A 461,373-nucleotide genomic window follows, 5' to 3' on the forward strand; every position below is an offset into this window, starting at 1 on the left:
CGCCCCCTCCCCCCCGCCCCGAACCGCCCGCAGCCGCGAAAGCCCCGTATCGGCCCGCGGAGGCCCCCGCATCGGCCCGCCAGCGCCGCCGGGGCCGCCCCCTTGCCGACCGCTCCCCCGGCCCGTAGGGTGACGGCGCCGTGCCCCTCCTCCAAGTCCGCCGCAGCGCCGGCGCCGCCCCCCGCGACCTCACCGCCTTCCTGCCGACGACCCGGGAGGAGATGCGCGCGCGGGGCTGGGACGCGCTCGACATCCTCCTCGTCAACGGCGACGCCTACGTCGACCACCCCGCGTTCGGCGCGGCCATCATCGGCCGCTTCCTCGAAGGCCGCGGCTTCCGTGTCGGAATCATCTCCCAGCCCCGCTACCAGGACCCGAGCGACCTGCTGCGCATGGGCGTCCCCCGGCTCATGGTCGGGGTCACCGCCGGCAACCTCGACTCGATGCTGAACAAGCTCACCGCCCAGAAGAAGGTCCGCAGCGAGGACCAGTACTCGCCGGGCGGGCAGGTGGGCCTCCGCCCCAACCGGGCCTCCATCGTCTACGCCAACCTCTGCCGGCAAGCGTTCCCGGGCGTCCCCATCGTCCTCGGCGGCATCGAGGCGTCCCTCCGCCGCATCGCCCACTACGACTACTGGTCCGACCAGGTCCGCCGCTCGGTCCTGCTCGACGCCAAGGCCGACCTGCTCATCTACGGCATGGGCGAGAAGGCCGTCTGGGAAGTCGCCGACCGCCTCCGCCGCGGCGAGCCCGTCCGGTCGATCCGCGACGTCCGCGGCACCGCCCTCCCCCTGCGCAAGGGCGAATGGGAGCACATCGAAGGCTCACGTTACGTCTCGGACGGAAAAACCGTGATCCTCCCCAGCTACGAGGAGGTGGCGGCGGACCGGCGCGCGTTCGCGGAGATGTCGCGGGCGTTCCAATTCGAGACGAACCCCGGCAATGCTCGCCCGCTGCTCCAGCCGCACGGCGCCGAGGCGGTGTACTTCAACCCGCCCGCCTTCCCGCTGGAGACGGCGCAGATGGACGCGCTCTACGACCTGCCGTTCACGCGGGTGCCGCACTGGTCGTACGACGCGCCGATCCCGGCGTACGAGACGGTGAAGCACTCGGTCGTGACGATGCGGGGCTGCTTCGGCGGCTGCACGTTCTGCTCGATCACCGAGCACGAGGGCCGGGTGATCCAGTCGCGCTCGGCGGAGAGCATCCTGCGCGAGGTGCGGGCGCTCCGGCGCATGGACGGCTTCCGCGGCGTGCTCAGCGACCTCGGCGGGCCGACCGCGAACATGTACCAGATGCGCTGCAAGGACGAGGCGATCGAGAACGCCTGCCGGCGGCTCTCGTGCGTCCACCCCGAGATCTGCGAGAACCTGAACACCGACCACGGCCCGCTGCTCCAGCTGATGAAGGCGGTGCGCGAGGAGGAAGGGGTCAAGAAGGTCTTCATCGCCTCCGGCGTGCGCTACGACCTCGCCGAGCGGTCGCCCGAGTTCATCGAGGAGCTCGCCACGCACCACACGGGCGGCCAGCTCTCGGTCGCCCCCGAGCACAACAAGAAGGACGTGCTCGACAAGATGAAGAAGCCGGGCATCGAGAGCTACGAGCGCTTCGCCGAGCAGTTCCGGTGCGCGAGCGAGGAGGCGGGGAAGAACCAGTTCCTCGTGCCCTACTTCATCTCGGGGCACCCCGGCTCGACGCTCCGCGACATGGTCGACCTCGCCGTGTACCTGAAGAGGAACGGGATGCGGCCGCGCCAGGTGCAGGACTTCATCCCGACGCCGATGTCGATGGCCGCGTGCATGTACCACACCGGGATCGACCCGCTCACGCGCGAGCCGGTGTACACGGCGAAGGACCTGCGCGAGAAGAAGCTCCAGAAGGCGCTCCTGCTCTACTGGGACCCGGCGCACCACGACGAGGCGCGCGAGGCCTTGATCAAGGCGGGCCGCGGTGATCTCATCGGGACGAAGCCGCACTGCCTCGTGCCGCCGGCGGCCGGCAAGGGCGCGCCGCCGCGCTACCTCGCCAAGGTGCGCGGGGAGCGCCGGGGGAAGCCAGCCGATGCGACACACCGCCGAAATCGATAACGATCGCGCCTTCGCCGCAAAGCTCGGCGACCGCAGCCTGTTCCCGCACCTCGCGCCGCTCGTCTACGTGAACCACGCGGGCATCTCGCCGCCGTCGCGGCCGGTGCGCCTCGCGGTGATGGCGCTGCTCGACGACTACGCCGCGCAGGGGGCGGCCGCGTTCCCGGCGTGGTACGCGCAGCGGCTCCGCCTGCGGGAGAAGCTCGGCCGGCTGGTCGGGGCGGAGGCGGACGACATCGCGCTGGTCCAGAGCACGACGCGCGGGCTCACCGACATCGCCCTGTGCTTCCCCTGGCGGCCGGGCGACCGGGTGATCCTCTTCGAGGGGGAGTTCCCGGCGAACGTGACCCCGTGGCAGCGCGCGGCCGAGCTCTTCGGCCTGGAGACGGTGTTCCTGCCGCTCGGCGGCTTCGCGGACGGCAGCGGCTCGGGCCTCGCCCGGCTCGACGACGAGCTCCGGCGCGGCGCGCGGCTCGTCGCGGTGAGCGCGGTGCAGTTCCAGACGGGGCTGCGGATGCCGCTCGCCGCCATCGGCGCGCTCTGCCGCGCGCACGGCGCCGAGCTGTGCGTGGACGCCGTGCAGGCGGTCGGCGCGACGCCGGTGGACGTCGGGGCGGCCGGGGTCGATTACCTCGCGTGCGGCGGCCACAAGTGGATGATGGGGCTGGAGGGCACGGGCTTTCTGTACATCCGCCGCGAGCGCCTGCAGGCGCTGCGGCCGTCGGTGGCGGGCTGGCTGAGCCACGAGGACGGCGTGAGCTTCCTCTTCCAGGGCCCGGGCAAGCTCCGGTACGACCGGCCGATCCGGCAGCGCGCCGACTTCGTGGAGGGGGGCAACCTCAACGCCGCGGGCTACGCGGGGCTCGAGGCGGCGGTGGACCTGATCCTGCAGATCGGCGTCGAGCGGATCCACGAGCACGCGAACCGCTTCCTCGATCCGCTCGAGGAGGCGCTCCGGGAGCGCGGCTGGGAGAGCCTCCGGCCGGCGGATCCGGCGCTGCGCGCGTGCTCGCTCGGGGTGAGGCCGCCGGGCGGCGCCTCGGTGGTGGAGCTCTACCGCGAGCTCACCCGCCTCGGGATCGCCTGCGCGATCCCGGACGGCGTGGTGCGCTTCTCGCCGCACTGGCCGAACGCGCTGGACGAGTGGGAGCAGGTGCTGCTCTCGGCGGACGAGGCGCTCGGGCGGGTGCGGAAGGGGTGAGCTGCGGCGCGCGGGGCGCCGCGCGTCGTCACCAGCGCATGTCGGAGCCGCACGCGGTGCGCGCGTTGACCGCCGTCCCCTGCGGCACCGAGACCAGCGCGTTCCGGATCCTCGTCGGCCTGCACAGCGTGTGGTCAGGCCAGCGGATATCGTCCAGCTCGTTGGGCGAGGCGATGTCGCCGGTGAACGGGTCCAGGAAGTCTCTGACCGTGATGGTCAGCCCGTGCTCGGGCGCGAGGCGCACCTCGAGGTCCGTGTCGTTCAGCATGCGGAACGATGCCGTCTCGATCAGGGCCGGCGACCCCCCGATCCGGATGTAGTCGTAATTGGAGCCGTAGTCCGGCTCCGAGGGCTGATAGATGATGTCCGTCCCGTCCCCGGGCGCGAAGAGGTAACTGTCACCCCCGGTCCCGCCGTGGAGCTTGTCGTTGCCGACGCCGCCGACCAGCTCGTCGTTGCCCGGCCCACCGTACAGCGTGTCGTTGCCGCTCTGCCCGTACAAGCCGTCGTTCCCTTCGTACCCGAAGAGATAGTCGTTGGCGTCGAGCCCGGAGATCAGATCCTGCCCGGTGGACCCGTCCAGGAAATCCGTGAAGCTGGTGCCGACGACCGGGGCGCCGCCCCCGTAGTTCACGAGGTACGCCACCTCGTCCGCGGTCATCTGCGGCGCGCTGGACAGCGTGCCGAACCGGATCCGGTCGATCGTGTACCCGGTGGCGCCGTTGCCCCCGAAGAACGCGAGGACGCGCAGCGTATCGGGGTGTCCGGGGACGGTGATCACGAGGTCTCCGAGGTCCCGCTGGAACACGACGTCGCTTGGCGAGGCCGCGATGTACCTGATGATCAGGGTATCGACGTTGGCATCGTTCGTGTCCATGTTGTAGATGACACCCTGCCCTCCGTCGAAGTAGTAGGTGTCGCTGCCGTTTCCACCGTCCAGCAGGTCGTTGCCGCTGTTCACGATGAGGTGGTCATTGCCCTCGCCGCCGTAGAGGTCGTCGTTGCCGGGCCCGCCTGCCAGGAGGTCGTTCCCCTGATCGCCGAACAGATCGTCATCCCCGCCGTCGCCGTACAGGTCGTCATGACCGCCGAGGCCGTGGATGACGTCGTTCCCGTCCAGCCCTGACAAGATATCATCGGCCGCCGTCCCATTGAGGACGTCGTTGCCGGAGGTCCCATCGATCTCGTTGAGCTCCGAGTCCATCCCGGTCGCCTCGATCGTGACGGGATCGACGCCGCCGTTCGGCAGGATGTCTGCCAGGGGGACGCCCTCCGCCGTGCAGGCCGACGCGGCGCCCAGCGCCCCTACCGAAGCCAAGATCACAAAGAATCGTCTCTCGCTCATCGTGGATACCCTCAAGTTGACTCGGCGCCTTCAGAGCAAGGACCGCGCCAGGCGCCACACGCGCGGCCGCCCCGATCTCGGGGAGAAAACCGCCGGCGGACCGCCGCGCCGTGACATCGGACCCGGCGATGTCACGGCGCGGCGGGCCGATGTCACGTGACATGTCCCGTGACATCCCCAGGCCTCGCCGGCGCGACGCCGGCGCCGGGCCGCGCCTCACCTCGCGCGGCCCGGCGCCGCGCCGCTACCACTGCATGTCGCTGCCGCACACGGTCCGCGCGGCGAGCAGGGTCCCGCTGGGGCTCGCGACGAGCGCGTCCCGGATCCGCTGCTTGGTGCACAGCGTGTGATCCGGCCAGCGGACCTCGTCGACCTCGTTGATCAGGCGGACCGTGCCGGAAGAGTCGTTCACGAGGAAGCCCTGGATCGTGACGACGAGATCGCTCCCGACGCGCAGCTCGATGTCCGTCGGGTTCACCCGGCGGAACGAGGCTCCGTCGATGACCCCCGCCGCCCCCAGGACCTCGATGATGTCGAGATCCGCGGCCGCGCCGTCCGACGGCGGGACGATGATGTCGGCGCCGTCTCCGGGGATGAACGTGTACTTGTCGCCGCCGGAGCCGCCGCGGAGCGTGTCGTTGCCGGTCCCGCCGTTCAGCGTGTCTGCGCCCGCCTCGCCGTACAGCTGGTCGGCGCCCGCCATCCCGTTCAGGGTGTCGTCGCCGTCCTTCCCGAAGATGGAGTCGTCGCCGCCGAAGCCCGAGATCGTGTCCGCGCCGAGGAACCCTTCGAGGCGATTCGCAGACTCGTCGCCGTTGATGGGGCTCCCGTCGCCGTAGAGCGCCAGGTAGGCCACCTCGGCGGCCGTCAGCTGCGTCGCGCCGGGGGCGGTGCCGAACTGGAAGCGGTCGACCGTGAACGTGGAGGCCGCGTTGCCCGTCAGGAACTGCGAGATCCGCAGGGTGTCGGTGCTGCCGCGGACGCTGACCAGGAGGTCGCTGAACCCGTCTTTCCGGAACACCAGGTCGCCCGGCGCGAGGCTGTCGTCGAAGATCACCGTATCGATGCTGCCGGCGCCCGTGTCGATGTTCTGAATGGTGTCCTGGCCCGCGGAGTAATAGTACGTGTCGCTGTCGTCTCCGCCGCTCAGCGTGTCGTTGCCAGGCCCGCCGACGAGGACATCGTTGCCCCGGTAGCCTCGGAGGTTGTCGTCGCCGGTACCGCCTTCGAGGGTGTCGTCGCCGTCGTCGCCCGCCAGGCTGTCGTTGCCGTCGTCACCTTGCAAAGAGTCGTTGCCGCCGAGGCCGCTGATCGCGTCGTTTCCTGCGAACCCGGAGACGACATCCGCCGTCTCGAACCCCACGATGTTGTCGTTCCCGGGTGTTCCGGCGAGGGCCAGGTACTTCAGATCCTCCCTCGTCCACGTCACCGTCGCAGGCTCGCCGATCTGCATGAGGTCCATGCCGTACGTGCCGGCCGTGTTGAAGTGCGATCGGACCGTGATCTGCCGGTACGTGCCGTTGGCCGAGATCGTGACGATCAGGTCCCGGTTGACGTTGCGGACGAGCACCATCTCGGGCGTCACGTCGGCGCCGAGCACGAGCCGGTTGCTGCCCGAGGTGTCGTCGATCAGATCGGTGCCTCCCTCCATCCCGCCGACGAAGAACGTGTCGTTGCCGTCGCCGCCGTTGAAGTGGTCGCTGCCGGCGCCGCCGTCGAGCACGTCGTTGCCCTTCTGACCCGAGAGCATGTCGTTCCCGTTGCCGCCGTTCAGGTGGTCGTCGCCGTCGCCGCCGTCGAGCGAGTCGTCGCCGTCGTCGCCCGACAGGACATCGTTGCCGCCGAGCCCGGAGATCGCGTCGTTCCCCGCGCCTCCCGAGACGGTATCCGCCGTCGCGAACCCGACGAGGTTGTCGTTGCCCGAGGAGCCGGCGAGGGCCAGGTTCCGCAGGTCTGCCCTGGTCCACGTCACCGTGGCGGGCTCGCCGATCTGCACCACGTCCACGCCCAGCGCGCTGGTCTCATCGAACTGCCACCGGACCGTGATCTGCCTCGACACGTTGTTGCCGGCGACCGTGAGGACCATGTCCCGGTTGACGTTGCGGACGCGCACCATCTCGGGCGTCACGTCGGCGCCGAGCACGAGCCGGTTGCTGCCCGAGGTGTCGTCGACGAGATCCGTACCTCCGTCCAGCCCGCCCACGAAGAACGTGTCGTTGCCGTCGCCTCCGGTGAAATGATCGTTGCCCGCGCCGCCGTCGAGCACGTCGTCCCCGGCCTGACCCGTGAGGTTATCGTTCCCGCTGCCGCCGCTGATGCGGTCGTCGCCCGTGCCGCCGTCGACCGTGTCGTCGCCGTCACCGCCCGACAGGTCGTCATTGCCGCCTCGGCCGGAGATGTAATCGTTGCCCGCGGACCCCGGTACGGTGTCCGCCGTGTCGAACGCCACGATCGTGTCGTTGCCCGTCGAGCCGGAGAGGGCCAGGCCCCGCAGCTCTTCCCTGTTCCACATCGCCACGGCGGGCTCGCCGATCTGAACGGCGCTCACGCCCAGCGCGGCGGCCTCGTCGAACTGCCACCGGACCTTGACCTGCCTCGACTTGCCGTCCCCGGCGACGTTGATGATCATGTCGCGGTTCACGTTGCGGACGCTGATCATCTCGGGGGTCACGTCGGTGGCGAAGACGAGCCGGTTGTCGCCCGAGGTGTCGTCGACCAGATCATTGCCTGCCTCCAGCCCGCCCACGAGGAACAGGTCGTCGCCGTCGCCGCCGGTGAAGTGGTCGTCGCCCGCGTCGTCGTCGAGCACGTCGTTCCCGGGGCCGCCCAGCAGGTTGTCGTTCCCGCTGCCGCCGTACAGGTAGTCGCCGTGGTTGCCGCCGTTCAGCGCGTCGTTGCCGTCGCCGCCGAGCAGGAAGTCCTGCCCGTCCTGGCCGTCGACCCAGTCGTCGCCGCCTTGCGCGTCGATGAGGTCCGCCGTCTGGTAACCCACGACCGCCCCGCCCGCATCGCCGTTGTCCAGGACCTTCACGCGGAGGTCGCGCGTCTTCCAGAACGTGCCGTCGGTGAACGCGACCTGCCCCAGCGCCGAGCCGCCGGTGCCGTCGTCGTTGAAGAAGCCGCCGACGGTGACCTTCGTGCGGCTCGCCTGAGGCGCGCTCATCACCTCGATGACGAGGTTGCGATCCGAGCGCGAGAGCTTGACGTCCTCCATCTGGATGCCGTCGACGAACTGCAGCGTGTCGCTGCTGAGCTCGGCGCCCCCGATGTAGATCTGGCCGTAGTTCGCCCCGACGACGTAGGTGTCGTCACCGGGACCGCCGTCGATCCGTTCGGCCCCTTGCGGGCTCACGAAGATGAGGTCGTCGCCCACGCCGGACGACACGTTGTGGGTGTTCCACACGATGTCGTGCGCGTTGCGGTGATGATCGAAGCGGAGGTCCGTCGTCTTCGTGGGGTTCGCGATCGTGCCCTCCCAGGTGTAGGTGAACCAGCGGAAGCTGCCGCACAGATCCCCTGGGATGAGCTGCACGAGGAAGGCGTCGGGCCGGTTGTACGGGTCTTTGTTCCCGCTGTGCAGGAACAGGGAGTACATGTCCTGGAGCGGCCCCAGGTACGACTCGCTGTAATGCGTGTAGAGATCCATCACCGGCGAGCTCTGCCAGAAGCACCCGCCGTCGAGGCCCCACGTATCTGCAAACTCGACGGTGGCATCCATCGTCGACTCGAGGACCCCCGACATCAGGGGGCGCGGATCCCAGCCGAAGCGCATGAGCGACGGCCCCGCGTGGCGCACGAGGTCCACGAAGTCGGGGAGCGTGCTGTGGTACTGGACCATCTCGTGCTCGCTGCCCAGCTCGAGCTGCAAGCGCGCGTTCAGCGCCGAGAAATCGAGGCTCCCGGGCCCGGTGGGCTCAGGGACCAGATCGAGGTACGACAAAAGGCGGGTCTGCACCGCGAGGGCGCCATAGACGCGCTCATGAATCAGGCGATACGCCGCGTCGAACCCCCACGTGTTGAGGGGGTTGAACGTCACGCGCTTGCCGCTCGCGTCGGTCGACAGCTGGTTCCAGTTGCGGCTCTCGACACCGCTGAACACCTCGACCACGGTGAGGCGCGCCAGATGACGCTTGTACTCGAGCACCATGGGATGGTCGCTGAGGTCCAAGACCTCCTTCAGCCACCGCGGGTGGCCGCTCACGCCGAGGCGCTGCGCCTCGGAGCTGAACAGCGTGGTCAGGTCCGTGCGCGTCTGGTCCTCCGTCGCCCCCGGCACGACCGGCGCCACCCCCCAGTCGGGTTGCGCCGAGTACACGCCGGCTTTGCCGATCGAGGAGCCGCTGCTGGCCTGGAGCGCGCCGCCGCCCTGCGCGTCGAACTTGGGCTTCTTCACCCGCTGGAAGGTCACCCAGATGGGCGTGTTGGTCGCGATCGACTGGTGGTAGAGCGACCCGCCCGGCGCCCCCTCCGCCCAGCGCGCCAGGATCTCGTCGACCTTGGCGTGCTGGCCGTCTCGCGTCGGGTCGGCGGCGAACTCGCTGACCAGCGACAGCAGCTCCGGGTCCAGCGTCATCGCCTCGCGCAGCGGGCGCGCGAACCCGCTGCCGCCCATGTGCGGGAGGGCCGCGGCCTGGGGAGATACCGTGACGGGCGTCGTGAACTGCGCGTAGAAGTTGCTCTCGGCCGGGATCAGGTTGGCCACGATCCCGGTCGTCCCGTCGTCGCGGGTGTACTTCGCCGTGCCGGCGAACGAGTTCCCATTGGTGCCGCCGATGTTCCCGGAGACCGAGAGCGCGATCGAGGTGATCCCCATCTCCGGGAGCGACGCGAGCTCGCCGAAGTCGGCCCGGCCGTTCGAGTTCAGGTCCTGCCAGATGCGCAGCGCGCCGAAGCCCGTGTCCGCGGCGTCGATGACGCCGTCGCGCACGGTGTCCAGATCCGAGAGGGCGTCGAGGCCGTCGGACGCCAGCGTCCCGCCGAGCTTCACCGTGTTGACGCCGAACAGCTCGTTGCCGTTCGTGATCTTGCCGTCGCCGTTGCGGTCCCTCACGATCCAGCCGTCGTCGGGCGCCACCCAGCCCGAGGCCGTGGCCACGCCGTCTCCGTCGTGATCGAAGAGGACCGAGTCGAGCCCGTCGAGGCCGAGCGTCTCGACGCCGTCGTCGTCGAGATCGATCGCGAGCGGGTCGCCGCCGATGTCCATGAAGGCGAGGAAGAACGCCATGTCCGGCAGCTCGGCGTCGATGTCGCCCATGTGCGGCGCGCGGCCCTGCGACAGATCCAGGAGGTAGTCCTGCCGCCAGCGCATGAAATCGGCGAGCTGCCCCACCATGCCGTTGCCGAGCAGGTCGCGCCGGCCGAACCCGACGTACTCCTCGCTCAGGATCTCGAACCCGAGGAACGAGATGTCGACGCCGAACCCCCAGTTCGGGTCGGCCGACTGCATATTCTCCACCGTGAGCTTGATCGTCGCCTCGGTCTCGAGGTGACCATTGACATTGTGCACGCCGGTCTTGTCCGGCTTGTAGCTGGTGAAGATCGGGCGGCTTATCCCGAACTGGACCGCCGCCTTCTCGGGGACGTACTCCCACCTGTCGTTCATCTTCCCTTCGCTGGTGAGCGAGAAGCCGGCCCCGATCTTGACGTCCAGCTCGATCTCGCGGTCCGTGCCGAAGGTGACGGTCCCGTTGCCCTCGCCCGGCATGTTGAAGCTGCCGCCGTTCTCGAACGTGGACGGGCTGGCCCCGTAGTTGGCCCCGTAGATGCCCATGTCGGGCGCGGTCACCTCGAAGTTGATGCTATCGCCGGACGCGTTCCAGCTGAACTCGAAGCCTTTGGGCCCTTCCCACGAGCCCTCGTTGATGCCGGTCGCCGACACGATATCTTCCCAGCTCCCAGCGTGAGCTTCGGGGACGTGCGCGACGCTGAGCGCACCTATGGATGTGAGGATCGCGAGCAGAAGGGTTTTGCTGTGGATTCGTCTCATGGAAGTCACTCCGTACCGAGCGCCCGTGTCTTCACAAGATCCTCACAAGAACCGTGCCAGGTCCGGCACGCGCGCCCCCTCCGGCGGCCGCCGCGAGGAGCCGCGGCGATGGGGCCGCGTGGTCATGCCGAGGTCACGGTGTCACGGCGCGGCGGCGCGATGTCACGTGACATGTCACGTGACATCCGCGGGTGGCTCGCCGGCCGGGAGCGCGGGGTGGGTCGGAGCTGGTGCTGCTCTCGGCGGACGAGGCGCCGGGGCGGGTGGTCGCGGCGCGGGCTGCGCGACGTCACGCGCGCCCGGCGCCGCATCCGGCTACCACTGCATGTCGCTCCCGCACACGGTCCGCGCGGCGAGCAGGGTCCCGATGGGGCTGGCGACGAGCGCGTCCCGGATCCGCTGCTTGGTGCACAGCGTGTGATCCGGCCAGCGGACCTCGTCGACCTCGTTGTTCTGGCGGAGCGTGCCGGGCGCGTCGCCCATGAGGAAGCCCTGGATCGTGACGACCAGCTCGCTCCCGACGCGCAGCTCGATGTCGGCCGAGCCCACTCGCCGGAACGTGGCGCCGTCGATGACCGCCTCCGCCCCCAAGACCTCGACGATGTCGAGATCCGCGAGCGCGCCGTCCGACGGCTGCACGATGACGTCGGTGCCGTCTCCGGGGCTGAACGAGTACTTGTCGCCTCCGGAGCCGCCGCGGAGCGCGTCGTTGCCGGTCCCGCCGTTCAGCGTGTCTGCGCCTGCCTCGCCGTACAGCGTGTCTGCGCCCTCCATCCCGTTCAGGGTGTCGTCCCCGTCCTTCGCGAAGATGGTGTCGTTGCCGCCGAAGCCGGAGATCGTGTCCGCCCCGAGGAACCCTTCGAGGCTGTTCGCAGACTCGTCGCCGTTGATGGGGCTCCCGTCCCCGTAGAGCGCCAGGTAAGCCACCTCGGCGGCCGTCAGCTGCGTCGCGCCGGGGGCGGTGCCGAACTGGAACCGGTCGACCGTGAACGTGGAGGCCGCGTTGCCCGTCAGGAACTGCGAGATGCGCAGGGCGTCGGTGCTGCCGCGGACGGTGATCAGGAGATCGCTGAACCCGTCTTTCCGGAACACCAGGTCGCCGGGCGCGAGAGCGTCATCGAAGACCACGGTGTCGATGCTGGCGACGTTCACGTCCGTGTTCTGGATGATGTCCTGCCCTTCGGAGTAATAGTACGTATCGCTGCCCTCTCCACCGCTCAGCGTGTCGTTGCCGGGCCCGCCGGCGAGGACATCGTTGCCCCTGTAGCCGTTGAGACTGTCGTTCCCGTTCCCGCCTTCGAGGGTGTCGTCGCCGTCGTCGCCCATCAAGCTGTCGTTGCCGTCGTCACCTTGCAAAGAGTCGTTGCCGCCGAGGCCGCTGATGACGTCGTTCCCTGCGAATCCCGAGATGGCGTCCGCCGTGTCGAACCCCGTGAGGGTGTCGTTCTCCGGCGTACCGGCGAGCGCCATGTACCGCAGGTCCTCCCGGGTCCACGTCGCCGTGGCGGGCTCACCGATCTGCACGGTGTCCACGCCCAGCGTGCTGGTCTCGTTGAACTGCGACCGGACCTTGACCTGGCGGTAGCCGCCGTTGGCCGTGATCGTGAGGATCATGTCCCGGTTGACGTTGCGCACGCTCACCATCTCGGGCGCCACGTCGGCGCCGAGCACGAGCCGGTTGGTGCCCGACCAGTCGTCGACCAGATCGGAGCCCCCTTCCAGCCCGCCAACGAAGAACGTGTCGTTGCCTTCGCCGCCGGTGAAGTGATCGTTGCCCGCGCCGCCGTCGAGCACGTCGTTCCCTGCGTGGCCCGAGAGGCTGTCGTCCCCGCTGCCGCCGATCAGCTGGTCGTCATGGTTGCCGCCGCTGAGGGAGTCATTCCCGTTGCCGCCGTCCAGGTGATCGTTCTGATCGCCGCCGTCGAGCGTGTCGTTCCCGTCATCGCCCGACAGGACGTCCTCGCCGCCGAGCCCGTAAATCCAGTCGTTGCCGGCGCCTCCCGAGACGGTATCCGCCGAGGCGAACCCCGTGATGGCGTCGCCGTCCGGCGAGCCGATGAGGGCCCTGCTCCTCAGGTCTGCCCTGGTCCACGTCACCGTGGCGGGCTCGCCGAACTGCACGACGTCCACGCCTGCCGTGTTGCTCTCACCGAAGTGCCACCGGACCTTCACCTCCCGGGACTGACCGTTGCTCGCGATCGTGAGGATCATGTCCGTATTGACGTTGCGGACACGCACCATCTCGGGCGTCACGCCGGCGCCGAGGACGAGCCGGTTGCTGCCGGACGTGTCGTCGACCAGGTCGTTACCTCCCTCCAGCCCACCCACGAAGAACGTGTCGTCGCCGCTCCCGCCGGTGAAGTGATCGTTGCCCGGGCCGCCGTCGAGCACGTCGTTCCCCGATTGGCCCGAGAGGGTGTCGTCCCCGTTGCCGCCGTCCAGGCGATCGTTCTGGTCCCCGCCGTCGATCGAGTCGTTCCCGTTGCCGCCCGACAGATCGTCGTCCCCGCCGCGACCGGTGATCCAGTCGTTCCCGTCGCCGCCCGACACCGTGTCCGCGGACTCGAAGCCCGTGATGACGTCGTTGCCCGTCGAGCCCGTGGTGGCCATCGTCCGCAGCTCCGCCCGGTTCCATGCCGCCACGGCGGGCTCGCCGATCTGGACCACGTCCACGCCTTGCGTGCCGCTCTCGTCGAACTGCCATCGGACGGTGACCTGCCGGGATTTGCCGTCGCCCGTGACCTTGATGATCATGTTGCGGTTGTCGTTGCGGACGCTGATCATCTCGGGCGTCACGTCGGTCGCGAGCAGCAGCCGGTTATGGCCGGTGTTGTCGTCGACGATGTCGTTGCCGGCCTCCAGCCCGCCCACGAGGAACAGGTCGTCGCCGTCGCCGCCGGTGAAGTGATCGTTGCCCGCGTCGTCGTCGAGCACGTCATCCCCGCTCTGACCGGACAGGTTGTCGTCCCCGCTGCCGCCGTACAGGTAGTCGCCGTGATTCCCGCCGTCGATCGAGTCGTTGCCGTCCCCCCCGAGCAGGAAGTCCTGCCCGTCCTGGCCGTAGAGCACGTCGTTGCCGCCCTGCGCGTCGATGAGATCGGCCGTCTGATAGCCGAGGATCGACCCGCCCGCGTCGCCGTTGTCCAGCACCTTCACGCGGAGGTCGCGGGCGGTCCAGAACGTGCCGTCGCTGAACGCGACCTCCGCCAGCGCCGTGCCGTCGGTGGCATCGCCGTAGAAGAATCCGACGACGCTGACGCGGGTGCGGGTCTCCGCCGGCGCGCTCGTCACCTCGAGGACGAGGTTGCGATCCGCCCGCGTGACCTTGAGGTCCTCCTTCCGGATGCCGTCGATGAACTGCAGCGTGTCGGTGCTGAGCTCGGCGCCCACGATGGTGACCTCGCCGTAGTTCGCCCCGACGACGTAGGTGTCGTCACCGGGGCCGCCGTCGATGCGTTCAGCCCCCTCCGGAGATACGAAGATGAGGTCGTCGCCCACTCCGGAGGACACACTATAGGTGTTCCATACAAGGTCATGGGCGTTGCGGTGGTGATCGTAGCGGAGGGGAGTCGTCCTGGTGGGGTTCGCGAGATCGCCCTCCCAGGTGTAATCGAACCAGCGGAACGATCCGCACAGGTCCCCGGGGAACAACTGGACCAGGAACGAGTCGGGCCTGTTGTAAGGGTCCTTGTTCCAGCTGTGGAAGAACAGGGAGTGTAGGTCCTGCAGCGCGCCGATGTAGTCCTCATTGCGGATCGCGGTGTAATCCGGCGCGGACCACGGCTGCCAGAAGCATCCGCCGACGGGGGGCGGCAGCGAATCGGCGTAGTCCAGCGTCGCTTGGTGGGTCAAGCTTATCCCATGCTCGATCAGCGGGCGCGGATCCCAGCCGAAGCGCATGAGCGACGGCCCCGCGTGGCGCACGAGGTCCACGAGGTCCGCGAGGGCGTCATTCTCGCGGGCCATGGCGCCCGCGTCGCTGTCCAGGTGCGACAAGAGGCTCGCGTTCAGCGCTGAAAAGTTGAGGGACCCAGGCTGGGTGGGCGAAGGCACCAGGTCGAGGTACGGCTTCAGGCGCGTCTGGGCGGCGAGCGCGCCGTAGACGCGCTCGTAGATCAAGCGATATGCCGCGTCGAACCCCCACGTGTTCATGACGTCGAACGCGACGCGCTTGCCGTAGGCATCCGTCGACAGCTGGTCCCAGTCGCGGCTCTCGACGCCGCTGAACACCTCGACCACGGTGAGGCGCGCCAGGTGCTTCCTGTAGCTGTCCACCATCGGGTGATCGCTGAGCTCCAGCACCTCCTTCAGCCATCGCGGGTGTCCGCTGACCCCGAGCCGCTCCGCCTCCGAGGTGAACAGCGTGGCCAGATCGGTGCGCTCCTGGGTCTCGGTCCTGCCCTGCGCGGACGCCCACCCCCAGTCGGTTTGCGCCGAGTACACGCTGCTCCGACCCATCGAAGCGTTGCCGCCGCTGCCGCCGCTGTAGGCCACCGCGCCGTTGCCCTGCGCATCGAACTTCGGCTTCTCCACGCGCTGGAAGCTCGCCCAGACCGGGATGTTGTCCGCGATCGACTGGTGGTAGAGCGACCCGCCCGGAGCGCCTTTCGCCCAGCGCGCCAGGATCTCGTGGACCTTCTGCCGCTGGCCGTCTCGCGTCGGCTCGGCGGCGAACTCGCTGACCAGCGACAGCAGCTGCGGGTCCAGCGTCATCGCCTCGCGCAGCGGGCGCGCGAACCCGCTGCCGCCCATGTACGGGAGGGCCGCGGCCTCGGGGGATATGGCGACAGGGGTCGTGAACTCCGCGTAGAAGTTGCTCTCGGCCGGGATCAGGTTGGCCACGATCCCGGTCGTTCCATCGTCGCGGGTGTACTTCGCTGTTCCAGCGAACACGTTCCCGTTGGCGTTGTGGATGTTCCCGGAGACCGAGAGCGCGATCGAGGTGATCCCCATCTCCGCGAGCGACGCCAGCTCGCCGAACTCGGCATGTCCGTTCGAGTTCAGGTCCTGCCAGATCCGCAGCGCGCCGAAGCCCGCGTCCGCGGCGTCGATGACCCCGTCGCTCACCGTGTCCAGATCGGAGAGGGCGTCGAGGCCGTCGGCCGCCAGCGTCCCGTCGAGCTTCACCGTGTTGACGCCGAAGAGCTCGTTGCCGTTGTTGATCTGGCCGTCGAGGTTGCGATCCCGCACGATCCAGCCGTCGTCGGGGCCCACCCAGCCCGTGGCCGTGGCCACGCCGTCGCCGTCGTGATCGAAGAGGACCGAGTCCGACCCGTCGAGGCCGAGGGTCTCGACGCCGTCGTCGTCGAGGTCGATCGCGAGCGGGTCGCCGCCGACGCTCATGGCGGCGAGGAAGAACGCCATGTCCGGCAGCTCGGCGTCGATGTCGCCCATGTGCGGCGCCCGGCCCTGCGACAGATCCAGGAGGTAGTCCTGCCGCCAGCGCATGTAGTCGGCCAGCTGCCCCACCATGCCGTTGAAGAGCAGGTCGCGCCGCCCAAACCCGACGTACTCCTCGCTCAGGATCTCGAACCCGAGGAACGAGACGTCGACGCCGAACCCCCAGTTCGGGTCGGCCGACTGCAGGTTTTCGATCGTGAGCTTGATCGTCGCCTCGACCTCGAGGTGACCATTGACCTCGTGCACGCCGGTCTTGTCCGGCTTGTAGCTCGTGAAGAGCGGGCGGCTTATCCCGAGCTCGACCGCCGCCTTCTCGGGGACGTACTGCCACCTGTCGTTCATCTTCCCTTCGGTCGTGAGCGAGACGCCGGGCCCGACAGGGACCTCCAGCTCGATCTCGCGGTTCGTACCGAAGGTGACGGCCCCGTTGCCCTCGCCCGGCAGGGTCCAGCTGCCGCCGTTCTCGAACGCGGACGGGCTGGCCCCGTAGTCGGCCCCGTAGATGCCCATGTTGGGCGCGGTGACCTCGAAGTTGATGTTGTCGCTGGACGCGTTCCAGCTGAACTCGAAGCCGCCAGGCCCTTCCCACGAGCCCTCGTTGATGCCGGTCGCCGACACGATATCTTCCCAGCTCCCAGCGTGAGCGTCGGGAACGTGGGCTACGCTGAGCGCACCTATCGATGTGAGGATCGCGAGCAGAAGGGTTTTGCTGTGGATTCGTCTCATTGAAGTCACTCCGTACCGAGCGCCCGAGCCCTCCACAAGAACCGTGCCAGGTCCGGCGCGCGCGGCCTCTCCAAGGATCGCCGCGAGGAGCCGCGGAGATTCGGCCGCGCCGTGACGTCCCGACGTCCGATGTCACGGCGCGGCCCCGCCGATGTCCCGTGACATGTCACGTGACATCGGCGGGCCGGCGTGACGCCTCCGGCGCGGCGCCGTCGTCGCGACGGGCTCCATCGCGCGCTCGGAGCTCCCGTCTCGCGCGTCGCTCGTCAGGACGCGCGGGGCAGCTCACCTGGCCGTGTCGGCGCGGGGCGCCCGATCCGGCCCGCTCACCGCGCCCGCTCGTAGTCGAGCGCCGCCTTCTCCACGACGTCCCAGTCCCGCGCCGCCCGCTCGGCCTCGGCCACGAGGTCCGCCGTGAACAGCGTGAGCCCCCAGATGCCGTTGTCCCGCCGCCGGAACGGGTACCGCGTGCCGCGCGCCGTCTCGACCGTGGCCCGCTCGCCCGTCACCTCCACCTTCGCGATGCCGGACAGGTCGCGCCGGAGCCGCGCGACGAACCCCTGCTTCGCGGCGATGTCGACCCACACGTCCGCCCCGTCCTCGGCCATCGCGTGCGCGCGGTATTGCTCGAGCAGGCGCGCGCGCTCCGGCTCCGGATAGCTCGCCTCGATCCGCTCGAACGCCTTCCGCCGGTAGTCCCGGATGGTGTAGGCCGCGTGCTGCGCCCGGTCCTCGAGGTACGGGAAGCACGCGCGCGGGTCGCTCGCGCCGATGTTGTACGCGATGCGGAGATAGGCGCCCTCGGGCGTCGTGTCCGGCGGAAACTGGTTGAGCTTGCGGAAGAGGAGGAGGACCGCCAAGAGAGCGACGGCGGCGGCGCCCCAGGCGATGGCGCGGCGACGGGTCATGTTCGAGCCTCCATGACGGCGAGGGGCCCGGGCGTGCGCGCCGGCGGCGCCGTCCTGCCCGACACGGCACCTGTGCCTCTGCGGTTCATCCCTCGCTCGGTCGAGCCGCCCGGCGCGCTAGTCGATGTGCCCGCCGAACTGCAGGTAGAGCGACGTCACTCTCCGCCGGTCGAACGCAGGCCCGAGCGGCTCGTCCAGCGCGAGGAGCAGGCCGGCCCGCATGAAGAAGGTCTTCTGGCTGTCGTACACGAAATACGGCAGCAGCGAGACCTGCCCCTGGTCGTCGTAGACCGACGACGGGACCCACACGGTCTGGAGCGCCACGCCGCCGCCGAAGCCGGCGCGGCTCTGGAACTCCGGCTCGACCTTCGCCTGGAACACGACGTCGAGATCGTCCGAATCGTCGATGAAGCCGCGCCGACCGCGATCCTGCAGCGGGACGAAGAACGTGAGGTCGCCGCCCGCCCGGAGCACGAAGGAGCGCCCGAAGCGGTACTCGATGCCGCCGAGCCCGCCGATCGGGAGCGCGTCGGCCGCCCAGAGGTGCAGATCGTAATAGCCCATCGCCGCCGACGCATAGGCGGTGGCCCAGCGCCAGTCGTAGTCGTCGACCACGCCGAGCGGCAGGCCGGCGCGGCCGCCCGCGTACCACGTGAGCTTGCCGTCGATGTCCGCGTAGTAGAGCGTGAACGTCGGGTTGCCGAGCCCCGCGCGCGACTGACCGTCGCGCGGATCCTCCAGATCCCCCGGGCCGTTCAGGGAGAGGGCCAGCGGGAACTTCAGGTTGATGAACAGGTCGGGCGTCGGCTCGAACTGGAGGAACGGGACCACGGCGGTCGACGCGCCGAGATCACGGGCGCTCCAGAGGTAGAGGTCCACGCCCGCATCCGAGCGGTGCACCACCGGATCCCAGGCGTGCGCCGGCGAGGAGGCGGCGAGAAGCGGAGCAGCGGCGGAGACCGCCAGGGCGAATGCGCGAAGCCATCGGGGCGTGCTCATCTCGCGATCTGCCTACCGAGATCCTGACCGCGACGTCAACCGCGTCGCGCCCCCCTTCCTGAGAAGCCGGAGCGCCCCTACGATGCGCCCCATGTCCCGCACGAGACCAGAGGCCCCGTTCCTCGACGCGATCCGGCGCTCGATCCTCGTGTTCGACGGCGCGATGGGCTCGCTGCTCTACGAGCGCGGGGTGTTCGTCACGCAGAACTTCGAGCAGCTCAACGTCACGCGCCCCGACCTCGTGAAGCGGGTCCACGCCGACTACGTCGCCGCGGGCGCGAACGTCATCGAGACGAACACCTTCGGCGCGAACAGGTTCCGCCTCGAGCGGTACGGGCTCGTCAACGAGGTGCGCAACTTCAACCTCGCGGGCGCGCGCATCGCGCGCGAGATCGCGGGCGGCGACGCGTACGTGGCCGGCTCGATCGGCCCGACCGGGCTCGTGCCCGGCGTGGCCAAGCGCGACGACCTCGCCGCGGCGGCCGCCACCTTCGCCGAGCAGGCGGGCGCGCTCGCCGAGGGGGGCGCGGACCTCCTGGTCCTCGAGACGTTCCGCCACCTCGACGAGATCAAGCTCGCCATCGAGGCGGCGCGGCAGGCCGCGCCGGGGCTCCCGGTGCTCGCGTCGATGACGTTCGACACGAGCGGCGTCGTGGCCGACGGCAGCGAGCCGGAGCGCGTCGCCCGGACGCTGCGGGACTGGGGCGTCGACCTGCTCGGCGTCAACTGCGGCGACGGCCCGCAGCTGTCGCTCGCCATGGCGGAGCGGATGGCGACCGCGGGGCTCCCGCTCTGCGTGCAGCCGAACGCGGGCCTGCCCCGCACGGTCGACGGCCGCCTGCTCTACATGGCGACGCCCGAGTACTTCGACGTCTTCGCCCGCCGCATGATCCAGGCGGGCGCGGCGATGATCGGCGGCTGCTGCGGCACCACGCCGGAGCACGTCAAGTGGATGGCCAAGTCGGCCCGCATGCTCCGCGGCAGCGCCGTGCCCGAGGTCACCTCGCGCCCGCACGTCACGATGGACGCGCCCACGGGGAGCGAGCCCACGCCGCTCGGCGAGCGGAGCCCCCTCGCGGCGAAGATCGCGGCGGGCAAGTTCGTGGTCTCGGTCGAGGTGAACCCGGCGCCGGGCCTCAGCCCCGAGAGCGCGCTCAGCGCGGCGAAGATGCTCATCGACAACGGCGTCGACGTCGTGAACGTCGCCGACGGCCCGCGCGCCACCGCGCGGATGACGAACCTCGCCTTCTGCTCGCTCCTGGTCCAGCGCTACGGCATCGAGCCGATCCTGCACGTCTGCGGCCGCGACCGGAACCTCATCGGCCAGATGGCGCACCTGCTCGGCGCCCACGCGATCGGCATCAAGAACCTCGTCATCATCACGGGCGATCCGCCGAAGGTCGGCGACTACCCGGAGGCGACGGCGGTCTACGACCTCGACTCGATCGGGCTGCTCCACATGGCGAGCACGATGAACCGCGGCCTCGACCCGGCCGGCAAGCCGATCCCGGGCGGCAAGACGTCGTTCCTGCTCGCCACCGGGCTCGAGCCCGGCGCCCCGGACCTCGACAAGGAGCTCGCGCGCCTGGAGCGCAAGCGCGCCGCGGGGGCCGACATCATCATGACGCAGCCGGTCTTCCACCAGGATCTCCTCGAGAAGGTGCTGCGGCGCATCGAGCACCTGGGGATGCCGGTGCTCGTCGGCGTGCTCCCGCTCGTGAGCTACAAGAACGCCGAGTTCCTCCACAACGAGGTCCCTGGCATGCAGATCCCGGAGGAGATCCGCGAGCGCATGCGCAAGGTGCCGGCCGGCCCCGAGGCCCGCAAGGAGGGGGTGAAGATCGCCCGCGAGATGCTCTTCTCGGTGCGCGACCGGGTGCAGGGCGCCTACCTGATGCCGCCGCTCGGCAAGTACGAGCTCGCGCTCGAGGTGCTCGACGGCCTCAAGACGAGCTGAGCCGCCCGGCCGCCCGCTCCGGCGCATGCGTTCTTGCTTGCAGCGCCGGGCGCGGCGCGGGGAAACTCGGCCGAGATGCCCCTAGAGTACCGGCTTCATTCGCGCTGCGCCTGCGGTTCCGTGCTCTCGTCGTCCGAGTTCGCGGTCGCCTCCCGTCCCTTCGCGCTCGCCGGGACGAAGCGCGTCTACGAGCGCTCGCGCCCGTTCACGGTCCGGCACATCGCCCTCGATCTCGCGCTCGACGTCGCGGAGCGCTCGATCCGCGGCGCCGCGCGGCTCGACGTGGTCCGCGTCGATCCTGCGGCGCGCGAGATCGCGCTCGACGCGGTCGGCTTCGATCTGGAGTCGGTCGAGATCAGCGCCGGCGCGGGGCGCGCGGCGAAGCCCCGGCGCGGCGCGGGCAAGGCGGCGAGCGGCGCGTTCCAGCCGGCCGAGCACACGTACGACGGCGAGACGCTCCGCGTGGCCGTGCCGCTCGACGAGGCCGAGGCGTCGATCCTGGTCCGGTACCGGGCCACGCCGCGGCGGGGGATCTACTTCCTCCAGCCGGACGAGCACGTCCCCGACCGCCCGCGCCAGGTCTGGACGCAGTGCCAGGACGAGGACGCGCGCCACGTCTTCCCCTGTATCGACAAGCCCCACGTCAAGCAGACGACCGAGCTCCGGGCGGAGGTGCCGCCGGGCTGGTACTGCCTGTCGAACGGCGAGCTCGAGGGCGATGCGAAATCGCAGAAGGCGGGCGTCTTCCACTACCGGCTGGACGAGCCTCACCCGAGCTACCTGTTCACGCTGGTCGCGGGCGAGTTCGCCCGCATCGACGACGCGGCGCTCGACGTCCCGCTCGCGTACTTCGTGCCGAAGGGGCGCGAGGAGGACGGCCGCCGCACGTTCGCGCGCACGCCGGACATGATCCGCCACTTCAGCGAGAAGCTCGGCGTCAAGTATCCCTTCCGCCGCTACGCGCAGGTGGTGGTGAGCGACTTCATCTTCGGCGGGATGGAGAACACGACCGCCACCACGATGTACGAGCACATCCTGCTCGACGAGCGGGCGGCGCTCGACATCTCGTCGGACGATCTCATCGCCCACGAGCTCGCGCACCAGTGGTTCGGCGATCTCGTGACGTGCCGCGACTGGTCGCACGGCTGGCTCAACGAGGGGTTCGCGACCTTCATGGAGCACGTCTATCGGGAGCACCACCTCGGCCCCGACGAGTACGATCACAGCCTGAAGGCCGATCTCGACGCGTACCTGGGCGAGGCGCGGGGGCGCTACCGGCGGCCGATCGTCTGTCAGGACTACGACGCGCCGCTCGACATCTTCGATCGGCACCTCTACGAGAAGGGCGGGCTCGTGCTGCACCTGCTCCGCCGCGAGCTCGGGGACGCGCTGTTCTGGCGCGGGGTGAGCGCCTACCTGACGCGCCACGCGCGCGGGGTCGTCGAGACGCGGGATCTCGCCCGCGCGCTCGAGGAGGTGAGCGGCAAGTCGCTGGAGCGCTTCTTCGAGCAGTGGGTGTTCCGCGCCGGGCACCCCGAGCTCGACGTGAAGATCGAGCTCGAGGGCGACGAGTGCACCGTGACCGTGAAGCAGACGCAGGCGGCCGGGCAGCACCCCAGCCGGGAGCACGCGCTCCAGCCGGACGCCGCGACCCCGCCGGTGTTCGCGTTCGACCTGGTGCTCGATTTCGGCTTCGCGGACGGCAAGGGATCGAGCGTGCGCCGCGAGGTGCGGCGCGTGGACCAGCAGGCGCACACCTTCGTCATCCCGCTCCCGCGGCGCCCTCGCTTCGTGGTGGTGGATCCGGACCTCCGGATCCTGGGCGAGGTCAAGGTCGACGCGCCGGCCGATCTGCTGCGGGCGCAGCTCGCCCACGCGCCGACGGCGCGCGGCCGCCTGCTCGCCGCGAAGCCGCTCTCGCGGCGCGACGACCCGCCGACGACGCGGGCGCTCGGGCAGTCGCTCGCCGACGCGAACGAGTTCTGGGGGGTGCGCGCCGCCGCCGCGGGCGCGCTCGGCGCGCTCCAGTCGAGCGCGGCGTTCGCGCTGCTCGAGGCGAGCGCGGGCGTGGAGCACCCGAAGGTGCGGCGGGCGGTCGCGAGCGCGCTCGGCAACTTCCGGTCGGCCAAGGCGGCGGAGCTCCTCGGCAAGCTCGCCCTGCGCGACGCGAGCTACCTGGTCCAGGCCGAGGCGGCGCGGGCGCTCGGGGCCACGCGGCAGAGCTCGGGGTTCGAGACGCTGATCGACCTGCTCGACCGCCCCTCGTGGGGCGAGGTCATCCGCTGCGGCGTGATCGACGGGCTGGCCAACCTGCGCGACGAGCGCGCCGTGCCGCACCTGACGGCCCGGACGCGCTACGGCGTCCCGACGCGGGGGCGCCGGGCGGCGATCCTGGCGCTGCCGAAGCTCTCGAGCGATCGACGGACGCGCGAGCTCCTCGAGGAGCTCCTCGACCAGCCGGATCCGTACCTCCGGGTCGACGTCGCGCGCGCGCTCGGCGATCTCGGCGACGGCCGCTCGCGCGGCGCGCTCCAGCGGCAGCTCGACCGCGATCTCGACGGCCGGGTGCGGCGGCGGATCCGCGAGGTGCTCCGCGATCTCGGCGGGGCGGGCAAGCGCGAGCTGGACCGGCTGCGGGACGAGCTCGAGTCGTTGCGGCGCGACAACGCGGAGATCCGGGCGCGGCTGGGCAAGCTCGAGGCGGCGGGGAACAAGGCCAAGAAGGCGGCCGACGCCAAGTGAGCGAGCCCCTTTGCCGCGCCGCTTCGGTCGGCTAGGGAGGCTCCATGACGGACGCCTCTCCCGTGAAGCTCGACCGGCGCGGCGCGGTCGCGGTGCTCACCATCGATCGGGCGGATCGCCGCAACGCGCTCTCGCGCGACGCGCTGCTCGCCTTCGGTCGGCTCGGGCGCGAGCTCGTGGACGACCCGGAGGTGCGGGCGATCGTGATCACGGGCGCCGGGGACAAGGCGTTCTGCGCCGGCGCCGATCTCAAAGAGCGGCAGGGCATGAGCCCGGACGACGTCCGCCGGCAGGTGGGGCTGTACCGGACGGAGCTCGGGGTGCTCGCGCGGAGCCCGAAGCCGGTGATCGCCGCGATCAACGGGGTCGCGTTCGGCGGCGGGCTGGAGCTCGCGCTGATCTGCGATCTGCGGGTGGCGGCGCCGCACGCCGAGCTCGCGCTGCCGGAGACGTCGCTCGGCATCATCCCGGGCGCGGGCGGCACGCAGCGGCTGCCGCGGGTCGTCGGCGAGGCGCGCGCGAAGGAGATGATCCTGCTCGGCCGGAAGCTCGCCGCGGCCGAGGCGCTCGCCTGGGGGCTCGTGAACCGGGTGTCGCCCGAGGGGACGCCGGTGGTTGACGACGCGATCGCGTGGATCGAGCCGATCGCGAGCGGCGCGCCCATCGCGCAGGCGGCGGCGCTCCGGGCGATCGAGGACGGCTACGACGTGCCGCTGGATCTCGGGCTCGAGATCGAGCGGGTGCACTACGACGAGACGCTGCGCAGCGAGGATCGGCTCGAGGCGCTGCGCGCGTTCGCCGAGAAGCGGAAGCCGGTGTACCGGGGGCGGTGACGGCGCGCGCCTCGCCCGCCGCCGCGGCGCGCTGGCTGGGCGGCGAGGCGCGCGCGGCCGCCGTCGTGCTAGCCTTGCCTTCATGGATCCCAAGCCGAGCGGCGCCGCGCTCCTGCTCGCCCCGGCCGCCCGAGGCGGCGCGGCGGCCAGGCTCCCGCCTGCAGAGCCCCCGCGGGCGCGCTTCCCGGCCGTGGACGAGCACCTCGTGGCGCCGGAGGTGACGCGCGACGAGCTGATCCGCGGGCGCAAGGTCGTCGCCGCGCCGGCGCTGGAGCCGCACGCCGAGCAGCAGGTGCGGCTCGATTTCCTGATCGCGCCGCACCTCCAGCCCGGCTACATCGGCGCGGCCGACCTCATCACCCGCGTCAGCGAAGGTTCGGATTTCGCCACCGATCTGTCCATCCGCAAGGCGGGGCTCGATCCGGCGACGGGGCGCCGGTACCTGGAGGAGCTCTCGTTCGAGATCGTCAACGAGCAATCGATGCACGACGTGCGCGAGAAGGCCGAAGATCTCGTCGCCCGGGGCGTGCGCCGCGTCTTCGCCATTTTCGTGAAGCGCGACGGGGTCGCCGAGTGGTCGGCGGCCGAGGGGCGGTTCGTGCCGCTCGCGCCCGACGCGATGATCGAGGATCCGTGCCTGGTCCGTCCGGTCCCCGTCCGTGCGTTGCTCGACGGCGCGGCGGCCGAGCGCGAGGTCGTCCGCGCGCTGGAGCGCAAGGGCAACCCGGAGATCGAGGCCATCAAGGCGCGCGAGCGCCAGGCGGCGCTCGACGAGGGCCGGCGCGCGGGGCTCGACGAGGGCCGGCGCGCGGGGCTCGACGAGGGCCAGCGCGCCGTGCTGCTGCGCCAGCTCCGGGCGCGGTTCGGGGACGTGCCCGAGGCGAGGCGGGAGCAGGTCCTCGCTGCGTCCGGGGAGCGGCTCGCGGGTTGGGCCGAGCGGATCCTGACGGCCAGGACGCTGGACGAGCTCTTCGAGGGTTGACGCGTTCCCCCCTCGGCGCCCGCTGCGACAGCCGCCTCGCAGCGTCGAGCATGGCGCTCCCCGCGCGCCCTCGCCGCCTGCCGGAGGGAGCGCCGCAGCGCCCCGCCCTACAGCCCATCCGTCGGCGGGCGGAGCACCTCGACCTTCCCTTCCAGCCGCTTCGACACCCACACCTTGTTGCTGCGGTCGACGATCACCGCGCCGCAGTCCTCGATCGCCTCGACGAGCTCGAGCCCCTTCTCGGCCCCCAGGATGAACACCGCGTCGTCGACGGCGTCGGCGGTCAGCGCGTCCCTCGCCCAGATGGTCACGCTCCGGCTCTCGGTCGCCGGGAAGCCGGTGCGCGGATCGATGATGTGGTGATAGCGCCTGCCCTCCTTGATGAAGCTCCGCTCGTAGTCGCCCGCCGTCGAGAACGCGCGATCCTCGACCTCGATCATCGCGAAGTAGTCGTTCGGCCCCTTGCCGCGCGGGTCCCGCACGCCCGCCCTCCACCGCGAGCCGTCCGGCTTCTTCCCGGCGATGTACAGATCGCCGCCGGCCTGCACGAAGAACGACGTCAGCCCCTCCCCGCGCAGCACCCGCGCCGCGGCGTCGACGGCGTAGCCCTTCGCGATCCCCCCGAGGCTCATCCGCATCCCCGGCCTCGCGAGCATCACCGTGCGCTGCGCGCGATCGATCCGGATCTGCTTGTAATCGATGAGCGCCCGCGCCCGCTCGACGTCGTCCCTCTGCGGCACGTTGTCGTCGATGTCCTCGTCGAACTTCCAGAGCCCGTGCATCGCCTCGAACGTGACGTCGAAGACCCCGCCGGAGCGCTCGCTGATCCAGAGGCTCTTCTCGATCACGTCGAGCGACTCCGGGCTCACCGGGGCGGCGCTCTTCCCGGCCGCCGCGTTGACCCGCGACAGCTCGCTGTCCGGCCGCCACGTCGTCATCAGCCCCTCGAGCCTGCGGATCTCGGCGATCGCCTTCTCCAGCCTGGCCCGGATCGCCGCCTCATCCATCGCCGCGCTCGTGTAGGCGGCGAGGAGCAGGTTCGTCCCCATCGCCCTCGCCTCGACCGCGACGCGGGCGGGCTCTGCGTGCGCCGCCGCGCTCGGGTCCGGCGCGGGCGCCGCGCTCGAGGCGGCGGGCGGTGCCTCCTTGCGCGCGCGCGGGGCGTCGCACCCGGCGAGCGCGGGCGGCGCGAGCAGCGCCGCGAGACCGAGGAGGAGCGAAGGGCAGCGCAGCCTGTGCATTCGAGGATCCTGACTCCGTGGAGAGCGTGAGAGCGCGCGGGCCGCGTGGCCGCCGCCCCGTCGCGGCCGGACGCCGGCGGAGCTCTACCGCCGGCGCCACCATGGCCCAGGCGAGCCGCGCGGATCCAGGGTAGTATCGCCCGGCCATGAGCCTCGACCCGAGCCGCATCCAGCGCGACATCGACGACCTCTCCCCGGAGCTCCGCGAGATCGCCGCACGCATCCACGCGAACCCCGAGCTCCGGTTCCAGGAGCACAAGGCCGCGGCGTGGATCGCCGAGGCCGTCGAGAAGAAGGGCATCCAGGTCGAGCGCGGGCTCGCCGGCATGCCCACCTCGCTGCGCGCGCGCATCGGGCAGGGCCAGGGCCCCCACCTCGCCATCCTCGCCGAGTACGACGCCCTCCCGGAGATCGGCCACGCCTGCGGGCACAACCTGATCGCGGCGGGCGCGCTCGGCGCCTTCCTCGCCCTGGCCCGGCAGAAGGACGCCGTGGCCGGCACCATCGATCTGGTCGGGACGCCCGCCGAGGAGGGGGGCGGCGGCAAGATCCGGCTGCTCGAGGCCGGCGCCTTCGAGGGCGTCGACGCCGCCATGATGTTCCACCCGTTCGACCGCGACCTGCTCGCCCACGACACGCTGGCCAGCACCTGGCTCGAGCTCCAGTTCCACGGCAAGCCGTCGCACGCCGCGCTCGCGCCGTGGGACGGGAACAGCGCGCTCACGGCTTGCCTCGACACCTTCCGGCTGATCGACGGCCAGCGCGTCCACTTCCGCGACGGCGTCCGGGTGCACGGGTTCATCAAGAACGGCGGCCAGGCGGTCAACATCATCCCGGAGCTCGCCGTGGCCGAGTTCTCGGTCCGCGCCCTCGACACCGAGGAGCTCGCCCGCGTGCGGGCGATCGTCGAGCGCTGCGCCCGCGGCGCGGCCATGGCGAGCGGCGTGGAGCTCACGCTGGTCGACCAGGGCGGCTACAAGAACATGGTCAACAACCGGAAGATGGCGCGCCGCTTCGGCGAGCACCTGCGCGCCCTCGGCCGCTCGCCGGTCGAGATGGACCCCGCCGTCGGCACCGGCTCGACCGACATGGGCGACGTGTCCCACGCGCTCCCCGCCATCCACCCCTGGATCGCGATCTGCGGCAAGGGCGAGACGACCTGCCACCAGCACGCGTTCGCCGCCAAGGCCGCGAGCCCCGGCGGTCAGGACTCGATGCTCATCGCCGCCAAGGCGATGGCGATGACGTGCGCGGATCTCCTGCTCGATCCCGAGCTGCGCAAGGGCGTGCGCGAGGAGTTCGCCCAGCGGAGGGCCGGCGCGAGCGCCGCCTAGGCTCGGTCGCCGTCGTCTTCGTCGTCAGCCGTCGTCCTGGAGGGGGTTGCCGAGGTCGTCCATCAGCCCGGTCCCCCCCTCGATCGGGATCGCCCGCGCCAGGGCCACCCGCTCCAGCATCACGGACAGCGCGATCTTGTCTCCCACGTCCGGCAGCCAGGTGCGGGACCCGTCCCAGAGATCCAGCCGGATGTTGCTCGACGGCTTGCCTCGCTGGACCGCGCCCGCGCCGCCGGCGCCCGCCTGCGCCGAGGGCACCGACATGCGATCGATCTGCGACCAGGCGAAGCGCCGCACGCGCGGCAGCCCGAACCCGAGCAGCTCGCGCAGCTCGATCCCGTCCGGGTGCACGATCACGCCGCGCATCTGCTCCCGCAGCACCATCGCCAGCGCGCTCACGCACAGGATGATGGCGCACACGCTCGACGGGACGAGCCGGTGGCGATCCCCCTCCACGACGTACTGGAAGATCCGGGAGCTCGAAGGAGCGTTCTGGCCATAGAAGATCACCGCCGAGACGGTGAGGGCGAAGGCGAGGTAAAGCAGCGCCGGGATGCGCTCCTTCAACGGCGGCCCGAACGCGATGCGCTTCTCGGGCCTGTACGTCATGTCAAAGCCGGGAGGTCTGGAAGGACGCGCCATAGATTCGTAGTCTACACGGCGGACGACGCGGCGCTTGGGTCCCCCCTCAGCCCGCCCGCCCCGGGTTCGGCCGCCGCGCTTCCAAAAATCCATGGTCGGGCGTCCCCGGAAAACCACGGACCGGCGCTCCCAGAAACCCATTGCCGGGAGATGGCTGAACGGACATGAAGGACCGCCCCGAGGGCGCCTCCTCGGGCCCATCCTGGAGTTTTCCATCCATGCACGACCGCTTCCTGCGCGCCTGCCGGCGTGAGCCGACCGATGTGACGCCCGTATGGTTCATGCGCCAGGCGGGCCGGTACATGGCCGAGTACCGGGAGCTCAGGAAGAAATACACGCTGCTCGAGATCTGCAAGACGCCCGAGCTCGCGCTCGAGGTGACCCTCCAGCCGCTGCGGCTCGGGATGGACGCGGCGATCCTCTTCGCCGACATCCTCTTGCCGCTCGAGCCGATGGGCGCCCCCTTCGAGTTCGCGAAGGGCGAGGGCCCGGTCATCCACGAGCCGGTGCGCGACCGGGCCGGCATCGAGCGGCTCCGCGTGTTCGAGCCCGAGGAAGGCCTCGGTTACGTGCTCGAGGCCGTGCGCCTCATCCGCAAGGAGCTGGACGGCAAGACGCCGCTCATCGGCTTCGCCGGCGCGCCGTTCACCATGGCGAGCTACCTCGTCGAGGGGGGCAAATCGAGCGACTACCGGCTCACGAAGCAGCTGATGTGGAGCGATCCCGAGGCGTGGTCGGCGCTCATGGGCAAGATCTCCGAGGTCGTCCGCCGCCTGCTGCGCGCGCAGGTCGCCGCCGGCGCGCAGGCCGTGCAGCTGTTCGACTCCTGGGTCGGCTCGCTCTCCATCGACGACTACCGCGAGCACGTGCAGCCGCACGTGCGCCACATCCTCCGCGACCTCGAGGCGACGGGCGTCCCGGTCATCCACTTCGGCACGAACACCGGGGCGCTCCTCGAGGCGCAGCGCGACGCCGGCGGCACGGTGATCGGCGTCGACTGGCGCACGCCGCTCGACAAGGCGTGGCAGCGCATCGGCCACGACCGCGCCGTGCAGGGCAACCTCGATCCGCTGCTGCTCTGCGCGCCGCGCGCCGTCGCCGAGCGCCGCGCGCGAGCGGTGCTCGCCGAGGCCGGCGGGCGCCCGGGCCACATCTTCAACCTCGGCCACGGCATCATCCCGGAGACGCCGGTCGACACGGTCAAGGCGGTGATCGATCTCGTCCACTCCATCCCGCGCGCGTCGCTGCAGGGCGAGCCCGATCGTTGACGCTGCGCCTCACCCCTCCCGGGGTGATATGGTGCCGCCGCGAGCATGTGCGAGCTCCTCGGGATGGAGTGCAACGTCCCCACCGACATCGTCTTTTCGTTCAACGGCCTCCGGCACCGGGGCGGCCGCACCGGACCGCACGCCGACGGGTGGGGCCTCGCGTTCTTCGAGGGGCGCGCCGCGCGCGTCTTCCTCGACCCGAGCCCCGCCTGCGATAGCCCGCTGGCGCGGTTCCTCGGCGAGACCCCGATCAAGACGCTGCTCGCGATCGGCCACATCCGGCGCCGCACCCGCGGCGACGTCCTGCTCGCCAACACGCACCCCTTCGTGCGCGAGCTCTGGGGACGCCACTGGGTCTTCGCGCACAACGGCACGCTGCGCCGCGTCCGGCGCCGCGCGCTGGGCCGCTTCAACCCCATCGGCACGACCGACAGCGAGCACGCGTTCTGCTACCTGCTGGAGGGGCTCCGGAGCGCGTTCCCCGGCTACCCGCGCCGGCCCAGCGAGCTGTGGGCGGCGATCGCGGCGCTCGGCGGGGAGCTCGGCCGGGACGGCACGTTCAACTTCCTGCTCGGCGACGGGCGCCACCTCTTCGCCCGCTGCGGGACCCGGCTCTGCTACATCGTCCGCAAAGCCCCGTTCGGCGTCGCCACGCTCGTGGACGATGACGTCCGCGTCGACTTCTCCGCCGTCACGACCCCGAAGGATCGCGTCGCCGTGGTCGCGACGACCCCGCTCACCGCCAACGAGACCTGGACCCATGGGCGGCCGGGCGAGCTCTGGGTCTTCGACGGCGGCGAGCTGCGCGCGACGCTCCGGTCGTGAACGACGGCGGCCGGCTCCCGCGCCGGCCCCACCCGCCCAGCAGGGCTCGGGTCGTCAATGGCCTCCTTGCAGCCGAGGTCGGTTTCTCGGCACCTGCTCCGGCTGGGCCCGTTGATGCCTTTCGAGGCAAACGGTTCCAGCAGCGACGGAGCATGGATGCTTGGCGAGGAACGCGCTGCTCCGGGAATCATCCCAGGAGGAAAACCGCGACCGCGCCGGGGGTGGAGATGGCCACGGAGCAGCCTGAAATGAAAAACGCCGCGACGGACCTGGGGGGGGAAGGTCTCCGCCGCGACGCAGGTCTACTCTACGCACCCCGTGTGCCAAGTCAACCAACCGGCGCTGCCCGGAAGAGGGTCGCGCGCTGGCGGTCGCGGCGCGCGCTGCGTTCGGTTCCGTTCGGTTCTGTTCAGTTCCGCTCAGCTCCGCTCAGTTCCGCTCGTTCCGCTCAGTTCAGCGTTGTGATGCGCCCTGGTTTTGAGGCAGAACTCACAGAGCCTCATGCCCGCAGGACGCGGGCTTGCCAGCCGAACCAACACATCGTGCTCCAGCGAACCATTCTCTCCCCCGCCGGCTCGACCGCTCGCCGGACGGGTGGCGGCGCGCCCGGGAAACGCATAGAGAGAGCCGCATCGACGGCAGCGCGAGCTGCACGAGAGAACGGGGCGGCGCGTCCACTGCGATACAAGCGCACAATGCCCCACAAGGCGCTTCAGCGAGCACAGGCGATGCGGTGCAGAGCAAGCGGCGGTGAGGGGCGGACGGCGTGCGAGGAACAAGCCGACAGCGTGGAAGGGCACCACGGAGCGCAGCGGGCGACGTGTGCCGCTGTCGGGTCGGGAAGGCAGAGGAATCACCGAAGACGGCGCCGCCCGGATGGCCGTCTTGACGGGAGTCGGGGCATGTCAGTACGCTTTGACGTTGGGCGAGCTAGGGCATATCGAGCCGTTGGATCGCGACCGAAGAGCCGCGCCCGGGTAGGTTCCGTCTCGGGAAGAGCTCGAACGATGTCGAGGCTAGGTCGCACGACGGGTTGGGCTGAGCGCGCGTGAGTGACTTCGACGAAAAGACTCGTGTAACGCAGGTGGTCCAGCCCCCACCGGGCGGCGGCAGCAAGAACACGACCGACTGCCTGGTCGTGATCTACACGAAGGAGCCCACGCTGCTCGGCAAGCGGTTCGTGCTGGAGCACAACCCGACGCGGGTCGGCCGGGGGGCGGACAACCACATCGTGCTCGACGGCGACTCCGTTTCACGGCGGCACGCCCATTTCGAGCAGCGGCCGAGCGCCTGGATGGTCGTCGACGACGGCAGCACCAACGGGACGTACTGCAACGATGAGCAGATCTCCCGCGAGGTGGTGCTGAAGAACGGAGACCGGGTGAAGATCGGCCCGACGATCTTCAAGTTCCTGTCCGGCGCCGACGTGGAGGCGCAATACCACGAAGAGATCTACCGGATGACCATCATCGATGGTCTCACGCAGATCCACAACAAGCGCTACCTCTACGAGGCGCTCGAGCGCGAGATCATCCGCGGCCGCCGCCACGAGCGCGACCTCGCGATCCTCCTGTTCGACATCGACCACTTCAAGCGCATCAACGACGTCCACGGCCACCTGGCAGGCGATTTCGTGTTGAAGGAGGTCGCGCGCATCGTGCAGAGCCGCATCCGCCGCGATGAGGTCTTTGCGCGGTACGGCGGCGAGGAGTTCGCCATCATCCTGCCCGAGACGTCGATCGAGGGCGCCGCGGCGCTCGGGGAGACGCTGCGGCAGAAGGTCGCGGAGCACCTCTTCGTCTTCCAGGCCGACAGCATCCGCGTGACGATCAGCGTCGGCGTGGCGCTGCTGCAGGAGGGCGATCGCACCGCGAACGACCTCATCAAGCGCGCCGACGAGCGCCTCTACCACGCGAAGAACAGCGGGAGAAACCGCGTCTGCGCCTGAGCTCGGGGCCGCGGGCGCGCTAGATCCCTGCGGAGGAACGACGATGCCGAACAGCGAGCTGCCGCCGCCGGCGGCGCTGGGCCCGGACGGCGGCGCAGCGCTGCCCGAGATCCTGGTGCCGCCGCCTGGTCCGAGGTCGCGGAGCGCCCTCGAGCGGCTCGAGCGCGTCGAGTGCCCGGCGTTCGGCCGGCGCCGCGAGGCGCGGGCGCAGAAGAGCGGCGCCGAGATGCTGCCGATCGTGCTGTCGCACGGGCGCGGCGCCAACGTGTGCGACGTCGACGGCAACCGCTACGTCGACCTGTGCGCGGGCTTCGGCGCGCTGCTGCTCGGCCACGCGGCGGCGCCGGTGCGGCGCGCGGCGGAGGAGCAGATGTCGCGGCTGACGCTCGCCCTCGGCGACGTGTACTCGGCCGACGTGAAGATCGCCCTCCTGGAGCGCCTCGCGGCGCTGCACCCCGGGCCCTCGCCGATGGCGATGCTCGGCCAGAGCGGCAGCGACGCGATCACGGCGGCCATCAAGACGGCGGCGCTCGCGACCGGGCGGCCGGGGCTCGTCGCCTTCGAGGGCGCGTACCACGGCCTCGGGTACGCGCCGCTCGCGGCGTGCGGACTGCGCGAGAGCTACCGGTCGCCGTTCGCGGAGCAGCTCAACCCGCGCGTGACGTTCGCGCCGTACCCGCGCGACGAGGCGGGCGCCGCGCGCTCGCTCGACGCGATCGAGGCGGCGCTGCGCGGCGGCGAGATCGGCGCGATCCTGCTCGAGCCGATCCTCGGGCGGGGCGGCTGCGTCGTCCCGCCCGACGCGTTCCTCAGCGCGGTCTGCGACGCGGCGCACCGGCGCGGGGCGCTCGTGATCGCGGACGAGATCTGGACCGGCCTCGGTCGGTCGGGGGCGATGACGCGCACCGGGGCGATCGGGGCGCCCGCGGACATCCTCTGCTTCGGCAAGGGGCTCGGCGGCGGGCTCCCCATCTCCGCGTGCGTGGCGCCGGAGCCGATCATGCGCGCGTGGGCGCGCGAGGCCGAGGTCGTCCACACCTCGACGCACTCGGGCTCGCCCCTCGCGTCGAGCGCCGCGCTCGCGACGCTCGACGCCCTGGACGCAGGCCAGCTGGCCGCGCGCTCGCGCGACGTGGGCGCGCGCTTCCAGGAGGCGCTCCGGGAGGCGCTGCGGGGCCGAGCGGGCGTCGTCGACGTGCGCGGCGCCGGGCTCATGGTCGGCGTGGAGCTCGAGAGCGCCGAGCTCGGGCTGCGGGCCATGCGCGGGATGCTGGCCGAGGGCTACCTGGTCCTCACGGGCGGGGTGCGCGGCGAGACGCTGACGCTGACGCCGGCGCTCACCATCCCCGAGGCGCTGCTGTCGGCCGCGGCCGGCGCGCTGGCGCGCGTGCTTTCGCCCTAGGCGCGCGCGGCGCGTGCTATCCCGGTCGCGTGGGACGCGTGGGACAGATCGATCAGAGCGAGGCGCTGCACCGCCGCGCGCGGGCGTTCATCGAGGCGTCGCTCCTCCCGGACAGGGCGGGCTCGCCCGGCGCCGGCCGGGCGGCGGCGGCCTCGCTTCAGCAGGTCGAAGGCGCGGCGGGCGCCGCGCTCCCGGAGACGTTCGACGCGCTCGCGATCGCCCTCGCCCGGCACCAGGCCGCGCGGTGCGCGCCGGTCGCCCGCCTCTTCAAGGCGCGCGGCGCGGACGTCGACACGATGCAGCGCGCGGAGCAGATCCCCGCGGTGCCGTGCGACGTCTTCCGGTTCGCGCGCGTCGCGGCCCACCCGCCCGAGGCGGACGAGCGCGTCTTCCGCACGAGCGGGACCTCCCTCGGCGCCGCGTCCCGCGGCGAGCACCCGTTCCGCACCACCGCGACGTACGAGCTCGCCGCGGTCGCCTGGGGCGAGCGCCTCCTGTGGCCCGACGGCGCGCGGCTCCGCGCGATCGTCCTGGCGCCGCCGCTCGACGAGGTCCCGGACTCGTCGCTCGGGTTCATGATCGATCGCTTCGCCGCGCGCCTCGCGGGGCCGGCGAGCTGGCACGTGCGCGGCGGCGAGCTCGACGCCGCGGGGTTCGCCCGCGCGTGCGCCGAGGCGCGCGCGGCGGGCGAGCCGGCCATCGTGCTCGGCACCTCGTTCGCGTTCGTCCACCTGCTCGAGGCCGGGCTGCCCGAGGGCGCGACGCTGCTGCCCGGAGGGAGCCGCGCGATGCAGACCGGCGGCTACAAGGGCCGCTCGCGCGAGGTGCCCGCCGAGGAGCTGCGGGCGTCGATCGCGCGATCGCTCGGGGTGCCGCTCTCGCACGTCGTGGGCGAGTACGGCATGACGGAGCTCTCGAGTCAGCTCTACGAGGGCACGCTCGCGGCGGCGCTCGCCGGCAGGCCGGGCCCCGCGCCGGGGATCTACCTCGCGCCGCCCTGGACGCGCGTCACCGCGGTCGACCCCGGGACGCTCGCGCCGCTCCCCGCCGGCGAGATCGGGCTCGCGCGGATCGTCGATCTCGCGAACGTCGACTCGGCGGTGGCCATCCAGACGGCCGATCGCGTGCGCGTCACCGAGGAGGGCGTCGAGCTCCTGGGCCGCGCGTCCGGGGCGCCGCCGCGCGGCTGCTCGATCGCGATCGACCAGATGCTCGGCGGCGGCCCGTGATCGACGACGGCGCGGCGCGGCGCCGCCGGGTCGAGCGCGTGGTCGCCGCGGCGGCGCGGATCGCGGACGCGCGCGACCCGCTCGGCCAGGAGGCGCGGCGGCGGCTGCCCGCCACGAGCGGCCTCTCCCCCGAGGGCGTGGAGCTCGCGCTCGGCCGCCACCTCGAGATCGCGCCGAGCAGCGGCGAGCTCGACGCGCTCGTGGCGGCCGCGGGGCGCGCGCGCCGCTGCCACGTCGTGCTCGCCGCGAACGTCTGCACGGCGCCGCTGCGGGCCATCGCCGTCGCGGCGGCGACGGCGCCGGAGGTCCTCGTGCGCCCGTCGCGCCGCGATCCCGTCCTCGCGGAGCTCCTCGTGCGCGCGCTCTCGGCCGACGAGGGCTTCGCGCGCGGCGGCGGCGCCATCGCCCTGGTCGCGGACGTGGCGCTCGGGGACACCGGGGCGCAGGCGGCGGGCGAGGAGCCCCGCGACGGCGCGCCGCGCGCCGAGCTGCACGTCTACGGCTCGGACCAGACCGTGGCGACGCTGCGCGCCCAGGCCGGGCGCGGCGTCCTCGTGCGCGGGCACGGCGCCGGCCTCGGGCTCGCCGTCGTCGGCCCCGACGCGCGCCTCGCCGAGGCGGCGCGCGACATCGCGGACGACGTCGTGCCGTTCGATCAGCGCGGCTGCCTGTCGCCGCGCTTCGCGCTGGTGGAGGGCCCGGCCGAGCGCGCCGAGGCGCTCGCGCGCGCCCTGCACGAGGCGCTCGCGGCCGCGGGCGCGCGCGTCCCGCGAGGGCCGCTCGACGGCGCCGCGCGGGCCGAGGTCGCGATGTACCGGGCCACGCTCGAGGCCGTGGGCTCGTTCTGGGAGGGCGAAGGGCACGGGGTCGGCGTGGATCCGGCGCCGCGGTCGCTGCTCCTGCCGCCCGCGGCGCGCGTCGTCCACGTGGCGGCGAGCAGCGCCGGCGCGGCTCCGGCGCTGCTCGCGCCGATCGGCGGCGCGATCACCGCGATCGGCGCCGGCGGCGGCGGCGAGCTCGCGCGCGCCGTGTCCGCCGCGGCCCCGCGCGCGCGGGTCTCGGCGCTGGGGTGGATGCAGCGCCCGCCCCTGGATGGCCCGGTCGACCTGCGGGCGCGCTGATCTCCGTGACCGCCGCGCGGCGGCGGGCGGACGGCCGCCGTCGGGGCTCGCGCCGCGGACGCGGCCTCGGCCGCGGCGCGATCCGTGCGCGCTCGCGTGCGAGGTGCGCTCGAGCGACGGTGTGTGATAGCGATCGTCGTATGTCGTCGCGCACCGATGATCCGAAGGCGACCCGCCCGCCCACGGAGCTCGAGGCGATCGCGAGCCCGCCCGCGGCGCCGCTCGACGTGGAGGGCGCGCGGGAGGGGCTCGTGGACGATGGACGGCCGGACGAGCGCCACGCGGACGCGGGCTCCCCCGCGCCGAGCGATCCGGCCGGCGGCTCGGCCCGCGCCGCGGAGGCCGGCGGCGAGGCGGAGCTCGAGGGCGAGGACGCGCCGCCGTCGGTCACCTCCGCCAGGATCCACGTGCGCCGCGACGAGCGCCTGGATCTCGTCATCGAGTACCTGGCCTTCGTGGCGAAGCCGATGCCGCTGTCGCTCCTCCTCGACGAGGCGCCGCAGCGGATCGCCGCCATCCTCGGCGCCGACGTGGCGTCGCTGTACCTCCTCGAGGGCGACGGCGACGAGCTCGTGCTGCGCGGCAACGTCGGCTTCCCGCGCGAGGCGCGCGGCACGGTGCGGCTCTCGGTCGGGCAGGGCATCACGGGCATGGCGGTCGAGTGCTTGCGCCCGATCTCGGTCGTCCAGGCGACGGAGCACGAGCGCTACCGCGCGTTCCCCGAGCTCCGCGAGGAGCGGTTCCCGGTCTTCCTGGCGGCGCCGATCCTCGGCAGCGGCCGCCCGCTCGGCGCCCTGGTCGTGCAGCGGGCGGGGGAGCGCGCCTTCACGGCGCGGGACGTCGAGCTCCTCATGGCCCTGACGGCCCCGATCGCGGCCGGCGCGCGCCACGCGCAGGTGCTCGACGAGCTACGCGAGCGGCGGCGGCGCACCGGCGGGGGCACGCGCAAGGTCACGCTGCCGGGGCTGCCCGTGGTCCCGGGTCGCGCGCTCGGCGCCATCGCGGCGCTGCGGCGGCCGGCCAGCTCGTCGCTCGGCCCGCAGCGGGGCCACGGCGATCCGAAGCTCCTGCGGCTCGCCTTCGACATCGCGGAGAAGGCGCTCGTCGAGCTCCACGCCCGCGCGGCGGAGCGGGGCATCGCGCAGGACGCGGCGTTCCTCTCGACCTACCTCCTGATGATCGGCGACGGCCGCCTGCGCGCGCGCGCCTTCGAGCTCGCGGCCGGCGGGCGCACCGTCGCGCAGGCGCTCGGGACGGTCGCCCGCGAGGTGGCGCGGGCCGCCAACGGGATCGTCGGCGACCCCTTCCTGCAGGACCGCGCCCGCGACATCGAGGACCTCTGCGACGCGATCCTGATGCTGGCGACCCCGGACGCCCGGGCCGAGCTCCCGTCGAAGGCGGTCCTCGTGGGCGACCAGCTGACCGTGTTCGATCTCCTGATCTCCGCCCGGGCCAACCCCGTCGGCGTCGCGCTCAGCGAGCGGTCCGGGCCGCGCTCGCACGTGCTCCTCCAGCTGCTCGGCGTGCCGTCGATCGTGGATGTGGCGGGCGCGTTCCGCTGGGCGTCGCCGGGCGACGTCGCGCTCCTCGACGCGGACCACGGCTTTCTGGTGATCAACCCGTCGCGGGCCGAGGTCGCGACGGTCCGCGCGGCGCGGCGCAAGGGGCCGCCGCTGCCCGGGCCGGCGCTGGACGACGACGGAGAGGACGAGCCGGCGAGCTGAGCACCGGCCGGGGCCGGTGCTCGCGGCTCAGCTGCGGGGCTGCGCGGCGGCGGCCGGGTCGGCCGGCGGCGTTCCCTGGGCGCTCTGCAGCTCCTTCTTGGCGCGCCAGTTCGCCAGGCGCTTCGTGTCGCGTCGCTTCTTCTTGGCTCTCACTGCGGGCTTCTGCGGCATGGCCGGGGGTATAGCCGCTCGAGCCTCTCGAGGGAACCCCGTACCTCGGCCGCCGCCCCATCGACGGGGCGCGGGGCGTTGACGCCTCACGGCGCCCGCCCCATGACCGCTCGTCCAATGAACGTCCGTCTCGTGCATGAGTTCCGCTTCGAGGCCGCCCACCGCCTCCCCAAGGTGCCGCAGGGGCACAAGTGCGCGCGCCTCCACGGTCACAGCTTCAAGATCGAGGTCGCGATCCGCGGCCCCGTGAACGAGGAGACGGGGTGGTTCATCGATTACAGCCACCTCTACGAAGCCTGGGCGCCCCTCCACGACCTGCTCGATCACAACTACCTGAACGAGGTCCCGGGCCTGGAGAACCCGACGAGCGAGGTGCTCGCCCGGTGGATCTGGAACCGCCTCGCGCCGTCGCTGCCGTCGTTGAACCGGGTGACCGTCTTCGAGACCTGCGACGCCCGCTGCGAGTACGAGGGCGACTAGGCCGATGAAGACGCTCGTCTGCCGCTGCGAGGACGTCACCCTGCACGAGCTCGATGCCGCGATGGAGCGCGGCTACAAGGACATCGAGTCGGTCAAGCGCTACACGGGCTTCGGCACCGGCTGGTGCCAGGGCAAGTGGTGCCTCGCGCTCTGCGCGCGGCTCATCGAGGAGCGCGGGGGCGACGTCCAGAAGCCGATCACGCCGCGGCCCCCGTACCACCCGGTCTCGCTCGCGGCGCTCGCCGGGCTCGACGCGCTCGGCCTCCGCGGCGGCGGGCACGAGCGCTAGCGCCGGCCGCGCCCGCGCGCGCCCGCCGCGGCGCCCCCGGCCCGATCGTCAGCCGAGCGGCCGCCGGGCGCTGGCGCACCCGACGTTCACGGTCAGCTCGAAGACGCCCTCGGACCAGTACTTCGAGACCGCGTGGTGCAGGTACGCGAGCATCGAGTCGATGATCTGCGGCTCGAGGTCGAGCATCGCCGTCGCGTCGGGGATCACCATCAGCCGCGAGATGGGGTCCTCGAGGAACTCGCGCCCGCTGTCGAACGACACCGCGATGAGCTGGACGTCGACCTCGACCTCGTCGAACCCGGCGTCCTCGATCTCCTCGGCGATGGTCTCGAGCGTCGGGCGGCTGGCGGAGGCGGCGTCGACCGCCGCGCCGAGCTCCGACAGGTCCTGCTTGAGCGCGCACTCCCGCGCGATGTCGGCCACCTCCGGGAACGAGCCGCGCAGCGGCAGCGCGATGAGCGCCTGGCCGCCGGGGACCAGCACCCGGCGGAGCTCGGCGAGGAGCTGCGCCCGCTCGTTCGGGCGGCAGACCGGGTGCAGCGTGAACGCGTGGGTGAAGCTCTCGTCCGGCAGCGGCGTGGGCAGGGCGTCGGCGAGCACGTAGCTCGCGTTCATCCCGGAGAACAGCGCCGCCTTGGCGCGCGCGAGATCGAGCGCGGCGGCGGACCCGTCGACCCCCACGAGCGTCGCGCCGGGCAGCTTGTCGGCCACGATCGCGTCGGGGAAGCCGCTCCTACAGCCGAGGTGGACGATGCGCGCCGCCTCCGAGGGCAGCAGCATGTCCACCGCCAGCGAGGCGAAGAACGAGATGTAGCGCGGGACGACCGCGTGCTCGAACAACACGGCGTCCGCCGCGCTCAGCGGCGGGCCGATCATCAGGCGACCCCGTCCTCTTCCTCCTCGTCGTAGGGCGCGAGGAGGCCGAGCGCCTCTTCGGCGAGCTCACCGATCGTGACCTCCGACGTCGCGTCGTCGCCGCCGTCGTCGGCCAGCTCGACCGTGCGCATGTCGCCGACCAGCGGCTGGATCAGCGGCGCGTGCGCCGGGTCGCCGATCTCGACCAGGGTCTCGATCGCCGCCGCCACCGCGTCCGGATCCTTGTGGCCGAGGAACTGGCCGAGCAGCTTCGGCACGCCCGGCTCCGGCACCTCGGCGATGAGGTACGGCAGCTCCGGCAGCGCGGACGACCCGACCGGCAGCCGCTTGAGCGCCCGCTCGATCGCCTGCGCGACCTCCTTGAAGCGGTCGTAGGCGAGCGACTCGATCTCCTCGCCCGCCGCCTGGCGCGCCTCGGGGTGCTCCGAGGCGAGCACGTCGATGAGCGCGTCGAGCGCGCGCGGGCCCTCGTGCTCGCCGAGCAGCGACGCGATGCGCACCAGCCGGAGCGCCGCCTCGTCCTCGTCGTTCTCGCGCGCCGCGCCCGCGATCGCGTCGGTGAGGACGTCCAGCAACGCATCGCCGGGCATGGCCGCCAGATCGTCGTGGAGCCGGCGAGCCGTGCGCTCCGCGTCGAACAGCTTGTTCAGGGTCGTCTCGATAGCTTGGCGATTTTGCACGAAGAGGAGCTATCAACAGCGCGCCGCCTCCGCAAGCCGGCAGGCAGCAAGGGCCCGTTCCCCGCGGATTCCCGTCCACGGCGGGCGCGGCCACGCCGGCCCGGCGCTACCGCATCGCGCTCGCCTGCCGCGCGCGATGCGGTAGACCGTTCATGGCATGCGCGCGTCCGGCTCATCGCAAGCCCGCCCGACGAGGGCGGCGGTCTCCCCTTCCCCGCTCGTGCGCGGCGCCGCGGCGTCCGCCCTCGTCCTTGCGCTCGGGGGCCTCGACGACCCCGCGCCGCCGCCGCCCGCGGTCGTCCCTCCGGCGGCTGCGGCGCGCGGCGCCGCGGGCGCGGCGGCGCTCTGCGGCCCGCGCACCGTGCCGGAGGGCGCCGCGTGCGTCCCGCTGCCGGCGCCGGGCGCGCCGCTCACCGAGGGCGGCGCGGCGGCGCTCTCCGGCCCGGGCGGCGCGCGTCCCGCGGGGGCGGGCGCGCGCGGGCAGGCCTACGAGCACATCCCCCGCCGCCCGGAACGTCCGGCGAGCGCCGCCGCGTACGCGTTCCCGGTCGGCGCGCCGGATCAGACGCCCGGGTTCCTCCTCGTCGAGGGCGCTCCAGCGCAGCCGGGCGCGCCGCCTCCGGCGGGCCCCGTCGCCGCGATCGGCGCCGCGCGACCCGAGCCGCCGTCCTGGGCCGGCGGGGTCGACCTCGCGGCGGCGCGGGGCGACCGCGTGGCGTCGCTGCGGCTCGAGGGCCAGGAGGGGAAGGCCGAGGTCGTCTTCGTCGGCGAGCTGTCCGGGATCACGGTCGCCACGGCGCACGACGTGCGCGACGTGGATCGCGTGCGCAGGTACGTCCTGCTCCACGGCCACCTCGACCGCCCCGGCCCCGGTGTCGTGGCGGGCGCGCGCCTCGACGCGGGCGATGTGGTCGGCTACGCCGGCGACACCGGCAGCCCGGGCCTCGTCCGGCTGCGCCTCGAGGCGCGGCAGCTCCGCGAGGGCGCGCGGCTCTCGGATCTCGATCCGAAGCGCATCATCGACGCCGCGGTGACGGTGCCGTGCGACCTCCGCAATGTGCTGCCGCTCCGTCAGGGCGCGAGCTTGTAGCCGAAGCCGTAGACCGTGAGGATGTGCTCCGGCTTGTCGGGCGAGCGCTCGATCTTCTTGCGCAGCTTGACGATGAAGTTGTCGACCGTGCGGTTCGACGGCCCGGCCTCGATCCCCCAGATCTTCTGGAGGATCTCCTCGCGCGAGACCGGCTGGCCCAGGCGCTCGTGCAAGAGGCGCAGGAGCTCGACCTCGTAGAACGACAGCTGATCCGACCGCGAGCCCCGCGAGACGGTGTGGGCGGTCATGTTGACCTGCACGTTGCCGATGGTGAACACCTCGACCGGCGCCTCGGCGGGCCGGGCGGCGCGGCGGAAGAGGGCGCGCAGCCGGGCGATGAGCTCGCCCACGCTGAACGGCTTGGTCACGTAGTCGTCGGCGCCCGCGTCGAGGCCGCGGATCTTGTCGATCTCCTGGCCGCGGGCCGTCAGCATGATGATCGGCACGAACGCGTCCCAGCGGCGCAGGTCCTCGCAGACCTTGAAGCCGTTGGTGTCGGGGAGCATGAGGTCGAGCAGGATCGCGTCCGGCTTCTCCTGCCGCGCGAGCAGCACGCCGTCCTTCCCCTTCGAGGCCGACGCCACCGAGAAGCCCTCGAACTCGAGGGCATCCGTCAGCCCCAGCACGATGTGGGGCTCGTCCTCGATGATCAGGATCTTCTTGCGTGCCGCCACGACGGAGTGCGGTCTTAGCACAAAACCGACCGGGCCCCGCGAGGGCCCTGCCGGCCGGCGCGCCGCAGCCCCCTCCGGGGCCACAAAAAGCGGCGCGGGGCGCGATCTCGCGATCGGCCCCGCGCGCCGGGTCAGCCCGCCGTCAGCCTACTCGCCGGAGCAGGTGATGAACAGCGTGGAGCCCTGCTGGGCTTCGCCCTTGCCCGTGAACCGGATCTTGCGCCGCTCGGTCGACGGGCAGTCCGCGACGATCGCCGCATCGCCGAGCCTGATCGACGGATCGACGTAGCACCACCCGTGCACCGGCTGGCCGCCGGACTCGACGTTGTCGTTGACGTTGTTCCTGCACTCGACGGCCGGAGAGCCCGGCTCCGTGCCCTCGAGCTGCTGGATCTCGCACACGCAGTCCCAGCCGGAGACCTTCGCGATGTCGAGGGCGAGCACCTCCTCCACCGCGGCATAGCGATCCTCGTTCTCCGGCACCACCGCGCGCCCCGTCGCAGGGTCGCAGTTGCACTGGCCCTGCGAGTTGCGCGCCTCGAGGATCAGGCAGGAGACCTGCTTGTCGGCGTCGGGGGTCAAGGTGCGCGGCAGGCACTGGCCGCCGAGCACCGTCTTCAGGCGATCGATGATGGCGCCGATCGCCGGCCGGTAGCCGTAGTCGGCCCCGTTGCGGTCATCCAGCTGCGCCGGGCACACCGAGCCGACGATGCCCTGGGGTCCGAGCTCGCGGATGAGCTGCAGCTCGCGGAGGCCCGGGTAGGCCTTCGCCTTGATCTGCGTCGTCGTCCTCGACCCCGGGTCTTCCTGGCTGCTTCCGGCTTCCGGCTGGCACAGCGGGTTGTCGTTCGGCGCGTCCTGGAGCTCCCTGCAGTCGCAGCTCTGGGCGTTGCCCTCGCAGGATTTCGACTCGGGGAGATCGAAGATGCACGCGTACTGGAGGTCGCCGGTGCTCCCCGGCGGGATCGTGTACTCGCGGCCGTTGATGGTGTTCCAGCCCGTCTGGTCCGGCGGGACGATCGTGTCGCCGGTGATCGGGTTCGTGCCCGAGCGCGGCGCCGTCGACTCGACCATGAAGGGATCCTTCGGCGCCACGTACTTCGCGGGGTCGCCGAGGATGAGCTCCCAGGTGCTGCTGAACGCGTTGTCGAGCAGCGGGGAGCCGAGCTCGGTCGCGTTCTTGAACCCGCCGACCGGCTCGCCGTCCTCGTTGAGGCCGCGCAGGAGGTCCGGCTCGCCCTGCGCGTTCTGGCGCGCGATGTCCTGCCAGGGCACGCCGACGATGCCGGCGAAGAAGACGAGCCCGGGATCGCGGATGATCGAGTCGTTGTCGTCCGTGACCAGGTCGCTGAAGATCGGGTTCGGGACGAGATCGCCCTGGCGGTTCGGGATCTGCGCCTCGGTGAAGGCGCGCCGGTAGCGCTCGATCGGGTACAGGAAGTCGAAGCCGAACCGGCGCTTCTGATCCCAGCAGCGGGAGTTGACCGGATCCTCGGCGATGCTCAGCCGGGCGGGGAAGCCGTCGTTGCCGGTGCAGGCCGGGTCGGGCTCGCAGCCTTCCTGGCTCTGGCTGCACGACCTGCAGCACTTGTTGCCCGGATCGGTGGCGCACTCGGAGCGCGGCCGCCACAGGCGGAAGCCGTTCCTGGTCTCCGCGACGAGGTAGTTGCGGCCCTCCTCGCGGATCGAGCAGTCGTTCTCGTCGCTGAGCATGATGATCGCGAGGAGGGAGCTCGACCGGAGGAAGTTTTGGCGTTGCTCGATGACGGTGCCGTCCAGGCCCATCGGCACGGCGACGTCGCCCTGGATCTCGATCCGCTCGTAGGGCTCCGGGTCGACGAGGAAGCGGTACACGCTCTCGAGCTGCGCCTCGAAGCCGCAGCCGGACTGCCCGGTGCCCTTGACCATCGCCGTGAGCTGCTCGACGAGCGACGTGTCGTTGAGATCGTTGCCCGAGTCGCCTTCGATGTCCGCCTCGCCGTCGTCCGCGTCGGGCCTCCCCGGCTCTCCGTTCTCGTCACGCTTCTGATCGGGGTCCCAGGCCAGGAAGCCCTTGTTGAGGTAGGTCGCGATGTCGTTGACGTGGGAGTTCTCGTCGGTGCGCGCGAGGAGGTGCGCCATGTCCACGTTCGAGGCGCTCGTCATCTCCGGGCAGGCGCCCGAGCCGTGGCCGCCGAGGCTCGAGCTGATGATGCCGATGTGGATGTCCTTGACCGGCTCGAACTCGCGCTTGAAGTCCGGCGGGCATTCCTCGTTCGGCGACGAGACCGTCGTGGGGTTCTGCATGCCGCTCTTGTGGATGCAGCGCGGGTTGACGAGGCCCTGCACGAGGTCGGGGATGGCGGTGGCGAGGATGTCCTGCTTGTCGGCCATCGAGCCCGAGTTGTCGATGGCCAGGAGGAGGTCGATCTTGTCGACCGAGCTCTGGGTCAGCCGCTCGACGATCGTCGACGTCGTGCGGGGCTCGTTCGCGGCGATGGGGCGGTTCAGACATCCGAAGGCGCTGCCTGTGCCCGCGATCAGGAGGCCCGCCATGGCGAGCCTCATCGCGCCCCTCCACGGGCGCCTCCTCTCACGCTCAATCCGCGTCATCATTGGACTTTCCTTTCGACCACCGATCCAGTTGCGCGGCGGTCAAGCCACTGAACGGGCCCGTCGTCCACGAGCCCATGACCGACTTCCGCAGGCGATCCGCGGCTCGACGGGAGCCCGATGCTAAGGACCCGACCGGAATGCTGTCAATTCGACCCGTCGGCCCCGCCCGGACCCACCTGAGGGCGCCGTAGCAAAGGAGGTGCCGCCGCCGCGCTTCGAGAGGTTCCATCGCCGCGCTCGGCCGCGCCGTCAACTTGATTGCGAAGCGCCAACTCTGTAGGCGATCCACCTCGTTGGGAACCTTGTCCCACCTCAACCCGGGTCGGGTCGGCCTCACCTCAACCCGGGTCGGGTCGGCCTCCCATCTCAACCCGGGTCGGGTCGGCCACCTCAACCCGGGTCGGGTCGGCCACCTCAACCCGGGTCGGCCTCCCCAGGTCGGCCCCACCTCAACCCGGGTCAGCCAGCCTCGGCCTCATCGACCTGCCGGCCTCAACCGCGGCCGGCCTCAACGGGTAGCGCGGCAGCTCAACCCGGGTCGGTCGCCGCCAACCCGGGTCGGCCGTCGCGGCGGCCTCAACCGGTAGCGCGGCAGCTCAACCCGGGTCGGCCGTCGCCGCACCTCGACCTCGGTCGAAGGGGGCAGCCGGCTCGATCGCGCCACCCGCGCCGGCACGGGTTGCCGCTTCCCAGCAGGGCCGAGTTGTGGTCAGTGCCCGAGCATGTTGCGCGTCGCCCTCGCCATGGTCCCGGAGGTCCGGCAGCTCCTCGCCGAGGATCCGGCGCAGCTCTCCGACCTGCTCGACGAGATCCACGACGAGGACCTCGCCGATCTCATCGGCCTGCTGGACGACGCCGAGGCGGCGAAGGTCCTCATGGCGCTCAGGGCCGAGGAGGCCGCGCCCATCTTCGAGCGCCTCGACGGCGAGACCCAGGAGGCGCTCGTCGAGCAGATGGGCGTCGAGAGCATCGCGCCGATCGTCTCCGAGATGGCGGCCGACGACCGCACCGACCTCATCGAGGCCCTCCCCGACCAGGTCAGCGGCACGCTGCTCTCCACGCTGGAGAAGGTCGACCCCGAGGCCGCCGCCGAGGTCGAGGAGCTCGCCAAGTGGCCCGAGGACAGCGCCGGCGGCCTCATGACCACCGACTACGTGTCGGTGGGCATCCACCTCACGGTCGCCGACGTGATCGAGCGCATCCGCGCCGTCGGCGAGGACGCCGAGACCATCTACTACGTGTACATCGTCTCCGATCGCGGGCACCTCATCGGCGTCGTCTCGCTGCGCGATCTGCTGCTCGCCTCGCCGTCCGAGAAGCTCTCGAACGTGATGACCGAGAACGTCTTCGCCGTCAGCCCCGAGACCGACCAGGAAGAGGTCGCGCGGACCATGGCGAAGTACGACTTCAACGCGCTGCCCGTGCTCTCCGCGGACCGGAAGCTGCTCGGCGTCATCACCGTCGACGACGTGATGGATGTCCTCACGGAGGAGCAGTCCGAGGACATGCAGCGGCTCGGCGCGGTCGGCCCCATCGAGGACAGCTACTTCAAGACGAGCTTCTGGACGTTCATCCAGAAGCGCGCCCCCTGGCTCGCCGTGCTGTTCGTCGGCGAGTTCATGACCGGCGAGGTGCTCCGGCGCTTCGAGCACGACCTCGAGGCCGTCGCGACGCTCGCCTACTACGTGCCCCTGCTCATCTCGACGGGCGGCAACTCCGGCTCGCAGTCGTCGTCGCTCATCATCCGCGGCCTCGCCGTCGGCGACCTGCGCGTCGGCGACTGGGCGAGCGTCCTCGTCCGCGAGCTCGGGCAGGCCGTCGTGCTCGGCCTCATCCTCTCGGTCATCGGCATGCTCCGCGTCTGGCTCTGGGGCGACGGCACCGGCTTCGTCCTGACGATCGGCGTGACGCTGATGGCGATCGTCCTCATGGGCTGCACCGTGGGCGCGATGCTCCCCCTCCTGCTCCGGCGCCTCGGCCTCGATCCGGCGACCAGCTCCACGCCGTTCATCGCGAGCCTCGTGGACGTCCTCGGGATCCTGCTCTACTTCACGATCGCCCGCCTCTTCCTGTCCGATCTGCTCGCGCAGGCCGGGGCGGGCGGGTGAGCAGCCCCTTCTGCCGCGCCGCCCGGACCGACGAGGCGCCGGCTCCCCCGCTCGACGCGCCGCGCGCGGCGCGCCGCTCGCGCGCCGGCCGCCGTGAGCCCTTGACGCGTCGGCCCCCATGGGGGAGTGAAACTGTCGATTTTCGTTCGGCGCAACGTGCGCTGAACCGCTCCTAGGGAAGGAGTCAAGATGGCCGAAGGCTTGAATCGCGTGATGCTGCTCGGCAACCTGGGCGCCGACCCCGAGCTCCGGTTCACCCAGGGGGGGCAGGCAGTCTTGAACCTGCGGCTCGCGACGACCGAATCGTACCTGGATCGCGACAAGGTCCGGAAAGAACGGACGGACTGGCACAATGTCGTGATCTGGGGCAAGCGCGCCGAGGCCTTGGGCAAGATCCTCAGCAAAGGCTCCTCGATCTTCGTCGAAGGCTCGCTCCGCACGTCGAGCTACGACGATCGGGATGGCAACAAGCGTTACAAGACCGAGGTGATCGCGAACAACGTCCTGCTGACGGGCGGGGGCCGCGGCGGCCGCGGCGTCGCCAACGACGACGCCGGGTTCGGCGCCGATCCCGGCGGCGGTGGCGGCAGCTACGGCGGTGGTGGCGGCGGCTACGGCGGTGGTGGTGGCGGCTACGGCGGTGGCGGCGGTGGCGGCGGCGGCGGCGGTCGCCCGGCCGGCGGCGGTTACAACCGCGGCGGTGGCGGCGGCGGCGGTGGTCGCCCGGCGCCTGCGGCGCCGGATCCCGGTCCCCCTCCGGACGATTTCGGCGGCGGCTACGGCGGCGGCAACGACGACGACATCCCGTTCTGATCGCTCCCCTTCCGGCCCCAGCGATCGGCTAGGGCCGCGGCCGCGGCCGCCTCGCCAGCACCACGGCCACGCCCGCGGCCGCGAGCACCCCGAGCCCCGCGGCCGCCGCGAGCGGCTCCTCCGCGGCGAGGAAGATCGCCCGCACGAGCAACCCCGGCGCCGGCGGCGCCACGAACGCCCCCTCGATCTCCGTCGCGCCGAGCAGCGCCCCGCATCGGGCGCCCGCCCCCTGCGCCGGCTCCAGGCAGACCACGCTGCAGAGCGCCGCGTCGTGCTCGCGCCCCGCGAAGCCGAGCACGTGCCGCCCGCGGATCGCCACCGCGCGCTCGCCCGCCCGCCCCGCCGCCTCGAACGGCTGCTCGTACCGCTCCTCGAGCGCCCGGATCGGCCCTGCCTCCCACCGCTCAATCGCCACCCCGAGCGCCCCGCGCACGAGCCCCGACGCCCGATCGAGCACCAGCTCCTCCAGGCCGGTGACCCACCGCCGCGACGGCGCCGTCGCGCAGACCGCGCGCAGCGACACGTCGTCCGCCTCGACCCCGCGCCGCAGCGTCACCTTCGCCCCCGCGATCGCCGACACGTCGATCGCGGGCAACGCCTCCGGCGGCGCGTCGCGCGCGCCGGCGGGCAGCGAGAGGCGCAGCGAGAGGCCCGGCGCCACGCCGTGCAGCTCAGACGCGCTCGAGCTCATCCATCAGCGCGAGCACCTCGCTGCGGATCTCGACCAGCGCGGCGCGCATCCGCTGCACCTCCTCGTGGCTCGCGCCCGCGTCGGGGGCCGGCGGCTCGATCCCGCCCTCGCGCAGCTTGCGCCGCGCCCCGGCGATCGTGAAGCGATGCGAGTAGAGGAGCTCCTTCACCTTGAGGAGCGTCTCGACGTCGCGCCGGCTGTAGACCCGCTGCCCCTTCGCCGACTTCTGCGGGCGGATGGAGCGGAACTCCGTCTCCCAGTACCGGAGCACGTGCGGCTCGACCCCGACGATGCCGGCCACCTCGCCGATCCGGTAGTACAGCTTCGCCGGAAGCTGCTGGCGCACGGCCAAGCGGTCTACTCCTCGGCCGCCGAGGCCGTCTCGCGCGGGTTGAGGGCCTGCTTCAAGATCTGGCTCGCCTTGAAGTTCAGGACCCGGCGCTCCGTGATCAGGATCGGGTCGCCGGTCTGGGGATTGCGGCCCTGCCGCTGGCGCTTGTCGCGCAGCACGAAGTTGCCGAAGCCAGAGATCTTGATCTTCTCCCCGCGCCCCAGGGTTTCCTTCATGGTCTCGAACACGAGATCCACCAGATCGGCAGACTCCTTCTTCGAGAACCCCCCGAGGCGGGAGTAGACCGCCTGAACGATTTCGGCTTTCGTCATGAGACCCCCATCGCCCTTACAGAAGGGGGGGCGCGCCGCAACCCCTGAAGACCGTTCAGGAAGCCGCGTGCGGTCCCCCGACCGGCCTGTGGCAGGATGCCAGCCTGCGTCGGGTAGGTCTAGGGGGTACGCAGGCTTCGCCCGATAGGGCCGGGCCCGCTTCGTGCAGCCCTCCAGCGGACGCGAACGTCGGGGCCAGCCCGCCTGGAGCCCGGAAACCCAGCCGCGCCCGGGGATCGGAGCCACCCCGCCACCGCGGGACCGGCTCCCCGCCCTGCGCGCCTCGAGGCCGCGGCCGGAAATCCGGCAGGATTCCGGCGCGGCCTCGGCAAGGCACGGGCTCGCCAGCGGCGAACCGCTCAGGCGGCGAGATCGCCGAGGGGCCGCTCCTTGGTCGCCTGCCTCGACCAGGCGCCGACCACGGCCGCGTCGCCCGGCCGCGCGTCGCTCCAGCCGACGGCCGGCGCGCTCGAGACCGCGTCGCGGCGGCGCCCGATCTGCTCCTGGGCGACCAGGACCGCGACGTAGAGATAGCCGACGGCGAAGAGCACCGCGAACGGCGTGGCGAAGTAGTGGCCCGTCTGGACGGACGCGACCACCGCGCCGCACGAGAGCACGGCGAGCATCGCCTCGGTCAGCGGCAGGTCCGTGCGCACCTTGTACCGGCCCTTGTTGTCGCCCTGCTTCGGGGTCCGGACGAACTCGCCCGCCATGCTGCGGAGCCCCTCGATCACGGCCTTGGACAGGTGCGGCGCGAGCCCCGTCCCGAGCGCGATGAGCATCGGCAAGCGGGCGACCGCGCCCCAGCGCGAGCGGCCCTGCGCCGTCTCGGCCAGCATGTAGAACGCCGCGAGCGACCCGGTCGTGGCCGTGCAGAGCGGCAGGTCGATGGCGAACATCGTCAGCGTGTCGGCGGCGGGGAACAGCACGAGCGCCGGCAAGAGCAGGACGCTGAGGAGCACCAGGAGCGGGTACGCGAAGTGCGGCGTGAGGTGGAAGAACGCCTCGAGCCGCTGCCCGCGCGAGAGCTTCGCGTTCAGCACCGTCGCCATCAGCTTGCGCGCGGTCTGCACCGTCCCCTTGGCCCAGCGGTACTGCTGCGCGCGCAGCGCCGAGATGTCCTCCGGGAGCTCCGCCGGCGAGACCACATCCTCGCGGTAGACGAAGCGGTAGCCCGCGAGCTGCGCCCGGTACGACAGGTCGAGGTCCTCGGTCAGCGTGTCGTGCTGCCAGCCGCCGGCCTCGAGGATGGCGTCCTTGCGCCACATCCCGCCGGTGCCCGAGAAGTTGAACAGGAGGCCGGCGCCGTAGCGCGCGCGGTTCTCGACGAGGTGGTGGCCGTCGAGCATGAGCGCCTGCACCTGCGTGAGGATCGAGACGTCGCGGTTCAGGTGGCCCCACCGCGTCTGGACCATGCCGACCGTCGGATCCTCGAAGTGGCCGACGATCGACCGGACGAAGCCCGGCTGCGGGATGAAGTCGGCGTCGAAGATCGCGACGAGCTCGCCCTTCGCGACCTTGAGGCCCGCGTCGAGCGCCCCCGCCTTGTAGCCGACGCGGTTCGTGCGGTGCAGGTACACCGCGTCGATGCCCTCCGCGCGCAGCCGCTCGACGTGCGCCCGGACGAGGGCCTGCGTCTCGTCCGTCGAGTCGTCGAGCACCTGGATCTCGAGCTTGTCGCGCGGGTAATCCATCCGCGCGACCGCATCGAGCAGCCGCGCCGCGACCGTCGACTCGTTGAAGAGCGGCAGCTGGATCGTCACCGGCGGGAGGTCGCGATCGGTCAGGGCCGGGACCTCCTGCGCGCGCGTGATCTTCGCGCGGTGGAGGCGACAGAGCACCACGAGGTGCAGTCGGTGCAGGCCGTAGGCGCTGAGGCCGAGCAGCACGCCGAAGTAGAGCACGCAGAGCAGCATGGAGAGCATCGGGAGCACCTGCCGCCAGCGGGCTTTCGTCGGGTGGGATCGGGCGAGCCCCGGTCTCCACTCCTGCGGTGCTGGCGGGTAACGAACGCGTACCATCCGCGGAATCCGAAGTTGTCATGCACTTGTAATTCGTTGCAACTCTCTGTCACGAGGCGTGAAAAGTTGACTTGGGCCCGAGTCCTCCCCCCTGGAAAATGACAATCACCGACAATCCCGCTTCGCCCGGTCACGCGGCGCTTGCCGCAGGTTCGGCGCGCGAACGCGCGTGCGCGAGCGACGCACGAGGTAAGGTGATCCCCCGACACCGATGCACTAAGGAAGGTGTGTTTCGTAAGGACCCTCCGAGGAAAGGTTCGATAAGTACGGCGCTGACCTGATGGGCAGATTCACAGTGCTGTGGGGTTTTGGAGCCCTCTCCAGGAGCGGCGCCGCCGCCGGGGGTCCGGGGTCATCTGCGCCTGGCGCCCGCGGGAGCCCGGGGCTATCCGTTGCCGATGAGCCGCGCGCTACTTAATGAACTGAAGGCCCGCCAGATCGCGTTCCTCGAGGCGCGGCTCGTCTCGGAGGCCGCGGCGCGGGATTTCCGGGAGCGCCTGCCCGCCGGCTTCGCGGCGCTGCTCGCGACGCCGCTCGGCGAGCTCATCGATGCGGGGGCGGTCGCGCGGGCGCTCGACGCGCTGGCGGCGGAGGAGCCGCTCCGGCGGGCGGTCCGGCCCGCGGCCGCCGCGGCGCTCGGGGCGCTGCTCGAGGCGGCGCGCGCCGAGCGGCGGCGCGCCAAGGAGCTCCTGCCGGAGGGCGGGCGCGACAAGCTCGACCGCATCCTGGAGCAGCCGAAGATCGTCCCGGAGCGGCTCGTGCGCGAGGTGCTCGAGAGCGCGGCGCTCGACGCCGTGATGCGCGACGTCCTCTACGACACGCTGAAGGAGTTCTCCGAGAAGGTGAACCCGTTCTTCGCCGAGTGGGGCCTGCCGGCGCTGCTCAAGCGGATCGCCCCCTTCGGCCTCGGCGGGGTCGGCAAGGCGATGGGCACCCTGCAGGGCGAGTTCGAGCGGCGGCTCGAGCCCGAGATCCGCCGCTTCTTGCAGGGGTTCTCGCGCACGGCGATGCGCCAGGTGCACGACATCCTCATCGCCAAGGGCGACACGCCCGAGTTCGTCGGCCTGCGCAAGCACGTCGCGACGTGGGTGCTGGACCAGGAGATCTGCGCGCTCGTCGGCCAGCTCGACGCGAAGAGCTCGGCGCTCGCCGAGGAGCTCGGGGCCGACGTCGCCGCGCAGGTGCTGCGGGACCGGCCGGTCCGGGCGCGCACCAGCGAGGCGATCGCGGCGTTCGTCGCCGCGCACGCGCGCGAGCCGCTCGGCGAGGTGCTGAGGCGCTTCGGGATCGCGCCCGCGCTCGACTTCGACGCGCTCGCGGCCGCGCTCTGGCCGCTCGTGCGGAGCGCGTGCGCGACCGGGCCGGTGCGCGCCTGGATCGCGTCCGTGGTGGAGGAGTTCTTCGACGGGCTGCCGGACGGCATCGAGCCGTCCGCCTGAGGCGCGGCGGGGCGGAGCCCGCCCCCGGGTGGCGCGATCCGCGCCGAGGCGCTCGTTCACCGCGCCCCGCCCCCGCGCCCCGCGCCGGGCGGGCTCGCCCGGCAGCGGCCGCTCAGCCCATGGCCGAGGCGTCCGCCACCGCCGACTCGATGTACGCGAGGCCGCGCGACGGGCACACGGGCACCGTGGGCGCGAACGCCTCCATGTCCAGGATGAGCTCGGGGCCGGCCGCGAGCGTGAGCATCACGACGGGCACGCGCGGCGACATGCGGCGGAGCTCCTCCATCTCGCTGTGGAGCTCCGCCTCCTCCCGGGGCACGAGCACCATCACGTGAGGACGCCAGCGGGCAAGCACGTCACGCGCATGGTCGAGCCCGCAGCACGTCTCCACCGTGTAGTCCCGGGACGAGAGGAAGTGGACGAGCGGCTGGGTGTTGCTGGCGTCGTCGTCGATCACCAGAACGCGGGTCGTGCTCTCAATCTCCATAAGTATCCCCCGTTGGCGGCTGGGTCTGGCCGAAGCGCCGAAGACCGGATCTTCATCGCCTGGCTCACCGAAACCATACTCCATCGGCGGCAAAGCGCGATGTCAATCGCGCCTCATCGCATCACGCGACGCGTTGATACGCGCTTGAAACACCAGCGCTTTCTCCCCGTCGTCTGCGCGATGCGCGGGCGACCGCCGGGCCCGGCAGGGGCTCAGCCGCCGAGGTAGGCCGCGCGGATCTCTTCGTTCGCCGCGAGATCCTTGGAGTCGCCGCTCATGGCGATCTGCCCAGTACGGAGCACGTAGGCGCGCGTCGAATACTTGAGCGCGAGTCGGGTGTTTTGCTCAACGAGGAGTACGGTGGTTCCTGACGCCGCGATCTTGGCGATCGACTCGAAGATGTCCGCGACGAGCCGCGGCGCGATGCCGAGCGAGGGCTCGTCGAGGAGCAGCATGGCGGGGCGCCCCATCATGGCGCGGCCGATCGCGAGCATCTGCTGCTCGCCGCCGGAGAGCGTGCCGCCGTGCTGGTGCATGCGCTCGCCGAGGCGGGGGAAGAGCTTCACCACGTCGTCGACGGTCTCCCCCATGGTGGGGCCGTGCTTGTGGCACCACGCGCCGAGCTCGAGGTTCTCGCGGACGGTGAGGTTCGAGAAGATCGCGCGCCCCTCGGGGACGAGCGAGACGCCGGCCGCGACGAGCTCCTCGGTCGAGACGGACGCGAGGTCCTTGCCGTCGTAGCGGATGCGGCCGGCGGCGATCGGCAGGAGGCGGACGATCGTCTTCAGCGTGGTCGTCTTGCCGGCGCCGTTCGCGCCGATCATCGCGACGATCTCGCCGCGCCGGACCTCGAGGCTCACGCCCTTGAGCGCCCGGATGCCGCCGTAGCTGACCGCGAGATCGTCGACGACGAGCAGGGGCTCGCCGGGCGCCACCGAGGGGGGCTGCCGCGTCGGGTGCGATGTCTTCATGCGGGCTCCTCTGCCGCGGCGCCGGCCGCCGGGCGGGCCTCGGCCGCGTCCTCGTCGACCTCCTCGCCGAGGTAGGCGGCGAGGACCTTCGGGTCCTTGCGCACGACCTCCGGGGTGCCGTGCGAGATGGTCTCGCCGTGGTCGAGGACGTGGATCTCCTCGCACACCCCCATCACGACCTGCATGTTGTGCTCGACCAGCACGACCGTGACGTCGAAGGTGTCGCGCAGCCAGCGGATCTGCTGCTTGAGCCCCTCGGCCTCGCCGTAGTTCATGCCGGCCGCCGGCTCGTCGAGCAGGAGCAGCTTCGGCTTGAGCATCATCGCCCGGGCGATCTCGAGGCGGCGCTGGTTGCCGTACGAGAGCGACGTCGAGATCTCGTCGGCCATGTCCTCGAGCTTGAACACCGAGAGCAGCGAGAGCGCGCGCTCGGTCATCTCCTGCTCGTCCTTGTAGAAGAACGGCGAGCGGAGCAGGGCGGAGGCGAGCGTCGCCTTGCGCAGGTTCTCGCAGGCGACGAGCACGTTCTCGAGCACGGTGAGCTGGCCGAAGAGGCGGATGTTCTGGAACGTGCGGGCGATGCCGAGGTGCGCGATCTGGCTCGGCTTGAGCGGCGCGAGGTCGGTCCCGCCGAAGCGGATCGAGCCCTCGTCGTGCTTGTAGACGCCGGTGATCAGGTTGAAGACGGTCGTCTTGCCGGCGCCGTTCGGGCCGATGAGCCCGAAGATCGAGCGCTCCGGCACGGAGAAGGAGACGCCGCCCACGGCCTTGAGGCCGCCGAACCGCTTGGTCACACCCTTCAGATCGAGGCTCACTCGAACTCCCTCCCGGCCGGCTTGGCCTCGCGCTCGATGGCGGTGCCGGGCGGCCTCTCCTCTTTCGGCGCGCCCGCGCGCCCGGCGTCCGCCTCGGCGCCGGTCGTCGCGGGGACGGGCTCGGCCGGCCCGCCCTTCGCGCGCTGCGGCCGCGGCGGGCGCCGGCCGAAGAGCTCGCGCTCGCCGAAGAGCCCCTCGGGGCGCAGGATCATCAGCCCGATGAGGATGGCCGCGTAGAGCACCATCCTGAGGGCGTTCAGATCGAGCGCGGGGTACGCCGCCTTCAGCGCGAGGACGCTGTCGAGGCCCTGGAGCTGCTCGATGAGCTTGACCGTGAAGGTCACGAGCACGCCGCCCACGATCGACCCGCTGACGCTGCCCGACCCGCCGAGGATCACCATCGTGATCGCGTCGAACGAGTAGTTGAACGTGAACTGGTCCGGCTGGACCGTGGGGTTGCCGTCGCGCATCGAGGCGAGCAGGCCGCCGGCGATGCCGCCGCCTGCGGCGGAGATGACGAACGAGGTGACCTTGTAGCGCGTCGGATCGACGCCCACCGCGGCGGAGGCGATCTCGTCCTCGCGGAGCGCGCGCAGCGCGCGGCCCCAGCCGGAGAACTTGAGCCGCCAGGCGACGATGGTCATGAGCGCGACGGCGCCGAAGATCCAGAACGGGCCGGCGTACTGCGGGACGCCGGTGTCGTCGGGGCCGGCGTAGCCGATCGGGCCGCCGAGCGCGGCGAGCAGCTTGCCGATCGGCCCCTGGTCGGCGGCGCCGGTCGTCGCCGTGGCGATCGTCAGGCGGAAGATCTCGGCGAACCCGAGGGTCACGATGGCGAGGTAGTCGCCGCGCAGCCGGAGGCTCGGCAGGCCGACCACGAGGCCGAACAGGGCCGCGACGAGCCCGGACGCGAGCAGCGCCGGGGGCATCACGAGGAACGAGTTGCCGAAGAGCGGATCGCCGCCGCCGAGCTGCTGGTGCAGGTTGCCGGCGACGATGGCCCCGGTGTACGCGCCGATGCCGACGAAGCCGGCGTGGCCGATCGAGAACTGGCCGGCCATGCCGTTGATGACGTTGAGCGAGAGCGCCGCGATGACGTTGACCATCGCGAACAGGGCGAGCTGCCGCCAGGCGGCGTCGGGCAAGAGGGTCTCGAAGCCGAACTCGAGGGCGACGACGACGCCGAGGAGCACGAGCGCCGTGATGACGCGCTTCAACGGTCGAGGCATGGCCGGCCACAGTTGATTTGGCCGGGCCGCACCGTCAAGCGGGAGCGTTACTTGATGACGCGCAAATAGGGGGGCAGCTCGCGCTTCGGCTTGCCCGTCCCTGGTTGCGGTCTGGGCTCGGGCTCACCGGAGCTGCCAGAATCGTCGTCTTCCGCCTCGGTCGACCGCGCCGGCGCGAGGGCCGGGGCGGGCACCGGCGCGAGCGGCCTCACGGCCGCGCCGGCGTCGCGCGCCGGGGGCTCGCCGCGGCGCTCGGCGGGCTCCACGGCCTCGAGCTCGGGGCGGCGCGCCTTGTCGCGCGCGCGCGCCTCGTCCGCCGCGTCGTCGCTCTGCTCCTCGTCGCTGCTCAGGGGCGCCACGGCGGCGAGCCGGGGGCGCGGCCGCTTCTGGGGCTTCTGCGGGGCCGCGCCGGGCCGCTGCTGCTTCTGCGCGGCGAGATCGGCCGGGATGTCCTCGGGCCAGACCATGCCGCGCTGGTCCTCGCTCACGAGCGCCCAGATCGCGTGCCACGGCAGGCGGCACCAGAACGGCGCGCGGTTGAACGAGAGCGTGCAGCTGATCCCCTCGTCGTCCACCTTCAGGTCGGGGATGGGGATCGCCATGTTCATGCCGACCTGGAGGATCAGCTGCGGCTGGCCCGTGAACCACTTGGGGACGGAGACACCGGGCCGGCGCGGGTCGAGGTGGATGAACACGCTCGGCTCTCGCTCGAGGAGGGCCAGCGCGACGTCCTTTTTCGGCGGAAGCGGTCTCTGCACGTCGGACATCGTACTGCTCTGCCCAATACCCCGGACCGCGCGGCTCCGCCAGCGCTTCGGGCCCTCGGGCGAACGGCGGCGCGCCGGTGAGCGGGCCGCAGCGCGAAAGCCGTCAGGCGACTCCAGCAGCTCTGTAGAAAGCTCGCCGTAGTCCGCGCGCGCGGCCGGCGCCGAGACGCTCGAGCCCCGCGGCACACCCGCGCACCAGGGCGCACCTCACGCCGCGGGTCGCCGGCTCAGCTCGACGGGGACCTCCGAGAGGGTGACCCGGTGCTTGCCGCCGGGCGTGAGGGGGATCTGGTCGACGATCTGGACGCAGATCTCCGCGCGCTCGCCGAGGTGCTGCCGGACGGTGCGCTCGATGAGGCGCGCGGTCTCGGGCTGGAAGCCCTTGCCGGGCACGAGCCGGACGGTGATCGCGCGCCGCCGGTCCTGGTAGACCTGGTAGCGGGCGATCGTCGGCTGGTCCTTGATGAGGTGCGGGAAGAGCTCCCCGGCGAGCAGCTGGCCGTCGGGGCCGACGAGGAGGTCGAGGACGCGGCCCTCCACCGAGGCGAGCATCGGCAGCCCGCGGCCGCACGCGCACGGCGCGCCGGCGGCGATCGCGACGTCCTGGTTCTTGTAGCGGATGAGCGGCATCGATCTGCAGACGAGGTCGGTCACGACGACCTCGCCCGGCTCGCCCGGCAGGGCGTGCCGCCCGTCGCGGAGCAGCTCGACGTACACGCCCTCCATGTGGATGTGCTTGCCCTCGTGCCGCTCGCACTCCGCCGCGATCAGCATGAGCTCGCGGCAGCCGTACCGGTCGAAGACCGGGGCGCCGAACGCGCGCTCGATCGCCTCGCGCTGGTGCGCGAAGAGCCGCTCCGCGCTGGTGACGACGCCGCGCGGCGGAGGGAGCGCGCGCCCCTCCGCGAGCGCGTAGCGCGCGGCGTGGTAGAGCGCGCTCGTGTAGCCGACGATGAGCTGCGGCCGGTAGCGCGCGATCTCGTCGAGCAGCGCGGCGAAGCGGGCCTCGGACAGATCGAAGGCGCTGATCATCTTCTTGCGGAGGATGGCCTCGTGCAGGCAGCGCTTGGCCTTCTTCGCGAGCGTCTCGCCGAACTGGGTGCTCCACAGGTGGAGCTCCCTGTCGCCGAGCCGGGCGCCCGCCCACCCGTCGGACCGCATGGCGGCCGCGACGCGGCGCTCGTAGGTGCGGTGGTCGAAGCGGAACCGCACCGGCTCGCCCGTGGAGCCCCCGGTGCCGCTCGAGTAGAGCTTGCCGACGAAGCCCTCGGCGAGGAGCTCCGGCCCGTGGGCGCGGAGGTCGGCCCGCGTGAGCACGGGGAGCCGCACGAGGTCCTCCGGCGCCTTCACCGAGGCGACGCGCACCCCGTGCTCGGCGAACCGGGCGCGGTAGAACGGGACGTTCTGCTCGGCGAAATGGAGGGCGGCGAGCATCCGCCGGAAGGCGAGATCGCGAATCTCGCCTTCCGACAGCCACTGAGAGCGCTCGAGGTCCTCCAGGTGCTTCAGGGTCTCCCGGCCCCGCAAACGGGTCTCGTAGAGCGGAAACAGGATGTTTCGAAACAGCTCACCATACATGGGCAGAGCGTTCTTTCGAATCGTCGACCGTCAAGCGCGCGCCGGCGGCTCTCCCGCGAATCCGCGTCTTCGTGGCGAGGAATCCGACCGGAGCGGCGCGCGCCGGCGGCTTCCGTCCTGGCGGGGCGGGGGCGCCTGGATCGATCGCCGCACAGGCACGCTTCCATCGGACGAGCGATGTTCCGTCGGGCGCGGCGCGGGGTCGCGTCAGCCTGCGCCGCCGGCCGCGGGCGGGCTCGACCCGAAGATGGCGACGGTGGCGCCGGCGAGGATGATCGCGGCGCCGGCGATCTCCGTGGTCGTGGGGATGGCGCCGAGCCACAGGGCGCCGATCGCGATCCCGCCCAGCGTCTCGCCGGGGGAGACGAGCGCGATGATCGACGGGGACATGCGGCGCGCGGCGGCCTGCACCGCGGTGTGGCCGACGAGGGTGGGGATGAGCGCGAGCGCGACGATGGCGACGGCGGCGTGGGCCGGCGGCGGGGCGACGCCCTCGAGCGCGCCGGGCGCGGCGGGGAGCGCCGCCGCGAGGAAGACCGCGGCGCTCGCGTAGACGAGCGCCGCGTAGCTCCGCGCCGGCAGGGCGTCGCGGAGCGCCCGGGCGAAGGACACGTAGAGGCCGTAGAGGACGGTGGCGCCGACGACCATGAGGTCGCCCGAGAGCCGGTGCTCGCCGGCGCCGGCCGCGCTCGCGATGACGAGCGCGCCGACGGTGGCGAGGAGCACGCCGGCCTGCTCGGCGCGCGTGGGGCGGACGCGGAAGAACGCCCACGCGCAGAGCACGACGGCGAGCGGCTCGAGGGAGATGAGCGAGAGCGCCGCGGCGATGGAGGTGCGGTCGAGCCCCCAGAGGAAGAGCGCGAAGTGGGCGGCGAGCAGCAGGCCCGCGCAGAGGACGGCGGCGCGCTGGCGCAGCGAGAGGCCGGCCGCCGAGCGGGCGATCGCGCGCAGGTCGAGCAGGGAGAGCGCGACCGCGGCGAGGGCGACCCGGCCGAAGGCGACGAAGAGCGGGTGGACCGGGCGCGCGTACCGGGCGACGGGGCCGCTCGAGGCGAAGGCGAGGCTGGCCAGGACGACGAAGAGGGCGGCGCTCCGGGCCGTGACGCGCTGCTTGGCCGCCATGCGACGCCTGCTAGGTCAGCCGGCCGCGAAAGACAACCAGCGAGGCGCGCCCCGCCGGCGGGGTCAGTTGGGCGGGGGCGGCGGGGGCGCGATGAGGACGAGGTTGAGCCCGCCCGGGTACTGGTAGCTCGTGTAGGAGCCGTAGCCGATCACCTGGATGCCGACGGGGGCCGAGGCGGTCAGCACGTGAGCGCCGTCGTTGCCCGGGCCGAGCGGGATGCGCGCGACGCCGAAGCCGGAGCCGTTGCCGATCGGGGTCGGCTCGACGTCGACGGGGTCATCGTCGAGCGTGATCGTGGCGTCGAGCGGCTGGATCACGTCGACGTAGCTCTCGTCGTAATCGCTGGGTGCGAGGAAGACGTACTTGGTGCGGTACTGCTCCACCGCGGTGGCGTGGCTCTGCGACGGGTCGCCCTTCTGCTCGGGAGGGGCGGAGTCGCGGTCGACGATCTCGGCGCCCAGCATGAACGTGCTGACCGCGAACTCGTGATCTCCCACGACCTCGAAATCCCGCCTCACCACGCTGAGGTCGACGACCTGGCCCGCGTCGATCGAGGTCGGCGCGCCGTCCGGCCGGCCGGACGGGTAGGTCAGCGCCGTGCCGTCGACGTTGCCGTAAAGGCGCACGACGTGACCGAAGAGCTCGCCGCCGGGCGAGGTCGGGACGGTGACGAAGTAACGCTTGCCCAGGGTCTCGGCCGGGAACACCGACTCCTCGATGTGGTCGCAGGCCTTGTAGCCGATCGGCGACTGCACGCACGGCATGCCGGTCAGGACCTGGACGGGTTTCGTGGCGGTGACGAGGCTGCCGCTGAGATCGCTGCTCGGGCTCCCGAGGATCTCGACGACATCGCCCGCGTCGAGGTCGACGGTGAAGCTGCCTCCGCCGGGCGTCGCAGGGATGTCGTCGCCGGCGATCACCGAGGCGCCCTGGGCGAGGCTCACCGTGACGCTGGTGCCGTCCTGGATGCCGGTGATGACCGCGTAGGCGCCCATCTCCGCGTTCCTCCAGCCCTGCTGGCCGGTGATGCGGTAGTTGCCGGTCATCGCGGTGCTCGGCAGGAGCAGCGAGGCGTCGTTGGTGAAGGAGAAGCAGCCGTAGGGGACCCCGCTGGAAGGGCACATTCGGAGGCCAGGACAGGAGGACCAGTCCTTCCCGTCCGGGCCCCCGGCGCCCTTGTACTCGAGCGCGTTGAATTGATAGACCGTGACCGGCCGGGTCGAGACGAGGTGGTAGGCGCCGCCGTCCACGCGAACGGAGCTGCTGAGCGATTCGCCCGAGGCGCACACGCCGGCGTCGGGCCCCTTCAGCTCGGGGACCCAGGGGAGGTAGACCTTGGTCAGGCTGTTGGGCTGGACCTCGGCGCGCGCCACCGAGGCGCCGTCGCGCGTCACCTCGACCTCGGCCACCTCGTCGCCCGCGTTGGCGACGACGACCGCGAAGTCGAAGATCGACCAGACGATGTTCGCGGTGACCGTGGGCCAGAAGTCGCACCCGATATAGGATTTGTTCGCGGCGGCCTCCGCGCACGTCTTCGGGTCGCCCATGAGCTCGGGGCCCGGGTCGCTGCCGCCGGTGCCGGTGCCGATGTCGTCGCCGGCGCTGGTGGAGCCGGCGTTGCCGCTGGCGCTCGTGTTCGTGGAGGATCCGCCGTCGCCCGAGCCGCCGCCGGAGGTGTTTCCAGGCCGCGGGGGGCCCGCGGACGAGCCGCTGGCGGAGCATGCGGCCGCGGAGGCCGCCAACAGTCCTAGGCCGAGAAACAGAGTGTGCTTCGAGTACTGCATGGGCCCTCCCGTCAACGGACTTCGAGCACAGTGGCCTGTGCGACAGCCCGGCTGGAATGCGAATTCCCGTGGATTGATGAAGTAAATGGTCGAGCGCTTTCGCACCCCTGGACACGGTGGTGTCCATCGATCCCGGCTACGCGCTTTTGTGCCGCGATGCAAGCACGCCCGGCTCACATATCGCGATCATCAGCGCGGAATACCGAGGAAATCCTGGAGCAACGGCCGACAAGCAGCAAAGGTCACAGACGGGACAGATCGTACGATATCGCTTCGCCCGTCCTTGGTTGCGCCTGCCGTAGGCCCCCGGGAGGGAGCTCGTCGCGCGGGGCGCGGGCGGGCTGATGTTTGAGCCCAATTGACGTCCTGTGCCCGTCGTGCGCAGCACGACGGGCACAGGACGTCCCAGGCGAGTTCAGCCCGCCCGCGCCCCGCGCGACGAGCTCCCTCCCCGGGGGCCGGGCGCCTCGGAAGCCCCGTGACGCCCCTGGCCGACGCGCTACGACCGCGCCGTGAGCAGCGGGCGCAGGAACTGCCCCGTGTACGACGCAGGCACCTTCGCGACGTCCTCCGGCGTCCCCTCGGCGATGACCCGGCCGCCGCCGGCGCCGCCCTCGGGCCCGAGATCGACCACCCAGTCGGCGCACTTGATGACGTCGAGGCTGTGCTCGATGACCACCACCGTGTTCCCCGCCTCGACCAGCCGGTGGAGCACGCCGAGGAGCTTGCGGATGTCCTCGAAATGCAGGCCCGTCGTGGGCTCGTCGAGCACGTAGAGCGTGCGCCCCGTCTGGCTCTTGCCGAGCTCGCGGCTCAGCTTCACGCGCTGCGCCTCGCCGCCGCTCATCGTCGGCGCGCTCTGGCCGATCTTCATGTACCCGAGGCCCACCTCGACCAGCGTGTCGAGCACGCGCCGGAGCGCCACGTGGTGCTCGAAGAGCCGCACGCAGTCCTCGATGCTGGTGTCCAGGATGTCGGCGATGCTCTTGCCCTTGTACCGCACCGCCAGCGTCTGCGCGCTGTAGCGCTTGCCGGCGCACACCTCGCACGGGACGTAGACGTCGGCGAGGAAGTGCATCTCCACCTTCACCACGCCGTCGCCGCTGCACGCCTCGCAGCGCCCGCCCTTCACGTTGAAGCTGAACCGCCCGGGGCCGTAGCCGCGCGCGCGCGACTCCGGCAGCTCGGCGAAGATCTCGCGGATCTGGTCGAACGCCTTCGTGTACGTCCCGGGGTTCGAGCGCGGCGTGCGGCCGATCGGCTTCTGGTCGATCGCGATCACCTTGTCGAGCGCCTTGAGCCCCTTGATCGCGCGGTGCGCCCCGACCGGCTCGGTGCTGTTGTGGAGCGCCCGGCCGAGCGCCGGCAGGAGGATGCCGTTCACCAGCGAGCTCTTGCCCGCGCCGCTCACCCCGGTCACCGCGAGCAGCACCCCGAGCGGGAACCGGACATCGACGTTCCTCAGGTTGTGCTCGGACGCGCCCTGGACCTCGAGCCACCCGCGCGGCGCGCGCCGCGCCTCGGGCACCTCGATGCGCGCGCGCCCCGCGAGGTACGCGCCCGTCAGGCTCTCCGGGTTGCGCGCGATCTCCTCGGGCGTGCCCGCGGCCATCACCCGCCCGCCGAGGTGCCCCGCACCCGGGCCGAAATCCACGACGTAATCGGCGGCCCGGATCGTCTCCTCGTCGTGCTCCACGACCAGCACCGTGTTGCCCAGATCCCGGAGGCGCCGCAGCGTCTCGATGAGGCGCTGGTTGTCCCGCTGGTGCAGGCCGATGCTCGGCTCGTCGAGCACGTACATCACCCCCGACAGCTCGCTCCCGAGCTGGCTCGCCAGCCGGATGCGCTGCGCCTCGCCGCCGCTCAGCGTCGGCCCCGAGCGATCGAGCGTCAGGTAGTCGAGGCCCACGTTCAGGAGGAAGCTCAGCCGGCTCGTGATCTCCCGCCGCACCCCCTCGGTGATCTTCTGCCGGTTGCCCGGGAGCTCCAGCCGGGCGAAATGATCGAAGGCGTCCTTCACCGTCATGCCGGTGACGTCGGCGATGCTCTTGTCCGCGACGCGCACCGCGAGCGACTCCGGGCGCATCCGCTTGGAGCCGCAGGCGTCGCACGGCCGCTCGCTCATGAACTTGCGGTAGGCCTCCCGCGCCGACTCGGACGACGACTGCTGGAACCTGCGCATCAGGCTCGGGATCACGCCCTCGAACTTCATGCCCCAGGTGCCGTGGGTCTCGGTCCCCTCCTTCCCCCACGTCACCGCGATGCGCTTGCCCGAGAGGCCGTAGAGCACCGTCTCCTGCTTCTTCGCGCCGAGCTTGCGCCAGGGCACGTCGAGGTCGACGGAGCACGCCTTGGCCACGGCGTCGATGATGCGGAACGTCCAGCCCTCGCCGCGCGCCATGGCCGACGCCCAGGGGGCGATCGCGCCCTCCCGGATCGACAGCGAGGCGTCCGGGATCACGAGGGCCGGGTCGATCTCCAGGCGGGTGCCGAGGCCGTTGCAGGCGCCGCACATGCCGAGCGGGCTGTTGAACGAGAAGCTCTGCGGGGAGAGCTCGGGGAAGCTCTGGCCGCAGCAGGAGCGCGCGGCGCTGAACAGCAGCGGGGCGTCCGGGCGCCGCCGCCGCGCGGCGGCCCCGTCGTCGGCCTGGACCTCGACCCGGAGCTCGCCGCGCCCCTCCTGGAGCGCGAGCTCGACCCCCTCGGTGATGCGCTGGCGCTCCTCCGCCCGCACGGCCAGCCGGTCGACCACGAGCGCGATGGTGTGCTTGAGCTTCTTGTCGAGCCGCGGCACCTCGTCGAGCCGGTGCTGGGCCCCGTCGATCTCGACGCGCACGAAGCCGCGGCCGCGGAGCTCCTCGAAGAGGTCCTTGAACTCCCCCTTCCGGTGCGTCACGAGCGGCGCGAGCAGCACGAACTTCGTGCCCTCGGGCATCGCGAGGAGCTCGTCGACGATCTGCTCCGAGCTCTGCGCCTTCACCGGCTTGCCGCAGAGGTGACAATGCTGCTCGCCGGCGCGCGCGTAGAGGACGCGCAGGTAATCGTAGACCTCGGTGATCGTGCCGACCGTGGAGCGCGGGTTGCTCGACGCGCTCTTCTGCTCGATGGCAATCGTCGGCGACAGGCCGCGCAGGTGCTCGACCTGCGGGCGATCGAGCTGACCCAGGAACTGGCGGGCATACGAGCTCAGCGTCTCGACGTAACGCCGCTGCCCCTCGGCGTAGAGGGTGTCGAACGCCAGGCTCGATTTGCCCGAGCCGCTCACCCCCGTGAACACCACGAGCTTGCGCTTCGGCACCTCCAGCCGGTCGATGCGGAGGTTGTGCTCCCGCGAGCCGAGCACCTCGATGAAATCCGGCTCGCGCGCGGCCTCGAGGAGCTTGAGCGCCGGCCGCGGCTCGACCTGCGCGAGCGGCTCGGCGCGCGTCGCGGCCTTTGCGCCGCCGTTGCCGGACCTGGCCAGCGCCCCGCCCCGGGGGGTGGATGCGATGGTCTGCGGCTGTGTGGATCCGTTCGTTCGCGCGCCCATTGGATTGCCCACCGCCATTAACACGGTGACGCGCTGTCCGGCACTCGATGTTCTATGGAAAAACAGGCAAGGAACGCGCAATGCGCGCTGCGCCACATGTCAGGGAGGCGCGCAGCTCAGCGCCTGGCCGGGCCGCCTGGAGCGGCGCGCCAGCGCACGACAACGCAGGTGACGTTGTCGGGGCCGCCGTTCTCATTGGCGCGCTTGACGAGGCGCATGGTGATGTCGGCGAGGTCGGCGCGCTCCTCCAAAATACTTGCGATATCTTGCGCCGGCACCACGCCGGACAGGCCGTCCGAGCAGAGCAGCAGGACGTCGCCGCTCTCGACGGCGTCGATGCGCGTCTCCACCTCGACCGCCTCGTCGGTGCCGAGCGCGCGGGTGATCACGTGCTGGAGCGGGAACGAGCTGGCCTGCTCGGGGAGGAGGTGGCCGAGCCGGATGCACTCGTTGACCAGCGAGTGGTCGCGGGTGAGCTGCTCGAGGCGGTGATCGCGGAGGCGGTATACGCGGCTGTCGCCGACGTGCGCGACGGCGATGAAGCCGTCGCGCGCGAGCACGGCGGCGAAGGTGGTGCCCATGCCGCGCTTCTCCCGGTCGCGCCGCGCCGCGGAGAAGATGCGGCCGTTCGCGAGCTGGATGCCCGCGACGAGCAGCGGGAGCCCCTGATCGACGTAGCGGGCCTCGGAGCCCCGCGTCGTGGGCGGCCCCACGCTGACCGCGACAGGCCAGGTGGAGTCCGGGTCGTCGAAGAAATCGCGCACGGTGTCGATCGCCATCCGCGAGGCGACCTCCCCGGCGGCGCGCCCTCCCATGCCGTCGGCCACGAGGAACAGCCCCCGCGACTCGAGGATCGCGAAGCTGTCCTCGTTCGTGTCCCGGACCATGCCGGGATGGGTGATCCCGGCGGCTTCAAAAACGAGGTGACGCTGCACGGCGCTCCCCTCCGGCGTGCTCGCAGGCGCGCCTTGCCGAACTGCCGAACGACGGGCGCGCATCCTCCGTCATCCGCGCCCTTCCGGCGCCTGGGTCGAACCGCTCGCGCGACACAGAACGCATCGTCTGCTCATGTGGCTGTCCGCTTCAACTGCTTCGAGCGAGCCTACGCGGCAAGGATCGGTCGCGTCCACCAGATCGGGCCTCGGGCGGCGCCCGCCCGCGGCTGTCCGCGCGGGGCTCGGCGGCGCCTCGCGCGGCGCGCGCGTCGGCGTTCCGTTTCCAACGTCTGGCGCTGCCGCGGCGCGGCTGTCGCGGGGCGGGGCCGTGGCGGGCCGCCGGGCCGAGCGGCGCGCGCTACCTGCGGCCGCGCGGCGGGCGCGTCACGGGACCGCGAGCCGCTCGGCGCCGCCGCCGGAGCACGCGCTGAGCGCGAAGCCGAACCGGTCCTCGCTGCCCTCCTGCATGATGCGCTCGAGGTTGCGGCAGGTGTGGCGGAAGACGCCCTGGAGGGCGTAGCGATCCTTGCTGTCCACGACGACCACGACGCCGATGAGCGTGACCTCGAGGCGGTAGGTGACGGGGTCGCCTTCGATGGTGTACCGCGTGGTCGTGAACTCGGACGGCTCGCGGTTCTTGTACGCTTGCCAGATGCACTCGCGCGCCGCGCCGTTGTAGCCGTTGCCGTGCTTGACGACCTCGGTGCCGCACTGCTTGAGGGGCGGCGTCGCCGGCCCGCTCGGCGCCTTTTCGGGCGCGGAGGAGCAGGAGGCGGCGAGCAGGGAGAGCGCGAGGGCGGCGAGCAGTCGGCCTGGCGAGCGGGGCATGGCGACTCCTTACCTAACGCGATCCGCGAAAAAGGGATTCTTTTTTTCGGACGGACCGGCCGGACCCGCGGCGCGGGGCGGTGTCGCCGGCGGTCCGCGGGGCGGCCTTCTTTCGCGCGGGCTTGGCGGGCTTGGCGGGCTGCGGCTCGAGCGCGGCGGAGAGGGCGCCGAGGTCCTGGAGGCTGGCCACGAGCGCGCGCAGGTAGTGCGCGGAGAGGCGCTCGGCGGCGCAGAGCGCGCGGGCGGCGAGCACCTGGGCGTTGTAGGGGCCGGCGTCCTCGGGCACGTTGTCGGCGGCGCGGGCGACGGCGAGCGTCGCGCGGGCGCTCACCAGCGACTCGTGGAACAGCGCCGTGGAGAGGGCGTTGCTGAGCGCCTGGGCTTGCCGCTTCACCCGGCGCTCGACGACATCGCCGTCGCACGGGAGCTCGGCGAGATCGCGCGCGAGCGGCTCGGGCAGGCGCACGTCGCGCGCGGCGATCTCGCCGCGGAGGCGCGCGAGCGAGGGCACGGCGGTCGTCTGCCGCTCGGCGGCGAGCGCGCGCAGGCGGCGGCGCGCGGCCCTGGCGACGGCGGGGAGGTCGCCGAGCGAGAGCGCCGCGGCGAGCGCGCCGTCGTCGGGGATGCCGGCGTCGGCGAGGGCGCGGAGCTGGGCCTCGGCGTTGGCGCGGGCGCGGTGGAAGGCGGCCTCGAAGGCGGTGAGCCGCGCGGAGGCGCGGGCGTCGAGGCGGGCGCGGGCGCCGCCGTCGAGGGCGCGGGCGCGCTCGAGGAGCGCCTCGATGAAGCGGTAGCCGGCTGGATCGAAGCGGGGGGCGCCGGCGGCGCGGAGGGCGGCGAGGCGCGCGGCGGCGGGGGCGGGAGGCCCGGGTTGGGGGGCAGCGGGGGCCGACCCAGGTTGAGCCGCCGCGGCTGACCCGGGTTGAGGCACCGCCGCGGCCGACCCGGGTTGAGCCGCCGCGGCCGACCCGGGTTGAGCCGCCGCCGCGGCCGACCCAGGTTGAGCCGCCGCGGCCGACCGGGGTTGAGGCACCGCCGCGGCCGACCCAGGTTGAGCCGCCGCGGCCGACCCGGGTTGAGCCGCCGCGGCCGACCGGGGTTGCGGTGGACGTGGTTGCGGTTGGCGGCGCCCCGACCGAGGTTGAGGCTCACACCCGTCGACCGACCGAGGTTGCGGTTGAAGACGCCGCTGGCGGTCCTCGGACTCCACCGCCGCCGGAGAAAAATCCGACGTGGACGCCATCAGGGCGCGCTCCGCCGTGGAATGGGCGAGATCTCCACGCGGCGGTTCTTCGCCCGGTTCTCGCTGGTATCGTTGGGCGCCACCGGGTGCCGCTCGCCGAAGCCGGCCGCGAACAGCGCCGTCTCGGGAACGCCCGCCGCGGCGAGCGCGCGCGTCACCGTGAGCGCGCGCTGCGCCGAGAGCTCCCAGTTGTCGGCATAGCCGCGGGACGAGCTCGTGAGAGGCCGGTCGTCCGTGAAGCCGCTCACCATGATCAGCTCGTCATGGTGCTCGAGATACGCCTTCAGCGGATCGGCCAGAGCGCGGAGCAGCGCGATCCCCTCCGACTGAAGCTCGGCCGAGTTGAGCTCGAACAGGATGCTCCCGCGGATCCCGATGCGCCCCTCCGTCAGCGTGATCCTCCCCTCGGCGAGCGGTCCGGCCAGCGCGCGCTCGAGCGCTTCCAGGCGCGCGCGCTCCGCTGCCCGGGTGGCGCGCTCGGCGGCGAGATCGCGGGTCAGATCGACCTGAAATGAGATCGCCCACACGAAAAAGAGCACGAACAGGCCGAAGAGGCAGGCCATGAGGTCGCCGAAGACCGGCCACACCGCGGCCTGCTCGGGCGCCTCGTCCTCGGTCGGCATCAGGGACACGGCCGAGCGCTCCTCGCGGCCGGCGCCGCGGATACCGGCGCGCCCTCGCGGCGCTCCATGAAGCAGACGACCTCGGCGCGCGAGCCGCCGGGCGCCGACGGAGCCGAGGAGCGGCGCATCAGCTCGTCCTGCTCCTCAGCGCCCGCAGCTCCGAGAAGAGCTCGCGCTGAAACTGCAGCGAGTGATCGAAGACCTCGCGGGTCTGGTCGAGGTAGGCGCCGAGGAGGTCCGTCGCCTCCCCGTGCTCACGGCGCTCGATCGCATCCTCGATCGCGCCGAGGCTGTTCAGCCATCGATCGCTGGCGTCGCGGTAACGGTCGACCGCGACGGTGAACATCTCGGCCACCGCCGTCATCTCGGCGCCGCCGGCGCGCACGAGCTCCGATGCCTCGCGCACCACCGCCGCGGTCGCCTCGAGGCTCTCGCCGAGCCCGCGGGCGTGGGCGCTGAGCCGCTCGGCCAGCCCGTCGGCCGCCTCCCGCCGCGCCCCCTCGAGCCGCTCCTCGAACGACAGCAGCCGCGCCGCCTGCTCTTCCAGCAGCCCCCGCGCCGCCTCGCCCAGCGCCGCAACCCGCGCCTCCGCCCGCTCTTCCCGCTCCGCCGCGCTCCGCTCCGCCGCCTCCGCCAGCGCCGCGACCCGCCCCGCCTGCTCCCGCGCGCTGCCCGCCATCGCCGCCGTCGCCTCCGACAGCTTCTCCAGCAGCGCGTCCAGCCGCACGTCCCGCGCCGCGTCCGCCTCCGCCCGCGCCGACAGCCGCTCCGACGCCTCCGCGATCAGCCGCGCCGCCGCCTCCGGCGCCGCCTGCGCCGCACGCGCCGCCTCCGTCAGCGGGCCCGACAGCGCCTCGCCCAGCGCCGTCAGGTGCGCCGCTCGCGCCGCGTCCTGCTCCGCCTGCCGCGCCGCCGCCTCCGCCGCGCGCGCCGCCTGCTCCCGCTCCAGCCGCTCGATCGCCTCCCCCACCACCCCGGCCAGCCGCTCCGCTTGACCTTCCAGCCGCGCCGCCGACTCCGTCTCGAGCTCGCGCCGGCGCACCGCGGCCTCCCGGTCGAGCCGCTCCAGGCGCTTCGCCGCGCCCTCCTCCATCCGCTCCAGCCGCGACGCGACCCCCTCCTCCGTCCGCTCCAGCCGCGACGCGACCCCCTCCTCCAGCCGCTCCAGCCGCTCGCCGAGCCCGCGGGCGTGGGCGCTGAGCCGCTCGGCCAGCCCCTCGGCCGCCTCCCGCCGCGCCCCCTCGAGCCGCTCCTCGAACGACAGCAGCCGCGCCGCCTGCTCTTCCAGCAGCCCCCGCGCCGCCTCGCCCAGCGCCGCAACCCGCGCCTCCGCCCGCTCCTCCCGCTCCGCCGCGCTCCGCTCCGCCGCCTCCGCCAGCGCCGCGACCCGCCCCGCCTGCTCCCGCGCGCTGCCCGCCATCGCCGCCGTCGCCTCCGACAGCTTCTCCAGCAGCGCGTCCAGCCGCACGTCCCGCGCCGCGTCCGCCTCCGCCCGCGCCGACAGCCGCTCCGACGCCTCCGCGATCAGCCGCGCCGCCGCCTCCGGCGCCGCCTGCGCCGCCCGCGCCGCCTCCGTCAGCGGGCCCGACAGCGCCTCCCCAAGCGCCGTCAGGTGCGCCGCCCGCGCCGCGTCCTGCTCCGCCTGCCGCGCCGCCGCCTCCGCCGCGCGCGCCGCCTGCTCCCGCTCCAGCCGCTCGATCGCCTCCCCCACCACCCCGGCCAGCCGCTCCGCCTGACCTTCCAGCCGCGCCGCCGACTCCGTCTCGAGCTCGCGCCGGCGCACCGCGGCCTCCCGGTCGAGCCGCTCCAGGCGCTTCGCCGCGCCCTCCTCCATCCGCTCCAGCCGCGACGCGACCCCCTCCTCCGTCCGCTCCAGCCGCGACGCGACCCCCTCCTCCAGCCGCTCCAGCCGCTCGCCGAGCCCGCGGGCGTGGGCGCTGAGCCGCTCGGCCAGCCCGTCGGCCGCCTCCCGCCGCGCCCCCTCGAGCCGCTCCTCGAACGACAATAGCCGCGCCGCCTGCTCTTCCAGCAGCCCCCGCGCCGCCTCGCCCAGCGCCGCAACCCGCGCCTCCGCCCGCTCCTCCCGCTCCGCCGCGCTCCGCTCCGCCGCCTCCACCAGCGCCGCGACCCGCCCCGCCTGCTCCCGCGCGCTGCCCGCCATCGCCGCCGTCGCCTCCGACAGCTTCTCCAGCAGCGCGTCCAGCCGCACGTCCCGCGCCGCGTCCGCCTCCGCCCGCGCCGACAGCCGCTCCGACGCCTCCGCGATCAGCCGCGCCGCCGCCTCCGGCGCCGCCTGCGCCGCCCGCGCCGCCTCCGTCAGCGGGCCCGACAGCGCCTCGCCCAGCGCCGTCAGGTGCGCCGCCCGCGCCGCATCCTGCTCCGCCTGCCGCGCCGCCGCCTCCGCCGCGCGCGCCGCCTGCTCCCGCTCCAGCCGCTCGATCGCCTCCCCCACCACCCCGGCCAGCCGCTCCGCCTGACCTTCCAGCCGCGCCGCCGACGCGGCGTCCGCCTCCCGCCGCGCGCGCGACTCCTCGTCGAGGCGCCGCTCGACCCCCTGCAGCGCGCCGCCCGCGGCCGCGCCGGCGCGCTCCACCGCCTCGGCCAGGAGCGGCTTCACCACGCCGGCCGCCACGTCGGCGGTCTGCCGCAGGCCCGCCGCGATGTCGCCGCGGATCTCGGCGGCGGCCGCCGCGAACGAGGCGGCCGCCTGGCGCGCGCCCTCGACCTGCACGGTCACGAGCCGCTCCTCGAGGCGCTCGAGCCGGGAGGTGGCCTCGCGCAGCGACGCCGCCGCGGCGGGGAGCGCCTCACTTTGCCGCGCGAGCGCCTCCAGCGCCGCGAGCTGCCGCCCCGCCACCGTCAGCGCCGCGAGCGGGCCCGCCGCGTAGGCGTGGAGCGCGGCCGCGGCCCCCGCCTCGGCGCGGCGCACGAGCACCGCGGCGAGCCCCAGCATCGCCGACGCCGACACGCCCGCCGCCGAGGTGCCGAACGCGCGCGACAGGCCCTGCATCGGCGCGGCCAGGCTCTCCCGGAGCGCGTCGACGTCGGCGCTCAGCGTCAGCGCCTCGCGCGCCCCCCGCAGCGTCTCGAACAGGCCGAGGAACGTGCCGAGCAGCCCGATCATCACGAGCAGCCCGACGAGGTACGACGCGAACGTCGCGCCGGCCGGAGGCAGCGCCGCGCCGGCGATCCGCGCCTCGAGCAGCGCCCGGAGCGGCGCGCTGCTCTGATCGATCGAGGCGCGCGTCGCCGGCCGCGGCAGCGCGGCGAGCTCGCGCTCGATCCGGGCGGCCCGCCCCGCGCGCGCGAACAGCTCGAGCGTGCCGAACGCCAGCCCGAGCGCGATCAGCTGCACGAGGCGGTACGCGAGCGGGTCGGTCCCGCGGTAGACGACCGCCGCCCGCGCCACCAAAGCGAGGCCGATGCCCCCGGTGAGGAGCACCAGGAGCCGCGTCGTCCACTGCCGCGCCGTCGCGAGCCGCATCGTGAAGCCCCTCGCGGGCTACGCCGGCGCGCCCGCCGCCGCAGCCCCGTCGACCAGCGAAAGGAGCCGGCCCGCCTCGTGCGCGAGCACCGCCTGGACCACGAGCTCCATCCGCTGGAGCTCCCGCCGGAGCCACTCGTCCTGCGCGAACCAGGCCGCGACGTGCTCGACGTCGACGGCCTCCGGCAGCGTGCCGACGGCCGCGCGCAGGCCCCGCGCGAAGGCGCGCGCCAGCCCGGGGACGAGCTCCGCGAGGGCGCGCTCGCGCCGCTTCTGGGTGGCGGCGGCGATCGCGGCGTCGAGCCGCTCGAGCCGCGCCGCGTCCGGGCCGAGCGCCCGCAGCGACGGCGCGAGCTCCTCGCGCAGCGTGCGCGTCTCGAGCCGGATGCGGCCGAGGAGGCGGCTCGCGAGCTCGCCGAACGGCTCCCAGAGCTGGCCGGCCGCGGACGCGAGCGGGCGCCCGCCGCGCTCGCGGGCGGCGCGCGCGGCCAGCACCCCGGTCTGCTCCAGCGTCGCGAGCACCGCCGCCGCGTCGGGGAGCTTGTTCCGCCGGTGGAACGGGGTGGCGAACACGTGATCGAGCGCCGCCGCGAGCTCGCCGAGGCGATCCGCGGCGAGCGCGCGGACCTCGGCCCGCGCGCCGGCGGCCGCCGCGGGCGGCGGGGCGGCGGGCCGGTCGAGGAGCGAGAGCTCGCGCGCGAGCGCGACGCTCCCGTGCAGATCCATGAGCCCGGCGAGGACCGCCGCCGGATCGGAGAGCTCCGCGCGCGGCGCGCGCGTCCCGTCGGCCAGCGCCGAGGCGGCGGCCGCGAGGGGACGCGAGATCAAAGGCCCGGGCCGCGAGGACCCGGCTCCGGGGTGAAGCATTCGCACGGCCGCGCGTTGTTAGCCGTCGCGGCGCGGAGCCGCAAGCCTGTCCGTCGCGCCCCGCGCGCCTGCGCCCCGCGCCTCACGCCCCGCGCCCGCCGTCCCTCGCGCCCGCCGTGCCTGTCTCCCTCGCGCCTTGCGCCGCTCACCTGTTGGTTGGCGCTTGCCCGTTCGTGGCCCACAGCGCGAAGGAGAGCTGGTCGGCGCCCTTCGCGACGGCTGCCTTGATGAGGTCCGCGCCGCCGTGCCCGGCGTTCCGCTCGATGCGGAGCAGGACCGGGCCGCCCGCGCTCGCCGCCTGGAGGGCCGCGGCGAACTTGCGCGCGTGCATCGGATCGACCCGATCGTCGCTGTCGGCCGACAGCAGGAGGACGGGCGGATATTTCGTCCCCGGCTTGACGTGGTGGTACGGCGAGTAGGCGTAGATCGCCTTGAACTGCGCTGGATCGTCGGCGGACCCATACTCGCTGATCCACGTCTTGCCGGAGCCGAACAGGTGGTATCGCACCATGTCGAGCAGGGGGACGCCGCAGAGGACGGCCCCGAACAGCTCCGGCCGCTGGGTGAGCGCGGCGCCGACGAGCAGGCCGCCGTTCGAGCCGCCCTGGATGGCGAGCCGCTCGGGGCGCGTGTATCCCTCGCGGACCAGGTGCTCTGCCGCGGCGATGAAGTCGTCGAAGACGTTCTGCTTCTTGAGCAGCATCCCGTCCCGGTGCCACGCCTCGCCGTACTCGCCGCCGCCGCGCAGGTTGGCCACCGCGTACACCCCGCCCCGCTCGAGCCACGGGTAGATCGACGCGGTGAACGCCGGGGTCTGCGACATCTGGAACCCGCCATAGCCGTAGAGCAGCGCGCGGGAGCTCCCGTCCTTCTTCATGTCCTTGCGGCGGACGATGAACATCGAGATCTTGGTGCCGTCCTTGGACGGGAAGAAGGTCTGCTCGACGGTGAACGGCGACGGGTCAACCGGCACCTCGATGCGCGTGTAGAGCTCGGTCCGGCCCGTCTTGATCGAGGTCGCGTGGATCTCCTGGGGTGAGGTGAAGGACTCGAACGAGAAATACGCCTCGTCCTCGTCGGGCAGCCCGGACGGGCCGCCCACGGTGCCGATGCCGGGCAGCGGGACCTCGCGGACCAGCTTGCCGTCGAGCGTGCGCACCTCGACCCGGCTCGAGGCGTCCTTGAGGTAGCTCAGCGCGAGGTGCCCACCCAGGATGGAGACGCTGTCCAGGATGGCGTCGGGGCGCTCCGGGACGATCTCCTTCCACGCGGCGCGCTCGGGCCTGTCCGGGTCGACCTCGAAGAGGCGGTAATGGGGCGCGCCCTCGTCGGTGTGGACGTAGAACCGATCCTTGTAGACCTCGACGCTGAAGTGCGCGTCGCGCCCCACGGCGAGCGGCTTGTCCACGGCCTGACCGCCCGGCCTGCGGAGATCGCGAAAGTAGACGTCGGTCGAGGTCCACCCGTGGGCGACGGTGAGCACCAGGAAGCGGCCGTCCTTCGACAGGAGCGCGCCGAGGAAGGTCTTCGGATCGCCCGTCCTGCCGCGCACCACGCGATCCTGCTTCGGATCCTGGCCGAGCCGGTGGAAGCGCACCTCCGCGTAACCGGGCCGATCGGCGACCGGGATCGACGGGTCGGTCGGGAGCCAGACGTAGTAGAAGCCGTCGCCGGAGGGCGTCCACGACGCGTACGCGTATTTGCCCCCTTCGATGACATCGACCTCGGAGCGCTTGCCGGACGCGACATCCATCACATGGATGGTCGCTTCATCCGAGTTGTTCTTCTGGACCTTGTAGGCGACGTTCTTGCCGTCCCACGACACTTCCCACCCGCCCAGCGAGACGCTGCCGTCGTCAGACCAGCTGTTCGGGTCGAGCAGCGGGCGCTCCTCGCCGCTCTTTCCTTCCTTCCAGTAGACAATCGACTTCTCTTTCGTCGCGTGCCTCCGGCTCAGGAAATACCGCCCCCTGCGGTGGCGCGGCGCGGACACCGCATCGATGTAGAAGAGCTGCTTGAGCCTCGACGCGATCGCGTCCCGCTCGGGGAGCCGCGCGAGCTCGGCGCGGGTGAACGCGTCCTGAGCCTGCATCCAGTCCTTCACGTCCGGCGCGCCGCCGTCCTCGAGCCAGCGGTACGGGTCGGTGATCTCGACCCCCTGGACGGCGTCTTTCACCGGAACGGCGCGGGTGAGCGGGTACGCGGGGCGGTGAGGATCGGCGGGCTTCGGCGCGGCGCTGGCCGCAGCGGGGGACGGAGAGGAGCTTGCGGTCATGGTGGGACCCGTTCGATGTGCCTTGGCACCTCCGCAGGCGCCAGCGAGGAGCGCCGTGAGGAGCAGGCAGGGAGAGGCCTTCATGGGACGGCGAGCATACCGTGCCCCAGGCGACCGGGGCAGGCGAGTTCGCCGCGCGCGCCACCGAGGATCGAGCGCTGCTCGCGCGACGGGCCCTGGCGAGCGCCGCCTCCTGCCGGCGGCAGGTCATCCGGCGAACCGGAGCTCCGATGGACTCGCTTCAAGCATGCTTCTCGTTCTGTCCCGACATGCGGTCCGCCGCAGGGCTGGATGCTGCGGCAGCCGCGCGCCGATGCGCGGCGCCCGCCCGCGCGTCCATGACGAGAGCGCGCGGCCCTGGCGCGCCCCGCGCCGGCGTCGGGCGGCGCGCCGATCGGGAAAGGCCATCGGATTGCGATGCCGGAGGCCCCCGTCATCGTATAGGAAAGGGAGCCCATGGCGACGTCCCTCCCCCTGCGGCGTGCGGCCGCGCTGCCGGCGCTCCTCGGCCTCGGCCTGCTCCATTCCACCGCATCGGCGCAGGAGGCGGCGCCCGGGGGTGCGGAGAGCCCGCCGCCCGCGAGCGACGCCGGCACCGCCGCCGCGGCCGCGCCGCCGCCCGCGAGCGACGCCGGCACCGCCGCCGCGGCCGCGCCGCCGCCGGGGAATGCGGTCCCCGACCCCGGCGGCGCGAATGAGCAGCCCGGCACGGCCCCGCGGCTTGCCGGGGATGCGCCCGTCACGGACCCGCTGTTCGCGCCCAGGAAGGCGGTGCGGCGCAGCGGGTTCACCGCCGGGATCGCGGGAGGCCTCGCGCTCGGGAGCGCCGCCGGATTCCCCAATGATGTTCAAAAGATAGGATACGAACGCTACTACACCGAGACCGGCGTCGGCATCGGCGGCGGCGGTTACGTCTGGCTCGGCGGGGTGCTCGCGGACTGGCTCACGTTCGGCCTCGCGTTCGGTGGGCACGGCCTGAGCGCCGCGGATCATGGCGCCCTGGCGGGCGGGGTCATGTTCCACACCGAGGTATTCCCGCTCTTCTCGCTCGGGGAGCGCTGGAGAGAGGTGGGTGTCATCGTCGATGCAGGCACCGGCGTGGCCTACACGACGCCGGACGACAGCGACGTCGACGTCATCGACGGCGCCCTCCCGGCCCGCATCGGCGGCGGCGTGTTCTACGAAGGGATCCGGCTCTGGAAGGTGTCGATGGGCCCGTGGCTCTACGCCGATTACACCTGGAGCACGTCCGTCCGCCAGCCAGGGTTCTACCTGGGCTGGCGCACTGCCCTGTACACCGGGCCCTGATCCGCTCGGGCCCTGATCTCGTGGTCTACGCCTGCAGCTCCGGCGCCCGCCGCCGCGCCAGCGCCTCCCGCCCCGGCGGCGCCAGCGTGAGCCGGATCCCGCGCCGGATGAGCTGCATCGCCGCGAAGGACACCGCCCCCACCAGGATCTTCCGGCCGATCTCGCGCGGCACGCTCGGCTTCCCGCGCGGCGCCACCCAGTCCGGGTGCTGCCACGAGCGCACGAGCGCGCGGACGCGCTCGCCCCGCCGCCGCTCGTCGCGCCCCCGCACCCCCCGGACCAGCGCGATCACCGCCGCGCCGCCCAGGATCGCGAGCAGCAGCCCTCCGGCCGCCACCCCGGGGCCGTGCCGGCGCACCTGCGTCTTCACGTCGAGGAGCGCGTGGCGGCGCCGATCGATCGCCTCGATCGTGTGCATCAGCCGGTCGCGCAGCTCGTCCGCCTTCCGCTCGAACTCCTCCCGCTGACCGTTCAGCCCCTTCATACGACGCGCTCCCGCACCAGCCGCACGTCCGACCCGAGGCGGCCGCGCGTCCGCTCGAGCGGCCTCCTCGGCGCGCGCCCGTAGCCGACGACGCCCACCACGACCGCGAGCGCGATGAGCGCGAGCCCCATCAGCAGCGCCGGGAGCGGCCCCGGCGAGATCGCCAGCGCGATCGCGACGAGCACCAGCGCCACCCCGAGCAGCGCCGCGGCCGCCGCCGCCCCGAGCGCGACGCCCGACGTCTTCGCCCGCGAGATCTCGTGGTTGATCTCGTCGCGCGCCAGCGCGACCTCGACCTCTATCAGCTCCCTGGCCTCGGCGATCGCCTCCTTCACGAGATCGGCCGTCGAGCTCTCGGGCCTGGGATCCACCTGCCTCATGGGACACCTCTCCGCCTCACAGGATGAACGCGCTCGGGAGCGGAGCAGGCAGCCGCCAGCACACCGGTCGCCGCAGAGCCCCCGCCACCGACCGCGCCACGCGGTGCATACGGCACGCCAGCCCCATCCTCGCGCAGCCGCGCGCGCGCTGCGCGGCCGCCGGCCAGCGCGCGGCGGGGCGCACAGCGCGGCGGGCGATCAGGGCAGGACGCCGGAGACGACGCGCTCGTGGCCGCCGTAGTCGAGGTTCCTCGCGACGTCGACGAACCCCGCCGCCGCGAAGAGCTCGGCGACCTCGCCCGCCTTGCCGGCCTCGACCTCCACCGCCAGCACGCCGCCGCCGGCGAGCCGCGCCGGCGCGCCCGCGACGATGCGGCGCGTGAAGGCGAGCCCGTCCGCGCCCCCCGCGAGCGCGAGGTGAGGCTCGTAGCCGCGGATGTCGATCTGCAGCGCGGCCACGTCCTGGTCCGGGATGTACGGCGGGTTCGCGGTGATCAGGTCGAAGCGGAGGCCGGTCGGCACGCCGGCGAAGAGATCCGAGCGCAAAAACCCCGCGTTGACGGCGCCGAGACGGAGCGCGTTCTCGCGGGCGACGGCGAGCGCGCCGTCCGAGATGTCGATGCCGAGGACGCGGCTGGTGGGCCGCTCGCAGGCGAGGCTCACCGCGACGCAGCCGGAGCCGGTGCACAGATCGAGCACGCGCGCGGAGAGCGCGAGGCGCCTCGTCCGGGCGAGGCCGACCTCGACGAGGATCTCGGTGTCGGGGCGCGGGATGAGCACGCGCGGATCGACCCGGAACGGGCGGCCGTAGAACTCCCGCACACCGAGCAGGTAGGCGACCGGCTCGCCGGCGCGGCGGCGCTGGTGCAGCTCCCGGTAGGCGGCGAGCTCGGCCCTGTCGAGCGGCCGCTCGGCGTCGATGAGCAGCCCCACGCGGTCGATGCCCAGCACCTTGCCGAGCAGGAGCTCGGCGTCGAGGCGCGCCGAGGACGCGCCGCGCTTCCTCAAATCGCCCGAGGCCCACGTGATCACGCGGCGGATCGTCCAGGGCTCGTTCTGCGGCTCGACGTCGGGCTTTGTCACGGGAGCGGGGCGGCGACGGCGTCGCGGACGGCGGCGGAGACGACGGCCTCGACCTCGGCGCGGACCGCGTCGCGGTCCGCGACCGACCGGGCCTCGAAGCGCAGCACGAGGATGGGACCGGTGTTCGAAGCGCGGCAGAGGCCCCAGGCCCCGCCGCCGAAATCGATGCGCGCGCCGTCGATGTCCACGACCGGACGGACGCGGCGGAAGTGCTCGGTCACGCGGCGCACGACCTCGAACTTCACGGCGTCGGGGCAGTCGACCCGGATCTCGGGGGTGGCGAAGGTCTGCGGCACGTCCGCGAGCAGCTCGCCGAGCGGCCGCTGCGCCCGGGCCACGATCTCGAGCAGGCGGACCGACGCGTAGACCGCGTCGTCGAACCCGAACCACCGGTCGGCGAAGAACATGTGCCCGCTCATCTCGCCCGCGAGCAGGGCGCCTTCCTCTTTCATCTTGGTCTTGATGAGCGAATGGCCCGTCTTCCAGAGGATGGGGCGGCCGCCGCGCGCGGCAACGTCCGCGTAGAGCGTCTCGGAGCACTTCACCTCCCCGAGCACGGCCGAGCCGGGGCGCTCCGCGAGGAGCGACCGCGCGAACAGGAGCAGCAGCTTGTCCCCCCAGATCACCTCGCCGCGCTCGTCGACGACGCCGATCCGGTCGCCGTCGCCGTCCCACGCGACGCCGAGCGCGGCGCCGGTCGAGAGCACGCGGGCGCGGAGCGCCTCGAGGTTCTCGGGCACGGTCGGGTCCGGGTGGTGGTTCGGGAACCGGCCGTCGATGTCGCAGAAGAGCGCGTCCGGCGAGAAGCCGAGCGCGCTCAGCGTGCGGACGCCGAGCGGGCCGGCCGCCCCGTTGCCGGCGTCGACCACGAAGCGCACGTCGGTGCGCGACAGGCGGGACGCGGCGCGCACCGCCTCGATGTAGTCGGCCGCGAGGTCGACCTCGGTGAGCGCGCCTCTCGCCGCCGCCGCCCCGCGCGCGGCGCCCTCCTCGATGAGATCGGCGAGCGCCTGGATCTGCTGGCCGAAGAACGACGCCTTGCCGCGCATGAGCTTGAACCCGTTGTCCGGCGCCGGGTTGTGGCTCGCGGTGATCATGATCGCGCCGTCGGCGTGGAGGTGGTGCGCGGCGAAGTAGAGCAGCGGCGTCGGCCCGACGCCGGCCGAGATCACGTCGGCGCCGCCCGCGAGCAGCCCCTCGGTGAGCGCGGAGAACAACCGTCCGCTCGAGAGGCGGCCGTCCCGGCAGACCGCGACCCGCGGGCGGGCGCCGCCGGACGGCGCCCCGGCGGCGAGCTCGCGGGTGAGCAGCAGGGAGAAGGCGGCGCCGAGCTCACGGGCGAGCTCGCTCGAGAGGTCGCGCTCGGCGTCGCCGCGGATGTCGTACTCGCGGAAGATGGTTCGGGGGACCTTCATAGACCACGCGGAGGAACGCTCGGCGACGCGCTGCAGCGGGGGCCGGCGCGGAGGATGCTCTGACACGGCGCGATCGTGGGTGAAACGAAAAACGCTCGCCGCGGCGCGGGCCTACGGCCCGCCGGCTCGCCGGCCCACCAGATTGCGTTCCTGGCCGCCGGCCGGGTAAGTTGGGCCCCGTGGAGCCCAGCACCGCATGATGACGCGCGCACAGAGAACCGGTCTCGCTGCCATGCTGGCCCTCTCCGCCTGCCTCGCCTGCGGCGAGGTCGCGCGGGCGGCGGAGCCGTCGCCCGCCGCCCTGCCGATCACGGTCGTCGCCATCCGGACCGACGACGCGTACGACCAGGCCGGCGCGCTGACCCAGGCGCTCCGCTCCGCCATCAAGGACGCCCGGGGGTGGTCGGTCGGCGAGGGGGATTTCTCGCTGGAGGTCCTGACGCTCTCGCTGCAGTGCCCCGACGTGCCCGACGAGGGCTGCCAGACGCGCATCGCCGACCACATCCGGAGCGACCGCTACCTCTGGGGCGTGCTCCGCAAGAGCGACACCAACGTGGAGGGCTCGCTGAACCTCTGGACCCGCGGCAAGCCGACCTCGAGCGTCCCGGTGAAGTACAGCGCGAACCTCACCGAGGCCAACGACGAGCCGCTCCGCAAGATCGCGGCGGACGCGATCGCGTCGCTGACCGGCGGACCGCCGATGGGGTCGCTCCGCGTGAGGACGGGCGCCGCGCAGGCGAGCGTGCTCATCGACGGAAAGCCGGTCGGCAACGTGCAGAACGGCGAGGGGATCTTCCCGGTCACGGCCGGGCCGCACCGGGTGCGCGTGAAGTCGGCCGGGTTCCTCGACTCCGAGGCGTCGGTGGTGGTCGTGCCCGTGAACACGACCGACCTCGCGCTCAGCCAGATGCCCGCCGAGCCGTCGCAGTCCAACTGGAAGCGGATCGGCGGGTTCATCGGCCTCGGCGCGGGGGCGGCGTTCGGGACCGTCGCCGTCATCAGCTCCGTCCAGGTCGCCAGCATCCAGAGCGACCCGCAGTACAAGGCCTACCGGGCGCTGTTCACCACCGAGGTCGACGACGTGTGCGCGCCCGAGCAGCGCGAGGCCGTCCGGGGCGACATCACCGCCGACACGAGGACGGCCGACGCGGGCATCCGGCTCTGCGAGAAGACGGACACGTTCATGGGGCTTCAGTACGTCTTCTACCCGCTGGCCGTGGTCTCCGCGGGCCTCGGCGCCTACCTGCTCGTGACGAGCGACAGCCGGAGCGGGGAGCGCGCCGGCTGGACCGTGCAGCCCAGCGTCGGCCTCGGCGCGGGCGGCCTCGACGTGACCTACCGCTGGTGAGCCGCGCCGCCCGTTCCGCGCGCCGGGCGCCCGGGGAGGGGCGACGATCATGCGGGTGATCGCCGGCCGGCTCGGCGGGCGGAGGCTCGCCGCCCCGCGCGGCGAGGGCACGCGGCCGACCGCGGACCGCGTGCGCGAGGCGCTGTTCTCCTCGCTCGGCGACGTCACCGGCGCGCTCGTCTGCGACCTCTACGCCGGCACCGGCGCGCTCGGCATCGAGGCGCTCTCGCGCGGCGCGCGGCGCGCGGTCTTCGTCGAGAGCGGCCGGCCCGCGCTCGCCACCCTCCGCGAGAACCTCGCCGCGCTCGGCCTCGCCGACGCGGCGCGCGTCGTCCCGCTCCCGGTCGAGCGCGCGCTCGACCTGCTCGCCGACGAGGGCCCCTTCGATCTCGCGCTGCTCGATCCGCCGTACGCCGCCCTGACCAAGGCCGCCACCGCGGCCGCGCGCCTCGCCGGGCCGCTCGGGTTGCTCGCCCCGACCGGGCGCCTCGTCCTCGAGCACGCGCGCCGCGATCCTTCCCCGGAGATCGCCGGGCTCACCTGCGCCGCGGTCCGCACCTACGGTGACACCGCGGTGTCGTTCTACGCGCGCTGAACGGCCGTCCGCGGGGAGCCAACATGTTCATCCGGGGCGCATCCAGTTTCCTGGCGCGCTTCCCTGGCCACCCTTGTAGACTCGCCCCCGCCGGGCGCGCCCGCGTCTCGGCTCCGGCGCACAGGGCCCGCCGACACGGCCGGCCCCGCGCGCCTCTCCGGGAGGACTTCTCAACGTGTCCGCATCGATGCCCCCGTCGTCCCAGCAGATCCCTGGAAAATCCGGCAACTCTGGGATCTACATCGCAGGAATGGTCGTCCTCGCCGCGCTCATGGCGGGCCTGCTCTACTGGAAGCTGCGCCCGGAGCCGGAGGCGCCGCCCGCGGCGCCCACCGCCGCTGCCCGCACCGAGACGAAGCCGGCGGAGCCGCCGCCGCTCTTCGCGCCCCCGCCGCCGCCGCCCGTCGAGGAGGTCGAGGACGCCGGGGTGGACGCTGGCAAGGTCGCGTCGGCGCAGGGCCCGGCGACGACCGGCAAGTCGCCTTGCTCTGCCAAGTGCGGCGACGGCGCCAGCTCGCCCGCGCTCGACTCCGCCGTCCTCGGGCTCGCTCGCTCGGCGCAGGGTTGTTATAACCGCGCGCTGCGCACCTCGGAGGTCTCCGGCAAGCTGACGGTGAGCGTGCAGGTCGCCTCGACGGGCGCGGTGTGCAGCGCCTCGATCCTCAACGACACGGTGGGGTCGGGCGAGATCTCGTCTTGCGTCCTGGGACGTTTCCGCGGCAAATCACTGCCTCCGCCGCAGAGCGGATGCGTCGTGGTGAACGTTCCGATCAACTTCACCATCAAGCAATAGGAAGCAGCCGATGCGAATGCTCCCCCTCCGGATGGCCAGCCTGCTCCTCCTCGCGCTCGCGCTGCCGAGCGCCGCGTGCCGCGTCGAGGAGGGGACCACCCCGAGCTGCAACGACAACCTCGACCCCGAGCACGGGATCGTGACGGACGCCGACGGGTGCCATCAGCTCCCGTACTGCATCGTGAACGGCAAGCAGGCGGCCCCCGAGGAGTGCTGCAAGAACGCGGAGGGCATGGTCAACCAGGCGTGCGCCAGGGGGTATGCGTCCCTGACCGCCTCGGCCACCACGACGTCGGCGAGCGGCTCCGGCGGGAGCGGCGGCTCCGGCGGGAGCGGCGGCTCGGGCGGCGGCGGCGGCTCGGGCGGCGGCGGCGGCAACGGGGGCGCCGGGGGCTCGGGCGGCGCGGGCGCCGGGGGCTCGGGCGCCGGGGGGAGCGGCGGCTAGGCCGCGCGCGTCCATCGGCCGTGGCGAGGAGCGCCGCTTCCACGCGGGGGATCCTGCTCTCGGTCGCCTACGACGGGCGCCCGTTCGCGGGCTTCGCCCGTCAGCGCGACCAGCGCACGGTCGCGGGCGAGCTGCTCGGCGCGCTGCGCGCCATCGATCCGGCCATCCGCGAGATCCGGGGCGCGAGCCGCACCGACGCGGGCGTCCACGCGCGCGACCAGCGCGTCGCCTTCGACACGGCGGCGCCGCTGCCGCCGCGCGGCTGGGTCCTCGCGACCGCGCGCCACCTGCCCGATGAGATCGTGATCCGTCGCGCCGCCGTGGTGCGCGTCGGGTACTCGCCCCGCTTCGAGAGCCTCCGCAAGCGCTACCGCTACCTGATCCTCCGGGATCTGGTGCGCGATCCGTTCCTCAGCCGGCGCGCGTGGCGGGTCGAGGGCCTCACGGACGAGGCGATCGAGCGGGCGCGCGCCGAGGCGCTCGCCGCGAAGGGCACCCACGACTTCGCGGCGTTCCGGACGAGCGCGGACGAGCGGACGACCACGGTGCGCACGCTGTACGGCGTCGAGCTGTCGCTCGACCCTGCGGATCCGCGCCTCGTCCGGATCGACGTCGAGGGGAACGCGTTCCTGCACAACATGGTGCGCATCCTGGTCGGCACCTTGATGGACGTGGCGCGCGGCCACCTCGCCCCCGGCGCGATCGCGCGCGCGCTCGCGTCGCGCGACCGGCGCGAGGCCGGGATCACGGCGCCGCCGGACGGGCTCTACCTGGAGCACATCCACCTGCGCGACGACGGCCAGGATCCCTGGCCCAGCGGGCCATCGGACGGATCGTCGGTGGACGACGCCGCGCCGGAGGGCGCCCCTGCGGCGGACGACGCTGCACCGGCGGACGACGCCGCACCGGCGGACGACGCCGCGCCGGCGGACGAGGTGGGCACGAGGCCCGGAGCGGGCGCCGGGGCCTAGGACCGCGGGTCAGAAGTCCTCCCAGGAATCTCCCTCGCGAGAGAAGCGAGAGATTTCAACGCAAAGGAGCAAAGGCGCAAAGACGCAAGAATGCATTTGTTTTTTTGCGCCTTTGCGCTCTTTGCACCTTTGCGTTGAAATCTCTCCCGGATCCCTGGCCGGACATCTGGCGGGCGGAGCTGGGGCCTGCGCACAGCCCGAAGCGGCGCGCTGCCCGAACGGGCGCGCCCCTTCGGCCGGGTCCGCGACCGAGCGCTTTCGCGCGCCAGGAGGTTGCGTTCGCGAGCGCTTCCCGTCTTACCTCTTGCCTCGCTGCCGGGCACCCCGCTCCGCGGACCGCGGACAGGACCTCTCCCACGCGCTGGAGGAAGCATGAACTCGCGTCGGCTGACTGCATCCCTCGCCCTGCTCGTCCCTGCCCTCTCGCTCCCGTCGCTCGCGGGCGCCCAGCCGTCCGCAGCGCCGGCGCCGGCGCCCACCCTCCGGGCGCCCTCGGCGCTGCCGAAGGCGGCGCCCGCGCCGTCCCGCGCCGCCACCTCCAGCGCCGCCGCGGCCGCCGGCGCCGCCGATCTGCGCCGCCTCGGCGAGGCGTTCGCCGACGTCGCCGACAAGGTCGGCCCCACGGTCGTCCAGATCGAGGTCGCCGTCGGCGAGGACGTCGCCTCGCCGCTGCGCTGGTTCCGCGACGGCGGCCAGCGCCGCGGGCTCGGCTCGGGCGTCATCTTCTCCCCGGACGGCGGCATCCTCACGAACAACCACGTCATCGACGGCGCCCGCGCGATCACCGTCCGGCTCCGCGACGGCCGCATGTTCGCCGGCCGCGTGGCGGGCCGCGACCCCGCGACCGATCTCGCCGTGCTCCGCATCGACGCGAAGGACCTGCCCACCGCGACGTTCGCCGACAGCGACGCCGCCCGCGTCGGCGCCTGGGTGGTCGCGATCGGCTCGCCCTTCGGCCTGGGCCACACGGTCACCACCGGCGTGCTCAGCGCCAAGGGGCGCGGCGGCGTCGGCGTGAACGACGTCGAGGACTACCTCCAGACCGACGCGAGCATCAACCCCGGCAACTCGGGCGGCCCGCTCGTCGACCTCGACGGCCGCGTGCTCGGCATCAACACGATGATCGTCAGCCGCGGGCAGGGCATCGGGCTCGCGGTGCCGGCGAACATGGCCCGGCGCGCGGCCGAGCAGCTGCTCCGGCACGGCCGCGTCGATCGCGCCTGGATCGGCGTCGGGCTGCAGGATCTCACGCCCCAGCTCGCGGCGGCGATGCCGAACGCGCCCCGCGCCGGCGCGCTCGTCAACGCCGTCAACCCGAGCGGCCCCGCGGCCAGGTCGAACCTCCAGCCGGGCGACGTGATCACGTCGGTCGCGGCCAGGCCGACGCGCGACGCGCAGGACGTCATCCGCGAGCTCTTCAACCACAACGTCGGCGAGACGCTCGCGCTCGAGGTCGTGCGCGGCGGCCAGCGGTACCAGACCCGGGTGACGCTCGCCGCGCGGAACGAGCCGCCGCCGCCGGCGCTGCCGGTCCAGCGCGCGCCCGCCTCGCACCCGGGCCTCGGCCTCACCCTGCGCGACGCGCCGGCCGAGCGCGGCGAACGCGGCGAGCGCGGCGAGCGCGGCGAACGCGGCGAGCGCGGCGAGCGCGGCGAGCGCGGTGAGCGCGGTGCGCGCGGTGCGCGCGGCGAGGCCCGCTCGCTGGCGCGCGTGGCCTTCGTGGCGGACGACTCGCCCGCCGAGCGCGCGGGCCTGCGTCCGGGCGACGTGATCCTGGAGGCCGACGGCCGCCGCGCGCCCACCGCCGCCGAGGTCGAGGAGGCCGCGCGCGACGGCGAGCTCCTCGTCCGGGTGCAGCGCCGGGGCGCGGCGTTCTACGCCGCCCTCAAGCGCTGACCCGCGCCGGCGCAGCGCCCCCGGAAAATCCGACGCGGACAAATGGACTGCCCGCGCTCGCCTTGGTAGTCAGGGTACCGTGCACATCGGACTCGACCGTCTCCCGGATCTCTCCCAGCTCCAGCGCATCCGGTCGGCTCGCCTGGGGGTCCTTGCGCACCCGGCGAGCGTCGACCGCGAGCTCACCCACATCGCGTTCGTCCTCGAGCGCCTCGGCGTGCGCCCGCGCCTCTTCTTCGGCCCGGAGCACGGCTACGGCGGCGAGGCGCAGGACATGGCGGCCGTGACGAGCGCCGTCGACGCGCGCTCCGGCGCGCGCATCGTCAGCCTGTACGGCGACAGGTTCGAGGATCTCTCGCCTTCCGCCGAGGATCTCGCGGAGATCGACCTGCTCCTCATCGATCTCGCCGACGTCGGCGCGCGCTACTACACGTTCGTCTGGACGGCGCTGCTCGCGCTGCGGGCGGCCCACGCGGCGGGCGTGCACGTCGTGCTGCTCGACCGGCCGAACCCCATCGGCTGCGCGCCGGAGAGCGTGGAGGGCGCGACGCAGGCGCCGGGGTTCCTCTCGTTCGTGGGCCTCGAGCCCGTGCCGATCCGCCACGCGCTCACGGTGGGCGAGCTGGTCGCGCTCTTCGCGCGGCGCGAAGGCATCCCGCTCGGCGACGTCGCCTGCGGGCTGCAGGTCGTCGCGGTCGAGGAGCACCGCCGCGAGGCGCTCGCCGCCGAGTGGGATCGCCCGTTCGTCCTGCCCTCGCCCAACATGCCGACGGCGGACACCGCGCTCGTCTACCCGGGCGGCTGCCTGATCGAGGGGACGAACCTGTCGGAGGGCCGCGGCACGACGCGCCCCTTCGAGATCGTCGGCGCGCCCTGGCTCGACGGCCGCGATCTCGCCGCGCGCCTCGCGTCCACCGGGCTGCTCGGGTTCATCGCGCGGCCGCTCACCTTCCGGCCGACGTTCCAGAAGCACGCCGGCAAGACGTGCGGCGGCGTTCAGATCCACGTCACCGACCCGCGCACCTTCCGTCCGGTCGCGACCTACCTCGCGCTCACCGCGTTCGCCCACCGGCAGCAGCCCGAGCAGTTCCGGTTCCGCACCGAGCGTTACGAGTACGTCGACACGATCCCGGCCTTCGATCTGCTCACCGGGTCGGCCGCGGCGCGCCTCGCCATCGAGGCCGGCGAGGATCCGCTGGCGATCGCCCTGGAGGTGTCGCGCCCGGATCCGGCCTGGCCCGAGGTGATGCGCGAGGCGCAGGCGGCGCTCGCCGCCGCCGGCTGAGCGCCGCCCGCGCGGCTCAGCGATCGTAGCGATCGTAGGGCACCGGCCGGGAGAGGACGCCGGCGGCGTACCTCGTCGTGAGGACGACGAGCACGATCGCGAGCCCGGCGACGACGGAGAAGATCCGCGCCGGGCCCTCGGCGGAGAACCCGAACAGCCAGGGCGAGGCGATGAGACCGACGCCCAGGGAGGACTCCAGCGCTCCGTGCACCGGAAACGGGATCTTCCTGGCGGCGCCGAGCGGCTGATCGGACAGCAGCGTCACGACGAGGTGCGTCAGGGCGGTGACATAAGAGACCGCCGTCGGCACCGGCCCGAAGCCGAGCGCGAGCGGCGCGAGCGCGAGCAGGACGACGATCGCGTAATCGACGTACCCATGGAGTCGGGGAGACAGCAGCTTCATCGGTCCCTCCTTGGAGGAGCTCCCCGCACGGCGGTGCATCGCATGTGCCGGAGAGCGGCTGTCAGGGCGCGCGCAGCCGACGGCGTGGCGCCGCGCGCCCCGGAGAGCAGGGCGGTGATTCCTCGTCCGGGACGGGCGCGAGGGTGCTTGTCGTGCTCACGGGAGGGAGCGCGGGGTGCGCGCGCGATCGGGCACAGAGCGGGGGCCGGCACAGGGCCGGGGGTGGGGCCGGCGGCGGTTGACGCGACCCCTGAGGGGCGCAGGTTCCGTGCATGCAGGCCGGATCTCGCGTCGTCCGGCGGGCAGCGCGCCCGGCTGCCGCGCCGCGCAATTGGACCTGCGGCTGCGCGCGGGCGAAGCGCCCGTCATGAGCTCGGCGCCGCGGCTCACCGGTCGTGTCGTCCTCCCCGGGGATCCCGGCTACGACGGCGCGCGCGAGGTGCACAACGCGCGCTTCTCGCGATCTCCTCGCGCCATCGTGTTTTGCCAGGACGCGCAGGACGTCGTGAATGCCATTCGGTGGGCGACCGCGCGAGGCGCGGAGATCCGGGCGAGGAGCGGGCGGCATAGCTATGAGGGGTTCTCCGTGGTCGACGGCGGGCTCGTCATCGACGTGAGCGACCTCCGGAGCGTCCGCGTCGACCGCGAGCGCGGGATCGCCGTCATCGGCGCGGGCGCGGATCTCATCACCGTCTACGACGCGCTCTGGGAGGTCGGCGTCACCCTCCCTGCGGGCTCGTGCCCCACGGTCGGCATCGCGGGGCTCACGCTGGGCGGCGGGTTCGGCCTCCTCTCCCGCGCGCTCGGCCTCACCTGCGACAGCCTCCTCGCCGTCGAGATGGTCACCGCGGACGGCGAGGTGGTCCGGGCCGACGCGGACGAGAACCCCGAGCTCCTCTGGGCCTGCCAGGGCGGCGGGGGCGGCAACTTCGGGATCGTCACATCGTTCACGTTCAAGACACACCCGATCTCCGACGTCTCGCTCTTCAGGATCTCCTGGCCATGGGCCGATCTCGAGCGGGTGTTCGAGGCGTGGCAGACGTTCGCGCCGCACGCCGACGAGCGACTGACGTGCATCCTCAAGCTCCCGGCGGCGGCTTCGGGCGAGGTCTCGTGCGAGGGCCAGCTCCTCGGGCGGGGCGAGGAGCTGCGTCGGCTGATCCAGCCGCTGTTCTCCGCGCGCGGGGCCGAGCCTTCCAGCGCGTCGATCGAGACCATGCCCTACCTCAACGCGGTGGGCCGGCTCGGGGGGCTCGGCGGCGATCCCGAGCGATGGACGGTGTACCCGCACCAGGAGCAGGCGAGCTACAAGAACACGTCGGCCTACGCGTACGAGCGCTTCGGGGCAGAGGCGATCGCGACCCTCGCCGCCGGCCTATCGCGCGCGCCGAACGCGAGGTGCCTTGTCCAGCTCGACGGTTATGGCGGCGCCGTCGGCCGGGTCGCGCCCGACGCCACGGCGTTCCCGCACCGGCGCGCGCTGTGGAGCCTCCAATACCAGGCCTACTGGACCGCGGCCGCGGAAGAAGCGGAGTGCGTCGCCTGGGTCGAGCGCCTCCGCCGCGCGATGCTGCCCTACGTGCGAGGCGCCTACATCAACTACATCGATGCGGACATCGAGGACTGGCTCACGGCCTACTACGGCCCGAACGCCGCGCGGCTCGCGGCCATCAAGGCGCGGTGGGACCCGGGCGAGGTGTTCCGCTTCGCGCAGTCGATCCCGCCCGCTCCGCCGGAGGCGATGGAGGTGCCGGCAGGCCGCGCGGCCCAGGGCGGCGCGCCGGACGAGCGCGCCGCGCCGTGAGCGCGCCGCTCGGAGCGCAGGTGTTCGCCCGGATCGCCGCGGCGGGCCGGGCGCGGCGGCCCGCGCGCGCCCGGGCGGTCGGGGGGTTCAGCCCGTCGACAGGAGCTCGTCGAGCACGGCGCCGTACTCGTCGAGGAGCGGGTGCGGCGGCAGCGCCCGGCACATCGCGCGCAGCTCTTCGAACCTGGAGATCTGCGCCTCCCTGCCGCGCTTGAACATCGACCACGGGTCGCCGTGCTCGCGCGCGCAGACGATGATGGACTGGAAGTTGTCTATCTTGTCGGCCAGCGTGATCGCCTGCGCTTCCCAGGGCTTCTTGGGGAACGCCTCGAGATAGAGGCGCTTCCTGTCCTCCCAGGGCAGCGACCGGTCCTGCTCGGTCACGTGGCGGACGAGCGTGGCGACGCGCTCGCCGAAGTGCTGGATCAGCTCGTCGAACGTGACGCCCTGGTCCTCCATGGCGTCGTGCAGCGCGCCGGCCGCGACCACCTCGTCGTCGAAGCCGTGGCGCGCGAGCAGGACCGCGACGCCGGCGAGGTGGCTGATGTAGGGGACGTCGGCGTTCGGATACTTGCGCTTCTGTGCTCGGTGCCAGACCGCCGCCTGGTCGAGCGCGCGCTTGAGGAGGATGCCCATCGCGGTGTCCCGCCAACCATAGCCGCTCGTCGTCCAGAGCGCAGGCGCCCGAACGTGAGCCGCCCCCGCCGCCGGGACCTCCGTCCCGAAGAGACCGCGCGCCGCGCGCCGCCCGGAGCCCGGAGCCCGCCCGGACGCCGCGCCGGTCCGGGCGCCGCGAGCGACCCGCGGACCGGCGGTCGCCGGAGGGCGCCCGGCCGCGGCGAGCCGGCCGCCGCAGGCGCGCATCGCGCGAGGGTGGCTGTCGCGCGGAGATCCAATCGCCGCGGCGGCCCCGCCCCGGCGGAGCGCGACGTCACCGCCCCGACCCCGACGTCGTGCAAATTTGCACCCCGCATCGGATTCGTGCTCGGCTCCTCGGGGCTCCGGCGCGGGACATCGGCTCTCCGGCCGGCGTGAGCCGCGAGCGTCGCGCCGACGAAGCATGGGCCGCCGGGGCGCGGCAGCCTCTCGTTCGTTCAGAGGGTCCGGGGAGGTGTGCGCAAGTCCTACGAAGATGTAGACCACGTCGCTCGTTGCCCAAGACTCCGCAGTTGCCGGCCGGTATACTGGTCCGCGATAGCGGCTTGACCCGTCATGCGAAACCCGCCGACGCAGGGTGCCACCTCATGAGATCTCGGTCTTTCTGCTCGCTGGCCGCCGCGCTGGCCGCCCTCGCCGCCGTGCCTGCGCTCGCCGGCGCGCAGGACGCGCCCGTCAAGCCCGACGGCATGGCCCTCAGCCGCTTCGTCCCGGCGCCGGCCGGGGACCGCATGTTCAGCGTCCCGTCGCCGTTCGCGCCAGGCCACCTGACGCCGCACGTGATGCTGATGGCCGATTACGCGAGCAATCCGCTCGTCCTGCGGCGCGCGCGCGACGGCGCGGAGATCGGCGCGGTCGTCAGCGATCAGCTCACGTTCCGGCTCAACGCGTCGCTCCCGCTCTGGAACAAGGTGAGCTTCGACCTCGACGCGCCGCTCACCGCGCTCCAGTCGGGCGAGAACCCGAACGGCGGCGGCCGCGAGTTCGCGTCCCCGAGCGGCGCGGAGCTCGGCGACCTGCGGCTCGGCGCGCGCGTGCAGCTCTATGGCACCTACCACGACCCGCTCCAGCTCGCGGTCGGCGCGTACCTCTGGCTGCCCACCGGCGCGGCCGACTCGTTCGTGAGCGACGGGCACGTCCGCGCCATGCCGTACCTCGCCGCCGGCGGCCGCCTGGATCGCCTCGTCTGGTCGAGCTCGCTGGGCACCGAGCTCCGGCGCTCCCAGTCGTTCGGCGGCGTGGCGCAGGGGACGATGCTCACGCTGGGCGGCGGCGTCGGGTTCCTCGCCCTCGGCGACCGGCTCCAGGTGGGGCCGGAGCTCACCACCGCGATGGTGCTCGAGGACATCAGCAGCCGCTCGATCAACGCGGAGCTCCTCCTCGACGCCCGGTATCGATTCCTCCCCTTCCTGGAGGCGGGCGTCGGCGTCGGGCCGGGGCTCACCTCGGGGATCGGGACGCCCGACCTGCGCGTCGTCGCCATGGCCGCCTTCACGCCGGAGCAGCCGCCGGACGGGGACAGGGACGGTATCCCCGATCCGGAGGACGCCTGCCCGAAGGTGGCGGGCGAGCGCAGCGCCGACCCGCGCAAGCACGGCTGCCCGCCGCCGCCGGACCGCGACAACGACGGCATCCCCGACGTCGAAGACGCGTGCCCGTTCGTCGCCGGCGTCGCGAGCGCCGACCCGCGCAAGCACGGCTGCCCGCCGCCGCCGGACCGCGACAACGACGGCATCCCCGACGGCGAGGACGCGTGCCCGTTCGTCGCCGGCGTCGCGAGCGACGATCCGCGCAAGAACGGCTGCCCGCCGGATCAGGACGAGGACGGCGTGCCCGACAGCGAGGACGCCTGCCCCGAGGTCAAGGGGCTCCGCTCGAAGGACCCGGAGAAGAACGGCTGCCCGCGCGACACGGACGGCGACACGTTCCGCGACGACAAGGACGCCTGCCCGAGGGAGAAGGGCTTCGCGGATCCGGACCCCGAGAAGCACGGCTGCCCGAAGGCGGTGCGGGTGACCGACAAGAACGTCGTGATCCTCCAGCAGGTGCAGTTCGACACGGACAAGGCCACCATCAAGCCGGTGAGCGATCCGCTGCTCGACGAGGTCGCCCAGGTGCTGAAGGAGCACCCGGAGATCGTGCTCATCGAGATCCAGGGTCACACCGACGATCGGGGCACCGACGAGCACAACCGGGTTTTGTCGCAGAACCGCGCCAACTCCGTCATGGCGGCGCTGGTCCGCCGCGGCATCGACTCGACGCGGCTGACGGCGCAGGGCTACGGCCGGGACCAGCCCCTCGACAACAACGCGACGGAGGCGGGGCGGCAGCGGAATCGCCGTGTCCAGTTCATCATCATCAAGAAGGCCGCGTACAAGCCGCAGGTCGAAACCGGAGAGGATCGATGAGAAAGCAGTTGGGCATCACCGGGCTCGCGTCGCTCACGCTGATTGGCCTCACGACCGCCAGCGCGACGGCCGAGCCCAAGCTGCGTATACAGGTCGATCAGAAGGGCGATTTCGCCCTCATCGGGAGCTCGATCGGGCAGGAGTGCCGCTCATCGACGCCGAGGCCCAAGGAGGGCACGGTCGGCGCTTGCGGAGCGTCGACCGCCGAGTCGGGGCCCGATCTCTTCTGGCGGTCCGACTCGCCGGCGGACGGCAGCGCGGAGGCGAACCTCGACATCACCCCGGAGAGGGCGCGCACGACCGCGGTGCTGACGCTGCCCGAGGGGGCGACGGTGACGCACGCGTTCCTGTACTGGGCCGCGCGCAACGGCGGCGGCGCCGACACCGAGGTGGAGCTCCACCACGAGGGCGGCTTCGACGGCAAGGTCACCTCCATCGACTCGGTCGAGACGGTGATCAACCAGGGCAAGCCCAAGGAGTCGCACAACTACCAGTCGGTCGCCGACATCACCTCGATCGTGAAGGAGAGCGGCGCGGGGGCTTACCGGGTGGGCGGCGTGGACGTCGTCGACGTCCGGGACCGCGACGACGACGTGGTCTTCGCGGCGTGGTGGATGGTGGTGTTCTACGAGGCGCCGAAGCAGCCGATGCGCAACCTCGCGCTGTTCGACGGGCTCGACCGGGTCTCCGACGTGGGCTGGCAGCAGGTCGAGCTCTCGGGCTTCAAGGTGCCCGACGCCGGCTTCGTGGCGAAGCTGGGCATCGTCGCGTTCGAGGGCGACAACACGAGCTCTGGCGACAGCGTGTTCTTCAACCCTCGGAACCCTGGTAAGCCCGACGTGGCCGAGGCGCTGAGCGACGCGCTCAACCCTGCGGACAACTTCTTCAACAGCACCCGTTCGGCGCTCGGAGAGCCGGTGTCGGTGGAGGGCGATCTCCCGAGGATCGCGGGGACGCCTCAGAGCATGTCGGGGGTCGACATCGACATCGTGGATGTCAGCTCGAAGCTCAAGCCTGGGGACGATCGGGCGACGCTCGTCGCCACGAGCACGGACGAGCTGTACTTCCTCGCGGGCTGGGTGACGTCGATCTCCAACTTCGGCCCCGATTTCAGCAAGTCGAGCAAGGTGGCGACCGACATCGGCGGGCTGCCGACGTACCGCGGCGACGCCATCGAATACCGCATCACGGCGACGAACACCGGCAACGACGACGCCGTGGGCGCGGTGCTGACCGACGCGCTGCCGCCCGGCGTGACGTTCGTCCCGGGCTCGCTCTCGATCGTCGAGGGGCCGAACGCCGGTCCTCAGACGGACAGGCCGGGAGACGATCTCGGCGAGTACGATCCGCAGACGCGGACCGTCACGTTCCGGCTGGGCGAGGGGGCGGACGGCGCGAAGGGCGGCGGCATTCCTGTCGACGGGAGCGTCACGGTGCGCTTCGAGGTCACGGTCGACGCGGACGCGCCGAACGTCATCAAGAACCAGGCGCGGATCGCCGCGGCGGGCGCGCTCGGCGCGCCGGTGAGCGACGACCCGACGGACGGCAACGGCGCCGCCGCCGGCGCGCCGCCGACCGAGGTCGCGGTGGAGCCGGAGGATTTCTACGCCGCGGGGAGCGGCATGATCGGCCCGTGCGCGACCAGCCCGCGCGGCGGGGATGGCAGCGCCGGCTGGCTCGCGGGGCTCGCGCTGGCGGGGCTCGTTTGCAGGCGGCGCCGCGCGTAGCGCGCGGGGCGCGGCGTCAGCGCTCGGCCAGAGCGTCGTCCAGCGTGGGCGCGGTGAGCACGCGTTCGGTCCAGCCCTCGATCTGCCCTGCATCGGCGGCGCGGATGCGCGCCTCGATCGGCTCCGGCAGATCGCCGAAGCGCAGCCGGAGCAGCTTCAGCAGCATGCTTCGCTGCCCTTCGAGGCGGCCCTCTCGCTCGCCCTCCGGCCGGCCGTCTCGGCGCACCTCCTCGCGAAGGTAACAACCAGGAACGCGAGGGTAGTGGTCAATTCGAACATGAAGGCGGGAAGAAAACATGAATGATCTTCCCGCCTTCATGTGGACTCACCAACGCGAGACTGGCTCGAGACGAGCTCAGTTGATGGTGAACGACTTGCTGACCGAGACCGGCCCGCCGCCGAAGGCAGGCACGCGCGCGCCGCGGAACAACCGGGCCACGCAGCCGCCGACGCTCGTCCCGGCGAAGGGCGCGCCCTGCACCTCGGCCGACGTGACGTTGCCGCTCGGCGCGAAGGTGACCTTGACCTTCCCGGTGCCCGTCGGGCCCCCGGCCTTCTTGCAGCTCTTGGCGGACCCAGCCGCCGCGCCGAGCGCCGAGCTCGCGGCGCCGCGGTTGAACTCGCCGCCGCCGCCGGAAGGCGCCGGCTCCGCCGCGGGCTTCGACGCCGCCGGCTTGTCCGCCGCTGCAGCAGGCTTGTCCGCCGCTGCAACAGGCGCGGACGACGGCCTCTCCTTCTCCGCCGGCTTCTCGGCCGCCGCGCTGGGCGCCGTCTGATCCGGGGCCGCCGCCGACGCGGCGGGCTCCTCGGCGGCCGGCGCCGCCGTCTCCGCGGGCGGCGGCGTGGCGGCCGCCGCCGTCTCGGTCGGCGCGGGCGCCGGCGTCGCCGCCGGGCTCGGCACCTCTGCAGGGGCAGCGTTCGTCTGCTCCGGCGTGGTCGTGGACGTGTCCTCCTTCGGCGACTGCATGAAGAAGAAGGCGACGCCGCCGATCAGCACGACCGTGGCGACCGCGGCCGCGATCAGGCCCATGCGGCCCTTCTTGGCCGCGGGCTCCGGCGCCGCCATCGGGGAGAGCGGCAGGAGCGGCGGGGGCGGCACCGACGACTTGGCCGAGGCCGACAGCGACGGCGGCGGCCGCGAGTCCGTCACCGGCGCGAGCAGGGGCGGGGGCGCGAGCATCGGCGCGGAGGCGATCGCGCCGCCGCCGAGGTTCAGCAGGTCGTCGTAGCCGGTGCGCCCGTTGTTCTTCGCGGGGCGGCTCGAGGGACGCCGGCCCGACGGGGTCTCGTCTTGCTGCTGCTTGGCCGCGTTCTCGGTCGCGGTGAGCGCCGAGAGCGAGAAGAGGACGGAGTTCTCGTTGCGCTCGCCCACCTGGCGATCACCGCCGGGCTGCGGGGCCGGCGCGGCCGGCTCGGTGGCCCGCTCGGCGGCGGCGGCGCTGAACACGTCGACCGCGGCCGCGCGGCCCGGGCGGCGCGCCGCCGGGGCCGGCGCAGCAGCGGCAGGCGCGCCCGCGGCGCCGTCGGCAGCCGGCGCGGCCGCAGCAGCCCCCGCAGACGCGGCCGCGGCAGCCCCCGCAGACGCGGCCGCGGCAGCTCCCGCAGACGCGGCCGCGGCGGCCCCCGCAGACACGGCCGGGACCGGCGCGCGCTTCGCGTCCTTCATGACCACGGTCCCCTCGGGGCCGAACCTGAGCCCGGCCGGCGCCGGCGCCACGGGGACCGGCGCAGCAGCCGCCGCGGGCACGGCGGCAGGCGTCGGCACCGCCGCAGCCGCGGGCACGGCGGCAGGCGCCGGCGCGACCGCAGGCGCCGGCGCGGCGGCCGCGGGCGCCGCCGCAGCAGCAGCAGGCGCAGGCGTCGCGACCGCAGCGGTCGCCGCATCCGCCGCCGGCGCCGCATCTTCCCGGGAGGAAAATCGCTCCTTGAGCTCGGGGACGCTGGCGATGGGGAGCCAGTCGCTCATCCCCTCTTTCCAGACGTAAGTGTCGTTGCTCAGCGCCCCGCGGGCGTACTCGGTCACGAGCTGGGCGGTCGTCATGGTCCGCTCGTCGCCCTCGGCGACGTTGACGGTCCACTCGTCGGGCGCCGCCGTCGAGGGCACGCCGCCGACGTCGGCCACGAGCTTCGCGTCGGCGTCCTCCGCGAGGTCGCCCTGCTGCCCCACGGTGGCGTCCTGCGACGGGGCCGAAGCAGCCTCACTCGCGCCGTGGACGACCATCGCGTGGTTGCATTTCTTGCATTTGATCTTGACCGTCTTGCCGACGACCTTCTCGTCCGCAATCGTGTACTTCGCCTGGCACGACTCACACGTAATCTTCATGCGACTGTCGCCCTTCCCGTTCCGGCCTGCGGGCATGGGTTCAACGACCACACACGCGCACAATCACGCGGCCCGGTCGGTTGACGGAGGATAGCGGGACCGCGCGAGACCGATCAAGGCGCCGGCCTTTTTTGTGTCCACCACGGCGCGGCGCAGCGAGATGACGCAGCGCGTGTCCATGCCCCGCGACGCGCGAAGGGCGCCGCGCTCAGTTGAGCAAGACCAGCTGCGTGCCGTCTTTACCGCAAAACATCGCCTCGCCCGGATAGCGGTCGCCGCAGGTAGGGCAGATCTTTCCACGAGCGCGCGGGGCCGGCCCGACCGGCCCCGCGCCGTCCGCGGCCGGCGCCGCGAGCGCGGCCCCGGAGGACGCCGGCGCATCGTCCGCCCCGGCGACGCCGTGCTCCCCGAGGCCGCCGCCCGTCGAGGCGGGGCCTTCGAGCTCGCCGGCGCGCCGGCGGCCGCGGCGGAGCAGGATCAACCCCGCGAAGCCGAGGCAGGCGGCGACCCCGCCCACGATGGCGACGAACAGGTTCTTGCGCTCGCGCCCCACGTCCTCGCCCGCGGTGGTGCGCCCGCCGATGGTGCCGGCCGCGATCACCGCGACGGCGGCCTGATCGCTCTCGCCGGCCTCGTTGAGGCCGCTCGTGGCGAGGAGCGCGTCGTAGCGGTCGGGGCTCGTCACCTCGATCGCGACGGTCACGCCCTTGCCGGCGACGGACGCCACGAGGCCGAGGGTCCCCTCGCCCGCGTCGGCGCCGAGCGAGAGGGCGCCCGTCGCGTCGACCGTCGCGGCGGACGCGAGCGGCCCCGGCGCGATCGACCACGCGGGCCTGGTCGGGAGCGCGCACCCCGCCGCGTCCATGACGAGCGCGCGGAACTGGAAGCGCTCGCCCGGCCGCATGAGCTTGCGCGACGGCGTGACCTCGAGGCGCGCGGGCTCGCCGGGGGCGTCGCAGGTGCGCGGGGCGGCGGGCTTCTTCTCGGAGGCGACGGGCGCGGCTGGCGGCGCGCTCGCGGCGGGCGGCGGCGCGCTCGCCGCGGGGGGCGGCGCGCTCGCCGCGGGCGGCGCCTCGCCCTCGCGCCGGACGAGCGTGTACGTCCGCGTCCTCGTCACGGAGGCGCTGCAGGTCGTGTCCTGGATGATGAACTGGTACTGCCCCGTCTCCACCATGCGGATGCTGGCGTCGGTCGCCTGCGTCGTCGTGGTGACCACGGCACGGCGGGGGTCGTTCGGCGGGGTCGTGCAGCGCGTCTGCCAGGAGCGCGCGTCGCCGGAGGCCGAGTGCTTGCTGCGCGCGAGCCCGGGCATCTGCTCCCAGCACTCGGCGGTGCTCCACGACCGGCCGGCGCCCGAGATCGAGAGCTCCGAGCCGTGCTGCTGGATCTGCACGGCGCCGCCCGGGGCGCCCTGGGGGCGCGGCCTGGGCCCGCACGCCTCTCCCCACGCGTCGATGGACCACTGCTCGGAGAGCGCGCTCGCGGTCCAGGCCCCGCTCAGCGTCGGCTGTCCCTGCGCGGCGCTCGTGCCCGGAACGGCGAGCGACGCGAGCGACGCGAGGAGCAGGGCCGGCGAGGCGAGCAGCGGGCGTCCCACGGCCGAACCCTAGCAGCGCCCGCGCGCGGACGGCAGCCGGCAGGCTGGCGTGCCCCGCCCGCGCGGCGTGAGCCGGCCGTCCGCGCGGCGCGCCGCGCGAGAGCCCGGCGTGAGCCGGTTCGCTCGCCCCGCGGCGCCTTCGCGCGCCCTCGTCCAGGGCGGCGCGGGCGAAGCGCGGCAGCGCCCGCCCCGGGCGCCGCCGCCGCTCGCGCCCCTCTCGGCGAGGGGACGAGGGGACGAGGGGACGAGGCGACGAGGCGACGAGGCGGCGCTCGGCCGGCGCGAGCCCGGCGCGGCGGGTGTGGGCCCCTGCGGCAGGCGGTGGACGACCGGCGCCCGTCTCCCTGGCCCAAGGCGTAGGCCAAAGCACTCGAGCACGCACAAAACGCATCGCGCCCCGAAAAACGATCTAGACACGCGAAGCGGAGATTCGTTATCTTGAAAAATGGTCTCGTGCGCACTCTGCATCAAATCTCGTCGGGCACTCCCGCGTGCCTGATCCGATCGTGCTCGGCCCTGGGCCGAGCACGATCGGCGATCGGAGATCGCAGATGCGTTGCCGCGGAGCCCGCTCGCCGCTGCGCTCCTCTCCGCAGGACGCAAACGGACGCAACCGACGCAACCGACGCAACCGACGCAACCGACGCAACCGGCCCAAAAGCGTCACCGCACGACCCAAAATTGTCACTTCGCACCTCGGTGTTTTTTTGGTGTCTCCTCGAAAAAAGATCTGGACACTTCAAGGACCGAGTTGCTAGTTTGAACACTGTCCCTTTGCGCATCCGCTCTCCGATCGAAGCCAAAGCACCCGCGTACCTGATCTGATCCAGATCGGCCCGCGGGGCTCAGTCCGATAGGAGCCCGCGAAACCGACCTCGCCTGGCCCGTGCGTCATGGCGCCTGCTATTCGGATGACGCTCCCGCAATGGTTCACCCGTGAGGACCTCAAGGAGCTACCAATGAAGCAGATCGCAATCGCCTCCTCCGCCGCGCTCGCCACCCTGTTCATCACCGCGACCAGCCTCGCCAACACCTCTGCGCCGTCCCCCACGTGCACCGTGATCAAGCGGGGTGTCCTGGGCGACATCTACAACGCCGAGATCTGGAGCCTCGCCCCGACCTATCACGTCCCGTCCCCCCATGAGGTCAACACCGGGTACTCCAGCACCGTCGGCGAGAAGCGCGCCCTGTTCCGCTTCGATCTGAGCCCCATCCCCGCCGGCTCGCTCGTCACGTCGGCCAAGTTCTACGCCCTGACCTACACGAGCACGGCCAAGACCGTGTACGTCCACCAGGTGCTCGCCCCCTGGAGCGAGTCGCTGGTCACCTGGAACAACCTCGGCGCCATCGACCCCGCCGCGTTCACCTCGTTCGTGCCCAACGTCACGGGATGGAGCTCGGTCGACCTCACCGGGCTCGTGCAGGACTGGGTGAGCGGGGTCTCGCCGAGCTACGGCATCCTCCTCGAGGAGGGCTCCTCCGGGAAGACCTCGTACAAAGGCAGCGCCCACACCGACCTCTCCTACCGCCCGCTCCTCGAGGTCTGTTACACGGCGCCGAAGGGCTCGATCGGCGACAAGGTGTGGTTCGACGCGAACGCCGACGGCCTCGAGGACGCCTCCGAGCTCGGCATCTCCGGCGTCGTCGTCGACCTCTTCGCCGACACGAACTGCGACGGATCCGCCGACGGCGCCGCCCTCCGGACGACCGCGACGGGCGCGAACGGCGTCTACCGCTTCAGCGAGCTCGAGGCGGGCTGTTACGTCGTCGCCGTCGACGACGCGACGCTGCCGCTCGGGCACCTGCTGACCACCGACGACGAGCCGCTCGCCGTGTCGCTCGACGCGGGAGAGAACGTGTCCGACGCCGACTTCGGCTACGTGACGTACTCGTCGATCGGCGACACGGTCTGGCTCGACAGCGACGCCGACGGGCTCTACGAGCCGGAGACGGGCGAGCTCGGCGTCAACGGCGTCCGCGTCGAGCTGTTCCAGGGCGGCCAGATGCTCGACTTCACCGTCACCGGCAACAGCCCCTACACCGGCCAGCCGGGCTTCTACCTCTTCGACACGCTCCCGGCGGGCACCTACTCGGTGGTCGTCACCGCCGACAACTTCATGACGAGCGGTCCGCTCGCCGGGCAGGAGCCGACGGCCGACCCGGACGGCGGGCTCGACAACGTGGGCACGGTCTCGCTCGGCTGGGCCCAGGACCTGCTCGACGCGGACTTCGGCTACCAGCTCTCCTGCGGCAACGGCGTCTGCGGCGGCGACGAGAGCTGCTCCACCTGCGCCGTCGACTGCGGCATCTGCCCGCCCACCTGCGGCAACGGCACCTGCGAGGCCGGCGAGGACTGCGGCAGCTGCAGCGCCGATTGCGACGTCTGCCCGCCCGTCTGCGGCGACGGCACCTGCGACGCGAGCGAGAGCTGCGGGAGCTGCTCGGACGACTGCGGCGCCTGCCCGCCCGTGTGCGGCAACGGCACGTGCGAGGCCGGCGAGGACTGCGGCACCTGCTCGGACGACTGCGGCGCTTGCCCCGCGGTCTGCGGCAACAACGTCTGCGAGACCGGCGAGGACTGCGCCAACTGCGCCGGCGACTGCGGCGCTTGCCCCGCGGTCTGCGGCAACGACAGCTGCGAGGCCGGCGAGAACTGCCTCGAGTGCCCGAGCGACTGCGGCATCTGCCCGCCGGTCTGCGGCAGCGGCGTCTGCGAGGCCGGTGAGACCTGCGGGAGCTGCGCGGCCGACTGCGGCGAGTGCCCGCCGGTCTGCGGCGATGGCGTCTGCAAGGCGGGCTCCGAGGACTGCTCGAGCTGCGCGGCCGACTGCGGCGTCTGCCAGAGCGCGTCGCCCGGCACCGGCACCCCCGGCTACTGGAAGAACCACCCGAGCGCGTGGAAGGTCTCGCAGCTGACCATCGGCGGCAAGACGTACACGAAGGCCCAGCTCCTCGACTTCATCAGCCGCCCGACGAAGGGCGACGTCACGTACATCATCGCGAAGCACCTCATCGTCGCCAAGCTCAACGTCGGTATCGGCAACCAGTCGAGCTGCATCGAGAGCACCATCGCCGCAGCCGACGCCTGGCTCAAGCAGTACCCGCTCGGCAGCAACGTGAAGGAGGGCGGCAAGAACTCGCCCTGGACGACCGGCCAGCCCCTCGCCGAGACGCTCGACGACTACAACAACGGCCGCCTCTGCGCGCCGCACCGTGACTGACCGAGGATCGACCGGTAAGTTCGACCGGTAAGTTCGACCGGTCAACGAGAGCATCAGGCCAGCGCCCCCGCGAGCGAACCACCTCAAGCGCGACCGGTGCTGGCCCCCTCCTCCGCCTCTCCACACCTCCTCTCCGAGCATCGCCCTTCCCCGCTGCTCCGCCGGACGATCTCGTCGACGAGCAGCAGCCTCTTCGCTGTACAGGCTCCTCGAGCTCCGCGGCCGTTCCTGCTGTTCCAAGGTCGCTGATCCCTCCGGTGAGCGGCCTCCGGGCGCGGGTCGATCGCCGCGCCGCGCGCGCGATGCGCGACCGCCGCCGCCCCCGTGGAACGCCCCTGCGCGCGGCGGCGAATCGCCACCGCACAGCGATATCCCGGCCCCCCGCCGGGCAGGGCACACGGAAGTGCCCCAACGGGGTGGGCGTGTTCTGCCCCTTGCGCGGCAAATTGCCCCTACCGCCCGGAAGGTGGCTCCTGTCGACACTGCCTACGCCGCGGACAGCGGCCCGCCCGCGGCGCGACTCCATCGTCGAGCCCGCTCCACCGCAAAGCAGGACAGCGTGGCACGGGCGCTGCAAATCCTGCGGGGCTGAGCGCCGAGGACCGCGGTGGACGGCCCGAGGACGCATCCGGGGGCGGGCGAGAAGAAGGAGAAGCTGCCATGAACCTGACGGAAAGCTGGATTGGCGACAAGCCCTTGGTCCCGCCTTGCGGCCTGTTCGGCAAAGGCCAGCATATCGTCCTGGCCGAAGACGACGACGACATGCGCTCCACGCTCGCGCTGGCGCTCCGCCGCGACGGGTTCGAGGTCTCCGAGGCGCGCAACGGCCTCGAGCTGCTCGACAAGGTGGCGCCCTGGCTCGGTGGCAAAGAGCCCCCAGAGCCGATCGACGTGATCGTCAGCGACATCCAGATGCCCTGCTTCTCGGGGATGGAGATCCTGGAGGGCCTCGCCGAGCTGAGGCGCCGGCCGCCGGTCATCCTGATCACGGCCTTCGGCGATCCGCACCTCCACGCGGCCGCGCGCAGCCTGGGCGCCTCCGCGGTCTTCGAGAAGCCGTTCGAGCTGGATGATCTCCGCAGCGTCCTGTTCAACCTGAAGGACGCTCCCGGCTTCGACGGCGGCTACTGACGCCGCCGGCGAGGTGCGCCGCCGGACGCCCGCGGTCGCCCTGCGCGCGCCGCCGGACGGCCGCGCGTCGCCGGACGCCGCTCAGCCGTCCGGACGCGGGAGCGGCGTCGCCGCCGCCCAGCGCGCGACGCAGATCCGCTCCTCCTCGGTCATCTCCAGCATGCTCGCCACCACGCCGTCCAGGTGGCGCCGGGCCTCCGGAGGCAGGCCCGCGTTCGCCGGGCCGAGCTCCCGCCCGAGCGCGTCGAGCGCGCCGATCAGGTCGGCGCGCGCCGGCGGGGGCGCCGGGATCGCCCGCAGGTGCGCGATCTTCACCTGCGGCATGCCCTCGCGCGCGTCCCGGTGTCGGGTGTAATGCCACCAGCGCACAGGAGAGGAGTTGAGGTAGCAGAGCAGCGCGAACTCGCTCCACGTGGCGTCGCAGAAGCCGGCCAGGATCGAGTTGCGGAACGGCAGGCCGTCGCTCAGCGCGACGATCGGGTAGCGGGCGGTCTGGCGGATGAGCAGCCGCACCGCCTTCCAGTCCTCGTCCTTCCGGAAGCGGCCCTTCACGCCCGCGCGATCGACGTGGTGGCGCGGCGCGCGCGCGATGAGCTCGCCGACGTCGGAGCCCTCGCGGATGGGGCAGGTGTACGGCGGCACGGGGGCGTCCGCGCGCCGGATGCGCTCGGCGTCCTCGGCGGTCGTCTGGAAGCCGCGCTCCCCGAACAGGGCGGCCGGCAGCGGGCGGAGCGCGCCGAGCCGATCGAGGAGCCGCCGGGACACGCCGTCGAGATCGGAGCGCGCGAGCGGCCAGGGAGCCGTCGCCGCCGGCCGGGGCGACGCGGGCGGGAGGCGGGTCGAGAGGAGGCCCATGCACGGCTGGAACACGCCCTCGAACGCGTCGCTGCCGAAGCTCGGGAGATCGGGGTCGACGGCGCAGAGCGCGTCGTGCGCGCGCCGCGTGGGGCCGTAGCCATCGAGGTCCGACACCGAGGTGGGGATGACGAGGCCGAGCCGCCCGCCCGGCCGGAGCAGCGACGCGGCCCGGTGCACGAACAGCCCGTGCAGCGAGCGGTAGCCATGGAAGGCCGGGCTCCGCCGGAGATGGAGGTTGAAGACCTCGGGCGCGATCGGCTGCGCGGCCCGGCCGACGTACGCGACCCAGGGCGGGTTGCCGATCACGGCGTCGAAGCCGGGCTCCGGGCGATCGAAGGCGCCGGGGAACGCGAGCTCCCAGTGCAGGAACCGGCGCTCCTCGGCGATGCGGCGCGACAGCGCCGACCGCGGGTCGGCCGGATCGCGCGCCGCGGCCATGTAGCGCGCGAACGTGGCCGGCCCCGGCGCCAGGGCCGCGAGCTCGCCCTCGGACGGCCAGAACCACAGGGCCATCCAGGCGTCGAGCGCCGCCTCATCGGCGTCCCCATCGCGCTCCGGCGCGTCGCGCGGCGCCTCCTCGACGCGCTCCGACGCGTCGTGCGGCGCCTCCTCGGCGCGCTCCGGCGCGTCACGCGTCGCCCCCGCGGCGAGCGCCGGCTCCTCGGCGCGCGCCAGCTCCTCGCGCGGCGTCCGGCGCGCTGGAGCCCGCCGCGACAGGGCCCGCCGGCCGCGGCGCTCCACGGCGGCGTCCGCGGGCCCGCCGCGCGACCACGCCGCGGCCGGGAAGGCGCCGATGTCCGCGCGCTCGGCGCCGATGAGGCTGTCGCCGCAGCGGAGCTTCGCGTCGAGGAAGCTCGGCGGGAGGCGCGCGTCCTGCACGACGAGCCAGAGGGAGAGCCGGGCGAGATCGACCGCGAGCGGGTCGAGGTCGACGCCGTACAGGCAGCGCTCGGCCACGAGCGCCATCGCGCGGCGGAGCGGCGGCTCCTCCGGGGCGAGCCCCGGCGTCGCGCCGGCGCGCTGCCACGCGGCGACGAGGTGCGCGGCGAGCTGACGGCACGCCTCCACCAGGAACGCGCCAGAGCCCATCGCGGGATCGCACACGGCGAGCGCGAGGATCTCGTCCGGCGCCGGCGGCCGGCCGGCCCTCGCGAGCAGCGGCGACAGCGTGCGCTCGACGACGTGGCGCGTGATGTCCCGCGGCGTGTAGTAGGAGCCCGCGCGCCGCCGGAGCTGCCCCGGCTGGAGGTAGAGCGTGCCCCGCGCGATCCGGCCCGGCCGCCGCGGGGAAGCGCGGCGCGCGAGCGCCTGCGACAGCTCGGCCACGCTGCCCGCCGCGGCCACGCCGGCGGCGAGGCGCGCGCCGAGCCTGAGGTCCGCCGCCTCCTCGAGCCGCGCGAGCCGCTCGCCGCCCGGGAGGGCGAGGAGCGCCTCGAGGTCGACGACCACGTGGGACGGCAGGAGCGCCATCGACTCGCCCTCGGCCATCTCGAGATCGAAGGCGATCAGGCCCTCGTAGAGCGTGCCGATGTGCTCGACCTCGAGCTCGGCGTAGCGCACCGGCGCGCCGTCGTGCACGAGGAGCGCGGCGAGCACGCGGTGGAGCGCGCCGTCGCTGAGCCAGGGTCGACCGTCCAGCAAGGGGTGCGCGCCGGGGTCGCAGAGGCCGCCGCGCGCGCCCCCGGGGCCGCGGCCCTCGAGCGCGCGGGAGAGCGCCGCGACGCGGGCCCACGCGCCGTGGCGGTGCTCGAGGTCGCTGCCCCCCCGCCGCTCCGCCTCCAGCTCCTCGAAGAGCCGCGTGAGCGGCGCGCCGCCGTCGGGCGCGCCGCCGTCGGGCGCGCCGGCGAGCAGGCCGCGCGCCTCGGCGTAGAGGAGGAGGATGAGCCGCATCAACGCGGTCACGAGGCCGGCGTGGAGCCGCCGTCGCCCTGCGGCGGAGCCGCCCGAGGCCGCGTCCCCGCCTCGCAGCTCGGCCGACTGGAAGCCGCGGAGGAGCTCGCCAAGCGCGCCCTGCGCCTGCTCGCGGAGCTGCCTGGCCACGCCGTCGGCCGGCGGATCGGGCGGGCGGAGGGGCTCGCCGGGCGCGCCCGCCTCGATCGCGCTGTCGCGCCGGGGATCCTGCGGCGCGCCCGACGCGCCCGACGCGCCCGACGCGGGAGGGTCGACCCGTTCACGGTCGCAGCGCAGGGAGGCGCCGAGCTGAGGGCATTCCGAGGACACGCGGGAGCCGCACGAGCATTGCGGATAGGACGGGGTGCAGGCAAGAGCCCCGGCGCCGGGGCGCGCCCGGCCGCGGCGGCGGCCCGGTCGAACGCCCGCGCCGGCGGGGAGTCCCTCCTCGCCCGGAGGTCCTCGCCAAGCACGCTTTACCGGGATGCGCGTGAAAGCATTTCCGGCCCAGCGCCGCGCGGGGGTACGGTTCGTGCCGTGTGTCGTCGAATGGAGCCCGAGACGATCGAACGACACGCACTCGCTCATTCACGCAAAGCACACCCTGGCGGCGCGGCGCGGCGCGGCGCCTTGTTCGCCGCGATCCTGCTCGGGATCTCGGCCTGTTCCGGCGCCGGAGAGGCGCCGGAACAGGAGGCCACCGGCGCGGTCAGCGCGGGCCTCGACCTCTATTCCGGCATTCCCCAGGACGGCGTCGTCCTCGGGGATCCGGGCGCGCCGATCACGCTTGTCGAGTTCTCCGATCTTCGATGCTCGCATTGCCGGGATTACGCGCTCGAGGTCCTGCCCGTGATCCTCGATCGCCACGTGCGCACGGGCCAGGTGAAGCTCGTGTTCCGGAACCTCACGTTCCTCGGGCCGGGCTCCGTGCAGGCCGCGCGCATGGCCGCGGCGGTCGGGGCGCAGGGTCGGCTCTGGGACTTCGTCGACCGCTTCTTCCGGATCCAGGCGCGCGAGCGCGCGCCGGTCACGGACGAGCTCCTGCTGCGCATCGCCTCCGAGCTGCCGGGCGTCGACGCCGCGCGGGCGATGGCGCAGCGCGACAGCGGGGAGGTCGCGCAGCAGCTCGAGGCCGCGCGGGCCGAGGCAGCGCGCCTCGAGGTCCACGGCGTGCCGGCGCTGTTCCTGAGCCGCCAGGGCGAGGGGCTCCGCCGGCTCCGCCTCACCTCGATGTCGCCGGAGCCGATCTCCCGCGCGATCGAGCAGCTCCTGCGCGCGCCGCGCCCGCGCGGGTGAGCGCGGCGGCGCGGCGTCCAGCGGCGCGCGGCGGCCGCAACATGGACCGGCTCCGCGCGCGGTTTTTGGTACGCTCGCGCGGGGATGACCGCCTCGCCGCTCGTGTTCCCTCCCCGCCCCCCCTCGCTGCACGGCCGCCGGCGCGAGCTCGCGACGCTCCTCTCGACCGTGCGCGCCTCGCGCCCGACGCGCCTCGCGCTCGTCGGCACGGGCGGCAGCGGCAAGTCGACGCTCGCCTGCGCGCTCGGGCACAAGCTCGCGGCCGAGCTCCCCGGCGGGATCCACTGGTTCCGCGTCGGCGCCTGGGACGCGCGCACGCTGCTCGGGATGCTGTCGCTCCGCTTCGGAGCCGGGCCGTCGCCCTCGCTGCAGGCGCTGCGGCGCCGCCTGCGCGCGCTCGGGGAGATGCTCATCGTGCTCGACAACCACGAGCACGACCGCGCCGTCGCCGAGCTGCTCGACGACCTCCGCGGCGAGGCGGTGACGTGGGTCATCACGGCGCGGCGCTGCCTCGTGGCCGGCGTCTCGATCTTCCCGGTCATCGCGCCGCTCGTGACCTCGGGGCAGAGCCCCTTCCCCGCGGTCGCCTCGCTCACCCGCCTGCTCCGCTGGAACCCGGTCTCCCTGGAGCTCGCCGACGCCATCGTCGCGAGCGGCGCGGCCGACGTCGACGAGCTCCACCGCTGGCTCGTGGCGGGCGGCGTCGACCGCGTGCGGGTCATCGATCACGAGGACGACCTGCCCGAGGTCGGCCTGCTCGTCGCCTGGATCTTCCGCGAGCTCTCGCCGGTGGCGCGGCGGATGCTCGCGGTGCTGGCGCACTCGAACGGCGATCACATCGACGAGGCCTCGCTCGCGACGCTGGCGCGGGCGGGGCGGAGCGCCGGCGACGCGCTCGCCTCGCTCCGCCGCTTCCGGCTCGTGCAGGAGCCGCTCGCGGGCCGCTTCGCGCTGCACGCGACCGTGCGCCACGCCGCGCTGAAGCGCACGCAGTTCGATCAGCGCCGCTTCTTCGAGCACTACGTGGGGCTCCTCGAGCGCTCGCCGGAGCGGCTCGACCTCGAGCAGACCCACCTGTTCGCGGCCATGGACTACGCGCACGACACCGGGAGCGTCGCGGCCGCGATCCGCGTGAACGAGCTGCTCTCGCGCCTCTCGCTCTGAGCGCCGCCCTCCCGCCGGCGGCGGCCGCGGTCAGCGCGGCCCGCCCACGTGCTCGCAGCAGAGCTCGACGAGGCGCTTCAGCACCCACTGCCCCGCCGGCCCCAGCACGAGCGCCGGCCGGTGGACCACGGCGAGCGACAGGAGGTGCTCGTCTTCCCCCCACGCCTCCGGCCGGAGACGGACAAGGCGTCCGGCCCTGAGATCCTCGCGGATCATGTGCTCTGGCAGGTTGCCCCACCCGAGCCCCGCGCCCAGGAGCTCTCGCTTGGTCTGGAGATCCACGACGCGCCAGGTGCGCGGGGACAGCACGGCCTGCTCCGGCGAGCGCGCCCCGCCGCGCTCGCTCAGCACGATCTGCACGTGCTCGCGCAGCTGCTCGGTGGCGACGCGGCCTTCTCGCCGCTGGGCGACCGCGAGCGGGTGCGCCTCGCCGGCGACGGGCACCATGCGCACGGAGGTGAGGTGCCGGCGCTCGAGGCCCTGCGCCGCCGCCGCCGGGCCCACGACCCCGAGCTGGCATGTCCCGTCGAGGACCCGATCGGCGACGGCGGACATGGTCTCGGTGTGCACGACGAGCTCCACGGTGGGGTAGACGCGGGCGAACTCGACGCAGAGATCGACGAGCGCGGAGAGCGGAAAGACCGCGTCGACGCACAGCGAGACGAGCGGGTCGAGGCCGCCGGCGAGCCGCTGCGCCGCGCTGCTGAGCGCGTCCGCGTCGGCGCACACCCGCCGCGCGGCGCCGAGCAGGACGCGGCCGTGCTCCGTGAGCGCCGGGATCCGGGTCGATCGGTCCCAGAGGACGACCCCGAGCTGGCCCTCCAGGTTGGCCATCGCGTGGCTCACGGCCGACTGGACGCGGCGGAGCTTCCTGGCCGCGGCCGAGAAGCTGCCCTCGTCGGCGACCGCGATGAACGTGCGCAGCTGGTCGAGCGTGATGGAGTCGTGCACGGCGCGCCACCATGCCACGGCCCGCCGCGCGTCGCTCGACGCCGCGCCGGCCGCCTCTCGTCGGCCCTCCGGCTGCACCCGCCCTGGTGCGATCGACAAAAACAGCGCGGCGGCCGGGACAGGCGAGGAGCGTCTTCTCAAGGGGTCTACCCTCCGGCCGGCCGCGCGGCCCGCGGGCGGGTAGACCCCTTTTTTCTACGCTCCTCGCCTGCCCCGGCCGCCGGCGCGCGCTCGATCAAACCTGATCGAGCGCGCTCGTCACGGCCTTTCGCCGCCGACGACGCCGATCAGAGCGGCGGGTTGGCGTTCTTCACGCACTCCACGAAGTAGGAGTGGAACCACTGCCCCGCTTCCGGCGCGTTCTGGTCCGCGTTCTCGTAGCCGCAGAACAGGTCGTAGCGCTCGGCGTTCTTGTCCGCGGTGCCGTCGGAGTCACCCGGCGGCTTGACCCAGTAGAAGGCGTCGAGGCGCGTCGCGCCGCCCGGGTTGGCCCGGGGCCGCTCGCCCATGCCGGCGCCGATGTTGTTGCACCAGTAGCCCCAGTCCTTCCGGATGTTGCCGCGGCCGTTGCGGCTCGTGTCGATGATGAAGTGCTTGTCCCCGAGGCCCTCGGCCGCCAGCGCCGTGGCCATCGCGTCGACATAGTCGTACTCGCCGTAGCAGGGGTTGCTCTGCTGATCGTAGCTCTCCGAGGTGTAGCTCAGCTGCGTGTAGTTCGCGACGTTGGTCGCGAAGCCGCGGACGCTCTTCGGACTGCCGGCCGCCTCGATGACGTCGGCGAAGATCGCGGCGCCCTTCTTCTGGTTGTCAGGCCAGCCGAGCCAGCCCGAGTGCGCCGCGTCGATGTACTGGTACACGTGCGGCATATCGAGCTCCTTGAGCGCGTGCGCGACCTCCTCCCGGTACGCCTTCTCCGTCTCCGGGGTGCAGTCCTTCTTGCCCAGGTTCGTCGCGAGGTTGGGGAGCGAATCGGGCTCGATGATCGCGACGATGCGCTGATTCGGGTGAGCCGCGAAGATCTCCTTGATCGGCGCGATGAACTCCTCCCTGTACCGCTGGACGCCGCCGTTCTCGACCCGGAGCTCGCCGTTCGACGCCTCGGCGAAGCAGTCGCGGTTCGGCAGGTCGTACACGACGATGACCGAGGTGACCGGCGTGCAGGTCTCGTTCTGGAGCGCGAGCGCGGCGTCGAGGTGCGCCGAGAGGCCCTTGACCGCCTCGATCCGGTCGAGCCAGAACGCGGTCGAGATCTGCTGGACCTTCTTCATCTTCTCGACGAGGGCAGCGTCCGTGGTCTGGTCGATCGACGACTGGACCTTGGCGACGTAGCCCGGGTCCACGAACAGCGTCGCGCCCGAGAACGGGTTGCCGTCCGCCGGCACGATGTCGACCGGCCCGCTGCAGTTGCCGCCCGACGCCGTGGTGCTCGTGCTCGTCGGGGTGCCCGCGCCGCTGCCGCTGCCCACCGGGCTGCCCGCGCCGCTGCCCACCGGGCTGCCCGCGCCGCTGCCCACCGGGCTGCCCGCGCCGCTGCCCACCGGGCTGCCCGCGCCGCTGCCCGTGGGGCCGGGGCCAGCACCGCCGTCTCCGCCTCCGCTGGGATCCCCCCCACCGCCATTGTCACCCGAGCACGCCGCGAAGGCGGCGGTCGCGAGGAGGACCGCAACCCACTTTGCCGTCCCGAGCTGATGCGAATTCCTTCTCAGCATATTAAGCCTTTCACCTACTTCTGAAGAAACCAGGCAAATCCAACATATCGAAAATAGCGGGGCGAATCTAGACCAACAGTTTCGCTGGAGCAAGAACAAACGACGGCTTTGCCATGCCCGCGTTTTCTCATCGCAAGTCTGCCGTGCGGTTCTTTTTTTCACGGCGAAGAGAAATGTCCGTCGCCTCGCGACGCTCGTGACGCGCTCCGGCGCGCGTCACGAGCGCGTCACAGGCGCGTTCAACAGAGGCCCGCAACGCTGCTTTTCACGGAGAAGGCACGCTGCGAGGGGATCGACGCCGGCCCAACGCAGCGCGCAATCGCCGTGACAGGGCCCGTGCGGCGGGGTCGTCCAAAGGTGACATGGCAGACGGCCAGAACTGTTTCGGGTTGATTTCCAAGTGCATCATCGACTGTGGTCTCACCGCTCTCTGAGGCAACGTGCCCAGATCAGGCGGAGAGTCGGACGTGCGGTGACGCAGGGAGGCGCCGGAGCACGCGCGGCGCCGGGGGGCGCGTCCTGCCGTGATCGTGGGGAGTGTGGCGCTCGCCCGCGGCGCGACCCGAGATGGCGATCCGCCGGCGCTCACGTCATGACGGCGAAGGGGCTCGCCGGCGGCGTCGAGCGCCTCGCGTCGAGCGCCTGTCGCGGGGCGCCGCCCGCGGGCGCGCCCGACGCCGCGCCGTCACGGGGCGGCTTCTGGCCGGTCGTCGCCGATCGGTTAGGCTTCGGTCCCCCCTGCCCCGCAGAGCCCGCCATGCGCTTCCTCGTCGTCTCGCTGATCCTCCTCGCCGTCCTCGGCCCCCTGGGCGTCTACGTGCACCGGCGCGCCTCCGGCCTGCTCGGCCTGGGCCCGCGCGGCCGGCGCGCGCTGGCCGGCCTGCTCGTCGCCGCCGTGCTGGCGATGATCTCCGCGCGGCTCTGGCGGGGCGCGCTGCCCGACGGCGTGGTCCGCGGGACGGTGCTCCTGAGCAACATCCTCTCGCTCACCGTCCTGCTCTCCGCGGTGCTGCTCGGCGTCGTGGACCTCGGTCGGCTGCTCGCGCGGCTCGCGCGCGCCGCGCTCGCGCGCACCAGAGCGGCGGCGCGCCCCGCCGACGCGGCGGGCGGCCCCGCGGACGCGGCGCCCCGCCCTGGCGAGGAGGCGGCGCGCTCCCAAGCCGGCGGCGCGGCCGAGCCGCTCCCGCCCCGCGCCGCGCCGCTCCCGCCGCTGCCGGTCGCTCCGCCGGCGCTCCCGCGCCGCGCCTTCCTCGCCAACGGGGCCGCCGGCTCGGCCTTCCTCATCGGGGGCGGCAGCGCGGTGTATGGCGCGCTCGTCGGGCGGCACGACTACGTCATTGAAGAGGTCGCGATTCCGATACCGGGCTTGCCGCGCAGCCTCGACGGCTTCTCCATCGTGCAGCTGTCGGACATCCACCTCGGGCTGTTCGTGGGCGAGCCGGAGATGCGCGCCGCCGAGGATCTCGTGCGCAAGGCGCGCGCGGATCTCATCGTGATGACGGGCGATCTCATCGATTTCGATCCGAGGTATGCCGACCACCTCGGGCGGCTCACACGGCGGCTCGGCCCGCTCGCCCGCGAGGGGGTCGCGGCGATCCCGGGCAACCATGACCACTTCGCCGGCATCGACGCCGCGCTCGACGCGCTGGAGCGCGGCGGCGCCCGCGTGCTGAGCAACCGGGGGAGCGTCGTCGGAGGGGCCGGCGGCGCGTTCGCGCTGCTCGGCGTCGACGACGTGTGGGCGCGAGGGCGCGTGCCCGGCGGCGGCCCCGACCTCGGCCGGGCGCTCGCCGACGTGCCCCGCGACCTGCCGCGCGTGCTGCTCTGCCACAACCCGGTGTTCTTCCCCGACGCCGCCGGCGAGGTGGCCTTGCAGCTCAGCGGCCACACCCACGGAGGGCAGGTCAACCTGCTCGTCCGGCCCGCCGACCTGGTGCTCCCCCACGGCTATGTCGCCGGGCTCTACCAGCGCGGCGGCTCGCACCTCTACATCAACCGAGGCTTCGGCACCGCCGGGCCGCCGGCGCGCATCGGCGCGCCCCCCGAGGTGAGCCGCATCGTGCTCGTCTCCGCCTGACGCGGCGCCCGGCGCTCCCGTCGCTGAGCCCGCCTGTCGCGCGCCGCCCGCACGCGGCCGAGCGCGGCGGCGATCTCCGGCGGCCGCGCGCCCCCGAAGGTGCTCGATGTATTTCGGGATAAGGCACCTTCTCCGGTTCTTGATTCTCGTGCTGCGGGTGTTCAGGTTCTGAGGTGCGATGAGCGCCACGAGCCGACGAGCGCTGCCGAGCTGGGGCCCGCGACGGGCGGTGTACCTGCGAGGGCTCGCGCTCCTCGCGTTCGCCGGCGGGTGCGCGGCCGCGCCGCTCGCGCCGGTGGGCCGCAGCGAGGCGCCCGTCGACCCGCCGGAGGACGCGCCCGCCCCCGCGCCCGAGCCTCCGCCGCCCGCGGAGGAGCCTTCGCTCGTCGCGCTCGAGGTCCCCGGCTTCGGGCCCGCGGTGGTCGTGCCGCCGCGCGGCGACGGGCCGCGGCCGGTGCTCGTCGTCGCGCACGGCGCGGGCGATCGGCCCGAGTGGCACTGCGAGATCTGGCGCGCGATGGTGCGGGGGGCCGGGTTCGTGCTCTGCCCGCGCGGCAAGCCCATCGACGCCCGCATGCCGGACGGCGGTCGGATCTTCTATTACCCGGACCACCACGCGCTGAGCCGCGAGGTCGCCGCGGCGGTCTCGGCGCTGTCGGACCGCTTCGGGGACCGGGTGGATCTCCGCGACCCGATCTACGCGGGGTTCTCGCAGGGGGCGATCATGGGCGCGCTGCTCTTGCCCGGGCACCCCGCCCGCTTCGCGCGGGCGGCGCTGATCGAGGGCGGCTACGGCGGCTTCGGCGAGTGGACGCTGGGCACCGCGCGACGCTTTCGCACCGGCGGCGGGGCGCGGGTGCTGCTCGCGTGCGGGCGGGCGGACTGCGCGGCGCAGGCGCGCAAGACGCAGACGACGCTCGAGCGCGGCGGCGTCGCCGCGCGCGTCCTGCACGCCGAGGGCGCCGGCCACAGCTATGGCGGCCGGATGGAGCGCGCGCTCCACGAGGCGTACCCGTGGGTCGTCGAGGGCGATCCCCGCTGGCTCGGCGGCCCCGCGGCCTCGGCGCGCGGCGCGGCCGCCCCCTCGCCGCGCGCGGCCTCGTCCTCGCCTGGCGAGGCCTCGTTCCCGCCGGGCGCGCCCGGCGCCCCTTCAGGCGGACGCGGCGGCGAGGCCGCGCGCCCGCTCGGCCAGCCCCTGCACGACCGAGTGGAAGCTCCGCAGCTGCCGCACCTTGCCCTGGCCGAACCGCCGCTCGATGCCGCGCCGGAGCGCCGGCACCCTGGCGGTCCCGCCCGTGCAGCACACGACGTCGACCGCGTCGAACGACAGGCCGGCGTCCTGCACCGTCTGGTCGAGCGCCCGTAGGATCGCGTCGATCTGCCGCTCGCTCCCGGCCTCGAATTCTTCCCGGGCGATGCGCTCGCGGAGGTGCATGGACGGGTAATCGAAGCGGAACTCCGCGACCGCCTCGCTGGACAGCGCGCACTTGCTGCGCTCGATCTCCTCGAACACGCGGAACGCCAGCGCGTCTTCCACCAGGCAGAGCAGGTTGTCCATGCGCTGCCGGTCCTCGGCCCCGAGCGACCACGCCTTCACGTCGCGGAGGAAGGCGAGCACGTCGCGGTGCTGGAGCACCGTCATGTCGGCCGGGGAGCAGAGCTTCTCGACGATGGGCCGGGGCATGGTCAGCTGGTTCGAGCCGAGCGGGACGCGGTAGGTGACCTCGGCGCCGAAGTGGCGGGCGATCTTGTGGCGCATGAGGCTGCCGTCGAGCGCGTCCCCGGCGATGGAGACGCCGCCGAGCGAGAGCACGTCGGACGGCGCGAACCCTTCCGGCCGCATCCTGACGATCGTGTAGTCGGACGTCCCGCCGCCGAAGTCGGCGACGAGGACGACGGCCCCACGGTCGAGCTCCAGGTGGAAGTCGTGCGCGGCCGCGACCGGCTCGGGGCAGAAGAAGACCTCGCGAAAGCCGGCGATCCGCGCCGCCCGCTCGAGCCGCTCCTCGGCGAGGCGGTCGTCCGCCGGGTCGGTCGCGAACTTCGCCGGCCTGCCCAGCACGACGCGGCCGACGTCCGCGTCGAAGTGGCGGTTCGCCCGGTCGCGCATCTCCCGCAGGAAGCGGCCGATCAGGTCCTCGATGGTGACCAGCCGGTGACCGATCTGCGTGCCGGAGAAGCTCCGGTCGGGCAGGTATTTCTTGATCGATCGGATGAAGCGGCCCTGCATGCCGTTCGCGACGAAGTCGCCGATCGCGGCCGCCCCGCAGGAGAACTGCTGCTGCCCGAAGAAGAGCAGGCTGCGGAGGACGGTCGGGTCGGACGCCGCGTCGTCGAGCGGGATGGGCGGGCAGGTCGCCTCCGCGCTGGCCGCCGAGAGCAGCGAGTTGGAGGTACCGAAATCGACGGCATACACCTCGGGCCTGAATCGTGCGGACATGATCTCGCCTCCTCGTGGGGTGCTTCGCGGGCACGGGGATCTCGCCGATTCAACCGCTTATTTACAAGCTGTCGAATGCATGAGAGAATATCGACGGGCTCGCGGGATGAACGGATTTCGCCGCCCCCCGGCGAGCGCGGCTGTCAAGACACGCGCGTGACCCGCCGCAGCGCCACGCCGAGCGCGACGAGCGCCATCAGCGTCGGCAGCGCGACCACGCCGACGTCGACCCAACCAAGCCAGTCGCTCGGCTCGAGCCCGAGCGCGGGGATCGGCAGCGCGAACGCGTTGTAGGCCGCGGCGCCGAGCGCGAGGACGCCGCACGAGAGGAACAGCCACCCGAGCGCCGAGAGGAGCCCCTTGCCGAGGCGCTCCATGGCCGGCCCGCTCCGCCAGCGCCCGATGACGACCCGGATCGTGCCGGCGAGCGCGACGAGCGAGAGCGCCCCCGCGACGCCCCCGGCGATGAGGATCTCCGTCTCGCTGAGCGCCCGCCGCTCGGTGATGCCGTAGACCATGCGCAGGACCATCGCCGCGCTCGTGAAGACCGCCGCGCCCGCGGCGAGGCTCACCGCGAAGGACAGGAGCAGCGCGACCGGCCGGGCGCGCCGCGCCCTGCGCGTCACGTCGTCCGCCGTCTGCCCCTGGGCGTTCGGGATGACCACCGTCGCGATCTCGTCGTTCGGGGCGCCCTCGGTCACGGCCGTGGCGAGCGCGCGCGCCGGCCCGAACGGGTCCTGCATGTCGAAGTCCGCGAGCAGGCGATCGAGCTCCTGCGCGGACGGCGGCCGATCCTCGCGCGTCCGGGCCATGGCGCGCTGGACCAGCGCCTCGAGCCCCTCCGGGATGTTCTTGTCGATGTCGCGCGGGCGCCGCGGATCCTCGGTGAGCAGGCGGATCATGGTCCGGGCCGGCTCCTCCTCGGGGAAGGGGCGCTCGCCGGTGAGCATGCGGTAGAGCACGGCGCCGACCGCGTAGATGTCCGCGCGGGAGTCGACGTCGGCCGAGCCTCGCGCCTGCTCCGGCGCCATGTACTGCGGCGTGCCGACGACCGAGCCCGTGCGGGTGAGATCGGCGCCGTCGAGCACCTTGGCCACCCCGAAATCGAGGATCTTCACGTGGATGCTGCCCCCCTCGCGCCGGACGAGGAACAGGTTCGACGGCTTGAGATCGCGGTGGACGACGCCGGCCGCGTGGGCCGCGGCGAGGCCCCGGCAGACCTGGCGCGAGATGGTGATGGCGGTCGGGAGCGGCAGCTTGCCGACCTGATCGAGGAGGCTGCCGAGGTCCTCGCCCTTGAGCAGCTCGGTCACCATGCACGGGCGCCCATCCTTGAGGCGCACCACGTCGACGACGTCGATCACGTGCTCGTTGCCGACGCGCGCGATCGTCTGCGCCTCGCGCTCGAAGCGCGCCATCGCCTCGCGGTGGCTGGCGAAGTGCTCGTGCGGCACCTTGACGGCGAAGCGCTTCGGCAGGCGGATGTGCTCGGCGACGTAGACGCGGCCCATGCCGCCCGCGCCGATCACGCCGGTGATGCAGAAGCTCCCCGCGAGCAGCTCGCCGACCATCGGGTCGGTCGCGGTCACGCCCTGGAGCTCCAGCGTGGTCGCGTCGATGGGGCAGACGAGGAAGTCGAGCGGGTACCGGACGCCGCACGCGGGGCAGCGTCGGGTGGGTCTCTCCGGGGGTGCCTGCCGCGCCTGGTCCGGGTCGGCGTGCCTGGCTAGCTCGACCATCGACCGGCAGTCTAGACGAGAAGCAGGCCCCGGCGCGACGGATCGGCCGCGACGGACGCACCGCGCGGCGCCAGCGGACCGCGCCGGCGCCGCGCGGCGCCTTCCGGCTCACGCGCGCTTTTCCAGCCTCACCAGGCGATTTCCAGCCTCGCGCGGCGCCTTCCGGCCTCGCGCGGCGCCTTCCCGCCTACACCCGCCTTCCGGCCTCGCGCGGCGCCTTCCCGCCTACACGCCGCCTTCCGGCCTCGCGCGGCGCCCGTCGGGGTCAGGCGGGGATCGCCTGGAGGTCTTCCCGGCCCCAGTGGCGGTGCTGTCGGATGGCGTCGATGAACGACGCGACGAAGCTCGCGCCGCCCGAGCTCGTGACCACGCCGGGTCGCGCCCCCTCGATGCCGCACGCGCGCAGGAGCTCGACGCCCTCGTTCGTCGCGCCGATCGGCTTGCAGTGCCGGTACGCCTCCAGGATGAAGTGGCGGGCGTCTCCCTGGGCGACGAGCGCGTCGACGCTCGCCGCGCCGCCCGGCACGAAGATCGCGTCGTACTCGATCGACGACGTCGTGAGCGCGCACTTGTCGACCTCGATCGCGTTGCCCTCGGCCGACTTGAGCGCGCCGAGGCGCTTGGAGACGACCTTCACGTGCGCCCCCTCCGACAGGAGCGCCTGCTTCACGGCGGCGAGATCGGCCGCGCTCACGCCGTCGGCCGCGAGGACGGCGACGCGGCGCGACTTGATCGAGGCCTTGGGCGAGCTCTCGATGCTGAGCGCGGGCGAGGGCGTCACCGCGTGCGGCTTCTGCGGGGCCGGCGGGGGCAAGCCGAGCCCCTCGGCGACGCGGAGGGCGAGCTCGCTGTCGATCTGGGCGAAGAGCTTCACCACGCGCTCGCGGATCTCCTTCCTCTCCACCTTGCCGAGCTCGAACCTGCACGCGTCGACGAGGTGGTTCCGCTCCGGCCCGGACTGGCTCCGGAAGAACATCGCCGCCTGGGAGAAGTGGTCCTTGAAGCTCTCGCTGCGGATCCTGAGCTTCTCGCCCTCGACGCGCTCGGGGTACGACGTGAAGCCCTGCTGCATGCTGGCCAGGAAGGGGCACCCGCCGCCGAGCGAGTTCGGGTGGTAGTTGGCCCGCCCTGCGTCGATGGTGTGCCGGTGGAAGCCGTCCTGCTGGTGGTTGTGCACGGGCGCGAGCGGCCGATTGATGGGGATCTCCGCGAAGTTCGGCCCGCCGAGCCGGGTGAGCTGGGTGTCGAGGTACGAGAAGAGCCGCGCCTGCATGAGCGGGTCGTTCGTGAAATCGATCCCGGGCACGACGTTCTGAACGCAGAAGGCGACCTGCTCCGTCTCCGCGAAGAAGTTGGTCGGGTTGCGGTGGAGCACGAGCTTGCCGACGCGCTTCACCGGGACGACCTCCTCCGGGACGAGCTTCGTCGCGTCGAGGAGGTCGAAGCCCAGCGTCGCCGCCTGCTCTTCCTCGATGATCTGGACGCCGAGCTCGTACTCGGGATGGTCGCCCATCTCGATCGCCTCCCAGAGGTCGCGGCGGTGGAAGTCCGGGTCCTTGCCCGCGAGCTTCTGCGCCTCGTCCCAGACCAGCGCGTGGACGCCGAGGAGCGGCTTCCAGTGGAACTTGACGAAGCGCGATTTCCCCTCGGCGTTGATGAAGCGGAAGGTGTGCACGCCGAAGCCCTCCATCATGCGGTAGCTCCGCGGCAGGGCGCGATCGGACATGACCCACATGACCATGTGGGCCGTCTCCGGCACCAGCGACACGAAGTCCCAGAACGAGTCGTGCGCCGAGGCGGCCTGGGGCATCTCGTGGTGCGGCTCGGGCTTGACCGCGTGCACCACGTCCGGGAACTTGATGCCGTCCTGGATGAAGAAGACGGGCATGTTGTTGCCGACGAGATCGAAATTCCCCTCCTGCGTGTAGAACTTCACGGCGAACCCGCGCACGTCGCGCACCGTGTCCGCGGAGCCGCGCGAGCCGGCGACGGTGGAGAACCGCACGAACACCGGGGTCTTGATCGACGGGTCCTGGAGGAACTTGGCCTTCGTGTACTTCGTCAGCGGCTCGTACACCTGGAAGTAGCCGTGAGCGCCGGATCCGCGCGCGTGGACGACGCGCTCCGGGATCCTCTCGTGGTCGAAGCGGGTTAGTTTCTCGCGGAAGTGAAAGTCCTCGAGGAGCGTCGGGCCGCGCGGGCCGGGCCTGAGCGAGTCGTCGGTATGGGAGATGGGGATCCCTTGATCGGTGGTGAGGTGCATGCCCTCGGGGCGAGACCGCACGGCCTCAAGGGCCTTTACCTTGTCGTCCTGGTCGCTTCCTGGATCACGGACACTCATAGAGAGAAACCATACGTGGTCTGTCCGGTCCGGCAATGAGGGGAATTGCCACAAGAGCGGCGGAGTTGAGGCAGGACTCCTCAGCGCTGAGGGCGGGCCTGAGCGCGTCCAGGGGCGACGCCGGAGCGCGCTCCTGGAGCGGCTCGCGTTCAGACCGCGAAGGGGTCGATCGAGAGCGGCGCACGGGATCACGGCGTGCGGCTCTGGGAGCCGCGGCGGCTCGCGAAGCCGGTGCGCTGTGCGTTCCTGGAGGCCGAGGTCGACGCGCTGGTCTGGCACCCCGCGCAAGCGGGGGCTCCTCGGTGCGGGCGCGCGCGTCCAGCACGGTCGTGTGCCGGCACGTGGAGGCGCGGCGAGGCTGGCCGAGAGGCGAGCCCGTCCAGGCGACTGCGGCCCCAGGAGAAATTTTGATGGTCGATGCACGCCACGGGTGTAGCCTGGGTCACCTGGAACCCTCATTCATCGTGGGTGACAGCCGCCGGGGGGTCGGACTGCCTAGGCCCATGCGAGCAGCCTCTTCCTGTTCCCGAGGCGCGTTTCCCCGTCGCTCGATCAAGGAGACCAGCATGAAGGACCACGCGACCCACGACGAGCATGCGCACGATCACGGCCAGGCCTGCGGACACCAGGCGATACGTCACGGTGACCACGTCGACTACCTGCACGATGGCCACCTGCATCACCGGCATGGCGATCATGTCGACGAGCACGTCCTCTCGGTGGACGACGACAATCCTGCGCAGTGTACCCCGAGCCACGCGTGCTCAGGGCATGACGCGAAGCACGAGCACGGCGATGGATGCGGGCACCCCGCGGTCCCTCACGGAGATCACGTGGACTTCCTCGTCGACGGCCACCTGCACCACCCGCACGGCGGGCACTGCGACCATCACGGCAGCGTGCAGCTGATGGGGTAGCGCTCAAGCCAGGGCGTCGAGCGTCACGACGACCCGCGGCGACGTTCCGGGCGGCGACCGGTGCACCGCGCCGCGGTCCCGGTTGCCCGGCCAGGCCTCGCCCTTGAGCAGCCCGACGTCGAACGGAGCCATCCGGCGGAGGCGCGCGCCGGCGCGCAGCACCCCCGAGACCTCGTCGGGGACGCCGTTCGCGCGGTGTCCGAGCCGGTCCCGCCGGACGTCCGCGTGCTCTGCCCACTCGGTCCCCGGCCCGACATAGGTGGTCACCAGGCGGACGGTCACCATGTCGGCGTGGAGACGAGGGCACATGGGCTTGTCGGGCCGCGCGAGCCGCACGCCGATCCGCGGGCAGCCGGTGAGATCCGCGAAGAGCGAGATCAGGCCGCGCACGTCGTCGAGGAAGGCGTCACGCCCGGAAGCGTGAGGCGCTCCGGCGGCCAGCGCCGCGACGTCCGGCGCGCCGGGATCCACGAGCAGCGTCTCGGAGACCGGCCGCGGCAGCAGCCACCCGCGCACGAAGGCGTCCACGTCGGGGTCGATCCCCCTCCGCAGCACGCACACGCTCACCTCGGGCGCCGCGAGCTCGGCCAGGTCGGCGAGCTCCGTCACGAGGCGCGTCGAGCTGCCCAGCGCTGCGCGCGGCGATGCGAGATCCTCGGCGGTCGTTGTCGTCATCATGTCGTCTTCTCCCGCTCGCGCCGCGGCATGAGCCGCCATGCCGCGACGGAGCATTTCGGGATCATGATGTCATGGGAGGCGTCGCTGATGCAATCATGTTGCATCAGTACTCCGGGTGATGTAGTAGCTCTGCGCCCGGCACGCCCCGTGGTCCGCCGCCGCGGGCCCCGGCTTGCCGCCGAGCGACGATAGGAGATCACCTCGTGCGCGATATCATCAAGCTCGTCTCGTCTGCGGGGACTGGTTACTGCTACTACACGACCAAGAACAAACGGACGATGACGGAGAAGATGCAGATCAAGAAGTACGATCCTGTCGTGCGCAAGCACGTGGTCTTCACGGAGGGGAAGATCTCGAAGGGTGGCGGCAGGTGAGCGCGACGCCGGCGCGCTCCTGAGAGGCGGCCAGCGTGAGGCGCGCTCCTCAGCGCTCCGCGTCACGCCCAGGATGCTTCTTGGCGATTGCGTACAGCGCGTTGGTCTCGGCGGTGAGGGCGTCGCGCGCTCGGAGCGGGGCCAGGGTGTCGCGCTTGACGACCTCCTGTGTGCCAGGATCGAGCTTGTCGATCGTGCCGCGGTAGCCAGAGCCGAGGGCGATGACCCACCAGTCGTCCGGCGAGGCGAGGGGCTGGCTGGAGCGCTCGGCGTCGACGGCGCAGGCCGCGACGCCGGCTTCGGCGAGCATGGCGCGCAGCGCGTCCGGGGTGTCGATGCGCTCCCACGGCCGGAAGGTCTTGTAGACGTCGGGGCGGTGGGCCTTGATCGCGCCCCAGAACGCGGTGTTGCCGGGCTCGAGCACGTCTTTACCCCAGGTGGTGATCGCGAGCGTGCCGCCGGGCTTGAGCCATCGCCAGAGCCGGCGCACGGCGGCGGGCATGTCCGGCATGAAGAAGATGCCGAAGACGCAGACGACGGCATCGAAGCCTTCGGGCGGCAGATCGAGCCCCTCGACGTCGGCGCAGCGGAAGTCGACGTTCGACAGCCCCAGCGCGCGGGCCTTGGCGCGCCCGCGGTCGAGCAACGCATCGGCGAGATCCACGGCGAGCACGGAGCCCGTGGGTCCGACGGCTCGCGCGGCGGGGATGGCGGACGCGCCGGTGCCGGAGCAGACGTCGAGGACGCGGTAACCGGGCTCCAGGCGGGCACGCTCGACGGTGCGCTCGCCGATGCGGGCCCAGAAGGCGAGCGGCGGGTCGTCGAAGTGGTCCGCGGCGGCGGAGTACGTGACGGCGGTGCGTGCTTTGTCGGGATCGAGCTGGTTCATGGCGTCCCCTGGGTCTCGTGGGTCGGAGTCGTCGAGGGCGGCGGCCGGTGGCAGGCGTCACGAGCGCGCCGCCGACGCGTGCGGGGCCCTGATCGCCCTCGGCCCGTGGCGCCTCGGCCGCACGCGCGGATTCGAGCCCGCCACCCGCGGGCCGCTCCTCCCTGAAGACGCAGCCGTCGGGGTTCATTACACCGCGCACGAGCCGCCGCGTTCGCCGGCGGAGCCGAGCGAAGTCCCCTCAGCCCCGGACCTACCGGCCGCGCCGTCAGCGCCCCGGTGAGCGCCAGCGCTCTTCGCGTAATCCGCGGGATGCCCCTCCGTCTGCACCGGTCGACAGAGAGGTGATCATGTCGACCGCATCCGTCTCCGTTCCCGCCCCCCAGGACACCGATGGGGCCGCCGCCGGCCGCATCGACCTGCCCGTCGAGGGCATGACCTGCGCCGCCTGCGTCCGGCGCGTCGAGCGCGCCTTGCTCGCTGTACCCGGCGTCAGCGACGCGAAGGTCAACCTCGTGACCCGTACGGCCAGGGTCACCTTCGACCCGGCCGTCGCGTCCGCCAGGATGCTCGTCGCCGCCATCGAGGGCGCGGGCTACAGCGTCCCGGAGGGCAGCGCCGCGCCGGGCAGCACCACCGTTGCTCCTGTCGACCGGACGGCCGCCGCCGAGGAGAGCCTCGACGGCGAGCGGCGCGCCCTCGTCCGGGACTTCGCGATCTCGCTCGCCCTCTCGGTCCCGCTGCTCGTCCTCGGCATGTCGCACGGCCGCATCCCGGGCGCGGACGGCACCATCGGCCGGTTCATCCAGCTCGCCCTCGCGACCGCGGTGGTCGTCGGCCCCGGCCGCAGGTTCTTCCGGCTCGCCTGGGCCGCGCTCCGGCACCGGGCGGCCGACATGAACACCCTCGTGGCCCTCGGGACCGGCGCCGCGTGGGTCTACTCGGCGATCGCGGTCGTCGCGCCGCAGCTCTTCCCCCACGCCGAGCACGGCGCTCGGCCGCACGTCTACTTCGAGGCGGCCGGGGCCATCATCACCTTCGTCCTGCTCGGCAAGCTCCTCGAGACGCGCGCCCGCAAGCGGCTCACCGACGCGGTGCGCGGGCTCGTCGCGCTCCAGCCGAAGACGGCGCGGCGCCTGCGCGGCGATCGGGAAGAGGAGATCCCGGCCGCGGCGCTCTCGCCCGGCGATCTCGTCCGCGTCCGTCCGGGAGAGCGGATGCCGAGCGACGGCGAGGTCGTCGCGGGCGCCTCGGCGGTCGACGAGTCGATGCTCACGGGCGAGAGCCTCCCCGTCGACAAGAGCGCCGGCGCGGCCGTGTTCGGCGGCACGCTGAACCAGAGCGGACAGCTCACGGTGCGGATCACGAAGACCGGCGCCGACACCGCGCTCGCCCGCATCGTCGAGGCGGTCGAGCAGGCGCAAGGCTCGAAGGCGCCCATCGCGCGCCTCGCCGACACCGTGAGCGGCGTCTTCGTCCCGGTGGTCCTCGGCATCGCCGCGCTCGCGTTCGTCGCCTGGGTGGCGGTGGACCCGAGCGCGGCGGGGCTCGCCGCCGCGGTCGAGCGGTTCGTCGCCGTCCTCGTGATCGCCTGCCCCTGCGCCCTGGGCCTCGCGACGCCCGCCGCCGTGGCCGTGGGCACCGGGCGCGGCGCCGAGCTCGGCGTGCTCGTGAAGGGCGGCGCGGCGCTCGAGGCCGCGAGCCGCGTCGATACCGTCCTCGTGGACAAGACGGGCACGCTCACCGCGGGGCGGCCGCAGCTCGCGGCGGTGAAGGCGCTGGCGGACGTCCCGGAGGACGAGCTCCTGCGCCTCGTCGGGTCGGCCGAGCTCGGCAGCGAGCACCCGGTCGCGAAGGCGCTCGTCGAGGGCGCGCGCGCCCGGAACCTCCCGCTCGCCGCGCCCGAGGCCTTCCGCGCCGACGCCGGCCGCGGCGTGGTCGCCCGCGTCGAGGGGCGGGAGGTGCGCATCGGCACGGCGCGGTACCTCGCCGAGCTCGGGATCGACGCCGCGCCGCTCGAGGAGCTCGCCGAGGACCTCGCCCGGTCCGGGAACACCCCGTCGTTCGTCGCCGTCGACGGCCGCCTCGCCGGCCTTGTCGCGGTCGCCGATCTGCCGACCCCCGAGGCCAAGGAGGCCGTCGCCGCGCTGCACCGGCTCGGCGTGCGGGTCGCGATGGTGACCGGCGACCGCGGGGCGACCGCGCGCGCGGCGGCGCGAGAGCTCGGGATCGACGAGGTGCTCGCCGAGGTCCGCCCCGAGGACAAGGCCCGCGTCGTGCGCGAGGAGCGGGAGCGCGGGCGCGTCGTCGCGATGGTCGGCGACGGCATCAACGACGCGCCCGCCCTCGCCGGCGCCCACGTGGGGATCGCGGTCGCGAGCGGCACCGACATCGCGGTCGCCGCGGCCGACGTCGCGCTGCTGCGCGGCGGCATCGCCGCCCTGCCCACCGCGCTCGGGCTGGCGCGCGCGACGCTGCGGACCATCCGCCAGAACCTCTTCTGGGCGTTCGTCTACAACGTGGTCGGCATCCCGATCGCGGCCGGCGCGCTCTACCCGCTGACCGGCTGGCTCCTGTCGCCGGTCCTCGCGAGCGCGGCCATGAGCCTGTCGAGCGTCTCGGTGCTCCTCAGCTCCCTGCGGCTCCGGCGGTTCGGGCGCGCGGGCTGACACCCGCGCTCGACCGGGCGGCCTGGTCGCCCGGTCGGGCGCACGTGACCGTACCGGTCACATCGAATCCATCGTCCCTGTCGAATCCCGTCCGCCCAGGCCCGCTCCGAGCAGCGGCCCGTGAGCCGCTCACCGCACGCGCGAGCAGGATGACACGAGAGCATTCGGGACATCGGAGGCTCGTTCAGCCTCCTTCCGAGCCTCGGTTGCGGAGCGCTCCGACATGAAAAATCTGGCCAGTCCGACATGAGGGATCTGGCCAGTTCGACAAGCCTGTCGACCCGGCGGCCGGGCTCATGTCAGGCGCACACGACATGAGATCACGAATCGTCGAGAAGCATCATTGGAATCAAGGAGGGACACATGACGCACAAGGGCACCGCTTCGAGCAAGGCTTTCGTGGACACGGCCACCGAGGCCCAGAGCTGCCAGTCGATCTGCGTCCAGACGATCCAGCACTGCCTCCAGATGGGCGGCTCCCACGTGGAGCCTTCGCACCTGCGGCTCATGCAGGATTGCGCCGAGATCTGCGAGACGACCGCGACGATGCTGCTGCGCAGCTCGCCGCAGCACAACCAGGTCACGGCCGCGTGCGCGAGCATCTGCGAGCTCTGCGCTCAGAACTGTGACAGGTTCACGGGCGACGCGCAGATGAAGGCCTGCGCCGACGAGTGCCGCCGCTGCGCCGCCGCGTGCCAGCAGGTCGCGCAGATGCGGCCGGGCGGGGCGGCCGGCGGACACCACAGCGTGCCCTGAGCCAGCCGTCGCGCCGCCGGGGGCCGGTACCTCGGGAAGCGGGCGCGGCCGCTACTCTTCCGGATACCACTCCGCCCGCCACGACTTCATCTGCTCGATCTCCCGCTGCTGCGCCTCGATGATGCCGGTGGCGAGCGTCTCGATCTCGGCGTGCTCGGACTGCTTCAGGGCGATCTCGGCGGCGTCGATGGCCATCTCGTGGTGCGGGATCATGGCGTCGATGAAGGCCCTGTCGAACGGCTCCGCCGTCTTCAGCGCCTCGTTCGCCTCGACCATGTTCATCATCCCGTCGTGCTCCATACCCGGCAGCATGGGCATCTCGTCCACGGGCGGCGTCTCTGCGCTCCCGTACCACTGCTCGCGCCAGCTCTTGAGCTGGCTGATTTCCTGGTTCTGAGCCGAGATGATCTCGTCCGCCATCGCCTTCAGCTCCGGGTGCTCGGCCCGCTCCTGGGCGGTCTCGGCCATCATCACGGCGCCCTCGTGGTGAGGCGCCATCATGTCGATGAACTGCTGGTCGAACGGCGCCGAGGCCGTCTCCCCGCCGCCCGCGGCGTGGTGGTCGCCGTGATCGTCCGACGAGGATTTGCTGCATGCGTTCACGAGGACAGAGCCTCCCGCGATGAGGAGGACGGCGAGAAGGCGGCCGGGGAACGCGCTCTGCCTGCGCCGCTCCGGCGCGGCTCGGCGCAAGGGAGAAGCGGCGCGGCGCTCACCGGCAGCGGCGAGCGTCACGTCGGACTGGGTAGGTCGTTCGTAGGAGCTCTGAGCCATGGGATCCTCCGTGGGTTGGGGACCCCACCTCCGATGCGAAAGCGGTGCCGCTCGCCCTGCCCAGGAAGCAAGGGTTTTGCGAGCGATCCGCGGCTCGCGCAGCGCGTCGTCCCTGGGTCAAGGTGGCCTCAGGTGTGGCGTAGATGCCCGTCGATACAGACAGCGTTGTGGCCGTCCGGGTCACATGCATGCTACCCGGATGGCTCCGCCCGCCACCGCTCTGACGCCAGCGCAGCTGGGCTGCTCGCCTCGGGCTGTGCCAGGCCTCTCATGAACGTGGTGGTCCGAGCAGCGTGGAGGCGAAGTCCAGGAAGACCCGCACCCTGGGGATGACGTGCCTCGGGCTCCGGTAGAGCGCGTGGATCGGACGCTCGTCCACAGCGAACTCATCCAGCACGGTGACCAGCGCCCCCGACGCGAGCTCGGGCGCGATCATGAAGTCGAAGACCCAGGCGAGCCCGGCGCCGGCCACGGCCAGCGCCTTGAGCGCGTCGCCGTCGTTGACGCTGAGAAAGCCGGTGGGCTCGAACCGGAGCGCCCCGCTCTCCGCGCGGAAGCGCCACGGCACGACGCGGCTCTCGCGGACGAACCCGAGGCAGCGGTGCTGCTGGAGGTCCTCCGGCGTCTCCGGCGACCCGCTCCGGCGCAGGTACTCCGGCGAGGCGCACACGAGCATCCGCGTGACGCCGAGCCTCCGCGCCACGACCTCGGCGTCCCCGAGGTGCCCGATGCGCAGGCTGACGTCGACCCCCTCCGCGGCCGGGTCGATCACCGCGTCCCGTAGCCGGAGATCGAGCTCGATGCCCGGGTGCTGCGCCAGGAAGCCCGGCAGCGCGGGCACGAGCGCGAGCCGCCCGAGGACCGCGGGCGCCTCGACGCAGAGGCGCCCCTCGGGGACCGCGCGGGCGTGCGCGATCGACTGCTTCGCGGCCTGGAGCTCCTCCAGGATGCGCTGGCACCGCTCGAGGAAGGCGCGGCCCTCGTCGCTCAGCCGGAGCGCGCGCGTGGTCCGGTGGAACAGCCGGACGCCGAGCTCGTCCTCGAGCTGCGCGATGCGCCGGCTCGCCGCCGAGGCGGTGATGTGCAGCGACCGCGCCGCGCGGGTGATGCTCCCGAGCTCCGCGACCCGGACGAAGGCCTCGATGTTCGCCAGGGAGTCCACGGCGCCGACGCTACCACGCCCGCGAGGGGCCCTGGATTCGTGCACGCCACGCACGAGTCCTGTTCACGGGATGCGATCGACCTGCCCCCGCACGCCGGCTAATCCCTGCTTCTGCCGCGGACGCCCCTCGACCCGTGAGGTGAGGCGCCCGCGCGACCTCAGGGCCTCAACGGCGCGGAGATCCAGCCATGCAGACATCCCAGGACATCGCAGCAGCGCTCACGAGGAGGGCGGCGCTCGCCGGCGTCGCCGTGATGGTACTCACCACGGTGCACCACGCGATCGGCGCCGTGGTCTACAGGACGCCCTGGCGGCTTCACATCGCGTTGCTCAGCGTCCCGACGATCGCCGTGCTCCTCGGCGCCCTCGCCGTCCACCGCCGCCGCGCTGGCGCGCCGGCCGGACGGGCCGCGTTCGTGGTGCTCGCCGCCGCGCTGGCGCTCGTTCCGATCGCCTGGATCGGAGTGTTCGAGGGCTTTTACAACCACGTGCTGAAGGACGCGCTGTACTTCCTGGCGCCTCGGTCCCCGATGCTCCTGCGCCTCTTTCCGCCGCCCACCTACGTGATGCCGGACAACGTGATGTTCGAGATCACGGGCGTCCTTCAGGTCGTCCCGGCATGGATCGCCGCCGCGGCGCTCGCGCGGCGCTTGCTCGGCTCCCGGACAGCGCGCTCGAGCCTCGTCGTCCAGCCGAATGCTGCCGTCCCGAGGGGCGGGGAGATCCGATGAGTTGTGACCCGGCAGGTCACGCCAGCCACTCCGCTGTAACGCGCGGAGACGTGGTGCGCTGATCGTCACCCTGCTGGTCTGGGTATCCACTCCCCTCCCGTGGCGCCTGGACGTGCTCCTCGGCGCGGTTGCGCCTCACCCCTCCCGCGTCCGTCCGCTCGCCGCGGCCCGCTCGTCCGCGAGGACCCGCTGCAGCAGCGCCGTGCTCTCCTCCGCCATCCGCTCCGGTGAGCACGGCATTCCCTTGTGGACCCAGCTCGTCATCAGCCGCACCAGCGCCGCCGCCGCCGCCTCGGCGCGGAGCAGGAACAGGGCCCCCTCCTCCGGCCCCATCCGCGGAGCGTACAGGCGGCAGATGCTGCCCTGCAGGATGTCCTCCAGGGAGCGCGTCAGCACCCGCTCGCTCTTCTCCGCAACCAGGAGCTTGCGCACCAGCTCGTGCATCTCGGCGAGGTGGCGGTAAAACGGCAGGAAGTCGAACGGACGTCCCGCATCCCGCAGGGACAGCGCCCGCAGGTGCTCGTGTCCGAACAGCAGCAGCTGCTCCTTGTTCTCGTAGTGCGAGTAGAACGTGGACCGCCCGACGTTGGCTCGATCGATGATGTCCTGGATGGACACCTCGTCGTAGCCCTTCTCCAGGATCAGCGAGACCAGGGCGTCCGAGAGCAGCTTCCGGGTCTTCTGCACGCGCCGATCCGCGATCTTGCCGGCGGCCCGCGTCCTGTCGCCGCCCCTGTCCCTGGTCTCGTTTCCGGACTTTTTCGAGCTCTTGTTCATTAACGCTCAATCCGCGGTCCATGTCGCTAGGTGAAAGAGGCGCCCGACCTCAGCATCCCTCGCATGCGAGGAACGCTGATCTGGATGACGAGCCGCCTGCTGTACCCGCTGCTGCTGGCGGTGACGTTGTACATCATCTACGCCGCCGTGACGCAGGGCTGGGACCTGAGGCGCACCCTGTGGGGCTACCTCCTCGGCCTGATCGTCTTTCTCATCACCGTCGAGCGCCTGCTGCCGCTGTCGCCGGACTGGGGCATGACCCGCCAGAGCTTCTGGCGCGACCTCAAGTACCTGCTGGCCTCGGGCGTCACCATCGCGGTGGTGCGGATTGGCTTCGGCACCCTGGCCCTGTGGCTCAGCGAGCGGCATCAGGGCCCGCTCGCCAGCGCCTCCGTGCTCCCCAGCGTGGGGGTCTTCCTCGTCGTCTTCGAGCTGCTGCAGTACTGGTTCCATCGCCTCAGCCACGAAGGCAACGGAGCCCTGGGGCGCTTCTTGTGGAAGGTCCACCTGGCCCATCACCTTCCGGATCGCGTGTACGTGGTGATGCACGGCGTGTTTCACCCCCTCAACGCGCTCATCTCGGCGGTGCTGCTCCAGTCGACCCTGCTGATCCTGGGACTGTCGCCGGAGGCCGTCTTCGCGGCGATGTTGCTCATCGATCTCCAGACGATGATATCGCACTTCAACGTCGACATCCGCGCTGGATTCCTGAATTACGTGTTCATCGGCACCGAGCTGCACCGCTATCATCACAGCGCCGACCTCGACGAGGCCCGGAACTTCGGGACCGTGCTTCCGCTGTGGGATCTGGTCTTCGGGACGTTCGTGTACCGGCCGGACGCGGCCCCGCGCCGCCTCGGCGTCGACCGCTCCGCGGGCTATCCGCCGTCGCAGCAGTTCTGGCAGGTGCTGGCCCTGCCGTTCCGACGCTGACCTGTTCGCGCCACCCGGCCGTCTCGCAGGCCGGTGGCGCGCTCTGGTCCCTCGGCGTCATGCGGCAGCCGCCTCCCTGCGTGGCAGGCCGCCCACGACGACGGCGCCGCCTCCAGTGGAGCGCCGCTCTACGCGACGTTCGCAGGCGTCACTCCGGACGCCAGTCGAAGGGGAAATGCTTGCTGGAGCCGCCCTTGTAGGCGTGGGAGAAGTCGAAGCCGGTGGCGAGGTCGTCCTCGACCACGCCCCAGGTGGCCACCTGGCCGGGGCCGACCTCGGCGCCGGGGGCGTTGATCAGCTGCACCCGGCGGTTCGGGTCCGCGGTCGGCCCGGTGAGCGCTCGCGCCCCCACCTTGACCCGCCCCGGGATCTCGGCCCTCCAGTGCGCCAGGTCGGCGGGGGCTTCGAACCTGATGGGTGCGTACTCGATGCTGCGCACCTCGCTGATCAGGGAGCCGAACTTCCCGGGCCAGCCGCCTTCCTTGCCGATGAAGATGCGTTCCAGCGCACGCCGCTGATCGGAGTCGGCCTTGGCGTCGATGTAGAACATCAGCTTCATCGTGGCGTTCGGATCGCCGACCCACATGTTCCCCTTGAACTCGCCGATGCTGACGACCCCGAGCCCCGAGAGGTCGACGCCTGCGTGGTGGCCCTCGTGGATCTGCCAGACGAGCGTGAAGAGGCAATCCCCGTGCGTGGGGGTCTGCGCGAACGTGCATGGGCAGGGCAACGAGCAGCTGCAGATGTCAAACCACTCGCCTCTGAGGTGCCAGTCCGCAGGCGACTCCGCCTTGACCGGCGAGGCGTCGGGCTGCGCCCCAGCTTGCCCCTCGACCGCGTCGATGAGCGCCTGAGCTCGTCCGCCGCCGCTCTGCGCGTTCATTTCAGTCTCATGATTGCAATTGCATGCACCGCTGCACATGGTCATCACTCCTTCGTCGATTCGGTCGTGTAGGTGTCCCCATGAAGGTTGCGAGCTCAGGGCGAGCATCCCCTGGGGACAGCCGACATCGTGGTTCTTTGTTGCAGGCGTACCCTTCCACCGTGCAGTCGCCGCCCCTCTCGGGGGGCGACTCGCGGCGGGCACTTCGTACGTGGAGACGTCGCCGGTCGGCGGGCATTACAGGGCGCCGAGAGGCCCGGCGCCGCGCAGCTTCAGCAGCTCTTTGGCTTCCCGGAGGGTGAAGCCGAGTTCCTGGGCGAGCTCGATGAACGCAGCGATCCTGACGGGTGGTTGGATCGAGGGTCCCGGCGCCAGATTACAGCTCGAGCGCGAGCTCGGCGCGGTCCATGCCGCAGCGCGGGAGGCGGAGGTCGAGTCGCAGTCGGCGCGAGGTCGGCGGCTCGAATCAGAGCTCGCCCCGGCGCAGCCGGACACCCCGATCACCACCCGGGTGCCGCGTGGTGGCTCGAGCGCCGGCCCGGCGCTACCGCAGGAAGCAGTGCCGCATGAGGGCGGCCAGACTGGCGAGCTGGTCAATGGTCTCCGGCATTCGAGACGCCAGCTCACCGACGCTTCACGGTGGCTGCCCGCTCAGCTCTTCGATCCGTCCGTGCTCCGCCGCTCCTCGCGGAAGTCGTCAGCGGAGAGGCCGCAGCGGCGGAGGAGCCGGTAGAAGCTCTCCCGCTCGACGCCGGCGTGCGCGGCGGCCTTCAGCACGTCGCCCCGGAAGCGGCGCATCACCGCCTCCAGGTAGCGCCGGTTCATCTCCTCGCGCGACGCGTCGACGGCCTCGCGGTACGACAGCTGGGCGAGGTCCATGTCGCTCGAGCTCGTGAGCCGGAGCGGGCTCGCCCCCTGCACCTCGGACGGCAGCGACTCGAGGCGGATCTCGCTCGTCGTCTCGATGACCAGCGCCCGCTCGACGGCGCTCTTGAGCTCGCGCACGTTGCCAGGCCACCGGTACATCTGGAGCGCGCTCATCGCCGCCGCCGAGAACCCGGTCGCGGACGAGCGCGACTGCGGCGCTCGCTCAGCCAAGAACCGCTGCGCCAGAAGCGGGATGTCCTCCGCGCGCTCGCGGAGCGGGGGCAGCTCGACGACGCAGACGTTGAGCCGGAACCAGAGATCCTCGCGGAAGTCGCCGGTCTTCACCATGGCCCGGAGGTCGCGGTGCGTCGCGCTGATGAGCCGCACGTCGACCTTGCGCTCGCGCGACTCGCCGATACGCCGCACCGCCCGCTCCTCGAGCACGCGCGTGAGCTTCGCCTGGACCGTCGGCCGGAGCTCGCCGATCTCGTCGAGGAACAACGTGCTCCCGTGCGCCTCCTCGAAGAGGCCCGCGCGGTCCGTGGCCGCGCCCGTGAACGAGCCGCGCGCGTGGCCGAAGAGCTCGCTCTCGATGAGCGAGCGCGGGATGGCCGCGCAGTTGACGGCGATGGGGCGGTGCGACGCGCGGGACGAGTGCTCATGGATGGCGCGCGCCACGAGCTCCTTGCCGGTGCCCGTCTCGCCCAGGATGAGCACGGTCGCGTCCGTCGGCGCCACGCGCTCGATGAGCTGGTAGAGCGCCCGCATCGCGGGCGAGCGCCCCGTCATGCCCGCGAAGCCCCGCGCTTCCGGCGCGTCCTGCCCGCCCATCAGCACCGTGGCCTGCGCCATGGCCCGCTCGACCAGCACGCGCAGCTCGTCCGGGTCGAACGGCTTGGTCACGTAGTCGTAGGCGCCCTCGCGCATGGCCTGGACTGCGGTCGGAACGGACGCGTACGCGGTCATCAGGATGAAGGGGACTGCGGGCCAGCGCGCGCGTACCGCGCGGAGGACCTCGAGCCCGTCCCCGTCGTTCATGCGCAGGTCGCAGACGACGGTTGTGACCGGCTCGGTCTCAAGGACCTGGAGCGCCGTCCGCACGCCCCGGGCCGTCAGGACCCTCGCGCTCTTGCCAAGCACCTTGGAGAGCAGCGTCAGCATGTTCGCCTTGTCATCGACGACGAGCACTGTCGGCTTCATGCGCTCTCCTGGCTCTCCCTTGCTTCGTCGATGACGACGCCCGGCAAGTCGATCACGAACTGGGACCCGCCCCCCGGCCTGGGCTCCGCCCGGATGGTCCCGCCGTGCGCGGTCACCAGACCATAGCAGACCGCCAGGCCGAGGCCGGTTCCGTCGCGTCGGGTCGTGAAGAACGGCTCGAAGAGGCGCTCGCGTGCCTCCTCCGGAATGCCGGCTCCCCGGTCCAGGACCTCGACCCGGTAGCCATCGTCCTGTCGCCTTCCGCGCACGATGATCTCATCACCTCCCGAGGTTCCAGCGGTCGCGTCGCGCGCGTTGGTCACGAGGTTGACGATGACCTGCCGGATGCGGAGCGGATCCACGTTGATGAAGGCCGGCTCGGCGTCCACGAGCAGGGACTGGTCGCGCCGCCCCGGCCCGCCGTCGCAATGCGAGGCCGCGTCCCTGAGGAGCTCCTCGGCCTGCACGGCGCGCGGCGAGAGCACCGGCGAGCGCGCGTACATGAGCAGCTCCTCGGCGATCCGCTGGCAGGCCGCGGCCTCCTCGTCGAGGATCGAGAGCTCCTCGCGGAGGGAGGGCGTCTCTGCCTCCTTCATCATCGTCTTCACGTAGCCGCGGATCACGGCGATGGGGTTGTTGATCTCGTGCGCCACGCCCGCGGCGACGCGGCCGATCGCCGCCAGCCGCTCCGAGGCGACCAGGTCGGCCTCGGTGCGCGACAGCGCGTCCAGCATGCGGTTGAACGCGTCGGCCACCGCCGCGAGCTCCACGGCTGCGACCGGCTCGACACGGGCGCTGCGATCTCCCGCGGTGACGCGCCCCGCGACGCGCTCGAGCGAGGCGAGCGGCGTCGAGAAGGAGCGCCAAAGCTTGCGCCCGGCGATCAAGGCGAGCGCCGCGGCGAACGCGCAGACGGCCGTCGCGAGGATCAAGGCGAACCGGATGAACTGCTCAGCACGGCGCTCCGCGGCCAAGGCGCGCTCGTCGAAGTGACGCGCCAGGCTGTCCGCGTGCTCCGTCATCCGGTCGACGAGCGCGTTGGCGCGGTCGTGGGCGTGGTGGACCTCGTGCCCGTCCTGCCGATCGATGGCGGGGAGGATGGCCGTGGCGAAGAGCCGGCTGAGCTCGCGGCTCGCCTTGCCGATGTCGTCGAGCTTCGTGGCCGCCTCGGCGTCGAGGCTGGGCCGCAGCTCGGCGAGCTTCGCGCCGAGCTCGTTCACCCAGGCGTCGTGGTGCTCGACGTGCGAGCGGTCGCGCAGGATGATCGTGTGTGCCTCGTGGATGTACTGCTCGCGCGCGGTGACGCTGAGCAGCGCAGCCCGGCGCGAGGCCACCTCGAGGTCGTGGGCCTCCAGGATCGCGCGACGGGACGCGAGGCCGGTGAGCACGGTCGCAATGCCGCTCACGACGACCAGGGCGACGAGGAGGCTGATGACCAGGAGCAGCCGGCGGCGGAGCCGGTAGGGGCGCTGCGAAGCGGGAGGCGGAGCCATGGACGGGGGCATCCTCGCAAGCCGCGTACCGGGGCCGCAATCGGAGCACTGACGGCGCGCGGAGCCGCCGATCAGGCCCGACCGGCGTGGTTCCCGACCCGGCGGAGGGACGGTCTGTGACCGAAGCGGTCACAAGAGCGTGACCGTTGAGGTCACGGCGAGGACCCGACCCCGCCAGAAGCCCGGGATTCCGGCGTGCGGCGGCGTTGGCGCGCTCGTTGCTCAGGCCCCTGCTCTCCAGGGCAAGACCCTCGGTTCCAGGACAACACGATGCGCCAAATCCTTCTCTCTCTGCTCGTCTCGATCCCGCTTCTGGCCTGCTCCACGAAAGAGACACCTGGCCACGATCACGCCAGGGCCACCGCGACACAGGCTCCCGCCGCGGTGCCGTCCCCCACGCCGACGCCCCACGACCATGCCGCGAGCACGGCGGGCACGCGCCCTCACGCGGATCACAACCCCCGTCACGGCGGCCTGGTCACCATGGAAGGTGACAACCACGTCGAGGTCGTCGTCGGAGCCGACGGCGCCATCGACCTCTACGCCAGCGACGCGGTGAGGACGCCGATCCCGCCGAAGGACGTCACCGGCACCATCACGATCGAGCCCAAGGGCAAGGGCGAGAAGCAGACTTTGACGCTCGCGCCCAACGAGGCGAAGGGCTCGCTCTCGGCCAAGGGCCCGGCGCCGGACAAGGCGGATTACACGTGGGACCTGAAGGTCCGCGGCGCGCCGATGAAGATGACGCTCACGGTGCCGGCCGGGGGGACGGCGTCCCTCGTCGACGCGCCGGCCGAGCACCCGGCCGGAGACCACGCCCACGGCTCGCCCCACGGCGGCGTCGTCCAGTCGCTCGCGGGCGGCCACGTCGAGGTGAAGCTCGAGAAGAGCGGCGACATCACGGTGTGGATGCTGGACGCGGCCGAGAAGCCTCGCTCCGCGAAGGGGGTCAAGGCGAGCCTCCGCCCGGTCGTCGCGGGGTCGAAGGAGGTAGAGCTCGCCTACGACGAGAAGGCGGATGTCCTGCGGGGCAAGATCGACCCGGTCAAGCAGGACCACGTGGACGGGGTGCTCAGCATCACGCCGGCCGGCGGGACCGCGACGTCGATCCGGTTCGCGTTTCACCTCGAGGGCCATGCAGGGGCGGGACACGACGGCCACGGACACGACGGCCACACGGGGCACGAGGGGCACTGAGATGACGACCCGGCGGCCGCACCGCAGCCGACGCGCGATGTTCGCGGCCCTCGCCGCCGCGCTGACGCTCGTGCCCGCGTCGTGGGCCCGCGGCGAGACGCTGACGTGGGCCCAGGCGAAGGCGCGCGCCGCCGCGCGGTCGCCCGCGGCCGCAGAGGCGCAGCAGGGCGCACGCGCGGCGCGGGCGGAGGCGGCCGGCGCGGGGCGCTGGCCCCGCACGAACCCCGTGCTCACGGGGGGTGTCGATCTCGGCGCCCCGTTCGGACACCCCGAGGACCGGGCCTTCTCGGTGGGCATCGAGCAAGAGCTCGATGTCTTCGGGGTCGCGGCCACGGCGGCGCGCGCCGGCCAGCAGAAGGTCGCCGTCGCCGAGCTGGAGGGGGCGGTGCTGAGGCTCGACGGGCTCGCCGAGGCGGCCGAGGCGTTCATCGAGCTCGAGCGAGCGCAGCGCGTGCTCGCCGTCTGGACCGAGCTGGACCAGGTCTTCGAGCGCATTGCCGCTGGCACCGCGGCGGCCTCCCGCGCCGGTGAGCGGTCGGATCTGGATGCGATCCTGGCGAGCGCCGAGAGCGCCGGGGCGACGACCGAGCTGGCCGGCGCGAAGGCCGAGCTCGCGCGCGCGCAGGCGCGGCTCGGAGTGCTCATCGCCGCTGCGGATCCCTCGTCCCTCCGCGTCGCGGAGGAGCCGGTCCGGCCGCCGGACGCCCGTGGCCGCGACGTGCTCGTGGCCGCCGCGCTCCGCCGCCGACCCGAGGTCGGGCTCTTTCGGGCTCGGTTGGGAGAGGCCGAGGCGCGGCGCGCGTTCGCCGCACGCGCCGCGCTCCCGGAGCCCACCTTGGGCCTCGGGGTCGAGATGGAGCGGGAGGGGACCGATGCCGCCCCGGCCAGCCCGGACGGGGCGACCGGCGCCCGGCACGAGCGCACGCAGCTTCAGATCACGCTGTCCGTGCCGCTGCCGTTCTTCGACCGGAACCAGGCCGAGCGAGCCCGCGCGCTCGCCGACGCGAGCTCCGCGGGCGAGCAGGGCGCGATCGCTGCCCGGCAGATCCACGCGGCGGTGACCCGCGCGAAGGCCGCGGTCGACGCGAGCTGGACGGCCCTCGCGCGGTGGCAGGCCATCGCTCCCCGGCTCGACGAGGCGCAGGCGATGGTCGAGAAAGGCTACGCAGCAGGGCAGGTCGACCTGTTCGACACCCTCGCCAGCGCCGAGCGCGTCGCCCGGTCGCGCGTCCAGATCGTCGAGGCGCGCGCCGCCTACCTGAAAGCCCGCGCGGAGCTGTCGCGCGCGCTCGGAGAAGAACCATGATGCACAAGAAGCCCCTCGCCTGGGCCGTGGCGCTCGCGATCGTTGCGTCGGTCCCCCGCGCCTCCGCGCACGGCGGCGAGGACCATGCGGCGCCCGCCGCGCCGAGCGCCGCGAGCACCGGGACGGAGCACGTCGTATCCGGGGAGACGGCGGTGTTCTCGGTGGTGATCAAGTACCCGGCGAGGAAGGCCGAGGGACCGCTCCCCGCGCGCGTCTACGTCGCCCGGGCCGACTCCAGCGCGCCGGTCGAGGGCGCGCGGGTCCGGCTCGAGCTGAAGGGGGGGCTGACCTTCGCCGCGGACGCGGGGAAGACGGCGGCCGCCGGGGTGTACGAGGTCGCGCTCCCCGCGGCCCCGGAAGGAGCGACGGCCAACGGGGTGGTGTCGGTCGAGGCCGGGGACGACTTCGACCTCGTGCTCGTCGGCGACCTCCGCTTCGGCGCCATCGCGCCCGCGGAAGCGCCGGCCGGGACGACGCCGGGCCGGGAAGTGCCCCTCGGCGCGCTGGCGGCGGCCGCGGGAACGCTCGCCGTGCTCAGCGGCGGCATCGGGTATGCGCTCGGGCGGCGCTCGCGGCGGAAGCCGCCTTCCCCCACCCTTCGCCCCGAGGATCGTTCCGCGCTCCCGCAGGGGGCCTCGTGAGCCGCGCCCGTCCGACCACCGTCGGCGCCATCGCCGCCGCGCTCGCCGTCGCCTCGGCCCTCGCGGTCACGGGCCTCGGGGAGCGCGCCGGCGCGCACGGCGGCGAGGACCACAGCGCGCCCGCGAAGCCCGCAGCCAGCGCCGCGGCGGACCCGAACGTGGCCCGGGTGCCGATCGAAACCCAGTTCCTGCTCGGGCTGCGCACCGAGCGCGCGAAGCGCGGCGCGCTGGCCACGAGCCTCGGGCAGATCGGCACGGTGGTCGCCCGCCCCGCGGGCGAGCTGGCCGTCGTGGCCCCGACGTCCGGCCGCCTCTTCCCCCCGGACGGTGGCTTCCTCCGGCTCGGCGACGAGGTGAAGAAGGGCCAGCTCCTCGGGACGCTCCGGCCGAGCCTGGGCGGCGCAGAGAGCGCGCAGCTCGGGCTGTCGCGCAGCGACGCCGCCTCCCGGGTCGCCGCGGCCGAGGCCCGGCTCGGCCTGGCCGAGCGCGAGCTCGCGCGACGCCGCGAGCTCAAGGGCATCGTCGCCGAGAAGGACATCCAGGCCGCCGAGGCCGAGGTGGAGATCGCCCGGGCAGAGGCCGCCCGCGCCCGGGCGGACGTCGGGGTGCTCGCGGGCGGGGCGGGCGCGCAGAAGCTCAGCGCGACGATCGACGGGACGGTCGTCTCCGGCCGGGTGAGCCCCGGCGCCCAGGTTCCGGAGGGGACCGAGCTCTGGCGCATCGTCGATCTCGCGACGCTCTGGGTCGACGTGCGCATCCCGGAGGCGGACGCGGCGCGGCTCGCAGGCGATCGCGCCGAGGTGACGCTCGTCACGGATCCCGCGGCGCGCTTCGAGGCGAGGCGCCTCGCCGTCGCGTCGCTGGTCGACCCGGCGACCCGCACCGTCCAGGCGCTCTTCGAGTTCGACAACAAGGACCGACGCGCGCGGGTCGGCGCGCTCGCCAGCATCAGCATGGCGGGGAGCGCGCCCGTCGAGAGCGTCGTGGTGCCGGCGTCGGCGCTGCTCGATCGCAGCGGCGCGCCCACGGTCGTCGTGAAGACCGGCCCCGAGACGTTCGAGCTGCGCGCGGTCGCGATCGGGCCGAAATCCGCCGGAGCCGTGGGGATCACGGCGGGCGTGACGGCGGGAGAGCGCGTGGTCGTCGACGGCGCCATGGCCGTCCTCCTCGCGGCCGGGGGCTAGCAGGGACCATGTTCGACTACCTGATCCGCTTCTCGCTCAGGAACCGCCTCTTCGTCATCGCCGCGGCGGCGCTGGTGCTCGTCTATGGGATGTACTCGCTCCTGAAGCTCCCGATCGACGTCTTCCCTGACCTGAACCGGCCGACGGTCACCCTGATGACCGAGGCTCCTGGGCTGGCCCCCGAGGAGGTGGAGACGCTGGTCACGGTGCCCCTCGAGCGGGTGATGAACGGCGCCCCCGGCGTCGAGCGCGTGCGCTCCACCTCGGGCGTCGGCCTGAGCGTCGTGTACGTCGAGTTCGACTGGTCCACGGACATCTACCGCGACCGACAGCTCGTCGCCGAGCGCCTCGCCACGGTGACGGAGCAGCTCCCGGAAGGCATCACGCCGCAGATGGGCCCCGTCGCCTCGATCATGGGGGAGATCCTGCTGATCGGGGTGCAGGGCGAAGGGGTCTCGCCCATGACCCTCCGGACCCAGGCCGACTGGGTGATCCGGCCGCGGCTGCTCACGATCCCGGGGGTCGCGCAGGTGATCCCCATCGGCGGCGAGGTCCGGCAGATCCAGGTCACGGTCGATCCGGCCAAGCTCGCGGCGGCGGCGGTGTCGCTCGACGAGATCTCGCGCGCCCTCGCGGGCGCGAACGCCAACGCCACTGGCGGGTACGTCGACCGGCGGGGGCTGGAGTTCCTCGTGCGGACGCTCGGTCGCGCCCGGACCGAAGCGGACGTCGCCGCGACCGTCATCGCCATGCGGAACGGGACGCCCGTGACCCTGGCGCAGGTCGCCACGGTGCAAGAGGCCGCGCGCATCAAGCGCGGCGACGGGTCGATCGACGGCAAGCCCGCCGTGATCCTGTCCGTGCAAAAGCAGCCGGGCGCCGACACCGTCGCGCTCACCGGAAGCATCGACAAGGCGGTGGCCGAGCTGCAGAGGTCGATGCCCGCGGGCGTCACCATCAACCCGCACCTCTTCCGGCAGGCGACCTTCATCCAGAGCGCGGTCCACAACGTGGTCGAGGCGCTGCGCGACGGCGCGATCCTGGTCACGATCGTCCTCTTCCTGTTCCTGCTCAACTTCCGGACGACCGCGATCACGCTGACCGCCATCCCGCTCTCCTTCATCGTGAGCGCGCTCGTGTTCCGGGCGTTCGACCTGTCGGTCAACACGATGACGCTGGGCGGGCTCGCGGTGGCGATCGGCGAGCTCGTCGACGACGCCATCGTCGACGTGGAGAACGTGTTCCGGCGCCTGCGCGAGAACCGGGCCCTCGCCTCCCCGCGGCCGGCGATCGACGTCATCCGCGACGCGTCGAGCGAGGTGCGCGGATCGATCGTGTTCGCGACGATCCTCGTGGTCTTGGTCTTCGTCCCCCTGTTCGCCATGAGCGGCATCGAGGGGCGGCTCTTCGCGCCGCTCGGGATCGCCTACATCGTGTCGATCCTCGCGTCGCTGGTTGTATCCCTGACGGTCACACCCGCGCTCTGCTCGTATCTCCTGCCGTCGATGAAGCGGATGAGCCACGAGGACGGCTGGCTGGTGCGCAAGCTCAAGGCCGCGGACCGGCGTGTGCTCGGGGTGTCGCTGCGGCACCCCGGGGCCGTCATGGCGGCCGCGGGCGCGCTGGTCCTCGCCGCCGCGGCGACGGTGCCGTTCCTCGGGGGCGAGTTCCTCCCGCCGTTCAACGAAGGGACGCTCACGATCAACGTGATCGCCAGGCCGGGCACCTCGCTCGCGGAGTCGAGCCGGCTCGGCACCCTCGCCGAGCAGCTGATCCACGAGGTCCCCGAGGTCGTCTCGACCGGGCGGCGGACCGGCCGGGCCGAGCTCGACGAGCACGCGGAGGGGGTCCACTACTCGGAGATCGACGTCGATCTGCGGGCGTCCGAGCGAGAGCGGGAGGAGATCCTCGGCGACATCCGCGCCCAGCTCGACAAGATCCCCGGCGTGGCGGTCAACGTGGGGCAACCGATCTCGCACCGGCTCGATCACCTCCTCTCGGGCGTGCGCGCGCAGGTCGCGGTGAAGATCTTCGGCGAGGACCTCGGCGAGCTGCGGCGGCTCGGGAAGGCGGCGCGCGATGCCATGCAAGGGGTCGCGGGGGTGAAGGATCTTCAGATCGAGCAGCAGGTGCTCATCCCGCAGATCGCCATCAAGGTGAACCGCGAGCGCGCGGCGCAGCTCGGCGTCAACGCGGGACAGCTCTCCGAGCTGCTCGAGCTCGCGCTCGCGGGCAGCACGGTCACGCAGATCCTGGAGGGGCAGCGGACCATCGACGTGGTGCTGCGGTACCCGCCGGAGCTCCGCGAGGACATCGACGCCCTTCGGCGCACGCTGGTCGATACGCCCAGCGGCGCGAAGGTGCCGCTGTCCGACCTCGCCGACGTGACGGAGAGCATGGGGCCGAACCAGATCAGCCGCGACGACACGCAGCGGCGGATCGTGGTCTCCGCCAACGTGGCCGGGCGCGATCTGGAGCAGGTCGTGAGCAATATCCAGCGCGCCGTGGACGCTATCCCGAAGCCGCCGGGCTACTACGCGACGTACGGCGGGCAGTTCGAGAGCCAGCGGTCGGCGTCGCGCCTGATCGGGTGGCTCTCGCTCGCGAGCCTCGCCGGGATGCTCGTGGTCCTGTACTCGCAGTTCCGCTCGTGGACGGTGGCGCTCCAGATCCTCTTGAACATCCCGCTGGCGCTGGTCGGCTCCGTGCTCGCCGTCGTCCTGACCGGCGGGGTCCTCTCGGTCGCGACCCTGGTCGGGTTCATCACGCTGTGCGGCATCGCGTCGCGCAACGGCATCATGATGATCTCCCACTACATCCACCTGATGAAGGAAGAGGGCGAGTCGTTCGGCGCGGCGATGATCGTCCGCGGCTCGCTGGAGCGCCTCGTCCCGGTGCTGATGACCGCGCTCACCGCCGCCCTGGCGCTCGTGCCCATCGCGCTCTCCAAGGGCCAGCCGGGCAAGGAGATCCTGCAGCCCGTGGCGGTGGTCATCCTCGGCGGCCTGCTCTCGTCGACGCTGCTCGACATCGTGGTCACGCCGGCGGTGTTCCTGAAGTTCGGCCGCAGCTCCGCGGAGCGCCTGGCGCGCGCCCGGGACAGCGCCGGTGGCGCCCAGGCCCTGGGCCTCGCGACGCCCGCCGCCGTGGCCGTGGGCACCGGACGCGACGCCGAGATCGGTTGCTCGTGAAGGGCGGCGCGGCGCTCTCATCGCGCCGTGAATCCGCTCGCCGCCGGCAGCGGGCCGCGGGCCATCGGGAGGGCGCGGCGACCCGAAGGCTCGTCGTCGGTGCCGCTCGAGGTGCCCTTCAGCTCGGCGAAGTAGCGCTTGCGGAAGAGCAGCGTGGGGGCGTCGGTGCGGACCGACCGCTCCTCGCCGGCCGGGGGGATCTCGACCGGAAAGGAGGACTCGACGATGGCGCGATCCTCGGAGGCGATGCGCGCGTTCATGCGGTGGAAGAAGACGTCGAAGAGAGGGCTCGTCAGGAAATCGCGGGCCATGGTCATGAGCATGCGGGTGCGCTGACCATCGATGGGGACGCAGGCGACGAGCATCATCATGCGCTTGTTCGGGATCGGGATGTGCAGGTTCATCTGGTTGGGCCAGCGGAAATCGAGCGAGCCGGCCTCGGGCTTGCCGTCGACGCGAACGTGGGTGTGCGCGCCCCAGGGGCGCTCTTCCCAGGCGATGTCCATCCGCGCGTCGCTGCGGCCTGCCATGCTCTTGCCGATGGTCCTGCGGTGGACGAACGGCAGGTGGGGCCAGTCGAGCATGTTCTCCATGGCCCGGGTCCAGTGGGTGGCCCACTCGATCTGGAAGCCGGAGACGCGGACGCCCGGGCTCGAGAGCGCCTCGTGCGCCTCGGGCTCGGTGGCGGGACGGTCGATCGGCGCGGTGTAGACCCAGATCTGGCCGGCGAGCTCGCGCGCCGGGAAGGCGACGCCGCGGAGGGTCGAGAGCTTCGCGTCCGGGTTCCACGGGACGTGGCAGACCTGGCCGGAGGCCTCGATCCGCCAGCCGTGGAAGGGGCACTCGAGGCAACCGTCCTTCACGCGGCCGAGCGAGAGGGCGACGCCGCGGTGAGGGCAGCGGTCGAGCAGCGCAGACGGTTTGCCCTCCCTGTCGCGCAGGAGGACGAGCGGGGTGCCGGCCACCTGCACGGCCAGGGGCCGGTCCGCACGGAGATCGGCCGCCAGCGCGACCGGGGTCCAGACGTTCGCGAAGTCCTCGAACATGGGGCACCTCGTTTATTATCACGAGTATGATATTCTATTTTTCAGCGTCAAGCGGGCAGAATGGAGGGCGATGGGCAGGCGGGCCGGGGCGCGGAACCAGGACTACGAGGCGACGCGGGAGGAGATCGCGCGCAAGGTGCTCGGGGCGGTGGTGCGGCGCGGGGCGCAGGCGAGCCTGCACGACCTCGCGCGCGAGGCGGAGGTCTCGATCCCGACGATCAAGCATTACTTCGGCGATCGATCGGGCGCGGTGGCCGAGGCGCTGCGGACGGTGCGCACGAGCGCGGCGCAGTACATCGCGACGGTGGCGGAGCCCGGCGATCTCGGCCTGCGGGCGTCGCTGCTCGGGCTCGCGTCGAGCCTCGCGGCGGTGTGGGTGCCGATGGGGGTCGGGCAGCTCTTCTCGGCCGGGATGGCGGCGGGGCTCTTCGACGCGGTCGCCGGCCCCGGCTACCTGGACGGGGTGCTCGAGCCGACGGTGCGCGCGATGGAGGAGCGCCTGCGCGTGCACGCGCGCCGCGGCGAGGCGCGCCTCGATCCCGAGGACGAGCTCTCGGTGCGCACGGCCGCGCTCGCGTTCCTGTCGCCGCTCCTCGTGGCGCTCCTCCACCAGCACGGGCTCTCGGGCGCCACCTGCCGGCCGCTGCCGATGCAGCCGTTCCTCGAGAAGCTGGTGGACGGGTTCGTGGCGGCCTACGGGCACGGCGAGGGGCGGAAGGCGCAGGCGTGAGCGGGCGTGGCCGTGCGCCCGGCCACCGCGCCCACCACGCCCCCGCCCGTGACGATCGACGGGGACGCGAGGGCGCACCTGGCGGGCTGCGCGGCCTTCACCGCCCAGGCGAGCGCGGGTCGTCGCCCTCTCGCGCAGCGCGCCGGACGAGGAGGTCCAGCGCGTCGTCCTCGAGAAGGGTCGCACCCGGATGCCGGTCCACGACGGCACGATCGACGACGTGATCGGCGGGCAAGCAGCTCGCCGAGCGGGCTTTGGAGGCCGCGCGTGCCGCCAAGCGCGCGCTTCGACCTGCTGATCAGCGGGCGCAGCGTCGAAGTCGTCAGGCAGCGGCCGATTGCGCCAGTCCATCCCCTGACAGGTCGTGGCCTGCGGCGCGGCCGTGCCCTGCCGCGCGGCGAGCGCGGACGCGGCGCGCTGGAGGGGTGCGGCGCGCGGAGGACGGCTCGCGTGACCCGGGTCGGCCGGATCGACGAGGCGACACCGGCCCGTGGTACGAACAGGCGACGCGAACGAGGGAGAAGCGGAGATGAGCAAAGAGACGCAGCGCAACGAGATGGCCGCGAAGACGGTGGTTCACCAGGTGCCGGGCATGGAGGCGGTGGTCGTCCACAAGGACGTCGTGTACCGGGACGCGGAGGCCAATCCGCTGACGATGGATATCTACGCTCCGCCAGGATCGACGGGCGGCGAATCGAAGGGCGGAGAGCGGAGGCCCGCCGTGATCTTCGTCTCGGGGTATCCCGATCCCGGCTTCGAGTCGGTGTTCGGCTGCAAGCTCAAGGAGAGCGGGCAGTACACCTCGTGGGGGCGGCTCCTGGCCGCCTCGGGGCTCGTGGCCATCACCTACACGAACCGGGACCCGGTGGCCGATCTCGACGCGCTCCTCCGGCACGTCCGACAGAACGCGGCATCGCTCGGGATCGACGAGGGCCGCCTCGGCGTGTGGGCCGGCTCCGGCAACGTGCCGAGGGCGCTGGCCGCGCTGATGGAGGGCGCGAGCGGGCCGTTCAGGGCCGCCGTCCTCTGTTATGGCCTGATGCTCGACGCCGGAGAGCCCGCCACCGTCGCGCAGGCGGCCGCGCAATTCGGGTTCGCCAACCCGTGCGGGGGTAGGTCGATCGACGATGTCCCGCTGGACCTGCCGCTGTTCATCGCCAGGGCGGGGCAGGACCGGATGCCCCACCTGAACGAGACCATCGATCGCTTCGTGGCCGGGGCGCTGGCGCGCAACCTGCCAATCACCGTCGTGAACCACCCGACCGGGCCGCACGCGTTCGATCTGCTCGACGAGAGCGAGGCGTCGCGCGAGGTGGTGCGGCGGATGGTGGAGTTCCTGCGGTTCCACCTCCTGGCCTAGTACAGCATTCACCGACGACCAATCGGCCGTGGCGAGCCGGATACCTCTCCACCGACCCGGCGCACCTGGAGCGCGATGTCCGCACGCTCGTCGAGGCGTTCCATCCGCGGGGCTACCGGCACGCGCAGAGCCTGGACCGCGCCGCGGCCTACCTCGCGGACGAGCTCAAGGGCGCCGGCGGGCGCGTCACCGAGCAGCTGTACGACGTCGAGGGGCGGACGTACCGCAATGTGCTCGCCCGGTTCGGCCCGGCCTCGCCGGCGCGCGTCGTGGTCGGCGCCCATGATGTCGTGGTCGGCGCCCATCGGGTGCGCGCCCAGGACCTGGGGGCGAGCTCGAGGTAGCGGTCCCGCGGCCAGTAGGGCATCACGCGGATGACGTCGGCCAGGTAGGCTTCGGGGTCGAGACCGTGCAGCTTGCAGCTCGCCACGAGCGAGAAGGACCCGCCCGCCGCGCGTCAGAGGCGCTGGCCTGTGCGGCGGACGCGCGCGCCGAGCTCCTCGATCCGCGCGACGACGCGCGCTGGGTCGAGCACGCTCTCCGGATTGTAGAGCCCCGGGCCGACGGGGGGACCGCCCGCGAGCCCCAGCAAGCGCTCCGTCGCGATCGCGGCGCCGTACGCGCTGAGGCGCGCGAGGCCGTCCGTATCGACGATGTCGTAGCGCAGCCGCGCGCCCGCGCCGTCGTGGCGCCGCCCCGTCACCTCGACGACGAGCTCCGTCACGTGACCCGCACCCCCCGTCGCGGCGTCGCGCGTCGCGATGTCGACGCGGATCTCCCGCGCGTCGGTCGCCGCCGCGAGGCTCACCACGTCGGGGAGCGGCATGGCCCGGCCAACGCGCTCCACGCCCTCGGCGTCCACGAAGCGCCGTGTCGCCGCGTCGCCGAGCAACCAGGTCCATTTCCCGCCCTGGAGCGCGAGCGGAGCCTGCCCGCTCTGCGCCTCTTGCTCGAAAGCGGCCTGCAACGCGGGGCCGCCGCGATCGTCCGCGTCGACCACGCAGCCGATCGCGATCGCGTCGACGCGCCGGAGCTCCTGCGCGAGGTGCAGAGCCGCCAGCGTCGCCGTGCCGCCGAAGGCGTGGCCCAGCATGAGGATGGGAGCGCGCGTCGGTCGCGCGATGTAATGGGCGACCACGGGGCCGATCTCCCCGACGGCGTCCGAGAACGCGACGTGGGGCACGCCGTCCGCCTGCGCGCGCTTCACCGCGTTCGACGCCTCGTCCTTGACGAGCGCGACGACGGCGCTGAACGACGCGCCTCGCTCGAGGCCGAGGTCGTCGCGGCCGACGTCGGCGGCCGTCGCCGTCGTCGGGCCGCCGACCTCCGCGGCGACCTCAGACGCCCTGCGCGCGTCGCGTCCGGCGATCGCGATCGGGAGGTCCGGCTGTAGGCGCCGGAGCGCCTTTGCTGCGCGCGCGCCGACCTGGCCGGAGCCGCCGATCAAGAGAACGGGTGACATCGTTCGTGTGGCCATCTGGATGGACTCCTCCCGCCGAGCGCGCCCGGAGCGTGCCTGACGTTAACCTACCGTTAGTAAGTTGCCTTCGGTACTATGCGCCCGCTCGTGATAGCGTCAAGGCGAACGGCGAAGTCGAGCGCCACACGACCCGCGGCCCGGCCGAAGAGCGACGCCGCCCGGCCGAGGAGTCCGCTGCGTCGCGATCATCGGCGCTGCCGAGGCGCTCGCTGCCGACGTGTTCCGCGGCCGCACCGACGAGCCCGCTGTCGCGAAGGCGCTCGAGTTGCGGATCGTGCAATGGCTCTCGAACGACGGCTGAGCGGCCCCCTACAGAACCATGATGAAGGTGACGAACGCCGCACGGCCGAGGGGAGACTTGCCGAGGCGATCGGGCCGCGCCCTCTGACGTCCATGAACTCGAATAATACCGCCGCTGCGGATCGGGCTGCCGCACGAAGCAGGTGGTTCAGGCTACCGTACGGACAGATGCATGCGTCTTGAGCGGCACGGGGAACTCGAGTTAGACTGAGCCATGAGGACTCGGAGCTTTCGGAGGGTTGCGGTCGGGACTTGCGCTCGGGCCGCTATCGTGCTCGCCGCTACCGCCGTGAGCGCCGGTTGCAGGGAAGTGCCCCCGGACCTCTTCGGAGACACCGCCGGGGCGACCTCGACGAGCGCCGGCACACCCGGCACCGGCGGGGGCTCGGGAACCGCTGGGGGCGGGGGCGGCGAGGCTGTCGGCAATGGCGGGCATGGCGGCAATGGCGGCACTGGCGGCACTGGCGGGGATGGCGGCAATGGCGGGCATGGCAACCCGGCCGGAACGACGGCGGGCAGCGGTGGAGCGGGCGGCGGGTGCGACGAGGTCGCCTGGTACTGCGACGCGGACTCGGACGCGCATGGAGACCGGAATGTCGTCGTCGAGGCGTGCGATGCGCCGCGGGGCGGCGACGATGGGTGCGCGGGTCCCTACGTCGCGTCGAGCGACGATTGCGGTCCAAACGACGCGAACGCTCACCCTGGAGCGGAGGCCTACCGTGCCGAGCCGATGGCGCCGCCAGCCCGCGGCGGGTCGGAGTTCGACTTCGACTGCGATGGAACCGCCACACCCGATCCCGAGCAGCTCTTCGGTGGAACGGGCACCCTCGAGTGTGACCGCCTCGATTGCATCCGCCCCAATCCGCCTGAAGGTTACGGCGTCGACGCCGAGTGCGGCTCCACGAGCGAGTACTATCGCTGTGATCAGTCGATCGGGGAGCGGTGCGCCCCTCGAGCGGCGGAGGCCCCCGAGCGCCTGCGCTGCAGGTGAGCGGACCACGCCATGAAGGTGCGGTGTCGGCCCGATCGTCGATGGGCGCCGGCATCGTCTGACCACGACCGCTCGACGGCGCCCGGGCTGAATTTCAATCCTCCGGGGAGGCTCTCGACAGCCCCCCGGAGCGAACGGCATCGACGCCGCTCACGTCGATCTCTCCGGAGACGAGGCCGGGGAGCAGCAGATCGCGCGTCACCTTCAAATTGCGGTTCTTCAGGACGAGCCGATGCATCATGTCCACGGAGTCCGTGACGATGCGGCCAAACCGGCGGAGGAGCCCCGCGGGGGGCAGCGGCAGCGCGAACTTGCGGAGGACGTCCCAGCTCGCGCGCGGCATCTTCGTGCCCTGCGACGTCTGGGTCGCGTGGGCGACGAACTCATCGCTGGAGACGCAGCAGAGGACGAGGGCGAAGTGCTCGGGCGCCCGCGCTCGCAAGACGAGGATGTCCGACGAGCACACCGCGTCGACCGGCGTCACCCCGACCTTGTGGAAATAGGGCCGGATCTTCCCGAAGAGAATATCGCCGGCGCGCGCGCGGAGCTTCATGCTCTGCGCTTCCCCGGCGTGCCCCCAGTCGCCGAGCGCGACCGAGCGTCGCGGCAGGTGCTCGAGCCCGAAGCAGGGAGTCTCGGGCTCCACGGCGCTCGGATCGACGGGATCCCGCACGTCGCCCGCGAGATCGCCGAGCCGAGCCACCTCCCAGCCCGCCGGCGCCTCGCCGGTGGAGGACGGGAGCGGCGCCGCCTCGTCGCGCCCGGGGAACCGGAGGTCGACGAACCACGCGCGGTACAGCGAGCGGGCCATCTCCTCGAGGATCCGGACGCGCTTCGCGTTGTTCTCGATGAGGTCGTCGTACGCGGAGAGGATATCGGCGATGCGGCGCTGGACCGCGAGCGGCGGCAGCCGCAGCGTGAGCTTCCCGGCGTCGGGCACGCGCAGGTGCTCGACCGTCGCGCCCGAGGCGAGCGCCTTGATCTGGCGTTGCAGATCATCGCCTCGGAGCGCGTAGAGGAGAAACCGGTTGTCCAGCTTCTTCGGGTCGGCCCTGTAGGAGAGGAGGCGCTGTCCCAGAAACACGGGCTCGCCCGTGCGCAGCAGGCCGACGTCGCCGAGGGGAGCTTCGCGGGTCAGGATGACATCCCCGCGCCGCGGCGCCTGACGGCGCGTCCAGCGCTCGTAGACGTCTTCCGTGACGTACTTGACCTCGTCGAGCTCGATCCACCCGCCGCGCACGTTGGTCGTGCGGATCATCTTGTACGGCGTGATCTCGTCGACCGTCGGGGCCGTCTTGTTGACGCAGTCGACGATCGACGCGCAGACGTCCGAGAGGGCGGCGCGCGGCCACTCCACGCGCGCCATCAGGCCCCGAGGAGCGCCGCGACGTTCTCGGCGATCTTCGCCTCGATCTCCCGCGCCTCGCCGCTCAGCCGCGTCAGCTCCTCGTTCAGCTGCTCGAGCCGCTCCTTGAGGTCGACGCCCTCCGGGACACGGCCGGCGACGCCCACGTAGCGGCCCGGGTTGAGGCTGAAGCCCTGCGCCTCGATCTCCCCGCGCGTCGCCGCCTTGCACAGCCCCGGCACGTCGGCGTACCTCCCGCCGGGGAAGCGCTCCTTCAGGAGCTCGCCGCTCCCGTGCAGGTCCTCCGGCTCCTCGCCGCGGTAGAGCCGCACGATGTTCGCGAGGAGCTCGATCTGCGCCGGCGACAAGTCGCGATGGGCGCGGTCCACCTGCCGGTAGACGCGCCGCGCGTCGATGAAGAGCACCTTGTCCTCGCGCGCTCCCCTCGCCTTCCCCCGGTCCAGGAACCAGAGCGTGACGGGCAGGGTGACGGTGTAGAAGAAGTTCGAGCCGAGCGCGACCATCACGTCGACGGCGCCCGTCTGGATCAGCTTCCGCCGGAGCTCGAGCTCGCTGCCCCGGGCGTCGCTCGCGCCGTTGGCCATCACGAACCCGGCGCGCCCCGAGGCGCTCAGGGCGCTGTAAAAGAGCTGGATCCAGAGGTAGTTCGCGCTGTCGACCGAGGGCATCCCGAACGGGAACCGATGTCTGTCGCCCTTGAGCCGCTCCCGGTCGACCGCGTTCTGGTTGAACGGCGGATTGGCCATCACGTAATCGAATTTGCCGACCTGCTCGTGGATGTCCTCATAATAGGCGTTCGCCTCGCGGATGTCGCCCGAGAGGCCGTGCACGGCGAGGTTCATCCTCGCGAGGCGGAGGGTCTGCGCGACCTTCTCGATCCCGTAGACCGCGATCTCGTCCGACGGCCGCTTCCGGTGCTCGGCGATGAAGTTCGCGCTCTGCACGAACATGCCCCCGGAGCCGCAGCAAGGGTCGTAGATCCTGCCGTGGTACGGCTCGATGACCTCGACGATGAGGCGCACGACCGCGTAGGGGGTGAAGTACTCGCCGCCCTTCTGCAGCGTGCGCGGCGCGAAGTTGCCGAGGAAGTACTCGTAGATCCGACCGAAGACGTCGCCCTCGACGTCCTCCGGGATGGCGCCGAAGAGCTGGAGGAGCTCCTTGAGCGTCCGCGCGTCGAAGCGGCCGTACGTCTTCGGCAGGACGTCCTCGAGGTCCTCGTTCTCCGCCTCGATCGCCCTCATCGCGTCGTCGAGCGCCTCGCCGATGTCGGCCCCCTCGGGCAGCCGGAGGAGGCGGCTGAAGCGGGCCCCCTCCGGGACGAAGAGGACCCCTCCGGCGCGGCCGTCGCCCCTGCCGGCGCCGCCCCGGCGGCGGGACGACGCTCGCTGCTCCTCGGCCTCGGCGGAGCGGTGCTCGGCGTACTTCAGGAAGATGAGCGCGAGGACCGGCGTCGCGAACTCGGACGGCTGGAGGGCGGAGTTGGCCCAGAGCTGGTCGGCGGCGGCCCAGAGGCGCTTCTCGAAACCGGCGGGGAGGGGCATCAGGACATGCTTCTACCCGAGGACGGGGACGGGGTGTATCGCATCCGGCTCGGGCCGCGTCCTCCCCGCGGAAGACGACGGCGAACACGCCGAAGAAACGGAGGGCGCAGAATCAGAGCGGCCCATCCAAGATACCGGGGCGCGCCGAGCACCACGCGGTCAACGCCTCGGCACATGCAGGCGTCTGCATGGCGGCCCAGCATGCGTGTCTCCGCCGGCGGCCGACGCGCGCTGCGAGCGTACGGCAGCCCCGCCGCCAACGGTGATCGCCGGCTAACTACACGGATACGTGGGAGTTTTCAGATGAGAGACCGCTTGAGGCCAACCCCGTACGGCCCGAACGATCCGGGTTGACGCGCACCGGAGCATGATGTATGCGCGTAATGCAGACTGCGGGGGAACACTTCCCCGCGTTTCTGCCTTAATCATCGGGGGGATGCGTTCGGCTGGCCATCGGGTGCTGGGATTCGCTTTCCAATCCAGCAGGGGGTGCGGAGAAGCATGCTCGACGTCGCGCTTGGCTTCCTATGCAAAGAGCTGAACACCTATCTCTCCTCCCGGGGTGGCGGGAACCTCGGGGAGGTCGTCTTCGATCGGCTGGTCGATGATACGGGGAAGTGGGCGCTCAAGGACGATCAGATCGGCGCGACGCTGATCAACCTGGAAGAGGACCGCATCCTCAAGTCTCACGTCCCGGAGTCGGTGTACACGGGCGGCCGTCAAGTCACCCTGGAGCCGAAGCTCAAGCTCAACCTGCATGTCCTCTTCGCCGCGAAGTTCAAGAACTACGATCAGGGTCTCCGCCACCTCGCGCTCGTCCTCACGTTCTTCCAATCGCACCTGACGTTCACCCCGGACGCGTACCCCAGGCTCGATCCCCGGATCGAACGGCTGACCGCCGAGCTCCAGTCGCTCGGCTACGAGCAGCTCAACCAGGTATGGGCCTTCCTCGGCGGCAAGTATCTCCCGTCGGCCATCTACAAGATCCGCATGGTGGCCCTCCAGGACACTGCCCCGAAGGCGATCGAGATGCCGATCACCGAGATCGACGCCCCCCTCTTCGCCCGATGATGATCCAGCTCAAGACCCTGCTCTCGCTGGCGGTCTCCCACGACTACTACGGCGGAGTCTGCAAGGACGTTCGCTTCGTCATCCCCGAGGATGTGTCGCGGTCGATGCGGGGCGCCCTCCTGCTGGTCAAGATCGTCGAGGGCGTGCTCCACGTCCTCTACCGCGCCGACGAGGACGGCGCGCCCATCGTGTCCGCCGCCGGGACGACGCTGCGGATCGGCCTCTCGGTCCAGGATCCGCGCTTCGCGAACATCACGGAAGGCTTCGCGCCTGCCGACGGGGTGCTCCACTACCGGAACGCGACCGCCCCCGGGAAGCTCGACGCTCCAGCGAAGGTGGCGCTCGCCGGGAGCTCTCTCTCTCGAGCGCTCTCGGCGCCGGCGCGGCCCGTCACGGTGACCCTCAGAGACGCGAGCGGCCGCGCGCTCCGCGCCGAGACCATCACGACGCAGAACGATCGTTCGGCGGTGTCGTTCGATCTCACCGGCGTGACGCCCGGCGCTTGCGGGCTGGAGGAGATCTACCCGGGCGGGGTGAGCCGCACGTCTGCCCACTACGTGGATCCGGAGCTCCGGCGGGAAGCCGCCTTCGGCGTGATCGAGCTCCGGATCGACAGCGGCTTTTACGCCGCCGCCCCCGCCTTCGAGGTCTCGTTCAGGGCCAGGCGTGAGACGCTGAAATACTATCTCGTGGCGAGGGGCTTCACGAACGGCGACGTGGATCACCTCTCCGTGCAGGACAACGGCTTCATGGATCAAGGTCGGCCAGAGGTGAGGTTCGTCAAGGTACCTCCCTCGGAGTTCACGCCGGCCGAGATCTCCGCCGACCTCCTGGGAGGCAGAGACGCCAAGGTGCTCCTCTTCAAGTCGGAGTCCCCCGTCGCTCGGCAGGAGAACGGCCGCAAGAAGATCCAGCTCATGCGCAACAGCGAGGTCATGATCGAGCACTTGCCCCAACCGGGCGCCGACCGAGCGACGACCGACCTGATCGTCCACCTATCGAAATCGTAGAGGTCCGACCCATGGCTACCTATCGAACTCCAGATGTCTACGTAGAAGAGATATCGACCCTCCCGTCGTCGGTCGCGGAGGTCGGCACGGCGATCCCGGCGTTCGTCGGGTACACGGAGAGGGCGACGAAGATCGCCGCCGACGACCTGAGGCTGAAGCCGACCAAGATCTTCTCGCTGCGGGAGTTCGAGAGGTTCTACGGGTTTCCGAAGGCCGAGGAGATCGCCGTCACCGTCACCGCCGATGCCAATGGGAACCTCGCGGCGGCCGTGACCGAGCCAGCCGTATCGTATCTCCTCTACTACGCGGTGAAGATGTTTTTCGACAACGGAGGGGCACAGTGCTACATCACCTCCGTCGGCCCCTACGGGACGTCCGCGCCCTTCGTCGATCGGGCCGCGCTGGCGAGCGGCCTCGACAAGGTCGGCCTCGAGGACGAGCCGACGCTGCTCGTGATCCCGGAGGCGGTCAAGCTGAGCTACGCGGACTACGGGTCGTTGACCCAGGCGATGCTCCTCCAGTGCAAGAGGCTGGGAGATCGCTTCGCGGTGATCGACGTATGGTCGGGGGACAAACGGGAGGACGACGATGTCACGACCGTCCCGGCGGCAGGCGGGACCGCGGCCACCGTCAAGAAGGTCGTCGCCGCGAACCGCGACGCGTGGGCCGGGGAGCTCAAATACGGCGCCGCCTATTATCCTTTCCTGAAGACCACGATGAACCACTTCGTGAAGGCGGACGAGAGCAACGTGGCGGTGACGGACAGCACCGGAACGACGCCGGCCGAGGAAGCCGGGCTGGGCAGCTTCAAGGATACGAGCACATCGATCTACAACTTCGTCAAAGCCGCTCTCCGGGATTACTACGTCACCATGCCTCCGAGCGGCGCCGTGGTCGGCGTGTACGCCGCGACCGACGCGGCGCGCGGCGTCTGGAAGGCGCCCGCCAACGTCAGCCTGGCCGGCGTCCTCGAGCCGCTCGTCCGGATCGACAACCTGCGGCAGGAGAACCTGAACGTCGATCCGACCGCCGGTAAATCCATCAATGCCCTCCGCGCCTTCGCCGGCAAGGGCACGATGGTCTGGGGCGCGCGCACGCTGGCCGGCAACGACAACGAGTGGCGCTACGTGTCGGTGCGCAGGTTCTTCAACACGGTGGAGGAGTCGATCAAGAAATCCACGTCCTGGGCCGTGTTCGAGTCGAACGACGCGAACACCTGGGTCAAGGTGCGCGGGATGATCGAGAACTACCTGACGGACAAGTGGCGCGAAGGGGCGCTCGCCGGCGCGACGCCGAGAGACGCGTTCTTCGTCAAGTGCGGGCTCGGCACCACGATGAACGCGCAGGACATCCTCGAAGGCCGCATGAACGTGGAGGTCGGCATGGCCGTGGTCCGGCCGGCCGAGTTCATCGTTCTGAAATTCTCTCACAAGCTGCAGACGTCATGAGCACGCTCGCCGTCGTTGAAGAATCGATTTCCTCTCACTCCGAGGAGCGCTGATCGCCATGCCCGCACAGTACCCTGTCCCCGTATTTCACTTCACCGTCGAGTGGGGAGGAAGCCGCGTCGGATTCGCCGAGGTCTCCGGGCTCACGCAGGAGAACCAGGCCATCGAGTACCGCGACGGGTCCTTCCTCGAGTACTCGTCCATCAAGATGCCCGGGTTGCGCAAGTTCTCCAACGTGACCCTCAAGCGCGGGATCGTGAAGGGCGACAACCAGTTCTTCAAGTGGCTGAGCACGGTGAAGCTCAACACGGTGGAGCGGCGGGACCTCATCATCAACCTGCTGAACGAGGAGCACCAGCCGGTCATGGTGTGGAAGGTCATGCGCGCCTTCCCGGTCAAGGTCGAAGGTCCCCAGCTCAAGGCCTCCGGCAACGAGGTCGCGATCGAGACCATCGAGCTCGCGCACGAGGGGCTCGAGCTGCAGAATGAGTGATGCCGAACTATTATCCTCCCGTCGGCTTTCACTTCAAGGTCGAGGTCCTCGGCCTGCCGCCCAGCGACAATGACGTTCGCTTCACGGAGGTGAGCGGCTTGTCCCTCGAGATGGGCACCGAGGAGGTCGCCGAGGGGGGCGAAAACCGCTTCGTCCAGAGGTACCCGACCCGGACCAAGTACCCGGAGCTGGTGCTGAAGCGCGGCTTGCTGGTGAGCTCGGAGGTGACACGCTGGCTCCGCCGCTGCATGGAGGATTACCAGATCACGCCGAAGAACGTGGACGTCAAGCTCCTCAACGAGCAGCACGAGCCCCTCATGACCTGGCACGTGGTGGGCGCTTACCCGACCAAGTGGTCCGTGAGCGACCTGAGCGCCACGAACAACGCGGTGGTGATCGAATCCCTCCAGCTCTATTACCGGTACTTCACCATGGACAGGGGTTGAGCATGCCTCTCTTCGTCGACGAGGTCGTGGTCTCGGTGGAGGTGGACAACAGCGCCTCCGGCGGCGCCTCCTCCGCCTCTCCCATCGCGGACGACAAGCAAGCCCTCATCGCCGAGTGCGTCGAGCGAGTGCTGGAGATCCTCGCGCAGAGAGAGGAGCGCTGAGCCGTGCCCGACCGGGGAACCCTCGAGCGGCTCGTGATCGAGGCCTACGAGCAGGCGGACTACTCCGGCCAGCCCATGAGCACGTTCGAGGCCTACGTCAATCCGAGCGAGATCACGCTGTCGTACGAGGTGGAGTACGACAGCGCGCAGGGGGCGGGCACCACGAACAGCCGGATGAGCTTCAAGAAGATGAAGCCCGGCGACATGGCGCTGACCCTGTTCCTGGACGGGACGGGCGCGGGCCGCCTCGGCCCGGACGACCGGCCGATCGACGTCCAGCAGAAGATCGAGCAGTTCCAGGCCGTCACCGGGTACAACGGCAACATCCACAGGACGAACTACCTCAAGATCGGGTGGGGTACGCTGGCGATCAAGCGCTGCGTGCTGAAGAGCGCCAGCATCGCTTACAAGATGTTCCAGTCCGACGGCGTCCCGCTGCGGGCCGTGATCACGGCGAGCTTCGCCGACAACTCGGATGATCAGACGCGCGTGGCGATGGCCCAGGATCAGTCGCCCGATCTCACCCACGTGCGCCTCGTAAAGGCGGGCGACAGCCTGCCGCTGCTCTGCTACCAGATCTACGGCGACCCGCGCCTGTACCTCAAGGTGGCCGCGGCCAACGGGATCGACGATTTCCGCAGCCTCGTCCCGGGCACGAGGCTCCGCTTTCCGCCGCTGGAGAAGTGACGATGCCCGACGAGCGCACCCTCCCCATCTCTGCCGGGCACCGCGAGCTCACGGTCAAGGTCGGCGGCACGGCGGTGTCGCGCGCGCACCAGCTCCTCTCCGTGAACGTCACGAAGAGCGTGAACCGGATCTCGTCGGCGCGGCTCGCCTACCTGGACGGCGCGGCATCGGCGAGCGACTTCCCGCTCAGCAACGCCGAGACGTTCATCCCCGGCAAGGAGATCGAGATCCTCGCCGGGGCGAGCGACGACGCGGTCTCCCTGTTCAAGGGCGTTGTCGTCCGTCAGTCCATCAAGGTGCGCGACCGGAGCGCTCCGCAGCTCGTGGTGGAGTGCCGCCACAAGGCGCAGAAGCTCACCGTCGGGCGCAAGAGCGCCTACTACCTCGATCAGCCGGACAGCGACATCATCTCGTCGCTGCTCGGGAACGCCGGGGTCGACGCGGACGTGGAGAGCACGCCGGTCACCCACCCGCAGCAGGTCCAGTTCTCCTCGACCGACTGGGACTTCCTGCTCGCCCGCGCCGAGGCGAACGGCAAGCTGGTCTTCACGAACGACGACAAGGTCGCGGTGAAGGCGCCGAGCTTCGGCGGCGCCGCCGTGTGCACGCTGCAGTTCGGGTCCACCCTGCTGGAGCTGGACGCGCAGATCGACGCCCGGCTCCAGTTCAGCGCGGTGAAGAGCAGGACGTGGGATCCGGCGCAGCAGAGCGTGGTCGAGAAGGAGGCGGCGGATCCCGGCGTGAGCGGGCCAGGCAACCTGAGCAGCGACGATCTGTCGGCCGTCGCGGGGGTGGACAGCTACGATCTCAGGCACGCCGCCCTCACCGAAGAGGAGGCGCAGGCCTGGGCCGACGCCGAGTGGCTGAAATCCAGGATGAGCAAGGTGAGCGGCCGGGCGAAGTGCGAGGGCATCGGGACGATCAACCCCGGAGATCTGGTGACCCTCAGCGGCGTGGGCGAGCGGTACAGCGGCGACGTGTTCGTCACCGGGGTGCGGCACGACTTCGACTCGGTCCAGGGGTGGAAGACGCACGTGCAGTTCGGCGGCGTCGACCGCTGGGCGTCCGAGGAGCACGACGTCTCCGCGCCGAAGGCGGGCGCCTTGCTGCCCGGCGTGAGCGGCCTCCAGATAGGCAAGGTCGTGAGCAACGAGGACGACGCCGGCGAGCACCGGGTGCGCGTCCAGCTGCCGCTGGTGAACACGGAAGAGGACGGCATCTGGGCGCGCGTCGCGAGCGTCGACGCGGGCGCGGAGCGCGGGTTCTTCGTCCGTCCGGAGGTGGGCGACGAGGTCGTGGTGGGCTTCCTCGACGATGATCCGCGCCGGGCGGTGATCCTCGGCATGCTGCACAGCAGCGCCAGGGCGGCCCCGCTCGCCGGCTCGGACGACAACCACGAGAAGGTGTATCAGAGCCGCTCGAAGATGCGCGTGTACCTCAACGACGACAAGAAGCTGATGCAGCTCGAGACGCCGGCTGGCAACAAGATCACGCTGAGCGAAGCGGACAAGACCGTCAAGATCGAGGATCAGAACGGCAATACGATCGAGATGACCGACGCCGGCATCCGGATCGAGGCCGCGAAGGCGTTGGAGCTCAAGGCCGGCACGGAGATCAAGCTCGAGTCGGGCACCTCGCTCGACGTGAAGGGCGGCACCGAGCTGAAGATGGAGGGCTCCTCCGGCGTGGAGCTCACCAGCACGGCGATCACCAAGATCAAAGGCAGCATCATCCACCTGAACTGAGGAGAGCCTCGATGCCCGCGGCAGCCCGAGTCGCCGACACGACCACCCACGGCGGGACCATCACGGGCCCCGGCGTCGCCACCGTCCTCGTCACGGGGATGCCCGCCGCGGTGGCCGGCGACCTGCACGTATGTCCGCTCCCGCCGAACTCGCACCAGCCCACGACGAGCGCGTTCCCCGCTGGCAGCGGGACGGTCATGATCCAGGGCCGACCTGCGCTGCGCGTCTCCGACACATGCCTCTGCGGCGCCGCGGCGGCGGTCGGCGAGCCGACGGTGATCATCGCGTGACGGAAGGAGCCAGCGGCACCCATGGCGATCGACGATCCTAAGGACACGTACTCCTCCTTCCTCGGCACAGGCTGGAGCTTTCCCCCCGAGTTCGTCCAGAATGGCAAGGAGATCGTGATGACCTCGGACGAGGAGGACATCCGGTCGAGCCTCGAGATCTTGTTCGGGACCGCCGAGGGCGAGCGGTTCATGAACCCCAAGTACGGGCTCGACGTGCACGAGCTGCTGTTCGAGCCGGCCGGCACGACGGTGAGGACCTTCCTCAAGGACCGCATCAGGGCTGCCATCCTGATCTACGAGCCGAGGATCAAGCTCCTCTCGGTGGAGATCGACAGCCCTGATCCGAACGCGGGCTCGCTCCGGATCTCCATCGACTACGAGGTGCGCGCCACGAACTCTCGGTACAACCTGGTGTACCCCTTCTACAAGCACGACAGCAATGAGGTGAGAGCCGTCACGGGGTAGCCGATGCCGTCCTTGCCGCATCGAATCCGCAGGCTCACCTTCCGGGTCAAGGCGACCTCGCCGGAGGAGGCGCTCGCCCTGCGCAAGGAGCTGCGCGTCCGCATGGATCCTGCGCTGCTCGCCACGTTCGAGCGAACCTTCGACGAGGTGGCGGCGACCGACGAGGTCGTCCATCTTCCCAGGCTGGAGCTCCGGCTCTCGATCTCCGGCGTGGAGGACGTTGCGGCGAGCCTGCCGGAGCGGATGAGGGTCGAGCTGCGCCAGCAGCTGAGCGCCGCGCTCGCCGGCGCAGCGCGGGCGGGCGCCTCGAGCCCGCGAGGTCCGGGGGTGGCCGGGCATCCGGCGACGGGCCCGGGACACCTCGGCGGGGCAACGCCGTCCGGAGGCGAGCGGCGCAGCGGCCCTGCGGGCACGCAGGGCGGCTCGGCGCCGGTCGATCGATGGGCCGACGGGCCATGGGCCAACGAGCCCTCGGCGAGCGGGGCGCTGCCCGCGGCGGGAGCGGAGGCCCGCGCTGGCGTCGTCGCGGCGCTGCCGGCGGGAGGCGATGCAGGGGCGGTCGGCGCGAGCGACGCAGCCCCCTTTGCGCTCCTCCGGATGCTGATTCCGTATCTGCGCACCGGCTCCCTGCCCTGGCCTCTGGCGAACCTGGATAGAGCCGCGGTCCTCTGGCACCTGCGGGGCGCCGCGAGCGACGATCCGGCCGCTGTCCTGGAGCAAGCGCAGCGGGAGCCGGGCGATCCTCGCAGGGAAGTGGCCTTCTGGTTCCGGTGGCTCCAGCTCGTGCCCGAGGCCCGGTGGGCGGCCGTCGCGCGGGCCATCGACGCGCGACCGTCGGGCGGGCCGAGCGCCGCGCTGGCGGAGATCGTGGACGCGCTGTCGGGCCACGAGGCCGCCTCGATGCCGCGGGCCACGCGGCTCCAGCTCGCCGCGGCGGCGGTCGCCGCCGTCGGCGCGGGCAGCGACGGGCTGGACGCCGGCGAGCTAGCGTCGGAGCTCCTGCGCGCGTTCGGGGGAGGCCACAGCGCGGGGGGCAACGCGGCCGCGGGGGGCGGCGGCGATCCCCCGGCGGACGGAGGTGACGCGGCCGACCGGCGCGCCGGAGGGCCGGAAGCGCTCGGCGGGAGCCTGGAGCGGCGTGTCCGCGCCGCGGCGCAGCTGACCGAGCGGCTGCCGGAGCCCGCCCGCGCGGCGTTCCTAAGCTGGCTCGCCGCGGGGAGGCGTGCGGGCGACGTGCCTCCCCTGTCGCGCTCGCCGGTCCCGCCGGCCGGCACCCCCTCCGCGCCCGGCCACGCGGCGCCTGCGCGGGCGCCCCTCCGCGGCGAGCAGCCGGCCTGGCCAGGTGGCCCGTCGACGGACCGCTCGAAGGACATCGCTCCCGCGCGGCGCGATGAGGCGTCGCCTCCACGAAGCGGGAGCGACCGAGAGAGGGAGCGGGACCCCGAGCCTCCTGGCCAGTGGGTGAGCCACGCGGGGCTCTTGCTCCTGCACCCGTACCTGCCGCGGTTCTTCGAGAGCACCGGCGTCAAGGAGGCTGGCAGGCCGGAGCTCGCTCCCGCGAGGCTGCCGCGCGCCGCTGCCCTGCTCCACCTGCTCGCCACGGGAGAGGACGAGGCGTTCGAGCTCGAGCTCGGCTTCATCAAGATCGCCCTCGGCCTCGAGCTCGACTCGCCGCTGCCGATCTCGGAGGGGCTCTTCTCCGCGGGAGACCGCGAGGAGGTGGACGCATTGCTGTCGGCTGTCCTCGAGCACTGGTCCGCGCTGAAGAGGACCTCGGTTCGGGGCCTCCGCGGCTCGTTCCTGCAGCGCCGCGGGCTCGTGCGCGAGGACCCGCGAGGGTTCCGGCTCCAGGTGGAGCCGGCGCCGTTCGACATGCTGCTCGGGCAGCTCCCGTGGGGCATCGGCGTCGTCAAACTGCCATGGATGAAGAGAGCGATTTTCACGGACTGGCCGCTGCCTTGAAGGACAACGCGCGCGATCTCGAGCGCGATCTCGAGTGGTTCGCGAAGGTCCTCGACGCCCGGCTGAAGGCCTACTTCGCGGCCGGCGGTCCGGGCGAGGCCGCCCCGGAGGTCGCGCCGCCCGCCCTCGACGGGAGCCGATCCCCGTATGCCGCCTTCATCGGCGCTCACAAGGTGCCGCCGGCCGTCCGGCTGATCCTCCTGCTCGCGCTGATCCCTCACATCCGCCCTCAGCTCCTCGACGTGCTGTGGACCCGCAACGACGCCACGCAGCGGGGCTTCACCGAGTTCGGCGGCGCCCACGGGGCCGGCCACGGAGGGTTCCTCCCCACGGGCGAGACGGCCGCGTTCCTCCTGGCCGGGAACGACCTCGCGGCGCGCTTCGAGGCGATGCGGCTGTTCGACGGCGACCAGCTCCTGGCGCGCCACGACGTGGTTCACCTCGCCCCGGCGGGCAGCGGCGAGCCCCAGCTCAGCGGGGTCTTGACGATCTCGCGAGAGTACCTCCATCGCTTCACGACCGGCCAGGACCGCAGGCCCACGTACAGCAGCGAGTTCCCGGCGCGCCGCATCACGACCGAGCTGGAATGGAAGGACCTCGTCCTGCCCGAGTCGACGCTCGGCCAGCTCGAGGAGATCAAGCAGTGGATCTTGCACGGGGACGTGCTGCTCCGGGACTGGGGGATGCTCCACAAGCTGCGGCCCGGCTTCACCAGCCTGTTCCACGGCGCGCCGGGGACGGGCAAGACGCTGTCGGCGTGCCTGCTCGGAAAGCACTGCGGCTGCGACGTTTACCGGATCGACCTCAGCATGATCGTGTCGAAGTACATCGGCGAGACCGAGAAGAACCTCGCGCGCGTCTTCGACCTCGCGGAGCACAAGCGGTGGATCCTCTTCTTCGACGAGGCGGACGCGCTGTTCGGCAAGCGCACGCGCGTGGAGGACTCGCGCGATCGGTTCGCCAACCAGGAGATCAGCTTCCTGCTCCAGCGGATCGAGGAGTTCGACGGCGTGGTCATCCTGGCGTCCAACTTCAAGAACAACATCGATGACGCGTTCATCCGCCGGTTCCAGTCCGTGGTCCACTTTCCGATGCCGAAGCAGGCGGAGCGCCTGCGCATCTGGAAGGATGCGTTTTCGCGCAAGGCAGAGCTGGAGCGGCAGATCGATTTCCGCCGCATCGCCGAGAGCTTCGACGTGGCGGGCGGCACGATCATGAACGTGGTGCGGTACGCGTCGCTCCGGGCGCTGAGCCGCGGCGGCAACACCGTGCTCCTGGAGGACGTGGAAGAGGGGATCCGCAGAGAGCTCTTGAAGGAGGGACGAGCGCTCTAGACTAGAACCGCGCGGCACACGGTTTGCCTACCCTGGCGCCGCGCTTCGTTCTGCCCGCGCGGCTGTCGACTTGCCTTTCGCCGCGTGCCTTTGCTGGCACGACGGAAGGTGATACAGGTGGATTGTTGGACGCGGCTCCGCACAAGATGGTGAACCGCTCGGCGACGCCGCGTCCGGCGCCGGCGGCGGTGTCCGTGCAATCGGTGCCCGCCGGTCGCGTGCAGCTCCAGAGCGCGATGCGCGTCTCTTCGCCGCATGATCCGGCGGAGCGGGAAGCGGACGCGACGGCGAAGAAGATCCTGCGCATGCCTGCGCCCGAGGTCGCCGCCGCCTCGACCGGCGGGAGCGGCGCCGTGATGCGGCGGGCGCAGGGCGGCGAGGGGCTCGGGGGTGCTCCGGGGGACAAGGCGCTTCACCGCACGCTGGAGTCGCCGTACATCGCGCGCTTCGCCGAGTCGATCGGGCTCATGCAGCGCCGCGCCGCGGCCCCCGTGATTGCGCGGCGGGCGGAAGGCCCGCCCGAAGCCGGCGCCGCGGTCGCGGCGGACATCGCCGGCAGCCGGGCGTCGGGGGCGCCGCTCCCGCTCGGCGTCCGCAGCTTCATGGAGCCGCGCTTCCGCGCGGATTTCAGCAACGTCCGGATTCACACGGGCGACAAGTCGGCTCAGCTCAACCGGCAGGTCTCGGCCCAGGCCTTCACGGTGGGCAACCACATCTTCTTCGGCAAGGGTCGGTTCCAGCCTGAGACGCACGAGGGCAAGGAGCTGATCGCCCACGAGCTCACGCACACGATCCAGCAGGGCGCTGCGGTGCAGCAGGGCGCCGTGGCGCAGCGCCGCGAAGACGTCGCTGTCATGGAGCGCGCGGCGCCGCAGGTGCAGCGGCTCGGCGTGAGCGACGCGCTCGACTATTTTGCCGACAGGGCGAACGCGATCCCCGGCTTCCGGATGTTCACCATCGTGCTCGGAGTCAATCCGATCAACATGGGCCGGGTGGACCGCAGCGCCGCCAACATCCTGCGCGCCGTGGTCGAGTTCCTCCCGGGCGGCGTGCTCATCACGCAGGCCCTCGACAACTATGGCGTGTTCGAGCGCGTGGGGGGCTGGGTCGAGCAGCAGCTCCGGAGCCTCGGGCTCACGGGCGGCGCCATCCGCGACGCCATCAACCGGTTCCTCGATTCGCTGAGCTGGAGCGACATCTTCAACCTCGGCGGCGTGTGGGACCGGGCCAGGCGCATCCTCGCGGAGCCCATCGATCGGATCATCGGCTTCGCGCGGGGCCTCTTCGGCGCGATCCTGCGCTTCATCAAGGACGCCGTGCTGCGCCCCATCGCCGGGCTGGCGTCGCGGACGCGCGGCTGGGATCTGCTCTGCGCCGTGCTTGGGCAGGACCCGATCACCGGCGATCCGGTGCCCCGCAATGCGGAGACGCTGATCGGCGGCTTCATGAAGCTGATCGGTCAGGAGGAGATCTGGGAGAACATCAAGCGCAGCAACGCGGTCGCGCGGGCGTGGGCTTGGTTCCAGGGGGCGCTGACCGGGCTCATCGGCTTCGTGCGGCAAGTTCCGCGGCTGTTCCTGGATGCGCTGTCGTCGCTCGAGATCAGCGACCTCGTGCTGCTGCCGCGCGCGTTCGCCCGTGTGGCCGGCGTCTTCGGCGACTTCATCGGCAGCTTCCTGCGCTGGGCTGGCAACACGGTGTGGGACCTGCTCGAGATCATCTTCTCGGTCGTGGCGCCCAGCGTGCTTGTCTACCTGCGCCGCGCGGCCGGCGCCTTCCGCACCATCCTGCGCAACCCGATCGGCTTCGTGGGGAACCTGGTGCGCGCGGGTCTTTTGGGGCTCCGGCAGTTCGCGGGCAACTTCCTCACGCACCTGCGCGGGTCGCTCATCGGCTGGCTCACCGGCGCGATGAGCGGCGCGAACATCTACATCCCGCAGGGGTTCAGCCTGCGCGAGATCATCAAGTTCGTCCTGAGCGTGCTGGGGCTGACCTGGCAGAACCTCCGGCAGAAGCTGGTGCGGGCGATCGGCGAGACGGCCGTGCGCGTGCTGGAGACGGGGTTCGACGTCGTGGCCACGCTGGTGACGCAGGGGCCTGGGGCGGCGTGGGAGAAGATCCAGGAGAGCCTGAGCAACCTGCGCGAGCTGGTCATGGAGCAGATCATGACCTTCGTGCGGGACAACGTGGTGCAGGCGGCGATCACGCGGCTCGTGACGAGCCTGAACCCGGCGGGCGCGTTCATCCAGGCGATCCTCGCCATCTACAACACGGTGATGTTCTTCGTCGAGCGGATGCGGCAGATCGCGCAGGTGGCGGCCGCGTTCATCGACTCGATCTCGGCGATCGCGAACGGGGTGATCGCGGCGGCGGCGAACCGGGTCGAGCAGACGATGGGAGGGCTGCTCACGCTGGTGATCAGCTTCCTGGCGCGGATCGCGGGGCTGGGGCGGGTGACGGACGCGGTGACGGGCGTGGTGAACCGCGTGCGGCAGCCGATCGACCGGGCGCTGGATCGGGTGGTGGAGTGGATTGTCGCGCAGGCGAGGAGGCTGGGGCGGTTTGTCATGAACACGGCCCGTGGTGGGCGTGGCGCGGCGACGGGGGACCCGCAGATCCGCCTCAGGGGCGCGGTGGCCGCCGCCGAGACCTTGATGGAGGCGCGCGGCGCTACCACCGCGTCGGTTCGGCAGAGGCTCGCCACGATCCGTGATCAATTCGGCCTGACGGCGCTGGAGCTGCGCAATCCCGTCGGCCACGATTGGATTGTCGTTGCCCAGATCAACCCGCAGCTGCCGAGCGCCACGAAGAAGATCCCATCGCCAGAGGAGCACGCCGCCATCGTGGCGCAGAGCGCGCAGATCGCGCAGCTGTGGCGAATCAATGGTGTCGGACCACAATTCCGAGGCGCCAATCGGTCCCGGCAGCGTGCAATCCTCGTCGACGAAGATTCGTATCGACGGCCAGGCGGCGTGGTCAATGCCCCGGAGATCCGGGTGGGTGATCTCGTCGAGGCAGCTGCAGAGCCGGGCCTGCGCCAGATTGCCGCAGCGACGGGCAGTACGCTGCTCGTCAAACCATCCCTCTACCTCGCGGATGCAGGAGGGCAGCCGCTCGGCGGGCGCGTCGACGAGATGGACTTCCTTCTGCTCGGTCCCGCGGAGGTTCGCGTAGTGAGCGCGAAGCTGCAGCGCCATCAGTTCAGCCGCGCCACAGATCAGAGCAAGTTGACGCTTTTCCAGAGCGTCCCTGACAACCCCGGGGCTGCATCGTACATCGCCAATTTCATGGGCTGGGGCGATCGTGCGCGGGCGGGCGATCGTGCGCGGACCGCCGGTGCGGTGATCCAATGCGCAGGGATGGAACCTTTGAGAGCAAGCGTATTCCGTTCGCGCTATCTCAACCGCGAGCGGACCCGGAACATCATTATCGAACCGGTGGCGCCCCACGGACAGGGCGAGACGCCAACCTCCAGCGGATACTCGCTGCGCATCACACTCGCCGACCTGATCGACAGCTACGTCAACGAGATCGCGGGAATACTGTGACGACGACATATGACTACTGGCATATTCATCGTTATCTGCAGCTGCAGGGGAGCAACGACGACGATGTGCTCCCCTTCGAAGCTGGTCCGATGGTTATGGGGAATGTCGTTAGCATGCGGGAGCCGGTGTGGCGGGCTGCCGTCGCGACGGCGCGGCAGCTCGGTGTTCCCGACGTGTTCGCATCCTGGAGACGGGGCGAACCGTTGCCTCCGTCTGTCGCGGCGAGCGCACTCCCCTCGCTTACCGCTGCCGTCGAAAAGCTTGGTGAGAGGGGGGATGTGTTCTTTCCTCCGGACCTCGCAGAGGACATGCTGCCCTCGGCGGCAGCGGTCCACACCGCGCTACGCGCGCTATGCGAGCTGTTCAAGCTCGCCATCGAGCAAAAGAGAGCAGTTGAGACCTGGGCGGACTGATCTGCGCGCGGCATGCTCAATCAGGGATGAGCTCAGTCGACCGCGACGCTAGCCCCCCGGCGCCACCTCCACGCGGATCTGCACGAGCCGCTCCACCGGGATCCCCGGCTCCCCGGGGCGCGTCACCCGCACCTGGAAGCGCGTCTCCGCCGCGAGCGGTGCGGTGGTGAAGCGCAGCTCCCCGCCGTCGCCGTCGCGCGCTTCCCCGACCGGCCGCCCGTCCAGCGTCAGCTCGTAGCGCTCGCCCGCGACGCTGGCGGGCACCACGATGGTCGCCGGGCTGCCTGGAGCGACCGCCGCCGGCTCCGCCCGGATCTCGGGCACCGGCGCGATCCGCGCCGTCTGCGACAGGCGCGCCGCCGCGCGCGTCTGGGCCTTGACCGCGCGGAAGTGCAGCGTCGTGCCGGCGTCCAGGGGGCCCGTCTCCAGGAGCGGCGCGAGCGGCGGCGTCGCGGCGAGCTCCGCGGAGGTCGACGCGGGCCGCGACGGGCCGCGCGAGATCGCCAGATCCCCCTCGACCCTGAGCTGCTCGATCCCCTTGTTCAAGCGGGCATCGCGATCGTCGGTCTTGTGGAAATAGGCCGGCAGCCCGAGGTCCGCGCCGTCGGGCTCGCGGCGGACATGGTAGAAGACGCCCGGCTGCCCCCCCGCGACCTCCAGTGTCCCGGTCGTCCGCGCGCCATCCATGACCACGCCGAGCCTGAGCGCCACGCCGGGATCCGGCCGCACCAGGAGCAGCGCGGCGTTCTGGAGCTGGACCGAAGACGAAACGTTCACGGCGGCCTGATGCTCCTTCTCTGCCCGGACGAGGATCACGCTGTCCCGGGTGAGCGCGCTCATCGGCAGGCGCAGCGTGCCCCCGTTGCCGCGCACCGGCGCGCCCACCGGCGTGAAGCCGTCGAGGTCCTCCCAGATCGGGCGCTGGGGCGGCCTGCGCACGTGAACGCGCGGCTCGCCCTCGACGTCGGCCGCGAGCAGCTCCGGACCCCCGGCGCCAAACACGAAGTCGCGATCGGGGACCGCGCCGACATAGAGCATGTAGCTGGCGCTCGTCTGGGTGCTCTCGATCCGCAGGGCCGCGCCCTCGCCGAAGTTGACCACGGAGGACGGCTCCAGCGCCACCGGCAGATCCGTCCTGGCCCGGACCTTGAGAGGAAGCACGATGTCGAGCAGGGCGGTATGCGTCTCCCTCGTGGCGCGAATGCGCAGGTCGAGGTCCTCGCGGACAGGCCGCGCGAGGAGGACGATATCGCTCAGATCGCCGCGCACGTCCTCGGAGAGCGCCTGTTCCTCCCCGCCCTCGCCGTCGAGACGGACGAGGCGGTAATCGACCCCCTCCTGGCTGTGGTCGATCTGCACACGCACCTGCGCCCCGTACGCGACGATGCGAGGGTCCCCATCGGCGGGCGCCCCGGCGTCCGGGTCCACCAGGGGCGCGGCGTCGAGGATCCGCGCGCGGAGCGCCACGTCGAGCCCGACCTTGACGGTCGCCTGCTGCCGCAGATAGGCATGCCTGCCCGTCGCGATCTTGCGCGCCAGGATGTTGTAGGTGGTGTCCTCCCGCATCGGCGGGGTCACCAGGAAGATCTTCCCGCCGGTCCCCTCGATCTGGACGGGCACGCTCTGGCCACCCTCCTCGCGCAGGATCAGCGTGTCGTCTCGAACGCTCCGCAGCTCGTACACGACCCCGAGCTGACTGGCCTCGATGGGGATCCGGGCAGCCTGGTTGAAAGGCACGGTCAGCGTCTCGGCACGTCCTGGCAGGTCGCGTAGCGGGTAGGTCTCGCCGAGCTCGAGGAGGTCGATGAGCCGGTCCCGAGCGTCGCGCGCACGGAAGTGCATGGTCTCGGACATGGGTTCCAGGCCGAGCTTCGCGGCCCGATAGCTGCGGAGAGCGTCGAGCCAGTCGTCATAGACAGAAACAGCGTCGGATGCGGGATCAGGGTCGAAATGTCTCCACTCCTCCGCGCTCAGCCAGTGGAGGTACACGGCAAGATGGGCGGGGGTTTCCTCGCGGAGGGTTTGCTCCACGAAGATCCTGAACTCGTTCGCCGCATCTCCTGACAGCCCCGGACGGCCGAACTGGACCGGAAACACGAAGCTGAGCGCCAGGGAGTACGGATCCTTGCGGGCGGACTCCGAGAGCACAGGGATCTGCTGGTACTCTCGCTCGCCCGGCGGGACGTCGTCTTCCCGGAGGGGCATGAGGAGCAGGTGCTCGATCAGGAAGAATTTCTCCTCCGGGCCGAGACCCAGCTTGCGCCGGATACGTTCCTCTAGGCCTGAGATGTTGTCTGCGCTGCGCGGCAGAAGAATGTTGCTCCCGGTGCCCCTGGCGCTGCTGATCCGCGGGTAGCGCTGCAGGAACGCCAGCTTGTCGGCAGCGAGCTTGTCGCCGGCCGAGCGCTCCCGGCGGCTCGCGGCGTCGAGCACGACCAGCGAGTAATCGGTGAACTGCTCGGCGAACCGGGCCATCAGGTGATTCAGGAACCGGTTCGCGCGGTTCGCCACCGCCCCGGCGTCCGCCGTGCGCTCCGTGGTGTCGTCCAGGAAGGCCTGGTGGCCGCCCGCGTCGCGCAGGAGCTCTCCGAGGCCCAGGCTCGGATCGTCGAGCCTCTGCGCGAAGTACGTACGCGGGCTGTCCTGGTGAAACGAGAACAACGATGCAGCGTGGGCGAGCTGTGCGAAGTAGTTCGCCAGCAGCTGATCGAAGAACATGAGGTAGGCCTTGAGCTGCTTGGCCTGGGCCTTGCGCTTCGGGGTGGCGGTGTCGGGCAGGCCCGCTGCGCCGATGCCGTAGATCGCCGGAAACTGGTGCTGGATGGAGGTGTACCGCCCGATCTGCCGGTCGCGGCCCAGGGGCGGGGCGAGATCCCGCTCGCGCGCCGGCAGCGCGCCGTGGGACGCCGCCTGCGCGCGGCGCGCCGTCAACTTCTTGATGATGTCGGCGGCATCCAGCCGCGCCGTCAGGCGCCCTTTGATCAGGGTGATCGACGAACCGTGGAGATCGAGCCTGGGCGCCCGATGCGCATCCAGCAGGAGCCTCCACGGCTCCGGCGCGCCGCCATCCGCCGACGCCGTGATGCTGCGCACCGCCCTGACCCCGGCGACATCCATGATCACGCGGATCAGATCGGAGGTGTAGATCGCGTCCTTGCGGCGCATCCGCTCCAGCGCCTCGTCGTCGAGGAAGCCGTGCTCCAGCGGCGGCCCGTCGAAGATCTCGTCGCTCCGCTTGCCGGCGGCCAGCATCTCCGTGAGCGTGGCGAAAGGAACCGAGGGGGAGACGTGCTCCGAGAGCGCGTCGTAGATCTCGAGCAGCACGCCCTCGGCGTCGTCGACCGGGCCGATCTCGACCTCGGCCTGAATCTGGATCTGCTGGCTGTCGAGCACCCGGATCTCGTCGAAGTCGGTGCACAGGGGACGGCAGGCATGCAGGCGGCGGGTGACGTCCTGCCTGACCTGCTCGGCGTTGAGGTCCAGCAGATCGGATTTCTCGACGAGGACCCGCACCAGCCCCTTCAGGAGCACCGGCGCCGTGTACGGCGGCTCGGGCCGGAAGCCTAGCTCGCGCCGAGCTTCGTGGTAGTGGAGCGGGAGATCAGGCTCCTCGACCACCTCGATCCAAGCGTTCTTGACCCCCTCGACGTCGAGGATCAGCTTGCGCAGGTCGACCAGCGTGACCGGGTGCGACGTCAGGATCGTGGCCGGGCTGTAGAGGCTCCGGTAGGGATCTCCGCCGCCGCTGGCGAGCAGATCCGGCACGCCGTAGGACGCGCGGTAGGCCAGATCGGTGATGGCGTAGCAGAGCTGCTCGAGGATGGTGATCCCGGGATCGTGGTCGTTGAAGTCGGTCCACAGGTGCCCCGCGATGCGCTCGAGGTGGCGGATGCCCTCCTGGCGCAGGAAGGCGTAGTCCAGCGCGGGGTGTTCGAGCGGGCCGATGGGAAGCTTGGGGGATTCGAGCATCGCCCGTCAGCTCCAGCCCCACTTCCCCGATACTTGATTCAGGGCCCAGAGTACCGTCCCGTTGCTTCTGAATTTAACTAGGTTCCCATCGGCCTGGAACACCCAGTACCCCTGGTCGAATCTAATCGTGAACGAGCCGTCGTTTCCGAACACGAATCTCTCTTTGGTCGCGAACCAGATGCGGAGGTTGTGGTTATGGACCATCTGGATCGTTTCATAAGGGTAGCTCGTCGCGCCATGAGCCTGCGTACCGATGCCGATGTGCTGGAGCATCGCGCCACGAGGCGCCTGGACGGTACCGTCTATCTCGACGTTGCCGTCCATGCTGAGCTGCAGTACCGCGCGGTAAGCGGTGGTGTTATTGCTCCAGAAGATCAGCTTGTCTTCCGCGTTCGAACGAATGGTGATATGCCAAAACTTTCTGTTCGTCTCGTTGTGAATGTTCAGAATACCACCGTTCGTGCCGTCGCTGGCGGCAGCGATGTTGAGGGACCGCCCCACATAGGCGTCGCCTTGCACGTCGAGCGCGACGCGGGGGGAGCTGGTGCCGACCCCCAGCCTGCCGTTTGGGATCGACACCGGACCGTTGACAGACAGCGATCGAGTCACGCTCACCTGACCATCCTTCGATATGGTCAGCGAGTCGCCTCCAGCTGCGGTCCAGAGGGCCAGCTGGCCACCGGGGCGGTTCGCGATCTCCACACGGTTGTCCATGCCCTCCTTGGTCGTGAGCCTGAGAGATGCCTGCGTCCCCGTGGACTCGAACAAACCGACGGCATCCGCGGCGCGAACGTGCAATTTGTGCGTCGGATCGTTCGTTCCGACTCCCACGTTTCCCGAGGCCATGAGCGCGATATGGTCCTGTGGATCATTCAAGGTTCCAATCTCCAGAACCATGTGCTCGCCGGATCGCGGATAGTAGCGGATCCACGCCGCGTCACCGCCGCCGCCGCCCGGGTTCTCGGGGAAGAGGATCCCGGCGTTGCTGCCACTGCCGCCCTGCGGCATGATCGCGCCGCCGGCCACCTGCAGCTTCGCCGCAGGCGCGACCGTCCCGATCCCGACGTTGCCATTGCGGCGATCGATGAACAGCCGGCTGTTCCCCGCGCCGTCGCTGATGCTGAACCCGGGCTTCGCTGTGGCCGCCTCGGTAGGGTTCTGGCGCGGGTTCAGGCTGAGCACCCAGGTGGGGCTGGCGTCGGCGAAGCTCGTGTAAAACTGGATCGCCTTCTTCTGGCTGGTGTCGTCGCCCGAGGCCTCGATGCTCAGCGCGTCGCCCGGCAGCTTGGCGATGCCGTCGTCTTTCTGGTTCAGCATGCCGTCGATCAGCTCGGCGAAGTTCTTCTCCGTCGGGATGGCGTTCTTGACGAAGTACTGCTTCAGCTCGGCCCGGCTTCGCTTGTTGATTTCCATCGCTATTCCCCGTATGCGCTAGAGCAGGAAGACTCAACCCGAGCCGGCGACGACGAAGTCGAGCTCGATCTTCATGTAGTTGATCCCGGTGAAGTTCTTCTCCACGTACCCGGCTTCGGTGATGACATCGATCACGTGCTGCTGGGCTGCGACCAGCACCCCGTCCGGCCGGTCGGTCGCGACGAAATACCCCTGCCCGGCGACGGGCTGCGCCAGCCCGTCCTCGCCGCTGAACAGCTTGATCGTGGCGACGAAGTCGACGTACTCGCGCTCGTCGATGAAGTTCACGATGCTGTTCGCGAAGATCTTCCGGCCGATCGTGATGTCCGCGCCCTCGTCGTACGCCCACGGCGAGAGGAAGCGGTTGATCTCCTCGTTGAGCAGCTTCTTGTAGAACCCCTCGTCCCGCCCGTCCCGGAACCGGACGCCGACCCTCACCTTCACCGGCACGTAATGGGCGTTGCGCACGCGGACCGCGGCCTGGGCCGGGCACTTGTCGGCCAGGTACGCCTCGATGTCGGCGATCAGGTTGGCAGGGGCCTTCGGCTCGAACGGGTTGGCGCCCGACTGGCCGCGGACGTCCGGGATGACGATGATCTGGACCGCGCCCGGGCTGTCGGACGGCTGGCCGGCGCCCCCCGGGATGCACTTGACCTTGTAGATCTCCGGAAAGCGCTCGAGCACCAGCCGCTCGTAGTCCCAGATCGTGAGCGCCCGCTGCTTGTGCCGCAGCCGCTCGCTCACGCGCGTTGCGAAGCCGCGCTCGCCCTCCGCCGCCCTGCCGCCGCGCGACGTGTACGGCTGCTCGACCCCCGCGATCTGCGGCGCCCGCTCGAGGAGCCTCGTGATGCTGCGCTCGGGGAGCTGCTGTCCATAATGATCCGGGGCATTGCCGCGGTCGACGAACGTGGCCGACACCGCCTGCGCGTGGATCGCCACCGCGTCGCAGACGCTGTCGGCGTGGTGCGGAATGGCCGCCCGGATCCAGGTGAGATCGCCGGGGAGGCGCGTGCTGGGCTCGGCCGGCTGGAGCGCGATCTCGACGATCCCCGAGTTGATCAGGCCGCGCGTCGTGTCGAGCAGGAGGTTGCCTTCGTGCAGGGTGAGCCAGCGGTCGCCGCTGAGATAGCTCCACGCGATCGGCACCGGCCGGAGATCGGGGCTCGCGCTGCCCTCGGCCATCTGGAACAGGAGCGAGAGGGTCTGCGGCGGCTGCGCGCCCTCGATGCCGATGTAGAGCTCTCCTTCGTGATCGTACCGCGGCAGGAACCGGATCTCGCCCCCTTCGGCGTCGGCCTCGATCGCGCTGATGCCGAACGGGTGGACGTGGAAGAGCCGATCGGCCCGCCCTCCCCTGCCAACCTCGCCCACATCCACCTCGGCCGAGGCGGTGTAATCCACGCGGAGGCTCTTCATCCTGGGCGTGTACGGCGGGTTGACCCGGAAGCTCGCGGGGTCGGCGCCGGCCGGTGCCGTGAGGAGTGCCTTGGCCATCGCGAGGGCCTGCTGGGTCGCCACGGCCGGATACACGCCGTGCTGGAAGTCGATCGGGGTGAGCTCCCACTGGATGTACCGGGGCCACGCCGAGACCTCCGCCTTCGCCGGCAGCTCCGGCAAAGCCTCGTAGCGATGGGTCGTGCCGCTCGCCGAGAGGAGCGCCGGGACGTCTGCGAGCTTGATCTCGTGCGGCAGCGTCGCGTCGCTGGCGAAGAGCGCGGCGGCCTTCGCCAGCGGGAGCTCCAGGTGGTTGTCCACCAGGGAGATCCGGGTCGTGAAGTCCTTTGTTATACCGTAGTTCGTATAGTAACTATTCAGGCTGCTCTGGGGGACGCCCCGCCATTCGACGTGAAACGTCAGGCTGTCGAGCCGCTTGATCACGAGCTCCGGGTCGCCCACATAGAACCGCGAGCCGACGGCGGGGCTGGTCCCGAACGGCTCGAACGGCCGCTTCGGGTTCAGCGACGCCTCGTCGCTCTGCAGGGCCGATGGGGTGAGCCCTCCGACCTCGACGTGGACGTGGACGGCCGCCAGCGTCAGATCCCTGAATGACGCGTAATGGGCGATGTACTGCTTGCGCTCCGCGCTCCAGACCGGGCGCAGCATCAGCCGGAGCATCGGCCAGGGGGTCGCGATCCCCGCGGCGTCGCGGCTCGGCGGCGCGATCGCGGCGGCGTCCTCGCCGAGCGACACCGTGAGCTGGATGGCCTTGAGCGGCTCCTCGAGCGTGGCGGACACCTTGCTCAGCTCCCGGTAGTCGCCCACGGTCGCGGCGGCGGGGAGCGCGAGCCAGCCCTTCTCGGTGCTGAGCTCGACCCCGAACGGGTCCTGCTTGAGCAGCTCGATGAGCTGGTTCGCATCGAACCGATCGGCCCGGAAGCCGAGGGTCAGGACGATGGTGCGCGTCCCCTGGCGCAAGCAGAGCATCGGGGAGCAGAGCGCCCAGCCGATCACCGCGGGCGGCGGGCGCGCCTCGGTGGCCTCGGGCAGCCGCTTGCCGAACGTCTTCCAGCGGCGCTGCTTCAGCCCGGCCTCGCCGGCGGGCGCCGCCGCGACCGACGTCGCGTCCGCGGCCGCGTGGAGGTTGAGCCACGTCTCCCGCTGGGCGACGGGCTCGGGGAGCCGCTCGCGGATGCGCTGGGCCAGCTCGAGCACCCGGTAGACCCGCGCCCACTCCTCGCTCGTGATCGAGCCGCCGCCGAGGCGCGCCTGGATGCCCTCCAGGAAGCCGTAATCCGAGGTCGAGCGGACATACTCCCGCAGCTCCAGGAGAGGCGGCTCCTCGGCCTCGGAGGCGTCCTTTCCCAGCGCGATGCGGAGCATGGCGCTGAAGCCGGCGGCCTCGCTCGCCGCGCCCTCGAGCGCGCTCTGCAACGCGGCTCGGCGGCGGCCGTAGGCCTTCTCTTCATGCGCCTCGGCCAGGAGGCGATAAACGTTGTTCCACTCTCCGGCGGTGGCGCCCGCCTGGACGGGCTTCTCGGCCACGGCCATGACGTACGCCACCTGATCGGCGTTCATGTGGAAATACGCCTCGATCGCGAGGATCGCGCGGTGATACTCCTCGATGTCGGAGACCCCCGGCAGGACCGAGAGGCCGAGCGTCGAGAAATCGAGCCGGCCGATGGCGTCCTCGAGGTTGGCCTCGAAGGCGGCGAGGGGATTCGCAGGATCGAGCTTGTACGAGACGTTCTCCCTCTTCCGCCGACCGGCCCGCTCGAGGATGCGGTTGATCTCCCGCCACTCGTCGTCGATCCGGATCTTGATCTGCATCATGCGGACGAAGAGGCCGGCGTCCTCGAGGTGGAGCTTATCCTTGATGAACTCACGGATGCGGTCGCGGAGATCGCCGTCGTCCGGCCCCTCGTCGTCGACCAGCCGCTCGTACAGATCCTCGAGGCTGCGCACGTTGGGGATGCCGTCGTGCTCGAAGTCGAGCTCCCCCCCGATCGCCTTGGCCAGGTTGGCCGGGAAGTCCCGCGGGTCGTCCGGGGCGAGCCGCCATTCCGGATTGCCGAGCCGGGCCCTCCCGGCCGCCTCGAGGATGCGGTTGATCTCGCTCCACTCGGCGTCGGCCCCGTCGCGCCGGCGCTTGAGCTGCATCATGGAGTGCAGGTCCGACCGGGGCATGAACAGGGGCTTTTCGGAGAAGTCCAGGAGCTTCTTCACGTCGGCCAGGAGGCCGACCGTGACCTCGCGCTCCTGGTAGCTCGGCAGGGGGTCGCCCGGGCGCGGATCGCCGAGCGCGATCTCGAGCATGCGGAGCAGCGCCTCGGGGGTGTCCCTGTGGAGCTCCCTGGCCTCCCGGATACCGACGATCTCCTTCTCGGCGTACACCGAGCTCAGCCGCGCGATCCTGGCGCGGCTGACCACGAGGTCGCGATCGGTCCGGTAAACCCGCTCCCGACCCAGGCTGTCCTTCCCGGCGCGGAGCAGGCTCCCGGCGGGCAACCGCGCCTGGGCCACGCCGGCCGCGGGGCGAAACAGGACATGCACCCGATCGGGGACGGCCGCCTTGCGCGACATGCGAAGGACCTGCTCGTAGTAGAACTCCAGGTGCCGGCGCGTGAGCGTGTTGATGAGATCGCGCGGGTGGCCGAGCAGCCGCAGGAACGCGAGGAAGAGCGCGGTGTGCGGCTTGCCGAGCCGGCGCGCCTCGCCCTCGGTGAGCCGCCCCGGCTCCTCGACGAGCGCCGCCAGCGCGCCCAGGTCCGCGTCCAGGAACGCGCTCCAGTCGCCGGCGGGCCGGCCGCGCTCGTCGTAGTACCTGAGCTCCCCGGCATACGCCCGCGCGAACGACAGCAGGTCGAGCGGCGAGCGCTCGTCGACCGCCACGTAGCCGGGGTCGAGCGCAGCCTGGACGCGTCCGGCCTGGCTGGTCCCATCGCGCTCAATCACCAGGGGATCCGCGAGTCTTCGGGCCACGGCGATAACCTGCTTTCGTGCGACCGCGTCAGCCCCTGGGAGCCGACACGGTCTCGTCCTCTCGTCGGTGTCTCGCGGGGATCAAACCCTCGGGGCGGGCGCCGGGCGAGGCGCTTCGGTCGTCGATGTCTCGCCGTTCAGCTGGCCCCTCGCCTGCTCCTGGAGCTTACCGACCAGCTGGTAGACCCTGGCAAAGGGCAAGAGCCCAATGCCTTCGAGGATCATGTTGGCTTCATCGATGGTCACGGTGAAGTTGATTTCCTTCATGGCTGCCTTCCCTCCTGCGCGGTCGCGCTCGTAAGCCCCGGCAGATTCACTGCAAACACCCACTCACGTTCTCGATTTCGATGCATGCGGCAGCCGAGGCGGACTTGTGTGCCCGCCCTGCTCGACGCTCGAACCCTACCCGTGGGCGAACGGTATCAGGCTCGGGGCCTCGGCGACCAGCCCGAAGAGGAGCCCTGGGGCTATCTTTCGCTCATCGACGGGGCCAGGGACCGCAGCGTGGCGCGGCCGTATGGGATCCTCCGACGAACGGCGGGGCGACGGGAGCGCGACGATAACCGCTCGACGAGCGCACCTCTCACGAGGCCACGGCGCAGCATTGAGGACCACGCGAGGAAAGAAGAAGTTCCGAGGCCACCGGAGAGCACCCACGGATCGACCGAATGCTCGGCGCGCGCTCCCCGGCGCTGAATGGCGCGCCCGATCGCCGCCAGGGACAGGGCTCGCGATGCGTAACGGTGCTTCTCGCTCGCCGCAGCATTCGAGACCGCCCGATGGACCTCGAGGGACCTCGCTCGCCCTCGCCGCCCGCACGTCACGCCTCCTCGAGGTAGTGGAACTGCACGATCCGCCCGAGCCAGGGGACCCAGCCGGGGTTCACGTCCAGCGCCGCGGCACGCACGCGCACGTCCGCGGCGGCCAGCGGAAACAGGACGTCCACGTGGGTACGCGTGGCCACGACCCGGCCGGGGCGCCGGACGACACGGCCGAGGGGGAGCCCGGCGAAGCGGCGGAGCCAGAGCGAGAGGGCCAGGCGCCAGGTCGCCGGCGCGCCCGCTGGACGGCAGCTCAGCGCCCGCCACGCGGCCTCGCCGAGCACGTCTCGCCACGCCTCCGGCGGCGCATCGACGACGTCGGGGAGCGGCTCGGCCGGAGGATCGAAGACGGCGAGCGCCGGATCCTCGGGCGAGATACCGCACCACGCCCCGAGGTGCTCCATCACGCGCACGGGGAACCCGCCCCGGACCGCGGCCGGGTGGTCGTGGAGCCAGTCGGCCATGCCCAGCCGCATGAGCGGCCGGATCGCGAGGAGCAGCCCGCCGGCGGCGGTGGGCATGGGCACGCCGTTCCAGACCGGCTCGCGGCCCGAGGAGCGGCCGCGGGGCGCGCGGCGGCGCGGCGCCGCCGGCTCCCCGCCGGCGGCCGACCGCGCCGCGGCGCCGGCGGCCGCCGCCCCCGACGGCGTGTCGGGGGGCCGCGCGGGCGCGGCCGGCGCCGGCGACGCGGGCGCGACCGGAGGCCCGGGCGGCACGGGCAGCGTCGCGGGACGCCCGGGCTCCGCGCGCGGCGCGGCGGCGCGCGCGGAATCGGCGCAGAGGGCCGAGGCCGCCGCGGGCGCAGCGTCCGGCCCCACCGCCGCCGCGCGCGGGGCCGCGACCTCCGCCACGGCCTCCGGCTCCTCGGCCGGCGGCGCATCGACCGGCCATGACGACGCGGCCGCGTCGCCCTCCGCTGCTGCGGCCGCATCGACCTCGGGGAGGCTCGCCGCCGCCATCGCGAGCTGCGCCCCGCGCGCCGCGAGCCGCCGGTCCACGGCCAGCGCCGGGCTCCCCGCGCACGCGGCGACCGCGGCGAGCCAGACGGCGCGCGCGTCGGCCGCGCCCCACCGGGCGACCCACCTCCGCAGCACCCCCGGCCACGGCGACGCAAGGCGCGGTCGCTCGCCCGGCGCGGCAACCACGCCCCGGTCCAGCGCGCGCACCACGGCCGGCGGCGCGCCCCAGCCGCAGCGGAGGAGCAGGGCCTCGCCGATGCCGGGGCGGAGCGCGCCGCAGAGGGCGTCGAGGGCGGCCTCGTCCAGCTCGGCCGTCATCCGCACGACCGCGGCTGCCCCGGCCGGCGTCTCGAGCGCGCGGGCGAGCGCGATCTCCAGGGCCTTCGACGCGGGGAGCGCCGGCGCGTAACCGCGCACGGCCAGGGGCCAGAACCACGCCGAGACGGCCTGTTGCGCCGCCACCCGCCGGGCCAGCAAGACCGAGGGCTCCACGTCGTCGTGAAAGTAGACGGCCTCGGCCGACGCCGCGCCGCTGGCATCGGCGTGGACCGCGGTCGCGCGCAACGCCTCGAAGCGGCGCTCGATCTCCATCGCGATCGCGGCCGGAGGGCGCGTGAGGTCGATCGCGCCCAGCGAGAGGCGGCGCACGACGTAGAGGCGGCCGCGATCCGCGCCGGGGAGCGAGGCGGTGCGGAGCGCGTCCTCGACGAGGAGCGCGCCGCGCCGCACGGCGGCGTCGTCGTGAGCGCGGAGCCGAAGCGTGCGCACGCGCCGCTCCGCTGCCATCACGCCCCCCGGGAGAGGTGGAGCTCCCCGGCCCGCTCGCCGGCGCTCAGGTCACGCGCCGTCCTCGTCAGGCATCGTCGGCGCTCACGTCGGCCGCCGGCGTGGGCCCGCGCCAGCGCGCGCTTCCGTTGCACCGCAAAGCTCATCGCGTGCCCCCCGCGCTCACGGCGGGAGACGGTCTCACGACCGCGCCGGGACGGCCACGAGGATCTGCGCTCATGGTCGGAGCAGGTCTCGCCCCTCGTCCTGGCTCGGCGCCGCGATGCGCGGCTGGACGATTTCGCTTGAGTTCGTTCCGAAGACACCGGGTAATCGCCCCAGAACGCGAAGGGCGCACACTGGAATTTTCGCTGGCGAATACCTGCGCAATGCCTGTCCCGCGGGGGGATGACGAGGACATGAATGCGAGTTCCGCCTTATGCCGTCGGCCCGGATGCGATGCCGGCGGCGCGCGACGCCAGCATCGCAGCGCGGACGCCTCAGCCCGAGGCGCAGCGCCCTCCGCTGGTCGCGCTGGCCACCGCGGCGCTGCTCGACGTGGCCCGGCGCTCCGGCCTGAGCGGCCCCGAGGTCGCCGCCGTCGCGGAGCGCGAGCCGGCGCTCGCCGGTGAGTGGTGGCGGTCCTTCGACGTCGCCGCGCCGGTGCCCGAGGAGGACCTCGGGGTCGCGGCGCTCACCGCGATGCTCGGGCTCGGGCGCGTCGAGCAGCTCACGGTCGCGCTCCTGGCCGCGATGGAGGAAGATCAGCTCCTGATCCGGCTGATCACGGCGCTGCAGGCGCCGGTCACGGGATCGCGGCTCCTGGTGGGGCTGGCCGCCGCGGCGTTCGCGGCGGTGGCGACGACCCCCGACGATGCGTACGCCGAGCTGCTCGACGGGCCGGCCAGCAGGGCCGGCGTCTTCGCGCTGCGCGGCGACGATCAGATGCAATGCGAGCGGCGCCTCGCGCTGCCGCCGCCGGTGCTCGCCGCGCTGCGCGGGCGCGACACGCCCGTCGCCGGCGTCACCGTCGGCGCCCGGCCGGCGGTGGCGCTGCCGGCGTCGACGCTCGCCGAGGCGGCCCGCCACGCCGCCGCGTTCACCGCCGACGAGCCCGCGCTGGTGGTGCGCACGCCGTCGGTCGCCGAGGGGCGTGCGGCGTGCGCCGCCGTGGCCGCGGCGCTCGGGTACGACGCGGCGTTCATCGAGGGCGAGCCGCCGGCCGGCCTCGGCGTGGCGCTGTCGCTGCGCGGCCTGGTGCCGGTGTTCGCGCGCGACAGCGGGCCGAGCGAGCGCCACCGGTTGCCGGCGCTGCCGGGCTATTTCGGGCCGCTCCTCGTGCTGGCCGGGCTCGAGGGCAGCTTCGATCGCGACAGCGTCGCCATCCCGAGCTGGCGCCTCACCGTGCCGTCCGCCGACGAGCGCGCCGCGCTGTGGCGGGCGGCGCTCGACGACGCGGCGCTCGCGGACGCGCTCGGCGCCGAGCACCGGCACGGCGCCGGCCGCATCGCCCAGCTCGGCCGCGCGGCCCGTCGCGCCGCGCGCCTGGAGGGGGCGCGCGCGGTCGAGCGCCGCCACGTGCGCGCCGCCGCCTGGACGAGCGAGGGGCCGGGGCTGCGCGGCCTGGCCGAGCCGATCGCCGACGACGTCCCCGACCAGGCGCTGGTCACCAGCGCGCCGCTGCGCCGCGACCTCGAGCTCCTGCTCCTGCGCTGCAGGAGCCGCGACGGGCTGGTCGACGGGCTGGGCGCGGCGATGCGCGCCCGCCACCGCCCCGGCGTGCGCGCGCTCTTCGTCGGCCCGTCGGGCACCGGCAAGACCTTCGCCGCGAGCTGGCTGGCCAGCCGGCTGGCCGCGCCGCTCTACCGCGTGGACCTGGCCGCGGTGACCAGCAAGTACATCGGCGAGACCGAGAAGAACCTCGCCGCGCTCCTCGGCCAGGCCGAGCACGAGGAGGTCGTCCTGCTCTTCGACGAGGCCGACTCGATGTTCGGCAAGCGCACCGACGTCAAGGACGCCAACGATCGCTTCGCCAACTCCCAGACCAACTTCCTGCTCCAGCGCATCGAGTCGTTCGACGGCATCGTCCTCCTGACCAGCAACAGCCGCACGCGCATCGACGCCGCGTTCACGCGCCGCCTCGACGCCGTGATCGACTTCCCGCCGCCGGGGCCGGAGGAGCGGCGCGCGCTGTGGCGCGCGCACCTCGGCGAGCACCACGAGCTCGAGCCGGCGACGTTCAACCGCCTCGCGGCGACGTGCGATCTGGCCGGCGGCCACGTGCGCAACGCGGTGCTGTGCGCGAGCCTGCTCGCGCGCCGGGCCGGCCGCCGCGTCCGCCTGCCCGACCTGGTGACCGGCCTCGCCGTCGAGTACCGCAAGCTCGGCCGCACGCTGCCCGGCGAGCTGGGCGAGGCCACGCCGATCGTGAACGAGGAGGCGCCATGACCCCGGCTCCGCTCGCGCAGAAGCAGACGACGGCCGCAGCTCGGGCCAGCAAGGCGGAGGCCGCGGCGCCGGAGGCGAGCGCTGCCGGGTCGCCGCGCTACGTGCAGGCGCTGGTGCAGAGCAAGTGCGACGCGTGCGCCGCCGAGGACGAGGCCCCACTCCAGATGTGGAGCTGCGGCGAGCACAGCGCCCCGACCTGCACCGACGAGGTGCAGACGTGGAGCTGCGGCGAGCACAGCGCCCCGACCTGCACCGACGAGGTGCAGTCGAAATGCGACGCCTGCGACGCCGAGGAGGACGAAGGCCAGGGCGAGGTGCAGTCGAAATGCGACGCCTGCGACGCCGAGGAGGACGCGGAGGCGCCGGGGCGCGCCGCGGCCCCGAGCGCGGTGCAGCAGCGGGCCGCGTCGGCGTCGCGCGGCCCGCAGCCGGCGTCGCGCAGCCCGCAGCTGGTCCACAGCACCGCGCGCGAGGGCCTCGCGGGCGCCAGCCAGCCGCTGCCGCACGGCGAGCGCATCCAGGCGGCGTTCGGGCGCCACGACGTCTCGCACGTCCGCACGTCCATCGGCGGGCGGGCCGCTGGCGCCAGCCAGCGCATGAACGCCCTGGCCTTCACCTCGGGCAATCGCATCGCGTTCCGCGCGCCGCCGGATCTGCGGCTCGCCGCCCACGAGGCCGCGCACGTGGTGCAGCAGCGCGCCGGGCTGAAGCTGCAGGGCGGCGTCGGCCGCGCCGGCGATCGGTGGGAGCGGCACGCCGACAGCGTCGCCGATGCGGTCGTCGGCGGCCGCTCGGCCGAGCCGCTGCTCGACGAGGTCGCGCAGCCGGGCTCGTCCACGGTGACGCCGCCGGTCCAGCGGCAGATCACGTCGGTGGCCGAGCGCCTGCGCGAGCCGGAGCCGGCGCCGGTCGAGGTCCCGTCGTCGGGCGCGGCTAGAGCGGCCCCCGCGGACGGAAGCGCGAGCGGCGGGGAGAGCGAGGGCGCCGAGACCGGGGCGTCGGTGGCCGAGGAAGCCGAGCAGGGCGAGCCGGCGGAGGCGCCGCCCGAGGGCGTCGAGACCGGCGGCGGGGCGGCGCCCGCCACGGCAGCGGGCGGCGGCGAGGGCGGCGCCGGCGAGGGCGGCGCCGGCGGCGGGATCAACGCGCCCTGCTTCCACCAGCCGGCGCCTCCGCGCACCTCGGACGCCGAGCCCACGTCCGATCAGCGCAGCACCCAGTCCGAGGAGGAGGCGTCGGTCACCTTCGAGGCGTGGCAGGACGAGGCCGACGACTGCGGGCCCGAGGCCGCCGCCGTCGCCCAGGGCGGCCAGCAGATGGCGGCCCAGACCGAGACCCTGGCAGCGCGCGCCGGCAGCGGCGGCGAGGGCGGCGGAGCGGCGCCGGGCGCCGACGCCGCGTCCGGAGGACCGGCGGCCGAGGGCGCCGAGGGCGGCGCCTCCGCGAGCCCCGAGGTCCGCCAGATGTCTCAGGCCGCATCCACGGCCGCGGACCAGAGCGCCTCCCAGGACGGCGCCATGGACGGCCCCATCGCCGATGCCGAGGCCCAGCGCGCTGCGGCCTGGGCCGACTACGACGGCTCGCTCGACGTGCTCGACGGCGTCTCCGCGCGCGCCCCGCGCCTGACCCAGGGCATCTCGTTCGGCGAGCGCGGCGAGCCCACCGCCAGGCTCGTGCGCGAGTTCATGGCCAGGATCGGCGTGAACATCGGCCGCGCCGTCGCCTTCGTCCGCTCCGACGTGCCCGCCCGCCTCGGCGGCCTCGCCAGCGCCACCAGCGCGAACATCGGCGCGGCCATCGAGATCGAGAAGCAGTCGATCAGCGCCCGCATCGGCCAGGCCATCGAGCTCGCCCACGCCGGGGCGGCGCAGGCCCGCGAGCACGTCGAGGCCGAGTACGCCTCGAGCGCCGCCACCGTCGACGCCGAGACGGAGAGCGCCATCCAGGCGCTCGAGGGCGAGCACGCCACCACGGTCGAGCAGATCGACGAGAAGGAGACCACCGGCCTCGAGGACGTCAACGCCCGCTTCGCCGCAGGCCGCACGCAGCACGAGGACAAGGGGCCGGAGTACACCCGGCGCGCCGTCGCGCGCGCCCAGGAGCACGTGCGGCAGTACGAGCGCTGCAAGGCCGGGCCCGGCAACGAGCACCGCATGTACGCCGAAGACGGCTTCTGGGACGGCTGCCTCACCGTGCGCCGCGCCAAGGCGCAGCAGGACGCCGCCTGCAAGACCGCCGCCGGCTACAAGAAGGGCTTCCTGCGCACGGCCAACAAGAAGGGCTACGACCTCAAGGACCTGCGCAAGAAGTACCGCTGCGCGGTCATCTCGGGCGCACGCCAGGTCAACACCACGCTCGACACGTCGCTCGAGCAGCTCGTCTCGAACCTCGAGAGCGCGCGCATGCAGGCGCACGCGGGGCTCTCGGCCGCGCGCACGCAGAACCTGGCCGCCATCGACGCCGCGCTCGCGGCCGCCGTGCGCTCGCTCACCGCGCAGGGCTTCTCGCAGCGCCAGGCCGTCAACGACAGCGGCTACCTCAAGCAGCTCGCGGTCGAGCAGCTCGCGCACGCCAGCGCCGCGGCGCTCGCCCGGAGCATCGGCGCCGCCATGGATTCGCTCGACGAGACGCTCGGCGGCCTGCGCGAGCGGCTCGGTCGAGGCGGCGCGCCCGATCCGGTCGCGGTCGCGACCGCGCTCGGGACCATCGAGGCCTCGCTCGGCGGCGGCATGGAGCTGCTGCTCGCGAAGATGGAGGAGGGCGCGGCCGGCGCCGAGTCGCGCACGGCCGAGCTCGGCGGTCAGGCGATCGAGGCGCTGACCGGCATCACGGCGAGCAATGACGAGCTGACCGCCCAGGCCGAGTCGGGCTTCGCCGGCCAGATGAGCGGCCTGATGGCCGGGGCGTCGAGCGCGTTCGGGCAGCTCACCACTCAGCACGTCACCCAGTGCCAGCAGATGTCGAGCCAAGGGGTCTCGACCATGCAGCAGGCGGTCACCCGGTTCGATGAGGCGCTGACCACCATCGGCACCAAGGTCGACGAGGCCATCGCCAGCTCCCTCGGCGAGCTCGACCGGCAGCTCGGCGGCGATCTGGCCAAGCTCGACGGCAAGATCGCCACCGAGGCGCGCAAGGCCGCCGAGAAGGAGCAGCCGGCGTGGAAGAGCGTCGTGGCCATCGTGCTGGTGGTGCTGGTCATCATCGCCGCGGCCGCGATCAGCATCGCCACGCTCGGCGCCGGCGCGAGCCTGTTCGCCGTCGTCCTTGTTGGCGCGATCGTGGGCGCGATCAGCGCCGGGCTGATCCAGATCATCAACAACTGGGCTTCGGGCCAGGCGTGGCACGAGGGCGTGGGCCAGGCGATGATCATGGGCGCCATCGGCGGCGCGATCGGCGGCGCCATCGGGTTCGGCGCCGGCGGGCTCGCGGCGGCGGCGGGCGCGGCGGGGGCGCGCGTCGCCACGCAGGTGGCGATCACCGTCGGCGGCGACCTGGTGGCCGAGGCGATCACCCAGGCGATCGGCTACGTCGCCTTCGGCCAGGAGTTCAACTGGCAGGGCTTCGTCATGGCCGGCGCCATGTCGGGCGTCAGCTTCCGAGCCACGCCGGCACGCCCCCGCGCGCCGACGCCGCACGCCGCCGCGCCGCACGTCGCGGCGCCGCACGCGGGGGCGCCCGCGCCGCACGCGGGGGCGCCTGCGCCGCACGCCGGGGCGCCTGCGCCGCACGCGGGGGCGCCCGCGCCGCACCCGACCGCCGACGTCCCGCACGCGCGTGCCGGCGCGCCCGACACGCCGACGCCGCACGCCGGCGCGCCCGAGGGCGGCGCTCCGCGCGGCACCGGCCCCGACGGCGCGGCGCCGCACGGCGCCGGCCCCGATGGCACAGCTCCGCGACCGGGCGCCGCCGCCGCCCGGCGCGCGGCGGTCGCGCAGATCGCCGGCGGCGCCGGCCTCGGGATCGGCCTCGAGCTCCTGATGTCGGGCATCACCGGTCAGAAGTTCGATCTCAACCGCGCCGTGTCGTCGGCGGCCGGCGCCGCCCTCGCCGCGCGGATGTCGCGGCGCGGAGCACCCCACGGCGCCGCGGCGCCGGCTGAGCCGAGGTCGGGTTTCGGCGGCGCGCTCGATCGCTTCCGCAGCTTCGATCCGGGCGGCGTCGGTGAGTGGGTCAACAGCCGTATGGAGCGCCTCGGCACGCGCATCGGCGGCGGCGAGCCTGCGCCGCCGGTGGGACCGCGGCCGCCTGGCGACACCCCCGAGACCCGCGCGCGACCGGCCGACGAGACCCCCGAGACCCGCGCGCGACCGGCCGACGAGGCCCCCGAGACCCGCGCGCGACCGGCCGACGAGACCCCCGAGGCCCGCGCGCGACCGGCCGACGAGACCCCCGAGGCCCGCGCGCGACCGGCCGACGAGACCCCCGAGGCCCGCGCGCGAGCGCCAGAATCGGCTGGGACGACCCACGACGTCCCGGATACCGAGCTCGCGCAGTCGACGCGGCGTCAGACGCGGGTTGGTGACGAGGATCACGAGGTCTACTTCCGGGAACGCAATGGTCACATCGAGTGCGAGATCTGCAGCTCCGCATGCGGCGACATCCAGGCGCGCCTCCAACGCATTCGCAACTCGATCCCCGACACGCCGGAGAACGCACGCGTCCGCCAGGAGCTGAAAGACCTACACGAGCGTGTCGGGCAAATCGAGGCGGGGATCGAGGGCGCGACGACATCCCATCGCGACGCGATCACGGCGAGCGGTGAAATCGCGGATGCGCTGCATCGCATCGGCAGTCGGCGCGATTCGCTCGGCAGGGAGCTCAACCCCACAGACGTCTTCGAGCCCCCGCGCCCCGGATCCACGGAGAGGTCGAGGGTCCGCACGAACGATCTCGGAGTGGACACCGAGTCCATCCCGCGGATGCGCGTCGGCAACCACGATCTCCCCGGCGTCCCCGACAATTCACCGCTGATTTACGTGCTGCGCGACGCGAATACAGGAGCGGTCGTCAAGGTCGGGCAGACGTTCTCGGGTGATGCCGCGAATGCACGGTTCGGTCGCTACGCTCGAGCGGCATCGGAGCTCGGCCTGACGCTGGATCTGGAGGTCACGAGGATCACGAGCGCTGAAGTGCGCACCAGACAAGATCTGGACGTTTACGAGTCGAGGTTGAGATCTCGGATGCAGGACGCCGGTCACATCATGCCCTGGGACTATACGACGATGCCCGGCAGCCAGGGACGGGGACGCCTCGGCCGGGAAGGTCCAGGAACGCCGTTCGAGGTGTTGCCGTCGAGCGCCACCAGCCGGCTGCGTCGCGAGGGCTGGGAGTGGGAGTGGGGCGAAGGTCCGTCGAAAGGGTACTTGTTACCGCCGGGGCGCGGCACCGGAACGCCGAGGCCCCCGCGTGGCAAGATCGAAATGGACGAGCTCGCAGCCATGCTACAGGAGACCCCGAGACCGTCGCAGCGCGAGATCGCTCGACGCTTCGGCGTCAACCAAGCCGCTGTGTCGCGCGCGATCTCGCGGTGGCGCGAGCAACTTCGGACACGGGGCGTAGAAAAATTCTACTGACGCGAACTGTGAAGGAGGACGAGACATGGAACCGGTCGACAGATGGGATGCTTTCTGGCCCTTCGTTCGCCTGTTCAAGGAAGACCGAGCAGCGTTCGACGCGAAGCTGAACGCGATGGATCAGCAGGAGGTCGTAGACCTGTACCAGACGTATGAGGAGATGATCGCCGATCTGAAGGGTGATGACTTCCTCCCCTATCTCGAGGGACTTTCAGAGGACGCCATCGACGATATCGCGTACCGCATCGTCGAGAAGGGTGAGGAGCACTACCTGAGAGTAATGGATGAGCCAGAGCTCGTCCGAGAGCCCGTTGAGGTCAGCAACCCGGGCTCGGACGCGCGCGGCGCGATCCTCAAGTTGTATGAGAAGCGCTTCGGTGAACCACTCTGGAAGCGCCTTCCGCGCGCTTGATGTCCCACGATGGCGATGGCGCGGGATGAACACGGCTGTCGTGGGCGCTCGCCCGCTGCCGCCGGCGGCGTCGCCCGCCGCGCGCTTCGTCGGGGGTGCAGACCGAACCTCGGCGGGGACCCGCCGCAGCCGCGCCCCGACGGCGCCCTGAGCGGCGGCAGCACCATGGTATACGTCGATCCGGCGTCGGGCCGCGTGACCCAACCCATCGGACCACGACTCGCAGCGCCGGCAGGAAGCGACGACAGGAGCCCGCTGATGCACCTCTCCACGATTGCCCGCTTCACGGGGGTCCCCGCGGCCGGCGCGCCCGGGATCGTCGCGGTCCTCCGCCGTCACGGCGCTCCCACGCTCGGCGTCGAAGGAAACGCCTGCGTCCCGGTCGAGAGCGCCCAGGGCGCGCGCTTCGACCCTATCGATGCGGAGCGCTGGCCTCCCGGACCGAAGCGCTCCCTGGCCGGAGCCAGCTTTCGCGGCGCCAGAGGAGCGATCTTCGAGCCGCCGGCCAAGGCCTGACCCGCGTGACCACCGACGCCATCACCATGCTCCGTGACCTCGTCGACCGGCGCCGCGCCGCGCGCGACGTCGTCCTGAAGCGCGCCGACCTGCGCGGCGCGCAGCTCGGGCGGCTGCGCGCCGACGGCCTCGATCTCGAGGAGGGCGACCTGCGCGGCGCGTCGTTCGTGTCGGCGCACTGGAAGGGCTGCACGCTCCGCGACGCGCGGCTCGACGAGGCCGACTTCACCGAGGCCGTCCTGCGCATGTGCGACCTGGATCAGGCCCGGGCGGCGCGCGCGGTGTTCGCGCGCGCGCGCCTCGAGAACAGCACCGCCCGCGGCGCCCGCTTCGACGACGCCGACCTGCGCGGCGCGGTGCTCACCGACACCGACCTCTCGCGGGCCAGCTTGCGCGGCGCCGACCTCGAGGGCGCCTCTGCCTCGGGCGCGGACCTGCGCGGCGCCGACCTGCGCGGCGCGCGGCTGCGGGGCGCGGTGCTGACGGACGCCGACCTGCGCGGCGCCGACCTCACCGGCGCCGATCTCGAGGGCGCCGACCTCACCGGCGCCGACCTGCGCGGCGCCGTCGGCGCGCCGGCCGAGCCGCCCGACGAGGACGCAGCGCCGCCCATGCCGCCGGAGTGGAAGCCGCTCGCCGACACGATGACGCCCATCGTGCTCGAGGTGCTGCGCACCGCGGGGCGCCGCGGCGGGATCGATCCCGAGACCGCCGCCCGCGCGGCCCAGGCGCTCGAGGCCGGCGCCGCGGGCGCCACGGCGCCGCCGGTCGAGGGCGTCCGCGCCGTCTCCCGGGTGCTCGGCGAGCTCGGCGACAACATCCTGCCGGCGCTGCTCGAGGCCATGCGCCAGCCCGGCGGCGAGCCGCCGCCGGAGGTGCAGGCGATGATCCGCCGCCTCGGTGAGGAGCTCGCCGTCCCCGACACCGGCACGGCCGAGGACGTCCTCGCGCGCCTGACCGGAAAGCCGCCGCCGACCGCGGACTGAGCTCGCCGGCTCGCCCCGACGCCCGCGCCGGGGCGCGACGACGGCCGCGGCGCCGCTCCCCGACGAGAGCGACGACGGCGACGGCGCCGCTCCCGGCGCTCCGAAGGAGCGCTACCCCCGCCGGAAGAACGACGGCGCCGTCCGCGCCATCGGATCCACGAACCGCGCCGTCGCCCCCTTGGTGAGCACCAGGTGCGCGCTCGCCTCGGCGATCCGGGCGCGGGCCTGGTTGCCCACCAGGTCGTCGACCACCCCGTGGGCGACCATCTCCTGCCCCTTGAAGAACATCACCTTCATCCCGAGGCGCACCCGGATCGGATCGATCGTGACCGGGACCGTCTTGCCCGGATGCACCGGCGTGTCGTCGACGACCGCGCCGGCGATGATCTCGTCGACCGGCGCGTGGCTGGCGAGCAGCAGACACACCCGCACGAGATCGTTCATCCAGGCGAGCCCCTCCGCGCGGGCGGGGTCGATCCGGCCGTACAGCCAGTCGACGAGCCCCTCGATCTCCTTGCGCTCCACATAGGGGAGCTCGCCCCACCGGGGGAGCACGGTGAGGTCGCGCAGGCTCACGTCCTCGCCCTCGTACTGGCTGAGCCGCTCGGCCCACTCGAGGCGGATCGCGGGCAGCACGTCCGACGCCTGGGCGTGCAGGCAGCCGGCGATCCGGCCGATCTGCGCGAGCTCGCGCGCCGCCGCGTCGGCGACGAGCGAGCGCCCGTGGTTGGCCTCGATCAAGTCGCCGAGCGACAGCACGTGCTTGGCGTGCTCGCGCGTCTCCTTCCAGCCGAGGCCCGCGAAGCGGGCGAGGTCGAGCTGCGCCACCTGGAGGCGGACGTTCCCCACGGCCCGCTGCTGCGCCTGGGTCGCGTTGACGATCGCCTGCCCGAAGCGCCCAGGCAGCGCGCGCTGCCGGAACGTCGCTGGCTGCACCTCGGTCACGCGCACGACCTGGGCGCGCATCTTGGCGATGGCCAGCGTCCCGTGGAGCAGCTCCACCCGATCGAGCTTGTCGAGGATCCGGGGAACGTGGGTGAACCACGACAGCGGCGCCTCGCGCAGGAGCTGCACCATCTCGTCGATTTCCTCGGGCGCGTCCGCGTGGGCGTTCAGGCAGGCCGGGACCGGGGCCGCGAACACCCCCGGGTTCAGGCTCAACATCGGCGCGTCCACCATCGCCTCGGCGAAGCGGGGGCGAACGTAGGCGAGGAAGCCCAGGTGCTCGCTCAGCACCTTGGCCCGGCGCTGGTTGATCTGGCCGACCCGATCCTGCTCGTCGCGCAGCAGCGCGCGGGCGGTGGCCAGCTTGTGCCGGACCTCGCCGAGCTCCCCGCCGATCACGGCGAGGCGCCTCGCGGCAGCGTCCTTGTTCTGGTCGATCACGCGGAGCGCCTGCCTGCACCTCTCCAGATCGGCCCGATACGCGACGATGCGCGCCTCCACCGCGCGCAAGGTGGCGATCGCGTGCTCGACGATCAGCGCGGCGTCCGAGTAGAGGTTGCCCTCGTCAGCGTCCCTGCCTGCCGGGTCGCGCAGGATCCGCTCGATGCCGCCGAAATATTTGCCCTTGAAGATGCGACCCAGGCTGACCGGAGCGGGCAGCCGCTTGACCAGCCCGGCGCGGGGGTTGTCCACCGTCTTGCCTTCCTCCTGCCTGTCGGTCTCCGTGCCGTCCGGGTAGAGGAACGGCAGATGGAACAGCGGCTGGCGGTTCTTGTCCCACTCTGGCACGCCGAAGACCGGGATATCCTCGACGTTCATCTTCTCCTCGCTGAGCAGTCGAATCGCCTCGAGCGCCTCGGTCCGCGCCGCGACCGCATAGTTCTTGGAGTCGCGCCCCGGCGAGGCCTCGATGCGCTCCGCGATGCTGACCGTCCGGAAGTCGTAGGCGCCTTCGCCGACGATCGGCTGATCCTTCTGCACGATGTCCCGCGCCGGCGGCGGCGGGAGGTAGATCTGGGATGGCAGCACGGCGGGCGGCTGGAACTGGAACCCTCCACCGCCAAGGAGGGACCCCGCGGTGATCAGGTCAGCGATCACGCCGGGATCGAGCGTCGCGGTCGGCGCAGGCTGGAACGCCTCCGGGGTCAAGTACAGCTCCGGCGAGACCAGCGAGGCGCCCGCCACGCCGCTGGAACGCCAGGACGTCGTCGAGATCGAGGCCACGCTCGACGGCACCCGCGCGGCGCCGGTCATCACCGTGTCGGGAGCCCTGAACGCCGCCGAGCTGGAGGCCCGGCCCGACGCCAGCAGCGAAGCGGCCGTCGCCGCGCCGGAAGGCTGGAGCTGCGCCAAGCTCGCGGTCCGCCCCGACACCAGCGAGGCGCCCGTCACCGCGCCGTAGGACGTCGAGCTCGGCGCCGCACCGGTGGGCGCTGCTTCGCGCCGCTCCAGGTCCCTGGGCTGGGGTCGAGGCGCGCCGCTCGTCTTCGGCGGCGCGGCCGTTCCAGGCGGCACGACCGTGCCGGGCGGCGGCTTCCCCTTCACCGACAGATAAAACTTGTTCACCTCGTCGGTCACGGCGGCGGCGCTCGCGCCCTTGGCGATCGACGTGAGGATCGGCGACGACGCGAGGCGCGTGGCGGCGATGTTGCCGAGCATGAACTGCCGCAGCCGGTAGATGTTCGCCTGCCCCTTGAGGAACGAGAAATCGATGGTGTCGTCCGCCTTCGCGAGCTTGGCCTCGATCTTCTTGATGAAGGCGTCGAGCCCCATGCCGCTCTCGAGATCGTCGATCTCCTCCTTCGAGAACACCCGGCCGCGCCGGATCTTCTTCGTCGGTACCGCACCGGAATCGCCGGGGTCGGCCTCGGGGTCTTCGTCCTCGTATTCGCCGATGCCGAGCGCGACGCGCAGGTCCTCCAGCGCCCTGACGGCGCCCTGATCGGCGCCCTCCACGCCGTAGCGCTCCTCGCCCTCCCAGGCCTGGGTCGGCGGGTCGTTCGGCTCCGGCGGCGGCGGCAGGCCGCCCTGGTAGTCCCCGAGCTTCGCGGGGTCCGGCAGCTTCTCGGGCAGCGCGCCAGGGAGCGCCGGCAGCTCCGGCTGCTCGAGGGCCTCGGGATCCGGGTCGGGATGGACGGGCACCGCCTCGCCGCCGTCCGCGGCGCGGACGAGCGCGGCGTGATCGCGCCGGAGCAGCGCGCGACGGAAGCGCCAGCCGTGCCGCTCGAACTGGAACCAGTCGATGGTGCGCTGGAAGATGGGATCGACCTGCTCCTCGATCAGCAACCTGGGCTCGTACACGGCCTGGGGCACCGGCGCGATCACCAGGACGTCCTCGGCGCTGCCGGTGGCGAGGGGCGCGAGCGAGGCGCAGCGCTGGATCACCTGGTCGAGCTGCTCGAGCGGCAGCGGCGCCGCCTTGATCCGGAAACCCGCCGGGAAGAACCGGTTGGCCGCGCTCCCGAGCGGGTCGAAGGAAATGGCGTCCCGGGGGAGCATCCCGGCCGGCGGCAGGGCGGCAAAGTGGGCGATGTGCTGGCCCGTGAAGACGGGATCGAGGGGCGGCATGCCGGCGAGCTGCTCGGCGAACTGCTGGATGCGCGCCTGCCACAGGAAAGGCGTCCCCGTGCGGAGCGCGTCGTGGGTCACGAAGGGCCGCCGGCGCTTGGCCTTGCCGCCCTGCCGCACGACCGAGTAACGGTCCACCCACAGGGGCACACCGTCCTCGAACGCCAGCAGGCCGACGGGGACGCCGAAGACCTCCCAGGGGTGTTGATCTTCCGATCCCTGGAGCCGCTCGAGCTCGAAGATCGTGAACGCAATCCGGTTGCGGAAGGCAGGTCCGCTCTCCGGCAGCTCGGCCCAGCTCGGGTTCCAGGGGAGCAGCAAGAGCCGCGCGGCGTCGATCGTCTGCTCGTCGGCGAACGCGCCCTCGCTCTCGTCGTAGTCGCAGGGGTTCGTCGGATCCAGGTTGCCGGCGCCGCGCACCACGGAGGGCTGCAGCACGAGCACACCGAGCCTCGTGCCCGGCGGGATCCGCGGCGACGCCTCGTCGGGCGAGGTCCCGAACGATCCCGGCGGCGCGCGCAGGTCGGCGACGTCGACGCGCAGGGCGCGCGGCAGCGCCACGTCCTCGCCCGAGCACGCGAGGCCCATCCCGGGCGCCACATGCAGGAACGCGCGCCCCTCCGGCGCCGAGTCCGACGGCGCGCGGAGCTCGAGATCGATCTCGAGCCCGGTCACCACGCCGGGCGAGAGCACCTGCCCGAGCGTGGCGAGGCGGCCCGCGCGCCCCTGCTGCTCGGCCTGGAGCGCGGTGTCGCTGAGCGTGCGGCCCGTGTACAGGTGGAGCCGCCGGCGCCACCCGCCGTCCACCTGCGGCGCGAGGGCAGGATGCACGGCCACCACCCGCTCGCCGGCCAGGGGATTCTCGATGGGGATGACCTTCATGTCCCTCTCCTCGCTCCAGCGAACAGCTCGGTGGCCCGCAGCTCGAGGGTGCGGCGCCGGACGAACCAGAGCAGCTGGTCGCTCACGGCGGCCAGCGCCTCGCGCCAGGCAGCCTCGATCGCCGCCCTGGGGTTCGCCGTGACCATGGCGCTCGGCGCGGGCGCCCTGCGGGTGAGGGCGTTGAGCACGTCGATGGGCTTGCGGCGGACCAGGAGCGGCGGCACGAGGCGCAGCGGGCGGGGCGTCGTCTCGAGGCGCAGGCGCCGGAGCGAGGCGCGCGACATCGGGATCAGCACCTGGAGGGTCGTGAAGTCGAGGTCCTCGGCGTCGCCGCGGACGTCGATGGGCGGCAGCGCGAGGCTCTCCTCGACGAGCACCGTGACCTCGTCCTCGGTGACGATGGTCAGGTCCACGGTCATCTGCGCCGGGAAGAAGTGCTGCGTGAAGTCCTTGGGATCGATGGCGGCCGCCGGCATCCGGCCGGCGGGGGGCAGCACCTCGAAGTGGTCCGCGGCGGCGAAGCGCAGCCCGCCGCGCGACTGCCGCTCGGCCACGAGCTCCCGGAGCTGGCCGTCGTACTGGGCGAGGTGGGCTTCGCGCAGCGCCCGGGGCGCCACGCCGAAGCCGACCACGCCGCCGTGCTCGGCGCCGATCTCGCGGCGGACGAGGTAGGGATCGACCCAGCGGACGTAGCCGCGCTCGAGCGAGAGCATCGCCAGCGGCAGCGTCTCCGGGGGGATCCCGCGGGCAGCCTGCTCCAGGAACATCGTCCGCGCGACGTGGGAGCGCTGCTTCCACGGGTCGCGCTCCGCCGTGTCGTCGCGGTAGGCGATGAGCGTCAGCGCCACGCCCTCCACGATGTCCGCGAGCTCGCTCGAGCGCCTGCCGTCCACCGTCGTCGGGTACTTGACGATCGATCGCGTCACGTACTCGACGGGCCGGAGCGCGAGCACGTAGAGGCCCGTGCGCGCCGAGGGCGGCGCCGCGGGCGCGGTCGAGAGGCCGAACGAGGCGTCGAGCTGCGCGAGCTCGCTCACGTCGTCCACCTCCACGACGATGGGCGCGTCGAGCGCCGTGAGCTCGCCGGCGGACGTGGTGCCGTGGCCCGCGGAGATCGTGAGCCGGCGGCCGGACGCGGCGCGCACCTCGAGCCCGCGGATCACCCCGGAGGCGCCCGCGCTCGAGAGGTCGGCCTGGCGCGACAGGGAGTAGGTTTGCTCGCGGAGGAGATCCCGCGCGGCCAGGAAGCGGCCGTCGAAGTAGTGGGAGCGGGCGCGCCGCGCGTCGACGACGAGCGTCCCCTGCTGCTGCATGTCGTGGATCTCGTCGGGGGAGAGATCCTCCAGCGACGCGCGATCGGGACCGAGGGTGGGGTCAACAAGCGAGGTCATGGCGGCCTACTCCTCCGGCGGAGGGGACGTTGTGGCGGAGACGGGGTGCGACTCGTCGGCGCGGAAGTCGGCCGGCGCCGTGTCCTCGCGGGCGGGATCCGCGAACCGCGGCGGATCCGACCCGGGCACGACGCCGAGGTGCCGCCCCTGGAGCGTCCGGCGGCGCACGTACCAGAGGCGCTCGCCCAGGGTGGCCACGCGGTCGAGCGCCTGCTGCCAGCGCAGGTCGAGCGCGTGATCGCGCTCCGCGTCCTCCCCCTCGAGCGCGCGGTCCGGGTCCGCGGCGATCGGCGGGCGCACCGCCGGCGTGCCGAGCGCGCGCGCCGCCGTCGTCGGCAGGCGCGGCAGGAGCCTGCGGAACACGTCCACCGGCTGCCGCCGGATCAGCACGCCGGGCGCCGCCGGAGAGAGCTCGACGGCGAGGCGGCGGCGGTCGCTCCCGAGCAGCTCGCGCGGCGCCGGGAGGAGCACGAGGATGCTGGTGAAATCCAGATCCCCGGGCGGCGCCATGAGATCGATGGGCGGGAGCCACAGCGCCTCGTCGACAAGCGCCGGCACCTCGTCGTCCGGCACCAGCGCCATCGCGCAGGGCATCTGCGGCGGGAAGAAGCTCTGCGTGTAGCGCAGGTCCCCCGCCCGCTCCACGGCGCCGAGGGGCAGCTGCCCGGCCGGCGGCAGGGCGCGGAACACCTCGGCGGCGGAGAAGCGGAGCCCGCCGGGGCGGCTCCTGCGCTCGTTCATCGCCTCGACGAGGTGGGCCTCCTGCTGCAGCACGTAGGCTTCGCGCAGGCCGCGCGGGGCGAGGCCGAACCCCGCCGCGCCGGCGTGCTCTCCGCCGACCTCGCGCCGCACCATGTCGACGTCGATCCACATCACGAAGCCCCGATCGAGGTGGACCATCGCGAGGGGCAGCGCCTCCGCGGGCACGCCCCCCGCGGCGCGCTCGACGAAGATGCGGCGGGCCGCGTGGGCGCGCTGCTGCAGCGGGTCGAGCTCGGCGTGATCGTCGCGGTAAGGCACCAGCGTCACGGCCACCGCCTCGATGATCTCGCCGTCGTCGACGGCCCGCCGCTCGTTCACCGAGGTCGGGTATGCGGCGATCGGGTTGGCGGTGAACTCCACGGGGCGCAGCGCCAGCACGAACAGGCCGGACCGCCGCCGCGCCGGCTCGTTCGGCACCCCGTCGAGGCGGAAGGCCCGGTCGAGCTGCATCATCCGCGTGACGTCGGCGAGGTTGACGGCGAGCCCGCCCGCGGTGTCGTCGTCGCGGCGGAGCACCACCAGCTGGCCAGCGGGGGTGACCCCGGTCCCGGGCGAGATGGAGACGGTCGTGTCGTCCACCCGCGTGACCATCAGCCCGTGGAGCACGCCCGGCCCCGTGGCGCGGGCCAGATCGGCCTGACGGTCGAGGAAATAGTCCTGCTCTCGCGTGAGGTCGTGGGCCGCCAGGAACCGGCCGTCGAAGTAGCGCGGGCGCCGCCGCGCCGGGTTCACCACCAGGGTCCCCGCCCGGCGGTATCGCTCGATCTCGTGGGCGCCGATGTGATCGAGGCTCAACCGAGCGAGACTGCGGAACGGGGTGAAGAGAGCTTTTACATCGATCATCCACGCCTCCTGTCGGGCCCTCCGGGCCCGCTCCCGCCTCAGAGGAGCAGCTGGGCCAGCGCCGCCGCGGTGTAGACGAAGGCGCGATCCTCGTTCCGGACCTCCACCGGACGGGTCGCGTCCCGCACCGCCGGACGGTCGATCCCCCCGTCGGTGCACGGGATGCGGAGCCGCGCCAGGAAGAGCCAGTGTTTGTCGTTCTGGGGATCGAGCCAGTCCGGCACGACAGGGTCGTTCGCGAACGGGTCGCTGCGCTTTCGCGGGCGGAAGCGGTCCCAGGCGCCGAAGATCAGCTGGCGCAGCCGCGCGGCCCGCTCGGGCTGGGGCAGCGACGCGACCTCCGCCCAGTAGCTCTGCGGCAGCGGCGGCTCCGCCTCCTCGCGCGGCACCAGCGTGAGCTCGAATCCATCGCGGATGCGGGACGGCTGCACCGCGTCCAGCGCGTCGAACGGCCCCGCCGCGAACGCCGGCGTCTTGCCGCGGCCGCAGGCGGCGAAGCGGAGGAACACGTCCACGACCAGGTGCCCCGGCGCGGTGCCAGGGTCGCCTTCGGGGTGGAAGGCCTTCCGCAGCCGCTCCGATCGCTCGAAGCCCGCCTGATCCTTGGCGCGGCCCGCCTCCTGGAACTCCAGCCACTTGCTCAGGCGGATGCAGCGCCCCGGCAGGGCGTTCGGCATGCTCGGCACCTCGACGAGCCGGCCGATCCGATCGAGCGCCAGCCCGGGCCCCACGTGCACCTCCTCCGCGTCGGGGCTCACGCCCTCCTCCGGCGGCGGGACCACGGTGACCTCGAGCCCCGCCACGGTGCCGCTGCCGTCGAGGAACGCCAGGGCGCGGGCCAGGCGGCCGCGGTGGTAGTCCTGCTCGGCGCGGAAGTCCTCCTTGTCGAGCATGACCCCTTGCTCGTAGAAGACGCGGTCGGGATCGGTCGGCTGGTCGAGGCTGTCAGGACGCGTGCTCATCGTGTCTCCTCGTCACTGCGGAAAGGTCGACCGAACGGGGTTTCGGACCACGACGTCCAGCTCCACCGGCTTGCTCTGATTCCCCGCCTGGTCCTCCACGACGAGCTGGAAGCGGTAAACGCCTTCTTGCAGCGTGAGCTGGACGTTCGGGTCGTCCGTCGCCTTGGTCTCGTTGGGCCGGATCTCGAGCTTGACCATGGCCTAGCGATCCTCGCGCCGCCGGGGCGGGACGCCGGGCCGGTCGATCGGCTCGTCATGCGACACGCCGATGAACTCATCCCGGCCGGGTGAGATGGGCACACCGATGGGCGGCCTGAGACTGGGCGGATTGCGCACCGACGGGTTGAGCGGCTCGACGGGCGGCCTGACATTGGGATTGGCCACCACAGGGTTGGTCGGACCGACAGGCGGCCTGACATTGGGATTGGCCACCACAGGGTTGGTCGGACCGACAGGCGGCGTTGCAACGGGCGGATTGACCACCACAGGGTTGGTCGGACCGACAGGCGGCGTTACAACGGGCGGATTGGCCACCACAGGGTTGACCGGTTCGACGGGCGGCCTGACCACCGGCGGATTGACCACCACCGGGTCGCGCGGCTCGACGGGCGGCCTGACCACGGACGGATCGAGGACGATGGACGGATCGAGGACGATGGGCGGCACCCTGGGCCTGACCGGCGCCGACACCAGCGTCCAGATATACTTGACGATCGGGCCGCCGCCGAAGTCGCTCGACCCCTCGGCCGACAGCGCGAACGGCTTCCCCGCCTCCGGCCACGCGTCGGGGTTCTCCTTGTCGGGCACCACGAGCCGGAGGACGGCGGTCGGCGCGGTGGTGTCGCGGATGATCACCTCGATGCTCGCGGGCGCGGAGCGGTTGCCGGCCTGGTCCTCCACCACGAGCTGGAACACGTGCAGCCCCGGCTGGAGCGGCAGGCCGCGCGTGGGCGTGACCTCCACGTGATTCTCGACGGTCTCTATCGATTTGTTCTGCTCGAAATTCGCCATGAAGCCCGCCTTCCTCGCCGTGAGCGCCGCTCACCGCCGGAGCATCCAGTGGTATCGGACCAGCCGCCGCCCCGGCGCGGCCCGCGACGCCGAGCCGTCGAGGGTGAACGGCGCGCCGAACGCCCGCGGCGGGACCGGCGCGACGCGCGCGATAGGCTGCATGGACGACGGCGAGTGGCCCAGCCGCGGATCCAGGCTGGGGAGGTGCTCGATCCGGTCGCGCACCCCGATCCGGCTCGCGTCCACGCGCACCGGCCGCAAGCCGGGCTTGCGGCCAAGGTAGGTGTCGACGCCGACCAGCGAGGACATCCCCACCAGGAACCGATGGCTCGCCGTGAGCACCTGCACGGCCACGTGCGCCGGCGCCTCGCGATCCACGATCTGACGGATGAGCCCGAGGTCCTGCGGATCGACCTCGTTGTGCACGAGCACCGTCGCGCGGTGCGCCAGCCGGTCGAAGAGCTGCGCCACGGCCGACGCCTCGGCCGGCGTGACGGGGAGATCGGCCGAGAACAGCGCCAGGAACTCCTTGTTGTTCTCGTCGCCGAGGAACAACGTATCTCCCACGAACGAATTGCCGCTCACGAAGAGCCCCGGCAGGAGCGGATCGTCCACCTCGACCAGGTTGGCGCCGAGGATGGTCGCGAACGTGCGCCGCAGGCGGAAGTCCTCGAACACCACGATGTCGCCCCGCTCGACCCCGCCGTCGGTGACCAGGTCGAGCGCCAGCCGGAGGCCGTCGAGGGTGCCGCGCCGCCGGTAGAGCTCCATCGCGTTCTGCAGCAGGGCGCGGCGCCGCTCCGCGGGGACCGCGGCGGCGAACGTGAAGCCGATCCAGCTCGCCAGCCACTCCAGCGCCTCCTCGGGCGCTCCGGCGGCGTCGGTGAGCAGCCACGCGTGCTTGATCCGATCCTCGATCGGCGTGAGGATCCCCTCGAAGTTCCCGAGGAACCGCTCCAGGAAGTCCGCCGGCGTGGCCGTGACGTCGGGGCCGTGGGCGTCGGCGTCGGGCCCGAAGACCTGCTCGTGGTACAGCTCGGGCAGGTAGCTCTTCACGTAGGAGCGGCGGCCGCTGTAGACGCGCAGCGCCGCGACCTCCGGGGTGCTCCGCCCGTCGCCGTGGAGCTCCATCCGCACCCACAGGTAGCGCCCGACCAGCGAGCGCACCCGGAACTGCGGGCGCTGGACGAGCGCGGTCCACGTCCCCGCGCGGTGGGGGCGCCGCTCGCACGGCAGGAGCCCCGGGTGGAACGGGATCTCCGAGGGCTGCGAGAGCCACACGCCCTGCGGCACGCCGGGCGCGGCGTCGCCCGCGACGGCGCCGAAGCGGTGCTCGTGCCACGCCGCGTCCGGGCCGGGGACCGCGAGCTCGTTGCTCGTGGCGAGCAGGACCTTCACCCCGCACCCCGGCGGGATGGCCGCCTCGAGGTAGATGCGATGCCAGACCGCCTGCGCGTCGCCGCTGTCGATCACGCGGTGGCCGAGGTCGTTGCGCGCCTCCCCCACGGCCGCGAAGCTCGGCCACGAGATCGGCACGAGCGGCCGCGGCCCCTCGGGGGTCGCGACCTGCGGCGTCGGCAGCGTCGTGTGCAGGAACATCGGCCACGCCGCGAGCGGCCGGTCCGCGCGCGACGGCGACAGGCCGCGGAGCGGGTAGAGGTCGCCCACCGGGTCCACCGCGCCCGCGCCCGCGGCCACGGGGTAGACGGGCGCCTCCTCGGCGCCCTGCGCGTCGCTGCGGGCGATGAGCACCGCGACCTTGTCGCTCCCCACCCAGACCATGCCGTACGGGTAGCGGACGCCGCGCAGGCGCGCGGGCGCGCCGAGCCGGTCGTCCTCGCCCAGGATCCGGAGGTGCGCGTCGGCGCCCGGCACCCAGGTGAGCAGCGCCAGCCTCCCCTCGGGGCTGCAGGCGATCGCCACCGGCCACTCCGCGCTCGGCCACGTGGCCCCGGGGAGCTCCTGGGCGCGCGGCGGATCGGGATCGTCGGTCTTGGGGCGGAAGGTGTCGGGCGTGGCGGCGAAGGCCGCGCGCGACCGCTGCGGGAGCCCGGTGACGCGGGCGAGCCGGTAGAGCACCCGATCCAGGCAGTACACGCCTCCGGTCGGGATGGGCGCGAGGCGCCAGGCGCTCAGCGGCGCGAGCGGCAGGGTCACGGGCTCCCACCGGTTGCGCAGGTCCTTGAGGATGACCCCGCCCGCCGCCAGGTAGAGCACGTCGTCGTGGCCCACGGCCACGTCGTGGACGAGGACCGAGGGCTCTGGCGTGTAGATCGCGACCTCGTCGGGGAAGGCGCCCGTGGCCACCACGCGCCGGCCCACGGAGTCCCAGCGGGCGCGGGTGCCGAAGCGGTCGATCGAGCCGGGGGTGCGCTCGACCAGGGAGCGGGCGCGGTCCGCGTCCTCCTGCCACGAGAGCTCCCGGCGGGCCGACGTGAGGCGCAGGACCCTGCGGGCGCGATCGTAGTGCACGCCCGGCGGCTCGCCGACCCTGGCCCAGTGCTCGTCGTCGGCCAGGAGGAACGGGCGCTGGAGGTTCGCGTCCATCGCTAGCAGACCTCCGGGACCACGGGCACGGCCACGCCGGCGTCCGCGTCGTCGGCGAACGGGTTCGGGATCTGCGTCGGATCGCCGGCCGGCGGCGGCGCGTCGGCGACGGCCACGACCGCGAGCAGCTCGGGCAGCTGCCACGGCTCCAGCGCGAGCACGAAACCGCCGGTGGCGTTGCGCTCGGTGACCTGCTCCCAGCCGGCCCCCTTCCTGCGGAACAGGTTGACGCCGATGACCTCGGACACGCCGGGCACCTGCGCGACCACCGTCTCCACCTCGCGGTCGCGCACGGCGCGGCCGAGCGGCCAGCCGGTGAAGCCGGCGCCGCCGGGCGCGAGCGGCCACAGGAACCGGCGCACGGCCTCCTTGACCGCGAGCAGCTGCTCGTCGCGCGGGAAGCCGTCCCGGAGCGCGACCCCCACGGTGACGGCGAGCGGGACGTACTCGCAGCCGATGGTGTAGAGCTCGGTCGCGAGCGGCCGCCGCGCGTCGAGCCACGTGTGCACCGCCTCGAGGAACGGGCGATCGGCCCGCGGGTTGGGCGGCATCCGCTCCGCTTTGAACGGCAGCACCATCACCGACACCACGCCGGGCACCTCGCTCCTTCGCTGGTGCGGCTTGAACCGCGGGAGCACCTCGACGCGGGCCACGAGCACGCCCGGCGTCTCGACGGCCAGCGTGCGGAAATCGTCGGCCGTGACCGCGCGGTCCCGGTGCCGGAGGATCCCGGGGATCCGCTGCTCGGCCTCCGCCAGGAGCTCCGCGTCCTGCCCGCCGTCGGTGGGCAGGCTCTGCACCACCTTGAGCTTGCGCTGGACGCGCGGGTGCGGGGGCCGCGCGTCGAACGCGGTCATGTCCTTGAGGGTCCCGGGCGGCAGGTTGCCCGCCCGCCCGCCGCCGGCGCGCATCGCCGCCACGCGCACGCGCCTGCCCGCGCCCGGGATGCGCCCGCGCACGCCGTCGCCGAAGCGCACGGTGCTCGCCTCGGGATCGAGCGTGTACACGGCGGAGTCCCGCCCGGCCAGGGCCAGATCGGCGATCTGCGTCCAGCGCACGAACCCGAGGTTGTCCTCCTCGACCTCGAGCACCAGGCTCTCCGGGTCGACGTTGGCGGCGGGCAGCTGCATCTCCTGATCGGCGCTGTCGTCGCTCGTCCCGAGGATCCGGCCGGTGACGGTCGCGCGCTGGTCGATCTCGATCGCGTTGACGCCCACCCAGCCGAGGCGCAGCGACTGCTGCCCCTTCTCGAGCGGCCGGAGGCGCAGCCAGGCGACCACGCGGCCGGCGATCTTCGCGTCGTCGATCCGCGGCGGCCGGTCCCCGAGGCCGGCGGCCGGGTCGTTGCGCACGTCGTTCGCGGGCGCGCCGATCAGCGACGCGCGCGGCAGCCCCAGGCGGATCACCCCGCGGCGGGTGAGGCCGCTGGTGTCGTCCTTGATCACCTCGAGCGCGACCATCTCGGCGCCGCCGGGCGAGCCGCCGGTCGCGCGGCCCGTCGTGATCTCCCAGACGTGGGGGATGCGGCTGCGGCGGGCGAGCTGCTCGAACAGCTCCGCGTCCTCGAGCGGCCGCGGGACCTCGATGGCGGGCATGATCCCCACGTTGAGGATCCGCTGCTGCCCCTCCGGGTCGTTCCCGAGCGCCTCGCGCGCCGGCCCCACGAGCTCCGGCTTGCGGGCGAGGAGCGCCAGCCAGAGCGACCTGTCGACCGTCTCCTGGATCACGTCGAGGCCGGCCGCCACGGGCGCGCCGCCCGCGAAGACGGGCGTTGTCACGTAGAACTTCGGCGCGACGGGCCGGCCCTCGCGCGACGAGAGGCCGTAGGCGAGCGGCAGCTGGGCGAGCAGCTCGGGCCCGAGGGCCCTCTCCTCTTCGGGGCGGATCGGGCGCTTCACGAAGGCGTCGGCGGTGATCGGCAGGACGGTCATCTCGTCCCGCGTCTCGAACGGCACCGGGCCCTTGATCGGCGCGAGCGCCCGGATCCGCGGCGCCTCCGCGAGGTCCTCGTCGAGCTGCACGCTCACGAGCCCGCGCGCGGCCACGGCGGGCCGCATGGGGACGCCGAGCAGGCGCAGGAACGCGAGGCGCTGCCGCTCGGGGACGAGGTTGGCCCGGTAGAGCATCGTGTCCGCGAGCCAGGCGAACAGCTCGATGAGCGTCCGCCCCGGATCCCCGACCCGGGGGTCCGTGTACTCGGGCGCGTGGGCAGGGATGCGCGCGACCAGCTCCTCCACGAGGTCGTGGAACGAGCGATCGTCGAGCGCGGGGGGCCGAATCGGCATGTCAGCCTCCGAGCTCCATCGTGAAACCTATTTTTTGCGGTACGCCGGTGCGGCGCAGGCGATAGGCGATGTCGACGCGCACGTGCGACGGGCGCCCCGGCACCTCGTCGACCTCGACGCGGTCGAGCAGGGCGCGCGACTCCCAGCGCGCGATGGACGCGGCGACGAGCTCGCGGATCCGCCGGCGCGTGTCCGTGGTGTTCGGCTCGTGCAGGAAGCGGTCGAGCCCGGCGCCGAAATCGGGGCGCATGAGCTGCTCGCCCGGGCGCGTGCGGAGGATGACCTCGATCATCTCGCGCACGCTCTCCTCGAGCGTGGGGTAGCGCAGCCGCCCCTGCGCGTCGGGCAGCGGAAGCAACGGCCAGCCAATCGGCCGCGGAGCCGGGAGGGGTCTGGTCATGAGTCCTCACGCCTCGAGACAGTGGGGAGGGGGAAGCAGATCCGGATGAAGGGCAGCCACCAGAAGATGATGTTCAGGATGATGAGGAACATGAACATCACGATGAACGCGAGGACGAAGATGATGGATATGTTGAAGCTGCATATCCACTGAAGCCCGATGTCCAGCCCCTCTTTCCCTTTGCCTTCCATGAGGTCCTTGGGGCTGTTGCTGTTCAGGAAGTTGAACAGCCGCCGCGGCATCTTGAACGCGACGTTGGGGAGGAGCGATTTGACGCTCTCGCTCGAGACGTCCGGCAGCTCGATCTGGATCGGCGGGAGGGTGCCGTTCTCGTACCAGGGGACGATCTCGAAGGCCGCGCTGCTCGCGCTCCACACGAGGTCGGGCGGGCAGCCGTCGTCCCGCTTCACGCGCACGAACGCCCGCAGCTCGTAGCGCGCGGTCTTGTCGTCGAAGCGCGCGACGCCCGGCTGCAGCGCGCTCAGCCGGCCGGCGACGGTCGCCTTGACCTGCGCGTAGATCCTGTCGGCGAGGTCGGCGGCGACCGGCGGCCAGCGGTACGGGAACCGGAAGACGGTCGCGCCGCCGGGGATCGGGGCGATGAGCGCGGTGCACGCGTCGAGCAGCACCTGATCGGCGGGGCGCCCCGCCTTGTCCTTGTCCTCCTGCGCGCTCGCCGGCACCACGATCTCGGCGAGGAGCCTCCGCAAGGCCATCGAATCGGGCGAATTGCCCCACAGGTCCAGGCTGATGCGCAGGAAGCGGAGGAAATCGAGGAACTGGTCGAGGCGGGTCCGGTCGGCCTCCAGCGCGAGGGAGAACGGCGCGACGTCGGCGGACTGCAGCGAGGCCTGCGCCCGCTGGGCGTCGTCGAAATACCCGTATTGCGCCGCCGACCGGCCCGTGAAGAACCGCTCCGCGAGGCCGCCGAACGAGAGCCCCAGGCCGGCCTTGAGGTACCCCGGCAGCACGGCGTCCCGGAAGTCGTCCTTCGCCCCGCTGGGCACGTCGAACGCGTCCGCGGCGATCGGCGGCGCGGGGGCCTCGGACATCTCCGTGCTGACCGTCGGGATCAGGCCGTAGAGCAGCGTCTTCCCGGCCTTCTCGCAGACCGCGGGCGGCGCCACGAACAGCTCGGTCACCTGCTCGGCGCCCTCCTCGAGCCGCGCCCTCAGGAGGGCCTTGCGGCCGATCTCCGGCGCGCCGCCCGTGACCACCCGCCGCCGGTCCGGGTCGGGGTCGCGCTTCGGGTCGTCGAGCCTGGACCAGCCGCGCAGCTTCTTGCCGACGGACAGCCAGGCCTGCGGGAACCTGTCCGCGGAGAGGCCGTCCCTCGCGACGCGGCGGACCACGAGCCCGGCGCTGTCGATCTTCGCCGGATCCAGCCGGGGAACCCCGGGCCGATCGCACGCCGCCTCGAGCAGCGCGACGTGGAACGTGCGGTGCACCGGCTGGTAGAGGCGCATCGGGGCCTTGACCGCGCTGGCCCGGACGGCGGCGTAGGCGTCCTCGGTCTCGAGCGTCTCGAGCAGCACGCCGATCACGTTCTGATCGGTGAGCTGCAGGAGGAGCGGCGGGCCCTCCCTCGACGCCTCCCCGAGCCCGCGGAAGATGACGTCGTGCCCTACCATACGTTGCCCGCGCCCGGCGTGTAGACGCTCCCCACGACGGTCGTCGCCATGAGGGTCGTGCACTTCACGACGCCGGAGAAGTTGGTGAAGGCCGAGCTGACATCCACGTATCCCGCCTTCACGTCCACCTGGGACGCCTGGATCGTGACCTTCGCGCTCGACTGGATGGTGATCCCCGAGCTCTCGATCTTGACCGTCCCCATGCTGGTCTTGAGCTCGATCTTCCCGCCGCTGTCCGCGGTGATGACCGCCGAGTTCAGCTGGTTCGGCGTGGAGAGGTGGATCTGCTCCTGGCCTTGCGACGCCTCGACGATGGCCACCCGCGTGCCGTTCTTGCCGACGAAGCTCCAGCGATCGACCTCGTCGCCGCCGAGCGTCTCGGGCGCGGTCTGGTTGCCGTTCCACAGCCCGCCGATGACCAGCGGCTGGCGCGGGTCGCCGTTCACGAACTGCACGGCCACCTCGTCGCCCTTGTTCGGGATGAAGAAGGCGCCGCGGTTCGCCCCGGCGAAGGGGACGGCCACGCGGGCCCACAGGGGCGCGTCCTGCTCCCCGACCCCGTCGAAGCCGAGCAGCCGGATCTGGATGCGGCCGAGGTTGTCGGGGTCGCCGGTGACGGCGACGACCTCCGCCAGATAGACCCCGTACAGGACGCCGGGGCCTGGTGCGCCGGGCCGCGGTTCGCCCATCATGCTCGCACCTCGCTCATGGATTCCCCAGATAGGCGCTCTCGGCCTGGAAGTCGGTCTCGTATTGACCGGTCGTTTTCTGGAAGCGGTGACACGCGTGGACCACGTAATAGGTGTTGTTGAAGCGGCGGCTCATCCCCGTGAGCCGGACGAGCGTGCCGACGCGGATGAGCGGGTTGCCCTCGGCGGTCCCGCTCACGCGGACGAAGCGGCGCGCGCGCTGGTCGAACGCGGCGTCGGCGAGCGCGCGCGCCTCGAGGTCGGTGAGCACCGCCGGGCTGCTCACGTGCTCGCTGCGTGCCCCGAACACGTCGGACAGGATCTGCGAGCCCAGCCGCCCGCCGCCGGGCCCCAGGTTGGCGCCCTGCGAGGAGCCGGCGACGCGCAGGCCCTGCTTCGGGTCCCAGCCCGAGGTGGTGACCTCCGTGACCTGGTCGGCCAGGTCCGCGCAGAAGCGCGCGTGGAAGAGCTGGCTGTTCCACGCGAGCTCCACGGTGCCGCGCTGGACGTCCTTGCGGGGCGAGACGTGGAGCTCGCCGCCGACGACCTGCAGGTCTCCGTCGTACCGGGCGAGGAGCCGGCGCAGGAACGCGAGGTCGCTCTCGTTGAGCTGGACGTGGGTGCCGATGTCCTCCGTGAACCCGGTGACGCGGGGCGTGAGGGACATCCGCGAGGCGAGCTGGTTCGCGAGGTCGGAGAGCCGGAGGTGGTCGTGCACCTGGGTCCGCCGCGCGAGGCGCCCCTTCTGGAGCGGGTCCTCGGCCAGCACCAGGAGCTCGGGAGGGCCGTTCTGCGGGAACTCGGCCTCGATGCAGCTGATCAACCCCCGGAAGATCTCCCGCGGCCGGTTCTCGTCGCCGGAGTAGAGCTTGATCTTGGTCCCGAGCTTGATGTCGCGCTCGTCCTCGAGCGCCAGCTCCTCGTCGCCGCCCGCCTGGGGCGTCGCCTGGTTGACGAGGCGCAGCTCCATCGATGTCAGGCCTGCCTCCTGCTCGGTCACGCGGAATGCGTTGATGAGCGCGCTCACGCGAGCGTTGTCGCGGGCACTATCGTCCAGGCGAACCGTCGGGCGGGCTCGGTACTGCGACAGCGTGCTGAGCGGGGTCTCGGCCATGGGCGTCCTAATCGGCGATCAAACGGTCCTTGCGCCGCTTGAGGCGGTCCATCTGCTCGGCGAGGATCTCCGGGTCTGCGCCTGCCGGGGGCGCCGCGGCGTCGGCCGCGCCGTCCGCGCCAGCGGTCGTGTCCTCGGGGCTGCGCTGCACGACGCCCTCCACCTGGTCGAACACGATGGGCATCGGTCAATCCTCCTCGAACGTGATCTTGCTGCTGAAGCTCCCGCTCTGGCCGACCTCCGCGCGGTAGCTGGCCGAGCCTTCGCCGATCACCCGGCCTCCCACGGCGTACTGGGTTTGCCGGGTGATCGCGTAGGTCGTGCTCTCGGTCCGGACCAGGAGGCGGCTCGCATCGAGCGGCCTGCGCGGCGGCGGCGCGGGCGCGCGGAGGAGGGCGAACGCCCCCTGGCTCGCCGAGACGCCGGCGGACGCGAGGGAGCCGGCCATCGGGCCGCTGGAGAAGCTGCCCCCGGCGTCGGCGAAGGCGGCGCCGGCGGAGAAGCGTGCGCCTGCGCCGGCGGAGAAACCGGCGCCTGCGCCGGCGGAGAAGCCGGCGCCTGCGCCCGCGGAGAAGCCGGCGCCTGCACCGGCGGAGAAGCCGGCGCCTGCACCGGCAGAGAAGCCGGCGCCTGTGCCCGCGGAGAGGCCGGCGCCCGCACCGGCAGAGAAGCCCGCGCCTGCGCCGGCGCCCGCGGAGAAGCCGGCGCCCGCACCGGCAGAGAAGCCGGCGCCTGCGCCCGCAGAGAACCCCGCGCCCGCACCTGCCGAGAAGCCCGCTCCTGCGCCCGCGGAGAAGCCGGCGCCCGCACCCGCAGAGAAGCCGGCGCCCGCACCCGCAGAGAAGCCCGCACCCGCAGAGAAGCCCGCGCCCGCACCCGCAGAGAAGCCCGCACCCGCAGAGAAGCCCGCGCCCGCCGAGAATCCCGCGCCGACACCCGCCGAGAACCCCGCGCCGGCCGAGAACCCCGCGCCTACCCCGCCGCTCGCGAACGCGACCGCCTCGAGCAGCTCCGGCTCGCTCTCGGGCACGACCAGCGTGTCGGTCTCACCGGACGGGTTCCGCATGTCCTCGACGCCGTTCATCGCGGCGATGTCCCGCGCCCGGCTCGGGTCCCCCGCCTCCTGGGCCGTCCGCGACACCGGCCCGGAGCGCGCCGGCGTCTCCACCGCCGCGCCGAGCTGCGCCTGCCCGCTGAAGCCGGCCGCCCTCCCGCCCTGCGCGAAGTGGAACACGGCCGGCGGAACGCGGTTCTCCTCCGCCGGGCTGCTCATCGTCAGGCTGACCGTCGCCCGCAGCGGGATCCCGTCCTCGGAGAAGAAATCGATCGTCTCCCGGTACGAGTCGAAGAGGCCCCGGAACTTGAACGCCCCCCAGACCACATCCACCTTGGGCGGGACCTTCGTGCTCGGGTCCGGCTCCATGAGGACGGCGACCTCCTGGGTCTTGAGGCGCACGTCCTGACCTGTGTCCGTGGTGTCGAAGACCAGCTCGATGCTCAGCTTGGCGCTGCTCTCGTCCACCCGCTGCGTCCGCTGCGACCCGCTGCCGCGGGCGGCGGTGTTCGTGATCGTGTACTGGAGCTGCGTCGGGTTGTACTGCGCCGTCACCGTGGGGGTGCCCGGCGGATTGCCGTTCGCGTCGAGCCGATAGAGCTCGACCTTCTTGCTGGGCGGTGCGCCAGGAGAGCTCATGATCCCCCGACGATCTCCAGGCCCTCGTGGGCCAGGTGCAGCTCCTCGATCGCGACGTTCGTCGTCGAGGCGTTCAGATCCGGCGACTTGAACTTGATGGGCAGCGCCCGGTGCAGCTTGAGCGTGTAGAGCACCTGGTCCGCCTTCGGGTTGCGCACCGCGATGGACGCCGTGAGCCGCCGCGCGTAGCTGCCGCCGGCCACGAGCGCGAACCACGTGTACATGTCCCGCTGCGTGGTGAGGCCGCGCTTGAGCACCACGGTCCCGAAGGTCACGGGCCCGGCCCGCTGCACCGTGCCATAGTTCCTCCCCCCTTCCTTGATGACCTTCGGCTCCATCGTCGCCTCGAGCCCCGTCACCTCCGAGAAGGCCGCGGAGCAGAGCATCCGATCGCCGCCGGTCTCGCGCCCCTGCTGGAGGTCGAACTCCTTGAACGTCACCTCGAAGTTGAACAGCAGGAAGGGGTCGGGGGCGCTCATGCGGCCGTCACCTGCGCGGTCGTGACACCGGTGGACATCGCCAGGACGACGCGGATCCGCTCGATCACCGCCGTCGCCTGGAGCGTGATCTCCACGACGAGCCGGCCCTCGTCGACGTCGCGCTCGCTCATGGTGCTCCGGTCGCACCGGACCTGGAACGCCTTGGCCGGGGTCGCGCCGGCGAGCGCACCCTCCTGCCACAGCGCGAGCAGGAGCGACTCGATCGACGCGCGGATCGAGGCCCAGAGCCGGGGATCCTGCGCCTCGAAGAGCACGTCTTCGCCGAGCGCGCGGACGGCGCGCACGATGGCGGTCACGAGCCGGCTCACGTTCGCCTGACGGTAGGCCTCGTCGAGCGAGGTCGTCACGTCCGAGAGCACCTCGATCCCGCGCGGCGTCGGCCCGATCAGCGAGACCCGCTGCGCCAGCGCCGCGCCCACCTCCGGCAGCGCCAGGTCCTCGTTGCGCAGCCCGGGCTCGACGTCGAACACCTCGGCGGCGGGCAGCCGCGCGGCGCTGCGGTAGGCGCCCCGCGTGAGCGCGTTGCGCGACAGGACGCCGGTCAGCACGGCGTCGGGGCTCTCCAGCTCGGCCGGCAGGCCGCGCGAGCCGAGCGTCTTCACCCACGGCCACGCGAGCTGCACGAAGGCGCTCGAGAGCCCCTCGGGCGTGGCGCCCTCCTCGCCGTTGAGCTGCGCCCCCAGCCAGCCGCGCGACGCGAGGAAGCGGAGGAGGTCCGCCCGCGCCGCCGGCGCCGACGGGTGGGGCAGCGGGATCGAGGCCACGAGCTGGATCTCGCGGAGATCCCGCTGCAGCATCGTCCCGATCCGCCGGATCGCGCCGGCCCAGGCCGCATAACCCTCCTCGTCGGCGCGCGGCGGCGCGAACCCGCGGACGAACCGATCCGCCGGGATCGGGGGCCGCTCCGCGCAGGCGGTGAACACCTCCTCGCCCGGCGGGGCCGAGGGCGCCTCGGTCGGCCAGGGCCGCCCCGCCGCCACGGCGTCGGCGAGGTCGGGGAGGCAGACGAACGACACCTCCGGCAGGCCGTACAGGTGGCCAACCCCCTTCCACGTGGCCCGATCCCGCCGATCGGGCGGGAGCTTCACGCCGCCCGCGGCCGACAGCCCGAGGAGCTTGTCGAGCCCCGCGCGCCGCGCCGCGGGCTCGGCGTCGTAGCGCCATGGGTCGCCGACGCGGACGACGTAGCAGCGGCGCCCGCCCTGCGCGAAGAACGAGCGCACCGCCGCGCCCAGGTACGACGGGCCCACGAGCGGCTCGCCGCCCGAGACGGTGAACGGCCGCCTCTCCCAGGCGAACAGCCGCTCGAACGCCTCCCAGCTGTCGATCGGGACCGGGACGTCGAGGAGCAGGTCCAGGTCGGCGTCGGAGAGCGCCCAGGCAGGCGGCGGCGGCGGCGCGAGATCGGGCGAGGCGAGGCCGGCGGACGACGAGGCCCGGTCGTAGATGCGCTCGTTCGACCGGACCCATCCTTGCTCATGGAACCAGCGGTAAAGGGGGTAATCGGCGGCCTGGGCGCCGGCGGGAGGCACGATGGACGGCAGCGGGCCGGACGCGCCCGCCCGCCGTGCGACGAAGCCGACGAAGCACGCCACGTCCGCGCGGTTCGGCGCCGGCGGAGACAGCGGCGCTTGCAGCTCGATGACCAGTCCTCGCATCCCGGGCGCCCTCGGACGTCGCTACGCCGTTCCCGGCACGCCGTAGACGAGGCCCTCGCAGGAGAGGACCAGCTCCTCGGTGGCCACGTCGCCCCCGCCCTTGCCGGCCAGGGTCGGCCCGGTCCACTTGAGCGGGAGGACGCGCAGCAGGGTCCAGGTCTGCACGTCGTTCTTCCCGCTCTCGTCGCGCATCTTGATGGTGACCGTCCGCTTGGCGGCCGGGCCGTCGACGCGCGCCGACTCCATCCATTTCCAGATGCTCGCCGAGTCGATGAGCCCCCGCTTGAGCGTCACGTCGCCGACCTTGTGCACGCCCTGGATCTTGCGCACGTGGTTCTCGCGATCGTTGCCGTTGCGGTACTCGGCCACGGTCAGCTCCGTCATCAGCCCCGAGACGTCGGAGAACCCGCCGAACGGATCGTCCTCGAGCGCCGGGTCGAAGCTGACCGTGAAGTTGAAATTGGGATAGGGCACTTCACGCGGCATTGGGCGTCTCCTTGTGATTAGCTGCGGGCGTCCGCCGTCTTCTGGCCGATGCGGAAGACCACGAACTCCGCGGGCTTGACCACCGCCAGGCCGATGAGGCAAATCAGGCGGCCGTTATCCAGATCGTTCTGGTCCATGGTGCTGCGATCGCAGCGCACGAAGAAGGCCTCCCTGGGGCTCCCGCCGAGCAGCGCGCCCGAGCGCCACTCGTTCACGAGGAAGCTCGACACGGTCTCGCGGATGTTCGCCCACAGGCGCTCGCCGTTCGGCTCGAACACCGCCCACTGGGTCCCCACGTCGATCGAGCGCTCCACGTAGTTGAAGTAGCGGCGCACGTTGACGTACTTCCACTCGGGGTCCGAGCTCGCCGTCCGGGCGCCCCACACGCGGTTCCCCCGCCCGGGGAAGAAGCGCAGGCAGTTCACGCCCGCCGGGTTCAGGACCTCTTGCTGGGCGAAGTTCACGTCCACCTCGTAGCGGAGCGCCCCGCGCACGACCTCGTTGGCCGGCGCCTTGAACACGCCGCGGGTCACGTCCGTGCGCGCGTAGATGCCGCACACGAAGCCCGACGGCGGCAGGGCGATCTCCCGCGGAATGCTCTCGTCGCCCACGCGCGCGAGCGGGTTACTCACCACGACCCACGGGTAGTAGAGCGCGGCGTGGGTCGAGTCGATGCGCGCCTTCTCCGCCTGCGCGCCGCTGATCACGAGCCCCGGCGCGGTGTCGAGCACCGCGATCCGGTAGGCGCGCCGGCGCTCGCAATGGGTGATGAGCGCCCCCTGGATGCCCTGGTGATCGGGGTAGCGCGACTCGCCCGGGGCCGCGACGATCGATATCCCCTCCTCCACGGCGAGCTGGCGGAGCCCCGCCTCGTAGCTCACCTGGGCGGGCGGCGCGCCGTCGGTGCCCCCGTTCAGGACCACCGTGCGGACCGGGATCGCGCGCTGGCCGACGGGCGGCAGCCCGGCGTTGCTGAGGAGCGCCTGCCGGAGCTCGGCGACGGTGGCGCCCCCGTCGCGGAAGGCGAACACGTTCTCCAGCTGGTCGGCGCGCCGGGCGGGGTTCTGCGCCAGCACCTTGCCGATGTAGCGCGGGTGCTCGGGCGCGAGGCCGAGATCATCGTAGGTCTTCGAGATGCCGTCGGCGTCGGTGGCGACCACGCCGAGCGTGACGAACTCGGTCCCATCGACGCTCGGCGCGGCGTTGTCGTTGAGCCCGAGATCGAGCGGCGTGCCGGCGCCGGACTCGGGGATCCAGCCGGCGTCGTCCTTGTAATAGAACGTCACCGCGCCGCCGGCGGCGCCGGCGGCCGCGGCTTCGGCCGCGAAGCCGAGGAGCCCATTGACGAGGGGCGCGCCGCCGTCGGGCGACAGGAGCGAGAGGCCCGCGCCGGGGGTGGCCGCGGTGAGCACCAGATTGCCATTGGCGTCGGTGCTGGGCGTCACCTCGCCCCCCTGGAAGCCGGCCAGGCGGGCCTGCAGGTCCTGCACGGTCACGCGCCGGACGTTCGGCAGGTCGCCCGAGCCGGCCGCCTCCACCGCGGCGGTGAAGCCGAGGCCCGCGGCTGCGCCGGTGAACAGCACCGACGCCCGCGAGGCGGTCCCCTGGACGTCGCTGCCGATCACCAGCCGGTCGGCGTCGAGCCGGGCATACCCGCCGACGATCGATCCGTTGATGAGGGCGACCACCGCGTCGCGCGTCTGTCCGTCGGCGGCGGGCAGGACGAACGTCTGCTCCACGCCGTCGATCCGCACGGTGAGGGTGCGGCTCACCTCGGTCTCGGCGGACAGGTTGAGCGGCGCGGGCAGGGTGCCCTGCGCCTGCGCCTCGGCCGGGCTCCCGGCGAGCGCCAGCTCGACGCCGGCCTCCGGCGTGTTGTTGCTGCCAGCGCCGGTCAGGCGGAGCACGAGTCGGCCGTTGCGCGGGAGGGACCACGGGCCGACGCGGTTGCCGACCAGCTGCGCGCCCCGCGCCACGGCCGCGCCCTTCGCGCCGACGCGGACGACGGTGCCCTGCGGGGCCCGGTCCATGCTCCGCTTCGTCGCGTCGGTGAAATGCGGGATGATCGTGATCGTCCCGTTCCCCGCCTGCCCGGGCGAGCGCGCCGCGAACGAGATGCTCGCGGCCAGGTTCCCGGAGACCGCGGTGCCTGCCGTGGCGTCGATCACGCGCGCCACGTACAGGCGCGATCCGCCGTTGTCGAAGTAGGCGCGGACCGCGTGCGCGAGGTAGTTCGTGCCATACTGCAGATCGTCGAACCCGCCGTAGATCCGCTGGAAGTCCCCGAAGCTCGTGAGGAGCTCGGGGAGCTCGGGCATCGCGTCGGGATCGCTCGGAGCGACGGGCCCGCGTCGCGTCGGCCCGACGAAGCCCGTCGTGCTCGTGCTCACGCCTTCGAGCGACTTGGCCCGGAAGCTGGTTTCCTCGACGTATACGCCTGGTGCTAGATATTCGGGCACGAGCGAGCCTCCTTACCAGAGAGCCTGTGGGGCGGGGTTTCCACTCATCGGGTGATCACCACGGACACGGCGAGTTCCCTCCCCGAAGCCAACCGCACGTTCACACTTGTCTTGGACAGCGCATGGGGATCCGGCGGCTCGAGCAGCCGCCGTGAATCGATGAGATCGGGATCCGGCGGCGAGCCGGCGTTCGCGTCGTGGTAGACCTCGAGCACCGCCTCGATCTCGGTCGACAGCACCGGCAGCGTGTCGTCCGCCTCCCAGTTGGTGACGGGCACGCCGGCGACCGGGATCAGCGCCTCTCCCCGGTCGTCGGCCATGCCGCGGGCGAGCGGCGGCTCCGCGGAGGTCGGCTCCGAGGCCCGGCGCAGCCGCGCGTAGGCGCCGGGCAGGGCGGCGCCGCTCTGGTCCCGCACGCTCGCGCGGACGACGGCCCACCCCGGATCGATCGGCGCAATGGGAGACGGGTAGAGCGCGATCTCCATGGCCCGGAAGAGCGAGCCTCCGGCGGCGGCCCGCGCCGGGTCGGCGTCGCGCGGGAGCTGAAACGAGCTCGATCGGGCCAGGTACCGGCGGGCAGGATCGCTCACGGCGATGGACAGGGGGATGGAGTCGAGCGGCGGCGACGAGGGGGGCGCCTGAAACTGCGCGAGGTGCGCGTCGAGGCCGGCCGCCCAGGTGACCGCGTAGGCGCCCGTGCGATTGCGGATGAAGCGCGCGAGGGGCGCGGTGACGCGCATCGGCGCCCGGACGGCGACCCCGGTGGTCGCGTCGACGAACCGGAGGGCCCCGAGGACGCGGTCGTCGATCACGTCGAGCATGTCCGCCTCCCGGGCCGCCGTCCGCTCATCGATTCTGATCCTTCTCGGTCGCTCGGAGCCGGCGCGCCACCACGGCCGGGGACTCCGGCAGCACGTCCGGCTCGATCCGGACGACGCGGGCGATGTAGGAGATGCTCAGCCGGTACCCCGGATCCAGCGCGTCCCACAATCGCATGAGATCCTCGTTGGACAGCTCCGCCGGGATCAGCTGCACCAGATCGCCCCCCTCCCAGCCCCCCTCGGACGTGAGATCCGACTGGCTGAGGGTCTGGTGCATATAGAGCTCGCGCACGACCCACCCGAGGATGGTGTGCTCGACGAGGGCGCTGTCGGCCCAGATGGTGACGAGGTAATGGAGATCGACCGACAGCGGCAGCACCGTCTGATGAGCCGCGTTGACGTGATGCGAATTGCGCAGATACGGGTTCACCGTCACGCGATAGAGGTAGAGCGTGACCGCGGTCCCGAAGTCGACGTTCGTGGCGTTGAGCTCACCGGACGAGATGAGTCGAAAATCGCACGGGTGTTCTTGCCTGAGATCGGCGGGATAGGCGTTGCGCAGGTATTTCACCAGCGAAAAGCCCACCGAGTGAATCGCCCGTAGATTGGCCATGCCGTTCCGGGTTGCCGCTCCCGATGCAATGGGAGATCCCCGGCGCTTCCGGGACGGCTCCCCGAGGTTTCACATGCGCGGGCGCTGTTTCCGCGTGGCCTCGGTCACACTCGAGACCGTACAACCCCTGTGGCCGCTCCGGTGGCATGCGCCGCGCAGGCGCAATGCGCCGCTGTGCAGCAAATGCCGGCTGGTCGGCTCGCAGGATCGGAACAATCCGCCGTCGTGAGGGAAATCGCCTCCAGGCCCGAATGAACCCCCCTTCGTGGGACCCCCGCTCCGAAAGCCCCCGGCTCTGCCAGGAATGGTTCGTATTACGCCGAATTGGTTAGGTCAAGAAAAATCACTTCTGTAGGTGGTAAAGCGAACATGCAGCCGGGAATGCGGGAAGAGGCTCCTTTCGGCTGCCGAGAAAATTCGGACCTACCGGCAGCGGTCGACATGTCGCAAGCGGAGAGCACCCAGCAATCGCCTGCCGCTGCCTCGCTGGTTCCGGCGAAAAGGCGCGACGGCATTGGCCCGAGCCTCATGGGTCGCGGCCAGGTGATCACGAGATACCGGCATCGGGTCGATCCGATTTGTATTGCGCTCAGGTCCACCACCCCTGCGAGCCGCGATAGCGGCTTGCGCTCGGGGGCGTGTTCTGCGCGGACGCCTTCACGAGCAACGTCACATCGCGCTCGGCAAATACGGTCTCGCACGCGGGCTCGTCGGGGTGCTCCGCGAGATCGGCGACCGTGAACGCGATGGCCGCCAGCATCATGGCTTCGAGATCGCTGAGGTTTCGATCCGTGTCACCATCGGTGACCGCCGCCGACGGCGCCCAGGTCTGGTCGGTGAAGAGCTCCAGCGCGGTGCGCAGCGCGTGCGTGTAGGCCCGCGTCAGGTCCAAGGTGACGTAGCCTATCGGCGCCGGACGGCCGGGCGGGGTCGACACCGATTGCCAGTACGCGTCCGCGTCGGCGCGCGACGAGAACACGGTGACGTTGATCTTCTCCGGATCGGGGCTCGTGGACGCGATCACCGAGACCGTCGTCGAGATCTTGCCGGCCGAATCCGTGCCCTGCACCGCGGCCTCGATGCGCCAGAACCGGTCGCGGTCCTTGGCGACCGTGACCAGCCGCGCGGCGGCGCGAACGAGCCCGACGATCGAGGCGCGATCCGCGAGATCGACGTACGGCATGCCCGCGCTGAGGAGCAGGGCGAGCGCCGCACGCTCGGCGCGCGCGCCGAAGGTCCACGGCACGACCTCGTAGCCGAGCGGCTCGGCTGCTTCGGCGAGATCGGGGCTGCAACTCATGCGTGCGCTCGGCGCCGATTGGCGGAGCTGCGCGAGCGCCTCGCCGAGCTCGTCGGTGTCGATCAGGTCAGTGGATCCATCGGGCGGGAACACCGCGAGCGTGGCGGGCGGTGGCTCCGCGAGCGAGCGGACATTCCCGAGGTTCATGACGTAATGGTGAGTCATTCTGGGATACCATAGTGCTCTCGCAGGATCGCGGCGACCTGCTCGGGCGTGAGGTCGGGGTTGACCGTGCGGTAGAGATCGGTGAACCGCTGCAGCATCGCGTCCCCCGACTCCGCAGCGTAGCCGCCCTGCGGCAATTGCCGCGCGCCGGTCTCGCTCGCCGCGGCGTCGAGGATCCGGCGCGCCGAGGGCGACGCGCCGGGATTTCGGACGACGCGCTCCGTGCCCGCGCGCGCGCCCGACTGACGGGTCGCGGTCCCGCGCACGCGGCCCTGGAACGCCGCGGGGAGCTCGTTGACGAGCGGATCGAGCGACTTGGCCCGGACGGCGAGATCGGCGATGACTGCAGCGTCGTACAGCTGGGTGCCGACGCGGCCGGGCTCGATGCCCAGCTGCAAGCGGAACAGCCGGGCGAGCCGGAGCCCGTAGTCGGATGTCGGGCTGACCCCCGGCGGGAGCCGGCCGGTGCGCAGGACCTGGTCGACGTGGCGCGCGGCGGCTTCGGCCGATCCAGCCGAGCCCGACAGGCGGGCGACCAGGTCGCCGTACGCGTCTTCGGGGCGGACCACGACATTGGTGCCGCGCTGTTGCTGCTCGTGCACCGGGACGCCCTCGTGCAGCGACGTGACTTGGCGGACGAGACCAGGTTTGCCGCGCGCGGCTGTCCGTGCCGCCGGCTCTCCGGGCAGCGGCTCGCGCGAGGCGAACTCGGCGATCTGGTGGAGCGGGTCGGGGGCCTCGATCACGCGCTCCGGGTTCTTTTCACGTAGCCGGATGATGCGATCCGCCTCGGTGCTCACCCGATGGCTTTCGAGGACCTTGCGCTGCCCTTGCCGGATGACGTTCGCGGTCCGCAGCGTGTGCTGTCGAGCCGTGAGCTCGTCGTGCAGCGTGTTCAGCGCGGCGTCGCGCGCTTGGCCGGGCTGGCTGCCCTCGATCCCGGCGAGGCGCTGGCGCAGGCGAGGATCGCGCGCGAGCTCGGCCCCGAACCGATCCTGGATCGACGCCGGCGTGGCCTGCTCCCTGGGGGCGGCGGGCTCGGGCGCGCGCGCTCCCTCGGGCGGCGGCAGCTCGCGACCGAACCTGTCGTAGCACTTGATCGTCGAGAACCGACAGAACGAGCCCTCGGGGGTCTCGCCCCACCGGTGGCCGTTCGGGAGCTCGCCGACCTCGCTGAACGGCGGCTCTGCGCTCTGCCGGCGCGGTCCCTGCTCGGCGACCCGTCGCTCGACGCGCGCCTCGTCGGGCGTGAGGTGATCGCGATGCCGCGTCTGCTCGAGCGTCGTACGATCGTTGGCGGACGGCTCCCGCGGCGCCGTAGCGCCTTCGCGCGGCGCGGTCGCGGCCTCGCGCGGCGCGGTCGCGGTCTCGCGCGGCGCGGTCGCGGTCTCGTGCGGCGTCGGTGCCTCGTGGGCTCCTCCGCGAGCGATGCCGGGCGCCTGACCACCCTCGAAGCTCGCGTGATAGGCGGCCGTCACCTCGGGTGGGATGGGGCGGCCGGTGCGGCGGCTGACCGCGCGCCAGGTCTGGTACGAGCTGCGAGCGGCGTACCGTTCGGTCAGGTTGACGAAGCTCTCCTGTACGCGGCCGAGCGCCTGGGCGAGGCGCGTGCGACCCAGGCCGCGCAGCGCGGCGCTTCCGGTGCGACCGACGGCGCGGACCGCGGCCGCGGCGCGCGGCGCGCGGGCACCGGCCCGGCTTACGGCGCGACCGAGGCCGCGCTCGGCGGCGGCGATGCCGCTGCCGGCGGCGGCGGTCGCCCGGGTGAGGCCGCGCTCGGCAGCGGCGATCGCCCGCGTCACGCGACCCGCCTCGCGCGGCGCCGCGGGCCCGGTCTCGTGCGGCGCCGCCGGTGCTGCCTCGCGCGGCGCCGCGGGCCCGGTCTCGTGCGGCGCCGCCGGTGCTGCCTCGTGCGGCGCCGCGGGCCCGGTCTCGTGCGGCGCTGCGGGTCCAGTCTCGTGCGGCGCCGCCGGTGCTGCCTCGCGCGGCGCCGCGGGCCCGGCTTCGTGCGGCGCTGCGGGCCCGGTCTCGTGCGGCGCCGCGGGCCCGGCTTCGTGCGGCGCTCGCGCCGCGTCGGCGCCGCCACCGCGGCGGGCGCCCCGCGCGGCCTGCATGAACGACGCGCTGGAGATCGCGCCCGAGAGCAGGAAGCCCTGCAGATCGAGCTCGGTGAAGCTCGCGAGCCCCTTGCCGGCGGCGAGGCTCATCACCACCTGCGAGGCGTACTCGCTGACCATGTCGAACGCGAGGGTGATCGCGAAGCGCGAGAGCGCCGTCGCCCCGGCTTGCCCGGCGGCGTTCACGAGCGCACCACCGAAGGCGCCGATGCCGCCGCCGATCGCGCCCGTCAGCGCGCCGGTCCACGCCGCGTGCCACAGCCCGCGGCCGGTGATGCGGCGGCCGGCCAGCGCGTTGCCGACCAGGTAGCCGGCCATGCTCGACAGCGCGCCGGCGATCGCGCCCACGATGATCCCGGTGATCACCGTCGCGAGCAAGCCGGCGCCGATCAGCCCGCCCACCGCGGCGCCGATCACCGGACCGAGCAGCACGCTGACCACGATCGCGATCAGGATGACCAGCAGGATCGTGACGACCGTCTCCCACGCCGGGCGCTCGTTCTGCGCCGCGATGCAGGCGTACTTTTGAATGTCGAAGGCGAGGCCGGGCTTGCGCTCTCCTCCCTCGGGGTCGACCCCGCCCTGGATCTGCAGGTCGAAGCCGCGCTGCAGGCTCGTCTTCTGCTGGTCGATCCCCTCCCGGATCCCCTGGTTGAGGCGCAGATAGCCGGAGACGACCGTCAGCAGCGCGCACGCGAAGGTCCGCTGCACCGTCGTGGTGAGCCGCTCGAGGGCGGTCGAGTGCTCGGTCCGAGCCTGGGTGAAGCCCTCCACCGCGCTGCTCGACGCCTGGCCCATCGCCTCGGCGAAGGCCTGGGTGAGCTGGCCGGCGCCGTCGCGCGCCGTCTCCACCAGCCGGTCGAGCGCACCTTGCGCCGTCCCGCGGCTCGCCTCCACGGCGCTCACGGCCGTGTCGAGCCCGGAGCCCAGCCGCTCGCGAAGCTGGCCCAGAAGGAGCGTGACGCGGCCGTGGACCCCGCGCATCGCCGCGCGCGCCAGCTCCCGGCGAGGCGCTGTCGTGGCCTCGAGCACCGCGCGCAGCTGCGCCAGCGCGTCGGCGATCCCACGGCCGGCCTGCGCGGCCCCCCTCAGGAGCTCGCCGGCCACCCCGTGCGCCGCCGACTCCACCATCAACCGCTGCAGATAGGCCGTATCGCGCGCCGTCTGCCGCTGCGCGTGGCGCTGGCGCGCGAGCTGGCGGAGCTGGTTCGCCAGCTGCGCGTCGACCGACGCGGCGCGCGCTTGCCGCTGCGCCGCCGCCGCGGCGAGCGCGCCCGTCATCATCTGGCCGAGCGTCTCCACGGCCTGCGCCGCGCCCTGCTGCACGCCGTCCTGCGCGCCGAGCGACGCGCTGATGACCGTGGCGCAGTGGCCCGCGCGCGCGCGCGCCAGCTGGCGCGCCTGAGCGGCAGCCTCGTTCACGAACCCGTCGCGGTAGCCCTTGGCCGTCTCCATCGCCGCGTTGGCGCGCGCGTCCGCGCGCCGATCCGTGAGATAGCCGTCCAGGACGCTGTCCATCCGGTTGATGCGCTCGCCGTGATACATGCGCCAGTACGAGCGACCGAGGTTCATCGCCTCGCCGCCCTTGCTCGTCCCGACGCCGTTGAGCTCCTGTTGACCTCGCGCGATCAGAGCGCGCACCACGCCGAGCTCGGCGGTCTCGGCCGAGCCGATCGCTCGCGTCGTGCGCGCTGCCCCGCTCTGCACCCGCCCCATGGCGGCCACGGTGGTGGTGACGGCGTGCACGACGCTCGCCACGTACTGCGCGTTGATGACCCCCTTCGCCGCGCGCGCGTCCCGGTGGGCCGCCATCGTCGCGGCAGCGTAGGCCGCGTCGATGGCGTCGAGCGCGCGATCGCGCGCTGACTCGATGTCCGTTTTGACGCCGATGAGCGATGTCCCGAGCCTGCGGGGCACTTGCTCGTCCAGCTCGAACAGCACCTGGCGCGCCTCGGCGCTCATCTCGCGCAGCGAGCTCGATGCCACCTGCGCGGCTGCCTCGCGCGTCTCGCGGTCGCCTTCGGGGCCGAATCGGGCGTTCTCGGCGGTGGCGGCGACCACCTCGCCGCGGCTCGCCTCCATCGCGCCGCGCCCGGCGTGGAACGCGTCGATCGCTTCCGCGCGGCGAGCCGCCGCGTCGCCGAGCGCAGCGCCCATCGCGTCGTCCTGAGCGGCAGCGCCACCCTCGCCGTCAGCGCCCGGACCTTGACCGCCGGCACCGCCGCCGCCTTCGGCGGGCTGAGGTCCCCCGCCGCCGCCGCCTTCGGCCGCTTGCGGGCCGCCGCCACCCCCCTCCGCCGCTTGCGGGCCGCCGCCGCCACCCCCCTCGGCCGCTTGCGGTCCACCACCGCCGCCTGCCGCGGCCTGCGGCCCGCCGCCGCCCGCGCCACCGCCGCCCTGCGATTCGCAGCCCGGAGGTGCAGGCGGGGGTGGCGGTGCTTCGGCCTGCTGGCTCTGCTGCGCCTCCTCGGTGCTCGTGCTGCTGCTCTGCGTGTCGCCGTGGATCTCCGTGTTCGGCGGCTCGCGCGGTCGATCCTGGGTGGACGCGCCGGCGCCACCGGCCCCGGTCGGCGCGCGCTGCGGCGAGAGCTCGCGGGTGTCACGGCAGGACTCTTCCTCGCCGCTCGACTGTTCTGGCGTGTGCCTGGGGGGCTCGGCGGGCGCCGGGCACGCCGCTCCCGCCCGCCGCGCCACCGCAGGATTGGGAGCGGGCGCCGCTCCCGCCGCGACCGCGCCTGCATCGGCTGTATCGGCGGCGCCGCCGCCGCCGCGGCCCTCTGCTGCTGGCTCACCGCCGCCACCACCCCCGCCGCCGCCGCCCGCATCGGCCCCCGGTCCGCCGCCGCCTCCTGGACCGCCCCCTCCCCGTTCTCGCCCAGCTCCTCCACCCCCACCGACGTCCAGCATCGCGGGCTCGAAGTCGCGCTCGGCGAGGACATCGAGCTGCATCTGGACGGGCGCGCTCGTGAGATCCGTCGCGCCGCTGCAGCTCGAGCACGTGCCGCCGCAGCTGCACGCCATCTGCACGCCGGCCTCGTCGCCGCCTCGCTCTTGATCCAGCAGGGCCTCGGCCGATTGCCCGCGGACGACCGCATCGGCTACCTCGTCGGCCTGCCGCTCGTAGCGATCGCCGGCCTTGCCGACGCCGCCGTCGAGCTGGACCCCCGCCTTCTGCTGCACCACATGCGCGGCCTCGTGCGCCGCGAGGCGCAGGTCGGGCGGCGCACGGAACGCGATGCGATCGCCGACGGTGTACGCCCGCGCTCCGAGCCGCGAGGCCGCCGCGCTCGCGGGGCCGTCGCTCCCGGTCCGCACGCCGCTGACATCGTGGCGCCCGAACGCGCGCTGGATCGTCGCGGCGAAGGGCAACGGCGCTGCCACCGACGCGACCCCTTGCCGCGCGACGCCATGGATCGTGGCCGCGCGCCCTCGCGCGCCCCCGCCGCCCGCAGCCCCGCCGCCGTGGCCGCCGCCGCCGGCCCTGATGCCGCCAGGACCCGCCGCGGCTTGCACGTACGCCGGCGCGCCGAGCGCGGGCGTCTCGCGCTCTTCGCTCACCTCGGGCTCCGCCCGTTCCGCCGAAGCGGCGGGCGACGGGCGCTTCTCGACGGCCGGCGCGACGCTCATCTCACGCGGGGGCCTTCGTCGAGATCGTCGTCGGCGCCGTCCTCGACCATGTCGGCGGCCGGCGTCAACCCGTGCGCGCGCACGGTGGCCGCGATCGACGCGGAGACCTCGCGGCGGATCTGCTCGCGCAGCGCCTGCGCGCGCGCCTCGGTGACGGTGGGCCCGCCGTACGCCGCGGCGGCCGCGCGCTCCAGCCGCGCCGCGATCGACTCCAGATCGGGCGGCGCGTCGCCTGCCGACGCGCCGTCCAATGCGTCGTCGACCGCTTCGAAGTAGGCCGCGACCGACGGCGGGAGGCGGTCGAGCGAGGGCATCGATACGCCGCGCGCGCGCAGCGCCGGCCCCAGCGCTTCGAGGAGCTCTCGCGGGCCGTTGCCGCCGGCCGCGGTGCCGAACTCGGCGACGAGGCGCCGGAGCGAGTCGGCATGGACGCCGATCGATCCGCCGGCCTTCAGGTCTGCGGCAGCGGCGGCGATCGCCTCGGCCAGCCGGCGCGCGGGTGTGGATGGCTCAGCGGGCATTCAGGCTCCTTCTCCCGGAGCGACGGGCGTCGCGGCCCCGAGCTCGGGTGGAACGGCGCGACCGAGCTTGCGCCGTGGCTCCTGGTGGCGCCGCGTGGACCGGCGCAGGCAGCGCCAGCCGGCGCTCGGCTGCGAGATCGACGCGCGCGGTGCTCGAGGTGAAAGAACTTTCCCCATCAGCCCACCCCCTGGCGCTCGACCGTCGGCGCTCCTTCTCGGGTGTCGCCGATCGTGCGGCCCACGCGCACGAAGAGCGACCCCGACAGAGGAAGAGCATCCGAAGACGTCAGAGACGTCAAGCCCCAGCTGCGCGGCCTGCACCGGATGGGCGAGGCATTCTTCGCCGCGATTCGACGTCCCCTGGAAAAGTCCTCGTCGATTGACGCCGCCTGCCGCTGCTCGCCGCGCACATCACATCTCCTCGAGCTCCTTGCCCTTCGTCTCGGGGATGAACGCGACGACGAACACCAGAGATGCCGCCGCGGCGGCGGTGTAGAGCCCATAGGCGATGCCCAGCCCGGCCACCTTGAGCGCGGGGAACGTGGCGGTCACGAGGAAGTTCGCCAGCCATTGCGCGCCCGCCGCGATCGAGAGGGCGAGAGCGCGAATGCGGTTCTCGAACATCTCCCCGAGCAGCACCCACGTCACCGGACCCCAGGACGCCCCGAAGCAGAAGACATAGAGGTTGGCCGAGAGCAGCGCGACGGGGCCGGCGGCGCCCGTCAGCACCGGGTTGCCCGCGGCGTCCTCGCCCGCGGCGCCGAACACGGCCGCCATGGCGCCGAGCGTCAGCGCCATGCCGATGGAGCCCGCGATGAGCAGCGGCCTGCGCCCGACGCGGTCGACCGTCGCGATGGCGACGAAGGTCGTCACGATGTTGGTGATGCCGGTGATGACCGTGATGGCGAGGGAGCTCCGCTCGGAGAACCCGACCGTCTGCCAGAGGACGCTCGAGTAATAGAAGATGACGTTGATCCCCACGAGCTGCTGGAACGCCGAGAGACCGATGCCGATCCAGACGATGCGGAGCAGCCCGGAGCGCCCCCGGAGGTCGGCGAGCCTCGGCCGGCGCTCGGACGAGAGCGTCTTCTGGATGTCGAGGAGCTTTTCGCTCGCGGCTCGGCCGAGGAGGCCTTGAAGCACGGCGAGCGCCTCGGTCGCGCGCCCGCGCGCCGCGAGGTAGCGCGGGGACTCGGGGATCAGCAGCGCGCCGAGCCCGTAAAGGAGCGCCGGTGGGATGGCGCTCCAGAACATCCATCGCCAGGCGCTGACGCCGAGCCAGAACGGGCTCGACGCCGAGCCGGCGGACGCCGCGATGGCGTAATCGCCGAGCAGGGCGACGAAGATGCCGAGCACGATCGCGAGCTGCTGGAGCGATCCGAGGCGGCCGCGCAGGTGCGCCGGCGCGACCTCGGCGATGTACGCCGGGGCGACGACGCTGGCCGCGCCGATGGCCGCGCCGCCGAGCGCCCGCCACGCGCTGAAATCCCAGGGCGAGACCGCCGCCCCCGAGCCCGCCGCGCTGGCGACGAAGGCCAGGGAGGTGACCAGCATGGTCCGCGTGCGGCCGTAGCGGTCGGCCAGCCTGCCCGCGAGCACCGCGCCGGCGGCCGCGCCGAGCAGCGCCGAGGACACGGACAGGCCGACCGCGACCGTGTGCGCCGTGAACACCCTCTCCAGCGCGCCGACGGCGCCGTTGATCACGGCGGTGTCGAACCCGAACAGGAAGCCGCCCAGCGCCGCGACGGACGCGATAAGGGTGACCCGTACCGTGGACGGCTGCTCCTCACCGCGTCCATCCCCCTGCTGCGCTGCGGGCGCGCCCATGCTCGCGGTGAACCACGAAGCGTGCCACCGGCGCCTCGACCGTTCAGAAGCACCGCAGCGGCGGACTGGCACCGTCCGCGCGCCCGGCGCGCTCGCTGAAAGCGCGCCCGGCGCGCTCGCTGAAAGCGCGCTGGACGTGGCGCGCCCGCGCGTGCGCCTGGCCGGCGGAGCGTTCCGCGGGTACACAAGCTCTTCATGAGCTCGACGCTCCTTGCCTTCTGCGGCGCCGCGCTGGTGCTCGCCGTGATCCCGGGGCCGAGCACCGCCGTCATCGTGCGGCAGGCGCTGCGCGGCGGCCGCCGCGCCGCCCTCGCCACCATCGCCGCGAACGAGGTAGGCCTCCTCTTCTGGGCCCTCGTCGCGGCGCTCGGGGCCTCTGCGCTGGTCGAGGCCTCCGCGGTCGCCTACGACGTGCTCCGCATCGCCGGCGCGGTCGTCCTCGTCGTGCTCGGCGCTCAGTCCCTCCTGGGTCGGCGCCGTGCCGGCGACGGCGACGCGGGGTCGGCCGCCCGCGAGCCCGCTGCCGGCGGGTGGAGCGCCTTCCGCGTCGGCCTCCTCACCATCCTGGCGAACCCCAAGGCGGCCGTGTTCGCCGCCTCCTTCCTGCCGCAGTTCGTGCCGGCCGGCGCGCCGACGCTGCCGGCGCTGCTCCTCCTCTCGCTGGTGTGGGTCGCCGTGGACACGGCCTGGTACCTGGCGCTCATCCTGCTCCTCGGTCGGCTCCAGGCGGCCATGTCCGGCGGTCGCGTGCGCCGGACGCTCGAGGCGGTCTCCGGCGTGGTCCTCGTGGCGCTCGGCGTGCGGATGGTCCTGGAGCGCCCCTGAGGGGAGCGCTGCCGCTCCGTCGGCGCGCCGCGCGCGCAGGGGCTGCGGTCGCACCTGCGCTCGCGAGAGGTCACAGGAGGGCGGAAGGCCGGACGGGGAAGGCGGCGCGCGCTCGATGCGTAGCAAGGCTCATTCAGGAGAGCGCACCCGTGTCGAACGCGTCCTCGGTCGGCAAGCAGCGGGCGGCGAGCGCCGCTGGTCCTGCGTGGAGGTCTCGCCCCTCGACCGCGATCTTCGCCGCGGCGCTGCTCGCCGTCGGGTTGGCCGCGCGACCGAGCGCCGCGACCCCTCCCTGCAAAACTTACCCAATCGCGAAGTACAGCAGGCAGTCAGCGGTCGCCGACGTTCTGCAGGTGACGCCCTCGTCGGCCTGGCTCTGCGACGTCGAGCCGAAGCTCCACGCGACGCGCGTCGCCGAGCAGCACACCTTCGCGGTCCACTGCGAGAGCGCGCGCTGCAAGCTCGATGACCCTGCCGCGCTCGACGCCTCGGCGGCGTATCTGCTTCGCGACGAGGCCGGGCAGGTGCTGTTCGCCAGGTGGGGCGAGGAGCTGACGTGGGGCGTATCGCTGCCGCCGGCGCCGGAGCCACGGTACGTCACCGCGCAGCGGCTGCGCCTGGGGCCGTCGACGCCTCTCGTCGGGCGCCCCGAGCTGTTCCTTCCTGGTCGCAGCTGCTTTTCGCTCCCGCCCGACCAGCGCCTGGAGCCCGGTGGCGTCTACCTGGTGACGCAGACGTCCGGGCGGCCCGCCGTGGTCCTCGCCTCGCTCCCCGAGGCGGAGCGCAAGCCCGTCGCGCCGGCCTTCACGATCGAGCGCGACGAGATCGCCGATGCTTGCCACGATCACGGGGTGCTCTGGTTCGTCCCGAAAGAGCCCGAGCCGAACGCGTGGTTCGTCTGGGATATCTACGCGCGGGACGGCGAGACGCGCATCGTCGGTCCGGTCCTCGGGCCCGTGCCCTGGGTGGTTGGAAGCGAGCGCCCGCCCGCGCGGCCCGCCTGGGCGCTCGAGCTCGAGCGTGACTACGTCCTTTCGGTGCGAGCGCTCGATCCGTCAGGGAACCTCTCGGACGAGCAGCGGCTCTCGTTCACCATGGAACGAACCGGTCGGAGCAGGCACACCGCCGGGCTCCGCGACGTGACCGTCGGGGCAGACATGCTCGCCGCGGTGGTCTTCACCTTCGCGGTCCTGGCCGCGATCTGGTTTGTCGTGAAGGCGGCGCGCCCGGTGCGCGATCCGACCCGGGCCGACCCGTCGCGAGCCGGCCCGGCGCACGACCCGAGCCCCCGACCCGGGCCCCCCGACCCGGGCTGAGCCGTCACGATCGCGACGTCACGGCTTGGTCACCTCGAAGGACGCGACGTTCACCGAGCCGCCGAGCGACTGCGTGGCGTAGTTGAAGATGCCGAAGCGGTAACCGAGGAAGAACTGCCAGTTCTTGTTCATGTTGAGCGTGTTGCCCAGGCTGGTGAACCGCGCGCCGTCCGTGCTGTAGGAGAAGCGCGCTTGCCCGCCCCCGCCATCCGAGCGGACGTTGGCCTCCACGCGCAGCCAGATCTTGCCGCCGGACACGTCGGCGCCGGCGACCTCGGTCCCCTTGCCCGTCGTGGTCCAGGAGGTGTTCATGTTGACCCCGCTGGTCATCACGACGCGCGTTGCCCCGTTTGCCTTCTTGACCCCGATCCACGCCGACACGTCGCGCAGGGCGGCGAGGCCGGCGACGTCGCCGTTCTGCATCTTGCTGTAGTCGAGCTCGATCGTCGCGATCGACACCGGCCCTTCGACGCGGCGCGTCAGCGTGTTTCGAGCGGCATAGAGGTCGTCGGTCACCGTCGCGGTCTGCAGGGTCAGCCCAGCCCCGGAGGCCCACTTGGTGTTGTCGGGGTTGTGGTTCCACTCCCACTCGGGCCTCAGGGTCTCTTTCGCGAAGGTGTCCTTGCTCGGCGGCGGCTTCACGCGATTCGATCCGCAAGGCAGGTCCGGGAAGGGGTACGTACCGCCCCATTTGCCGTCCACCAGGGTGACCGAGGGCCAGCCGTCGGTCCAGGTCATCGGGGCCATGACCGGGATGCGGCCCGCGGGGTACGAGTCGTTGAATCCCATGTAGTACCAATCCCCGTTTTGCGTCTCGACGACGCCGCCTTGATGCGGGGATCCGCCGGAGCCCGGAGCGCCAGCGTAGGGCAGCTTGACCGCGAAGGGCCGCAGCTCGTAGGGACCGAACGGCCCGTTCGTCGAGCGCAGCACATACTCGCCATTCGCATACTGCGTGACGAAAATGTAGTAGACTCCATCCTTCTTGATGAAGCGGGATCCCTCCAGCGGCCCCGAGATGTTCCCCGGCGTCTGGAACACGTTCTGGCTCTTGACCTGGCTGAAGCCGTCCGCGCTCAGCTGGGCCACGCTGATCGTGTTGTTGCCGTACGCCACGTACATGGTGTCGTCGTCGTCGATCAACAGCCCCATGTCGTAGTAACAACCCCCCTTGTGCTTCTCCCACGGGCCCTCGGGGGACTTGGCGGTGAAGACCCAGCCGCCGCCCGCGTTGTGCATGCAGCCCATCCAGTAGAAGGTCTCGTTGCTCTTCCGGTACTGGAGCGTGGACGCCCAGATGCCGTTCACATAGGATCGACTCCTGGTCAGGTCGTACGACGGGTCGAAGTCGAGCACGGGAACGGAGTGTGAGACGTATTCCCAGTGGACGAGGTCGTAGGAGCGGAGCAGGGGCGCCCCCGGCGAATAGTGGAACGTGGACGCCGTATAGTAGTAGGTGTCGTCGACGCGAATGACCTCCACGTCGGGGAGGTCTTCCCAGATGATAGGGTTGGAGTAGGTGTCCGGGCAGACGGCAGGGGCGACACCGCCGCCGCTGCCCCCGTCGCCCCCGTCGCCGCCGGCGCCCTCACCGCCGCTGCCGCCGCCGCCGGTGCTGGCCGAGCTGCTGCTGCTCGTCGTCGCGCCGGTGCTGGCCGAGCTGCTGCTGGACGTCGACGACGAAGCTCCCGTACCCGAAGAGGTCGCCAGCTGCGGCTCCGGGTCGTCCTCACCGCCGCAAGCCCCGAGCAATGCCGAAACTACAAGCCCAGTCACCAGGCTCGAACGAGCGTGATCCATGTTGAGCACCTACTTCATAAGTTGTTTCGACACGCATGCATAGCGACGGCGATCGCCATGATGCCAAGCGGTACGGCCTGGTCGCGTGGTCGCCGTAGGTCATTCGGTGGAAGGGCCCGAGGTGCCTGCTCCACCTCCTCCTCCGTCGCCCGGCTTCGTCGAGATCCAGGGTTCCGGCGTCTATTGTTAACGTTAACACGGTGATGTCAACAAGAATTCGCCCGCGGCCGAGCCGAACTGTTAACGCTCACACGAGACCGCGTCGCACAAGGATGAATTTGCGAAGCATAGGCGGAACGGTCGGAGGCGGGACGAGCGGCCGGCGAGGCGAGGTAGTGGCGCCCTCGTTGAGCGCCTGACGGACCATCGGGTCACTCGAGGAGGAGGGACTCCACCGACGTGGTGCCCTCGACCGCCTCGCCGACGCCGCCGCCGAGCGCGATGAGCTCGTTTGCGCTCCGGTCGACGGGGAGCCGTGTGTCGTCGGAGGGCTCGCCGTGCGCGCGGTCGTCACCGACGCGCACGCTCTAGGGTGCCGGCGTCAGCCCGGCCAGGCTCGCGTCGAGGCGCCGGAGCACCACCTCGAGCCGCTCGATCGCCGCCTTCAGGTCCGCCCGGTATTCTCGATTGTCGGTATGGACCAGCTCCTCTCGCATCCCCACGAGCCGGATCGACAGGGCTGTCCTCACGTCTGTCGCTTCGCGCTCCTCGAGCTCGAGCTGATGCTTGGCCATATCTCTCTCCCTGGCGAGCGGCATGTCCTCAGGATCGGCGGGTGCACGGGGTACCTGGTGACGCGACGCCTCGCCGTCACGGCCGGCACGGTCGATCCTCGAAGGGCCTCGCCCGCGGGAGAGATCCCCGAGCGGGCCATGGTCCTCGCACCAAGCGCGATCTCGGCTCACGTGAGGTCGCCTGACGGGCTTCGCCCCACGCGAGCAGAGCGCCCCGGCGGCGTGAGGCGACGCGCCTGGCGAGACAATTGCACGCTACGCCGAGCGCCGCCGGCGATCCCGGCGACGCCGGATGGGAGGGGGAGACATGCCGTTTCGAGATCGGGCCGACGCCGGCCGCCAGCTCGCGCCGCGGCTGGCCGCCTACGCGGGGCGAGAAGACGTCACCCTCCTGTCGCTGCCGCGAGGCGGGGTGCTGGTGGGCTTCGAGATAGCGAAGCTCCTCCGGGTGCCGCTCGACGTGCTGATCGCGCGCCGGATCGTGGCGCCGGTCAACCACCGCATGACGATCGGCGCCGTCGCGAGCGGCGGCGTCCGGGTCGTGGACGAAGAGCTCTGCCGAGCGCTGGGCGTCTCGGACAAGACGGTCCAGTGGCTCGCCGATGCGGAGGCGCGGGAGGTGGATCGCCTGGAGCGCGTCTACTACGGCTGCCACAGGGCGCCTGGCATCCGGGATCGAACGCTCCTCCTCGTCGACGACGGCGTGGCGACCGGAGCCAGCATGCGCGCCGCAGTGACGGCCGTCGAGCAAGGGCGCCCGGCGGGCATCGTCATCGCGGTCCCCGTCGCGTCGTACGCCGCGTACGCGGAGCTCTCCCGGCGCGCGCGCGAGTTCGTTTACTGCTACATCCGGGATCCCGTCTATTCGGTCGGGCTCTGGTACGAGGACTACGCGCCGGTGTCCGAGCAGGAGGTCTGCCGGTTGCTCGGAGAGGCGCTCGACCGGAGCTCGCCGCGCGCGCCGCAGGCGCCCTGAGGGGCCCCAGCGCCGGCGCGCCGGGGGCCTCCGCGCGGCGGCGCTCGCCCAGGCGAGCGAGAAAAAGTGGCTTTACAGAGCGCGCAAATGGTGGATCATGCGGTCGCCACGACGCGACTGTGGGATGGATGGCCTTCAACACTGCGCCGCGCGCGCTCGCGCACGTCGATTGGGCGCGGTCCGAGGGGGCCTGTAGGGAGGCGCCGACATGAAGCTGTTTCGGTTTGCGGGCGATGGAGGGCCGCGGCTCGGACTCGAGGACGAGCGGGGAGCGCGCCACGACCTCACGGCGGCGTCCCCGGAGGCGTTCGCGTCCGTCGCCTCGTGGCTCGCGTTGCCCGATCCCCTCGGCGCGGTGCGCGACGCGCGCGCGCGCGCCGCAGCCCACCCCCTCCCGCCCGACGTCCCGCTGCTCGCCCCGCTCGATGTGCAGGAGGTCTGGGCGGCGGGCGTGACCTACGAGCGCTCGCGCAACGCGCGCAAGGAAGAGAGCGCGGGCGGCGGCGACTTCTACGACCGCGTATACGACGCCGAGCGCCCGGAGCTGTTCTTCAAGGCGACGCCCCGCCTGGTCGCCGGCCCGGGCGCGCCGGTGCGCATCCGGCGCGACTCGAGCTGGAACGTGCCCGAGCCGGAGCTCGCGCTCGTCGTGTCCGCGGCGGGCCGCATCGTCGGCTACACGGCCGGCAACGACGTCTCGTCGCGGTCCATCGAGGGCGACAACCCCCTCTACCTGCCGCAGGCGAAGATCTACGACGGCTGCTGCGCGCTCGGCCCCGCCATCGCGCTCGCGGACGAGCCCGGGCTGGACCTGCGCGCGCTCTCCATCCAGCTCGCGATCCGGCGCCGGGGCGAGGCGGTGTTCGCGGGGGAGACCTCGACCGCGAGGATGCGGCGCGCGCCCGACGAGCTCGTCGCCTACCTCACGCGCGAGCTGAGCTTCCCCGCGGGGGTCGTCCTCATGACCGGGACCGGCATCGTGCCGCCGGACTCGTTCACCCTGGAGCCTGGCGACCTCGTGGAGATCACGATTCACGGCGCCGGCACGCTGGCAAACCCGGTATCCCAAGGTTGACGAGGCGCATCGTATGAAGACCACGACATCGAGACGTTCATCTCCGATTCCGCGCTGAAACCATGGAATTCTTCGCCCACAACGCCGCCACCGGGGAAAAGCTCGGCGCCTACCGCGACGCCACCGCCGACGAGATCGACGCCGCCGCGCGCGCCGCCGTCGCGGCGGCGCAGGCCTTCGCCGACCTCGCGCCGGAGCAGCGCGCCCGATTCCTGGAGACCGCCGCCGACGAGATCATGGCGCTCGGCGATGCCCTGATCCAGACCGCACACCGGGAGACCGGGCTGCCCGTCGCCCGCCTCGAAGGCGAACGCGGCCGCACCACCGGCCAACTGCGCCTCTTCGCCGCGGTCGTGCGCGAGGGCTCCTGGGTCGACGCGCGGATCGATCCCGCGCTGCCGGACCGCAAGCCGCTCCCGCGCCCCGACCTGCGCCGCATGCTGCGGCCGATCGGCCCGGTCGCCGTCTTCGGCGCGAGCAATTTCCCCCTCGCGTTCTCCGTGGCCGGCGGCGACACCGCCTCCGCCCTCGCCGCAGGCAACCCGGTCGTGGTCAAGGCCCACCCGGCGCATCCCGGCACCTCCGACCTCGTGGCCTCGGCCCTGCGCTCCGCCGTCCAGAAGGCGGGCCTGCCCGCGGGCGTGTTCGGCATGGTGCACGGCGCCTCGCCCGAGGTCTCGCTCCTGCTGGTGCGCCATGAGGCCATCCAGGCGGTGGGCTTCACGGGGTCCACCCGCGCCGGCCGCGCCCTCTTCGACGCCGCGGCCGCCCGCCCGCGGCCGATCCCCGTCTTTGCCGAGATGAGCAGCATCAACCCGCTGGTCGTGCTGCCCGGCGCGCTGCGCGAGCGCCGCGACGCGATCGCCGAAGGGCTGGCCAACTCGTGCACGCTCGGCGTCGGCCAGTTCTGCACCAAGCCGGGCCTGGTCCTCGGGTTGGCCTCCCCGGAATGGGATGCGTTTGCGCAGTCGGTCGCCGACCGAGGCCGCGCCATCGCTCCCGGTGTGATGCTGCACGCCGGTATCCAGGCGTCGTTCGACCGCTCCGTGCGGGAGCTGGGAGGCGTGGAGTGGCTGACCGACGCCGGCGCGCGCGTCGCGCGCGTCTCCGCCGCCGATTTCGCGCGACAGCCGCACCTCGCGCACGAGATCTTCGGACCGTACGCGCTGCTCGTCACCGCATCGAGCCGCGGAGAGTTGCTTGAGCTCCTCGGCGCGCTCGAAGGCCAGCTGACCGCCACGCTCCACGGGACCGCCGAGGATCTCGCCGCCGCCCAGGACCTCGTCGATGTCCTCAGCCGGGTCGCGGGCCGCCTCGTCTTCAACGGCTACCCGACGGGCGTGGAGGTGTCGCACGCCATGCACCACGGCGGGCCGTATCCGGCGAGCAGCGACGTGCGCTTCACCTCGGTTGGGACCGCGGCCATCTTCCGCTTCGCGCGTCCCGTTTGCTACCAGTCGTGTCCGCCCGCGCTGCTCCCGCCGGCGCTGCGCGACGAGAACCCGCTCGGGATATCGCGTCTCGTCGACGGCCAGGCCACCCGCGATCCCATCGCTCCCCGCGCATGAGCCGCGACCCGGTGCTCGAGTCCGGCAGCGAGGCGATCTACGCCCTGCGCACCACCGCGCCCGGACCGTCGGGGCGCCTCCCGCTCGGCGCCGAGCAGCTGCGCGCCATGTCCAGCGGCGAGCTGTTCGGCTTGACTCAGAATGCCGGGATGGGGTGGGATCCTGCGCGCCTGCGCGGGAAGCAGTTCCTCGTGCTCAGCACGCAGGGGGGGATCCGCGCGCCCGACGGCGCGCCGATCGCGCTCGGGTACCACACGGGGCACTGGGAGGTGGGGCTGCTCATGGAGGAGGCCGCCCGCACGTTCACGGCCAGCGGGGGCATTCCGTTCGCCGGTTATGTCAGCGATCCGTGCGACGGGCGGACCAATGGCACCGTCGGCATGCTCGACAGCCTCCCGTACCGCAATGACGCGGCCATCGTATTTCGAAGGCTGATACGCTCGCTGCCCACGCGCCGAGGCGTGCTCGGCGTCGCCACCTGCGACAAGGGCTTGCCGGCCATGTTGATGGCGCTCGCCGGCACACCCGATCTCCCGACGGTGCTCGTGCCGGGGGGCGTCACGCTCCTCGCGGAGGAGGCGGAGGATACCGCCAAGGTGCAGACCCTCGCGGCGCGCTATGCGCGCGGGGAGGTGAGCCTCGATTATGCCGCCGAGATGGGCTGCCGCGCCTGCGGCTCCCCCGGCGGCGGCTGCCAGTTCATGGGGACGGCCGCGACGAGCCAGGTGGTGGCGGAGGCGCTCGGCCTCGCCCTCCCGCACGGCGCGCTCAGCCCGTCGGGCGCCGAGATCTGGCGCGACCTCGCCCGCCGTTCCGCGCACGCGCTCATGGCCCTCGAGCGACGCGGCGTGACCACGCGGGACATCGTCACCGACGATTCCATCCACAACGCGATGGTGCTGCACGCCGCCGTCGGCGGGTCGACCAACCTGGTGCTCCACGTGCCGGCGATCGCCCATGCGGCCGGGCTTCGACGCCCCACGGTGGACGACTGGGCGCGCGTCAACGCCCTCGTTCCGCGCCTCGTGGACGTGTTGCCCAACGGGCCACGACACTTTGCCACGGTTCAGGTCTTCCTCGCGGGAGGCGTCCCGGAGGTCATGCTCCATCTGCGCGAGCTTGGCCTGTTGCGGCTCGGTGCGCTTACGGTCAGCGGTCGGACCTTGGGCGAAAACCTCGAATGGTGGGAGCGCAGCGAACGGCGCCGGCGCCTGCGCGACAAGCTGCAGCAGCTGGACGGCATCGACCCGGACGACGTGATCATGTCCGCCGGGAAGGCGCGCGAGCGCGGCCTCACCAGCACGGTGACCTTCTTGCGCGGCAACCTCGCGCCCGAGGGGGCGCTCGTGAAGAGCACCGCGATCGCTCCTCAGGTGATCGGACCGGACGGCGTTTATCTGCACGAAGGGCCTGCGCGCGTGTTCGGCAGCGAGGACGCGGCGATCGAGGCGATCAAGGCGGGCGCCGTGCAACCGGGTGACGTGATGGTGCTGATCGGCATCGGTCCCGGGATTGGAATGCCGGAGACTTACCAGATCACCTCCGCCCTCAAGCACGTGAGGGACGGGCACCGTATCGCCCTGGTCACCGACGGTCGTTTTTCCGGGGTCTCCACCGGAGCGTGCATCGGCCACGTCAGCCCGGAGGCGTGGGCGGGCGGGCCCATCGGCCGCGTGCGCGACGGCGACCGCGTCCGGCTCCGGATCGACACGCGCCGGCTGGAGGGGACGGTGGACGTCGTGGGCGTGGAGGTCGGCGGTCTTGCCGCCCGTTTGCCCAATCCAGCCCTGAAGCCCGACGACCGCGTGAGCGCGGATACGCGGCTCTGGGCTGCGCTTCAGGATGCCAGCGGCGGCAGCTGGGGTGGGTGCGTCTATGATGCGGAGCGCATCATCGGGCTCCTCGGTCGCGCCATCGCGGCGGAGCGCTAGCGCGCGGCGCCGCGGGTGTTCAGGTAGACCGCGTACAGCGAGGTCGTGCCGCAGATGAACAGGCGGTTGCGCTTGGCGCCGCCGAAGCAGACGTTGGACACGGTCTCGGGGATCAGCACCTTGCCGAGCAGCGCGCCGTCGCTCGCGTGGCAGTGCACGCCGTCGCCGGCCGACAGCCACAGGTTGCCGTGCACGTCGACGCGGAAGCCGTCGTACACCCCCACGGGGCAGGTCGCGAACACCTCGCCGCCGCCCAGCGCGCCATTCGCGTGGACGCGGAACCTGCGCACGTGGTGCGGGCCGTCCTTCACGTGCGTCGCGCCGGTATCGGAGATGTACAGCAGCGACTCGTCCGGCGAGAAGGCGAGGCCGTTGGGCTGCACGAAGTCGCTCGCGACGACCGTCACCGCAAGCGAGACCGGGTCGATCCGGTAGACGCGCTGCGCGCCCTGCTCGCTCGGCGACGCGTCGCCTTCGTAGTCGCTGTCGATGCCGTAGCTCGGGTCGGTGAACCAGATGCTGCCGTCGGATTTCACGACCACGTCGTTCGGCGAGTTCAGCTGCTTGCCCTCGAAGTGCGACGCGAGCACCGTGCGCGAGCCGTCGTGTTCGGTGCGCGAGACGCAGCGGCCGCGGTGCTCGCACGAGACGAGGCGGCCCTGCAGGTCGACCGTGTGGCCGTTGGCGTTCATCGCGGGCTGGCGGAACACCGAGACCGAGCCGTCGGTCTCGTCCCAGCGCAGCATGCGGTCGTTCGGGATGTCCGACCAGACGAGGTAGCGCCCCGCCGGGAACCACGCCGGCCCCTCGGCCCAGCGGCAGCCTGTGTACAGCTTGTCGACGTGCACGTGCGGCAAGGCGACCTTGCGGAAGCGCGGGTCGATCACCTGGAAGCTCGGGGTCAGCTCGATGACCATCGGGTTCTCCTTCTGCAGTCCGAATGCCTGGATCCGCGGCGGTAGACCAGCACCATCGCGAGGGTCGCGACGCCGTCGATCGCCTGCCGACCACATTTGTGATGTGCGTTACACACAGAAGGCGCTGCTTGGGGCGAGGTGCAGTCCAGCTCTGGCAGGACAAGACCGACGATCCGCGGACCTGGGCGCTCAATCCCGGAGACGGCGAAGCGCTGCGGCGGTGGAAGAAGCGCTTCGCCGGCTGCCGCGCGCCGAGCGACCCCGCCCTCGTCGACCGCTTCGGCGGCACCGCGAACAGGGTCGCCGCCTTGACGGACGGGATCAAGGTGGCTGCACTCACGGGGGATCTCGAGGCGGCGCGGGTGGCGTCCGAGGCGCTCGCGCAGCTCCTGGGCGGGCAGGCATCGACGGGATGCGAGGCCTCGGCTTGGGTGGTATTGACCTTCCTACTCAGCCGCTTCCGGGTCGGCGGCACGGGACCGCGACAGACAATCGACGCGTCTCTTCGCATTCAGGGGCACCAGCCGCCGGCTGTCGAGCAGGGGACCAGCTCAACGACTGCCCGCGATCTGGTTCGGGCCTCCGCCTTGGTGGGCTTCGCGGTCGACGTGTCCGGCTCCATGGCGACGAGCATTCGAAACAATACGGGCGGCCAACTGAGTCGGATGAAGAGCTTCGAGCGTTCGCTCGATCGCCTCCTGCGCGACGCAGAGCGCGCTGCCAATGACGCCAGTCGTCGCGCGTCTTCCTCTGTGCAGTGCTTCGCGTACGCCTTTGGCGTGCAGGGCCTTGGTGTCTGTGACCTTTTTGCTGCCGTCCAGGCAGGAAGAGACCTGGTACCCAAGCATGAGGTCGAGCGGTTGAAAGCGAAGTACGAGGCTGAGATCTGCAATCGGTACCAGCAGTATGCAGGCGTGGGGGATCTTCTCGGGCGATGGGGGCTCGGAGGTATCGTCGGAGCGATCACCGAGGAAGCACGGACCCGCGGCGAAGCCGAAGTACGCGACCGGATCATGCGCGAGCTGAGCCCAAGGATCGAGCAGAAGCTTGCGGCGGTGGGGGACACCACGCTCACGCTGGAGGACCTCGCGGAGCTCTGGAGGAAAGAGCGCGGGTCTCTCGACGATGCGGACGGCATCCTCTTCGGAGACACTCCCATGCGGCGCGGCCTGACCGAGCGCCAGAAACGCTTTGAGCGCGAGGCGTCCAAGCACGCGCCTGGCGTGCAGCGTGTGGCCTTTGTCTTATCAGATGGCGAGTCAACCGATGGCGACCCACGGGAGCCGGTACGGTGTCTCAAGGAGCAGGGTGTGACCATTGTCTCATGCTTCTTGACTGACGCCGACATCGCCGACCCGAGAGTAGTGTAACGGCAGGAACGCTCAACGCTCGACGGCGATCGACCTCCAGCAGCGGCGCGAGCGGCGGGTGCCGACGTAGCCCGGCCGGGTGGTCCTCCCCCACTTCCGTCGGGGGTGCCCACGGAAGCGGGGAAGGACCAGACGCTGCCCTCCGAACCCGCAGAAGCTCAATTACTCGAGCCGCAGTTCTTCATCTCGTCGATGCCAGCCCAAGGTGGTGATGAGGCCGAGGATCACCCTGCGGCGTCGGTGCTCCACGGGATCAAGATCCACCCTTCGCGTGCGATGCGCTCTGCCTCGGCGTGGGCCCTCTCGGGCCCGAGCCAAACCTCGGGCCGCGTCAGGCGTGCATCAGGATGCCCGGCCCGCCACCGCAGGTGAGCCCAGGCGAGCAGCGCGCAGAGCAACGCATCGCACGCGTCGGGCGAGCCTTTCTGGTCGATGGCCCACGCCAGCGTGGCCTCCCAGCGCTCGCGGTTCGACACGTTGTGCGCGCCAAGAAGCCGATCGAGGAGCTTGCGCCGCACCGCCGGCTTGCTCTTGTAGTCGTCGAGGTCGGCCGCTCGAGCGGCTACGAATGCGGCGGGGTAGGTCTCGAAGGTCTGGATGCCTTCCAGCGTGCGGGCGCCGAGGCCGACGTCGACAGCGCCGAGCCGCTGGCCGAGTTGCTGTCGGACGTGCGCCCAGACGAATGCGGCCTGCCCGATCGCGTCCGCGCTCACGCTGAGCGGACGCAGCCCGACCCTTTCGAGGATGAGCCGATCGGTCAGGCGCCGCTCGAAGCAATCGCGCTTGGGGAGCGCGGTGCTGCTCGTCCAACCCTCCGTCGCCCGCCACGCCGCCTGGAAGGAGGTGCTCTCGACCGGCCAGCCGAACGGGATATCGACCGCCACGCTCGCCGCGCAGCGGTGCTGCTCGAGCCGTTCGAGCACCAAGCCCAGCAGCGCGAGGCTGGGGCGCTGGATATTGTTCGCCGACGGAGTGCCGTCCTTCTTGCGCCCAGCGGTCGGGAGCAGCAGCGCGATGCGTGCATCATCGAGGGCCTCCTGCAGGACGAGGACGCAGAGCCCCCAGTTCTCCTCGGAGGCAGCGAAGTCGAGGCCAACGGCGACGCGGGCACCGGGCGAGAGAAGATCGTCGAGGAACCGTAGCGCGGTCGGACCCATGGTCAGCGCACGCTACCAGGTCCAGGCTGCTGGTCGCCGCGCTCGGTCTGACGTGGCGGCTCTACGCCGACCATGCCCGGCGCGGCGAGATCCTGGACGACGCGCTCTTGGCACGCCTGCAGACTGCGGGCGATCGATCTCGGACGTCAGGTTGTCCAGTCCGACGGCCAACCCGGGCGCGACGTCTTCGATTTGCGCAACCACCTCTCCGGCCCCGTCGAGCTGCTCCGCCTCGGTGACTTCGCCGACGAGGACGAGCACCGCGACCCCAGTGAGGACGAGGTACCGCTCGGCTTCGGCTTCGCCGAGGCCACCACCACGAACCCCACGCGGCGCATCCTGTCCGCGATCGACCTCACCACCTGGCTCACCGATCTCCCGGCCGAGGATCGGCGGATGCTCACGCTACGGGCTGCGGGCTTCACGCTCGAGGAGACACCTACGCGCGACGGGCATCACCTGGATGGCAATCCGCGGAGACGATCCCTTGCGGATCAAACATCGCGCCGGCCACACGTCGTTCACGACGACCGAGGGCTACATCCGCGAGGCCGAAGCTATGAAGCAGGGATTCGGCCAGGTCTTCCCGCCGCCTCCGGCTTCGCTCTACAGCGCTCCCGGCGAAACGTCGGGGAATCGTCCCGGAACAAGCTCGGGAACTTCTCCTCGATTACGAGGAAAACCTAATGATTCCGCATTGGTGGGCCATGAAGGACTTGAACCTTCAGCCAATGGATTAAGAGTCCACTGCTCTACCAATTGAGCTAATGGCCCGAGTAGTTTGTCAAACCGCGGATTCTGGAACAGTCCCGGGATCTCGCCGGATCGCTTGCGTCGTCCGTTGAGCCCGGCACGCCCGGCCTGATTCGAACAGGCGACTTTCGGATTCGAAGTCCGACGCTCTATCCAGCTGAGCTACGGGCGCTCCTGCGCGCCCCTCGGCGGGGCTCGCGGAACGCTTCTAACCGCACCGGAGCCGATATGTCAAGGCGATGAAGCATCGCGATGCGCAATTCTCAGGCCGCCGTCCCCGCTGAGCCCGGACGGATGTCGCCCTGAGCCCGCCCGCGCCCCGCCGGCCACGGCGGCGAAAGAAGTTCTCTGCCCCCCGCGCCGCGGGGTAGGGTCCGCCCCCGCATGCCGTTGCTTCGCCCGCTCACCCGCCGTTGCTTCGCGTCCCGGGGCCCTGTCGCCGCCCTCCTGCTCGCGCTCTCGGTCGCGACGCCGGCCCTCGGCGCCCCGGCGGGCGCGCAGCCGGCCTCGGCGGAGCAGCCGCCGGGGCACGGCCCGCAGGGCAAGCGCCCCGCCGCGCGACGCAGCTCGGCCGGCGACGAGGGCGGATCGCGCGCCGCGCGCGGCGCCGGGGCGAAGGGGACGGCCGCGGACCGCGCGAGCAAGAAGCGCGCGGCGCGGCGGGACGAGACCTCCCGCACGGCGCGCGGCGGCACCGCCGCCGAGGCCGACGAGCGCGAGCCGCTGTCGAAGGGAGCGCCCAACCGCGGGCGGCTGACCGGCGCCGTGCGGCTCCGGTCGTCGCGGCACCTCAAGACGCGCGAGGGCGCCAGGACCTGGGGCTTGCCCGTGCTCGTGAAGGCCCTGCGGCGCGCCGCCTTCCAGGTGGCCAAGAAGCACGGCGACTCCGCGCTGCTCGTCGGAGATCTCTCGGCCAGGACGGGCGGCCGCCTCGACGGGCACAACTCCCACCAGACGGGGCGCGACGCCGACGTCGGGTTCTACGTCGTGAACTCGAAGGGCAAGACGCTGCGCATGGACCGGTTCGTGGCGTTCGACGACAAGGGCGACGCCATCGGCCTCCCCGGGGCGCGGTTCGATGACAAGCGCAACTGGGCGCTCGTCGAGGCGCTGCTCCAGGACCGCCGGGCAGGCGTCAAGTACCTGTTCGTGACCGACGCGCTGCGGGCGCGGCTGCTCGCGTACGCCGCGAAGACGCGCGTCCCGGCGGAGCTGCGGAGCCGCGCCGCCGCCGCGATGATGAGCCCCAGGGACGCCGACCTGCACAACGACCACTTCCACATCCGCGTGGCGTGCCCCCCGTCGATGCGCGCCGCCTGCGTCGAGGAGTCGCTGGCCCGCCCGGCGTGCGACGCCGACGCGGCGAAGAAGCCGCTCGAGGCCGCCGCGCCCGCGGCCCCGGCGGACGGCGCGGCGCAGGTCGCCGCCGCGCCCGCGGCCCCGGCCGACGGCGCGGCGCAGGTCGCCGCCGCGCCCGCCCCCCGCTGACGCCCGACCGCGCTCAGACCGCCTGCGCGGCCCCGGGCGGCGCCGCGCCGTCCGCGAGCTCCACCACCACCGGCGCGTGATCCGAGGGGCGCTGGAGCTCCCGCGGGCGCGTGTCGATCGACACATCCGTGCAGCGCGCGGCCAGCGGGCGCGTCACCAGGGCGAGGTCGATGCGGAGGCCCTTGTTGCGCCGGAACGCGCCCATCCGGTAATCCCACCAGCTGTACGCCGCCTTGGCGGGGTGACAGGCGCGGAACGCGTCGACGAGCCCCCACTCCATCAGGCGGCCCAGCGCCGCCCGCTCGTCGGGGTGGAAGAGCACCTGCCCTTCCCACTTCTTCGGCTCGGCGACGTCGATGGGCTCGGGCGCCACGTTGAAGTCGCCGCAGATCAGGAGCTGCTGGTCGGGCCGGTAGCTCGCCTCGAGCTCGCGCCGGAGCCGCTCCAACCACGCGAGCTTGTAGGCGAAGGCCGGCGTCCCCACCGCCTGCCCGTTGGGCACGTAGACGTTGATGATCCGGATCCCCTCGACCGTGGCCGACAGCATCCGCCGGGCGACGTCTTCCTCGTCGCCGTCGAGGCCCTTCTTCACGTCGTCCACCGACAGCCCGAAGCGCGCGGCGATCGCGACGCCGTTGTAGGACTTCTGGCCGAAGATGATCGAGCGGTAGCCCACCTCGGAGAGCGCCGCCTCGGGGAAGCTGCCGTCCTCAACCTTCGTCTCCTGCATGCAGACGACATCGGGCGCGGCGCGGACCAGCCAGCTCGTGAGCTGCTCGAGCCGCGTGCGGATGGAGTTCACGTTCCAGGACGCGATGCGCATAGGTCGCCTCACCGATAGTGGATGGAGAGCAGGACGAAAAGCCTGGATCCGGGCGCGGCCGCGCCGCGCGCCGGGGACAGGCGATCGCGGACGATCACAGGGCCGCCCGGATCACGTCGAAGAGGCCATCGGGATCGTCCACGTGGAGCCAGTGGCCGGCGCGCGGGAGGACGTGGACCGAGAGCCAAGGCGCGCGCGCCGCGAGCGCCTCGAAGCGGGCGCGCGACTCCGGCGAGACCGACGCCGACCTGCCGCCGAGCACGACGTGGAGGCGCCGCGCTTCGACCCCGGCGCCGGCCGGCGCCGGCGGCTCCTCCAGGACGCGCCACAGATCGCGCGCGAAATAGTCGGTGAGCAGGTCGTTGAGGACGTCGAGGTCGAGCCGGATGCGAAAGCCGTCGCCCTCGCGGCGGACGTTCATCGCCAGCCACTCGCCGATGCCGCGGCTGAAGCCGGCGGCCTGCACCGCCTCGAGGAACGCCTCGCGCGACGCGATCGGCTGCGGGATGGCGCGGAGCAGATCGAGCACGCCGGGGCTCTCCGAGCCGCTCTCGCCGGCGGGCCTGGCGCTCGGATCGACGTCGAGGATGAAGCCGCGCTCGATCCCGGTGGGCCGTCGTTCGAGGTAGGCGAGGGCCACCTTGCCGCCGAACGAGTGGCCCATGACCCCGCGGATATCGAGGCCGAGGCGATCGCCGAGCCGGAGCAGGTCGTCGGCGGCCGCCGCGATGGTGTGGGGCGCCGGCGGGCTCTGCGACAGGCCGTGCGCCCGCAGGTCGACGAGGATGAAGCCCCACGGCGGCGCGGCGGTGCCGGGCGCGCCGGGCGCGCCGCCGGTGGCCTGCGCCTCGGCGAGGCGCCGGACGAAGGTGCGCCAGTTGGCGCCGGAGCCGAAGATGCCGTGCAGCACGAGCATCCAGCGGGCAGGCGCCGCGGAGGGCGCGGAGACGAGGGCGTGGTGGGGCACGAAGGCGTCGGGTGCGTTCATGGCTCTCCGGGCGGCGCGAGCGCGCCGCCTGCGCCTAGCGCTAGCATGGACCCATGGCCAAGAAGCCCCCCATCGCGCCGTCGAGCGCGGACGCCGCGGAGCACGAGGCCGCGGCGCCGCCGAGGCCCGCGCGCTTTCACGGCGCGACGCTCGCCGGGGCCGACTTCGACGACGCCGACCTGCGCGGCGCGCGCTTCCACAACGTCGCGCTCGCCGAGGCCGAGCTCGACGACATCGATCTGCGCGGCGCGCGCTTCCGCAACGTCGCGCTCACCGAGGCCGACCTCGACGACATCGACCTGCGCGGCGCGCGCCTCCACAACGTCGCGCTCGCCGAGGCCGAGCTCGACGATGTGGACCTGCGCGGCGCGCGCCTCCACAACGCGACGCTCGCCGCCGCCTCGCTCGACGACGTGTCGCTGGCAGGCGCGCGGATCGACGACGCCGACGCGGCGGGGACGCGCTGGTCCGACGTGAGCCTGCGCGGCGCTCGCCTCGAGGCGTCGGACCTCCGCGAGGTCGAGATCACCGGCTGCAAGATCGACGGGCTCACCATCGACGGCGTGCGGATCGACCGCCTGCTCGAGGACGCGAAGCGCCGAGCGAGCGCGAGCCCCACGCCGGAGGCGGCCACGAAGCAAGCTGCGCCGGGGAAGCCGGGGAAGAAGAAGTCGAAGCGCCCCGCTCCCGCGAGGTGAGCGGGCAGGGCGCCTCGCGCGATCGCGGGTGGCTTACGCCTCGATCAGCCCGGTGCGGACCGCGATGCGGGTCAGCTCGACCGCGCTCTTACATCCGAGCTTCGCGTAGATGCGCACGCGGTGGGTCTCCACCGTCTTCGGGCTGATCGTGAGCCGCGCGGCCGTCTCGCGCGTCGACACGCCGGCCGCGAGCAGCCGCAGCACCTGGCGCTCGCGCGGGGTCAGCGCGTCGAGGCCGCCGGAGCCCTCGCTCGCCGGCTTGCGCATCGCGCGCACGACGGCGCCCGCGATGCTCGAGGACAGCGGCGCGCCGCCGGTCGCGATCCGGCGGATGCCCTCGATGACCTCCTCGAGCTTCGAGGTCTTCACGAGGTACCCCTGCGCCCCCGCGCGGAGCGCCTCGGCGACGCGGAACTCGTCGTCGTAGCCGCTCAGCACGAGCAGCTTCGCCTGCGGCAGCTGCGCCCGCAGCGCCCCGAGGAGCTCGATGCCGTCCCGGTCGGGGATGTTGAGATCGACGAGCACCACGTCCGGCTTGCAGCTCGCCGTCTCGCGCAAGGCGTCGGCTGCTGTCCCGGCCTGGCCCACGACGACCATGTCGGGCTCGTCCGAGAGCGCTCGAGCGAAGCCTTCGCGGACGACGGGGTGATCGTCGATCAGATAGATGTGCAGCTTGCTAGCAGGGGTTTCCGCCATGATGACCACAGGGGGATTGGAGTGTCCTTCGGACCACAATTCGATACCCGCGAGCAGTTCAAGTCAAGCTGCTCGGGTCGTCCTGGGAGGAACCTTACAGGGGTATCAGGTGCTCAACGATCTGCAAGCAGCGGCGCGGCGGCAAGCCCAATTGATGAGGAAATCTCCGTCCGGAGCGAGTTTCGGAGCTCAGCGGAGATCTGCGCCGTGGGAGGCGTTACGCCATGCGCCACGCCCGCGCCGCCTGCCCCATGCGATCGCGGCGGCCGTCTGGTATCCTTTGCGCGCCTCATGCGCCGAAAAGGCCAGCGATCGAGAGAAATTAGATGAGCTCGCCGGGCCCCTCTCCGTGCCTGGCCGGCGCCTCGCCGCCCCCGCGCGCGGAGATCTTCGTCGTCGACGACGACCCGGCGCTCGTCGACTCGCTGATGGACCTGCTCTCCGACGAGGGCTACGGCGTCCAGGGGTTCACGCGGCCGCTGGAGGCGCTCGAGCGCCTCGCCCGCGGCGCGCGGCCGCGGGCGGTGCTGCTCGACTACGTGATGCCCGAGATGACGGGCGAGGAGTTCCTCGCCGCGCTCGCCGCGGCGGGCGTCGAGGTGCCCGTCCTCCTGCTCTCCGGCGTGAGCGAGCCCATCATCCGCGGCGCCGTGGCCGGCGTGCTCGCGAAGCCGTTCGACGTCGACCGGCTCCTCGGCGTGCTCGATCGGCTGACCGCCGACGTGCAGCGCTAGCCCACCGCCGCCGCGCCCCGCCCTGATCCCGGCCTGCACACGCGCGGCGGCACGATCCTCGCGTGCCCCGGCCCCGGGGAGGAGCCGAGGATGTCGTCTCTCCAGGACAGCGCCGCCGGGCCGCCCGTCCACGCGCGGGGCGGGCCGAGCAGCCCCGGCCTCGCGGGCGCGCCGGCGGCCGCGATCCGGCTGCCGGCCGAGCTGCACCACCGCTTCCGCTTCGTCGCCCTCGACGCGAGCCTCCTCCCGGAGGCGGACGGCGGCGCCGCGGCGCTGCTCGACGCGCTGCTCGCGATGGGGGTGCGCGTGGCGATCCTCGCCCGCGAGGGCGTGCCCCACCTCGCGCGGCGGCTCGAGCGCGGCGCGCGCGCGGAGAGCGCGGCGGAGCGCCGGCGGCTCTTCGTCGGCGCGCTCGAGGGCGCGGAGCTCTACGGCTTCGATCGCCGCGGCGCCGCCGTCGCGCTCGCCGCCGCGACGCCGCCGGACGGGCGCTCCGCGCTGGCCGCGCTGCTCGCGCAGGTGATCGCGCCGCTCCGCATCGCGCCGCGCGACTGGCTCGCGATCTCGCCGGAGCCGGGCGGGGGCGCGCCGGCCGCGGGCGCGCGCGGGCTCGCGGGCGCGCCCGAGCTCGCGGGCGCGACCCACGCGGCGGCCGGCGCGCGGCGGCTCGGCGAGATCCTGGCGCTCCAGCGGGACCTCGACCGCGAGCTCGGCGCGCTCGCGGCGCCGCGCGACGCCGCGTGGATCGTCGAGGAGCCGGGGTTCGACGTGGCGCGCGAGCACGAGATCGAGTCGCTGCTCGCGATCGCCAACGGCTACCTCGGCTCGCGCGCGTCGCTCCCGGAGGGGTCGAGCGTGTCGCGGCCGGCGACCTTCATCGCGGGCGCGTTCGAGCCCTCGGCCGACGTGAGCCGCGTCCCGGAGCTCGTGATCGCCCCCGACTGGGGCCGGCTGAGCGTCGCCATCGAGGGCGAGTCGTTCTCGGCGGAGACGAGCGGCGTGCTGCACCACCTCCGCGCCCTCGACCTGCGGCGCGGCGCGCTGCTGCGCGAGTGCCTGCGGCGCGGCGAGGCCGGGCACCTCACGCACGTCCACACGCTCCACGCGGCGTCGCTCGCGGACCGCCACGTCCTCGTCGAGGCGCTCAGCGTCGCCCCCCTGAACTTCACCGGGACGATCCGCGTCGACGCGATCCTGAGCGGCGACGTGAAGAGCGCGAGCGGCGCGGCGCACTGGGCGCGCTTCACGGCGGACGCGCGCGCGGAGAGCTTGCTCCTCGTCGGCCGCACGCACGGCGGGCTCGAGACCGCGATGACCTCGCACCTGCGCGTGCTCCCGCGCGAGGCCGCCGAGGGCTCGCCCCCGCCCGAGGCCCCCGAGGGCGCGCGCTGCGAGCGCGCCGAGGGCGCGCGTTCCATCGCCGAGCGCTGCGACATCGGCGTCCGCGTCGCCGAGCGGCTCCGCCTCTTCCGGACGACGACGCTGCACACGTCGCGCGACACCCCCGCGCCGCGCGAGGCGGGCGAGGCGCTCCAGGCGGAGCTCTCGCGCCGCGCCGTGGGCGACGTGCTCGGCGAGCACGCGCGCGCGTGGGCGGAGCGATGGCGCCGCGCCGACGTCGAGATCGACGGCGCCCCCAAGATCGAGCGGGCGCTCCGGTTCGCCCTCTACCACCTCATCGGCGCCGCGAACCCGGACGACCCGCGCTGCTCCATCGGCGCGCGCGGGCTCAGCGGCGAGGCGTACCGCGGCCACGTCTTCTGGGACACCGAGACCTTCCTCGTCCCGTTCTACACGCACTGCTACCCCGAGGCCGCGCGCGCGCTGCTCCTGTACCGGCACCGCACCCTCGCGGGCGCGCGCCGCAAGGCGAGGTCGCTCGGCTACGAGGGCGCCCTCTACGCGTGGGAGTCGGCGGACACGGGCGACGAGACGACGCCCCCGCTCCTCGTCACGCCGTTCGGCGAGGTGGTCCGGGTGCTCTCCGGCGAGCAGGAGCACCACATCAGCGCCGACGTCGCGTACGCGGCGCACGCCTACGGCCGCGCGACCGGCGATCTCGAGTTCGAGCGCGGCGAGGGGGCCGAGATCCTCGTCGAGACGGCGCGCTTCTGGGCGAGCCGCGCCGAGACCGGGCCGGACGGCCTCGCCCACATCCGCCGGGTCATCGGGCCGGACGAGTACCACGAGGCCGTCGACGACAACGCGTTCACGAACTGGATGGCGCGGTACAACCTCCGCGCCGCCGCCGCGGTCGTCCGGCGCGGCGTGGCGCGCGGCGAGGTGCTCGCGCGGCTCGACCTCCGGCCCGAGGAGGTCGATCGCTGGTGCGACGTGGCGGATCGCATGGCCCTCGGGCTCGACCCGCGCGCGGGCGTGATCGAGCAGTTCGCGGGCTACTTCCGCCTCGAGCCGTTCGCGATCGCCGACTACGCCGTGCGCAGCGCGCCGATCGACGTGCTGCTCGGTCGCGCGCGGACGCAGGGCTGCCAGGTGGTGAAGCAGGCGGACGTCGTGCAGCTCATCGCGCTGCTCTGGGGCGCGGTGCCCGCGAGCGCGCGGCGCGAGAGCTTCCTCTACTACGAGCCGCGCACCGCCCACGGGAGCTCGCTGAGCCCGGGCGCCCACGCGCTCGTCGCCGCCCGGCTCGACCTCCACGCCCACGCCGAGCGCTACTTCGACCAGACCGCCGACATCGACCTCGGCAACACGATGGGCAACGCCGCGGGCGGCGTGCACATCGCCGCGATGGGCAGCCTCTGGCAGGCGGTCGCGTTCGGCGTCGCCGGCCTCACGCGCGTCCCGCGGAGCGCCCTCGCGGCGCGGCTCCCTCCCGCGCCGCCGTGGCCGGACGAGGACGAGGCGATCGGCGTCGAGCCGCACCTCCTGCCGGGCTGGCGTCACCTCAAGATCCCGATCTCGTGGCGAGGCCGCGCGCTCGAGATCCACGTGGAGGACGGCGCGGTGGAGATCGCGCTCGAGGGGAGCGCGCCGCTGCCGATCGCCGCGCTCGACGCGGGCGCGGTCGCCTGCGCCGTGGTGGCCGAGCCGGGCCGCCGCTACGCGGCGCGGCGGATCGGCGGCCGGTTCCAGCCATGGGAGGAGGTCACGACATGCTGAGCGCTGTGCGCGATGGGTCTCTCGGCGAACGTGTGGCGCTGTCCGGCCCGGTATCCGCGGCCGATCCGCCCCTCGGCGCGCGCGAGGGGGGCGACGAGCCCTCGCCGGAGAGCGGCGCGCGGAGCAGGAGCGTGCTCGTCGCGCTCCACGGCCGCCGCGCCCACCAGGGCGCCCTCGGGCTCGGGCGGCTCATCGCCGACGCGCTCCACGCGCCGCTGCACGGGCTCCTCGTCTGCGCCGAGCCGCTCGAGGCGAGCGAGGTGCCCGCCCACCTCGGGGTCGCCCCGGAGGCGCTGCAGGGCGTGGTGCTGCACGTCGCCGCGAGCGAGGATCCGCCGGGCGCGCTCGCGGCGGCGGCGAGGGGCCGCGGCGCGTCCCTCGTGGTGGTGGACTCCGAGCCGGAGGAGGTCGTGGACGAGCGCCTCGGCGTCGGCCGGCTCGCCGCGCGCGCGCTGGAGTCCGCCGCCTGCGGGGTCGTCGTCATCGGCCCGGCGGCGCCGGCGCCGTCGCGCCTCGAGCGCATCCTCTTGCCGCTCGACGGGACCCCCAGCACGGCCGCCGCCATCGCCCCCGCCGGAGAGCTGGCCCGCAGGCTCGACGCCGAGCTCGACATCGTGATGGTCGGCGGCGCCTCGCCGCGGGAGGCCGACGACGCGCCGCCCGTCTCGACGCCGTTGCCCTCCGAGCCGGGCGCGATGGTGGCGCCGCTGTACGTCGATCAGCCCCAGCACGAGTGGCCCGCGTTCACCGAGGAGTTCCTCGCCCGGTTCCTCAGCGCGATCGGCCACTGCCCCCACGACGTCGCCACGCGGCTCTTCCTCGGCAAGGGCGAGCCGGCGGCGGAGATCCTGCGGCTCGCCGGGCAGCTGACGAGCGACCTCGTGGTCCTGGTCTGGCACGGGCAGCTCGAGCATCACCACGGCGGCGTCTTCCGCGACGTCCTCTGCGGCGCCCCCTGCCCGGTGATGGTCCTGCGGCGGTAGCGCGCGCTCTTCAGCGTGTTCTCCGGCGCGATCGCCGGCGCGGATCCGCGCGGCCGCGCCCCGACGGGCGGGCTCCACGCCAGCGGGCGTCGAAAGGCGCTATGGTGCGCCGCCATGGTCGCCCGGAAGCTGCCCGCCAGCGAGTGCCGCAAGATCGTCGACCCCCAGAGCTTCCGCTTCTCCACGACGGACGAGGTCGCGCCGCTGTCCGCGGGCATCGGCTCGCAGGAGCGCGCCCTCGCCGCGCTCTCCTTCGGCCTCGACATCCGCCAGCCCCGCTTCCACGTCGTCGTCGTCGGCGCGCCCGGCACCGGCCGCACGTTCTGCGCGCGCGCCGTCGCGAAGCGCATCGCCGCGAGCCGCCCCACGCCCGACGACATCCTCCTCTTGCCGAACCCCCACCGCCCGAGCGAGCCCACCGTCCTGTCGCTCCCCCCGGGCGAGGGCCGCCCGTTCGTCGAGGCGATGGAGGAGCTCCACGAGAAGCTCGTCGACGCCCTGCGCGGCGCGACCGAGGGCGAGCGCTTCAAGCAGGCGCGCGGCAAGATCCAGCGCCGGGTCAACGCCGAGGAGCGGCGGCTCGAGGAGCAGCTCAAGTCCGCGGCGCGCGAGCTCGGCCTCGACCTCGTCCGCGGCGACGACGAGGTGCAGATCACCTCGCTCGACGACGCCTCGAACGCGCCCGACGGCGAGGCCCTGCACGCCATCGCCGGCTCCATCGAGGAGTTCGAGATGCGGCTCGCCACGGTGCAGGACGAGGCCGACGCCGAGCTGCGCAGCGTCGTGAAGCAGCTGCTCAGCGACGGCGTGAAGGGCTGCTTCCAGCCGGTGCGCGCGCGCTTCGAGGGGCGCGACGACATCAGCGCCTTCCTCGCGGACGTCGAGACGGTCGTCTCGAAGGAGTTCCGCCTGCTCGTCGACGAGGCGCGCGGCGAGGAGGGCGGCGCCACCCTGCCGCGCGGCGTGGTCGTCCCGACGCTGCTCACCCAGCACACGCCCGACTCCGGCGCCCCCGTCGTGGAGGTCCCCTACCCCACGCTGAGCGCCCTCTTCGGCCGCACCCACGCGCCGCCCGACTCCGGCTTCCCGCCCGAGCCCGGCTTCGCCGTCGCGGGCGCCCTCCACGAGGCGGCCGGCGGCTTCCTCATCCTGCCCGCGGGCGCGCTCCTCAAGAACGAGGCGCTCTACGAGCAGCTCAAGGCCTGCCTCCTCGCCGGCAAGTTCATCGTGCCGGAGCACAACCCGTCGTACTTCCGCGGCACCGCGGAGGAGCTGCTCTTCCCGCCCATCTCGATCGACGTGAAGGTCGTCCTCGTCACGAACCCGCAGCTCTACCAGGACCTGCACGACGCCGATCCGGAGTTCTCGCAGCTCTTCAAGGTGCAGGCGCGCTTCGAGACGACGATCTCGCTCGACCAGGCGCTGCTCACCTACCCCGCGTTCCTCGCCGGCTTCGCGCACGATCGCGGCCTGCCGCCGATCACGGCCGACGGCGTGACCGCGCTCCTCTTCCACGGCGGCCGCCTCGCGGAGAGCCAGACCAAGGTGAGCGCGCAGCTCGGGCTCATCGCCGAGGTCGCGACCGAGGCCGGCTACCGGGCCCAGCGCCGCGGCCGCAAGGTCGTCGACGGCCCCGAGGTCAACGAGGCGCTCGAGGCGGCGCGCCGCCGCGGCAGCCACTTCCGCGACCACGTGCACGAGATGCTCTCCGACGGGACGATCCGCATCGACGTCACCGGCCGGCGCGTCGGGCAGGTCAACGCGATCTCGGTCCTGTCCGACGGCCCGCAGACGTTCGGCCGCCCCTGCCGGGTGACGGCGGTCGTCTACCCGGGCCGCGAGGGGCCGGTGAACATCGCGCGCGAGGTCGAGATGTCCGGCCCGCTCCACAGCAAGGGCGTGCTCGTCCTCACGGGCTACCTCGCCGCGCGGTTCGCCCAGCGCCGCCCGCTCTCGTTCGGCGCCTCGCTCGTCTTCGAGCAGACCTACGAGCCCATCGAGGGCGACAGCGCCTCGTCGAGCGAGCTCTACGCGCTCCTGTCGGCGCTCTCGGGCGTCCCCATCCGGCAGGAGCTCGCCGCGACCGGCAGCATCGATCAGCAGGGGAGCATCCAGCCCGTCGGCGGCATCAACGAGAAGATCGAGGCCTTCTTCGATCTGTGCGCCGCCAAGGGCCTGACGGGCGAGCAGGGCGTGCTCATCCCGAGCGCCAACCGCGACGCGCTCATGCTGCGGGGCGACGTCATCACCGCGATCGAGGCCGGCCGCTTCCACGTGTACGAGGTGAGCTCGGTCGAGGAGGGCATCGAGATCATCACCGGCGTCCCGGCCGGCGTCGCCGACGCGGACGGGAGGTACCCGGAGGGGACCGTGTTCCACGCGGCGGACCAGCGGCTCGAGCGCTTCCACCAGGCGATCGCCGACACGACGAGAGGGGGGCCGAGCGCGGATCCCCGGGGCATGCTCCGGGGTCGCTGAGGAGGACCGATGGCCGCGAAGCGCACAGCCAAGCCGCGGGCGCCGAAGGAGCCGAAGGCCGCGCCCGCCCCCCGGGCGCGGCGGAAGAAGGCGGCGCCCGCCGCGGGCACGCGCGGCCTCGACGCCGCCGAGCTCGCCGCCGGCGCGCCCCCGCCGGACGTCGCCGCGCTCGCCGAGGCGATCCGGAGCGACGGCGGCAGCGTGCTCGCCGTCTACCGCGAGCCCGTCGGCGGCGCGTGGGCGGTCCTCGCCGGCCTGCCGCTCGACCGGGTGGAGCCGACGCCGTTCCAGCGCGACCTCTCGGAGGCGCACGTCGCGCGCCTCGGCGAGGTCATCGACAAGCTCGACTGCTTCCTCGATCCCATCATCGCCGTGCGGACCCCGCTCTCGTCGGGGCCGGGCCGGGCCGGGCCGTCGGCCCCCGGCGAGGGGAGGTACTGGACCCCGAACGGCAACCACCGCCGCGCCGCGCTCACGCGCCTCGGCGCGAAGAGCGCGGTCGCGCTCGTGCTGCCCGACGAGCGGATCGCGTACCGCATCCTCGCGCTCAACACCGAGAAGGCGCACAACATCCGCGAGAAGGCGCTCGAGGTGACGCGGATGGCGCGCTCCCTCGCCGATCTCGATCCGCGGCCGGAGCAGGAGTTCCGCCTCGAGTTCGAGGAGCCGAGCCTGCTCACCCTCGGCCTCTGCTACGAGCAGCGCCCCCGCTTCTCGGGCGGCGCCTACCAGTCGGTCCTCCGGCACGTCGACCGCTTCCTCGACGAGCCGCTCCCGGAGGCGCTCGAGACCCGCAGGGCGCGCGCCGAGCTCCTCCTCGCGGTCGACGACGCGGTCGCGCAGGCCGTCGACGCGCTCAAGGCGCGCGGCTTCGAGAGCCCCTACCTCAAGGCGTTCGTCGTCGCCCGCATCAACCCGCTCCGCTTCCAGCGGTCCCCGGACGCGCCGTTCGAGCCCACGCTCACCAAGATGCTCGCGTCGGCGCAGCGCTTCGATCCGGCCGCGGTCCGCCCCGACCAGGTCGCGCGCGCCGCCGGTCCGCCCGAGGAGCCCGCCGGATGATCCCGGCCGGCGCCGCGTGCGCGATCGCCGCCGTCGCCGCGCTGCTGCTCCTCCTCGGCGGCCTCGTCCAGGCTCGGCGCGCCGCGCGGTCCGCCGGCCGCGCCGAGGCCCCCGCGCCCACGGGTCGGCTCCTCCGGGCCGCTCGTCCGGCCGCGCGCGCCGGGGAGGCTCCCGCCGCGTCCCCGCCGTCCCACCGCGGCGATCCTCGGGCCATCTACGCGTACGCCGCGCAGGTCGTCGGCCAGTCGCTCGCCTATCAGGGCAGCTACCGGGCGGCGGCCGCGTCGCTGCGCGACGTCCCGCTCGACTGGACGCCGCCCGGGGTGCGCCTGCTCGTGATGAGCAACCTCGCCCACTGGCAGCTCTGCGCGGGCGACGTCGAGGCGGCCAGGCGGCTCCTTCCGGACCTGGACGAGGAGCGCGCGCCCGCGTCGGTGCGCCCGCTCGTGCGCGGCGCGCGCGCCGCGGTGCTCGTGCGCACGGGCGACGCCGAGGGAGCGCTCTCCCTGGTCGGCCGCTCGGACGGCGAGCGGGACGAGCCGTCCGAGGTGCGCCAGCGCTACCGCATCACCCGGGCGCACGCGCTCGCCGCCCGGGGCGAGCTCGCCGCCGCGCGCGCCGAGCTCCGCCGGGTGGTCGACGACGTCGGCGTCGACGAGCTCTGCCGCTGGATCCCCGCCGGCGGGCCCGCCCGGGCCGCGATGATCGAGCTCATCGACGCGGGGTGACGGACTCGCGATCTCCCGCCCTCGCCCGCCGCGCGCGGCCGGCTCGGCGCTCCCTCCGGTGCTCCCGAGGCGGCGGTGATCGCCGCGCGGCGCTGGTCTCTCGCGCCCTCATCGGGGCGGGCGCGGCGCCGTGACGCCGCGATTCTCCGGCAGATATCGAGTCGGTGGACTCGCCATCAATTCGGTAGCTCGTCGATTGTCAATCCTCATTTGCCTGATTTGCCGCACAGGAGCTCCCGTACGCTCTTTCTGGAGATCCGGCTCGATCCAGCGACCTGGTGGGCTCGTGGATGGGATTCCGCAGGACGGTGGGGGGCGCAACGTTGCGGGCGATTGGCATCTGGTAGAAAAAGGATGCTGTACGCAAAGTGCATCGGGCCAGGTAGGCTTCTCGCGTCGGCGGGGGAGAATGCATGCCAACCTGCACGGGTGGCCAATGAGGGTGGGGGCGCCGCGGGGGGGCATCGGCGGGTGCAGCGCCGGTTCAGCCACGACCACGCGCCCGGCCAGGGCGGCTGCCCTCGCTGACCGGAGCCTGCCTGGGAGGCTCCCATGAACCGCCCAACGGACACGCCGCCTCATCGCATCCTCATCGTGGACGACAGCCCCACGTACCTGCACCAGGTCGCGGCGGCGATGCGCGACGAGGGCTACGTCGCGGTGCTCGCCCACTCCGGGGAGGAGGCGCTCGCGCGGCTCGCGGCGGCGCGCGTCGACGGCATCCTGCTCGACATGGTGATGCCGGGGCTGTCGGGTCCTGCCACCTGCCTCCGCATCAAGGCGAACGCCGCGTGGCGGCCGATCCCGCTGCTCATGCTCACCGGCCGGGACGACCACAAGGCGATCCTCGACGCCCTCTCGGCCGGCGCCGACGACTTCGTCACGAAGTCGGGCGAGCTCACCGTGCTCAAGGCCCGCCTGCGCGCCCAGCTCCGCCGCAAGCACTACGAGGACGAGAACCGCAGGATGCGCGAGCTCCTCCTGCGCCGCGAGATGGAGGCGGCCGAGGCGCGCGCCGACCGGCGCCTCAAGCAGAGCGAGGAGCGGTTCCGCCTCATCGTCGAGGGCGTCCAGGACTACGCCATCTTCATGCTCGACCCCGCGGGCCGCATCGCCAGCTGGAACCCGGGCGCCGAGCGGATCAACGGCTACCGCGCCGACGAGATCATCGGCCGGCACTGCTCGGTCCTCTTCCCGCCGGAGGACGTCGAGCTCGGCAGGCCCGCCGCGGAGCTCGAGTGCACGGTGGAGGCCGGGCGCTCGGTCCAGGAGGGCTACCGCGTCCGCAAGGACGGCACGCGCTACTGGGCGAACGAGGTGATCAACGTGCTCTTCGACGAGGCCGGGCGCCTGCGCGGCTTCGCGAAGGTCACCCGCGACGTGACCGAGCGCCGCCGGGTCCACGAGGCGCAGCGCATCCTCGTCTCGGCCGGGCAGATCCTCGGCGAGTCGCTCGACTTCGAGGAGACGCTGCGGCGCGTGGTCCGCGTCGCGCTCCCCGATTTCGCGCAGATCTGCGTGCTCCTCCTGCAGGACGAGTCCGGCGCGACCGAGCGGCAGGTCACCGCCCACGCCGAGGCCTCGATGGCGGCGGCGGCCGAGCTGCTCGGCCGGCTCACGGCCGACACCTGCGCGCGCGGCATCGGCAGGGTCCTGCGCACGGCGCAGCCGGAGCTCATCCCCCGGGTGACCGACTCGTTCGTCCGGGCGATCTCCTTCGATCAGGCGCACTACGAGGCGCTGCGCTCGCTCTCGCTCGCCTCGCACCTCACCGTCCCGCTGACCGCGCGCGGCCGGACGCTGGGCACGCTCTCGTTCGCCTCGACGCACCGGCGCTACGACGCCGTCGATCTCGACCTCGCGCAGGATCTCGCGCGGCGCGCGGCCTTGGCCGTCGACAACGCGCGGCTCTACCGCGAGGCGCAGCTCGCCGTGCGCGCGCGCGACGATTTCCTCACGATCGCCTCCCACGAGCTCCGCACCCCGCTCACGCCCATGCAGCTGCAGGTCGACGGCCTCCTGCGCGCCGGCAAGCGCGGCGACCTCACCGCCGAGCGCGCGACGCCGCGGCTGGAGATGATCAAGCGCCAGGTCGAGCGGCTCGCCCGGCTCATCACGAACCTGCTCGACATCTCGCGCATCTCCGCGGGCCGCCTGCAGCTCGAGCTCGAGGACGTCGATCTCGCGGCCACCGTGAACGACGTGCTGGATCGGTTCCGCGAGGAGCTCGCCGCCGCGGGCTGTCCGGTCGAGCTGTCGGCCCCGGCCTCGGTCGTCGGCCGGTGGGATCGCCTCCGCCTCGATCAGATCGTCACGAACCTCCTCTCGAACGCGATCAAGTACGGCGCCGGCAGGCGCATCGACGTCGCGGTCTCGGACCTCGGGGATCGCGCCCGCCTCGTGGTGCGGGATCGCGGCATCGGCATCGCGCCGGACCAGCAGGCCCGCATCTTCGAGCGCTTCGAGCGCGCCGTCTCCAGCGAGAACTACAGCGGCTTCGGCATGGGGCTGTGGATCGTGCGGCAGATCGCCGACGCCCTCGGCGCGACGATCGACGTCGAGAGCCGCCCGGGCGAGGGGGCCACGTTCACCGTCGACCTGCCGAAGGTGCCCGCCTGACGCGCGCCCGCGCCGCGCGCGTCACAGCGCCCGGCGCACCCTCCGGCGCTGCTCGATCATGTGCTGGGTGATCTGCTGCCGGCCCTCGGCGCGCTCCACCAGCGTCCACACGTTGTCGCCGCGCTCCCTGCCCGCGCAGTCGAGGAGCGCGTCGGCGGCCTGCTCGGCGGGGATGAGCCCGTCGTGCCGCCCCGGGAGCTCCACCACCGCGACGCGCGTGCAGAGCCCGCCCATCGTCGCGAGCATCCGGCGCACGACCTCGCGGAAGATCGCCTCGTCGAACGCGTCGCGCCGGCCGGCGCCGAACAGGACGAGCTTGTCGAAGGCCATGCGCGGCTTGCACGGGATCATCACGACCTCGCCGAGCTCGCAGGTGATCTGGCCCTGCCGCCGGAGCTCCGAGATCCGGCCGCCGAGCCGCCAGTCGCAGAGGCCGGCCACGCCGTGGGCGGGCAGCGCGTCGCTGAACGGGGCGCACGCGAGCACCTCCGAGTCGAGCTCGTCGAGGCTCTGCAGGTCGGGGGGGACGAACCGGAGCTCCACGGATCAGACGCTGATGGCGCCCTTGCGGAAGTCGCTCTTCGCGATCTTCACGTTGACGCAGGCGGGCTTGCCGCACCGGAACGCCTCGTCCAGCGCGGGCCCGAGCTCCTCCACGCGCTCGACGAAGGCCCCGAAGCCCCCGAGCGCGTCCACCACGCGGTCGTACCGGGTGAGGTCGAGCGACGTCGCGGGCGCGCGGCCCTCGCCGTAGAGCTCGACCTGCCCGCGCCGGATCTGCGTCCAGGCCGCGTCGTTCCCGATCACGCTCACGACGGGGATGCCCTGGCGCGCCATCGCCTCGAACTCGAGCGCGTGGAACCCGAACGAGCCGTCGCCGTACACGAGGACGACGTTGGCCTCGGGCCGCGCGAGCTTGGCGGCCATCGCGTAGCCCGGCCCGACGCCGAGGGTGCCGAGGGGGCCCGGGTCCATCCAGAGCTGCGGCCACTCGAGCTTCAGCACGTTCGCGGCCGTGGCCACGAAGTCCCCGCCGTCGCCGATCACGATGTCGTCCTTGCCGAGCCGCTTGCCGATCTCGGCGCAGACGCGCAGCGGGTTCGGCGGGTCGCTGTCGCTCGCGATCTCGGCGAGCATCCTCGCGCGCGCGCGCTCCTCCGCCTCGCGCACGGCCGAGAGCCACGCCTCGGCGGATTTCTCGGGCACCTCGGCGAGCAGCTGCTCCAGCACGACGCCGCTGTCCCCGTCGATCCCGAGGTCGACGCGGCGGTTCCTGCCGAGCTCGCTGCCGTCGAGATCGATCTGGACGACCTTCGCGGCCGGGCCGACGGCGCGGCCGTACTCGAGCCGGAAGTCGAACGGAGTCCCGAGCACCACGCAGAGGTCGGTCTGCGCGAGGGCGAAGCGGCGCGAGCGGCTCATCAGCCCGGGGTGCGCGTGGGGCAGCGCACCGCGGGCCATGCCGTTCAGGTAGAAGGGCGCCTTCACGGCGTCGGCGAAGCGGCGCAGCGCGTCCCGCCGCGGCGACCAGCGGAGCTGGCTCCCCACGATGAACATGGGCCGCTCCGCTTCCCGCAGCAGGGCCGCGGCGCGCGCGACGGCGGCCGGGTCGCCGCCGGGCCGGGCCGGGGGCGCGGGCGCGGTGGCGGGCGCGTCGTCGCCCGCGAAGCCCATCAGCAGATCGAGCGGGATCTCGAGGAAGACCGGGCCTGGCACGTTCGCCTGGGCGACGCGGAAGGCCGAGTCCACGTACTCCTGGATGCGGTCGGTCGACGGGACGGAGGCGCTCCACTTGGAGATGGGGCGCATCAGCTCGACGTGGTTCATGTCCTGCAGCGAGCCCATGTCGGCGAGGGCGCGCGGGCCGGCGCCGCCGAGGACCACCATCGGGATCCCCGCGCGCTGCGCGTTGGCGACGGCGGTCACCACGTCGGTGACGCCCGGCCCGGCGGTGACCGCGCACACCCCGGGCCTCCCGGTGACCCGCGCGTACCCGTCGGCGGCGTGGCCGGCCGTCTGCTCGTGCCGCACGTCGACGACCCGGATGCCGTCGTCCAGGCACCCGTCGTAGATCGCCTGGATGTGCCCGCCGCACAGGGTGAAGAGGTGGGTCACCCCGTGCCTCGCGAGCGCCTTCGAGACGAGCTTGCCTCCGTGCACCTGCGCCATGGGGCCGGCATATACCATGTGCGCCCCAGCGTCCTCCCCGCGAGCGGGCCATTCGTGCGGCGCCGCGCGGCCGCCGGCGGCGCGCCGGGCAAGCCGCCTCACCGGGCCGGGCGCTCGGCTCCGAGGATCTCGGGGGCACAACCCGGCGGTCGCGCGTGTGGCGCCGTGTTCGAACGTACGCCCCACAGCCGCGCTGGCCTCGGAAGCGGCGTCCGGTGTTCACTGCGAAACGGCCAGCGCCGGTCTTAGTTTAGTGTGTTTCCTAACCTTCAACGTTCTTTGAGAGCGCCGCGGCGTCAACGCACCTACCGGCGGGTGCGCGCGCCGCCTCCGTGCCCGGAAACCACGCTATCGCCGGCCCCTGTTGTCAGGACGCCCCCGGGGGAAGCCCACGTGCAGCGGGCGATGCTGTAAAAATCCAGCGTTACTACAGCTTCGACTCCGCCCCTGCTGCGATATCGTCGCCATCCCGGCGCGACCGTCGCCGTGGGGGCTGATGCCAGATGCTGTTCTCTCCGGGCGATCAAATGATATAGTTGGCTCCTTATTGCAGCTGCCACCTCCACACCGCCATCGCTCTCGGCCTCACCCCGGTGCCCCTGCCCTGCAGCCGCCGGCCTGGGAGAAGGCATCGGACCTCTCCGGGCGCGGATCGCCTCCGGGCCCGGCGCCGCCGCCGGCGCTCCCCGTAACGTTCCCGCAACGTGGCGGAAACAATCCGGCCCCGGCCGCACGCGCGCGAGCATCTGTGAGCAAGTTAACCGGTTCAGTCGCCGATTGCGCGGCGAGCGCACGGTGGTTGGTGAGAAGGAGCGTGTCCCGGTGGCCGTCCGGGAGGAGGCGTGCGCGGTCGTCCGCGATGACACACGATCTCCTTTCCGTATGCGCGCCAACTTCCTTGAGGTGCACCAACCTCGACGGCGGGAGGCGCCCTGGCGCCGCGACGGCCGTCTCGCCGGATCGATGGGGGAACGCGAGCCAATCGTGTGTGGCGCTCTCGTGGACGCTGATTTCACTGCCTACGTCCCGAGCGACGTCTACCACGTGCGCTTCATCTGTCCGGGTGTCCCCGATGCCCGCGTCCGGGGATGGACTCCGTCCTCGGTACATCATTTCATTGACGTGCGATCGGCCAGGGCATCATCTGCCGTTGCTGCTGGGCCAACATTTCGGCCAACTTCCGCGCCGCGTGGGCGGTAGTGCGCTGGCGCCTTGCTTCTCGCAGCGTTCATTTCAAATATCCTGCTCTCACAGAACGTTACCCAATACACCAAAATGACGCGTGACTGCTTACATGAGCTTGCGAGCTTGTTGTTTTCTATTTCGGGAAAGCTCTGTATCGGTTATGCGGGATAAGAGGACGCGCAATAGCGCTTCGCTGGAGTAGCATCTTCCTATGTCGGAGCCCCCTAGTAGCAGCAGTCAGTTGATCCGGATACCCATCGTGCTGGCGCTCGACTGCAGCCCCGGTTTTCTGGCCCGTTGCCGCAGGGTTGCGGCGCGGGCTCGTTTCCTCGTCCGCTCGTGCGAGGCGGCGTCGGCGTGGGGGATGGCGGTCCGCCTCCGCCCGCTGGCGATCGTCCTGCCGAGCCACTTGCACGAGCGCGCGCCGCAGACGTTCGAGCTGCTCGCGGAGGACGCGGGAGCGCGCCTCGTCGTCGTGGAGTCCGAGCAGCTGCCCGCGGGCGAGCTGGAGGGGCACATCACCCACGCGATCGGCGAGGCGACCCGCGCCCGAGGCGCCTAGCCGCGTCCGAGGCGCCCCGAACGCGCCGAGGCGCCTCGAACGTGCCGGAGCCGCTTCGACGCGGCGGCCGACGCGGGCCGCGGCCGTCGCGTGGCTCGGCCGCTGCCGGGCCTCGGCGGCCGCGCGTCTCGGCCGCCGAAGGCCTCAGTCGGTGCGGACACCCGCGGTGAGGTGGAAGCCCCAGGTGTGATCGAGCGGCGGGCCGAGCTCCTCGTCGAAGGGAAGCAGCAGCCCCGCTCGGAGGAACGCGGCCTTGCGCTCGATCGCGAGGAACGGCTCGAGGGCGAGCACGTACAGATTGCGCGCGACGGCGTGCCGGATGCCCACGTTGTCGAACGTGGGCAGCGCTACGCCTTGCACGCGCACGCCGCCGGCGATCCCGTGGCCGATCTGGACCTCGGCGGCGTGCTGGATCGCGACCTCGTACTCCTCGTTTCGGCCGAGCGGGATGTAGAGGAGCGGCTCGATCTGCAGGCGCCCGATCAGCGGGCCGAGGTGGACCTCGGCGCCGAAGCGCGCGTGGATGGGGAGGATGCTCGGGAAGTACTCGTGGAGGTCCCAGTAGGCGCGGCTCGCGCCGACCGGCTCGTAGCTGCGGTGGTCGTGGGTCTGGGCCGAGAGCGTCGCCAGCCCGACGGCGCCGCCCACCGTGATCCAGAGCTTGCGGCCTGCGCGGGCGACGTGGTGGGCGCCGAGCATCACGTTGCCGAGCACGGCGTCGGTGCGCTCGTCCATCGCGAGCCCGAAGGGGACGCGGACGTCGAGGAACGTGTGATCGGCGAACGGCATGCGGGCGAAGAGGGCGACCGCGAGCCCGGAGCCGTCGCTGTCGCCGCCGGTGAACGCCGAGGTCTCCAGGCCGATCGCCCCGCGCTGGGCGAGCGGCACCGTCCCCCCGCCGAGCGCGCCTTCGTCGGCAGGCGCGGGCAGCGGCCCTTGCTCGGCCTCGGAGAGGGACGTGCTCCAGTCCTCCATGCTCTCCCACCGGCCTGCCCGCCGCGCGGCCGGCGTCTTGGCGGGCGGCGCGGCGTCTGCGGGCGGTTCGGCAGCGCCCGCCTCGGGCGTCGCTCCGGCCGGCTCGGACGGCGATCCCTCCGGCGCTGGCGCGTCCGCAGCCGGCGCGCCGGGCGCCGCAGGCGCGGGGCTCGCCGGCGACTGCGGCGCGCCGGGCGCTGGCGACTGCGGCGCGCCGGGCGCCGCAGGCGCGGGGCTCGCCGGCGACTGCGGCGCGCCGGGCGCCGGCTGCGGCGCGCCGGGCGCCGGCTGCGGCGCGGGCGCTGGAGGCGTCCCCGCCCGCGCCGGAGGGGCCGGCGGCGTTCCCGCCGGCGCCGAGGCGGTGGGCGCGGGGCGCGTCGCCGGCGGAGGCGTCACGGGCTGCGCGGCGATCGGCGCGGCCGCGAGGATCGCCGTCGCCAGCCAGGAAAGCGAGGACAAGACCAGGATTCGACGTGGCATCGTGTCTCCTTGGGGCGCGCATCCTATCGCCTCGGAAGGCGCGCGCGTCTGCTCCAGCAAGCGCCGGTCGCGCTTCGCCGTCCCGCGCCCGGGCAGCCCGCCGCGACGCGGGCCCCGGCGCGGTGGCTCGAGCGCGAGGCGAGCGCCGCGCGCCCCCACGGCGGAGCGGCCCCGGCGGCGCGGCGACCCGGAGGCGCGGCCGGGCTCCCCCGCGCGCGCTACAGGAGCGCCGAGAGCGCCGCCGCGAGGCGCTCGTACTGCGGCCGGTCGTTGTAGATCTGCGCCGAGATCCGGAGGGCCCGCCGCGGCGACGCCGGCCAGGCGAACACCGGCACCTCGATCCCCCAGTGCGCGAGGAGCGCGTCCTGGAGCGGGTCGAGGCCCAGCGGCGACGACGCCGCGTCCGGGAGCGGCACCGTCGCGAGCGCGCCGATCATCGTGTCCGGGCTCGGCGGTGGGCAGCCGAGCGTTGCGCAGAGCAGGTCGCGCGCGGCGAGGGCCGTCGCCCGGTTGTGGGCCCGGAGCTCGGGCCAGCCGCCGGGCAGGAGCGCTGCCATCGCGCGGATCGCGTCCGCGATGCAGAGGGCCGCGCTCGGATCGGAGGTGCCCGTCCAGTCGAACTCGAGCAGGAAGCGCGACCGGTCGGTGCGCGGCGAGTTGGCGCCGTGGCTGATGCAGAGCGGGCGCACCGAGCCCTGTCGGTCGCGCCGCACATGGAGGAACCCCGCGCCCTTCGGCGCGCACATCCACTTGTGGCAGTTGCCGGTGTAATACGCCGCCCCGAGGGCGCGGAGGTCGAGCGGCAGCATGCCGGGCGCGTGCGCCCCGTCGACGAGGAGATCGACGCCGCGGGCGGCGAGCTCGGCGGACAGCGCGTCGACCGGGAACACGAGCCCCGTCGGGCTCGTCACGTGATCGATCAGCACGAGCCGCGTCCGCGGCCCCACCCGCGCGAGCACCGCCTCGACCACCTGCTCGGGCGCCTCGATCGGGAACGGCACGGGCGCGACCACGACGCGCGCCCCGGCGCCGGCCGCGACGGCCTCGGCCGCGTTGCGGCAGGCGTTGTACCCGTGGTCGGTGACGCAGAGCTCGTCGCCCTGCCCGAGCGAGAGCGACCGCAGCACCGTGTTGACCCCGAAGGTCGCGTTGGGCACGAACGCGAGGTCGTCCGGGTCGGCCCCGACGAAGGCGGCGAGCTCGCCGCGGGCCGCGTCGAGCAGCGGCTCGAGCTCGCGGAGGAAGAAGCGGACCGGCTCGCGCTCGAGCTGGTCGCGGTAACGCTGCTGCGCCTCGAGCACCGCGCGCGGGCAGGCGCCGAACGAGCCGTGGTTGAGGAAGGTGACGGCCGGGTCGAGCGGCCAGAGCTCGCGCGCGGCGCCGGCGCGCGACTCCGGGAAGGTGTTCGGGTTCATGGCGGAGGTCGAGTGCCCTACGAGGCTGAGGTGTCGGAGGGCCGGTGACAATGTCGCGCGCGGCCACGCCTCCTGTCGAGGGCGTCGAGAGCGTCGAGGGCCACGCGAGGCGCATCGATGGTGGATCCATGATCGAGATGTCGATCAACATTGATTCGTGGATCAACCGTGACCGCATTCCGGCAAGGATCCAGCCTCGGTCAACCCATCCATGATGGACCGTGGACGCGTCCATCATGGATGGGTTGGCGCGAGCGGCGCCTCGATGGCGCGAGCAGCGCCTCGATGGCGCCGCTCAGCGGCCCATCCAGAGCGGGGAGGCGCCGTTCATCTGGAGGGCGTCCATGCGCCGCGCCGCGGGCGGGGCCGCCGCGGCCGCGCGGGCGGTCTTCCGCGCGCTCGCCACCGCCGAGGCCGCGCCCGCGATGCGCGCCTTCTCCTTGGCCGACTGCGCGCGCGCCGCCTGCTGCAGGAGCCGCTCCTCCGCCGCGGCGAGCTTCGCCTCGGCCGCGCCGAAGTCGCCGGAGCCCACGTCCTGGGCCGCAGCGAGCTGCGTCATGCCCGTCTCGATCACCGCCGCGAGCGTCTGGGTCCGCTCGTTCTCGTGCGCGGCCACCTGGGCCGGGTCGCTCGTCACCTCATAGCGGGCCACCACCTCCTGCACGCGCGGGACGTTGCCGTTCTCGGGGTCGCGGAAGTGGAGGCGCACGCTCGCGAGCGGGTGCGAGCCGGCGGCGGGCGCGGTGACCCGCACCCGCACGAGCATCTCGCGGTGCTGCCCGCCGAACATGGTGCCGAGCAGCACGCGGACCGCGTCGCCGGACCGGTCGGCGCGCTCGTTCGGCACGCCGATCACCTCCACGCCGGGCGCCGGGACGATCTCGACGAAGGCGCCCGTCGCCGCGGTCGTCTGGAGCAGGGCGAGCTCGCGCTCGAGGACGGAGGACAGCTGGCGGGCCTCGGTGAGGTGGTAGAGCCGGCCGCTGGAGCCGAGGGCGAGCGCGTTGAGCGTGCGCTCGTCGTAGTCGGCGCCCACCCCGATCGACGTGACCTGCACTCCGTGGGCGGCGCCGCGCTGGGCGAGCGCGCCGAGGAGCTCGGGGGACGACGGGCCGATGTTCGCCTGGCCGTCGGAGATGAGCACCACGCGCCGGACGGCGTGCGTCGACGGCGCCGCGGCCGCGTGCCGCTCCGCGAGCCGGAGGCCCTCGAAGAGGTTCGTGCTGCCCTCGGGGCCGAGCGCGGCGATGGCGCGCGCCACCGCGGGGCGCGTCTCGGGGCCGAGCACGGCGGGCGCGACGCGCTCCACCGCGGCGTCGGCGAACGACACGAGCGAGACGAGGTCGCCGTCGGGCAGCCCGTCGACGAACGCCTGCGCCGCGGCGCGGGCGTGGTCCATCTTCGGCCCCTGCATCGAGCCGGAGGCGTCCACGAGCAGCGCGACCGCGGCCGGCGCGCGCGCCCCGCGGCGGGCCCCGGGGACGTCGACCCACACGCCGAGCTGCGTCTCGCGCGTCCCCGGCAGCACGAAGTCGCTGGCCCCCGCGGCGCCGATCCAGACGCCGCGGCTCGCCTCGGCCCGGGATCCCGGCGCCTCGGCCGCCGCAGGCGTGGCCGCCACCGCCGCCCCAGGCGCGGCCGCCACCGCCGCCCCAGGCGCGGCCGCCACTGCGGCCCCGTCGGCCGCCGCCGGGGCCGCGGCGACCGCCGGCGCGCCCTCCTGCCGCGCCCCCGAGCCCGGCGCGACCTCCGCGGCCGCAGCGCTCGTCTCCGGAGGCGCCGCCGCGCCGGCCGCGCAGCCCAGAGCCGCAAATCCCATCAGCACGCCCGCGAGCATCGTCCGCATCGAGAAGCTCCTTCCGCCGCAAGCCCGAGCCAAGGCGCGGCCCACGGGGGACTCGCGTCCTCCGCCGCGATCTCCTCGACCCCCGCAGCGCGCGGCTTCTACGGACCCAGCCGAAAAAAGATCTCCGGGAGAGCTCGCCCCCCGCGCCGCCGCCCCTCCCGGCCGAGGGGCCCGCTGCCCGCCCCGGAGCCCCCGCCGAGCACACCTGATGCGTCGCCGGCGCATGAAGCGAGGGCCCAACTCGAGATCTCGCGACCGATGCGGCTCCCCGCGTCCCCTCCGCCGATGGTCCGCGTCTTGCTGATTCACGATCATGGACGGGCGATCGCCGGCGCGCGGCGCCCGGACACGATGCGCCGCCGAGCGGCGATGCCGGAGGAGGTCGATCCGATGAAACTCGTACGAAGCAAGTCTCCAGCTCTTCTCGCCGCCTTCGCGGCGATCTTCCTGGCTGTCGCGAGCCTCTTCGCTTTGCCGGATTACACGCTCACGGGCACCGGCGTCCGCGTGAGGACGGTCGGCACGGCCAAGATCGATGTCTATCGGATCAGCCATTACATGGAACAGCTGCCCTCCACGAGGTCCAAGCAGGCCGTCATCGAGATGGATACGGGAAAGAAGTTCGTCTGGACGATGCTGCGCGACGTCGACCGCGAGAGCATCGTCAAGGCGCTGAGGGACGCCTACGCGATGAACGGATACGCCGATCAGACGAAGATCGCGCGGTTCGTCTCGGCGTTCGAGGGCGACCTCAAGGCGGGCGCGGAGGTCACCATCGAGTACGACGCGCGCGCGAAGACGACCACCGCCAAGGTGGCCGGCGGCGGGACCGCGACGGTGGGCGGCCTCGATTTCATGAAGGCGACCTGGCAGATCTGGTTTGGCAAGATCGACCAGCCGACGTTGAGCGACGAGCTCATCGCCAAGCTGCCCTGACGCCGGGCGCCTCGCCGGCCCGCCGGCTCGGCGCGCGAGGATGACGCGACGAGCTCCCGCCGCCCGCGGACCGCGCCGAGACGACGGCTCCCGCGGTCCGCCGCGACGCCATGGCTCCTCGTGTCCTCAGCCGTGCTTGCGCTCATGCCTCTTCAGCGTCTTGTCGACCTTTGCCAGGGCTCTGAGGATGCGATCCTTGATCGGCGCTCCGCCGTTCTCTCGAGCCGTGAGCGTCGCGGTGTGGGCGGCGCAGAGGTTCTCGGCGTCATGGAAGCGAAGGGCCAGCTCTTCGGCCCATCGCCGAAACTCCAGCGCGGCCCCGGGGCGCTTCTCGAGCGCCTGCGGCAGCATGGGAGAGAAGCTCAAAACATCGTTGAGCCCCACGAGGCGCATCGGGGACGGGAGGCGGATGTACATCAGCGTATCGTCGACGTGAATCGTCCGCGACGCGCGGTGCAGCACGAGGACGGACGAAAAGTGCACGTTCTCGTTCGCTGAGACGAAATCGACCCCGCGCGGCACCGAGAAGTCGAGGTCGCCCGCGAACATCGCGTGCGCCGCCGGATCGTCGATCAACGTCTTTTCCCACGGGAGGTCGGGGAAGCGGGACAGATGGCGAGACGTTCCGTAGAGGCGCGCATGCGGATAGTGGGCATGCATGGCCTTCGCGTGCAGCGTGTGGAAGGGGTGAACGTTGAGGATGGCCTCCACGTCCCTCCCACCATGGGTGATCTCGTCGATGTGCCGCTTTTCCTCGACCCCGAGCGTGTAGGAGTCGAGAAAAATGTACTTGCCGTTCTCGCGCCGGACGAGGGACGCGTGCGTGCCGACGTCGATGATCCCGCCGATCTTGAACGATCCGCGAATGTTCCAGAAGCCGTCCGCGACCGGGATGATCCGATGGTTCATTCGAGCCTCCTTCCCTGGAAACACGCCCCGAGCACCGCGGCTCGCTCATCGATGTTGTTCTGCCCGAGGGTGTCGCCGGCCGATGACGAGCGCGGTGGAGCTCGGCGAACCGTCGCCGTGACGGTTGACGTCGATCGACGTCAATCAACGTCAATCCGAGGGCTTGTCGCGCACCACGAGCACCGACCGGCCCGTGTGGTTCACGACCTTCGCCGCCGTCGTCCCGAGCACCTTGTCGATGCCCGAATAGCCGTGCGACCCGATCACGATGAGGTCCGCGTCCTCCTCGTCGGCCGTCCGGCAGATGACCTCCCAGGCGACGCCGACGTGGACCACGACCTTCGCGACGAGCTCGGGCGGCACGCCGCGCGCGAGCTGCGCGAGCTCCTCCCGGTCGCCCCGCTCCAGGATCTCGGGGACGCGCGTCGGCGACTCGTTCAGCGCCTCGGCAGGCAGGCTGTGGTGCAGCCCGATGCCGCGGACGAGCACGAGCTTGCCGCCGAGCTTCTGCGCGAGATCGACGCCCTCCGCGAGGATGAGCGGCGCCCTGGGCGAGCTGTCCAGGGCAACGAGGATGGTCCGGGGGTGCTTGAGGCTCATGGCGTCCGCCTTTCGTGCGGTGGCGTTCCCGGATCTCTTTAGCCGACTCCGCGCCGGGCGCGCAGCACGTCCCGCGGCGCCCGGCGCCCGCGCGGCGCACCACCTCGGCCGCCCGCGCAGCGCGCCACCCCGGCCGCCCGCGCAGCGCGCCACCCCGGCCGCCCACGCAGCGCGCCACCCCGGCCGCCCGCGCAGCAGCGCGCCACCCCGGCCGCCCGCGCAGCAGCGCGCCACCCCGGCCGCCCGCGCAGCGGCCCGGTGCGTCCGGCGTGGATCAGGCGCGGATCGCCACGCCGTGGCCGCGGTCGTCCGTGAGGATCTCGAACGCCGCGCGCCGCGCCGTGGTCAGCGTCTCGATCCCGACCTCGCGGCCCAGGCTCTTCCGCCGCAGGGTGAGGCTGCAGGCCCCGATCTTCGTGTTCAGGCAGTGCTTCACCCCGCCGGGAGGGTTCCTGTAGGCGAGGCCCACGACGTCGGCGGCGCGCGCCGAGATCTCCCCCTCGACGCTCAGCCGATCGGTCTCGGTCCGGAAGCGCCAGGTGAAGTAGTCGAACGAGGCCTCGGCGCGGAACGCCTGGACCAGCGAGCTCAGCGCGATCTCCTCGCCCCGGTGCCGCAGGACCAGCGGCGTCATGCTCGGCGTCCAGAGCGGCCCGACCTTGAGGCGGGCCGTGGCGACCTCGAGGAAGCTGTCCGGGTGGCTGTCGAACCCCGCGACCTGCCCCCAGGCGTAGAGGTCCGTGTGCTTCGTCCCCCAGTTGTGGTTCTGGCTGCCCACCCAGCCCGAGACGTCCACGTCGCGCCCGGCAGCGCGCAGGACGCCGCGGTAGACGGCCATCGGCGCGCCGACCAGCGCCTTCGCCTTGGGCAGCGGGGCGTCGTAGAGGGCCGCAGGGAGCAGCAGGAGCGGCTCCCCGCCGCCCTCGACCGCGAGATCCCAGGAGATGGCGCCCTCCCCCTCGCCCGCCGCGCCGGCGAGCCGGCCCGGGCGCAGCTCTGCCCCGTCGATGTCCACGGCGAGGGCGTCGCGCGCGAACGAGCAGCGCCCGGCGAACGGCACCTCGCGCTTGGCGACCGCGTGGCGCCCCGACTCGCCGTCGAAGTAGATGGCCCAGAGCTCGCCCTCCGCGGCGTCGGGCCGCCCGGCCGGGCTGAAGAGCGTGTAGCGGATCCAGAAGGCGAGCGGGCGCGTCGGGTGGTTCGCGCGCTGGAAGAAGCTCTCGTAAAACCCCTCCCGCTGCCCCGGCCGGTAGCGCGCGTGGTTCGCCCGCTCCCGCGTCGCCCTCGCGTCCGCCATCTAGTGCCCCCGCTTCTGCCCGCCGATGAGGAGATCGGAGATCACCCGCTCCAGGTCGTCGAGCGAGATCGGCTTCGCGATCTTCGGGTTGTCCACCCGCTCGACGAACTCGCGCGCGCTCGGCGTGAACGCGCCGCCCGACATGAAGGCCATCTTCGGCTGGAGCTGCGGGAACCGCTCGCCGATCTCGTCGTAGAGGGCCATCCCGCTCATCTGCGGCATCAGGAGATCGCAGACGATCGCGTCGATCCGGCCGCCGCGGTCCCGCAGGAGGTCGAGCGCCTCGTGGCCGCTCTTCGCCACGAGCACCTCGTGCCGCTCCTCGAACGCGCGCGCGAACGCGTTGAGGAGCATCGGCTCGTCGTCGACGAACAGGATCGTCCCGCGCGACGACGGGCGCGGCGGCTCCGGCGGCGGGCGGAGCGCCGGCAGATCCGCGGGGCTCAGGCCGGTGAGGCGGATCGTGAAGACGGTGCCGATGCCGGGCTTGCTCGACACCGTCATGGTGCCGTGCTGCTCCTCGACGATGTTGCGCGACACCCAGAGCCCGATCCCCGGCCGCGCGCTCTCTTCCTTGGTCGTGAAGAACGGGTCGAAGATGCGCTCGACGACCTCGGGGGTCATGCCGCGCGCGTTGTCCTCCACCTCGACGTGGTGCACCCCGTCGTCGAAGCGCGCCGTCACGCGCACCAGGTTCTCGTCGCGCGGGCGGTTCGGCATCGCCTGGGCGGCGTTGATGAACAGGTTCACGAACACCTGCGACAGCTTGCCCGGGTAGCCGACCAGCGGGGGCATCTCGCCGTAATGCCGCTCGATGCGGCAGAGCTGGCTGAGCTGCGGCCCCGTCATGCGCAGCGCGAGCTCGATCACGTCGACGAGATCGACCCGCTCGGGCTTGCGCTCGCTGCTGCTCGAGAAGAGGTTGAGGTCGGTCACGATGTCGCGCATCCGCTCGACGCCGGCGAGCGCCTCGTGGCACGACCGATCGATGAGGTCGATGGCGCGGAGCAGGTCCTCGTAGGAGCCCGACGCGACCGGGCGCGCCGCCGAGACGAGCTTGTGCGCCCCGCTCCGGATCTGCTCGAGGTTCGCCATCACCCACGCCATGGGGTTGTTGAGCTCGTGCGCGACGCTCGCCGCCACCTGGCCGATCGAGGCGAGCTTCTCGCTGTGGAGGATCTGCGCGCGGCGCGCGACCTCCTCGGTGACGTCGCGCATGAGCGCGAGCGACGCGTCCTCGCCGTAGAGCCGCGTGATCCGGACCGTCATCACCTTGGTCAGCCCGGCGCGCGTCCCGCAGCGGATGGTGGCCTCCCGGGGCGCCTCGGCCCGGGACGCGGACATCACCAGGGCGCGCAGCGCCGGCACGTCCGCCGCGACCGCGAGCGCGGTGATCGGCCGGCCGATCCACGCCTGCCGCGAGTGCCCGAAGAGCACCTCGAAGCGCACGTTCAGCCGCGTCAGCATGCCCTCCTGGTCGATCGTCGCGAGCACGTCGGACGAGAGCTCGACGATCTCGCGGTAGCGCTCCTCGGAGGCGAACAGCGAGCGCTGGGCGTACGCCTCGGCGAAGCGGTGCTCGAACTGGAGCAGGAGCGCGTCGACGGCGCGGAGCACGTCGATGGAGGACGTGCCGTCCGCGTCGCCGTCGTCGTGGGTCGTGTCGAGGACGCCCGCGACCGCGGTGCGGAACTCGGAGGCGGCGATCAGCGGGCCGCTGATGGAGTACCCGGTCGCGTAACGCTGCTCGACCAGGTGCGTGATGAACTCGTCGAGCAGCGTCTCGCTGCCGTCCTCGAGGATCCTTGTGAAGGCGGCGAGCCAGGAGCGGACGTTCTCCGTCACCTCGCCGACGGGCCGGTCGGTGTACCGGCCGCGCTCCGGCGGCAGCGCCAGCACGTTCTCGATCCAGTCGTCGATCAGCTCGTCCTTGTGCCGCTTGCAGAGCTCGAGCAGCCGCCGGCGCGCGAGCGCCATGGAGGTCTCGGTGGGGGTCGACGGCGCGTGGACCTGCGGGCGGCGCTCGCCCTCGCCCAGCTCGCGCCCGCCCCGCGACTCCGGCAGCTGCGAGCGCCGCTCGCCCTCGCCCAGCTCGCGCCCCCGCCGCGACTCCGGGTACTGCGAGCGCCGCTCGCCCTCGCCCAGCTCGCGCCCCCGCCGCGACTCCGGGTACTGCGAGCGCCGCTCGCCCTCGCCCAGCTCGCGCCCCCGCCGCGACTCCGGATACTGCGAGCGCCGCTCGCCCTCGCCCAGCTCGCGCCCGCCTCGCGGCTCCGGGAGCTCGCGTTTGGCCTCCTCGTCCGCTCCCATCGCCGCTACCTGCCGCGGAGGACCTCGCACCCCATGAACGCGCGGAGCGGCTCCGGCACGACGACCGTCCCGTCCGCCTGCTGGTACTGCTCGAGGATCGCGATCACCGTCCGCCCCACCGCGAGCGCCGATCCGTTCATCGTGTGGACCAGCCGCGGCTTCGCCTTCGGCTCCGGCCGGTAGCGGATCTGGGCGCGGCGCGCCTGGAAGTCGCCGAAATTCGAGCAGCTCGAGATCTCGCGGTAGACCCCCTGGCCGGGCAGCCACACCTCGAGGTCGTACGTCTTCTGCGAGCCGAAGCCGAGATCGCCGGTGCAGAGCGCGGAGACGCGGTAGTGGAGGCCGAGGCGCTTCAGCACCTCCTCGGCGTGCGTCGTGAGGAGCTCGTGCTGGCGGGGCGAGTCCTCCGGCGCCGAGAGCCGCACGAGCTCGACCTTGTCGAACTGGTGCTGCCGGATGAGCCCCCGCACGTCGCGCCCGTGGCTGCCCGCCTCGCTGCGGAAGCACGGCGTGTACGCCGCGTACGCGATCGGCAGCGACGCGCCGTCGAGGATCTCGTCCGCGTGGAGGTTCGTGACCGGGACCTCGGCCGTCGGGATGAGGTAGAGGTCGTACGCCCGCTCGGGGTCGCTCTTCTGGGTCTTGAACAGGTCCTCGGCGAACTTGGGCAGGTTGCCCGTGCCGAACAGGGCCGAGTCCTTGACGAGGAACGGCGGGAGCACCTCGAGGTAGCCCTGCTCGCGCGTGTGCAGGTCGAGCATGAACGTGATGAGCGCCCGCTCGAGGCGGGCCGCCGCGCCGAGGAGCACCGTGAACCGCGCGCCCGAGAGCTTCGCCGCGCGCTCGAAGTCGAGGATGCCGAGGGCGGTGCCGATGTCCCAGTGGTTCTTCGGCGTGAACGAGAAGCTCGGCTTCTCGCCCCACGTCCTCACGACCACGTTGTCCTCGTCCCCGGCGCCGTGGGGCACCGACGGATCCGGCAGGTTGGGGACGACGGCGAGCTGCTCGGTCAGCCGCTTCTCCAGCTCCGAGACGACCTGCTCGGCCTCCTTGATCTTCGCGGAGAGGGCCTTCAGCTCGTCGCGCTTCTGCGCGAACTCCGGCGACTTCTTGTCGAGGCGCGCCATCGCGTCGTTCGCCGCGTTGCGCTCCGCCTGCCACCGCTCGAGCTCCTGGATCCTCGACCGGCGCGAGCTGACCGTGGAGGCGAAGTCGTCTCCGAGGGTAGCGGCGGCGGCGGGCGAGCGACGGGCGAGCGCCGCGCGCACCTCATCGAGGTGATCTGCGACGTAGCGGGGATCGAGCATGCCCCAGGGTGTAGCCGATGCGTGCACGCGCGTCAGCAGCCGCGACGCGCGGCGCCCCATTCGGGCGGGGGTCCGCGCGCCGTCCCCGCCGCTCCCCGCCGCGCCGCTCCCCCGCCGCCCGGCGCGGCGGGGAGCGGTGCGGCGAGGCGCGCTAGGCCGTGGCGCCCAGGCTGCGCAGCACGAACTGGAGGATGCCGCCGTGCTGGTAGTAGTCGACCTCGTTCGGCGTATCGATGCGCGCGGTGACCGTGAACGTCGTCGTCTTGCCGCCCTCCCCGGTCGCGACGACGTTGAGCTTCTTGCCCGGCGTGAGGTTGTCCGCGATGCCGGCGATCTCGAACACCTCGCGCCCGGTGAGCCCGAGCGTCCCGGCGTCCTCGCCCGGCGCGAACTCGAGCGGGAGCACGCCCATGCCGACCAGGTTCGACCGGTGGATGCGCTCGAAGCTCTTCGCGATGACCGCGCGCACGCCGAGCAGCTTCGTCCCCTTCGCCGCCCAGTCGCGCGACGAGCCGGTGCCGTACTCGGCGCCGGCGATCACGAGCAGCGGCACGTCCTCCGCCTTGTACCGCATGGCCGCGTCGTAGATCGTCGTCTTCTCGCCGTCGGGCAGGTGCACCGTGATGCCGCCCTCCTCGCCGGGGCGGAGCAGGTTCTTCAGGCGGATGTTCGCGAACGTGCCGCGCATCATCACCTCGTGGTTGCCGCGGCGGGCGCCGTACGAGTTGAAGTCGGCGGGCGCGACGCCGTGCTCGACCAGGTACTTCGCGGCCGGGCTGTTCTTGGCGATGTTGCCGGCCGGGGAGATGTGATCGGTGGTCACCGAGTCCCCGAGCAGCGCGAGCACGCGCGCGCCCCGGATGTCGACGAGCGGCTCCGGGTCCTTCGACAGCCCCTCGAAGAACGGCGGCCTGCGCACGTACGTCGAGGAATCGTCCCACGCGAACGTCTGGCCGCCCGGGATCGAGAGCTTCTGCCACTCCTCGTCGCCGGCGAACACGTTCTCGTACTGCGCCTGGAACTGCTCGGGCCGCACCGCCGTGCGGATCGCCTCGTTGACCTCGGTCGAGCTCGGCCAGATGTCCTTGAGGTACACCGGCTCGCCGTTGCGATCGGTGCCGACCGGCTCCTTGAAGAGGTCGGCGTCGACGTCCCCGCGCAGCGCGTAGGCGACGACGAGCGGCGGCGAGGCGAGGAAGTTCATCCGCACGTGCTGGTTGATGCGGCCCTCGAAGTTGCGGTTGCCGGACAGGACGCTCGCCACGACGAGATCGTTGTGGCGGACCGTGTCGCCGATCACGTCGGGCAGCGGCCCGGAGTTGCCGATGCACGTCGTGCAGCCGTAGCCGACCAGGTGGAAGCCGAGCGCCTCGAGGTACGGCAGGAGCCCGGCCTGCTTCAGGTAGTCGGAGACGACCTTGGACCCGGGGGCGAGCGAGGTCTTCACCCACGGCTTCACCGTGAGCCCGCGCTCGACGGCCTTCTTCGCGAGCAGGCCCGCGCCGAGCATGACCGCCGGGTTCGAGGTGTTGGTGCACGACGTGATCGCGGCGATCACGACCGAGCCGTGGCGCAGCGTGTAGCGCGCGTCGCCCTCGGTGATCTCCGCCGGGCGCATGACCTTCTCGAGCGCGGGCGCGCGCGCGGCGGCCGCGCCGGTCTCCTCCTCGAGGAACGCCTTCACCGCGGCCGGCTCGGCGGCGGCGAACTCCTTCTCGAGCATGCCCTGGAGCGAGGCGCGGAACGTGCGCTTCGCGTCGCGCAGCCGGACGCGGTCCTGCGGCCGCTTCGGGCCGGCGATCGACGGCTCGACGTCGCCGAGGTCGAGCGCGAGCGTGTCGCTGAAGACCGGATCCGGGGTGTTGTCCGTGCGGAACAGCCCCTGCTCCTTGTAGTAGGCCTCGACGAGCGCGACGAGCGAGGCGGGCCGGCCGGTGAAGCGCAGGTAGGCGATCGTCTCGTCGTCGACGGGGAAGAAGCCGATGGTGGCGCCGTACTCGGGCGCCATGTTGGCGATCGTGGCGCGGTCCGGGAGCGAGAGGGCGCTCAGGCCGGGGCCGTAGAACTCCACGAATTTCCCGACGACCTTCTTCTGCCGCAGCATCTGCGTCACCGTGAGGACGAGATCGGTCGCGGTGGCGCCCTCGGGCAGGCTGCCGTGGAGCTTGAAGCCCACGACCTCGGGGATGAGCATCGAGAGCGGCTGGCCGAGCATCGCCGCCTCGGCCTCGATGCCGCCGACGCCCCAGCCGACGACCCCGAGCCCGTTGATCATGGTGGTGTGCGAGTCGGTGCCGACGAGCGTGTCCGGGTAGACCAGCGCGCCCTGCCGCATGACGGCGCCGGCGAGGTACTCCAGGTTGATCTGGTGGCAGATGCCCTGGTCGGGCGGCACCACGCGGAAGTTGGTGAACGCCTGCGCCCCCCAGCGGAGGAAGGCGTAGCGCTCCTCGTTGCGCTCGAACTCGAGCGCCGCGTTCACCTTGAGGGCCGTCGAGGACGCAAACTTGTCGACCTGGACCGAGTGGTCGATCACGAGGTCGACGGGCTGGAGCGGGTTGATCTTGAGCGAGTCGCCGCCGAGCTTCGCGAGCGCCTCGCGCATGGCCGCGAGGTCGACCACGGCCGGGACGCCGGTGAAGTCCTGGAGCAGCACGCGCGCCGGGTGGAAGGCGATCTCCTGCGAGGGGCGAGCCTTGGGGTCCCAGTTGAGGACGGCCTCCACGTGGTCCTTGCGCACCACGCGCCCGTCCTCGTGCCGGAGGAGGTTCTCCAGGAGAATGCGGAGCGAGAAGGGGAGCTTGTCGATCGAAGCGCCGCCTTGCGCCAGCGAGGTGAGCTTGTAGTAGGTGTACGTATCGGCTTGAACCGTCAGCGTGCTCTTCGTGCCAAAGCTGTCGACCATGCGGCCTCCTCCAACGTCCGGAGCGCCCTTGTAGGCGCGCCGATGGCGCTAATCTAGTGTTATGTGCGCGCGCTTTACCCTCGCTGTTCCGGACTTCGCATCCCTCGTCGCCATGCTGGAGGCGTACCTCGGCGCGGGCGCCGCGGACGGCGGCCCCGCTCGGGCGATCGCCGCCGACCCGAAGGCGGCCGCGCTCTACCGGCCCCGGTACAACATCGCCCCGTCGACCGTCCACCCCGTGCTGCGCGCGCAGGGCGGCCAGCGGGAGCTCGTGGCGGCGACCTGGGGGTTCACCGGCCGCTTCGCCGGGGGCGGCGCGGCGCCTTCGCTCCTCGCCAACGCGCGGGCCGAGAGCGCGCGGACGAAGCCGACGTTCCGCGGCGCGTTCGCGGCGCGCCGGTGCGTGGTGCCCGCGGACGGCTTCTACGAGTGGAGCGGGCCGAAGGGCGCGCGGCGGCCGACGTGGTTCCACCCTGCCGGGGGCGGGATGCTCCGCATGGCGGGGCTGTACCAGCTGGCGAAGGATCCGGACGCGGGCGACATCGACGTCCGCTTCACGATCCTGACCACGGAGGCGAGCGCCGACGTGGCGCAGGTCCACGACCGCATGCCGGTCCTCCTCGCGCCCGAGGACGTGGATCTCTGGCTGGGCGTCGGCGACGGCGGGGAATCGGACGCGGATCGCGTCGAGGCGCTGCTCCGGCCGGCGCCGCGCGGCTCCCTCGCGGCGCGCGCCGTCTCGCCGCGGGTCAACGCGGTCGGCCACGACGACCCTTCCCTGCTGGAGGAGGTCGCGGCGGAGCCCGCTGCCCCGAAGGCCGGCCCGGCGAAGGCCGCTGCCCCGAAGGCCGGCCCGGCGAAGGCCGCTGCCCCGAAGGCCGGCGGCACGCTCCTGCTCTTCGACCTCGATGCAGGCGCGGGGCCCGCCGTCCCCTCCGGACGGACCCCGCGCCGCTGACGTTCGCCGGCGTCCGCCGCATTCCACGACGTCCGCCGCATTCCGCGGCGCCCCCCGGGCGTGCCGCGATTTCAGCGCGCGGAGGCGTTGCTCGTGCGACCGCCCTTGCGGCCCGTGCGGCTCGTCTTCGCCGGCCGGCTCGCCGTCGTCCGGCTCGTCGTCGCCCGGCCCGTCTTGCGCGCGGGCGCGGCCCGCCCCGTCTTCGCCGGCGCCGCGTCTGCCGCCTTCTTCCGTCCGGTCGTGGCCGCGGCGCCGCGGCGGCCCTTCGGGGCGCCCCGCGACGTCTCGGCGCGCTGCGTCGACGCGCGCTTCGCGGGCGGACGCTTGGCCGCCGCCTTGCGCGCCGCAGGCTTCGCGGCCCGCGTGCGGCGGCCGCCGGCGGCGGGCATGCTCTTCGCGACGATCTGGCTCAGGAGCGCCTCGACGTTGCCCTCGCGCACCTGGTCGAAGCGCGCCTCCAGGCGGGCCCCGAGCTCCTCGAGGCGGTCGGCGCCCATGGCGCGCTCGGCCTGGGGCAGGAGCTCCTGCTCCTCCTCCTCGACGTGGTGTCGCACGAGCTCCTTGAGCACACCCAGCCTGGCGTGAAAGGTTTCGTCACCCGGCTCGGTGCTGAGCAATTTCTGCAACATGATCTCGACCAGGGAGTGCTCCTCGTACGAGGTCGGGATCAGGGGGGAGGCGCCGAGCGCCTCCCGGGTCGCGGGGTAGAAGAGCTCCTCCTCGATGGCCGCGTGGCCCACGAGGCTCGCCACGAGCTCGTCTCGGAGCGCGCCGATCTCGTTGGTGTCGGCCTGCGCGATGCGCTCGAAGAGCTCGTCGACTTCCCGGTGCTGCTCCTTCAATAGGTCGGTCGCCTTCATGCGGGGACTCCTCTCACGGAAAGATGAAGCGCCATCGAGGCGCTTTGCCTGTGCGGTCTGCGGCGTTTGCGCGAAGCATGCCAGGCGCCCGGCGCGCGCGGAGCGAGCGCATCACGCGCACGCCATCGCGCGCGCGGCGGGCGTGACGCGCACGCGCGGGCGCGGGCGTACGTCGGCCGATGGGTCGCCCATCGGTCGATCGCTCGATCGATCGATCGACGCCGCGCGCGAGCGCGGAGCGGGGCAGGCTGCCTCGCAGCGGGGCAGATGGCGTCGCGGAGCGCGGGCGTGCGCGGCCTGCGCGATGTCGCGGACGCCCTCGCCTGCGCCCCGCGGCGGCGCGCGCCGCCGGGCGCCGTCAGCGGGCCATCGTCAGCGCGACGCCGCGCCGGCGCGGCGTCGCGCGGGCGTCACTGCGCGCCCCATACGTTGAGCACGGCCGCCGTCTCCGCGTCGATCGTGGCCGGCTCCCGTTGCGCCGCGGGCGCGCGTACGGACAGGTCGAACGTCACGGTGCGCCGGAAGAGCGACAGGGTGGCGAGCGGCATCACCTCGCGGCGGTTGAACGCGCAGGTCGGGTCCACGTTGAGGTCGCAGAGGAAGGGGGGCACGCCGAGCCGCCCCGAAAGCACGAGGTTGCCCCAGCGCGTGGAGTAGCGATCGCCGAGGGCGGCGATCTGGGGGTCGCGCTCGACGCCCTGGAGGCCCGAGGCGACGGCCGCCAGGTCCTTCCCGAGCGGTTCGCGGGCGAACGAGAGGCCGAGGGCGGCGACGGCGGTGCGCGTGATGTCGAGGATCTCGGTCGGGGCAGAGATGCGCTGGCCGGCGTAAAGATCGCCGGGAAAGTGGACATAAAGCGGGAGCGTCAGGACCGGCTCCTGGAGGTCGAGGCTCTCGGCGTAGAGCGTGGCGTCGGAGCGACCGCTGGCCAGGTCGCCGGTGACAATGAAGAGGGTCTCGTCCCACAGGCCAGCGGCCTTGAGGGTCCCGATGAGGTTGCCGAGCGCGCGGTCCTGGCCGGCGAGCGCGATGGAGAAGAGGTCGTGGATCCGGTCCCGATCGTCGGGGCTGAGGACGTCGCGGCGCCGGTTGCGCAGCCTGGCCAGGACCTGGGCGGCGCGGCGCGGCTCGATCGGGCCGGCGTAGTCGGCCGGCTTGAGGGCGTTCAGCTCCTTCGGGCCGACCTCCCAGGGCGGGTGGCCGCCGCGCGCGTGGACGAACGCGAGCAGGCGGTTGCCGGCGTCCTGGCGAACGGTCTCGTTGATCCAGGCGGCGGCGGCGTCGATCGGCGTGGTGGCCGGCTCGCCGCTGGTCGGGGGGTGCTCGAGGACGCGGGACCAGCCGGGTCCGAAGCCGAACGCCCGGAAGGTGGTGGGGACGCCGGTGAAGAAGCCGGTCCGGATGCTGCTGTCGCTCGCGATGGAGCCGATGGTGGTCATGCGGGCGGGGAGGCGGGCCCCGGTGTCGGTGACGGTATGGGCCGGCGGCGGCAGCCCGGTGAGCAGCGACGCGATCACGGCGGACACGACCGTGCTCGGGCCCCGGTGGTGATCGAACGTCGTCGCGGACGTGGCGAGCTCGGAGAGCGTCGCGAGGTGCGGCTCCGGGCGGCCGCTCCAGGGGGGCAGATCGGGCCGCTCGACCCCGTTCAGGGCGACGATCACGACGGCGCGCGCCGCGGGCACGGGCGGCGGGGGCTCCGCCGATCCGGCGAGGACGGGGTCCCCGAAGAGGATACGGCCGCCGCGGGCCGCGGCGGTGGCGCGGAGCTCGAGGGTGATGAGGGAGCCCTCGAAGGGCGCGAGCGGCAGCTCGACGTCGGTCCAGGTCGCCTTGTCGCCGCCCTCGACGTGGACGCGATGGAGCGCGAGCGGCTCCTGGCCATCGCGCAGGACGCGGATCTCGGCGTCGCCCTCGCCGGCGCCCAGCGCGCCGACGGCCGTGCGGAGGCGGGTCACCTTGGACGGGCGGAAGGTGCAGCGGACGGCGCCCGGGGCGCGCAGCGCGATGGACCGGTGCGGGACGCCCGACAGCGCCGCGGCGGGCGCGACGACGTCGCGCAGGGTCGGAGGGCCGTAGGTGGCCGGGTCCTCGTCGGGGATGCCGATGCGGACCCAGTCGATGTCGGCGAACGACTCCCCCTCGCGGAGCCGGCCGGAGAACCGGATCGTGAGGGTGTGCAGGCCGGGGTCGGCCGGGAGCGTGGTGGTCGGGGTCGAGGCGATGCGGATCTGGTCGCGCTGGAAGCGGAGGGTCCCGAGGAGCTGGTCGTCCAGCGAGACCGTGGCGTAACGGGAAGCGAGGCCGACCGCGCGGGCGGACACGAAGAGGGGGCTCGCGGACGGCAGGAGGAACGTGAGCTTGATCTGCCGCTCCGAGATGCGCGCCCAGGTGGATCCGGCGTGCTCGACCGCGTCGATGCCGGTGGGCACGGTCCCCTGCCAGGCGAAGCGGCCGAGGAGGGCGCCGGCGCCGGTGTCGAACAGGAGCCCCCGGTGCTCGATGTCGCAGTTGCGCAGCTCATCCACGAGGTGCACGAGGTCGCGGGCCGGGGGCAGCGGGGTCGCTGCGGGGCTCGCGGACGCAGCCGCGGCGGCGCCGGCCGGGAGCTCGCGGGTCGACGTCTCGCACCCGGTGCAGCCGGAGAGGAGCGCGGCCGCGGCGGAGAGGAGCGTGAGCGCGGCAGAGGGGTGGTGGGGTCGGATCACGCGGGCGCGCACGGGGCGTGCTCTACCACGAGCGGGGTTCGCTGCCCGCGGCCCGGCGCCGGGGGCAGCGCGGGCGGTCGCGGCGGCCTGGACAGCGCCGCCGTCGTGCTCAGCGGCGCCACGGCGGCGCGATGCGGAGCCGGGTGAGGCGGCCGGCCTTGACGAGCGCGAAGCGCACCCGCTCCTCGTCCCGGAGCTTCGCCCGGATCTCGTAGGCGCCGTCCTTCGGCGCGAGCGGCAGCTTGGCGCTGCCGGTGCCCACCTTGCGCCCGTCCACGAAGAGCGTGTCGCCCGATCCGGCGATCACCTCCAGCATGCCGTGCCCCTCGGGGACCTTGTGCTCGGCGGCGAGCGGCAGATCCTCGGGGAGCACGGGGTTCGTGGTCGTCTCGCCGACCGGCCCGGCGGCCGCCGCGGCCGGCGCCGCGGCGGCGCCCGCCGGGCCGGCGGCGCTCGGCGCCGCAGTGCCCGCCGGGCCGGCAGCGCCCGGCGCCGCGGCGGCCGGCGGCTCTGCCGCTGGCGGGCTCGGCGGCTGGGCGGGCTGCGGGGCGGTCTGCAGCTCGTGATCGCGCGACAGCCGCGCGGCCACCGCGAAGACGAAGGCCGCCACCGCGAAGAGGACCCACATGGTCATGCGGTTGTCGCGGACCGGCTGCGGCGGCGTGGGCACGTACGCCGACGGCCGGCGCACCCGGCGCGGCGTGGGCGACTCGTCCACGCTGGGCGCCGGGCCGGACGCCGCGCCCCGCGCCGCCGGGGGCGCGGGCGCTCGGAGCGCCGCGGGCGGCGGAGCCGGCGCCTCGACGACCGGGGGCGGCGGGAGCGAGCCGAGCGTCAGGAGCCGCTCGGGCTTCGGGACCTCGAGCGCGGGCAGCGTGGCCTCCGGCCTGCGCGGCGCCGGCGCCGGCGCCACGCCCGGCACGGCCGGCGTCACGCCCGCCGCCAGCGCCGCGGCCTCGGCCGGCGTGGTCCACGTCGCGCGCGCGCTGGCCACATCGCCTTGGAGCTCGGCGAGGTCGCTCGGGATCCTGGCGCTCGCCAGCGCCCTGCGCGCGCTCGCGAACGCGGTCTCATCCTCGCCGTCGACCGACACCTCCGGGATCGACGCCGAAGGCCCGGACGCCGGCGCCGCCGACACCACCGGGATCGACGCGGCCGACCCGGGCACCGACACCACCGCCACCACCGGGATCGACGCCGGCGCCGCCGACACCATCGGGATCGACGCCGCCGATCCGGGCGCCGACACCACCGGGATCGACGCCGCCGCGCCCGACGCCACCGCCGCGGAGACCGGCGCCACCGAGCCGGGCACCACCGTGAGCTGGTCGTCGCCGAGCTCGACCGGCGCGCGCGACGACGCGGCGCCGCCCTCGCCGAGCTCCGGCGGCAGCGCCACGGCCGGCGCAGCCCGCTCCGAGGGCCGCCGCACGCCGCGGAGCGTCTCCTCCTCGCGGACCACCGCGGGGGCGAGCAGATCCTCGCCCTCGCGGCCGATCACGCGCCGCACCCCGCCGCGGGCCGCGACGTCGTTCAGCACGTCCTCGACCAGGCTCGCGGCGAACTCCCCCGAGGTGATGATCGATCGCGGCGAGCTCCCCCGGGCGAGCGCCCGGAGGAGCGCCCGCGCCGGCTCGGGCGTCGCGTCGGTGGTGGCGCCCATCCCCTCCAGATCGAGGATGACGCGCTCGACCTGCAGCAGGGGCGGCCCGTGGAGCAGCCGCTGCGCCGCCCGGGCCCCGGCGATCGCGGGCACGAGCTGCTCCGCGAGGGTCCCCTCGAACCCGGGGCGCGGCGGCGCCCGGAGCTCGTCCTCCGGCGCGGGCGCCACCGCGAAGCGGCCCGAACCGACGCCGAGCAGCGCTGCGAGCACCGAGGGGCCGCGGTGGAACGTCCCGTCCTGCGCCGTCCGGGTCGCGGCCGCCGGGCGGCCGTCCTTGATCAGCACCTCGTAGAGGAACGCGGCGTCGCGCACCGACACGAGCGCGTCGGGCCGGCGCGCGCACGCGAGCGACAGCAGCGTCCGCGTCGTCATGCCGTCGAGCCGCCCGCGGACCTCGCCGCCGGTCGCGATGCGCTCGGCCACGCGCCGCCTGCCCCGCAGGACCTCGTTCACCCGCTGCACGAAGGCCGCGGCGCTCGCCTCCTTGCGCAGGTAGCCATCGGCCTGAGCGCCGAGCTCGCGGAGCCGCTGGAGCAGGTCCTCCTTCCAGGACAGCAGGATCACCGGCACGTCGCGCAGCGCCACGTCGCGCTTGAGCGCGCGGCAGAGGGCGAAGCCGTCGAGGCGCGGCATGAGCACGTCGCTCACGACGAGGTCCGGCGTCGTCTGGTACGCGAGGTCGAGCGCCCGCGCGCCGTCGTGCGCCTCGTGCACCTGCGCGCCCGCGGCCCGGAGCACGCCGGCGAGGAACCACGTCACCGCCGGATCGTCGTCCGCGACCACGATGTCCATCGCGTCGAGCGCCGCGTCGATCGGCGCCGCGGCGATCGCGGCCCCGCGCGCCGGCGCCTTCGCGCGGATCTCGCTGTGCAGCCGCGAGCGCTCGCCCTCGGGCGCGCCCGGCGCGGTCATCCACGGCGCGAGCGGCAGCGCGCCCTCCGGCCCGTTCGGCGTGAACCGCACGCCGCCGTGCGAGCGGATCGTCACGAGATCGCGGATGCGCGCCACCGCGCCCCAGAGCGCCGCGAGCACCTCGGCGCCGTCGCCGAGGTCCACGTGCGCCCCGCGGCTCCTCGGCTCGGCGGCGTCGCAGAGCCCGCGGCGCAGCTCCTCGGCGAGGCGCGCCCCGAGATCGTCGAGGCTGACGGCCCCGAGCGGCGCGCGCGCGGGCTGGCGGAGGCGCACGCAGCTCGCCGCTGCCTCCGCGGCGGCGCGCCGGACCGCGTCGGGCGACGCCGGCTTCGCGAGCGCGCGCGCGGCGCCGAGCGCCACGTACGGGGCCGCGTCCTCGGGCCGCGCGAAGCGCCCGACGGCGACGACCGGGACCAGGTCGGTCAGCGGGTCGGCGGCGAGCGCCTCCGCGAGGCTGCGCGCGCCCGGCAGATCCGCGTCGAGCAGGACCACGTCCGGCGCGAACGCGCGCGCGAGATCGATCGCCGTCTCGATCTCGTCGGTGCGCTCCACCTCGAACGACGGCCCGGCGCCGGCGCTCTCCGGATCGAGCGCGTCGGCGAGCGGCGCCCCGCCCACGACGAGGACGGTGATCGGCGCCTCGAGCGGCGCGGTCTCCTGCGCCTCGGCGGAGCGCGCCTGCTCCGCGCTGCGCGGCGAGGACGGGCGCGCGCTCGCCTCCTCCTCGTCGTCGAGCGTGAGCGGCGCGGGGGCGAGCGCGCGGCCGTTGCTCACGCCCGCGATCCAGGTCGAGGCCTGGCCCTTCGCGCCGCCCGCGGCCTCTTCCTGCCCGGCGCCGGCGCTGCGCGCGCCCGCCGCGCCCGCCCGTGCGCCCTGCGCCGCCGCCGGCTCGCGGGGCGCGATCACCTGCTCGCGTGACGCCATCGCTTGCTCGCGCGGCGCCGCCGCCGGCTCGCCCATCGCCGCCTGGCCCCACGCGAGGGCGGGCAGCTCTTCGAGCACCTTCCCCAGGGCCGCGGCGGCCTCGCCGGTGAGCCGGCCGCCGGCCGCGGCGGCGAGCGTCGACTCTCCCTCGGCGAGCCGCTCGGCGACGCGCGCGAAGCGCAGGAGCCGCGCCCCGGCGCCGAGCGAGTGAAGGCGCCGCTTCAGGTCCTCGATGAGCCGCGGCGCATCGTCGTCCGCCTCGATCCGCCGGAGCACCGCGCGGAGCTCCGCCACACGGCGACCCAGGTTCGCCACGAACTCGGCCCGCGCCCCGCCCAGCCGCTCGTGCCGAGCCTCGCTCGCTGCATTGCTCCGCGGCCCCGCGTGCTCCACCGCCCTCGATCCTACGCCCATTGGCGGTCCCGTATCACAGGAGGATCGGACACCCGAACTTCTCGGCGATCGTGCCCGCGCGGCCGCCGCGCCGGGCCCCCGGGTCACCTCACGGCGAGCCCAGCTCCGCGGCGATCTGCTCCCGGACCCAGGCCCCTGCGGCCCGCGTCCCGAGGGTGCCGCCGACGTCGGCCGTGCACATCCCCTGGTCGAGCGCCTGGGAGACCCAGCGCTCGATGCGGCGCTCCTCCTCGGGCCACCCGAGGTGGGCGAGCAGCAGCCCGGCGGTGAGCATCGCCGCGAACGGGTTCGCCACGTCCTTGCCGGCGAGCGGCGGCGCCGACCCGTGGACCGGCTCGAACAGCGCGACCCGCGCCGGATCGGACGCGTGCACGTTCGCGCTCGCGGCCATGCCGAGCCCGCCCTGCAGCGCCGCGCCGAGGTCGGTCACGATGTCGCCGAACAGGTTGTTCGTCACGATGACCTGGAACTGCGACGGATCCTGGATGAGGTACAGGCACAGGGCGTCCACGTAGACGTGGTTCGACTGGATCTCCGGGTACTGGGCGCGCACCTCGTGGAAGACCCGCAACCACAGCTCGTGCGCGTGTCGCATCGCGTTCGACTTGTCCGCCATCGTGACCCGCGTCCGGCCGGTCGCGCGCGCGTAGTCGAAGGCCGCGCGGATGATCCGCTCGACCCCCTTCCTCGTGTTCACGTCCTCGTTGATGGCGACCTCGTCCGGGGTGCCGCGCTTGAACTGGCCGCCCATCCCGACGTAGATGCCCTCGGTGTTCTCGCGGAACACGACGAAGTCGATGTCCTTCGCCGCGCGCCCCTTGAGCGGGACGAGCCGATCGGACAGGGCCCGGACCGGCCTCACGTTGGCGTAGAGGTCGTAACCGAAGCGCATCCCGAAGAGGATGTCGCGCGCGTGCTCGAGGTTCGGCACGCGCGGATCGCCGAGCGCGCCGAGGAGCACCGCCGAGCACTCGCGCTGGATCGCCACCTGGATCTGGTTCGGGAACGTCGTCCCGTCGCGCAGGTACCGGTCGGCGCCGAGGTCGAGGTCCCACAGGTCGATCGGCAGCCCTGCGCGCGCCTGGTAGAGCTCGAGCAGGAGCCTGGCCTCGGCGGTGACGGACGGACCGATGCCGTCGCCGCCGATGATCGCGATCTTCTTCTTCTTGCCGGCTGCCACGGGGTCGCGCTCCGGGATCAACCGAGGGCGCGTTCGACCGGCACGTACTCCAACCGGTGGGCTGCGGCGACGGGGCCGTAGGTCACGTGTCCGCCGTGGGTGTTGATGCCGAGCGCCACGGACCGGTCGGCCTTGGCGGCGGCCGCGATGCCCTGGTTGGCGATCGCCACGGCGTAGCCGATCGTCGTGTTCGTGAGCGCCCAGGTGCTCGTGTGCGACACCGCGCCCGGCATGTTGGCGACGCAGTAGTGGACGACCCCGTGCACCTCGTAGGTCGGGTTGTCGTGGGTCGTCGGGCGGCAGGTCGCGATGCAGCCGCCCTGATCCACGGCGACGTCGACCACGACGGTCCCCTTCTCCATGCGGCGGATGAGGTCCTCGGTCACGAGCAGGGGCGCCTTGGCGCCGGGCACGAGCACCGCGCCGATCACGAGATCGGCGCGCTCGCACATCGTCTCGATGTTCTCCGCGTTCGAGTAGAGCGTCTCGATCGCGCCGCCGAAGACGTCCTCGAGGTAGCTCATCGTCTCGGCGCGCACGTCGAGCACGGTGACCTGCGCCCCCATCCCGACCGCGATGGTCGCCGCGTTCCGCCCGACCACGCCGCCGCCGAGGATCACCACGCGACCGCGCCGCGTGCCCGGCACCCCGCCGAGGAGCACGCCCTTGCCGCCCCGCTCCTTCTCGAGGCACGAGGCGCCGACCTGCACCGCCATCCTGCCGGCCACCTCGCTCATCGGCCGGAGCAGCGGCAGCGAGCCGTCCTCGAGCTGGATCGTCTCGTACGCGACGCCGGTCACGCCGCGCCGGGCGAGCTCCTTCGTGAGATCGGGCTCGGCGGCCAGGTGCAGGTACGTGTAGAGGACGAGGCCCGGGCGGAAGTGGCCGTACTCCGAGGGGAGCGGCTCCTTCACCTTCACGACCATATCGGCGCTCCACGCCTCCGCCGCCGATCGCGCGATGACGGCGCCCGCGCGCGCGTAGGCTTCGTCGGTCAGCCCGCTGCCCTCGCCTGCGCCGGACTCCACGAGGACCCTGTGCCCGTGGCCGACCATGGCCCGGACTCCCGCGGGCGTCATGCCGACGCGGTATTCACGTGTCTTGATCTCCCTGGGGACTCCGATAAGCACGATCGCGCTCCTCTCCTCGCGAGCTGCTGAACGCGAGGGCGTCGACGACGATAGCAGAAACCCGCCCTTGCAACGCTGCAAGCGCCGATACGTCGGCTGGTTTTCGAGGCGAGAAACCTCGGAAGATCCGTTCGAATCAACCTTCGTGTCGGCTGCTCACACCCCTGCGGCGGCCTCGAGCGCGGCGCGGACGAGCAGCGTGATCTGTCCGGGAGAGGCCAAATCGAGCGGACCCATCATGGCCTCTGCGTCGAGCAAGAGGAGCTCGAGCGCCTCGCAGTGCGCTGCCAGCGCGTCCTCCCTGGCGTCGCCGAGCCGGACGACCGCGGCCGCGCCGTGCAGGGCGAGCGCCCAGGTCGGCGCGAAGCTCTCCTCGGTGGGGAGGCCGATCAGGGCGAGCTCGACCCCGTCGCCGAGCCGGATCACGCCGAGCGGCCTCGGGAGAGGCGCGTGCGGCGGCGGCTCGGCCGGGACGATCGCGTCCGCGATGCGGCGGACCGCGTGGGAGAGCATCGTCATGCGGCGCGCGCTCGCGGCGATGACGAGGTGCGGCGGCGGCGCGAAGCCCGGCCGGGAGAGGCGCGTCACCAGCGACCGGAGCACCGGGAAGTGCTCCGGCGGCGCGAACGGCGTGGTGAGGTCGGCGAGCGAGATGCGGCGGATCTTCCCGGCCTCCGTGAGCTCCATCAGGACCTCCAGGATCAGGAGATCCGGCGCGCCGATCTCGTCGAGCAGCTCGTCGAGGTTGTGGGGCATTTGGAGCAGCGCCGTGAGCTTCTCGGCCACGATCGCGCGCTCCGTCGGCTCCCCGAGCGACGGCGGCGGCGCCGTCGGGGAGCGCGTCGCCTCGAGCTTGGGCGCCGTCGACTCGGCCGCGCGGAGCGTCGGCGGCGGCGGCATCGAACCCCGGCCGCCCCGGGCCGCGCCGGCCGGCATCGCCAGGGGCGCCGGCGCCGTGATGTCGGGCACGGACGTCGCGGCGCTCGCGTCGTCCGCCGCGAGGGCGCCGCCGGAGATCGCGACGGCGCTGAAGATCTCGTGGCTCGGCAGCGGGGTCAGGTCGAGCTCGTCGCTCGACGGCTCGGTCACCAGGAAGGCCTCGCCGGCCGGGGCGAGCTCGGCGCGGCGGCGCTGGACCTCGTCGACCTGGCGGAGCGCCTCCATCAGGAGCCGCGACGTCGGCGCGATGAGCCGGCGCGCGCTGGTCGGCTCGCCGGGGGAGAACGCGAACTGCCCGTCACGCTCGCCGAGCAGCCGGTAGAGCGCCTTCTCCCCCTCGAGGCGGCGGTAGACGGCGTCGATCACCTCCCCTGCCGAGAGCCGGAGCTCGCCGGCGCCGGCCGGCGTGGTGATCCCGAGGACGCCGCTCCGGCGGTTCATCGCGAGCAGCTGGAGCAGGTCGACGAGCGGGACCTGCTGGAGATCGCCGCGGATCTCCTGCAGCGCCGTCGGCTTGGAGCCGCGCGGGGACGCCTCGGTGATGCGCGAGACGATGTGATCCACGTCGCTGCGCAGGACGTCGTCGGGGCCGAGCTCGCCCTCGGCGCCGTCGACGACGAACAGGATGGGGGTATCGGCGAGGTCGGGGACGGCGGCGAACGCGTCCGCGAGCGCGCTGTCCTCGTCGAGGGCCCGCGCGGCCAGCACGACGTCGGGGCGGCGCTTGAACGCCTGCTCCACGGCCTCGAACGCGCCGTTCGCGTTGGTCACGGTGAGACCACGCGCCCTGAGCGCCGACGCGAGCGCGCCGAGCGCGTCCACGTCCGAATCGACCAACAGCACCCTTCGCGACACTGGACGGCGCCCTCCGAGTCAGCCGAAGACCCGCAGCCCGGCCGCGCGGCCGAGCCGCTCGGCGAGGAAGTCCGCGAGCAGCGGATCGGCGGCGTGGATACCCTTCACGAAGCCCCCATGGTTCCGCCCGACGAGGGCGTATGCGCCGTGCTCCGCGAGGACGCAGAGCGCCTCGATGTCGTCGCACCCCGGCGCCGATCGGAGGTCGAGCGCGTGCACCACCACGTCGTCGCGCGGCGACGCGAGCAGCGCCTTGACCTGCGCGCCCAGGCTGAGCCCGTCGTGGTGGGCGACAAGGATGAGCACGGCGCCCCCGCGGAGCGCGTTCCGGATCACCGAGGTCGCGAGCAGGACCGTATCGGACACCGACAGGTCGAGCGCCCGGGGCGCCGAGATCGCGGACGGGCCCTCGGCGTTCGGGGCCTCGCGCACGAGCAGGCTGAAGATCTCGCCGATGCTCCGCCGATCCTGCGGGATGCGGTGCAGGATCGAGGACTTCGTGGCCTCGGCGCGCCGCCGGGCGATGCGGAGCAGCTGCGCGAGCCCCTGGCCGTCGTGGGGGAAGGTGGCGATCCCGACGAGTAGCCCCTTCGGCAGGTACCCGGCCCGCTTCTCGCTCCCGGCGACGCGCGAGAGCATCCGGCGATGGCAGGCGTGGGCCTCCAGCCCGGCGGTCTCGGGCATGAGCAGGTGGAACTCGTTCTCGTCGACGCGGGCCAGGATGTCCGTGTCGCGCACGGCGCGGAGCAGGTGCTCGGCGACCTGACCGGGGTTGAGCCCGCTCGCGGGGGGCGGCGGCGTGGCGCGCCAGTAGGCGAGGTCGTCCAGGCGCTCCGGCGCGGCGGTCGCGTCGGGCTCGATGACGATGGTCGCGATCGTGAACCGGCGGCCGTGCCGCTTGGCCTTGTCGATCTCCCGGCCGGCGACGTCGACGTAGTACGCGAACGAGTAGGCGCTCGACGCCGGGTCCTTCATCGCGGCGCCGCCGGTCGAGCGCTCGCGCTCGCCGAGCAGGGCGAGCGCCGTCGTCGCCTGCGTGGCGAGCAGCTTGACGAGGCCGTCGAGGAGCGGGGCGCGCCGGGACGTCGAGGCGCTGCTGTCGGGGCGCCTGACCGACGGGAACGCGGAGCTGCGGCCGGGCTCCTTCTGGAGCAGGAGGTGCCCCGCGGACAGCCTGCGGAGGGCGAGCGGCACGACGATGAGCTGCTCGCGCCGGGCGAAGTCGAGGATGTCGGCCTCGCTCCCGTAGGCCGGCGCGCGATCGAGCGGCCCGGTCAGCGCCGAGCGGGTCAGCTCGGTGGAGCGCTCTCCGACCGTCAGGTACACGGCGGCCGCGGCCGCGCCGGTCGCTTCGACGAACACCTCGGCGACCTGCTGGGCCGCCGCGTTGCGGTCGCGCGCGTCGGCGAGCTCGGCCACGCGGGCGATCCACCCGGCCGCCCGGGCGCTGCGCGCGGATTCCTGCTCCAGCTGCACCCGGAGCGCGCGCTCCGCGAAGCGCACCCGCACCGAGCCGACCGCGTTCAGCACCTCGTCCCCGCCGAGCGGCAGGAGGAAGAGCCCGGCGCCGCCGAGCGCGACCGCGTGGGCGCCCGCCTCGAGCTGCGCCCGCGTCGCCAGGGCGAAGACGGTCGCCTCGGGCGCGAGCGCCTTCAGGTGGTGGACCATCGCGAGGCCGGCCCCGTCGCCGAGCCCGACGTCGATGAAGGCGACGTCGGGCGCCGCGGTCTCGGCCAGGGCGATGCCCTCCGCGAGATCGCTGGCGAGCATCAGCTCGTCCGACGTGATGACCCGCGAGAACAGCGTGTGGGTCGCCTCGTCGGCGATGACGGCGAGCACCTTGAGCGAGATCTCGTGGACCGGCGCCCGGCTCGGGCTCCAGACCCCCTCGACCGAGGCGGTCACGCGATCACCACCTCGCCCGAGAACGCCCGGCGCGCCGGGCCTTGCATGAGCAGCTCCAGGGATCCGGGGGCGACGGTGATGCGCAGCGAGCCGCCGGGCAGCACCACGCGGACGGGCGCTCCGTACGGCGCGCGGCCCTGCGCGCACGCCGCGGCCGCCACGGCGCAGGCGCCGGTGCCGCACGCCAGCGTCCGGCCCACGCCCCGCTCCCAGACGGTCACGTCGATGCACGCGCCCTCGGCCTGCTCGGTCGGCCGAGCGCGGCAGAACTCGACGTTGATGCCCTCGGCCGGCGTGGTCGCGACGATCGGCCCGAGCTCGTCGATCGTGTCCTCGGTGTAGGGGTCGAACGTCACCGCGTGCGGGTTGCCGACGTCCACCGTCGCGAACCGGTGCTCCGCGCCGAGCGCGGTGACCACGAGCGGCTCGCCCAGGCGGGCGCGGCCCATGCCGACGAGCACGTCGAAGCGGTCCCCTGCTCGGGTGACCTCGCAGCGTTTGTCGCCGGCGTCGGTCGCGATGGTGAGCGCCTTCTGGGGTGTCCCCCGGGAGACGAGGTAGGCCGCGACGCAGCGGATGCCGTTGCCGCACATCTCCGGGCGGCTCCCGTCGGCGTTCCAGACGTGCATCGTGGGCCGCTCGCGCCGCTCGCGATCGATGACCAGCACGCCGTCGGCGCCGATCCCGAACCGGCGATCGCAGAGGCGCCGCGCCGCCTCGGCGGTCATCGGGACCGCCTCGACGAGGATGAAGTCGTTGCCAAGACCTTCCCACTTCTCGAACCGGACGACGTTTTCCTTCATCGCTTCGCCCCGGCGAGCCGCGCTCGCGCCTCGGTCTCGTTGAGCCCGCGGACGGCGACGACCTTGCTCCTGCCGCTCGCGCCGAGGGTGATCTGGACATCGCTCTGGCGCACGTCGAGCGCGCGCGAGAGCAGCTTGACGAGCTCCGCGTTGGCGGCGCCGTCGACGGGCGGCGCGGTCAGCGACACGTCGAGCGCCCCTTCCCGCACCCCGACGATGGCGGAGCGCGACGACTTGGGGCGCACCTGGACCGAGATGCGTACGCTTTCGGCGCGCTCGGTGATCGCGAGGCGGCTCCACGCGGCGACGGGATCGCTCTCCTCGGGTTTGCTCATCGGGACGCCGGCATCGTAGCGTATCTCGAGCTCACGCGTGGTTCCCGCGAGGCGCGGTCAACGTCACTCCGGCCACTCCGGTCACTCCGGTCACTCAGCTTACGTCGGCTTCGGCGGCATCCGGCCACCGCGAATTTGCCGCTCGGCGCGCCGACCCGCTACTCTTTTCGGCCAGGTCGTGGGTCGGCTCGCGCAACACGATCCGGCAGGGGCGACTTGCGCCAGCGGTCTTCGATAGTCGCCGCTGATGCTCATTTCCGCGGTGGAGGCGTTTGCCATGGCTGATGAAGGAGAAGGGTCGGTGGCCGCGACGTCCGGCCTCGCGAGGAGGCTCTGTGCGCTCGCGCTGCTCGCGGTGTCTGGCGGCCTGCTCGCGTCTGCATGCGCCGATAACGAGAGCAGCCTGTTCGTCCGGATGCGCATGGCGCGGACGGGGGACTGCACGGTGACCTGCGGCCCCGAAGAGCCGTTCTGGACCGAGGACGCCGTCGACGCCGCGTACGCGGGCAGCCACAGCGCGACGCTCCTCGTGGGTAACCAGATCGTGGAGCGAGGCGACTCGGACGTGCTCCGCACCGAGACATCGCGCATCCACCTCTACGAGGCGGAGGTCCGCGTGGACGACATCGAGGGCAACGCCGTGACCGAGGGCTACGTGGTTCCGATCACGGGCATGGTCGATCCCGGGACGGGCAGCGACGCCGGCTACAACTGCGCCGAGGTGCTCCTGCTCGACGGCGCCACGATGGACACCCTGCGCGGCCAGGCCGCGAGGCTCGGCCGCGACGTCCAGGTGGTGGCGACGGTGGTGGTGCGGGGCAGGACGCTGGGTGGGCAGGAGGTCGAGACCGCCGAGTGGTCCTACCCGATCCGGGTTTGCTTCGCGTGCAGCCGGTGCGTCGACGTGTCGCCGCCGACCTGCTGCGTCAGCTCCGCCAGCGAGGAGTGCGAGGACAACGACGAGGTCGAGGCGACCTGCGCCGGCCAGCGAGGGCCGCAGGACTGCCGCAACCTCGGTCAGACCTGCGCCGACTACATCAACAGCTTCGGCCTGTAGCCCGCGCCCGGCCCTCCTCGAGGGCTCTCTGCCGACCCGGCAACCCGGGGCGCCCACCCCGGGCGGGTGGCCCGGGGTGCCGTCACCGCGCCGCTTCAGCGCGCCGCACCGGGGCCGCTTCCGGCGACGGTCCCGCCAGCACATTGAAGAGATAGACGAACGGGAGGCCCAGCAGCGCGACGTCGAGCTGGGCAGCGAGGACGATCGCGGTCTCTTTGGAGGCGCCGAGCCCGAGCCGCATCTGGGCGAGCAGCCCCGTGCTCATCACATAGGGCGCGTGGAAGTTGTAGCTGCGGGCGCCCCAGAAGACGGCGGCGGCGATCCCCGGCTCCAGCGCGTCGGCGTCGTCGCTCCACCGACCGTAGAGGCCGGTGGAGACGATCAGCGGGAACAGATCGAGGACGGGTGCGAGCGCCGAGACACCCGCGCCGGCCTGGAGCTCGTCGAACCCGTTGGTGAGCACCTCGGCGTAGGGACCGACGCCGAAGTCGTCATTGGCGCCGCGGCCGAACAGGACGTCGCCTCGCAGCCCCGCGTGAAAGGAGGTGGCATCCCACCACTGCCGTTCGAGGCCGGTGCCGGCAACGCCGAGGGTGACGCCGACGCTCGCCTGGGGTTCGGCGCGGGCCGTTCCGTGCGCGAGAGCGACCCCCAGGAGGGCGGCAACCAAGGCAGCTGGGAGGCCCGCCGTAGGCATGATGGTGGCGATGCTACAGGGCGCTGCCGGGGAGCGCGTTTGAATTCCGATCCGCGTCGTCCTGCGCGGCTGCCGAGGGTGCGCCGTCGGGTCGACGGCGGTCGTGTCTCGGCGCGCGCTTCGGGTCTTCCGCCAGGTCGCGGAGCTCGTCTCTCCGGGCGAGCTGCGAGCGCCTCCGGGCGAGCTGCGACCGTGAGGCTCCGGCCACGTCGCGGAGCTCGTCTCTCCGGGCGAGCTGCGCGTGTGACGCTGCGGTCCGATCGCGGAGCGCGTCTCTGGGTCTCGGCGCGCTCGTTGGTCGCGTTTGTCACCGGCGAGTCACTCCGTTCGCACGGTGCAGCCCGCTCTGCGCGCCCGGCGGGGTTCATGGTAGCGTCCGGGGGCTATGGCGCGCCGCACCGTGCAGCTACGGGTGGGGGGTCAGACCTACCGCGTGGTGACTTCCGCGAGCGATGAAGAGCTCCAGCGGCTCGCGGCTGTCGTCGACCAGAAGCTCGCCACGGTTGTGCCCGCCGGCCGCGCTGTGACACCGCAGGCCATGTTGCTGGCGGCGATCGCGCTCGCGCACGACCTGGAGCAGGAGCGGTCCCGGACGGCCATGATCGCCGGTCGCGCGCGGGATGCGTTCGGCCGGATCCTGCAGCGGGTCGACGCGGTGCTCGGCGTCGGCCCGGACTCGCCGTCTTCCGGCGAAGCGAACGGCAGCACGCCCTGAGCGTGAATCCTCATGCGCCGCGCGGTCCGACGGACTGGCCCGGCTGCCGACGGAGATCGCATGCCTGCACCCATGGATGAACCTCCCCGCCCGCCCACGTCGACGCTCGAAGGGGGGAACGCCCTTCGTCACCTGCAGGACGAGCTCTCCGAGCTGGAGCGCGCGGGCCTGCTGCGCACCCCTCCGGCCACCGCGGCTGGTCCGGGGATGCTTGTGCTGTGTTCGAACGACTACCTCGGGTACGCCGCTCTCCCCTGGTTGTCGGAGGGCGGAGCCGCGAGCGGTGCGGGCGCGTCCCGTCTCGTGAGCGGGACGCACGAAGCCCACCTCCTGGCCGAGCGCGAGGTCGCCGCGTGGCTGGGCATGGAGGCGTCGCTCCTGTTCTCCTCGGGGTACGCGGCCAACGTCGGCACCGTCGCCGCGCTGGCCAGGCCGGGGGACGTCATCGTCTCGGATGCCCTGAACCACGCCTCACTCATCGACGGCTGCCGCCTCTCGGGAGCGGCCATCGAGGTGGTCCGCCATGCTGACGCGGAGGCGGTCGAGAGCGCTCTCGTGCGCGGCCGGGGCGCCCGCCGCCGGTGGGTCGTGACCGAGTCGCTCTTCAGCATGGATGGCGACAGCCCCGACCTGCGCTACCTCCGCGAGCTGTGCGACCGTCATGACGCCGCGCTGGTGGTGGATGAGGCGCATGCCCTCGGCATCCATGGGCCGCGCGGCGCTGGCCTGAGCTCCGAGGTCGGCGTTCGCCCCGACGTGCTCATTGGCACGCTCGGCAAGTCGATCGGACTCCACGGCGCCTTCGTCGCGGGCTCCTCGACCTTGCGGACTTACCTGTGGAACCGCGCGAGGAGCTTCGTGTTCTCGACCGGCATCAGCCCCATGGTGGCGCTCGCGTCGGTGGACCGCGTCCGTCGTGTTGCTGCCGACGATGCAGGTCGGTCACGACTGGCCGCGGTCACGCGCCAGCTCCGCGCTGGCCTGCACGCGCTGGGGGCCCCGCTTCTCCCGGGTTCGTCGGGCCCCATCCTCCCCTGGATCTTGAAGTCGCCGGGTGCCGCCGTGGAAATGTCCCAGCGCCTCGCACGGGAGGGCATCCTCGTCCAGGCGATCCGCCCGCCGACGGTCCCGGCGGGCACATCGCGGCTCCGCATCACCGCTAGCGCGTCGCTCTCCGAGGCCGACGTCGAGCGTGCCCTCGCAGGGTTCCGCGAGGCGCTGCGATGAGAGGCCGACCTGTTTCACGTGAAACTGGTCAGCTCCGGGTCGCGGTGGTCGGAACCGGGACCGGCGTAGGCAAGACGCACGCGACGGTCGCGCTCGTCGCTGCGCTGGCGGCCCGCGGCGACGAAGTCTGCGGCCTGAAGCCCATCGAGTCGGGTGTGGACGGCGTCTCGGCAAGCGACGCCGATCAGCTGGCCGCCGTCAGCTCGGTTCAGCCCGAGCCGACGCCGTACCGCTTCCGGGAGCCGGTCTCGCCGCACCTGGCAGCGCGCCGCTGCGCCACCGCCATCTCGCTGGATGTCGTGACGTCGTGGGTCGCGAGGCAAAAGGCGCCCTGGGTGATCATCGAGAGCGCCGGCGCGCTCCTCTCCCCTCTCGGGCCGCGACTGACGAACGCGGACCTCGTGCGCGCGCTCGCTCCTGATGCCGTCGTTCTGGTGGGCCTCGACCGGCTGGGCATCCTTCATGAGGTTGCCAGCGCCGTGCTGGCCCTGCGCGCTCTCGCCCCGGGCTTGCCGCCGGCGCAGGTGGTGCTGAACCCGCCGGCAGCTCCCGATGCTTCGACCGGCACCAACGCGGGAGAGCTCGAAGCGCTGAGCATCGCCACGGGGGCCGTGGAGATGCCGCGTGCGGAACCCACCGCGCCCGCATCGCTTGCCGCAGCCGAGCTCGTCCTGGCGCGACTCCGCGCCTAGCTCCGCACGCTCGAAGGCAGGCCAGGTCACGCCCGAACGCGACCGGATCTGCCGCCAGCTTCCAGCCGGCCCACGCCCCTTCTGGCTCCAAAATCGGGGCGCGTTCCAACGGTACCCTCGATAGGTGTGGGCGAGGGCTGCGATGAGAGACCTCCTGTTTCACGTGAAACAGAGCTGTTCTAGGTCGCGAGGGCCGGAAGCAGGACGGGCGTGGGCGAGACACATACGATGATTGAGCTCGTCACCACGCTGGCAGCGCGCGGCGACAAGGTCTGCGGCCTGAAGCGCATCGAGTCGGGCGTGACGCGCTACCGGTGCGCGGCGCCGAAAAGCTGGGCCGCTTTCAGCTCGGTTCAGCCCGAGCCCGGAGCCGGCACCTACCGCTTCCCGGAGCCGCTCTCACCCACCTGGCGGCGCGCCGCTGCGCCAGCACCATCTCGCCTCTGCGCCAGCGCCTCTCGCTGGAGGTCGTGACGATGTGTGCAGGGAGGTAAAAGGCGCCCGGAGTCTCCTTCGAGAGCGCCGGCGCGCTCTTCTCCCCCTTGGGCCGGGAGTGACGAACGTAGGTCTGATGCGTGCGCTCGCTCCCGATGCCGTCGCGCTCGTCGGTCTCGATCGGTGGGCATCCTTCACGAGGTTGCGCGCGCCGTGCTGGCCGTGCGCGCTCTCGCCCCTGCTGAACAAGCGGCGCAGGTGGTGATGAACTCGCCGACAGCTCCCGAGGCCTCGACCGGCACCAACCCGGGAGAGCTCGCGCCGCGAGCTTCGGCCCAACCCCGTCTGGCGCCTGCGTCGGAGCGCGTTTCAAAAGTTCCTGGCCCCCGCGGGCATCCCGAAGTGTTCGCCACGAGCCTTGCCGGAGCGAAGGCTGGCAGGGTCTTGGAGCTCCTGGGCGAGCACCGGGACGGTGTGATCGGCTTCGCCCAGCGGACCTTGCAACGCATCGGACCCGGCGGAGCATCGCGAGGACGTAAAGAAGCAGGTGACCCGAGCGGTTTACGCGACCCGCGCTACCTCGGAGCGCGGCTGCTCGCAGCCGATCGCGTGTCTCTCCTTGGCATCACGGAAGGTGCTCTCGAGCGACCAGCACTCGCCGTCGGGCTCGACGGGGTCCTCGGGTGACCATCCGCGGGTCGGTGTTGAACGGCACGTCGTTCCCTGTGACCCCCCGGGCGCGTACCACGACAGGGGACGCATCGGGCGACGGCGTTGGAAGCCTCGTACCCTGCAGCCGCTACGGCGTGCTGGCGCAGCCGTGTACGCTCGGCAAGTAGGAGAACGAACGTGTCGGCGAAGACCGTTTCGCTGCCAGCGAGGATGCGCAGCACGGCATCTCGTCCGCAAGCCGCGCGATGCGCTCAGCGGCCGACTCGGCGATGCGGCGTGCTCCGCTGCTGCTTGCGCGATTCAACGCCGAGTACGTCTGTCCGCCTGGGAGCGCCAGGCGACCCGATCGTGGTGCTGGGATCTTCAAGCGCGCGCGGACTACGCGACTCCGCTCGTCGGAGACCAAGGTGGCGACCTGCATGCCGAACACGCCACGACCGCAACGTCGCGCCCAGTCGTGAGTCGACAACCCGACGGCCTCGGCGCGACGATGTTCATGCTCCACGCTGACGCCGACCCGTTCCGAGCTCACGCAGCTCGGCCACGGGCTGACGCGGGACTCGGACGGACTGCTCCGGTCGAGGGCGGTCGGGTCACGTCGCTCTTAGGATGCCTGTGGCTCTTGCTCGCGCAGCTGACAGCCTCAACCGAAGACGAGTCGCTTCGCTCGTCGGCTTCGCTCCCTGTCACCATTTCAGCGGCAGAGAAGGCGCGTCGCAGCACCTGGCGATGCCGAGCGGTGCACCCCGTGCTCTCCACGGCCGCGAAGAATCGCGTCCTCGACGAGCCGATCTGCCGGCCGTCGGCCGGTGCTTTCGCGCCCTCCACCGCGACGAGCGCTCCACGTCTGACCGCGCCCTCCCTCGCTCTGATTGCGCGACGCGCCGGGCCCGTCGCGTCGCTGGCGTTTGCTGTGCGCGTCGCTCAGGGCCGCCCACGCGACTCTGACGCCCCTCCTCTGCTGGGCTCTCCACCTCGCCTGGCAGCACTTGAAGGAAGTTGCGCCGCAGTCCAGCCGACGAGACCGGCAGCTCTGTTTCACGTGAAACTGCCCGGGCCTGCTTCCGAGGTGGCTCAGGTCGCGTCGGCGACAACGCGACCGCGATCCAGCACGACACGCGCGGCAGCACGATGCCGGAAGACCTCCGGCTCATGCGAGACCACCACCACGGCGGCTCCCCGCGCCACCTCGGCTTCCACCACCGTGAGCAGCCGCGCGACGCCGGACCGGTCCAGGCCGGTCGTGGGCTCGTCCAGCAACACGAGGGAGGGCTGGTGCACCAGCGCTCGCGCGAGCGCGATGCGCTGCCGCTGGCCGCGCGAGCACGTGCGCAGCGGGCGCAACGCGAAGCTCCCGAGCTCGAAGCGCTCCTCCGCTCGGCGCCACGCTTCCTGCGCGTCGAGCCCGTGGAAGCTGGCCGCCAGCTCGACGTTCTGCCGACCGGAGAGGTCCGGGTACGCCAGCGACTCGTGAGACAGCCAGCCGATGGTACCTCGAACCAGCCCGGTGTCGTCCCCGAGCGGCTCATAGCTGACGTCGCCCGACGTCGGGCGAATCACGGTGCCCAGGATCCCGAGCAGCGTCGACTTGCCCGATCCGTTCGCCCCTTCGATGAGCGTCAACCGGCCCGATTCGATGGTCGCGCTCACACCCCGCAGCGCCGCCGTCGTTCCGTACGTCTTCACGACGCCACGCGCCACCACGCGCTCGATCGCATCCACTGCGCTCACCTCGCTCCTGCGTTCACACCCGCGTCAGCTCTGGTCGCCGCCTCGCGCGCGACCCTCACCGTGGACGACCTTCGTCATGTCCTCCGGGAACGCAGGCGGATCAACCACCGTCGCCTCATTGTCGTCCGAGTCCGAGAGCTCCGTCCCCCGCCCGAGCGGGCTCAAGGAAGGGATCGTCGGCCGATCCTCCGTCTCGTCCTCCCGAGACGACCCGTCCACCACCTCGGCGACCGGCTCGCTCCGCCTGCGGGTCGCCCCACCGTCGCTCGACGCCGCCGGCGCCCGCGCCGACCACGCGCTGTGACGCAGCGGGAGCCCCTTACTGCCGTCAGCGATCCGAGGGACTTTCCTCGCCACCTCGGGCGCTGAACGGCCGCCCGCGACCACGACCCGACCGGGCTCGCCGGCGTCCTGCTCGCCTCCCAGCCGCGCGAACATCATCGTCCCGTCGTCGTTCCGATCCTCGATGAGGCTCTGCACCGCGACGCGATCCACCCGGCGCTTCTGCGACACCGGTACCTGGTTCTTGAACCGCCGCAGCGCCTCCTGGAACTCCCGAGCGCTCTGGAAGCGCTCGTCGCGCTCCTTCGCCAGGGCGCGATCCACGAGGCGCGAGAGCCCAGGCGGAATCGTGGGATCGAGCTCCGTGACCGGGCGATGCCAGAGCGTCAAAATCTGAACGAGCAGCGCGTTGTAGTTGCGCGCGACGAATGGACGCTGGCCGGTCAGCGCCTCGTACAAGATCACGCCGACAGCCCACAGATCGAGTCGGTGGTCAAGCTCGACGTCGCCCCGAGCCTGCTCGGGCGCCATGTAGTACGGCGTGCCCATCACCATGCCGGTGCGGGTCAGATCCATCGCCCCATCCAGGTCGGACGCCTGGGAGATCCCGAAATCGAGCAGCTTGGCCACCGGCAACATGCCGGCGCGCTCCGACAAGAAGATGTTCTCCGGCTTGAGGTCGCGGTGGACGATCCCCCGCTCGTGCGCGGTCACCAGCGCCGAGAGGACCTGCAGCATGATGTCCACGAGCTCGCTCGGCGGCACGACCCCACAGCGCTCGATCCGCTGCGCCAGCGTCTCACCGTGGAGGCGCTCCATCACAAGGTAGGGGCTGCCGTCAGGGAGCCACCCCATGTCGTAGACCTCGCAGATGTTCGGATGACCGATCCGCCCCGCGACCCGCGCCTCGTGCTCCAGCCTCGAGATCGCCTCGCGCTGCTGCGTCTCCCGCGGGTGCATCACCTTGACAGCGACCAGCCGACCGATCTGGAGGTGCTCGGCCTCGTACACAGCGCCCATGCCCCCTTCCCCGATGATCGCGGTGACCCCGTACTTGTCGCCGATCACATGCCCGAGCAGCGAACGCCCCAACGACGCGCCCGCCGCGTCGCTCCTCGGCCACGCTTCGATCCGCGCGTCTCCGCGGCTGGACAACGGCGCGCGCGACGCCGCGGAACGCGCCTCCGGACGCGGCGGCGGCGCGCTGCGCGGCGACGAGATCGGTCCCACGCCAGGCGAGCCCCTCGGGGACGGCGGCGCCGATCTCGGCGGCGGCGGCGCTGATCTCGGCGACAGCGGCGCTGATCTCGGCGACGGCGGCGCTCCCCGCGACAGCTGCGGTGCAGCAGGTCGGGGGACGGGCTGCAGCGGAGCCGCCGCGGCGCGCCGGCCCCCACGTGAAGACGAGGAAGCCTCGCTCGATGCCATGACGAGACCGGTCGACGGGCACACGATCGCCGCAACGTCGTGGTGGCTACCGCAGTGGATGCACCGCACCGAACTCAAGTCCGTACATTTTGAAATACTCCATCCAGGTGCTGCTCGGAACTGCACAGCGCATCAGGTCAGAGCGTGACCGGCCGCGCTCGGTTCTACATTCCCGCACGCCCCCTGGTGGATCTTGGGGATAACCCCTTCGGCAACCCTGGGGGCAAAACGGGGGAGACTCGCCGCCCGCCAGCTCTCCCCCGTCCTCCTACCCCTGAGCACGGTCCATTTACCCCAGGGCGCCCGCTTCCAACTGCTCGAATTCATTCAGCAATCTGAGTTATCCCCGCCCTCCACAGCGCCTACGACGAAGACGATGTCTTTATCTATCTATTTCATGGAAAGAAGAGGCGTCCCGCAAGGTCACCGGAGCGCTCATTTCCCGCCCACGCCCGGGCAATAACCCTGCTAAAGGGAGCGGCTCCGGAGTCGGCTATGGACCTTGTGATCCCCAAGAAAGATCTGCTTCGCCTCGTCGCGCGCTGCCAAGGCGTGGCGGACAAGAAGAGCGCCATGCCAGCGCTCGCCAACGTCCTGCTCGCCGCCGAGGGCAACGCCGTCCGCGTCGCCGCGACCGACCTGTACCTCGGGGTCACCGGCCAGACCCACGCGGACATCAAGACCGGCGGCACCGTCGCGGTCCCCGCCAGGGACCTGCTCGAGCGCGTGAAGGCCATGCCCGATGGCCCGATCCAGATCACCACCACCGAGGGCGCGCACACGTCGCTCAAGGCCGTGGGATCGCCCCGGCGCTACACCCTCCCCGGCCTCCCCGGCTCGGAGTTCCCGCAGCTGCCCGCGCCGTCGCGCGACGCGCCCTCGCTGGAGCTCCCCGTCGAGCAGCTCGCGCTCCTGATCGCCAGGACGCACTTCTCGATCTCCACCGACGAGACGCGCGCCCACGTCAACAGCGCCCTGTTCGAGTGGGCCGGCGATCGCGTCCGGATGGTCACCACCGACGGCCATCGCCTGTCCAAGATGGAGGCGACCGTCTCCGGCAGCTCCGCCACCGCCACCATGCTCATCCCCCTCAAGGCGATCACCGAGCTCCGCCGCCTCGCCGAGGAGGCGCGCGCCGAGAAGGAGACCCCCATGGTCGCCATCACCCAGAGCGGGCCGAACGCCTTCTTCAACATCGCCGGGATGCAGTTCTCGGTGAAGCTCGTCGACGCGCAGTTCCCCCCCTACCAGCAGGTCATCCCGTCCGTCACCGAGCGCTCGGTCCGCGCGCCCCGCGTCCAGTTCGCCGAGGCCCTCCGCGCCATCGCGCTCGCCGCCAACGACCGCACCGGCGGCGTCAAGCTGTCGATCGCGCCGGGGACCCTCCGGATCACCAGCGAGAGCCCGGACACCGGCGCCGGCTTCGACGAGGTGGCCGTCGACTACAGCGGACCCGAGGTCACGATCGGCTTCAACGCCAAGTACTTCCTCGACGTGCTCGGCTCCATCGACGACGAGGAGGTCATCCTCGGCATCTCCGGGGAGCTCGACCCCGCCGTGCTCCGGCCCGGCAGCGAGTCGAACCAGCAGAGCTACGTCGCCGTCATCATGCCGATGCGGATTTGAGCGCGCCCGACGACGAGCGACAGGAACGCCTCCCGAGCCTCCTGCTCGAGCGGCTCCACGTGCGCGAGTTCCGGAACCTCGGCCGCATCGACGTCGAGCCGGCGCCGCGCCTCAACGTCATCGCCGGCAACAACGGTCAAGGCAAGACGAGCCTCCTCGAGGCGATCTACTTCGTGGCCACGTCGAGGAGCTTCCGCACCCACCGCGCGGCGGAGCTCGTGCGCCACGGCGCCGACGTCGCGAGCGCGCGCGCGCGCTTCGTCGAGCGCAGGGACGCGCTGCCGCCCCTCGCGCGCGAGCAGACCGCCGCCGTGGAGCAGAAGCGGTGCGTGGTGCGCATCGACGGCAACCGGCCCCCGAGCCTGTCGAGCTTCGCGACGCGCTCGCCGGTCGTCGCGTTCCACACCGAGGAGCTCGCGCTGTCGACCGGGCCCGCGAGCGCGCGGCGCACGCTGCTGGATCGGCTGGCGCTCTTCATGGATCCGCAGAGCGCCGACCACCGCGCCCGGTACGCGCAGGCGCTCCGCGCGCGGCACGAGCTGCTCCACCGCGGCGGGGGCGCGCCGGCGCAGGCGGGCGCCGAGCTCGACGCGTTCGAGGAGCTCTGCGCCCTCCACGGCGCGGCGCTGACCCGCGCCCGCGCGGCCGCCGTCGAGGCGCTCGCGCCGGAGCTCGCGCACGCCTTCGCCCGCATCGCCGCGCCCGACCTGACCCTCGCCGCGCGCTACGCGCCGGGCGGCGCCAGCGACGCCGCCCAGGCGCGCGAGACGCTGCGCGAGCACCGCCGGCGCGACGCCCACCGGCCGAGCGCAGGCTTCGGCCCCCACCGGGACGACCTGGTGCTCGAGCTCGACGGCCACCCCGCCCGCGTGGTCGCCTCCCAGGGGCAACACCGGGCCCTCACCCTCTCGCTCAAGGCGGCGGAGACCGCTGCCATTGCGTCCGTCCGAGGTGTAGAGCCCATTCTCTTGCTCGACGACGTGTCGAGCGAGCTCGACCCCGATCGGACGGCCGCGCTGTTCACGTTCCTCGGAATGGCGCGCGGACAGGTGTTCCTGACGACCACGCGGCGCGATCTCATCGTCACGCCGGGCGTACCCGCGTCGGAGCGGCGCGATTTTCACGTCGAAGGCGGCGCGCTCAGCTGACGTGCGCGGCGGGGGCGGACGCGGGGCGGCGGCGCGCTCAGCTGACGTGCGCGGCGGGGGCGGACGCGGGGCGGCGGCGCGCTCAGCTGACGTGCGCGGCGGGGGCGGACGCGGGGCGGCGGCGCGCGGCCAGGCCCGCCGCGGCCGCCCCGAGACGCGTTGATCCCGCCCCGCAGGCCACGAGTTGGGATGCTCCGGACGCGCCCGCGCCAGGCGCTGAAAATACGGTGTTACGAGGCTTCCGGACTCGGCGAAACGCTTGCCCGAGCGGCTGATTTCGGCTACATTTCCGCAGTCTTTACGGGGCATCGGCGAGCGGTCCGCGCATGATCGCTCGTGCCCTCGGAATCGCTCCGGCGCCGCGGCTGCGGCGCCCGGATCCCACCAGACGAGCTGCCATCGCGCCGGCCCCTCCACTGCAAGAACTCCGGCAATCCGAGCGGTCTCCGCCGCTCTGCGCCCCCCGGTGAGAGGCGGCGGGCGCGCCCACCAGGACCGAGATGACGGAACCCACCCTGAGCCAGCCGACCGACCTCACCAAGGCGTCGTACGACGCCCACAGCATCACGGCGCTCGAAGGCCTCGAAGCGGTGCGAAAGCGCCCCGGCATGTACATCGGCGATGTGCACGACGGATCGGGGCTGCACCACCTGGTCTGGGAGGCCGTGGACAACGCCGTCGACGAGCACCTCGCCGGCGCCTGCACGGAGATCAGGGTCACCGTCCACTTCGACGGCTCGGTGTCGATCGAGGACAACGGCCGCGGGATCCCGGTCGGGATGCACGCGAAGGGCGTGAGCGCCGCCGAGGTCGTCATGACCGTCCTCCACGCCGGCGGAAAGTTCGACAACTCCAGCTACAAGGTCTCCGCGGGCCTGCACGGCGTCGGCGTGAGCGCCGTGAACGCCGTCTCCGAGTGGCTCAAGCTCGAGATCAAGCGCGAAGGGAAGCTCTGGTTCCAGGAGTACGCCCGGGGCGTGCCGAGGGCGCCGCTCAAGGGGATCGGCGTGACGGACAAGACGGGGACGAAGATCACCTTCAAGCCCGACCCGATCATCTTCAGCTCGGTCGATTTCAGCTTCGACATCCTGGCGAGCCGCCTGCGCGAGCTCGCGTTCCTGAACGCCGGGCTCATCATCCACCTCGATGACCAGCGCCCCGACGGGAGGGCCGAAGTCTACGAGTACAAGGGGGGCATCTCGGAGTTCGTGGCGCTCCTCAACAAGACCAAGGAGCCGATTCACGACGAGGTGATCAGCTTCGTGTCGCAGCACGAGATCGGCGCGGCGGGCGAGGCCGGGAACGGCCGCGGTAGCTCGGCGCCGCCGCCGGTCGGCGTGGAGGTCGCGCTGCAGTGGAACGGCTCCTACACGGAGGCGATCTTCTGTTACACGAACAACGTCCACAACAAGGACGGCGGCACGCACCTCACCGGGCTCCGCGCCGCGCTCACGAAGACGATCAACAACTACGGGAGCGCGCACAACCTCTTCAAGGAGCTGAAGCAGGGCCTGCAGGGCGAGGACGCGCGCGAGGGCCTGACGTGCGTGCTCAGCATCAAGCACCCGGACCCGTCGTTCGACTCGCAGACGAAATCCAAGCTCGTCTCCAGCGAGGTCAAGGGCATCGTCGAGGCGGTCGTCAGCGACAAGCTCGCGCAGTATTTCGAGGAGAACCCGCAGAGCGCGAAGAAGATCATCGAGAAGGCGGTCGTCGCGGCCAAGGCGCGCGAGGCGGCCCGCAAGGCCCGCGAGGTGATCCGCAAGGGCTCGCTCGACGTGACGTCGCTCTCCGGCAAGCTCGCCGACTGCCAGTCCAAGGACCCGGAGAAGAGCGAGATCTACATCGTCGAGGGCGAGAGCGCCGGCGGCAGCGCCAAGATGGGGCGCGACCGGCACTTCCAGGCGATCCTCCCGCTCAAGGGCAAGATCCTGAACGTCGAGCGCGCGCGGCTCGACCGGATGCTGAGCTCCGCCGAGGTCGGCACGCTGATCACCGCCCTCGGCTGCGGGATCAACGACGCCGGCGGCTTCGAGATCGACAAGCTCCGCTACCACAAGATCATCCTGATGACGGACGCCGACGTCGACGGCTCCCACATCCGCACGCTGCTCTTGACCTTCTTCTTCCGGCAGATGCCCGAGATCATGGAGAAGGGGTATCTGTTCATCGCGCAGCCGCCGCTCTACCGCGTGCGCAAGGGCAAGCGCGACCTCTACCTGAAGGACCAGGCCGCGCTCGACGAGTTCCTCGTGGGCAACGCCGTGGACGGGCTCGAGATCGTCGCGAGCGGCGCGCAGACGGGCATCGCGGGGCAGCCGCTCTACCGCCTCGCGCAGCGGCTGAAGCGGTTCCGCGCCGTGCTGTCGAACATCGACAAGCGCTGTGACGCGCGGATCGTGGCGGCGGTGCTGCGGTCGAGCGGGCTCGGGCGCGACGACCTGCGGGAGACCAAGAAGGTCGCCGCGGCCGCCGACGAGCTCCGGGCCTACCTGAAGCAGCGCTACCCGGACCTGTTCCCGCTCACGCTGTCGACGCCCCGGGACACCGAGCACGGGACGAGCCGGATCGAGGTCGTGCCGCGCCCGGGCGCGAGCGCGCGAAGGAGCGTCATCGACTGGGACCTGGTGGGCTCGCCGGAGTACCAGGAGGCCTGGTCGATCGAGCAGGACCTGCGATCCATCGGCGCGCCGCCGTACCGCGCCCGCGCCTCGAGCGGCGAGGAGACCATCGAGAACGGCGAGGCGCTCGTCGACTACATCGAAGAGCGGGGCAAGAAGGGTATCGCGATCAGCCGTTACAAGGGTCTCGGCGAGATGAACGCCGACGAGCTCTGGGAAACGACGATGAACCCGGACGCGCGGACCCTCCTCCAGGTCCGCATCGACGACGCGGTGAAGACCGACGAGCTCTTCACGATCCTCATGGGCGACCAGGTCGAGCCGCGGCGCAACTTCATCGAGCAGAACGCGCTCAACGTGAAGAACCTCGACATCTGAGACTGCGTCCGGGGCGCGCGGCGGACGGAGCCCGCGCCCCCCTCCACGCGCGGTGGGGGGTTGACACGGCGCTGACCTGCATCAATCGACGGCCGCGTTCGCTCGGTATCTCTGGCAAGACGCTTGCTTGGCCGGCCCCTTGCTAGCGATGGCACACGCCTTAGCTTCGAGGTGCCATGAGAATCGAGCGAATGACGACGAAGGCCCAGGAGGCCATACGAGAGGCTGTCGATTTCGGCAGCCGCCGGGGAAATCCCGAACTCTATCCCGAGCACATCGTGCGGGCGATCGTCGGCCAGGACGGCGGCCTCGGCGCTCCGCTGGTGCAGAAGGCAGGCGCGGATCCCGCGGGGCTCTTGCGCCTGCTCGACGCGAAGATCGACTCCTACCCTCGCGTGAGCGGCGGCGCCGAGCCGAACCTGTCGAGGCGCGCGCTCGCGGTCCTGCAGAAGGCCGAAGACGAGGCGAAGGCGCTCAAGGACGAGTACATCTCGACAGAGCACGTCCTGCTCGCAGGGACGAAGACCGACAAGGAGATCCAGTCGATCTTCGAGCGAGCGGGCCTGTCGTACGACAAGCTCCTCGCGTCGCTCGCGGCCGTGCGCGGCAATCAGCGCGTGACGGACCGGGACCCCGAGGGGAAGTTCCAGGCGCTCGAGAAGTACACCCGCGATCTCACGAAGCTCGCCCGACAGGGCAAGATCGATCCGGTGATCGGTCGAGACGAGGAGATCCGGCGCGTGATCCAGGTGCTCTCGCGGCGCACCAAGAACAACCCGGTGCTCATCGGCGAGCCCGGCGTCGGCAAGACGGCCATCGTCGAGGGCATCGCGCACCGCATCGTCGCGGGCGACGTGCCCGAGTCGCTCAAGGACAAGACCATCGCCGCGCTCGACCTCGCCGCCATGGTCGCAGGCTCGAAGTTCCGCGGCGAGTTCGAGGACCGGCTCAAGGCGGTGCTCAAGGAGATCGAGGGCTCGAACGGGCGCATCATCCTGTTCATCGACGAGCTGCACACGCTGGTCGGCGCCGGCGCGGCCGAGGGCGCCATGGACGCGGCCAACATGCTGAAGCCCGCGCTCGCGCGCGGCGAGCTCCGGTGCATCGGCGCGACCACCCTCGACGAGTACCGGAAGCGGATCGAGAAGGACGCGGCGCTGGAGCGGCGCTTCCAGCAGGTGCTCGTCGCGCAGCCCAGCGTCGAGGACACGATCGCCATCCTCCGCGGCCTGAAGGAGAAGTACGAGGTCCACCACGGCATCCGCATCCAGGACGCCGCGCTCGTGGGCGCCGCGGTGCTGTCGAACCGGTACATCACCGAGCGGTTCCTGCCCGACAAGGCGATCGACCTCATCGACGAGGCGGCGTCGAAGATCCGCATGGAGATCGACAGCCTGCCCACGCCGATCGACCAGGTGGAGCGCGATCTGCTCAAGCTGCAGATGGAGGAGCAGGCGCTCAAGCGCGAGAGCGACAAGGCGAGCAAGGCGCGCCTCGACGAGGTGCGGCGCGAGATCGCCGAGCTCCAGGGGCACCGCGACGCGATGCGGGCGCAGTGGATGCGGGAGAAGGAGCTCATCTCCGAGCTGCGCCAGATCAAGCCGCAGATCGAGGAGCTCAGGCTCGAGGAGGAGCGCCTGAAGCGCGCCGGCGACCTCGGGCGCGCCGCGGAGATCCATTACGGCAAGATCCCGGAGATCGAGAAGAAGCTCGAGTCGATCCGCACGACCCTCTCCCAGGTGCAGTCGAAGCAAAGCTACCTGAAGGAGGAGGTCACCGACGAGGACATCGCCGCGGTCGTCTCGAAGTGGACCGGTATCCCGGTGTCCAAGATGCTCGAGAGCGAGATGCAGAAGCTCCTGCGCCTCGAGGAGGAGCTGCGGCGGCGCGTCGTCGGGCAAGAGGACGCGCTCCGCGCGGTGTCGAACGCGATCCGGCGCTCGAGGGCCGGCCTCGGCGACGAGCGGCGGCCGATCGGGTCGTTCCTGTTCCTCGGGCCGACCGGCGTCGGCAAGACGGAGCTCGCGCGCGCGCTCGCCGAGATCCTCTTCGACGACGAGCGGGCCATGGTGCGGCTCGACATGAGCGAGTACGGGGAGCGGCACGCGGTGGCTCGCCTGATCGGCGCGCCGCCCGGGTACGTCGGCTACGAGGAGGGCGGCCAGCTCACGGAGCCGGTGCGGCGGCGGCCGTACAGCGTGGTGCTGTTCGACGAGATCGAGAAGGCGCACCCGGACATCTGGAACACGCTCCTCCAGGTGCTCGACGATGGGCGCCTGACCGATGGACAGGGGCACACGGTCGATTTCAAGAACACGATCATCATCCTGACATCCAACCTCGGGACGCCCGCGGCCGCGGCGATCGAGGAGCGGGCGAACCTGCCGGCCGACGAGAAGGCCGAGCTCGTGCGGAGGGCCGTCGTCGAGGAGGTGCGGAAGCACTTCCGCCCGGAGTTCCTGAATCGCCTGGACGACCTCATCGTGTTCCGGCGGCTGGCGCGCGAGCAGATGGAGAAGATCGTGGACATCCAGCTCGACCTGCTGCGAAAGCGCCTGGATCGACGCGGGCTCCTGTTCACGATCTCGTCCGACGCGAAGGGCTACCTCATCGAGCAGGGGTGGGACCCGCAGTACGGCGCGAGGCCGCTGAAGCGCGCCATCCAGCGGAGCATCGAGGACGAGCTCGCGAAGCGGATCCTCGGCGGGGAGTTCAAGCAGGGCGACACGGTGCGGATCGACCGCGGGGACGGCGCGCTCACGTTCACGCGCGCCGCGCCGAACTGACGCTCGTCAGCCCGCGCCCGCGTCAGCGCTCGGGGAGGTTGCCGGCGATGCGGCGGAGGAGGTCCAGGACGGCGTAGGCGGCGCCGAGCTGGACCTCCTCGCGATCCCCCGAGAACACGCGGTCGCGCACGACGAGGCCGCCGGGGTGCGAGACGGCCCAGTAGCACAGGCCGACCGGCTTGGTCGCCGTGCCGCCCGTCGGGCCGGCGATGCCCGTGACCGAGATGGCGACGTCGACCTCGCAGAGGCGGCGGACGCCCTGGGCCATCTCGGCGGCGACCTCGGCCGACACCGCGCCGTGGCCGCGCAGGGTGTCCTCCGCGACGCCGAGCAGCCGCGTCTTGGCGCTGTTCGCGTAGGTGACCGCGGCGCCGACCAGGTAGTCGCTCGCCGGGTAGCTGGTGAGCAGGTGAGAGATCAGCCCGCCGGTGCACGACTCCGACACGGCGAGCCGCCAGCCCCGGGCGCGCACGGAGCGCCCGACCATCTCCGGGAAGGCGTCGCCCCCCTCCCCGTACACGGCCGTGCCGAGCCGCTCGCGGACGTCGGCCGTCGCCTTCAGGGCCAGCTCGTGCGCCATCGACTGCGTGGCGGCGCGGGCGTGGACCTTCACGTCGACCTCCGGGTAGTGGACGCGGTAGCCGAGCGTGATGCCGGGATAGGCCTCCTCGACGCCCTTCAGGAGCTCGCCCAGCGTGGACTCGGGCAGACCGTAGGTGCGGAGGCGGACCTGGAAGGTGTTGTTCGGAGCCGCCGGCCGCACGCGCGGCAAGACCTGCTCGGTGAACATGCTCTTCATCTCCCGCGGCACGCCCGGGAGGAAGAAGACCGTGGACTCGCCGAGGTGGACCCCGAAGCCGGGCGCGGTGCCGGAGGAGTTCGGCAGGATCTCCGACCCGGCGGGGACCTCGGCCTGCTTCTCGTGGCCCGCGTTCATCGTCTTGCCGCGGCTCTCGACGCGGCGGCGGATGGCGAGCAGCGTGCTCTCGTCGCGCACGAGGTCGGTGCCCGTCGCGCGCGCGGCGGCGAGCGCGGTGAGGTCGTCGGTCGTCGGGCCCAGGCCGCCGGTGGCGATCACCAGCCGGTGCGCGCTCGCGAGCTTCTGGACGGCGGCGACGATGTGATCCACGTCGTCGTCGACGGTGATCGACTCGCTGACCGTGAAGCCCGCTGCGGTGAGCTCGGCAGCGAGCCAGGCCGCGTTGGTGTTGAGGATCTCGCCCCGGGTGAGCTCGGTCCCGATCGAGAGAAGCGCGACAGTCATTGGGAAGGGGGACTGTAACCCAATCCGGAGCCGACGGAGCGCGTTTCCGGACGGTTTTGCGGTCGTTTGGGCGCGGTTGTCGCCTCCCGCAGGCTCCCCTCGTCCTCCCCTCTCGCCCTCCCCTCCCCCTCCCCGCCGGCGCGCCGCCGTGAGCGGCGCGGCGCGCGATCACGGCGGATAGGCGCACCGGAAGCCGAGATCGGGCGAACGGGTCGATACGGGGACGAGCCGCCGATTCCAGGTGCGCAGCGCCGAGGCCGCCTCGTCGGTCCACGATCCGCCGTGGGTTCCCGACATCCCGTCGCCGGGTCGATCGGGCGCCGCCCACTCGGCGACATTGCCGGCCAGGTCGAACACGCGCCCGTCCGCGTGCACGGCGGCGCCGTCAGGGCGCGAGCCGGCGAGCTCCGGGCCCGTCGCGCCCCACCCGCACGGGCCCGCGCGCAGGCCGAAGGCGACGCGACGGCAGACCGCGCCGGTGTCTCCCCACGGGTACCGCCGGCTCGACGGGCCCGCCGCGGCGAAGGCCAGCTGGTTGCGCGAGGGGAGCGACCCGCCCGCGAAGGCACAGTACCGGGCGGACTCTTCTAGCGTGACGCCCGTCACCGGGACGCCGGGCTCGCCGCGCAGCGGCAGCGCCGCGCACGCGCCGGCCGCGACGCAGGCCGCGTAGCGCTGCTCGGTGACCTCGAACGCGTCGAGCGAGAACGCCGGGACGAACACCTCGCGCGCCTCGACGACGCCCTGCGCCTCCCAGTCGCTCGGCCCGAGCCGCAGCGTCCCGGCGGCGATGCGCACGGTCGCGCCCGGCGCGACGCAGCCGGCGGGGGCCGCCGAGAGGCCCGCGCCGCACCGGCTCGGCGCGCCCGCGCAGCGGCCGGCGTCGTCGAGGCGCTGGCCTTCGCCGCAACACCGCGGGCCGAGCGCGACCATCCCCGGCGCGCAGCGCGCCGGCGGCCCGGCGCGGTGGCGAGCGAGCGCCGCGATGCCGACGATCAGGAGGGCCGCGCCCGCGGAGAGGCCGGCCTTCCAGCCGAGCCTCCGTCCGGCGCTCGGCGCTGCGCCCACCTCAGGGCGGCGGCGAGGCGGCAGCGTCCGCCTTCCGCCGCGCGCCGGACGGCTCCCGCGCGCCGGCGGTCTTCCCGCGCGCCGGCATGGACTCGATCATGCTCACGATGCGCGCGAGCGCGTCGAGGAGCGCCGTCCGGACCCGGTCGTACGTCTTCGGGCCGACGTCGCCCCGCTTCCGCGCGCGCTCGAGCTCGACGAACTCGTCGAGCAGCGCGTCGCGCGCCTCGAGCAGCTCTCGCCGCTCCTCGTCGTCGGGCCCGAGATCGCCCTCGCGCCGGCGGACGAAGTTCAGCGCGGCCCCGCCAACCACAGCCGCGCCGGCGAGGACGAGCGCGATCCAGCGGCCCACGCCGGGCGTCGGCAGCCCGCCCAGCGTGATCTCGATGGTCCTCAGCCCGCCCTCCGCGCGGTTGCCCGCCTTCTCGGTGATCAGGATCTTCTTGCCGTCCCGGTTCTGGGTGCGCTGCGCCGCCGGGAAGCCGCCGACGTTCAGGGTCATGGACTTCGACGCCTCGGCCATCACCCGCAGCTGGGCGATGCGCGGCGGCAGCTCGATGCGGATCGTCTGGCGCTCTTCCTGGTTGAGCGGGACCTGCCAGCGGAACTGCCCCTCGTGCCGGCCCGGGCTCACGGTGCCGCGCAGCGCGACGCCGGTGCCCTTCACCTCCTCGAAGCGCATCTCGTCCATGCCCTCGCTCTTGTTGAATGCCTTGTAGTCCGGCGGGAGGGCGAACGTCTCGTTGGGGAGCCAGGCGACGCGTCCCAGGTTGTAGACCTGGAACAGCTGCTCGACCGAGATCGAGTCCTGCCGGAGCTGGAGGTAGATGATGCCCTGCGACCCGACCAGCAGGCCGTTCACGTCCGGCGTGGCCTCGTAGACGTGGAGCACGGCGCGCTTTCCGGCCTCGGCGCTGAGCCCGAAATGCGGGAGCGAGAACGTCCCGCCGTTGCGCGTGACCGAGATGCCGTAGCTCGTGCCGCCGCCGATCGTGAGGCTCTCGAGCCGGACGGTGCCCGCGTCGTCGGTCTCTCGCGTCACGCGCTCGCGCGAGTCGCCCTTCGTCACCGAGCTCTGCAGGATGTCGACGTCGACGGCGACGCGAGGGATGGGCTGCCCGTCCGCGTCCTGCACGGTGAGCGCGATGACGCCGGGCGGAAGGCCGGCATCTTCCTGGACGGTGTCGTCGGGCGCCTCGAACAGGCCGGTCAGCTCCTCGGCGGCGCGCCGGGAGGCCGCGCCTCCCGCGGGCGGCTTGCCCACGGGAGGGTGGCCGGAAGGCAGCTCCTGCCCGACCTCGGGGTGACCCGGCGGGAGGGCGCCAGCGGCGTCGGGCGCGCCCGCGTCCGCCGCAGCCGTGGAGGCCGCAGCGGGGCCCGCGCTGCCGGCAGCGGTGGCCGCGGCCGGCGGCTTCGCCGCGCTCGGCGCCGTCGTCTTCGCGTCCTGCTTCGGCGCCGCGGGCTGCGCGGGAGCCGCCTTGGCGGCCGCGGGCGGCGCCGGGGCAGCCGGCTGCGCGGGGGCCGCGGCGGCCGCCGCGGGCGGCGCCGGGGCCGCGGGCTGCGCCTGCGCCGCCGCGGCCATGCTCAGCGAGGCGATCGCGGTCAGCGCGGTGTACCTGGACCAGCGCATCACGACGCCCTCCTGCTGTCGTTCTCGTCGACGCCGGCCGCGGCCTCCTCCGCCGCAGCCTGCTCGGCCAGAGGCGCGCCGGGCGCGCACTTCGTCCCGCACTTCTTGCAAAACACCGCGTCCTCGTCGTTCAGCGCGCCGCAGGCCGCGCACGCGAGCGCCGGCGCCGCCGCGCGCTCCGCCGTCGCCTCGGCCTCGTCGCGCTCCGCCGTCGCCTCGGCCTCGTCGCGCTCCGCCGGCTCCGGGGCGCGCTCCTGCTCCGGCTGCTTGGCCCTGGCGCGCTTCCGCTTCGCCGGCCTCGCCTCCGAGGCGGTGCCCTCGGCCTCGCCCGCAGCGGCGCCATCGGCCTCGCCCGAGGCGGCGCCCTCGCCCTGCTCCGGCGCCTCCACGCCGCCGTCGTCCTGGAGCCCGGCGCGCCGGAGGTGCCTCGCCACGAGCGCGGCGACCTGCTCGCGCCGCGGCTGCGCGTCGGCGTCCAGCAGGCGGAGCAGCCGCTTCGCCTCGGCGCGGTACTTCGCGACGAGATCGGCGTAGTCCTCGTCGCTGATCTTGCCGACGCTCCGCTCGAACTCCAGGTCCTTGAGCGCCCGCAGGACGGCCTGCTTCTGCTCCTCCTCGGCGCGCGGCGCGCCGATCGCGTAGGCGTCGGCCCCGCTCAGCGGGGTCTCCCCGAGCAGCACGCGGAGGCTCGCCCAGAAGATGGCGATCACCGCGACGAGCGCGCCGCCCGCGAGCACGAGGATCGCCGCGGGCGGCCCCGCGACGAGCCCCGCGACGCCGGCGCCCGCGAGCGCCGCGAGCGGCACCCCGAAGCGAGCGTAGTGGACGATCTGCCGCTCGAGCGGCGAGCCAGAGCCCCGGCTCACGGCCTCGTGGGCCGTGGCCGAGGCGGCGCTTTTGGCGGGCGTTTCGGCGCTCATCAACGGTCTTCGCGGTCGAGGTGCTTGAGCTCCTCGTCGAGCTTGTCGTCGTAATCGTCGCGCCCGCCGGGGACAACGCCCTTCGGAGAGCGCTCGCCGGCGGCGCGCGCCTCGTCGCTGCGCCGCTTCCATCGGCGCAGCGTGACGACGACGATGCCGGCGCCGGCCATGATGGCGGCGAGCGGGAAGAGGTAGAGCAGCCGCTGGCTGCCCTTGTTCGGCGGCACGGCCAGCGCCTCCGCGCCGTAGCGCTCGGCGTAGGCGGCCTGGATGGCCTCGATCGACAGCCCCGACGCGAGCGCCGCGCGGAGGTTGTCGCGGCGCTCGTGCGCGGTGCCGCAGGTGCACGTCCCGAGGGTCTCGCGCGGGCAGCCGCACGTGCAGATGAGGCTCCAGAAGAGCTTGCGCTCGGTCTCGTTCTGGATGCCGACGGTGCCCGAGCGCTGCATCCCCTCCCCGAGCTGCTGGCCGTGGGCGAACTCCGGCGAACGCAGCAGGACGACGAGGGTGATGAGGCCCGCGGCGAGGAGGGTGATCCCGTGGATGAGGTGTCGTGTGCGGCTCATTCGAAGGCTGGCTGCCTCGGCGCGGCAGGGGTCGGGAGCATTGCACCGATCGCGGGCGCCCGCCCGCGATCGACCGACGCGCCGGACGCGGGGGCGCCGGCCTCGCCGTCCGCGTCCCCCGGCGCGCTCAGGATCGGCGGCCCGAGCCGCTCCTGGATGGGGTGCCCGTAGGCCTGCGACGGGCCGCCGGCGAGCAGGAAGGCGAACACGACCGACGCCGCGACCGACCCCGCCGCCCGGACGTAGCCGAACGCGCCGGCCTCCTCGAGGGCGATGTCGGGCCACATCGCGATGAGCGCCCCGAGGACGAGGATCCCCGCGCCGAACCACATGAACGAGATCAGGTTGTTCACGTGCATCTGGAAGGAGGCGACCTTCGTCTGGGGGTTCGCCATCCCGATGATCACGTAGAGGTCGTTCTTCAGCGTGATGTGCCGGGCGACCTCGGTCGACGGCGCCTCCGGGGTGGCCTTGTAGATGTACTTCGCCGGGCTGATCCGGCCGACCGGCGCGCCGTGGCGCTCGACGTCGAGGTCGGCGAAGACCATCCGCTTCTCGCTGTCGACCTCCATGCGCGGGCCGGCGTAGACGAGGCGGTACTCCTCGATCTGCACGGCCTCGCCCGGGCGGAGGCTGATCTCCTTGTCGACGCCCCACGCGCGGCCGGCGAACCCGATGAACATCACGGCGATGCCGACGTGCACGATGTAACCGCCGTAGCGGCGCCGCGACCTGGCGACCAGGTTGTAGAACGAGGCGAAGAGCGACTCGCCCCCGCGCTTCTGCCGCGCCGCGATGCCGCGGGCGAACTCCTGGATGACGACGGCGACGTTGAACGCGGCGATCGCGACCGTGAAGAACGGGTAGGTCGACGCGAGCTTCGCGAGCCCGTCGCCGAGCTGGCCGGGGTAGATCGGGTCGACGGCGACGAACGGGGCGAAGCCGACCTTCTTCCCGAGCGTGAGGTGGAGCGCCGCGGTGACGACCGTGGCCAGCACCGGCCAGCGGAAGCTCCTCCGGAACAGCTCCGGCGACGTCTTCCGCCACCCGAGCAGCGGCGCGACGCCCATCAGGAAGAAGACCACGAGCGCGACCGGCGGGAGCCACATGTTGTAGAACGTGGGCCCCAGCGTCGACTTCTGATCGAGCAGCCACTCGCTGATGCGCGGCCACACGGTCGCGACCGCGATGAAGATCATGATGCTGAAGAGGCCCCAGTTGTTGAAGAGGAAGGCGGCCTCGCGCGACAGGAGCGACTCGAACTGACCGTCGCTGCGCAGCCGCGGCAGGCGGTAGACGATGAGCGCGGTGCACGTCGCCAGGATCACGGCCATGAAGCCGACGAACCAGATGCCGATGCCGGACTGGGCGAAGGAGTGCACGCTCGCGATGAGGCCCGACCGCGTGAGCCAGGTGCCGAAGATGGTCAGGAAGAACGTCCCGCAGATGAGCGAGACGTTCCACACCTTCAGCATGCCGCGGCGCTCCTGGATCATCGTCGAGTGCACGTAGGCGCTCGCCGTGAGCCACGGGAGGAACGCGGCGTTCTCGACCGGATCCCACGCCCACGGGCCGCCCCAGCCGAGCTCCTCGTACGCCCAGAGCATCCCGAGCACGTTGCCGATCGAGAGGAACAGCCAGGAGAAGAGCATCCACTTCCGCGTCGCGACGATCCACTCGCTGTCGAGCCGGCCCGTGGCGAGCGCGGCGATCGCGAAGGCGAACGGGACCGCCGCGCTGGTGAAGCCGACGTAGAGGCTCGGCGGGTGGATGATCATGTAGAAGTTGCGCAGCTGGTAGTTCAGCCCGTTGCCGTCGAGCGGGGCGCCCGCGACGCTCGTGCGGAACGGGTTCACCGCGAAGATCATCAGCGCCGCGAAGAAGATGAGGACGCTCATCAGGGTCGCGATGACGTACGGCTGGAGCTCCAGGTACCGGCGCCGCAGCCAGTAGACGCAGCTGCCGGAGAACACCGCGGTCAGGAACATCCACCAGAGCAGCGAGCCGTCCTGCCCGCCCCAGAGCGCCGCGATGAGGTACGGCGTGGTCATGGACCGGTCGCTGTACTGGGCGACGTAGGCGATGCGGAAATCGTGGCTGACGAAGGCGTACGCCAGCACCAGCACGCCGAGCCCGACCAGCGCGATGGTGCCGTACGCGCCGAGCCGCGCCGCCTGGAGCAGCCGCGGCCGCCCGCGCGCCGACGCGAGCGCCACCGCGAAGGTATAAGCCGCGGTGACCAGAATGGCGTAGAGGACGCCGGTCCCGAACTCAGGAAGGGATTGCCACATCGTCGTGGCCGCAAGCTTAGGCTTGCCCGGCGCGCGGGGCCAGCGCACCGCGCCCGCCGGTTCGGCCCTCGCTGCCGCTGCACCGCGCCGATGCGCGCGCGGCGCTCGCGATCGCCTGCCCCGTCCTGGACCCGGCGCTTTTTCTGACGGGGCTGCACCCTGCCCCGCCGGCTCCGGTCCGCGCTCGTCGCCGCCGACACCCACCCGCTCGCCGCTGGCCCCGGTCCGCGCGCTCGCCGTCGACGCCCACGCGCTCGCCGCCGACCCGCGCTCGGATCCGCTCGGCGTGACCCCGATGTGACGGAGCATGCATTACGGCGTCACCGCCGTCGTCGCTCGCGCCTTCGCCTGCGCCGTGCGTCATGTCGAGCGCCCCGGAAGAGCTTCGTTTCAGCCTCGGCGTTGAGAACGGCGCACTATACTCGGAGCATGGCGATCGCTGCCGACGCTGGCCGCCCGACCGATCTCATCTACGACTGGAACGAGGTGGGCCGCGTCGGGCGGGTCATCCCGAAGGAGATCGGCTTCTTCGACGAGACCCTGCGCGACGGCCTGCAGAACCCCTCCGTCGCCGACCCGAACATCGAGAGCAAGCTCAAGCTGCTCCACCTCATGGCCAAGATCGGCATCCACGTCGCCGATATCGGCCTGCCCGGCAGCTCGCAGCGGGCGTTCGAGGACGTGCTCCGGATGTGCAAGGAGGTGGCGGACAACCGCCTGCCGCTCCGCGTCGCCTGCGCAGGCCGCACGGTCGTCTCGGACATCACGCCGATGATCGAGATCTCCCAGCGCGCCGGGATCCCGGTCGAGATCTACGCCTTCATCGGCTCGAGCCCGATCCGCCAGCTCGCGGAGGCGTGGGACGTCGACCTCATCGCCCAGCGCAGCGCCGCCGCGATCGACGCGGGCGTGAAGGCCGGGCTGCCGGTCGCCTACGTCACGGAAGACACGACGCGCTCGCGCCCCGAGGTGCTGGCGACGCTCTTCAAGGTCGCCATCGACCACGGCGCGTCCCGGCTGTGCCTGTGCGATACCGTGGGGCACGCGACGCCGGACGGGGTCCGCAACCTCATCAACTTCACGCGCGCCATCGTCGCGGGGGCCGGGGCGTCGGTCGGCATCGACTGGCACGGCCACAACGACCGCGGGCTCGCGCTGGAGAACGCGATCTGGGCGCTCCAGTTCGGCGCGGACCGGGTGCACGGCACCGCCCTCGGCATCGGCGAGCGCGTCGGCAACGCCGCCATGGAGCTCATCCTGCTCAACATGAAGCTCCTCGGCCTCCTCGAGCACCAGGACCTCACCCACCTGCTCGAGTACTGCACGACGGCCGCGCAGGCGGTCGGCTGGGAGGTCCCCATCAACTATCCCCTGGTCGGACGGGACGCCTTCCGCACGGCCACCGGCGTGCACGCGGCCGCCATCATCAAGGCCGAGGCGAAGGGCGACGCCTGGATGGCCGACCGGATCTACTCCGGCGTCCCCGCCGGCATGTTCGGCCGCAAGCAGGAGATCTGCGTGGGCTACATGTCCGGCGCCTCCAACGTGAACTACTGGCTCAGGCAGCGGAAGATCGAGCCCTCGAAGGAGCTCGTCGACGCCATCCTCGCCAAGGCCAAGGCGACGGACCACATCCTCGGCGAGGAGGAGATCCTGGCCGTCATCGAGCAGCACCGCGGCCAGAAGGCCTGACCCCGCGGCGCCGGCCGGGGCCGTTCCCCGCCGGCCGGGGCAGACCCCGCCGGCCGGGAACGGCCTTCGGGCGTTCGGCGTTTCGGCGGATCCGGAGTAGAGATCCACGCCGTGGCCGAGCAGGACAAGCAACCCGCAGCGGAAGGCGACCGGCCCGAGCGCCGGTCGCGGCTCGATACCGTCCTGGCCGCGATCGCCGCGCTGGTCTGCTTCCTCGCCGCGACCACGCTGCGCGATCTGGGCCCGCGGTTCCTGCCGCAGGCGCCGATCCCCGCGCCGCCGGTGCCCGCCTGGGTCGAAGGGCGCGCCGCCGATCTCACCGCCACCGTGCGCGACGAGCAGGGGCGCCCGCTCGCGGACGCCACGGTGCGCGTCTTCGCGCTGCGCGAGGACCGCGCCTACTTCGCCGGCGAGCAGAGGACCGATCCGGCCGGCGAGGCGCGCTTCGCCGGCCTGCCGTCCGGGGAGACGTGGATCCTCGCGTACGGCGCGGAGCGGGCCCGCGCCTCGGCGCGCCTCGCCCTCGAGCCGGGCCCCCGCGCCGTCGACCTCGTGCTCCGGCCCGCGAAGGTGCTGGACGTGCAGGTCGTCGACGAGGCCGAGCGCCCGATCGACGGCGCCGAGGTCACGGTCGCGACCGCCGATCCCCTCCCCTTCGTGGCGACGACCGCCGAGGGGGGACGCGCGCGGTTCGAGCGGCTCGGCGCGGCGCCCTACGTCGTCCGCGCGTCGGCGCTCGGCTTCGAGGACACCGTGCGGACGGGCGTCGTGCCGGGGCCGGTGCCGCTCCGGCTCCGGATGGATCGGCTCGGCGCGCTGACGGTCCGCGTGGTGGACGCGGCGGGGCAGCCCGTCGACGGCGCGACCGTGCTCGCCGCCGGCACCGGCCTGTGGCCGGCGCGCAGCACGACCACCGACGCGACCGGCGCCGCGAGGATCGCCGGGCTCCGCGACGGGGTGTACGACCTCAAGGCGCGGCGCGGGGCCGCCGTGAGCGCGACCGCGCTCGCCGTGCCCGTGAAGCGCGGCGAGGGCAAGGAGGTGAAGCTCGTCCTCGGGCCCGGCCGCCACGTGCGGATCCTCGTGACCGACGGCGACGGCGAGGCCGCGCCGGCCGTGAAGGGCGCGAACGTCGTGCTCGTCGAGCAGGGGCTGTCGGCCTTCCCGCTGCACGGGCGGACGGGCGACGACGGGTCCGTGACGCTCGGGCCCATCGCGCCGGGCTACGCGAGCGCGTCGGCGCTCGCGGCCGGCTTCGTGCCGAGGAACGCGGTGCAGGTCGAGGCCGACGCCTCCGAGGTCCGCATCCCGCTGCTCCGCGGCGGCGCGCTCGTGGGCGAGGTCGTCGACGCTCGCGGCTACCCGGTCCCGGGCGCGACCATCGAGATCATCGGGGCCGACGCCGAGGGGATGCCCATCGACGAGACCACCGCGATGTCCGAGTTCAGGGACGAGCACTTCGAGCGCGCCCTGCCCGGCCCGGCGCCGCTGATCCCGGCGGGAGAGCTCGGCGTGATGCCCGGCCCCATCCCGGACCTGCCGCGCGGCGACGCGATCCTCCCGGTCGCCGCGGCGCGGTCGGGCGACCCGTGGGTCACGCGGGCCGACGGCACCTTCCGGGCCGAGCCCGTCACCCCGGGGCGCGTCCACGCGATCGTCCGGCACCCGGAGTACGTGGAGACGCCCAGCGAGGTCGTGACGCTCCCGCCGGGCGGCGAGGCCCACGTGCGCGTGGTGATGCGCCAGGGCGGCCTCCTCGAGGGCCGCGTCCTCGAGGAGGACCGCAGGCCGGTCGCCGGCGCGCGCGTCGAGCTGGCCGCGACCGCGGGCTCGCTCGAGCGGGTGACGTACTCCGCCGACGACGGCACGTTCGCGTTCGCCGCGGTCCCCGACGAGGTGCTCGTCTCGGTGTCCCGGCCCGAGTCGCCCGGGGACGTCGTGGCGCGCCTCGTCGTCGAGGTCCCGGAGCGCGATCGCAAGGAGATCGAGGTCGTCCTCCCGAAGGTGCGCGAGGCGGTGGCCATCCGCGTCACCGACGATCGCGGCTACCCGCTCGACCGCGCCGAGGTGCGCGTCCTCTCGCTCGACGTCGCCGTCCCGCTCCGGAAGACGCTCTTCACGGACGACGGCGGCGACGCGCTGCTGCCCGACGCCGCCGGCCTCCCGCTCCGGATCAGCCTCGTGCGCTCCGGCCGGGCCCCGCGCGTCGAGCAGGTCGACGCCGCGCCGAAGGAGCTGCGGCTCGAGATGCGCGCCGCGCTCAAGGCCACCGGCACCGTGACCGGGCGCGGCGGGCGCGAGCGGCTCGAGGGCGCGCGGATCACGCTGTTCTCTCCGACCGGGCCGCGCCGCGCCACGAGCGACGCGGAGGGCGCCTTCACGCTCGGGGACCTCGCGCCGGGGCAGTTCCGCGTGACGGTGACCCGCGACGGGTTCGCGCCGGCCACGCTGCGGGTCACCCTCGCCGGCGATCCGGATCGCCCGACGGACCTCGGGCGCATCGACCTGTTCGAGGCCGGAGAGGTCGCCGGCCAGGTCGTCGATCCGCGCGGGGATCCGGTCGCCGGGGCCCGCGTCGCGCGCGACCGCGTGCCGACGTACCTGCCGCTCGGCCCGCTGCCGCCGGGCGTCGTGATCACCGACCGCGACGGCCGGTTCCAGCTCGGCGGCCTGCCCGAGGGCACGGCGGTGATCGAGGCGTACAGCGCGGATCTCGGGCGCGCCGAGTCGCAGCCGGTGCAGGTGCGGGCCGGCAGGACGACCGAGCGGGTCCGGATCGCGCTGCCGGGCGACGGCGCGCGGCAGGACCCGAAGGGCGCCGGGAGCCTGGCGGTGACGCTCGGCGAGGAGCGCCGGACCGTGACCGTGGTGGCGGTGCCCCCGGCGAGCGAGGCGGAGGAGGCCGGCATCGAGCCCGGCGATCGGCTCCTGTCCGTGAACGGCGTCGAGGTGCGCTCCATCGAGGAGGCGCGGCGGCGGCTCACCGGGCCGCTCTCGGAGGACGTCGTGGTGCTGCTCGCGCGCGACGGCGAGCGCGGCGAGGCGCGGTGGCTCACGCGGGTGCGGCGGGAGCGGGTGCGGCGGTAGGCGGCCGGGCCCTCGCCCGGCCGGGCGCCCGGCAGCGGCCCCGGCGGGAGCGCGGCGAGCCGGCGGGCGCCGCCCGATCTCAGTTCTTCGCCTTGGCCAGCACGATCGCGCGGCCGTCGCCGATTTCCCAGCGCAGCGACTGATCCGTGGCGAAGCGGAACTGCGCCTCGTCGAGCCCGCCCTCGGGACGGAGGAACGCGACGGTCACCTGATCGCCCTCGGCCTTGGTCACCTTGAAGGTGCCGCTGCGCGGCGTCTCCGCGGGCACGGTGACCGTCACCTTGCTGCCGTTGAACTCGAGCGCCGTCCCCTTGACCCACCCGGTCGCCTTCGTGAGCTGCTCCACGGGCGCGTTCTCGATGGACTCGCCATACCAGCGCCCCTGGAGGCGATCGCGAGGGGTCTTCGAGCAGCCCGACACGGCGGTCAGCGCCATCGCCAGGGCCAGAGCGGTCATGATGCGGTTCTGCATGGGCCTTCCTTCGGGGTTCGAGCGCCCCCGGTGTGGAAAATCCTACGAAGAATGGAACGCCATGGGCAACAATGTGGGATATTTCTGCACACTTACCGACTCGTAGGCCAGGGCCTCGGGGGTGGACACCGCGGCTTCTGGGGCGGGTGAGTTCGCGCTATAGGGTTCCGCCCGAGGAGCGGCGCGGAGGGCGCGCTCCCTCGCGGCGCGACGACCTTGAGCACGCTGTTCTACGAGAAGCGCCTCGTCCCCCTCGAGCGGACGCGGCTCCTGGACTCCATCGTCGAGCGGGCGGCCGACCGATCCGAGGGGCCGCCCGTGATCGTCTTCGATCTCGACGGCACCCTCATGGACAACCGGCCGCGGGTGGTCGCGATCCTCCACGAGCTCGCGGAGGAGTGGCGCCGCAAGCACCCGCACGTCGCCGCCCTCCTCGAGCGCGCGTCGCCCGAGGGCATCGTGTACGGGTTCCAGGACAACCTGCGCCGGCTCGGCGTCGACGACGAGACGCTCCACCTGCACGCGTTCGAGTTCTGGAAGGCCCGCTTCTTCAACGATCCGCACATCCGGCACGACGTCGAGGTGCCCGGCGCGAGCCGGTACGCGCGCGAGTGCCATGCGGCGGGGGCGACGCTCGTGTACCTCACCGGGCGCGATCTCCCGAACATGGCGCTCGGCTCGTTCGCGAGCCTGCGCGACCTCGGCTTTCCCATCGGGGTCATCGGCACGGAGCTCGTCGTGAAGCCGCGGTTCGAGATGCCCGACACCGAGTTCAAGCGGAGCGTCGCCCCGCAGCTCTCGCGGCTCGGGCGCGTCATCGCGGCGTTCGACAACGAGGCGGCGAACTGCAACCTGCTCGTGGACTGCCATCCCCGCTGCACCGCGGTCTTCCTGGACACGCAGTGCGCGCCCGACCCGCCGCCGCTCGACCCGCGGGTGCAGGTGATCCACACCTTCGAGCGGGAGCCGTGATCCACGCGCGCATCGCCGCCTTCGGCCTGCTGCTCGCCGCCGCCGGGTGCGAGCCGTCGCGCCATCAGCCCGCCGACCTCGTGGAGGCCGGGGCGAGCCCGAACGCGAGGATCCTCCCCGCGCCGCTCGCGAACGAGGCGCCGGACCTGCTCGACGCGTCCGCGGCCGAGGCCAGCGCGAAGCTCGCGTCCGACGACTACGGCCGGCTGATCATGTCCGAGGCGAGCCCGCAGTCGCCGCTGCCGCTCTCGCCGGCGACCCCCCTGCCCGACGACGCGCTCTCGCCCCGCGAGCTCTCCGGCGTCACGCTCGAGGCGGCCTTCCGCTGGCGCGACGTGCCGCAGCCCCCCAAGGCGCCCGAGGTGGCGGCCGCCGGGGTCCACGCGGCGCAGCGGCTCACCGACCTGTCGTGGAAGGTCGATCTCACGGAGACGGGCCGCATGCGGGTCCAGTTCACGTCGCGCGCGCTCCCGCTGCCGCCCGGCTCCGAGCTCCGCGCCCGCCACGACGTCTACGGGGAGATCCTGCTCTGGCCGGCCTCGGCCCAGTACCGGGTCGTGCCGCCGGGCGCGCTCCGCACGCTGCTCGGCGAGCGGCGCGTCGACGTGACGCCGCTGTCGGCCGGCTCGGCGCGCCCGGTCGGCGAGGGCAAGCGGCTCGAGGTCGACGTCCGCAAGGTCGAGGTGCACGCGAGCCTCGGCGCGCTGTACCTGGAGCTCGGCCGGATGCCGGAGGCCGGCGACGGGGGGCCGCTGCTCTGCCGGGCGCTGTTGGAGATCCTCGGCGTCGATCCGAAGTCGCCCGAGTGCGTGGCCGGCGAGGTGCCGCTCTACGCGAGCTATGCCTGGCAGAGCGGCGGCGGCGTCGCGTTCGAGGTCACGTCGGCCGTCCGGCGCAGCGACTTGCTCTCGACCGACCTGCTCATGCCGCCCCCGAGCTCGGCGTACGCCGCCGCGGGGCTCCCGTCGGCGCAGGGCGGCGTCTTCCTGACGCGCGACGAGCTCGCGGCCATCCGGACCGAGCCGCTCCCGCTGCCCGCGACCGTCGACCCGGGCGCGCCCGGCGAGGGCTTCGTCGCGGTCAACCAGACCGACGCGCTGTACTACCTGCTCGTCGACGGCATCCCCGCGGTCGCGGTGCCGCCGATGAGCGAGCGCTACGTCGCCGGCCCCCAGCGCGGGCGCTACGTCGTCCAGTGGCGCACGTTCCTCGGCGAGAGCATCGACCCGCCGCAGACGGTCGAGATGCCGGCGCGCCTCGTGCGCAGCGGCGCCGACGCGGGCGCGGCGGACGGCGGCTGAGCGGGCGCGAGCGGCCGGCGCTAGCCGCCGGGCGTCGTCTCGGGGCTCGACAGGAGCCCGACGATGTCGTCCGGGATCCGCGTCAGCGCGAGGTTCGAGCCGAGGCACGCGAGGAGGATGTCGCCGTCGCAGATCACGTCCTCGCCCCGGAGGATGCGGTAGCTGAACCGCGCGGTCACCCGCTGGACCTCGCGGCAGGTCGTCTCGACCACGAGCTCGTCGCCGAAGCGCGCCGCCTTGCGGTACTTGATCCGCAGCTCCGCGACCGCGAGGTGGAGGTCGCGCCGCACCATCTCCTCGTAGGAGACCCCGCGGCGCTTCAGCCAGTCGATGCGGCCGGCCTCCAGGTACACGACGTAGTTCGCGTGGTGGACGATGCCCATCAGATCCGTCTCGCAGAAGCGGACGGCCAGCGGGGTGCGCGAGGTGAGGTGCGGCGGAGCGTCGGGCGGAGGAAGGGGCTGCATCGCGAGCGGCGCGGAGACTACCCCACTTTCGACCCGGCGGGCGGAGCGGCCGCGCCGCGTGGAATCCGCGCGTTCCGAGGCGGCCGGCGGCGCGCGGGGGGCGAGGGCGCGCCTCGGCGCTGGTGGCGGGGGCGCCGCGATGGTAGCGCGGCGCCATGGCGAATGTCCGGACGCTGCTGTCCGCCGAGCAGATCGGCGCCCGCGTGCGCGACCTCGGCGCGCAGATCACCAGGGACTACGCGGAGCGGCGGCTCGTGCTCGTCTCCGTGCTCAAGGGGAGCTTCGTCTTCACCGCCGACCTCGCGCGCCACATCGACCTGCCGGTGCGCATCGAGTTCCTCGGCGTGCGCAGCTACGGCGAGGGCACGGACTCGACCGGCGTCGTCCAGATCACGCAGGACCTGACGCGGCCGATCGAGGGCGAGGACATCCTCCTCGTCGAGGACATCGTCGACACGGGCCTCACGATCTCGCACCTGCTCCAGCTCTTCCGCACGAGGATGCCGAGCAGCGTGAAGGTCTGCGCGCTCCTGCACAAGCCCGCCCGCGCGCGGGTCGAGGTGCCGATCGACTACCTGGGCTTCACGATCGAGGACAAGTTCGTCGTCGGCTACGGGCTCGACTGGGCCGAGCGCTATCGGAACCTGCCGTTCATCGGCGTTGTGGAGGCGACGTGAGCAAGCGGCTGCTGATGCTCGAGAAGATGACCCGGGAAGGGTCGAAGGACCCGTTCCACTGGTACGCGCTCGCGCTGGAGTACTCCGGGCAGGGCCGCCAGGACGACGCGCTCGCCACGTTCACCGCGCTCCGGGCGATCGACCCGAGCTACGTGCCGATGTACCTGATGTGCGGGACGATGCTGGTGAAGGCCGGCCGCCTCGACGAGGGGCGCGCCTGGCTCAGCGACGGCATCGGGGTCGCGCGGGGCAAGGGCGATCAGCACGCGCTGAGCGAGCTCCAGCAGGCGCTCGCCGGCGCGGGCGACGGCGACGCGTGACGCGGTGACGGCGGCGCGCGGCGCCTCCACCGCGCCTCAGCCGCCCTCTCCCCCGCCCTCGCCGCGGATCCGGCGGAGGCGCTCGCCGATCGTCCGCTCGTAGCCGCGGTCTGTCGGCTCGTAGAACCGGCTGCCGACGAGCGGCTCGGGCAGGTAGGCCTCGCCCATCGCGACGCCGCCGGGCTCGTCGTGCGCGTAGCGGTAGCCCTCGCCGTAGCCCTCGTCGCGCATCAGCCGCGTGACGGCGTTGCGCAGCGTGAGCGGGACCGGCAGCGCGCCGTGCTCGCGCACGGCCGCCTGCGCCGACTGCCAGGCCGATTTGCACGCGTTCGATTTCGGGGCCGTGGCGAGGTACAGCGCCGCCTGCGTGAGCGGGTAGAGCCCCTCCGGCATGCCCATGCGCCGGAACGCGGCGTCCGCCGCGACGGCGACCTCCAGGGCGCGCGGATCGGCGTTTCCGATGTCCTCGGAGGCGAAGATCATCATCCGGCGCAGCAGGAAGAGCGGGTCGTCGCCGGCCTCGATCATGCGCATCAGCCAGTAGATGGCGGCGTCGGGATCGGAGCCGCGCATCGACTTGATGAAGGCGCTGATGACGTTGTAGTGCTCCTCGCCGGCCTTGTCGTAGAGCAGCGTCTTGTGCTCGCTCGCGCCGGCGATGAGCTCGCGCGTGATGGTGGTCGCGCCCGCGCGGGCGGCCTCGTCCGCGGCGATCTCCAGCGTGGTGAGCGCCCTGCGGGCGTCGCCCTGCGCGAGCGCCGCGATCGCCGCGAGCGCGTCGTCGTCGGCCGAGGCCGCGCCGGCGAGCCCGACCGGCGACTCGAGCGCGCGGCGCAGCAGCTCGACGAGCTCCGCGGCGTCGAGGCCCTGGAGGCGGAAGACCTTGCAGCGGGAGAGGAGCGGCGCGTTCACCGCGAACGACGGGTTCTCGGTGGTCGCCCCGATGAGGGTGATCGTCCCGTCCTCCACGTGCGGGAGGAACGCGTCCTGCTGGGCCTTGTTGAAGCGGTGGATCTCGTCGACGAACAGGATGGTGCGCTTGCCCTCGTACGAGCGCGCGGCGCGCGCCTGGGCGAGGATCTCGCGGAGCTCCGGCACGCCGCCGAGCACGGCGTTGAAGGGGACGAAGCGGGCGTTGGTCGTGTGCGCGACGACGCGCGCCAGCGTCGTCTTGCCGGCGCCCGGCGGGCCCCAGAGGATCATCGAGGGGATCCGGTCGGCCGCGATCGCGCGCGCGAGCAGCTTGCCCTCGCCGAGGAGGTGGCCCTGGCCGATCATGTCCGCGAGCGAGCGCGGGCGCATGCGCTCGGCGAGGGGCACCGCGGCCCGCAGCTCCGGCTCGCGCTGCCGGGCGGCGTCGAAGAGGGTCGGCTCGTCGCCCGCGGGCCGCCGCCGCGGGCCGCCGCCGCCGCGCGCCGCGCTCATTCGAAGGCCGACCTCGCGCCGGCGGGGCGCTCCGAGAGCAGGACCTCCACGGCGCGGCGCGCGATCGCCGGATCGCGCCCGACCCACCGCACGGTGCCCGCGCCGTCGACGACGAACGTGAGGGGGACCTGCGCGACGCCGTAGGTCCCGGTGAGCCGCTGGCCGAGATCCGCGACGATGGGGAACGTCGCGCCGAGCTCGTACGCGGCGGCCTCGGCGGCGGCCTCCGAGTCGTCGACGTTCACGCCGATCACGGCCACCCCGTCCGCCTTGCGGTCGCGCCAGAGCGCGTCGAGCGCCGGCAGGGTCCGGCTGCACGACGCGCACCACGACGCCCAGAAGTCGATCACGGTGACCCGCGTCCTCCGGGTGCCGGGCACGCCCACGGTGACCGCCGCCGTCGACTCCGCGTGGAACTCCGGCGCGGCGCTGCCCACGAGCGGGTGGCGCACCGAGGCGGGCATCGCGCCCGGCCCGCACCCGAGCGCGAGCGTCGCGCAGGCCGCGGCGCTCGCGAGGGCGCCGGCGCGGCCAGCCGAGCCGAGGCGCGACAGGGCGGAGCGCGCGGTCGCCGCGAGCGTCGCGCGGACGACGCTGACCGAGGAGGGCTTGTTCGCCGCCTTCGCCTGGAGCACGCGGGGAGTTTAACGTCCCGGCGCGCCATGTCCGAGGGCGCGGGGCGAAAAAGAGCGCGCGGCCGCGGAAGGAGCGGCCGCTGCGGCCGGCGCGGAGACCGGCTCGATGGATCGGCGGCCGCGCCGGAGGGCGGGAGCGCGCCGCGCGCGAGGCGCCGGCGTTACCCGCGGGCCCCGAAGATGGCGGTGCCGACGCGGACGAGCGTGGCGCCTTGGGCGATGGCTACCTCGAAATCGTGCGACATGCCCATCGAGAGCTCGGGCAGCACCTCTCGGCCGCCGTGCGCGTCCCGCAGGGCGCGCAGCTGCGCGAAGAACGGGAGGACGTCGGCCGGGTCCTCGAGGAACGGCGCGATGGTCATGAGGCCGATCGGCCGGAGGTGCGCGCACCGGGCGACCGCGGTGACGAGCGGCGCCAGATCGCCGGGCGCGCAGCCGCCCTTCGAGGCCTCGCCGCCGACGTTCACCTCGAGCAGGACGTCGAGCGTGCGGCCGAGCGCGGCGGCGCGCCGGTCGAGCTCCACGGCGAACTCGTCGCGATCCACGGAGTGCACGACCTGCGCGACGCGCGCGACGACCTTCGCCTTGTTCCGCTGGAGCTGGCCGATGGCGTGCCACACGATCCCGTCGAGGTCGGCGAGCGCCTCGGCCTTCTCGACCAGCTCCTGCGCGTAGTTCTCCCCGAAATCGCGCTGCCCGGCCGCGTAGGCGGCGCGGATGGCCTCCGCGGGCTTGCCCTTGGACACGGCGATGAGCCGGACCTCATCGGGCGCGCGCCCGGCGCGCGCCGCGGCGCTCGCGATCCGTCGCCGCACCTCTTCGAGCCGCGGCGCGATGTTCTCCAGGTCTTCAGAAATCACGCCGCACGATACCGCGAGCTGCCGCCGCGGACACGAGGGCGCGCCCCTGCGCCGGACGCGGCAGCGCGGGCCGCGGCGGGGGCCGGCGCGCGATGCCGGATCCCACCGCCCGAGCGGCGTGCCAGAGTGTGCCTGAGGGCCGCGACGATCGCCGGTCAACCCCTGTGATTTCAGGGGTTTTCCCGTGGCATGTGGATTGCCATACTTCCGCGTACCCGCCATGCGAAGCCTGCTGTTGCTTACCCTGCTCCTCGCGGTTGGATGCACGTTCAACCCGCAGCCTGAACCGCCGTTCCAGAACGAGGATCCCTCGCCGCCGGGGGCGACCGTCACCGGGGCCGGCAGCACGGGTGCAGGGGGCAACGGAGCTGGCGCTAGCGCTGGCTCTGGCGCTGGCGCTCCGGATCCAGCATCGGGCAGCGGAGGCGGGGGCGGCGCCGGCGAAGCGGGCAGCTCCACGAGCACGGGCAGCGGTGATGGCGGCGGGGGCGGCGCCGGGGGCGCTGGCGGCGAGGGCGGTGCCGGCGGCGCTGGCGGCGCTGGCGGCGAGGGTGGTGCCGGTGGCGCTGGCGGCGAGGGCGGTGCTGGTGGCGCCGGCGGTCAGGGTGGCGCTGGCGGCCACGGCGGCGAGCCCTGCGGCGACGGGGGCGGTGGAGGTGTGGACTGCGGCTGAGCGAGCGCGCAGCCGGACCTTGACGGCGGCGCCCGCTCCGTGCAGACGCGGGCGGAAGCAGACGGCTCATCGCGCTCGACGCCGCGCTCCCGCGGATGAGAGGGCGCTGCGCAAGCGGCAGGGGATTGCGCAGGGTGCTATTGAGGGGAGAGCTTATGCGCAAGCTTGTCGTCCTTCTGATGGGGCTGGTGCTCGCGGGCTGTGTTTTCAACCCACAACCCGAGCCGCCTCTCTCGGGTATCGGGTGCGCTGACTGCGACGGCGCCGACGAGACCGGGGCCGGAGGGGGACGCGACACGGGCGAAGCCGATGGGGATGACGGCAGGGGCGGCGGCGACCTCACCCCCGGCGCGGCCGGCTCGGGCAACGCTGCCGCGACCGGCGCTGGCAGCACGGGTGGGACCGGGGCCGGTGGCGCGGCCGGCGCGGATAACCCTGTCGGCGCCGGTGGTGCAGGCGGCCCGGGCGGTGAAGCTGGCACGGGCGGCACCGGTGGCGAAGGCGGCGCGGGCGGCACCGGTGGCGAAGGCGGCGCGGGCGGCACCGGTGGCGAAGGCGGCGCGGGCGGCACTGGTGGCGAAGGCGGCGCGGGTGGGAGCGCGGGCGGCGCGGGCGGCGAAGCTGGCGCGGGCGGCACCGGCGGCGCGCTCGGCCAGGGCGGCGCGTGAGGCGAACGATGGGCCAGGCGCCCTCACGCTGAGCGCTCGATACTTCCTCGTAACTCGACGGCGGCGCTGATCTCCCGGGTACGGCCGGGAGACGTTTCCTGAACGTCTTCGCCCTGCGACGCCTCGGTCGCGCCGCTCAGATCCCGGGTCGGCGCGGCCGCGTGTACTCGTCGAGCATGTTCGCGACGAGCTCGGCGAGCAGGCTGTCGGCCACGCGGAGGCGGCGCGACATCTCGCGGGCGATGTTCAGCACGAGGAGGGTGTACGACTTGAGGTCGCGCCGGTAGAGCGCGTCGAGATCGTGGGCGGTGACGCGCATCAAGCGCGACGGGGCGATCGCTCGCACGGTCGCCGAGCGGGGCATCACGTCGAGGATCGACATCTCGCCGAACCAGTCGCTCGGCCCCAGGACCGCGACCCTCGCCTCGACGTCGCGCTTCGAGCGCTTGAGCACTTCCATCTCCCCCGCGAGCAGCACGAACATCTCGCGGCCGCTGTCGCCTTCGCGGAAGGCGACGGCCCCCGGCTGCAGCTCGAGCAGCTCCAGCGTGTCGGCGAGCCCCTGGAGGACGTGATCGCCCAGGCCGCCGAACAGGCCGATCTCGCGCAGCTGCGTGACCAGCTCAGCGTCGCGGCTCACGGGGATGCACCGAGGGCGCCTGCGGCGACCACCACGTCGGCCGACCCGACAACGTCTGCCACCACCTTGCGAACGTATCCGCCTTCTCGCATCGCTCCACCTCGCGGCCCCGAGCCGATGTATCCCGCCCAGAGCGTACGCCGCAACATGAGGACGTCAACGCTCGCCCTCGCGGCGCGCGTGGGCCTCGTCGAGCCGCCTCGCGCCGCGCTCCGCCCAGAAGCCGCGCTGCCGCCGTGCGCGCCTGGCGCGAGCCGCATCAGAGATCCTTGGTGAACACGATCCGCGGGCGCCCAGGCCCGGCGTAGTCTTCGACCTCGGCCGCCGACCAGCCGACCGCCGCGTGGAAGCGCACGGAGCCCTCGTTGCCCAGGGTCGTGATCGCCTTGAGCTGCCGGCAGCCCTCGCGGCGGCAGTCCTCCTCGAACGCTGCATAGAGCATCCTGCCGACGCCGCGCCGGCGGTAGTCGGGGTGAATGCCGACGAGGTGCACGTACCCGATCGCCGCGTCCGGGCACCTGAACCCGAGCAGGAAGCCGACAAGCAACCCGTGATCCTCGACGACGCGGGCAAGACGCCCGAGCTCGTAGAAGAAGATCGGGTGCGCGAGCGCGCTGGTTGGGCCTGCCCACCACCGATCGATCTCGCCCACGATCCGGTCGTAGTCGGGCTTCGTCAGCGGCCGTGTCTCCATGCATCACCTCACTCGAACGGTTCGGGATCCTGCCTTCGGTCTGCAGCGCCGCCGCGCAGGGCACGAGCGCCTCGCGCAGACCTGCGCAGCCTAGCAGCCGCGCCGGCCTCCTCGTAAGCACGCTCGTGGGTGCCCCGCTAGCCGCCGCGCGTCACGCCTGCTAGCGCTACCCTGTGCGTCACGACAAAATCATCGTCGCTCCGTCGATCCTGTCGGCTGACTTCGGTCGTCTCGCGGAGGAAGTGCGGGCCGCCGAGGCCGCCGGGGCCGACTGGATCCACGTCGACGTGATGGATGGCCGGTTTGTGCCAAACATTACGATCGGACCCCTGGTCGTTCGCGCGGTTCGCGCCGCAACGCGTCTTCCGCTCGACGTGCACCTGATGATCGTGGAGCCCGAGCGCTACGTGGACGAGTTTGCGGCCGCCGGAGCCGATCGGATCTCGGTCCACGTCGAGGCGTCGCCGCACTTGCACCGGACGATCCATCAGATCCGGGAAGCTGGCGCGCGCCCCGGCGTCGTGCTGAACCCTCACACTTCAGAAGAGTCGATCCGGCATGTGCTGCCCGATCTGGATCTGATTCTGGTGATGAGCGTCAACCCGGGGTTCGGCGGCCAGCGGTTCATCCCGTCGTCGCTCTCCAAGCTGCGGAGCCTGCGCCAGGCGATCGATCAGGCGGGCCTCGACATCGCGCTCGAGGTCGACGGCGGCATCGCTCCGTCGACGTCCGGGCAGGTCATCGCCGCCGGGGCGAGGGCGCTGGTCGCCGGCTCGGCCGTGTTCGGCGCCGCGGCGCCGGGCGAGGAGCTATCGTTCGACGCGCGCGTGGCGCGGTATGCCGAGGCGATCCGGGCGCTCCGCGCGCCCGCCGCGGAGCAGCTGTGACCCAGCCCGAAGCCCGAGCGGCGGCGGCGCGGAGGCCCGCGGCGGCGCGGGGGTTCGCGGCGGCGCGGGGGTTCGCGGCGGCGCGGGGGCCCGCGGCGGCGCGGGGGCCCGCGGCGGCGGCGCTCCTCGGGGCGGCGCTCCTCGGGACGGCCGCGCTGGCTGGCTGCGCGCAGCCGGCTGCGCCTGCGGCGCGGTCGCGCGCGCAGGCCTCGGACACGGCGCGCCCTGCGCCGCCCGTCGCGCCTCCGCCGGCCGGGGGCGCAGATCCGGTCGGCGAGGGCGAGCTCGACGACGACGCGGCCCGGCTGACCCAGGACGAGGTCGCGCGCGTGCTCGCCCGCGTGGCGAAGGCGCGCGGCCTGCCGGTGCTCCGCGAGGTGCGGAGCCGCGTGCTCACCCGCGGCGAGATCCTGGCGCGGGTGCGCGCGCACGTGGAGCGCGAGATCCCCGAGGGCGTGCTGGATCACCAGCGCGAGGTGCTCGCGGCGCTCGAGCTCATCCCGGCCGACTACGACTTCACCGCCGGGATGTACCGCCTGCTCGAGGGACGCATCGCGGGCTTCTACGAGCCGGAGGACGCGACGATGTACCTCGTCGACGATCTCAGCGAGACCGAGGCCGAGGAGACGCTGGCGCACGAGCTCGTCCACGCGCTCCAGGACCAGAGCTTCTCGCTGGGGAAGCTCCTGCGCTTCAATCCGGGCGACAGCGATCGGCTCGCGGCCACGCACGCGCTCGTCGAGGGCGAGGCGATGAGCGCGATGTTCGATGTGCTGGTCGGCTCGGCGTTCCAGATGGACGAGTCGACGCTCCGGAAGCTCGTGGCGATGTCGACGGCGCTGTCGTCCGTGGGCGACACGCCGCTCGTGCTGCAGGAGTCGCTGGGCGCGCCTTACACGGACGGCTTCGCGTTCGTGCAGGCGCTGCGCCGGGACGGCGGCTGGGCCTCCGTGGACGCGGTCTGGCGCGCGCTGCCGGAGACCACCGAGCAGCTGCTGCACCCGGAGAAGCTCGCCGCGCGCGAGCCCGCCGTCGAGGTGGCTGTCCCGACCGCCGCGGCGCTCGGTCCAGGGTTCCGCGTCGTCTTCGACGACGTGATGGGCGAGCAGGCGCTGCGCATCGCGTTCGCGGCCTACGCGCACCGCGAGGCGGCCATCGGCGCGGCGGCCGGGTGGGGCGGGGATCGGTTCGCGGTGGTCCAGCGGGACGATCCGCAGGACCCGACGCGCCGAGCGTTCGCGCTCGCGTGGCGGCTGCGGTTCGACCGCGCGGCCGACGCGGCGGAGGCGGGGAAGGTGCTCGAGCGCCGCTTCGGGAAGGCGTGCCAGCAGCGCGCGTCGCTCGGGCCGCTCGCGTGGACGGCGCGCGGGAGCGACGTGGCGATCGTCGCCGGGCCGTACGAGCGGCGCGGGGGAGGGGAGGTCAGCGCGGCGGGGACCTGCGCGGGCGCGAAGACGTGGCTGGCGGAGGTGATGAAGGGCGGGGTGGGGGAGAAGGCGGGGGGCGCGACGGGGGGAGCGGCGGGGACGGGGGGAGCGGCGACGGGGAACGGGGGGCGGAGGTAGCGGGGCGCTCGAGAAGGGCGGGGGAGGGGCGAGGGAGGGGAGACGCCGATGTGGAGGCGGAGCACTGCCGGATGCGGGCTGGTCGAGGCCAGGGGCGCCCACGGGCAGGCGGCGGCGCGGCGTGCGGGCGGCGTTGACATGCGGCGCAGGAACGGGCACAAAAGCAAGTCGTTCTGAGTATTTGGAGGAGTGGCCGAGCGGTCGAAGGCAGCGGTTTTGAAAACCGCCGTTGGGGCAACTCAACCAGGGGTTCGAATCCCTTCTCCTCCGCTGAAATCTGCTGTGAGTTCCGGCATTTGCTGCGGTCGTGGGGTGGGACGGGAGAGGACCGCGGCGGACAAGACGGGACCCGAGATTTGGCAAACTTTTGGCACGGCGACCCCCTGTCCGGCACCCGCTCCGGGACCGTTCCCGTGCCTGAGCCGCCTGAGTCGGACCCCTGCGAGTTCGGCGGCGAGCGTACGCGGCGCTCCTGCCCATCGGTCCCCTCGCTTGCCCTACCCGTAACCCGTGCCCGATCGTAAGGGGACGGGTTCGGCGCTCCAGCCTCCCACCATGTTCGGCCGCGTCGTCCGCCCGCGAAAGCAGCGGCGTGGATGTTATCCCGCGGTCGCCTCCCTCTCTTAACCGGCCACCGCCACGGGCGTGGGCTGTGCCTCCACCTGAACGGGGCCGAGCTTGACGACTTCCGCGAGCCGCGAAGCAACCTTGTGTAGCGTCGAACGCTTTGTCCTCTCGGCATCACCTCAATCAGGACAAGGATTCACCAGAGCGGCCTGACCACCGGCAGGAGGACGTCCAGGTCGCGAAGCTGACCCCCGGAGGCCAAGCGCGTCGTGAAGGGCACGCCGCTCGAGAACAAGGCGGAGCTGCTCGCGCTCGCGCGGCTGCCGAAGGAGAAGCTGGCGATGACGGCGCGCGCGGTGGCCTCGGGCGAGGCGGCGACCGTGGCGGAAGCTGTGCAGATGCCACACGGCAAGGGAAGGTGTCGGCGCAGTCGAGCCAGGCGCCGGCCGCGGTGGGGGTCTTACCGAACCGACCCGCCGGCGTCGCCGTCGTCGCGCGCACGGTGACGAAGATCCCCGAGCGGTGCTGGTCGTGTGGCGCTCCCGGCCTGCACCCCCTGCAACGACCGCGGGAGGTTGGCGCGAAGCCCCTCCGGCGAACTCGTGGAGGTCACCTACGCGTACGAGACGGAGGACCTACGCCAAATCAAGCTCATCGACCACGCCATCTCGGGCGCGAATGTGATGGCCGAAGCCCTCGGCGCGATGCCACCGAGCGAGGAACGCGCGAGGCTCGTCCGCGAAGCGGTGGACGCCATCAGGAAGGGGCTCCGGATCCTCAACGGGATCGTCAGCCCGATGCTCGAGCGCGTGCGACGCGCCGCATGACCGGATCCGTGCGGAGCGAGTCACGTCGCTCGACCTCCACATGGCGCGCGTCCCGACCTGCGGCGTCGTACTCAGTGCGCCGAGCAAGGGCATCCTTCCCGCCCCTGCAGTTCCGTCGAGGCTCAGGCCTCCCACCCGGTCTGTAAGAACGGAGACTTGATGCACGGGCCCTCGTGGCGACACGCGCAGGGCTCTCGCGGCCAGGGCTGGTACGCTCGCACGCAGGTACTGCGGAGACCGACCCATGCCCGACCGCACTGACTTCCTCGACACCATCAGCGAGCACTTTCGCGAGGAGATCGAGACGACCATCGCCCGCTCGGATCGCGGCCGCGCACGGATGAAGCTCCGGACCTTCCTCGAGGGCTTCGGCTACACCGCGAGCGCCCGCGTGCGCCAGACATCGCTCTCGTCCGCGCTCGAGAACCTCCAGAGGTGGGGCTACGAGCACAGGCTCAGCGGCAGCACCGTCAACGACTACATCACCATCTGGAAAAGCGACGCGCCCGCCAGCAGGGAGCAGCCCCAGCGCGCGGCCCGCGCCGGCGACGGGAGCGCACGAGGCGTGGTCGCGTGGAAGGACGGCGAGCTTGATCTGCCGGTCGATCCGCTCACGTTCGGCTTCCACGTCGACGACGCGCCGACCGGCGAGCGCTCGAGCGCACTCTGGCATGACGTCATGGCGGCGATCTGGTCGTGCCGCACGGTGTGCCTGATGGTCGATGCGTCCGACGAGATGTTCACGTTGCTGGCCGGCGTCCTGGCGGCGCTCACACGGCGGCGGGCGCTGACGTTCCGGTTCGACGACATGGGACGGTGGGTCGCGCAGGCCCCCGAGATCCTCACGTTGTCACGCCTGCGCTCCGTGACCGGGCAGGGCGACCGCCGCGAGAGCGACGACTTCCCCGGCATCGGTGCGGTCTACCTGATCCGAGACGACCCGCACGACGTGGTCGACGACGAACTCACGGCGTTCGTGCGCGAGGCGTTCGTCCCGCACACGTACCGGGTGCGCGCGATTTTCACCACGACGACGGCCGACCCTGGCCCTGATGCGCGCCGCGCCGCGGACGATCCGAACTACCCTCAGCTTCTCCGCTGGCTTGCCGCATATACCGGTGCGCCTTCGGTGGAGGCGGACTGGCAGGATGGCGACGTGGAGGTGCAGCTCTCGAGCCTCTTCGCCGACGCGGTGCGCGCGGCCGATGCGCTCCTCGATCGGGCCACGTACGAGGTGACGCATCCCAAGTTCGACGCGGGCTACGAGGGGACCGAGCACATGGTGCTCAAGGCCGTGATGCTGGAGCACCTCACGACCCGCTTCCCGAACGAGAACGTGCTCGTGGAGCGCGTGCTCGAGATCCCCGCGGATGTCGACGAGACCGAGGCGGATGTGCCGGACATGAAGGTGGCACGCCCCGACCTTCGCGTGGGGAAGAAGCTCTGGGTCGAGGTCGAGACACTGCGCGGCATCGCGCTCCGCGGGTCGAACCCGTTCTTCTTCCTCGAGAACAAGCTCCGCCGGAAACGGGCTGCGATGCTCGAGTGCGAGCAGGTGTGGCTCCTCTTCCCGCGCGACGTCGCGTTGCTCGCCCGGCACCAGGTCTCCGCGATCGTACGGAACGTTGCTGGCGACGCGCTCGATCGCGTTCGCCTCGGCTTCGTCGACCTGCAGGACCGTCGCCCGGTCTTCGTGAGCCTGCTCGATCCTCCTCGCCCGCAGGTTCGCATCCGAGGGGTCGCGTGGCGCGAGGCGCGCAAGCCGATCGTGGAGCGGCCACTCGACTGGACGGACGTCGCTGGTTACGCCGACCTGAAGGCCCGCTTGCAGAGCGATCTGCTCGCGCCGCTTGTCGAGCCGTCCCGCTATCAGAGCTTCGGCGTGAGCGCCCCGAACGGCCTGCTGCTGTACGGGCTCCCAGGGTGCGGCAAGAGCTTGATCGGACGCGTGCTGGCGGGTCAGGCGAGCCTTTCGTGCCGACGGCTCGTGCCGAGTGACCTGACCTCGATGTGGCTGGGCGAGGGGGTCGAGAAGATCCGGGAGGTCTTCACGTGGGCCCTGAAGCAGGCGCCCTCGATGTTGATACTGGACGAGTTCGACGGCGTTGCCCCGCAGCGGTCCGAGATGAACATGCACACGGACGAGAAGCGGCAGGTGAACGAGCTCCTCGCGCAGCTCGATCGCCTCTCGGGGCGCTCCGTCGTCGTCGTCGCGACCACGAACTACGCCCGCGGCATCGACTCCGCGGTGCGCCGGAGCGGCCGCTTCGATCTGAAGATCCCCGTCTTTCCCCCGCAGGAAGACGACCGGCGCGAGATCTTCGAGCACTACCTCGGCGGCGATCAGCGGCGCGGCATCCGTGGCATCGACGGCATCGACACGCACGCGCTCGCGGCCAACACGCGGCTGTTCACGCCGTCGGACATCCGGTGCGTCGTCGAGGGCGCGGTGCGCCGAGCGGTGTGGCGCGCCGGCGAGCACGGCGTTCCCACGCTCGATACAGGAGAGCTCCTGGCGCGCGTGGGCGAGCACCCGCGCACAATCCAGCGTGACGACGCCGTCCGATGGCTCGAGGAGGCCCGCCTGGAGCTCGGGCGTGCGGACGCTACCCTCGAGTGGCTCGAGCGGGAGGTGCAGGACATCCTCGGCACGTAGCAGGTCTGCCTGCGGCATCCGGTCGGCGTTGTACATGCTCACGCCCACAGGGACGGGAGAGCCGAGAGCAGAAGTTGTACGTCCCGAGAGCGACCGCAACTTCCACGGCCTCGGTCCACGAACGTCATGGGAGGGCCGGCAGCGAGCACCCGCTCTCACGGGCGTCCCGTCGGGGCCGGTAAGCTTCTCATCGAGGCGCTTACCTGCTGGCGCATTCGCCGGGGTGAATCCCACCCCGGACGATGGGGCTGTGATAGGGAAGGTGATGGCACCAGCGACACAATGTCCTCCCCCGTCCCTCCCCCTGACGAATGGAAAGTGCTGGAGCGGTATATCGCTCACTTCGCCCGCGAGTACCTCGGTGATCCGAGCGCCGTGCTCTACGGCCGGCAGGGCCAGGGGCAGCACGGCCTCGACGTCCTGGCACGGGACCGGCGGCCGGCGGGCACGGGTCGGCTCTGGGCGTTTCAGGCCAAGAACTACCGGGCGAAGCGCCTGAATCCGTCCGATCTGGAGAAGATGGCCGAGCAGCTCCAGTGCTTCCAGCACTGGAAGGAAATTGGCACCTTTGTGGTCGTGACGACCGCGGCGGTCTCGGCAGGGGTCCAGTCGAGGGCGCTGGCGCTTGGTCGCCGGCTCAGGATCGACTTCCAGGTTTGGGGCTGGGAGCACTTCTCCGATCTGCTGATCCGGCACTGCGGCGCAGGACCATGGCTGTCGCAGGGGGACCGGGCGCGGCTCCGTCAGGAGTACTGTGCTCAGGTCCGCCGCGAACTTCAGCAGGCCGGACCGCTGTACCCGCTCTCGTTTCACCTTCCTGGAACGGACGACATCCACATCGAAGAGGTGCTGCTCCCGCAGATCCTCAGGCTCGCGTCACGGCAGGGCGAGCTGTCCACCAGACAGCCGGACCGCCGCCCGCAGGTCAGCAGCCGTCCGCCCCGTCACGAGGGGCAGCTCATCGACTGGCTGGACATCGAGACCCACGGCAAGCCGCTCATCCTGGTGCTCGCGCCGATGGGTGCAGGAAAGACAGTGGCCGTCCTGACCACGGCGTCGCAGCTGGCCGAGCGTGCCGCCGGTGACGACCGCGCGCCGCTCCCCTTGCACGTCCGAGCCACCCAGCTCGTCGGAACCCGGCTCGACCTCCTGATACCGCGCCTACCATTCGATGGTCTCCCGCGGCTTTGGGCGGATCCCATGAGCCGGTGGGTGCTTCTGGTGGACGCCCTGGATGAGGTCGAAGAGCGGGCCCAGCAAGGTGTGCTGCAGGAGCTGATCGCCGTCTACGGCCGCCAGGCGATCATGGCCGTCGCGCTTACCTGCCGGACCTCTCACCTCCATCCCCGGCTGCTCCCGGAAGCCACCCTGGTGGAGATTCCCGCGTGGCGTGAGCAAGAATGGCAGGATTTCTCGTCCAGGTGGGCGCGCAGCATGGCAGAGCGAGGGCACCCGTCGTCCCCTAAATCCGCGATAACATCGGACGCTTCGACGCGCGCGAGCCCGCTTTGCAGCACGCTCCTGGCCCTGCAGAAACCGGAGCACACCGACGGAGGGGCGGGGAGGGCGAGGCTCTTCCGCTGGTTCGTCGATGCGCTCTTCCGCCGGTGGGCCGAGGACCGGGATGGCTCGGCATGGAAGCGGCTCAGGGAGGCGTTCGAGCAGGTGGCGCTCGACGCGCTCGCGCGAGGAGGTCGTGCGCTGTCGCGGTCGGCCCTCGAGTCCGCCCTGGCGCGGGTCCTCGGAGAGGCGGAGGTCGACTCCGCGATCGAGACCGCGGAGCTGAAGCTCGGCTTGCTGTGTCGCATCGACGGGAGCGCATGGGAGCTGCCGCAGCGCGCGGTTGCGGAGTACCTCGCCGCCGGGGCCCTGCTGCGCAGGAGCGACGAGCAGATCATCGGAACAGCCGGCAAGCCCTGGGCCGGAGAGATCGCGCGCCTGGCCCTGGATCGCTGCTGGGATGCCGATCCGACACGTGCGCTGACGCTGCTCTCGGGCCTCCACGACGTCCTCTCCACGGACACCGCCGACGCCCCGTTGCGGCGGATACTGGTCGCCGCGCAGGCGGCGCGCGACCGGGAGCAGGGCTCCGCCCCGGTCGCGGAGACGCTGGCCACGGCGCTGTTCGATTCGGTGACCGATGAGACCTCGGCGTGGCGGCGACGCCGCGTGGGCGCGGAGGTTCGGAAGTTCGCGCTCGACGGCGGGCCGGTCTGGGAGGCGCTCTGGCCGAAGCTGAAGCCCGTGCTGCTCGCCGTGGGCGACCGGGCTTCATGGATCGCCGAGCGAGACCACAGCGACCCGGAGGCGTGGATCCAGCGCCTCTTCGAGGAGGATCCAGCCGTCCGTGCGGTCGCGATCTCACGGCTGGCTGAACGGCAAGCTGCGCCGGAGATCCATGACATCTTGATCTGGGAGCTCCAGGACCAAGGATACGCCTTCGAGTTTTCGGCCTGGAGGCGGCCGGCCTTCGTCGCGGCCGCCGTGCTCCGGCACGCGCCCCGCGATGAGGGCGATCGGGCATTCCTGCAGATGCTGCTGACCCAGGGTAGCTGGATCTCGTCGGAGGCCGCGGCCCTGGCCTTGCTCCCCGGCGAAGCAGATACTGACGCCCTGTTGACGAAGCTTAAGGAGCTCGTCTCCCGCGGCGATAAGCCGCCCGCAGCCTACCATGCCATCGAGGCCCATCGGCGCGTTCCAGAGGGGCGATCGTGGCTCGAGCGTCACTGGCCCGAGGCGCTGGCGCCAGATTTCGCGCCCCCGCAGCAGGGTCCTGAGCCACCAGCCGGCGACTCGCCGATCGCCCCTCCCTCGCGGCTCGTCAGGCGGGATCTGCTCCAGATCACCGCGGAAGCCTTTCACAGGAGCGAGGTGCGCGAGGCTCTCGCCTTGATGCCTCCTCGCCAGAGCGACCTGACCAACGCGATTTGCCTTGCGGCTGAGCATGCGCCGGAGGCTGCGTTGGATCTGCTGGAGCGAGCGGGAGACATCTTCATCCCGGTTGGCGCGCAAGATGCCCTCGGTCGCGCGGCCCTGAGGCACCCTGCGATCGGCAGAGCCCTCGTGACGAGGTGGCGTCGTGGGACTGACGCCCAGATCCCCAGCTCGTTCCCCGGCGTCGCGCTGGAGCCGCTTGCCGCGAGAGGGGAGCCCGACGCGGTGGCGGTCTATGCAGCGTGGCTGCCTCACAACCCGTTCATGATGCCTCTGGTTCCGTGGTGTCCGCCCTCCCAGGGCGCGCTGCACCACCCCCCGATCCGCGCAGCTGCGCGGGCCGCCGCGCGAGACGCGTGGGATCACGCGAACCGCGGGCGTCCCGATGCAAACGGCGAGATCAGGCCGCTGCCCCCGACGGCCCTCAGCCTCGTATTGCGCGGGTTGTGGCCGACCTGGGTAGAAGATCGGGAGATCAGCGAGGGCCTGATCGCGTGGGCGCAGGGGACGGAGCTCGAACGATTCGATGTCTCCCTGGATGCCTGGATGGAGGGAGACTTCCCTGAAGAGGTGGCTCAGGCACTCCATCGGCGAATCTGCGACGTTGATCGCTGGCCCACCGAGTCGCCGTTCTTTTCATTCAGACTCGCGCGCTGGTTGAGTGCCGCGGCGCGCGCGCGCATCTTGCGTCAGGTCGAGCCCGTGCTGCGCATGCTCGTGGGTAGCCGCGCTCCGCTCCCGGTGATCCATCAGGCCACCTCCTATCTCATGCTCCTGCACCCCGACGAAGCTCCGATGCTTGCGGAGCAAGCTGCCTCTCTGCGTCCGTTCTTGAATGAGGACGACCGAGAGCTCGCAGATGACGATGAGGAGCGCCTCCTGGCCTCGGCGCCGGAGGCATGGGGTCGAGCCTGTCTGGAGGCGCTACGCGTCCACGGCCGAGCTGTTGCGCTCCCCTTCCTCCGCATGGCTCGCCGCCTCTGGAGCCATCTCTCGGACTCCTCTCTACGGGACGACTTCGTGCAAGTGACACGCAAGCTCGCCGGGTATCACCTTCCCTGGGTCTCGACAGACGTCCGTTGGCCCTGCGTCCGTCTGAGCGACGCCGCCGAGGAGCTTCTCTTCTTGATGGGAGAGTCCGCACCAAGCCCACAATAGCTCGTGGCGCAGCGCTGTGGGGCATGAGCGCGCTCGTCGGGCACGCACCCGAGCACATCGAACACCGGTTACACCTCGCCAGCGAGCTCCTGCTCGCGTCGCAATCACTACATCCCGCGCCCGCGGGAACGTCTAGCCAGTCGCCGATCGACAAGCCCCATCCTCTCACCCATCGAAGGCCAGCGCCACCGCCTCTGACAGCGTCTGTACGGGCTGCACCTCCAGGTGCGCCGTCACGGCCCGCAGCCGGGCAAGCTCCTGCGCGTTCGCCGCCGGGATAATCACCCTCTTGCGCCCGTGCTGCTGTGCCGCGTGGAGCTTCTCCGCTATCCCGCCCACCGGGTTCACGTTCCCGTGAATCGACAGCTCCCCCGTCACCGCCAAGGCCCGCCGGATCGGCCGCATCGTCGCCGCCGAGAGCATCGCCAGCGCAAAGGCGAGGCCGGCGCTTGGGCCATCCTTGGGCTCGGCGATGTTGACGAGGTGCACCGACATCTTGCGCGATCGCAGCACCTCCGGCGTCAGGCCGAATTGCACGCCCAGGTTGAGCAGCGCGTCGTATGCGGCGCGCACCGACTGCTCCAGCACCGCGCCGCGCAGCCCGGTCACCGAGAACCGTGTACCGTCGACATGCGCGCACTCGACGAAACCCACATCGCCACCACCTCGGTTCGACACCAGGAGGATCGTAATCTTTCCAACCAACTCCCGCTGGTTCGCCTCCACGTCCTGCTCCTGCAGCGAGCGCATCCCGAGGATGTCGGGCGCCTCGTGGTTCCGCATACCCGGGAAGGCGATGCGCTTCGTGTGGAACTCGTGCGGCGCCATCTTCGCCATCTGATCGTGCACCCTCTGGCGCAGCTCGACCGCTACCTGAAGTGCCTGGTCTCTCCCCGCCGGCTCGATCTGCCCGTCTGGGAAGAGCATCTTGAGCAGACCCGAAGCGATCCGCTCCACGGCGGTCCTGTCGCGCAGGGTGGCGCTCTCCAGGGTCACGTTGTTCCTCACGTGGTCGTGGAAGGTGATGTCACGCCGCAGCTCGCCGAGGACCTCGCCGAAGTAATCGGACACGAGGCCCACGCCGTCGGCGAGTACGTCGTCACGGATCTTTGGCATCTCCCAGCCGGGAATGAACCCGTGAATGCGGTCGGCAATGGCGACATCGCACAGCTCGGCCGGCAGCACCTGGAAGTAGTGCATGTAGTCGCGGCTGGGGAGCAGGCCGTCGGGCCCGAGCTCCAGGTTTCCAGCGAAGCAGAAGCTGCAATCGCCCACGAGGGCCTTGCCGCCTCGTGAGATGTTGCCGGACTCCATGTAATCCTTGAGCGCGGCCACGAGCGACTTGTCGGGGAAGACCGTCGCACCTACCTCGTCGAAGACCACCACCTTCTTCTTGCCGATGACGCCCAGCTGCTTGCGGTTCAGGTCGTAGAGCAGCGTCGCCGGCGTCGCGCGCGCACCCGCAAGCAGGAAGACCCGCGAGCTCAGGTTGCGGAGGAGATAGCTCTTGCCGGTGCCGCGCGGACCCATCTCCACGAGGTTGACGTTGGGCTGGGTGAGCGGGACGAGGCGGCAGAGGACGAGCAGCCGGTGGCGGAGCGAGGGAAAGGCCTCCGGGCGGTAGCCGGCGCTGGTGATGAGCAGATCGATCCACTCATCGAGGGTGAACTCGGCGCGCGCCCGCCGGAACGCGGGCATATCGGGCCGTGTGAGCTGGTAAGGCGCGAACTCGTCCACATGGATCTTCGGGCGCGGTGTGCTGGTGTCGTAGCGTAGGACGGTGCTGCCCCAGAGGCCTCCGTAAAGCAGCTCCGGGTACTGGGCGACAATCGCCTCGGGGACGACGAGCTCGTGGCCGTCGAGCTGGGCGATGCGGCCGACGTGCGCGTTGCGCTCGGGGCGAGGCTCGACCTCGAGCAGGGCGATGAGCTTGCCGGTCTGCTCGCGCATGAGGCGCGAGATGAATTCGCCCTTGCGGTCGGCGTCGACGGAGTACTTTCGGATACGCTCGCGCACATCCTCGATGCCGAGGGCGCTGTTCTGCGCGCGCGCCTTGGCCAGGAGGAACTCGGTGACGAAACGGGGCATGGTCTCGAAGCCGGCTGCGAGAGCCTGCCGTTTGTCAACCGCCAGGCCCTGAAAGACATGCTCGATCTTGTCGCGCAACGAAGGGTCCATCTCTGCTCCTAGTCCTTGAACATGTCGTCCAGCGCGCCGAGATCGCGGACATTGGTGTGAGTCTCGTGCGTGGCCTGCTTGACCCGAGGCGTAGGCTGCGGGACGCGAGCCGCCGGCCGAGAGGCGGCGTAGGGCGCCGGGACGGGCGCAGGCGCCTGAGGTGGCGGCTGCGGGACGAGCGGGTGGCCCGTGGAGATCGCGCCCATCCATCGGATGACCTCCTCGGCGTTATCCGCCATGCTCTGGTTGAGGTGACGGAATCGAGCGATTAGCGCCTCCAGATCGTGGGGCGCCTCCATCGTGAGCAGGCGCGTGATGACGACCTCCGGGCTATGATGTCCCTTCACGAAGGACGCGGCGACCATGCGCAGATGTCGCACTTCGAACGGCGTCACCTCGAGGTCGGCGGTGGCCGCCTCGAGGTAGGCGTCAGGCCACCCCGGCTCGTGCTGGCGGTCCATGGAGGGGACGGCGGTGAGGAACTGGAGTCGCCGTAGGGCGGTGTCGTAAGGCGGCTCACGCGGCTGTGGAGGGGGTGGCGGCGCGGGACGTGCCGGCCGGGTGACGACCACAATCGGTGGCGGCGGACTCGGCTCGGGCCCGCGTGTAGGGGGCGGCGTCCGCGCCGCCGGCACTGTCGCGATCCGGAGGCGGATCTCGGCATGGATGCCCGGTGTGTCGGCGTCGAGCGGGAGCACGGTCCGCTCCTCGTCGCTCGCAAGGCAGGCCTGGATCCCAGCCCGCGCCAGAAACTGCAAGGCCTCCCGGAACCGCTGCGCGCGGAGGCGCTGGGGAACCTCGATGCCGAGGAGGCGCAGGACGCGGGCGAGCTGGCGCGGGCGGCTCCACGCACCGTCGGGATCGAGGCGGAAGCGAGCGACCAGGTTCTCCTCGTCGCCATCGTCCTCGTCCTCGTCCTCGTTGCCGTCCTCGTCCTCGTCGCTGTCCTCCTCTTCGTCCTCCTCCTGGTCGCCGTCCTCCTCGTCGCCACCGTCCTCGCTCTCGTCGCCGTCCTCGCTCTCGTCGCCGTCCTCGCTCTCGTCGCCGTCCTCCTCTTCGTCGCCGTCCTCCTCTTCGTACTGCTCCTTGCCGCCCGGTCCGCGCGAGGGCCACACGTACCCGAAGAGGTTGCGGACTGCCGAGCGGCCATCGCCCTGCATGAGCCAGTCGATGATGGTCTGCTCGCTCTGGTGCGTCACCGCCGCGATCTCCGGGAACAGACCGCACTCGCGGGCGAGCTTGACGCGCAGATCGCCGAGCCGCTGCGGATCCGTCGGCCACTCGCGGAAGAGCTTGCGCACCCGTGTCGCGCCGCGTGCCTCCTCGAGCCGCCGCTGGACGGAGCGAACCGCGTGCCCGGTCAGCACGGCGATCCTCTGCACGACGCCCTCGTCCCGGCGCGCCCGTGCCGCGGTCAGGGTGCCGATCGCGACGAGGTCATGATCGGCCTCATCGTCCGAGGCCGCGGCATCGTCCTCGCCCTCCTCGCTTGGCCATGCGTCAGAGAAGAGGTTCTGGAGGAAGCCCTTACCGTGCGCCCCCTCCAGCCGGCGGCGCACCGCGCGCTCGGCGAGGCCCGTGACCCGCGCGATCTCCGGGAAGAGCCCGGCTTCGCGGGCCTGCTTGACGCGCATCTCGGCGAGCGCGCCGGCGGTTGCAGGCCACGCGTCGAAGAAGACGTTGCGTACAAGCGTCGCGCCGTGGGCCTCGTGGAGGCGCTTCTGGACCGCGCGCGACGTGAGCCCCACGAGTTCCGCGATCCGCTCGGTGGTTTCGTCATCCCCGCGAGCGCAGGCTGCGTTCAGGTCGCCCAGGACCTCGTTCGACATCCGAACCTCCGGAGGTTTGTTAGGTTCGACCCTGGCCTGGCGCCGGTCAAGAGCGCCCTTCGCGCACGGATTGCTGAGGCGGCGCGCCGGTCGACGAGGCCGGCCGCGCCCCATCGAGCCGCACCCATTGTATCGTCGCCCGCCTTTCCGCTAAAACCCTGAGCCGATCATGCCCCGGCCCAAGAAGCGCAGTGACGACGACGCCACGCAGGGCGACCTCTTCTCCGAGGCCGAGCCCGTCGAAGCCCCCGCCGCCCCCGAGCGCGAACCCCAGCCGGACGAAGCCGACAGCGGCGATGACGACGTGGTCCTCGACGGCTCGCTCGTCTGCGCCCTCACCGGCACCCACCGCCAGGCCACACCCGGCGAAGAGGTCCTCCAATCCTTCATCGAGCAGTTCCACCGCGAGTACGGGATACCGCTCGAGGACATGGAGCGTGACGTCCGCATCGCGTGCGAGTCCTCCGAGGGCGACAAGGTCCGCACCCGCAGTCGTGTCGTCTCGCTGGCCGTCTTTGAGCATGGCCAGCCCCACCGCGACGCTGAGGGCGCAGTCAATCTCGGCGCCATCACCCGGGTCGCCATCGTCGCCAAGCCCGGCACCAAGCCCGGCGAAAAGGCCCTCGCCGTCCTTGAAGAGATCCTGGGAAACCTGAGCGAGGAGCACCCTGAGGTCTTCGGTGTCTGGACCAACGGGCTCGACCTAGCTTTCCGCATGCGCACCTACAACCCCCGCACCGGGGCCCCGATCTACACCGAGCTGGCCGACATCCCCGCTCCCGACGAGACGCTGGCCGACCTCGAGAACGCCGAGCGCCGGCCACTGCGCGTCGCCACCAGCGCATCGCTCCTCGGTACGTTCAAGCGCTGCCACGACTTTATCTACGGCAACCAGAACCGGCGCGACGCCTTCTTTCAGCTCCTTTACCTCATCTTCGCCAAGATCCACGACGAGCACGGGAGCGCCCGGCAGTTCTTCGTCGGCGCTACCGAGCGCAACACCGAGGCGGGGGAGAAGAAGATCGCCGCCCGCATTAAGGCCCTCTTCGAGCAGGCCAAGAAGCGGTACGACGACGTACTCGGGCGCAACGATACGATCGAACTGCGCGATCGGGCCCTCGCGTTCGTGGCCGCGGAGCTGTCCCGCTATAGCCTGCTCTCCACGGATAGCGACGCCAAGGGGATGGCCTACGAGGCCATCACCTCCACCACGATGAAGCGGGAACGCGGGCAGTTCTTCACGCCGCGCAACATCATCCAGATGATGGTCGACATGGTCGACCCGGCGCCCGGAAAGAAGCTCCTCGACCCGGCCTGCGGGAGCGGAGGATTTCTGGTCGTAGCGCTGGCCCACGCGCGGCGGCGGCTGCTCGTTGATGATGGCTGCCCACATCCCGACCAGCCGCTGCCCAAAGAGCTCCGGCGGATCGGGCCCAAGGTCCAGAAGTACGCCAAGGAGAGCCTCTGGGGCCTCGATGTCGATCCCGATCTGCGCAAGGCCGCGCGCATGAACATGGTGATGAACAACGACGGGCACGGCAACATCTACGAAGCCAACAGCCTCGAGCTCGTAGCCGCGCTGAAGCCCGGGGCACCGAAGCGAGCCCAGGAGTTCATGAACGACCAGATGCGCGAGTTCGTGAAGCGCAGTGGGGGGCTCGACTCCTTCGATTACGTGTGCACAAACCCACCCTTCGGCGCCAAGATCCCCGTCGACGACCCCGATATCCTGAGCGCCTTCGAGCTCGGCAAGGACGCGAAGAAGCTGCCGCCGGAGATCCTCTTCATCGAGGCTTGCTATCACTTCCTCAAGCCCGGCACCGGGGTGATGGCCATCGTGCTGCCCAACGGGATCCTGGGCAACCCGGGGAGCTACATGGCCTCCGTGCGGCAGTGGATGCTCCGACACATGGAGCTCTTGGCGAGCGTGGATCTGCCCGCCGAGGCCTTCCTGCCGCAGGTCTCGGTGCAGGCCAGCTGCGTCTTTCTGAGGCGGCGCTCGCCGAGCGAATTCCAAATGATGGGCAAAGGGGGCTTGAAGCAGCGGCCGGTGTTCATGGCCATCGCCGAGAAATGCGGGCACGGTCGGCGGGGCGAGACGACGTGGGTGCGGAACCCGGACGGGAGCGAGCGGATCGAGACAAAGGCGGTGCTGGAGCGCTGGGAGCGGCAAGGTAAACCGCAGGAGAAGCTCCGCACGCGGCAGGTGAAGGAGCTGGCGGATGACCTGCCGTGGGTGGCGGAGGAGTACGCCAAACACGTCCGTCGCGAGCACTCGGAGCAGGCTCCATGAGAGTCGCGTACGCTGCGAATACCGTGACGCCTGCTACAATCCGAGCGCTAAATTACTCGCCCGAGCTCGATCGCCTTCGCGCCGCGCCGAAGGCACGTACCGCGCGCCCTTGGCAGACACGCTCACTCGGTACCTTGGTGTCCGAGTTGGGCAAGACATACGCCAAAGTGCTGACGCGTGTGGACTGCACCAGCGAGGATGCCGATGAGCTTCTCAGCCAGGTGGACGTCTTCGCGGCCGAGCCATCCGGCCGCAAGATCCGCGGGGACCTCATGTCCTTCCGGGAAGACCTCCGGATCTGTCGAGGAGATGTCTTGATTGCCGGCGCAGGCCAGCTCGGCGACACGAACCTCTTTGGACGGGCCATCATTGCCGACGGAAGACTCGCGGGGAAACTGGCCGCGGGCGATCTCATGGTCCTGAGGTTCGGAGAGCCCGACGACGATCGAAGCTTATACACGTATGCGTTCCTTGCCTCCTCCATAGGGCTTCGTCTGATTCGAGCTTGTGCGTACGGCACGTCCATCCCGCGAATGCGACCGGACCTGGTCCAAGAGATCCCAGTGGCCGTTCCGGATAAGGACATCATCTCGCGCGTCGCTGCCTTGATAAGGAAAGTCATGACTAGCCGCGAGACGTACCTGCACAGGTTACGCGCCGGGCGGGGCGTCATCGAAGCCCTGCCCGAAATGCGCGAGGCGCACTCCATGTGCGCGGAGCGCCGGGCGCGGTGCGTGACATGGTCTGGACCGCTCATTACGCTCAACGCCTGGAACTATGCCTCGACAGGTGGCGGACTCGATTTCCTTCTGCGACGCTGGTCGGGCCGGCTAGCCGACGCGGCAGGAACAGGCGGGCTCTATTATGGTCCGCGTTTCGCTAGAGTTCCTGCCGAGCCGCCTCATGGCATCGAGTTCATGTCTCAGCGGGATGCCTTTCTTATCCGGCCTGCTCCACGCCGTATCGCACACCCCGGGTTCGAGGATAGACAGCTCTTTGTGTCTCCAGGGACGATCATGCTCGGCGCGCAGGGAACCCTTGGAGAAGGGGAACTCTTCGGACGCGCCATGCTTGTCCATGGAAAAATCGCGAACGCCGCGTTCACTCAGCATCTACTCCGCGTGGAATTGAAGCCGAACGCTCGTGCTATTGGGTACGCATTCTTGTCGACCGCTCTCGGCATGCGCCTTCTGCGTAGCACGGCCGTGGGAACGAAGCTGCTGAGCATGAGGAACGACCTGCTGCAACGCTTGCCATTTCCCGATCTCGATAACACGCAGGCTACGCGCGTCACCAAGCACATTGGCGATGCGCTGAAGGCACGCGAAGCAGCCGATGCCGCCGAAACCGAGGCCATCCGCATCGTCGAGGAGGAGGTCCTGCCCGCATGGCTCACCTGATCCCCACTCCCACCAGTGCCGGCCTCACCGGCCCCTTCGAGCGCGACCTCCTCCAGCTTCTGCTGGAAAAACTCCCAGACGGTTACGGCGTCGCCCCCAACTTCCAGATCAAGCCCAAAGATCGCGACGCCCTGGAGATCGACTTTCTCGTTCTCGCCCCCCACGCCCTCTATGTCCTGGAAGCCAAGGAGTGGTACGGCCGCTTGAGCGGGGACGACACCGAATGGCTCATCAACCAGACCCCGAAGAAGCCCCCCATCTGGCTGACGAACCTCAAGTGCAAAGTCCTCAAGGGAGAGCTCGGCGCCCTCGCCTCCCAGGTCTACATCTCCCCACTCATCGTGATACCGGACGGTACCACGAACCACGTCGGCGGCAACTGGGGATCATCGATCCGCTCGGCCACAGGAACCATCGCATATCTCCAGGACCCGAACAAACTCCCTCGGCCCGCAGACATCCGCGCCTACCATGCGCCTATCGTTACCCTCCTCCAGGGCAAGTGGGGTGCGCGGCAGCAGGAGAAACGCCGCCGCATTGGCGGCTATGAGATCATCGAGACCCTTACCGCGGACGCGGCCTCGGCCGAGTACCTCGCCCGCCACGCCCTCCTGACGGAGGACCGCACCGTCTACCGCATCCGCACCTTCCGCGTCGACCCGAATCTCCCCAAGCCCACGCGAGACAAACAGAGCGCCGTCATCCGCCGCCCCACCGAGGCGGTAGCCAAGATCGGTCCTCACCCGAACCTCCTCCGCGTCCTCCACTTCGCCTTCGACGACGAACGGAGCGAATTCTTCGAAGTCACCGAGTGGAGCGACTTTGGCACCCTCCACGGTTACCTCCAGAACCAAGAGCGCGACCGCCTCACCCTCCGCGAGCGCTTGGCCATCGCCGAAGGCGTCGCCGCCGCGCTCGAAGCCGTCCACGCGCACGGCATCGTCCACCGCAACGTCTGCCCGGAGACCATCCTGGTCGGCTTCGACCGCAGACCCCGGCTCACCGACTTCGACCGGGCTTATGTCGACACCTCCGCCACCGTCTTTCAGGACACGACCGCGCGCGCGAGAAACTCGGCTTATGTCCCGCCCGAGCTCTCCGACGCCACGGATTACGACTTCGACACCACGTCGGACATGTACTCCTTCGGCGTCCTCCTCCATCAGCTTCTCCTCGACGAAGTTCCTTTCGCTGATGCCGCCGCGGCCCGCGCTGCGGGAGGGATCCCGAAGAGTAAGCTCAGCGACCGCCGCCCCGACCTCTCGTCCAAGCTTGACACCCTGCTCCTCGCCCTCCTCCGCGTGGACGACTTCAAGGCGCGGCCTTCCGCTGGAGAAGCCCTCGCCGCCCTACGCGCCGAGATGGGCCTGAGCACTGGCCTCGCCGAAAAGCCGTCGAGCCCGGTCGCTCCTGCACCCGTGAAACTGGAGCCGGGCGCCATCGTAGATTTCGCCTGGCGTGTTGACGCCGAGCTCGGCGCCGGGGCGTCGTCGAAGGTGTATCGCGTCTACAACATCGATCACCAGAAATCATATGCCATGAAGGTCCTCCACAACGCGGAGGACATCGACACCCTGCGGCACGAGTTCAATCACATCCGCGAGCTGCTGCCGAAGCACGACAACATCGCCCATATCGACTGGCTGGGCCGCCTTGCCGACCAGACCCCCTACCTTATTAGCGAGCTGGTCGACGGCGAGACGCTACAGGCCTACTGCGACGGGACCAAGGTCCTGCCCTGGCGCGACATCCAGGCCATCGGTGTCCAGCTCCTCGATGCCTTGGTAGCCATACACCCCGACCCGGAGCCCTACGAACGCCTTCGCGCGGCGAGCGCGGGACGCGATCTCACCGAGGAGGAGTATGAAGAGATCGAGGCGGCGCGCGAGAGGGCTGTGGTGGGCGTCCTACACCGCGACATCAAGCCGGCGAATATTATGCTGGAGATGCCTGCGCACCGGCCCAAGCTCATCGACTTCAACATCGCCGCAGAGACCCTCAAGGCCACCGGTAAGGGTGGTACCCCGCGTTACTGGGCCCCCGATCGAGGCATTCCCAAGTGGAAGGCGAGTGACGATCTCTTCTCGCTTGGCGTCGTCCTCTACGAGCTCCTCCTCCACCGCCACCCGTACCAAAACGACACGCCCGGAGACGGCGACCCCTATCATCCCCGCGACATCGGCACCGAGTTCCGGGTCTCGGACGAGCTTGACGCGTTCCTGTTCAAGGCCGTGCAGCCCTCCGGCGCCGACCGGTTCCAGACCGCGCGCGAAATGAAGGCCGCCCTGGAGAGCATCCAGGCCGCGGTCGCGCCCGCGCCCCTGCCCCCGGTCGAGCCGGGCCACTTCCCTGGCCTCACCGTGACGCCCGAGGAGGCAGCGCGCACCAACGAGAACCCGTACGTCACCCGCCTCCTCACCTTGTACAGCCAGGCTCGTCGCAGCAACGCCGGAACCCGCGGCCTGGACGAGATCGCCCGCCTCACCTACGTCGAGACCCAGCTCGACCGCAAGCTGGCCCCGGCCATCGCCTCTGGCCGCTTCCGCCTCGTCATCGTCACCGGCAACGCTGGCGACGGCAAGACGGCGTTCTTGCAGCAGGTCGAGCGCCTCTTCGCCGACAACCACGCTGTTATCGAGCCGCTGCCCACCCGAAACGGCAGCCGCTGGACCCACGAGGGCCTCTCGTACGAGACCAACTACGATGGTTCGCAGGACGAGGGTGAGCAGCACAACGACGCCGTCCTGGACCGCTTCTTCGCCCCTTTCGCAGGCAACACCCTCTCCGGGCTCGACGGCACCGAGGTCCGCCTCATCGCGGTAAACGAAGGACGCCTCCTCGACTTCCTGGCGCCGCGCAACGGGGTCGACCACTTCGCCGGCCTCCGGCGTTTCGTCCATCGTGCCCTCGACGGTCAGGCCGTCGACCCGCGCGCGCTCCTGGTCAACCTCAACCTGCGCGCCGTGACCGCCGGCGGCGCCGCCTCGCTGGTCGAGCGCCAGCTCGTGGCCATGCTCGCCCCGGTGCTCTGGGCTCCCTGCGAAACCTGCGCTCACCGCGCTCGTTGCCCGACCAAGCACAACGTCGACACGCTGCGTGACGAGGCCTCCGGCCCGGCCACCCGGGAGCGCGTCCGCCGCCTCTTCGAGGTGGTCCACCTCCGCCGCCGGGCCCACGTCACCATGCGCGACCTGCGATCGGCGCTTTCCTATATGCTCCTACGCGATCAGAGCTGCGCCGATGTCGCCACCCTGCTCGCGCGTACGGACGGGAGCCTCACCGAAGATCTCTCGCGGCTCTACTACCCCGACGCCTTCGCCGATCGGGACGCCGAGATCGGCTGTCTGCCCTCCCCCAATGGCGGCGCCGCACACGCGCCCGCAGAGGAACGCACGGTCGACCGCCTGGTGCGCCGCCTTCGTGAGGCCGACGTCGGCCTCCCCAACGCCCCCGCGCTCGACCGTCGCCTGGACCACGACCCGGAGACCGCCGTCCCTTGGATGACGTACGAGCGCCGCTCTCCCACGGCCAAGGCCGTTATGGCCGCACTCGGCCGGGACGCGCCGAGCATCGCCGACGACGTACCCTTCGCCGACCTCCTCGCCGCGCGCCGCCGCCTCCTTGCCCGCCGCCGCCGCTGGGCTTACTTCGAGCGCCGCGACGAGGGCTGGCGCACCATGATCCCGTACCGGTCCACCGCGTTGCTGGAGCGCATCGTCGTGCCCAAGGGAGACGAGGACTTCGCCCAAGCCTGCGACGAGCTGCGCGACAAGGTAGTCCACGCCATCTCGCGCGCCGAGGGCCTCATGAACGAGGACTACAACCGACGGTATCTGGCGCTCAAAGTCACGCAGGTCAAGGACGCGCCGGTTCGGTCTTATCGGCTCTTTCCCAAGGAGTCGTTCCGAGCCACCGTGGCCCGCGCCACCGCGCTGGCCGAGTACTTGGAGCACGCCCCCGATACCATCGAGCTCGTCTCTGAGGGCGGCCAGGGTGCAGCCCGCCTCCGCATCTCGCTCGATCTCCTCGAGATGCTCGATCTCATCGGCCGAGGCTACCGCCCGACGGCCAACGAGCTCCAGGGCCTCTTCGTCAACCTGCTCATCTTCCGTAATGAGCTCTTGACCACCACCTTCGACCGCGTCCTCGTCACCCAGGACGATCGCGACTTCTACGAGATTACCGCTGAGGGGTGCGCCGACGGCATCCGCCTCGCCCTCGCCAAGCACGAAACGCCTGGGGATACCGAGGAGAAGACACCGTGAAGCTCCGCAAGCCCGACCAGGAATTCAGGAATCCCAAGGTCTTCTACCCGGACCCGAAGAACGTCGACCTCGACCGGGTACTGATCAACCTCTTCTTGTACCTGAAGTGTGACGGAACCCGCCCCGTCACCCGCGGCCGGCCCAAGAAGGAGTTCGAGAAGGTCGAGACCCATCGCACTGCGCTGACCAAGCTCGGCGGCGTCGAGGGCTTCGCCGAGCACGCCTCGATGGCCGACCAGTGGCTCAAGGCCGACATTTTCGATCTGGTCAACCGCGACAGGCCCACGGAGGCCATCGCCTCGCTGCGCCCGCTGCACCTCGAAGCACACAAGATCCGCGTCGCGAAGTACTGCCGCGACTACAACCACGCCGACGCGCTCTACGCCATGCTGGAGCACGACGAGTCGACGGCGCTCTCCGAGCTGCGGAGCTACCTCGACCGCGGCCGCGACCCGGCCACACGGAAGTACGATGGGAAGACTCCCCTCGACCTCGAGACGCTCACTGTGCTCAAGCTCGTCGAAGATCTCGAGGATATGAAGGTCTCGCAGGAGAGGGTCGCGCCTCATCCGCCCACCTGCCGCGGCCAGTCCCGGGTGCTCTGCAACGACGTCCAGCGGCTTCTCGCCTACCAGGATGTCGTCCCGCGACCGGTGATGATCGACTACCTCAAGACGATCCTCGGCCTGCACCTCGGCCTCTATACCCTCCGTGTCGGACGCCAGCTCTCTGGCTGGATCCGTGACCGGCAATCGCACCCTGCCTGCCGCGCCTGCCCCGTCTATGGCACGTCCAGCGAGCCCTTCGCCGAGTGCCCCTACACGATGAGCTTCACCGTGGACATGGGGAGCGACTTCCGCACGCGGATGGCGCAGATCGCGCAGGAGGACGCAGCCGCCGAGTATGCCCTGCTCGCGGAGCTGGTGAAGGCCATCTTCGCCATGAACCAGCTCATGACCTATGCGAAGGATGAGAACGAGCGCGACCGAAGCCTGCGCCTGCCCGAGGATCCCTTCGGAGTTCCATCCATCCTAGGGAGCCCGCCCGCAGACTTCGAGGCTGATTTCAAGGCCACACTGAAGGAGATCATAAGGCTCAACCAAGAAGACGAGGAGCTGACCCCCGAGGTCCGGGCCATCCTTGCCGCCGGGATGCCGTCCTTCGACACGCTGGTGGAGCTCATCAGCCATGTGCGGCAGAAGCACCACATGACCTACTTGGTGCAGATGATCGACAAGCTGCTCCAGAAGAATGGCCCCTTCGGCGCTGTCGTCCAGGGCCGCTCGCTGAGCAATCCGCGTCGCTTCCACCTAGGCGGGCGCCTGCTCGAGGTCTTTGTGCAGCTCGCAGTCCTCCAATTCGATGAGACCGGCGGCGAGAAGCGATATTACACCGAGCCGCTGCTGGTCGAGGACTTCCTGCGCTGGGTCGAGCATCGCTACGGCTTCGTCATCGCCGAGGCGACGACGCCCACCGGGCGCCGCCCGGTGACGCTCGACGAGCACCGCGCGTTCCGCGAGAATGTGCGCGCGCTCAAGGACAGGCTCCGCGAGATCGGTTTCTACGACGACCTCAGCGATGCCTACAACGCGCAAACGGTGAGGCCGCGCTACACGCTTTCGCGGCGAGGGCAGGGACGATGACCATCGCGGCGGCCAGCAAGACTGATCTCTATGCATTCCTGGCCGAGCACCTCCGGCCTCGGTTTCAGGCCGAGCTGGAGGCCGCGGGCCCGGGGCAGCGCCTGCGCGTGACCACGCTCCCGGAGCCGGTGATGGACGCCCTCTGCGCGAGCCTGCAGGACGATCCCCGCTGGGTGGCCCGGGTCCTCGCGCCCGCCGCCGCTGACGCGCCCTGGAAGGCCACGGCAACCAAGCTGATCGAGCTACGCAACGTCCTCCCGGCGCCGCTCCTCGTCTTCCTCCCGCCGGGCAAGCGCACCGCCGCCGAGGACTCGCTCGACATCGCCACGTTTACCGAGCTCTCCCTCGCCACTGTGGCGTCCGACCTGGTGGAGGTCATGTTCGAGGGGATCCCCGAGCCGCTCCAGGGCGAAATCCGCGAGGTCATCGATCTGCTCCGGCGCGAGCGTGACATCCGCAACGACGACGAGAAGGTCGAGTACCTGCTCACCGTGCGCAAGAACGGCGGCAGCCGGGTTGCCGCGGGCGCCGCGCTCTACATATTTGGGCTCCTCCCCGATTTCCGCCTCTTCGAGCGCGGGAGCACGCTCTTCTGGCTCACGCGCAACCGCGGCGTCTGCGAGAAGCTTCGCGAAGCCGCCCAGCCGCTGCAAGCGCGCCTAGGGCGGCTTCCCGTCAAGCCGGGCACCATCCAGGGGCCGCTCTTCGCCTTCCTGCGCACCCGCCACGCCAGCGACATCCGCGTCTGGGCGCGGGAGATCGCCACCGACCCCACTCACCGCGAACTCGCCCTCGACTGCTGGGACTTCGTCGACGAGGGCAAGGAAGAGGACCTCCGCCTTTTGCTCGACCCGCTGAGCCTGCCCAAGCAGACGGAGGACAAGGTCTCCGGTACCTTGCCAATGCCGGTCCTGAACGTGGGCGACAAGAGCAAAGAGACGCTCAAGATCGCCTTTCGCGCGATCCCGAGCCCTGCGCAGGCGCCGTCGTGGAAGACGTGGCGGGTGCAGATCCTCTCGGTCGCCGAGGGGCAAGCGTCGGTGGCCTGGGAGAGCAATAGCTTCCCCAAGCCGGCGACGGGACGCCGCGCCGCCATCGTGCGCAACCTCAAGGCAAAGGATCTCGCCGCGCTGGAGGAGGGGACATACTACCTCAAGATCGATGCCTACGACGCCGACGGTGCGCTTCTGACCAAGCCGCGCCGGGTCAAGGATGACGACCCCACGAGCCGCGCCGAGAACGAGTCCGAGCCCTTCCTCGTCGTGCGCGAGAGCGTCGACGTGATTGCCGACGAGGTCCGCGCCGTCTTCGTGAGCTCGCTTCTCGAAGCCTGGGCTGATGTAGCCGCGAAGTGCCTTGGCGGTAAGCAGCGCGAGCCAGTGCCCGACCGCGCCGCCATACGCGGCGCCTGGGATCAGACGGTGGACGCGCCACCCAAGGGAGAGGTGCACTTCGAGCTCTCGACCGAAGGTTTCGCAGGGTACACAGTGCGCATCCCGGCACTCCTCCGGGCCATCGAGCTGACCTTACTCGAGGATCCCGAGCATCTCAGCGGGCAAGAAGTGTCGTTTGTCGACGTGCGCAAAGTCGAGAACGTTGTAATCAAGCCCCGTCAACAAGCCGAACTCGGCGCTCTCCCGGAGGCAGCCGCCTTCCTGGCCGTCCGCCAGGAGGTCTTCCATGCCATTCGTGAGCACCACTTCGACGCCGGCAAGCCCGAAGAGCGACGGACGCTGCGCAGCGGCCTTGTCGAGACGGTAGACCTGACGCGCCACGCCGAGGCGATCGAGCGCTACGCTCGCGCCTACGTGGCACTTGCGGGCGCTGCAATGCACGCCGATCTCGAGCCGGTGAGCGCCGCGAGCTTCCGCACCGCCTTGGCGCAGCTCGACACTGTCGAGCTGCGCTGGCGTCATGGCCCGGGTGACCCCGGCCGGGCGCTCCTGCTCGCGCCCACTCACCCCCTTCGCCTGCTCTGGCATCTCGCTCACGCCCGCATGATTCAAGATGCGGTCTCGGCGTGGAGCGACGGCTCCGAACGGGCGCCCGACTGGAGGGAGCTCCTCGACCAGCTCGTGGCTGAACTCCTGCCGATGAACCTGCCCATGGTCCTCTTCGACCGGAGGCGACGGCCCTTTGTCGAGCACGCGCCGCTCACTGCGTTCTGGCCGCTGTATCTGCCAGACCGCGCCGAGGGGTCAATTCCTGTGGACGCGATGGCCGCCCGCGATCGCGTTCTGCGCGTCTTGGGCGTCCGCGATCGTGCGACGACCGTCACTACGGTCGATCCGGACGATCTCGCGTGGCGCCTCTTCGAGTACCTCGAGCAGCATCCTTACGTCGAGCAGCTCTGTCTCAACGTCTTCAACCCTGGCGATGGTCGGCTGGTCGCCGATGTCTTGCGCGGGGTTGAGGCCCTCCGCGCCGATCGACTCGGCTCCGAGGCGCCCTCGATCCGCTACGCCGTCCACCTCTTCGCCGGCGCCGGTCGCGTCGAGGCCGCCGCCGATGGACTGGAGAGTCTGCTCGATCCCGACCGCCAGGTCGGCGAGGAGGACGAGTTCACCCTCGCCTCTCACAACCACCTCTTGCCCAAGCTGGTCTTCGCCCAGAATGCGCTCGCCGACTTCCTCCAAGCGCCGGAGCGTTACGCCGCCCATGTGTCGCTGCTGCTCGAGCAGTTCACCGTGCTGGGAAGCGTCGGGCGCGTCGATGGGCTGCGCCGCGGCTCGTTCGTCGCCGGCCTGGTGCAAGAGCCCGAAACCCAGGTCGAACCGCTCGGCGCACAGGTCGGCTGGGTGAAGGGCCTCCGGCCCGGGTCGCGGCGTAAGGCGACGCTGGCCGAGGAGCTGCTTCGCGAGAGCATCGCGGCCGCGCAGCGCGTCCAGGCGGCTTTCGCGCACAGCGCGCCGGCGCGCGAAGGAGAGGTGCCAGTGACCAAGCTCCAGCTCTCTCAGCTCGATCAGGCGCTGCTCAAGCAGGTCCACGAGGTCTCCGACTGGGTGCTGACGGTCGATAGAAACCTTGGAATCGACTTCTTCGACAGTCCGTCCTCCGCTCGCGAGGCCGGCTACCTGCTCGACTTCGCACCCGAGTACCTCCAGGAGGACCGACAGAGGATCCTGCTTAGCACGCGGAGCACGCTCGAGATCGAAGGACTCATCCGGCCCATCCTGGACGCCTACGGCCTCGGCCTGCGTCCTGGCGAGGAGATCATGGTCCTGGAAACGCTCCGATCGATCTCGGGGCGCTTGGCGCTGCGCCTCGAAGGCGGGCGGACGCAGGCCGCTGAAGTCGTGGGCCTCCTGCTGGCACGCTGGCTTCTTGAACGCGAGCACCTCCTTGAGCAGCGCATCGTCGTGCCCCTCGATGCGCACCGCACCTGGTTCGCTGGTACGAGTGCTAGCGAGGAGGGGCCCACATCCCGGCGCCGCGCCGATCTGCTGCTTGTGGGCTTCGGGCCTAAGGAGACGATCCGGCTCGACATCGTAGAGGTGAAGCTGCGCGAGGAGCTCTCCGGGCCGGCGCGGGCGGAGCTCTATCGCGAGATGCACGAGCAGATCCAGAGCACCATGGATCATCTCCGTGATCGCTTCGCGCTCGATCGCTACCAGGTGCCACGCGCCGATGCCCTCCTGCGCGCCAAGGAGCTTGGCGGAGCCCTCGCCTTCTACGCGCGGCGTGCCGCTCGCTACGGTCTGCTCTCCGATGCCGAGCTCGCCCGTGCACTCGCCTTCATGGAGAACCTCGATGACGGCTACACGCTGGACATGCGTGCCTGCGGCGTGCTCTTCGAGCACCGGAGCCAGGGCGTGGATGTCGATGAGGAGGAGCCCGGATTTGTCGTGTACCGCCTCGGCGGTGACAAGGCCAAGCAGCTTCTCGCGCACGCGGCCGGTCGCTTCGCCGATCGGTCCAGCCGAGGCAGCGAGCGCCGCGGTACACGACCCACCGAGCCGCCGACGGCGGACACTGCGGCGCTGGACGCGGATCTCGAGTCGTTCCGCGAGGCCCTCAGCCTGCAGCCTCCAGCGCCGCCCGCCCGGTCACCGACGCCTTACGTAATCCCGCCGCCTCGCCCCCCGCACCATGCGCGTGAGCCTGTGTCCGAGCTGCCACTTCGCGCGCCTGCGCCCCCGGCTGCGCCGGTCGTCGCGGCGCCGAGCGCCACGCTCCCTTCGGGCACAGCGGCACCGGTCGAGTCCGTGGCTGCGGGCACCGCGCCGGTCGCCGATCTACTTCTCGGCGCCACCGAGATGACGCCGCAGCACGGCGTCCTAGGCAAGTTCGGCTCACAGAAGGTCGGGCTCGATCTGACCGGCTGCAACACCATCAGCCTCTTCGGCGTGCAGGGGTTCGGCAAGTCCTACACGCTGGGCGTGATCGCCGAGATGGCCGCAGCGAGCTTCCCCGGCATCAACGCACTGCCCTCGCCGCTTGCGACCGTGCTCTTCCATTATCACAAGAGCGACGCCTACGAACCGGAGTTCGTCACGGCCGTGTCTCCCAACCGCAAGCAGAACGAGGTGGACCGGCTGTTGCGCGACTATGGTGCACGTCCAGACGGGCTCCGGGACGTCGTGCTCCTGACGCCCGAGGCCAAGGTCGAGCAGCGCCGGCGGGATTACCCCGGGATCGCGGTCGAGCCGATCAAGTTCAGCTCCGCCGAGCTTAAGAACGATGGCTGGAAGTTTCTCCTCGGGGCCTACGGGAACGAGGCGCTCTACCTGCGCCAGCTTAACACCATCCTGCGCAGGCACCGGGACGTGTTGACCCTGGAGAAACTCCGCGAGGAGCTACGCGAAGCGGACCTGTCGAAGAACGCGGCGCGCCTCGCCGAAGACAGACTCAGGCTCGCCGAGCCCTACATTGACGATACGCGCTCGCTGGGGGAGCTGCTCCAGCCGGGCCGGACGATCATTGTCGATCTTCGCGACGAGTGGATCGAGAAGGACGAGGCGCTCGAGCTTTTCGTAGTGATGATGCGCATCTTCGCGGCGCAGAAGCGAGGCGGGCACGACTTCAATAAGCTCATCGTCTTCGACGAAGCGCACAAGTACATCACTGAGTCCGAGCTGGTCGGGCAGGTGGTGGAGACCATCCGCGAAATGCGGCACCACGCGACGAGCATCGTGCTAGCGAGTCAAGATCCTATCAGCGTGCCTCGGGTAGTGATCGAGTTGTCGACGGTGCTGGTGCTGCACCGGATGACGTCGCCGCAATGGCTTCGGCACTTGAAGACGGCAATCGTGGCACTGGAAGGATTGGAGGAGATCCACCTAGCCGCGCTTTCGCCGGGCGAGGCGCTGGTGTGGTCGCAGCGGAGCACGGATAAGCGATTCATGCACCGGCCGCAGAAGGTGACGATCCGACCGAGAGTAACACAGCACGGAGGAGGAACTAAGACGGCGGTGGCCGGGGTGACGGTGAAGTGACGGCGGCGCCTCACGCTGAGATCGCCGATCACCTTGACCCGGCTTGCGCTCCCGGCGTTCCGCATGTCGCGGCATCGACCTCGCTTAGACTCCGGTCATCCACACCAGTGTAGGCGCGACGAAGCTCATCCGCATGAGCAAAATCCGGAGTGTTGACCCCCTCGGCGCCCGTCATAGCTGCGACATAAATTGCGATCTCGTTGAGCTCGGAGATCACCATCGCACGTGCGGTGCTCCGGCTCGATCGCGTACAGTACGTCGTACGGGAAGCGGTTCAGGAGCAGGCGCCGCACCCTTTGCTCGATCTCGGGCCCCTGCTCGGGGGTCTATGTGATGCGGTCAAAGGCGGCGAGCAGCTCCGCCTCGAAGCGCGCGCCTGCCTTCTCGTCCCGCTACCAGTGCCAGCGGAAGGCTTCGCGGGCTTCGCGCTCGGCCTCTGGCGCGAAGGACAGGACGCGTCGAGCCACGTCAGCCTCGCGCGAAGATGCGCTGCCGGGCTTCTTCCCACGGGATCGGCTGGGTGCACCCTGCCCGGAGACCCTCGAGGCGAGGCAGAGCCTCCTCGGCCCACGCGTGCTCGCTCTACTCGGGCGCCTCCTCGCCCACGCTGTCGAGCAGGCGGAGCGCGATGACGCGCCGCTCGCTCTCGGGAAGCTTCAACGCCTCGTCGAGGAGCTTCTCGGCCAGGTTCCTCATCGAGCGCAGTGTAGCAGGGCCGGTCGCGCCTCGGGAGGTTCAGGTCGGGCGAGCCGAGCCACCTCGGGCAGGCCGCGGCGGAGAGAGGAGGGGCCACGGCGGCGGTGACCTCGCTGACGCCTCGGCCGTGAACAGCCAGGTGCTCAGGGTGAGCATGTTCCTGCTCGGCGTCCACCTTGGCGATCGTCAATTCTCCGCTGGATCTGCGTGGAAACGCGTCTGGCATGTCGGGTGCTCCATGGCTCGACGGAGGTTACCGACGATGCTTACGAGTCTTTCCACTGTCTGGTCGCGAACGACGAAACACTTTCGCGCGCGCAGCGCGCAGCGCCGCTTCTGCACCGAGGTCTGCGAGCTCATCCTTGCGTACGGCTGCGAGTTCCGCGCAGCAGGAGCCACGCACCTGGTCCTGATCGAGCGCCGACTTCCACCCGAACTGCGCGGCACCGAGACCGCCCAGCGTGCGCGGGGCTGGATCCTGGTCCTTGCAGACGACGGCACCCCGCTCACCTGCTATCGGAGGACCGACGCCGTGCGCTTTCTTCGGCGGAAACCTAAACGCCGTCTCACGCTCGAGCAGCGGGGCCGCGCTGCTCATACTGCGCGTACCCGTGGGATCTCGGATATAACCGTTACGGCGAGGCGGATGGAGGCTGGCATGAGTAGCCGGAGGACCAAGGTTGCATGCTGACCCACCGCATCGCTCGCCATGCCGCGTCGCAGGGGGTCCTCCTGCCTGCGCTCGAGCCGCCCTTTCACGTGGGCCTCGCTGGCTCACTGCGGATTGACGGCGAGATCCCACTGGTCCTTACCAACAGTGCGCGGAACGCCCTTTATGCCAGCGGCGCCGTGCTCGACCAGCTCCTCAACGAGGCTGGCCAGGTGCTGACTGCTGTGCAGCTCAAGGACACCCGGGGGGCCCCACCGCTCGAACCGCTGCTCGCCGGGGAAGCACTGCCCGACGGGTACGCCCTTCTCCTCACCGCCGCCGGCTGGCGTTTCATCGTCTTGCCGGCGGAAGGTTGCCTGCGCGTCGTCAACGCCGTGCAGGGCGATCCGGCTCCTCCGGCATTCGCGCTGCTGCTGATCTCCCGGTTCCGGGTTGGGCCGGTAAGCTCCTTCGATCCGCTCCCCGTCTTCCGTCAGATCGCCGGTCAGCTCCAGCTGAGGCGTATGCTCCCCGAGGTGAGTGCAGAGCACGAGGCAGATCGTGCGTTTCTGCTCCGATACCGTCGCTACCTCGAGGCGGTTCGGGACAACGCTCGGCAGGAGCGCCCCGAAGTCAGCTACGAACTTGTAAGCCGGGTTCCAATACGCCTGGCCATCGTCGGCGAGCGGTGGCCTGCTGCCTTCACCCGACCGCGCGTCCAGATCGAGCTCCCCACCTACGGGGGCCAATCGCGCCGCGTCGATGTAAGCGGCCTCGACGACGACCAGTCGACTTTGATCGTAGACGATGCTGATGCCGATGAGATGATCCTCGAGCAGGGCGTAGCGCGTGTCGCGGACCCCACCGCTCCGCTCCGTCGCATGCTCGAGTCGCTGCAGGCGCTCGCGGAGGGGCATCGCGAGGAATACCTCCGCCTCCTCGACGTCATCCGCCGCGCTGAAAAGCTCGGTCACGTGTCCCGCTCCGGCGCGATGTTCCCGCGCATCGGCGCCCCGAGTGCGGAGAACCGCCGGCAGCACGAGGCCGTCGCGATGGCGCTAGCCTGCCCCGACCTCTGCCTGGTCCATGGCCCTCCGGGTACAGGCAAGACCACCGTCATCTGCGAGCTCATCCGGCAGCTCGTGGCCAACGGACAGCGCATCCTCCTTGTCGCCCCCACCAACGTCGCGCTGGACAACGTCCTCGAGCGGATCGGTCACGAACGGGGTATCTTCGCTCTACGGCTCGGGCACCTCGACAAGGTCGATGAGCGTCTTGTCCATTACCTCGTTCACCTGAGGGAGGCCTCATTGCGCGCCCAGCTCATCGCGGGCCTTGGCGAGGCGCTCCAGGATGCCGACCCGCGCGACGCCGTGGTGCAAGTTCAGCAGGCATTCCGTGACGAGATCGAGCATACGAGGGGCCTGGGTGACCTGCTCCTGCTCAACGCGAACCTGATCTGCGCCACGCCAATTGGCATCGCCATGACGCCGGCGTTCCGTACGCCCGAGCCCATCTTCGACGTCATGATTATGGACGAGGCCGGTAAGGCGACGCTCACCGAGTTCCTCGTCCCCGCGACGCGGGCGAAGCGATGGGTGCTTGTCGGGGACGAACGCCAGCTCCCTCCCTACGTCGATCTGGATGAGCTGACCGCGATCACGCGGGTGAGGGTCAAGCGCTCCGAGGGGGATCAGGATACGTTCGAAGCCTTTGATGAGGAGCGGCTCCAGTACCTGGCAGGCATGCTGCGGCGGCATTTCGATGAGCGAATGCACCCGGACGAGAGCCGGAGGATCCGGGTCTGGGGCGGTCTCCTCGCGGCCGTTTTCGACGAGGACGATGAAGGCGTCGACGCGCTCTGCCGCATTCCGCCGCACATAGACCGCTGGCGCGAGATCGGTAGACAGTATGCAGAGACCGGCATGTTGCCTGAGGAACTCGCAGGCGTGGAGCTCGTAGCGCCAGGAGCATTCGCATTGCGTGCCCGCCTCCTGGCCGAGCTTCTCGAGATGCAGGAGGTGGCGATGACCGGTGCCTTTGAGTTCCTGAGAAGCTTGCCGGCTTCCCGCGTCGTGGGCCTAAATCACCAGTACCGCATGCGTCCCGAGCTTGCCGCGTTCTCCGCCCGCTGCGTCTACCCGCAAGGGTACCACTCCGCCGAGAGCACCCATGCGCTCCACCTCCCCATACCTACGCTGGAGAAGCCCTCCATCTGGATCGACACCGCGCTCCAACCTCTTGCGGAACGCTATGAGTACCCGCGGGATCGCGAGTGGCAGGGAGGCGATTACCACAACCTCCTTGAGGTGGACGTGGTCCGCGAGGTCATCGAGCACTGTATCGCATGGGCCGAGCAGGGCTGGCGCATCGATGCGCGCGGGCGGGAGCGCGCCTTCGAGATCGGCGTCGTTTCATTCTACTTCGAGCAGGCGCGGCGCTTGCGAGACGCCCTGGGATCTCTCCTCGAGCCGGAACGTGGCGACGGTCCCTCACGCTGGCGCCTCCGTGCGCCTCGCCCCGCTGCCAACGGCGCAGCGATAGAGATCCACGTCAGCGTGGTCGATCGGTTCCAAGGGCAGGAGAAGGATGTAATGATCATCTCGGGAACGCGGAGCAATCCGAAGCGACTTCGCGGTCACGTGAACAACCTGAACCGCCTCAACGTCGCAGCCACGCGGGCCCGCTATAAACGCATCTTCGTCGGCGACGCCTCCACCCTCGTCCGCCAGGGAGATGATCCTCAGGCTAGGATGGACCTCCTGACCGAGCTCTTCCGCGACTCGGAGCACAAGCAGATCTGGGGGCGGCGTCTCTCGCGCCCGAGCAGGGGAGCGCAGCGATGACCGGTGGAGCGATCGATCCTACCGGGCTGATGTCACTCCTCGACGCGGACCCGGCCGCTCGCCCGGTGGCCCTCTTCACGCTCCCCGTGAAGAGCTACCTCGTCGAGTTCGCGTCGCTCGACTTCTTCGCGGAAGAGAGGCTCTCTCCCGCACATGGCGCGATCCTCGCGCTTGCCCAGGCCATGGGGCGGATCTCCGCGGATGACGTCCGCACCTTCCTCGGCCTCGGCTGGGAGCTTTCTCCGGCGCTGGTCGCTGCGCTGGAGCGCAAGGAGCTGCTCCGCCCTGTGAATCGCCCCGAGCAGCAAACGGCTGTGGCCGAGGGGTGGCAGACGCCCTGGCAGGGCTCGGCCGTGCTCCGCTCCTTCTTGGAGCGGATGGGCCTGCAGCAGGCCAGGCGAGCGCCGACGTCTACCACCGCACGCCGGCTTCAGCCGCCGGGCTCCAAGCCGCTGCCCCCGTATGAGCTCACGCCGGCCGGCGTCGACGCGCTCGCCGCCGGTGTCCGCCGCTATCTCGAATGCCGCCCCACACGTATGTGGCTCGCGGCCGAGCCGCTCTGCTTCCTCGGCGCGCCTTCCGAGTCGGCGGGCTATGCCGCCGCGCGGCGCAGCCCACCCCTCCCGACGACTTCGGTCCCGGCGTCGCTCCGGATCCTTGACGAGCTCCTCGCTCTCGAGCCGACCTCGCGCGAGGCGGCCATGGGTCTTCCCGCGGGGAACCTGGAAGCCGAGAGACTGACCGGCCTGGCTCGCTGCACCCCAGGAGCGAGCTGGCAGTTAAGAGACGCGCCCTCGATGTGGAATGTTTATCTCGTGATCACCGGACGTGTGGGGGCGCGATCACGCGATAATATCGAGTGGAATGCGTCTATTGGGCTGCGACGCGGGTTTCGGGACAGCCTGACGCTGAAGCCGGTGCGCCACCTCGACGGCCGGCTCGCCGAGCTACTTCAAGGTTTCCTCGACTCCACCTCTGAGGATCTTGCCCGCGTTGCTCGCCTCGTGCCGGCAGCCGCTTCGCCCGAGCACGCCGGCATCCCCGTGCTCGTCGAGACACCGGCGATCGAGGGGCTACTTGGCCGCGCGGATCGTCCGCAGACCACCTGGTTGTCCCTTCCGCAGGCAGGGGATGACCCTTGGCAGCGGTGGATCCATGTCCGTGCGCTGCCCGCATCGCAGGCTGCTGCGCATGAGGCCCTGCTCGCGCTCGTCGCACGCCGTACTGCAGCGGCGCGTGGCTCCCTCAAGTCTACTGTCGAAGCGGTCTGGAGCGATCTCGTCTCCTTCTGGCGCATGCCGCACCTCCGTCCACCGGACGACGCATGGGTGCGTCGCCGACTCTGGGAGCGACGCGAGCTGCGGGGCACGCTCTGTGCTGAGCGTCTCGACCGTGATCTCATCGCCCCATACGCAACGCCAGCAGGAGGAACCTCGTGAGCAACGCTCCTCGCACTGTGGAGATCGGCCCGCAGCGCCTCCCTGGCGTGTACTTTCTGCCGTCACGTGCCCCGCTGCCCGCCTGGCTCGATCCCTCGACTGTCGCGGTGCCCCGGGGTGCGACGAACCGTGCAGCGTACCTCGTCACCGACGATGTTGCCGGCGCCGATCCCATCCGTAAGGCGCTCCTCGACGCCATCGGCCGTGCCTCCTGGAAGGTCCTCTTCTGCAGCTTCCTGTTCGCCGATCCGGCCATTGTCGACGCGCTCGTCGAGGCCGCGGAGCGACTCCAGGGCGGCGTCTATGTCCTCACCGCGCTGAGCACCAGCCTCCGGGTCGCCACCGGGGAGCTGGATGACGATCTCCTCGACCTGCCCGCTCAACGACGGGAGCAGAAGGAACGCGATCGCCGCGATCGCCACTTCGCCCACCTCGATCGCCTCGCGCGCGCCGGTGTCTGGCTTCGTAGCGCATCCGACAGCCACGCCAAGCTTTGCGTGGTCGATGATGAGATCGCCGTGGTCACCTCGGCCAACGCCACGCCGGAGGCCTACGAGGACAACCCCGAGAACGGTCTCCTGATCGAGGACCCAGACGTAGCGCGCGAGCTCGGCCGTCTCTTCGCGCACGCCTGGATCCATTTCACGGATCACGAGTCTCCGCCGGGCGTGCTTGATCTCAAGGAGCGCGGCAAGCGTCCAGCGCCGCCTCCCTGGCGCCGCCTCGCTGGACATGAACCTCTCTGGCCCATCGCCACCCTGCGGCGCGAGGAGACCTCGATCCGCGACGCCACGCTCGCCCTGCTGCGCGGCGCTCGCCACGAGCTCGTCATCGCCTCCTACAGCGCGATAGCCCTGCGCGATCACGCGGTCGGCCAGGCGCTCAGGGAGGCGGCCCTCGAGCGCGAGGTGCGGGTACTCCTTGTGCTCCGCCCCAACAACCTCCGCGCCGATCAGGTGGACGCGTGCAGCTTCCTCTTTGACGGGATTCCGCAGGACAGGTGGGTCCTTTGCGGCCATGAGCGAACCCACGCCAAGGCGATCGTGGCCGATGGCGAGCGGGCGCTCCTCTGGACCGGCAACCTGGATGGTAAGGTGGGGTACGATGATGGTATTGAGGTCGGCGTCATGGTTACGGATCGAGCGATTGCCACGGCAGCGCGAGACCATGTTCTCGATATCGCACAGCGAGCGGGCTGGCGCGGCGTCCTCGCCCCGACCCTGGGCGAGGTCGCGACCTCCGTGCGCCGACGCCTGGACGGTGCATGGACGCTGGCCCTGCCCCCCAACATCCGTCCGGGCCCCGCGGCGCTCGCGCGTGAGTTGGGTCGAGGCCTGGTGCATTACGCCGAGCTCGACAGGGAGATGGTGGCGCTCCGTGCTGGCGAATTCGAAATCTACGCCCGTCGCGACGAAGCGCAGCGCCGGCTCACCGTGGAGCGTATCGCCACCGCGCCCCAAGCGGTCGCGCGCATGGAGGGCCTGGTGGGCGGTTGCACCCTGACGTTCGAGGAGCGCAGCGCCGCCGCTGCCCCGTCCAAGGCTGACGCGCCCCGGCGACGAGGGGGAAGAAGGCGATGAAGCGCGATAACGTCATCCTGGTGTCGTGGGTGAGCTTCGGCAGCGACCCCTATATCCGTGATCGGAAGGGAGCATACCAAAAGAACAAGCAAGGGGAGCATATTCCCGGTCCTGCGCTCGAGCTTCTTACGAATGGACACTCCCCGTACCGAGGTAAGGTCGAAAAGGCATACTTCTTCGTCCGACGAGGGCCCGACGATGAGGTAGGCGAGCGCGAGATCCACCGTCACGAGATAGAGGTCTTCGAAGAGCTTCGAAAGGAGATCCATAAGTGGGCCCGGCAACTGGCAGTCGTGCCTCTCATCTGGGAGACGCGGGACGCGCCCACGGCCCACCAGCCCCTCCTGAAGTTCACTGCCGACTGTCTACGCCGGGTTCGTTGCGACCATCCCGAGGCGACGCTTCTTGTCAATCTCAGCCCGGGCACGCCGCAGATGCATACCACTTTACTGGTCGCGCTGGGCGCTCGCTGCGCCGGCGACCGCGTCGTGGCTGTGCAAGGAATCCCGCGTGACAAGCGTCGGGAGCCGGAGCGCATCCTTGAGGAGGTCCCGTGGGATCTGCTCGACCGGCTCAACGTTGGCGAGTCGCGTCCCGAGGTCGAAGCGGGCCGCCCTGCGTGGAACCTCGAAGCCGCGCGCTCCCCTGCTTTGCAGGAGCTGCTCGCCCGTATCGAGGAGGCCTCGCGGGTGCCGTTTCCGGTGCTGATCCATGGAGGCCGTGGCAGCGGAAAAACCCGCGTAGCCGAGCGCCTCCGTGCTCGCCACCTCGCACATCGCGGTCGCGTGGGGCAGGGAAGCTGGGAGTTGCGCATCAACTGCGCCGCCCTGCACCGAGAGCTGCTCCAGAGCGAGCTCTTCGGCCACACGAAGGGCGCCTTCACCGGTGCCCTGAAGGCCAAGAAAGGACTTCTTGAGCTCGCCGACGGCGACAGCATCTTCCTTGACGAGATTCACCACCTGGAGGCTGACGCCCAGGCCAAGCTTCTTGTCGCCCTCGAGCGCCGTGGGGAATTCCGGCCCTTGGGAACCGATCACCCGAAGTACTCCAGGTTCCGCCTGATCGCGGCCACGAACCTCCCTCTCGCCGAGCTGCGCAGGAAGCTGCTGCCCGACTTCTGGGACCGCATCGCCGACTTCGCCCTTCGGGTCCCTAATCTGGACGAGTGCCGCGACGATCTCGACGGCATGTGGCGGTGCGCACTCCGGGATGCCTGCGACGATGTGGCGGCTGTGCAGGCGAGATCGCCACAGGACGCCGCAAGCCGCGCCACCGAGCTCTTCGAAGGCTTCCGGGAGGAGCACCACCGGGTCATCGTGAAGTGGCTGGGGGCGCAGGAGCTGACGGGGAACTGGCGCGATCTTCAGCGGCTCGCGCGTCGTCTCGTGGCGCGCACAACCGGCCCGGCTCCGTTTCGCATGGTGAACCGCGGCGAGCTTCAGCAGGTCCTTGAGGTCGAGCGCGTGGCTCACGCGCCCGAGGTTGCTGGCGCCGGCGCATCGCCGGAGGAGCTGCTTCCTCCGCCGGAGCGAATTGAGGCGTGGATGCGCGCGTCGGCGGAGGAGCCCATTCCGATGGAGGAGATGTGTGACACGTTCGAGCGTCGCCTGATCGAGGCGGCGGTTCGGGTGAAGGGAAGCGAACGCGCGGCGGCCACGCTCGTGGGAGTCGCCCAGACCACTTTCAACAAGCGACGCAGGAGCTTGAACGAGCGACTCGCCGAGCGACGCCGCTAGGGCAATGATCAGCCCGGGAGTTGCGGCGGCTGCAATAGCCCGAGCAGCTGGGCAACGGCCTCTTCCAAATACGGGGCGGCCTGACTAAAGGGAGAGAACGGGAGGGCGCCGACACCGCCGGACCGACCAAGCAACGCGGCGTCCGGCGAGGGTCCTCCAGGTCCGCCGTCTGCCTGATAGAAGACCGGCTTCGTACCCGGGAACAGAATGAGCGCCCAGCCGAGCGCGTGAGGGGTTCGGGCGCGCAGCGCGTCGCGGTACGCATGCATCACCTTCAGATCATCGTGCTTGACCAGACCTTCCATGGCATCGTCGTTGCCAGGATCCAGGTCGAGGTCGACGCGGTACTTGGCGTCGAGCAGGTGCACCGACGGCTTAGGTCCGTCAATCGTCAACGCCAGATCGGGTCGGAAGCTTACGCTGTAGGAGCTGTAGGGGGCATTCGCTCCCGCAGGCGTATTGTAGAAGACGGCCACGCGCCGCCCGTCCTTCAGGGTCGCATCGTGCCGGAGGCTCCAGGCGAGCTTGCCGACCTGGAGCACCGGATCCTCGATGGGTACTTCCAGCCGGATATCGCGGCTCTCGCGAGCGGCCTGGTTGACGATGTGGCACAGCGCGAACCAGCATGCATACTCGTAAAGGTCGAACGCCTCGCGCAGGGGATCATGGAGGAGCCTTTCGACGGCAGGGGGCAGCGCCAGACCGGCATCGAGCTGCGTCCACGCCCTGAGAAGCGGGCGATACAAGGGATCCTGCCGCAGGACCGGGGCGTCCAGCGTGAGCTCTCCGGTCTGGCTCACCCCGGCCAGCGCAGGGTGATGGCGCACCTGCGAGGCGAGGGAGCGTACCTCGCGCGCGCGACGTCGCCACCCGAGCGCCCCCAACCAGCCGCCGGATAGCTGTTGCTCGATGGCGCTGGCAAGCGCCTCGACCCGCACGGCGAGCCGCACGGCCAGGCGGTTGGGCAGCGTGTCCGGCGTTCGGATGGGGACGCGATCGCGCACTCGCCGCAGCCGGCCTTCGGGGTCGAAGGCGCCCGGCAACAGCGCTGGTCCGCGGGGCCCGTCGAGCGCCGGCCGCCGTGCTAGCTCGACGGGACGGGACGGCCACGTGATCTGCAGCGCCGAGCGCGGTTCGGCCAGGAGCGCCCGCCACGCGTCGGCCACCCCCTCGACCTCCAAGAGATGCTCGAGCAGCATCAGGGTCTGGAGGGGCGATCGCCCTCGGCGTCGCCCCACACCGAGCGGGAGGGACGTCGGACCGCCGAGCCTGCGGACGAGCGCGAGGTGACGCTCCCATACGTACCGCAGGAGCTCCTCGATGGCTGCGACGGGATCGTCATTGGCCGGGTGAAGGGGGAGCTTGGTCGAGAGGACGATGATTGGGAGTGACACGCCATCGCAAGTTAGGACAAGCTGCCCCACGGCATTGCGGAGTGAGAGGATTCGCGCGTTTTTGCTTCCGCAATGCTCCAGCCCGTCAGTGTGACCTGCCGCGGTCACGCTGACCCTGAAGCTCTGCGCGCTCGGACAGCGTACGATCCACGCGCTGTTCTCTGCCACGCGCAGGACGCCATCGAATAGCGGGCTTCTTCGATGGCTGCAGGAGATCCGCGGAGCGCTCCCATCATCCGTGGCTTCGAGCAGCTCCACCTGGACATTGGTTCCTATGATTGAGCGCTCGATGAGCAGCTCTTCCCCGTCATCGGACCGTTCGCGAGGCTTCCACTTCTCATCCGTGTCGACGCTGGAGAGCTCGAATAATGCGTCGCCGTCGTGCATCACGCGGATGGCTTGGAGGTCGAGCCTCCTGGCGCTGGAGTCCTGACTGGAGCGCATATTCAAGCCCGTCACCAGCTCAAAAGAAGCCGGTGAAACCGGTGCCATCAAGCTTGAGCAGCATGTCAGCGGCCTTACGTGCTGCTCGCGGATAGTGGCTCTCCTTCGTGCTCGCGGCGTCGCGCACTTTCTCTCCAAAACCTTCTTCGACCAGCTTCCGCAGCTCTAATCGTTTGTCGATGCACTTCTGACGATCTGGCCCTACGATGGCGAGCGCGAGGAGATCGAGCAGCACCGGCTCGGCCTGGCCGCGCGGCCCGCGCACTCGGGGCAGGACCTTGTTCCGAAGCTGCAGGTCGAGCTGGGCCCTGATGTCTTCGTCCTTCCAGGTAGCAGCGTCCGGGCCGAGGTGCTCTTGAAGGAGCAGGACGATCTCCCTCGCCGCCCGGTAGCCGAGGTGCAGCGTGTACGGCTGCAGCGCGTTCTGGATGGCGTCGAACCAGGGGCTGAGCTTGGTCCAGATAGGCTGCCAGTTCCAGACCTCGAACACGAGCTTCAGATTCACCTCGATGAACTCGAGCACACAGGCACGATCCAGCACCTTCGGAGCGAATGAGAATGTTGTCTCATCTACGTTGACAGTCCCAATGACGCATAGGCCGGGGGGCCACCCGATCGAGGGTGGCACCTCGACGGAGGGCTCACTGGCAAGGAACACCTGCTCCCCTGCATCGTGTAGGTGGATCAGCGCTTTGCCAGGTTGTTCCATCGCGCTGAGCAGATCGCTTCCATAGTATTCAAGTCGACTTAGGTTCATCTCATCAAGTATCAGGACGTGTCGGACCGGCTTGCGCAGCGAGTCGCTGGTTCCTGAGTTCACCCATGTCCTCCATGCATCGAGCACGAGGCGTAGTGCCGGTGTGCCGTAAAACACCTTATCACGCAGCCACCCCCACAGGCTCGCCGCTTCATGCCAGTCTGGGCGCACCGGGGCGAGGCCGAAAGATTGAAGCGGTTGTTCGCTGCTTACATCGACCTTGTCATCCACAGCATCGGTGCTAGCGCCTTCGTCTGCACCGGATGTATCTTCGGAGTCTCCCTCGCCGGATTCCGCGTCGTATTCATCTTCGTCTTCTTCGTCCTCATCGCTGGAGTCGAGCAGTGGTGTGGTGCCGTTTGCGTGAGCGCTCGCTCGAAAGATATCATCCCCGAGCGGCTCGACAACGAGCCAGTTAGGCTCAGTTGCCGCCTTGGAGATGAAGCTGCCGGGCGTCTTTTGGTGATCGAGTAATCCGTCGACGAGATCACGGACGGTTTTGTCGCTAGGCGATGAGCGTAGCAGCCCCGCAGCGCGGGCCTGGCCGATGCGAACTGCAAGCTCTGTCTTCCCACTTCCGCTCACACCAGCTAGCAGTACGAGCGGTCGTGCTCTCGTGGCAGCGATGAGTGCCTCCACTACCTCTCGCCGTTCTAGAATACGTCCAGGGCCATGAGCGCTGTGCGCTGCTGCTGTCCTGCTATCATCTGGAATAGCTGCCTGCAAAGCGCGTGCTTGGTGTTGATGATGATTGAGATACTGTAATGCACACGCTAGCACGAGTTCCCGATGTGCATCGGCGATCTCTTTGAGAAGTGCGTCCGCTATAGTGATAGTGCGAGTGTCCGACGTGGAAACAGAATCCGATAAGATAATTGTTTGCGTATGTATTATGAGCGCGCTATCCAGGTCGTTTGCTGTTTTTCCTCTTTCGTTATTCTTGTGCTCCGAACGTCGATTCTTTGGGTCGTTTTCCAGGAAGTTTGTAATGGCGCTCAGTCCATCTGGGATCGCCTCAAAGAACCAATCTTCTCCTTTTATTCTGCGTAGCCAAAACTCTACTTTTAGACCGAACTGGTCTTTCTCTTTCGATGTGGCTACTCGGAGATTCACACCGCCCAACGACACCCGAGCCCACGCGCTGTTTGTTTGCCCCGCCCACTTGGGGCCGTTTCGTTTCGTGCCCGCTGACAACGGCGGACCTAGATGTGTTAGGATGCTATCGCGAATATCTGTTGTGACCTTTTGCATCACGTCGTAGCCGTGTCGACGTTGTTCGGGGCCGCGAGCGAGCGTGGTCAGCGCGGCGAGGGCGCTTATCGAAAACGTGATCATGTTGTACCCGTTCCGATCCGTCTGCTTCCGGCCAGTCTACCAAACTTTGCCACTCCTGCGGACTAGAACAGCTTGGCTCTCCCCCGCCCGTGGTGATTCTCCACCCGCACGCGCCCCCGCCGGCCCGCATGCTGCCCCCGCTGCCCCGGTAGCCTGCAGCGCCCGCACGGCCTTCGGACTCTATTGGCTCCCGGACAACGAGCCGTTCGGCTCCGAGTGGCCCGGTGCCTTCACCGGCCTGCTCTCGACCACCGGTTCAGCCGCCCTGCTCGCTTCGCTTGCCCCTGCCGCCGTCCTCACCGACGCCGCCTTCGTCGGGGGGCACACGCGCTCGCCGCCGCGCCCGCCCTTGCCGACCTCGGCGCCCGCATCGGCGCTGTCGGTCCGGCGGTTATCCTCGCCTTGGGCCGCCATGCCGCGGGCCCCGAGACCTCGACCTCGCTGACCGGGTCCTCATTGTGACTGCCGAGCCTGCCGAGCGCCAGCTCTTCGGCCCCCTCCTCCTCATTGGCCCCGCCGTGTCAGGGACCGGCCTATTGGATCGCGACCGGGATGGCGAAACGGATCGGCCTCGGGCCGGCCAAGTGGATCGGTGTCGGGTCGGCCAAGCGGATCGCGATAGGTAGGCGCCTGACCGCAGGGAGGGCCCTCGGAGGGAGAGAAATTGGGTCGAGTTTCCGGAATGCGTCACACGCACTGTCGGAGACGGCGATCGTAGGAGCGGGATCGGCGAAGTGGATCGTAGCCGGGTCGGCCAAGCGGATCGCGACCGGGTCGGCCAAGCGGATCGCGACCGGGTCGGCCAAGTGGATCACGGCTGAGACGGCGGAAGTGCCGGTTCTCGGGCGTCAGACAGCGATGAGGCATGTACACCCGAGCCTGATAGGGCCGGGCATGGCTCCCGGCTTCGAGGAGGCCGGGATGAGCGCGAGGAGGACGGAGATGCACAGGCTGCAGGAGCTCGTGCGCCTGCACCGCAGGGGCGAGGACTGCCGGGAAGTAGCGCGGCTGCTGGGGATGGGGCCCAACACCGAGAGGCGGTATCGCACGGCGCTGTCGCAGGCTGGCCTGCTCGAAGGCAGCGCGGAGGAGATCCCCGCGCTCGAGGAGCTGAAGGAAGCGGTAAAGAAGCACGTGCCGCCGAAGGTGGCGCCGCAGCAGCAGTCGAGCGTGGAGCGGTGGCGAGCGTACATCGCGGCGCGCGTCGAGGAAGGGCTCAAGCCGGCAGCGATCTACGACCGGCTGCGGCTCGAAGAGCGCGACTTCAGCGGCAGCCGCTCCGCGGTCAAGCGCATGGTCGCGACGCTCCAGAGGGAGCAAGGGATCAGGCCCCAGGACATCGCCATCGTTGTGGAGACCGATCCCGGGCACGTCGCGCAGGTCGACTTCGGGTACGCGGGGCGGCTGTGGGACCCTGAGACCAAGAGCCTGCGCAGGGCGTGGGTGTTCGTGATGGTGCTCGGCTACAGCCGGCATCTGTTCGCGCAGATCGTGTTCGACCAGAAGACCGAGACATGGCTGCGGCTGCACGAGGAAGCGTTCCGCGCCTTCGGCGGGGTGCCGTCGACGATGGTACCGGATAACCTCAAGGCGGCGGTGGTGCGGGCCGCGTTCGGCGTGGACGAGGACTCGGGGTTGAGCCGCAGCTACCGCGAGCTCGCGAGGCACTACGGCTTCACCGTGGACCCGACGCCGCCGCGAGCGCCGCAGAAGAAGGGCAAGGTCGAGGCGAGTGTGAAGTACGTCAAGCGCAACGCCCTGGCGGGTCGCGAGGGGCAGGACGTGGGCGAGGTACGCGCGGCGCTCGGTCGATGGATCGTCGAGATCGCGGGCACACGGCAGCACGGCACCACGAAGCGAAGGCCGCTCGAGGTGTTCGAGGCCGAGGAGAAGAGCCGGCTTCAGCCGCTGCCGCTGCGCCCGTACGAGCTGGTGACCTGGAAGCGGGCGCGGGTGCATCGCGACTGCCACGTCGAGCTCGGAGGAAGGCTGTACTCGGTGCCCTGGCGGCTGGTGGAACGCGAGGTGTGGCTGCGCGCGACGCCGTCGAGCGTGGTGGTGTATGCCGACGACGAGGCCGTGGCACGGCACGATCGGCGCGGCGCCGGCCTGCGCAGCACGCTCGATCGGCACCTGCCCGAGGAGCGCGCGGCGCTGCGGCACCGGAGCCGCGCCTACTGGGAGCAGCGCGCCGACCAGATGGGCCAGGACGTGGGCAGGTTCGTCCGCGAGGTGTTCGACGCCGACGACGTGCTCTCGCAGCTGCGCAAGGTGCAGGCGATCGTCACGCACCTGGAGAAGTTCCCCAAGGAGCGCGCGCAGGCCGCGTGTCGCCGAGCGAGCCATTACGGCAACCTCAGCTACCAGGGTGTTCGCGACATCCTCCGGCGCGGTCTCGACTTCGAGCCGAGCCCGCAGAGCGCTGCGCCGGCGGCGTGGGCGGAGGCGCCTCCGCGGTTCGCGCGCGACCTCCGGCTGCTCGCGGCCTCGCGGCTGTCGTCGACAGGAGGGGACCATGGGCCTCACTGACGAGCTCGTGCCGGTGCTCAAGAAGCTGCGGCTGTCGGGCGTACTGCAGTCGCTGGAGGTACGCGTGCGGCAAGCCGTCGACGAGCAGCTCTCGCACGAGGAGTTCCTCGTGCGGCTGCTGTGCGACGAGGTCGATCGCCGTGACGGGCGGCAGTTCGATCAGCGCATCCGCCGAGCGGGCTTCGACAGCCTCAAGACGCTGGAGGACTTCGACTTCCAGTTCAATCCGAGGGTGCCGAAGGCGAAGGTGATCGACCTGGCGACCTGCTCCTTCGTCGAACGCCGGCAGAACGTGCTGCTGGTCGGCCAGGCGGGGGTCGGCAAGTCGCACATCGCTCAGGCGCTCGGTCACCGCGCCTGTCGCGCGGGCTACCAGGTGCTGTACGCGGGCGCCGGCGACATGCTCAAGCAGCTGCGCGCCGGCCGCGCCGACGGCAGCCACGACCGCCGGCTAGCGCGACTCGTGGGGGTCGACCTGCTCATCGTCGACGACCTCGGTCTCCGCTCGCTGACGGTCGAAGAGGCGGCCGATGTCTACGAGGTCATCCGGCTGCGTTACCAGCGCGGGGCGATGATCCTGACGTCCAATCGCGCCGTGGAGGAGTTCGGTGGACTGTTCGGCGACCCGCTGCTCGCCAGCGCTGCCATGGACCGGCTGCTCCACGACGCCCACGTCCTCGTCCTCGAGGGCGATTCGTACCGCAACCCTCCCCCGGGCCGGCGACGCCGGGCGGCGGAGGCATCGAAGGAGAGCAAGACATGAGCACGTCGAGCGGGTGGCAGGATCCGCTTGGCCGACCCCAAGCGTCGATCGCCCGGGTCCTGATCGCGGTGCTGGCGGCGCTCGCGATCACAGGATCCGCTTGGCCGACCCAGGCGCGATCCATGAGGCCGAGCTATGACAGCAGCGGTCGCCTGGATGGCGAGAGGCTTACGCCCTCATCCTTCAAGCACACGAGGACGTCGTCCAGTAGCGCAGTAGCGCTCAACGAAGCTCTGGCAAATTCCTGGCAGCCGCTTCCTTCCGCGGTTTCTTGTCGCCCACAACCCACATAGATTCCTCACCAGTCCGCCCGCTCCCCTCCATCAGCATCCTCGTCTGAAGACCGCGGTTGGAGCCGAGGTGCCGCCCTTGCGACGCTCGGGGCTGAAGAGGTGCCGCGGGCCGTAGAGCCGGGTGGCCGGCACCTGCGCCGACACCTCGCGCCCGCTCCGGCGTACCATCCGCCGTCCGGTGACGTCCCCCTTCCTCGAGGCCCCCGAGTCCGCCTGGGTGGCGAGCAACGCGCTCGCGTTCGCGCTGCGCGACCGCTTCCCGGTCAGCCCCGGCCACACGCTCGTCATCCCGCGGCGCCTCGTCCCGACCTGGTTCGACGCCACCGCCGAGGAGCGCGCCGCCATCTTCGAGCTGGTCGACACGGTCAAGCGACACCTCGACGCCGAGCTCCACCCGGACGGCTACAACGTCGGGATCAACGCCGGCGAGGCCGCAGGGCAGACCGTGATGCACCTGCACGTGCACGTGATCCCGCGCTTTTGCGGCGACGTGGACGACCCCCGCGGCGGCGTGCGCCACGTCATCCCGGGCCGAGGGAACTACCTCGCCGGCAGACCCCCGCCGCTCGCGACCGGCGGCCCCGAGGACCCCTTCCTGCGCCACCTCGCGCCGGTCTTCGCGCGCGCGACCGACGTGGCCATCCTCTCGGCCTTCGTCCAGGAGAGCGGCCTCGATGTCCTGGAGAGCCACGTGTTCGCGGCCCTCGCGCGCGGCGCGCGCGTCCGGCTCGTCACCGGCGATTACCTCCACTTCACCCAGGCCACGGCGCTCGCCGAGCTGCTCGACTGGGCCGGCGGCAACGCCGCGCTTTCGGGCGCCGGAGGCGCCCGGGGCAGCTTCGAGGCGCGGGTGGTCGAGGTCGACGCGCTCCCCGGCACGATCCGCTCGTTCCACCCCAAGTCGTGGCGCTTCGAGGGCCCGGGCTTCGGCGCCGCGTTCGTCGGATCGAGCAACATCTCCCGCGCAGCGCTCGGACCCGGCATCGAGTGGAACCTCCGCGTCGACCGCCACCGCGATCCGGACGCCTACCGGGCCGCCGTCAGCGCCTTCGAGCGCTGGTGGTGCCGCGCCCGGCCGCTCACCGCCGACTGGGTCGAGCGCTACGCCCAGCGCGCGACGCAGGCCGCGGTGGGCCTGCCGCCCGGCGAGGAGGACGCCGAGCCCCTCGAGCCGCCGCCCCCGCCGCACCCCATCCAGCGCGAGGCGCTCGCCGCGCTGCATCGGAGCCGCGCGGAGGAGGGGCGCCGCCGCGCGCTCGTGGTGCTCGCCACCGGCCTGGGCAAGACGTACCTCGCCGCGCTCGACGTCGAGGCCTGGTCCGAGCGCCACGGCCGCCGCCCGCGCGTCCTCGTGCTCGCCCACCGCGAGGAGCTCCTCGTCCAGGCCGCCCGGACCTTCCGCCGCCTCCTGCGGGGCCGCGCCGCGCGCTTCGGCTGGTGCGCCGGGAGCGCCGGTGAGCTCGCCGGCGACGTGGTCTTCGCCTCGGTGCAGAAGCTGTCCCGCCCCGAGCACCTCGCGCGCCTCGCCCCGGGGAGCTTCGACTACGCCATCGTGGACGAGGTCCACCACGGCACCGCGCCGAGCTACCGCGCCGTCCTGGACCGCCTCGATCCGGGCTTCCTGCTCGGCCTCACCGCCACGCCCGAGCGCGCCGACGGCGCGGACGTCGCCGGGCTGTTCGACGATCACGTCGCCTACCGGGCGGACATCGGCGCCGGCATCGCGCGGAATCTGCTCGTGCCCTTTGCGTATTTCGGCCTCAGGGACGAGACGGATTACCGCGCTGTCACCTTCCACAACCGGAGGTTCGACCCAGGCGAGCTGGAGAAGGCCATCGACACGGACCGTCGCCTCGAGCAGATGTGGCGCGCGTGGCAGGAGCACCCCGGGGAGCGCACCCTCGTGTTCTGCTGCTCGATCCGGCACGCGCACCATGCCTGCGACTTCTTTGCCGCGCGAGGGGTTCGCGTCGCCGCGGTCCATTCCGGTCCGGAGTCGGCGCCGCGCGAGGAGGCGCTGGCGGATCTCGTCGCCGGCAAGCTCGACGCGCTGTGCGCCGTCGATCTCTTCAACGAGGGCATCGATCTGCCGAGCGTCGATCGCGTGGTGATGCTCCGTCCCACGGAGTCGCCGGTCGTCTTCTTGCAGCAGCTCGGCCGCGGCCTGCGCGTCGCGGACGGGAAGGCGCGGCTCACCGTGCTCGACTTCGTGGGCAATCACCGCGTGTTCCTCGACCGCGTGCGGACGCTGGTCTCGCTCGGATCCGAGCCGTCCGATGTGCGCGATTTCCTCGGCGGCGTCCGCGCGGCGCGCTTGCCGCCGGGCTGCGCGGTGGACCTCGATCTCGAAGCGAAGGAACTCTTGCTCAGCCTGCTCCCTGCGCGCGGAAAGAGCGAGGTGGAGCGCGCGTACCGCGATCTCCGCGACGCGCGCGGCGAGCGCCCGACGGCCGGCGCGCTGTTCCGGATGGGGTACCGGCCTGCCACGCTGCGACCGGCCCACCAGGGCTGGTTCGACTTCGTGGCTTCCGAGGGCGACCTGAGCCCGCCGGAGCTCAGGGTCCTCCGCGCCGCCGGCGCGTGGCTCCGGGAGCTCGAGATCACCGCGATGAGCAAGTGTTACAAGATGGTCACGCTCGAGGCGCTGCTCGAGGCCGGCGCGCTGTTCGAGGGGATCTCGATCGCCGAGCTCGCGCGCAGGAGCCGCGCCATCCTCGCCCGCTCTCCGGAGCTCTCGCGCGATCTCGACGGCGCGGCCGAGCTGGGCCGCGGCCGGGGGTTCGACGATCCGCGCTTCGTCAGCTACTGGAAGAATAACCCCATTGCCGCGTGGACCGGCGCGCGAGGCCGCCGCTGGTTCGCGCTCGACGAGGACCGCTTCGTCTCGAAGCTCTCCTGTCCTCCGGGCGACGAGGAGGCCTTTGCCGCGATGACGCGGGAGCTCGTCGACTACCGGCTCGCCATGTACCGCGCGCGCCGCCGCGAGGACGGGGCCGGCGCGTCGTTCTCGGCCAGGGTGCTGTGGAACAAGCGCGACCCCATCCTCAAGCTGCCCTCGCGGGCAGCCCGCCCTGACCGCCCGTCAGGCGACGTCGACGTCCGGCTTCCGGATGGCGAGGTGTGGCGCTTCCGCTTCATGAAGGAGCTCTGCAACGTCGCGCACCGCGTGGGCTCGCAGCGCAACGAGCTCCCGGATCTGCTGCGCCGCTGGTTCGGCCTTGCCGCCGGCCGACCTGGAACGGCGTTCCACGTCCGCTTCGTCCGCTCCCCGGACGGGCTATGGGCCGAGCCGGAGAGCCCCGAGGGCGCCTCCACGGCGCCGCGCTCCGCCCTCGTCGCCTTCCCCGATCTGCGCGCGGCGGCCGGCGCCGCCGCCGCACCGACGGAGCTCTCTCCCGAAGCCGAGGCGGTGCGGCTCCCGATCGCGGCCGCGCGGGGCGAGGGCCTCTTCGCAGTGCGCGCCGCGGGCGACTCGATGGATGGCGGGAAGCGCCCTATCCGCGACGGGGACTGGCTGATCATGAAGTTTGCGCGCGGCGCCTCGTACGATGCGCTGGAAGGCAAGGTGGCGCTGCTCCAGATACCCGATCGCGATCTCGGGGTTGCCTACCAGATCAAACGGCTCGTGCGCGATCGGTCGCGGTGGTGGCTCCGCTCGGACAACCCGGACGCGCCGTCGTACGAGGCCACGGCCGAGACGGTGCCTGTCGCGATCCTGGTCGAGGTGGTCCGCCCCGAGGACATCGGCCCGAGCCCCGGCGAGCGCTTCGAGGACGACGACGCCGCAGCCCGTGCGTTCGGGCTGGAGGAGCCGCCGCGGACCGGCCGTGTCGGCGGTCACCTCTTCTTCTGTCTGGAGGCGCCCGGGGCGCTGGTCGCGCCCGATCGCATTCGATCGCCGCTGCCGGCCCAGGAGCGCCGCCCCGGAGAGACGGCGTTCGTGCTCGTGCGGCCGCCCGGCGAGCCCACCTGGCGAACCCTGGGCGTGGCCCGTTACCTCGATGACGAGGGGCTCTGGGCCTGTCCAGGGATCGACCACGCCGCGTACCGCGCCCTGGGCTCGGGCCGCGGGGCGTCCCGGTCGCTCCCGGCGGGGAGCCACGAGCGCGCGCGGGCGCTCGTGGAGGAGCTGCTCCGGCGCCCCGGCGCGGGCGCCTTCGTGGAGCGCGACGGCAGGCACTGCAGGATCGTCGGCCGGGCCGACGGCGGCGGGCTGCGCGTCGACGGCGGCCCGGGCGGCTTCGCGGAGCGGACGGTGTCGCTGACCGATCTCGCGTGGGTGATCGTGGCGCGCGATGACGTCGGGAAGAACGGCGGGCGGCTGGACGAGCAGCGGGTCAACCGGCTGCGCTATCTCGAGGGAACGCCGCGGGCCGCGACACGGTGGATCGACACGGGATGGGCGCTCGCGCTCGCGGCGGCGGCTCACCCGGCGGGCGAGGGGTGACGGCCTGGAGGGCGGCGCGCGAGGCGGCTCTCGCGGTCCGCGGGCGGCTCGCGCGCCGGCGGCAGCAGTGAATGCCAATCGCCTGGCTCATGAGGCGATAGTCGAATGTTAACGTTCACTCGCCTGGATTCCCCCTCCTCGCGAGGATCATCGCGGAGGTGGCGAGGCGGGTCCAGGACCGGCAGCCGCCGCAGCCGCCGCAGCCGTCGGCGCAGTGGACGCAGCTGACGGCCAACCCCGGCCGTATGGAGGCGTGGCTCAGTATTATACCCCCTCAGGTCGTGCAGCGCGTCATGCGCGGCCGTGCAACGCGTCGTCCACGATCGTGCGACGCGTCGCCCACGAACGAATCGAAGCTCAGCAGTGGATAGCCGCTGCTCTGACCGCATGCCCAGCTGCGCGGGTAGCTCGCAGGATCTCTCGGAGCGCAGCCGTCCGTGCTGGCGAGCGGACGGGGCGAAGCATCCTAAACCCCGATTCTACCTTGTGATCGTGGTGGAGCGCCGAACGCCTCGTGCGCGTCTCCGCCTCGCTCGGCGGAGGCACGGCCCTCCGATCGAAGCGGGCAGCCGCTAGAGCGAAGCGGCGTCTGCGCGACCCTCGTATGCCAGCGCTTCACTATCCCGCCTCCAAAGGAAAACGTTCGGCGAGACGCCGGTGATCTCGTCGACGGAGAGCTTCGGGCTCATCCACGGTTTCCGATCCGCTCCGGTGATCACTTCGGCGCGACAGGGGAATATTGGGCTATGCGAACGTTGCGTCAACTATCGTACATCGGTACGACAATTTTTTTGACCTCAACAGCCTTCCTCGCTTCCTGCACAGGGAACATTGCGGATAACGGTGGCGAAGACGACAACCCCACCGGCGGCAGCGGTTCGACCGGTACCGGGGGTGACATCGACAATGGGCCCCCGGATGTCTGTATCCCCGGCCTCCCGGCGACGACCCAGCTCCCCCGCCTGCTGAACCGGCAGTACGACAACACGGTGCGGGACCTCCTCGGCGTCACCCGCGTGGGTGCCGAGGGGAAGCGGCCGTCCGAGCTGCTCGTCGGCGACTTCGACGGCGCGATGACCCCTGACGCGTGGCGCATCTATCAGGATGTCGCCGCGGCGATCGCCAAAGACGTGATGGCTGGGCCGAACAAGTCCAAGTTCATCAGCTGCGATCCTGCGGCGGCCGGTTGCTTGACGCAGACCATCCAGACGTTCGGCCGCAAGGCGTTCCGCCGCCCGCTGACCCCCGAGGAGGTGGCGCGGTTCGAGAAGCTGGGCCAGACGACGCCGGCAGGGACGCCCGACGAGGTCGCCGAGACGACGTTGCTCGCCTTCCTCGTGTCGCCCTCGTTCCTCATGCTCCCCGAGCTGACGACCACGCCGGCTTCGTCGGGTGAGGGCATCCAGCTCTCCAGCTATGAGGTGGCGACGAGGCTCTCGTACTTGCTCTGGGGCTCCGCTCCGGATGACGCGCTGAACACGGCGGCCGACAACAACGAGCTCCAGACCAAAGAGCAGATCCTGGCCCAGGCGCAGCGGATGATCGCCGTGCGCGAGAAGACCGGGCCGCTCGTGTCAGCGTTCCACCGAAGCTGGGCGCAGATGGACAACGATCTCGCCCACTGGTGGAAGGGCGATCACGACACCGAGACGTACCCGTTGTACGATCCGGCCGCCAAGCCCAGCTGGCAGGCCGAGCTCGACGCCTTCTTCGAAGAGGTGGCGTTCTCGGGCGGTTCGTTCAAGGACGTCCTCCTCAGCAACGTCGCCTTCGTCAACAAAGACAACGCGGAGATCTACGGGCTCGATCCTGCGGCGTACGGCACCGAGCTGACCAGGGTGGAGCTGGACGCCAACGAGCGGCCGGGCTTCCTGACGCGCGTCGGGTTCTTGAGCTCCTACTCGAGCTACGACTCCACGAGCCCGATCCTGCGAGGCGCGTTCATCGCGACGTACCTGCTCGGCGTGAACCCGGGTCCGCCCCTCCCCGGCGCCACCATGCTGACCGTCGACGGCCAGTTCGACACGCAGCGCGCGTACGTCGAAGCTCTGACGAAGCCCGAGAGCTGCAAGGGCTGCCACGCGGTCGTCAACCCGCCGGGCTTCGTGATGGAGGGCTTCGACGGCATCGGGAAGATGCAGACGATGGATCCTCGCGGTGGTGTGATCGACGCGAGCGTCACGACGAACACCATCGACTTCGGGGACGGCAACGTGAAGGAGATCACCTCTCCGTTCGAGCTCATGCAGGAGATCGCTCAGATCCAGAAGGCCAAGCAGCTCTACGCTCAGGCGTGGGTCTCCTATGCCTTTGGGCGGCTCCCGAACGGGAAAGACAAGTGCGTCGTCGATAATCTCGAGGCCAAGTTGTCTGAGAGCGGCTACAGCGTTCTCGATCTGATGGCCGATCTCACTCAAGCGGATTCGTTCCGCGTGCGAATCCGTGAAACGCAGTGAAAGCTGAGGAATGTTGACCATGAGCACGAAACTTAACCGCCGAATCTTCCTCCGTGGCATGGGCGGAGCAGCCTTGGCTGCGCCCTTCCTCAGCTCTGTGTGGGAACGCACCGCGAGGGGCGACACCCCTGCGCCTGGGAAGGCGCTCATCGTGATGTTCACGCACTACGGCGTCATCACGAACAAGTGGTTCCCCACGAAGACCCAGGGCGAGCTCACGGCTGCGGACCTCGAGCCGACGAGCCTCGCGGCCCTCGCTCCGTACGCGAAGAAGCTCCTCATGCCGCGCGGCATCCGCTCGATGAACGAGTGGACCGCCAACATGACGCGTGGACAGGGGAACGACTCCCACACGCAGATCGTGGGGTCGTTCTTCACCTGCCAGCCGGTCACGCCCAACAGCAACGACCCGTTCAGCTTCAACCAGGCGACGAAGTTCAACGCGAAGGCCGTCGGTCCTTCGCTGGATCACGTCATCGCCCAGCAGCTCAGCCCGCAGGGCACGCCGTTGCTCTTGAACACGGCCGGTCAGAATGACGGCGCTCAGTCGGCGATCTCCTACAAAGCCTCCGAGACCCTCTTCAGCGGCCTCAACGCGTCGCAGGCCTTCAGCAGCCTCACGGGCCTCTTCCAGTCGGGGCAGCCGATGTCTCCGGACAGCTACGCGGCGGTCCGCGGCAAGAGCGTCCTCGACCTCGTGAAGGACGACCTGCAGACGCTCGAGCGGTTCGACATGAGCAGCGCCGACAAGCAGAAGCTCGCTGCCTGGAAGGAGCTCGTCAACTCGACAGGAAACGTGATGGTCTCCGCGCAGTGCAACGCGGAGCTCGGCGAGATGCTCGGCGCGACCTCGGCGAACGCCTCCAAGGCGGCGTCGGGCGGCTTCGGCACCGACGTCCTCACGACCAAGGTCGCCGGCGATCTGGACGGCGCGGACATCTATTCGGCCATCGCGGCGCTCGCGGCCGCCTGCAACGCCAACCCCGTGATTTTCATGAAGTACCCTGGAAATTACAATTTCAAGGGGCTCGGCATCACGATGGAGTCGCACTCCCTCTCGCACCGCCTCGACAACGCGGGCATGACAGGCAGCTGCCTGCCCAACGCGATCGAGATGCTCCTGAAGGTCGACGCCTACTACGCGCAGAAGTTCGCGAACCTCGTCAAGATGCTCGACAGCATCCCCTCGGGGAGCGGGACGGTCCTCGACAGCGTCGCCGCCATCTGGTTCAACGAGATGTCGGACGGCAACGCGCACAACCTCAACAACGCCCCGATCATTCAGGCGGGCAGCGCCGGCGGTTACTTCAAGACCGGTCAGATCATCAACGTCGACCCCGCGTCGACCCCGTCGGCCGGCAACAGCATGTCGCAGTGCGCCAACGGCACCGGCCAGGTCAACGGCGTCAATCAGGGCACCGGGACCGATCCGAAGATCGGTAACGCGCCGATCAACAAGTACTTCTGCAACATCATGAACGCCCTCGGCGTGAAGGCGGGCGCGGACGGCTTCCCTGCGAAGGGTGGCTCCGCGGAGGTGACCCACTTCGGCTATTCCGACAAGACGGAGGACTTCATCGGCGGCAAGGGCGCACGCGAAGCCTCGATCCACAACCCGGGCGGGTTCGCGGAGCTCAAGGCCTGACCGCGCTCGGGGCGACGTCCTGAACACCCGGACGAGCTCGCGTGCAAAGACCTCTTCTTGCCGAAGGGGTCTTTGCGCTTGTGCGTCGCCGGTGAGCGCGGACGCCGCGGAAGGGCCGCTCTTCGTGGTGTGCCTCATTTCGCGGCCCCGCGCTGCCCGTCGACGGCGGACAGCGATAGGCTGAGGATCCCTTCTCATGGTCATGTTGGCGAAGCGTCTCCTCATCCCTGCTGCTGTGCTCCTCCCCCTGGCCTGTTCGAGCGAGGCGAGCGACGGTGCCGGGGGGGGCGGGGACATCGGCGACGGCGCGCTCCTCGTTCCGGAAGACCTCACCGTCATGGCGCTCCCCGGCGGAAACGGCGTGCTCAACGTGATCGCGCTGACGCTTCGCAAAGGACCGACCAACACCGAGCTCTACGCCGCCTTGAGGAACGACGGGGATACCCCGGCCTGCAGCGCCGCCGTTTCCGTTGAGCTCTACGACAGGAGCCAGCGGTCCCTGGCAGTCGGGATCAACGGGTTGCTCACCCAGCATTTCTATCGGCTCACGGATGGCTCGGGCGCCATCGCCGCGTGCGTAGGTCCAGGCGACGTGACCATGGCCGCGGTGACGGACTTGCCCTCGGACATCGCGATCGAAGACGTAGGATACGTCGTCTACCGGTGCCCTTACTTTGCCCTCGACGTCGTCCCCATCGAGGGCCTCACCATCAGCCAGGTGAAGGCCGTAGCTCGCGGCGCCGGCACGGCGTACACGGGCACGTTCTTCAACGGGCTCGACGTGGCGGTGAGCGAGCCCTCCGCCACGGTCTTCTCCGTCAATCGCGTCGGGCGTCCGCTCGGCGTAGCGATCGGTAGCGGCACGGTCCAGATTCCGCCGGGTGGCAGCTGGACCTTCGAGACGAACACCGTGGAAACGCCCGGACCTGATCACGCCGCCTACCCGGCGGCCGCGCTCGTAAAGCCGTAGATCATCCCGAGTCGCACGGCCATCCCCGACACGAGGGAGGATGAGCTCGGCCGAGCCAGGCGGGCCAACGTCTCGGCCGTCGACGGTTCAAGGAAAGGTCCTGAAACGCCGATCAGCTTATGATGCCCGAGAATGAAGAAATTGGAACCACAGAGGCACAGAGGACACAGAGGGAATTTGTTGTTCCTCTGCGCCCTCTGCGTTTCATTTTCTCGGGGTTTCAACCAGTTCGATGTCGTAGCGCGCGGGGTCGGCGGCTACTCGCCAAGCCCTGCTACTCCAGCGCGCCGTCGGCGATCCACTGCGAGAGCGCTTCGATGTAGTCGGGGGGTACGCACTTGGCATCCTCATCGTTGACGCACTCGAGGGGCATCCGCGGAGTCTCGCCGCACGGCCCCTTGAGGATCTTGATGAGAGCGCTCTCTTCCGGCTTGCCGGGGTTGACGATGGGGAGATTGCCGCAATTCTCGGACACGTGTGTGGTCAGCCTCGTGCGCAGCTCTGCGTCGATCTGCAAATCGAGGGGGTTCATCTCGTCGTTGTGGCAACCCGCCCCGAAACAGGAAGCGTTTTCGATCACGAACTTCATCGTCTCGAATGTCGGTGCGACCCCTGGGTCGCCACCACCGGTGCCCCCGGTGCTCGCGCTGCTGGTAACGCTTCCCGAGCCCGTCCCGCTCGAGTCCGAGCCGCCGGTCCCAGAGCCACTCGAGGCTGCGCTCGTGCTTCCGGCTGCCGAGCTGCTGGTGCTGGTGTCGTCAGAATCCTCCGGCGCATCGGAGCAGCCTGAGAGAGGTGACAGGAGGGCGACGATTGCTGCCGCGGCGAAGATTGAGAGTTGAATTTTCATGGGGTCACGATGAAGGTTGTGTGAGAGGAAGTATAGCTATCTTCCCCGTTGGATCAAAGAGAAAGCCTTCGATCTTAGGGCCTTGAAGGCGAGGTGCCGTCGGCGAAGGGATTCGGTGAGCTCGAACTTTTGTGGCCACCTCGCCCGTAGTGTTTGGCCGCTCGCTCCGGAGAGAGCTGCTCGAGGCGCGAGGTGTCATCCGTGGCGGGTAATCGGCGCGAGGAGCGGCGTCGTGTATTTGGACGGCTGGAGCGCCGCGTCGGCCCAGCGCTGGTCGGCGGCGGCCCGGAGGCGCTGCTCGAAGTCGGCCTGGAGGAGAAGTATCGGAATGTGCTTTTATCCGGAGACGGCGCCGCCTGCCTCGCCTTGAGCCGCGGCCGCGCCGCGCCCGCCGCCCGGGTGCGCGCTCCCAGGGGTCTTTCGCGCCGCGCTCACGCCCGCCCCCAGGGCCGCAAGCGCTGACGCGGCCAGCATCGTCCCCTGGAACGCCGCGCCGAACGCGCCGCTCCCCGCCGCCTCGACCGGCTGCCCCGCGCCGAGCGCCGCGAACATCGCCCCGGAGGCCGCCACGCCGCAGAGCATCCCCACGTTGCGCGCCTCGGCGAGCAGACCCGCGGCGGTGCCCTGCTGATCGCGCGGCGCCGCGCCCATGATGCGGCTATTGTTCGGCGAGGTGAACAATCCGGAGCCGACCCCCACCAGCGCGAGCGCGGCGAGCAGGCTCGCGCGCTCGGGCCGGGGGCCGAGCAGGGCCACGCTCGCGAGGCCGAGCGCCAGCGCCACCATGCCCGCGACGGCCGGCCCGCGCGTGCCGATGCGGTCCGAGAGCCAGCCGCTCGTCGCGGTGAGCACCGCCATCACCGCCGGCTGCACCGTCATCACCAGGCCCGCGTCCGCCGCGCTCATCGCGAGCTGACCCTGCAAATAGAACGGCAGCAAGAACAGCATCATGTACACCGCCGCGTACTGGAGAAACGCGGCGACGAGCCCGCGCCCGAGCGCCGGCTGCAGGAGGAGCGCGCCCGAGATCAGCGGCGCAGGGCTCCGCCGCTCCGCCCGTACGAACGCCGCGGCGAGGACAGCGCCGAGGGCGAGGAGGCCGATGACCCTGGGGCTCTGAAAGCCCCAGCGCTGGCCGCGCGTGACGGCGACGAGGAGCGCGGTGATCGCCGGGCCGAAGAGGAGCGCGCTCGCCCACGGAAAGGGCCGCCCCCGCGCGTCGAGCGGCGCGCCCCGCGCAGGCGGAGCCGACGCCGGGTCCGCGGCTGCCGCCGACGCGCGCGGGTCCGCGCCGCGGGAGATCCCCGGCGTCGCGCCGGCCGAGCCACCCCAGACGAGCGACCGGGCGAGGAGCCCTCCCAGGACGGCGATGGGCAGGTTGATCCAGAAGGCCGCGTGCCAGCCGGCGCGCTGCGCGAGCCAGCCGCCGATCGACGGCCCCAGCGACAGCCCGAGGTACGTCGCCGTCGCTTGCAAGCCGAGCGCGCGGCCGCGCTGCGCGGGCGGGAACGCGGCGGTGGTGAGCGCCGGGCCGTTCGCCATCAGCATGGCCGCGCCCGCGCCCTGGAGGGCGCGCGCCGCGACGAGCGACGCGAGCGTGGGCGCGAGCGCAGAGAGCGCCGAGCCCACGCCGAAGACGCCGAACCCCGCGGCGTACACGCGCCCCTTGCCGTGACGATCGCCGAGGCGGCCGAACGGCAGGAGCAGCGCGCTCACCGAGAGCGAGTAGGCGGCGAGCACCCAGCTCGCGGCGCCGATGTCGACCCCGAGATCCCGGCGGACGAGCGGCACCGCGACGTTGATGAGGCTGCTGCCGAGCGCGGACATCCAGGTGCCGACGGCGACCACGCCGAGCACGGCGTAGGGCCTGGTCGGGGGGGAGCTCAACGGGGCGCGCCGCGGTGCAGATAGCGAGGCTGAGCCGTCCGCGCCGAGGCGGCGCGGAGCCGGGCCTCCTCGACGACCCCGTGCGCCGGCGAGAGCGAGCAGGCCGGGTCCGTCGCGGCGGCGTCGCCGGTGAGGTGGTAGGCCTGGCAGCGGCAACCGCCGAAATCGGCCTCGCGGCGGTCGCAGCCCCGGCAGGGCTCCGCCATCCACGCGTCGCCGCGGAAGCGGTTCATGCTCGGCGCCTCGCGCCAGATCCAGGCGAGCGGCCGATCGCGCACGCTCTCGAAGCCCAGCCCCGGGATCGTGTGCGCCGCATGGCACGGCAGCACCAGGCCGTCCGGCGCGATGTGCAGGTAGCGGCGCGCCCAGCCGTCCATGCACGCTCGCGGCCAGGCGGCGTAGTAGTCCGGCGTGACGAAGACCATCTCCATCCGGCCGAGCAGCCGCTCGCGCGCCGCCGAGGCGATGGCGAACGCGCGCTCGAGCTGATCCCTCGTGGGCAGGAGCGCGTCGCGGTTCGCGAGCGCCCAGCCGAGGTACTGCGTGTTGGCGAGCTCGAGCCGGTCGGCCCCGAGCCGCTCGGCCAGCGCGACGATCGCCGGGACGTGATCGATGTTCTCCCGGTGCAGCACGACGTTCACCGTGAGCGGGAGGCCCTCGGCCTTGACCCACGCGGCCACCGCGAGCTTGTGGTCGAACGCCGCGTAGCCGGCGATCCGGTCGGCGCGCTCGGGGTCGGCGTCCTGGACGCTGAGCTGCACGTTGTCGAGCCCCGCCGCCCGCAGCGCCGCGAGGCGCTCGCGCGCGAGCGGGACCCCGGAGGTGATGAGGTTCGTGTACAGCCCGGCGCCGCGCGCCGCGCGGACGAGCGCCTCGAGGTCGCGCCGGGCGAGGGGCTCGCCGCCCGTGAGGTGGAGCTGCATCACCCCGAGCTCGGCGGCCTCCGCGAAGACGCGGCACCACGTCTCCGTCGAGAGCTCCCCGGCGGCGCCCTCGAGCTCCATGGGGTTCGAGCAGTACGGGCAGCGCAGCGGGCAGCGGTAGGTGAGCTCCGCGATCAGCGTGTAGGGGCGGTGCGACGCGGCGTCCGCCGCGGCGCCGCCCTCGAGGGCGAGCGCGGGGGCTCGCGCGGCCGGCGCGCCGCGCGCGGCGTCGTCCCCGACGGCCACGGCCGCGCGTCGCTCCTCGAGCAGGCCGCGCTCGGCGAGCTCCTCCAGGAAGGCGATCACGTCGCGCTCCACCGCGTCCGGCGGCGTGGAGGCGAAGGCAGCCGCGATCTCGGCGGCGATCTCGGCCACCGTGCGCGCGCCGTCGAGGCGCGCGGCGACCGCCGCGGCCACCGGGTTCAGCGCGAGGCCGCGCTCCGGATAAAGCAGGATCTCGCGGCCCGAGGCGCGATCTCGCACGAGCCGCGCCTTGCTCGCGAGGAGGAGCCGATCGCCGGGCGCGAGGGGCATCTCCGCGTCACGCCTCGGGCCCGTAGGCCGCCGCGATGGCGTCGAGCATCGCCCAGAGGATGTCGCACTTCGTGATGAGCGCGGCGATGCACGCCTCCTGGGCGGCGCGCGTCGTCGCGCGCGCCGTCACGTAATCGATCGCCTCGGTGGAGTCGGCCCTGGCGCGCGTCACCCGCCCGCGGAAGTAATCGAGCGTGGCCTGGTCGACCCAGGGATAGTGCTGCTCCCAGGCGACGATGCGCCGGGACATGAGATCCGGCGCGAAGAACTCGGTGAGCGACGAGGCCACCGCCTCGAGCAGGCTGCGCTCGCGCACCAGCGTCACGTACGCGTCGCAGGCGAAGCGCACCGCGGGCAGCACCCGGGTCAGGCCCGCGACCTCGCCGCGGTCGAGCCCCACGCCGTCCGCGAGCCGCAGCCACAGCGCGAGGCCGCCCTCGCCCTCGCGCGCGCCGTCGTGATCGACGATGCGGTGGATCCAGAGCCGCCGGAACGCCGGATCCTCGCTCTTCGAGAGGATGAGCGCGTCCTTGATGGGGATCCGCGTCTGGTAATAGTAACGGTTGAGCACCCAGCCCTGGATCTCGCGGCGCGAGAGCTCGCCGCGGTGCATTCGCTGGTGAAACCTGTGGTTGTCGTGGTAGCGCCGGGCGCCCTCGTCGCGCAGCCGCGCGACGAACGCCTCCCGGGAGAGCGGCTCGTCGTTCATAGGTCGATCACAAGGCCGTCCGCGGCCACCTCCCAGCCCGCCTCCTCCACGGCGCGCCGCTCGGGCGAGCCCTCGACGAGGATCGGGTTGGTGTTGTTGATGTGCGTGTAGATCTTCCGCCGCGCGCCGACGCCCGCGAGCAGCCTGAGGCTCCCGCCGTCGCCGCCGATGGGCAGGTGCGCCATGTCCTCCGCGCGGGCCTTGCCGAGCCCGAGGCGCACGAGCTCGTCGCTCGACCAGAAGGTGCCGTCGAAGAAGCAGACGTCCGCGCCGTCGAGGCGCGGCACGTAGTCGCCGGCGGCCCCGACGGCCGTCGCGATGGCGGCGAGGCGGCCGGTCGCCGCGTCGCGGACCCAGAGGCCGATGTTGTCCTCCGGAGACGGCGGGGCGAGGCCCTCGAGGTGCTTCGGCACCTTGCCCGGCAGCGCGACCGGGACCACCGTCACCCCGGTCTTCGCGCCGTCCAGCCCGGTGAGCTCCGCGGGCTTGTCGAGCTCGAGGCGCCGCCACGTGGTCTGCCCGGGGAAGCGCTGGAGCGTGCGGAAGATGGTGTTGCCCTCGGCGAGGCCGCGGTAGACGGCCTCGGTGGCGTAGATGACGAGCGGCGCGTTCTCGCGCAGGGAGAAGAGCCCCAGCGCATGATCGAGATCGCCGTTCGTGAGGATGACCCCCGCGATGGGCGAGGCCCTGCCGGCCCGCGGCTGCAGCGGTGAAAAGGCCTCGATCTGCCGGTGGACGTCGGGGGAGGCATTGACGAGAAACCAGCTGCCCTCGCTCACCTCGAGCGCGAGCGCGTCCTGGGTGCGAGGGCGGACGCGCGCCGAGCCGCGGCGCGCCTCGACGCAGTTCGGGCAGGCGCAGTTCCATTGCGGGAGGCCGCCGCCGGCGGACGAACCCAGGACGCAGAGGCGCATTCCGGTGCTCGCTCGAAGGCTCTTATTCCGCCTCGACCGCGGCGCCCTCTCGCTCCGCCGGCGCCGGGCGCGCGAAATTGATCGGAACAGGGTCGAAGTCGCTCTGGTACGAGCCGATCTCCGCGTCCATCTTGATCTCGACGAACTCAGGCTTTTCGTAGCGCATCGGGGACCTCCTGTTTCCTTTCGGTGAACGGCGTTGTTCGCCGGCGCAAACGCAGGCTTCTTGCGCGCCGCTCCACGCGGCGCCGGATGAGATTTCGCGCCGGACAGCCCCAAGTCAAGGCCTGAAGCGCAGCGCAGATATCGTTTGGTGCGCAGGCGCCTCCGGGGTGCGACTCCTTTCCCCCTCGACCGAAGAATGCCCGCCGAGCTTCAACGCGCTCGCCGGCGCGCCGCGTGGAGGCCGAGCGATTTGCTTGACATGGGAGAGTCCGTGGTTTCTGCACGAGGCCAGGACAATCCCTTACTCGATTCCGTGAACGACCCGATTGTGCTCAGTTCGGGATCGAGGCCTATCCGCAGCGCCCACGCTCGCCTCAGGCGTCGCGAGCTCGACAGGGTTGGATCGCCTCAGGACAGCAGGAGCTGCGCCGGTGCTGCCTCGCTCTCGCGCTCCGGCGCGCTCTCTCCCTGCCACGCCGGGAATGGATCCTGGAGCCGGCTCCAGCCGGCGGGCCCCGCGGCCATCTCCTCCGCCGTCAGCAAGCAGGCGTCGAGGCCGCGCGTGAGCTCCGCTCGGTCCATGTCGACGCCGATAAAGACGATCTCCTGCCGCCGGTCGCCCCAGACCGGGTGCCACGCGGCGCTCACCTCGTCGTCCTCCGGCCGCTGCTCCTCCGGCAACGACGCAGCCCAGCGGCCCGCCGCCTCGAACGAGGCGGCGCCCCCGGCCTGCGACCAGGCCCCCGTGACGTCCATGCGGGTCGCGAGCCAGAAGAACCCCTTCGAGCGGAGCACTCCATCCCAGGCGGCCGCGCCGTGGATGAAGGCCCAGAGCCGCTCCGGGTGCATCGGGCGCGCTGCGCGGTAGACGAAGCTCTCGATCCCGTACTCCTCGGTCTCCGGCACGTGCTCTCCGCGCAGCTCCCGCATCCAGCCGGGCGAGCGCGCCGCCTCCTCGAAATCGAAGCGCCCCGTGCCGAGGATCTCGCGAGGATCGACCCGACCGCGGCGGGCCTTGATGATGCGGGCGCCGGGGTTCAGGTGCTGGAGCATGGCCGTGAGCCGCTCGGCCTCGTCATCGCTCACGAGATCCATCTTGTTGAGCACGAGCACGTTCGCGAACTCGACCTGCTCGACGAGCAGATCCGCGACCGTGCGCTCGTCGTCGCCGTCCAGCGCCGCCTCGCGCGCGCGCAGGTCGTCTGCGCTCGTCCAGTCCGCGAGGAACCGCTGTGCGTCGACGACGGTGACGAGCGTGTCGAGCCGGGCGACCTCGGAGAGGCTCTCGCCCGTCGCAGGATCGGCGAAGGTGAACGTCTCGGCGACCGGCAGCGGCTCGGAGATGCCCGTCGACTCGATCAGCAGGTAGTCGAAGCGCCCCTCCGCCGCCAGGCGGGCCACCTCGACGAGGAGATCCTCCCGGAGCGTGCAGCAGATGCAGCCGTTCGACATCTCGACGAGCTTCTCCTCGACGCGGGAGAGCGCCGCGCCCCCGCCCCGCACGAGCGCGGCGTCGACGTTGACCTCGCTCATGTCGTTGACGATCACCGCGACGCGCAGCGCGTCGCGGTTCGCGAGGACGTGGTTGAGCAGCGTGGTCTTGCCGGCGCCAAGGAAGCCGGACAGCACGGTCACAGGGAGCTTTCGCGTCACGTCTAGGTCCTCTCTCGATCTGGCGCAGCCTCGAATAATGAAATCAAATTGCATTTGCAACAAAATGGTTTCTGGCGCGCGCGCCGGTCGCCGCGCGCGCGGCCGAGGCCGCCGCGGACCGGCGCGCCGAGACCGCCCCGATCGCCGCGCGCAGCTCCGGTCGCCGGGCACGGCGCTCGGGTCGCCGCGCGCAGCTCAGGTCGCCCGGCGCGGCGCGACGGCGGTCGTCAACCTCGCTCCCTCTCCTGGCGGAGCGTACGTCGGCAGGTGGTATCACCCAGGGCGGCGCGGCGCCGCTGAGCCCGGAGGACCCGACTTCTCGTGGAGAGCGAACATTCAGGCGCGGCGCTGGCGCGGCAGGTGTGGCGGCTCGCGTGGCCCGCGATCGCGCACATGCTGCTGCTGACGCTGGTCTTCCTCGTCGGCCGCGGCATGGTCGGGCGCTACTCCACGACCGCGCTCGCCTCGATGCAGATCTGCGGGACGCTGACGTGGACCCTCGTCTCGGTCTTCAGCGCGACCTCCGCCGGCACGCTCGCCGTGGTCGCGCGCAGCGTGGGCGCCGGCGACCGCGCCGCCGCCGCGGAGGCGACGCGCGCGTCGCTGGTCTTCGCGCTCGCGCTCGGGGCGGCGGTCGCGCTGCCGCTGCTCGCCGCCTGCGGCCCGCTGCTCCGCGCGCTGTTCCCGAACGCCGGCGCGGCGGTCGTCGAGCAGGCGGCCGCGTACCTCGGGATCGTGCTGCCGGCGCTCCCGCTCGCGTTCGTCGAGGCCGTCGCGGCGGCCGCGCTGCAGGGCGTCGGCAACACGAGGACGCCGCTCGTCGTGGCCACGATCGGCAACCTCGTCAACGTGCCGGTCAGCGCGGTGCTGATCTTCGGCCACCTCGGGCTGCCCGCGCTCGGCGTGCGCGGCGCGGCCGTGGGCGTGGCGTGCACCATGGCCACCGAGGCGCTGCTGCTGACCGCGGTGCTGCTGTCGCGCTCGAGCCCGCTGCCCCTCCGGTCCGCGCCGGCCGCGGCCAAGGCGCCCGCGCCGCAGGCGAGCGCCCCGGCGCTCGCGCGGGTCCTCCGCGTCGCGCTGCCGGCGTTCGCCGAGCGATCCGTCTACCACGCCGGCTACATGGGGTTCGTCGCCATCATCGGGCTGCTCGGCGCCACCGCGATGGCCGCCAACCAGGCGCTCATCGCCGTCGAGTCGGTCTGCTTCCTCTCCTCCGAAGGGTTCGGCATCGCCGCCGGGGCGCTCATGGCGCAGCGCCTCGGCGCGCGCAGCCCCCGCGACGCCGCGCGGGTCGCGCTCGTCGCGGCCCTCATGGCCATCCTCGCCCTCTCCGCGTTCGGCGTCCTGTTCGCGCTCGCCCCGCGCCCGCTCCTGCTCGCGTTCTCCGGCGACCCCGAGCTCCTCGCCGTGGGCGAGCGCGCGCTCCGCGTGGCCGCCGTGGCGCAGCCGTTCATGGCGTTCGCCACCGTCATGGGGATGGGGCTCCGCGGCGCCGGCGACACCCGGACCGTGCTCGCCGTGACGCTCGTCTGCTCGCTGCTCGTCCGGCTCGGCGGCACGTGGCTGTTCGCGGTGACCCTCGGCCACGGGCTCGTCGGCGTCTGGATGGGCAGCACCGCCGACTGGATCTGCCGCAGCGCCCTGCTCGCCGTCGCCTTCGCGCGCGGCCGCTGGAAGGCCCTCGCCGTCTGACCCGGCCCCGCGCGCCGCGCTCAGGCCTGCTCCCGCAGGCCCGGGCGCAGCACCCCGAGGAGGATCACGTCGACGACGCGCGCGAGCTGCGCCTCGTCGACGCTCGCGCGATGCTCGATCATCTTGTTCTTGAGGTAGGCCGCGAGCAGCTCGAACGGGAGCATCGGATCGTCGCTCGGCGCGAGCTCGCCCCGCGCGACGGCGCCCTCGACGATCGCCCGCAGCCCGCTCTCCTGGACCGCGCGCAGCGAGCGGGCGATGGCCATGAGCTCCGAGTCGAGCCCCTCGGCGAGGAACACGTGGACGAGGCTCTGCCCCACCGGTGACATCTGGATCTCGACGATCGCCCGCCCGAGCGCGATGAGATCCCCGCGGAGCGAGCCCGTGTTCGGCGGGACGATCTTCTCGTCCGTGACCGACAGGAGCGCGGCGCGCACGAGGTCCTCCTTCGTCGGCCAGCGCCGGTAGACGGTGGTCTTGTTCACCCCCGCGCGCGTCGCCACGTCCTCGATCCGGAGCGCGCGGTAGCCCGCGCTCGCGAGCTCCTCCAGCGTCGCCGCCAGGATGCCGCGCACGACCGGCTCGCCGCGCACGAGCGCGCGCTTCTTCGCGGAGCCCCGCCTCGCCGTCCGCTTCGCCGTCGTCGCCTGCATCGACCCGTCATTCAAGTTCCGCCGCGCGGCGCACGCCAGCGCAATCTCGCGGCGCGGCGCGCCATCGCGTCAGTTTGTTGCGATGACCGCAACTGGTTGTTGCGGTCGACCGCGGCCGTGTTATACCCATCGCAACCATCGGTTGCGATGACCGGAGCGCCGCGCCCGAGGGGCGAGGCGGAGGGCTGGGCGACGGCGGAACGGGCGGGGGCGCGGCGCGCCGCCGGCCGCGAGGTCGCGCGCTGCCCGGACGCGAGGCGCTCGTGACCGACCCCGCCGCGAGGAATCCTTGAACCACGCCACGACGAAACGCCGCGCCGAAAGCCTCCTCCTCCTCGCCGCGCTCGCCGCCTCGGCGGCGGGCTGCGCGTCCAAGGCCAGCGCCGAGAGCGCGACCCAGGCGACCGCGCCGCCGGTCCGCGTCGAGACCACCGAGGTGCGCGAGGCGCCGATGCCGCGCAGCCTCGCGCTCACCGGCACGCTGCGCGGCGACCGGCAGACCGACCTCGCCGCCAACGCCGTGGGCCGCGTGCTCGAGACCTTCGTCGAGCGCGGCGACGCGGTGAAGAAGGGCGACCTGCTCGCGCGGCTCGACGTCCGCGCCGCCGCGCTCACCGCCGCCGAGGCGCAGGCCAACGCCGCGCTGACCCGCGCGCAGGAGGAGACGGCGAGGCGCGAGTGCGACCGCTACGGGGCGCTGTTCGAGGGCGGCGCGATCTCGCGGGCCGAGCACGACAGGATCGCCGACCAGTGCCGGAGCGCCCCGCTCTCGGTCGCGGCCGCCACCGCCCGCGCGCGCGCCGCCGCGCAGAGCGTCGGCGACGGCCAGATCCGGGCGCCGTTCGACGCGATGGTCACCGAGCGCTTCGTCGACGTCGGCGAGTACGTCCGCCACGATTCCCGGGTCGTCGCGCTCGTCTCGAAGGGCGCGCTGCGCCTCGAGTTCACCGTGCCCGAGGCGAGCCTCGCCGCCGTGAAGACCGGCGGCCCGCTCACCTTCACCGTGCCGGCGTACCCGGGGCGCTCGTTCTCGGGCGCCGTGCGCTGGATCGGCGCCGCGGTCCGCGAGGCCACGCGCGACCTCGTGGCCGAGGCCGAGGTCGAGGACCCGGACGGCGCGCTGCGGCCGGGGATGTTCGCGTCGATCGCGCTCGCCACCGGCGAGGCGCCGAGCCCGGTGGTGCCGCGGTCCGCCATCGTCGAGAAGGAGGGCCGCGCGCACCTCTTCGCCGTGGTCGATCGCCGGATCGAGGAGCGCGTCGTGCAGACCGGCGCGGAGAGGGGCGATCTCGTCGCCGTCCTCCGCGGCGTCCGCGCGGGCGACGCGATCGTGATGAAGCCGGCTCAGGGGCTCGAGAACGGCCAAGCCGTGGAGTGAGGTCGTCATGCAGTGGCTCGCCCGCGTTTGCGTCAAGAGGCCCGTCTTCGCGTCGGTCCTCATGCTGGTCATCGTGGTCCTCGGCGCCGCCGGCTACACCCGGCTCGGCCTCGACCAGTTCCCGGACATCGACGTCCCGTACGTCGTCGTCACGACGCGCCTCGACGGCGCGGCGCCCGAGGAGGTCGAGACCGAGATCTCCGACCGGATCGAGGGCGCGGTGAACACCATCAGCGGCATCGAGGACCTCCGGTCGACGTCGACCCAGGGCGTGAGCCAGGTGGTCGTCGGCTTCACGCTGGAGAAGGACGCCGACGTCGCGGCCCAGGAGGTGCGCGACAAGATCAGCGCCGTCCTGCCCAGCCTGCCCAAGGGCATCGATCCGCCGATCGTGAGCAGGATCGACCTCGGCGCGGCCCCGGTGCTGCTCGTCTCCGTGGAGTCGGACCGGCCGATCCGCGAGCTCAGCGAGATCGCCGACAAGCAGGTGCGCCGGCAAATCGAGGGCATCTCCGGCGTCGGTCAGGTCAACGTGATCGGCGCGCAGAGCCGGCAGATCAACGTCTGGCTCGACCCGATCGCCCTCAGGGCGCAGGGGATCACCGCGGCCGAGGTGCAGCGCGCGATCGCGGCGCAGAACCTGATGACCCCGGGCGGCAGCGTCGAGACCGGCCCCGAGGACCTCACGCTGCGCGTGATGGGGCGCGTCGACTCGCCCGAGGCGCTCGGCCGCATCGTCCTCCGGCAGCAGGACGGCCGCGCCGTGCGCCTCGCGGACGTCGCCCGCGTCGAAGACGGCCGCGCCGAGGAGAAGACGTGGGCCCAGCTCGACCGGAGGCGCGCCGTCCTCCTGTCGATCGTCAAGCAGTCGGGCCAGAACACCGTCGCCGTCGTCGACACCGTGAAGGCGCGCCTCGCCGAGGTGCAGCGCTCGCTACCCGAGGGGACGAAGATCGAGGTCGTGCGCGACGGCTCGCGGGTGATCCGCACGGGCATCGCCGCCGTGAAGGAGCACCTCGTGCTCGGCGCCCTCCTCGCCGCGGCGGTGGTGCTCCTCTTCCTCGGCAACGCCCGCAGCACCCTGATCGCGGCGCTCGCCATCCCGATCTCGGTCATCGGGACGTTCGCGGTCATGTGGGTCGCCGGCTTCACGCTCAACTTCCTCACGCTCCTCGCGCTCGCGCTCGCCGTCGGCATCGTGATCGACGACGCGATCGTCGTGCTCGAGAACATCGTCCGCTACATCGACGAGAAGGGCATGAAGCCGTTCCCGGCCGCCGTCCTGGCGACGAAGGAGATCGGCCTCGCGGTGCTCGCGACCACGCTCTCGCTCATGGCGGTCTTCATCCCGGTCGCGTTCATGCCCGGGATGGTGGGGCGCTTCCTCAAGAGCTTCGGCCTCACGATGGCCTTCGCCATCGGGGTCTCGCTCATCGTGAGCTTCTCGCTCACGCCCTCGCTCGCCGCGCGGTGGCTCTCGGGGCACAGGCAGGCGGGCGCGCACGCGAAGCCCTCGATCCTCGAGCGCGCCGTCGACGTCTTCTACCGGCCGATCGAGCGCGCCTACATGGCCGCGCTCGCGTGGGTGATGAAGCGCCGCTGGGTGATCGTCGTCGCGTCGGTGGCCGCGCTCGGCTCGTGCGCCCCCATCGCCAAGACGCTGCCCGCCGGGTTCCTCCCGGAGGACGATCAGGCGCAGTTCGAGATCAGCCTGCGCGCGCCGGAGGGGACGAGCCTCACCTCGACCCGCCTCATCGCCGAGCGCATCGCCGACGACGTGCGCCGGCTCCCGGGCGTCACGAGCACGCTCATGACGGTCGGCGAGGGGGAGCAGCAGGCCTCGAACGTCGCCAAGATCTACGTGATGCTCGTCGATCCGGAGCAGCGCGCGCTCGGGCAGCTCGAGATCATGCAGAGGGCGCGCGACGAGATCCTCGCGAAGCTGCCGCGCGAGCTGCGCGTCACGGCCGGCGAGGTGCAGGCGATCTCGTCCGGCGGCCAGGCGACGGGGCGGATCCAGGTGGCGCTCCAGGGGCCGGATCTCGACCGGCTGGCCGAGTACGCGACGCGCATCACCGAGGAGCTGCGGAAGGTCCCCGGCGCGGTGGACGTCGACAACAGCCTCGTCGTGGGCAAGCCCGAGCTCCGCGCGATCATCGATCGCGATCGCGCCGCGGATCTCGGCGTCCAGGTGGCCGACGTGGCGGGCGCGCTCCAGCTCTTCGTCGGCGGGCTCAAGGTCTCGACGTACTCGGAGGCCGGCGAGCAGTACGACGTCCGCATGCGCGCCGACGCGAAGCACCGGGCGGACGCGCAGGGCCTCTCGTTCCTCTCGGTCCCCTCGTCCAGGCACGGCGCCGTCCCGCTCGACAGCGTGGTCGCGCTGGAGCCCGACAGCGGGCCCTCGTCGATCGGCCGCCTCGGCCGGCGCCGGCAGATCACCATCAGCGCGAACGCCGCGCCCGGCGTCGGCGACACGGCGGTGCAGGCGGCGCTCGACCGGATCATCGCCGAGCAGAAGATGCCGGCGGGCTACGCCACGCAGGCGGTGGGGAGCTCGAAGAACACGGCGAGCACGGCGACGAGCTTCGCCGTGGTCATCGGCCTCGCGTTCGTGTTCATGTACCTGATCCTCGCGGCGCAGTTCGAGTCGTGGCTCCACCCGATCACGATCCTGCTCTCGCTGCCGCTCACGGTGCCGTTCGCGCTGCTCTCGCTGAAGCTCTTCGGCCAGTCGCTGAACCTCTTCTCGGGGCTCGGCCTCCTCGTCCTCTTCGGCGTGGTGAAGAAGAACGCGATCCTCCAGATCGACCACACGAACCACCTGCGGGCCGAGGGGATGCCGCGGCTCCAGGCGATCCTCCAGGCGAACAAGGACCGGCTCCGGCCGATCTTGATGACGACGATCGCCTTCGTCGCCGGCATGATCCCGCTCGTGCTCTCGCACGGCGTCGGCTCGGGCCAGAACCGGACGACCGGGGCCATCGTGCTCGGCGGCCAGTCGCTCTCCCTGGTCCTCACGCTGCTCGCGGTGCCGGTGGCGTACTCGCTCTTCGACGACGCGGCCGAGTGGCTCCGCCGCCGCCGGAGCAGGCGCGCGGAGGACAGGGGCGAGGCCGAGCTCGACGCGCTGCTCGGCAAGCCGGAGCCGAGCCCGGCCGGCGGCGAGTGAGGCGCGCGCCGGCGGCGCTGGCTCTTCGGCGGCCGAGCGCCGCCGGGGGAGCCAGCGCCGCCTCAGGCGGCCGGCCCGCGCGGGCGCGCCGCGGGCGGCCGCTCAGGCGGCGCGGGAGCGCACGTCGTAGCCGGCCCCGCGCACGGCCTCGACGAGCGCGTCCACGGGCGCGCGGGCCGGGTCGTGCTGCACGACGACCGTGCCCTCGCGCAGGCGCACGTCGACCTTGGCGACGCCGTCGAGCTCGCGCAGCGCGCCGTCGATGTGGCGAATGCAGGACGAGCAGCTCATCCCGCCGACCTGGAGGGTAGTCTCTTTCATGGTGTCTTCCTTTCGGCGACCCAGCGGCCGCTCACCTCCGAAGACGCAGCCGCCCGGCTTCATTACACCGCGCCGCTGCGCTCCGCCGGGTCCGGCCGGGGCGCCTCCCTGTACCGGGCGGCTGCGCGGTCGCCGAAGCCGCGCGGCCGGGCGCGATCGAGCCGCCCGGCGCCTACAGGATGGGATCGACGCGGTAGACGCGGCTCGACCGCAGGTCGACGAAGTAGAGCTTGCCGTCCGGCCCGAAGGTGAATCCGGCGAGCGAGCCCGCCGGCAGGCCGGTGTCCAGCGTGCGGACCAGCTGTCCTGTCAGGTCGAAGGCATAGAATCGGCTGGTGGCGTGATCGGTGGCGTAGACGATGCCTTCGTGGACCTCGATCCCGCTCGGCGCCTCCAGCGTCCCCGGGGGGACGAGCTCGGTCAGCGTGGCCCCTTCGACGTGCTTGCGCGCCCTGACCGGCTCTTGCCCGTCGAAGCTCGTCCCGGGCGTGCCGCTCGCGGTATCCAGCTTCAGCAGCCGGCCATGACCGGTGTCGGCGATGTAGAGATGGCGGTCCTCGGCGCGATAGAAGACGTGGCTCGGCGCGTCGTCGCTGCCGAGCACCTCGCCGGCGGCATAGCGGAGGATCGCGCCGTCGGCGTGGTCGTCGTTCCCGGGGCCGTGATCGTGGGCGAAGTCGTACCGATCGAGCGCGAGGTCGTGGCCGTTGAAGACCCAGTAGACGTTGCCCGCCTCGTGCGCGATGCCCTTGCAGAAGGGGCTGGAGTGGAGCATGTCGAGGTGCGACCCGAGGCCGTCGGGCGTCGATTTCGCGAAGACCGCGAGGTCCGACGAGAAGAGCGTCGGACCCATGAACTCATTGCCGCCGTTGTCGTTGTCGCCGCAGACCCCGAACGTGCCTGCGTCGCCGAAGTCGATCGCCGGCGGCCGGTTCATGAAGTGCGCTGCGGCCGGGTCGCGGAGGCGGATCGAGGCGCTGTCCGGCGCGCCGGGCCGCGTGATGATGATCACGCTGTCGTCCAGGCGGTTGACGACCCATAGCTCCTCGGGCCGCTCGGGGTTGAAGTCGAGATCGGTCGGCTCACGCTGCCTGTCCTGCTCGTGGACCAGCACGAGCGCGACCGACGACGGACTGCCGTCCTTGACGCCGATCGGGGATCCGGGCGGGAGCGCGACGCACTCGCCGCGCACCTGATCGCACAAGGGCGTTCCGGGGGCGGGGGCGCAGTCCGGCGAGGCCTTGCAGAGCAGCGGCGGCTCCGGAGCGGCGTCCGGGTCTGCCCCGGAGCAGGCCGCCACGAGTCCCACGCTGGCCAGGACGAGCACCCTTTGAAGCATCGCGTCTGCCTCCCAGTTGCCGATGACGAGGACATTGTGACCCCGCCGGTCACGCAGGCCATCCCTTTCACGCAGGCCATCCCTTTGCGGCGTGGCTCCTTGTGTCGTGGAGCCCGGGGCCCTTGCGTCGGGTCGGGGCGGCGGAAGCGGAGCGGGGTGGCGGCAGGCGGGCCCCGAGGTTAGCCTCATGCGTCATGAGCGAGACCGAGCGAGCCCCGGAAGGCACCGAGCGTGCGAGGGAGGACGCCGAGCCTGCGAGCGCGGAGGGCGCCGCGCCTGGGCGCTCGGCCGATGTGGTCGCGACGTTGGTCGAGAGCCACCGGGAGTTCCTGCGGTTCCTGGAGCGCAAGGTCGGCAACCGCGCGCTCGCCGAGGACATCCTGCAGGACGCGTTCGTGCGGGGCATCGGCCGCATCGACAGCCTGCGCAACGATGAGTCCGCCACGGCGTGGTTCTATCGGACCCTCCGGAACGCGGTGGTGGACCATTTCCGGCGCAAGGGGGCGTCGGAGCGGGCGATGGCCGCGCTGGCCGCCGAGCTCGACGAGGTGGCCGAGCCGCAGGTGGAGCAGCGCGCCGTGTGCCAGTGCGTCCGGGCGCTGGCCGGCACGCTGAAGCCCGAGTACGCCGCCGCGCTGCAGCGCGTGGAGGTCGACGGGCTCTCGGTCCAGGCCTTCGCCGAGGAGGCGTCGATCACCGCGAACAACGCGGCGGTGCGCCTCTTCCGCGCGCGCGAGGCGCTCCGCAAGCAGGTGGCCGCGTCGTGCGGGACCTGCGCCGAGCACGGGTGCCTCGACTGCACGTGCGGCCCGGTGCCGCCGAAAGCGGCGAAGGGCGAGCCGGAGCCGCGGCGAGGCTGCGGGCACGGGGCGGGGGATCGCGGTCCGGTCGGGTGAGGCGGCGGGCTGGAAGGCGCCGAGCAGCTCGTTGAGGCTCGGCCTGTTCGGCCGCTCCGGGAGGGTCCGCGGCGCCCTCCAGCGGAGCAGCGGCGGATAGCTGGATGTCTATCCGTTGTAGTAGGGGTAATCCGCCGTGTCGCCGATGACGGTTCCAGAGCGGTAGTTTCCACCCTCGTGCACGGAGTAATGGCACGATTGACAGAGGATGACGCAGTTGTCCAGGCTGCTCGTCCCGCCGAATCGGATGGGGCGTATGTGATGTGCCTGCGCCGCCTCGCCGTAAAAATGCGCTGATTGTCCTGCGCTGTCGATGCTGGCGATGTGCTCGCCGCAGCTCCCGCAGCGGAAATACTGCCGGTTCAGGGCGGATTGCTTGGTGGATTCGGAGAAGTCTTCGGGTCGTGACATGTCGCGTGACTCCTATGCTTTCCCGGTGAGCGATCGGCCCCCCGCGCTCCGAGGGCATCCGAGACGCCACCCCGTGTCGAGACGACGTGCCTCCGGCAGGGGGCGCCCAGCAGGATAGGTCGGATCGCGTGACGAATCCGGGAAGCTGGCCGGAAATTACGAGGTGGGAGGCGGCTGCTCCGGCGCCTGCGGGAGCTGCCGCAGGCGCCGGGCGCGCCGCCCGGCAATCCAGCATGGCTGCAACCACCCGAGAGATGACCCGATGCCCTCAGTCACGCATGAAGTCCTGGTCGACCTGTTCAAGAACCGCCCGAGGCTGGCCGCCGAGATGCTGCAAGACGCGCTCGGCCAGCCGGTCCCCGCCCTCACGGAGGCGCGCGTCGAGTCCTCGGACCTGGCCGAGGTCGTGCCCTCGGAGCGGCGGGCGGACGTCATCGTCGTGCTGCTGGCGAGCGGGCAGCAGCGGCCGGCGATGGCGATCGTGGTCGAGGTCCAGCTCGGCGTGGACCGGGACAAGCCGTACGTCTGGCCGGTGTACGTGACCCAGACGAGGGCGCGGCACCGCTGCCCGACGCGGCTGCTGGTGGTGACGATCGATGCGGCGATGGCGCGGTGGAGCGCGCGGCCGATCGACACGGGCCACCCAGGCTGGACGCTGACGCCGCTGGTGCTCGGGCCCGAGGGCGTCCCGGTCGTCACGGACGCCGAGCAGGCGAAGGCGGCGCCGGAGGTGGTGGTGCTGTCGGCGATGGCGCACGGGGAGGGGGAGGCCGGGGAGGCGATCGGGGTGGCGTTCCTGGCGGCGGCAGGCGGGCTCGATGAGGAGCGCCGGGCCCTGTACGCGGACGTGGTGCTATCCTCGCTGAACGCAGCGGCGAGGCGGACGTTGGAGGCGATGATGAAGAGCGGATACCAGTATCAGAGCGAGTTCGCGCGTAGCTACGTGGCCCAGGGCAAGCAGGAGGGCCGGGAGGAAGGGGTGCGCGAGGGCACCCTGAAGGCCAAGGCGCACGACGTGCTCGCCTTCCTCGAGGCCCGCGGGCTGGAGGTCCCCGCCGACGTGCGCGAGCGCGTGCTCGCGAGCGCCGACATCGCCGAGCTGGATCGGTGGATCCGCCGCGCCGCCGTCGTCAGCGACGCCCGCGAGCTCCTCGCCACGAACGGCTCCTGAGCGCGCGACCGCGTACCGCCGACAGCCCGAATCCCCTCGCACGCCAGCCGAGCTCCCACATCAGCCGAATCGATCCACGAGGAAATCGATCTCGGCGAGCTCCTGGAAGCCCACGCGGCGCAGGATCGGCCGCGACATCGGGCCGGCCCTCGTCACGACCCGCGGCGCGCCGCGACGGACGGCGTCCTCCCAGCGGGCGGCCAGCAGCGCGCGGTACGCGCCGCGACCGCGCGCCGCCGCCTTCGTCGAGCCGGAGTGCAGGACGGCGCCGGCGTCCGTGAACGTCGCGGTGGCGGCCGCGACCGCCTCGCCGTCAATCCAGGCGAGGTAGCGGACGAACCGCGTGTCGGCGAGGTCCCGCGCCCCATCGCGGTCAATCCGGGCGAGCTCGGCGCCGAGCAGGTCCAGCCGTCCAAACACCTCATGGGTGATCGAGACGAACGTGCGGAAATCGCCCACGGTCTCGACGCGCGACACCGCGATGCCCGCGGGAGCGCGCGGCGGCGGCTCGAGCAGCGCCATGACGACGGCCCGCGGGGGCTCGGCAGGGGACATCCCGAAGGAGCGCAGACGGTCGGCGAGGCCGGACGGCGTGGCCGAGGTCGCGACCTCCCACGTCAGCGCCCGTCGGCCGTGCTGCGCGGCCAGCGCGCGCACCTCCTCCACCGCCTCGAGGACCGCATCCGGCGCGAGCCGCAGGCGCTGCACGACGTTGAACGCCGGGTCGTCGCCCCGCCCAAGGAAGAGCGCGTACCGGTCCGCCTCGATCAACCGCTCTCCTTCCCCGATCGGCTCATGAGCGTTCGGCGCCTCGGCGAGCCGAAGGACCGCCTCGCCGTCCAGCGATCCACCGCTCACCACCGGCAGCGCAGGTCGGGGCGACGTGCTCACGGGGCGGCGCTGCCCCACACGGCCGGATTTTTCTTGGTCCTCGCGCCGACGACACAGATGCGCCGCGCGTCGCATACCGAGGATGCGTTGCTGCACGGGTTCACGACGCACGTCGGGCCCATCAAGAGATCCATCGTGATGGGCGTCCCCGGGGTGCACGGACCGCAGACCAGCACCGGGCAATCAGCGTCCGTCTTGCACGCAATCTCCCCGTTCAAGCTCGTGCCCGGCGTGGCGCTCGACGCCGGAGCGCCCGTGGACGCCGTACACCGAGCGGAGGACCCGACGGGCGCGCTCTCCCCCGGAGGCGCGGAGGTGCGATCGTCGCACGCGAGCGCGCCGTAGAGGAGGGCAGACAGGAGGACAGTCGTGCGGCGCGGCGTCATCGACTGGATGGGCCGACTCTAGGCGGAGTCGATGACCCTCGCAAGGCTCACCGACGCTCCTCTCTCGGCCATGATTCCGCGATGTGGCGCTCGCGCCCGAGGGGGCCGGCCGGGCGGGCGGCGTGTGACTCGCTCGGGCAGAGCAGGAGATCCCGGACGGCGATTCCCTCGCTCGAGGAGGGGACGCTACCGGGCCATGCCGAGGGCGGCGGTGAGATCTGGCGAAACCGGGCGGAAGCATCGAGCACGCGTGCATCCCCTGATTCATCCCGCCGAAATCTTCGATGTCCTGGGTCGTGATCTCAGGAAGGCCCGGATCCCGCCCTGCCTCGAGCTGCGCCGGTAAGTCATGAGCTCGGCGTCTGGGCGACATCGCGCTGCTCGACAACCTCGCGACGGCCCACGCCCGCAGCCCCTTCGGGGGAGATCGGCAGATCCTCGTCGCGGTCGGCGACATCGTCTCGCAGCGATCGCTCCATCCCGTCGCCGCGTGATCGCCGCTCATCCCACGTCGGCGCCGACCCACGTCGATCTCGGCTCTGGGCGGCTGCCGGCGCCGGGGCGAGGCTCCTGCGAGGGCAAATAGATCGCTGACGGGCCTCACGAGATCCGCGGGACCCGTCAGGTGGAGCCTAGAGCTCTGCCGTCGCCTTGAAGTAAAACGCCCGCCCCGGCCGAGGCACCCCGAAATAGTCGAACGCCGGAGCATCCGTCAGGTTCTGCGCCTCCAGCGTCGCGCTCACGGTGGGAACCGCGCGAAGCACGTATTCCAGCGCGAGCGAGTGCACCAGCTGCGATTCGACCTTGTCCTTCGACGCCCGGTCGCCCGCGTCCTCCCATGCCACGTAGAACTCGTGCGCATAACGAGCCGTCCAGGTCAGCGCGATCCGGTCGTTCACCGCGTTGACGTCCGGCAGCTCCAGCCGCACCGACGCATTGGCGAAGAGCCAGGGGCGGTTCGGCATCCGGCTCCCATTGAACAGCGCGAAGTCCCCCTGCTCCGACGTGTTCCGGAGGTCCATCCAGGTGACGTTCCCGTCGATCGCGACGTACTCCCCCGGCGCCGTCCAGCCCGCGGCCGCCTCGACCCCGAGCGACCGCACCGCCGAGATGTTCTGGTACCTCGTATAGACCCGCTGGCTCACGAGCAGCGCGCTCATGTGCTCCGTGTCCCGCAAGAACCCGCTCACGTCCCCGCGGAAGGCCCCGGCGCGCGTGTCTCGCGCGTCCACCGTCACGCTCAGGTTCAGGTTGTGGCTCCTGTCCGGCTGGAGGTCCAGGTTCGGGCGGATGAGCACCCCGTTGCCGAAGATCTCGTCGGGCCGCGGGAGCCGCGACGCGTACTCGTACGACGCCTTGGCCCAGAGCCAGTCCGTGAAGCGGAAGCGCAGCGCGTCCCCGAAGCCCACCCCGTGCGTCGTCCGGTCGAGCTCCTCGTCGCCCGCGAGCTCGGACGCGGCGTGATAGAGGTAGTCCTTGACGAACACGATGTTCTCGAGCCGCCGGTCCATCACGTCGAGCTGGTACTCGAGGCCGCTCACCAGCGTGAACAGCGAGCGCTGGGCCGACAGCGGATCGATCGAGTCGGGATTGACGCGCCGCCTCTCTTCGCCTGTGCGCGCCACGAACGTCGGCGACATCGAGAGGCGCAGCGTGTGCTCGAGCGACGGCGTGTAGCTCGCGTTCACGCGACCGATGACCTGGTGCTCCCAGTGCCGCGTGTCGCTCTTCCACGCCGCGATCTCTCCGCCCCCGTCCTTTCTCTCCGCGATGCGGCGGCCGAACCAGTCGTATGTGTACCGCGAGGTGTCCGTGAACCTCAGGGTCCGAAAGCTGTATCCCCCGAGCGCCGCGAGCGACAGCCTTCGTATCAGCCAGTGGGGCCGCTGGTAGCGCAGCGTCCCGCCGGCGACGGTCTCGCCGTACTCGACCTCGCCGTAGGGATACACCCCATCGGCGTCCACCTTGCCGAGCGTGTGCTGGAGACCCTTGTCGTAGTCCGTGGCGAAGAGCCGCAGGAGGAGCCGCTTCGCCCACGGCTGGTCCACGAAGCCGAGCTCGAGGTTCCCGCCGATCGCGCGGTAAGCGTCGTTGAAGCGGTGGACGCGCGCGGTCCGGAGCGCGCCGCTCTGCGGGTCTGCCACGGGGGCGTCCATCGCGTAATCGTTCCTCGTCGCGTCGAGGAAGGCGCTCGCACCGACGAAGAAGCCGCTCGGCTCGATCCGCCGTCTGCCCATCGCGGTGAGCCGGTACGTATCGAACGAACCGACCTCGTACGACGCGGCGGCGCGCGTGCCGCGGTAGGACTGATCCGTCGCCAGGTTGACCACCCCGCCGAGCGCGTCCGCGCCGAAGCGGGTCGGAACCACGCCACGATAGATCTCGACGCGCTCGACCAAGTTCACGGGGATGTTCGCGATCCCCTGGCCGAACCCGGAGAACTCGAGCGGGACTCCATCGACGAAGAACCGGATCTGATCGTCGACGAGCCCGTTCAACGAGAAGCGCGTCTGCGAGCCGAGCCCGCCGGATCGCCGCGCGCTCACGCCGGCCTTCCGGCCGAGCACCTCGCCCAGATCCGCGCTCTCGCGCTGCGCGCGTTCGGTGTCGAACGCCTCGACGGGCTCCGCGGACTGGCGCAGGCGATCCGCCTCGGAGTCGCCCTTGACCGTGACCTCGATCGCGGGCGCGGCTTGCGCCTCGGCCGCGGGCGCGGCTTGCGCCTCGACCGCCGGCGCGGCCGCCTCCTGCGCGAAGGCCGCGGGGGTGACGAGGAACAGCAGCGCCCCTCCGAGCGAACTCCAGTCCTTGTGTGCTCTCTTCATGTCCATGCTCGTCCGGGTGGTGCCTGTCCGCGCACGCGGCCCGCGCTTCCGGGCCCTGGCGCGGCGCGCTGCCCTCCGCCGCCAGCGAAGAGCGCCGCTCGAAACGTCCCATCGCCAGGCGGACGAGAGGAGGCGCATCGCGTCGTTGCGCTGCGTCGCCCTACGTCAGCAGGGCGCCTCGTCGGGTCTGGCGCTGCATCCGCTCCTGGCCGCCTGGCCAGGTCTGGTCCTGCTCGGCACCCTTAGCGCATGCGCGCCACCGACTCCACCATGCCCTCGACGCTGAGCATCGGGACCGGATCGCTCCCGCCCGTCATCTCCATGAGCGTCGTCGTGGAGGCGCCCGTCGCCTTGTCCTTCACGTTGGCCGGGTGGAGCACGCGCCCGTCCTCGAGCTCGAAATACCACTCTCCCGCCACCATCCACGGCAGCGTGGTCACCTCGCGCGCCTCCCCAGCCTCCGGGTCGAAGTGCCAGTAATGCCAGTTGCTCTCGAGCGACGCGTTCTGGAGCTCCGTCGGGTCCGTGCTCATCACCCGCTCCTCGTGGTACGCCATGAAATAGAAGCCCTTGCCGCCGTCCGGGATACCGCCGTTCGCCGCGCGGCCGCCCGCGAGCGTCGACAGGTCGAGGTACCCGTCGGCGTCGATCTCCTCCTCTCCAGCGCGGATGCGCAGCGCGCACGACGGCTTCGGCGTCGAGGCCGTGTGCAGCGTCATCGTCGCGAGCCAGCTCTGGAAGAAGTAGATGTCTCCCGAGTCGAGCTCCACGCTCGTGAAGGCGCCTGCGCATCGGTCGTCCTCATCGATCGTAACCACCTCGTCGCTGGCCGTGTCGACGACCAGGAGGCCGGCGGCCTCCAGCGGCGCATAGTCCTGGTCCCACCAGCCCACCGGCAGCAGGAGGCGATCGCCCCGCCGGCGCGCCGCGAACGGCGCGCCGATGACCTCTGCCGAGTACCCCTCGCGCTCGAGGCCCGAGAGATCGATCTCGACGCCGGGCAGGGTCATCGTCGACGGATCCCACACGATGGCGCGGAGGCCCGGCGCGTCGAAGACATACGCCTTCGTGTCGCTCACGATCGTGATGTTGTAACCAGACACCTCGCGGAGCCCCAGCGCCGCGAAGCTGAGCGTCTCCCCGCGCGCGAGCTTCCCGCCGTCGAGCGTGTAGCGCGTGATGGTGGGTGAGCCGTAGCCTCCGGGCACGTAGAGCGCGCCGCCGTGCACGTGGGGAAAGGAGGTCTGCACCTCGATGCCCTCGCGCGTCTCGACCTGCGTCTCCGCGTCGAGGGTCGGCGCGAGGCTCAGGTACGAGAGCGATGACTCCGGAGTCATGATCTTCGCCGAGATGGCGTAGGCCGGGCCGTCCTCCCCGACGCTCCCGCCGGTCGCGTTCGGGCTCTCACCGTCGTCGCCCCCGCACCCCGCGGCGGCGACCGCCGCCACGAGCGCTGCGCTCCAGCCCGCGAGCCGCGCGGCCCACCGCATCTCCACGCACGTCGTCGACATCGATCCTGCTCCTTGCTCTCGGCGCACCTTGTCACATCTTGGACATGTTGAAAGTGAGAACCACTTTCAATTAGATTGTGGCGTTATCCCAATCATGCGCCCGTGTCAACTGAGGGATGAGGACCTGCCCGGAGCCCTGGAAGTGGAAAATTCTGAGCAATTACGCGATATTGAGACCATTGCGGGCAGGGTCCCCGCGGCTGCGTCACCGCGCGCCGTCGCGCCACGCCCGACGGCTCGTCGATCGAGGCGCGCGGTGAAGATCTCGCTGTCGCTCCTCGCGGCGCTCGGCGCGCTCGCCGTCGCGGGGCTCGTCTTCTTTCGCAGATCGCTCCCGGAGGTCTCGGAGAAGTCACCGTCTCCGGGGTGTCGGGTCCTGTCGATATTGTCCGCGACCGCCATGGGATTCCGCACATCTATGCGCGGAGCGTGGACGACGCGTATTTCGGCCTCGGCTACGTCCACGCGCAGGATCGGTCATGGCCGATGGAGGTCAATCGCCGGGTCGGCTCGGGCACGCTGTCCGAGGTGTTCGGCCCGGGGACGCTCGGACAAGATCGATGGTTCAGGACGCTGGGCCTCCGCCGCGTCGCCGAGGAGAACCTCGCGCACCTGGGTCGCGAGGCGCGCGCCGCCCTCGACGCGTAAGCGCGGGGTCAACGCCTTTCTGGGACTTCGGCGAGCCGTGGGCGGTCGGCGAGCACGTGCCGATGGTGACGCGCCGGGACGCGGTGGAGCGGGGCGCCCTCGGCACGCTGCGGCTCAGGCCGAGGTAGCGGAGACGAGGTTGGCGCCGGTGAATCGATCTCACGGCATCCATGCGAGTTGTTTGTCAAGTGGAACGCGCGCATTTCGAGCGACGCGCGTGATCTGGTATTATGTTCAGTCGTCGGTTCTGCTGATTCCGAGGCTGCGAGGCGGGTGTGCGGGGAGGGCGAGCGCGCTCCTGCCGCGGCGATCGCCGAGGAACGCGGCCCTCCCGCAGGTGGAACTGAAATTGATTTCTGCTTTCATTCCAAGTACTGGAGTTTTCTGACATGGTCGCCAGCCACGTTCCCCGCCCCCCGCGTTCTGAGCTGGGCGTCTGGTCGAACGGGCGTGCTGTGCCGCGCAGGGCTCTCGCTGCTCGGGGCCCGATGGCAGGCGTCCTGGCCTTCCTGCTGGTCGGCGCGCAGGCGCCGGCGCGCGCGCAGGACGGCGGCCCGCCGGCGGTGCGCGCGGGCGATGGTCGTGACGCGAGCGGCGCGCGCGCGCCTGCTGCCGGCTCGACGGACAGCGAGCGTTCGCCGGCCGCCGGGGTCCCTGCCATCGAGCCGCCGCGGCTCCTCGAGCGCGTCGAAGCCGAGGCTCCGGCGGAGGCGCGGGCGGCACGACGGGAGGGCACGGTCGTGCTGAAGCTCCTCATCGACGCGGAAGGTCGCGTGACCGAGGCCGAGGTCGCGACCTCGCTGGGTCACGGCCTCGACGAGGCGGCCCGGGCGGCGGCGCTCCAGTTCCGCTTCGCGCCGGCGCGCCGGGGCGGCACGGCGGTCGCCGCACGGATCCTCTACGGCTACGAGTTCCGGTTCGCGGAGGAGCCCCCGGCCGCGCAGTCGCCCGCCGCGGCGGGCGGGCCCGGGGTCCCGGAGGCGCGGCCGGTCCCGGCGGCACCCCCGGTCCTGGCGGCGCCTCCGGTCTCGGCCGGGCCCCCGCCGGCCCAGGGGCCCCTCCAGGCGGCCGGCGCCTCGCCCGTCCAGGTGACCGTGCGCGGCGCCGAGGCCGAGCGGCTGCGGCAGTCCGCGCAGGCGATCACGGTCATCGAGACCGAGGAGGCGCAGCGGAGGACCGCCGATCTGGGCGAGGTGCTCGCCCGCACCCAGGGCATCGGCGTGCGGAAGAGCGCGGGGCTCGGGTCGTGGGCCCGCTTCTCCCTGAACGGCCTGACGGACGATCAGATCCGCTTCTTCCTCGACGGCGTGCCGCTCGATCTCGCGGGGTACCCGTTCGGCGTCGCCAACGTGCCGGTGAACCTGGTCGAGCGCGTCGAGATCTACCGCGGCGTGGTCCCGGTGCGCTTCGGCGCCGACGCGCTGGGCGGGGCCGTCAACCTGGTCACGGATCGGGACGTCCGCGGCACCCATGGCGCGGTGTCCTACGAGATCGGCTCCTACGACACCCACCGGCTCGCGCTCTCGGCGCGGCACCTGCACGAGCCGAGCGGCTTCTTCGCCCGCGTGAGCGGCTTCTTCGACGCCGCGAAGAACGACTACCCGGTGGACGTCGTGGCGGCCGATCCCAGGACCGGGCGCGAGGAGCCCGCCCGCGCCTACCGCTTCCACGACGCCTACCGCGCGGCGGGCGGGAGCGCCGAGCTCGGCTTCGTGAACCGGCCCTGGGCGCGGCGGCTGCTCCTGCGCGCCTTCGTCACCGACTACGACAAGGAGCATCAGCACAAGTTCGGCGTCATGAAGGAGCCGTATGGCGAGGTCACGAACGGCGAGACCGCGCCCGGCGCGACGCTCCAGTACGAGCAAGGGCTCGGCCGGGGCGTCGCGCTCGATGCGCTCGTCGGGTACACGCACGGGCGCGCCACCTTCCTCGACGCCAGCGAGTGCGTCTACGACTGGTTCGGCCGCTGCGTCCGCAAGCGCCCCAAGCCAGGCGAGATCGAGTGGCCCCCCCGGGATCAGGTGTTCTGGGAGCACAGCGGCCTCGGCCGCCTGAACCTCCGCTACCGGCCCCACCCGGAGCACGCGCTGCAGCTCTCCGTGTCACCGACGTTCATCACGCGCACGGGAGAAGAGCGCAGGCCGGACAACCTCCAGGCCCGCGAACAGCTCAGGGGCGCGCACAGCCTGTTCACCTGGGTGCACGGCGTCGAGCACCAGCTCAACCTGCTCGACGATCGCCTGGAGAACCGCCTCTTCGTGAAGGATTACGTGCAGCTGCTCCGCATGAAGGGGCGCCTCCCCGGGCTCGACGGGCGCTTCGGTCGGCGGGAGCGCGACACCCATCGCCTCGGCTTCGGCGATGGCCTCCGCTATCGCTTCTCCGAGTGGCTCTACGCCAAGGCCTCGTACGAGTGGGCGACGCGGCTCCCGCGGCCCGTCGAGGTGTTCGGCGACGGGGCGATGATCGTCGCCAACCTCGACCTCTCGCCCGAGACGAGCCACAACGGAAACCTCGGCTTCACGATCGACGCGCGCGACACCGCGTCGGGCGCGTGGCGGCTCGACGCGAACGGCTTCGTCCGCGCGGTCGAGCGGCTCATCGTGCTGAACAACCGCACGGACTCGATCCAGTACATCCACGTCACGGGCGCTCAATCGCTGGGCGTCGAGGCCGCCGCCGGCTGGACGTCGCCGGGAGAGCACGTCGCCCTCGACGGCAACGTCACCTATGACGATTTCCGCAAGACGTCCGACGAGGGGAACTTCGCTGGCTCCGAGGGCGAGCGGATGCCGAACCGGCCGTGGCTCTTCGCCAACGGCTCGGCGCGCGTGCAGCTCCAGCAGGTCTTCGCGCCGCGCGACACGATCTCGCTCACCTGGGACACGCGCTATGTGCACGAGTTCTACGTCGGCTGGGCGAACTCGGGGCTGCTCGCCTCCAAGGCCAAGGTGCCTTCTCAGCTCCTGCACTCGCTCGCGCTGACCTACGTCGTGCGCGACGAGCCGCGCACGGTGAGCTTCACCATCGAGGCCCACAACCTCACCGACGAGCGGGCCTCCGATTTCTATGGTGTCCAGCGGCCCGGACGGACGCTCTCCTCCAAGGCGACGCTGGAGATGTGACGACGACGATATCGAGGCGAGCCCTCCGGCTCGCGCGACCGGAGCAAACCCAGATGAGTGTCATTCAACGAAAGCAGCGGCCACCGAAGCGCACGGGCGCCGCGACCTTCGCGCTCGTGCTCCTGACCGGCGCGCTCGGCGGCGGCTGCGCCGACGACGAGACGTCGAGCCCCGTCGGGCCGAGCGGCAGCGGCGGCGGCGGGCAGAGCGGCAGCGGCGGCGGGCCGAGCGGCGGCGGCGGCGACGGGCAGGGCGGCGGCGACGCCTTCATCGTCGCCACGCGCGTCTGGGACGACACCGCCACCAACTCGTATTATCACGTGGTGCCGTCGCTCGAGGCCGGCACGGTGGTCGACCCCTCCCAGGCGCTCGAGGTCACCGGCTCGGCGAGGCTGTTCGCGTTCGAGGGGCTGGGCTGGTTCGGCGTCGGCGGCGCCGAGTCGCCGACGATCTCGCGTTACACGCTCGATGGGAGCAACGCGCTCGTCAAGGGAGACTCCATCAGCCTCCAGCCCTTCGGCGTGCAGAGCCTCTGGCCCACGAATTACGTCGTCTCTCCGACCAAGGTCTACCACCCGGATCGCGCGGGCGAGCAGATCGTCGTGTGGAACCCCACGACGATGGAGGTGGAAGGGACGATCTCGTTGCCGGACACCGGGCGGGAGGGCTACCTGGCGCTGTACGGATACGGGTCTGTCCTGCGCGGCAAGACGCTCCTCTTCTCGGTGGGGTGGTTCGACTGGAACACGACCGACACCGTCCTCCCGGAGACCGGGCTCGTCGCGATCGACACCGAGACGGACACCGTCGTGCGGTTCGACGTCGACGATCGGTGCGGCGGGATCACGCAGTCCGTCGAGACGGCCTCTGGCGACGCCTACTTCGTGAGCTCGGCGCTCGGGGCAGCGGCCTATCAGCTCGATCGGCTGGAGACCGAGCCCTGCGCGCTGCGCATCCTGAGAGACGCGGACGCCTTCGACCCCGAGTTCCACCTGCTCCTGAGCGAGCTGGCGGGCGGCGCGATCGCGGGCGATCCCATCCCTGCGGGCGGGGACAGCCTCTTCCTCCGGGTGTTCGACGAGGACCTCGCCACGATCGAGGAGGAGACCAAGACCTTTGAAGTCACGGGCCAGCCGGCGTGGCACTGGTGGCGGTGGGACACCGCGGCGAACGAGGCCGCGGCGATCGCGGAGCTGACCCCCTCGCCCGCGAACGTCTCCTTCTTCGAGGTCGACGGCCGGGTCTTCACGATCGATGAGGGGGCCGACTCCACCGAGAGCACCCTGATCGAGCTCACGGCCGAGGGTGGGCCGAAGCTCGGCCTGACGACTCCGGGGTACCTGCACGGCCTGGCGAAGGTGCGTTAAGCTCGCGCGACGCGCGGCGCTCCGCGCGAGGGGACAGGGTGACTCGCGATGGCCAAGAAGCTCTCCCGCCATGCCTTCACGACCTTCTGGGACGTGCACGCCTGGGCCGGCGTGATCGGTGGGCTCTTGCTCCATGTCATGTTCCTGTCGGGGGGGATCACGCTCTTCCGGAGGCAGCTCGCGATGTGGGAGGAGCCCATCACCCAGCAGCGCTCCTCCATCGAGCAGGCGGGGCTCCAGGCCACGCTGGATCAGGGGCTCGCCGCCGCGGGCACGACGCCCGAGCAACTCTGGCTCGACTTGCCGGAGGGCGGGCTGGGCGCCGCGCGGCTCCAATACTCCTCGCAGGGCGAGCTGGCCTCGTGGTGGCTCCACGAGGGGCTCTTGCCCGAGCGCGAGCGGCTGTCCGACTTCCTCTACGACCTGCACTACCTCTGGCACCGGGCGACCGGATCGTGGCTTTTCTATGTGGGCGGTCTCCTGTGCGTCGCGCTCCTGCTCGCGCTGGCGACCGGCGTGCTCATCCACCTGAAGGACATCGTCCGGCAGTTTCATCAGTTCCGGCCGGACAAGACGCGCCGAGTCCTGTGGTCGGACATGCACAAGGTGCTCGGCGTGATGGGCCTGCCATTTCAGCTCCTCTACGCGTACTCCGGCGCGCTCTTCGTTTTTTTGGGGTTGCTCGTGCAGGTGTTCACAAGTCCCGTGTTTGGCGGGGACGCCGGCCGGGCGGACCGGGCGGCGTGGGGGGCGTCGTACGTCGACGAGCCGGCGAGCGGGGCGCCCGCGCGCGGCCTCACCCTGGACGAGCTCACGGCGCGCGCGCGGGCGGCCGAGCCCGGGTTCGTGCCCGAGAGATACCGAATCCGGCACCTCGGCCTCGACAGCGGCACCGTGGATGTCCGCGGCTCGACCGAGGGGGTGCCGTTCGGGCGCGGCCTCGTGCGCCTGCGCGCGACCGACGGCGCGGTCCTCTCGGCCGACGTGCCCGGCGCGGAGGGCGCCCGCAGCGGCGTGCTTCGCTGGATCTACGGCCTGCACTTCGCCGATTTCGGCGGCGTCACCCTCCGCGTCCTGTTCTTCGTGCTCGCCCTGGCGACGTGCGCCACGATCCTCACCGGCAACTGGATCTGGCTCGCGCGGCGGGAGGCGCGGCAGGAGAGCGTGGGCAACCGCCTCCTCGCGCGGCTCACCGTCGGCTTCGGGGCGGGGACGGTCGTCGCGATCGCGGCGCTCTTCCTGGCGAGCCGCGCGCTCCCGCTCGGCTGGGCGGGCCGCATGACGGCCGAGGAGCTCACGTTCCTCGCGGCGCTCGGGCTCTGCGTCGCGTGGGCGCTCGCCGCGCGCGACGGCGGGAGCCTCTGGTGGCGGCAGCTCGGGCTCGCGGGGCTCTTGCTGCTGCCCGTCCCCGCGCTCGCGGCCCGCTGGTCGGGCGCGGGGCTCTTCGGGGCGGGGCCGAAGCTCGCGGCCGTCGTCGCGGTCGACGTCGCGCTCCTCGTGACGGCCGCGGCGCTCTGCGCCTCGGCCTGGGCGCTCCGCCGGGCGGCTTCGCGGCGCGCGGCGCCGCAGCAGGCGGCGCAGGACGAGGCGCCGGCATCGCTGTCGCACGGCGGGGCGGGGCTCATGGCCAGGGGCCAGACGGCGTCCGATGGTTGAGATCGCGTCGCTCCTCTCGGCGTATCTCGCCTTCGCCTTGCTCCACGCGGCGCGGCCGGAGCGCGTCCCGCTCCGCGTCGCGCCGCGGCTGCGCGGGAAGCGCGCGTGGCGCATCGCGGCCCGCGCGCTGGCCGCCGCATCGTTCGCGCTGTCGGTGTGGCTGTGGCGCCGGACCGAGGCCGGCCCCGCGGCGTACCTCGTCCCCTTCGCCGCGCTCCTCTGCGCCGCGAGCCTGTTCGTCCTGCTCGCGCCCCTCTGGCCGCGCGCCGCGTGGGGCCTCGCGCTCCTGTCTCCTCCCGCGGTCGTCGCGCTCTCGCTCGCAGGAGCGTGTCATGGCTAGCGGCCGGCTCGCCCGGATCGGCGCGACCCTGCGCCCGCTGGCGGCGCTGGTCGGGACGCTCCCGGTCGCCGTCCTGGCCAGCGCGTGCGTCGCGCGGTTTGCGCCGCTCTCCGCGGACACGCGGGGCGTCCTCGCCTTCGCGCTCGTGGCGCCGCTCTGGGTGACGGCGATGTGCGTCGCCTTCCTGGCCCGCAGCGCGGCCCGGGCGTGGGCGGTCTGCGCGGCGCTCGGCGCGGTGCTCTTGGCCCTGGCCTACGGCGTGCCGCAGTGACCCTCCACGACAGGCGCCGCCGCCCGGCCGCCCGCGCCGCCGGCCGGGGAGGGTGGGTCCGGGCGAGACGCGACAAAAAGCTAATAAATATTCGGTAGTTGTGTCGTCGTGGACGCTCGCTGCGCGCGGGCGCGATCGCCCTCGCCGCCCGAACCGAGCCCCGGGGTAGAGCCGGCCGGCCCGCTGCCCTCGCCGCCGTCCCCTGGAGGCCCTCGCCCGTCCCTTGCGCGTCCCAGCACGATCTTTTTGTGCACGGCGGCAGCCTCTTTGGTATGTTGCCGCTCCCTCGACGGACCGCGCCGAGCGTCTGTCGAGTCAACGCTCTTTTTACTGTCGAAGCTTCGAGATCCGCATGGGGCCCTGCGCCGAGCATGGGCCGGGCGGATCCTCCTGGAGACCAGGAGAGGTGGCCGAGTGGCTGAAGGCACACGCTTGCTAAGCGTGCGATCGGGAAACTGATCCGCGGGTTCGAATCCCGCCCTCTCCGCCGTGATCGCGCTCAGCGCTACGCCCGTCGTGAGGCGGCCTGAGCCCCGCGTGTGGACAACGTAGCGGCGGCGGACGTCGCGCGCATGCGCCGATGCCGCATGCGCGGCGTCCGACGTGCTGCCGTGCGCGTCTTCCCCCCTTCCCGCGCGCGCCTCGGCGCCGGCGCGCGCCTCAGGCGGCCCGGGTCCTCAGCACGCGCGACTGCAGGAACTGGTAGATCGTCTTGATCGCGTCGAACGAGCCGACCGCGCTCTCCTTGATCACCTCGTTCACCGTGCGCGAGCCGTTCACCGCGCCGAGCACGAGCTCCTCGATGCGCGTCAGCTTGCCCGAGCCCACGCCGTCGAGGGCGACCTGATCCACGACCACCACCTGGTCGAAGTTGATCGTCCCCTCCATGAGCCGCCACTCGTCGACGCGCCGGAACCCCTCGAGCACCAGCGCGGACACGGCGAGGCCGAGGCGCGCCTGCTCGACCTCGGGGCGGAACGGCTCGCGCGTGAACGAGAAGCGCCCGTAAGGCCAGCGCAGCACCTCGTAGATCAGCTCGCTCGACTGGCGCTCCAGCACGGCGATGAGATCGTCGTTCGTCGCGACGCCCGCCTCGACAAGCACCTGGCCGAGCAGCGTCTGCGGCGCCTTGGCGCGGAGCAGCGCCTCGAGCTGCTCCCGCGTCACGAGCCCGCGCTCGATGAAGTAGCGCCCGAGCTTGAACTCGTCCGACGAGTTGCGCGCCTGCACGAGATCGATGAGCCCCTGGCGGAGGGAGATCGTGACCGACGCGCGGTTCGTGGTCACCCGGAGCACGCCCGTCTGCCGCTGCATCTGGAGCAGCTGGAGGATCTCGGCGAGGGGGATCGCCGAGACGTCGCCGCTCATCACCTCCTTCGCGTCCGGGGGCGCGTCGAGATCGCGGAGCGTCAGGGTCAGCTTCGAGACCACCTCGCTCGTCATCACGCGGGCGACCGCCTGCATCACGGCCGCCTCGTTCGTCCGCGCCTCGGGCGACAAGCTCATGATCGCGGGCGTCATCACCGTCGCCAGCTGCTGCGCGAAGTCGACCCCGGCGCGCTGGCGCATGTTCCGGGCGAGGAGGCTCGGCCGCACGCTCTCGGCGATCGTGTCCTCGTCGGGCATCTTCGCGCCCTCCGGCACGGGCCGCGCGCGCCCCTCGGCCGTCTTCGCGAGCGCGCCCTCGATCACCGCGACCAGCGCCCGCGCGTCGAACGGCTTCGTGATCGCGTCGACGGCGCCCGTCTGCTGGACGAACTGCCCCCGGATCTTGTCGCCCTTGGCGCTCATCAGGACGACGGGCACCGTGCGGTGCGACGGGTTCGACCGCAGCTCCCGGCAGAAGGCGTAGCCGTTCATCCTCGGCATCACGAAGTCGAGGAGGACGAGATCGTACTTCGGCCCCTTCTTGATGAGCTCGATCCCGGCGAGCCCGTCGCGCGCCACCGTCGGATCGAACCCGTTGCGAGCGAGGATGGCGCTGACGACCTTCAGGATGGTCGGGCTGTCATCCACAACGAGGACTCGCGCCGGGGAGGCCATGGCGAAGGATACAGGCCCTACCCTACCAGAAGTGCGCGGCCTGCAAACATAAAGGCCGAGGGGCGCGGCCGCGCACGGCGAGGCAGGGCACAGCGCGCGCGGTGGCGGCGGCGCCCCGAAGCGCTTACGCGCTGGGGCGCCGCGGTCGAGCCGTCCGATCGCGATCGCGCGCGCGCCCCCCGGTCCGGCATCAGGCGCCGGCGCTGCCGGTGCCCGCCGCGCCCGGTCGGGCGTCTGCGGGCGCGACCGTCTTCACGTGCAGCTCGGTGAGCTGCGCGGCGTCGACGGCCACGGGCGCGCCGGTCATCTGGTCCGTGCCCTGGTTGGTCTTCGGGAACGGGATGACGTCGCGCAGCGTCGGCGCGCCGCTGAGCAGCATCGAGAGCCGGTCCATGCCGAGCGCGATCCCGCCGTGCGGCGGCGCGCCGCTGCGGAGCGCGTCCAGGAGGAACCCGAACTTGTCGCGCGCGTCGCCCTCGTCGATGCCCAGCGTCTTGAAGACGCGCGCCTGCACCTCGGGATCGTGCAGCCGGATCGAGCCGCCGCCGATCTCGAACCCGTTCAGCACGAGATCGTAACGGTAGCACTCGACGCGCGCCGGATCGCTCTCGAGGAGCGGCACGTGCTCGTCGATCGGCCGCGTGAACGCGTGGTGCGCGGCGGCCCAGCGCCCCGTGTCCTCGTCGAACTCGAACAGGGGTGGGTTCGTCACCCAGAGGAACCGCCACTGGTCGCCATGCCCGTACTCCGGGATGAGCCCCATCTTCTTGGCGACGTCGATGCGGAGCTTCGCCATGACGGTGTGCACCACCGCCTCCTTGCCGAACTGGAAGCAGAGGATGTCGCCCGGCTTGGCGCCGAGCGCCTCGTTCAGCTTCTGCCGGAGCTCCGGCGTGATCGACTTCGTGAGGGGCGACTGCGTCCAGGAGCCGTCCTCGGCGAGCTTGGCGCGCGCGAGCCCCCGGAAGCCCTTCACGTCGCGGAGCCCCTTCTCGAGGTCCTCGGTCTGCTGGCGCGAGAGGTTGGCGCTCGCCGGGATCACGAGGCCCTTCACGATCTCGGGCTTCAGATCGCGGCGCAGCTTGCCCGACCGGTACTTCTCGGCGAGCTCCACCCAGAACGGCACCCCGCCGCCGCCGTGCTCGATGATGAGATCGGTGAGGTCGGTGTGCTCGATCCCGAAGCGGAGGTCGGGCTTGTCGTTGCCGAAGCGGCGCATCGACTCGCCGTACGGCATGCGCGGGAAGCGGCCGGTCGGGTAGAGCTCGGTGAGGTCCTTGCCGACGGCGGCCTTGAACACCGCGAAGACGAGCCCCTCGATCAGCCCGAAGACGTCGTCCTGGTTCACGAACGACAGCTCGACGTCGATCTGGGTGAACTCCGGCTGCCGGTCGATGCGCAGGTCCTCGTCCCGGAAGCACTTCACGATCTGGAAGTACCGGTCGAAGCCCGCGACCATGAAGAGCTGCTTGTAGAGCTGCGGGCTCTCGGCGAGCGCGTAGAACTTGCCGGCCGAGATCCGCGACGGGACGAGGAAGTTGCGCGCGCCGCCCGGCGTGTACTTCACGAGGAACGGCGTCTCGAGCTCGAGGCAGCCCTGGTCCGACAGGTAGTTCCGCGTCGCCCGGTTGATCTCGTGGCGCATCCGCAGCGTCCGCTGGAGCGGGGTCCGGCGCAGGTCGAGGTACCGGTGCTGGAGGCGGATCTCCTCCCGCGTCTCGATCTCGTCCGCGATCTCGAACGGCGGCGTCTCGGCCCGGTTGAAGATCGTCGCCTCGGCGACCCAGACCTCGATGGCCCCCGTGTCGATCTTGTCGTTCACGTTGCCTTCGCGGCTCACCACGACGCCCCGGACGCCGACGACCCACTCGGACCGGGCCCGCTCGGCGGCGGCGTGCGCGTCGACGAGATCCTTCTCCTCCGCCTTCACGCCGTATTTCGTGATCGCTCCGAGGTAGCTGCGATCGAAGACGATCTGCGTCACGCCGGTGCGGTCGCGGAGGTCGATGAAGATGCAGCCGCCGTGGTCGCGGCGCCGCGCGACCCAGCCGAACAGCACGACCTCCTTGCCAATGTCCGCCTCGCGCAGATCGCCGCAGCGGTGCGTCCTCTTGAGCTCATCGATGAAACGGGACACGAGCCGACCTCCGAATTTCCGTGGGAGGGGCGACTCTAGCCCAGGTCGCCGCTCACCGCCTCTCCGGATGATCGCGCCCCTCGCCGCGCGCATCGGCCGCGCGCGCCGCCGCCGGGGGCGCGGATCGGCCCCGCGCGCCGCCGCCGAGGCGCGGCGGGCCACGCGCCGCCGGCGGCGCGGCCGGGTCGTGCGCCGGAACTTGGCCCGCCCGCGGCCGATCTGGCATGGCCGCCCGGTGAGCTCCGAAGAGAAACGCTGCTGGCTCGATCGGTCGCTCGCCTTCCTGTCGGCCGCGCTGCCCTTCGGGCTCTCGCTGGCCCGCGCCGCCTCGTCAGGGCAATGGCGAGAGGATCTCACGGCCGTCCGGGACCTCGGCCTCGTCGCGGTCGGGGTCGGCGGCGGCCTCTCGACCGCGGTCTCGCAGGCGCTGAGCCTGCTCCCGCTGGGCTCGCGCACCTTCCGCACCGCCCTCGGGTCGGCGCTCGCGCTCGCGCTCGCGTCGCGCCTGCTCTACGAGATGGTCCGCCGGCTCCTCCTGGAGTCCGCGCGGCCGGCGCCCCTCCCCGGGCTCTCGCTCCTCCGCAAGCTCCTCGGCGGCGCCGCCGAGGCGATCCCGGCCGCGGCGCGGCCCGCGCCGGCCGCGTCCGACGGCGCCGCGAGCCCGCGGCTCGCCGCCGCGCTGTCGGCGATCGCCGTCCTCACGGCGGCGCTGTCGCCGACGTGGCAGCGGGAGGCGACCGTCGGCGGCGGCGCCATGCTCGCCACCTGCTGCGCGCTCGTGGCCCTCGCGCTCGCGTCGATCTGCGCCGAGCAGGCGCGGCACGCGGGGCGCGCGTGGATCGCGCTCGGCGCGGTCCTCGGGGCCACGTTCGCCGAGAGCCCTCCCGCCGGCCTCGCGGCGATGGCGGCGTCGCTCGCCATGGTCCTCGCCCGCCGGGGCCTCGGCGGGGGCGCGGCGGCCGCGGGTCCGCCCCGGCGCCTGCTCGGCGCCGCCGCCGGCGCGGGCGCGCTCACGGCCGCGCTCCTCCTCGCGCCGCTCGTGCTCCGGCCGCTCGCGCCGCGCGCGTGGGCCGACATCGGCCGCGCGCTCACGGCGGGGAGCCTCGCCGCCGCCGACGTCGCGAGCGCGCGCACCACGGCGCTCGCCGCGTGGAGCCGCGAGATCGGCGTCGTCTCCCTCCTCATCGCCGCGGCCGGCCTCGCGCTCTCGCTTTTGCGCCCGCGCGCGCGGTGGCTCGTCGCGCCGTTCCTCGTGCTGCTCGCGCTCGACACCCTCCTGCCCGCGCGCGCGGCCGGCGTGCTCTCCGCGGATCCGCTCACCCCGCTGCGGTCGCTCGCGGTCGCGGCGATCGCCGTCGGCTCGGCGCTCGGGGCGCACGCCGCCGTCCGGGCGCTGCTCGACACGCGCGTGCCGTTCTCGCGGAGCGGCGCGGTGCTGCTCGTCGTCTTCCAGCTGACGCTGGTCGCGCTGACGAGCGAGGAGGCCGGCTTCGCCGCCGACCGGAGCGAGCAGACGGCCGCCGAGGTCTGGACCGACGAGGCGTACGGCAGCCTCGATCCGAGCTCCGCCATCCTCGTGCGCTCGCCGGCGATCGCGTGGCGGGTCTGGGCGGCGCGGATCACGCGCGGCGAGCGGCCGGACGTCCTCGTGGTCCCGATCCCGCTGCTCGATCGCGGACAGGTCGCGGCGAGCCTGCTCGCCGAGGAGCGCAAGCTCGCGCCGCTCCTGCGCGACTTCGCGCTCGCGGGCGAGCCCAGCGAGTTCGCGCTCTCCACGCTGGCCGACGTCCGGCCCCTCTACGTGGAGCTCGATCCGCGCTGGTCGAAGAGGCTCCTCGGCCACCTGAACGTGGCCGGGATCTGGCTCGAGTACGCCCCGCAGCCGCTCGGCCCCTCGGATCGCAAGCTGGCGACCGCGCAGTCGATCGTGCCGATCAAGCGCGTGCTGGAGGCGCTCTCGGCCGCCGCGGTGCCGGACACGTCGACGGCGGCGGTCCTCGCGTCCACGATGCGAGGCCAGTCGAACGTCGTCAGCCTGCTGGGCGAGCGCGTCGTGGCGCAGTCGTTCGTGGACCGGCTGGGCGAGCTCGCGGCCGAGGACCCGTTCGTCTCCGGCGGCCCGACCCGCCGCGCCGTCACCGGCATCCGCCAGGCGTTCATCGCGAAGCGCCCCGTGCGGCGCCGCTGAGCAGGCGCCGCGCGCGGCCGAGCGTCGCTGCGGGCAGCGCGCCGCCGAGGCCCGCGATCAGCCCGACGCGTGGAGCCCGACGTCGCCCGCCGCGAGCGCGCGGCGATCGGCCGAGCGCAGCGCCTTGACGCGTCGCTCGAAGTCGCGGCTGTCGTCCTCGGTGAGCTGCGCCCCGCCGAAGCGGGCGCGCAGGTAGACCTGCGTGAGCTGCAGGATCTCGCGCGCCAGCGGGTGGTCCGCGTGCTCCAGCGCCTCGGCGTGGCGCAGCGGCGGCATGCTGGGCGGGCGCGGCACGCCCTGCGCGAGCATGGCGGCCTCCAGGCTCTCGTAGAGCGCGGTCGCCAGGATCGCGCTCGGGGTGCGCCCCCCGTCGGCGCGCGACTCGTCGCGCCCGCGGCGCGCGCGGCGGAACCGCCAGTAGAGCAGGCCGCCGCCCAGCGCGAGCGCGACGGCGGCGACGGCGAGGACCCGCGGGCGCGACAGCGCGACGTCGCCGCTCGAGCCGGACCTCCGGTAGCGCGACGTGAGCGTCTGGAGCAGGCTCACCTGCTGGTTCAGGTCGTAGCCGACGATGTGCCTGTCCCAGCGCTGGCTCGTCGCCTCGATGAAGTCGCGGAGGTACGCCCAGACCCCGACCAGCTCGCTCTTCGGCGCCGCGTCGGCCGGCGGCGTCGGATCGAACGTCTGCCACCCCTCGCCGTCGAGGAACACCTCGACCCACGAGTGGGCGTCGCCCTGGCGCACGGCGTAGAACCGGCCGAAGCGGTTGTAGGTGCCGCCGACGAAGCCGGTCACGTTGCGCGTCGGCACGTCCACCGCGCGCAGCAGGATCGCCATCGCCGTCGAGTAGAACTCGCAGTGGCCGCGCTTCGACTCGAACAGGAAGTGATCGAGCGGCTGCGGGTCCGCGCCCGACGGCGACGCGAGGTCGTACCGGTACTCCGTGCGCAGGCGATCCTGGACCGCCCGCGCGCGGTCGGCCGGGCGCTCCAGGCCCTGCGTCCATTGCTGCGCGAGCTCGACGACGCGCGGCGGCAGATCCTTCGGCAGCTCCAGGTAGCGCCGCCGCTCGCCCGCCGGCAGGCGCTGGAACGTCGGCGACCGCTTCCGCGACAGGAAGACGTCGTAGACGAGCCCGCGGTCGTCGAGGGGCTGGTACCGGAACTCCCCCTCGGGCCCGCGGTGGGCCATCGTGTTCGCGTCGACGCCGAGCTGCCCGCGGCTCTTGAACCGGAGCCCCGTCGCGTTCGGCGGGAGGAAGATCACGGGCGGATCGATCGGCTCGAGATCGATGCGCATCACCGGATCGACCGACGGATCCGGGTACCGCTCGATCGGCACGAGGCCCCCGTCGCTCTCCGTCGGGCGCTTGAACGTCTCGCTCTGGGTCCAGGTGCGGCCGTCGTACGCGTCGAGCGCGGTGCCGCGCAGGTGCATGGTGAGGCGCGGGGGCGGCGGCTCCGGGAGATCGGGGATCTCGACGCGCATCGCCAGCTTGGGATCGCTGCGCAGCACGCCGACCTGGCCCAGGTCGACCTTGCCCGAGAAGCCGATCATCCGCCCCGTGTGGCCGCGGTTCAGGAGGAGCAGCGACAGGCCGACGCGCGGGAAGATGACGAACAGGAGCGCGGTGAAGACGAAGATCGGGATCGAGAGCAGGCAGGTGACGGCCAGGAACGAGCGCCCGACGACCCGCCTGGAGCGCAGGATGCGCGGCACGTCCACGGGCAGCCCGGTCCGGTCGCGCGCCCCCTGCCGGTAGTTGCCCTCGACCTCGCGCCTGAGGTGGCTGAGCACGAGGGCGCCGGGCGCGACGACGAGCACGCCGAGGAAGCACAGCCCGTAGCCGAGGCCGCCGCCGAGGACGGTCCCGGCGATGAGGTGCAGGAGCGCGAGCACGATGACCTGCTGGTCGTGCGCCGCGCCCTTGCGCGTCGCGAGCCGGATGATCTGCAGCGCCGCGGCGAACTCCACGAGCACGTCGAGCACGCTCGCGTCGGTCGCGACGATGCGGACCACCTGGACGGCGATGACGACCAGGAGGACGCCGGTGTCGAGGTGGCGGAGCGCCGGGTGCCGCTGCCAGGACTCGCGCACGACGAGCGCGAGCGCGAGGCCGATCAGGATGGCCCAGCTCACGTAGCGGTTGAACTGCCCGCTGGCGACGAGGGCGATGACGCCGAGCGCGGCGAGCGCGTCGGTCATGACCCGGTGCACCATCCCGAATCTCATGAAGCGGTCCTCGGCGTGCTGGTGCGGCGCTCGCCGCTCGTGGGGCCCGGGCTGGAGGCCTGCCGCGCGGACGCCAGGGCGGCGCGCCCCTCGCTGCGCTCCGGCAGCCGCCCCTCGTCCACCGCCTCGAGCAGCGCCAGGAACCGGAGGATCGCGTCGGAGCCGATGTTGCGGTCGCCGCGCACCCGCTCGCCCAGCGTCGTCGCGACGACCACGGCGTCGCCGCGCTTGATGTGGGCGACCGCGCGCGAGGCCGCCTCGCGGATCCTGCGCTCGAAGGCCTGCGCGAACCCGTCGCCTTCGCCGGCGGGCCGCACCGTGTCGACGACGATCCGCACGTCGGGCCGCGTCTCCCGGGTGCGCTCGCGCAGCACCAGCTGGTCGCGCATCGTGCTCTTCTTCCAGTAGATGTCGCGCGGATCGTCGCCGTCGCGCATCGGCCGCAGCCCGAACGTCTCGTCGCCGCCCCCGCGCCCGCTGAGGCTCGCGCCGCCCTCGCGCCGCCCCGCGTCCTCGACCGGGAGCCGCACCGGATCGACGGCGGGGTAGATGATGAGATCCCCCTCGGCCTCGACCTCGCGCGATTTCTCGAACAGCCCGAAGGGGAAGCGGGTCGCGATGCGGAACCCGGTGTGCCGGTCGCGGCCGCGCTTCGCCGGCGTCCGCCGGTAGGCGGCCACCTGCGCGCTGGAGGGGCTGATCTTCAGGAAGAAGCAGCGCTTGTCGGCCGGCTGACCCGCGCGCAGGTCCTCGACCTCGATCGCGTACGACGGCACGCGCTTCTTGTGGTTGTAGACCTCGATCTCGACGAGGTGCGCCCGGCCCACCTGGGCGCGGGCCGGGAGCCGCCGGGTCACGGTGAGGTGTCGGAGCGACAGGTCGCTCATCACGCCGGAGACGACGATCAGCGACAGCAGCATCCCGAGCAGCAGGTAGAGGAGGTTGTTGCCCGTGTTGATCGCCGCGAAGCCGACGCCCAGCGTGATCCCGAGGTAGTACTTCCCCTCCCGGGTGAACTTGAGCTTCCGGGGCGGCCTCAGGGCGAGCAGGACCTTCGTCCATGACGACGCCTGCTCCCCGCGCGAGGGCAAGAGCGGGCGCTGCTCGATCGGGGGCCGCTCGCGCTTCGGGCGGCTCGGTCGGATGGCGCTGCGCGACGCGCCGCCTTCACGCTCGGCGCCGCGGGAGCTGCCGCTGAGAGATCCCCGCTCCCGGTCCTCTGCGCCCATCGCCCCCTCAGAGCGGGACCGGCACCCGCGCCACGAGGTCGCGCACCGCGGCCTCGCATTCGTCGCGGGTCGGCATGTAGCCCTCCGCGTGGGCCGAGAGCCGGACCCGGTGCGCCAGCACGGCGACCGCGAGGTCATGGATGTCGTCCGCGATACAGTACGAGCGGCCGTAGAGGACGGCGCGCCCCCGGGCCGCGCGCGCCAGGTTCATGCCGGCGCGCGGCGAGGCGCCCAGCGAGAGGGTCGGGCTCGAGCGCGTGGCCGCGAGCACCGCCTGCAGGTAGGTCGCGAGCGACGAGTCGAGCTCGACGCGATCGACCTCGCGCTGCAGCGCCACGAGCTGCGCGGGATCGATGATCTGCGGCACGTTCCGCGCGCGATCGGGCTCGCCGCCCTGGAGGAGCAGCCGCATCTCCACCTGGGGCGGCGGGTACCCGATCCGGATCCGCACCATGAACCGGTCGAGCTGCGACTCCGGCAGCGGAAAGGTGCCGGCGAAATCCTGCGGGTTCTGGGTCGCGAGCACGAAGAACGGCTCCGGCAGCGGCGTCGCCGTCCCCTCGATGGACACCTGCCCCTCGTTCATCGCCTCGAGCAGCGCCGACTGGGTCCGCGGGCTCGCCCGGTTGATCTCGTCGGCGAGCAGGACGTTCGCGAAGATCGGCCCCTGGCGGAACACGAACTGCCCGAGCCGCTGGTCGAAGACGCTCACCCCGAGGACGTCGCTCGGCAGGAGATCGCTGGTGAACTGAACGCGACGGAGCTCGCCCCCCACGGCCTTCGCCAGCGCTCGCGCCAGCGTCGTCTTGCCGACGCCGGGCACGTCCTCGATGAGGACATGGCCCCGGGCGAGCAGCGCGATGAGCGCCAGCTCGACCGCCTCTGGCTTCCCTTCGAGGGCCTGCTCCACGGCAGAGCGAAGCTTCAGAAGAAGTGGCGAAGCTTCACGCGCGACCGAGAGCGCTGATGTCATCACGGGCGATGGTAGCACGAGGTTACGGCCAGCCTGTGGGGATGCGCATTTTGCGTTCCACAAGCCGGGGCGGCCGGTGCGAACGCGGATTCGCGACGCGCGCCGCCGGGCCGCGGGTCCGGGTGCGCTGCGCCACGTTCTCTTAGGCGCGTCGGCGGGCCCCGGCGCGCTCGGCCTGCCGCCGCCGCTCGGTTCCGCTCGGTTCCGCTCGGTTCCGACAGTCCCGAGCGTCCACGTTCCTGCTCTTTTGCCTGCCGCGGAATGGCCGTGACCGGTGCTCCCGGGTATGCTCCGGCCGCCGTGACCGCCTCGGGTCCTCTCTTTCGCCACAGTGCCCCCGGCTTCCCCGCCCAGGAGGCGCCGGGCGCCGATGCTCGCCCGGACGCGGGCGCGCTGGACAATCCTGCGCCGGCCGAGCAGGGCGGCTCACCCGCCGCGACGAGCTCCGTCCCTGCCGGCAAGCCTCCCTCATCGCCGCCGCGGAGCGGCGTGCCGAGCTCGCGTCCGCCGGAGAGCGGGCCCCCCTCGGGCGGCCTGATCGCGCAGCCGCCCATCCTGCCCGACTCGCCCAAGGGGACGCTGCTCTGGCGCGTGCGCGGGATGATCCGGGCGATGCGCCCCCACCAGTGGGTGAAGAACCTCTTCGTCCTCGCCCCGGTGGTGTTCGCCAAGCACCTGACCCACCCCTCGATCATCATGAGCGCGGTCGGGGCCTTCGCGATCTTCTGCCTGCTCGCCGGCGCCGTCTACATCCTGAACGACATCGTCGACGCCGAGGCCGACCGGGTCCACCCGGTCAAGCGTTTCCGGCCGATCGCCTCGGGCCGCGTGCCGATCCCGGTCGCCAAGGCCATGGCGGTCGGCCTCGCGGTCATCGCGCTCGGCGCCAGCCTGCTCGGCCCGCCGCTCTTCGCGGTGGTCGCCGCCAGCTACTACGTCCTCAACGTCGCCTACTCGTTCCGGCTCAAGAAGATCGCGTACCTCGACGTCGGCTGCATCGCGGTCTTCTTCGTGCTGCGCGTGCTCGCCGGCGGCTTCGCGACGAAGACGCCGCTCTCCGGCTTCATGATCGCCTGCACCGCGCTGCTCGCGCTCTTCCTCGGCTTCGGCAAGCGCCGCCACGAGCTCGCGTGCGCCAACGCGTCGAAGCAGCGCGCGGCGCTGGACGCCTACACGCCCGGCGCCCTGACGGCGGCGCTCGCCGTGACCGGCGTCGCCACCATCGGCACCTACCTCGCGTACACGCTCGATCACGACACGCAGCGCTTCTTCGAGAACCCGTACCTCTGGCTGACGACGATCCACCCGCTCTTCGGGGTGATCCGGTTCCTCCAGCTCGTGGCCGGCAGCGCGAAGGCCGAGAGCCCCACCCAGGAGATCCTCCGGGACACCCCCTTCGTGCTGAACCTCGTCCTGTGGTCCGCGGAGGTGCTGGTCATCGTGTATCGCCTGAGGCCGTCCTGATGCTCGGCGCCGGGCCGGAGCTCGCCCGGCCGGGGGCGGCTCCTCCCGGCGACAAGCCGACCGCGAAGAGCGACGCGCTGACCGATCTGGCGCTGACGATGCCGATCTTCGTCCTCTACCACATCGGCGTCGCCTTCCTCCCCATCCGCAACGCGGCGGATCCGGTCACCGCCGAGCTCCGCGCGCTCGCCAAGCACAGCCTCCCGCTGTATGCGGGCCTCACGTTCGCCGTCGGCGCCGCGTTCGTCATCGTCCTCTCCGTCCTCGGCCGCGGCCACGCCCTGAAGACGCGGCGCTTCGCGCTGCTCGCCACCGAGGGCGCGCTCTACGCCATCCTGATGCGCTTCGCCGGCGCGTACGTGGTCGGCTCTCTCCGGCTCGGCCCGCCCGTCTTGTCGAACGACATCTTCACCGGGGTCGTGATGTCGCTCGGCGCCGGCTTCTACGAGGAGATCGCGTTCCGCGTCGGCCTCTACGGGCTCGGCGCGCTCGGGATCAAGCTCTTCTTCGGCCGAGGGGTCCAGGGGGTGGTGCTGCTGGTCGGCTGGGCGGTCGTGGCCGCGGCCGTCTTCTCCGGCTGGCACTATGTCGGCTCGATGGGCGATCCCTGGAACCTCCCGTCGTTCGTGTTCCGCATGGTGTGCGGGCTCGTGCTCACGGGGATTTACGTCTTCCGCGGCTTCGCGCCGGCCGTCTGGACCCACGCGCTCTACGACGTCTGGGTCCTCGTGCTCCGCTGAGCCCGGAGGCCGCGCCCGCCGGGGCGGGGCAGGGCGCCCTCGTGCCACGCCCGCGTCACGGGCGCGCCGGCGGTCCTCCACCGGGCCGCCGCGGTCCGCGCGCCTCGCCATGGCGGCGGCCCGGTGGAGGACCGCCGGCACGTCGCCGTCGCGGCGAGGGCGCGATCGCGATCGGCGGCCGTTTGGCGCTATGCTTCGCGCCTCGACGCATGCGGCTACCTCCCTTCCCGAAGCTCGCGCTCAGGCTGGTCCAGACGATCCCCTCGCTGGACGGCCCTGGTTTCCTCAACGTGCGGCGCCAAGTGTTCCGCGTCGAGTTCCCGGACGGCTCGCTGAGCGACCCGTTCACCTACGACAGCGTCGATCGCGAGCGCCTCGACGCGGTGGTGATCGCGCCGCATTACCGCGGCGCGGACGGGCGCCGTCATGTTTACCTCCGCTCGGCGCTCCGGCCTCCGGCCGCGACCCGCGCGCCCGAGGTGTGCCCGTTCCCGGAGGCGCCGACGCTCGGCGCGCTCTGGGAGCTGCCGGCCGGGCTCGTGGAGCTCGACGAGCGGAGCCCCGAGGGCCTGAAGCGCTCGGCCGCGCGCGAGCTGCTCGAGGAGGTGGGGTTCGACGTGCCCCCGTCCGAGCTGCAGCCGCTCGGCCCGTCGTTGTTCCCGGCGCCGGGCATGGTGGGCGAGCGGCACTTCTATTTCCACGTCGAGGTCGATCCCGCGCGCCAGGGGGCGCCCCTCGAGGACGGCTCCCCGCTCGAGCGGCACGCCGTCATCGTGGCGGTCCCGCTCGACGAGGCGATCGAGCTCACCCGCCGCGGCGAGATCGAGGACGCGAAGACGGAGGTGGCGCTCCGGCGCCTCGCGGAGCTCTGATGGCGGAGCAACCCCTCGCGCCCGCGCAGCGGCGTCTGCCCCGCGTCGCGCTCGTCGTCAAGCGCACTGCCTGGAGGATCTACCGCGACGAGCGGAAGGACCCGCGCATCACGCGGCTCATCGAGGCCGGCGACGCCGCCATCGCGCGCCTCAAGGCGTCGCACGAGGCGCACGAGCAGACCGTGCGCGAGGTCAAGGCGGCGCTCGACGACCTCGGCGCCCGCGTCGAGATCCTCGCCGGCGCGGCGCAGTCGTTCGACGCGGGCGAGCTCGACCTCGTGATCACGGTCGGCGGCGACGGGACGCTGCTCAGCGCCTCGCACAACGTCGGCGACGTGCCGATCCTCGGCATCAACAGCGCCCCCGGCCATTCGGTCGGCTTCTTCTGCGGCGCGACGAGCGGCGACGCGGCCGACGCGATCGCGAAGGCGCTGCGCGGCTCGCTCCGCCGCACGGTGCTCACCCGCATGCAGGTCACGGTGAACGACAAGCTCGCCACCGCGCGCGTCCTGAACGACGCGCTCTTCTGTCATGTCTCCCCGGCGGCCACCTCGCGTTATGTGATCCGGCTGGGCAAGGCGGAGGAGGAGCAGAAGTCGAGCGGCTTCTGGATCGGCCCGGCGGCCGGCTCCACGGCCGCGCAGCGCTCCGCCGGCGGGCGCGTCCTGCCGCTCACCTCGACGCGCCTCCAGCTCGTCGTGCGCGAGCCCTACACCCCCCACGGCGAGGAGTATCGCTTCCGCCACGCGCTGATCCAGCCGGGCTCCTCGCTCGTGGTGCGGAGCAAGACGCACGACGCGAAGCTCTTCTTCGACGGGCCGATCCACTCGGTGAACGTCGGCTTCGGCGACGTGATGGAGTTCACGCAGGCGCCGCAGTCGCTGACGATCCTGGGCCTCTCGGCCAAGCGGAAGTGGGGCGCGGGCTCGGCGGTCAGCCGCCGCTAGGCTCGGGACGAGCCGCCGCGAGGTCCTGAGAGGCTCGCGACGGTCCGGCGCCGCGAGGCCGCGATCCGGCGCCGCGAGGCCGCGATCCGCCGCTGCTGGGCGCGGGAGCTGCGCCGCTCGCCCGCCTCGCGGGGCGCGGGGGCGAGGCGCGTCGCCCGCGCGCAGCGCTGGATCGAGCGGGTCGGCGCGGCGCGATCGCGCGCGCGGGGCGGGGCGGGGGAGGGCCGTCGGCCGAGGAGGCTCGACCCGAGGAGGGGGCGCGCGCGGCCCAGATCGCCTTCAACGGAAGGGGATCGGGCGATCTCCTACCCCGAGCGCCCGGCGTCGGACCGCCCTCGAGGCGGGCGCGCGAGGCCTCAAGAAGGGCCAATTTCGGCCGTTTTCCTGGGGTTTTGGCGACCCGCGTCAGGCCCCCCCGGCGGTCCTTCCGGCGGCGCGGCGCGCCCCCCGGGGGCATGAAACCCCTTTTTTTGTAGCTCCGATCGACGATTCGACACTGGATCTGCGGCGGCCGTTGTGTTTCCTTTGGCGCGCAAGAGGCCACAAACCTCAGGAGGAAAGAACATGGCGGCGAAGAAAACGGACGGGAAGAAGAGCACGTCGCTCAGCAAGAGCGCGCTGATCAACGCGGTGGTCGAGGCGAACGAGAACGAGATCTCGCGCAAGCAGGTCAAGGCGATCCTCGAGGCGCTGACCGACATCGCGTACAAGGAGCTGAAGAAGAACGGCATCTTCACGATGCCCGGGTTCGCGAAGTTCCGCGTCGTCAAGAAGCCCGCCACCAAGGCGCGCGAGGGGATCAACCCGTTCACGAAGCAGCCGATGACGTTCGCGGCCAAGCCGGCCAGCAAGTCGGTCCGCGCTCGCCCGATCAAGGCGATCAAGGACTCGCTCTCCTGAGCCTACCCGGCTCGCGGGAGGGCTCCTGGGCGCGGCGAAGGCCCGGGGCGACCCCCTCTCCGGGACCTGATCGTCCCCGGGGAGCGAGCTTGGCTGGCCCCGCGCGGCCCCTGCGGTAGCATGGTGCGGCTGCCCTGCCGCACATGACGCTCGCCGTCCGACTCCTCCGCGCGCTGTTTGCGTTCTCGGTCATCCTGACGAGCTACCTGATCCAGCTGGGGCTCGGGCGGGTGTTCGCGAGGCGCCTCGGGAGCGGCGGCGCCGCGCGTGAGCTGCCCGGCTGGCTCGTCGCGCGCCGCGCCCGCGTCGATCAGAACAACGCCCGACGCCTGCTGCGGGCCATGCTCAAGCTGCGGGGCGTCTTCATCAAGCTCGGCCAGGTGCTGTCCATCATGGGCGGCTTCCTGCCGCGGGCCTACGGCAAGGAGCTCGAGCAGCTCCAGGACCAGGTGCCGCCCCACCCCTTCAGCGATCTCGAGGCCGCGCTGCGCGCGAGCTTCGGCCGCTCGGCGGGCGAGCTCTTCGCGTCGATCGAGCGCGCGCCGCTCGCGGCCGCGTCGCTGGGGCAGGTGCACGTCGCGCGCCTGCGCGACGGCCGCAAGGTCGCGGTGAAGTTCCTCTACCCGGGCATCCGCGGGATCATCGCCGTCGATCTGCGCGTCCTGCGCCTCGCGATCCTCGTCTACAAGCGGTTCGTCCCTGTCGGGCGCATCGAGCGGGTGCACGAGTCGCTGGTCGACCTGCTCCGCCGCGAGACCGACTACCTGCACGAGGCCGCGTGCATGGAGCGGATGGCGCAGAACTTCGAGGGGGACGCGGGCGTCGCGTTCCCGGAGGTCGTCCACGAGCTCACGACGCGCGACGTCCTCACGATGACGTTCATGGAGGGCATCAAGATCACCCGCCTCGACGCGCTGCGGAGCGCGGGCGTCCTGCCCTCGGAGGTCGCGCTCAAGCTCGTGCAGGCCTTCTACAAGATGCTCTTTCTGGATCGCTTCTTCCACGCCGATCCGCACCCGGGGAACTTCCTCGTCGCCCCGCGGAGCGCGGAGGAGGGCGGCGGTTTTCGCCTGGTCGTCCTCGACTTCGGCGCGAGCTGCGAGGCCCGCGACGAGCTCATCGACGGGCTGCTCGACATCCTGAAGGGCATCTTCGCGCAGGACGACGCGGCGGTGGTGCGCGGCTTCCGGCGGATGGGGTTCGTCGCGCCCGGGGGCAACGACGCGCTCCTCGAGCGCACGGTGAAGACCTATTTCGCGAAGCTGCTCAAGATCCGGGATCGCACGCCCGCGGCGCTGATGCGCGCTCGCCCCGAGCAGCTGGAGAAGCTGGCCGACCCCGAGCTGGAGCGCGGCGAGCTCCAGGAGCTGATGCGCTCGTTCGAGTACCCCGAGGACTGGTTTTACGTCGAGCGCGCCTGCGTGCTGCTCTTCTGGCTGGCCGCCCAGATCGACCCCGACCTCGACACCATGGCGGCGGGCTTCCCGTACCTGATGCCGCTGATGGCCGAGCGCGAGGCCAGGGCCGGGGCGAGCCCGGCGCCGGGCCGGCCGCCCGAGCGCTAGCGCGCGGGGGCGGGGCCGAAGCGCGGGCCGGGGCGGGTCAGCCCGAGCCGCGCCAGGGAGGGGGCATAGCTCGCGTCGCGATCCGCCATGATCTCGGCGAGCCTGGCCTTGACCTCGGCGATCCCAGCCCCTTGAAGGCGCCGGTAATTGTCCTCGGCCGGGTCCGCGGCGGGCTCGACGCCCGCCCCGGCGAGGACAGTCCCCGAATGGTTCAACCCTTCTGGAATCGTTTGAATGAACGGATCCGGCGCGTGCCGGAGGAGGCCGACGAGCCGGTGCGAGTTCGTCTCGTCCCCGGCCATCTCGGGGTGGAACGCGGCGAGGACCGGCGCGGGGCTGCGCAGCCGCCGCAGCTGTTCACCCAGGCGCGACGAGAACCGCTCGAACTGGGGCGACGGAGCGTGGATGCACGGGAAAATCAGGTGCACCACGGCGGACTCCGCCTCCTCCACGGCCGCCAGCGCCGTCTCCAGGACGGGCTCGCGGTCGAGCAGGACGTAAAAGCGTCCGAAACCGGTTGCGGCGTCGCGCATGAACGGGCACAGGCGATACCGAGCGACGACCTCGTCTGCGTAACGCCCGTGGACCCGGCGCACCTCGGCCGCCAGCCGAAGCGCCTCCGGGTGGTGGGCCAGCTCCCCCCGCACGACCGGCTCGCTCAAACGCATCACCTCAATTTCTTGGGGAAGCAATCTTCCCTCACCTCGTGATAGCTTACGCCGCGCTGCGGCGGAAGGAGGAGGCGTGCAGGAGACCGCGAAGTTAACGCTGAATAAGAACGGTGTGGAGCAGACGATCGAGCTTCCGGTGATCACGGGCACCGAGGGGGAGAAGGCGATCGACGTCGCATCCCTACGCGCGAAGACCGGGTACGTCTGCATCGACCCGGCGTTCGTCAACACGGCCTCGACCACGAGCTCCATCACGTTCCTCGATGGGGAGAAGGGCGTCCTCCGCTATCGCGGCATCCCGATCGAGCAGCTCGGCGAGAAGTCGACCTTCGTGGAGACCTCGTACCTCTTGATCTACGGCAAGCTGCCGAACAAGAGCGAGCTGTCGCGGTTCTCCACGCTGCTCACCCGGCACTCGCTGATCCACGAGGACATGAAGCGCTTCTTCGACGGCTACCCGTCGACGGCGCACCCGATGGCGATCCTGTCCGCGATGGTGCTCTCGCTGTCGAGCTACTACCCCGAGGCGATCGACGTGAAGAACACCGATCTCCTCGACATCACCATCGCGCGGCTGCTCTCGAAGGTGCGCACGATCGCCGCGTTCTCGTACAAGAAGTCGATCGGCCAGCCGTTCGTCTACCCGCACAACTCGCTCTCGTACTGCGCGAACTTCCTGAACATGATGTTCTCGGTCCCGGCGGAGCCGTACGAGATCGACGAGGACATCGTGAAGGTCCTCAACCTGCTGCTCATCCTGCACGCCGACCATGAGCAGAACTGCTCGACGTCGACGGTGCGCCTCGTCGGCAGCGCGAAGACCAACCTCTTCGCCTCGATCGCCGCGGGCATCTGCGCGCTGTGGGGCCCGCTGCACGGCGGCGCCAACCAGGAGGTCGTGACGATGCTCGAGGCGATCCGCGCCGACGGCGGCGACGTCTCGAAGTTCGTCAAGCTCGCGAAGGACAAGACCTCGGGCTTCCGCCTGATGGGCTTCGGCCACCGCGTCTACAAGAACTACGACCCGCGCGCGGTGCTCATCAAGGCGGCCGCCGACAAGATCCTGGCGAAGCTCGGCATCAAGGATCCGCTGCTCGACATCGCGCAGCGGCTCGAGGAGACCGCGCTGAAGGATCCGTACTTCGTCGAGCGGAAGCTCTACCCGAACGTCGACTTCTACAGCGGCATCATCTACCGCGCGCTCGGCTTCCCCACGAACATGTTCACCGTCATGTTCGCGCTCGGTCGCCTCCCCGGCTGGATCGCCCACTGGAAGGAGATGAACGACGATCCGAACGGCAAGATCGGCCGCCCGCGGCAGATCTACACGGGCGAGAACGCCATCGACTACACGCCGCTCGACGACCGCTCCTGACCGCGGCGGGGCGCGCCCTCGGCCCCGCCGGCAGCCCCTGTCCTCCGCACACACCGCGTCTGCCGGCGGCGCCCTCGCCGCCCGTCAGCAGCTCAGCAGCTCAGCAGCAGCAGCACGACGATCACCGCCACGATGATGCCCGTGGCGAGCGAGGCGCCGCCGACGAGCAGGAGCAGCTTGCCCGTCGACCATTGCGTGAGCGGCGTGCCGGAGCCGGGCGGCACCGTCGCGCTGTCGTCGAGCGTGCGCTCCGGCCGGCTCATCGAGTGGCTCGGCGCGGCGGCGTGCTCCAGCACGGTCGGCTGCGGGCGGGCGCTCGGCGACACGCCGCCGGGGGACGGTGTCATCGGCGGCGACGCGAGCGGCGGCGCCGGCTGCGATAGCGGCTGGCCGGCGCGGATCCGCCCGTCGAGGACGGCCTGCGCGTACGGGGGCAGCGCGCCCGCGCGCACCGCGCGGACGTCCGCGCGCATGGTCTCCGCGTTGGGGTAGCGATGGAACTTGATGAACGCCAGCGATCGATCGACCACGGCCGCGACCGCGGGCGAGATCCCGGGCGCGACCGAGGCGAGCGGCGGGGCCTGCTCGGTCGCGGCGGCGATGACCTCCATCGCCTCCGTCACCTCGCCGTGCACCTGCCGGCCCGAGAGCAGACGGAACATCGTCGCCCCGAGCCCGAAGAGATCCGTGCGCCCGTCGATGTCGTGGATGAGGCCTGTCGCCTGCTCCGGCGCCATGTACGTCGCCGTGCCCATGATCATGCCGGTCTTTGTCGCGGTCTTCTCGGGCAGGCCCGTGAGCCCGTCGACGACGCGCGCGATGCCGAAGTCGAGCATGCGCACGCGGCCGTCGATCCCGAGGTGGATGTTCTCGGGCTTCAGATCGCGGTGCACGACGCCGCGCGCGTGCGCGATCGCCAGCGTCTCTAGGACCTGATCCGCGAGCGCGAGCACCTCGCCGGGAGGCATCGTCCCGGTGCGCGCCATCCGATCGAAGAGCGTCTCGCCCTGGAGCACCTCCATCGTCAGGTACGCGAGCCCCTCGGGCGACTCGCCCGAGCCGAGCACGCGCACCACGCCGGGCACCGCGTCCGCTCCCCCGAGCGAGTTCCCGATGAACCCCTCGCGCAGGAAGCGCTTCCGCACCTCCGCGATCGCGTTGAGCTCCGGGTGCAGCACCTTCAGCGCGACCTGCGAGCCGTCCGCCGCCCGCCCGAGCAGCACGCTCCCCATGCCGCCGGTGCCGAGCACGCGCTCGATCCACCACGTTCCAGCGAACGTCTTGCCGACCCAGTGCTCCGCGTCGTCGTCGTACACGAAAGGCGCCCTCGTTCGACCCGCGCCATCCGAGGAGCGGGATGCTCAGCGGCGAAGCAACTGGTAGGCCGCACCGCGGCGGGCGCGCAAGCTAATTGATGGAGGTCGTGCCGAAGCGGGCGTCGTCGTCAAGCCGCTCGGCCGCCGCCTTGAGCCCGGAGGCGACGCCGCGGAACGCGTCCGCCGGCATGCGAAACGTCACGCCCGGGCCGAGGAGTGTCACGTGGACGGTACCGCACCCGCACCGGGTGACGCGCGTCGCCTCATTCGAGGCGAGCTCCGTGTGTGGACCGCATTTCTTGGACGCCGCCATGGTTGAACCTCTCCCACATCCTAGCAGCTCCTACCCCCGTTCGGCCACGACGGCCCGGCTCGCGCCGGATCCCTGCCGGCTTCGTGACATCATGGCCGTGAAATTGCCCAACGGTGTATATCTCCATCATTGCTGCTCCATTGCCTGGAGGACCTCATGGCTGCTCGACGGCTGACGTTCGGTTTGCTTGCCCTTGCGCTGGGGGCTGCCGCCTGCATTGACGAACGCACGGGCCCTGGACCGGGCCCGACGGGCGCCGGTCCGGGGCCGACGGTGGACGAGTCGCTGCTCGATCCGCCTCCGGTGGGTCGCGGCTTCCAGATGCAGACGGAGGACATCGAGGTGCCTCCGGGGGTCGAGCAGCAGGACTGCTACTTCTTCAAGGTCAGCGAGCTCGCCGCGTCGAACGGGCTCGACCCGCAGGCGCCCGTGAACCTCCACCGCGTGGAGATCGCGCAGCGCGACGGCTCGCACCACATGAACATCTTCCGGGTGCGGACCATCAAGGGTCTGGGGCCGGAGGGCGGGCTCATCCAGAAGAACCAGAACGGCGTGGGCGAGTGCTTCAAGAGCCCCAACTGGGCCGACTGGCCGCTCGTGGCGAACTCGCAGCAAGACGGCCAGCTCGACTGGGAGTTCCCCGAGGGCGTCGCGAACGTCCTCCAGCCCGACGAGTGGCTCATGCTGCAGACGCATTACGTGAACGCGACGTCGCAGAAGACCCCCCAGGCGGTCGGCCGCGTCCGGGTGAACTTCTGGGCGCTGCCCGACGAGCAGGTGACGGCCGAGATGGGCACCGTCTTCGCGACCAAGCAATCCATCCGTGTCTGCCAGTCGAATCCGCGGCCGACGTTCGAGGGCTCGTGCCTGATCAACAGCCCCTCTCCCGTGCGGATCATCGGCGCCAACGGCCATTTCCACAGCCGGGGCACGCGGTTCGACATGTACGCGTGGGACGGCACATCCATCGGCACGCCGCCGGCCTCGGATCGCTTCTACACCTCGGACGCGTGGGATGACCCGCCGATGCTCACCTCGCCGCAGCTCGACCTCGAGGTCCCGAAGAACGGCGGCGTCTGGTACGGCTGCACCTACGAGTGGCAGCCGCCGGACCCCTCCGTGGGCTGCAGCGGCCTCGACGAGTACGACGCGACAAAGAACAACACCTCGGAGGAGCAGCTCGATTGCTGCTACACGTTCGGCCCGATCGTCGAGAAGAACGAGCACTGCAACATCTTCGTCTACTACTATCCGAAGCAGGACGACGTGTTCTGCAACTGAGCCCCCGGACGGGCGCGCGCCGCGCGCGCCGACAGGATCCCTCCAGGCTGGTCTTCACCCCGATGCGCACCTGCATGCATCCCGTTGCCGCGATGGCGCTCGGGGCGGCCGCCCTCGGCGGCTGCTCCGACGGTCCTGCGACGCCGCCGCCCGATGACGGACCGCCGGCGTGGCGCGTGCTGCTCGACGAGGGCGATCTCGATCGCGCGGTCCTGTCGATCTGGGGGACGGCGCCGGACGACGTGTTCGCCGTGGGGGGGCCGCTCGGCAACACCGGGCGCGCGTCGCTCGCGCTGCATTACGATGGGTCGACGTGGCGTGAGCTCCCGGCCGGCGGGGAGGAGACGTTCTGGTGGGTGGCCGGCTCCGGGCCGAAGGACGTCTGGATGGTCGGCGAGCGCGGCCGCGCCGCGCGCTGGGACGGAGCAGCGTTCACCGAGCACGAGACCGGGACGGACGCTACGCTGTGGGGCGTAATCGCCTTCGCCCCCGACGACGCCTGGGCCGTCGGCGGCACGCCCGGCAGCGGCGCCGCGGCGGAGAAGGACATCGTCCTTCACTGGGACGGCAGCGCATGGTCGAGAGAGCCGCTGCCCGAGGAGCCCGGCCGCGCGCTCTACAAGGTTTGGGGGGAGTCGTCCGACGACCTCTATGCCGTCGGTGAATTCGGCGTGATCTGGCACCGCGCGGGCACGACCTGGGAACTGCAGTCCGATCCGCCGATCGCGCAGGGCACCCTGTTCACGGCCGCCGGCTGCGGCCGTGAAGAGGTGTACGCGGTCGGCGGGAGAGACGTGCTCCGCTCGGACGGCATGGCGTGGCGCCGCCTCGACGTCGAGCTCACCAACGACGTGAACGGCGTCGCCTGCGGCCGCCCGGGCGAGGTCGCGATCGTCGGCTATGGAGGCCTCAAGCAGCGCCTCGTCGACGGGGCCTGGATCGACGAGTTCACGGAGGAGCCGTATGCCGACCTGCACGCCGTCTGGGCCGACGGGGAAGGGGCCTTCTGGGCGGTCGGCGGCGACTTCCTCAGCCAGCCGACCCCGGGCAGGGCGCGCAAGGGCGTGGTGGCGCGCTACGGGAAAGGGCAGGTCGCCGACACTGTGAGCCGCTGATCACCGGAACGCAGGATCTCTCACCTGTCCGGACATGCGAGCAGTGTGGCATGTCGCGCCATCGCGCCGTGAACACCGCGATACGCACAGCGGAGCGAGCACGACCTTCGAGATTTTTTTCTCGGGAAATGCTTCAAGGGGGGGTGCTGGTCGTCCGATTGCAACACCCGCAGAGGCCACACGCGGAACCCGCGCTCTCTCAACCCAGGAGAATTGACATGCGACGGACCATTGCTCAGCTTTTTGTAAGCGCATTCACTTTTGCTCTTCCTTTCGCCATTGCTTCCTCCGCGTCGGCGGCGCCCGGCCCGGAGGCTTGTGGAAATATCCAGCTAGCTGCGAGCGCAGCCTGTGAGTTCCGCACCTCGGGCGGGTGCACTGCGAGCTGCGAGCCGGTCAACCTCACGGCGGCGTGCGCCGGGAAGTGCGAGGGCCGGTGCGACGCCAACGTGAACGCCGAGTGCAACGTCGACTGCTCGGCGGACTGCTCCGCCAAGTGTGACGTCAACCCCGGGAGCTTCGACTGCAGGGCGAGCTGCTCGGGGAGCTGCAAGGCGGAATGCGGCGGCAAGTGCGAGGCCAAGGCCAGCGGAGACGACGGCGCGCAGGCGGAGTGCGAGGGGGCGTGCGAGGCGAGCTGCGAGGGCGAGTGCAGCGCGAGCTGCGAGGTGACGCCGCCGAGCGCGGACTGCGAAGCAAAGTGTGAGGCGAGCTGCTCGGGGCAGTGCAAGGCCGAGGCGAACTTCGATTGCAACGTCGACTGCAATGCGAGCTGCACGGTCGATCTCCAGGGCGGGTGCGAGGCGCGGTGCACCCAGCCGGAAGGCGCGCTGTTCTGCAACGACCAGTACGTCGATGTCGCTGGCAGCCTGCAGGACTGCCTCGACTACCTGAGCACGCTGGAGATCGAGGTGAACTTCGAGGCCGAGGCTTCTGCCAGCGCTTCCTGCTCCGCGACGCCGGGGTCCTCCACGGCGCCGTTCGCGGGCACCGGGCTCGCGGCGCTCGTCGCGGGCGCGGGCGTGGCCGCCGCGCGCCGCCGCAAGCGGTCCTGAGCGGGGCCCGGCGCGCCTGACGGCGCGCGCCCTCGCGCCCTGGATCGAGCCCCAGGCCGGGCCGCCTCGCGCGGCCCGGCCTGGCTTTCTCCGGCACCGTAGTAGATTCGCGACCACCCTGATGACCCTGCATCGTCGTTCGAGGCCGCGCTGGGCGCTCGTCCTCGCGCTCCTCGCCGGCTGCGAGGCGCGCACGCCGCCCGCCCCGCCCGCGGCGGCGCCCGCGACCTCCGGCGCGCCGGCGCTCGCCAGCGCCGCGGCGGCGCCGCAGGCCGCGAGCACGGCGGCGGCGATGACCGCGGCGCCGCCGCCGGGGCCGCTGCCGCCGGAGCCGCCCATCGCGCTCGCGTCCGGCGGCGCGCGGGCGGTGCGCGGCGACGCCGGGCTCGTGACCTCGGTCGAGGAGCACGCGACGCGCGCCGGCGCGGACGTGCTGCGGCGCGGGGGAAACGCGATCGACGCGGCGGTGGCCGTCGCGTTTGCGCTGGCGGTGACCCACCCGAGCGCGGGCAACATCGGCGGCGGCGGCTTCATGATGGTCCGCCTCGCGAACGGCGAGACGCAGGCGATCGACTTCCGCGAGGCCGCGCCCGCGTCGGTGACCACCGCGTCGAACATGGCCATGGTGCGCGCCGGGGCGCACGGCTACGCGTCGGCCGGCGTGCCGGGCTCGGTCGCGGGCCTCGCCCTGGCGCACGCGCGGTTCGGCACGCGGCCGTTCGCCGAGCTCCTGGCCCCCGCGATCTCCCTGGCGCGCCAGGGGCACCGCCTCGGCGCGCGGCAGGCGCTGACGCTGCGCTGGGCGTGGCCGCGGCTGCGGACCGATCGCGCCGCGAGCGCCATCTGGGGGCGGGGCAAGGGGCCGCTCGCCCAGGGCGAGCTGGTGCGCCAGCTCGATCTCGCCCGCACCCTGGAGACGCTCGCCGCCGAGGGGCCGCGCGCGTTCTACGAGGGCGCGATCGCCCGGAAGATCGCCGGGGCGATGCGCGAGCGCGGCGGCCACATCACCGAGGACGATCTGCGGGCCTACCAGGCCAAATGGCGCGCGCCGCTCCGGTTCTCGTACCGCGGCTTCACCGTCGACACGATGCCGCCCCCGTCGATGGGCGGCGTCGCGTTCGCGGAGATCATGCTCACGCTGGAGCGGATGAAGGCGCACGAGGCCCCCGTCGACTCCGGGCTGTCGCTGCACCTGTTCGTCGAGGCGGCGAAGCGAGCGTACGCGGATCGGCGCAAGGTGGGCGCCGATCCGGATTTCGCCCCGCCCGAGACGGGGCAGCTGCTCGCGAAGCTCCTCGACGGGAGCACCCTCTTGCGCCGCAGCCCGCCCATCGACCCGGAGCGCGCCACGCCGGCGGGCGAGATCGCGAGCGCGGCGGACGCCCTCCTGCCGGAGTCCCCGCAGACGACGCACTTCTCGGTGATCGACGCGCAGGGCAACGCGGTCTCGTGCACGACCACGCAGTCGGCGAGCTTCGGCGCGAAGATCGTGATCCCCGGGACGGGCATCCTGCTCGGCAACGCGATGGGCGCGTTCTCGGAGACGGGCATCAACGCCGTCGCGCCGGGCAAGCGCATGGCGAGCTCGATGACGCCCACGCTCGTGAGCCGGGACGGCAAGATCGCGCTCCTCCTCGGCTCGCCCGGCGGCGACACGATCCCGAACACGGTGGCCCAGGTGCTCCGCAACCTGGTCGATCACGGGATGACCATCGACGAGGCGGTCCGGCACGCGCGCGTCCACCACCAGTGGATGCCGGACAGGGTGCGCGTCGAGCGGCTGACGCCGCCGCCCCAGGCCGCGCTCGACGACCTCGCGCGGCGGGGGCACGCGGTCGTGCTGGACCCGATGCCGATCGGCGACGCGAACAACATCCTCGTCGACGCCGCCGGCGTGGCGTGGGGCTACGCCGACACGCGCGAGGGGGGCACGGCCGAGGGCGTCAGCGCGCCCGACAAGCTCGGCCCGGCGGCGGAGGCCAGCGCGCCGCCGGCCTCCGCCGCGCGGTAGCTCGGGCGCGGGCGTCGAGCGCGCGGCAGGTCGCTCCAGGGGAAGAGCGGCGCGGGGCAGGCCGCGCGTCGGCGGTCAGCGCAGCCTGGGGTCGTACTCGGCCGCGTCCGCGTCGTCGTCCTCCTTGGGGCGCACGACCACGACCGGGCACGGCGCGTTCCGCGCGATCCGATCGGCGGTCGAGCCGCCGAACAGCCGCTGGAGCGGCGACTGCGGGTGCGTGGCCACCACGATGAGATCGGCGCTGAGCTCCCGGGCGAGCGAGACGATGGCCTTGTCGGGGCGGCCGGTGCGGAAGTGCATCGCCATGAGCCGGGCCTGGCCGTCCGCGAAGCGGTGCTGGAGCACCCGCAGCGAGGGCGGCGACGACGCGCCCGGGACCGTCACGTCGCACACCGCGGGGGCGACCTGCCGCGGGCCGACGACGACGGCGTGGATCTCGGTCTCGCCCCGGAGCGCCGCGAGATCGAAGGCGAAGCGCCACGCCCGCCCGCCCGGCTCGGACAGGTCCATCGCGACCACGACGATGTACGGCTTCACGCGGCGACCGGCGCGCGCGCTCGCGCGGGCCGGCTCGCTCGCGGGGGCGGCGGCGTCGACGGCGCGCCCCGCGGGCTCGCCCCGCCCGGGCTCACCCGGGCGTTCCGCCGGCGCCCTGGCGGCTCCGGTCGGCTCGCTCGCCCCCGCGGGCAGGGTCTCGGGCGCGGCATCGCTCTCGGTGGACGGCGGGCGGACGAACGACCTGCCCTGGTCGGGGCGCGCGGGCGCCGGTGCTTCGGTAGGCATCGGGCGCCAACGTTTGGAGCGCGCCGCGCGACCGCAAGCGCCGCGCGGCGCGCTCCAAACGCCGGCGCGCGTCCAGGACCACTCCATCCTTGACGCACCCTCCAGACCTTCGCAGCGTCCCGCCCATGATCCCCCGCTATACCCCGTCCGAATTCGAAGAGCTCTGGTCGCCCGCCACCCGATTCTCGACCTGGCTCGAGGTGGAGCTCGCCGCCTGCGAGGCGATGGAAGCCGAAGGCCTCGTGCCCGCAGGCGTCGCGAAAGGGATCCGGGCGAAGCAGCTCTCGCTGGATCCGGAGCGGATCGAGTCGATCGAGCGCACGGTCAAGCACGACGTCATCGCCTTCCTGACCCACGTCGAGGAGCTGGCGGGCGAGGGGGCGCGGTGGCTGCACCGGGGGATGACCTCGAGCGACGTGCTCGACACGAGCCTCGCGATCCTGCTCGTCCGCGCGGCGGACCTGCTCTCGGCCCGGCTCGACAAGCTCTGCGACGCGCTCGCGCGGCGCGCGGACGAGCACCGGCGCACCCCGATGATCGGCAGGAGCCACGGCATCGCCGCCGAGCCGATCACGTTCGGCCTGGCGCTCGCGGGCCACCTCGCCGAGATGAAGCGCGGCCGGGCGCGCCTGCGCGCCGCGCGCGAGGCGATCGCGGTCGGGAAGATCGCGGGCGCCGTCGGGACGTACGCGCACCTGTCGCCGCGCATCGAGGAGCGCGCGCTCGCCGCCCTGGGCCTGCGCCCCGAGACGGTCTCGACGCAGATCGTCGCGCGCGACCGCCACGCCGAGTTCTTCGCCGCGCTCTCGCTCATCGCGGCGGGCATCGAGCGGCTCGCGACCAACGTGCGGCACTGGCAGCGCACCGAGGTCCGGGAGGCGGAGGAGCGCTTCTCCGTGGGCCAGAAGGGCTCGAGCGCGATGCCCCACAAGCGCAACCCCATCCTCAGCGAGAACCTGTGCGGCCTCGCGCGAATCGTGCGCGCGGCCGTGATCCCCGCGCTCGAGAACGTGCCGCTGTGGCACGAGCGCGACATCTCGCACTCGTCGGTGGAGCGGATGATCGCCCCCGACGCGACCTCGACGCTCGGGTTCATGCTCGATCGCGCCGCGGGGCTCGTCGACGGGCTGGTCGTCTACCCCGAGAAGATGCGCGAGAACCTCGATCGCACGGGCGAGCTCTTCTTCAGCGAGGCGGTGCTGCTGTCGCTCGTGCAGAAGGGCCGGCCGCGGCAGGCGGCCTACGAGATGGTGCAGCGCTGCGCGATGCGCGCCATCGCGGGCGAGGGCCGCTTCCGCGACAACCTCGCCAAGGACGCCGACGTCGCGGCGCTGCTCGCCCCGGACGAGCTCGCGCGCTGCTTCGACCTCGACCACGCGCTCTCGCACGTGGACGCGATCATCGATCGAGCGATCCGCGACTAGGTACAGGCCTGCGCCGTTGACCCGCCCGGGCCGGTTTGAGAGGCTCCGGCCCGCCATGGCCGCACCTGCCCCCACACCCGCCCGCCGCCCGCTCTCGCGCCGCCTCGTGGCGCTCGCCGCGGCGCTCGCGCCGATCGCCGCCTGCAGCGGGGGCGCCTCGGCGCCGCCGCCGTCCGCCGGCGGGGCCCCGCCCCCGGCGGCGCCTCCCGCGGCCGCGGCGCCCGCGGCGCCCGCGCGGCCCGAGGAGGCGCCGCGGGAGCCGTTCGCGGCGCTGCGCGACCGGATCGTGCGCGCGTGGGTGGCGGACGAGCCGGCGTTCGCGCGATCGCGCGGGCTGCACGAGCAGGACGGCAAGGTCGGCGACTACTCCGCCGCGGCGATCGAGCGGAGGCTCGCGCGCCTCGAGCGCGATCGCGCGGCCCTCGCCGCCGTCGACGCCGCGGCGCTCTCGCCGGACGAGGCGCTCGATCGCGCGCTCCTGCTCCAGCAGATCGACCTCAAGCTCTTCAACGGCAGGGATCTCGAGGAGTGGCGCCGGCGGCCGCAGTTCTACGGCGAGCTGTTCGGCGTGAACCACTACCTCGATCGCGCGTATGCGCCGCTCCCCGAGCGCGCGCGGCGCCTCCTCGAGCACGAGAAGGCGGCGCTGGCGCAGGTGCCGCGCGTCCTCGAGAACCTCGCGAGCCCGCTGCCGAAGCCGGTGGTCGAGGTCGCCGCGAAGATCTTCCGCGGCTACGCCGAGTACCTGCGCGGCGACGTCGTGAGGCTGCTGAAGGGCGTGGGCGACGCCGCGTTCCAGGCCGATTTCGAGGAGACGAACGCCGCGCTCGCCGACGCGGCGGAGCGGCTCGCCGAGCACCTCGCCAAGGTCGAGCTGCCGAAGGGCGACGCGAGCCACGTGCTCGGCGAGGCGCGGTACAAAAAGCTCCTCCTCGCGCAGGAGGGGCTCTCGATCCCGCTCGCCGAGTTCAAGAGGATGGGCGAGGAGGACCTCGCGGCGAACAAGGCGGCCTACCAGGAGCTCGCCAGGAAGGTGAAGCCCACCCGGCCGAAGGCGGAGCAGCTCCTCGCCGAGGCGACGCGGGTGATGGAGGCGTCGCGCAGGTTCGTCGTCGACCGGGGGATCGTGAGCCTGCCGTCCGACGAGCGGGCGATCGTGAAGGAGACGCCGCCGTACATGCGCTGGAACTCCGCGTTCCTCGACGCGCCGGGGCCGTTCGAGCGGAAGGGGCTCGAGGCGTTCTACTACATCACGAAGCCCGACCCCTCCTGGCCCAAGAAGGAGCAGGAGGAGTACGTGATGCCGCGCGGGACGCTGCTCTCGACGACCGTGCACGAGGTCTACCCGGGGCACTTCGTCCAGGGCCTGTGGGTGAACCGGGCGCCGACCGAGGCGCAGCGGATGTTCGAGAGCTACTCGTTCGTCGAGGGCTGGGCCCACTACGCCGAGCAGATGATGATCGAGCAAGGGTTCGGCAAGGAGGACCCGCAGAGCCGGCTCGGTCAGCTCGCGGACGCGCTGCTGCGCAACTGCAGGGTGGTCGTGTCGCTCGGCGTGCACGCCGAGGGCATGGGGCTCGACGAGGCCGAGCGCCGCTTCGTCGACGATTGCGCCCAGGACCGCGCGACGGCGCGCGAGCAGGCGCTGCGCGCGACGTTCGACCCCGGCTACTTCGCCTACACGCTCGGCAAGCTCCAGATCCTGAAGCTGCGCGAGGAGGCGAAGGCGGCCCTCGGCCCGGCGTTCTCGCTGCGCCGGTTCCACGACGCGCTCCTCGCGCACGGGTCGCCGCCGCTGCCGCTCATCCGCGAGCGCGTGCTCGCCGAGCTCAAGGCGCCCGAAGAGAAGCGGCCCTGACCACGGCCCGCGGGCCGCTCTTCGCTCACTCCTCCGGCGCCCAGCGCGTCGGCCGCGACTTCAGCGTGCGCACGTCCATCGCGTCGCACCACGCCTCGAAGCGGCGGCGCGGCACGCCGCGGAAGCGCAGGTCGTCGAGGCGCTCCGCGAGCGGCACGTCGGTCCGGAGCATCGCCAGCGTGCGGTAGAGCAGCGCGTCCTCCCGCTGCTCTACCAGCGCGCGCGCGACCCGATCCGCGCCGCGCACCGGCGCCGACCACGCCGCCGGGTCCTCCGGGATGCGCTCGATGTGCCCGTAGGCGCCGAGCAGCGCGGCCGCCGTGCGCTCGCCGATGCCCGCGAGCCCCGGGATGCCGTCGGCGGCGTCCCCGGTCAGCGCGAGGAAGTCCGGGATGCTCGCCGGGGCCACGCCCCGCGCGGCGCGCATCGCCGCCTCGTCGATGACGCGCTCCTTCCGGCGATCGACCTGCACGACCCGATCGCCCGAGAGGCACTGCCCGAAGTCCTTGTCCGGGCTGAGGATGCGCACCTGCGCCACGTCGCCCTGGAACCGCGCCGCCGCCGTCGCGATCGCGTCGTCCGCCTCGAAGGCGTCCATCGACCAGACGACGATCCCGAGCGTGCGCACCGCCTCCTCGACCGGATCGAACTGCGCGCGCAGCACGGGATCCATGCCCTCGTCGCTCTTGTACCCGGCGAACAGGTCGTTCCTGAACGAGCGGATCGGGTTGTCGAAGGCGACGGCGAGGTGCGTGACCTCCTCGTCGGCGTGGTGCAGCAGCGCGAGCAGCGAGGCGACGACGCCCACCGTGGCCTTCGCGTCCCAGCCGCCGGGCGCGCGGTGCCCGGGCCGCTTGGAGAAATGGGCGCGGAAGAGCTCGTAGGTGCCGTCGACGAGGTGCACCCGCATGGTGGCTCCTCCCGCGGGCCGCGCGCTCGCTACGCCGTCATGTCGGCCATGAAGATCGGCGGCGTGTGCAAGGCCATGATCTCCGGCGTGGGCGGGGCGGACTGCTTCGCCATCCGGAGCGCCTCGTCCATCGTGCGCGCCGTCTCCCAGCCGAGCAGCTGCGGGATGTACTCGTTGTCGGCGCCGACCACGATCATCCGGCCGATGTGCTGCCGGCCCGCCTCGCCCCAGTACCACATGAAGAAGGGGTGGGTCGGGTGGTACGCGTGCCCGAAGCGGTACATCTCGATGTAGGCGGGGTTCTCCGAGAACTTCTTCTCGTACCGCTTGTGCAGCTCCATCGCGTCGCGCGTCTCCGGCAGGAGCCGGTGCACGAACTCGATGTACGGGGCGTGGTGCTCGTTGTCGAACAGGTCGGTGCAGGGGTGGAGGATGATCATCGTCCCCCCCTTCTTGAGCATCGGCGCGCCCCGGTAGAGGTTGAACAGGTAGCCGTTCGCCATCACCTGCACGAGCAGCGGGTTCAGGAACGAGTTCACGTTGTAGGGGCTGATGTACGGGATGCCCGTGATCAGGATGTCGGCCTGGCCCGTGACCGGGACGAGGTACTGGTCGAAGCTGCGCTTCAGCGTGTGCTCGTGGACCGCCTCGGTCTCGCCGGCGAACACCCCGGTCACGCCGTACGGCGAGGGGACGCGCTGGAAGATCGCCTGGCGCGCGGGCTGCGGCACCTTCGACAGCGTGAAGCGGAGGGCGCGCAGCGCGCTCTTCTCGCCCGCGCTCAGGTCGTCCTCGTTCCGGGCGAGGAACTCGAGCGGGCGATCGAACATGCGGTTGTTGATCGTCGTCTCGATCGTGAAGACGTTGAGCTTCTTGTTGGCCAGCCGGCCCATGCGCTCGACGCTCGTGTGCAGCGCGGAGCTCTTCGGGTCCATGTACGAGTAGCAGTCGCGCATCACCCGCGGGTTGTGGTGCGCGCGCAGGCTCCGGTACCCGCACAGGCCGACCGAGACCGACTTGTGCCCGCCGTCCATCGGCACGAGGTTCAGGTTCACGTAGATCACGAGGTCGCTGTCGACCGCGCGCTTGTTGAGCTCGACCTCCTCGCCGGCGTCGGTCGTGCCGAGGTACTTCATGTTGGCGAGGTTCTCGGCGTCGTGGTTGTAGAGCTTCTTCGGCCAGTAGGCGTTGAAGATGCGGTCGCCGACGATGTGGCGGACCTCCCAGTCCTTCATCCGCCGGTGGACGCTCGTGGCGATGATGATCTCGACGTCGTCGACGCCGTAGTCCGAGAGCAGATCGAGCACGATGGTGAGCACCCGCTCGCGGATGTCGGGCCGCTTCATCGGGGGCAGCGGCAGCGAGATGTCGTCCACCGCGATCGTGACCTTCATCCCCGGGCGGAGCTTCGCGTAGAGCGGCTCCGAGTTGTGCGGGTGGTTGATCGCGTAGCGGATCGCGGCGTCGACGTCCTTCAGCGGCTCGAGGGGCGGCTTCGCGTAGAGCACCCGGGTGCCGGTGGGCAGGTCGACCTCGACCAGCTGGTCGCCTGAGAAGAGCACCCGGGGGGCGCTGCGGCTGTCTAGCGTGACGACGCAAGGATGGCTCATGGGGCTTTCAGAGCAGGGGGTGCGACGTGTTGGGGCTGCGAGGTGGTCTCCCGCCGCCGTGCGGGGGAGGCCGGGGTCATGCGGCGAGTTCGAGGATCGGCCAGTGGTAGGCCTGCGCGAGCAGCTTGAGCTTGCGGTCCGGGTTCACCGCCGCGGGGTAGCCGACGACCGAGAGCATCGGGACGTCCGAGTAGCTGTCCGAGTAGCCGAAGCACTCGTCGAGGTTGTGCCCGTGCGCGTGGGCGTGCTCGCGGATGAGCCGCGCCTTCTCGGGCCCGGCCACCACGGGGCGCAGGAGCTTGCCCGTCGCGAAGCCGTCCTTCACCTCGAGGCGGTTCGCGATGATCCCGGTCGCGCCGAGGTGCTCGGCGAGCAGCCGCATCAGGAAATCCAGCGCGCCGGAGATGAGGACCACGTCGTGCCCCTTGTCGAGGCTGCACTTCACGAGGTCCCGCGCCTTGGCGTAGATCGCCGGCTTGAGCACCTTCGCGAACGCCTCCTCGGCGAGCGCCACCAGGCGGTCCTCGGAGACGCCCTCGAACGAGCTGAAGAGCAGCTCGTTGAAGAGGCGCCGATCCTGGAGCTCCGCCATCGCCATCCACGGGGCCTTCACCAGGGCGCGGCCGAGCTTCGCCAAGCTGTGCATCGGCGTCGGCTGGTTCAGCATGTAGAACACCGTCGGGTGCACGAGGTTGGTCGTGACCAGGGTGCCGTCTACGTCGAAGTAGCTCGCCGGCATGCGGGGCAAATCTCCCTGCATGCCGTTTGAGTCAAGATCGAGCTGCCGCGAACCGGGTTTCGCAGGTAAATCGTCACGCGGAGAAGAGGCGCTCGTACCGGTCGTCGAGGTCGACGCCGCCGTCTGTCTCGCCCCGGTCGACCGGGTTGATGCCGCAGTACTCGACGCTCGCGAGGTGGCGCCAGCGGCCGGCGCGCTCGGGCTCGTCGGGCAGGACGGGCGTCGTGCACGGGAAGCAGCCGATGGTGCGGAAGCCCATCGCGTGCAGCGGGTTCTCGATCGCGTCCGGGTGCGCCGCGAAGTACGCGTCGAGCTCCTCGCCGCTCAGCGACGCGAACGGGTGGACGCGGAGGACGTTGTTCGCGGGGTCGAGGCCGAACGGCGCGACCTTGGCGCGGGCGCCGCCCTCGCCCCGGCGGAGCGCGGCGACGAGCGCGTCGTAGCGGCCCCGGATGGCGTGGAGCGGGGCCGACTTGCGGAGGTCGCAGCACCGCTCCTGGCCCTCCTTCGAGAGGTAGAGCAGCCCCTCGTCGCGCGTCTGCTGCGCGAAGGTGCGCTCGGGCGAGAGCGTGACGACGCGCAGGTTCGGGTGGGTGCGCGCGAGCTCGTCGCGCGTGGCGAGCGTCTCGGCGTGGAGCACGCCGGTGTCGACGAAGATGACGTCGAAGGTGAGCCCGGCCCGGTCGGCCATGTGGCACAGCGCGGTCCCGGCCCGCTGCATGCTGCTCATGAGGGCCGCGCGGGGGCCGAAGTTCTCGCGGACGAAACGCAGGAGCTCGACGGGCGACGCGCCCTGGAAGCGTCGGTTCAGCGGTTCGAGGTGTCGCTCGGTGATGCGCATAGGCGATGCATAGCAGAGGCCGCTTCCTTGATCCGGGTTGCCTTCGCCTGAGCTTGCGCCTAACTCCGCTGACGCGGAATGACCAGCGCCCATCTAGCCTCAGAAGCGGGCGGGCTCGGCCAGGATCTGCCGGCGCTCGAGGGCCGGCGCTTCCTGTTCGTGACCGGCAAGGGAGGCGTCGGGAAGACGACGATCTCCGGCGCGCTCGCCCTCGCCTTCGCCGCCCGCGGCAAGCGCGTCCTCGTCGCGATGTGCAACACGAAGGAGCGCCTCTCGGCCATCCTCGGCACGAAGCCGATCGGCCAGGAGGTCACCCACGTGGCCGAGCGCGTGTGGGCCGTGAACATCTCGCCCGACAAGGCCCTCCGGGAGTACGGCGAGATGGTCCTCAAGGTGCGCGCCGCGGCCGACCTCGTGTTCGACAACAAGTACACGCGCACCTTCTTCCGCGCGGTGCCGGGGCTGTACGAGTGGGCGATGCTCGGCAAGGCCTGGTTCCACACGACCGAGCTGCTCCCGGACGGCTCCCACCGCTTCGACGTGGTCCTGCTCGACGCGCCCGCGACCGGGCACGGCGTGGACATGCTGCGCGTGCCCAAGGTGATCCTCGACGTGGCGCCGCCGGGCATCCTGCGCCGCGACGCCGAGGCGGCGTGGGCGATGTTCAGGGACCCCGCGCGGAGCGGGGTCGTCGTGGTGACGCTCCCGGAGGAGATGCCGGCCACCGAGACCGTCGAGCTCGTGGCGGAGGTCCGGGGCGAGCTCGGCCTGCCGGTCCACCGGCTGATCATCAACGGCGTGCTGCCGCCGCTGTTCTCGCCCGAGGAGCGGCGGGCGCTGCTCGCCGAGCCGGGGCGGCTCGACATCGAGGCGCCGGCGCGCGCCGCGCACACCGCCGAGAGCGCCGTCGTGGCCGGCGCGCGGCGAGCGATGCGCGAGTCGGTGCAGCACGAGAGCCTGGCCCGCCTGCGCCGCGAGCTCGACCTGCCGACCGTGATCCTGCCGTTCCTCTTCGACGAGGCCTCGACGGTCGCCGGCACCCGGACGCTGGCCGCGCGGCTCTGAGCGACGCCGATGCCGGCGGCCATGCTGCGAGCGAGCCCGCTGCTCACCGACGGACGCGCGCTGCTCGACGCCGATCGCCTGCTCCACGCGGGGGTCGCCGACCGGCGCGCGAGCTTCGAGCTCGCCTTCACGGCGATGCCGCCGCACACGGGCTTCCTCGTGGTCGCGGGCGTCGAGGCGGCGCTCGACGCGCTCGCGCTGGACGACGCGCGCCTCGACGCGGGGGCGGTCTTCGCGGCGCGCGCGGCCTGCGGCCTCAGCGACGCGCTCGTGGAGCGGCTCGCCGGCGCGCCGATCTCGGTCGACATCGACGCGATGCCCGACGGGACGATCGCCTTCCCGGGCACGCCGGTCGTCACGGTGGAGGGGCCGTTCATCGAGGCGCTCCTCGTGGGCGCGCTGCTCGTGCCGGCGCTCCGCCGGGGGACGGCCGCGGCGACGCGGGCGGCGCGGCTCCACATCGCGGCGGACGGCGGCGCGGTCGTCGACGGGTCGTCGGCGCGGGTGCCGTTCGCCGAGGAGGCGCTGGCGCTCGCCCGCGCGGCGCACGTGGGCGGGGCGGCGGCGACGACGAGCGCGCTCGCGGCCACGGCGCTCGGGATCCCGTTCCGCGGCGAGGCGGGGATCGAGCTCGGCGACCTCGCGCCGCCGCCGTCGCCGCTCGAAGGCAGCTGGCCCTGGTACGCCGATCGGATGGTCGACCTCGGGGGCCGCGAGGAGGAGGCGCTGCTCCTCGAGGCGCGGCGCGTGGGGACGACCGCCGGCGGCTGGATCGCGACGGGGCTCGCGGAGCCCGAGGGCGCGCTGCCGGCCGCGCGGTACGAGCTCGTGGCGCTCGAGGAGTCGGGCGCGTGGGCGCTGCGGCAGGGGACGAGCGATCGCGGCGACGTGATCGCGGGGCGCAAGATGGTGGCGCGCTACTACGACGAGGCGGGGCGCGCGGCCTGCGACGTGATCCACCTGGCGCACGAGCGGATGCTGGCGCCGCGCTCGCTCGGGGCCGCGCGGCTCGCGCCGCTCGCGCGCGCGGTGATGCGCGGCGGGCACGCCCTGGAGGCGCCCGAGCCGCCGAGCGCGGGGCGCGAGCGCTCGGTCGCGGCGCGGCAGCTGCTGCCGCACGCGGTCGCGCACCTGCGGGCGCCGGCGCGGTACCCGGTGCAGCTGTCGCCGGCGCTGATCGCGCTGCGGGAGCCGGAGCCGCCGAGCTCATTGCGGTAGGCCCGGCCCCCGGAGAGGGTGTTCTCGGCGCGGGGCAGGGGGGTGGGGCCCCGCCGAACTCGCCCGAGATGTGAGCCATCCGGCAAGCCGGATGGCTCACATCTCGGGCTCAGACATCGGCCCATCCCCACCCCCCTGCCCCGCGCCGAGAACACCCTCTCCGGGGGCCTACGGTGGAGATTGATGGGGGCGCTGGCGCGATCTGCGGGAGCGCAGGCTCACATGTCGAGCAGCAGCTGCGTCAGGATGTAGTTCGTGATGAGCACGGTGACGCAGCTCTCGACGACGGCGCGCGTGGTCGCGACGCCGACGCCGCGCGCGCCGCCCGAGGCGAAGAAGCCGTGGCGGCACGAGACCGACGAGACGATGAAGCCGAAGACGCACGCCTTGATGAGCCCCATCGAGATGTCCTTGGGCAAGGCGAAGTCGCGGATGCTCTGGAAGAACGCGCCCTCGTCGCCGCCGAGCCAGAGCACGGCGACCAGGTACGAGCCGCACATGCCGACGCTCGTGTAGAGGATGCACAGGAGCGGGAGCATCACCGTCGCGGCGAAGAGGCGGGGCGAGAGCAGGTACTGCACGGGGCTCACGCCCATCGTCGCGATGGCGTCGATCTGCTCGGTGACGCGCATGTTGCCGAGCTCCGCGGCCATGGCGCTGCCGGCGCGGGCGGTGACCATGATCGCCGAGAAGACCGGCGCGAGCTCGCGGGCCAGCGAGACCGCGACGAGGCCGCCGACGCGGCCCTCGGCGCTGAACGCGCGCAGCGCGTAGGAGGTCTGCAGCGTCACGACCATGCCGCTGAAGACGCCGGTCAGGCCGACGATGAAGACCGACTGCGCGCCCATGAAGTCCATCGCCGCCAGGAACTGCGCGGGACGAAACGGCGGGCGCACGAGCCAGACGAGCGTCTGGAACGTCAGCGTGACGATGTTGCCGATGTTGTCGAAGAACGCGAGGACCGGCTCCAGCGCCCTGGTGAGCAGCTCGCTCCGGCTGGTCTCAGCGCCTTCCTTCACCGTGCGCTCTTGTATCACGCAACGCCGCCGCGCACGGGGTCGGGCTCGCGATGACCCGGCGCGCTCGCTCGCCCGCGCTGCGTAGCGCCGCTCGCGCCGGCGCGCTCCCCGTCGAGCTCGCCCGGAGCACCAGCGGCCGCCGCTCGCCCCCTTCAGCCTCCGGCCGCTCGGCGCCCTTCACGCAGCGCCGTGCCCCAATCCCCACGATCCGCCGGAGCCTCGCAGCGCGGCCTCGAGCGCCGCGAGCACCGCGCCGCTCCGCGCGCCCGTCGCCCTGATCTCGGCGGCGCGGCCGGGCGCCGCTGCGTCCTCGGGGGCGATGAGGTGGATCAGGAGCGCGTCGCCGCCGAGCGCCTCCACGAACGGCTCGCCCCACTCCACCACGACGAGCGCTCCCTCGGCGCGGCGCTCGCGCAGCCCGAGCTGGGCGAGCTCCGCGGTCGCGCCGCCGGGCGCGCCCTCCGCCAGGGAAGCGCCGCCGAGGCGGTAGGCGTCGGCGTGCGCGATCGGGACGCGGCCCTCGTGCTCGTGGACCAGCGTGAACGTCGGGCTCGTGATCGGCAGCTCCGGCGGCACGCCGAGCGCCCGGCACAAGGCGCGGGCGAAGAACGTCTTCCCGGCGCCGAGGTCGCCGGCGAGGACCACCAGATCGCCGCCCGCGAGGCGGTCGGCGAGCGCGCGCGCGAGGCGGATGGTGCTGCGGCGGCTCGGCAGCTCGATGCGCATGCGTCAGAACCGGGCCCCCGCGCCGAGCGTCGCGCCGAGCAGGAGCAGGGAGCCGTGCCCCGTGGGAACCCACCGGAGGTTGCCGAGCTGCGCCTCGAGCTGCACCGAGGGGCTCAGCGCGAGCGCGACGTCGAGCGACGCCCCGATCACCGGGTGCACCTCGAGATCGCCGCGGTACGTCGCGCCGCCCGGGCCCACGGCGCCCGCGCCCGACCTGAAGAACGCGCCGGCGTGGAGCGCCGGGCCGACGTGGAGCGGGAACGCGCGCCACGCGCCGCCCTCGGGCGTCCGGCTGGGCGTCAGCATCAGGCGCGCGCCGCCCTCGATCCAGCCGGCGAACGGCCCGACCAGGTTGCCGCCGCCGCCGGCGAACAGCTCGAGCCCGCGATCGCCGACCGCGTAGGCCGCGCGCGCCGCCCCGACCAGCGAGGCCGCGCTGCCGCTCGCGCCCGGGAGGCGCGCCGCCGCGACGGCGACCCCGAGCGACGCGGACAGGGCGAAGCGGCGCCCGCCCGAGTACGCAGGCCAGACGCGCTCGGGCCCGAGCGGGTACGCCATCTGCACCTCGTTCGCGGGCGGCGCCGGCGGCGGCGCGGGCACCGGCGGCAGCACCGTGGCGCCGCCGGCGGACGAGGGCGGCGGCGCGGCGCCCGCAGGGCGCTCCCAGGGGAGCTCGCCCACGCCGACGCCCTCGGGGCGGAGGAGCACCGCCAGCATCTCCTGCGTCTGCTGGGCCGACCGGTCCCGGTCGACCTCCCGCGCGACCGACTCGACCCGGCCGGTCGAGGCGAGGTACGCGGTGAGCTCGACCCGAGCGGTCGTGACCGCAGGCTCGACGGTGCCGCTCAGGACCCAGTCCGCGCCCGTCTGCGCGCCGACGGCGCGGTACTCGTCCGTGGTGTCGGCGACGCCGTCGGCCACGCCCTTGAGCGCGGCCGCGACCGCGCCGTCCGGCACCGCGGCGTGGCCGAGCGCGGCGAGCCCGGCCGCGACCTCGGCCTGCGCGGCGCTCCGGGCGGCCTCGTCGGTGCCGCCGCGCGCGGGGAGCACCGCCACGCGATCGGCGAGCGCGGCCGGGGCGATCGCCGTCAGCGCGGCGGCGGCGGCACAGGAGAGGGCTCGGCGGATCATGCGGCGCCATGCTACGCCCCCCGCGGCGCCGGAGCAGCCCCAGGACGACGCGGCGGCACGCTCTCCACGCCCCGCGCGAGCCCCGCGCGGCGACCAGGCGCCGCCGGACGAGCGCGCGGCCGCGCGCGCCGGCCGCGCGCTCGTCCGGCGGCTCGCCCCGCTCATCGCGCCTTCTCGATCTCGCGGTAGCCGACCACCCTCGGCAGCACGCGCTTTCCGCCGAAGCCGGTCGCCGACGTCGTCCAGAGCTCCACCGTCGCGCTGCTCAGGGCGCTCGACGCCGCGAGGCGCCGCGCCTTCACCTCGGCCGGGTCCTCGGTGCCCGTCTTCGGCAGCCGCTGCACGCCGGCCCAGGCGAGGACGCCCGCGTCGCGCCCGAGCGCCGCCCAGAAGCTCGGCGGCGACGGGTGGGTGGCGAGCCACACCGCGAGCGCGGGCCCCGCGCCCGGCGCGCCCGCGGCGCCCGCGCCCGGCGGAGGCTGCGCGCCGGCGGGCGCCGCGACGAGCGGGAAGAGCCCCGCCGTGGCGACGAGCGACCCGGGCGGCGGCGGCACGGCCGCCTCGAAGCCGAGCGCGAGCGTCACCGCGCGCGGCGCGGCGCGGATCGCTTGCTCCGCGCACGGCGCGTCCCCGGCCAGGATGATCCCCCGGACGGCAGGCGGCCGGAGGGCGCGCGGATCGAAGGCCGCGTCGCACGGGAGCGCGAGCGCGACGCCGCGCTCGGCCAGCGCCGCCGGCGCGGCCCCGGCGGCGCCCGGCGCGGCTACGGCCCCAGGCGCCGCGCCCCCGGCGGCGCCCGCCGGCGCGGAGGGCGGCGCGGCGGCCGCGTCCTTCCGGGCGCCGGCGTCGCCGCCCACGAGCGCCACCGGCTTCGCGCCCCGCTCCGCGAGCGCGGCGGCCAGCACCTCGATGCCCCGCGCGGGCTCCTCGCCCACGACGAACACGAACGCGCCGTCGAGCGCCGCCGGCTCCGGCGGGTGGACGAGCAGCACGGGGATCGCGTTCGCCCGCGCGAACTTCGCCACCGCGGTCGCCTGCTCGCGATCGGAGCCGGCGATCAGCACCGCGGCGCCCTCGGCGGTGAGGCTGCTCAGCGCCTCGTCGACGCTGCCCTGGCCGCCGTCGTCGCGGCTCACGAGCCGCGCGTCCGACCCCGGCCTCAGCAGCCCGAGCCCGTGCGCCACGCCGGCCGCGATCTCGACGCCCCGCCGGCGCGACTCGGACGTGCGCGTCGACAGCAAGAGGCCCACCGTGGGCGGCTCGACGCGCGCCGTCCCCGCGCCGGCCGCGAGCTCCGAGATCGCGTCGCCCTGGTTGCCGAGCAGCGCGCCGGCCCGGTCGAGCAGCTCCTTCGCGAGCGCCACGTCGCGCCGCTCGCGGGCGACGATCGCGAGGCGCTCGGCGACCAGCGAGCGCAGGTCGACCTGCGGGTCCACCACCTCGCCGGCGGCCTCGCCGGCGCGCATCGCGGCGACGAGGTGCGCGATCGGCACCTTGCGCAGGAGCGCCCCGATCTGCGCCCGGATCGCGGCGCGGTCGTCGTCGTCCGCCTCGCGCAGCCAGACGCCCATCAGCTCGACCGCCTGCGTCCACGCGCCCGCCTCCATCGCGGCCGTCGTGACCTCCTCGTTGAGGAGCGAGCGGACGTACGCGTCGATGACCTTGCTCACCAGCGGGCGCAGCACCCCGAAGGCCGGCTTCGGCTTGCCGGCGCGCCGGAGCGCCGCGCCGCGGAGCACGCGCGCGAGGTCCCCGGTCGCGCCCGGCCCCTCGGCCTCGACCTCGGCCGCGAGCGCCTCGGCGCGGCGGAGGTCGCCTCGCTCCAGCGCGATCCACGCGAGGTGGGCGGTCGCGACGCGCGCGAGGTCGTCGCCCGCGTGGCGGCCGCGGAACGCGAGGAGCTCCGGCTCGAGCGCGATGCGCTCGGCGCGCGCGCCGCTCGCGAAGCGCGAGAGGATGCGGCGGAGCTCGGCCTGGGCCTCGGGCGACCCGCCGAGCGCCGGGCTCACCGCCTCGGCGCCGTCCGGCGCGCCGCAGCCGGCGCCGGCGGTCGCCGCGAGCGTGATCAGCGCCGCGATCGCGATCGCAGGCGCGCGGGCGAGGAGCGGCCGCGGTCGCCGCGCGGGGCGCCGCCCGGGCGCGCCGTCGGCCTTTGCGCCAAAGGAAGCGGAAAACCGGCCAGAATTGTCGACTGCGTTCACCTTGACGTCACCCGGGGCATCCCATACACCCGCCGCGCCCGCCTTCCATCGAGGTCAGCGTGTCCGAGGCAACCCCCGCGAGATCGCTCTTCCACAAGAGCCGCCGGTCCTTTCTCCTGCGCAAGCTGCATTCTCTCACCGGCGCCCTCCCCGTGGGCGGTTTCCTGCTCTTCCACTTCTGGACGAACGCGAAGGCGCTCCAGGGGCAGGAGCGGTTCGACGCGGCGGTCTCCGAGATCTCGCACATGCCGTACCTGCCGGTGCTCGAGATCGGGCTCGTCGTGCTGCCGCTCGCGTTCCACGCCCTCTACGGGGTCAAGCTGGTGCTCGAGGGCAAGCCGAACGTCGGCAGCTACACGTTCTCGCGCAACTGGATGTACACGATGCAGCGGGTCACGGGGGTGCTCGCGTTCGCGTTCATCGGGTTCCACCTCTGGCAGTACTGGGCGCAGAAGTGGCTGGGCCGGATGGCGCCCGAGGAGTTCTACCCGCGGCTGTGCGCCGACATGGCGTCGACCGTGGGCGGCGTCCCGGTGATCGCGCTCGTCTACATCTTCGGCATCGCGGCGAGCGTGTTCCACTTCGCCAACGGCCTCTGGGGCTTCTGCTTCTCGTGGGGGGTCACCGTGTCGCGCCGGGCGCAGCGGATGGCCGCGGTGGTCTTCGGCGTGGTGGGCCTCGCGGCCTTCGTGCTCGGCGCCAACACGGTGATCTACTTCGCGACCGGCGCGCCGTTCCCCGGGACGCCGAGCCCCGCCGCCGAGGGGGCGCGCACGTGCGCCGAGATCGCGTCGTCCACCGGCGGGCCCGGGCGCGCGTCGCTGGCCGCGCCGGCCTCGCACTGACCATCGTATCGGCCGCGCCCGGGTGGCAGCGGCGCGGGAGCATCGGGATCGAAACATGGCCGCGAAGAGCACGACGAGGAGCGAGGGGGGGAAGGTTCGGCGCGTGATCGTCGTCGGGGGCGGGCTCGCCGGCCTGATGACGGTGATCAAGCTGTGCGAGGCGAAGGTCCCGGTCGACCTGATCTCCCTCGTGCCGGTGAAGCGCTCGCACTCGGTGTGCGCGCAGGGCGGCATCAACGCCTCGGTGAACACGAAGGGGGAGGGGGACAGCCCCCAGGTGCACCTCGAGGAGACCGCCTACGGCGGTGACTTCCTCGCGAACCAGCCGCCGATCAAGGGGATGGCCGAGGCCGCGCCCGGCATCGTGCACATGCTCGATCGCATGGGCGTGCCGTTCAACCGGACGCCCGAGGGCCTGCTCGATTTCCGCCGGTTCGGCGGCACGCTGTACCACCGCACGGCGTTCGCGGGCGCGACGACGGGGCAGCAGCTGCTCTACGCGCTCGACGAGCAGGTCCGGCGGTTCGAGCTCGCCGACGTGATCGACGAGCACGGCGTGGCGATCCCGGGCGAGAAGATGGTCCGGAAGCACGAGTTCTGGGACTTCATCGAGGCGATCCTCGACGACTCCGGCACGTGCGTCGGCTGCGTCGCGCAGGACCTGAAGACGATGCAGATCCGCGCGTTCACCGGCGACGCGGTCGTGCTCGCGACGGGCGGCTGCGGCATCGTCTTCGGCCGCTCCACGCTGAGCGTCATCTGCACGGGGACGGCGGCGTCGGCGGTCTACCAGCAGGGCGCGGTGTACGCGAACGGCGAGTTCATCCAGGTGCACCCGACGGCGATCCCGGGCGCCGACAAGCTGCGGCTCATCTCGGAGAGCGCGCGCGGCGAGGGCGGCCGCGTCTGGGTGCCGAAGGACAAGAGCGACGCGCGGAGCCCGCGGGACATCCCCGAGAGGGAGCGCGACTACGTCCTCGAGCGGCTGTACCCCGGCTACGGCAACCTCGTCCCGCGGGACATCGCGTCGCGCGCGATCTTCCGGACGTGCTTCCACGAGGGGCGCGGCATCTTCAACGCCGCGACGGGCCGGAACGAGAACGAGGTCTACCTCGACCTGACGCACAAGGACGAGAAGTTCCTCCGGGCGAAGCTCGCGGGCATCCTCGAGATCTACGAGAAGTTCGCGGGCACCGACCCGTACAAGAACCCGATGAAGGTCTTCCCGGCGGTCCATTACTCGATGGGCGGCCTGTGGGTCGACTACGAGGCGGACGCGCGTGGCTCGCTCAAGGCGGGGTCGCCGCGCAACCACGCGACGAGCATCCCGGGCCTCTACGCGGTGGGCGAGGTGGACTACCAGTACCACGGGGCCAACCGGCTCGGCGCCAACTCGCTGCTCTCGTGCATCTACGGCGGCCTGGTGTGCGGTCCTGCGGTCGCGAGCTACCAGCGGAGCATCAAGCGGAGCGCCCTGGACCTGCCGCGCTCGATCTTCGACAAGGCCGAGAAGCGCGCCGAGGCCGACTACCAGCGCATCCTGACGCAGAACCAGGACGCGAAGCAGCCGGAGAACGCGTACCGGCTGCACCAGGAGCTCGGCGAGACGATGCTGCGCGACTGCACGATCGAGCGCGACAACGCCACGCTCGACCGGGTGCTCGAGAAGCTCGGCGAGCTCGAGGAGCGGGCGGGGCGGATCAAGAGCACGGACACGGCCCCGCGGGTGAACCAGGGGGCGCAGTTCGTGCGGCACCTCGAGAACATGCTGGTGCTCGCGCGGGTCATCGCGCAGGGGGCGAGGAACCGCGACGAGTCGCGCGGGGCGCACTACAAGCCGGAGTTCCCGGCGCGGAACGACGCCGAGTGGCAGCGCACGACGCTGGCGCGCCACGAGGAGAAGGGCGCCGTGAGGTTCATCCGCGCGTTCGACTACGCGTGCGCCGGCCAGTCGATCCACGTGACCGACGCGGTGGACACGTCGCTGGTGGCGCCGCGGGAGCGCAAGTACGAGCAGGCGGGCGCGGCGAGCGCGCAGGCGACGGGGAAGCTGTCGCAGAAGAGCGTGTAGGATGGCCAAGGCGAGCGGAGACAAGGCGAACGGGGCGGCGGCGCCGGCCGAGGCGCGGGGCGAGGGCCGGCTGGTGCACCTGCGCGTGCGGCGGCAGGACACCGCGGATCGCCCGGAGACGCGGCGCTGGGAGGAGTTCAAGGTCCCCTACCTGCCGCAGATGAACGTCATCAGCGCGCTGCAGCAGGTCCAGCGGGATCCGCGGACCGTGGACGGCAAGGAGGTGGCGCCGGTCGTCTGGGAGGCGGTGTGCCTGGAGGAGGTGTGCGGCTCGTGCACGATGGTGATCAACGGCCGTGTCCGACAGGCCTGCTCGGCGCTCATCGATCAGATCGCGCCGAAGGGCGAGGTGATCACGCTGGAGCCGATGTCCAAGTTCCCGCTGGTGCGCGACCTGCTCGTGGACCGGAGCCGGATGTTCGAGGACATGAAGCGGGTCCGCGCGTGGATCGACATCGACGGCACGCACGAGCTCGGCCCGGGTCCGCGCGAGTCGCCGGAGCGGCAGGAGGAGCGGTATCCGCTCTCCCGCTGCATGACGTGCGGTTGCTGTGTCGAGGCGTGCCCGCAGTACAATGATGGGACGAAGTTCGTCGGCGCCTTCGCGATCAACCTGGTGCGGCTCTACAACATGCACCCTTCCGGGGCGATGCACGCGGGCGAGCGCCTGGAATCGGTGATGGGCGAGG

The 461,373-nt window shown here is 72.0% G+C and carries 325 protein-coding genes, 4 tRNA genes and 2 pseudogenes (1 of these 331 running past the window's edge); 159 read left to right on the forward strand and 172 right to left on the reverse strand.

The annotated features are described in order from the left end of the window. The first annotated feature begins 140 nt into the window (after positions 1-140). Both WME83_RS46215 and WME83_RS46220 read left to right on the forward strand, forming a co-directional pair. Complete coding sequence (locus WME83_RS46215; RefSeq protein WP_437316084.1) at positions 141-2,087, forward strand: YgiQ family radical SAM protein; 1,947 nt, start codon at positions 141-143, stop codon at positions 2,085-2,087. After that, entirely contained in the window at positions 2,062-3,288 is a 1,227-nt protein-coding gene (locus WME83_RS46220; RefSeq protein WP_437316085.1) for an aminotransferase class V-fold PLP-dependent enzyme, read from the forward strand. Before WME83_RS46215 ends, WME83_RS46220 begins: the two co-directional genes overlap by 26 nt. Positions 3,289-3,316: 28 nt before the next feature. On the opposite strand, the gene WME83_RS46225 is transcribed toward WME83_RS46220, so the two are convergent. The 5 genes from WME83_RS46225 to WME83_RS46245 form a co-directional block, all read right to left on the reverse strand. Continuing rightward, the gene (locus WME83_RS46225) at positions 3,317-4,606 is read right to left on the reverse strand and encodes a calcium-binding protein (protein ID WP_437316086.1); all 1,290 of its coding nucleotides are present in this window, start codon (positions 4,604-4,606) and stop codon (positions 3,317-3,319) included. A gap of 271 nt (positions 4,607-4,877) precedes the next feature. Further along, positions 4,878-10,511, reverse strand: a complete 5,634-nt coding sequence (locus WME83_RS46230) for a calcium-binding protein (RefSeq protein ID WP_437316087.1) — start codon at positions 10,509-10,511, stop codon at positions 4,878-4,880. A 423-nt stretch (positions 10,512-10,934) separates the two neighbouring features. Further along, positions 10,935-16,637 (reverse strand): calcium-binding protein, encoded by a 5,703-nt coding sequence (locus WME83_RS46235; RefSeq protein ID WP_437316088.1) that lies wholly within the window; start codon positions 16,635-16,637, stop codon positions 10,935-10,937. A 434-nt stretch (positions 16,638-17,071) separates the two neighbouring features. After that, positions 17,072-17,653, reverse strand: a complete 582-nt coding sequence (locus WME83_RS46240; RefSeq protein WP_437316089.1) for a hypothetical protein — start codon at positions 17,651-17,653, stop codon at positions 17,072-17,074. A 117-nt stretch (positions 17,654-17,770) separates the two neighbouring features. Then, complete coding sequence (locus tag WME83_RS46245) at positions 17,771-18,553, reverse strand: hypothetical protein (protein WP_437316090.1); 783 nt, start codon at positions 18,551-18,553, stop codon at positions 17,771-17,773. Positions 18,554-18,743: 190 nt separating this feature from the next. On the opposite strand from WME83_RS46245, the gene WME83_RS46250 reads away from it, so the two are divergent. The 4 genes from WME83_RS46250 (at position 18,744) to WME83_RS46265 (ending at position 25,166) form a co-directional block, all read left to right on the forward strand. Continuing rightward, entirely contained in the window at positions 18,744-20,609 is a 1,866-nt protein-coding gene (locus WME83_RS46250; protein WP_437316091.1) for a bifunctional homocysteine S-methyltransferase/methylenetetrahydrofolate reductase, read from the forward strand. Between the two features lie 120 nt (positions 20,610-20,729). Further along, complete coding sequence (locus WME83_RS46255; RefSeq protein ID WP_437316092.1) at positions 20,730-23,351, forward strand: M1 family aminopeptidase; 2,622 nt, start codon at positions 20,730-20,732, stop codon at positions 23,349-23,351. Between the two features lie 44 nt (positions 23,352-23,395). After that, complete coding sequence (locus tag WME83_RS46260) at positions 23,396-24,184, forward strand: enoyl-CoA hydratase-related protein (RefSeq protein WP_437316093.1); 789 nt, start codon at positions 23,396-23,398, stop codon at positions 24,182-24,184. An 82-nt stretch (positions 24,185-24,266) separates the two neighbouring features. Next, positions 24,267-25,166 (forward strand): hypothetical protein, encoded by a 900-nt coding sequence (locus WME83_RS46265; RefSeq protein WP_437316094.1) that lies wholly within the window; start codon positions 24,267-24,269, stop codon positions 25,164-25,166. 107 nt (positions 25,167-25,273) lie between these two features. Here WME83_RS46265 and WME83_RS46270 read toward each other — a convergent pair whose 3' ends face one another. Further along, entirely contained in the window at positions 25,274-26,407 is a 1,134-nt protein-coding gene (locus WME83_RS46270) for an FAD:protein FMN transferase (RefSeq protein ID WP_437316095.1), read from the reverse strand. 146 nt (positions 26,408-26,553) lie between these two features. Between WME83_RS46270 and WME83_RS46275 the strand changes: the two genes are divergently transcribed. Next, positions 26,554-27,741 carry a M20 family metallopeptidase gene (locus WME83_RS46275; RefSeq protein ID WP_437316096.1) on the forward strand — a complete coding sequence of 396 codons (1,188 nt, stop codon included), beginning with the start codon at positions 26,554-26,556 and terminating at the stop codon, positions 27,739-27,741. A gap of 24 nt (positions 27,742-27,765) precedes the next feature. Here WME83_RS46275 and WME83_RS46280 read toward each other — a convergent pair whose 3' ends face one another. Beyond that, on the reverse strand, positions 27,766-28,350 hold the full coding sequence (locus tag WME83_RS46280) for a hypothetical protein (protein ID WP_437316097.1): 585 nt from the start codon (positions 28,348-28,350) through the stop codon (positions 27,766-27,768). Positions 28,351-28,601: 251 nt separating this feature from the next. On the opposite strand from WME83_RS46280, the gene hemE reads away from it, so the two are divergent. The 7 genes from hemE (at position 28,602) to WME83_RS46315 (ending at position 37,900) form a co-directional block, all read left to right on the forward strand. After that, a complete protein-coding gene (gene hemE, locus WME83_RS46285; RefSeq protein WP_437322118.1) occupies positions 28,602-29,651 on the forward strand; it encodes a uroporphyrinogen decarboxylase in 1,050 nt (349 codons plus the stop codon). Between the two features lie 45 nt (positions 29,652-29,696). After that, positions 29,697-30,476, forward strand: coding sequence for a class II glutamine amidotransferase (locus WME83_RS46290; protein WP_437316098.1), 780 nt, complete (start codon positions 29,697-29,699; stop codon positions 30,474-30,476). A 1,048-nt stretch (positions 30,477-31,524) separates the two neighbouring features. Continuing rightward, positions 31,525-32,424, forward strand: a complete 900-nt coding sequence (locus WME83_RS46295) for a GGDEF domain-containing protein (protein ID WP_020741151.1) — start codon at positions 31,525-31,527, stop codon at positions 32,422-32,424. A 43-nt stretch (positions 32,425-32,467) separates the two neighbouring features. Further along, entirely contained in the window at positions 32,468-33,826 is a 1,359-nt protein-coding gene (locus WME83_RS46300; protein WP_437316099.1) for an aspartate aminotransferase family protein, read from the forward strand. A gap of 38 nt (positions 33,827-33,864) precedes the next feature. After that, complete coding sequence (locus WME83_RS46305) at positions 33,865-35,055, forward strand: acyl-protein synthetase (RefSeq protein WP_437316100.1); 1,191 nt, start codon at positions 33,865-33,867, stop codon at positions 35,053-35,055. Continuing rightward, positions 35,052-36,176 carry an acyl-CoA reductase gene (locus tag WME83_RS46310; protein ID WP_437316101.1) on the forward strand — a complete coding sequence of 375 codons (1,125 nt, stop codon included), beginning with the start codon at positions 35,052-35,054 and terminating at the stop codon, positions 36,174-36,176. Before WME83_RS46305 ends, WME83_RS46310 begins: the two co-directional genes overlap by 4 nt. A gap of 140 nt (positions 36,177-36,316) precedes the next feature. Further along, positions 36,317-37,900: a GAF domain-containing protein gene (locus WME83_RS46315; RefSeq protein ID WP_437316102.1), complete on the forward strand. Its 1,584-nt coding sequence runs from the start codon at positions 36,317-36,319 to the stop codon at positions 37,898-37,900. A 27-nt stretch (positions 37,901-37,927) separates the two neighbouring features. On the opposite strand, the gene WME83_RS46320 is transcribed toward WME83_RS46315, so the two are convergent. Next, entirely contained in the window at positions 37,928-38,053 is a 126-nt protein-coding gene (locus WME83_RS46320) for a hypothetical protein (RefSeq protein WP_437316103.1), read from the reverse strand. 135 nt (positions 38,054-38,188) lie between these two features. Here WME83_RS46320 and queD point away from each other — a divergent pair, with 135 nt between their 5' ends. Together queD and WME83_RS46330 are read left to right on the forward strand one after the other, a co-directional pair. After that, positions 38,189-38,551 (forward strand): 6-carboxytetrahydropterin synthase QueD, encoded by a 363-nt coding sequence (gene queD, locus WME83_RS46325; RefSeq protein WP_061621487.1) that lies wholly within the window; start codon positions 38,189-38,191, stop codon positions 38,549-38,551. A gap of 4 nt (positions 38,552-38,555) precedes the next feature. Beyond that, positions 38,556-38,840 carry a (2Fe-2S)-binding protein gene (locus tag WME83_RS46330; RefSeq protein WP_437316104.1) on the forward strand — a complete coding sequence of 95 codons (285 nt, stop codon included), beginning with the start codon at positions 38,556-38,558 and terminating at the stop codon, positions 38,838-38,840. Positions 38,841-38,888: 48 nt separating this feature from the next. Here WME83_RS46330 and WME83_RS46335 read toward each other — a convergent pair whose 3' ends face one another. Next, a complete protein-coding gene (locus WME83_RS46335; protein ID WP_437316105.1) occupies positions 38,889-39,716 on the reverse strand; it encodes a class I SAM-dependent methyltransferase in 828 nt (275 codons plus the stop codon). Continuing rightward, positions 39,716-40,396: a HEAT repeat domain-containing protein gene (locus WME83_RS46340; RefSeq protein WP_437316106.1), complete on the reverse strand. Its 681-nt coding sequence runs from the start codon at positions 40,394-40,396 to the stop codon at positions 39,716-39,718. The genes WME83_RS46335 and WME83_RS46340 overlap by 1 nt, the downstream gene beginning before the upstream one ends. Before the next feature lie 157 nt (positions 40,397-40,553). On the opposite strand from WME83_RS46340, the gene WME83_RS46345 reads away from it, so the two are divergent. Continuing rightward, complete coding sequence (locus tag WME83_RS46345) at positions 40,554-41,486, forward strand: M23 family metallopeptidase (protein WP_437316107.1); 933 nt, start codon at positions 40,554-40,556, stop codon at positions 41,484-41,486. Here the strand turns inward: WME83_RS46345 and WME83_RS46350 are convergent. Further along, positions 41,468-42,160 carry a response regulator transcription factor gene (locus WME83_RS46350; protein WP_020741161.1) on the reverse strand — a complete coding sequence of 231 codons (693 nt, stop codon included), beginning with the start codon at positions 42,158-42,160 and terminating at the stop codon, positions 41,468-41,470. The two genes, WME83_RS46345 and WME83_RS46350, sit on opposite strands and share 19 nt — an antisense overlap. Before the next feature lie 147 nt (positions 42,161-42,307). Then, positions 42,308-44,695 (reverse strand): hypothetical protein, encoded by a 2,388-nt coding sequence (locus WME83_RS46355; protein ID WP_437316108.1) that lies wholly within the window; start codon positions 44,693-44,695, stop codon positions 42,308-42,310. A gap of 782 nt (positions 44,696-45,477) precedes the next feature. On the opposite strand from WME83_RS46355, the gene mgtE reads away from it, so the two are divergent. Then, a complete protein-coding gene (gene mgtE, locus WME83_RS46360; protein WP_437316109.1) occupies positions 45,478-46,863 on the forward strand; it encodes a magnesium transporter in 1,386 nt (461 codons plus the stop codon). A gap of 189 nt (positions 46,864-47,052) precedes the next feature. Beyond that, entirely contained in the window at positions 47,053-47,676 is a 624-nt protein-coding gene (locus WME83_RS46365; RefSeq protein WP_437316110.1) for a single-stranded DNA-binding protein, read from the forward strand. A 28-nt stretch (positions 47,677-47,704) separates the two neighbouring features. Here WME83_RS46365 and WME83_RS46370 read toward each other — a convergent pair whose 3' ends face one another. From WME83_RS46370 to WME83_RS46385, 4 genes are all read right to left on the reverse strand, one after another. After that, positions 47,705-48,367, reverse strand: coding sequence for a hypothetical protein (locus WME83_RS46370; RefSeq protein WP_437316111.1), 663 nt, complete (start codon positions 48,365-48,367; stop codon positions 47,705-47,707). Further along, positions 48,348-48,713, reverse strand: coding sequence for a MerR family transcriptional regulator (locus tag WME83_RS46375; RefSeq protein WP_237244684.1), 366 nt, complete (start codon positions 48,711-48,713; stop codon positions 48,348-48,350). The genes WME83_RS46370 and WME83_RS46375 overlap by 20 nt, the downstream gene beginning before the upstream one ends. A gap of 11 nt (positions 48,714-48,724) precedes the next feature. Beyond that, complete coding sequence (locus WME83_RS46380; protein WP_012241218.1) at positions 48,725-49,030, reverse strand: integration host factor subunit alpha; 306 nt, start codon at positions 49,028-49,030, stop codon at positions 48,725-48,727. Positions 49,031-49,389: 359 nt separating this feature from the next. Further along, positions 49,390-50,955, reverse strand: coding sequence for a glycosyltransferase (locus tag WME83_RS46385; protein WP_437316112.1), 1,566 nt, complete (start codon positions 50,953-50,955; stop codon positions 49,390-49,392). A 494-nt stretch (positions 50,956-51,449) separates the two neighbouring features. On the opposite strand from WME83_RS46385, the gene WME83_RS46390 reads away from it, so the two are divergent. Beyond that, positions 51,450-52,490: a hypothetical protein gene (locus tag WME83_RS46390; protein WP_437316113.1), complete on the forward strand. Its 1,041-nt coding sequence runs from the start codon at positions 51,450-51,452 to the stop codon at positions 52,488-52,490. A 112-nt stretch (positions 52,491-52,602) separates the two neighbouring features. Here WME83_RS46390 and WME83_RS46395 read toward each other — a convergent pair whose 3' ends face one another. The 16 genes from WME83_RS46395 to WME83_RS46470 form a co-directional block, all read right to left on the reverse strand. Then, positions 52,603-52,977, reverse strand: a complete 375-nt coding sequence (locus tag WME83_RS46395; protein ID WP_437316114.1) for a response regulator — start codon at positions 52,975-52,977, stop codon at positions 52,603-52,605. Positions 52,978-53,189: 212 nt separating this feature from the next. Continuing rightward, positions 53,190-53,948, reverse strand: coding sequence for an ABC transporter ATP-binding protein (locus WME83_RS46400; RefSeq protein WP_020741170.1), 759 nt, complete (start codon positions 53,946-53,948; stop codon positions 53,190-53,192). After that, positions 53,945-54,763: an ABC transporter ATP-binding protein gene (locus WME83_RS46405; protein ID WP_437316115.1), complete on the reverse strand. Its 819-nt coding sequence runs from the start codon at positions 54,761-54,763 to the stop codon at positions 53,945-53,947. The genes WME83_RS46400 and WME83_RS46405 overlap by 4 nt, the downstream gene beginning before the upstream one ends. Then, positions 54,760-55,992 carry a branched-chain amino acid ABC transporter permease gene (locus WME83_RS46410; protein ID WP_437316116.1) on the reverse strand — a complete coding sequence of 411 codons (1,233 nt, stop codon included), beginning with the start codon at positions 55,990-55,992 and terminating at the stop codon, positions 54,760-54,762. The genes WME83_RS46405 and WME83_RS46410 overlap by 4 nt, the downstream gene beginning before the upstream one ends. 47 nt (positions 55,993-56,039) lie before the next feature. Then, entirely contained in the window at positions 56,040-56,759 is a 720-nt protein-coding gene (locus WME83_RS46415; RefSeq protein ID WP_437316117.1) for a ClpXP protease specificity-enhancing factor SspB, read from the reverse strand. A gap of 207 nt (positions 56,760-56,966) precedes the next feature. Next, positions 56,967-58,337, reverse strand: a complete 1,371-nt coding sequence (locus tag WME83_RS46420) for a phenylacetate--CoA ligase family protein (protein WP_437316118.1) — start codon at positions 58,335-58,337, stop codon at positions 56,967-56,969. A gap of 207 nt (positions 58,338-58,544) precedes the next feature. Beyond that, positions 58,545-59,459: a DMT family transporter gene (locus WME83_RS46425; RefSeq protein WP_437316119.1), complete on the reverse strand. Its 915-nt coding sequence runs from the start codon at positions 59,457-59,459 to the stop codon at positions 58,545-58,547. A 63-nt stretch (positions 59,460-59,522) separates the two neighbouring features. Further along, on the reverse strand, positions 59,523-61,202 hold the full coding sequence (locus WME83_RS46430; RefSeq protein WP_437316120.1) for an IgGFc-binding protein: 1,680 nt from the start codon (positions 61,200-61,202) through the stop codon (positions 59,523-59,525). A gap of 541 nt (positions 61,203-61,743) precedes the next feature. Continuing rightward, a complete protein-coding gene (gene uvrA, locus WME83_RS46435; RefSeq protein ID WP_437316121.1) occupies positions 61,744-64,773 on the reverse strand; it encodes an excinuclease ABC subunit UvrA in 3,030 nt (1,009 codons plus the stop codon). A gap of 116 nt (positions 64,774-64,889) precedes the next feature. After that, the gene (locus WME83_RS46440) at positions 64,890-65,708 is read right to left on the reverse strand and encodes a Stp1/IreP family PP2C-type Ser/Thr phosphatase (RefSeq protein WP_437316122.1); all 819 of its coding nucleotides are present in this window, start codon (positions 65,706-65,708) and stop codon (positions 64,890-64,892) included. Positions 65,709-66,092: 384 nt separating this feature from the next. Next, complete coding sequence (locus tag WME83_RS46445) at positions 66,093-66,536, reverse strand: hypothetical protein (protein WP_437316123.1); 444 nt, start codon at positions 66,534-66,536, stop codon at positions 66,093-66,095. A gap of 13 nt (positions 66,537-66,549) precedes the next feature. Beyond that, positions 66,550-67,464, reverse strand: a complete 915-nt coding sequence (locus WME83_RS46450) for a DUF2894 domain-containing protein (RefSeq protein ID WP_437316124.1) — start codon at positions 67,462-67,464, stop codon at positions 66,550-66,552. A 311-nt stretch (positions 67,465-67,775) separates the two neighbouring features. Continuing rightward, positions 67,776-68,399 (reverse strand): OmpA family protein, encoded by a 624-nt coding sequence (locus WME83_RS46455; RefSeq protein WP_437322119.1) that lies wholly within the window; start codon positions 68,397-68,399, stop codon positions 67,776-67,778. A 127-nt stretch (positions 68,400-68,526) separates the two neighbouring features. Further along, positions 68,527-71,883: a hypothetical protein gene (locus tag WME83_RS46460; RefSeq protein ID WP_437316125.1), complete on the reverse strand. Its 3,357-nt coding sequence runs from the start codon at positions 71,881-71,883 to the stop codon at positions 68,527-68,529. An 18-nt stretch (positions 71,884-71,901) separates the two neighbouring features. Continuing rightward, positions 71,902-72,711 carry a hypothetical protein gene (locus WME83_RS46465; protein ID WP_437316126.1) on the reverse strand — a complete coding sequence of 270 codons (810 nt, stop codon included), beginning with the start codon at positions 72,709-72,711 and terminating at the stop codon, positions 71,902-71,904. A gap of 184 nt (positions 72,712-72,895) precedes the next feature. Continuing rightward, the gene (locus WME83_RS46470; RefSeq protein ID WP_437316127.1) at positions 72,896-75,025 is read right to left on the reverse strand and encodes a prolyl oligopeptidase family serine peptidase; all 2,130 of its coding nucleotides are present in this window, start codon (positions 75,023-75,025) and stop codon (positions 72,896-72,898) included. A gap of 456 nt (positions 75,026-75,481) precedes the next feature. Here WME83_RS46470 and WME83_RS46475 point away from each other — a divergent pair, with 456 nt between their 5' ends. Then, positions 75,482-76,333: a hypothetical protein gene (locus WME83_RS46475; protein WP_437316128.1), complete on the forward strand. Its 852-nt coding sequence runs from the start codon at positions 75,482-75,484 to the stop codon at positions 76,331-76,333. A 25-nt stretch (positions 76,334-76,358) separates the two neighbouring features. On the opposite strand, the gene WME83_RS46480 is transcribed toward WME83_RS46475, so the two are convergent. The 4 genes from WME83_RS46480 to WME83_RS46495 form a co-directional block, all read right to left on the reverse strand. Further along, complete coding sequence (locus WME83_RS46480) at positions 76,359-76,817, reverse strand: hypothetical protein (RefSeq protein ID WP_437316129.1); 459 nt, start codon at positions 76,815-76,817, stop codon at positions 76,359-76,361. Next, positions 76,814-77,197, reverse strand: a complete 384-nt coding sequence (locus WME83_RS46485; protein ID WP_437316130.1) for a phage holin family protein — start codon at positions 77,195-77,197, stop codon at positions 76,814-76,816. Before WME83_RS46485 ends, WME83_RS46480 begins: the two co-directional genes overlap by 4 nt. 198 nt (positions 77,198-77,395) lie before the next feature. Further along, positions 77,396-78,280, reverse strand: a complete 885-nt coding sequence (gene prmC / locus WME83_RS46490; protein ID WP_437316131.1) for a peptide chain release factor N(5)-glutamine methyltransferase — start codon at positions 78,278-78,280, stop codon at positions 77,396-77,398. Continuing rightward, complete coding sequence (locus WME83_RS46495; protein ID WP_437316132.1) at positions 78,277-79,695, reverse strand: phosphomannomutase/phosphoglucomutase; 1,419 nt, start codon at positions 79,693-79,695, stop codon at positions 78,277-78,279. The genes prmC and WME83_RS46495 overlap by 4 nt, the downstream gene beginning before the upstream one ends. A 232-nt stretch (positions 79,696-79,927) precedes the next feature. Between WME83_RS46495 and WME83_RS46500 the strand changes: the two genes are divergently transcribed. The 7 genes from WME83_RS46500 (at position 79,928) to WME83_RS46530 (ending at position 87,028) form a co-directional block, all read left to right on the forward strand. Further along, positions 79,928-81,043: a PEGA domain-containing protein gene (locus tag WME83_RS46500; RefSeq protein WP_437316133.1), complete on the forward strand. Its 1,116-nt coding sequence runs from the start codon at positions 79,928-79,930 to the stop codon at positions 81,041-81,043. Between the two features lie 49 nt (positions 81,044-81,092). Next, a complete protein-coding gene (gene rsmD, locus WME83_RS46505) occupies positions 81,093-81,638 on the forward strand; it encodes a 16S rRNA (guanine(966)-N(2))-methyltransferase RsmD (protein ID WP_437316134.1) in 546 nt (181 codons plus the stop codon). 175 nt (positions 81,639-81,813) lie between these two features. Continuing rightward, entirely contained in the window at positions 81,814-82,431 is a 618-nt protein-coding gene (locus WME83_RS46510) for an AgmX/PglI C-terminal domain-containing protein (protein WP_437316135.1), read from the forward strand. Positions 82,432-82,441: 10 nt separating this feature from the next. Next, positions 82,442-82,876, forward strand: coding sequence for a hypothetical protein (locus WME83_RS46515; RefSeq protein ID WP_437316136.1), 435 nt, complete (start codon positions 82,442-82,444; stop codon positions 82,874-82,876). A gap of 20 nt (positions 82,877-82,896) precedes the next feature. Continuing rightward, a complete protein-coding gene (gene truA, locus WME83_RS46520; RefSeq protein WP_437316137.1) occupies positions 82,897-83,847 on the forward strand; it encodes a tRNA pseudouridine(38-40) synthase TruA in 951 nt (316 codons plus the stop codon). Positions 83,848-84,219: 372 nt separating this feature from the next. Then, positions 84,220-85,743, forward strand: a complete 1,524-nt coding sequence (locus WME83_RS46525; RefSeq protein WP_437316138.1) for a trypsin-like peptidase domain-containing protein — start codon at positions 84,220-84,222, stop codon at positions 85,741-85,743. Between the two features lie 79 nt (positions 85,744-85,822). Then, a complete protein-coding gene (locus WME83_RS46530; protein WP_437316139.1) occupies positions 85,823-87,028 on the forward strand; it encodes an exo-beta-N-acetylmuramidase NamZ family protein in 1,206 nt (401 codons plus the stop codon). A 16-nt stretch (positions 87,029-87,044) separates the two neighbouring features. On the opposite strand, the gene WME83_RS46535 is transcribed toward WME83_RS46530, so the two are convergent. After that, on the reverse strand, positions 87,045-87,431 hold the full coding sequence (locus WME83_RS46535) for an SPW repeat protein (RefSeq protein WP_437316140.1): 387 nt from the start codon (positions 87,429-87,431) through the stop codon (positions 87,045-87,047). A 367-nt stretch (positions 87,432-87,798) separates the two neighbouring features. On the opposite strand from WME83_RS46535, the gene WME83_RS46540 reads away from it, so the two are divergent. Next, a complete protein-coding gene (locus tag WME83_RS46540) occupies positions 87,799-89,235 on the forward strand; it encodes an FAD-binding oxidoreductase (RefSeq protein WP_437316141.1) in 1,437 nt (478 codons plus the stop codon). An 87-nt stretch (positions 89,236-89,322) separates the two neighbouring features. On the opposite strand, the gene WME83_RS46545 is transcribed toward WME83_RS46540, so the two are convergent. Beyond that, the gene (locus WME83_RS46545; RefSeq protein WP_437316142.1) at positions 89,323-89,871 is read right to left on the reverse strand and encodes an HD domain-containing protein; all 549 of its coding nucleotides are present in this window, start codon (positions 89,869-89,871) and stop codon (positions 89,323-89,325) included. A 608-nt stretch (positions 89,872-90,479) separates the two neighbouring features. Here WME83_RS46545 and WME83_RS46550 point away from each other — a divergent pair. Both WME83_RS46550 and WME83_RS46555 read left to right on the forward strand, forming a co-directional pair. After that, positions 90,480-92,300: an OmpA family protein gene (locus tag WME83_RS46550; RefSeq protein WP_437316143.1), complete on the forward strand. Its 1,821-nt coding sequence runs from the start codon at positions 90,480-90,482 to the stop codon at positions 92,298-92,300. Continuing rightward, a complete protein-coding gene (locus WME83_RS46555) occupies positions 92,297-94,027 on the forward strand; it encodes a DUF3344 domain-containing protein (RefSeq protein ID WP_437316144.1) in 1,731 nt (576 codons plus the stop codon). The genes WME83_RS46550 and WME83_RS46555 overlap by 4 nt, the downstream gene beginning before the upstream one ends. A 16-nt stretch (positions 94,028-94,043) precedes the next feature. Here WME83_RS46555 and WME83_RS46560 read toward each other — a convergent pair whose 3' ends face one another. The 3 genes from WME83_RS46560 to WME83_RS46570 form a co-directional block, all read right to left on the reverse strand. Next, positions 94,044-94,346: a DUF4351 domain-containing protein gene (locus tag WME83_RS46560; protein ID WP_437316145.1), complete on the reverse strand. Its 303-nt coding sequence runs from the start codon at positions 94,344-94,346 to the stop codon at positions 94,044-94,046. Positions 94,347-94,382: 36 nt separating this feature from the next. Further along, complete coding sequence (locus tag WME83_RS46565) at positions 94,383-96,350, reverse strand: zinc-ribbon domain-containing protein (RefSeq protein ID WP_437316146.1); 1,968 nt, start codon at positions 96,348-96,350, stop codon at positions 94,383-94,385. Between the two features lie 208 nt (positions 96,351-96,558). Continuing rightward, positions 96,559-97,947 carry a hypothetical protein gene (locus WME83_RS46570; RefSeq protein ID WP_437316147.1) on the reverse strand — a complete coding sequence of 463 codons (1,389 nt, stop codon included), beginning with the start codon at positions 97,945-97,947 and terminating at the stop codon, positions 96,559-96,561. Between the two features lie 959 nt (positions 97,948-98,906). Here WME83_RS46570 and WME83_RS46575 point away from each other — a divergent pair. Beyond that, the gene (locus tag WME83_RS46575; protein WP_437316148.1) at positions 98,907-101,168 is read left to right on the forward strand and encodes an SdrD B-like domain-containing protein; all 2,262 of its coding nucleotides are present in this window, start codon (positions 98,907-98,909) and stop codon (positions 101,166-101,168) included. A 660-nt stretch (positions 101,169-101,828) separates the two neighbouring features. Beyond that, entirely contained in the window at positions 101,829-102,299 is a 471-nt protein-coding gene (locus WME83_RS46580) for a response regulator (RefSeq protein WP_061629380.1), read from the forward strand. An 81-nt stretch (positions 102,300-102,380) separates the two neighbouring features. Here the strand turns inward: WME83_RS46580 and WME83_RS46585 are convergent, their stop codons facing one another. Further along, on the reverse strand, positions 102,381-105,377 hold the full coding sequence (locus WME83_RS46585) for an Eco57I restriction-modification methylase domain-containing protein (RefSeq protein ID WP_437316149.1): 2,997 nt from the start codon (positions 105,375-105,377) through the stop codon (positions 102,381-102,383). Between the two features lie 300 nt (positions 105,378-105,677). Here WME83_RS46585 and WME83_RS46590 point away from each other — a divergent pair, with 300 nt between their 5' ends. Both WME83_RS46590 and WME83_RS46595 read left to right on the forward strand, forming a co-directional pair. Next, positions 105,678-106,343 (forward strand): DsbA family protein, encoded by a 666-nt coding sequence (locus tag WME83_RS46590; RefSeq protein ID WP_437316150.1) that lies wholly within the window; start codon positions 105,678-105,680, stop codon positions 106,341-106,343. An 84-nt stretch (positions 106,344-106,427) separates the two neighbouring features. Continuing rightward, positions 106,428-107,507, forward strand: a complete 1,080-nt coding sequence (locus tag WME83_RS46595; protein WP_437316151.1) for a hypothetical protein — start codon at positions 106,428-106,430, stop codon at positions 107,505-107,507. 30 nt (positions 107,508-107,537) lie between these two features. On the opposite strand, the gene WME83_RS46600 is transcribed toward WME83_RS46595, so the two are convergent. Both WME83_RS46600 and WME83_RS46605 read right to left on the reverse strand, forming a co-directional pair. After that, the gene (locus WME83_RS46600) at positions 107,538-108,458 is read right to left on the reverse strand and encodes a LysR family transcriptional regulator (RefSeq protein WP_437316152.1); all 921 of its coding nucleotides are present in this window, start codon (positions 108,456-108,458) and stop codon (positions 107,538-107,540) included. Between the two features lie 287 nt (positions 108,459-108,745). Further along, a complete protein-coding gene (locus WME83_RS46605) occupies positions 108,746-110,167 on the reverse strand; it encodes a glycoside hydrolase family 6 protein (RefSeq protein WP_437316153.1) in 1,422 nt (473 codons plus the stop codon). 592 nt (positions 110,168-110,759) lie between these two features. Between WME83_RS46605 and WME83_RS46610 the strand changes: the two genes are divergently transcribed. After that, positions 110,760-112,244 (forward strand): metallophosphoesterase, encoded by a 1,485-nt coding sequence (locus WME83_RS46610; RefSeq protein WP_437316154.1) that lies wholly within the window; start codon positions 110,760-110,762, stop codon positions 112,242-112,244. 1,150 nt (positions 112,245-113,394) lie between these two features. Here the strand turns inward: WME83_RS46610 and WME83_RS46615 are convergent. From WME83_RS46615 to WME83_RS46625, 3 genes are all read right to left on the reverse strand, one after another. Further along, positions 113,395-114,684, reverse strand: coding sequence for an Hsp70 family protein (locus WME83_RS46615; protein ID WP_437316155.1), 1,290 nt, complete (start codon positions 114,682-114,684; stop codon positions 113,395-113,397). A gap of 143 nt (positions 114,685-114,827) precedes the next feature. Further along, positions 114,828-116,423 (reverse strand): serine/threonine-protein kinase, encoded by a 1,596-nt coding sequence (locus tag WME83_RS46620; RefSeq protein WP_437316156.1) that lies wholly within the window; start codon positions 116,421-116,423, stop codon positions 114,828-114,830. A gap of 265 nt (positions 116,424-116,688) precedes the next feature. Beyond that, on the reverse strand, positions 116,689-118,764 hold the full coding sequence (locus WME83_RS46625; protein ID WP_437316157.1) for a catalase: 2,076 nt from the start codon (positions 118,762-118,764) through the stop codon (positions 116,689-116,691). Between the two features lie 566 nt (positions 118,765-119,330). On the opposite strand from WME83_RS46625, the gene WME83_RS46630 reads away from it, so the two are divergent. Further along, positions 119,331-119,681 carry a hypothetical protein gene (locus tag WME83_RS46630; protein ID WP_437316158.1) on the forward strand — a complete coding sequence of 117 codons (351 nt, stop codon included), beginning with the start codon at positions 119,331-119,333 and terminating at the stop codon, positions 119,679-119,681. Between the two features lie 3 nt (positions 119,682-119,684). On the opposite strand, the gene WME83_RS46635 is transcribed toward WME83_RS46630, so the two are convergent. Then, entirely contained in the window at positions 119,685-120,359 is a 675-nt protein-coding gene (locus WME83_RS46635; RefSeq protein ID WP_437316159.1) for a DUF1826 domain-containing protein, read from the reverse strand. 203 nt (positions 120,360-120,562) lie between these two features. Here WME83_RS46635 and rpmG point away from each other — a divergent pair, with 203 nt between their 5' ends. Next, positions 120,563-120,733, forward strand: coding sequence for a 50S ribosomal protein L33 (gene rpmG, locus WME83_RS46640; RefSeq protein WP_437316160.1), 171 nt, complete (start codon positions 120,563-120,565; stop codon positions 120,731-120,733). 49 nt (positions 120,734-120,782) lie between these two features. Here the strand turns inward: rpmG and WME83_RS46645 are convergent, their stop codons facing one another. Beyond that, complete coding sequence (locus tag WME83_RS46645) at positions 120,783-121,622, reverse strand: class I SAM-dependent methyltransferase (RefSeq protein ID WP_437316161.1); 840 nt, start codon at positions 121,620-121,622, stop codon at positions 120,783-120,785. Positions 121,623-121,969: 347 nt separating this feature from the next. Between WME83_RS46645 and WME83_RS46650 the strand changes: the two genes are divergently transcribed. Next, positions 121,970-124,288, forward strand: coding sequence for a heavy metal translocating P-type ATPase (locus WME83_RS46650; RefSeq protein WP_437316162.1), 2,319 nt, complete (start codon positions 121,970-121,972; stop codon positions 124,286-124,288). A gap of 363 nt (positions 124,289-124,651) precedes the next feature. Continuing rightward, positions 124,652-125,044: a four-helix bundle copper-binding protein gene (locus WME83_RS46655; protein ID WP_437316163.1), complete on the forward strand. Its 393-nt coding sequence runs from the start codon at positions 124,652-124,654 to the stop codon at positions 125,042-125,044. A gap of 51 nt (positions 125,045-125,095) precedes the next feature. Here WME83_RS46655 and WME83_RS46660 read toward each other — a convergent pair whose 3' ends face one another. Both WME83_RS46660 and WME83_RS46665 read right to left on the reverse strand, forming a co-directional pair. After that, positions 125,096-125,818: a DUF305 domain-containing protein gene (locus WME83_RS46660; RefSeq protein ID WP_437316164.1), complete on the reverse strand. Its 723-nt coding sequence runs from the start codon at positions 125,816-125,818 to the stop codon at positions 125,096-125,098. A gap of 268 nt (positions 125,819-126,086) precedes the next feature. Then, positions 126,087-126,980 carry a LysR substrate-binding domain-containing protein gene (locus WME83_RS46665; RefSeq protein ID WP_437316165.1) on the reverse strand — a complete coding sequence of 298 codons (894 nt, stop codon included), beginning with the start codon at positions 126,978-126,980 and terminating at the stop codon, positions 126,087-126,089. Between the two features lie 188 nt (positions 126,981-127,168). Between WME83_RS46665 and WME83_RS46670 the strand changes: the two genes are divergently transcribed. Then, positions 127,169-127,711 carry a hypothetical protein gene (locus tag WME83_RS46670; RefSeq protein ID WP_437316166.1) on the forward strand — a complete coding sequence of 181 codons (543 nt, stop codon included), beginning with the start codon at positions 127,169-127,171 and terminating at the stop codon, positions 127,709-127,711. 135 nt (positions 127,712-127,846) lie between these two features. Here the strand turns inward: WME83_RS46670 and WME83_RS46675 are convergent, their stop codons facing one another. Continuing rightward, positions 127,847-128,488 (reverse strand): TetR/AcrR family transcriptional regulator, encoded by a 642-nt coding sequence (locus tag WME83_RS46675; RefSeq protein ID WP_437316167.1) that lies wholly within the window; start codon positions 128,486-128,488, stop codon positions 127,847-127,849. A 63-nt stretch (positions 128,489-128,551) separates the two neighbouring features. Between WME83_RS46675 and WME83_RS46680 the strand changes: the two genes are divergently transcribed. Beyond that, positions 128,552-129,421, forward strand: coding sequence for a sterol desaturase family protein (locus tag WME83_RS46680; RefSeq protein WP_437316168.1), 870 nt, complete (start codon positions 128,552-128,554; stop codon positions 129,419-129,421). Between the two features lie 148 nt (positions 129,422-129,569). Here WME83_RS46680 and WME83_RS46685 read toward each other — a convergent pair whose 3' ends face one another. From WME83_RS46685 to WME83_RS46695, 3 genes are all read right to left on the reverse strand, one after another. After that, complete coding sequence (locus tag WME83_RS46685) at positions 129,570-130,304, reverse strand: DUF1326 domain-containing protein (protein ID WP_437316169.1); 735 nt, start codon at positions 130,302-130,304, stop codon at positions 129,570-129,572. A 651-nt stretch (positions 130,305-130,955) separates the two neighbouring features. Then, positions 130,956-132,371 (reverse strand): sigma-54-dependent transcriptional regulator, encoded by a 1,416-nt coding sequence (locus WME83_RS46690; protein WP_437316170.1) that lies wholly within the window; start codon positions 132,369-132,371, stop codon positions 130,956-130,958. Then, positions 132,368-133,864, reverse strand: a complete 1,497-nt coding sequence (locus tag WME83_RS46695) for a sensor histidine kinase (RefSeq protein ID WP_437316171.1) — start codon at positions 133,862-133,864, stop codon at positions 132,368-132,370. The genes WME83_RS46690 and WME83_RS46695 overlap by 4 nt, the downstream gene beginning before the upstream one ends. Before the next feature lie 483 nt (positions 133,865-134,347). Between WME83_RS46695 and WME83_RS46700 the strand changes: the two genes are divergently transcribed. The 5 genes from WME83_RS46700 to WME83_RS46720 are packed head-to-tail and all read left to right on the forward strand — an operon-like array spanning position 134,348 to position 141,383. After that, complete coding sequence (locus WME83_RS46700; protein ID WP_437316172.1) at positions 134,348-135,061, forward strand: hypothetical protein; 714 nt, start codon at positions 134,348-134,350, stop codon at positions 135,059-135,061. Position 135,062: 1 nt separating this feature from the next. Continuing rightward, a complete protein-coding gene (locus WME83_RS46705) occupies positions 135,063-136,367 on the forward strand; it encodes a TolC family protein (protein ID WP_437316173.1) in 1,305 nt (434 codons plus the stop codon). Continuing rightward, positions 136,364-137,008 carry a hypothetical protein gene (locus WME83_RS46710; RefSeq protein WP_437316174.1) on the forward strand — a complete coding sequence of 215 codons (645 nt, stop codon included), beginning with the start codon at positions 136,364-136,366 and terminating at the stop codon, positions 137,006-137,008. Before WME83_RS46705 ends, WME83_RS46710 begins: the two co-directional genes overlap by 4 nt. Continuing rightward, positions 137,005-138,192, forward strand: coding sequence for an efflux RND transporter periplasmic adaptor subunit (locus WME83_RS46715; protein ID WP_437316175.1), 1,188 nt, complete (start codon positions 137,005-137,007; stop codon positions 138,190-138,192). Before WME83_RS46710 ends, WME83_RS46715 begins: the two co-directional genes overlap by 4 nt. Positions 138,193-138,200: 8 nt before the next feature. Further along, complete coding sequence (locus WME83_RS46720; RefSeq protein ID WP_437316176.1) at positions 138,201-141,383, forward strand: efflux RND transporter permease subunit; 3,183 nt, start codon at positions 138,201-138,203, stop codon at positions 141,381-141,383. Positions 141,384-141,400: 17 nt separating this feature from the next. On the opposite strand, the gene WME83_RS46725 is transcribed toward WME83_RS46720, so the two are convergent. Continuing rightward, positions 141,401-142,429, reverse strand: a complete 1,029-nt coding sequence (locus tag WME83_RS46725; protein WP_437316177.1) for a Rieske 2Fe-2S domain-containing protein — start codon at positions 142,427-142,429, stop codon at positions 141,401-141,403. Between WME83_RS46725 and WME83_RS46730 the strand changes: the two genes are divergently transcribed. Together WME83_RS46730 and WME83_RS46735 are read left to right on the forward strand one after the other, a co-directional pair. Next, complete coding sequence (locus tag WME83_RS46730; protein WP_437316178.1) at positions 142,428-143,159, forward strand: TetR/AcrR family transcriptional regulator; 732 nt, start codon at positions 142,428-142,430, stop codon at positions 143,157-143,159. The two genes, WME83_RS46725 and WME83_RS46730, sit on opposite strands and share 2 nt — an antisense overlap. Before the next feature lie 529 nt (positions 143,160-143,688). Further along, on the forward strand, positions 143,689-144,519 hold the full coding sequence (locus WME83_RS46735) for an alpha/beta hydrolase (RefSeq protein WP_437316179.1): 831 nt from the start codon (positions 143,689-143,691) through the stop codon (positions 144,517-144,519). Positions 144,520-144,527: 8 nt separating this feature from the next. Here WME83_RS46735 and WME83_RS46740 read toward each other — a convergent pair whose 3' ends face one another. The 3 genes and pseudogenes from WME83_RS46740 to WME83_RS46750 all read right to left on the reverse strand — a co-directional run bounded on the left by WME83_RS46740 (position 144,528) and on the right by WME83_RS46750 (position 145,996). Further along, a complete protein-coding gene (locus tag WME83_RS46740; RefSeq protein ID WP_437322153.1) occupies positions 144,528-144,824 on the reverse strand; it encodes a hypothetical protein in 297 nt (98 codons plus the stop codon). Between the two features lie 32 nt (positions 144,825-144,856). Continuing rightward, a pseudogene (locus WME83_RS46745) lies at positions 144,857-144,949 on the reverse strand (transposase domain-containing protein); the annotation flags it as partial. A gap of 27 nt (positions 144,950-144,976) precedes the next feature. Next, positions 144,977-145,996 (reverse strand): hypothetical protein, encoded by a 1,020-nt coding sequence (locus tag WME83_RS46750; protein ID WP_437316180.1) that lies wholly within the window; start codon positions 145,994-145,996, stop codon positions 144,977-144,979. A 592-nt stretch (positions 145,997-146,588) separates the two neighbouring features. On the opposite strand from WME83_RS46750, the gene WME83_RS46755 reads away from it, so the two are divergent. After that, the gene (locus tag WME83_RS46755; protein WP_437316181.1) at positions 146,589-147,290 is read left to right on the forward strand and encodes a hypothetical protein; all 702 of its coding nucleotides are present in this window, start codon (positions 146,589-146,591) and stop codon (positions 147,288-147,290) included. Between the two features lie 94 nt (positions 147,291-147,384). Here WME83_RS46755 and WME83_RS46760 read toward each other — a convergent pair whose 3' ends face one another. Both WME83_RS46760 and WME83_RS46765 read right to left on the reverse strand, forming a co-directional pair. Beyond that, positions 147,385-148,656, reverse strand: coding sequence for a restriction endonuclease subunit S (locus WME83_RS46760; protein WP_437316182.1), 1,272 nt, complete (start codon positions 148,654-148,656; stop codon positions 147,385-147,387). Further along, positions 148,656-150,200, reverse strand: a complete 1,545-nt coding sequence (locus WME83_RS46765) for a type I restriction-modification system subunit M (RefSeq protein ID WP_437316183.1) — start codon at positions 150,198-150,200, stop codon at positions 148,656-148,658. The genes WME83_RS46760 and WME83_RS46765 overlap by 1 nt, the downstream gene beginning before the upstream one ends. 501 nt (positions 150,201-150,701) lie before the next feature. On the opposite strand from WME83_RS46765, the gene WME83_RS46770 reads away from it, so the two are divergent. Genes WME83_RS46770 through WME83_RS46835 form a run of 14 tightly spaced genes read left to right on the forward strand, consistent with a single transcriptional unit; the run spans position 150,702 to position 165,276 of the window. Beyond that, positions 150,702-151,271 (forward strand): DUF4255 domain-containing protein, encoded by a 570-nt coding sequence (locus tag WME83_RS46770; protein WP_437316184.1) that lies wholly within the window; start codon positions 150,702-150,704, stop codon positions 151,269-151,271. Then, a complete protein-coding gene (locus WME83_RS46775) occupies positions 151,268-152,281 on the forward strand; it encodes a hypothetical protein (protein ID WP_437316185.1) in 1,014 nt (337 codons plus the stop codon). Before WME83_RS46770 ends, WME83_RS46775 begins: the two co-directional genes overlap by 4 nt. Before the next feature lie 11 nt (positions 152,282-152,292). Continuing rightward, positions 152,293-153,729 carry a phage tail sheath family protein gene (locus WME83_RS46780; RefSeq protein WP_437316186.1) on the forward strand — a complete coding sequence of 479 codons (1,437 nt, stop codon included), beginning with the start codon at positions 152,293-152,295 and terminating at the stop codon, positions 153,727-153,729. 58 nt (positions 153,730-153,787) lie between these two features. After that, positions 153,788-154,222 (forward strand): phage tail protein, encoded by a 435-nt coding sequence (locus WME83_RS46785; RefSeq protein WP_437316187.1) that lies wholly within the window; start codon positions 153,788-153,790, stop codon positions 154,220-154,222. Beyond that, complete coding sequence (locus tag WME83_RS46790; RefSeq protein ID WP_437316188.1) at positions 154,222-154,668, forward strand: phage tail protein; 447 nt, start codon at positions 154,222-154,224, stop codon at positions 154,666-154,668. The genes WME83_RS46785 and WME83_RS46790 overlap by 1 nt, the downstream gene beginning before the upstream one ends. A 2-nt stretch (positions 154,669-154,670) precedes the next feature. After that, on the forward strand, positions 154,671-154,832 hold the full coding sequence (locus WME83_RS46795) for a DUF5908 family protein (protein ID WP_437316189.1): 162 nt from the start codon (positions 154,671-154,673) through the stop codon (positions 154,830-154,832). Positions 154,833-154,835: 3 nt separating this feature from the next. After that, positions 154,836-155,519: a CIS tube protein gene (locus WME83_RS46800; RefSeq protein WP_437316190.1), complete on the forward strand. Its 684-nt coding sequence runs from the start codon at positions 154,836-154,838 to the stop codon at positions 155,517-155,519. Positions 155,520-155,521: 2 nt separating this feature from the next. Next, positions 155,522-157,264: a type VI secretion system tip protein VgrG gene (gene vgrG / locus WME83_RS46805; RefSeq protein WP_437316191.1), complete on the forward strand. Its 1,743-nt coding sequence runs from the start codon at positions 155,522-155,524 to the stop codon at positions 157,262-157,264. Between the two features lie 11 nt (positions 157,265-157,275). Continuing rightward, entirely contained in the window at positions 157,276-157,554 is a 279-nt protein-coding gene (locus WME83_RS46810) for a PAAR domain-containing protein (protein ID WP_437316192.1), read from the forward strand. Between the two features lie 21 nt (positions 157,555-157,575). Further along, the gene (locus WME83_RS46815; protein ID WP_437316193.1) at positions 157,576-158,019 is read left to right on the forward strand and encodes a GPW/gp25 family protein; all 444 of its coding nucleotides are present in this window, start codon (positions 157,576-157,578) and stop codon (positions 158,017-158,019) included. 12 nt (positions 158,020-158,031) lie between these two features. Beyond that, on the forward strand, positions 158,032-159,981 hold the full coding sequence (locus WME83_RS46820) for a contractile injection system tape measure protein (RefSeq protein WP_437316194.1): 1,950 nt from the start codon (positions 158,032-158,034) through the stop codon (positions 159,979-159,981). Beyond that, positions 159,939-161,315: an ATP-binding protein gene (locus WME83_RS46825; protein WP_437316195.1), complete on the forward strand. Its 1,377-nt coding sequence runs from the start codon at positions 159,939-159,941 to the stop codon at positions 161,313-161,315. The genes WME83_RS46820 and WME83_RS46825 overlap by 43 nt, the downstream gene beginning before the upstream one ends. A gap of 23 nt (positions 161,316-161,338) precedes the next feature. Further along, positions 161,339-164,863, forward strand: coding sequence for an eCIS core domain-containing protein (locus WME83_RS46830; RefSeq protein ID WP_437316196.1), 3,525 nt, complete (start codon positions 161,339-161,341; stop codon positions 164,861-164,863). Further along, positions 164,860-165,276 carry a hypothetical protein gene (locus WME83_RS46835; RefSeq protein ID WP_437316197.1) on the forward strand — a complete coding sequence of 139 codons (417 nt, stop codon included), beginning with the start codon at positions 164,860-164,862 and terminating at the stop codon, positions 165,274-165,276. Before WME83_RS46830 ends, WME83_RS46835 begins: the two co-directional genes overlap by 4 nt. Before the next feature lie 48 nt (positions 165,277-165,324). Here WME83_RS46835 and WME83_RS46840 read toward each other — a convergent pair whose 3' ends face one another. The 5 genes from WME83_RS46840 to WME83_RS46860 form a co-directional block, all read right to left on the reverse strand. Further along, positions 165,325-169,245 (reverse strand): hypothetical protein, encoded by a 3,921-nt coding sequence (locus tag WME83_RS46840; protein ID WP_437316198.1) that lies wholly within the window; start codon positions 169,243-169,245, stop codon positions 165,325-165,327. 6 nt (positions 169,246-169,251) lie between these two features. Beyond that, positions 169,252-170,658: a hypothetical protein gene (locus tag WME83_RS46845; RefSeq protein ID WP_437316199.1), complete on the reverse strand. Its 1,407-nt coding sequence runs from the start codon at positions 170,656-170,658 to the stop codon at positions 169,252-169,254. Between the two features lie 33 nt (positions 170,659-170,691). Then, positions 170,692-175,050 (reverse strand): baseplate J/gp47 family protein, encoded by a 4,359-nt coding sequence (locus tag WME83_RS46850; RefSeq protein ID WP_437316200.1) that lies wholly within the window; start codon positions 175,048-175,050, stop codon positions 170,692-170,694. A gap of 108 nt (positions 175,051-175,158) precedes the next feature. Continuing rightward, complete coding sequence (locus WME83_RS46855; RefSeq protein ID WP_437316201.1) at positions 175,159-175,344, reverse strand: hypothetical protein; 186 nt, start codon at positions 175,342-175,344, stop codon at positions 175,159-175,161. Between the two features lie 553 nt (positions 175,345-175,897). Further along, entirely contained in the window at positions 175,898-177,625 is a 1,728-nt protein-coding gene (locus WME83_RS46860; protein ID WP_437316202.1) for a hypothetical protein, read from the reverse strand. 420 nt (positions 177,626-178,045) lie between these two features. Here WME83_RS46860 and WME83_RS46865 point away from each other — a divergent pair, with 420 nt between their 5' ends. The 5 genes from WME83_RS46865 to WME83_RS46885 all read left to right on the forward strand — a co-directional run bounded on the left by WME83_RS46865 (position 178,046) and on the right by WME83_RS46885 (position 187,554). After that, a complete protein-coding gene (locus WME83_RS46865; protein ID WP_437316203.1) occupies positions 178,046-180,070 on the forward strand; it encodes an ATP-binding protein in 2,025 nt (674 codons plus the stop codon). Continuing rightward, complete coding sequence (locus tag WME83_RS46870) at positions 180,067-185,640, forward strand: eCIS core domain-containing protein (protein ID WP_437316204.1); 5,574 nt, start codon at positions 180,067-180,069, stop codon at positions 185,638-185,640. The genes WME83_RS46865 and WME83_RS46870 overlap by 4 nt, the downstream gene beginning before the upstream one ends. Before the next feature lie 25 nt (positions 185,641-185,665). Beyond that, positions 185,666-186,052 (forward strand): hypothetical protein, encoded by a 387-nt coding sequence (locus WME83_RS46875; protein WP_437316205.1) that lies wholly within the window; start codon positions 185,666-185,668, stop codon positions 186,050-186,052. A gap of 258 nt (positions 186,053-186,310) precedes the next feature. Next, positions 186,311-186,568, forward strand: coding sequence for a hypothetical protein (locus WME83_RS46880; RefSeq protein ID WP_437316206.1), 258 nt, complete (start codon positions 186,311-186,313; stop codon positions 186,566-186,568). Positions 186,569-186,573: 5 nt separating this feature from the next. Then, positions 186,574-187,554, forward strand: a complete 981-nt coding sequence (locus WME83_RS46885) for a pentapeptide repeat-containing protein (RefSeq protein WP_437316207.1) — start codon at positions 186,574-186,576, stop codon at positions 187,552-187,554. Between the two features lie 111 nt (positions 187,555-187,665). Here WME83_RS46885 and WME83_RS46890 read toward each other — a convergent pair whose 3' ends face one another. The 24 genes from WME83_RS46890 to WME83_RS47005 form a co-directional block, all read right to left on the reverse strand. Further along, complete coding sequence (locus WME83_RS46890; protein ID WP_437316208.1) at positions 187,666-191,949, reverse strand: hypothetical protein; 4,284 nt, start codon at positions 191,947-191,949, stop codon at positions 187,666-187,668. Next, a complete protein-coding gene (locus WME83_RS46895; protein WP_437316209.1) occupies positions 191,946-193,340 on the reverse strand; it encodes a hypothetical protein in 1,395 nt (464 codons plus the stop codon). Before WME83_RS46895 ends, WME83_RS46890 begins: the two co-directional genes overlap by 4 nt. Before the next feature lie 6 nt (positions 193,341-193,346). After that, complete coding sequence (locus tag WME83_RS46900; protein ID WP_437316210.1) at positions 193,347-194,945, reverse strand: hypothetical protein; 1,599 nt, start codon at positions 194,943-194,945, stop codon at positions 193,347-193,349. 38 nt (positions 194,946-194,983) lie between these two features. Continuing rightward, positions 194,984-195,907: a hypothetical protein gene (locus WME83_RS46905; protein WP_437316211.1), complete on the reverse strand. Its 924-nt coding sequence runs from the start codon at positions 195,905-195,907 to the stop codon at positions 194,984-194,986. 12 nt (positions 195,908-195,919) lie between these two features. Continuing rightward, the gene (locus tag WME83_RS46910) at positions 195,920-196,105 is read right to left on the reverse strand and encodes a hypothetical protein (RefSeq protein ID WP_437316212.1); all 186 of its coding nucleotides are present in this window, start codon (positions 196,103-196,105) and stop codon (positions 195,920-195,922) included. Positions 196,106-196,108: 3 nt separating this feature from the next. Further along, complete coding sequence (locus WME83_RS46915) at positions 196,109-196,918, reverse strand: hypothetical protein (protein ID WP_437316213.1); 810 nt, start codon at positions 196,916-196,918, stop codon at positions 196,109-196,111. A gap of 30 nt (positions 196,919-196,948) precedes the next feature. Continuing rightward, positions 196,949-199,465 (reverse strand): phage tail protein, encoded by a 2,517-nt coding sequence (locus WME83_RS46920; protein ID WP_437316214.1) that lies wholly within the window; start codon positions 199,463-199,465, stop codon positions 196,949-196,951. A 2-nt stretch (positions 199,466-199,467) separates the two neighbouring features. Next, complete coding sequence (locus WME83_RS46925; protein WP_437316215.1) at positions 199,468-201,750, reverse strand: putative baseplate assembly protein; 2,283 nt, start codon at positions 201,748-201,750, stop codon at positions 199,468-199,470. Between the two features lies 1 nt (position 201,751). Continuing rightward, the gene (locus WME83_RS46930; protein WP_437316216.1) at positions 201,752-202,150 is read right to left on the reverse strand and encodes a GPW/gp25 family protein; all 399 of its coding nucleotides are present in this window, start codon (positions 202,148-202,150) and stop codon (positions 201,752-201,754) included. Further along, complete coding sequence (locus WME83_RS46935) at positions 202,147-203,781, reverse strand: hypothetical protein (RefSeq protein ID WP_437316217.1); 1,635 nt, start codon at positions 203,779-203,781, stop codon at positions 202,147-202,149. The genes WME83_RS46930 and WME83_RS46935 overlap by 4 nt, the downstream gene beginning before the upstream one ends. Next, positions 203,775-204,473: a phage baseplate assembly protein V gene (locus WME83_RS46940; protein ID WP_437316218.1), complete on the reverse strand. Its 699-nt coding sequence runs from the start codon at positions 204,471-204,473 to the stop codon at positions 203,775-203,777. The genes WME83_RS46935 and WME83_RS46940 overlap by 7 nt, the downstream gene beginning before the upstream one ends. 13 nt (positions 204,474-204,486) lie before the next feature. Then, complete coding sequence (locus WME83_RS46945; protein WP_437316219.1) at positions 204,487-205,497, reverse strand: phage late control D family protein; 1,011 nt, start codon at positions 205,495-205,497, stop codon at positions 204,487-204,489. Between the two features lie 94 nt (positions 205,498-205,591). Further along, positions 205,592-205,768 (reverse strand): hypothetical protein, encoded by a 177-nt coding sequence (locus WME83_RS46950; protein ID WP_437316220.1) that lies wholly within the window; start codon positions 205,766-205,768, stop codon positions 205,592-205,594. Positions 205,769-205,771: 3 nt separating this feature from the next. Beyond that, the gene (locus WME83_RS46955) at positions 205,772-207,277 is read right to left on the reverse strand and encodes a CIS tube protein (RefSeq protein ID WP_437316221.1); all 1,506 of its coding nucleotides are present in this window, start codon (positions 207,275-207,277) and stop codon (positions 205,772-205,774) included. Continuing rightward, the gene (locus WME83_RS46960; protein WP_437316222.1) at positions 207,274-207,756 is read right to left on the reverse strand and encodes a phage tail protein; all 483 of its coding nucleotides are present in this window, start codon (positions 207,754-207,756) and stop codon (positions 207,274-207,276) included. The genes WME83_RS46955 and WME83_RS46960 overlap by 4 nt, the downstream gene beginning before the upstream one ends. Continuing rightward, positions 207,753-209,435: a phage tail sheath C-terminal domain-containing protein gene (locus WME83_RS46965; protein ID WP_437316223.1), complete on the reverse strand. Its 1,683-nt coding sequence runs from the start codon at positions 209,433-209,435 to the stop codon at positions 207,753-207,755. The genes WME83_RS46960 and WME83_RS46965 overlap by 4 nt, the downstream gene beginning before the upstream one ends. 21 nt (positions 209,436-209,456) lie before the next feature. After that, the gene (locus WME83_RS46970) at positions 209,457-209,921 is read right to left on the reverse strand and encodes a phage tail protein (protein WP_129580097.1); all 465 of its coding nucleotides are present in this window, start codon (positions 209,919-209,921) and stop codon (positions 209,457-209,459) included. A gap of 17 nt (positions 209,922-209,938) precedes the next feature. Next, a complete protein-coding gene (locus WME83_RS46975; RefSeq protein WP_437316224.1) occupies positions 209,939-212,380 on the reverse strand; it encodes a phage tail sheath family protein in 2,442 nt (813 codons plus the stop codon). A 44-nt stretch (positions 212,381-212,424) separates the two neighbouring features. Beyond that, positions 212,425-213,201 (reverse strand): hypothetical protein, encoded by a 777-nt coding sequence (locus WME83_RS46980; protein ID WP_437316225.1) that lies wholly within the window; start codon positions 213,199-213,201, stop codon positions 212,425-212,427. Positions 213,202-213,226: 25 nt separating this feature from the next. After that, positions 213,227-213,814: a DUF4255 domain-containing protein gene (locus tag WME83_RS46985; protein ID WP_437316226.1), complete on the reverse strand. Its 588-nt coding sequence runs from the start codon at positions 213,812-213,814 to the stop codon at positions 213,227-213,229. Between the two features lie 589 nt (positions 213,815-214,403). Further along, on the reverse strand, positions 214,404-215,261 hold the full coding sequence (locus WME83_RS46990) for a hypothetical protein (RefSeq protein WP_437316227.1): 858 nt from the start codon (positions 215,259-215,261) through the stop codon (positions 214,404-214,406). A 14-nt stretch (positions 215,262-215,275) separates the two neighbouring features. Then, the gene (locus WME83_RS46995; RefSeq protein ID WP_437316228.1) at positions 215,276-220,954 is read right to left on the reverse strand and encodes an eCIS core domain-containing protein; all 5,679 of its coding nucleotides are present in this window, start codon (positions 220,952-220,954) and stop codon (positions 215,276-215,278) included. A gap of 65 nt (positions 220,955-221,019) precedes the next feature. Continuing rightward, complete coding sequence (locus tag WME83_RS47000; RefSeq protein ID WP_437316229.1) at positions 221,020-221,544, reverse strand: hypothetical protein; 525 nt, start codon at positions 221,542-221,544, stop codon at positions 221,020-221,022. Between the two features lie 411 nt (positions 221,545-221,955). After that, positions 221,956-223,371 carry a sugar porter family MFS transporter gene (locus tag WME83_RS47005; protein ID WP_437316230.1) on the reverse strand — a complete coding sequence of 472 codons (1,416 nt, stop codon included), beginning with the start codon at positions 223,369-223,371 and terminating at the stop codon, positions 221,956-221,958. A gap of 195 nt (positions 223,372-223,566) precedes the next feature. Here WME83_RS47005 and WME83_RS47010 point away from each other — a divergent pair, with 195 nt between their 5' ends. Both WME83_RS47010 and WME83_RS47015 read left to right on the forward strand, forming a co-directional pair. Next, positions 223,567-224,196 (forward strand): LysE family translocator, encoded by a 630-nt coding sequence (locus tag WME83_RS47010; protein WP_437316231.1) that lies wholly within the window; start codon positions 223,567-223,569, stop codon positions 224,194-224,196. 149 nt (positions 224,197-224,345) lie between these two features. Beyond that, the gene (locus tag WME83_RS47015; protein WP_437316232.1) at positions 224,346-225,512 is read left to right on the forward strand and encodes a hypothetical protein; all 1,167 of its coding nucleotides are present in this window, start codon (positions 224,346-224,348) and stop codon (positions 225,510-225,512) included. Between the two features lie 18 nt (positions 225,513-225,530). Here the strand turns inward: WME83_RS47015 and WME83_RS47020 are convergent, their stop codons facing one another. The 3 genes from WME83_RS47020 to WME83_RS47030 form a co-directional block, all read right to left on the reverse strand. Then, complete coding sequence (locus WME83_RS47020; RefSeq protein WP_437316233.1) at positions 225,531-227,312, reverse strand: glycoside hydrolase family 43 protein; 1,782 nt, start codon at positions 227,310-227,312, stop codon at positions 225,531-225,533. Positions 227,313-227,683: 371 nt separating this feature from the next. Continuing rightward, a complete protein-coding gene (locus WME83_RS47025; RefSeq protein ID WP_437316234.1) occupies positions 227,684-227,836 on the reverse strand; it encodes a hypothetical protein in 153 nt (50 codons plus the stop codon). A 3-nt stretch (positions 227,837-227,839) separates the two neighbouring features. Continuing rightward, positions 227,840-228,046, reverse strand: a complete 207-nt coding sequence (locus tag WME83_RS47030) for a hypothetical protein (RefSeq protein ID WP_437316235.1) — start codon at positions 228,044-228,046, stop codon at positions 227,840-227,842. A gap of 307 nt (positions 228,047-228,353) precedes the next feature. On the opposite strand from WME83_RS47030, the gene WME83_RS47035 reads away from it, so the two are divergent. The 4 genes from WME83_RS47035 to WME83_RS47050 all read left to right on the forward strand — a co-directional run bounded on the left by WME83_RS47035 (position 228,354) and on the right by WME83_RS47050 (position 233,596). Then, positions 228,354-229,022 (forward strand): phosphoribosyltransferase, encoded by a 669-nt coding sequence (locus WME83_RS47035; RefSeq protein ID WP_437316236.1) that lies wholly within the window; start codon positions 228,354-228,356, stop codon positions 229,020-229,022. Positions 229,023-229,230: 208 nt separating this feature from the next. Beyond that, positions 229,231-230,097, forward strand: coding sequence for a fumarylacetoacetate hydrolase family protein (locus WME83_RS47040; RefSeq protein WP_437316237.1), 867 nt, complete (start codon positions 229,231-229,233; stop codon positions 230,095-230,097). A gap of 62 nt (positions 230,098-230,159) precedes the next feature. Further along, the gene (locus tag WME83_RS47045) at positions 230,160-231,665 is read left to right on the forward strand and encodes an aldehyde dehydrogenase (NADP(+)) (protein ID WP_437316238.1); all 1,506 of its coding nucleotides are present in this window, start codon (positions 230,160-230,162) and stop codon (positions 231,663-231,665) included. Beyond that, on the forward strand, positions 231,662-233,596 hold the full coding sequence (locus WME83_RS47050; RefSeq protein ID WP_437316239.1) for a YjhG/YagF family D-xylonate dehydratase: 1,935 nt from the start codon (positions 231,662-231,664) through the stop codon (positions 233,594-233,596). The genes WME83_RS47045 and WME83_RS47050 overlap by 4 nt, the downstream gene beginning before the upstream one ends. On the opposite strand, the gene WME83_RS47055 is transcribed toward WME83_RS47050, so the two are convergent. Further along, the gene (locus tag WME83_RS47055) at positions 233,593-234,513 is read right to left on the reverse strand and encodes an SMP-30/gluconolactonase/LRE family protein (protein ID WP_437316240.1); all 921 of its coding nucleotides are present in this window, start codon (positions 234,511-234,513) and stop codon (positions 233,593-233,595) included. The two genes, WME83_RS47050 and WME83_RS47055, sit on opposite strands and share 4 nt — an antisense overlap. A 128-nt stretch (positions 234,514-234,641) precedes the next feature. On the opposite strand from WME83_RS47055, the gene WME83_RS47060 reads away from it, so the two are divergent. Beyond that, positions 234,642-235,883, forward strand: coding sequence for a VWA domain-containing protein (locus WME83_RS47060; RefSeq protein ID WP_437316241.1), 1,242 nt, complete (start codon positions 234,642-234,644; stop codon positions 235,881-235,883). A gap of 224 nt (positions 235,884-236,107) precedes the next feature. Here the strand turns inward: WME83_RS47060 and WME83_RS47065 are convergent, their stop codons facing one another. Next, positions 236,108-237,040 carry a DUF429 domain-containing protein gene (locus WME83_RS47065; protein WP_437316242.1) on the reverse strand — a complete coding sequence of 311 codons (933 nt, stop codon included), beginning with the start codon at positions 237,038-237,040 and terminating at the stop codon, positions 236,108-236,110. Positions 237,041-237,112: 72 nt separating this feature from the next. Here WME83_RS47065 and WME83_RS47070 point away from each other — a divergent pair, with 72 nt between their 5' ends. Continuing rightward, positions 237,113-237,727: a hypothetical protein gene (locus WME83_RS47070; protein WP_437316243.1), complete on the forward strand. Its 615-nt coding sequence runs from the start codon at positions 237,113-237,115 to the stop codon at positions 237,725-237,727. An 11-nt stretch (positions 237,728-237,738) separates the two neighbouring features. Here the strand turns inward: WME83_RS47070 and WME83_RS47075 are convergent. Further along, positions 237,739-237,814, reverse strand: a tRNA-Lys gene (locus WME83_RS47075). Positions 237,815-237,891: 77 nt separating this feature from the next. Continuing rightward, positions 237,892-237,965, reverse strand: a tRNA-Arg gene (locus WME83_RS47080). A gap of 212 nt (positions 237,966-238,177) precedes the next feature. Between WME83_RS47080 and WME83_RS47085 the strand changes: the two genes are divergently transcribed. Then, positions 238,178-239,281 (forward strand): penicillin-insensitive murein endopeptidase, encoded by a 1,104-nt coding sequence (locus tag WME83_RS47085; RefSeq protein WP_437316244.1) that lies wholly within the window; start codon positions 238,178-238,180, stop codon positions 239,279-239,281. A gap of 13 nt (positions 239,282-239,294) precedes the next feature. Here WME83_RS47085 and xth read toward each other — a convergent pair whose 3' ends face one another. Both xth and WME83_RS47095 read right to left on the reverse strand, forming a co-directional pair. Beyond that, positions 239,295-240,104: an exodeoxyribonuclease III gene (gene xth, locus WME83_RS47090; protein ID WP_437316245.1), complete on the reverse strand. Its 810-nt coding sequence runs from the start codon at positions 240,102-240,104 to the stop codon at positions 239,295-239,297. A gap of 94 nt (positions 240,105-240,198) precedes the next feature. After that, positions 240,199-241,092, reverse strand: a complete 894-nt coding sequence (locus WME83_RS47095) for an alpha/beta fold hydrolase (protein WP_437316246.1) — start codon at positions 241,090-241,092, stop codon at positions 240,199-240,201. 53 nt (positions 241,093-241,145) lie between these two features. Here WME83_RS47095 and WME83_RS47100 point away from each other — a divergent pair, with 53 nt between their 5' ends. After that, the gene (locus tag WME83_RS47100) at positions 241,146-241,790 is read left to right on the forward strand and encodes a pentapeptide repeat-containing protein (protein WP_437316247.1); all 645 of its coding nucleotides are present in this window, start codon (positions 241,146-241,148) and stop codon (positions 241,788-241,790) included. A 33-nt stretch (positions 241,791-241,823) separates the two neighbouring features. Here the strand turns inward: WME83_RS47100 and WME83_RS47105 are convergent, their stop codons facing one another. Further along, positions 241,824-242,486: a response regulator gene (locus WME83_RS47105; RefSeq protein WP_044970202.1), complete on the reverse strand. Its 663-nt coding sequence runs from the start codon at positions 242,484-242,486 to the stop codon at positions 241,824-241,826. Between the two features lie 326 nt (positions 242,487-242,812). On the opposite strand from WME83_RS47105, the gene WME83_RS47110 reads away from it, so the two are divergent. The 7 genes from WME83_RS47110 (at position 242,813) to WME83_RS47140 (ending at position 254,210) form a co-directional block, all read left to right on the forward strand. Further along, the gene (locus WME83_RS47110) at positions 242,813-243,220 is read left to right on the forward strand and encodes a response regulator (protein WP_437316248.1); all 408 of its coding nucleotides are present in this window, start codon (positions 242,813-242,815) and stop codon (positions 243,218-243,220) included. 90 nt (positions 243,221-243,310) lie between these two features. After that, entirely contained in the window at positions 243,311-246,340 is a 3,030-nt protein-coding gene (locus WME83_RS47115) for a glycoside hydrolase family 65 protein (RefSeq protein ID WP_437316249.1), read from the forward strand. Continuing rightward, positions 246,334-247,323: a universal stress protein gene (locus WME83_RS47120; RefSeq protein WP_437316250.1), complete on the forward strand. Its 990-nt coding sequence runs from the start codon at positions 246,334-246,336 to the stop codon at positions 247,321-247,323. Before WME83_RS47115 ends, WME83_RS47120 begins: the two co-directional genes overlap by 7 nt. 114 nt (positions 247,324-247,437) lie before the next feature. Beyond that, a complete protein-coding gene (locus WME83_RS47125; RefSeq protein ID WP_437316251.1) occupies positions 247,438-249,801 on the forward strand; it encodes an AAA family ATPase in 2,364 nt (787 codons plus the stop codon). A 9-nt stretch (positions 249,802-249,810) separates the two neighbouring features. Then, on the forward strand, positions 249,811-250,863 hold the full coding sequence (locus WME83_RS47130) for a chromosome partitioning protein ParB (RefSeq protein WP_437316252.1): 1,053 nt from the start codon (positions 249,811-249,813) through the stop codon (positions 250,861-250,863). Further along, the gene (locus WME83_RS47135) at positions 250,860-251,591 is read left to right on the forward strand and encodes a hypothetical protein (RefSeq protein WP_437316253.1); all 732 of its coding nucleotides are present in this window, start codon (positions 250,860-250,862) and stop codon (positions 251,589-251,591) included. Before WME83_RS47130 ends, WME83_RS47135 begins: the two co-directional genes overlap by 4 nt. A 552-nt stretch (positions 251,592-252,143) precedes the next feature. Further along, the gene (locus WME83_RS47140; protein ID WP_437316254.1) at positions 252,144-254,210 is read left to right on the forward strand and encodes an ATP-binding protein; all 2,067 of its coding nucleotides are present in this window, start codon (positions 252,144-252,146) and stop codon (positions 254,208-254,210) included. 21 nt (positions 254,211-254,231) lie between these two features. On the opposite strand, the gene WME83_RS47145 is transcribed toward WME83_RS47140, so the two are convergent. Beyond that, positions 254,232-254,753: a M17 family peptidase N-terminal domain-containing protein gene (locus WME83_RS47145; RefSeq protein ID WP_061623693.1), complete on the reverse strand. Its 522-nt coding sequence runs from the start codon at positions 254,751-254,753 to the stop codon at positions 254,232-254,234. Positions 254,754-254,756: 3 nt separating this feature from the next. Then, positions 254,757-256,397: a thiamine pyrophosphate-binding protein gene (locus WME83_RS47150; protein WP_437316255.1), complete on the reverse strand. Its 1,641-nt coding sequence runs from the start codon at positions 256,395-256,397 to the stop codon at positions 254,757-254,759. A gap of 1,408 nt (positions 256,398-257,805) precedes the next feature. On the opposite strand from WME83_RS47150, the gene WME83_RS47155 reads away from it, so the two are divergent. Then, entirely contained in the window at positions 257,806-258,126 is a 321-nt protein-coding gene (locus WME83_RS47155; RefSeq protein WP_437316256.1) for a hypothetical protein, read from the forward strand. A gap of 144 nt (positions 258,127-258,270) precedes the next feature. Here the strand turns inward: WME83_RS47155 and WME83_RS47160 are convergent, their stop codons facing one another. The 3 genes from WME83_RS47160 to WME83_RS47170 all read right to left on the reverse strand — a co-directional run bounded on the left by WME83_RS47160 (position 258,271) and on the right by WME83_RS47170 (position 262,842). Continuing rightward, positions 258,271-259,581, reverse strand: coding sequence for a hypothetical protein (locus tag WME83_RS47160; RefSeq protein WP_437316257.1), 1,311 nt, complete (start codon positions 259,579-259,581; stop codon positions 258,271-258,273). 218 nt (positions 259,582-259,799) lie between these two features. Then, entirely contained in the window at positions 259,800-260,996 is a 1,197-nt protein-coding gene (locus WME83_RS47165; RefSeq protein ID WP_437316258.1) for an aminotransferase class V-fold PLP-dependent enzyme, read from the reverse strand. Positions 260,997-261,291: 295 nt separating this feature from the next. Beyond that, entirely contained in the window at positions 261,292-262,842 is a 1,551-nt protein-coding gene (locus WME83_RS47170) for a vWA domain-containing protein (RefSeq protein ID WP_437316259.1), read from the reverse strand. A 390-nt stretch (positions 262,843-263,232) separates the two neighbouring features. On the opposite strand from WME83_RS47170, the gene WME83_RS47175 reads away from it, so the two are divergent. Further along, positions 263,233-263,778 (forward strand): chalcone isomerase family protein, encoded by a 546-nt coding sequence (locus tag WME83_RS47175; RefSeq protein ID WP_437316260.1) that lies wholly within the window; start codon positions 263,233-263,235, stop codon positions 263,776-263,778. Positions 263,779-263,904: 126 nt separating this feature from the next. On the opposite strand, the gene WME83_RS47180 is transcribed toward WME83_RS47175, so the two are convergent. The 6 genes from WME83_RS47180 to acnA all read right to left on the reverse strand — a co-directional run bounded on the left by WME83_RS47180 (position 263,905) and on the right by acnA (position 273,106). Continuing rightward, on the reverse strand, positions 263,905-264,687 hold the full coding sequence (locus tag WME83_RS47180) for a hypothetical protein (protein WP_437316261.1): 783 nt from the start codon (positions 264,685-264,687) through the stop codon (positions 263,905-263,907). 150 nt (positions 264,688-264,837) lie between these two features. Further along, a complete protein-coding gene (locus tag WME83_RS47185) occupies positions 264,838-265,287 on the reverse strand; it encodes a universal stress protein (RefSeq protein WP_437316262.1) in 450 nt (149 codons plus the stop codon). A gap of 274 nt (positions 265,288-265,561) precedes the next feature. Beyond that, positions 265,562-266,584 carry a hypothetical protein gene (locus WME83_RS47190; protein ID WP_437316263.1) on the reverse strand — a complete coding sequence of 341 codons (1,023 nt, stop codon included), beginning with the start codon at positions 266,582-266,584 and terminating at the stop codon, positions 265,562-265,564. Further along, positions 266,585-268,894: an ATP-binding protein gene (locus WME83_RS47195; protein ID WP_437316264.1), complete on the reverse strand. Its 2,310-nt coding sequence runs from the start codon at positions 268,892-268,894 to the stop codon at positions 266,585-266,587. Between the two features lie 5 nt (positions 268,895-268,899). Then, a complete protein-coding gene (gene serS, locus WME83_RS47200) occupies positions 268,900-270,201 on the reverse strand; it encodes a serine--tRNA ligase (protein ID WP_437316265.1) in 1,302 nt (433 codons plus the stop codon). Positions 270,202-270,352: 151 nt separating this feature from the next. Further along, entirely contained in the window at positions 270,353-273,106 is a 2,754-nt protein-coding gene (gene acnA / locus WME83_RS47205) for an aconitate hydratase AcnA (protein WP_437316266.1), read from the reverse strand. A gap of 112 nt (positions 273,107-273,218) precedes the next feature. Here acnA and WME83_RS47210 point away from each other — a divergent pair, with 112 nt between their 5' ends. Then, the gene (locus WME83_RS47210; RefSeq protein ID WP_437316267.1) at positions 273,219-274,064 is read left to right on the forward strand and encodes an SOS response-associated peptidase; all 846 of its coding nucleotides are present in this window, start codon (positions 273,219-273,221) and stop codon (positions 274,062-274,064) included. 71 nt (positions 274,065-274,135) lie between these two features. Here WME83_RS47210 and WME83_RS47215 read toward each other — a convergent pair whose 3' ends face one another. The 9 genes from WME83_RS47215 to WME83_RS47255 form a co-directional block, all read right to left on the reverse strand. After that, positions 274,136-274,924 (reverse strand): hemerythrin domain-containing protein, encoded by a 789-nt coding sequence (locus WME83_RS47215; RefSeq protein ID WP_437316268.1) that lies wholly within the window; start codon positions 274,922-274,924, stop codon positions 274,136-274,138. Positions 274,925-275,334: 410 nt separating this feature from the next. Beyond that, a complete protein-coding gene (locus WME83_RS47220) occupies positions 275,335-277,632 on the reverse strand; it encodes a sulfatase-like hydrolase/transferase (RefSeq protein WP_437316269.1) in 2,298 nt (765 codons plus the stop codon). A gap of 109 nt (positions 277,633-277,741) precedes the next feature. Continuing rightward, a complete protein-coding gene (locus WME83_RS47225) occupies positions 277,742-281,524 on the reverse strand; it encodes a response regulator (RefSeq protein ID WP_437316270.1) in 3,783 nt (1,260 codons plus the stop codon). Between the two features lie 109 nt (positions 281,525-281,633). After that, positions 281,634-282,725 (reverse strand): isocitrate/isopropylmalate dehydrogenase family protein, encoded by a 1,092-nt coding sequence (locus tag WME83_RS47230; protein ID WP_148314520.1) that lies wholly within the window; start codon positions 282,723-282,725, stop codon positions 281,634-281,636. Between the two features lie 17 nt (positions 282,726-282,742). Beyond that, positions 282,743-283,855: an alanine dehydrogenase gene (gene ald / locus WME83_RS47235; protein WP_437316271.1), complete on the reverse strand. Its 1,113-nt coding sequence runs from the start codon at positions 283,853-283,855 to the stop codon at positions 282,743-282,745. A gap of 156 nt (positions 283,856-284,011) precedes the next feature. After that, positions 284,012-285,631: a DUF4388 domain-containing protein gene (locus tag WME83_RS47240; protein ID WP_437316272.1), complete on the reverse strand. Its 1,620-nt coding sequence runs from the start codon at positions 285,629-285,631 to the stop codon at positions 284,012-284,014. 36 nt (positions 285,632-285,667) lie between these two features. Beyond that, positions 285,668-287,554: a diguanylate cyclase domain-containing protein gene (locus WME83_RS47245; RefSeq protein WP_437316273.1), complete on the reverse strand. Its 1,887-nt coding sequence runs from the start codon at positions 287,552-287,554 to the stop codon at positions 285,668-285,670. Next, positions 287,551-288,357, reverse strand: a complete 807-nt coding sequence (gene dapF, locus WME83_RS47250) for a diaminopimelate epimerase (protein WP_437316274.1) — start codon at positions 288,355-288,357, stop codon at positions 287,551-287,553. Before dapF ends, WME83_RS47245 begins: the two co-directional genes overlap by 4 nt. After that, positions 288,354-288,692 (reverse strand): DUF167 domain-containing protein, encoded by a 339-nt coding sequence (locus WME83_RS47255; RefSeq protein ID WP_437316275.1) that lies wholly within the window; start codon positions 288,690-288,692, stop codon positions 288,354-288,356. Before WME83_RS47255 ends, dapF begins: the two co-directional genes overlap by 4 nt. Positions 288,693-288,969: 277 nt before the next feature. Here WME83_RS47255 and WME83_RS47260 point away from each other — a divergent pair, with 277 nt between their 5' ends. Next, entirely contained in the window at positions 288,970-289,749 is a 780-nt protein-coding gene (locus WME83_RS47260; protein ID WP_437316276.1) for a hypothetical protein, read from the forward strand. A gap of 82 nt (positions 289,750-289,831) precedes the next feature. Here WME83_RS47260 and WME83_RS47265 read toward each other — a convergent pair whose 3' ends face one another. Further along, complete coding sequence (locus WME83_RS47265; protein ID WP_437316277.1) at positions 289,832-290,419, reverse strand: hypothetical protein; 588 nt, start codon at positions 290,417-290,419, stop codon at positions 289,832-289,834. A gap of 412 nt (positions 290,420-290,831) precedes the next feature. Here WME83_RS47265 and zapA point away from each other — a divergent pair, with 412 nt between their 5' ends. From zapA to bioD, 3 genes are all read left to right on the forward strand, one after another. Beyond that, complete coding sequence (zapA, locus tag WME83_RS47270) at positions 290,832-291,161, forward strand: cell division protein ZapA (RefSeq protein ID WP_437316278.1); 330 nt, start codon at positions 290,832-290,834, stop codon at positions 291,159-291,161. A 72-nt stretch (positions 291,162-291,233) separates the two neighbouring features. Then, a complete protein-coding gene (locus tag WME83_RS47275; RefSeq protein ID WP_437316279.1) occupies positions 291,234-292,388 on the forward strand; it encodes an aminotransferase class I/II-fold pyridoxal phosphate-dependent enzyme in 1,155 nt (384 codons plus the stop codon). Further along, complete coding sequence (bioD, locus tag WME83_RS47280) at positions 292,385-293,080, forward strand: dethiobiotin synthase (protein ID WP_437316280.1); 696 nt, start codon at positions 292,385-292,387, stop codon at positions 293,078-293,080. Before WME83_RS47275 ends, bioD begins: the two co-directional genes overlap by 4 nt. Positions 293,081-295,261: 2,181 nt before the next feature. On the opposite strand, the gene WME83_RS47285 is transcribed toward bioD, so the two are convergent. After that, complete coding sequence (locus tag WME83_RS47285; protein ID WP_437316281.1) at positions 295,262-295,909, reverse strand: ATP-binding cassette domain-containing protein; 648 nt, start codon at positions 295,907-295,909, stop codon at positions 295,262-295,264. 33 nt (positions 295,910-295,942) lie between these two features. Further along, positions 295,943-297,220: a serine/threonine-protein kinase gene (locus WME83_RS47290; RefSeq protein WP_437316282.1), complete on the reverse strand. Its 1,278-nt coding sequence runs from the start codon at positions 297,218-297,220 to the stop codon at positions 295,943-295,945. A 13-nt stretch (positions 297,221-297,233) separates the two neighbouring features. On the opposite strand from WME83_RS47290, the gene WME83_RS47295 reads away from it, so the two are divergent. The 5 genes from WME83_RS47295 to clpB all read left to right on the forward strand — a co-directional run bounded on the left by WME83_RS47295 (position 297,234) and on the right by clpB (position 306,187). Further along, complete coding sequence (locus WME83_RS47295; protein WP_437316283.1) at positions 297,234-297,776, forward strand: hypothetical protein; 543 nt, start codon at positions 297,234-297,236, stop codon at positions 297,774-297,776. A 347-nt stretch (positions 297,777-298,123) separates the two neighbouring features. Continuing rightward, entirely contained in the window at positions 298,124-299,254 is a 1,131-nt protein-coding gene (gene dnaN / locus WME83_RS47300; RefSeq protein WP_437316284.1) for a DNA polymerase III subunit beta, read from the forward strand. Further along, complete coding sequence (gene recF / locus WME83_RS47305; protein WP_437316285.1) at positions 299,251-300,402, forward strand: DNA replication/repair protein RecF; 1,152 nt, start codon at positions 299,251-299,253, stop codon at positions 300,400-300,402. The genes dnaN and recF overlap by 4 nt, the downstream gene beginning before the upstream one ends. 500 nt (positions 300,403-300,902) lie before the next feature. After that, entirely contained in the window at positions 300,903-303,401 is a 2,499-nt protein-coding gene (gene gyrB / locus WME83_RS47310; protein WP_437316286.1) for a DNA topoisomerase (ATP-hydrolyzing) subunit B, read from the forward strand. 176 nt (positions 303,402-303,577) lie between these two features. Continuing rightward, positions 303,578-306,187, forward strand: a complete 2,610-nt coding sequence (gene clpB / locus WME83_RS47315) for an ATP-dependent chaperone ClpB (protein WP_437316287.1) — start codon at positions 303,578-303,580, stop codon at positions 306,185-306,187. 22 nt (positions 306,188-306,209) lie between these two features. On the opposite strand, the gene WME83_RS47320 is transcribed toward clpB, so the two are convergent. The 6 genes from WME83_RS47320 to WME83_RS47345 all read right to left on the reverse strand — a co-directional run bounded on the left by WME83_RS47320 (position 306,210) and on the right by WME83_RS47345 (position 313,926). Beyond that, on the reverse strand, positions 306,210-307,451 hold the full coding sequence (locus WME83_RS47320) for a CinA family nicotinamide mononucleotide deamidase-related protein (RefSeq protein WP_437316288.1): 1,242 nt from the start codon (positions 307,449-307,451) through the stop codon (positions 306,210-306,212). A gap of 168 nt (positions 307,452-307,619) precedes the next feature. Then, positions 307,620-308,519: a formylglycine-generating enzyme family protein gene (locus WME83_RS47325; RefSeq protein ID WP_437316289.1), complete on the reverse strand. Its 900-nt coding sequence runs from the start codon at positions 308,517-308,519 to the stop codon at positions 307,620-307,622. Between the two features lies 1 nt (position 308,520). Further along, positions 308,521-310,149, reverse strand: coding sequence for a carboxypeptidase-like regulatory domain-containing protein (locus WME83_RS47330; RefSeq protein ID WP_437316290.1), 1,629 nt, complete (start codon positions 310,147-310,149; stop codon positions 308,521-308,523). Next, on the reverse strand, positions 310,149-311,015 hold the full coding sequence (locus WME83_RS47335) for a hypothetical protein (protein ID WP_437316291.1): 867 nt from the start codon (positions 311,013-311,015) through the stop codon (positions 310,149-310,151). Before WME83_RS47335 ends, WME83_RS47330 begins: the two co-directional genes overlap by 1 nt. A 53-nt stretch (positions 311,016-311,068) precedes the next feature. Continuing rightward, positions 311,069-311,635 carry a cytochrome c-type biogenesis protein gene (locus WME83_RS47340; RefSeq protein WP_437316292.1) on the reverse strand — a complete coding sequence of 189 codons (567 nt, stop codon included), beginning with the start codon at positions 311,633-311,635 and terminating at the stop codon, positions 311,069-311,071. Then, on the reverse strand, positions 311,632-313,926 hold the full coding sequence (locus WME83_RS47345; protein ID WP_437316293.1) for a heme lyase CcmF/NrfE family subunit: 2,295 nt from the start codon (positions 313,924-313,926) through the stop codon (positions 311,632-311,634). Before WME83_RS47345 ends, WME83_RS47340 begins: the two co-directional genes overlap by 4 nt. Before the next feature lie 429 nt (positions 313,927-314,355). Between WME83_RS47345 and WME83_RS47350 the strand changes: the two genes are divergently transcribed. Further along, positions 314,356-315,618 carry a LeuA family protein gene (locus WME83_RS47350; protein WP_437316294.1) on the forward strand — a complete coding sequence of 421 codons (1,263 nt, stop codon included), beginning with the start codon at positions 314,356-314,358 and terminating at the stop codon, positions 315,616-315,618. A gap of 111 nt (positions 315,619-315,729) precedes the next feature. Further along, on the forward strand, positions 315,730-318,705 hold the full coding sequence (locus tag WME83_RS47355; protein WP_437316295.1) for a carboxypeptidase regulatory-like domain-containing protein: 2,976 nt from the start codon (positions 315,730-315,732) through the stop codon (positions 318,703-318,705). Between the two features lie 79 nt (positions 318,706-318,784). Here the strand turns inward: WME83_RS47355 and WME83_RS47360 are convergent, their stop codons facing one another. Further along, positions 318,785-319,177, reverse strand: a complete 393-nt coding sequence (locus WME83_RS47360; protein WP_437316296.1) for a hypothetical protein — start codon at positions 319,175-319,177, stop codon at positions 318,785-318,787. Positions 319,178-319,393: 216 nt separating this feature from the next. Between WME83_RS47360 and WME83_RS47365 the strand changes: the two genes are divergently transcribed. Together WME83_RS47365 and WME83_RS47370 are read left to right on the forward strand one after the other, a co-directional pair. After that, a complete protein-coding gene (locus WME83_RS47365) occupies positions 319,394-320,149 on the forward strand; it encodes an HAD family hydrolase (protein WP_437316297.1) in 756 nt (251 codons plus the stop codon). Then, entirely contained in the window at positions 320,146-321,450 is a 1,305-nt protein-coding gene (locus tag WME83_RS47370; protein ID WP_437316298.1) for a hypothetical protein, read from the forward strand. The genes WME83_RS47365 and WME83_RS47370 overlap by 4 nt, the downstream gene beginning before the upstream one ends. A gap of 20 nt (positions 321,451-321,470) precedes the next feature. Here WME83_RS47370 and WME83_RS47375 read toward each other — a convergent pair whose 3' ends face one another. Further along, complete coding sequence (locus WME83_RS47375; RefSeq protein ID WP_437316299.1) at positions 321,471-321,917, reverse strand: acyl-CoA thioesterase; 447 nt, start codon at positions 321,915-321,917, stop codon at positions 321,471-321,473. A gap of 155 nt (positions 321,918-322,072) precedes the next feature. Here WME83_RS47375 and hpt point away from each other — a divergent pair, with 155 nt between their 5' ends. Next, positions 322,073-322,594, forward strand: coding sequence for a hypoxanthine phosphoribosyltransferase (hpt, locus tag WME83_RS47380; protein WP_437316300.1), 522 nt, complete (start codon positions 322,073-322,075; stop codon positions 322,592-322,594). Continuing rightward, positions 322,591-322,914 carry a tetratricopeptide repeat protein gene (locus tag WME83_RS47385; protein WP_437316301.1) on the forward strand — a complete coding sequence of 108 codons (324 nt, stop codon included), beginning with the start codon at positions 322,591-322,593 and terminating at the stop codon, positions 322,912-322,914. The genes hpt and WME83_RS47385 overlap by 4 nt, the downstream gene beginning before the upstream one ends. Positions 322,915-322,950: 36 nt before the next feature. On the opposite strand, the gene WME83_RS47390 is transcribed toward WME83_RS47385, so the two are convergent. The 3 genes from WME83_RS47390 to WME83_RS47400 all read right to left on the reverse strand — a co-directional run bounded on the left by WME83_RS47390 (position 322,951) and on the right by WME83_RS47400 (position 325,834). Continuing rightward, positions 322,951-324,339, reverse strand: a complete 1,389-nt coding sequence (locus tag WME83_RS47390) for a replication-associated recombination protein A (RefSeq protein ID WP_437316302.1) — start codon at positions 324,337-324,339, stop codon at positions 322,951-322,953. Continuing rightward, positions 324,336-324,974: a TlpA family protein disulfide reductase gene (locus WME83_RS47395; RefSeq protein ID WP_437316303.1), complete on the reverse strand. Its 639-nt coding sequence runs from the start codon at positions 324,972-324,974 to the stop codon at positions 324,336-324,338. Before WME83_RS47395 ends, WME83_RS47390 begins: the two co-directional genes overlap by 4 nt. Before the next feature lie 161 nt (positions 324,975-325,135). Then, positions 325,136-325,834, reverse strand: a complete 699-nt coding sequence (locus WME83_RS47400) for a YggS family pyridoxal phosphate-dependent enzyme (protein ID WP_437316304.1) — start codon at positions 325,832-325,834, stop codon at positions 325,136-325,138. Between the two features lie 828 nt (positions 325,835-326,662). Here WME83_RS47400 and WME83_RS47405 point away from each other — a divergent pair. Continuing rightward, positions 326,663-327,175: a hypothetical protein gene (locus tag WME83_RS47405; protein ID WP_437316305.1), complete on the forward strand. Its 513-nt coding sequence runs from the start codon at positions 326,663-326,665 to the stop codon at positions 327,173-327,175. 136 nt (positions 327,176-327,311) lie between these two features. Here the strand turns inward: WME83_RS47405 and WME83_RS47410 are convergent, their stop codons facing one another. After that, positions 327,312-327,815, reverse strand: coding sequence for a cyclic nucleotide-binding domain-containing protein (locus WME83_RS47410; RefSeq protein ID WP_437316306.1), 504 nt, complete (start codon positions 327,813-327,815; stop codon positions 327,312-327,314). A gap of 259 nt (positions 327,816-328,074) precedes the next feature. Beyond that, on the reverse strand, positions 328,075-328,509 hold the full coding sequence (locus tag WME83_RS47415) for an N-acetyltransferase family protein (RefSeq protein ID WP_437316307.1): 435 nt from the start codon (positions 328,507-328,509) through the stop codon (positions 328,075-328,077). 173 nt (positions 328,510-328,682) lie between these two features. On the opposite strand from WME83_RS47415, the gene rpe reads away from it, so the two are divergent. The 7 genes from rpe to WME83_RS47450 all read left to right on the forward strand — a co-directional run bounded on the left by rpe (position 328,683) and on the right by WME83_RS47450 (position 339,103). After that, positions 328,683-329,396 carry a ribulose-phosphate 3-epimerase gene (gene rpe, locus WME83_RS47420; protein ID WP_437316308.1) on the forward strand — a complete coding sequence of 238 codons (714 nt, stop codon included), beginning with the start codon at positions 328,683-328,685 and terminating at the stop codon, positions 329,394-329,396. Then, a complete protein-coding gene (locus WME83_RS47425) occupies positions 329,393-330,961 on the forward strand; it encodes a hypothetical protein (RefSeq protein WP_437316309.1) in 1,569 nt (522 codons plus the stop codon). Before rpe ends, WME83_RS47425 begins: the two co-directional genes overlap by 4 nt. Before the next feature lie 183 nt (positions 330,962-331,144). Next, positions 331,145-331,231: transfer RNA gene (locus tag WME83_RS47430), tRNA-Ser, on the forward strand. A gap of 566 nt (positions 331,232-331,797) precedes the next feature. Next, positions 331,798-332,034, forward strand: coding sequence for a hypothetical protein (locus WME83_RS47435; protein ID WP_437316310.1), 237 nt, complete (start codon positions 331,798-331,800; stop codon positions 332,032-332,034). A gap of 69 nt (positions 332,035-332,103) precedes the next feature. Further along, complete coding sequence (locus WME83_RS47440; RefSeq protein ID WP_437316311.1) at positions 332,104-332,355, forward strand: hypothetical protein; 252 nt, start codon at positions 332,104-332,106, stop codon at positions 332,353-332,355. Between the two features lie 244 nt (positions 332,356-332,599). Continuing rightward, positions 332,600-335,011 (forward strand): AAA family ATPase, encoded by a 2,412-nt coding sequence (locus WME83_RS47445; RefSeq protein WP_437316312.1) that lies wholly within the window; start codon positions 332,600-332,602, stop codon positions 335,009-335,011. Between the two features lie 318 nt (positions 335,012-335,329). Then, on the forward strand, positions 335,330-339,103 hold the full coding sequence (locus tag WME83_RS47450) for an NACHT domain-containing protein (RefSeq protein ID WP_437316313.1): 3,774 nt from the start codon (positions 335,330-335,332) through the stop codon (positions 339,101-339,103). A 165-nt stretch (positions 339,104-339,268) separates the two neighbouring features. Here WME83_RS47450 and brxL read toward each other — a convergent pair whose 3' ends face one another. Beyond that, positions 339,269-341,281 carry a BREX system Lon protease-like protein BrxL gene (gene brxL, locus WME83_RS47455; protein WP_437316314.1) on the reverse strand — a complete coding sequence of 671 codons (2,013 nt, stop codon included), beginning with the start codon at positions 341,279-341,281 and terminating at the stop codon, positions 339,269-339,271. A gap of 8 nt (positions 341,282-341,289) precedes the next feature. Beyond that, positions 341,290-343,224, reverse strand: coding sequence for a hypothetical protein (locus WME83_RS47460; RefSeq protein ID WP_437316315.1), 1,935 nt, complete (start codon positions 343,222-343,224; stop codon positions 341,290-341,292). Positions 343,225-343,279: 55 nt separating this feature from the next. Here WME83_RS47460 and WME83_RS47465 point away from each other — a divergent pair, with 55 nt between their 5' ends. The 9 genes from WME83_RS47465 (at position 343,280) to WME83_RS47505 (ending at position 367,092) form a co-directional block, all read left to right on the forward strand. After that, positions 343,280-345,403 (forward strand): restriction endonuclease subunit M, encoded by a 2,124-nt coding sequence (locus tag WME83_RS47465; RefSeq protein WP_437316316.1) that lies wholly within the window; start codon positions 343,280-343,282, stop codon positions 345,401-345,403. A 146-nt stretch (positions 345,404-345,549) separates the two neighbouring features. Then, entirely contained in the window at positions 345,550-346,803 is a 1,254-nt protein-coding gene (locus WME83_RS47470; protein WP_437316317.1) for a hypothetical protein, read from the forward strand. Then, positions 346,791-351,068, forward strand: coding sequence for a methylation-associated defense system protein kinase MAD6 (gene mads6, locus WME83_RS47475; protein WP_437316318.1), 4,278 nt, complete (start codon positions 346,791-346,793; stop codon positions 351,066-351,068). The genes WME83_RS47470 and mads6 overlap by 13 nt, the downstream gene beginning before the upstream one ends. Then, on the forward strand, positions 351,065-352,711 hold the full coding sequence (gene mads7 / locus WME83_RS47480; RefSeq protein WP_437316319.1) for a methylation-associated defense system protein MAD7: 1,647 nt from the start codon (positions 351,065-351,067) through the stop codon (positions 352,709-352,711). Before mads6 ends, mads7 begins: the two co-directional genes overlap by 4 nt. Continuing rightward, the gene (locus WME83_RS47485) at positions 352,708-358,146 is read left to right on the forward strand and encodes a hypothetical protein (protein ID WP_437316320.1); all 5,439 of its coding nucleotides are present in this window, start codon (positions 352,708-352,710) and stop codon (positions 358,144-358,146) included. The genes mads7 and WME83_RS47485 overlap by 4 nt, the downstream gene beginning before the upstream one ends. Before the next feature lie 1,380 nt (positions 358,147-359,526). Further along, on the forward strand, positions 359,527-362,337 hold the full coding sequence (locus WME83_RS47490; protein ID WP_437316321.1) for an AAA domain-containing protein: 2,811 nt from the start codon (positions 359,527-359,529) through the stop codon (positions 362,335-362,337). Between the two features lie 29 nt (positions 362,338-362,366). Next, positions 362,367-363,776, forward strand: coding sequence for a hypothetical protein (locus tag WME83_RS47495; protein ID WP_437316322.1), 1,410 nt, complete (start codon positions 362,367-362,369; stop codon positions 363,774-363,776). Continuing rightward, positions 363,773-365,356, forward strand: coding sequence for a phospholipase D-like domain-containing protein (locus WME83_RS47500; RefSeq protein WP_437316323.1), 1,584 nt, complete (start codon positions 363,773-363,775; stop codon positions 365,354-365,356). The genes WME83_RS47495 and WME83_RS47500 overlap by 4 nt, the downstream gene beginning before the upstream one ends. Continuing rightward, a complete protein-coding gene (locus WME83_RS47505) occupies positions 365,353-367,092 on the forward strand; it encodes a sigma 54-interacting transcriptional regulator (RefSeq protein WP_437316324.1) in 1,740 nt (579 codons plus the stop codon). Before WME83_RS47500 ends, WME83_RS47505 begins: the two co-directional genes overlap by 4 nt. 8 nt (positions 367,093-367,100) lie before the next feature. Here the strand turns inward: WME83_RS47505 and WME83_RS47510 are convergent, their stop codons facing one another. Both WME83_RS47510 and WME83_RS47515 read right to left on the reverse strand, forming a co-directional pair. Further along, positions 367,101-368,978 carry a nuclease domain-containing protein gene (locus tag WME83_RS47510; RefSeq protein ID WP_437322120.1) on the reverse strand — a complete coding sequence of 626 codons (1,878 nt, stop codon included), beginning with the start codon at positions 368,976-368,978 and terminating at the stop codon, positions 367,101-367,103. Continuing rightward, entirely contained in the window at positions 368,950-371,022 is a 2,073-nt protein-coding gene (locus WME83_RS47515; RefSeq protein WP_437316325.1) for a hypothetical protein, read from the reverse strand. Before WME83_RS47515 ends, WME83_RS47510 begins: the two co-directional genes overlap by 29 nt. 921 nt (positions 371,023-371,943) lie before the next feature. Between WME83_RS47515 and istA the strand changes: the two genes are divergently transcribed. The 6 genes from istA to WME83_RS47545 all read left to right on the forward strand — a co-directional run bounded on the left by istA (position 371,944) and on the right by WME83_RS47545 (position 384,125). Beyond that, on the forward strand, positions 371,944-373,551 hold the full coding sequence (gene istA, locus WME83_RS47520) for an IS21 family transposase (RefSeq protein WP_437313105.1): 1,608 nt from the start codon (positions 371,944-371,946) through the stop codon (positions 373,549-373,551). Next, positions 373,538-374,314 carry an IS21-like element helper ATPase IstB gene (istB, locus tag WME83_RS47525; protein WP_437313106.1) on the forward strand — a complete coding sequence of 259 codons (777 nt, stop codon included), beginning with the start codon at positions 373,538-373,540 and terminating at the stop codon, positions 374,312-374,314. Before istA ends, istB begins: the two co-directional genes overlap by 14 nt. 471 nt (positions 374,315-374,785) lie before the next feature. Further along, entirely contained in the window at positions 374,786-379,054 is a 4,269-nt protein-coding gene (locus tag WME83_RS47530) for a DEAD/DEAH box helicase family protein (protein ID WP_437316326.1), read from the forward strand. 791 nt (positions 379,055-379,845) lie between these two features. Further along, complete coding sequence (locus tag WME83_RS47535; RefSeq protein ID WP_437316327.1) at positions 379,846-381,510, forward strand: DUF1592 domain-containing protein; 1,665 nt, start codon at positions 379,846-379,848, stop codon at positions 381,508-381,510. Positions 381,511-381,664: 154 nt separating this feature from the next. Then, positions 381,665-383,155, forward strand: a complete 1,491-nt coding sequence (locus WME83_RS47540) for a DUF1552 domain-containing protein (protein ID WP_437322121.1) — start codon at positions 381,665-381,667, stop codon at positions 383,153-383,155. Positions 383,156-383,351: 196 nt separating this feature from the next. Then, positions 383,352-384,125: a hypothetical protein gene (locus tag WME83_RS47545; RefSeq protein WP_437316328.1), complete on the forward strand. Its 774-nt coding sequence runs from the start codon at positions 383,352-383,354 to the stop codon at positions 384,123-384,125. A 274-nt stretch (positions 384,126-384,399) separates the two neighbouring features. Here WME83_RS47545 and WME83_RS47550 read toward each other — a convergent pair whose 3' ends face one another. From WME83_RS47550 to zigA, 8 genes and pseudogenes are all read right to left on the reverse strand, one after another. Further along, positions 384,400-384,714, reverse strand: coding sequence for a hypothetical protein (locus WME83_RS47550; RefSeq protein ID WP_437316329.1), 315 nt, complete (start codon positions 384,712-384,714; stop codon positions 384,400-384,402). Between the two features lie 597 nt (positions 384,715-385,311). Further along, on the reverse strand, positions 385,312-386,862 hold the full coding sequence (locus tag WME83_RS47555) for an MFS transporter (RefSeq protein WP_437316330.1): 1,551 nt from the start codon (positions 386,860-386,862) through the stop codon (positions 385,312-385,314). Further along, on the reverse strand, positions 386,859-387,923 hold the full coding sequence (gene pqqE / locus WME83_RS47560; RefSeq protein WP_437322122.1) for a pyrroloquinoline quinone biosynthesis protein PqqE: 1,065 nt from the start codon (positions 387,921-387,923) through the stop codon (positions 386,859-386,861). The genes WME83_RS47555 and pqqE overlap by 4 nt, the downstream gene beginning before the upstream one ends. A gap of 135 nt (positions 387,924-388,058) precedes the next feature. Next, positions 388,059-388,319 (reverse strand): annotated as a pseudogene (pqqD, locus tag WME83_RS47565) (pyrroloquinoline quinone biosynthesis peptide chaperone PqqD); the annotation flags it as partial. Between the two features lie 7 nt (positions 388,320-388,326). Next, positions 388,327-389,028 (reverse strand): pyrroloquinoline-quinone synthase PqqC, encoded by a 702-nt coding sequence (gene pqqC / locus WME83_RS47570; RefSeq protein ID WP_437316331.1) that lies wholly within the window; start codon positions 389,026-389,028, stop codon positions 388,327-388,329. Continuing rightward, a complete protein-coding gene (pqqB, locus tag WME83_RS47575; RefSeq protein ID WP_437316332.1) occupies positions 389,025-389,942 on the reverse strand; it encodes a pyrroloquinoline quinone biosynthesis protein PqqB in 918 nt (305 codons plus the stop codon). The genes pqqC and pqqB overlap by 4 nt, the downstream gene beginning before the upstream one ends. 22 nt (positions 389,943-389,964) lie before the next feature. Next, positions 389,965-390,108: a hypothetical protein gene (locus WME83_RS47580; RefSeq protein WP_437316333.1), complete on the reverse strand. Its 144-nt coding sequence runs from the start codon at positions 390,106-390,108 to the stop codon at positions 389,965-389,967. A gap of 407 nt (positions 390,109-390,515) precedes the next feature. Further along, positions 390,516-391,760 carry a zinc metallochaperone GTPase ZigA gene (zigA, locus tag WME83_RS47585; protein ID WP_437316334.1) on the reverse strand — a complete coding sequence of 415 codons (1,245 nt, stop codon included), beginning with the start codon at positions 391,758-391,760 and terminating at the stop codon, positions 390,516-390,518. A gap of 321 nt (positions 391,761-392,081) precedes the next feature. Between zigA and WME83_RS47590 the strand changes: the two genes are divergently transcribed. Next, a complete protein-coding gene (locus WME83_RS47590) occupies positions 392,082-393,452 on the forward strand; it encodes an MATE family efflux transporter (protein ID WP_437316335.1) in 1,371 nt (456 codons plus the stop codon). Positions 393,453-393,472: 20 nt separating this feature from the next. Here WME83_RS47590 and WME83_RS47595 read toward each other — a convergent pair whose 3' ends face one another. Then, positions 393,473-394,105, reverse strand: coding sequence for a TetR/AcrR family transcriptional regulator (locus WME83_RS47595; protein WP_437316336.1), 633 nt, complete (start codon positions 394,103-394,105; stop codon positions 393,473-393,475). A gap of 289 nt (positions 394,106-394,394) precedes the next feature. Between WME83_RS47595 and WME83_RS47600 the strand changes: the two genes are divergently transcribed. After that, the gene (locus WME83_RS47600; RefSeq protein ID WP_437316337.1) at positions 394,395-395,483 is read left to right on the forward strand and encodes an efflux RND transporter periplasmic adaptor subunit; all 1,089 of its coding nucleotides are present in this window, start codon (positions 394,395-394,397) and stop codon (positions 395,481-395,483) included. A 7-nt stretch (positions 395,484-395,490) separates the two neighbouring features. Continuing rightward, the gene (locus tag WME83_RS47605; protein WP_437316338.1) at positions 395,491-398,655 is read left to right on the forward strand and encodes an efflux RND transporter permease subunit; all 3,165 of its coding nucleotides are present in this window, start codon (positions 395,491-395,493) and stop codon (positions 398,653-398,655) included. Positions 398,656-398,757: 102 nt separating this feature from the next. Here WME83_RS47605 and WME83_RS47610 read toward each other — a convergent pair whose 3' ends face one another. Together WME83_RS47610 and WME83_RS47615 are read right to left on the reverse strand one after the other, a co-directional pair. Continuing rightward, positions 398,758-398,976, reverse strand: a complete 219-nt coding sequence (locus WME83_RS47610; protein ID WP_437316339.1) for a heavy-metal-associated domain-containing protein — start codon at positions 398,974-398,976, stop codon at positions 398,758-398,760. 172 nt (positions 398,977-399,148) lie between these two features. Next, the gene (locus WME83_RS47615) at positions 399,149-400,315 is read right to left on the reverse strand and encodes a hypothetical protein (RefSeq protein WP_437316340.1); all 1,167 of its coding nucleotides are present in this window, start codon (positions 400,313-400,315) and stop codon (positions 399,149-399,151) included. 194 nt (positions 400,316-400,509) lie between these two features. On the opposite strand from WME83_RS47615, the gene WME83_RS47620 reads away from it, so the two are divergent. Further along, on the forward strand, positions 400,510-401,211 hold the full coding sequence (locus tag WME83_RS47620; protein WP_437316341.1) for an RNA polymerase sigma factor: 702 nt from the start codon (positions 400,510-400,512) through the stop codon (positions 401,209-401,211). A 108-nt stretch (positions 401,212-401,319) separates the two neighbouring features. Here the strand turns inward: WME83_RS47620 and WME83_RS47625 are convergent, their stop codons facing one another. Continuing rightward, the gene (locus WME83_RS47625) at positions 401,320-401,622 is read right to left on the reverse strand and encodes an HNH endonuclease (protein WP_437316342.1); all 303 of its coding nucleotides are present in this window, start codon (positions 401,620-401,622) and stop codon (positions 401,320-401,322) included. A gap of 262 nt (positions 401,623-401,884) precedes the next feature. On the opposite strand from WME83_RS47625, the gene WME83_RS47630 reads away from it, so the two are divergent. Then, entirely contained in the window at positions 401,885-402,793 is a 909-nt protein-coding gene (locus WME83_RS47630) for a hypothetical protein (RefSeq protein WP_437316343.1), read from the forward strand. A gap of 60 nt (positions 402,794-402,853) precedes the next feature. On the opposite strand, the gene WME83_RS47635 is transcribed toward WME83_RS47630, so the two are convergent. After that, on the reverse strand, positions 402,854-403,684 hold the full coding sequence (locus WME83_RS47635) for a hypothetical protein (protein ID WP_437316344.1): 831 nt from the start codon (positions 403,682-403,684) through the stop codon (positions 402,854-402,856). Between the two features lie 87 nt (positions 403,685-403,771). Between WME83_RS47635 and WME83_RS47640 the strand changes: the two genes are divergently transcribed. Next, positions 403,772-404,029 (forward strand): hypothetical protein, encoded by a 258-nt coding sequence (locus WME83_RS47640; RefSeq protein ID WP_437316345.1) that lies wholly within the window; start codon positions 403,772-403,774, stop codon positions 404,027-404,029. A 673-nt stretch (positions 404,030-404,702) separates the two neighbouring features. Here WME83_RS47640 and mxcH (WME83_RS47645) read toward each other — a convergent pair. Next, entirely contained in the window at positions 404,703-406,895 is a 2,193-nt protein-coding gene (gene mxcH, locus WME83_RS47645) for a TonB-dependent siderophore myxochelin receptor MxcH (protein WP_437316346.1), read from the reverse strand. 242 nt (positions 406,896-407,137) lie between these two features. Continuing rightward, on the reverse strand, positions 407,138-408,406 hold the full coding sequence (locus tag WME83_RS47650; protein ID WP_437316347.1) for a hypothetical protein: 1,269 nt from the start codon (positions 408,404-408,406) through the stop codon (positions 407,138-407,140). A gap of 366 nt (positions 408,407-408,772) precedes the next feature. On the opposite strand from WME83_RS47650, the gene WME83_RS47655 reads away from it, so the two are divergent. The 7 genes from WME83_RS47655 to WME83_RS47685 all read left to right on the forward strand — a co-directional run bounded on the left by WME83_RS47655 (position 408,773) and on the right by WME83_RS47685 (position 416,300). Next, a complete protein-coding gene (locus WME83_RS47655) occupies positions 408,773-409,054 on the forward strand; it encodes a penicillin acylase family protein (protein WP_437316348.1) in 282 nt (93 codons plus the stop codon). 488 nt (positions 409,055-409,542) lie between these two features. Then, positions 409,543-412,179, forward strand: coding sequence for a TonB-dependent siderophore myxochelin receptor MxcH (gene mxcH / locus WME83_RS47660; protein ID WP_437316349.1), 2,637 nt, complete (start codon positions 409,543-409,545; stop codon positions 412,177-412,179). Positions 412,180-412,232: 53 nt separating this feature from the next. Then, positions 412,233-413,546 carry a hypothetical protein gene (locus WME83_RS47665; protein WP_437316350.1) on the forward strand — a complete coding sequence of 438 codons (1,314 nt, stop codon included), beginning with the start codon at positions 412,233-412,235 and terminating at the stop codon, positions 413,544-413,546. Positions 413,547-413,594: 48 nt separating this feature from the next. After that, positions 413,595-415,202 carry a PepSY-associated TM helix domain-containing protein gene (locus WME83_RS47670; protein ID WP_437316351.1) on the forward strand — a complete coding sequence of 536 codons (1,608 nt, stop codon included), beginning with the start codon at positions 413,595-413,597 and terminating at the stop codon, positions 415,200-415,202. Then, the gene (locus tag WME83_RS47675; RefSeq protein WP_437316352.1) at positions 415,195-415,542 is read left to right on the forward strand and encodes a hypothetical protein; all 348 of its coding nucleotides are present in this window, start codon (positions 415,195-415,197) and stop codon (positions 415,540-415,542) included. Before WME83_RS47670 ends, WME83_RS47675 begins: the two co-directional genes overlap by 8 nt. Then, entirely contained in the window at positions 415,535-415,813 is a 279-nt protein-coding gene (locus WME83_RS47680) for a hypothetical protein (protein ID WP_437316353.1), read from the forward strand. Before WME83_RS47675 ends, WME83_RS47680 begins: the two co-directional genes overlap by 8 nt. 400 nt (positions 415,814-416,213) lie before the next feature. Beyond that, positions 416,214-416,300: transfer RNA gene (locus WME83_RS47685), tRNA-Ser, on the forward strand. A gap of 173 nt (positions 416,301-416,473) precedes the next feature. On the opposite strand, the gene WME83_RS47690 is transcribed toward WME83_RS47685, so the two are convergent. Both WME83_RS47690 and aspS read right to left on the reverse strand, forming a co-directional pair. Beyond that, positions 416,474-417,829 (reverse strand): DUF4388 domain-containing protein, encoded by a 1,356-nt coding sequence (locus tag WME83_RS47690; protein WP_437316354.1) that lies wholly within the window; start codon positions 417,827-417,829, stop codon positions 416,474-416,476. Between the two features lie 217 nt (positions 417,830-418,046). After that, entirely contained in the window at positions 418,047-419,993 is a 1,947-nt protein-coding gene (aspS, locus tag WME83_RS47695; RefSeq protein WP_437316355.1) for an aspartate--tRNA ligase, read from the reverse strand. Between the two features lie 235 nt (positions 419,994-420,228). Here aspS and WME83_RS47700 point away from each other — a divergent pair, with 235 nt between their 5' ends. After that, a complete protein-coding gene (locus WME83_RS47700) occupies positions 420,229-422,181 on the forward strand; it encodes a hypothetical protein (RefSeq protein WP_437316356.1) in 1,953 nt (650 codons plus the stop codon). A gap of 57 nt (positions 422,182-422,238) precedes the next feature. Here WME83_RS47700 and WME83_RS47705 read toward each other — a convergent pair whose 3' ends face one another. The 3 genes from WME83_RS47705 to WME83_RS47715 are packed head-to-tail and all read right to left on the reverse strand — an operon-like array spanning position 422,239 to position 426,552. Further along, positions 422,239-424,413 (reverse strand): transglutaminase TgpA family protein, encoded by a 2,175-nt coding sequence (locus WME83_RS47705; RefSeq protein WP_437316357.1) that lies wholly within the window; start codon positions 424,411-424,413, stop codon positions 422,239-422,241. Beyond that, positions 424,410-425,642, reverse strand: coding sequence for a DUF58 domain-containing protein (locus WME83_RS47710; RefSeq protein ID WP_437316358.1), 1,233 nt, complete (start codon positions 425,640-425,642; stop codon positions 424,410-424,412). The genes WME83_RS47705 and WME83_RS47710 overlap by 4 nt, the downstream gene beginning before the upstream one ends. Positions 425,643-425,649: 7 nt before the next feature. Further along, positions 425,650-426,552, reverse strand: a complete 903-nt coding sequence (locus tag WME83_RS47715) for an AAA family ATPase (RefSeq protein ID WP_437316359.1) — start codon at positions 426,550-426,552, stop codon at positions 425,650-425,652. A 552-nt stretch (positions 426,553-427,104) separates the two neighbouring features. Here WME83_RS47715 and WME83_RS47720 point away from each other — a divergent pair. The 6 genes from WME83_RS47720 (at position 427,105) to WME83_RS47745 (ending at position 433,103) form a co-directional block, all read left to right on the forward strand. Next, positions 427,105-428,079 carry a decaprenyl-phosphate phosphoribosyltransferase gene (locus WME83_RS47720; RefSeq protein ID WP_437316360.1) on the forward strand — a complete coding sequence of 325 codons (975 nt, stop codon included), beginning with the start codon at positions 427,105-427,107 and terminating at the stop codon, positions 428,077-428,079. Beyond that, complete coding sequence (locus WME83_RS47725) at positions 428,079-428,819, forward strand: CPBP family glutamic-type intramembrane protease (RefSeq protein WP_437316361.1); 741 nt, start codon at positions 428,079-428,081, stop codon at positions 428,817-428,819. Before WME83_RS47720 ends, WME83_RS47725 begins: the two co-directional genes overlap by 1 nt. Before the next feature lie 209 nt (positions 428,820-429,028). Next, on the forward strand, positions 429,029-429,691 hold the full coding sequence (locus tag WME83_RS47730; RefSeq protein WP_437316362.1) for an NUDIX hydrolase: 663 nt from the start codon (positions 429,029-429,031) through the stop codon (positions 429,689-429,691). Further along, the gene (locus tag WME83_RS47735) at positions 429,691-430,638 is read left to right on the forward strand and encodes an NAD(+)/NADH kinase (RefSeq protein WP_437316363.1); all 948 of its coding nucleotides are present in this window, start codon (positions 429,691-429,693) and stop codon (positions 430,636-430,638) included. The genes WME83_RS47730 and WME83_RS47735 overlap by 1 nt, the downstream gene beginning before the upstream one ends. 564 nt (positions 430,639-431,202) lie before the next feature. After that, positions 431,203-431,538 carry an HU family DNA-binding protein gene (locus WME83_RS47740; RefSeq protein WP_044989678.1) on the forward strand — a complete coding sequence of 112 codons (336 nt, stop codon included), beginning with the start codon at positions 431,203-431,205 and terminating at the stop codon, positions 431,536-431,538. A 143-nt stretch (positions 431,539-431,681) separates the two neighbouring features. After that, positions 431,682-433,103, forward strand: coding sequence for an ABC1 kinase family protein (locus WME83_RS47745; RefSeq protein ID WP_437316364.1), 1,422 nt, complete (start codon positions 431,682-431,684; stop codon positions 433,101-433,103). Here WME83_RS47745 and WME83_RS47750 read toward each other — a convergent pair. Then, positions 433,100-433,771 (reverse strand): hypothetical protein, encoded by a 672-nt coding sequence (locus WME83_RS47750; RefSeq protein WP_437322123.1) that lies wholly within the window; start codon positions 433,769-433,771, stop codon positions 433,100-433,102. The two genes, WME83_RS47745 and WME83_RS47750, sit on opposite strands and share 4 nt — an antisense overlap. A gap of 100 nt (positions 433,772-433,871) precedes the next feature. Here WME83_RS47750 and WME83_RS47755 point away from each other — a divergent pair, with 100 nt between their 5' ends. Beyond that, on the forward strand, positions 433,872-435,149 hold the full coding sequence (locus WME83_RS47755; RefSeq protein WP_437322124.1) for a citrate synthase: 1,278 nt from the start codon (positions 433,872-433,874) through the stop codon (positions 435,147-435,149). A 92-nt stretch (positions 435,150-435,241) separates the two neighbouring features. Here the strand turns inward: WME83_RS47755 and WME83_RS47760 are convergent, their stop codons facing one another. Together WME83_RS47760 and WME83_RS47765 are read right to left on the reverse strand one after the other, a co-directional pair. Then, entirely contained in the window at positions 435,242-436,465 is a 1,224-nt protein-coding gene (locus tag WME83_RS47760) for a protein kinase domain-containing protein (protein ID WP_437316365.1), read from the reverse strand. A 91-nt stretch (positions 436,466-436,556) separates the two neighbouring features. Beyond that, positions 436,557-436,778, reverse strand: coding sequence for a hypothetical protein (locus WME83_RS47765; protein ID WP_061624710.1), 222 nt, complete (start codon positions 436,776-436,778; stop codon positions 436,557-436,559). A 156-nt stretch (positions 436,779-436,934) separates the two neighbouring features. Between WME83_RS47765 and WME83_RS47770 the strand changes: the two genes are divergently transcribed. From WME83_RS47770 to ggt, 4 genes are all read left to right on the forward strand, one after another. Next, complete coding sequence (locus WME83_RS47770; RefSeq protein ID WP_437316366.1) at positions 436,935-438,059, forward strand: hypothetical protein; 1,125 nt, start codon at positions 436,935-436,937, stop codon at positions 438,057-438,059. A 74-nt stretch (positions 438,060-438,133) separates the two neighbouring features. Next, entirely contained in the window at positions 438,134-439,174 is a 1,041-nt protein-coding gene (locus tag WME83_RS47775) for a WD40/YVTN/BNR-like repeat-containing protein (RefSeq protein WP_437316367.1), read from the forward strand. A 449-nt stretch (positions 439,175-439,623) separates the two neighbouring features. Then, positions 439,624-440,229 (forward strand): hypothetical protein, encoded by a 606-nt coding sequence (locus tag WME83_RS47780; RefSeq protein ID WP_437316368.1) that lies wholly within the window; start codon positions 439,624-439,626, stop codon positions 440,227-440,229. A gap of 121 nt (positions 440,230-440,350) precedes the next feature. Next, positions 440,351-442,240 carry a gamma-glutamyltransferase gene (gene ggt / locus WME83_RS47785; protein WP_437316369.1) on the forward strand — a complete coding sequence of 630 codons (1,890 nt, stop codon included), beginning with the start codon at positions 440,351-440,353 and terminating at the stop codon, positions 442,238-442,240. A 75-nt stretch (positions 442,241-442,315) separates the two neighbouring features. On the opposite strand, the gene WME83_RS47790 is transcribed toward ggt, so the two are convergent. Continuing rightward, a complete protein-coding gene (locus tag WME83_RS47790; RefSeq protein WP_437316370.1) occupies positions 442,316-443,026 on the reverse strand; it encodes a universal stress protein in 711 nt (236 codons plus the stop codon). A 125-nt stretch (positions 443,027-443,151) separates the two neighbouring features. Between WME83_RS47790 and purB the strand changes: the two genes are divergently transcribed. Then, positions 443,152-444,450 carry an adenylosuccinate lyase gene (gene purB, locus WME83_RS47795; RefSeq protein ID WP_437316371.1) on the forward strand — a complete coding sequence of 433 codons (1,299 nt, stop codon included), beginning with the start codon at positions 443,152-443,154 and terminating at the stop codon, positions 444,448-444,450. A 55-nt stretch (positions 444,451-444,505) separates the two neighbouring features. After that, positions 444,506-446,308, forward strand: a complete 1,803-nt coding sequence (locus tag WME83_RS47800) for a DUF885 domain-containing protein (protein WP_437316372.1) — start codon at positions 444,506-444,508, stop codon at positions 446,306-446,308. A gap of 25 nt (positions 446,309-446,333) precedes the next feature. On the opposite strand, the gene WME83_RS47805 is transcribed toward WME83_RS47800, so the two are convergent. The 4 genes from WME83_RS47805 to WME83_RS47820 all read right to left on the reverse strand — a co-directional run bounded on the left by WME83_RS47805 (position 446,334) and on the right by WME83_RS47820 (position 450,408). Further along, entirely contained in the window at positions 446,334-447,218 is an 885-nt protein-coding gene (locus tag WME83_RS47805; protein WP_437316373.1) for a 5'-3' exonuclease, read from the reverse strand. Between the two features lie 29 nt (positions 447,219-447,247). Next, positions 447,248-448,828, reverse strand: coding sequence for a lactate racemase domain-containing protein (locus WME83_RS47810; RefSeq protein WP_437316374.1), 1,581 nt, complete (start codon positions 448,826-448,828; stop codon positions 447,248-447,250). 76 nt (positions 448,829-448,904) lie between these two features. Then, positions 448,905-449,567 carry an HAD family hydrolase gene (locus WME83_RS47815; RefSeq protein ID WP_437316375.1) on the reverse strand — a complete coding sequence of 221 codons (663 nt, stop codon included), beginning with the start codon at positions 449,565-449,567 and terminating at the stop codon, positions 448,905-448,907. Between the two features lie 73 nt (positions 449,568-449,640). Then, positions 449,641-450,408, reverse strand: coding sequence for a phosphoadenylyl-sulfate reductase (locus WME83_RS47820; protein ID WP_437316376.1), 768 nt, complete (start codon positions 450,406-450,408; stop codon positions 449,641-449,643). A 78-nt stretch (positions 450,409-450,486) separates the two neighbouring features. Between WME83_RS47820 and WME83_RS47825 the strand changes: the two genes are divergently transcribed. Together WME83_RS47825 and WME83_RS47830 are read left to right on the forward strand one after the other, a co-directional pair. After that, positions 450,487-451,473, forward strand: coding sequence for an ArsA family ATPase (locus WME83_RS47825; RefSeq protein ID WP_437316377.1), 987 nt, complete (start codon positions 450,487-450,489; stop codon positions 451,471-451,473). A gap of 21 nt (positions 451,474-451,494) precedes the next feature. After that, entirely contained in the window at positions 451,495-452,691 is a 1,197-nt protein-coding gene (locus WME83_RS47830) for a hypothetical protein (RefSeq protein ID WP_437316378.1), read from the forward strand. 218 nt (positions 452,692-452,909) lie between these two features. Here the strand turns inward: WME83_RS47830 and WME83_RS47835 are convergent, their stop codons facing one another. From WME83_RS47835 to WME83_RS47850, 4 genes are all read right to left on the reverse strand, one after another. Next, positions 452,910-453,710 (reverse strand): MlaE family ABC transporter permease, encoded by an 801-nt coding sequence (locus WME83_RS47835; RefSeq protein WP_437316379.1) that lies wholly within the window; start codon positions 453,708-453,710, stop codon positions 452,910-452,912. Positions 453,711-453,887: 177 nt separating this feature from the next. Then, the gene (tsaE, locus tag WME83_RS47840) at positions 453,888-454,436 is read right to left on the reverse strand and encodes a tRNA (adenosine(37)-N6)-threonylcarbamoyltransferase complex ATPase subunit type 1 TsaE (RefSeq protein ID WP_437316380.1); all 549 of its coding nucleotides are present in this window, start codon (positions 454,434-454,436) and stop codon (positions 453,888-453,890) included. A 3-nt stretch (positions 454,437-454,439) separates the two neighbouring features. Beyond that, the gene (locus WME83_RS47845) at positions 454,440-455,567 is read right to left on the reverse strand and encodes a hypothetical protein (protein ID WP_437316381.1); all 1,128 of its coding nucleotides are present in this window, start codon (positions 455,565-455,567) and stop codon (positions 454,440-454,442) included. A gap of 161 nt (positions 455,568-455,728) precedes the next feature. Beyond that, positions 455,729-457,768 carry a hypothetical protein gene (locus tag WME83_RS47850; RefSeq protein ID WP_437316382.1) on the reverse strand — a complete coding sequence of 680 codons (2,040 nt, stop codon included), beginning with the start codon at positions 457,766-457,768 and terminating at the stop codon, positions 455,729-455,731. A 59-nt stretch (positions 457,769-457,827) separates the two neighbouring features. Here WME83_RS47850 and WME83_RS47855 point away from each other — a divergent pair, with 59 nt between their 5' ends. The 3 genes in view from WME83_RS47855 to sdhB are tightly spaced (at most 55 nt apart) and all read left to right on the forward strand, a layout consistent with a single transcriptional unit that may run on beyond the window. After that, positions 457,828-458,613: a succinate dehydrogenase gene (locus WME83_RS47855; RefSeq protein WP_437316383.1), complete on the forward strand. Its 786-nt coding sequence runs from the start codon at positions 457,828-457,830 to the stop codon at positions 458,611-458,613. Between the two features lie 55 nt (positions 458,614-458,668). Then, positions 458,669-460,684: a succinate dehydrogenase flavoprotein subunit gene (gene sdhA, locus WME83_RS47860; protein ID WP_437316384.1), complete on the forward strand. Its 2,016-nt coding sequence runs from the start codon at positions 458,669-458,671 to the stop codon at positions 460,682-460,684. Between the two features lies 1 nt (position 460,685). Further along, positions 460,686-461,373 carry the 5' portion of a succinate dehydrogenase iron-sulfur subunit gene (sdhB, locus tag WME83_RS47865; protein ID WP_020741522.1) on the forward strand. It continues 134 nt past the right edge of the window, so 688 of the gene's 822 nt are visible here — the first part of the coding sequence; its start codon is at positions 460,686-460,688; its stop codon lies off the right edge, out of view.

Origin of the sequence: Sorangium sp. So ce385, from assembly GCF_051474135.1 — a bacterium.
GTDB classification, from domain to species: Bacteria; Myxococcota_A; Polyangia; order Polyangiales; family Polyangiaceae; genus Sorangium; species Sorangium cellulosum_D.

What these genes read in the sequence shown, in the direction of transcription:
- WME83_RS46220 (WP_437316085.1), top strand. Translation starts at nt 2,062, where the DNA reads ATGCGACACACCGCCGAAATCGATAACGATCGCGCCTTCGCCGCAAAG.
- WME83_RS46240 (WP_437316089.1), bottom strand. Translation starts at nt 17,653, where the DNA reads ATGACCCGTCGCCGCGCCATCGCCTGGGGCGCCGCCGCCGTCGCTCTC.
- WME83_RS46250 (WP_437316091.1), top strand. Translation starts at nt 18,744, where the DNA reads ATGTCCCGCACGAGACCAGAGGCCCCGTTCCTCGACGCGATCCGGCGC.
- WME83_RS46260 (WP_437316093.1), top strand. Translation starts at nt 23,396, where the DNA reads ATGACGGACGCCTCTCCCGTGAAGCTCGACCGGCGCGGCGCGGTCGCG.
- WME83_RS46265 (WP_437316094.1), top strand. Translation starts at nt 24,267, where the DNA reads ATGGATCCCAAGCCGAGCGGCGCCGCGCTCCTGCTCGCCCCGGCCGCC.
- WME83_RS46270 (WP_437316095.1), bottom strand. Translation starts at nt 26,407, where the DNA reads ATGCACAGGCTGCGCTGCCCTTCGCTCCTCCTCGGTCTCGCGGCGCTG.
- WME83_RS46275 (WP_437316096.1), top strand. Translation starts at nt 26,554, where the DNA reads ATGAGCCTCGACCCGAGCCGCATCCAGCGCGACATCGACGACCTCTCC.
- WME83_RS46280 (WP_437316097.1), bottom strand. Translation starts at nt 28,350, where the DNA reads ATGACGTACAGGCCCGAGAAGCGCATCGCGTTCGGGCCGCCGTTGAAG.
- hemE (WP_437322118.1), top strand. Translation starts at nt 28,602, where the DNA reads ATGCACGACCGCTTCCTGCGCGCCTGCCGGCGTGAGCCGACCGATGTG.
- WME83_RS46290 (WP_437316098.1), top strand. Translation starts at nt 29,697, where the DNA reads ATGTGCGAGCTCCTCGGGATGGAGTGCAACGTCCCCACCGACATCGTC.
- WME83_RS46300 (WP_437316099.1), top strand. Translation starts at nt 32,468, where the DNA reads ATGCCGAACAGCGAGCTGCCGCCGCCGGCGGCGCTGGGCCCGGACGGC.
- WME83_RS46315 (WP_437316102.1), top strand. Translation starts at nt 36,317, where the DNA reads ATGTCGTCGCGCACCGATGATCCGAAGGCGACCCGCCCGCCCACGGAG.
- queD (WP_061621487.1), top strand. Translation starts at nt 38,189, where the DNA reads ATGAACGTCCGTCTCGTGCATGAGTTCCGCTTCGAGGCCGCCCACCGC.
- WME83_RS46330 (WP_437316104.1), top strand. Translation starts at nt 38,556, where the DNA reads ATGAAGACGCTCGTCTGCCGCTGCGAGGACGTCACCCTGCACGAGCTC.
- WME83_RS46335 (WP_437316105.1), bottom strand. Translation starts at nt 39,716, where the DNA reads ATGATCGGCCCGCCGCTGAGCGCGGCGGACGCCGTGTTGTTCGAGCAC.
- WME83_RS46345 (WP_437316107.1), top strand. Translation starts at nt 40,554, where the DNA reads ATGCGCGCGTCCGGCTCATCGCAAGCCCGCCCGACGAGGGCGGCGGTC.
- WME83_RS46355 (WP_437316108.1), bottom strand. Translation starts at nt 44,695, where the DNA reads ATGGCGGGCCTCCTGATCGCGGGCACAGGCAGCGCCTTCGGATGTCTG.
- mgtE (WP_437316109.1), top strand. Translation starts at nt 45,478, where the DNA reads ATGTTGCGCGTCGCCCTCGCCATGGTCCCGGAGGTCCGGCAGCTCCTC.
- WME83_RS46365 (WP_437316110.1), top strand. Translation starts at nt 47,053, where the DNA reads ATGGCCGAAGGCTTGAATCGCGTGATGCTGCTCGGCAACCTGGGCGCC.
- WME83_RS46370 (WP_437316111.1), bottom strand. Translation starts at nt 48,367, where the DNA reads ATGAGCTCGAGCGCGTCTGAGCTGCACGGCGTGGCGCCGGGCCTCTCG.
- WME83_RS46380 (WP_012241218.1), bottom strand. Translation starts at nt 49,030, where the DNA reads ATGACGAAAGCCGAAATCGTTCAGGCGGTCTACTCCCGCCTCGGGGGG.
- WME83_RS46385 (WP_437316112.1), bottom strand. Translation starts at nt 50,955, where the DNA reads ATGCTCTCCATGCTGCTCTGCGTGCTCTACTTCGGCGTGCTGCTCGGC.
- WME83_RS46390 (WP_437316113.1), top strand. Translation starts at nt 51,450, where the DNA reads ATGAGCCGCGCGCTACTTAATGAACTGAAGGCCCGCCAGATCGCGTTC.
- WME83_RS46395 (WP_437316114.1), bottom strand. Translation starts at nt 52,977, where the DNA reads ATGGAGATTGAGAGCACGACCCGCGTTCTGGTGATCGACGACGACGCC.
- WME83_RS46400 (WP_020741170.1), bottom strand. Translation starts at nt 53,948, where the DNA reads ATGAAGACATCGCACCCGACGCGGCAGCCCCCCTCGGTGGCGCCCGGC.
- WME83_RS46410 (WP_437316116.1), bottom strand. Translation starts at nt 55,992, where the DNA reads ATGCCTCGACCGTTGAAGCGCGTCATCACGGCGCTCGTGCTCCTCGGC.
- WME83_RS46415 (WP_437316117.1), bottom strand. Translation starts at nt 56,759, where the DNA reads ATGTCCGACGTGCAGAGACCGCTTCCGCCGAAAAAGGACGTCGCGCTG.
- WME83_RS46420 (WP_437316118.1), bottom strand. Translation starts at nt 58,337, where the DNA reads ATGTATGGTGAGCTGTTTCGAAACATCCTGTTTCCGCTCTACGAGACC.
- WME83_RS46425 (WP_437316119.1), bottom strand. Translation starts at nt 59,459, where the DNA reads ATGGCGGCCAAGCAGCGCGTCACGGCCCGGAGCGCCGCCCTCTTCGTC.
- uvrA (WP_437316121.1), bottom strand. Translation starts at nt 64,773, where the DNA reads ATGGGCGCGCGAACGAACGGATCCACACAGCCGCAGACCATCGCATCC.
- WME83_RS46445 (WP_437316123.1), bottom strand. Translation starts at nt 66,536, where the DNA reads ATGCCCCGCTCGCCAGGCCGACTGCTCGCCGCCCTCGCGCTCTCCCTG.
- WME83_RS46455 (WP_437322119.1), bottom strand. Translation starts at nt 68,399, where the DNA reads ATGCCGACCGAGGACGAGGCGCCCGAGCAGGCCGCGGTGTGGCCGGTC.
- WME83_RS46460 (WP_437316125.1), bottom strand. Translation starts at nt 71,883, where the DNA reads ATGCGGCTCGCGACGGCGCGGCAGTGGACGACGCGGCTCCTGGTGCTC.
- WME83_RS46470 (WP_437316127.1), bottom strand. Translation starts at nt 75,025, where the DNA reads ATGACCGCAAGCTCCTCTCCGTCCCCCGCTGCGGCCAGCGCCGCGCCG.
- WME83_RS46475 (WP_437316128.1), top strand. Translation starts at nt 75,482, where the DNA reads ATGGCGACGTCCCTCCCCCTGCGGCGTGCGGCCGCGCTGCCGGCGCTC.
- WME83_RS46480 (WP_437316129.1), bottom strand. Translation starts at nt 76,817, where the DNA reads ATGAAGGGGCTGAACGGTCAGCGGGAGGAGTTCGAGCGGAAGGCGGAC.
- WME83_RS46485 (WP_437316130.1), bottom strand. Translation starts at nt 77,197, where the DNA reads ATGAGGCAGGTGGATCCCAGGCCCGAGAGCTCGACGGCCGATCTCGTG.
- WME83_RS46495 (WP_437316132.1), bottom strand. Translation starts at nt 79,695, where the DNA reads ATGAAGGTCCCCCGAACCATCTTCCGCGAGTACGACATCCGCGGCGAC.
- WME83_RS46500 (WP_437316133.1), top strand. Translation starts at nt 79,928, where the DNA reads ATGCTGGCCCTCTCCGCCTGCCTCGCCTGCGGCGAGGTCGCGCGGGCG.
- rsmD (WP_437316134.1), top strand. Translation starts at nt 81,093, where the DNA reads ATGCGGGTGATCGCCGGCCGGCTCGGCGGGCGGAGGCTCGCCGCCCCG.
- WME83_RS46515 (WP_437316136.1), top strand. Translation starts at nt 82,442, where the DNA reads ATGCGAATGCTCCCCCTCCGGATGGCCAGCCTGCTCCTCCTCGCGCTC.
- WME83_RS46525 (WP_437316138.1), top strand. Translation starts at nt 84,220, where the DNA reads ATGAACTCGCGTCGGCTGACTGCATCCCTCGCCCTGCTCGTCCCTGCC.
- WME83_RS46535 (WP_437316140.1), bottom strand. Translation starts at nt 87,431, where the DNA reads ATGAAGCTGCTGTCTCCCCGACTCCATGGGTACGTCGATTACGCGATC.
- WME83_RS46540 (WP_437316141.1), top strand. Translation starts at nt 87,799, where the DNA reads ATGAGCTCGGCGCCGCGGCTCACCGGTCGTGTCGTCCTCCCCGGGGAT.
- WME83_RS46545 (WP_437316142.1), bottom strand. Translation starts at nt 89,871, where the DNA reads ATGGGCATCCTCCTCAAGCGCGCGCTCGACCAGGCGGCGGTCTGGCAC.
- WME83_RS46550 (WP_437316143.1), top strand. Translation starts at nt 90,480, where the DNA reads ATGAGATCTCGGTCTTTCTGCTCGCTGGCCGCCGCGCTGGCCGCCCTC.
- WME83_RS46555 (WP_437316144.1), top strand. Translation starts at nt 92,297, where the DNA reads ATGAGAAAGCAGTTGGGCATCACCGGGCTCGCGTCGCTCACGCTGATT.
- WME83_RS46560 (WP_437316145.1), bottom strand. Translation starts at nt 94,346, where the DNA reads ATGAAGGCGGGAAGATCATTCATGTTTTCTTCCCGCCTTCATGTTCGA.
- WME83_RS46565 (WP_437316146.1), bottom strand. Translation starts at nt 96,350, where the DNA reads ATGAAGATTACGTGTGAGTCGTGCCAGGCGAAGTACACGATTGCGGAC.
- WME83_RS46575 (WP_437316148.1), top strand. Translation starts at nt 98,907, where the DNA reads ATGAAGCAGATCGCAATCGCCTCCTCCGCCGCGCTCGCCACCCTGTTC.
- WME83_RS46580 (WP_061629380.1), top strand. Translation starts at nt 101,829, where the DNA reads ATGAACCTGACGGAAAGCTGGATTGGCGACAAGCCCTTGGTCCCGCCT.
- WME83_RS46595 (WP_437316151.1), top strand. Translation starts at nt 106,428, where the DNA reads ATGACCGCCTCGCCGCTCGTGTTCCCTCCCCGCCCCCCCTCGCTGCAC.
- WME83_RS46605 (WP_437316153.1), bottom strand. Translation starts at nt 110,167, where the DNA reads ATGCTGAGAAGGAATTCGCATCAGCTCGGGACGGCAAAGTGGGTTGCG.
- WME83_RS46610 (WP_437316154.1), top strand. Translation starts at nt 110,760, where the DNA reads ATGACGGCGAAGGGGCTCGCCGGCGGCGTCGAGCGCCTCGCGTCGAGC.
- WME83_RS46615 (WP_437316155.1), bottom strand. Translation starts at nt 114,684, where the DNA reads ATGTCCGCACGATTCAGGCCCGAGGTGTATGCCGTCGATTTCGGTACC.
- WME83_RS46620 (WP_437316156.1), bottom strand. Translation starts at nt 116,423, where the DNA reads ATGGTCGAGCTAGCCAGGCACGCCGACCCGGACCAGGCGCGGCAGGCA.
- WME83_RS46625 (WP_437316157.1), bottom strand. Translation starts at nt 118,764, where the DNA reads ATGAGTGTCCGTGATCCAGGAAGCGACCAGGACGACAAGGTAAAGGCC.
- WME83_RS46630 (WP_437316158.1), top strand. Translation starts at nt 119,331, where the DNA reads ATGAAGGACCACGCGACCCACGACGAGCATGCGCACGATCACGGCCAG.
- WME83_RS46635 (WP_437316159.1), bottom strand. Translation starts at nt 120,359, where the DNA reads ATGATGACGACAACGACCGCCGAGGATCTCGCATCGCCGCGCGCAGCG.
- WME83_RS46645 (WP_437316161.1), bottom strand. Translation starts at nt 121,622, where the DNA reads ATGAACCAGCTCGATCCCGACAAAGCACGCACCGCCGTCACGTACTCC.
- WME83_RS46650 (WP_437316162.1), top strand. Translation starts at nt 121,970, where the DNA reads ATGTCGACCGCATCCGTCTCCGTTCCCGCCCCCCAGGACACCGATGGG.
- WME83_RS46655 (WP_437316163.1), top strand. Translation starts at nt 124,652, where the DNA reads ATGACGCACAAGGGCACCGCTTCGAGCAAGGCTTTCGTGGACACGGCC.
- WME83_RS46660 (WP_437316164.1), bottom strand. Translation starts at nt 125,818, where the DNA reads ATGGCTCAGAGCTCCTACGAACGACCTACCCAGTCCGACGTGACGCTC.
- WME83_RS46670 (WP_437316166.1), top strand. Translation starts at nt 127,169, where the DNA reads ATGCAGACATCCCAGGACATCGCAGCAGCGCTCACGAGGAGGGCGGCG.
- WME83_RS46675 (WP_437316167.1), bottom strand. Translation starts at nt 128,488, where the DNA reads ATGAACAAGAGCTCGAAAAAGTCCGGAAACGAGACCAGGGACAGGGGC.
- WME83_RS46680 (WP_437316168.1), top strand. Translation starts at nt 128,552, where the DNA reads ATGCGAGGAACGCTGATCTGGATGACGAGCCGCCTGCTGTACCCGCTG.
- WME83_RS46685 (WP_437316169.1), bottom strand. Translation starts at nt 130,304, where the DNA reads ATGAACGCGCAGAGCGGCGGCGGACGAGCTCAGGCGCTCATCGACGCG.
- WME83_RS46690 (WP_437316170.1), bottom strand. Translation starts at nt 132,371, where the DNA reads ATGAAGCCGACAGTGCTCGTCGTCGATGACAAGGCGAACATGCTGACG.
- WME83_RS46695 (WP_437316171.1), bottom strand. Translation starts at nt 133,864, where the DNA reads ATGGCTCCGCCTCCCGCTTCGCAGCGCCCCTACCGGCTCCGCCGCCGG.
- WME83_RS46700 (WP_437316172.1), top strand. Translation starts at nt 134,348, where the DNA reads ATGGAAGGTGACAACCACGTCGAGGTCGTCGTCGGAGCCGACGGCGCC.
- WME83_RS46705 (WP_437316173.1), top strand. Translation starts at nt 135,063, where the DNA reads ATGACGACCCGGCGGCCGCACCGCAGCCGACGCGCGATGTTCGCGGCC.
- WME83_RS46710 (WP_437316174.1), top strand. Translation starts at nt 136,364, where the DNA reads ATGATGCACAAGAAGCCCCTCGCCTGGGCCGTGGCGCTCGCGATCGTT.
- WME83_RS46720 (WP_437316176.1), top strand. Translation starts at nt 138,201, where the DNA reads ATGTTCGACTACCTGATCCGCTTCTCGCTCAGGAACCGCCTCTTCGTC.
- WME83_RS46730 (WP_437316178.1), top strand. Translation starts at nt 142,428, where the DNA reads ATGGGGCACCTCGTTTATTATCACGAGTATGATATTCTATTTTTCAGC.
- WME83_RS46725 (WP_437316177.1), bottom strand. Translation starts at nt 142,429, where the DNA reads ATGTTCGAGGACTTCGCGAACGTCTGGACCCCGGTCGCGCTGGCGGCC.
- WME83_RS46735 (WP_437316179.1), top strand. Translation starts at nt 143,689, where the DNA reads ATGAGCAAAGAGACGCAGCGCAACGAGATGGCCGCGAAGACGGTGGTT.
- WME83_RS46740 (WP_437322153.1), bottom strand. Translation starts at nt 144,824, where the DNA reads ATGGGCGCCGACCACGACATCATGGGCGCCGACCACGACGCGCGCCGG.
- WME83_RS46750 (WP_437316180.1), bottom strand. Translation starts at nt 145,996, where the DNA reads ATGGCCACACGAACGATGTCACCCGTTCTCTTGATCGGCGGCTCCGGC.
- WME83_RS46760 (WP_437316182.1), bottom strand. Translation starts at nt 148,656, where the DNA reads ATGGCGCGCGTGGAGTGGCCGCGCGCCGCCCTCTCGGACGTCTGCGCG.
- WME83_RS46765 (WP_437316183.1), bottom strand. Translation starts at nt 150,200, where the DNA reads ATGCCCCTCCCCGCCGGTTTCGAGAAGCGCCTCTGGGCCGCCGCCGAC.
- WME83_RS46770 (WP_437316184.1), top strand. Translation starts at nt 150,702, where the DNA reads ATGCTCGACGTCGCGCTTGGCTTCCTATGCAAAGAGCTGAACACCTAT.
- WME83_RS46775 (WP_437316185.1), top strand. Translation starts at nt 151,268, where the DNA reads ATGATGATCCAGCTCAAGACCCTGCTCTCGCTGGCGGTCTCCCACGAC.
- WME83_RS46780 (WP_437316186.1), top strand. Translation starts at nt 152,293, where the DNA reads ATGGCTACCTATCGAACTCCAGATGTCTACGTAGAAGAGATATCGACC.
- WME83_RS46785 (WP_437316187.1), top strand. Translation starts at nt 153,788, where the DNA reads ATGCCCGCACAGTACCCTGTCCCCGTATTTCACTTCACCGTCGAGTGG.
- WME83_RS46790 (WP_437316188.1), top strand. Translation starts at nt 154,222, where the DNA reads ATGCCGAACTATTATCCTCCCGTCGGCTTTCACTTCAAGGTCGAGGTC.
- WME83_RS46795 (WP_437316189.1), top strand. Translation starts at nt 154,671, where the DNA reads ATGCCTCTCTTCGTCGACGAGGTCGTGGTCTCGGTGGAGGTGGACAAC.
- vgrG (WP_437316191.1), top strand. Translation starts at nt 155,522, where the DNA reads ATGCCCGACGAGCGCACCCTCCCCATCTCTGCCGGGCACCGCGAGCTC.
- WME83_RS46810 (WP_437316192.1), top strand. Translation starts at nt 157,276, where the DNA reads ATGCCCGCGGCAGCCCGAGTCGCCGACACGACCACCCACGGCGGGACC.
- WME83_RS46815 (WP_437316193.1), top strand. Translation starts at nt 157,576, where the DNA reads ATGGCGATCGACGATCCTAAGGACACGTACTCCTCCTTCCTCGGCACA.
- WME83_RS46825 (WP_437316195.1), top strand. Translation starts at nt 159,939, where the DNA reads ATGGATGAAGAGAGCGATTTTCACGGACTGGCCGCTGCCTTGAAGGAC.
- WME83_RS46840 (WP_437316198.1), bottom strand. Translation starts at nt 169,245, where the DNA reads ATGCTCGAATCCCCCAAGCTTCCCATCGGCCCGCTCGAACACCCCGCG.
- WME83_RS46845 (WP_437316199.1), bottom strand. Translation starts at nt 170,658, where the DNA reads ATGGAAATCAACAAGCGAAGCCGGGCCGAGCTGAAGCAGTACTTCGTC.
- WME83_RS46855 (WP_437316201.1), bottom strand. Translation starts at nt 175,344, where the DNA reads ATGAAGGAAATCAACTTCACCGTGACCATCGATGAAGCCAACATGATC.
- WME83_RS46865 (WP_437316203.1), top strand. Translation starts at nt 178,046, where the DNA reads ATGCGAGTTCCGCCTTATGCCGTCGGCCCGGATGCGATGCCGGCGGCG.
- WME83_RS46870 (WP_437316204.1), top strand. Translation starts at nt 180,067, where the DNA reads ATGACCCCGGCTCCGCTCGCGCAGAAGCAGACGACGGCCGCAGCTCGG.
- WME83_RS46875 (WP_437316205.1), top strand. Translation starts at nt 185,666, where the DNA reads ATGGAACCGGTCGACAGATGGGATGCTTTCTGGCCCTTCGTTCGCCTG.
- WME83_RS46880 (WP_437316206.1), top strand. Translation starts at nt 186,311, where the DNA reads ATGCACCTCTCCACGATTGCCCGCTTCACGGGGGTCCCCGCGGCCGGC.
- WME83_RS46890 (WP_437316208.1), bottom strand. Translation starts at nt 191,949, where the DNA reads ATGAAGGTCATCCCCATCGAGAATCCCCTGGCCGGCGAGCGGGTGGTG.
- WME83_RS46895 (WP_437316209.1), bottom strand. Translation starts at nt 193,340, where the DNA reads ATGACCTCGCTTGTTGACCCCACCCTCGGTCCCGATCGCGCGTCGCTG.
- WME83_RS46900 (WP_437316210.1), bottom strand. Translation starts at nt 194,945, where the DNA reads ATGATCGATGTAAAAGCTCTCTTCACCCCGTTCCGCAGTCTCGCTCGG.
- WME83_RS46905 (WP_437316211.1), bottom strand. Translation starts at nt 195,907, where the DNA reads ATGAGCACGCGTCCTGACAGCCTCGACCAGCCGACCGATCCCGACCGC.
- WME83_RS46910 (WP_437316212.1), bottom strand. Translation starts at nt 196,105, where the DNA reads ATGGTCAAGCTCGAGATCCGGCCCAACGAGACCAAGGCGACGGACGAC.
- WME83_RS46915 (WP_437316213.1), bottom strand. Translation starts at nt 196,918, where the DNA reads ATGGCGAATTTCGAGCAGAACAAATCGATAGAGACCGTCGAGAATCAC.
- WME83_RS46920 (WP_437316214.1), bottom strand. Translation starts at nt 199,465, where the DNA reads ATGGACGCGAACCTCCAGCGCCCGTTCCTCCTGGCCGACGACGAGCAC.
- WME83_RS46925 (WP_437316215.1), bottom strand. Translation starts at nt 201,750, where the DNA reads ATGCCGATTCGGCCCCCCGCGCTCGACGATCGCTCGTTCCACGACCTC.
- WME83_RS46930 (WP_437316216.1), bottom strand. Translation starts at nt 202,150, where the DNA reads ATGACCAGACCCCTCCCGGCTCCGCGGCCGATTGGCTGGCCGTTGCTT.
- WME83_RS46935 (WP_437316217.1), bottom strand. Translation starts at nt 203,781, where the DNA reads ATGGTAGGGCACGACGTCATCTTCCGCGGGCTCGGGGAGGCGTCGAGG.
- WME83_RS46940 (WP_437316218.1), bottom strand. Translation starts at nt 204,473, where the DNA reads ATGATGGGCGAACCGCGGCCCGGCGCACCAGGCCCCGGCGTCCTGTAC.
- WME83_RS46950 (WP_437316220.1), bottom strand. Translation starts at nt 205,768, where the DNA reads ATGCCCATCGTGTTCGACCAGGTGGAGGGCGTCGTGCAGCGCAGCCCC.
- WME83_RS46955 (WP_437316221.1), bottom strand. Translation starts at nt 207,277, where the DNA reads ATGAGCTCTCCTGGCGCACCGCCCAGCAAGAAGGTCGAGCTCTATCGG.
- WME83_RS46960 (WP_437316222.1), bottom strand. Translation starts at nt 207,756, where the DNA reads ATGAGCGCCCCCGACCCCTTCCTGCTGTTCAACTTCGAGGTGACGTTC.
- WME83_RS46965 (WP_437316223.1), bottom strand. Translation starts at nt 209,435, where the DNA reads ATGCGAGGACTGGTCATCGAGCTGCAAGCGCCGCTGTCTCCGCCGGCG.
- WME83_RS46970 (WP_129580097.1), bottom strand. Translation starts at nt 209,921, where the DNA reads ATGCCGCGTGAAGTGCCCTATCCCAATTTCAACTTCACGGTCAGCTTC.
- WME83_RS46980 (WP_437316225.1), bottom strand. Translation starts at nt 213,201, where the DNA reads ATGCTCGACGTGATCGACGACCGCGTCCTCGGGGCCCTCCGGTTCGTC.
- WME83_RS46985 (WP_437316226.1), bottom strand. Translation starts at nt 213,814, where the DNA reads ATGGCCAATCTACGGGCGATTCACTCGGTGGGCTTTTCGCTGGTGAAA.
- WME83_RS46990 (WP_437316227.1), bottom strand. Translation starts at nt 215,261, where the DNA reads ATGAACCTCGGGAATGTCCGCTCGCTCGCGGAGCCACCGCCCGCCACG.
- WME83_RS47000 (WP_437316229.1), bottom strand. Translation starts at nt 221,544, where the DNA reads ATGCCCGCTGAGCCATCCACACCCGCGCGCCGGCTGGCCGAGGCGATC.
- WME83_RS47005 (WP_437316230.1), bottom strand. Translation starts at nt 223,371, where the DNA reads ATGGGCGCGCCCGCAGCGCAGCAGGGGGATGGACGCGGTGAGGAGCAG.
- WME83_RS47010 (WP_437316231.1), top strand. Translation starts at nt 223,567, where the DNA reads ATGAGCTCGACGCTCCTTGCCTTCTGCGGCGCCGCGCTGGTGCTCGCC.
- WME83_RS47020 (WP_437316233.1), bottom strand. Translation starts at nt 227,312, where the DNA reads ATGGATCACGCTCGTTCGAGCCTGGTGACTGGGCTTGTAGTTTCGGCA.
- WME83_RS47030 (WP_437316235.1), bottom strand. Translation starts at nt 228,046, where the DNA reads ATGGCCAAGCATCAGCTCGAGCTCGAGGAGCGCGAAGCGACAGACGTG.
- WME83_RS47035 (WP_437316236.1), top strand. Translation starts at nt 228,354, where the DNA reads ATGCCGTTTCGAGATCGGGCCGACGCCGGCCGCCAGCTCGCGCCGCGG.
- WME83_RS47040 (WP_437316237.1), top strand. Translation starts at nt 229,231, where the DNA reads ATGAAGCTGTTTCGGTTTGCGGGCGATGGAGGGCCGCGGCTCGGACTC.
- WME83_RS47045 (WP_437316238.1), top strand. Translation starts at nt 230,160, where the DNA reads ATGGAATTCTTCGCCCACAACGCCGCCACCGGGGAAAAGCTCGGCGCC.
- WME83_RS47050 (WP_437316239.1), top strand. Translation starts at nt 231,662, where the DNA reads ATGAGCCGCGACCCGGTGCTCGAGTCCGGCAGCGAGGCGATCTACGCC.
- WME83_RS47055 (WP_437316240.1), bottom strand. Translation starts at nt 234,513, where the DNA reads ATGGTCATCGAGCTGACCCCGAGCTTCCAGGTGATCGACCCGCGCTTC.
- WME83_RS47065 (WP_437316242.1), bottom strand. Translation starts at nt 237,040, where the DNA reads ATGGGTCCGACCGCGCTACGGTTCCTCGACGATCTTCTCTCGCCCGGT.
- WME83_RS47070 (WP_437316243.1), top strand. Translation starts at nt 237,113, where the DNA reads ATGCCCGGCGCGGCGAGATCCTGGACGACGCGCTCTTGGCACGCCTGC.
- WME83_RS47085 (WP_437316244.1), top strand. Translation starts at nt 238,178, where the DNA reads ATGCCGTTGCTTCGCCCGCTCACCCGCCGTTGCTTCGCGTCCCGGGGC.
- xth (WP_437316245.1), bottom strand. Translation starts at nt 240,104, where the DNA reads ATGCGCATCGCGTCCTGGAACGTGAACTCCATCCGCACGCGGCTCGAG.
- WME83_RS47095 (WP_437316246.1), bottom strand. Translation starts at nt 241,092, where the DNA reads ATGAACGCACCCGACGCCTTCGTGCCCCACCACGCCCTCGTCTCCGCG.
- WME83_RS47100 (WP_437316247.1), top strand. Translation starts at nt 241,146, where the DNA reads ATGGCCAAGAAGCCCCCCATCGCGCCGTCGAGCGCGGACGCCGCGGAG.
- WME83_RS47105 (WP_044970202.1), bottom strand. Translation starts at nt 242,486, where the DNA reads ATGGCGGAAACCCCTGCTAGCAAGCTGCACATCTATCTGATCGACGAT.
- WME83_RS47110 (WP_437316248.1), top strand. Translation starts at nt 242,813, where the DNA reads ATGAGCTCGCCGGGCCCCTCTCCGTGCCTGGCCGGCGCCTCGCCGCCC.
- WME83_RS47115 (WP_437316249.1), top strand. Translation starts at nt 243,311, where the DNA reads ATGTCGTCTCTCCAGGACAGCGCCGCCGGGCCGCCCGTCCACGCGCGG.
- WME83_RS47120 (WP_437316250.1), top strand. Translation starts at nt 246,334, where the DNA reads ATGCTGAGCGCTGTGCGCGATGGGTCTCTCGGCGAACGTGTGGCGCTG.
- WME83_RS47125 (WP_437316251.1), top strand. Translation starts at nt 247,438, where the DNA reads ATGGTCGCCCGGAAGCTGCCCGCCAGCGAGTGCCGCAAGATCGTCGAC.
- WME83_RS47130 (WP_437316252.1), top strand. Translation starts at nt 249,811, where the DNA reads ATGGCCGCGAAGCGCACAGCCAAGCCGCGGGCGCCGAAGGAGCCGAAG.
- WME83_RS47135 (WP_437316253.1), top strand. Translation starts at nt 250,860, where the DNA reads ATGATCCCGGCCGGCGCCGCGTGCGCGATCGCCGCCGTCGCCGCGCTG.
- WME83_RS47140 (WP_437316254.1), top strand. Translation starts at nt 252,144, where the DNA reads ATGAACCGCCCAACGGACACGCCGCCTCATCGCATCCTCATCGTGGAC.
- WME83_RS47150 (WP_437316255.1), bottom strand. Translation starts at nt 256,397, where the DNA reads ATGGTATATGCCGGCCCCATGGCGCAGGTGCACGGAGGCAAGCTCGTC.
- WME83_RS47160 (WP_437316257.1), bottom strand. Translation starts at nt 259,581, where the DNA reads ATGCCACGTCGAATCCTGGTCTTGTCCTCGCTTTCCTGGCTGGCGACG.
- WME83_RS47165 (WP_437316258.1), bottom strand. Translation starts at nt 260,996, where the DNA reads ATGAACCCGAACACCTTCCCGGAGTCGCGCGCCGGCGCCGCGCGCGAG.
- WME83_RS47170 (WP_437316259.1), bottom strand. Translation starts at nt 262,842, where the DNA reads ATGCGGACGATGCTCGCGGGCGTGCTGATGGGATTTGCGGCTCTGGGC.
- WME83_RS47175 (WP_437316260.1), top strand. Translation starts at nt 263,233, where the DNA reads ATGAAACTCGTACGAAGCAAGTCTCCAGCTCTTCTCGCCGCCTTCGCG.
- WME83_RS47180 (WP_437316261.1), bottom strand. Translation starts at nt 264,687, where the DNA reads ATGAACCATCGGATCATCCCGGTCGCGGACGGCTTCTGGAACATTCGC.
- WME83_RS47185 (WP_437316262.1), bottom strand. Translation starts at nt 265,287, where the DNA reads ATGAGCCTCAAGCACCCCCGGACCATCCTCGTTGCCCTGGACAGCTCG.
- WME83_RS47190 (WP_437316263.1), bottom strand. Translation starts at nt 266,584, where the DNA reads ATGGCGGACGCGAGGGCGACGCGGGAGCGGGCGAACCACGCGCGCTAC.
- WME83_RS47195 (WP_437316264.1), bottom strand. Translation starts at nt 268,894, where the DNA reads ATGGGAGCGGACGAGGAGGCCAAACGCGAGCTCCCGGAGCCGCGAGGC.
- serS (WP_437316265.1), bottom strand. Translation starts at nt 270,201, where the DNA reads ATGCTCGATCCCCGCTACGTCGCAGATCACCTCGATGAGGTGCGCGCG.
- acnA (WP_437316266.1), bottom strand. Translation starts at nt 273,106, where the DNA reads ATGGTCGACAGCTTTGGCACGAAGAGCACGCTGACGGTTCAAGCCGAT.
- WME83_RS47210 (WP_437316267.1), top strand. Translation starts at nt 273,219, where the DNA reads ATGCTGGAGGCGTACCTCGGCGCGGGCGCCGCGGACGGCGGCCCCGCT.
- WME83_RS47215 (WP_437316268.1), bottom strand. Translation starts at nt 274,924, where the DNA reads ATGAAGGCGACCGACCTATTGAAGGAGCAGCACCGGGAAGTCGACGAG.
- dapF (WP_437316274.1), bottom strand. Translation starts at nt 288,357, where the DNA reads ATGAAGGAAAACGTCGTCCGGTTCGAGAAGTGGGAAGGTCTTGGCAAC.
- WME83_RS47255 (WP_437316275.1), bottom strand. Translation starts at nt 288,692, where the DNA reads ATGAGCAAACCCGAGGAGAGCGATCCCGTCGCCGCGTGGAGCCGCCTC.
- WME83_RS47260 (WP_437316276.1), top strand. Translation starts at nt 288,970, where the DNA reads ATGGCTGATGAAGGAGAAGGGTCGGTGGCCGCGACGTCCGGCCTCGCG.
- zapA (WP_437316278.1), top strand. Translation starts at nt 290,832, where the DNA reads ATGGCGCGCCGCACCGTGCAGCTACGGGTGGGGGGTCAGACCTACCGC.
- WME83_RS47275 (WP_437316279.1), top strand. Translation starts at nt 291,234, where the DNA reads ATGGATGAACCTCCCCGCCCGCCCACGTCGACGCTCGAAGGGGGGAAC.
- bioD (WP_437316280.1), top strand. Translation starts at nt 292,385, where the DNA reads ATGAGAGGCCGACCTGTTTCACGTGAAACTGGTCAGCTCCGGGTCGCG.
- WME83_RS47290 (WP_437316282.1), bottom strand. Translation starts at nt 297,220, where the DNA reads ATGGGCGCTGTGTACGAGGCCGAGCACCTCCAGATCGGTCGGCTGGTC.
- WME83_RS47295 (WP_437316283.1), top strand. Translation starts at nt 297,234, where the DNA reads ATGATCGCGGTGACCCCGTACTTGTCGCCGATCACATGCCCGAGCAGC.
- dnaN (WP_437316284.1), top strand. Translation starts at nt 298,124, where the DNA reads ATGGACCTTGTGATCCCCAAGAAAGATCTGCTTCGCCTCGTCGCGCGC.
- gyrB (WP_437316286.1), top strand. Translation starts at nt 300,903, where the DNA reads ATGACGGAACCCACCCTGAGCCAGCCGACCGACCTCACCAAGGCGTCG.
- clpB (WP_437316287.1), top strand. Translation starts at nt 303,578, where the DNA reads ATGAGAATCGAGCGAATGACGACGAAGGCCCAGGAGGCCATACGAGAG.
- WME83_RS47320 (WP_437316288.1), bottom strand. Translation starts at nt 307,451, where the DNA reads ATGACTGTCGCGCTTCTCTCGATCGGGACCGAGCTCACCCGGGGCGAG.
- WME83_RS47330 (WP_437316290.1), bottom strand. Translation starts at nt 310,149, where the DNA reads ATGCGCTGGTCCAGGTACACCGCGCTGACCGCGATCGCCTCGCTGAGC.
- WME83_RS47340 (WP_437316292.1), bottom strand. Translation starts at nt 311,635, where the DNA reads ATGAGCCGCACACGACACCTCATCCACGGGATCACCCTCCTCGCCGCG.
- WME83_RS47345 (WP_437316293.1), bottom strand. Translation starts at nt 313,926, where the DNA reads ATGTGGCAATCCCTTCCTGAGTTCGGGACCGGCGTCCTCTACGCCATT.
- WME83_RS47350 (WP_437316294.1), top strand. Translation starts at nt 314,356, where the DNA reads ATGGCGATCGCTGCCGACGCTGGCCGCCCGACCGATCTCATCTACGAC.
- WME83_RS47360 (WP_437316296.1), bottom strand. Translation starts at nt 319,177, where the DNA reads ATGCAGAACCGCATCATGACCGCTCTGGCCCTGGCGATGGCGCTGACC.
- WME83_RS47375 (WP_437316299.1), bottom strand. Translation starts at nt 321,917, where the DNA reads ATGCAGCCCCTTCCTCCGCCCGACGCTCCGCCGCACCTCACCTCGCGC.
- hpt (WP_437316300.1), top strand. Translation starts at nt 322,073, where the DNA reads ATGGCGAATGTCCGGACGCTGCTGTCCGCCGAGCAGATCGGCGCCCGC.
- WME83_RS47390 (WP_437316302.1), bottom strand. Translation starts at nt 324,339, where the DNA reads ATGAGCGCGGCGCGCGGCGGCGGCGGCCCGCGGCGGCGGCCCGCGGGC.
- WME83_RS47405 (WP_437316305.1), top strand. Translation starts at nt 326,663, where the DNA reads ATGCGCAAGCTTGTCGTCCTTCTGATGGGGCTGGTGCTCGCGGGCTGT.
- WME83_RS47415 (WP_437316307.1), bottom strand. Translation starts at nt 328,509, where the DNA reads ATGGAGACACGGCCGCTGACGAAGCCCGACTACGACCGGATCGTGGGC.
- WME83_RS47445 (WP_437316312.1), top strand. Translation starts at nt 332,600, where the DNA reads ATGCCCGACCGCACTGACTTCCTCGACACCATCAGCGAGCACTTTCGC.
- brxL (WP_437316314.1), bottom strand. Translation starts at nt 341,281, where the DNA reads ATGGACCCTTCGTTGCGCGACAAGATCGAGCATGTCTTTCAGGGCCTG.
- WME83_RS47460 (WP_437316315.1), bottom strand. Translation starts at nt 343,224, where the DNA reads ATGGGGCGCGGCCGGCCTCGTCGACCGGCGCGCCGCCTCAGCAATCCG.
- WME83_RS47465 (WP_437316316.1), top strand. Translation starts at nt 343,280, where the DNA reads ATGCCCCGGCCCAAGAAGCGCAGTGACGACGACGCCACGCAGGGCGAC.
- mads6 (WP_437316318.1), top strand. Translation starts at nt 346,791, where the DNA reads ATGGCTCACCTGATCCCCACTCCCACCAGTGCCGGCCTCACCGGCCCC.
- WME83_RS47485 (WP_437316320.1), top strand. Translation starts at nt 352,708, where the DNA reads ATGACCATCGCGGCGGCCAGCAAGACTGATCTCTATGCATTCCTGGCC.
- WME83_RS47490 (WP_437316321.1), top strand. Translation starts at nt 359,527, where the DNA reads ATGCTGACCCACCGCATCGCTCGCCATGCCGCGTCGCAGGGGGTCCTC.
- WME83_RS47495 (WP_437316322.1), top strand. Translation starts at nt 362,367, where the DNA reads ATGTCACTCCTCGACGCGGACCCGGCCGCTCGCCCGGTGGCCCTCTTC.
- WME83_RS47505 (WP_437316324.1), top strand. Translation starts at nt 365,353, where the DNA reads ATGAAGCGCGATAACGTCATCCTGGTGTCGTGGGTGAGCTTCGGCAGC.
- WME83_RS47510 (WP_437322120.1), bottom strand. Translation starts at nt 368,978, where the DNA reads ATGGCACCGGTTTCACCGGCTTCTTTTGAGCTGGTGACGGGCTTGAAT.
- WME83_RS47515 (WP_437316325.1), bottom strand. Translation starts at nt 371,022, where the DNA reads ATGATCACGTTTTCGATAAGCGCCCTCGCCGCGCTGACCACGCTCGCT.
- istA (WP_437313105.1), top strand. Translation starts at nt 371,944, where the DNA reads ATGAGCGCGAGGAGGACGGAGATGCACAGGCTGCAGGAGCTCGTGCGC.
- istB (WP_437313106.1), top strand. Translation starts at nt 373,538, where the DNA reads ATGGGCCTCACTGACGAGCTCGTGCCGGTGCTCAAGAAGCTGCGGCTG.
- WME83_RS47540 (WP_437322121.1), top strand. Translation starts at nt 381,665, where the DNA reads ATGTTCACGCACTACGGCGTCATCACGAACAAGTGGTTCCCCACGAAG.
- WME83_RS47545 (WP_437316328.1), top strand. Translation starts at nt 383,352, where the DNA reads ATGGTCATGTTGGCGAAGCGTCTCCTCATCCCTGCTGCTGTGCTCCTC.
- WME83_RS47550 (WP_437316329.1), bottom strand. Translation starts at nt 384,714, where the DNA reads ATGAAGTTCGTGATCGAAAACGCTTCCTGTTTCGGGGCGGGTTGCCAC.
- pqqC (WP_437316331.1), bottom strand. Translation starts at nt 389,028, where the DNA reads ATGAACGACGAGCCGCTCTCCCGGGAGGCGTTCGTCGCGCGGCTGCGC.
- pqqB (WP_437316332.1), bottom strand. Translation starts at nt 389,942, where the DNA reads ATGCGCCTCTGCGTCCTGGGTTCGTCCGCCGGCGGCGGCCTCCCGCAA.
- WME83_RS47580 (WP_437316333.1), bottom strand. Translation starts at nt 390,108, where the DNA reads ATGCGCTACGAAAAGCCTGAGTTCGTCGAGATCAAGATGGACGCGGAG.
- WME83_RS47595 (WP_437316336.1), bottom strand. Translation starts at nt 394,105, where the DNA reads ATGCAGGCGACGACGGCGAAGCGGACGGCGAGGCGGGGCTCCGCGAAG.
- WME83_RS47605 (WP_437316338.1), top strand. Translation starts at nt 395,491, where the DNA reads ATGCAGTGGCTCGCCCGCGTTTGCGTCAAGAGGCCCGTCTTCGCGTCG.
- WME83_RS47610 (WP_437316339.1), bottom strand. Translation starts at nt 398,976, where the DNA reads ATGAAAGAGACTACCCTCCAGGTCGGCGGGATGAGCTGCTCGTCCTGC.
- WME83_RS47615 (WP_437316340.1), bottom strand. Translation starts at nt 400,315, where the DNA reads ATGCTTCAAAGGGTGCTCGTCCTGGCCAGCGTGGGACTCGTGGCGGCC.
- WME83_RS47620 (WP_437316341.1), top strand. Translation starts at nt 400,510, where the DNA reads ATGAGCGAGACCGAGCGAGCCCCGGAAGGCACCGAGCGTGCGAGGGAG.
- WME83_RS47625 (WP_437316342.1), bottom strand. Translation starts at nt 401,622, where the DNA reads ATGTCACGACCCGAAGACTTCTCCGAATCCACCAAGCAATCCGCCCTG.
- WME83_RS47630 (WP_437316343.1), top strand. Translation starts at nt 401,885, where the DNA reads ATGCCCTCAGTCACGCATGAAGTCCTGGTCGACCTGTTCAAGAACCGC.
- mxcH (WP_437316346.1), bottom strand. Translation starts at nt 406,895, where the DNA reads ATGAAGAGAGCACACAAGGACTGGAGTTCGCTCGGAGGGGCGCTGCTG.
- WME83_RS47650 (WP_437316347.1), bottom strand. Translation starts at nt 408,406, where the DNA reads ATGTCGACGACGTGCGTGGAGATGCGGTGGGCCGCGCGGCTCGCGGGC.
- mxcH (WP_437316349.1), top strand. Translation starts at nt 409,543, where the DNA reads ATGGCAGGCGTCCTGGCCTTCCTGCTGGTCGGCGCGCAGGCGCCGGCG.
- WME83_RS47665 (WP_437316350.1), top strand. Translation starts at nt 412,233, where the DNA reads ATGAGTGTCATTCAACGAAAGCAGCGGCCACCGAAGCGCACGGGCGCC.
- WME83_RS47670 (WP_437316351.1), top strand. Translation starts at nt 413,595, where the DNA reads ATGGCCAAGAAGCTCTCCCGCCATGCCTTCACGACCTTCTGGGACGTG.
- WME83_RS47675 (WP_437316352.1), top strand. Translation starts at nt 415,195, where the DNA reads ATGGTTGAGATCGCGTCGCTCCTCTCGGCGTATCTCGCCTTCGCCTTG.
- WME83_RS47680 (WP_437316353.1), top strand. Translation starts at nt 415,535, where the DNA reads ATGGCTAGCGGCCGGCTCGCCCGGATCGGCGCGACCCTGCGCCCGCTG.
- WME83_RS47705 (WP_437316357.1), bottom strand. Translation starts at nt 424,413, where the DNA reads ATGAGATTCGGGATGGTGCACCGGGTCATGACCGACGCGCTCGCCGCG.
- WME83_RS47710 (WP_437316358.1), bottom strand. Translation starts at nt 425,642, where the DNA reads ATGGGCGCAGAGGACCGGGAGCGGGGATCTCTCAGCGGCAGCTCCCGC.
- WME83_RS47725 (WP_437316361.1), top strand. Translation starts at nt 428,079, where the DNA reads ATGCTCGGCGCCGGGCCGGAGCTCGCCCGGCCGGGGGCGGCTCCTCCC.
- WME83_RS47730 (WP_437316362.1), top strand. Translation starts at nt 429,029, where the DNA reads ATGCGGCTACCTCCCTTCCCGAAGCTCGCGCTCAGGCTGGTCCAGACG.
- WME83_RS47735 (WP_437316363.1), top strand. Translation starts at nt 429,691, where the DNA reads ATGGCGGAGCAACCCCTCGCGCCCGCGCAGCGGCGTCTGCCCCGCGTC.
- WME83_RS47740 (WP_044989678.1), top strand. Translation starts at nt 431,203, where the DNA reads ATGGCGGCGAAGAAAACGGACGGGAAGAAGAGCACGTCGCTCAGCAAG.
- WME83_RS47745 (WP_437316364.1), top strand. Translation starts at nt 431,682, where the DNA reads ATGACGCTCGCCGTCCGACTCCTCCGCGCGCTGTTTGCGTTCTCGGTC.
- WME83_RS47750 (WP_437322123.1), bottom strand. Translation starts at nt 433,771, where the DNA reads ATGCGTTTGAGCGAGCCGGTCGTGCGGGGGGAGCTGGCCCACCACCCG.
- WME83_RS47765 (WP_061624710.1), bottom strand. Translation starts at nt 436,778, where the DNA reads ATGGCGGCGTCCAAGAAATGCGGTCCACACACGGAGCTCGCCTCGAAT.
- WME83_RS47770 (WP_437316366.1), top strand. Translation starts at nt 436,935, where the DNA reads ATGGCTGCTCGACGGCTGACGTTCGGTTTGCTTGCCCTTGCGCTGGGG.
- WME83_RS47775 (WP_437316367.1), top strand. Translation starts at nt 438,134, where the DNA reads ATGCATCCCGTTGCCGCGATGGCGCTCGGGGCGGCCGCCCTCGGCGGC.
- ggt (WP_437316369.1), top strand. Translation starts at nt 440,351, where the DNA reads ATGACCCTGCATCGTCGTTCGAGGCCGCGCTGGGCGCTCGTCCTCGCG.
- WME83_RS47790 (WP_437316370.1), bottom strand. Translation starts at nt 443,026, where the DNA reads ATGCCTACCGAAGCACCGGCGCCCGCGCGCCCCGACCAGGGCAGGTCG.
- purB (WP_437316371.1), top strand. Translation starts at nt 443,152, where the DNA reads ATGATCCCCCGCTATACCCCGTCCGAATTCGAAGAGCTCTGGTCGCCC.
- WME83_RS47800 (WP_437316372.1), top strand. Translation starts at nt 444,506, where the DNA reads ATGGCCGCACCTGCCCCCACACCCGCCCGCCGCCCGCTCTCGCGCCGC.
- WME83_RS47805 (WP_437316373.1), bottom strand. Translation starts at nt 447,218, where the DNA reads ATGCGGGTGCACCTCGTCGACGGCACCTACGAGCTCTTCCGCGCCCAT.
- WME83_RS47810 (WP_437316374.1), bottom strand. Translation starts at nt 448,828, where the DNA reads ATGAGCCATCCTTGCGTCGTCACGCTAGACAGCCGCAGCGCCCCCCGG.
- WME83_RS47815 (WP_437316375.1), bottom strand. Translation starts at nt 449,567, where the DNA reads ATGCCGGCGAGCTACTTCGACGTAGACGGCACCCTGGTCACGACCAAC.
- WME83_RS47820 (WP_437316376.1), bottom strand. Translation starts at nt 450,408, where the DNA reads ATGCGCATCACCGAGCGACACCTCGAACCGCTGAACCGACGCTTCCAG.
- WME83_RS47825 (WP_437316377.1), top strand. Translation starts at nt 450,487, where the DNA reads ATGACCAGCGCCCATCTAGCCTCAGAAGCGGGCGGGCTCGGCCAGGAT.
- WME83_RS47830 (WP_437316378.1), top strand. Translation starts at nt 451,495, where the DNA reads ATGCTGCGAGCGAGCCCGCTGCTCACCGACGGACGCGCGCTGCTCGAC.
- tsaE (WP_437316380.1), bottom strand. Translation starts at nt 454,436, where the DNA reads ATGCGCATCGAGCTGCCGAGCCGCCGCAGCACCATCCGCCTCGCGCGC.
- WME83_RS47845 (WP_437316381.1), bottom strand. Translation starts at nt 455,567, where the DNA reads ATGATCCGCCGAGCCCTCTCCTGTGCCGCCGCCGCCGCGCTGACGGCG.
- sdhA (WP_437316384.1), top strand. Translation starts at nt 458,669, where the DNA reads ATGGCCGCGAAGAGCACGACGAGGAGCGAGGGGGGGAAGGTTCGGCGC.